Source organism: Neobacillus sp. PS3-12 (assembly GCF_030915385.1).
Taxonomy (GTDB): domain Bacteria; phylum Bacillota; class Bacilli; order Bacillales; family Cytobacillaceae; genus JAEVLT01.
Genome location: NZ_CP133268.1, coordinates 1,038,085 through 1,499,457 on the forward strand (window position 1 = coordinate 1,038,085; position 461,373 = coordinate 1,499,457).

407 protein-coding genes, 23 tRNA genes, 3 rRNA genes, 1 other RNA gene, 33 pseudogenes, 3 riboswitches and 6 other annotated features (2 of these 476 cut by a window edge) are annotated in these 461,373 nt (G+C 37.9%); of the genes and pseudogenes, 101 read left to right on the forward strand and 366 right to left on the reverse strand.

What is annotated here, in order from left to right:
* The 11 genes and pseudogenes from mtaB to gpr all read right to left on the reverse strand — a co-directional run.
* Positions 1–1,052: the 5' portion of a tRNA (N(6)-L-threonylcarbamoyladenosine(37)-C(2))-methylthiotransferase MtaB gene (gene mtaB / locus RCG17_RS05440; RefSeq protein ID WP_308174233.1), read on the reverse strand. The gene continues 298 nt to the left of window position 1, outside the view; the window shows 1,052 of its 1,350 coding nt (coding positions 1–1,052); its start codon is at positions 1,050–1,052; its stop codon lies off the left edge, out of view.
* A gap of 5 nt (positions 1,053–1,057) precedes the next feature.
* Positions 1,058–1,807, reverse strand: a complete 750-nt coding sequence (locus tag RCG17_RS05445; protein ID WP_308174234.1) for a 16S rRNA (uracil(1498)-N(3))-methyltransferase — start codon at positions 1,805–1,807, stop codon at positions 1,058–1,060.
* A 109-nt stretch (positions 1,808–1,916) separates the two neighbouring features.
* Positions 1,917–2,858 (reverse strand): 50S ribosomal protein L11 methyltransferase, encoded by a 942-nt coding sequence (prmA, locus tag RCG17_RS05450; RefSeq protein WP_308174235.1) that lies wholly within the window; start codon positions 2,856–2,858, stop codon positions 1,917–1,919.
* A gap of 18 nt (positions 2,859–2,876) precedes the next feature.
* Positions 2,877–4,003: pseudogene (gene dnaJ, locus RCG17_RS05455) on the reverse strand (molecular chaperone DnaJ).
* A 184-nt stretch (positions 4,004–4,187) separates the two neighbouring features.
* Positions 4,188–6,023: a molecular chaperone DnaK gene (gene dnaK / locus RCG17_RS05460; protein WP_308174236.1), complete on the reverse strand. Its 1,836-nt coding sequence runs from the start codon at positions 6,021–6,023 to the stop codon at positions 4,188–4,190.
* 34 nt (positions 6,024–6,057) lie between these two features.
* Positions 6,058–6,666: a nucleotide exchange factor GrpE gene (gene grpE, locus RCG17_RS05465; RefSeq protein ID WP_308174237.1), complete on the reverse strand. Its 609-nt coding sequence runs from the start codon at positions 6,664–6,666 to the stop codon at positions 6,058–6,060.
* A 111-nt stretch (positions 6,667–6,777) separates the two neighbouring features.
* Positions 6,778–7,809 (reverse strand): heat-inducible transcriptional repressor HrcA, encoded by a 1,032-nt coding sequence (gene hrcA / locus RCG17_RS05470; protein ID WP_308175771.1) that lies wholly within the window; start codon positions 7,807–7,809, stop codon positions 6,778–6,780.
* A 78-nt stretch (positions 7,810–7,887) separates the two neighbouring features.
* A complete protein-coding gene (gene hemW / locus RCG17_RS05475; RefSeq protein WP_308174238.1) occupies positions 7,888–9,033 on the reverse strand; it encodes a radical SAM family heme chaperone HemW in 1,146 nt (381 codons plus the stop codon).
* 78 nt (positions 9,034–9,111) lie between these two features.
* On the reverse strand, positions 9,112–10,947 hold the full coding sequence (lepA, locus tag RCG17_RS05480; RefSeq protein WP_308174239.1) for a translation elongation factor 4: 1,836 nt from the start codon (positions 10,945–10,947) through the stop codon (positions 9,112–9,114).
* A gap of 157 nt (positions 10,948–11,104) precedes the next feature.
* Positions 11,105–11,422, reverse strand: coding sequence for a DUF3679 domain-containing protein (locus RCG17_RS05485; RefSeq protein ID WP_308174240.1), 318 nt, complete (start codon positions 11,420–11,422; stop codon positions 11,105–11,107).
* Positions 11,423–11,467: 45 nt separating this feature from the next.
* Positions 11,468–12,595: a GPR endopeptidase gene (gene gpr / locus RCG17_RS05490; protein WP_308174241.1), complete on the reverse strand. Its 1,128-nt coding sequence runs from the start codon at positions 12,593–12,595 to the stop codon at positions 11,468–11,470.
* A gap of 211 nt (positions 12,596–12,806) precedes the next feature.
* Between gpr and rpsT the strand changes: the two genes are divergently transcribed.
* Positions 12,807–13,067 (forward strand): 30S ribosomal protein S20, encoded by a 261-nt coding sequence (gene rpsT, locus RCG17_RS05495; protein WP_308174242.1) that lies wholly within the window; start codon positions 12,807–12,809, stop codon positions 13,065–13,067.
* A 40-nt stretch (positions 13,068–13,107) separates the two neighbouring features.
* Here rpsT and holA read toward each other — a convergent pair whose 3' ends face one another.
* Complete coding sequence (gene holA / locus RCG17_RS05500) at positions 13,108–14,124, reverse strand: DNA polymerase III subunit delta (RefSeq protein WP_308174243.1); 1,017 nt, start codon at positions 14,122–14,124, stop codon at positions 13,108–13,110.
* Between the two features lie 285 nt (positions 14,125–14,409).
* Between holA and RCG17_RS05505 the strand changes: the two genes are divergently transcribed.
* Positions 14,410–14,544: a YqzM family protein gene (locus RCG17_RS05505; RefSeq protein ID WP_308174244.1), complete on the forward strand. Its 135-nt coding sequence runs from the start codon at positions 14,410–14,412 to the stop codon at positions 14,542–14,544.
* 67 nt (positions 14,545–14,611) lie between these two features.
* Here the strand turns inward: RCG17_RS05505 and RCG17_RS05510 are convergent, their stop codons facing one another.
* The 3 genes from RCG17_RS05510 to RCG17_RS05520 all read right to left on the reverse strand — a co-directional run bounded on the left by RCG17_RS05510 (position 14,612) and on the right by RCG17_RS05520 (position 17,952).
* A complete protein-coding gene (locus RCG17_RS05510) occupies positions 14,612–16,939 on the reverse strand; it encodes a DNA internalization-related competence protein ComEC/Rec2 (RefSeq protein ID WP_308174245.1) in 2,328 nt (775 codons plus the stop codon).
* 57 nt (positions 16,940–16,996) lie between these two features.
* Positions 16,997–17,425, reverse strand: coding sequence for a deoxycytidylate deaminase (locus tag RCG17_RS05515; protein ID WP_308174246.1), 429 nt, complete (start codon positions 17,423–17,425; stop codon positions 16,997–16,999).
* Between the two features lie 80 nt (positions 17,426–17,505).
* A complete protein-coding gene (locus tag RCG17_RS05520) occupies positions 17,506–17,952 on the reverse strand; it encodes a helix-hairpin-helix domain-containing protein (RefSeq protein WP_308175772.1) in 447 nt (148 codons plus the stop codon).
* 302 nt (positions 17,953–18,254) lie between these two features.
* Here RCG17_RS05520 and comER point away from each other — a divergent pair.
* A pseudogene (gene comER / locus RCG17_RS05525) lies at positions 18,255–19,080 on the forward strand (late competence protein ComER).
* Positions 19,081–19,191: 111 nt separating this feature from the next.
* On the opposite strand, the gene RCG17_RS05530 reads toward comER, so the two are convergent.
* The 8 genes from RCG17_RS05530 to RCG17_RS05565 are packed head-to-tail and all read right to left on the reverse strand — an operon-like array spanning position 19,192 to position 24,258.
* Positions 19,192–19,947: a class I SAM-dependent DNA methyltransferase gene (locus tag RCG17_RS05530; RefSeq protein ID WP_308174247.1), complete on the reverse strand. Its 756-nt coding sequence runs from the start codon at positions 19,945–19,947 to the stop codon at positions 19,192–19,194.
* Complete coding sequence (rsfS, locus tag RCG17_RS05535) at positions 19,944–20,300, reverse strand: ribosome silencing factor (RefSeq protein ID WP_308174248.1); 357 nt, start codon at positions 20,298–20,300, stop codon at positions 19,944–19,946. The genes RCG17_RS05530 and rsfS overlap by 4 nt, the downstream gene beginning before the upstream one ends.
* 4 nt (positions 20,301–20,304) lie before the next feature.
* Entirely contained in the window at positions 20,305–20,871 is a 567-nt protein-coding gene (gene yqeK / locus RCG17_RS05540) for a bis(5'-nucleosyl)-tetraphosphatase (symmetrical) YqeK (RefSeq protein WP_308174249.1), read from the reverse strand.
* Complete coding sequence (locus RCG17_RS05545) at positions 20,861–21,430, reverse strand: nicotinate-nucleotide adenylyltransferase (protein ID WP_308174250.1); 570 nt, start codon at positions 21,428–21,430, stop codon at positions 20,861–20,863. The genes yqeK and RCG17_RS05545 overlap by 11 nt, the downstream gene beginning before the upstream one ends.
* A 25-nt stretch (positions 21,431–21,455) precedes the next feature.
* On the reverse strand, positions 21,456–21,749 hold the full coding sequence (gene yhbY, locus RCG17_RS05550) for a ribosome assembly RNA-binding protein YhbY (RefSeq protein ID WP_308174251.1): 294 nt from the start codon (positions 21,747–21,749) through the stop codon (positions 21,456–21,458).
* Complete coding sequence (aroE, locus tag RCG17_RS05555) at positions 21,736–22,584, reverse strand: shikimate dehydrogenase (protein ID WP_308174252.1); 849 nt, start codon at positions 22,582–22,584, stop codon at positions 21,736–21,738. Before aroE ends, yhbY begins: the two co-directional genes overlap by 14 nt.
* 51 nt (positions 22,585–22,635) lie before the next feature.
* Complete coding sequence (gene yqeH / locus RCG17_RS05560; protein WP_308174253.1) at positions 22,636–23,739, reverse strand: ribosome biogenesis GTPase YqeH; 1,104 nt, start codon at positions 23,737–23,739, stop codon at positions 22,636–22,638.
* Positions 23,740–23,742: 3 nt separating this feature from the next.
* Positions 23,743–24,258 carry a YqeG family HAD IIIA-type phosphatase gene (locus tag RCG17_RS05565; protein ID WP_308174254.1) on the reverse strand — a complete coding sequence of 172 codons (516 nt, stop codon included), beginning with the start codon at positions 24,256–24,258 and terminating at the stop codon, positions 23,743–23,745.
* A 437-nt stretch (positions 24,259–24,695) separates the two neighbouring features.
* Here RCG17_RS05565 and RCG17_RS05570 point away from each other — a divergent pair, with 437 nt between their 5' ends.
* Positions 24,696–24,836 carry a sporulation histidine kinase inhibitor Sda gene (locus RCG17_RS05570; RefSeq protein WP_308174255.1) on the forward strand — a complete coding sequence of 47 codons (141 nt, stop codon included), beginning with the start codon at positions 24,696–24,698 and terminating at the stop codon, positions 24,834–24,836.
* 49 nt (positions 24,837–24,885) lie between these two features.
* Here RCG17_RS05570 and RCG17_RS05575 read toward each other — a convergent pair whose 3' ends face one another.
* On the reverse strand, positions 24,886–25,674 hold the full coding sequence (locus RCG17_RS05575) for a phosphatidylserine decarboxylase (RefSeq protein WP_308174256.1): 789 nt from the start codon (positions 25,672–25,674) through the stop codon (positions 24,886–24,888).
* Positions 25,675–25,911: 237 nt separating this feature from the next.
* Here RCG17_RS05575 and pssA point away from each other — a divergent pair, with 237 nt between their 5' ends.
* The gene (pssA, locus tag RCG17_RS05580) at positions 25,912–26,451 is read left to right on the forward strand and encodes a CDP-diacylglycerol--serine O-phosphatidyltransferase (RefSeq protein ID WP_308174257.1); all 540 of its coding nucleotides are present in this window, start codon (positions 25,912–25,914) and stop codon (positions 26,449–26,451) included.
* A gap of 171 nt (positions 26,452–26,622) precedes the next feature.
* Positions 26,623–27,339, forward strand: a complete 717-nt coding sequence (sigK, locus tag RCG17_RS05585) for an RNA polymerase sporulation sigma factor SigK (RefSeq protein ID WP_308174258.1) — start codon at positions 26,623–26,625, stop codon at positions 27,337–27,339.
* A gap of 24 nt (positions 27,340–27,363) precedes the next feature.
* Here sigK and RCG17_RS05590 read toward each other — a convergent pair whose 3' ends face one another.
* From RCG17_RS05590 to mtnN, 5 genes are all read right to left on the reverse strand, one after another.
* Positions 27,364–28,344, reverse strand: a complete 981-nt coding sequence (locus RCG17_RS05590; protein ID WP_308174259.1) for a F510_1955 family glycosylhydrolase — start codon at positions 28,342–28,344, stop codon at positions 27,364–27,366.
* A gap of 45 nt (positions 28,345–28,389) precedes the next feature.
* Positions 28,390–29,061, reverse strand: a complete 672-nt coding sequence (locus tag RCG17_RS05595) for a response regulator transcription factor (protein WP_308174260.1) — start codon at positions 29,059–29,061, stop codon at positions 28,390–28,392.
* 403 nt (positions 29,062–29,464) lie between these two features.
* A complete protein-coding gene (locus RCG17_RS05600) occupies positions 29,465–29,599 on the reverse strand; it encodes a YrzI family small protein (RefSeq protein WP_308174261.1) in 135 nt (44 codons plus the stop codon).
* Positions 29,600–30,443: 844 nt separating this feature from the next.
* Entirely contained in the window at positions 30,444–30,701 is a 258-nt protein-coding gene (locus tag RCG17_RS05605) for a YrhC family protein (protein WP_308174262.1), read from the reverse strand.
* Positions 30,702–30,819: 118 nt separating this feature from the next.
* On the reverse strand, positions 30,820–31,515 hold the full coding sequence (gene mtnN / locus RCG17_RS05610) for a 5'-methylthioadenosine/S-adenosylhomocysteine nucleosidase (RefSeq protein ID WP_308174263.1): 696 nt from the start codon (positions 31,513–31,515) through the stop codon (positions 30,820–30,822).
* A 156-nt stretch (positions 31,516–31,671) separates the two neighbouring features.
* On the opposite strand from mtnN, the gene RCG17_RS05615 reads away from it, so the two are divergent.
* A complete protein-coding gene (locus tag RCG17_RS05615; protein WP_308174264.1) occupies positions 31,672–31,878 on the forward strand; it encodes a DUF2536 family protein in 207 nt (68 codons plus the stop codon).
* A 29-nt stretch (positions 31,879–31,907) separates the two neighbouring features.
* Here the strand turns inward: RCG17_RS05615 and RCG17_RS05620 are convergent, their stop codons facing one another.
* The 17 genes from RCG17_RS05620 to RCG17_RS05700 all read right to left on the reverse strand — a co-directional run bounded on the left by RCG17_RS05620 (position 31,908) and on the right by RCG17_RS05700 (position 47,733).
* The gene (locus tag RCG17_RS05620) at positions 31,908–32,564 is read right to left on the reverse strand and encodes a YrrS family protein (protein WP_308174265.1); all 657 of its coding nucleotides are present in this window, start codon (positions 32,562–32,564) and stop codon (positions 31,908–31,910) included.
* A gap of 97 nt (positions 32,565–32,661) precedes the next feature.
* A complete protein-coding gene (locus tag RCG17_RS05625; RefSeq protein WP_308174266.1) occupies positions 32,662–34,422 on the reverse strand; it encodes a peptidoglycan D,D-transpeptidase FtsI family protein in 1,761 nt (586 codons plus the stop codon).
* 70 nt (positions 34,423–34,492) lie between these two features.
* Positions 34,493–34,969, reverse strand: coding sequence for a transcription elongation factor GreA (gene greA, locus RCG17_RS05630; protein ID WP_308174267.1), 477 nt, complete (start codon positions 34,967–34,969; stop codon positions 34,493–34,495).
* 157 nt (positions 34,970–35,126) lie between these two features.
* Complete coding sequence (udk, locus tag RCG17_RS05635; protein ID WP_308174268.1) at positions 35,127–35,759, reverse strand: uridine kinase; 633 nt, start codon at positions 35,757–35,759, stop codon at positions 35,127–35,129.
* A gap of 4 nt (positions 35,760–35,763) precedes the next feature.
* Positions 35,764–37,035, reverse strand: coding sequence for a peptidase U32 family protein (locus RCG17_RS05640; RefSeq protein WP_308174269.1), 1,272 nt, complete (start codon positions 37,033–37,035; stop codon positions 35,764–35,766).
* Between the two features lie 23 nt (positions 37,036–37,058).
* Complete coding sequence (locus RCG17_RS05645) at positions 37,059–37,988, reverse strand: peptidase U32 family protein (RefSeq protein ID WP_308174270.1); 930 nt, start codon at positions 37,986–37,988, stop codon at positions 37,059–37,061.
* On the reverse strand, positions 37,981–38,634 hold the full coding sequence (locus RCG17_RS05650; RefSeq protein WP_308174271.1) for an O-methyltransferase: 654 nt from the start codon (positions 38,632–38,634) through the stop codon (positions 37,981–37,983). The genes RCG17_RS05645 and RCG17_RS05650 overlap by 8 nt, the downstream gene beginning before the upstream one ends.
* Before the next feature lie 319 nt (positions 38,635–38,953).
* Positions 38,954–40,069, reverse strand: a complete 1,116-nt coding sequence (gene mltG, locus RCG17_RS05655) for an endolytic transglycosylase MltG (RefSeq protein ID WP_308174272.1) — start codon at positions 40,067–40,069, stop codon at positions 38,954–38,956.
* A 216-nt stretch (positions 40,070–40,285) separates the two neighbouring features.
* A complete protein-coding gene (locus tag RCG17_RS05660; RefSeq protein WP_308175773.1) occupies positions 40,286–41,329 on the reverse strand; it encodes a zinc-dependent alcohol dehydrogenase family protein in 1,044 nt (347 codons plus the stop codon).
* A gap of 324 nt (positions 41,330–41,653) precedes the next feature.
* Entirely contained in the window at positions 41,654–41,944 is a 291-nt protein-coding gene (locus tag RCG17_RS05665) for a DUF1292 domain-containing protein (protein WP_308174273.1), read from the reverse strand.
* A 12-nt stretch (positions 41,945–41,956) separates the two neighbouring features.
* Positions 41,957–42,373 carry a Holliday junction resolvase RuvX gene (ruvX, locus tag RCG17_RS05670; protein ID WP_308174274.1) on the reverse strand — a complete coding sequence of 139 codons (417 nt, stop codon included), beginning with the start codon at positions 42,371–42,373 and terminating at the stop codon, positions 41,957–41,959.
* A 4-nt stretch (positions 42,374–42,377) separates the two neighbouring features.
* Entirely contained in the window at positions 42,378–42,644 is a 267-nt protein-coding gene (locus RCG17_RS05675) for an IreB family regulatory phosphoprotein (protein WP_308174275.1), read from the reverse strand.
* Positions 42,645–42,711: 67 nt separating this feature from the next.
* Entirely contained in the window at positions 42,712–45,345 is a 2,634-nt protein-coding gene (gene alaS, locus RCG17_RS05680; protein WP_308174276.1) for an alanine--tRNA ligase, read from the reverse strand.
* A gap of 455 nt (positions 45,346–45,800) precedes the next feature.
* Entirely contained in the window at positions 45,801–46,805 is a 1,005-nt protein-coding gene (locus RCG17_RS05685) for an AI-2E family transporter (protein ID WP_308174277.1), read from the reverse strand.
* 98 nt (positions 46,806–46,903) lie between these two features.
* Entirely contained in the window at positions 46,904–47,038 is a 135-nt protein-coding gene (locus RCG17_RS05690; RefSeq protein WP_308174278.1) for a YrzQ family protein, read from the reverse strand.
* A gap of 14 nt (positions 47,039–47,052) precedes the next feature.
* Complete coding sequence (locus tag RCG17_RS05695) at positions 47,053–47,244, reverse strand: hypothetical protein (RefSeq protein ID WP_308174279.1); 192 nt, start codon at positions 47,242–47,244, stop codon at positions 47,053–47,055.
* Between the two features lie 12 nt (positions 47,245–47,256).
* Entirely contained in the window at positions 47,257–47,733 is a 477-nt protein-coding gene (locus RCG17_RS05700) for a PRC-barrel domain-containing protein (protein ID WP_308174280.1), read from the reverse strand.
* A 162-nt stretch (positions 47,734–47,895) separates the two neighbouring features.
* Here RCG17_RS05700 and RCG17_RS05705 point away from each other — a divergent pair, with 162 nt between their 5' ends.
* On the forward strand, positions 47,896–48,597 hold the full coding sequence (locus RCG17_RS05705; RefSeq protein ID WP_308174281.1) for a peptidoglycan recognition protein family protein: 702 nt from the start codon (positions 47,896–47,898) through the stop codon (positions 48,595–48,597).
* Between the two features lie 217 nt (positions 48,598–48,814).
* Here RCG17_RS05705 and RCG17_RS05710 read toward each other — a convergent pair whose 3' ends face one another.
* From RCG17_RS05710 to cymR, 5 genes and pseudogenes are all read right to left on the reverse strand, one after another.
* Entirely contained in the window at positions 48,815–51,214 is a 2,400-nt protein-coding gene (locus tag RCG17_RS05710; RefSeq protein WP_308174282.1) for an SF1B family DNA helicase RecD2, read from the reverse strand.
* A 24-nt stretch (positions 51,215–51,238) separates the two neighbouring features.
* On the reverse strand, positions 51,239–51,892 hold the full coding sequence (locus tag RCG17_RS05715; RefSeq protein ID WP_308174283.1) for a tetratricopeptide repeat protein: 654 nt from the start codon (positions 51,890–51,892) through the stop codon (positions 51,239–51,241).
* A gap of 95 nt (positions 51,893–51,987) precedes the next feature.
* The gene (gene mnmA, locus RCG17_RS05720) at positions 51,988–53,106 is read right to left on the reverse strand and encodes a tRNA 2-thiouridine(34) synthase MnmA (RefSeq protein WP_308174284.1); all 1,119 of its coding nucleotides are present in this window, start codon (positions 53,104–53,106) and stop codon (positions 51,988–51,990) included.
* A 39-nt stretch (positions 53,107–53,145) separates the two neighbouring features.
* A pseudogene (locus RCG17_RS05725) lies at positions 53,146–54,287 on the reverse strand (cysteine desulfurase family protein).
* Between the two features lie 32 nt (positions 54,288–54,319).
* Positions 54,320–54,739 (reverse strand): cysteine metabolism transcriptional regulator CymR, encoded by a 420-nt coding sequence (cymR, locus tag RCG17_RS05730; RefSeq protein WP_308174285.1) that lies wholly within the window; start codon positions 54,737–54,739, stop codon positions 54,320–54,322.
* A 256-nt stretch (positions 54,740–54,995) separates the two neighbouring features.
* Between cymR and RCG17_RS05735 the strand changes: the two genes are divergently transcribed.
* The gene (locus RCG17_RS05735; RefSeq protein ID WP_308174286.1) at positions 54,996–56,267 is read left to right on the forward strand and encodes a replication-associated recombination protein A; all 1,272 of its coding nucleotides are present in this window, start codon (positions 54,996–54,998) and stop codon (positions 56,265–56,267) included.
* 34 nt (positions 56,268–56,301) lie between these two features.
* Here RCG17_RS05735 and RCG17_RS05740 read toward each other — a convergent pair whose 3' ends face one another.
* The gene (locus RCG17_RS05740; protein WP_308174287.1) at positions 56,302–57,252 is read right to left on the reverse strand and encodes an ABC transporter permease; all 951 of its coding nucleotides are present in this window, start codon (positions 57,250–57,252) and stop codon (positions 56,302–56,304) included.
* On the reverse strand, positions 57,249–58,166 hold the full coding sequence (locus RCG17_RS05745) for an ABC transporter ATP-binding protein (RefSeq protein ID WP_308174288.1): 918 nt from the start codon (positions 58,164–58,166) through the stop codon (positions 57,249–57,251). The genes RCG17_RS05740 and RCG17_RS05745 overlap by 4 nt, the downstream gene beginning before the upstream one ends.
* A 111-nt stretch (positions 58,167–58,277) precedes the next feature.
* On the opposite strand from RCG17_RS05745, the gene RCG17_RS05750 reads away from it, so the two are divergent.
* Positions 58,278–58,601, forward strand: coding sequence for a hypothetical protein (locus RCG17_RS05750; protein WP_308174289.1), 324 nt, complete (start codon positions 58,278–58,280; stop codon positions 58,599–58,601).
* Between the two features lie 9 nt (positions 58,602–58,610).
* On the opposite strand, the gene RCG17_RS05755 is transcribed toward RCG17_RS05750, so the two are convergent.
* The 11 genes from RCG17_RS05755 to RCG17_RS05805 form a co-directional block, all read right to left on the reverse strand.
* A complete protein-coding gene (locus RCG17_RS05755; RefSeq protein ID WP_308174290.1) occupies positions 58,611–59,372 on the reverse strand; it encodes a tRNA threonylcarbamoyladenosine dehydratase in 762 nt (253 codons plus the stop codon).
* A 136-nt stretch (positions 59,373–59,508) separates the two neighbouring features.
* A non-coding RNA gene (ssrS, locus tag RCG17_RS05760) (6S RNA) lies at positions 59,509–59,706 on the reverse strand.
* Positions 59,707–59,768: 62 nt separating this feature from the next.
* Positions 59,769–61,544, reverse strand: coding sequence for an aspartate--tRNA ligase (gene aspS, locus RCG17_RS05765; protein ID WP_308174291.1), 1,776 nt, complete (start codon positions 61,542–61,544; stop codon positions 59,769–59,771).
* A 16-nt stretch (positions 61,545–61,560) separates the two neighbouring features.
* Positions 61,561–62,832, reverse strand: coding sequence for a histidine--tRNA ligase (gene hisS / locus RCG17_RS05770; protein WP_308174292.1), 1,272 nt, complete (start codon positions 62,830–62,832; stop codon positions 61,561–61,563).
* Positions 62,833–62,913: 81 nt separating this feature from the next.
* Positions 62,914–63,151, reverse strand: a binding site (T-box leader).
* Between the two features lie 48 nt (positions 63,152–63,199).
* Positions 63,200–63,505, reverse strand: a complete 306-nt coding sequence (locus RCG17_RS05775) for a hypothetical protein (RefSeq protein ID WP_308174293.1) — start codon at positions 63,503–63,505, stop codon at positions 63,200–63,202.
* 2 nt (positions 63,506–63,507) lie between these two features.
* Positions 63,508–63,948, reverse strand: coding sequence for a D-aminoacyl-tRNA deacylase (gene dtd, locus RCG17_RS05780; protein ID WP_308174294.1), 441 nt, complete (start codon positions 63,946–63,948; stop codon positions 63,508–63,510).
* Between the two features lie 20 nt (positions 63,949–63,968).
* Positions 63,969–66,164, reverse strand: a complete 2,196-nt coding sequence (locus RCG17_RS05785; protein ID WP_308174295.1) for a RelA/SpoT family protein — start codon at positions 66,162–66,164, stop codon at positions 63,969–63,971.
* Positions 66,165–66,432: 268 nt separating this feature from the next.
* Positions 66,433–66,945: an adenine phosphoribosyltransferase gene (locus RCG17_RS05790; protein ID WP_308174296.1), complete on the reverse strand. Its 513-nt coding sequence runs from the start codon at positions 66,943–66,945 to the stop codon at positions 66,433–66,435.
* Entirely contained in the window at positions 66,936–69,302 is a 2,367-nt protein-coding gene (gene recJ, locus RCG17_RS05795) for a single-stranded-DNA-specific exonuclease RecJ (RefSeq protein WP_308174297.1), read from the reverse strand. Before recJ ends, RCG17_RS05790 begins: the two co-directional genes overlap by 10 nt.
* 262 nt (positions 69,303–69,564) lie before the next feature.
* Positions 69,565–71,826 carry a protein translocase subunit SecDF gene (secDF, locus tag RCG17_RS05800; RefSeq protein WP_308174298.1) on the reverse strand — a complete coding sequence of 754 codons (2,262 nt, stop codon included), beginning with the start codon at positions 71,824–71,826 and terminating at the stop codon, positions 69,565–69,567.
* 114 nt (positions 71,827–71,940) lie between these two features.
* Positions 71,941–72,237: a post-transcriptional regulator gene (locus RCG17_RS05805; protein ID WP_308174299.1), complete on the reverse strand. Its 297-nt coding sequence runs from the start codon at positions 72,235–72,237 to the stop codon at positions 71,941–71,943.
* Positions 72,238–72,364: 127 nt separating this feature from the next.
* Here RCG17_RS05805 and spoVB point away from each other — a divergent pair, with 127 nt between their 5' ends.
* A complete protein-coding gene (spoVB, locus tag RCG17_RS05810; RefSeq protein ID WP_308174300.1) occupies positions 72,365–73,927 on the forward strand; it encodes a stage V sporulation protein B in 1,563 nt (520 codons plus the stop codon).
* A 35-nt stretch (positions 73,928–73,962) separates the two neighbouring features.
* Here spoVB and RCG17_RS05815 read toward each other — a convergent pair whose 3' ends face one another.
* Positions 73,963–74,619 (reverse strand): DUF421 domain-containing protein, encoded by a 657-nt coding sequence (locus RCG17_RS05815; protein ID WP_308174301.1) that lies wholly within the window; start codon positions 74,617–74,619, stop codon positions 73,963–73,965.
* Positions 74,620–74,821: 202 nt separating this feature from the next.
* Here RCG17_RS05815 and RCG17_RS05820 point away from each other — a divergent pair, with 202 nt between their 5' ends.
* Positions 74,822–75,211: a TIGR04086 family membrane protein gene (locus RCG17_RS05820; RefSeq protein ID WP_308175774.1), complete on the forward strand. Its 390-nt coding sequence runs from the start codon at positions 74,822–74,824 to the stop codon at positions 75,209–75,211.
* A 39-nt stretch (positions 75,212–75,250) separates the two neighbouring features.
* On the opposite strand, the gene yajC is transcribed toward RCG17_RS05820, so the two are convergent.
* The 13 genes and pseudogenes from yajC to nadB form a co-directional block, all read right to left on the reverse strand.
* Entirely contained in the window at positions 75,251–75,562 is a 312-nt protein-coding gene (yajC, locus tag RCG17_RS05825) for a preprotein translocase subunit YajC (protein ID WP_308174302.1), read from the reverse strand.
* Between the two features lie 22 nt (positions 75,563–75,584).
* Entirely contained in the window at positions 75,585–76,724 is a 1,140-nt protein-coding gene (gene tgt / locus RCG17_RS05830) for a tRNA guanosine(34) transglycosylase Tgt (protein ID WP_308174303.1), read from the reverse strand.
* Positions 76,725–76,839: 115 nt separating this feature from the next.
* Positions 76,840–77,868 (reverse strand): tRNA preQ1(34) S-adenosylmethionine ribosyltransferase-isomerase QueA, encoded by a 1,029-nt coding sequence (queA, locus tag RCG17_RS05835; RefSeq protein WP_308174304.1) that lies wholly within the window; start codon positions 77,866–77,868, stop codon positions 76,840–76,842.
* A 74-nt stretch (positions 77,869–77,942) separates the two neighbouring features.
* Positions 77,943–78,149 carry a DUF2905 domain-containing protein gene (locus tag RCG17_RS05840; protein WP_308174305.1) on the reverse strand — a complete coding sequence of 69 codons (207 nt, stop codon included), beginning with the start codon at positions 78,147–78,149 and terminating at the stop codon, positions 77,943–77,945.
* Positions 78,146–79,147, reverse strand: a complete 1,002-nt coding sequence (gene ruvB / locus RCG17_RS05845) for a Holliday junction branch migration DNA helicase RuvB (protein ID WP_308174306.1) — start codon at positions 79,145–79,147, stop codon at positions 78,146–78,148. Before ruvB ends, RCG17_RS05840 begins: the two co-directional genes overlap by 4 nt.
* Before the next feature lie 11 nt (positions 79,148–79,158).
* Positions 79,159–79,767 (reverse strand): Holliday junction branch migration protein RuvA, encoded by a 609-nt coding sequence (gene ruvA / locus RCG17_RS05850; protein ID WP_308174307.1) that lies wholly within the window; start codon positions 79,765–79,767, stop codon positions 79,159–79,161.
* Positions 79,768–80,041: 274 nt separating this feature from the next.
* Entirely contained in the window at positions 80,042–80,560 is a 519-nt protein-coding gene (locus RCG17_RS05855; RefSeq protein ID WP_374120898.1) for a BofC C-terminal domain-containing protein, read from the reverse strand.
* 145 nt (positions 80,561–80,705) lie between these two features.
* Positions 80,706–81,371: a YhcN/YlaJ family sporulation lipoprotein gene (locus RCG17_RS05860; RefSeq protein WP_308174308.1), complete on the reverse strand. Its 666-nt coding sequence runs from the start codon at positions 81,369–81,371 to the stop codon at positions 80,706–80,708.
* Positions 81,372–81,476: 105 nt separating this feature from the next.
* Entirely contained in the window at positions 81,477–82,493 is a 1,017-nt protein-coding gene (locus tag RCG17_RS05865) for a phosphotransferase (protein ID WP_308174309.1), read from the reverse strand.
* Entirely contained in the window at positions 82,447–84,114 is a 1,668-nt protein-coding gene (gene safA, locus RCG17_RS05870; RefSeq protein WP_308174310.1) for a SafA/ExsA family spore coat assembly protein, read from the reverse strand. The genes RCG17_RS05865 and safA overlap by 47 nt, the downstream gene beginning before the upstream one ends.
* Before the next feature lie 152 nt (positions 84,115–84,266).
* Positions 84,267–85,364: a quinolinate synthase NadA gene (gene nadA / locus RCG17_RS05875; protein ID WP_308174311.1), complete on the reverse strand. Its 1,098-nt coding sequence runs from the start codon at positions 85,362–85,364 to the stop codon at positions 84,267–84,269.
* 1 nt (position 85,365) lies between these two features.
* Positions 85,366–86,215: pseudogene (nadC, locus tag RCG17_RS05880) on the reverse strand (carboxylating nicotinate-nucleotide diphosphorylase).
* Entirely contained in the window at positions 86,184–87,758 is a 1,575-nt protein-coding gene (nadB, locus tag RCG17_RS05885) for an L-aspartate oxidase (protein ID WP_308174312.1), read from the reverse strand. The pseudogene nadC and the gene nadB overlap by 32 nt, the downstream one beginning before the upstream one ends.
* Positions 87,759–87,860: 102 nt before the next feature.
* Here nadB and RCG17_RS05890 point away from each other — a divergent pair, with 102 nt between their 5' ends.
* Both RCG17_RS05890 and RCG17_RS05895 read left to right on the forward strand, forming a co-directional pair.
* The gene (locus RCG17_RS05890; protein WP_308174313.1) at positions 87,861–89,006 is read left to right on the forward strand and encodes an IscS subfamily cysteine desulfurase; all 1,146 of its coding nucleotides are present in this window, start codon (positions 87,861–87,863) and stop codon (positions 89,004–89,006) included.
* A 55-nt stretch (positions 89,007–89,061) separates the two neighbouring features.
* Positions 89,062–89,601, forward strand: coding sequence for a transcription repressor NadR (locus RCG17_RS05895; RefSeq protein ID WP_308174314.1), 540 nt, complete (start codon positions 89,062–89,064; stop codon positions 89,599–89,601).
* Between the two features lie 285 nt (positions 89,602–89,886).
* Here RCG17_RS05895 and pheA read toward each other — a convergent pair whose 3' ends face one another.
* From pheA to RCG17_RS06060, 33 genes and pseudogenes are all read right to left on the reverse strand, one after another.
* On the reverse strand, positions 89,887–90,747 hold the full coding sequence (pheA, locus tag RCG17_RS05900) for a prephenate dehydratase (RefSeq protein ID WP_308175776.1): 861 nt from the start codon (positions 90,745–90,747) through the stop codon (positions 89,887–89,889).
* A gap of 70 nt (positions 90,748–90,817) precedes the next feature.
* A complete protein-coding gene (locus RCG17_RS05905) occupies positions 90,818–91,273 on the reverse strand; it encodes an ACT domain-containing protein (RefSeq protein WP_308174315.1) in 456 nt (151 codons plus the stop codon).
* Between the two features lie 20 nt (positions 91,274–91,293).
* A complete protein-coding gene (obgE, locus tag RCG17_RS05910; protein ID WP_308174316.1) occupies positions 91,294–92,580 on the reverse strand; it encodes a GTPase ObgE in 1,287 nt (428 codons plus the stop codon).
* Between the two features lie 59 nt (positions 92,581–92,639).
* Positions 92,640–93,185, reverse strand: coding sequence for a Spo0B C-terminal domain-containing protein (locus RCG17_RS05915; protein WP_308174317.1), 546 nt, complete (start codon positions 93,183–93,185; stop codon positions 92,640–92,642).
* A 242-nt stretch (positions 93,186–93,427) separates the two neighbouring features.
* Entirely contained in the window at positions 93,428–93,721 is a 294-nt protein-coding gene (gene rpmA / locus RCG17_RS05920) for a 50S ribosomal protein L27 (RefSeq protein WP_308174318.1), read from the reverse strand.
* Positions 93,722–94,063 (reverse strand): ribosomal-processing cysteine protease Prp, encoded by a 342-nt coding sequence (locus RCG17_RS05925; protein ID WP_308174319.1) that lies wholly within the window; start codon positions 94,061–94,063, stop codon positions 93,722–93,724.
* A gap of 17 nt (positions 94,064–94,080) precedes the next feature.
* Positions 94,081–94,389 carry a 50S ribosomal protein L21 gene (gene rplU, locus RCG17_RS05930; RefSeq protein WP_308174320.1) on the reverse strand — a complete coding sequence of 103 codons (309 nt, stop codon included), beginning with the start codon at positions 94,387–94,389 and terminating at the stop codon, positions 94,081–94,083.
* A gap of 13 nt (positions 94,390–94,402) precedes the next feature.
* Positions 94,403–94,482, reverse strand: a sequence feature (ribosomal protein L21 leader region).
* A 39-nt stretch (positions 94,483–94,521) separates the two neighbouring features.
* Positions 94,522–96,018 (reverse strand): Rne/Rng family ribonuclease, encoded by a 1,497-nt coding sequence (locus RCG17_RS05935; protein ID WP_308174321.1) that lies wholly within the window; start codon positions 96,016–96,018, stop codon positions 94,522–94,524.
* A 57-nt stretch (positions 96,019–96,075) separates the two neighbouring features.
* Positions 96,076–96,942 carry a M50 family metallopeptidase gene (locus RCG17_RS05940; RefSeq protein ID WP_308174322.1) on the reverse strand — a complete coding sequence of 289 codons (867 nt, stop codon included), beginning with the start codon at positions 96,940–96,942 and terminating at the stop codon, positions 96,076–96,078.
* Positions 96,935–97,735: a peptidoglycan DD-metalloendopeptidase family protein gene (locus tag RCG17_RS05945; RefSeq protein ID WP_308175777.1), complete on the reverse strand. Its 801-nt coding sequence runs from the start codon at positions 97,733–97,735 to the stop codon at positions 96,935–96,937. The genes RCG17_RS05940 and RCG17_RS05945 overlap by 8 nt, the downstream gene beginning before the upstream one ends.
* A 129-nt stretch (positions 97,736–97,864) precedes the next feature.
* Positions 97,865–98,798 (reverse strand): annotated as a pseudogene (locus RCG17_RS05950) (response regulator).
* 4 nt (positions 98,799–98,802) lie between these two features.
* Positions 98,803–100,101: an ATP-binding protein gene (locus RCG17_RS05955; protein ID WP_308174323.1), complete on the reverse strand. Its 1,299-nt coding sequence runs from the start codon at positions 100,099–100,101 to the stop codon at positions 98,803–98,805.
* Positions 100,102–100,246: 145 nt separating this feature from the next.
* Positions 100,247–101,941, reverse strand: a complete 1,695-nt coding sequence (locus RCG17_RS05960; RefSeq protein ID WP_308174324.1) for an NAD-dependent malic enzyme — start codon at positions 101,939–101,941, stop codon at positions 100,247–100,249.
* 116 nt (positions 101,942–102,057) lie between these two features.
* Positions 102,058–103,494: an aspartate ammonia-lyase gene (aspA, locus tag RCG17_RS05965; RefSeq protein ID WP_308174325.1), complete on the reverse strand. Its 1,437-nt coding sequence runs from the start codon at positions 103,492–103,494 to the stop codon at positions 102,058–102,060.
* Between the two features lie 17 nt (positions 103,495–103,511).
* Positions 103,512–104,783 (reverse strand): cation:dicarboxylate symporter family transporter, encoded by a 1,272-nt coding sequence (locus tag RCG17_RS05970; protein ID WP_308174326.1) that lies wholly within the window; start codon positions 104,781–104,783, stop codon positions 103,512–103,514.
* Positions 104,784–105,049: 266 nt separating this feature from the next.
* Entirely contained in the window at positions 105,050–105,853 is an 804-nt protein-coding gene (minD, locus tag RCG17_RS05975; RefSeq protein WP_308174327.1) for a septum site-determining protein MinD, read from the reverse strand.
* 1 nt (position 105,854) lies between these two features.
* On the reverse strand, positions 105,855–106,535 hold the full coding sequence (minC, locus tag RCG17_RS05980; RefSeq protein ID WP_308174328.1) for a septum site-determining protein MinC: 681 nt from the start codon (positions 106,533–106,535) through the stop codon (positions 105,855–105,857).
* 138 nt (positions 106,536–106,673) lie between these two features.
* Positions 106,674–107,189 carry a rod shape-determining protein MreD gene (gene mreD, locus RCG17_RS05985; RefSeq protein ID WP_308174329.1) on the reverse strand — a complete coding sequence of 172 codons (516 nt, stop codon included), beginning with the start codon at positions 107,187–107,189 and terminating at the stop codon, positions 106,674–106,676.
* On the reverse strand, positions 107,186–108,067 hold the full coding sequence (gene mreC / locus RCG17_RS05990) for a rod shape-determining protein MreC (protein ID WP_308174330.1): 882 nt from the start codon (positions 108,065–108,067) through the stop codon (positions 107,186–107,188). Before mreC ends, mreD begins: the two co-directional genes overlap by 4 nt.
* Before the next feature lie 26 nt (positions 108,068–108,093).
* On the reverse strand, positions 108,094–109,116 hold the full coding sequence (locus tag RCG17_RS05995; protein WP_308174331.1) for a rod shape-determining protein: 1,023 nt from the start codon (positions 109,114–109,116) through the stop codon (positions 108,094–108,096).
* A 261-nt stretch (positions 109,117–109,377) separates the two neighbouring features.
* Positions 109,378–110,070, reverse strand: a complete 693-nt coding sequence (gene radC, locus RCG17_RS06000; protein WP_308174332.1) for a RadC family protein — start codon at positions 110,068–110,070, stop codon at positions 109,378–109,380.
* A 42-nt stretch (positions 110,071–110,112) separates the two neighbouring features.
* Entirely contained in the window at positions 110,113–110,691 is a 579-nt protein-coding gene (locus tag RCG17_RS06005) for a Maf family protein (protein WP_308174333.1), read from the reverse strand.
* A 219-nt stretch (positions 110,692–110,910) separates the two neighbouring features.
* Complete coding sequence (locus RCG17_RS06010; protein WP_308174334.1) at positions 110,911–111,984, reverse strand: hypothetical protein; 1,074 nt, start codon at positions 111,982–111,984, stop codon at positions 110,911–110,913.
* 127 nt (positions 111,985–112,111) lie between these two features.
* Positions 112,112–112,993 carry a hypothetical protein gene (locus RCG17_RS06015; RefSeq protein ID WP_308174335.1) on the reverse strand — a complete coding sequence of 294 codons (882 nt, stop codon included), beginning with the start codon at positions 112,991–112,993 and terminating at the stop codon, positions 112,112–112,114.
* Complete coding sequence (locus RCG17_RS06020) at positions 112,990–113,655, reverse strand: PilN domain-containing protein (protein ID WP_308174336.1); 666 nt, start codon at positions 113,653–113,655, stop codon at positions 112,990–112,992. Before RCG17_RS06020 ends, RCG17_RS06015 begins: the two co-directional genes overlap by 4 nt.
* A gap of 3 nt (positions 113,656–113,658) precedes the next feature.
* Entirely contained in the window at positions 113,659–114,645 is a 987-nt protein-coding gene (pilM, locus tag RCG17_RS06025) for a type IV pilus biogenesis protein PilM (protein WP_308174337.1), read from the reverse strand.
* Positions 114,646–114,670: 25 nt separating this feature from the next.
* Positions 114,671–115,426, reverse strand: coding sequence for a prepilin peptidase (locus RCG17_RS06030; RefSeq protein ID WP_308174338.1), 756 nt, complete (start codon positions 115,424–115,426; stop codon positions 114,671–114,673).
* A gap of 5 nt (positions 115,427–115,431) precedes the next feature.
* Positions 115,432–115,944, reverse strand: a complete 513-nt coding sequence (locus tag RCG17_RS06035; protein ID WP_308174339.1) for a type II secretion system protein — start codon at positions 115,942–115,944, stop codon at positions 115,432–115,434.
* 145 nt (positions 115,945–116,089) lie between these two features.
* Positions 116,090–117,304 carry a type II secretion system F family protein gene (locus RCG17_RS06040; protein WP_308174340.1) on the reverse strand — a complete coding sequence of 405 codons (1,215 nt, stop codon included), beginning with the start codon at positions 117,302–117,304 and terminating at the stop codon, positions 116,090–116,092.
* 1 nt (position 117,305) lies between these two features.
* Positions 117,306–118,346 (reverse strand): type IV pilus twitching motility protein PilT, encoded by a 1,041-nt coding sequence (locus tag RCG17_RS06045; protein ID WP_308174341.1) that lies wholly within the window; start codon positions 118,344–118,346, stop codon positions 117,306–117,308.
* A 13-nt stretch (positions 118,347–118,359) separates the two neighbouring features.
* On the reverse strand, positions 118,360–120,018 hold the full coding sequence (locus tag RCG17_RS06050; protein ID WP_308174342.1) for a GspE/PulE family protein: 1,659 nt from the start codon (positions 120,016–120,018) through the stop codon (positions 118,360–118,362).
* A 42-nt stretch (positions 120,019–120,060) separates the two neighbouring features.
* Positions 120,061–120,996 (reverse strand): G5 domain-containing protein, encoded by a 936-nt coding sequence (locus tag RCG17_RS06055; protein ID WP_308174343.1) that lies wholly within the window; start codon positions 120,994–120,996, stop codon positions 120,061–120,063.
* On the reverse strand, positions 120,989–121,825 hold the full coding sequence (locus RCG17_RS06060) for a hypothetical protein (RefSeq protein WP_308174344.1): 837 nt from the start codon (positions 121,823–121,825) through the stop codon (positions 120,989–120,991). Before RCG17_RS06060 ends, RCG17_RS06055 begins: the two co-directional genes overlap by 8 nt.
* A gap of 327 nt (positions 121,826–122,152) precedes the next feature.
* Here RCG17_RS06060 and RCG17_RS06065 point away from each other — a divergent pair, with 327 nt between their 5' ends.
* The 3 genes from RCG17_RS06065 to RCG17_RS06075 are packed head-to-tail and all read left to right on the forward strand — an operon-like array spanning position 122,153 to position 124,351.
* A complete protein-coding gene (locus RCG17_RS06065) occupies positions 122,153–122,644 on the forward strand; it encodes a type IV pilus modification PilV family protein (RefSeq protein ID WP_308174345.1) in 492 nt (163 codons plus the stop codon).
* Positions 122,645–122,648: 4 nt separating this feature from the next.
* The gene (locus RCG17_RS06070; protein WP_308174346.1) at positions 122,649–123,125 is read left to right on the forward strand and encodes a PulJ/GspJ family protein; all 477 of its coding nucleotides are present in this window, start codon (positions 122,649–122,651) and stop codon (positions 123,123–123,125) included.
* An 11-nt stretch (positions 123,126–123,136) separates the two neighbouring features.
* Positions 123,137–124,351, forward strand: a complete 1,215-nt coding sequence (locus RCG17_RS06075) for a hypothetical protein (protein WP_308174347.1) — start codon at positions 123,137–123,139, stop codon at positions 124,349–124,351.
* A gap of 51 nt (positions 124,352–124,402) precedes the next feature.
* On the opposite strand, the gene RCG17_RS06080 is transcribed toward RCG17_RS06075, so the two are convergent.
* Both RCG17_RS06080 and RCG17_RS06085 read right to left on the reverse strand, forming a co-directional pair.
* The gene (locus RCG17_RS06080; RefSeq protein WP_308174348.1) at positions 124,403–125,704 is read right to left on the reverse strand and encodes a bifunctional folylpolyglutamate synthase/dihydrofolate synthase; all 1,302 of its coding nucleotides are present in this window, start codon (positions 125,702–125,704) and stop codon (positions 124,403–124,405) included.
* Between the two features lie 83 nt (positions 125,705–125,787).
* Positions 125,788–128,430: a valine--tRNA ligase gene (locus RCG17_RS06085; protein WP_308174349.1), complete on the reverse strand. Its 2,643-nt coding sequence runs from the start codon at positions 128,428–128,430 to the stop codon at positions 125,788–125,790.
* A gap of 80 nt (positions 128,431–128,510) precedes the next feature.
* Positions 128,511–128,743, reverse strand: a binding site (T-box leader).
* A gap of 162 nt (positions 128,744–128,905) precedes the next feature.
* Between RCG17_RS06085 and RCG17_RS06090 the strand changes: the two genes are divergently transcribed.
* A complete protein-coding gene (locus RCG17_RS06090; protein ID WP_308174350.1) occupies positions 128,906–129,097 on the forward strand; it encodes a hypothetical protein in 192 nt (63 codons plus the stop codon).
* A gap of 14 nt (positions 129,098–129,111) precedes the next feature.
* Here the strand turns inward: RCG17_RS06090 and ysxE are convergent, their stop codons facing one another.
* The 9 genes from ysxE to hemA form a co-directional block, all read right to left on the reverse strand.
* Complete coding sequence (gene ysxE, locus RCG17_RS06095; protein WP_308174351.1) at positions 129,112–130,143, reverse strand: spore coat protein YsxE; 1,032 nt, start codon at positions 130,141–130,143, stop codon at positions 129,112–129,114.
* A 70-nt stretch (positions 130,144–130,213) separates the two neighbouring features.
* On the reverse strand, positions 130,214–131,296 hold the full coding sequence (gene spoVID / locus RCG17_RS06100; protein WP_308174352.1) for a stage VI sporulation protein D: 1,083 nt from the start codon (positions 131,294–131,296) through the stop codon (positions 130,214–130,216).
* Positions 131,297–131,436: 140 nt separating this feature from the next.
* Positions 131,437–132,582: a serine hydrolase domain-containing protein gene (locus tag RCG17_RS06105; RefSeq protein WP_308174353.1), complete on the reverse strand. Its 1,146-nt coding sequence runs from the start codon at positions 132,580–132,582 to the stop codon at positions 131,437–131,439.
* A 180-nt stretch (positions 132,583–132,762) separates the two neighbouring features.
* On the reverse strand, positions 132,763–134,049 hold the full coding sequence (gene hemL, locus RCG17_RS06110) for a glutamate-1-semialdehyde 2,1-aminomutase (RefSeq protein ID WP_308174354.1): 1,287 nt from the start codon (positions 134,047–134,049) through the stop codon (positions 132,763–132,765).
* Positions 134,050–134,115: 66 nt separating this feature from the next.
* Positions 134,116–135,096, reverse strand: coding sequence for a porphobilinogen synthase (gene hemB, locus RCG17_RS06115; RefSeq protein WP_308174355.1), 981 nt, complete (start codon positions 135,094–135,096; stop codon positions 134,116–134,118).
* Between the two features lie 12 nt (positions 135,097–135,108).
* On the reverse strand, positions 135,109–135,885 hold the full coding sequence (locus RCG17_RS06120; protein WP_308174356.1) for a uroporphyrinogen-III synthase: 777 nt from the start codon (positions 135,883–135,885) through the stop codon (positions 135,109–135,111).
* On the reverse strand, positions 135,882–136,817 hold the full coding sequence (gene hemC, locus RCG17_RS06125; protein WP_308174357.1) for a hydroxymethylbilane synthase: 936 nt from the start codon (positions 136,815–136,817) through the stop codon (positions 135,882–135,884). The genes RCG17_RS06120 and hemC overlap by 4 nt, the downstream gene beginning before the upstream one ends.
* A gap of 35 nt (positions 136,818–136,852) precedes the next feature.
* On the reverse strand, positions 136,853–137,686 hold the full coding sequence (locus RCG17_RS06130) for a cytochrome C assembly family protein (protein WP_308174358.1): 834 nt from the start codon (positions 137,684–137,686) through the stop codon (positions 136,853–136,855).
* A 12-nt stretch (positions 137,687–137,698) separates the two neighbouring features.
* Positions 137,699–139,042, reverse strand: coding sequence for a glutamyl-tRNA reductase (hemA, locus tag RCG17_RS06135; RefSeq protein WP_308174359.1), 1,344 nt, complete (start codon positions 139,040–139,042; stop codon positions 137,699–137,701).
* Between the two features lie 216 nt (positions 139,043–139,258).
* On the opposite strand from hemA, the gene RCG17_RS06140 reads away from it, so the two are divergent.
* Positions 139,259–139,744 (forward strand): LiaI-LiaF-like domain-containing protein, encoded by a 486-nt coding sequence (locus RCG17_RS06140; RefSeq protein WP_308174360.1) that lies wholly within the window; start codon positions 139,259–139,261, stop codon positions 139,742–139,744.
* Positions 139,745–139,771: 27 nt separating this feature from the next.
* On the opposite strand, the gene yihA is transcribed toward RCG17_RS06140, so the two are convergent.
* The 18 genes and pseudogenes from yihA to RCG17_RS06230 all read right to left on the reverse strand — a co-directional run bounded on the left by yihA (position 139,772) and on the right by RCG17_RS06230 (position 158,372).
* Entirely contained in the window at positions 139,772–140,353 is a 582-nt protein-coding gene (yihA, locus tag RCG17_RS06145) for a ribosome biogenesis GTP-binding protein YihA/YsxC (protein ID WP_308174361.1), read from the reverse strand.
* Positions 140,350–142,677, reverse strand: a complete 2,328-nt coding sequence (gene lon, locus RCG17_RS06150) for an endopeptidase La (protein ID WP_308175778.1) — start codon at positions 142,675–142,677, stop codon at positions 140,350–140,352. The genes yihA and lon overlap by 4 nt, the downstream gene beginning before the upstream one ends.
* A 212-nt stretch (positions 142,678–142,889) precedes the next feature.
* Positions 142,890–144,556, reverse strand: a pseudogene (gene lonB, locus RCG17_RS06155) (ATP-dependent protease LonB).
* A gap of 138 nt (positions 144,557–144,694) precedes the next feature.
* Positions 144,695–145,963 carry an ATP-dependent protease ATP-binding subunit ClpX gene (gene clpX / locus RCG17_RS06160; protein ID WP_308174362.1) on the reverse strand — a complete coding sequence of 423 codons (1,269 nt, stop codon included), beginning with the start codon at positions 145,961–145,963 and terminating at the stop codon, positions 144,695–144,697.
* 372 nt (positions 145,964–146,335) lie between these two features.
* A complete protein-coding gene (gene tig / locus RCG17_RS06165; protein WP_308174363.1) occupies positions 146,336–147,613 on the reverse strand; it encodes a trigger factor in 1,278 nt (425 codons plus the stop codon).
* 162 nt (positions 147,614–147,775) lie between these two features.
* Positions 147,776–148,816: a tetratricopeptide repeat protein gene (locus RCG17_RS06170; RefSeq protein ID WP_308174364.1), complete on the reverse strand. Its 1,041-nt coding sequence runs from the start codon at positions 148,814–148,816 to the stop codon at positions 147,776–147,778.
* A gap of 167 nt (positions 148,817–148,983) precedes the next feature.
* Positions 148,984–149,060, reverse strand: a tRNA-Arg gene (locus RCG17_RS06175).
* A gap of 123 nt (positions 149,061–149,183) precedes the next feature.
* On the reverse strand, positions 149,184–149,705 hold the full coding sequence (locus RCG17_RS06180) for a metallophosphoesterase family protein (protein ID WP_308174365.1): 522 nt from the start codon (positions 149,703–149,705) through the stop codon (positions 149,184–149,186).
* Positions 149,702–150,310 (reverse strand): XTP/dITP diphosphatase, encoded by a 609-nt coding sequence (locus tag RCG17_RS06185; RefSeq protein WP_308174366.1) that lies wholly within the window; start codon positions 150,308–150,310, stop codon positions 149,702–149,704. Before RCG17_RS06185 ends, RCG17_RS06180 begins: the two co-directional genes overlap by 4 nt.
* Positions 150,311–150,323: 13 nt before the next feature.
* Complete coding sequence (rph, locus tag RCG17_RS06190) at positions 150,324–151,079, reverse strand: ribonuclease PH (protein WP_308174367.1); 756 nt, start codon at positions 151,077–151,079, stop codon at positions 150,324–150,326.
* A gap of 309 nt (positions 151,080–151,388) precedes the next feature.
* Positions 151,389–152,459 carry a GerMN domain-containing protein gene (locus RCG17_RS06195; protein WP_308174368.1) on the reverse strand — a complete coding sequence of 357 codons (1,071 nt, stop codon included), beginning with the start codon at positions 152,457–152,459 and terminating at the stop codon, positions 151,389–151,391.
* 128 nt (positions 152,460–152,587) lie between these two features.
* Positions 152,588–153,382: a glutamate racemase gene (racE, locus tag RCG17_RS06200; RefSeq protein WP_308174369.1), complete on the reverse strand. Its 795-nt coding sequence runs from the start codon at positions 153,380–153,382 to the stop codon at positions 152,588–152,590.
* A gap of 10 nt (positions 153,383–153,392) precedes the next feature.
* Entirely contained in the window at positions 153,393–153,839 is a 447-nt protein-coding gene (locus RCG17_RS06205; protein WP_308174370.1) for a MarR family winged helix-turn-helix transcriptional regulator, read from the reverse strand.
* Between the two features lie 190 nt (positions 153,840–154,029).
* Positions 154,030–154,253, reverse strand: a pseudogene (locus tag RCG17_RS06210) (LuxR C-terminal-related transcriptional regulator).
* A 177-nt stretch (positions 154,254–154,430) separates the two neighbouring features.
* The gene (locus tag RCG17_RS06215) at positions 154,431–155,030 is read right to left on the reverse strand and encodes a class D sortase (protein ID WP_308174371.1); all 600 of its coding nucleotides are present in this window, start codon (positions 155,028–155,030) and stop codon (positions 154,431–154,433) included.
* A 108-nt stretch (positions 155,031–155,138) separates the two neighbouring features.
* The gene (gene sdhB, locus RCG17_RS06220) at positions 155,139–155,900 is read right to left on the reverse strand and encodes a succinate dehydrogenase iron-sulfur subunit (RefSeq protein WP_308174372.1); all 762 of its coding nucleotides are present in this window, start codon (positions 155,898–155,900) and stop codon (positions 155,139–155,141) included.
* A 49-nt stretch (positions 155,901–155,949) separates the two neighbouring features.
* Positions 155,950–157,701: a succinate dehydrogenase flavoprotein subunit gene (sdhA, locus tag RCG17_RS06225; protein ID WP_308174373.1), complete on the reverse strand. Its 1,752-nt coding sequence runs from the start codon at positions 157,699–157,701 to the stop codon at positions 155,950–155,952.
* Between the two features lie 59 nt (positions 157,702–157,760).
* Positions 157,761–158,372, reverse strand: coding sequence for a succinate dehydrogenase cytochrome b558 subunit (locus RCG17_RS06230; RefSeq protein ID WP_308174374.1), 612 nt, complete (start codon positions 158,370–158,372; stop codon positions 157,761–157,763).
* A gap of 480 nt (positions 158,373–158,852) precedes the next feature.
* Between RCG17_RS06230 and RCG17_RS06235 the strand changes: the two are divergent.
* Positions 158,853–159,250, forward strand: a pseudogene (locus RCG17_RS06235) (YslB family protein).
* A gap of 26 nt (positions 159,251–159,276) precedes the next feature.
* Here RCG17_RS06235 and RCG17_RS06240 read toward each other — a convergent pair.
* The 12 genes and pseudogenes from RCG17_RS06240 to zapA form a co-directional block, all read right to left on the reverse strand.
* Entirely contained in the window at positions 159,277–160,500 is a 1,224-nt protein-coding gene (locus RCG17_RS06240; RefSeq protein ID WP_308174375.1) for an aspartate kinase, read from the reverse strand.
* Positions 160,501–160,623: 123 nt separating this feature from the next.
* Positions 160,624–160,801, reverse strand: a riboswitch (Lysine riboswitch).
* Between the two features lie 70 nt (positions 160,802–160,871).
* Complete coding sequence (gene uvrC / locus RCG17_RS06245; RefSeq protein WP_308174376.1) at positions 160,872–162,647, reverse strand: excinuclease ABC subunit UvrC; 1,776 nt, start codon at positions 162,645–162,647, stop codon at positions 160,872–160,874.
* A gap of 125 nt (positions 162,648–162,772) precedes the next feature.
* Positions 162,773–163,087 carry a thioredoxin gene (gene trxA / locus RCG17_RS06250; RefSeq protein ID WP_308174377.1) on the reverse strand — a complete coding sequence of 105 codons (315 nt, stop codon included), beginning with the start codon at positions 163,085–163,087 and terminating at the stop codon, positions 162,773–162,775.
* A gap of 163 nt (positions 163,088–163,250) precedes the next feature.
* Positions 163,251–164,228: an electron transfer flavoprotein subunit alpha/FixB family protein gene (locus RCG17_RS06255; RefSeq protein ID WP_308174378.1), complete on the reverse strand. Its 978-nt coding sequence runs from the start codon at positions 164,226–164,228 to the stop codon at positions 163,251–163,253.
* A 32-nt stretch (positions 164,229–164,260) separates the two neighbouring features.
* Complete coding sequence (locus RCG17_RS06260; protein ID WP_308174379.1) at positions 164,261–165,034, reverse strand: electron transfer flavoprotein subunit beta/FixA family protein; 774 nt, start codon at positions 165,032–165,034, stop codon at positions 164,261–164,263.
* Between the two features lie 56 nt (positions 165,035–165,090).
* A complete protein-coding gene (locus RCG17_RS06265) occupies positions 165,091–165,864 on the reverse strand; it encodes an enoyl-CoA hydratase (protein WP_308174380.1) in 774 nt (257 codons plus the stop codon).
* A gap of 28 nt (positions 165,865–165,892) precedes the next feature.
* The gene (locus tag RCG17_RS06270) at positions 165,893–166,474 is read right to left on the reverse strand and encodes a fatty acid metabolism transcriptional regulator FadR (protein WP_308174381.1); all 582 of its coding nucleotides are present in this window, start codon (positions 166,472–166,474) and stop codon (positions 165,893–165,895) included.
* Between the two features lie 334 nt (positions 166,475–166,808).
* Positions 166,809–168,511: pseudogene (locus tag RCG17_RS06275) on the reverse strand (AMP-binding protein).
* 256 nt (positions 168,512–168,767) lie between these two features.
* Positions 168,768–171,125, reverse strand: a complete 2,358-nt coding sequence (locus RCG17_RS06280; RefSeq protein WP_308174382.1) for an endonuclease MutS2 — start codon at positions 171,123–171,125, stop codon at positions 168,768–168,770.
* A 12-nt stretch (positions 171,126–171,137) separates the two neighbouring features.
* Positions 171,138–172,859, reverse strand: a complete 1,722-nt coding sequence (gene polX / locus RCG17_RS06285) for a DNA polymerase/3'-5' exonuclease PolX (RefSeq protein WP_308174383.1) — start codon at positions 172,857–172,859, stop codon at positions 171,138–171,140.
* Between the two features lie 77 nt (positions 172,860–172,936).
* Positions 172,937–173,491 carry a CvpA family protein gene (locus RCG17_RS06290; protein WP_308174384.1) on the reverse strand — a complete coding sequence of 185 codons (555 nt, stop codon included), beginning with the start codon at positions 173,489–173,491 and terminating at the stop codon, positions 172,937–172,939.
* Between the two features lie 8 nt (positions 173,492–173,499).
* A complete protein-coding gene (gene zapA / locus RCG17_RS06295) occupies positions 173,500–173,760 on the reverse strand; it encodes a cell division protein ZapA (RefSeq protein ID WP_308174385.1) in 261 nt (86 codons plus the stop codon).
* A 160-nt stretch (positions 173,761–173,920) separates the two neighbouring features.
* On the opposite strand from zapA, the gene rnhC reads away from it, so the two are divergent.
* Positions 173,921–174,862 (forward strand): ribonuclease HIII, encoded by a 942-nt coding sequence (rnhC, locus tag RCG17_RS06300; protein ID WP_308174386.1) that lies wholly within the window; start codon positions 173,921–173,923, stop codon positions 174,860–174,862.
* 22 nt (positions 174,863–174,884) lie between these two features.
* Here rnhC and RCG17_RS06305 read toward each other — a convergent pair whose 3' ends face one another.
* The 4 genes from RCG17_RS06305 to RCG17_RS06320 all read right to left on the reverse strand — a co-directional run bounded on the left by RCG17_RS06305 (position 174,885) and on the right by RCG17_RS06320 (position 180,065).
* Entirely contained in the window at positions 174,885–175,301 is a 417-nt protein-coding gene (locus RCG17_RS06305) for a DUF6306 domain-containing protein (protein ID WP_308174387.1), read from the reverse strand.
* Positions 175,302–175,470: 169 nt separating this feature from the next.
* A complete protein-coding gene (gene pheT / locus RCG17_RS06310; RefSeq protein ID WP_308174388.1) occupies positions 175,471–177,885 on the reverse strand; it encodes a phenylalanine--tRNA ligase subunit beta in 2,415 nt (804 codons plus the stop codon).
* An 18-nt stretch (positions 177,886–177,903) separates the two neighbouring features.
* The gene (pheS, locus tag RCG17_RS06315; RefSeq protein WP_308174389.1) at positions 177,904–178,941 is read right to left on the reverse strand and encodes a phenylalanine--tRNA ligase subunit alpha; all 1,038 of its coding nucleotides are present in this window, start codon (positions 178,939–178,941) and stop codon (positions 177,904–177,906) included.
* Between the two features lie 365 nt (positions 178,942–179,306).
* Positions 179,307–180,065 (reverse strand): TrmH family RNA methyltransferase, encoded by a 759-nt coding sequence (locus RCG17_RS06320; RefSeq protein ID WP_308174390.1) that lies wholly within the window; start codon positions 180,063–180,065, stop codon positions 179,307–179,309.
* Positions 180,066–180,177: 112 nt separating this feature from the next.
* On the opposite strand from RCG17_RS06320, the gene sspI reads away from it, so the two are divergent.
* Positions 180,178–180,387, forward strand: a complete 210-nt coding sequence (gene sspI, locus RCG17_RS06325) for a small acid-soluble spore protein SspI (RefSeq protein WP_308174391.1) — start codon at positions 180,178–180,180, stop codon at positions 180,385–180,387.
* A 170-nt stretch (positions 180,388–180,557) separates the two neighbouring features.
* On the opposite strand, the gene RCG17_RS06330 is transcribed toward sspI, so the two are convergent.
* Both RCG17_RS06330 and RCG17_RS06335 read right to left on the reverse strand, forming a co-directional pair.
* Positions 180,558–181,643 (reverse strand): M42 family metallopeptidase, encoded by a 1,086-nt coding sequence (locus RCG17_RS06330; protein WP_308174392.1) that lies wholly within the window; start codon positions 181,641–181,643, stop codon positions 180,558–180,560.
* A gap of 63 nt (positions 181,644–181,706) precedes the next feature.
* Positions 181,707–182,198 carry a dUTP diphosphatase gene (locus tag RCG17_RS06335; RefSeq protein WP_308174393.1) on the reverse strand — a complete coding sequence of 164 codons (492 nt, stop codon included), beginning with the start codon at positions 182,196–182,198 and terminating at the stop codon, positions 181,707–181,709.
* A gap of 97 nt (positions 182,199–182,295) precedes the next feature.
* On the opposite strand from RCG17_RS06335, the gene RCG17_RS06340 reads away from it, so the two are divergent.
* The gene (locus tag RCG17_RS06340) at positions 182,296–182,676 is read left to right on the forward strand and encodes a sigma-w pathway protein ysdB (RefSeq protein ID WP_308174394.1); all 381 of its coding nucleotides are present in this window, start codon (positions 182,296–182,298) and stop codon (positions 182,674–182,676) included.
* Here RCG17_RS06340 and RCG17_RS06345 read toward each other — a convergent pair.
* The 21 genes and pseudogenes from RCG17_RS06345 to RCG17_RS06445 all read right to left on the reverse strand — a co-directional run bounded on the left by RCG17_RS06345 (position 182,665) and on the right by RCG17_RS06445 (position 205,779).
* Entirely contained in the window at positions 182,665–182,940 is a 276-nt protein-coding gene (locus tag RCG17_RS06345; RefSeq protein WP_308174395.1) for a DUF1294 domain-containing protein, read from the reverse strand. The two genes, RCG17_RS06340 and RCG17_RS06345, sit on opposite strands and share 12 nt — an antisense overlap.
* A 68-nt stretch (positions 182,941–183,008) precedes the next feature.
* The gene (gene rplT, locus RCG17_RS06350; protein ID WP_308174396.1) at positions 183,009–183,368 is read right to left on the reverse strand and encodes a 50S ribosomal protein L20; all 360 of its coding nucleotides are present in this window, start codon (positions 183,366–183,368) and stop codon (positions 183,009–183,011) included.
* A gap of 39 nt (positions 183,369–183,407) precedes the next feature.
* A complete protein-coding gene (rpmI, locus tag RCG17_RS06355; RefSeq protein WP_308174397.1) occupies positions 183,408–183,608 on the reverse strand; it encodes a 50S ribosomal protein L35 in 201 nt (66 codons plus the stop codon).
* Positions 183,609–183,624: 16 nt separating this feature from the next.
* The gene (gene infC / locus RCG17_RS06360) at positions 183,625–184,128 is read right to left on the reverse strand and encodes a translation initiation factor IF-3 (protein ID WP_308175779.1); all 504 of its coding nucleotides are present in this window, start codon (positions 184,126–184,128) and stop codon (positions 183,625–183,627) included.
* 152 nt (positions 184,129–184,280) lie between these two features.
* Positions 184,281–184,416, reverse strand: a sequence feature (ribosomal protein L20 leader region).
* A 131-nt stretch (positions 184,417–184,547) separates the two neighbouring features.
* Complete coding sequence (gene thrS, locus RCG17_RS06365; RefSeq protein ID WP_308175780.1) at positions 184,548–186,482, reverse strand: threonine--tRNA ligase; 1,935 nt, start codon at positions 186,480–186,482, stop codon at positions 184,548–184,550.
* 416 nt (positions 186,483–186,898) lie between these two features.
* Positions 186,899–187,786, reverse strand: coding sequence for a putative sporulation protein YtxC (gene ytxC / locus RCG17_RS06370; protein WP_308174398.1), 888 nt, complete (start codon positions 187,784–187,786; stop codon positions 186,899–186,901).
* Between the two features lie 136 nt (positions 187,787–187,922).
* Positions 187,923–188,852: a primosomal protein DnaI gene (gene dnaI, locus RCG17_RS06375; RefSeq protein ID WP_308174399.1), complete on the reverse strand. Its 930-nt coding sequence runs from the start codon at positions 188,850–188,852 to the stop codon at positions 187,923–187,925.
* A gap of 11 nt (positions 188,853–188,863) precedes the next feature.
* Entirely contained in the window at positions 188,864–190,273 is a 1,410-nt protein-coding gene (locus RCG17_RS06380) for a replication initiation and membrane attachment family protein (protein ID WP_308174400.1), read from the reverse strand.
* 44 nt (positions 190,274–190,317) lie between these two features.
* On the reverse strand, positions 190,318–190,779 hold the full coding sequence (gene nrdR, locus RCG17_RS06385; protein ID WP_308174401.1) for a transcriptional regulator NrdR: 462 nt from the start codon (positions 190,777–190,779) through the stop codon (positions 190,318–190,320).
* A gap of 202 nt (positions 190,780–190,981) precedes the next feature.
* Positions 190,982–191,353: a hypothetical protein gene (locus RCG17_RS06390; RefSeq protein ID WP_308174402.1), complete on the reverse strand. Its 372-nt coding sequence runs from the start codon at positions 191,351–191,353 to the stop codon at positions 190,982–190,984.
* A gap of 172 nt (positions 191,354–191,525) precedes the next feature.
* Positions 191,526–192,557 (reverse strand): glyceraldehyde-3-phosphate dehydrogenase, encoded by a 1,032-nt coding sequence (locus RCG17_RS06395; protein ID WP_308174403.1) that lies wholly within the window; start codon positions 192,555–192,557, stop codon positions 191,526–191,528.
* A gap of 1,252 nt (positions 192,558–193,809) precedes the next feature.
* Positions 193,810–194,409, reverse strand: a complete 600-nt coding sequence (gene coaE / locus RCG17_RS06400) for a dephospho-CoA kinase (RefSeq protein ID WP_308174404.1) — start codon at positions 194,407–194,409, stop codon at positions 193,810–193,812.
* 20 nt (positions 194,410–194,429) lie between these two features.
* Positions 194,430–195,061, reverse strand: a pseudogene (ytaF, locus tag RCG17_RS06405) (sporulation membrane protein YtaF).
* Positions 195,062–195,150: 89 nt separating this feature from the next.
* Positions 195,151–195,977: pseudogene (mutM, locus tag RCG17_RS06410) on the reverse strand (DNA-formamidopyrimidine glycosylase).
* 168 nt (positions 195,978–196,145) lie between these two features.
* Complete coding sequence (gene polA / locus RCG17_RS06415; RefSeq protein ID WP_308174405.1) at positions 196,146–198,785, reverse strand: DNA polymerase I; 2,640 nt, start codon at positions 198,783–198,785, stop codon at positions 196,146–196,148.
* Between the two features lie 253 nt (positions 198,786–199,038).
* The gene (gene pnpS, locus RCG17_RS06420) at positions 199,039–200,436 is read right to left on the reverse strand and encodes a two-component system histidine kinase PnpS (protein ID WP_308174406.1); all 1,398 of its coding nucleotides are present in this window, start codon (positions 200,434–200,436) and stop codon (positions 199,039–199,041) included.
* Positions 200,429–201,148 carry a response regulator transcription factor gene (locus RCG17_RS06425; protein ID WP_308174407.1) on the reverse strand — a complete coding sequence of 240 codons (720 nt, stop codon included), beginning with the start codon at positions 201,146–201,148 and terminating at the stop codon, positions 200,429–200,431. The genes pnpS and RCG17_RS06425 overlap by 8 nt, the downstream gene beginning before the upstream one ends.
* 194 nt (positions 201,149–201,342) lie before the next feature.
* Entirely contained in the window at positions 201,343–202,281 is a 939-nt protein-coding gene (gene mdh, locus RCG17_RS06430) for a malate dehydrogenase (protein WP_308174408.1), read from the reverse strand.
* A gap of 79 nt (positions 202,282–202,360) precedes the next feature.
* On the reverse strand, positions 202,361–203,629 hold the full coding sequence (icd, locus tag RCG17_RS06435; RefSeq protein WP_308174409.1) for an NADP-dependent isocitrate dehydrogenase: 1,269 nt from the start codon (positions 203,627–203,629) through the stop codon (positions 202,361–202,363).
* A gap of 157 nt (positions 203,630–203,786) precedes the next feature.
* A complete protein-coding gene (gene citZ / locus RCG17_RS06440) occupies positions 203,787–204,905 on the reverse strand; it encodes a citrate synthase (RefSeq protein WP_308174410.1) in 1,119 nt (372 codons plus the stop codon).
* Between the two features lie 412 nt (positions 204,906–205,317).
* Complete coding sequence (locus tag RCG17_RS06445; protein ID WP_308174411.1) at positions 205,318–205,779, reverse strand: DUF441 domain-containing protein; 462 nt, start codon at positions 205,777–205,779, stop codon at positions 205,318–205,320.
* Between the two features lie 180 nt (positions 205,780–205,959).
* Between RCG17_RS06445 and ytvI the strand changes: the two genes are divergently transcribed.
* A complete protein-coding gene (gene ytvI, locus RCG17_RS06450; RefSeq protein WP_308174412.1) occupies positions 205,960–207,072 on the forward strand; it encodes a sporulation integral membrane protein YtvI in 1,113 nt (370 codons plus the stop codon).
* A 55-nt stretch (positions 207,073–207,127) separates the two neighbouring features.
* Here the strand turns inward: ytvI and RCG17_RS06455 are convergent, their stop codons facing one another.
* From RCG17_RS06455 to dnaE, 8 genes and pseudogenes are all read right to left on the reverse strand, one after another.
* Positions 207,128–207,514, reverse strand: a complete 387-nt coding sequence (locus RCG17_RS06455) for an FxsA family protein (RefSeq protein WP_308174413.1) — start codon at positions 207,512–207,514, stop codon at positions 207,128–207,130.
* An 88-nt stretch (positions 207,515–207,602) separates the two neighbouring features.
* Positions 207,603–209,364, reverse strand: a pseudogene (gene pyk, locus RCG17_RS06460) (pyruvate kinase).
* 37 nt (positions 209,365–209,401) lie between these two features.
* Positions 209,402–210,361 (reverse strand): 6-phosphofructokinase, encoded by a 960-nt coding sequence (pfkA, locus tag RCG17_RS06465; protein ID WP_308174414.1) that lies wholly within the window; start codon positions 210,359–210,361, stop codon positions 209,402–209,404.
* Positions 210,362–210,650: 289 nt separating this feature from the next.
* A complete protein-coding gene (accA, locus tag RCG17_RS06470) occupies positions 210,651–211,628 on the reverse strand; it encodes an acetyl-CoA carboxylase carboxyl transferase subunit alpha (RefSeq protein WP_308174415.1) in 978 nt (325 codons plus the stop codon).
* Positions 211,622–212,491 carry an acetyl-CoA carboxylase, carboxyltransferase subunit beta gene (gene accD, locus RCG17_RS06475; RefSeq protein ID WP_308174416.1) on the reverse strand — a complete coding sequence of 290 codons (870 nt, stop codon included), beginning with the start codon at positions 212,489–212,491 and terminating at the stop codon, positions 211,622–211,624. The genes accA and accD overlap by 7 nt, the downstream gene beginning before the upstream one ends.
* Positions 212,492–212,714: 223 nt before the next feature.
* On the reverse strand, positions 212,715–213,281 hold the full coding sequence (locus RCG17_RS06480) for a FadR/GntR family transcriptional regulator (RefSeq protein WP_374120946.1): 567 nt from the start codon (positions 213,279–213,281) through the stop codon (positions 212,715–212,717).
* Positions 213,282–213,337: 56 nt separating this feature from the next.
* Positions 213,338–214,576 carry an NADP-dependent malic enzyme gene (locus RCG17_RS06485; protein WP_308174418.1) on the reverse strand — a complete coding sequence of 413 codons (1,239 nt, stop codon included), beginning with the start codon at positions 214,574–214,576 and terminating at the stop codon, positions 213,338–213,340.
* A 121-nt stretch (positions 214,577–214,697) separates the two neighbouring features.
* Positions 214,698–218,060, reverse strand: a complete 3,363-nt coding sequence (gene dnaE / locus RCG17_RS06490) for a DNA polymerase III subunit alpha (protein WP_308174419.1) — start codon at positions 218,058–218,060, stop codon at positions 214,698–214,700.
* A gap of 228 nt (positions 218,061–218,288) precedes the next feature.
* Here dnaE and RCG17_RS06495 point away from each other — a divergent pair, with 228 nt between their 5' ends.
* Together RCG17_RS06495 and ytrI are read left to right on the forward strand one after the other, a co-directional pair.
* On the forward strand, positions 218,289–218,624 hold the full coding sequence (locus tag RCG17_RS06495; protein WP_308174420.1) for a sporulation membrane protein YtrH: 336 nt from the start codon (positions 218,289–218,291) through the stop codon (positions 218,622–218,624).
* Positions 218,621–219,124, forward strand: a complete 504-nt coding sequence (ytrI, locus tag RCG17_RS06500) for a sporulation membrane protein YtrI (protein WP_308174421.1) — start codon at positions 218,621–218,623, stop codon at positions 219,122–219,124. The genes RCG17_RS06495 and ytrI overlap by 4 nt, the downstream gene beginning before the upstream one ends.
* 46 nt (positions 219,125–219,170) lie before the next feature.
* Here ytrI and RCG17_RS06505 read toward each other — a convergent pair whose 3' ends face one another.
* A complete protein-coding gene (locus tag RCG17_RS06505) occupies positions 219,171–220,106 on the reverse strand; it encodes a DHH family phosphoesterase (RefSeq protein WP_308174422.1) in 936 nt (311 codons plus the stop codon).
* A gap of 82 nt (positions 220,107–220,188) precedes the next feature.
* On the opposite strand from RCG17_RS06505, the gene RCG17_RS06510 reads away from it, so the two are divergent.
* Positions 220,189–220,491 carry a YtpI family protein gene (locus RCG17_RS06510; protein WP_308174423.1) on the forward strand — a complete coding sequence of 101 codons (303 nt, stop codon included), beginning with the start codon at positions 220,189–220,191 and terminating at the stop codon, positions 220,489–220,491.
* Positions 220,492–220,533: 42 nt separating this feature from the next.
* Here the strand turns inward: RCG17_RS06510 and RCG17_RS06515 are convergent, their stop codons facing one another.
* The 3 genes from RCG17_RS06515 to RCG17_RS06525 all read right to left on the reverse strand — a co-directional run bounded on the left by RCG17_RS06515 (position 220,534) and on the right by RCG17_RS06525 (position 222,971).
* A complete protein-coding gene (locus tag RCG17_RS06515) occupies positions 220,534–221,853 on the reverse strand; it encodes a CBS domain-containing protein (RefSeq protein ID WP_308174424.1) in 1,320 nt (439 codons plus the stop codon).
* A 120-nt stretch (positions 221,854–221,973) separates the two neighbouring features.
* On the reverse strand, positions 221,974–222,219 hold the full coding sequence (locus RCG17_RS06520) for a hypothetical protein (protein WP_308174425.1): 246 nt from the start codon (positions 222,217–222,219) through the stop codon (positions 221,974–221,976).
* Between the two features lie 71 nt (positions 222,220–222,290).
* Positions 222,291–222,971: a metal-dependent hydrolase gene (locus RCG17_RS06525; protein ID WP_308174426.1), complete on the reverse strand. Its 681-nt coding sequence runs from the start codon at positions 222,969–222,971 to the stop codon at positions 222,291–222,293.
* Positions 222,972–223,163: 192 nt separating this feature from the next.
* Between RCG17_RS06525 and RCG17_RS06530 the strand changes: the two genes are divergently transcribed.
* The gene (locus RCG17_RS06530) at positions 223,164–224,261 is read left to right on the forward strand and encodes a M24 family metallopeptidase (protein ID WP_308174427.1); all 1,098 of its coding nucleotides are present in this window, start codon (positions 223,164–223,166) and stop codon (positions 224,259–224,261) included.
* A gap of 33 nt (positions 224,262–224,294) precedes the next feature.
* On the opposite strand, the gene ald is transcribed toward RCG17_RS06530, so the two are convergent.
* The gene (gene ald / locus RCG17_RS06535; RefSeq protein WP_308174428.1) at positions 224,295–225,407 is read right to left on the reverse strand and encodes an alanine dehydrogenase; all 1,113 of its coding nucleotides are present in this window, start codon (positions 225,405–225,407) and stop codon (positions 224,295–224,297) included.
* Positions 225,408–225,559: 152 nt separating this feature from the next.
* Positions 225,560–225,829: a hypothetical protein gene (locus RCG17_RS06540; RefSeq protein ID WP_308174429.1), complete on the reverse strand. Its 270-nt coding sequence runs from the start codon at positions 225,827–225,829 to the stop codon at positions 225,560–225,562.
* Positions 225,830–225,932: 103 nt separating this feature from the next.
* On the opposite strand from RCG17_RS06540, the gene RCG17_RS06545 reads away from it, so the two are divergent.
* Both RCG17_RS06545 and RCG17_RS06550 read left to right on the forward strand, forming a co-directional pair.
* Entirely contained in the window at positions 225,933–226,385 is a 453-nt protein-coding gene (locus tag RCG17_RS06545) for a universal stress protein (RefSeq protein ID WP_308174430.1), read from the forward strand.
* A 129-nt stretch (positions 226,386–226,514) separates the two neighbouring features.
* A complete protein-coding gene (locus tag RCG17_RS06550) occupies positions 226,515–226,829 on the forward strand; it encodes a hypothetical protein (protein WP_308174431.1) in 315 nt (104 codons plus the stop codon).
* Between the two features lie 166 nt (positions 226,830–226,995).
* Here the strand turns inward: RCG17_RS06550 and RCG17_RS06555 are convergent, their stop codons facing one another.
* The 7 genes from RCG17_RS06555 to RCG17_RS06585 all read right to left on the reverse strand — a co-directional run bounded on the left by RCG17_RS06555 (position 226,996) and on the right by RCG17_RS06585 (position 232,900).
* Positions 226,996–227,508, reverse strand: coding sequence for a MogA/MoaB family molybdenum cofactor biosynthesis protein (locus tag RCG17_RS06555; RefSeq protein ID WP_308174432.1), 513 nt, complete (start codon positions 227,506–227,508; stop codon positions 226,996–226,998).
* A complete protein-coding gene (locus RCG17_RS06560) occupies positions 227,505–228,347 on the reverse strand; it encodes an EcsC family protein (protein WP_308174433.1) in 843 nt (280 codons plus the stop codon). Before RCG17_RS06560 ends, RCG17_RS06555 begins: the two co-directional genes overlap by 4 nt.
* A 108-nt stretch (positions 228,348–228,455) precedes the next feature.
* Positions 228,456–229,649, reverse strand: a complete 1,194-nt coding sequence (locus tag RCG17_RS06565) for an acetate kinase (protein WP_308174434.1) — start codon at positions 229,647–229,649, stop codon at positions 228,456–228,458.
* Positions 229,650–229,861: 212 nt separating this feature from the next.
* A complete protein-coding gene (locus tag RCG17_RS06570; RefSeq protein ID WP_308174435.1) occupies positions 229,862–230,842 on the reverse strand; it encodes a class I SAM-dependent methyltransferase in 981 nt (326 codons plus the stop codon).
* Positions 230,843–230,997: 155 nt separating this feature from the next.
* A complete protein-coding gene (tpx, locus tag RCG17_RS06575; protein WP_308174436.1) occupies positions 230,998–231,498 on the reverse strand; it encodes a thiol peroxidase in 501 nt (166 codons plus the stop codon).
* Positions 231,499–231,688: 190 nt separating this feature from the next.
* Positions 231,689–232,186 (reverse strand): GerW family sporulation protein, encoded by a 498-nt coding sequence (ytfJ, locus tag RCG17_RS06580; RefSeq protein ID WP_308174437.1) that lies wholly within the window; start codon positions 232,184–232,186, stop codon positions 231,689–231,691.
* A gap of 36 nt (positions 232,187–232,222) precedes the next feature.
* On the reverse strand, positions 232,223–232,900 hold the full coding sequence (locus RCG17_RS06585; RefSeq protein WP_308174438.1) for a DUF2953 domain-containing protein: 678 nt from the start codon (positions 232,898–232,900) through the stop codon (positions 232,223–232,225).
* 197 nt (positions 232,901–233,097) lie between these two features.
* Here RCG17_RS06585 and RCG17_RS06590 point away from each other — a divergent pair, with 197 nt between their 5' ends.
* On the forward strand, positions 233,098–233,898 hold the full coding sequence (locus tag RCG17_RS06590; protein ID WP_308174439.1) for an NAD kinase: 801 nt from the start codon (positions 233,098–233,100) through the stop codon (positions 233,896–233,898).
* A 43-nt stretch (positions 233,899–233,941) separates the two neighbouring features.
* On the opposite strand, the pseudogene mbcS reads toward RCG17_RS06590, so the two are convergent.
* From mbcS to refZ, 6 genes and pseudogenes are all read right to left on the reverse strand, one after another.
* A pseudogene (gene mbcS, locus RCG17_RS06595) lies at positions 233,942–235,506 on the reverse strand (acyl-CoA synthetase MbcS).
* Between the two features lie 133 nt (positions 235,507–235,639).
* Entirely contained in the window at positions 235,640–235,840 is a 201-nt protein-coding gene (locus RCG17_RS06600; RefSeq protein WP_308174440.1) for an alpha/beta-type small acid-soluble spore protein, read from the reverse strand.
* A 114-nt stretch (positions 235,841–235,954) separates the two neighbouring features.
* Positions 235,955–237,160, reverse strand: coding sequence for a tRNA uracil 4-sulfurtransferase ThiI (gene thiI, locus RCG17_RS06605; protein WP_308174441.1), 1,206 nt, complete (start codon positions 237,158–237,160; stop codon positions 235,955–235,957).
* Positions 237,161–238,303, reverse strand: coding sequence for a cysteine desulfurase family protein (locus RCG17_RS06610; RefSeq protein ID WP_308174442.1), 1,143 nt, complete (start codon positions 238,301–238,303; stop codon positions 237,161–237,163). It lies immediately after the preceding gene.
* Between the two features lie 120 nt (positions 238,304–238,423).
* Entirely contained in the window at positions 238,424–240,124 is a 1,701-nt protein-coding gene (gene ezrA / locus RCG17_RS06615) for a septation ring formation regulator EzrA (RefSeq protein ID WP_308174443.1), read from the reverse strand.
* A 271-nt stretch (positions 240,125–240,395) separates the two neighbouring features.
* Complete coding sequence (refZ, locus tag RCG17_RS06620) at positions 240,396–241,013, reverse strand: forespore capture DNA-binding protein RefZ (RefSeq protein WP_308174444.1); 618 nt, start codon at positions 241,011–241,013, stop codon at positions 240,396–240,398.
* A 152-nt stretch (positions 241,014–241,165) separates the two neighbouring features.
* Between refZ and RCG17_RS06625 the strand changes: the two genes are divergently transcribed.
* Complete coding sequence (locus RCG17_RS06625) at positions 241,166–241,648, forward strand: GAF domain-containing protein (protein ID WP_308174445.1); 483 nt, start codon at positions 241,166–241,168, stop codon at positions 241,646–241,648.
* Positions 241,649–241,700: 52 nt separating this feature from the next.
* On the opposite strand, the gene RCG17_RS06630 is transcribed toward RCG17_RS06625, so the two are convergent.
* Positions 241,701–243,575, reverse strand: a complete 1,875-nt coding sequence (locus RCG17_RS06630) for a sensor domain-containing diguanylate cyclase (RefSeq protein WP_308174446.1) — start codon at positions 243,573–243,575, stop codon at positions 241,701–241,703.
* Positions 243,576–244,023: 448 nt separating this feature from the next.
* Here RCG17_RS06630 and rpsD point away from each other — a divergent pair, with 448 nt between their 5' ends.
* Together rpsD and RCG17_RS06640 are read left to right on the forward strand one after the other, a co-directional pair.
* Positions 244,024–244,626 carry a 30S ribosomal protein S4 gene (rpsD, locus tag RCG17_RS06635; protein ID WP_308174447.1) on the forward strand — a complete coding sequence of 201 codons (603 nt, stop codon included), beginning with the start codon at positions 244,024–244,026 and terminating at the stop codon, positions 244,624–244,626.
* A gap of 273 nt (positions 244,627–244,899) precedes the next feature.
* On the forward strand, positions 244,900–245,577 hold the full coding sequence (locus tag RCG17_RS06640) for a hypothetical protein (RefSeq protein WP_308174448.1): 678 nt from the start codon (positions 244,900–244,902) through the stop codon (positions 245,575–245,577).
* Positions 245,578–246,254: 677 nt separating this feature from the next.
* On the opposite strand, the gene RCG17_RS06645 is transcribed toward RCG17_RS06640, so the two are convergent.
* The 5 genes from RCG17_RS06645 to RCG17_RS06665 form a co-directional block, all read right to left on the reverse strand.
* Complete coding sequence (locus RCG17_RS06645; RefSeq protein ID WP_308174449.1) at positions 246,255–246,473, reverse strand: hypothetical protein; 219 nt, start codon at positions 246,471–246,473, stop codon at positions 246,255–246,257.
* On the reverse strand, positions 246,433–247,098 hold the full coding sequence (locus tag RCG17_RS06650; RefSeq protein WP_308174450.1) for a DUF3990 domain-containing protein: 666 nt from the start codon (positions 247,096–247,098) through the stop codon (positions 246,433–246,435). The genes RCG17_RS06645 and RCG17_RS06650 overlap by 41 nt, the downstream gene beginning before the upstream one ends.
* 601 nt (positions 247,099–247,699) lie before the next feature.
* Positions 247,700–247,927 carry a hypothetical protein gene (locus tag RCG17_RS06655; protein ID WP_308174451.1) on the reverse strand — a complete coding sequence of 76 codons (228 nt, stop codon included), beginning with the start codon at positions 247,925–247,927 and terminating at the stop codon, positions 247,700–247,702.
* Positions 247,928–248,402: 475 nt separating this feature from the next.
* On the reverse strand, positions 248,403–249,302 hold the full coding sequence (locus RCG17_RS06660) for an HNH endonuclease (RefSeq protein ID WP_308174452.1): 900 nt from the start codon (positions 249,300–249,302) through the stop codon (positions 248,403–248,405).
* Positions 249,303–249,704: 402 nt separating this feature from the next.
* Positions 249,705–250,055, reverse strand: a complete 351-nt coding sequence (locus RCG17_RS06665; RefSeq protein ID WP_308174453.1) for a hypothetical protein — start codon at positions 250,053–250,055, stop codon at positions 249,705–249,707.
* A gap of 486 nt (positions 250,056–250,541) precedes the next feature.
* Between RCG17_RS06665 and RCG17_RS28260 the strand changes: the two genes are divergently transcribed.
* The 3 genes from RCG17_RS28260 to RCG17_RS06680 all read left to right on the forward strand — a co-directional run bounded on the left by RCG17_RS28260 (position 250,542) and on the right by RCG17_RS06680 (position 254,224).
* Positions 250,542–251,045: an excalibur calcium-binding domain-containing protein gene (locus RCG17_RS28260; protein WP_374120899.1), complete on the forward strand. Its 504-nt coding sequence runs from the start codon at positions 250,542–250,544 to the stop codon at positions 251,043–251,045.
* Between the two features lie 89 nt (positions 251,046–251,134).
* Positions 251,135–252,142 carry a DNA/RNA non-specific endonuclease gene (locus RCG17_RS06675; protein ID WP_308174454.1) on the forward strand — a complete coding sequence of 336 codons (1,008 nt, stop codon included), beginning with the start codon at positions 251,135–251,137 and terminating at the stop codon, positions 252,140–252,142.
* Between the two features lie 336 nt (positions 252,143–252,478).
* A complete protein-coding gene (locus RCG17_RS06680; protein WP_308174455.1) occupies positions 252,479–254,224 on the forward strand; it encodes a retron Ec67 family RNA-directed DNA polymerase/endonuclease in 1,746 nt (581 codons plus the stop codon).
* A gap of 601 nt (positions 254,225–254,825) precedes the next feature.
* Here the strand turns inward: RCG17_RS06680 and RCG17_RS06685 are convergent.
* Together RCG17_RS06685 and RCG17_RS06690 are read right to left on the reverse strand one after the other, a co-directional pair.
* Positions 254,826–255,245 (reverse strand): hypothetical protein, encoded by a 420-nt coding sequence (locus tag RCG17_RS06685; protein WP_308174456.1) that lies wholly within the window; start codon positions 255,243–255,245, stop codon positions 254,826–254,828.
* Positions 255,246–255,718: 473 nt separating this feature from the next.
* Positions 255,719–256,279 carry a recombinase family protein gene (locus RCG17_RS06690; protein WP_308174457.1) on the reverse strand — a complete coding sequence of 187 codons (561 nt, stop codon included), beginning with the start codon at positions 256,277–256,279 and terminating at the stop codon, positions 255,719–255,721.
* Positions 256,280–256,580: 301 nt separating this feature from the next.
* Here RCG17_RS06690 and RCG17_RS06695 point away from each other — a divergent pair, with 301 nt between their 5' ends.
* The 3 genes from RCG17_RS06695 to RCG17_RS06705 all read left to right on the forward strand — a co-directional run bounded on the left by RCG17_RS06695 (position 256,581) and on the right by RCG17_RS06705 (position 260,157).
* On the forward strand, positions 256,581–256,973 hold the full coding sequence (locus RCG17_RS06695; protein WP_308174458.1) for a hypothetical protein: 393 nt from the start codon (positions 256,581–256,583) through the stop codon (positions 256,971–256,973).
* 691 nt (positions 256,974–257,664) lie between these two features.
* Positions 257,665–258,726 carry a nucleoid-associated protein gene (locus RCG17_RS06700; protein WP_308174459.1) on the forward strand — a complete coding sequence of 354 codons (1,062 nt, stop codon included), beginning with the start codon at positions 257,665–257,667 and terminating at the stop codon, positions 258,724–258,726.
* Between the two features lie 15 nt (positions 258,727–258,741).
* Positions 258,742–260,157 (forward strand): hypothetical protein, encoded by a 1,416-nt coding sequence (locus RCG17_RS06705; protein ID WP_308174460.1) that lies wholly within the window; start codon positions 258,742–258,744, stop codon positions 260,155–260,157.
* A 659-nt stretch (positions 260,158–260,816) separates the two neighbouring features.
* Here the strand turns inward: RCG17_RS06705 and RCG17_RS06710 are convergent.
* Together RCG17_RS06710 and RCG17_RS06715 are read right to left on the reverse strand one after the other, a co-directional pair.
* On the reverse strand, positions 260,817–261,740 hold the full coding sequence (locus RCG17_RS06710; RefSeq protein ID WP_308174461.1) for a hypothetical protein: 924 nt from the start codon (positions 261,738–261,740) through the stop codon (positions 260,817–260,819).
* A gap of 775 nt (positions 261,741–262,515) precedes the next feature.
* Positions 262,516–264,948, reverse strand: coding sequence for a DEAD/DEAH box helicase family protein (locus tag RCG17_RS06715; RefSeq protein ID WP_308174462.1), 2,433 nt, complete (start codon positions 264,946–264,948; stop codon positions 262,516–262,518).
* A gap of 707 nt (positions 264,949–265,655) precedes the next feature.
* On the opposite strand from RCG17_RS06715, the gene RCG17_RS06720 reads away from it, so the two are divergent.
* Positions 265,656–265,850 carry a helix-turn-helix domain-containing protein gene (locus RCG17_RS06720; RefSeq protein WP_308174463.1) on the forward strand — a complete coding sequence of 65 codons (195 nt, stop codon included), beginning with the start codon at positions 265,656–265,658 and terminating at the stop codon, positions 265,848–265,850.
* Positions 265,843–266,592, forward strand: coding sequence for a hypothetical protein (locus RCG17_RS06725; RefSeq protein ID WP_308174464.1), 750 nt, complete (start codon positions 265,843–265,845; stop codon positions 266,590–266,592). Before RCG17_RS06720 ends, RCG17_RS06725 begins: the two co-directional genes overlap by 8 nt.
* Positions 266,593–266,992: 400 nt before the next feature.
* On the opposite strand, the gene RCG17_RS06730 is transcribed toward RCG17_RS06725, so the two are convergent.
* The 5 genes from RCG17_RS06730 to RCG17_RS06750 form a co-directional block, all read right to left on the reverse strand.
* On the reverse strand, positions 266,993–267,226 hold the full coding sequence (locus RCG17_RS06730) for a hypothetical protein (protein WP_308174465.1): 234 nt from the start codon (positions 267,224–267,226) through the stop codon (positions 266,993–266,995).
* 1,721 nt (positions 267,227–268,947) lie between these two features.
* A complete protein-coding gene (locus tag RCG17_RS06735) occupies positions 268,948–270,042 on the reverse strand; it encodes a hypothetical protein (protein WP_308174466.1) in 1,095 nt (364 codons plus the stop codon).
* Positions 270,043–270,182: 140 nt separating this feature from the next.
* A complete protein-coding gene (locus tag RCG17_RS06740; RefSeq protein WP_308174467.1) occupies positions 270,183–270,983 on the reverse strand; it encodes a hypothetical protein in 801 nt (266 codons plus the stop codon).
* A gap of 41 nt (positions 270,984–271,024) precedes the next feature.
* Positions 271,025–271,822 carry a hypothetical protein gene (locus RCG17_RS06745; protein WP_308174468.1) on the reverse strand — a complete coding sequence of 266 codons (798 nt, stop codon included), beginning with the start codon at positions 271,820–271,822 and terminating at the stop codon, positions 271,025–271,027.
* Between the two features lie 102 nt (positions 271,823–271,924).
* Positions 271,925–273,037, reverse strand: coding sequence for a DUF4236 domain-containing protein (locus tag RCG17_RS06750; RefSeq protein ID WP_308174469.1), 1,113 nt, complete (start codon positions 273,035–273,037; stop codon positions 271,925–271,927).
* A gap of 105 nt (positions 273,038–273,142) precedes the next feature.
* On the opposite strand from RCG17_RS06750, the gene RCG17_RS28265 reads away from it, so the two are divergent.
* On the forward strand, positions 273,143–274,198 hold the full coding sequence (locus tag RCG17_RS28265; protein WP_374120900.1) for a YHYH domain-containing protein: 1,056 nt from the start codon (positions 273,143–273,145) through the stop codon (positions 274,196–274,198).
* A 4-nt stretch (positions 274,199–274,202) separates the two neighbouring features.
* Positions 274,203–274,826: a hypothetical protein gene (locus tag RCG17_RS06760; protein ID WP_308174470.1), complete on the forward strand. Its 624-nt coding sequence runs from the start codon at positions 274,203–274,205 to the stop codon at positions 274,824–274,826.
* A 526-nt stretch (positions 274,827–275,352) separates the two neighbouring features.
* Here the strand turns inward: RCG17_RS06760 and RCG17_RS06765 are convergent.
* From RCG17_RS06765 to RCG17_RS06775, 3 genes are all read right to left on the reverse strand, one after another.
* Positions 275,353–278,370: a DUF4116 domain-containing protein gene (locus tag RCG17_RS06765; RefSeq protein WP_308174471.1), complete on the reverse strand. Its 3,018-nt coding sequence runs from the start codon at positions 278,368–278,370 to the stop codon at positions 275,353–275,355.
* Positions 278,371–278,841: 471 nt separating this feature from the next.
* Positions 278,842–279,162 carry a hypothetical protein gene (locus tag RCG17_RS06770; RefSeq protein WP_308174472.1) on the reverse strand — a complete coding sequence of 107 codons (321 nt, stop codon included), beginning with the start codon at positions 279,160–279,162 and terminating at the stop codon, positions 278,842–278,844.
* Positions 279,163–279,214: 52 nt separating this feature from the next.
* The gene (locus RCG17_RS06775) at positions 279,215–279,766 is read right to left on the reverse strand and encodes a helix-turn-helix domain-containing protein (protein WP_308174473.1); all 552 of its coding nucleotides are present in this window, start codon (positions 279,764–279,766) and stop codon (positions 279,215–279,217) included.
* A 262-nt stretch (positions 279,767–280,028) separates the two neighbouring features.
* Here RCG17_RS06775 and RCG17_RS06780 point away from each other — a divergent pair, with 262 nt between their 5' ends.
* The 3 genes from RCG17_RS06780 to RCG17_RS06790 all read left to right on the forward strand — a co-directional run bounded on the left by RCG17_RS06780 (position 280,029) and on the right by RCG17_RS06790 (position 284,151).
* The gene (locus tag RCG17_RS06780; protein ID WP_308174474.1) at positions 280,029–281,420 is read left to right on the forward strand and encodes a zinc-ribbon domain-containing protein; all 1,392 of its coding nucleotides are present in this window, start codon (positions 280,029–280,031) and stop codon (positions 281,418–281,420) included.
* Between the two features lie 1,132 nt (positions 281,421–282,552).
* The gene (locus RCG17_RS06785; protein WP_308174475.1) at positions 282,553–282,825 is read left to right on the forward strand and encodes a hypothetical protein; all 273 of its coding nucleotides are present in this window, start codon (positions 282,553–282,555) and stop codon (positions 282,823–282,825) included.
* A gap of 177 nt (positions 282,826–283,002) precedes the next feature.
* A complete protein-coding gene (locus RCG17_RS06790) occupies positions 283,003–284,151 on the forward strand; it encodes a tyrosine-type recombinase/integrase (protein ID WP_308174476.1) in 1,149 nt (382 codons plus the stop codon).
* Positions 284,152–284,305: 154 nt separating this feature from the next.
* On the opposite strand, the gene RCG17_RS06795 is transcribed toward RCG17_RS06790, so the two are convergent.
* The 3 genes from RCG17_RS06795 to RCG17_RS06805 all read right to left on the reverse strand — a co-directional run bounded on the left by RCG17_RS06795 (position 284,306) and on the right by RCG17_RS06805 (position 285,256).
* Entirely contained in the window at positions 284,306–284,557 is a 252-nt protein-coding gene (locus tag RCG17_RS06795) for a hypothetical protein (protein ID WP_308174477.1), read from the reverse strand.
* A gap of 45 nt (positions 284,558–284,602) precedes the next feature.
* Entirely contained in the window at positions 284,603–284,785 is a 183-nt protein-coding gene (locus tag RCG17_RS06800; RefSeq protein ID WP_308174478.1) for a hypothetical protein, read from the reverse strand.
* Positions 284,786–284,935: 150 nt separating this feature from the next.
* Entirely contained in the window at positions 284,936–285,256 is a 321-nt protein-coding gene (locus tag RCG17_RS06805) for a hypothetical protein (protein ID WP_308174479.1), read from the reverse strand.
* A gap of 409 nt (positions 285,257–285,665) precedes the next feature.
* On the opposite strand from RCG17_RS06805, the pseudogene RCG17_RS06810 reads away from it, so the two are divergent.
* The 3 genes and pseudogenes from RCG17_RS06810 to RCG17_RS06820 all read left to right on the forward strand — a co-directional run.
* Positions 285,666–285,953: pseudogene (locus RCG17_RS06810) on the forward strand (Uracil permease); the annotation flags it as partial.
* 308 nt (positions 285,954–286,261) lie between these two features.
* Positions 286,262–287,072 (forward strand): annotated as a pseudogene (locus tag RCG17_RS06815) (CsxC family protein).
* Positions 287,073–287,348: 276 nt separating this feature from the next.
* Positions 287,349–288,125, forward strand: coding sequence for a CsxC family protein (locus tag RCG17_RS06820; protein WP_308175781.1), 777 nt, complete (start codon positions 287,349–287,351; stop codon positions 288,123–288,125).
* Positions 288,126–288,420: 295 nt separating this feature from the next.
* Here the strand turns inward: RCG17_RS06820 and RCG17_RS06825 are convergent, their stop codons facing one another.
* Positions 288,421–289,125 carry a CsxC family protein gene (locus RCG17_RS06825; RefSeq protein ID WP_374120947.1) on the reverse strand — a complete coding sequence of 235 codons (705 nt, stop codon included), beginning with the start codon at positions 289,123–289,125 and terminating at the stop codon, positions 288,421–288,423.
* Between the two features lie 591 nt (positions 289,126–289,716).
* On the opposite strand from RCG17_RS06825, the gene RCG17_RS06830 reads away from it, so the two are divergent.
* Both RCG17_RS06830 and RCG17_RS06835 read left to right on the forward strand, forming a co-directional pair.
* A complete protein-coding gene (locus tag RCG17_RS06830; RefSeq protein WP_308174481.1) occupies positions 289,717–290,364 on the forward strand; it encodes a hypothetical protein in 648 nt (215 codons plus the stop codon).
* A gap of 130 nt (positions 290,365–290,494) precedes the next feature.
* On the forward strand, positions 290,495–291,217 hold the full coding sequence (locus RCG17_RS06835; RefSeq protein WP_308174482.1) for a hypothetical protein: 723 nt from the start codon (positions 290,495–290,497) through the stop codon (positions 291,215–291,217).
* A 51-nt stretch (positions 291,218–291,268) separates the two neighbouring features.
* Here RCG17_RS06835 and tyrS read toward each other — a convergent pair whose 3' ends face one another.
* Entirely contained in the window at positions 291,269–292,528 is a 1,260-nt protein-coding gene (tyrS, locus tag RCG17_RS06840; RefSeq protein WP_308174483.1) for a tyrosine--tRNA ligase, read from the reverse strand.
* 44 nt (positions 292,529–292,572) lie between these two features.
* Positions 292,573–292,795 (reverse strand) — a binding site (T-box leader).
* A gap of 141 nt (positions 292,796–292,936) precedes the next feature.
* On the opposite strand from tyrS, the gene RCG17_RS06845 reads away from it, so the two are divergent.
* Together RCG17_RS06845 and RCG17_RS06850 are read left to right on the forward strand one after the other, a co-directional pair.
* Positions 292,937–295,189, forward strand: a complete 2,253-nt coding sequence (locus RCG17_RS06845) for a transglycosylase domain-containing protein (RefSeq protein ID WP_308174484.1) — start codon at positions 292,937–292,939, stop codon at positions 295,187–295,189.
* A complete protein-coding gene (locus RCG17_RS06850; RefSeq protein ID WP_308174485.1) occupies positions 295,096–295,647 on the forward strand; it encodes a hypothetical protein in 552 nt (183 codons plus the stop codon). Before RCG17_RS06845 ends, RCG17_RS06850 begins: the two co-directional genes overlap by 94 nt.
* Before the next feature lie 299 nt (positions 295,648–295,946).
* Here the strand turns inward: RCG17_RS06850 and acsA are convergent, their stop codons facing one another.
* Complete coding sequence (gene acsA, locus RCG17_RS06855) at positions 295,947–297,665, reverse strand: acetate--CoA ligase (protein ID WP_308174486.1); 1,719 nt, start codon at positions 297,663–297,665, stop codon at positions 295,947–295,949.
* 224 nt (positions 297,666–297,889) lie between these two features.
* Between acsA and RCG17_RS06860 the strand changes: the two genes are divergently transcribed.
* The 3 genes and pseudogenes from RCG17_RS06860 (at position 297,890) to RCG17_RS06870 (ending at position 300,376) form a co-directional block, all read left to right on the forward strand.
* Complete coding sequence (locus RCG17_RS06860; RefSeq protein WP_308174487.1) at positions 297,890–298,522, forward strand: N-acetyltransferase; 633 nt, start codon at positions 297,890–297,892, stop codon at positions 298,520–298,522.
* Positions 298,523–298,554: 32 nt separating this feature from the next.
* A pseudogene (locus RCG17_RS06865) lies at positions 298,555–299,201 on the forward strand (acetoin utilization AcuB family protein).
* Positions 299,198–300,376: an acetoin utilization protein AcuC gene (locus tag RCG17_RS06870; protein ID WP_308174488.1), complete on the forward strand. Its 1,179-nt coding sequence runs from the start codon at positions 299,198–299,200 to the stop codon at positions 300,374–300,376. Before RCG17_RS06865 ends, RCG17_RS06870 begins: the two are co-directional and overlap by 4 nt.
* A 22-nt stretch (positions 300,377–300,398) precedes the next feature.
* Here RCG17_RS06870 and ccpA read toward each other — a convergent pair whose 3' ends face one another.
* The 5 genes from ccpA to RCG17_RS06895 all read right to left on the reverse strand — a co-directional run bounded on the left by ccpA (position 300,399) and on the right by RCG17_RS06895 (position 304,449).
* Complete coding sequence (gene ccpA, locus RCG17_RS06875; RefSeq protein WP_308174489.1) at positions 300,399–301,403, reverse strand: catabolite control protein A; 1,005 nt, start codon at positions 301,401–301,403, stop codon at positions 300,399–300,401.
* Positions 301,404–301,630: 227 nt separating this feature from the next.
* Positions 301,631–302,707 (reverse strand): bifunctional 3-deoxy-7-phosphoheptulonate synthase/chorismate mutase, encoded by a 1,077-nt coding sequence (locus RCG17_RS06880; protein WP_308174490.1) that lies wholly within the window; start codon positions 302,705–302,707, stop codon positions 301,631–301,633.
* Positions 302,708–303,016: 309 nt separating this feature from the next.
* Entirely contained in the window at positions 303,017–303,349 is a 333-nt protein-coding gene (gene ytxJ, locus RCG17_RS06885; RefSeq protein ID WP_308174491.1) for a bacillithiol system redox-active protein YtxJ, read from the reverse strand.
* An 85-nt stretch (positions 303,350–303,434) separates the two neighbouring features.
* A complete protein-coding gene (locus RCG17_RS06890) occupies positions 303,435–303,947 on the reverse strand; it encodes a YtxH domain-containing protein (RefSeq protein ID WP_308174492.1) in 513 nt (170 codons plus the stop codon).
* A gap of 25 nt (positions 303,948–303,972) precedes the next feature.
* Complete coding sequence (locus RCG17_RS06895; RefSeq protein ID WP_308174493.1) at positions 303,973–304,449, reverse strand: DUF948 domain-containing protein; 477 nt, start codon at positions 304,447–304,449, stop codon at positions 303,973–303,975.
* A gap of 200 nt (positions 304,450–304,649) precedes the next feature.
* Between RCG17_RS06895 and RCG17_RS06900 the strand changes: the two genes are divergently transcribed.
* Positions 304,650–305,765 carry an aminopeptidase gene (locus tag RCG17_RS06900; protein ID WP_308174494.1) on the forward strand — a complete coding sequence of 372 codons (1,116 nt, stop codon included), beginning with the start codon at positions 304,650–304,652 and terminating at the stop codon, positions 305,763–305,765.
* A 784-nt stretch (positions 305,766–306,549) separates the two neighbouring features.
* On the opposite strand, the gene murC is transcribed toward RCG17_RS06900, so the two are convergent.
* The 6 genes and pseudogenes from murC to RCG17_RS06930 all read right to left on the reverse strand — a co-directional run bounded on the left by murC (position 306,550) and on the right by RCG17_RS06930 (position 313,887).
* Positions 306,550–307,848 carry a UDP-N-acetylmuramate--L-alanine ligase gene (gene murC / locus RCG17_RS06905; protein WP_308174495.1) on the reverse strand — a complete coding sequence of 433 codons (1,299 nt, stop codon included), beginning with the start codon at positions 307,846–307,848 and terminating at the stop codon, positions 306,550–306,552.
* Positions 307,849–308,163: 315 nt separating this feature from the next.
* Positions 308,164–310,252 (reverse strand): annotated as a pseudogene (locus tag RCG17_RS06910) (DNA translocase FtsK).
* Between the two features lie 651 nt (positions 310,253–310,903).
* Positions 310,904–311,698 (reverse strand): DUF1444 domain-containing protein, encoded by a 795-nt coding sequence (locus RCG17_RS06915; protein WP_308175782.1) that lies wholly within the window; start codon positions 311,696–311,698, stop codon positions 310,904–310,906.
* A gap of 85 nt (positions 311,699–311,783) precedes the next feature.
* Entirely contained in the window at positions 311,784–312,098 is a 315-nt protein-coding gene (locus RCG17_RS06920) for a thioredoxin family protein (RefSeq protein ID WP_308174496.1), read from the reverse strand.
* A gap of 119 nt (positions 312,099–312,217) precedes the next feature.
* A complete protein-coding gene (locus RCG17_RS06925) occupies positions 312,218–312,745 on the reverse strand; it encodes a DUF84 family protein (protein WP_308174497.1) in 528 nt (175 codons plus the stop codon).
* Between the two features lie 68 nt (positions 312,746–312,813).
* Positions 312,814–313,887, reverse strand: a complete 1,074-nt coding sequence (locus RCG17_RS06930) for a M42 family metallopeptidase (protein ID WP_308174498.1) — start codon at positions 313,885–313,887, stop codon at positions 312,814–312,816.
* Between the two features lie 207 nt (positions 313,888–314,094).
* Here RCG17_RS06930 and RCG17_RS06935 point away from each other — a divergent pair, with 207 nt between their 5' ends.
* On the forward strand, positions 314,095–314,418 hold the full coding sequence (locus tag RCG17_RS06935) for a PepSY domain-containing protein (RefSeq protein WP_308174499.1): 324 nt from the start codon (positions 314,095–314,097) through the stop codon (positions 314,416–314,418).
* Between the two features lie 27 nt (positions 314,419–314,445).
* Here the strand turns inward: RCG17_RS06935 and RCG17_RS06940 are convergent.
* Together RCG17_RS06940 and trmB are read right to left on the reverse strand one after the other, a co-directional pair.
* A pseudogene (locus RCG17_RS06940) lies at positions 314,446–315,284 on the reverse strand (MBL fold metallo-hydrolase).
* A gap of 172 nt (positions 315,285–315,456) precedes the next feature.
* Positions 315,457–316,095, reverse strand: a complete 639-nt coding sequence (gene trmB, locus RCG17_RS06945; RefSeq protein ID WP_308174500.1) for a tRNA (guanosine(46)-N7)-methyltransferase TrmB — start codon at positions 316,093–316,095, stop codon at positions 315,457–315,459.
* A 188-nt stretch (positions 316,096–316,283) separates the two neighbouring features.
* On the opposite strand from trmB, the gene RCG17_RS06950 reads away from it, so the two are divergent.
* A complete protein-coding gene (locus tag RCG17_RS06950) occupies positions 316,284–316,562 on the forward strand; it encodes a YtzH-like family protein (protein WP_308174501.1) in 279 nt (92 codons plus the stop codon).
* 1 nt (position 316,563) lies between these two features.
* On the opposite strand, the gene RCG17_RS06955 is transcribed toward RCG17_RS06950, so the two are convergent.
* From RCG17_RS06955 to pepV, 6 genes are all read right to left on the reverse strand, one after another.
* Positions 316,564–317,337, reverse strand: a complete 774-nt coding sequence (locus RCG17_RS06955) for a phosphotransferase family protein (RefSeq protein WP_308174502.1) — start codon at positions 317,335–317,337, stop codon at positions 316,564–316,566.
* 244 nt (positions 317,338–317,581) lie between these two features.
* Entirely contained in the window at positions 317,582–319,720 is a 2,139-nt protein-coding gene (gene pulA / locus RCG17_RS06960) for a type I pullulanase (RefSeq protein ID WP_308174503.1), read from the reverse strand.
* Between the two features lie 83 nt (positions 319,721–319,803).
* Complete coding sequence (locus tag RCG17_RS06965; RefSeq protein ID WP_308174504.1) at positions 319,804–320,778, reverse strand: nuclease-related domain-containing protein; 975 nt, start codon at positions 320,776–320,778, stop codon at positions 319,804–319,806.
* A gap of 20 nt (positions 320,779–320,798) precedes the next feature.
* A complete protein-coding gene (thpR, locus tag RCG17_RS06970; protein WP_308174505.1) occupies positions 320,799–321,374 on the reverse strand; it encodes an RNA 2',3'-cyclic phosphodiesterase in 576 nt (191 codons plus the stop codon).
* Between the two features lie 111 nt (positions 321,375–321,485).
* Positions 321,486–322,343 carry a D-amino-acid transaminase gene (gene dat, locus RCG17_RS06975; protein WP_308174506.1) on the reverse strand — a complete coding sequence of 286 codons (858 nt, stop codon included), beginning with the start codon at positions 322,341–322,343 and terminating at the stop codon, positions 321,486–321,488.
* A gap of 21 nt (positions 322,344–322,364) precedes the next feature.
* Positions 322,365–323,786 carry a dipeptidase PepV gene (gene pepV / locus RCG17_RS06980; RefSeq protein WP_308174507.1) on the reverse strand — a complete coding sequence of 474 codons (1,422 nt, stop codon included), beginning with the start codon at positions 323,784–323,786 and terminating at the stop codon, positions 322,365–322,367.
* Positions 323,787–324,207: 421 nt separating this feature from the next.
* On the opposite strand from pepV, the gene RCG17_RS06985 reads away from it, so the two are divergent.
* Complete coding sequence (locus RCG17_RS06985; protein ID WP_308174508.1) at positions 324,208–324,429, forward strand: DeoR family transcriptional regulator; 222 nt, start codon at positions 324,208–324,210, stop codon at positions 324,427–324,429.
* A 36-nt stretch (positions 324,430–324,465) separates the two neighbouring features.
* On the opposite strand, the gene RCG17_RS06990 is transcribed toward RCG17_RS06985, so the two are convergent.
* From RCG17_RS06990 to speD, 3 genes are all read right to left on the reverse strand, one after another.
* On the reverse strand, positions 324,466–324,822 hold the full coding sequence (locus RCG17_RS06990; protein ID WP_308174509.1) for an ArsR/SmtB family transcription factor: 357 nt from the start codon (positions 324,820–324,822) through the stop codon (positions 324,466–324,468).
* Positions 324,823–325,239, reverse strand: a complete 417-nt coding sequence (locus RCG17_RS06995) for an SRPBCC family protein (protein ID WP_308174510.1) — start codon at positions 325,237–325,239, stop codon at positions 324,823–324,825.
* Positions 325,240–325,353: 114 nt separating this feature from the next.
* On the reverse strand, positions 325,354–326,175 hold the full coding sequence (gene speD, locus RCG17_RS07000; protein WP_308174511.1) for an adenosylmethionine decarboxylase: 822 nt from the start codon (positions 326,173–326,175) through the stop codon (positions 325,354–325,356).
* Positions 326,176–326,365: 190 nt separating this feature from the next.
* Here speD and RCG17_RS07005 point away from each other — a divergent pair, with 190 nt between their 5' ends.
* Positions 326,366–327,709 carry an amino acid permease gene (locus RCG17_RS07005; RefSeq protein WP_308174512.1) on the forward strand — a complete coding sequence of 448 codons (1,344 nt, stop codon included), beginning with the start codon at positions 326,366–326,368 and terminating at the stop codon, positions 327,707–327,709.
* A 50-nt stretch (positions 327,710–327,759) separates the two neighbouring features.
* Here RCG17_RS07005 and RCG17_RS07010 read toward each other — a convergent pair whose 3' ends face one another.
* The 3 genes from RCG17_RS07010 to RCG17_RS07020 all read right to left on the reverse strand — a co-directional run bounded on the left by RCG17_RS07010 (position 327,760) and on the right by RCG17_RS07020 (position 331,188).
* Entirely contained in the window at positions 327,760–328,758 is a 999-nt protein-coding gene (locus tag RCG17_RS07010; RefSeq protein WP_308174513.1) for a glycosyltransferase, read from the reverse strand.
* A gap of 64 nt (positions 328,759–328,822) precedes the next feature.
* Positions 328,823–329,542 (reverse strand): pseudouridine synthase, encoded by a 720-nt coding sequence (locus RCG17_RS07015; protein ID WP_308174514.1) that lies wholly within the window; start codon positions 329,540–329,542, stop codon positions 328,823–328,825.
* A 26-nt stretch (positions 329,543–329,568) separates the two neighbouring features.
* The gene (locus tag RCG17_RS07020) at positions 329,569–331,188 is read right to left on the reverse strand and encodes a putative polysaccharide biosynthesis protein (RefSeq protein WP_308174515.1); all 1,620 of its coding nucleotides are present in this window, start codon (positions 331,186–331,188) and stop codon (positions 329,569–329,571) included.
* Between the two features lie 254 nt (positions 331,189–331,442).
* Between RCG17_RS07020 and RCG17_RS07025 the strand changes: the two are divergent.
* A pseudogene (locus RCG17_RS07025) lies at positions 331,443–332,715 on the forward strand (NAD(P)/FAD-dependent oxidoreductase).
* Between the two features lie 83 nt (positions 332,716–332,798).
* Here the strand turns inward: RCG17_RS07025 and RCG17_RS07030 are convergent.
* Entirely contained in the window at positions 332,799–332,984 is a 186-nt protein-coding gene (locus RCG17_RS07030; protein ID WP_308174516.1) for a sporulation protein Cse60, read from the reverse strand.
* Between the two features lie 231 nt (positions 332,985–333,215).
* Here RCG17_RS07030 and RCG17_RS07035 point away from each other — a divergent pair, with 231 nt between their 5' ends.
* Both RCG17_RS07035 and RCG17_RS07040 read left to right on the forward strand, forming a co-directional pair.
* Entirely contained in the window at positions 333,216–333,644 is a 429-nt protein-coding gene (locus RCG17_RS07035; RefSeq protein ID WP_308174517.1) for a hypothetical protein, read from the forward strand.
* A 28-nt stretch (positions 333,645–333,672) separates the two neighbouring features.
* Positions 333,673–334,245, forward strand: a complete 573-nt coding sequence (locus RCG17_RS07040; protein WP_308174518.1) for a ferric reductase-like transmembrane domain-containing protein — start codon at positions 333,673–333,675, stop codon at positions 334,243–334,245.
* Between the two features lie 33 nt (positions 334,246–334,278).
* Here the strand turns inward: RCG17_RS07040 and RCG17_RS07045 are convergent, their stop codons facing one another.
* The 5 genes from RCG17_RS07045 to RCG17_RS07065 form a co-directional block, all read right to left on the reverse strand.
* Positions 334,279–334,584 carry a rhodanese-like domain-containing protein gene (locus RCG17_RS07045; protein WP_308174519.1) on the reverse strand — a complete coding sequence of 102 codons (306 nt, stop codon included), beginning with the start codon at positions 334,582–334,584 and terminating at the stop codon, positions 334,279–334,281.
* A gap of 103 nt (positions 334,585–334,687) precedes the next feature.
* Positions 334,688–337,105: a leucine--tRNA ligase gene (gene leuS / locus RCG17_RS07050; RefSeq protein WP_308174520.1), complete on the reverse strand. Its 2,418-nt coding sequence runs from the start codon at positions 337,103–337,105 to the stop codon at positions 334,688–334,690.
* 43 nt (positions 337,106–337,148) lie between these two features.
* Positions 337,149–337,371, reverse strand: a binding site (T-box leader).
* A gap of 115 nt (positions 337,372–337,486) precedes the next feature.
* Entirely contained in the window at positions 337,487–338,686 is a 1,200-nt protein-coding gene (locus tag RCG17_RS07055) for an MDR family MFS transporter (RefSeq protein ID WP_308174521.1), read from the reverse strand.
* A 194-nt stretch (positions 338,687–338,880) separates the two neighbouring features.
* Complete coding sequence (locus tag RCG17_RS07060; RefSeq protein ID WP_308174522.1) at positions 338,881–339,060, reverse strand: glycogen biosynthesis protein GlgD; 180 nt, start codon at positions 339,058–339,060, stop codon at positions 338,881–338,883.
* Between the two features lie 16 nt (positions 339,061–339,076).
* Complete coding sequence (locus RCG17_RS07065; RefSeq protein ID WP_308174523.1) at positions 339,077–339,340, reverse strand: YtzC family protein; 264 nt, start codon at positions 339,338–339,340, stop codon at positions 339,077–339,079.
* A 204-nt stretch (positions 339,341–339,544) separates the two neighbouring features.
* Here RCG17_RS07065 and RCG17_RS07070 point away from each other — a divergent pair, with 204 nt between their 5' ends.
* Positions 339,545–340,501 carry a tRNA modification radical SAM protein MnmL/YtqA gene (locus RCG17_RS07070; RefSeq protein ID WP_308174524.1) on the forward strand — a complete coding sequence of 319 codons (957 nt, stop codon included), beginning with the start codon at positions 339,545–339,547 and terminating at the stop codon, positions 340,499–340,501.
* A 2-nt stretch (positions 340,502–340,503) separates the two neighbouring features.
* Positions 340,504–341,076 (forward strand): tRNA 5-(aminomethyl)-2-thiouridylate-methyltransferase MnmM, encoded by a 573-nt coding sequence (locus RCG17_RS07075; protein WP_308174525.1) that lies wholly within the window; start codon positions 340,504–340,506, stop codon positions 341,074–341,076.
* Positions 341,077–341,286: 210 nt separating this feature from the next.
* Here the strand turns inward: RCG17_RS07075 and RCG17_RS07080 are convergent.
* Positions 341,287–342,386: pseudogene (locus RCG17_RS07080) on the reverse strand (tetraprenyl-beta-curcumene synthase family protein).
* A 13-nt stretch (positions 342,387–342,399) separates the two neighbouring features.
* Entirely contained in the window at positions 342,400–343,203 is an 804-nt protein-coding gene (locus RCG17_RS07085; protein ID WP_308174526.1) for an alpha/beta hydrolase, read from the reverse strand.
* 165 nt (positions 343,204–343,368) lie between these two features.
* On the opposite strand from RCG17_RS07085, the gene RCG17_RS07090 reads away from it, so the two are divergent.
* Entirely contained in the window at positions 343,369–343,893 is a 525-nt protein-coding gene (locus RCG17_RS07090) for a gamma carbonic anhydrase (protein WP_308174527.1), read from the forward strand.
* Positions 343,894–343,960: 67 nt separating this feature from the next.
* Positions 343,961–344,830 (forward strand): C39 family peptidase, encoded by an 870-nt coding sequence (locus RCG17_RS07095; protein ID WP_308174528.1) that lies wholly within the window; start codon positions 343,961–343,963, stop codon positions 344,828–344,830.
* Between the two features lie 3 nt (positions 344,831–344,833).
* Here RCG17_RS07095 and asnB read toward each other — a convergent pair whose 3' ends face one another.
* Together asnB and metK are read right to left on the reverse strand one after the other, a co-directional pair.
* Complete coding sequence (gene asnB / locus RCG17_RS07100; protein ID WP_308174529.1) at positions 344,834–346,717, reverse strand: asparagine synthase (glutamine-hydrolyzing); 1,884 nt, start codon at positions 346,715–346,717, stop codon at positions 344,834–344,836.
* Positions 346,718–347,073: 356 nt separating this feature from the next.
* Entirely contained in the window at positions 347,074–348,273 is a 1,200-nt protein-coding gene (gene metK, locus RCG17_RS07105; protein ID WP_308174530.1) for a methionine adenosyltransferase, read from the reverse strand.
* A gap of 252 nt (positions 348,274–348,525) precedes the next feature.
* A riboswitch (SAM riboswitch) is annotated at positions 348,526–348,657 on the reverse strand.
* A gap of 229 nt (positions 348,658–348,886) precedes the next feature.
* Between metK and pckA the strand changes: the two genes are divergently transcribed.
* On the forward strand, positions 348,887–350,470 hold the full coding sequence (gene pckA / locus RCG17_RS07110; protein WP_308174531.1) for a phosphoenolpyruvate carboxykinase (ATP): 1,584 nt from the start codon (positions 348,887–348,889) through the stop codon (positions 350,468–350,470).
* A gap of 57 nt (positions 350,471–350,527) precedes the next feature.
* Here the strand turns inward: pckA and RCG17_RS07115 are convergent, their stop codons facing one another.
* Positions 350,528–350,770 (reverse strand): DUF2584 domain-containing protein, encoded by a 243-nt coding sequence (locus tag RCG17_RS07115; RefSeq protein WP_308174532.1) that lies wholly within the window; start codon positions 350,768–350,770, stop codon positions 350,528–350,530.
* Between the two features lie 39 nt (positions 350,771–350,809).
* Positions 350,810–351,598, reverse strand: coding sequence for an alpha/beta hydrolase family protein (locus RCG17_RS07120; RefSeq protein WP_308174533.1), 789 nt, complete (start codon positions 351,596–351,598; stop codon positions 350,810–350,812).
* A 110-nt stretch (positions 351,599–351,708) separates the two neighbouring features.
* Between RCG17_RS07120 and RCG17_RS07125 the strand changes: the two genes are divergently transcribed.
* The 3 genes and pseudogenes from RCG17_RS07125 to RCG17_RS07135 all read left to right on the forward strand — a co-directional run bounded on the left by RCG17_RS07125 (position 351,709) and on the right by RCG17_RS07135 (position 354,411).
* Positions 351,709–352,743: an ABC transporter substrate-binding protein gene (locus RCG17_RS07125; protein ID WP_308174534.1), complete on the forward strand. Its 1,035-nt coding sequence runs from the start codon at positions 351,709–351,711 to the stop codon at positions 352,741–352,743.
* A gap of 112 nt (positions 352,744–352,855) precedes the next feature.
* Positions 352,856–353,622, forward strand: a pseudogene (locus RCG17_RS07130) (ABC transporter ATP-binding protein).
* Positions 353,561–354,411: pseudogene (locus RCG17_RS07135) on the forward strand (ABC transporter permease). Before RCG17_RS07130 ends, RCG17_RS07135 begins: the two co-directional pseudogenes overlap by 62 nt.
* A gap of 20 nt (positions 354,412–354,431) precedes the next feature.
* On the opposite strand, the gene RCG17_RS07140 reads toward RCG17_RS07135, so the two are convergent.
* The 3 genes and pseudogenes from RCG17_RS07140 to RCG17_RS07150 all read right to left on the reverse strand — a co-directional run bounded on the left by RCG17_RS07140 (position 354,432) and on the right by RCG17_RS07150 (position 355,314).
* Positions 354,432–354,740 carry an NUDIX domain-containing protein gene (locus RCG17_RS07140; protein ID WP_308174535.1) on the reverse strand — a complete coding sequence of 103 codons (309 nt, stop codon included), beginning with the start codon at positions 354,738–354,740 and terminating at the stop codon, positions 354,432–354,434.
* Positions 354,695–354,901, reverse strand: coding sequence for an NUDIX hydrolase (locus tag RCG17_RS07145; RefSeq protein WP_308174536.1), 207 nt, complete (start codon positions 354,899–354,901; stop codon positions 354,695–354,697). Before RCG17_RS07145 ends, RCG17_RS07140 begins: the two co-directional genes overlap by 46 nt.
* An 87-nt stretch (positions 354,902–354,988) precedes the next feature.
* Positions 354,989–355,314: pseudogene (locus RCG17_RS07150) on the reverse strand (hydrolase).
* 229 nt (positions 355,315–355,543) lie between these two features.
* Here RCG17_RS07150 and RCG17_RS07155 point away from each other — a divergent pair.
* Positions 355,544–355,804, forward strand: a complete 261-nt coding sequence (locus RCG17_RS07155; protein ID WP_308174537.1) for a DUF6154 family protein — start codon at positions 355,544–355,546, stop codon at positions 355,802–355,804.
* A 151-nt stretch (positions 355,805–355,955) separates the two neighbouring features.
* Here RCG17_RS07155 and RCG17_RS07160 read toward each other — a convergent pair whose 3' ends face one another.
* Positions 355,956–356,396, reverse strand: coding sequence for a Dps family protein (locus tag RCG17_RS07160; RefSeq protein WP_308174538.1), 441 nt, complete (start codon positions 356,394–356,396; stop codon positions 355,956–355,958).
* A gap of 92 nt (positions 356,397–356,488) precedes the next feature.
* Here RCG17_RS07160 and ytzI point away from each other — a divergent pair, with 92 nt between their 5' ends.
* Positions 356,489–356,650 (forward strand): YtzI protein, encoded by a 162-nt coding sequence (gene ytzI, locus RCG17_RS07165; protein WP_308174539.1) that lies wholly within the window; start codon positions 356,489–356,491, stop codon positions 356,648–356,650.
* Positions 356,651–356,695: 45 nt separating this feature from the next.
* Here ytzI and RCG17_RS07170 read toward each other — a convergent pair whose 3' ends face one another.
* Positions 356,696–357,163, reverse strand: coding sequence for an S-ribosylhomocysteine lyase (locus RCG17_RS07170; protein ID WP_308174540.1), 468 nt, complete (start codon positions 357,161–357,163; stop codon positions 356,696–356,698).
* A gap of 135 nt (positions 357,164–357,298) precedes the next feature.
* Between RCG17_RS07170 and yidD the strand changes: the two genes are divergently transcribed.
* Positions 357,299–357,541, forward strand: coding sequence for a membrane protein insertion efficiency factor YidD (yidD, locus tag RCG17_RS07175; protein ID WP_308174541.1), 243 nt, complete (start codon positions 357,299–357,301; stop codon positions 357,539–357,541).
* Here the strand turns inward: yidD and RCG17_RS07180 are convergent.
* From RCG17_RS07180 to RCG17_RS07210, 7 genes and pseudogenes are all read right to left on the reverse strand, one after another.
* Positions 357,538–358,101: a beta-class carbonic anhydrase gene (locus tag RCG17_RS07180; protein ID WP_308174542.1), complete on the reverse strand. Its 564-nt coding sequence runs from the start codon at positions 358,099–358,101 to the stop codon at positions 357,538–357,540. The genes yidD and RCG17_RS07180 overlap by 4 nt on opposite strands.
* 50 nt (positions 358,102–358,151) lie before the next feature.
* Positions 358,152–359,263 (reverse strand): annotated as a pseudogene (gene menC / locus RCG17_RS07185) (o-succinylbenzoate synthase).
* Positions 359,260–360,732, reverse strand: coding sequence for an o-succinylbenzoate--CoA ligase (locus RCG17_RS07190; protein WP_308174543.1), 1,473 nt, complete (start codon positions 360,730–360,732; stop codon positions 359,260–359,262). The pseudogene menC and the gene RCG17_RS07190 overlap by 4 nt, the downstream one beginning before the upstream one ends.
* A gap of 89 nt (positions 360,733–360,821) precedes the next feature.
* On the reverse strand, positions 360,822–361,640 hold the full coding sequence (gene menB / locus RCG17_RS07195; protein ID WP_308174544.1) for a 1,4-dihydroxy-2-naphthoyl-CoA synthase: 819 nt from the start codon (positions 361,638–361,640) through the stop codon (positions 360,822–360,824).
* A 17-nt stretch (positions 361,641–361,657) separates the two neighbouring features.
* Entirely contained in the window at positions 361,658–362,467 is an 810-nt protein-coding gene (menH, locus tag RCG17_RS07200) for a 2-succinyl-6-hydroxy-2,4-cyclohexadiene-1-carboxylate synthase (protein ID WP_308174545.1), read from the reverse strand.
* Complete coding sequence (gene menD / locus RCG17_RS07205; protein WP_308174546.1) at positions 362,467–364,221, reverse strand: 2-succinyl-5-enolpyruvyl-6-hydroxy-3-cyclohexene-1-carboxylic-acid synthase; 1,755 nt, start codon at positions 364,219–364,221, stop codon at positions 362,467–362,469. Before menD ends, menH begins: the two co-directional genes overlap by 1 nt.
* Position 364,222: 1 nt before the next feature.
* The gene (locus tag RCG17_RS07210) at positions 364,223–365,626 is read right to left on the reverse strand and encodes an isochorismate synthase (protein WP_308174547.1); all 1,404 of its coding nucleotides are present in this window, start codon (positions 365,624–365,626) and stop codon (positions 364,223–364,225) included.
* A gap of 514 nt (positions 365,627–366,140) precedes the next feature.
* Here RCG17_RS07210 and RCG17_RS07215 point away from each other — a divergent pair.
* The 5 genes from RCG17_RS07215 (at position 366,141) to RCG17_RS07235 (ending at position 371,014) form a co-directional block, all read left to right on the forward strand.
* The gene (locus tag RCG17_RS07215; RefSeq protein ID WP_308174548.1) at positions 366,141–367,079 is read left to right on the forward strand and encodes a 1,4-dihydroxy-2-naphthoate polyprenyltransferase; all 939 of its coding nucleotides are present in this window, start codon (positions 366,141–366,143) and stop codon (positions 367,077–367,079) included.
* Between the two features lie 164 nt (positions 367,080–367,243).
* On the forward strand, positions 367,244–368,431 hold the full coding sequence (locus RCG17_RS07220; RefSeq protein ID WP_374120901.1) for an efflux RND transporter periplasmic adaptor subunit: 1,188 nt from the start codon (positions 367,244–367,246) through the stop codon (positions 368,429–368,431).
* A complete protein-coding gene (locus RCG17_RS07225) occupies positions 368,428–369,129 on the forward strand; it encodes an ABC transporter ATP-binding protein (RefSeq protein ID WP_308174550.1) in 702 nt (233 codons plus the stop codon). Before RCG17_RS07220 ends, RCG17_RS07225 begins: the two co-directional genes overlap by 4 nt.
* Positions 369,107–370,306: an ABC transporter permease gene (locus RCG17_RS07230; RefSeq protein WP_308174551.1), complete on the forward strand. Its 1,200-nt coding sequence runs from the start codon at positions 369,107–369,109 to the stop codon at positions 370,304–370,306. Before RCG17_RS07225 ends, RCG17_RS07230 begins: the two co-directional genes overlap by 23 nt.
* 33 nt (positions 370,307–370,339) lie before the next feature.
* On the forward strand, positions 370,340–371,014 hold the full coding sequence (locus tag RCG17_RS07235; protein WP_308174552.1) for a YknW family membrane protein: 675 nt from the start codon (positions 370,340–370,342) through the stop codon (positions 371,012–371,014).
* A 65-nt stretch (positions 371,015–371,079) separates the two neighbouring features.
* Here the strand turns inward: RCG17_RS07235 and RCG17_RS07240 are convergent, their stop codons facing one another.
* The 30 genes from RCG17_RS07240 to RCG17_RS07385 form a co-directional block, all read right to left on the reverse strand.
* A complete protein-coding gene (locus tag RCG17_RS07240; RefSeq protein WP_308174553.1) occupies positions 371,080–373,485 on the reverse strand; it encodes a glycogen/starch/alpha-glucan phosphorylase in 2,406 nt (801 codons plus the stop codon).
* On the reverse strand, positions 373,475–374,926 hold the full coding sequence (glgA, locus tag RCG17_RS07245; protein WP_308174554.1) for a glycogen synthase GlgA: 1,452 nt from the start codon (positions 374,924–374,926) through the stop codon (positions 373,475–373,477). Before glgA ends, RCG17_RS07240 begins: the two co-directional genes overlap by 11 nt.
* Positions 374,923–375,954, reverse strand: coding sequence for a GlgC family sugar phosphate nucleotidyltransferase (locus RCG17_RS07250; protein ID WP_308174555.1), 1,032 nt, complete (start codon positions 375,952–375,954; stop codon positions 374,923–374,925). The genes glgA and RCG17_RS07250 overlap by 4 nt, the downstream gene beginning before the upstream one ends.
* Before the next feature lie 100 nt (positions 375,955–376,054).
* Positions 376,055–377,200 carry a glucose-1-phosphate adenylyltransferase gene (locus tag RCG17_RS07255; RefSeq protein ID WP_308174556.1) on the reverse strand — a complete coding sequence of 382 codons (1,146 nt, stop codon included), beginning with the start codon at positions 377,198–377,200 and terminating at the stop codon, positions 376,055–376,057.
* Positions 377,142–379,088: a 1,4-alpha-glucan branching protein GlgB gene (gene glgB / locus RCG17_RS07260; RefSeq protein ID WP_308174557.1), complete on the reverse strand. Its 1,947-nt coding sequence runs from the start codon at positions 379,086–379,088 to the stop codon at positions 377,142–377,144. The genes RCG17_RS07255 and glgB overlap by 59 nt, the downstream gene beginning before the upstream one ends.
* Before the next feature lie 686 nt (positions 379,089–379,774).
* Positions 379,775–379,846, reverse strand: a tRNA-Glu gene (locus RCG17_RS07265).
* A 9-nt stretch (positions 379,847–379,855) separates the two neighbouring features.
* A tRNA-Ser gene (locus RCG17_RS07270) sits at positions 379,856–379,946 on the reverse strand.
* Positions 379,947–379,955: 9 nt separating this feature from the next.
* Positions 379,956–380,030: transfer RNA gene (locus RCG17_RS07275), tRNA-Asn, on the reverse strand.
* 10 nt (positions 380,031–380,040) lie between these two features.
* Positions 380,041–380,117: transfer RNA gene (locus RCG17_RS07280), tRNA-Ile, on the reverse strand.
* Between the two features lie 4 nt (positions 380,118–380,121).
* Positions 380,122–380,195: transfer RNA gene (locus RCG17_RS07285), tRNA-Gly, on the reverse strand.
* A gap of 14 nt (positions 380,196–380,209) precedes the next feature.
* Positions 380,210–380,285 (reverse strand) — tRNA-His (locus RCG17_RS07290).
* 25 nt (positions 380,286–380,310) lie between these two features.
* A tRNA-Phe gene (locus tag RCG17_RS07295) sits at positions 380,311–380,386 on the reverse strand.
* Positions 380,387–380,422: 36 nt separating this feature from the next.
* Positions 380,423–380,500: transfer RNA gene (locus RCG17_RS07300), tRNA-Asp, on the reverse strand.
* Between the two features lie 3 nt (positions 380,501–380,503).
* Positions 380,504–380,577, reverse strand: a tRNA-Met gene (locus RCG17_RS07305).
* Between the two features lie 60 nt (positions 380,578–380,637).
* Positions 380,638–380,730 (reverse strand) — tRNA-Ser (locus RCG17_RS07310).
* 16 nt (positions 380,731–380,746) lie between these two features.
* Positions 380,747–380,823: transfer RNA gene (locus RCG17_RS07315), tRNA-Ile, on the reverse strand.
* A 13-nt stretch (positions 380,824–380,836) separates the two neighbouring features.
* Positions 380,837–380,913: transfer RNA gene (locus RCG17_RS07320), tRNA-Met, on the reverse strand.
* 12 nt (positions 380,914–380,925) lie between these two features.
* Positions 380,926–381,001 (reverse strand) — tRNA-Ala (locus RCG17_RS07325).
* Between the two features lie 28 nt (positions 381,002–381,029).
* Positions 381,030–381,106: transfer RNA gene (locus RCG17_RS07330), tRNA-Pro, on the reverse strand.
* A gap of 9 nt (positions 381,107–381,115) precedes the next feature.
* Positions 381,116–381,192: transfer RNA gene (locus tag RCG17_RS07335), tRNA-Arg, on the reverse strand.
* 13 nt (positions 381,193–381,205) lie between these two features.
* A tRNA-Leu gene (locus RCG17_RS07340) sits at positions 381,206–381,294 on the reverse strand.
* A 5-nt stretch (positions 381,295–381,299) separates the two neighbouring features.
* Positions 381,300–381,374, reverse strand: a tRNA-Gly gene (locus RCG17_RS07345).
* An 18-nt stretch (positions 381,375–381,392) separates the two neighbouring features.
* Positions 381,393–381,477 (reverse strand) — tRNA-Leu (locus RCG17_RS07350).
* A gap of 13 nt (positions 381,478–381,490) precedes the next feature.
* Positions 381,491–381,566 (reverse strand) — tRNA-Lys (locus RCG17_RS07355).
* A 108-nt stretch (positions 381,567–381,674) separates the two neighbouring features.
* Positions 381,675–381,750, reverse strand: a tRNA-Thr gene (locus RCG17_RS07360).
* An 8-nt stretch (positions 381,751–381,758) separates the two neighbouring features.
* A tRNA-Val gene (locus tag RCG17_RS07365) sits at positions 381,759–381,834 on the reverse strand.
* Positions 381,835–381,842: 8 nt separating this feature from the next.
* Positions 381,843–381,959 (reverse strand): 5S ribosomal RNA (gene rrf / locus RCG17_RS07370).
* 124 nt (positions 381,960–382,083) lie between these two features.
* Positions 382,084–385,022, reverse strand: a 23S ribosomal RNA gene (locus RCG17_RS07375).
* A gap of 189 nt (positions 385,023–385,211) precedes the next feature.
* Positions 385,212–386,760: ribosomal RNA gene (locus tag RCG17_RS07380) — 16S ribosomal RNA — on the reverse strand.
* Together the 16S, 23S and 5S rRNA genes with 21 tRNA genes alongside form the textbook arrangement of a ribosomal RNA operon.
* A 405-nt stretch (positions 386,761–387,165) precedes the next feature.
* Positions 387,166–388,077 (reverse strand): DMT family transporter, encoded by a 912-nt coding sequence (locus RCG17_RS07385; RefSeq protein WP_308174558.1) that lies wholly within the window; start codon positions 388,075–388,077, stop codon positions 387,166–387,168.
* 126 nt (positions 388,078–388,203) lie between these two features.
* Between RCG17_RS07385 and RCG17_RS07390 the strand changes: the two genes are divergently transcribed.
* From RCG17_RS07390 to RCG17_RS28270, 3 genes and pseudogenes are all read left to right on the forward strand, one after another.
* Entirely contained in the window at positions 388,204–388,899 is a 696-nt protein-coding gene (locus RCG17_RS07390; RefSeq protein ID WP_308174559.1) for an MgtC/SapB family protein, read from the forward strand.
* Positions 388,900–388,971: 72 nt separating this feature from the next.
* Positions 388,972–389,044: transfer RNA gene (locus RCG17_RS07395), tRNA-Ala, on the forward strand.
* Between the two features lie 331 nt (positions 389,045–389,375).
* Positions 389,376–389,495 (forward strand): annotated as a pseudogene (locus RCG17_RS28270) (MFS transporter); the annotation flags it as partial.
* Between the two features lie 67 nt (positions 389,496–389,562).
* On the opposite strand, the gene tatC reads toward RCG17_RS28270, so the two are convergent.
* The 13 genes from tatC to RCG17_RS07465 all read right to left on the reverse strand — a co-directional run bounded on the left by tatC (position 389,563) and on the right by RCG17_RS07465 (position 401,225).
* A complete protein-coding gene (tatC, locus tag RCG17_RS07405; protein WP_308174561.1) occupies positions 389,563–390,291 on the reverse strand; it encodes a twin-arginine translocase subunit TatC in 729 nt (242 codons plus the stop codon).
* A gap of 52 nt (positions 390,292–390,343) precedes the next feature.
* Positions 390,344–391,357, reverse strand: coding sequence for a GTP 3',8-cyclase MoaA (gene moaA / locus RCG17_RS07410; protein ID WP_374120902.1), 1,014 nt, complete (start codon positions 391,355–391,357; stop codon positions 390,344–390,346).
* Positions 391,335–391,952 carry a molybdopterin-guanine dinucleotide biosynthesis protein B gene (gene mobB / locus RCG17_RS07415; RefSeq protein ID WP_308174563.1) on the reverse strand — a complete coding sequence of 206 codons (618 nt, stop codon included), beginning with the start codon at positions 391,950–391,952 and terminating at the stop codon, positions 391,335–391,337. The genes moaA and mobB overlap by 23 nt, the downstream gene beginning before the upstream one ends.
* 4 nt (positions 391,953–391,956) lie before the next feature.
* The gene (gene glp / locus RCG17_RS07420) at positions 391,957–393,225 is read right to left on the reverse strand and encodes a molybdopterin molybdotransferase MoeA (protein WP_308174564.1); all 1,269 of its coding nucleotides are present in this window, start codon (positions 393,223–393,225) and stop codon (positions 391,957–391,959) included.
* Between the two features lie 89 nt (positions 393,226–393,314).
* Positions 393,315–393,521, reverse strand: a complete 207-nt coding sequence (locus RCG17_RS07425; RefSeq protein WP_308174565.1) for a twin-arginine translocase TatA/TatE family subunit — start codon at positions 393,519–393,521, stop codon at positions 393,315–393,317.
* Between the two features lie 67 nt (positions 393,522–393,588).
* Positions 393,589–394,608, reverse strand: coding sequence for a 4Fe-4S binding protein (locus RCG17_RS07430; RefSeq protein ID WP_308174566.1), 1,020 nt, complete (start codon positions 394,606–394,608; stop codon positions 393,589–393,591).
* 21 nt (positions 394,609–394,629) lie between these two features.
* Positions 394,630–395,457: a dimethyl sulfoxide reductase anchor subunit family protein gene (locus RCG17_RS07435; protein WP_308175783.1), complete on the reverse strand. Its 828-nt coding sequence runs from the start codon at positions 395,455–395,457 to the stop codon at positions 394,630–394,632.
* A gap of 42 nt (positions 395,458–395,499) precedes the next feature.
* Positions 395,500–396,060 carry a 4Fe-4S dicluster domain-containing protein gene (locus tag RCG17_RS07440; protein WP_308174567.1) on the reverse strand — a complete coding sequence of 187 codons (561 nt, stop codon included), beginning with the start codon at positions 396,058–396,060 and terminating at the stop codon, positions 395,500–395,502.
* A gap of 14 nt (positions 396,061–396,074) precedes the next feature.
* Positions 396,075–397,031, reverse strand: coding sequence for a molybdopterin dinucleotide binding domain-containing protein (locus tag RCG17_RS07445; RefSeq protein WP_308174568.1), 957 nt, complete (start codon positions 397,029–397,031; stop codon positions 396,075–396,077).
* Between the two features lie 20 nt (positions 397,032–397,051).
* Positions 397,052–398,266: a molybdopterin-dependent oxidoreductase gene (locus RCG17_RS07450; RefSeq protein WP_308174569.1), complete on the reverse strand. Its 1,215-nt coding sequence runs from the start codon at positions 398,264–398,266 to the stop codon at positions 397,052–397,054.
* Between the two features lie 12 nt (positions 398,267–398,278).
* A complete protein-coding gene (locus tag RCG17_RS07455) occupies positions 398,279–398,908 on the reverse strand; it encodes a TorD/DmsD family molecular chaperone (protein WP_308174570.1) in 630 nt (209 codons plus the stop codon).
* A gap of 279 nt (positions 398,909–399,187) precedes the next feature.
* Complete coding sequence (locus RCG17_RS07460; RefSeq protein ID WP_308174571.1) at positions 399,188–400,786, reverse strand: PucR family transcriptional regulator; 1,599 nt, start codon at positions 400,784–400,786, stop codon at positions 399,188–399,190.
* The gene (locus RCG17_RS07465; protein WP_308174572.1) at positions 400,776–401,225 is read right to left on the reverse strand and encodes a 4Fe-4S dicluster domain-containing protein; all 450 of its coding nucleotides are present in this window, start codon (positions 401,223–401,225) and stop codon (positions 400,776–400,778) included. Before RCG17_RS07465 ends, RCG17_RS07460 begins: the two co-directional genes overlap by 11 nt.
* Positions 401,226–401,470: 245 nt before the next feature.
* Between RCG17_RS07465 and RCG17_RS07470 the strand changes: the two genes are divergently transcribed.
* Entirely contained in the window at positions 401,471–403,471 is a 2,001-nt protein-coding gene (locus RCG17_RS07470; RefSeq protein ID WP_308174573.1) for a molybdopterin-dependent oxidoreductase, read from the forward strand.
* 681 nt (positions 403,472–404,152) lie between these two features.
* Here the strand turns inward: RCG17_RS07470 and fsa are convergent.
* Together fsa and tkt are read right to left on the reverse strand one after the other, a co-directional pair.
* Positions 404,153–404,821, reverse strand: coding sequence for a fructose-6-phosphate aldolase (gene fsa, locus RCG17_RS07475; protein WP_308174574.1), 669 nt, complete (start codon positions 404,819–404,821; stop codon positions 404,153–404,155).
* Between the two features lie 18 nt (positions 404,822–404,839).
* The gene (tkt, locus tag RCG17_RS07480; RefSeq protein ID WP_308174575.1) at positions 404,840–406,834 is read right to left on the reverse strand and encodes a transketolase; all 1,995 of its coding nucleotides are present in this window, start codon (positions 406,832–406,834) and stop codon (positions 404,840–404,842) included.
* A gap of 248 nt (positions 406,835–407,082) precedes the next feature.
* On the opposite strand from tkt, the gene RCG17_RS07485 reads away from it, so the two are divergent.
* Positions 407,083–407,835: a DeoR/GlpR family DNA-binding transcription regulator gene (locus tag RCG17_RS07485; protein ID WP_308174576.1), complete on the forward strand. Its 753-nt coding sequence runs from the start codon at positions 407,083–407,085 to the stop codon at positions 407,833–407,835.
* 160 nt (positions 407,836–407,995) lie between these two features.
* On the opposite strand, the gene araA is transcribed toward RCG17_RS07485, so the two are convergent.
* The 3 genes and pseudogenes from araA to RCG17_RS07500 all read right to left on the reverse strand — a co-directional run bounded on the left by araA (position 407,996) and on the right by RCG17_RS07500 (position 411,784).
* Positions 407,996–409,420, reverse strand: coding sequence for an L-arabinose isomerase (gene araA / locus RCG17_RS07490; RefSeq protein ID WP_308174577.1), 1,425 nt, complete (start codon positions 409,418–409,420; stop codon positions 407,996–407,998).
* Positions 409,421–409,453: 33 nt separating this feature from the next.
* Positions 409,454–410,149: an L-ribulose-5-phosphate 4-epimerase gene (locus RCG17_RS07495; protein ID WP_308174578.1), complete on the reverse strand. Its 696-nt coding sequence runs from the start codon at positions 410,147–410,149 to the stop codon at positions 409,454–409,456.
* Positions 410,143–411,784, reverse strand: a pseudogene (locus RCG17_RS07500) (xylulokinase). The gene RCG17_RS07495 and the pseudogene RCG17_RS07500 overlap by 7 nt, the downstream one beginning before the upstream one ends.
* A gap of 338 nt (positions 411,785–412,122) precedes the next feature.
* Here RCG17_RS07500 and RCG17_RS07505 point away from each other — a divergent pair.
* Positions 412,123–413,214 carry a GntR family transcriptional regulator gene (locus tag RCG17_RS07505; protein ID WP_308174579.1) on the forward strand — a complete coding sequence of 364 codons (1,092 nt, stop codon included), beginning with the start codon at positions 412,123–412,125 and terminating at the stop codon, positions 413,212–413,214.
* A 176-nt stretch (positions 413,215–413,390) separates the two neighbouring features.
* Here RCG17_RS07505 and RCG17_RS28275 read toward each other — a convergent pair.
* From RCG17_RS28275 to RCG17_RS07525, 5 genes and pseudogenes are all read right to left on the reverse strand, one after another.
* A pseudogene (locus RCG17_RS28275) lies at positions 413,391–413,606 on the reverse strand (rhodanese-like domain-containing protein); the annotation flags it as partial.
* Between the two features lie 433 nt (positions 413,607–414,039).
* Positions 414,040–414,825: a prolipoprotein diacylglyceryl transferase gene (gene lgt / locus RCG17_RS07510; RefSeq protein WP_308174580.1), complete on the reverse strand. Its 786-nt coding sequence runs from the start codon at positions 414,823–414,825 to the stop codon at positions 414,040–414,042.
* A 235-nt stretch (positions 414,826–415,060) separates the two neighbouring features.
* Positions 415,061–415,525 carry a hypothetical protein gene (locus RCG17_RS07515; RefSeq protein ID WP_308174581.1) on the reverse strand — a complete coding sequence of 155 codons (465 nt, stop codon included), beginning with the start codon at positions 415,523–415,525 and terminating at the stop codon, positions 415,061–415,063.
* Between the two features lie 215 nt (positions 415,526–415,740).
* The gene (locus RCG17_RS07520) at positions 415,741–415,884 is read right to left on the reverse strand and encodes a FeoB-associated Cys-rich membrane protein (RefSeq protein WP_308174582.1); all 144 of its coding nucleotides are present in this window, start codon (positions 415,882–415,884) and stop codon (positions 415,741–415,743) included.
* A 3-nt stretch (positions 415,885–415,887) separates the two neighbouring features.
* On the reverse strand, positions 415,888–416,052 hold the full coding sequence (locus tag RCG17_RS07525; RefSeq protein ID WP_308174583.1) for a hypothetical protein: 165 nt from the start codon (positions 416,050–416,052) through the stop codon (positions 415,888–415,890).
* Positions 416,053–416,206: 154 nt separating this feature from the next.
* Here RCG17_RS07525 and RCG17_RS07530 point away from each other — a divergent pair.
* Positions 416,207–416,395: pseudogene (locus RCG17_RS07530) on the forward strand (ATP-binding protein); the annotation flags it as partial.
* A gap of 188 nt (positions 416,396–416,583) precedes the next feature.
* Here the strand turns inward: RCG17_RS07530 and RCG17_RS07535 are convergent.
* The 8 genes and pseudogenes from RCG17_RS07535 to RCG17_RS07570 all read right to left on the reverse strand — a co-directional run bounded on the left by RCG17_RS07535 (position 416,584) and on the right by RCG17_RS07570 (position 425,288).
* A complete protein-coding gene (locus tag RCG17_RS07535) occupies positions 416,584–416,964 on the reverse strand; it encodes a hypothetical protein (RefSeq protein WP_308174584.1) in 381 nt (126 codons plus the stop codon).
* Between the two features lie 29 nt (positions 416,965–416,993).
* Positions 416,994–417,176: an SHOCT domain-containing protein gene (locus tag RCG17_RS07540; protein WP_308174585.1), complete on the reverse strand. Its 183-nt coding sequence runs from the start codon at positions 417,174–417,176 to the stop codon at positions 416,994–416,996.
* 90 nt (positions 417,177–417,266) lie between these two features.
* Positions 417,267–417,500 carry an SHOCT domain-containing protein gene (locus RCG17_RS07545; RefSeq protein WP_308174586.1) on the reverse strand — a complete coding sequence of 78 codons (234 nt, stop codon included), beginning with the start codon at positions 417,498–417,500 and terminating at the stop codon, positions 417,267–417,269.
* A gap of 297 nt (positions 417,501–417,797) precedes the next feature.
* A pseudogene (locus RCG17_RS07550) lies at positions 417,798–418,388 on the reverse strand (DUF1541 domain-containing protein).
* Positions 418,389–418,677: 289 nt separating this feature from the next.
* Positions 418,678–420,987: a glycoside hydrolase family 2 protein gene (locus RCG17_RS07555; RefSeq protein WP_308174587.1), complete on the reverse strand. Its 2,310-nt coding sequence runs from the start codon at positions 420,985–420,987 to the stop codon at positions 418,678–418,680.
* A 169-nt stretch (positions 420,988–421,156) separates the two neighbouring features.
* Positions 421,157–422,908 carry a glycoside hydrolase family 3 protein gene (locus RCG17_RS07560; RefSeq protein ID WP_308174588.1) on the reverse strand — a complete coding sequence of 584 codons (1,752 nt, stop codon included), beginning with the start codon at positions 422,906–422,908 and terminating at the stop codon, positions 421,157–421,159.
* Positions 422,909–422,926: 18 nt separating this feature from the next.
* On the reverse strand, positions 422,927–423,766 hold the full coding sequence (locus RCG17_RS07565; protein ID WP_308174589.1) for an HAD family hydrolase: 840 nt from the start codon (positions 423,764–423,766) through the stop codon (positions 422,927–422,929).
* A gap of 106 nt (positions 423,767–423,872) precedes the next feature.
* Complete coding sequence (locus tag RCG17_RS07570; protein WP_308174590.1) at positions 423,873–425,288, reverse strand: MFS transporter; 1,416 nt, start codon at positions 425,286–425,288, stop codon at positions 423,873–423,875.
* 119 nt (positions 425,289–425,407) lie between these two features.
* Here RCG17_RS07570 and RCG17_RS07575 point away from each other — a divergent pair, with 119 nt between their 5' ends.
* The 4 genes from RCG17_RS07575 (at position 425,408) to RCG17_RS07590 (ending at position 427,687) form a co-directional block, all read left to right on the forward strand.
* On the forward strand, positions 425,408–425,908 hold the full coding sequence (locus RCG17_RS07575; protein ID WP_308174591.1) for a hypothetical protein: 501 nt from the start codon (positions 425,408–425,410) through the stop codon (positions 425,906–425,908).
* A gap of 51 nt (positions 425,909–425,959) precedes the next feature.
* Entirely contained in the window at positions 425,960–426,628 is a 669-nt protein-coding gene (locus RCG17_RS07580; RefSeq protein ID WP_308174592.1) for a helix-turn-helix domain-containing protein, read from the forward strand.
* 232 nt (positions 426,629–426,860) lie between these two features.
* The gene (locus tag RCG17_RS07585) at positions 426,861–427,334 is read left to right on the forward strand and encodes a divergent PAP2 family protein (RefSeq protein WP_308174593.1); all 474 of its coding nucleotides are present in this window, start codon (positions 426,861–426,863) and stop codon (positions 427,332–427,334) included.
* 143 nt (positions 427,335–427,477) lie between these two features.
* Positions 427,478–427,687, forward strand: a complete 210-nt coding sequence (locus RCG17_RS07590) for a hypothetical protein (protein ID WP_308174594.1) — start codon at positions 427,478–427,480, stop codon at positions 427,685–427,687.
* A gap of 172 nt (positions 427,688–427,859) precedes the next feature.
* On the opposite strand, the pseudogene RCG17_RS07595 reads toward RCG17_RS07590, so the two are convergent.
* A pseudogene (locus RCG17_RS07595) lies at positions 427,860–428,278 on the reverse strand (MarR family winged helix-turn-helix transcriptional regulator).
* A gap of 323 nt (positions 428,279–428,601) precedes the next feature.
* On the opposite strand from RCG17_RS07595, the gene RCG17_RS07600 reads away from it, so the two are divergent.
* The gene (locus RCG17_RS07600) at positions 428,602–428,913 is read left to right on the forward strand and encodes a hypothetical protein (RefSeq protein WP_308174595.1); all 312 of its coding nucleotides are present in this window, start codon (positions 428,602–428,604) and stop codon (positions 428,911–428,913) included.
* A gap of 93 nt (positions 428,914–429,006) precedes the next feature.
* Here the strand turns inward: RCG17_RS07600 and RCG17_RS07605 are convergent, their stop codons facing one another.
* Positions 429,007–429,504: a DUF6803 family protein gene (locus RCG17_RS07605; protein WP_374120903.1), complete on the reverse strand. Its 498-nt coding sequence runs from the start codon at positions 429,502–429,504 to the stop codon at positions 429,007–429,009.
* Between the two features lie 193 nt (positions 429,505–429,697).
* On the opposite strand from RCG17_RS07605, the gene RCG17_RS07610 reads away from it, so the two are divergent.
* The 5 genes from RCG17_RS07610 to RCG17_RS07630 all read left to right on the forward strand — a co-directional run bounded on the left by RCG17_RS07610 (position 429,698) and on the right by RCG17_RS07630 (position 435,746).
* A complete protein-coding gene (locus tag RCG17_RS07610) occupies positions 429,698–431,257 on the forward strand; it encodes a spore germination protein (protein ID WP_308174596.1) in 1,560 nt (519 codons plus the stop codon).
* Positions 431,258–431,279: 22 nt separating this feature from the next.
* Positions 431,280–432,206 (forward strand): GerAB/ArcD/ProY family transporter, encoded by a 927-nt coding sequence (locus RCG17_RS07615; protein WP_308174597.1) that lies wholly within the window; start codon positions 431,280–431,282, stop codon positions 432,204–432,206.
* A 157-nt stretch (positions 432,207–432,363) separates the two neighbouring features.
* Positions 432,364–433,431 (forward strand): Ger(x)C family spore germination protein, encoded by a 1,068-nt coding sequence (locus RCG17_RS07620; RefSeq protein ID WP_308174598.1) that lies wholly within the window; start codon positions 432,364–432,366, stop codon positions 433,429–433,431.
* Positions 433,432–433,753: 322 nt separating this feature from the next.
* The gene (locus RCG17_RS07625) at positions 433,754–435,091 is read left to right on the forward strand and encodes a C40 family peptidase (RefSeq protein WP_308174599.1); all 1,338 of its coding nucleotides are present in this window, start codon (positions 433,754–433,756) and stop codon (positions 435,089–435,091) included.
* 472 nt (positions 435,092–435,563) lie between these two features.
* Complete coding sequence (locus RCG17_RS07630; RefSeq protein ID WP_308174600.1) at positions 435,564–435,746, forward strand: hypothetical protein; 183 nt, start codon at positions 435,564–435,566, stop codon at positions 435,744–435,746.
* Positions 435,747–435,801: 55 nt separating this feature from the next.
* Here RCG17_RS07630 and RCG17_RS07635 read toward each other — a convergent pair whose 3' ends face one another.
* From RCG17_RS07635 to RCG17_RS07725, 20 genes and pseudogenes are all read right to left on the reverse strand, one after another.
* Complete coding sequence (locus tag RCG17_RS07635) at positions 435,802–436,044, reverse strand: hypothetical protein (RefSeq protein WP_308174601.1); 243 nt, start codon at positions 436,042–436,044, stop codon at positions 435,802–435,804.
* Positions 436,045–436,222: 178 nt separating this feature from the next.
* Positions 436,223–436,318 (reverse strand): annotated as a pseudogene (locus RCG17_RS28280) (CotG/ExsB N-terminal domain-containing protein); the annotation flags it as partial.
* Positions 436,319–436,489: 171 nt separating this feature from the next.
* Positions 436,490–437,890, reverse strand: coding sequence for a threonine synthase (gene thrC, locus RCG17_RS07640; protein ID WP_308174602.1), 1,401 nt, complete (start codon positions 437,888–437,890; stop codon positions 436,490–436,492).
* A 164-nt stretch (positions 437,891–438,054) separates the two neighbouring features.
* The gene (gene yiaK, locus RCG17_RS07645; RefSeq protein WP_308174603.1) at positions 438,055–439,011 is read right to left on the reverse strand and encodes a 3-dehydro-L-gulonate 2-dehydrogenase; all 957 of its coding nucleotides are present in this window, start codon (positions 439,009–439,011) and stop codon (positions 438,055–438,057) included.
* Between the two features lie 110 nt (positions 439,012–439,121).
* On the reverse strand, positions 439,122–439,487 hold the full coding sequence (crcB, locus tag RCG17_RS07650; RefSeq protein ID WP_308174604.1) for a fluoride efflux transporter CrcB: 366 nt from the start codon (positions 439,485–439,487) through the stop codon (positions 439,122–439,124).
* A 2-nt stretch (positions 439,488–439,489) separates the two neighbouring features.
* On the reverse strand, positions 439,490–439,909 hold the full coding sequence (gene crcB / locus RCG17_RS07655) for a fluoride efflux transporter CrcB (RefSeq protein WP_308174605.1): 420 nt from the start codon (positions 439,907–439,909) through the stop codon (positions 439,490–439,492).
* A 66-nt stretch (positions 439,910–439,975) separates the two neighbouring features.
* Positions 439,976–440,037, reverse strand: a riboswitch (Fluoride riboswitch).
* A gap of 131 nt (positions 440,038–440,168) precedes the next feature.
* The gene (locus tag RCG17_RS07660; protein ID WP_308174606.1) at positions 440,169–440,468 is read right to left on the reverse strand and encodes a BC1872 family protein; all 300 of its coding nucleotides are present in this window, start codon (positions 440,466–440,468) and stop codon (positions 440,169–440,171) included.
* A 137-nt stretch (positions 440,469–440,605) separates the two neighbouring features.
* Positions 440,606–442,024 carry an MFS transporter gene (locus RCG17_RS07665; protein ID WP_308174607.1) on the reverse strand — a complete coding sequence of 473 codons (1,419 nt, stop codon included), beginning with the start codon at positions 442,022–442,024 and terminating at the stop codon, positions 440,606–440,608.
* A 131-nt stretch (positions 442,025–442,155) separates the two neighbouring features.
* Positions 442,156–442,659, reverse strand: coding sequence for a hypothetical protein (locus RCG17_RS07670; RefSeq protein ID WP_308174608.1), 504 nt, complete (start codon positions 442,657–442,659; stop codon positions 442,156–442,158).
* A gap of 147 nt (positions 442,660–442,806) precedes the next feature.
* On the reverse strand, positions 442,807–444,063 hold the full coding sequence (locus RCG17_RS07675; RefSeq protein WP_308174609.1) for an ATP-binding protein: 1,257 nt from the start codon (positions 444,061–444,063) through the stop codon (positions 442,807–442,809).
* Positions 444,064–444,223: 160 nt separating this feature from the next.
* Positions 444,224–445,077 (reverse strand): annotated as a pseudogene (locus RCG17_RS07680) (SDR family oxidoreductase).
* Between the two features lie 22 nt (positions 445,078–445,099).
* On the reverse strand, positions 445,100–446,149 hold the full coding sequence (gene uxuA / locus RCG17_RS07685) for a mannonate dehydratase (RefSeq protein WP_308174610.1): 1,050 nt from the start codon (positions 446,147–446,149) through the stop codon (positions 445,100–445,102).
* A gap of 17 nt (positions 446,150–446,166) precedes the next feature.
* The gene (gene uxaC, locus RCG17_RS07690; protein WP_308174611.1) at positions 446,167–447,585 is read right to left on the reverse strand and encodes a glucuronate isomerase; all 1,419 of its coding nucleotides are present in this window, start codon (positions 447,583–447,585) and stop codon (positions 446,167–446,169) included.
* 62 nt (positions 447,586–447,647) lie between these two features.
* On the reverse strand, positions 447,648–448,295 hold the full coding sequence (locus tag RCG17_RS07695) for a bifunctional 2-keto-4-hydroxyglutarate aldolase/2-keto-3-deoxy-6-phosphogluconate aldolase (RefSeq protein WP_308174612.1): 648 nt from the start codon (positions 448,293–448,295) through the stop codon (positions 447,648–447,650).
* A 332-nt stretch (positions 448,296–448,627) separates the two neighbouring features.
* Positions 448,628–449,341, reverse strand: a complete 714-nt coding sequence (locus tag RCG17_RS07700) for a GntR family transcriptional regulator (RefSeq protein ID WP_308174613.1) — start codon at positions 449,339–449,341, stop codon at positions 448,628–448,630.
* A 159-nt stretch (positions 449,342–449,500) separates the two neighbouring features.
* Positions 449,501–450,193, reverse strand: a complete 693-nt coding sequence (locus tag RCG17_RS07705) for a GntR family transcriptional regulator (RefSeq protein WP_308174614.1) — start codon at positions 450,191–450,193, stop codon at positions 449,501–449,503.
* 195 nt (positions 450,194–450,388) lie between these two features.
* The gene (locus RCG17_RS07710; protein ID WP_308175785.1) at positions 450,389–451,042 is read right to left on the reverse strand and encodes a YebC/PmpR family DNA-binding transcriptional regulator; all 654 of its coding nucleotides are present in this window, start codon (positions 451,040–451,042) and stop codon (positions 450,389–450,391) included.
* Positions 450,984–451,109: a hypothetical protein gene (locus tag RCG17_RS07715; protein WP_308175989.1), complete on the reverse strand. Its 126-nt coding sequence runs from the start codon at positions 451,107–451,109 to the stop codon at positions 450,984–450,986. Before RCG17_RS07715 ends, RCG17_RS07710 begins: the two co-directional genes overlap by 59 nt.
* A 187-nt stretch (positions 451,110–451,296) precedes the next feature.
* Positions 451,297–452,658 carry a chloride channel protein gene (locus tag RCG17_RS07720; protein ID WP_308174615.1) on the reverse strand — a complete coding sequence of 454 codons (1,362 nt, stop codon included), beginning with the start codon at positions 452,656–452,658 and terminating at the stop codon, positions 451,297–451,299.
* Positions 452,659–452,733: 75 nt separating this feature from the next.
* On the reverse strand, positions 452,734–452,970 hold the full coding sequence (locus tag RCG17_RS07725; RefSeq protein ID WP_308174616.1) for a putative ABC transporter permease: 237 nt from the start codon (positions 452,968–452,970) through the stop codon (positions 452,734–452,736).
* Positions 452,971–453,298: 328 nt separating this feature from the next.
* Between RCG17_RS07725 and RCG17_RS07730 the strand changes: the two genes are divergently transcribed.
* Positions 453,299–453,496 carry a hypothetical protein gene (locus RCG17_RS07730; RefSeq protein ID WP_308174617.1) on the forward strand — a complete coding sequence of 66 codons (198 nt, stop codon included), beginning with the start codon at positions 453,299–453,301 and terminating at the stop codon, positions 453,494–453,496.
* Positions 453,497–453,635: 139 nt separating this feature from the next.
* Here RCG17_RS07730 and RCG17_RS07735 read toward each other — a convergent pair whose 3' ends face one another.
* The 4 genes from RCG17_RS07735 to RCG17_RS07750 all read right to left on the reverse strand — a co-directional run bounded on the left by RCG17_RS07735 (position 453,636) and on the right by RCG17_RS07750 (position 459,201).
* The gene (locus RCG17_RS07735; RefSeq protein ID WP_308174618.1) at positions 453,636–454,334 is read right to left on the reverse strand and encodes a glycerol acyltransferase; all 699 of its coding nucleotides are present in this window, start codon (positions 454,332–454,334) and stop codon (positions 453,636–453,638) included.
* Positions 454,324–455,430 carry a glycosyltransferase gene (locus tag RCG17_RS07740; RefSeq protein WP_308174619.1) on the reverse strand — a complete coding sequence of 369 codons (1,107 nt, stop codon included), beginning with the start codon at positions 455,428–455,430 and terminating at the stop codon, positions 454,324–454,326. Before RCG17_RS07740 ends, RCG17_RS07735 begins: the two co-directional genes overlap by 11 nt.
* A gap of 687 nt (positions 455,431–456,117) precedes the next feature.
* Positions 456,118–458,724, reverse strand: a complete 2,607-nt coding sequence (gene adhE, locus RCG17_RS07745; RefSeq protein ID WP_308174620.1) for a bifunctional acetaldehyde-CoA/alcohol dehydrogenase — start codon at positions 458,722–458,724, stop codon at positions 456,118–456,120.
* A 282-nt stretch (positions 458,725–459,006) separates the two neighbouring features.
* On the reverse strand, positions 459,007–459,201 hold the full coding sequence (locus RCG17_RS07750) for an IDEAL domain-containing protein (RefSeq protein WP_308174621.1): 195 nt from the start codon (positions 459,199–459,201) through the stop codon (positions 459,007–459,009).
* Positions 459,202–459,440: 239 nt separating this feature from the next.
* Between RCG17_RS07750 and RCG17_RS07755 the strand changes: the two are divergent.
* Positions 459,441–460,834, forward strand: a pseudogene (locus tag RCG17_RS07755) (amino acid permease).
* Positions 460,835–460,941: 107 nt separating this feature from the next.
* Positions 460,942–461,373, forward strand: the 5' portion of a protein-coding gene (locus RCG17_RS07760) for an alpha/beta fold hydrolase (protein ID WP_308174622.1). It continues 411 nt past the right edge of the window; 432 of the gene's 843 nt are visible here — the first part of the coding sequence; it begins with the start codon at positions 460,942–460,944; the stop codon falls past the right edge of the window.

The window sequence follows — 461,373 nt, forward strand, 5'->3', positions numbered from 1 at the left end:
ACTTCTTCCTCGACTTGATCTTCCATTCTTGCAGCAGGGGTTCCTGTACGCTTTGAATATGGGAATACATGAAGTTCAGAGAATTTATGGTGTTTGATGAAATTATAGGTTTCCATAAATTCTTCTTCGGTTTCCCCTGGGAAACCGACAATGACGTCAGATGTAACGGCTAGGCCAGGTAATACCTCTTTTAGACGGTCTAATCGTTCCCCAAAGAACTCCATTGTATATTTGCGACGCATTCTTTTTAATACTGAATTTGAACCAGATTGAATAGGTATGTGTAAATGACGAACAATAATATTGGAATCCTTAATAACCTCGATGACTTCATCCGTAATTTGACTGGCTTCAATCGATGATATTCGGAGACGCTTTAGTCCGATTACTTCTCTCTCTAAATCTCGCAAGAGCAAGGCAAGATTATAATCCTTCATATCTTCTCCATAACCGCCAGTATGAATCCCTGTTAAGACGATTTCCTTATAGCCGGCATCAACCAGCTGCTGGGCTTGGTGAATAACTTCTTTAGGGTCACGAGATCTCATTAAACCGCGTGCCCATGGAATAATACAAAAAGTACAAAAGTTATTACAGCCTTCTTGAATTTTTAAAGAAGCACGGGTTCTGTCCGTAAATGAAGGAACATCAAGCTCTTCATAAACCCTATTTTTCATAATATTATGAACACCATTAATCGGCTGGCGTTCTTGTTTATATTGCTCAATATAATTGAGCATCTTAACACGGTCTTGCGTCCCTACAACAATATCTACCCCTGGAATTGCCATGATTTCAGCAGGAGATGTTTGCGCATAGCATCCTGTTACACAAATAACGGCATCGGGATTTTTTCTGACTGCACGACGAATAACCTGGCGGCTTTTTTTATCGCCAGTGTTTGTAACAGTACAAGTATTAATAATATATACATCAGAGGTTGATTCAAAATCAACTCGTTCATATCCTTCTTGTTTAAACAATTGCCAAATTGCTTCTGTCTCATAGTGATTCACTTTGCAACCAAGTGTATGAAATGCGACTGTTGGCATGTAACTCACCCCAATAATTCAAAATGATAGGAAATTGCTGCAAGTGTGTATAATGGAGCAGTTTCCGTCCTTAAAATACGTGGACCTAACCCACAAAGCTCAAAGTCCGCTTCCTTCAAACGTGAAATTTCCTCAGAAGAAAGTCCGCCTTCGGGACCAAATAGCAGTATAAGGGATTCCCCTTTTTTAATTTTACTGAGAGTGGATGCAAAAATGGATACTTCCCCATTCCTGCTTTCATCTTCATATGCAGCCAATCTATAATCAAATTCCTTACTCTTCAGTAATAGTTTATTGAAATCCATTGGACTAACGACTTCTGGACAAATAGCCCGATGTGATTGTTCCGCTGCTTCTTTGGCAATTTTTTGCCATCGTTCAACCTTTTTTGCCGTTTTCTTTTCGTCCCATTTTACAATAGACCTTGCGGCAGTAAATGGAACAAATTCAAATGCGCCTAGTTCAGTGCCTTTTTGAATAACCCACTCCAGCTTGTCTCCTTTCGGAAGACCACTGGCTATCGTTACATGAATAGGCAGCTCTGACGTCTCATCTTTCCATTCTACAACGTCTGCAGCCACATATTCATCGGTAATTTCTGCAATTTCACAAACAGCTGCTTTCCCTTGCTTGTTTACACAAATGATCGGATCACCTAATTGAAACCTCATAACCCTTATTATATGGTGACAGTCTTCTCCTTCGATAAAAAAACGATGATTATTTGCGGACTTATTTACAAAGTATCGCTGCAAACAAAGCACCCTCTCTAAAACAGATTACTATTCATTTTACTAAAAAAATTGACATATTAAAAGGAACAGAAAAATGAGGCTGTATTTATTCTCCAGCCCCACATAAAAATTATTTTTTCTTTGCGATGAGCGCTACCCAGTCCTCCATTAAAATGGATTCTTCAATTTCGAAACCGACTTGGATAAGAGCCTCTTTCACCTGATCTTTTTTCGGCTGAATGATTCCAGAGGCTATAAAGTAACCTTCTGGTTTTACAACACGGGCAACATCCTCGGTAAATCTTAGTATTACCTCAGCAAGGATGTTTGCTACAACCACATCAGCCGATAAATCTTCACCACCGTCAAGTAAGTTATTTTGAGCAACTGTAACAACTTCACTTACTTTGTTTAACTTAATATTTAAACGTGCAGATCGAACTGCTACTTCATCTAAGTCATAAGCCCTTATCTGCTCTGCTTCAAGCATGGCTGCTGCAATGCTCAGCACCCCAGAACCCGTACCAACATCGATAACTTTATCCCCCGCTTTTACAGTACGTTCTAAGGCTTGAATACACATAACCGTTGTCGGATGGGTTCCTGTACCAAAAGCCATACCAGGATCTAGTTCAATGATAAGTTCATCACTGTTAACAGGGCTATATTCCTCCCATGTTGGGACGATTGTAAATCTTTCAGAAATTTTCACGGGATGATAATATTTTTTCCAAGCTGTAGCCCATTCCTCTTCATGCACTTCACTAATGGTTACTTTATTAATCCCGACATCAATATTATAAATGATTAGATTATTAATTGATTCCTTGATAGCCTCAACCGTTTCGCCTAAAAAACTGTTAACAGGTAAATAGGCTTTAACAATGACCCCTTCTTCGGGATAATCATTCGGATTAAGTTGGTAGATTTCACCAAATTGATCTTCCCTTTCTTTTGTTAACTCAAAAGGATCCTCAATAACTACACCGCTGGCTCCTGCTTCGTGTAATATATTCGAAATTGGTTCAACCGCCTCATTTGTTGTATGAATGCTGATTTCAGACCATTTCATTTCTACCAACTCCAATCCTTACTCACCTTTAAAGGCTCTTTTTACTTTCGAGAAAAAGCTTTCCTCATGTTCTCCCAGTGGAACAGTTCCACTAACATCTGAAAACTCCCTCAGCAACTGTTTTTGTTTATCAGTAAGCTTGGTAGGAGTTAGAATCCGCACAAGAATATGCTGGTCGCCCACACCATATCCGCGTACATTTGGAACTCCTTTCCCTTTCAAACGGAATTTTGTTCCAGTTTGCGTACCTGCAGGTATTTTCAATTTCACTTTACCATGTAAGGTTGGGACTTCAATTTCATCCCCTAATGCAGCCTGTACAAAGGTAATTGGCATTTCACAATAAATATCATCGCCATCACGTTCAAAAAACTCGTGCCCTCGAACATGGAAAACAACATATAAGTCTCCAGATGGGCCTCCATTTATACCTGCCTCACCTTGGGCAGCCATTCTTAATTGTTGTCCATCATCGATTCCAGCTGGAATCTTCACATGAATCTTTCGGCGTTTTTTCACTTTCCGGCTCCGCCACAAGTAGAACATTTTTGTTTTATTTCTTTTCCTGTCCCATTACAGTAATGACATACTCGGCGATTTACAATTTTACCGAATGGTGTATTCTGTTCAATGTTCAGCTGTCCTGTTCCATGGCAATGTGCACAAGTTTCAGGCTTTGTTCCTGGTTTAGCACCTGAACCATGACATGTATTACATGTTTCTTCCCTTGGAATTTCGATATCCGTTTCTTTACCGAAAGCAGCCTCTTCAAATGTAATGGTCATTGTGTATTGAAGGTCTGCCCCCTGCCTTGGTGCATTAGGGTCCCTTCTTCTTGAACCACCGCCGCCGCCAAAAAAGGTATTAAAGATATCTTCAAAACCGCCAAAGCCGCCAAAGTCTGACCCGCCGCCGAAGCCCTGATTTGGGTCGGTATGGCCGAACTGATCATAATGAGCTCTCTTATGGTCATCACTTAAGACTTCATATGCTTCTTTTACTTCCTTGAATTTTTCAGCCGCATCCGGCTCTTTATTAATATCAGGATGATACTTCTTAGAAAGCTTTCGATAAGCCTTTTTAATTTCATCCTTTGAAGCGCCTTTGCTGACACCAAGCACTTCATAGTAATCCCGCTTACTCATTGATTACCACTCCCGAATCTGTCACATAAAAATTATTGTAACACCCATATGATAAAAGATGCAATTTTTTTTGGATGTTTCTCTATCTGAATCTACGCCTAGGACATTTTCCATTTAATCAACCAGCAAAGAAAAAGCCAAAGTCTATAGACTGACTTTGACTTTCTCCTAAGCTGTGGGACGATTATTTATCGTCTTTTACTTCTTCAAATTCTGCATCAACGACATTATCGTCTTTGCCGCCGCCAGTTCCTTGGTCTTGGGCTCCTTGTGCAGCTTGAGCTTGTTTCGCTGCTTCTTCATAAAGCTTAACAGTTAGATTTTGTACGATCTCCTGTAATGCATCCTTCTTAGAGCGTATCTCTTCAAGGTCATTTTTTTCAATCGCAGCTTTCAGTGCATCCTTGGCTTCGTTCGCTTTTGCAACCTCGGAAGCATCCGCCTTTCCTTCAAGATCTTTCAGTGTCTTTTCAGTTTGGAATACAAGCTGGTCGGCTTCGTTGCGAAGTTCAACTTCTTCCTTACGTTTCTTGTCGGCATCAGCGTTCTCTTCTGCTTCTCTTACCATTTTTTGAATTTCTTCTTCGGAAAGACCCGTTGAAGATTTAATTGTAATTTGTTGCTCTTTGTTTGTACCAAGATCTTTGGCACGAACATTTACGATACCATTTTTATCAATATCAAATGTTACCTCAATTTGAGGGATACCGCGTGGTGCTGGCGGAATGTCTGATAATTGGAAACGACCAAGCGTTTTATTATCCGCTGCCATTGGACGCTCACCTTGAAGAACGTGAATGTCCACTGCTGTTTGGCTATCAGCTGCAGTAGAGAAAATTTGTGATTTTGAAGTTGGGATTGTTGTATTACGGTCAATAAGTCTAGTAAATACGCCACCCATTGTTTCAATTCCTAAAGAAAGTGGTGTAACGTCCAGTAAAACAACATCCTTAACATCGCCAGTAATAACTCCGCCCTGAATAGCAGCTCCCATAGCCACTACTTCATCTGGGTTAACACCGCGATGCGGTTCTTTTCCAGTTGCTTTTTTAATTGCTTCTTGAACGGCAGGGATCCGTGTTGAACCACCGACAAGAATTACTTTATCAAGCTCTGATGGCGACAAACCAGCATCACTTAGGGCTTGACGAGTTGGTCCCATTGTCCGTTCAACAAGGTCTGCAGTCAATTCATCGAATTTTGCACGCGATAATGTAACTTCAAGGTGAAGTGGACCTGCAGCGCCTGCAGTGATAAATGGTAATGAGATCTGAGTTGTGGTCACACCGGAAAGATCTTTTTTTGCTTTTTCTGCAGCATCTTTTAACCGCTGTAATGCCATTTTATCTTGAGAAAGGTCAATTCCATTTTCTTTTTTAAATTGGTCAACTAGGTAGTCAATAATAGCTTGGTCAAAATCATCCCCACCCAAGCGGTTATCCCCTGCAGTAGCTTTTACTTCAAAAACGCCATCGCCAAGTTCTAGGATCGATACGTCAAATGTTCCGCCCCCAAGGTCATAGACAAGAATGGTTTGATCTTGGTCCGTTTTATCAAGACCGTAAGCAAGGGCAGCCGCAGTTGGCTCATTGATAATCCGTTCAACTTCCAAGCCGGCAATTTTCCCTGCATCTTTTGTTGCTTGACGTTCTGCATCATTAAAATAAGCTGGAACTGTAATAACTGCTTTTGTTACAGGCTCTCCAAGGTAATCTTCAGCATATGATTTTAAATGTTGCAAAATAATAGCAGAAATTTCCTGAGGTGTATATGGTTTTCCTTCTGCCTCCACTTTATGTGCAGTTCCCATATGGCGTTTGATCGAAATGATCGTATTAGGGTTAGTAATTGCTTGCCGTTTGGCAACTTCTCCAACTTGGCGTTCACCATTTTTAAACGCAACAACTGATGGAGTTGTACGGTTTCCCTCTGGATTTGGAATTACTTTAGGTTCCCCGCCTTCTAAAACAGCAACGCATGAGTTCGTTGTTCCAAGGTCAATACCGATTATTTTACTCATTAGGTTTTCCTCCCATATTTCAATATGTAAATGATTATTGATTCACTTTAACCATTGATGGCCGAATGACTTTATCTTTCAAAAGGTAACCCTTTTGGAATTCTTCAATGACAATATTTGATCCGAAATTCTCATCATTCCCCTGCATAACAGCTTGATGCAGATGTGGATCAAATTCTTTTCCTACCGCTTCAATTGGCTGTAATCCTTCTTTTAATAAGACATCAAGCAAACTGCGATAGACCATTTCCATTCCTTGCTTTAAGGACTTCGCCTGATCATTATCTACTTCCATTGATAATGCTCGTTCAAAGTTATCAACTGCAGGCAAGATATCTATAATCAGTTTTTGAGCCCGATATTTTTCATTCGCCTCAGCTTCAATTTTGGAACGTCTGCGGGAATTATCAAAATCTGCTTGAAGTCTTAAGTAACGATTCTCAAATTCAGCTAATTTCTTTTCAAGCTCATCATTTTTTTCTAGTAGCGATTGCAATTGATCTGGAACAGCCTCTTCCTCATTAACAGTGTTTTGCTCTTCTGCAAACACAGGCTCCACTGTTTCCTTATCGGTAAGTTCCATTTCAATCGTTTGCTCTGCTAGTTTTTCATTGTTGATTGTATCATTTTTCTCAACTGTCAACTTACTCACCTCCTTAAAGGTCATTTATCGAAAATCTATATCAAAAAATATAGTTCATGGAAAAGGGGATGGAATAAAAAGGAATTCCACCCTTATTCAATATTTCCAGCGTTATTTATTTTGATACAAATTCGTCAATACAGATGTCAAATCACTGCTCAAAAATTTCAATAAGCTAATCACTCGTGAGTATTCCATCCGTGTTGGTCCCAATATGGCTATCGTCCCGAGCTTTTCAGACCCAACAGAATAAGTAGCGGTGATCAAGCTGCAATTTTCCATGGCACTAATGTTGTTTTCCGTACCAATCTTGACATTTATACCAGTGGGATTTTTCTTAATCAGATCGTAAATCCAATCTTCGTGTTCAATCATGTTCATGAGATTGCGAATTTTATCCAGGTCATGGAAATCCGGCTGACTCAAAATATTTGCTTTTCCACCAAAAAACAACTTCTCATTCGGAGATATTTTAAACGTTTCAGCAACTGTATGAAGCATTAAATCAAAGTTCTGAATATGCTGCCGTAAAAGTGAGGCAACTTCTTTATAAATTTTATCGTTTAATTCTTCAAGTGGAACGTTAATTAAGCGGTCATTTAATATATTTACCGTTTTTTCCAGCTCTCCAACGTCTATGGAAGACGGCAGGTGTAATGTACGATTTTCTACGTGGCCTGAATCCGTGACAAAAATAGCAACAACAGTTTCTTTATTGATCGGAATAATCTGGATCCGCTTGAGTTTATTAATACTTGCCGCTGGTCCCAGGACAATCGATGTATAATTTGTTAATTCTGATAATATCTTTGCAGATCTTTGAATGATTTTTTCATACTCAAATATCTTTTCAGCAAAGATCGATTTTATCTTGATAATTTCTTGTTGATTCAACCGTTGGGGTGACAAGAGATGATCAACATAATACCGATATCCTTTTTCAGATGGGATCCGTCCTGAAGAAGTATGCGTTTTTTCAATAAACCCCAAATCCTCCAAGTCTGCCATTTCATTTCGTATTGTTGCAGAACTAAAGGCAATGCTCTTGTTTTTCGATAGGCTTCTGGAACCTACTGGCTGTGCGGATTGAATAAAGTCATCAACAAGAACTTGTAAAATTAATAATTGACGGTCTGTTAACAACATTCATCACCTCTGTTAGCACTCCCTAACCTCGAGTGCTAATTCTAATAATAAATTATCAAATTGAGGGGGATCGTGTCAATCATTACATATTCCCAAGAACGATTGAAATACTTCGTTACCCAAAAGCCGCCCCCTTTTAGTTAAATATATGTTTTTACTATTTGTTTCTAGCCAGCCTTTTTGAACCGAGCTTGTTATTTCATTTTGAAATAAAGAGATTGGGTCAAGGCCAAACTTGTGAAAAAACTTCGGTATGGAAACACCCTCCTTTTTCCGCAAGCCCAAAAACATTTCTTCCTCCATTTGCTCAGCCTTCGATACTTTATTTTCTTCCAATACTGGAAAATCGCCCTTCTTAATCATTTCCATATATTTTTTTAATGGTCCAACATTTGACCTTCGAAATCCATCAACATAACTATGTGCTCCTGCTCCAAAACCAAAATACTCCTCGTTATTCCAATATGTCAGATTGTGCCTGCTTTCAAATCCTTGCTTAGAAAAATTACTAATTTCATATTGGCGATATCCGTGAAGTTCCATCTCTTCCATTAAAAGTTCGTACATTTCAGCTTCAACATCTTCTCCTGGAGTGAGAAGTTTACCTCTTTGCATCAAGTTATAGAAAACGGTTTTAGGCTCAATAATCAGGGAATAACCGGAATAATGTGGAATTTCCAATGAAAAGGCCTCTTGCAGTGTTTCTTTAAAATCTACAATAGTCTGACCGGGTAAACTAAAAATCAAATCAATACTAATATTTTTAAATCCTATTTTCTTGATCGCAGCAATCGAATGAATGATATCATTGGCACAATGTGCTCGGCCAATCTTCTTTAAAAGTTCGTCATTAAAGGTCTGTGCCCCAAGACTTATTCGATTTACCCCAGCATCTTTTAATATTTGCAATTTTTCAACCGATAAATCACCCGAATTTGCCTCAAAGGTAAATTCCAATTGTTCCCCGGTAGGCAGGTTATTTCTAATGATTCTGCATAAACGGTCCAGTTGCTTTTCATTTAACGCTGTAGGGGTCCCTCCCCCGACAAAAATGGTTTCTAAGTGTTCCGTACGACAGTTGTTTAATGTCATGGCTATTTCTTGTTCAAGTGCCTCCAAATAATCATCAACTGGCTGGCCCTGTAAAAATACTTTGTTAAAGTCACAATAATGGCAAATATGGTGACAAAATGGGATATGAATATATGCTGATTTAATCATAAGTCTCACCTTCTCAAATTTAAAAAAGAGGCTGGCTCCCCCTATTCTATCTCGTGGCGAGCCAAACCCCTTTAACTTTTATTTCTTTTGGTTATTATCGTCCATTTTTAAAACGGCCATAAATGCTTCCTGTGGCACCTCAACAGAACCAACCTGCTTCATCCGTTTTTTACCTTCTTTTTGTTTTTCGAGCAGCTTCCGCTTACGTGAAATATCTCCGCCGTAACATTTGGCCAATACGTTTTTGCGCATTGCTTTGATGGTAGAGCGGGCAACAATTTTTTGTCCAACGGCAGCTTGAATCGGTACCTCAAATTGCTGTCTTGGAATTAATTCCTTTAATTTTTCAACAATTATTTTCCCACGTTCATAGGCAAAATCCTTATGAACAATAAAACTTAAAGCATCAACCGTTTCTGCATTTAACAATATGTCCATTTTCACTAATTTAGATGGTTTGTAGCCAATTAGTTCATAGTCAAAAGAGGCATAACCTTTTGTACTGGACTTTAATTGATCGAAGAAGTCGTATACAATCTCTGCTAAAGGAATATCATAGGTGATCGTGACACGATTCTCACTTACGTATTGCATATCAATGAAATTACCCCGTTTTTGCTGGCACAGTTCCATAATTGCTCCGACATAATCATTTGGCGCCATCATCGTCGCTTTTACATATGGTTCTTCGACTCGGTCAATCTTTTGCGGGTCAGGCATATCAGACGGATTGTCCACTCTTATTTCAGTTCCATCTGTCATGATTACATGATAAATAACACTTGGTGCCGTGGTAATTAAATCAATATTGAATTCCCGTTCAATCCGTTCTTGAATAATTTCCATATGAAGAAGGCCCAAAAAACCACAGCGGAAACCAAATCCAAGTGCTTGGGATGTTTCCGGCTCAAATTGAAGGGCCGCATCATTTAGCTGTAGCTTTTCTAATGCTTCACGTAAGTCATTAAATCTGGAATTATCGATTGGATAAAGTCCGCAGTATACCATCGGGTTCATTTTACGGTAACCAGAAAGAGGAACAGTTGCTCCATTTTTTGCGTTCGTGATCGTATCACCGACACGGGTATCTCCAACATTCTTGATGGATGCGGTTAAAAAGCCTACATCTCCAACTGTCAACTCATCCCGTAAATCTACCTTTGGCGTGAAAACTCCAACTTCATTTACTTCAAACTCTTTGCCAGTTGCCATCATTTTAATTTTGTCGCCTACTTTTACCGTTCCTTCGGTAACCCTGATGTAAGCAACTACTCCCCGATAAGCATCGTACAGGGAATCAAAGATAAGCGCTTTTAAAGGGGCTTCAGGGTCTCCTGTTGGTGCAGGTATCGCTTTAACGATTTGTTCTAGAATTTCTTCGATCCCAATCCCTGCTTTGGCAGATGCGAGGACAGCTTCAGACGCATCTAAACCAATTACCTCTTCAATCTCATTACGAACCCTTTCAGGGTCAGCACTCGGCAGATCAATTTTATTGATGACCGGTAAGATTTCAAGATCATTGTCTAGCGCAAGATATACATTTGCAAGCGTTTGTGCTTCGATACCTTGGGCTGCATCAACAACCAAGATCGCTCCTTCACATGCTGCAAGGCTGCGGGAGACTTCATAGGTGAAGTCGACATGTCCTGGAGTATCAATTAAATGGAAGATATATTCTTCACCATCTTTTGCTTTATATTTAAGCTGTACCGCATTTAATTTTATGGTAATTCCGCGCTCACGCTCAAGGTCCATAGAATCCAACAGCTGATCTTTCATTTCACGGGAGGATAAGGCATTGGTCTTTTCTAATATACGGTCTGCCAATGTTGATTTTCCGTGATCAATATGAGCGATGATTGAAAAATTTCTAATTTTAGATTGACGTTTAAGTTTTTCTTCTCTGTTCACTGGTAGTTCACTCCTACTATACTCGCACAATGTACACTATTTTTGATTATAACAGTAGGAGTTTCAAGATTCAATCTTAAGTAGTTCAAAGGGTACCTCCCGCTTTTCAAAAAGTGCCAATAAAAAAGCAGCACCGAGTGGTACCGCCTTTTTGAAATTATTTTGCAACTATCCTTATGATATTTCTTGAGGTATGAGAGATTCCATCTGATAACTCCTTACCCATATAAGAAAAAAAGTTAAAGGAATTCATTTTTTCAAGTTTTTGCTGCTTTGCCGCTATATTATGGCTGAAATGATCATTTTCAATTGACGTGTTCAAATCCTGCATTTTTAAAGAAATGTTCGATTGTAATTTCGAATGACTTATTCCTTTCATACCATTCATGCCATTGTAGGCAAGCTTCATCCCGACAAAAGTAAAAAGGAACATTATGGTTAATAAACAAAAACTTTTAAAAATAAAAATTTTCATATCCTGCACCTTATCTCTTTTTTGGTAGGAGTTTTTTCATGCTTATTACCTTGTATAAAAACCAGCATTTCCTTGATTAACAGTATGATGTAAAGAAGCATTTAATCCACTTGCAATAAGATTGGCCATATCCTCGATAAACACATCCACTTCTTTTGGAGTAACCATTAGGTTATGCCCTAATGGAGAAAGGACCTCATAGATCAATTTTCTTTTTTCATCATCCGAAAGTGTTCCAACTATTCCCATAAATGTTTTCCGTTGTTTTTCCTCTGGAAGATCATCATCCGTTAACTTTTTTCGTTCTCCAAAACTCATTCCAGCTGGAGCAAGTGCACGGGATGGGCGGTTGCCCTCCCTCATTTCTTTCCCAAAATGTTTTAAAATAAAGTCGATTGTATCACTTGTGATCGAAACAGCGTCAACAACCGTTGGGACGCCAATTGCGATTACAGGAATGCCCAATGTTTCTTTACTTAATTCCTTTCTTTTATTCCCAACGCCTGATCCAGGATGGATGCCCGTATCGGAAATTTGAATAGTGGAATTGACCCTTTCAATCGACCTTGCCGCTAATGCATCAATCGCAATAACAAAGTCAGGTTTTGTTTTTTCTACGACACCAAAAATAATATCGCTAGTCTCAATTCCTGTTAACCCCATAACCCCTGGAGACAGGGCACTAACCGAGCGATATCCCTCTTCTATGTTTTCCGGCTGTAATTGAAACAAATGCCGAGTAACCAAAAGATTTTCACAAACCATAGGTCCCAGTGCATCCGGAGTGACATTCCAGTTACCTAGCCCAACGACAAGACATGAGTCAGTTTTCTTTATTCCAGTTCCCTCCAAAAAGTGGGAGAACTCATTTGCAAAGATCTCCTCAACCTTTTGTTGCAGTGGAGTATCCTGTTCACGAATCCCTTGAACTTCAATTGTTAAATACCTACCGGCTTTTTTGCCAAGCTGGTTTTCCCCCTCTCCAGATACTTCCACTAAGGAAATTTTTATGTCATTTACTTCTTTTTCTTTTATAACAACGCCTTCAATTTGTGACAAATTTTCTTCTTGTTCTACCGTACCATCAGCTTTCTGTGCTAAGGCCATCTCTGTGGCTTCGATCGCTAAATCGGTCCTAATTGAGTATTTACTTAAATCAATTGATCCCTTCAAATTGAACTCACTCCATTTCCTGTTTCCACCCTCTTAATTATTTGTATGTTAACCTTATTTCAAAAAAACATTCAGGGATAATGGTTTCAATATGAATCAAGTATTGCAATATAGGCCACCGTTTGATAAAATATCATTTGTTCTTAATTATTGTTAATGAATGTTTTAGTCGAGTTTATATAGTCTCGATTCTTTTTAGGAGGTGAACCGGATGCCAAACATTAAATCTGCTATTAAGCGTGTTAAAACAACCGAAGTACGTAACGCTCAAAACACTACTGCAAAATCTGCAATGCGTACTGCTGTGAAAAAGGTAGAAGCTGCTGTTTCAGTAACTGACAATACCGCTGCTAAAGAAGCATATGCAACTGCTGCAAGTCAATTAGATAAAGCTGCTGCAAAAGGTCTTATCCACAAAAATGCTGCTGCTCGTAAAAAAGCTCGCCTAATGAAAAAAATCAATGCACTTTAATAACAAAAAAAACGATTCCCCGCGGAATCGTTTTTCTGTTTTATGTGGTCAATTTTAGAAAAAACATCTCGAGTAAAAGGGATTTATCCATTTTACCTGTCTTCATTTGATAATCAGCTTCTGCCAGCTGCTTCATAATCCAAGCTAATTCCTCATCCTTAAATTTTTGTATCTGCTTTAGTATTAATTTCACCCGATAAGGATTTGCTTTCAGCTGTCCGGCAATTTGCATTTGCCCATAACCCCTGCGTGCTAACTCCTTTACCTGGTAAATTAGCCGAAAATGCCCCGCAAGTACTGCTAAAATCTTAATCGGTTCTTCATTTTGTTTTAATAAATCATAATAAATTCTTAAAGCTCCATCAAGTTTTCGATCCATGACTTTATCAATAAGTGCAAAAATATTTTGTTCCAAGGATTTTGCCACTAATTTCTCAACAATATCGACATCGATCATCCTTGTGTCTGTCACATACAAGGCGAGCTTATCAATCTCGCTTGTTACCATGAATAAATTGTTTCCGACGAGTGTAATAATTTGCTCAACTGCATCTGGAGCAATTTCAATTTTATTATAACTTGCACGTGTTCTAATCCAATCTTTAAGTTCTTGCTCATTTAGAGCCTTGGCTTCTACTGTCACTGCCGTTCTTTTTAATTCTTTCGTAATTTTTTTGCGTTCATCCAGCTTTTCATATGGGGCAGATAGAACCAAGACAGAATTGGGGGCTGGTTGTTTCAAATAAGCCTCTAACCTGGAGAGATTATGTTCAACCTTTTCCTTGATTTTTTCCGCAGTTAAAAACGTGGGATTTTGTAAAAAAAGAACTTTTTTCTCCCCTAAAAATGGGAACGTCTCCGCATCTTCTAAGGCAACTTCAATCGGTGTTTCTTCTAAATCATAAATAGACAAATTAAAATCCTTTTCATCTTCCTTTAATATACGATCAAGCAATAATTGCTTTGTTTCATTTATTAAAAAGGATTCTTTTCCAAACAACAAATATACCGGAGCAATCTGTTTTTGTTTGATTTGTTTCCAAATCTCCATTACCATTTTTAGACCCCCAAACATTCAATCTATATACTAATCGTAATGAAGGTTAAGGGATTTTACAAGCATTCAAAGAGAATAAGCACTTATACGATATAAGTGCTTGTTCTCGATCTATAGTAAACGTCAGTACAATAGGCCCTAGGAACCATTTGCAGGTGACGGAATTCCTGTTTGTAAAATTAGTTTGGCAACTTTGAGATAAACTATTTGTGTAAACTCTTGTCATTAGAGGAAGTCTAGATTTTCTTTTCCAATTCTTTTATAATGAAAATAGGAGGGATGACTGTGAACGAATTTGAAAAAAATGTCCAGAGTAAGCGAAACGATGCAACAGATTCAGCAGTTGGTTTTATGTGGTCATTTGGCTTTTTTGCAATAATTTTTATTATTGCGACAGTCATAAAATTAATTGGTTCTTAATAGGTTTAAGGCTACATATGGCTGCATATTCTGCAGTCTTTTTTCTTTCTAATTATTTGTTTGTATTCTATGGCAGGAAGGTAAAAAATGTTCCTTTTCCATTGAAAAAACGATAACTTATTTGCCCTTGAAAATCTGTTCGAAAAATGGCTGCACCGATATTGGTTAACTTTTCAATTACTTCCCTGTGAGGATGGCCAAACCGATTTTTTTCACCTACTGAAATTAAGGCAACTTTTGGCTGAAAATGCTTTAAAAATATTTCGGAAGAAGATGTTTTGCTGCCATGATGCCCCACCTTCAAAATATCAATGGTAACATTTGGATATCTATTAACGATTTCCTCCTCCCCTGGCTGATCCAAATCTCCGCCGAAAAACCAATTAAGCCCGCCGATACTGGCTAAAATACAAACAGATCCTCTATTCCGATCACCTTGAAAGTCTTTTTCAGGAGAAAGGACAACAAAATGACTAACTCCTTGTTTCCATTGATTTCCCCTTGATACAAATACGATCGGGATTTTCTTTTTGGCTGCTTCTTTTTCAATTGCTCTTTCAGTTTCTGACCTTTCCATCATATCTGACATGACTATTTGCCTCACATTGAGTTCTTTTAAGACCGCAAATGCTCCACCAATATGATCAGTGTCCCCGTGTGTTAGAATCAACTTATCAATTCTGGTAATTCCTTTTCCTTCTAAAAAAGGGACGACCACATCTTCACCAGTTTCAAAAACTTTGGTACGCTTTTGCCACGGCTTCGTACTAAATTGTAATGTGCCGCCTGTATCAATTAAGTAATTTCCCTGATTAAATGGAAGATGAATCAAAATACTATCCCCCTGTCCGACATCAATCACCGTCACCTCGCCGTAAGGGTTAAATTGCTTCCAACAGACCGGTAAAAGCAATAAGATTGAACATAAAATAAAAATAATCTTATCTTGTTTTTTTTGCTTATTTTTCTCCCATACGATAAACATGGTAAAAACAATCAGGCAATCCAGGATTAAAAAAAAGGTTCCTGGCCTTCCAGGGGTAAAATTAGCAAATGAAGATTCACTAAATATTTGGACCAACCTATTGGAGAATTGAACAACATACATAAATCCATTCATGAAAAGGTCGGGGACTGTTCTAAATAGAATTTGAAATAGGAGCAGAATGTACACACCAGGCAGAAATAGATAGGAGTATAAAGGTATAAATAGTAAATTAATGAAAATGCTCACCAATGAAAATCCAAAAAAATGAAATAATAGAATTGGAAGTGAGGCTAATTGGGCTGCAAGAGTTGTCATTAGCAGTTGTATGACAATATTTTGATAGCGACTGAGGATGGAATGACTTGATAGGATAATGGCACCGCTCACCGAAAAAGATAACTGAAATCCGACATCAAATAAAACAAATGGTTCAATCAAAAGAAATAATGAAAATGCCAGACTTAATGCATCAAATGGCAGCAGTTTCAATTTTTTCCCCCATTTTACTGTCAACATGACAAGAAAGATCATCACTACAGCACGAACGACTGATGGGGAACCACCCGTTAACACAGCATATACAGGCAGGAATAGTAACAAAAAAGTGGTCATCGTCTCCCTTGTAACCCCAAGCCGTATACCGATAAAAAAAATCATCCCCACTAAAAGAGAGACATGCAGACCTGAGATTGCTAATAAGTGTGAAATTCCAGCTTTTTGGTAATTGATAAGGAGATCAGGTGACATTAAGCTTCGGTCGCCATAAATAAGAGCACTTGAGAGGGCAGCAACCTCCGAAGGAAACTTAGTTTCTAAATAGTGAATACCTATATAACGTACTTGCTTTATAAGTGTGATTACATTTAATTTTTTGGGGGAGCAATTTTGCAAGGGCATTTTTTTGCTTTCGAGTAGCCAAAAAATTGAATTTCTTTCTAAATAATCACGATAGTTAAAGGCATTTTCATTTTTTGCCTGCTTCGGAGTTTCCAACGATCCGGTTACTTTACATATTTGCCCATAAAAAATGCTTGTTTTAATGAGGTTTTTCTCTTGTTCGGATTGGATTTTATATCGTAAAAGATACCTTTCGTGGTATTTTTGGTCTTCTGCTTTTATTTGGAGCAGGTCTCCATCAATGGTCGGATCATCGAGATATTCGAGAGAAAATTCGGAGGCAGAAGCGGGAGTTTTTGTTTTATTTTGGCTGGCTGCAAGTTCTGAAGATAAAAAAAACAAAAGATAAACTAGGATAAGAAAAAGTAATAGCAGGTTTGAAAACCGTTTATATTTGAATAAAACAAGGAAGTAGATAACAGCTAAAAAGAAAAATAACAAAAATGATTGTAACGAACAAAGAACGCCAAATAGGGAAGCTAAACAAAAATAAATAAATTTTCCATTCATATTCTAACTCCAATCGATTAGAATTAGACCTACTAGAAAAAAAAGCATAGAGAACTGTTACTCTATGCCTTCTTCTTTTGGTAGATAAACCACTTCAATGTCCTTAAAAAAGTGTTTATTTAACTTGTTTGGATATGCATTTCTAAAAACAATTCTAGTAATACCGGACTGGGCTAAAGTTTTTGCACAGTTTTCACATGGTTCGTGGGTTACATATGCTGCTGCTTCCTTTAATAATCCTCGATCAGCATGCAAAACGGCATTATTCTCAGCGTGAACGGTCCTGTGGCATCTGCCATCGTCTCCAATTAGGCATCCAACATCGTCACAATGGTCATGGCCATGTATAGAACCATTATAGCCTGTGGAAACAATATGCTTGTCCTTTACAATAACACAGCCAACATGTAATCTTGGGCACGTCGAGCGAGTGGCTACCTGGTCTGCTATATCTAAAAAATATTCGTCCCAGCTTTTTCTTGACATATTCTATTCCCTCCAAGTATTTCGTTATCTCCTATTAGTTTACTTATAAAAGTTTAAATGGGTCAATCGAAAGTTATCCTCTATTGAACGGAAATGGAATCCTTCAATTTTTCAAAAGTTTTGTCCCCAATTCCGCTAATTTTTTTCAAATCCTCAATGTTTTGGAATAAGCCATTTTCTTGCCGATATTGGATAATAGAAGCTGCTTTGGATGGTCCGATTCCCGGCAAGTTTTGCAGTTCATTTTCATCGGCCTTATTAATGTTGATTTTCCCGCCTTGTGCCCCGGCCCCATTTGTCGATCCTATTGAGGCTGAGCTATTTCCAGGTGAGCCTGTGCTTACTTCCCCTTTTGCAGGAATATAAATAACCATCTCATCTTGAACGTGTGCGGCAAAGTTTACCTGTGTTTGGTCGGCATTGTCCGTAAGTCCTCCTGCCCGCCCGATCACATCAATGACTCTTTCATTTTGATTTGAATGATAAACCCCAGGCTGTTTGATTGCTCCTTTTACATCTACAATTATATCAACATCCTTCTTTTCTTGTTTTGCAGATTCATTTTGACTTTTATCTTGATCAGTTTCATTTTGTACCGTTGGAGGTGAACTCGTTTCTACTCAGGTTATACCTTGTTCTTTCGTTGTAACTGGCTGGTAGAAATAAAAATAATACACGATTCCTGAAACTAACAAAGCGCAAGCCACTAAATAAAACTTGTACCTTGTGATCCATGCCTTCACATTCAATCATCCTTTCTATAGGTATAATTCAAAATGGCTTTTCATATGGTTATAAAAGAAACTTTCGTTTAAGGAGGGTTGGAATCATGAAAATTGGTATCATTGGTACCGGGAATATGGGAAGAATTTTAGTGGAGGCCTTCATAGACGGAAAAGCGGTGTCCCCTATATCATTAATGATTACAAATAGGACAAAATCAAAAGCATTGATGCTTAAAAATAAATATAAAGATATTAAAGTTGGGAGGAGTGCCGGAGAGGTTGCGACAGAGTCGGATTTAGTTTTTGTGTGTGTTAAACCATTAGATGTGTTTCCAATTATCCAGGAAATATCTCCATTCCTTACTAAAGATAAATGCCTCATTTCCATAACAAGTCCAATCAGCACGGAACAAATAGAAAACATCGTCGACTGCTCTGTGGTTAGAGCCATTCCAAGTATAACAAACCGTGCCTTCAGCCGGTGTTTCATTGTTGACGTATGGAAATCATTGCAATCCCGTTTGGAAGGTATATGTACAACAACTATTTGCTAAAATTTCTGTCCCTGTAGAAATTGAGGAAAAAGTAACAAGAGTAGCATCCGATATTGTTAGCTGCGGGCCTGCCTTCTTTAGTTTTTTGATTCAACGCTTTATCCAAGCTGCAGTTAGCGAAACAGGAATTGAAGAAAGGATGGCGACAAAGCTGGCAAGTGAGATGATTGTTGGCTTTGGCAACCTGATTAAACAAGGTCATTACACATTGCCAACTTTAATGGAAAAGGTCATTGTAAAAGGCGGTATAACCGGAGTAGGAATAAATGTCTTAGAAGAAGAATTGGGAGAGGTTTTTGAACATGTTTTCCAAGCAACACAGGAAAAGTTTCAAGAAGATCTTGTTAAGGTAAAATTACAGTTATCAAACAAATAAATTCTCTTTATACTTACGTAAATCCTTCTGAAGAACAAAACTTTTCTAAAAAAATTCACAGAGCCCCCTTGGAAAGAATGATTGTTGTTTCCTCGTTGGGGGCTTGCTATATTATTTTTTTCGGGCCATAAAGAAGATTCTTTCAGAATCTAGCTGCGGCTTTTTTTTCTCAAAATCAGCAGAAATCTCCAGAATTTCAAACCCTGCCTCCTCCAACCACCCAGAATATTGTTCGATTGAAAATGTTCGCTGTTCATGAAACTCATCAATTCGATTATATTTTCCATCAGCAGGATCCTGTACAAAAAAGCTCAATTCATGCTCAACGCTATTAGGGTGCTCTCCAGGAAAGCTATTCCAAATATAGGCAATATTTTCATCGCATAATGTAAAGGTTTGATCAATAAACAATTCTTTAATTTTAAAAATAGAATGCACATCAAAAAAAAGAATGCCATCTTTATTCAAACATTGAGAGGCTTTTAAAAAAGTACTTAAGACCTTTTCTTCCGTCAGCAAGTAGTTTAATGAATCACAAAAGATTCCGATGATATCAAAACTTCCGAGGCCCTCTAACTCTGCCATATCCTGTTCAAATAAAGGAATCATAACTCCATGATTTTCTGCTTTTGCTCTAGCAACGGCAAGCATATCCGTTGATAAATCTACTCCAGTCACTTTAAATCCTTGTTCGGCAAAACGAACAGAAAGTTCTCCGGTGCCGCAAGCCAAGTCAAGCAAAGTATTCCCTTTTATTAGCTTTATTTGATGGTCGTGTAGAGATTTTAGAACAAAATCCACCCATTTATCATACGGGGCATCCTGCATCAATTCATCATAAAGATAGGCAAATTGTTCATAACTCATGAATTAATCACACTGCGAATATCTTCTAATGGAGCATCTCCCCATAAACGTTCAAGATTATAATAAATCCTGTCATCACGATGAAAAACGTGGGCGACAACATCTCCAAGATCAAGTAACACCCATCTCGCTTCATCAAAGCCTTCCATTCGTCTGACTGTATATTGATTCTCTTCTGCTTTTTCTTTTATTTCTCTCGCTATTGCCTGAACTTGCTTATCTGAATTCCCATGACAAATAATAAAATAATCGGCAATAAGGGAAATTCCTTTCATATTAAGGGCGACAATATCTTCAGCTCGTTTATCGTCTGCAGCCTTTACGGCAATTTTAAGTAATTCACGTTGGTCCATCCAATCAATCCTCCTTATTTAATATCAAGTCATTGTAGGTATGAAAAGTTTCTGGGTATATGGCTTGGTTTCTTTTCATTAAGAACATAATTGTATTTTGTACTGCTTTTATTAACGCTTCTTCTAAATTTATTTTGGCCAGATTTCGAACTTCCTCTACTCCTGGGAAATGCCGTCCTGGTTCAATGTAGTCAGCTAAATAGATTACTTTTTCAAGCTTCGTCATTCCTCTTCTTCCGGATGTATGGAAACGAATCGCATCCAAAACTTCTTTGTCCGAAATTTCCGCCTCAGCCTCCGCTAAATATGCCCCAACAGGAGCATGCCATAATTCGGAATTATACTCCAGCAGATCTTTCGGCATTCCTTGAGAAACAATAATTTCTTTCATTTCATCTTTTGGGCGAAATTTTGCATAATCATGAAAGATCGCAGCGAGCTCTGCCTTTTTTTCATCCACGCCATATTTCCTTGCTAAAGAAATAGCAGTTTCCATTACCCCCAATGTATGCTGATAACGATGTTCGGTCAATTGTATTTTAACCATTTTTAATGCTTGTTCACGTTCCATATAGGTGGTTCTCCTCAATAAAATGAATAACTGAATCTGGTAGCAAGTAACGAACCGTTTTCCCTTTTTTTAGTCTTTCACGAATGATACTTGATGAAACCTCCATTGCAGGTACATCCACATAAATAACTGGAAAGCTTGTATCATGGCTATATTCTGGCCTTTCTACACCAACAAACTGAACTAGGTCTACCAGTTCGTTAATTTTGTGCCACTTTGGTAAATATTCAATCATATCTGCACCAATAATGAAGTAAAATTGATCATCTTTGTATGTTTCTCTAATAATCCTCATGGTTTCAACCGTAAAAGAAGGCCCTTGGCGTTCCAACTCAATCGTTGTGACTCGAAACTGTTGGTTTCCTTCGATTGCCAACTTTAGCATTTCCAGCCGCTCTGCATTGGTGATGGATTCTGATTTATGTTTATGCGGGGGTTCCTGATTAGGCATAAACCATATTTCATCAAGGTCTAGAGCATTAAGAACCTCATTGGCAATAAGAAGATGACCATGGTGCGGCGGATCAAAAGTTCCTCCCAGTATCCCAATTTTTCTCATGAGACATGCTCTCTCCTTTTAGGTTCTATCGCGGAAGAGTAATTTGTTTGTTTTCAACTGATTCCTTGTAAAGAACAATGGTATTTCCAATAATTTGAACAAGTTCAGCTCCTGTTCTGCCTGCCAACTCCTCGGCAACAACGGTTTTGTCTTCCTCACAGTTTTGTAACACACTTATTTTAAAGAGTTCTCTGGCCTCTAGAGCATCTGAAATTTGTTTGACCATATTATCATTAACCCCACCTTTCCCTACCTGAAAAATTGGGTCCAAGTGGTGGGCTTTTGACCTTAAGTACCTTTTTTGTTTACCAGTTAACATAGTTTGCGCCTCCAAGCTGCTTTAAAACATTTTCTCTCATTCTTTGAATATCCGGGGAAATTCTAGTCCATTTTTCGAAAGCCAGCGCTCCCTGATAGACGAACATATCGATTCCATTTTGAATTCTGGCACCCTTTTGCCCCGCTTCCTGCAAAAATTGGGTATTAAGCGGATTGTAGATAATGTCACAAACAAGTGCCTGCTGCTTTATATGCAATAGATCAACAGGCTGTTCTGTAACTTTGGGATACATCCCAATCATGGTGGTTTGGATGATTAAATCATATTGATCGAGACTCTTATTTGCCTCATCTAAAGAAATGGCTTTCGATGGAACAGAGAATGGGCATTCTTCTACAAGCTGTACTGCTGTTTCAACTGTTCGATTGGCAATATCAACAGCAACGGGTTTGCTCTTGGCTAAAGTAAAATAAATCGCCCGTGCCGCACCGCCTGCACCAATAAGTAGAATTTTTTGTTCTGAAAGTGATGTAACATAAGTTTCTAATCCCTTAAGAAAGCCTGGTCCATCCGTGTTATAACCTATCAACTTTCCCTCTTCGTTGACGACCGTATTGACAGCTCCAATACTCAAAGCTAATTCATCAACACCATCCAAAAAAGGAATGATTGCACTTTTATGGGGAACAGTTACGTTAAAACCTCCTACACCAAGTGCTTTTAATCCTTTAACAGACACTCCTAAGTCCTCTGGTTTTACTTGAAAGGGAAGATAGACTGCGTCGATATTATAGTGTGTAAATAAATCATTATGCATTAATGGTGACATTGAATGTCCAATCGGATCTCCCAAAACAGCAAAAAGCTTTTTCACAAATCTTCTCTCCTATTCCCTTTTGTTCAGTTTTTTAATCATTAGAAATATCTATATTAGTGATTTTCTTATTAGTGTCTGTACCCCTTTTGGTGCATAAGCAATTACTTTGGCACCCGGATCGTTTATTGTAATCCAGCCCAGGCCGGAGAAAACAATATCAGTTTTTGGCTCTTTAATGATAAATTCTTGTTTTACTAATTCAGGAAAAGAACCCAGTTGATCTTTTCGTGGTGGGGCCAGCATTTCCCCAACATGCTGCTGATAGAGCTGGTCAGCGTTTTCTGTTTTCGTTCGATGAATCATTACATCATTCGAAACATAGCAGACAAACGACCTTCTCCCCCCACTTACATAATCAAATCTGGCTAATCCCCCAAAAAATAATGTCTGATCTTCATTTAGCTGAAAGATTTTTGGCTTTATTTCCTTTTTTGGGGTAATCAGCTTCAAATCTTTTTTGTCTACAAAGTGTGCCATCTGATGGTGATTAATGATCCCTGGAGAATCAATCAGCGATTTTCCATCATCAAGCGGAATTTTAATAATATCTAATGTTGTCCCAGGAAAATGGGAAGTGGTAATAACATCTTGTTCCCCTGTTACTTCTTTTATAATTCTGTTAATAAAAGTAGATTTCCCAACATTTGTACACCCTACTACATATACATCTTTACCGTTACGGAATTCATCAATTGCTGCTGCGGTCTCTTTGATAAATTGCCCTTTTGCTGCACTGACAAGATATACTTCTTCAGCTCTTAAACCTAATTCCTTTGCCTCATGTTTCATCCAACGAATTAATTTATCATGATTCACAGATTTTGGCAGTAAGTCAACCTTATTTCCAACCAGCAAAATCTTATTATCGCCAACAAAGCGATGCATTCCAGGAATCCAACTGCCATTAAAATCAAAGATATCAACAATCATCACGATGAGGGCATCTGATTTTCCTATTTCATTAAGTATTTTTAAAAAATCATCATCCGTTAAACTTACATCCTGGACTTCATTATAATGCTTCAAGCGAAAACATCTTTGGCATATCACTATTTCTTTTTCTAATGAGGATTTAGGGGCATATCCTATTTCACTTGGGTTTTCCGTTTGGAGCTTAACACCGCACCCCATACAAAAGTTTTGTTCACTCACTCTTTAATCCTCCCATTGAATCATACCTTTTTTTCTAAACCAATTTAAAATCCTGCGTTCAACAAAGCGGTTAAACTTTGTGCTAATCCCATCAGATGAGGCTACCGGGACAACCAGGATCGTGTGAAAACCATTACGGTTCCCCCCTAATACATCTGTTAGTAATTGATCCCCAATTACTACAGCTTCTTCTTTTTTTATGCCCATTTGCAATACTGCCTGATGAAAAGCTCGTCCCATCGGTTTTTTTGCTCGGAAAATAAATGGTATTTTCAACGGGTCTGAAAAAGCCTTAACCCGATTTTCATTATTATTTGAAACAATCGTCACTAGAATTTGATTATTTTTCATATTTTCAAACCACTCAACTAACTTTGGAGGAGCCTGCGGTCGATCCCATTCGACAAGTGTATTATCTAAATCGGTAATAATCCCTTTAATACCCCGATTTTTCAATTCATCAGGAGTAATATCTAATACACTTTTAACATGCTCATCCGGTAAAAAATGCTTTAACAATACAGTACACCTCATTAAATGAAATCAAATCTTATTATAAGTTAAATTTATTAATGTCAATAGAAAGATTTCTTCTTATCATAACCAATTTTACCCTTTCTTTCAAAGCAAAAAACTGACAGGAATAGATATTTCTATCATTAATGTATGAAATAAATGTCGATTAGCCCTATTAAATCTCGAATCGAGAAAACTTTTCGACATTCTCTATATTTTTTCACCACTGTGGATAATTTTATTAACATTATACCCATTGATTCTACCATTATTTGTATGTTTATAAACAAGTTAACCACAGGTTATCCACTGTCACCTGTGGATAACAGAACGATTGTTCTTGCAGTGTAAATTTGGTAGATTAAGGGTACAACGTTTGAACGTACAATTATATGTAAATCAATGAGTCGTTAGAACATTTTTGGAGGTGAAAACTTTTCATGCGTAATCTCTCAGACGAACTACTGATTGAATCATATTATAAGGCTATTGAGCTCAATTTAAGCACCGAATTTATCCTCCTTATTGAATCGGAAATCCATCGGCGCTGCCTATTTAACAAAGTGAAAATATCCTCTTAAATTTCTAATGCCCAAATGGGCTTTTTCTTTTAGATATACGTTTTTTTGATTATCGATTTTCGACCCGAAAGTGGCCGATTTTTTCACCAACCTTTACTTCATGCGGTGTTTGAAAAGGATCGATTTGAAAAATTCCTTTTTCAAAAAGTAAAATGACCGTGGAACCAAAGCTAAAGAAAGCCATTTCCTCACCTTTTTTTAGCTGACTTCCTGGATGGGTAATTTCAATGGAATTTACAAACATCGCTCCGACCTTAACAACTGACATAAAACCATAGTCTGTTTTCAGCTCTGTTGTAACTCGGTAGTTTTTTGAAAGGGGCCGATCCCCATACTTTAATCCCCATTTATTAACAGGGTATGATTTTGTTCCCAATGTCCATTGCTTGATAACCTCTCCTGATGCAGGGCAATGGATACGGTGATAGTGGCTTGGACTTAAATAAAGAATGATGTATGTTCCGTTTAAATATTTTTCTAATATTTCATCATCACCAAGCATTTCGTGAATGGAATATATTTTCCCTTTCACTTCTATTTCACTTGATTCTTTGATTGTACCGATATCTTCTATACTTGCATCAACAGGACTAATGACAGAATCGGAGAGATTATCGATTTTTCTTGCCCCAGATTTTAATTTTCTGGTAAACAAATCATTTAATGTAGAATATTCCCTTAAAGTTTTGTCCATTTCTTCTTGGTTCAACTGATAGATCCGAGCAAATGATGGCACAATAAAGCGACTGACCGTTGAAAGGGAAAATTGTTTTAAGATACCAGATGTGACCCTCCCGTTTGTAAGTTCAATCAATAAACGATATAAAAGCTTTCTCAATGTTTTCCCCCCAAATAGGTGTAAAATACCTTTACGATCTAGCATAATATGCTTAAATTTTAATAATATATAGTAAATCATTCCAATCTAAGGCCTAATTCATTCCCGATAAAGGACGTGAAGCTCCCCCCTGACACTCCCTTTGATCAATAGAAAAAAGGCTGCGGCAGTGCTTAAAGAAAATACAACAAGGCTAATTCTACCCTTTTGTCTGTTGTTAATAAGGAGTTGAGGAGATTGTTTTTATTAGAAGTTTTAGATAGTACCATTAAAAAATTAAAATGCCAGATCGCAAATTTAATTACCTTGGCAAATTTATCATTGGGCGGTTTTGCTATTATTTTTGCCATTCAAGAAAATTTACGTCTTAGCCTTCTGTTAATTTTTCTTGCAGCTCTCACCGACCGTTTTGATGGAATGATTGCCAGAAAATTAAATATCGAATCGGATTTAGGAAAGCAATTGGATTCCATGAGTGATATTATATCATTTGGCATTGCCCCTGCACTATTGCTTTACCAAGGAATTATACATGAATTTGGAGGACCTGGTACATTTTTCACCATTTTCTATATAGGTTGTGGTGCTTTTCGATTAGCACGGTTTAACATTACAGAATGCAATGGTTATTTTACGGGCTTACCCATTACCGCAGCGGGCTGTTTAATCACACTCAGTTACTTAGCCATTCCTTTATTCCCTTCTGAAATCTTTTTATTTTTTATGATCATCTTATCTTTTTTTATGGTATCCACCTTTAAACTCAAAAAAGTGTAGTAATTACAAAAACCTATAAATTTTGACCTATTTTTTTCATTTGATTGCGAAAAAACTAGGTCGTTTTTATGAAAAAATATAAATATATCGTGGACAGACACAAACTCTCACTAACTTTCATAGGAATTAGTTATAGGCGATTGGCCTAACGATGAGCGGGGGTGGATGTTCATGTCTGGCATCTTGACTGCACTTGGTTATTTGATGAAGGAGTTTTTATTTCTTGTTTCATATGTAAAAAATAATGCTTTTCCTCAACCGTTATCTGCAGCAGAGGAAAGAAAGTATTTACGCTTAATGGCCGATGGTGATTCACATGCCCGAAACATGTTGATTGAACATAATTTACGGCTTGTTGCCCATATCGTAAAAAAGTTTGAAAACACGGGCGAAGATTCAGAGGATTTAATTTCAATTGGAACTATTGGTTTGATTAAGGCTATAGAAAGCTTTTCTGAGGGCAAAGGAACAAAACTGGCGACATATGCTGCTAGGTGTATTGAAAATGAAATTTTGATGCACCTGAGAGCCCTTAAGAAGACAAAAAAGGATGTTTCCCTGCACGACCCAATTGGCCAGGACAAAGAAGGAAATGAAATCTCTTTAATTGATGTTCTGAAATCAGAATCGGAGGATGTTATTGACACCATTCAGTTAAACATGGAGCTTGAAAAAATAAAGAAATATATTGATGTTCTTGATGAAAGAGAAAAAGAAGTCATCATTGGCCGATTTGGTCTTGACCTGCAAAAGGAAAAGACACAGCGGGAGATTGCCAAAGAATTAGGTATTTCTAGAAGCTATGTTTCACGGATTGAAAAACGGGCATTAATGAAGATGTTTCATGAATTTTATCGGGCAGAAAAAGAAAAGAAAAAGAAAGGCTAGACCATTACAAAATAGAGCAGGGGATCATTCCTGCTCTATTTTTCCATCTGTCAATCTATTTTCCCAGCTTTTCCCGCCATCTATAGACTCATATAAGTCATTCTTATAGGTTGCAAAGGCTAATCTTTTTTCATTTTTTGGATCCGTTGTTATATACGTTACTGGATTATCATAATCAAGAAAGGGAATAACAACATCCTTCACTTCTCCTGTTTTCGGATTTATTTCTTTCATTAAAATCTTTTGTTCCTCTACACTTGAATATAAAATATTATCGCCCTTAAAGGTTAAGGCAGTGACCATAATCGGGCCGGTAATGGCATTCATTGTATTCGAATAATTCTCCGAATAATAAATACCAGTTTTTGTAGACATGGCCATGATATTTCCATTTTTAGGATGAACCACCATCATTCCTAATGAGTCTGCAGTGAAACCGACCAACTTACTTTTAATCCAATTTTCCCCGCTATTACTTTTTGAAAAGTAAACACCTGGATCAAGTGTATCTGTTGGCTGTTCCATAATTAAATACATTCCATTTCCAAAAAAACTCGCTGATAAGAAATGGAAATTCCCTTTTCCATAGAACCCTAATTCTTGTAATGACTTTCCTTGATCCGTGCTTTCGACGATTCCCAATGGGTCTTTTAAACTTGTCCCCTTTTGTGGATGCCCGCTTGTTAAGAATCCGGTATTTAGTGCCTGAAAGCTCATTAGATTATGTTTATTGGCAGTTGTTTCTAACCACTTTGAATTCTTATAAAATTTGATTCCATCATTTGTAGCTACATAAAGAGCATCATCATTTCCCGGATAACCGATTCCGCGAATTTGACTAATCTTTTGATTCTTTGCAGGAACAATTTGAAACCGTACAGCTGTTTTTGCTTGGTTTTGGTCTTGTTTGGATTTTTTATTATTTTCAGCTTGACTTGAACATCCTGCAGTTATTAACAAAATGCTAATGAAAATTGAAAGTAAAACTTTCTTTTTTACGAACATTTTCTCCCCCTGAAACTAAGTCCTTTTTGAAAATGGAACCCCATCCTATTCCAGCCACTTATACCCCAGTCCCCAGACTGTTGTCAAATAATCATCAACTGGAAAACCGATTTTGCGAAGTTTTTCTCTTAAATTCCGAACATGTGAATCAATTGTCCTGTCTTCGGTTGCCACTGAATATCCCCAAACAGAAGATAAAAGATGTTCTCTTGTAAAAACCTTGTTCCGATTTTGGAGAAAAACCCTTAAGAGTGAAAATTCCTTTGGCGTTAATGGAACTGGCTTATGACTGTACAACAATTCAAATGAATCAATATTTAAGACTAGACCTTTAAATTCGATTTTATCATTTTCCCCCATATTTCTCCGTAAAACCGCTTCAATCCTGGCTGTTAATTCTTCTTCGTCAAATGGTTTTGATATATAATCGTCAGCACCAAGCTTTAAACCTTTGACAACATCAATTTTATCGTTCCTTGCTGTCAACATTATAATTGGGACGTTATATTTCTTCCGTATTTCCTTGCAAGCATCCCAACCGTCCATATCAGGCATCATAACATCTAGAATGATTAAATCAACTGATTCCGTCTCAAGGTAGTGGATCGCATCGGCTGCTGAAGACATTTTTATACATGCATACCCTTTTGGGCTCAAATATAGTGCTAATAAGTCAAGCATTCTTACCTCATCATCAACTAATAAAATCTTTTTCAATCTTGGTCACTCCTCAAACACGTTGGTAAGAAGATTATACTATACTTCTGTTATGCCTCGGGCAAAAAAAAGCATTGACCATTGGTCAATGCTTAAGATTCTTGTTCTTAGCTTTCTGAACCTACCTCTACTGCAATCACAATCCCAATTGCCCCAGTAATGATAAAGGACATACAAACTAATAATAACATATTCCTCCACACCCCTTAGGTCTCTGACATTTTCTATAAAGTGAATTTACCCTAATTTTACGATACTTATTTACAAAAATGTGAATATTTTGTTCACATTTTTGTATTTTAGTCGCTAAGTACTATCCTTCATAATCCAAAACGTTACATCTAGGCCTTCAAGTAAAAACAATTTCATAAAAACCACCTCATTTTCTATTTTTTGTTTTTCTTTATAAAATATTGGATATTTGTCGATCTTTATGTTTTTCATATAACTGATTAACTATTTCCTGATGATTTGCTTCCTCTCTGCTTTGTTTTCTCTTTTTGATTGTAATCGTTAAAAATAAGATGTTAAGAGTCATGATTTTTCACCTCCCTTTTTTGATAAACTATCCAAATAAAAAACCGCAAGCAGAATCATCTTGCGGCGTTGTTTTAAGGCATAAAAATACCGCAAGAGACATTCTACCTGCGGCATGGATATCTTAAATAAATGGAAAAAAATTAGTTTCCCAGCCTATTGTGGTCGAATGTATGATTAAATTTTGTATTAAATCCAGTTGTAAACATCGGCAAATATGTGAAATTCATTACGATTCGACCTCCTTGGGGATTATTAACTAACTATGGTAATTATATCCACTGCATTCACATTTGTAAACCATATTTGGAAAAAATGGGTAAAAAAATAAGCATTCTGGTGAATGCTTAAAAGTGTCGAGAAACCTAATTTGCATGAATATATCAGGGCTTCGGACACACTTTTGGTAATTTTGCTTTACTATGTCCGAAGATACCGTGATTTCGGACAGACCTGTGATAATTTTGCCTTCCTTTGTCCGAAGTTGCCGTGACTTCGGACACAACCGTGGTAATTTTAGCTTCTTGTGTCCGAAGATCTAATTACAAACCAATAGGGAAAATCGATAACCGTAGACAATTTCCAAAAAAAGTGTTGCTACACTTTAGGTCAATTTGTCTCCCTGTTGATTGGAGCGGAGGGCACTCGACTCCAGCGGGATCAAGAGGTCACTGGAGACCCCACAGGCGCCATAGCGCCGAGGAGGCTCCAGGACACCTCCCCGCGGAAAGCGAGTGCCCGGAGAGGAAATCAACAGGCCCATTTACAGGAGCCCTCAAAAACTATAAATAAAAAATTGCCGAGAGAATACCCTTCTCGACAATCTGAAGCATTCCAGTGAATGCTTACTTTTTCAAAATTTCATTGCTTTCTTCCATTGCTAGAAGTTTTTCGCGGCAAAGTTTTTCGTTAATAAATAATAATAGTGAAACAGCTATAAAAGCTGTTGATGCAATGATCATTATATTTACATCCATCGTATTCTTTGTGTCGGATGGAATAATCACACCTAAATAGAAAAATACACCTGCAGCCAACAGAATAACAGCGAACCGCTTTAAATCAACCATTTTTTCGTAAAGCTGCTTTGCTTGGTTTTTCATATGCCACCTGCTTTCTTAAACTTCTACTAAACTACTTTAGCATAGAAATAGTGGCAAATATCCATGTAAATAATAGAAACCGCCCAGCATAGTCTAGCTGGACGGTCATTTCAAACCATTAGCTTAAAGCAGCAACCATCTTCATCACCAATGTTGCGGAATGAAGCGCAGCTTTTTCTAAAAATTGCTCAAAGGAAATATCCGATTCCTTTCCTGCAATATCCGATAATGAGCGAATAACGACAAAAGGTATTTTAAATTGAAAGGCAACTTGAGCAATTGCGGCAGCTTCCATTTCAACTGCTTGTACATTTTGAAATTTCGTTCGAACAAAGTCAACCTTCTTAGAGTCACTCATAAAAGAGTCTCCTGTAGCTATTAACCCTTTTACCGTATGTACTCCCTCAATTTCCTCGGCAGCTTTTTCTGCCTTTAGAATTAACCCTTCATCAGCTACAAATGCTGCTGGAAGCTGGGGAACCTGCCCATACTCATAATTAAATGCTGTCACATCGACATCATGATGGCGTACTTCAGTTGAAATAACGATGTCTCCAACATTCAAAGAAGGATTAAAGCCACCTGCAGAACCAGTATTAATAATCAAATCCGGCTTATATTTTTCAAGAAGAATCGAAGTTGACATAGCCGCATTTACTTTACCAATTCCTGATTTAAGTAAAATTACTTCCGCACCGTTCATTTTTCCAAAAGTAAACTCACAACCAGCGATTGTTTCTTGTGAATTTCCCTCAATATGATCTCGTAATAACGTAACCTCTTCTTCCATTGCTCCAATGATTGCGATTTTCATGTTTTTACCTCTTTCTTTTTCTGTACATGGATTTCAGTTTTTATTTTATCATTTTAGCCATGTTCATGAAAATTAACTTATGGAAATGGATTGCTAGAGGTGATAGAAAGAAATACAATGAAGGAAATGTCAAAATACAAAAAGGAGTAAATAATAATGAATATTGAATTTGATTTGATCGAAGATAAAATTGAATTTTTTGATGCTGGCGACCTTAGAAGTCTTGAGAAAAAAATTGCTGCTCAAATTGACATAAATAAAGCCATTTTACTATCCGTTCACTCTGTATCCCATCAGATGCATGTGAATGAAAACGGGCAAACGTATTTTACTGCAGTTGTTCATTTTAAGAGAAAGAAATAGGATGGCTTTGTCTGCCATCCCATTCTTTGTTATTGCGCCGGTTCAACTTTAGTAGCTTTATATCCTTGGCCATCCCATTGCAGATAAACACGAAATTTTTGCCCTTTATTATCTTTTGCTGAAATTGTCCCTACAGAACCGCCTGGTGTACTTTTATCGCTTCCTAAAAACCAAACCGTCATATTCCCCTGGTCAATTCCAGCAGCGGATGACATTGTCTGTAACATCTGCTGCCAGTCCTGAGAATTAGAATCATAACTTGTCACATGCTGAGTGCTGCTTGCAGGTGCAGTCGTATTTGCATCTGGACTGTTAACCGTTTGTTGTTGATCTGAATTTGTTTGATTATCCTTTGAAGTCGATGAGGATGCTGCCGTATTCGCTTGGTCCCCCTCAACTTGATCATTATTTGCTTTTGATGAATTCTTCGTTGAAGTATTTTTGGTATCAGACGATGTATCAGTTTTTGTTTTATTAGCTGATTTTTTTTCAGTTGCTTTATTGGCTGCAGTTGTTTGAACATCTTTTTTTGCTGCAGTTTTGTCATTGCCTGATAGAAAGATCGAGTAAGCAACAAACACGATCAGTAAAAGTACAACCACAATTAAACCGTTCAATATTACATTTGTTTTCTTTCTTTTTGCTCGGTAGCCTGCACGAGAACTACCTTGAAAATCATTCTTCAAAATTTCCACTCTCCCAATAACAAGGATGTCAACATTCTACCACGAGTGGATGAAAACTTGAAGCATTTTATCATATTTTTACATATTTTGGATAAATTCATCTTTTTTTGTCATATCTATAAAGCATTTTAACAACTTCAGCAAATAATTGATTAACCCCTGGTTCATTGTCGAGCACATCCAAATTTACAGCAACAAGTGCATATTTTGGTTGATGGTATGGGAAGTAACCAGCGAACCATTTATTATGAAGCTGCAGTCCTTTCTCAAATTTTCCAGTTTCAGCCGTCCCTGACTTTCCTGCTACCTCATAAGGAAGATTTTGAAACCACCTGCCTGTTCCATTTTCATTCACTACGACCTCTCTTAATAGCTTCTGAAGTCTCATGGCGATGAACGGGGATATGGACTCACCTGGCATGTTTTTTTCAGGAAAATCGATCATCGTAGACCCATTTTTATATTCAATCTTTGTGACTGCCCTGACCATTTCCTTTTTCCCACCCTTTGCAATTGTGGCCATCATATTAGCAACTGCCAAAGGAGTAGTTCTGACCTCATGCTGGCCGATCCCCGACTGTGAAGCAAAGTTAGCATCAGTTTGTGCCGAGCTTTTTAAAAAGACTCTCCCAAATTCTTCATCACTTATTTGTTTAAAATGGTTTATGTGAAAAACGCTTCCCTCCCAGCCAACAGGTCCGATTAAAGACAGCTTATGTGCGTAATTATCTAAAATCTTGGGATCAATATTCTTTAACTCCTGAGCTAACTGTCCAAACGTATGATTACAGCTTCTGGCAAAGCTATCTGAGAAATTAAGCATTCCATAATTGTAAACCAGCTCTGGTTCGCCATTAATCTTTTTACTGCAATCAAACAATCTGGATGGCGTTACAAGGTTATAATCGATCGCAGCAGCAGCTGTAACGGTTTTAAAGATAGATCCGATAATTTGCTGCTTTACCATCATATTGGTGATTCCGCTTTGTTGATAGGGATCTGTTTTCACAACAGCAGGTCGAGAGACCATGGCTAAAATGCTGTTATCCGTTAAATTAAGGAGAATAAGTCCGCCTTTTTTTATTTTAAAAGAATCAACGAGGTTTTCTGTCTGCTCTTGAATTTCTTTGTCAATCGTGGTTCTAACATTGACGGGATAGAAAGGATTAGCTGGGTCAACATAACGGACATCTGTCCCATATAAAGAAGCACCTGTTCCGTCCACATGATAAATCAGCTTTGATTTACCGTCTGGAAGAAGAAACTCATCAAAACTTTGTTCAAGTCCTGAAATGCCGATCAACGTTTTCTCAGGGAGTTTTTTATTAGGATATCTTCTTTCCAATTCTCGAGGGTTTTCACCGACAATGCCGATTAGCTGTTCGGCGGGGAAAATACTCCGCTCAAAGGACTTTTCGATTGCGAATACACCAGGGATCTGCAAAGCATTGATTCCCTCTGCCTGCTTCGGTGAAAGCTCCAGTGGAGATTGCTCCGCTGCAAAGACAAATGGCTTTTTTGCCTGGTCAACCTTTGATTTGATCAGTGGACTTGGAATTTTTAAAATATCCGCTACTTTTTCTATATCCCATTCCATCTTTTTTAAAAAGGGGAACATAACTAATACCGATATTTTTTTACTTACTAACGGGCTGCCATTCCGATCATGAAAATTCCCCCTGCCATTATCAATGACTAATTCCTGCGATCTTTGTTTAACACTTTCCTCTAATAAATTAATATGATGTTTTGAAAAAGTTTCGGTTCTAAAAAGCTGAATCTCCATTAATCTGACTAATAATACACCTAAACAAAAGCTGCAAAACAACAACCAGCCGATTATCCGTCTTTTTCGCATAAAAAAACACCTCATCAAAAGTTTTGACGAGGTGTTCTCTTTTCAAACAAGAATATAAACCAAGGTTAATTTATTTAATTGAAACGATTCGAACATTCATTTCGCCGCCAGGGGTTTGCACTGTTACCTGGTCCCCCACCTTTTTGCCAATCAAGCTTTTGGCAATTGGTGAATCGTTTGAGATTTTACCTTCAAATGGGTCAGCCTCTGCACTTCCAACAATTGAGTATGTTTCCTCTTCGCCATCAGGTAGTTCAATGAATGTTACAGATCTTCCTAAGGAAACAGTATCGCTTGCTATTTCTCCCTCTTCAATAATTTTTGCATTACGAATCATATTTTCAATCGTCGTAATACGTCCTTCAACAAATGCCTGCTCTTCTTTTGCAGAATCATACTCAGAGTTCTCGGATAAATCACCAAAACTTCTTGCAATTTTAATCCGTTCAACGACTTCTTTTCTTTTAACCGTTTTCAAATATTCAAGCTCTTGTGCAAGCTTCTCTTTTCCTGCTAGTGTCATTGGAAATACTTTTTCGGTAGCCAAACTATTCACTCCTTCTAGTCGTCACAAATACCCATTAGAATTGTGTATTTAATATATGTACAGATAAATGTCCTTAAGACAAAAAAATATATAGCAGCGCGTTCTCTTGTGAAAGCGCAGGAATCAACCATAAAATATATTTTTCTATGCTATTGTGTCATAAAACTGACTTTTGTTCAAGAATTGTTTTTATTTTAGTAACCATTAAATCAATTGCTACATGATTATGTCCGCCTTCTGGGACGATAATGTCAGCATATCTTTTCGTCGGTTCAATAAATTGATTATGCATTGGCCTCACAACATTAACATATTGATCAATGACAGAATCAATCGATCGCCCGCGTTCCTTAAGATCACGCATTAAACGGCGAATAATTCTTAAATCTGCATCTGTATCAACATAAAGCTTGATATCCATTAAATTGCGCAAGCGTTCATCTTCCAGGACAAGGATTCCCTCGAGTATAATGACGTCCTTGGGCCCGACCTCAATGATTTCATTTGAACGAGTATGCAAAGAATAATCATATACAGGCTTATTAATCGATTCATAACGTAAAAGCTGTCCAACATGTTGAATTAACAAATCATTATCAAACGCAAGCGGATGGTCGTAATTTGTCTTGAGCCTTTCTTCAAACGGAAGGTGGCTTTGATCCTTATAATAGTAGTCCTGTTCAAGGATTAAAATCGAATGCCCCTTAAAGCTCTCATAAATGGCTTTCGTTACACTTGTTTTTCCCGAACCTGAACCACCTGTTACACCAATAACAACAGGCTTGTGCATGAAGCTAGTTCCCCTTTCGCATCATGTTGTTAGGGTAAACCGGTCTGTCCAATTGAAATTGAACAATTTGGAGGGGATGACGAGCCGCATCAAGCTCTACACCTTTTTCATCCCAGATTTTATCGATCACATGTGTAAAGTTTTCGGTTATTTCTGGTCCGAAAAATTCAACTTCGTCTCCTGGTTTAAAGTGGTTACGCTGCTGTAGTGTAACCATTTGTGTGTCCTCATTATAATCTAACACAAGTCCAACAAATTCATAGCTTGTCTTCTTGCTATGATTGCCAAACATTTGCTCTTTATACCCCGGAACACCTTCAAAAAATGCAGAAGCTGTTTCACGATTTGCACATTTATCAAGCTCATCCAGCCATTCCTGTTTGATCACAAAGTTGTCAGGGTCGGCACAGTAGGCATCAATGACTTTTCGGTAAACACTAACGACGGTTGCAATATAATGAATGGACTTCATGCGCCCTTCGATTTTTAAACTGTCAATTCCTATCTCAATCATTTTTGGAATGGATTGCAGTAAATTAAGATCCTTAGGGCTCATGGCAAATGAAGCGTCGTTTTCTGCAAAAAGCGCTTTTTCATCACTTTCATTTAATTGATACAAATCATAATCCCAACGGCATGATTGGCAACAGCCGCCGCGGTTGGAGTCTCTTGCTGTCATATGGTTACTCAATGTACAACGTCCAGAATAGGCAATACACATGGCACCATGGATGAACGTTTCAATTTCGATATCAACTTTTTCCTTCATTTCACGGATATCTTCCGCACTTGTTTCACGGGCCAACACTACCCGTTCCGCACCTTCTTCTTTCCAAAACTGAACTGTCTGCCAGTTGGTGATTGATTGCTGAGTACTAATGTGGATCTCAATTTCTGGTGCAATTCGTTTACATGTTTCGATAATCAGAGGATCTGCCACGATAATACCGGCAATTCCAGCATTTTTTAATCCTTTTAGATACTCCTCTAATCCTTCAATATTTTCATTATGAGCAAAAATATTGGTTGTCACATAAATCTTCGCACCGTATTCTTTGGCAAACTCTACTCCTTCTTTCATTTCTTCGAAAGTAAAGTTGTCTGCATTTGAACGGAGTCCATATTCTTGACCGCCAAGAAATACAGCATCTGCGCCATAGTGAATAGCAATTTTTAACTTCTCAAGATTCCCTGCAGGTGCCAGAAGTTCCGGTTTCTTAACGATCACCCGTTTTCCATTCACAACTTCAGATATAGTCTCTTTCACAACACTCACGGTTAAATACCTCCTATCATTTATTAATAAACTGTTTCCTTAAAATAAAATCCTGTATCGAATGAACGGTTGGCTGGTTGAATTTCTTCCAGCTTCGTTAATAGGTCGGCTTTTTCATCTTCGTACAAATCCGGGTCCTCAAAATATAAGTCAATAGCTTTCCGATAGATTTCAGTAACAGCAATTAGATATTCTATATCCTTTAAAATCCCATCAATTTTAAATGAATCAACACCGGCTTCTAACATATCCTGGAGCTCATCAATGATACAAACATCATTCGGGCTCATAATATGAGTCCCATTTTCATCTTCAAAAATCGGATATTTATTTCCGCGTTCCTTATCATGTAAAAACATATTTTTTTGCGTTTTACGGTTCTCAATCTCCATCTCTTTGCCTTGATACTCAAAGTAATTTCCAAGCAATGAACGTTTAGATTGGAACATACAGGTCATTCCATGTACGAGCACTTCTATTTCAACTTCCGACTTTTCAGCTATTTCAACAATAGCATCCATATTGATTTCTCGGGCAAGGACTGCACGTTTTGCTCCTTTTCTCCCCCAATAATTGACGGAATACCAATTGGTCCCTAAAGTTTCGGTGCTCCAATGCAGCTTCATTTCTGGTGCAGCCTCACGTGCTGATAGTAAAACTGCAGGGTCTCCAAAAATAACTGCGTCAGCATTTGCTTCCACTGTAAACCGAAGATAATCTTTCAATTCTTCCAGTTTTTCATTGTGAAAAATTGCATTCATCGCAACATACACTTTTTTCCCCTTCGAATGGGCAAGCTCAATTGCTTTTTTGACGTCCTCACGATTAAACTCACCTGCAAGGCGCAGACCATAACGCTCTTCTCCAACTACAAACGCATCTGCGCCAGCTTCTATTAATGGCAGGATATCATCGACTTTATATGGTGTTACCAAAATTTCTGTTTTACTCACTTTTTTCACCCCTTTTTTTACTAATCGCAACCCCATCCCCAACAGGTAAAATAATCGTGTGATATAGTGGGTTACTCATCAACCACTGATTAAATCCATCTATCTTCTTGACAAGATTTCGAGTTCGCTTTGATTCGATCTCCGTCTCACAAACAAGTCCCTTAAATAAAACATTGTCAGTAATGATAATCCCCTTGTCGCTCAAATACTTGGAATAAAGCTCGAAAAACTTCTTATATTGTCCTTTTGCTGCGTCGATAAAAATAGCATCAAATGGTCCCAAATCGCTAATCTGACTTTCAACCTCTAAGGCATCACCTTTAATCAAGATAATTTGCTCAGCAGCTTCTGAACGTTCGAGAAATTTTTCTGCCTGTTGATAACGTTCTGGATCCCGTTCAATTGTAATAATCTTTACCTCTTTAACCGATTGAGCCATTCTAAGTGCAGAATAGCCAATTGCTGCCCCGATCTCCAAAATCCTTTTGGGACTTTGAATACGCAATATTTGCAGCATCGCTTCAATACCTGCGAGTTCCATAATGGGGACATGATGCTCTTTTGCATAGTTCTCCATTTCTAAAACAAGCGAGTCTCGGTCGGGAACAAGACCTTCAATATAAGAATGCAGCTTCTCATTTAACAAGCTGCTTCACCTCTATCCTACTTGAAAAGCGAAAACGGCCTTTTGGGTGAATTTCCGAGGCAGACATTCCGCTTTATGAAGTTTATTCTTATGAAAAATGGGTTGTATAAGTTTATAAATGCATTATGGCATTTTATAATGCACTTTAGACATGAAAAAATAGCGTTCACAGAAAAGCTAGAGCATAACTGGTTGTTCACCATGTTATACTTTAGGGATTAAATCCCAAATCCAAGCAAAACTGTGGGGTACGCTATAGCTTCTTTATAAACACTTGAACTATTTTAACATAAATCATTTAGGAATGCGAATCTTTCCGTTAATTCCCACTAGAAATATACTTTGCTTTTTCTTGATTATGTTCATCCAGTGTTTTTGAAAAAATAACACTTCCATCGGCTGTGGCTAAAAAGTAATAATAATCAGTTTGCTCCGGATTTAGTGCAGCCTCGATTGAGACCTTCCCAGCATTTGAAATTGGCCCTGGCGGCAAACCAATGTTTTTGTAGGTGTTATATGGTGAATTAACTTCTAAATCTGAATATAAAACTCTGTCTTTATGCTTGCCCTCGGCATAGAGCACAGTTGGATCAGTTTGCAATGGCATGCCCTTTTGCAGTCTATTATAGAATACACTTGAAATTTTATTTCGATCTGCTTTTTCGGTAGCTTCTTGTTCAATTAATGAGGCCATTGTTAATACCTGATGGATAGTTAGCTTTTTTTGTTTGAGCTGATCCTGGTATGGTGCTAAGACTTCATTTGATTTTTCGAGCATTATATTGATAACTTCATCAATTGAGGGATTGGACTTATAAAATGGATATGTGGCAGGAAATAAGTAACCCTCAAGCGGATACATGATATTGCTATTTAGGATTTCATTTGATAATAACTTCGGATATTTTGCGATAAGTTTTTGAACGTACGTTCGATCATTCAATCGACTAAGAACATCACTTTCAGGCTTATGGAGAGCATTCGCAATAATTTGGGATATTTCTTTTAACTGTTTTCCTTCAGGGATAGTGATTGTAATTACTGGAGCAACTTTACCCGATTTCAAGCGTTTAATGACCTGTGAAACAGTCATGGATGGACTGAGTTGATACGAGCCAGCCATAAAGCCTGCCTCTTTTTTAAATTTCACGTAATACCTAAAAACACGAGCGTCTTTTATTATACCTTTGGATTGTAAAATGTCAGAGATCTTTGTTACCGTTGATCCTGATGGGATTTCAATTACTTTTTGCTCGTTGCTTTTAGGTGATACTGGATTTAGTGCAGATGTTATGTAAAAATACCCTCCGCCTAGAGTAGCGAGAACAATCAAGACAATTGCAATGGTTATAAGCCGCCATACTCTTATTTTCCCCTGTTCACCTAAAATTTTTGGCAGATTCCTTTTTTTTGTTTTTTTATCGACTCCCGACACCAACATTTCCCTCCCGAATAAAAAGCTATCTAATACTTTAAAAAAGCCATTTGCAATGCAAATGGACCTCGTAGTAATTTGAGCATATATGACGAAAATTGTCAATTGAAGCCGAAAAAAAGACAGCTAACATAAGCTGCCTTCCCACTTTTATTTTCTTTGGAATCATTTCATCTGAGGTTCAATAGTTTATCGAAAAAGCTATAACACAAGCTATTAATCATTCGAGAATATTACTTTAATTGCTTGTTCTTTTGCTGCATTTGCAAAAACGTCATACCCTTTCATTATGTCATCTAGAGGAAAACGGTGCGTGATTAATTTCTGAGGCTCTAATTTATTGGAAACAACTGATTTTAACAGCATAGGTGTTGAATTTGTACTAACAAGTCCTGTTGTTAAAGTAATATTGTGGATCCATAACTTTTCAATATGGAATTCAACACTTTTTCCATGAACACCAATATTAGCTATATTTCCACCTGGTTTAATAATTTCTTGGCAGATGTCAAAAGTGGCAGGAATTCCTACTGCTTCAATGGCAACATCCACACCTTTACCACCATCTGTTAAAGAAAAGACACTTTGAATTGCCTTTCCATCTGAACTGTTAACTACCTTAGTTGCACCAAATTGCTTCGCTATTTCTAAGCGATTATCATCTAAGTCAACCATGATTATTTCAGCAGGAGAATAAAACTGAGACGTTAATAATGCCGACAAACCTACTGGGCCAGCCCCTATGATCGCAATCGTATCTCCAGGTTTTACTCTTCCATTAAGTACCCCAATCTCAAATCCTGTCGGGAGAATGTCGCTTAACATCACCATTGCTTCATCATCAACACTAGAAGGAACCGGATAAAGGCTTGTATCTGCATATGGAATACGTACGTATTCCGCTTGAGTCCCATCAATAAGATGGCCAAGAATCCAGCCGCCATCCTCACAGTGGGCATATAAACCTTTTTTACAATTATCACATTTTCCGCAAGAGGTGATACAGGATATTAATACCTTATCTCCTACCTTAAAATTTTGTACACCTGAACCTATTTCTTCGATAATCCCTACGCCCTCATGCCCGAGAATTCGTCCATCGGTAACAGCTGGAACATCCCCTTTAAGTATATGGAGATCTGATCCGCATATGGTAGTTTTAACGATTTTTATTATAGCATCTGTTGGTTTCTCGATAGCTGGTTTTGGCACATCGGTCCATTCTTTTTTCCCAGGTCCACGGTAGACGAGTGCTTTCATTGTTTTCAAATTCGTTTGCGATTCAAGTTGAACATTTAATAATTCCATTTTAATTTCCTCCCATACTTTGAATTCAAATACAACAGGAGAATTGGATTCGCAATGATGAAAACAAAACTGGTTACCCCTTGTTATAAAGTCTTTCTCTTAAAAACAACCGATCCCCTTTGTTCCTCCTTTCTGAAAAGGAAAAAAATTCTTACAACTAAATTTTACCTAATTCAACGATTTTATTGTATACACATTTCTGAACTTTCTGTTACAACTTCCTCACGCATGAAAAAATAATAAAAAACCGACCATTGGCAGGTTTTTGGATGTTCATTATTCTCCATCTTCCTCTTCGTCAAGGAACGTGTTTAAAACCTCTTCGATCATATCCCATTCTTCATCGGTTTCGATTGGCATTAATTCGCCGTCCTCACCATCTTCTTTTGGAATAAACGCGGAAGCGTGAATTTCAATATCCTCTTCGTCATCTTCCTCTGCACCAAGTGGATAGTAAAGTACATAGGACTTTCCAAATTCATCAGAATCAAATGTAAAAAGAACTTCACATAGCTGTTCGTTGCCTTCTTCATCTACAACTGTAATATGCTTTTCATCGTGGTTCATTATTTCACCTCATTAATTTTGGCTATCAAGATAGCCTTGTAAAATCATCATCGCAGCCATTTTATCAATGACTTTCTTCCGCTTTTTTCGGCTTACATCGGCTTCAAGCAAAACTCGCTCGGCAGCCATAGTGGTTAAACGCTCGTCCCACAAAACCGTAGGAAGAGTAAATCTGTTTTCGATCTCGCTGGCGTATTGCTGGCTAGCCTGGCCACGTGGACCAATTGTTCCGTTCATATTTTTTGGAAATCCGACTACAACAAGCCCGACATCATACTCTTTTATTATTTCTCCAAGTTCATCAAAACCAAACTCATTTTTTTCTTCATTGATTTTGAGAGTCTTCAACCCTTGTGCTGTCCAGCCAAGCTCATCACTTACTGCAACTCCGACTGTTTTCGAGCCGACATCCAATCCCATCGTGCGCATTCATTTAGCCCTCTCGTTGTTGTTTTAGGTAGGACTTTACCAATTCTTCAATAATTTCATCACGTTCGAGTTTCCGAATAATGTTACGGGCATCCCGGTGATGCGGAATATATGCAGGGTCTCCAGATAATAGATAACCAACGATCTGATTGATCGGATGATACCCTTTTTCCTGCAAGGCTTCGTATACTTGAAACAGAACTTCATTTACATTTTGTTCTATTGGTTCCTCAGGAAAATTAAATCTCATTGTTTTATCAAATGAGCTCATTTCATACACCTCGCATTTTTAAAGAAGAGTAATAGTTACCTACATTTTACACTACTTCAAGCTTTTATCAAATGGATTTTACCCACTCTTCGACAATTTGAATGGCTTGGTCAAGTTTTTCAGGGTTTTTACCGCCTGCCTGCGCCATATCAGGGCGACCGCCGCCGCCGCCGCCGCAAATAGCTGCAACCTCTTTAATTAATTTACCAGCATGATATCCTTTTTCATTTAAATCTTTTGTTACTGCTGCAATTAAGTTAACTTTTCCTTCACTTGGACTTCCTAAGACAATAATGGCTGAACCCAATTTTTGCTTAATATCATCTGCCATATTTCTTAAGTTATTCATATCTACTGCTTGAACCTTGGCAGCTAAAACTTTTACACCGTTTATTTCTTTTACATTTTCTAATAGGTTCCCTGCTTCAATATTCCCTAACTTGGCAGATAATGATTCATTTTCACGCTGCAGTTGTTTGATTTCGGTCATCAAACCATCAATTCGGCTAACGATATCTTTTGGATTTGACTTTAATTTTTCTGCTGCATCCCTTAACAATCCAACCTGCTCATTTAATAAATGATAGGCTGCTTCTCCCGTTACTGCTTCAATCCTTCTTGTACCAGCACCAATTCCGCTCTCAGAAACGATTTTAAATAATCCAATGACAGATGTGTTAGGAACATGGCAACCGCCACATAATTCAAGACTAAAATCACCAACTTGAACAACGCGAACGATATCACCATATTTTTCACCAAATAAGGCCATTGCACCCATTTGTTTTGCTTCTGCGATTGCTTTGTAGGTAATATCAACCTCAATGTTTTTCCAAATTTGTTCGTTGACTATTTTTTCTACCTGTTCAAGCTCTTCTGGTTTAACTTGACCGAAATGTGAGAAGTCAAAACGCAGCCGCTCTGGTTCAACAAGAGACCCTGCTTGATTTACATGCTCTCCAAGGACAGTTTTTAAAGCTTTTTGCAATAAGTGTGTGGCAGTGTGGTTTTTAATTATTTTTACACGGTTTGCCGCATCAACCTTAGCCGTTACTTGATCATTTGTTTTTAATGTCCCTGCTTCAACCACCGCTTTATGAAGGTTTTGTCCATTTGGTGCTTTTTGAACGTCTTTAACAGCAACCATTAGTCCAGCCTTTTCTAAAAGACCATAATCGGCAATCTGACCACCGCTCTCAGCATAAAAAGGAGTTTTATCGAGAATGAATTGAATTTCTTCCCCGCTGCCTGCTTCATTTACTAACTGACCATTTTTAATAATTGCTAATACTGTTGAAGAGGTTTCAAGCTGGTCATATCCTACGAATTCACTTTCAACTTTAATATCTCCGAGGACACCGCCTTGAACATGCATGGACTCTACATCCTGACGAGCAGCCCGAGCACGTTCACGCTGAAGCTCCATTTCTGCCTCAAAACCAGCATGATCAATCTTCATTCCTTCTTCTTCTGCATATTCCTCTGTCAATTCAACAGGGAAACCATAGGTGTCATACAAGCGGAAGACATCAGTTCCAGCAATCGTGTTACTTCCCTTATCCTTCTCTTTCTTGATTACCCCTGCTAATATCGATAATCCTTCGTGGAGAGTTTCATGGAAGCGTTCTTCTTCGTTTCGGATCACCTTTTCGATAAAGTCAGCTTTTTCTTTTACTTCAGGGTAAAAATCAACCATGATCTCACCGACAACAGGAACTAACTCGTACATAAACGGACGATTAATATTAATCTGTTTCGCATAGCGGACAGCACGGCGCAGCAAGCGGCGCAGTACATAGCCGCGGCCTTCGTTTGATGGCAATGCCCCATCGCCTACAGCAAAAGCCACTGTCCGAATATGGTCAGCAATTACCTTAAAAGCAACATCTATTTCCTTATCCACTCCATACTTTTCACCGGAAATTTGTTCTGTTGCCCGAATGATTGGGATAAACAAGTCTGTATCAAAATTGGTTGGAACATTTTGAACAACGGATGCCATTCTTTCTAAGCCCATTCCAGTATCAATGTTCTTTCTTGGTAGTGGAGTATATGTTCCATCAGGGTTATGGTTGAATTGTGAGAATACAAGGTTCCATACCTCAAGGTAACGATCATTTTCACCGCCTGGATATAGCTCAGAATCCTCAGGGTCATCTCCATATTCTGATCCGCGGTCATAAAATATTTCAGTGTTTGGACCACTTGGACCTTCGCCGATATCCCAGAAGTTCCCTTCTAAGCGGATAATTCTTTCCTCAGGTATTCCAATGGTTTTATTCCAGTATTCAAAAGCCTCTTGGTCTTCCGGATGAATCGTAACCGATAAAAGCTCTTTTTCAAAGCCAATCCATTTTTCGTCCGTTAGAAATTCCCATGCCCACTCAATTGCTTCTTCTTTAAAGTAATCACCAATCGAGAAGTTACCAAGCATCTCAAAAAACGTATGGTGACGAGCTGTTTTTCCGACGTTTTCAATATCGTTTGTACGAATAGACTTTTGGGCATTCGTTATTCGTGGATTTTCTGGCGTGACACGTCCGTCAAAATATTTCTTTAACGTTGCCACACCACTGTTAATCCACAATAATGATGGGTCATCATGTGGAACAAGTGACGCACTCGGTTCAATAGCATGACCTTTTTCCTTAAAAAAGTCTAAAAACATTCTGCGAATTTGTGATCCAGTCAGATTTTTCATTAAAAAGAGCCTCCTTATATATTTGACAGGCAACAAGCACCACAGTGCCTTCCCTTCATTGTTTGAAGAACACAAAAAAAAGCCCTCATCCCTAACAGGGACGAGGAGCTTATCTCGCGGTACCACCCTGATTATGGGTAAATACATACCCATCTCTCAAAAAAGCCATAACGTGGCTGAAGCGGCAGTGATTAGCTGCACTCAGGATTAGCTTTCCGTTATTCTTCATCTAGAACTTCTTTCAGCCGGGAAGTTCCTCTCTTACACACATCCGTGTTACAGATGGACTATAACATACTCGATCCTTCTACACTTTACATTATTTCAGTTCTATAGCCGAATTATAGCCACCTAACATGTGTTTGTCAACATTTCGGCCAATTAAGAAGAAGACTGCTTTGCTCTTGCCCTAATAAAGTGGTTTTTCGCATGTGATAAAGCTACTCGGAGGATGACTAAAATTGGCACAGCAAATATGAGGCCAATAATCCCGCCAATCTCTCCCCCGCCGTAATGGCAAGCATAATGAGCAGCGGATGCATGTGGAGAGTTTTCCCAACGATGTAGGGCGAAAGGATATTCCCTTCAAGAAATTGGAGGACAACGATGGTAGCAATCGTGATAATGACTAATTTTATTGAAACGGTTGCTGCAATAATAACTGCAGGAAGAGCCCCAATGATTGCCCCAAAATAAGGAATAACATCTGTCACCCCAATAATGATTCCGAGCAGCAATGCATACTTTAGATGAAAAATCCAAAAAGCGATTGCCGACATGCCGCCAATCACGATACAGACAAGGATCTGGCCCCTGATATAGCTTCCAAGTGATTCATCTACATCACGAAGAAAATGAATACCTTGCTGTCTCCAACTCTTCGGGGTCAAATACCAGACCGCTCTTTTAATGACTGGAAAATCTCTTAACATATAAAAAACAATAAAAGGAATAACCATAATCACGATTGCGAAATTTAAAAAATTAAGTAAAAATTCTACCAGAACAGTTAAAAATGTATCAAGCCTTTTTTCAAACGCAGTAATACCATCGTTCACTTTAACCTGAATTCCATCAGGCCACTTCGATGTATGTTCCTGGAGTATTTTAATCCAACTCTTATATTGTTCAGCCAATATCGGAGCACTTTCTGCCAAATCCTTAAGCTGCGCTATAAAAGCAGGAATACCCTTATATAAAGAAAAGCCTACCCCGCCAAAAAATAAAAAATAAATCAATAGAATGGCCATACCACGTTTAAGCCCCTTCTCATAGAGCTTTTCCACAATGGGATGCAGTAAATATGTAATGAACCCGGCAATGAAAAATGGGAGTAAAATAATCGCTATGACTTCGAGGATCGGCATCCAAAAAAAGCGAATTTTTAATAATACATAAATTGAAATAAGGAATAGGAGAAGAAATCCAATGCGGTAAAACCATTTTACTCTTATATCCATCGCAATTCCTCCCTTAGTTTTGTTATTTTGGGAGAACTGGGTAAAAAATATACACCCACCTCAAAATCAGAGGGGGGTGTATAGGACTGCCTGTTATCTTATGTGAAAATTCGTTTTACCTTCTTTTGCATTTGCCGCATTTGTTTGCTCGACATCATATTTGTCCTTTGAGCAATATTATATGCTGCTACACCTGCTCCAAATGCAAGTGCAGTTGTTAACATCCTGCCCATTCGCCTCACCTCTTTTAACTGGTGTAACGGCGATCCTCTTCTGCAAACAAATCATCAAGCGAGCTTAATGAGCCATCCTCTTCTACCTGGTGGGTATGAATGATTCCCTTTGCAACCGTTAGCTCAATAAAGCAAGTCCAGCAATAGAATTGATTGATACCAATTTTGCCAATATCCTTACTCCCGCAATTTGGACACTTTAACATAAAAAAGACACCTCACGTATCGTTTACGTCTACGATAATGGCATCTTTTCCGATTGCAGGGGGTAAATAAGTTTCAATCACTTGTTTACCTTCTGTGATATCCGTAAAGAAACCATCCGTAACCTCATACCCTACAATGGTGCCCACTTCTTCTTGAAAATATACGTCTTTTAGTAACCCAAGAGAGTCACCGCTTTTGGAAAGCATCATCTTTCCATACAAGGGACTTTGATGGGAAATTGTATTTTCAGGAGTAGATTTTAGCTTTTCGAGCTGCTCGGAACTCTCGATCATGACGCCATCCCAGCCAAAAGAGGAGACCTTATCGATAGCCAAAAAATATGTCTGCTTGAAGAAGACGCCTTTTTTCACCAACAATCCCGTTACCTTTCCATTATCAGAAATAGATAGGTCACAAACATCTCCTATTTTCTTACCGCTTCTTACGTTATATATTGGCATACCTTTTAATAATGAATATGTCCGCAAAGAAGTCTCCCACCTTTCCGAACATTTTTAGTTTCAACCAAACTCCATAAAAAATAAGGGGTAACGTTTACCAAACGTTTTCCATTAACCTCCAAACCCTTTCTGGAATATTTTCATGGCCGCTCTTCAAAATATGAATATCTCCATGAAAGGATTTAAATAATGAAAAAAAAATGGTTGTTTTTCTATTGTTTACTTGTATTAACATTAATGAATGTAACTCCAGCCACTAAAAATGCTGCTGCCGTTGGTCAAGGACAGTATATCCTAATGACAAGGGAAGAATTTAAAGATTGGTTATTTCAAAATTCATTCCATCGAAAAATAACTTTAATTCAACACCATCACACCTGGTTACCTTCATATAAACAGTTTCATGGATCCAATCATTTTATGATGTTAAAAGGCATGGAAACCTTTCATGTAAGAAAAATGGGGTGGAAGAATATTGCTCAAAATATTACAACTTTTCCTGATGGGAAGGTAGCAGTTTGCAGACCTTTTGACATGGCACCCGAAGGGACAATAGGGGCAACGGCGAATAGCACAGGGATCGCTATTGAAAATATTGGGAACTTTGATATTGGCCGCGATATCATGACAGCTGAACAAAAAGAAACGATCGTGTATATCACTGCACTGCTTTGCCTTAAATTCGGACTATCTCCCTCTGTAGATAGCATCACCTATCATCATTGGTGGAATTTAAAAACGGGGGAAAGAGTATTAGACAACGGCCCAGATTATAATGTGAAGACTTGCCCGGGAACTGAATTTTTCGGAGGTAATGGCACAGCCAGCGCAAAGAATAATTTTTATCCATTAGTATTGCGAAAGATGCAAGAAATAAAAACAGCCCAATAATAAAGAAAACTCGACGATTGGCGAGGCCCTAAGGGCGAAGACAGAGGCGTAGTTGTACTTGCCAGGCTCGTAGAGTGCCACGTCCTGTGGCACTCGCCTGACTAGGACATCCTGTCCGTCGTGCGACATAAGAAAGTATAAATTTTGGAGAAAATTTATACTTTCTTATTAGCCTAGGAAAAAAAAAGGACCTTGCAGGGTCCTTTATCTTTTTTCATCAAAAATCATAAGGCGTTAGGTTTTCCATACCAATCATCGGGTCTGTACTCATGAGCATTTCTTCATAGGAAAGATCTTCTTGCAAAACTACTTCTTTAAGTTTATCACTTTTAACAAAGATTGCTTCTTGGAGTTTTTCGCAAAGTGTGGTTTGCCGATTCTCCTCATCTGCTCTTTCTACTCCCATCCTTAGGGCATCCTCTTCGCCGCATAAAATCAGAAATTGTTTACTCCTGGTAATTGCCGTGTAAATTAATTTCCGCCTTAACATTCGATAATAGCTTCGCGAAACAGGAAGAATAACAATCGGGAACTCGCTTCCTTGCGATTTGTGAACAGAACAGCAATAGGCAAGCGTGATTTGGCCTAAATCCTGGCGGGTATATGTCACTTCATTACCTTCAAAGGAGATGACCACCATATCTGTTTTTTCCGTATTTTCCTTGGCATAAAAGATGGATACAATCTCACCAATATCACCATTGAAAACATTGCTTTCAGGCTGATTTATCAACTGAAGAACTTTGTCTCCAATTCGATATTTTATTTCACCAAAGGTTATTTCCTTCCTCGTTCCATCAGGGTTGGGATTAAAAATCTCCTGAAGTAAGTGGTTGAGGCGGTCAATCCCAGCAGGCCCCCTGTACATGGGAGCAAGCACTTGAATATCTTTTACAGAATAACCCTTCGTCTTCGCATTCAATGCTACCTTTTCAACAACCTGGGAAAGCTGTGTTGTGGAGCATTTTATAAATGAACGATCAGGCTGCTGCACTGATATATTTTGGGGCAGATGTCCATCTTTTATTTCATGAGCAAGTTCGATGATCGATGACCCCTCCGCCTGCCGATAAATATCTGTTAATCTTACGGTTGGAATCCGCTCAGAAGCTAACAAATCCTTAAGGACCTGCCCTGGTCCAACGGATGGTAATTGGTCCTCATCACCTACGAGAATCACTTGAATATTTTCCGGTAATGCTTTAAATAACTGATTGGCGAGCCAGATATCCACCATTGAAGTTTCATCAACAATCAGAAGCTTACCTTCAAGAGGACTAGTATCATCATGATCAAAACCTTCAGTCCCATTAAAGCCAAGTAACCGATGAATCGTCACCCCCGGCAATCCAGTTGATTCACTCATCCGTTTTGCAGCTCTTCCAGTTGGCGCAGCTAGTAAAATTGGAAAAGGTTGTTCTTTTTTATGGTAATCTTTCGGATCCAATGAGCAGCCATGCAGTTCAGCGTATAACTCAACAATCCCTTTAATGACTGTTGTTTTCCCAGTTCCGGGGCCACCTGTTAAAATAAGCATTGGTGACATTAACGCAGTCTGAATGGCATCCTTTTGAGTTGGCGCATATTGTACCCCTAATCTTTCCTCCAAGCTTCCAAGGGCAAGGAGAAACTCTGATTCTGGGAATTGGTCCTCATAATCGGTTTGGGAAAGTATCCGTTTAATATGAGTGACAAGGCCTTTTTCGGCAAAATTTAATGAAGGCAGATAAACTCTTTTTTCCTCAACAACCAGTTTTCCTTCTTCTTGAAGCTTAATGACCTCATTCGAAATATCCATAAATTCAATTTGGTCCCGATTGTTTTCTTCGAGAAGTTGTTTTACTTTCTCCAATAAATCCTGAGTCAAAATGTAAACATGGCCATTTTGGATGCTTTCATTTTCCAGTGTATATAGACATCCTGCTTTGATACGGTCAGGATGATTTCCTGATATCCCTAGCTGATAACCAAGCTCATCTGCCCGACCAAAGCCGATCCCTTCAACATCCTCAACAAGCTGATAAGGATTTTTTCGAATGACATTTAGCGTTTCTTCTTTATACGCTTGATAAATCTTCATCGAAAGCTGCGGACCAAAACCATATTGGTTTAAGGCAATCATTACCTGTTCGAGCCCTTGATGTTCCATTAATGTATCATAAAGCAATTTTGCTTTTTCGGGAGGGAGTTTGGGGACTGTATCAAGTAAGGAGGGCTGGTTTAGAATTTTAGAAATCGCATTCTCACCAAGTGTTTCTACAATATTCTCAGCAGTTTTTTTCCCAATTCCTTTGAACATTTCACTTGAAAGGTAAGCGGCAACTCCTTGCTTTGTTTGCGGCATGTCTTTCCGAAAGTGAGTGGCATGAAACTGCATGCCAAACCTTGGATGTTCTTTAAAGGCGCCGTAAAAAATATAGGATTCCTGTTCATGGATTTTTGGAAAATAGCCAGTAACGACGGCTTCCTTGTCTTCATACTGTTCATTTGTCTCTTCAATGCGAATTCTTAAAACGGTGTATAAGTTCGATTCATTATGAAAAATCGTTACCAGATGCCTTCCCTTAACGAATTTTTCTTTTTCCGAAAACAAGTCAAGTGAATCTTGAACCTCCATTCAACTCCCCCCTTTCAAAAAAAACTAATTGTTTAAATCCAATAATCCTTTAACGGTGTTGGCAAGTTCATGGTTTGGCTGAATCTCCAAACTTTTATTAATCATTTCTTTCGCTTTTGCTGTATCCTCTTTTAAAATGTAGCCAACCCCTAAATTATAATAAGCATCCGCATGAGCTTGGTCCAATTCAATACATTTAATAAACTGTGACATTGCTTCATCAACCAGCTCAAGCTGGGCAAGACACAATCCATATTGAAATACGGCTTCCACGTCTTTTGAATTAAGTTCAACACTTCTTTGTAAATATGGAAGAGCAAAGCGGCCTTTTTCAAGCTGAATTAGAGACATCCCTAGCATAAAAAAGTTATCACTTGTTTCAAGTCCCATTTTCATAGCTTTTTCAAACATATTTTTTGCCTGGTCAAACCGTTCACTGTTGTAATGAAGATTTCCAATACTGTAATAAGCGGCAATAGCCTTTTCATCAAGGGAAAGAGCTCGTTCGAAAAATTTCAAGGCCTTTTCTTCGTCCCCGACGGCAGCCAGTACATTTCCAAAATTAATATATCCGACTGGATCTTTAGGATTTTCACTAATCGCATCATTAAAAGCTTGGGCTGCTTCTTCCAACTTTCCGTCCTGCATATATTGAACACCTAATTGGTTTTTATCCATATTGATACCACCGTCCTACCTGAAAGTATAACATATTCGGTCCTGTTCTTCTTTTAAAACATAAAGAAAACCCCGCCAGAAACGAGGTCTAAAAATTAGCCAACATAGGTTAGCATTTCACTATTTTTGAATACTTTATCAATCGTACTACCGCCAAGACATTCTTCTCCTTGATAAAAAACAGCTGATTGTCCTGGTGTTACTGCCCTAATAGGTTCATGAAAAATCACTTGAACCTGATCATCATCTAAAAGGCGAACAGTTACTTTATGATCTTCCTGACGATAGCGGAATTTTGCGGTACATTCAAACTCAGCAGGTTTTTCTTTATTCGAGACCCAGCTGACTTTATTGGCAATAATGGCATCCGAATAAAGCTTTTCATGATGAAACCCTTGTCCGACATATAGGACATTACGTTTTAAATCCTTACCAATCGCAAACCAAGGCTCACCTGAACCGCCAATACCAAGTCCATGTCGCTGTCCAATTGTATGATACATTAAACCTTCATGCGTACCCTTTATTTCACCATCAAAGGTTTCCATATTCCCTTTCTTTGCTGGGAGATAATTGCTTAAAAATTCTTTGAAATTTCGTTCACCGATGAAACAAATTTCGGTACTGTCTTTTTTGGCAGCTGTCGCAAGTTCGGCTTCCCTGGCAATTTCACGAACCCTCGATTTCTCCAGTTCTCCTATTGGGAATAAAACCCTCTTGAGCTGTTCTTGTGATAATTGATTAAGAAAATAAGTTTGGTCCTTATTTTCATCCAGCCCGCGTAGCATTTTATATTCCCCATCACGGTAATCCACCCGCGCATAGTGCCCTGTAGCCACATAATCAGCGCCAAGGTTGATCGCGTGCTCTAAAAAGGCTTTGAATTTAATCTCCTTATTACACATAACATCGGGATTTGGCGTTCTGCCTGCCTTATATTCCTCAAGAAAGTAAGTGAAAACCTTGTCCCAATATTGTTTTTCAAAATTCACTGCATAGTAAGGAATCCCAATTTGATTGCAAACGCGAATAACGTCATCATAATCTTCGGTAGCGGTACAAACACCATTTTCATCTGTATCGTCCCAGTTTTTCATAAAAATTCCGATTACGTCATACCCTTGTTGTTTTAAGAGAAGAGCTGCTACGGAGGAATCAACTCCTCCTGACATGCCGACAACTACTCTTGTATGTTTTGGATCCTTTGTTTCCATTTAATTCACCTCGACTATCAGATTGAAGGTCTGAAAGGTTTATTTTCTAAGGCGCTTCACAATTTTTGCGGTTTCCTCAGCAGCACTAACAATCTGTTCTTCTGTTGTGTTATAGCCAAAACTAAACCGTATCGAATTGTTCAAACGCTCTGAATTTTTTCCAAACATCGCTACAAGTACATGGGAAGGTTCAATGGAACCTGCCGTACAAGCCGAACCGCTCGAGACGGCGATTCCAGCCATGTCCAAATTAACGAGCATCGATTCGACATTTGTACCTGGAAAGCTTAAGTTTAATACATGCGGCAGCGAATATTCAAGCATTCCGTTTAAGGAAAATTCTACATCCTCGTGCTTAAGTACTTGCATAAACGTTTCTTTAAATTGTTTAAAGCTTTCTTTCTTGCTTTCCCGCTCCGCTTGAGAAATCAGGACAGCTTCACGAAATCCGCTTATGGACGGAACATTTTCTGTTCCAGCCCGTCTTTTTCGTTCTTGATCGCCGCCGAAGGACCGTGGAGCTAATTTTACATTTTCCCGTGCAAATAAGAAGCCGGTTCTTTTGGACCGTTAATTTTATGGGCAGAAACTGCTAAAAGGTCGATAAAACTTTTATTAACATCGATATTTTCTATCCCATAGGCCTGGACTGCATCTGTATGAAAAAAAGCTTGATGATCAGCGAGAATCTGGCCAATCTCAGTGATAGGCTGTAAGGTTCCAACCTCGTTGTTGCCATACATCACTGAAACAAGAATCGTATCATCTCGGAGCGAGGCTTTCAATTCTTCAATGCTGATCCGCCCTGTCTCATCTACAGGTAAATAGGTCACTTCGAATCCCATTCTTTCTAATCTTTGACAAGCATGGAGAACAGCATGATGTTCAACTTGAGTTGTAATGATATGCTTTCCGTTGTTTTGATAACCTTCGGCAACACCAAACAAGGCCATGTTATCTGCTTCCGTTCCGCCGCTGGTGAAAATAATTTCATTTTGCTTTGCCCCAATACTGGCAGCCAATGTTTCACGGGCCTGATCTAAAAGATGGCGGGCTTCCCTGCCGAATGAATGTATACTTGAGGGATTACCAAAATTTATGTTATGTGCTTCAAATATTTTCTCGGCCACTTTTGGATGCATTGGTGTTGTTGCGGCATGATCGAGATAAATACGTTCCATTCCTACACCTTCAATTTCATCATTTTTTTCATTTAAATATAAAACATATATCCGTCAGATACAACATCATCACTGTGTTTAGCCAAATCATCAATGGTTGTGCTATCAAGAACATCTTTAATCGCATCCCTAATGCGAATCCAAAGCTCTCTTTTCGCAGGTTCCTCGTCTTCAATCCCCTCAACAGGAGTAATCGGTCCTTCTAGGACGCGGATGACATCCCCTGCAGTAATGTTGGAGGGCTGATCTGCTAAAACATAACCTCCATATGCTCCCCGAATACTCTTTACCAGCCCGGCATTTCGGAGCGGTGCAATTAATTGTTCTAAATAATGCTCTGATAAATCATTGGTTTGGGCTATTGACTTTAAGGAAATCGGCCCCTCCCCATGTCTTTTTGCAAGTTCAATCATAATAGTTAATCCATAGCGTCCTTTAGTTGAAATTTTCACCAACTAACACTCCTTTCAATTTTTCATATAGCGGTATATGTTCCTAATGCGCGAATAATTTAATGAAAAAACTTGAATTTCACCTTTTTCAGAATTGCTGATCCTATAAATATAGAATGTACTAAATTAATACTACCAAAATCCTCAGTAATTTGATAGGCATTAGAAATTATAGCATAATCTCTGGATATATGCTTTTTGCAGAGAAAATGTTACTGTAATAGTAATAAATGTTTGAAACAATGGAGCGGATTTTATGGCATTAAAACCATTAGCATTTCGAATGAGACCTAGGACAATCGATGAGATTGTTGGCCAGGAACATTTAGTTGGCAAAGACAAGATTATTGCCAGGATGGTAAAATCCCGGCAACTAACCTCAATGATCCTTTACGGGCCGCCCGGTATCGGCAAAACATCGATCGCAAGTGCGATTGCAGGAAGCACAAATTACGCCTTTCGAACGCTGAATGCAGTAACAAATAATAAAAAGGACATGGAAATTGTTGCGGCAGAAGCCAAAATGTCCGGAAAAGTCATCCTTCTTTTGGATGAAGTCCATCGCTTAGATAAAGCCAAACAGGATTTTCTGCTTCCATTTTTAGAAAATGGGATGATTACGTTGATTGGTGCAACTACAAGCAACCCCTACCATGCGATCAATCCCGCGATTCGAAGCCGTTGTCAAATTTTTGAATTAAAGCCATTAACTCCGGATGAAGTACGGACTGCATTAGTACGTGCTATCAAGGATGAAGAGCGAGGATTTGGGGAATTAAAGCTTGATATACCAGATGAGGCGTTAGACCATTTTGCCAATGGTTCAAATGGGGATGTCCGAAGTGCGTTAAATGCACTAGAATTAGCAGTATTATCAACAGATCCAAATCAAGAGGGTATCATTCTTATCGATTTAGGAACAGCAGAAGAGTGCCTGCAAAAGAAAAGCTTTGCCCATGATAAAGATGGTGATGCCCATTATGATGTATTGTCAGCTTTTCAAAAATCGATTCGCGGCAGTGATGTCAATGCAGCCCTTCACTATTTAGGCAGGCTGATTGAAGCTGGCGATCTTATTAGTATCAGCCGACGCCTCTTGGTTATTGCCTACGAAGATGTTGGTCTTGCCTCCCCGCAGGCTGGAGCCCGTACCTTAGCGGCAATTGAAACTGCAGAAAGAGTCGGTTTTCCAGAGGCAAGGATTCCACTTGCAAATGCAGTGATTGAATTATGCCTTTCGCCAAAATCGAACTCTGCGGTTTTAGCCATTGAGGCAGCCCTAAGTGATATTCAAAAAGGAATTGTCGGCGAGGTTCCCGACCACTTAAAGGATGCGCATTACAAAGGAGCAAAGGACTTGGGCCGAGGCATCGATTACCTTTACCCGCACAATTACGAAAATGGCTGGGTCAGACAGCAATACTTACCAGATAGAATCAAAAATAAACAATACTACCAACCGAAAAAAACCGGTAAATTTGAACAGGCACTTGGCGTTGTTTATGAAAAATTAAATAAAAGCAAATAAAAATCTGCCTTTGTATGGGCAGATTTTTTATACTTTAAGCTGCAACATCCCTTTTGTTAAAAACATAGAAAGCAAGAAAATGAAATAGGAGGAAATAAGCGAACAGGACAACGACCGAAAAAGATAATGTCATCCCTTCGATCAAAGGCGTTCCTTCAAAATACGGCATTAAATCAGTATTCGCAAATAAAATATATTTTGCCCATGAGAACTTTAATGACAGCAGTTCCGTCAATTGAGTACCTGTAAACATCAAAAATATCGAAAGACCGACTGCAAGTGAACTGTTTCGAAATACAGCAGAAATCATAAAAGCCATCGTTGCCAGCATGATCATATTGATCGAGTTCAATCCATAATAGATCAGCATATGTACAAACATACTTTGTTCACTAACAATTCCATTATTATAATTCAAGTAAATGGACGAATGATCAGCTGTCCCAAATAAAATCGCACCTATTGCTGAAGAATAGGCAAATAAAATCACCAGCAGAAAAATAGCATACAATAAAATCGTTAAATATTTTGAAAGCAATATTTTTACTCTCATAATTGGCCTTATTAATAGCAGTTTAATTGTTCCCCAAGTAAATTCACTGGCCACAATTCCTGCTGAAATAATGATCGTAAACAATCCTGCGACATCAATTAACTCAGCGGCACTATTAACAAAATCCCAAAGATGATAGCTAGTTTCTGGCGGAATATGATGTTTAATTCGATAGGAATTAATCGTGATTTGCTTCTTAAAATCTTGTTTTTCTAACGGTGAGCGGCTGCCCTCCATCTGCCTCTGTAATGCTACATTTTCCTGCTTTAGATTTTGTTCCCAGTTCTTTGTCCCTTCAAAATTGGTGTCATTTTGTTCAAACTTTAATACGACACCGAAAATGGTAGTTGCGATCAAGAGAATGGCAATCATAACATATGTACCCGGCCGTTTAAATATCTTCATCCATTCATTTTGGATTAGCCCAATCATGATCTAACATCCCCTTTTTCACTAGTTACCTCAAGGAAGCGGTCCTCTAGCGTTTTGGTTGCTTCCCTAATGCCAAAGATTTGAACATCGGCCGCTATGAGTTCCTTTACTGCAGCGGGGACTTCTTCTCTTTTTAATTGTACGGTTATTCCTTTCCGTGATGTTGTTACTCTTCGTCCTTGGTTCTGCAGCACCGAAGTAGCTGTATCACTTGGAACTACCTCAAATTCGTATACGCTATCAGCACCATGAATAAATTCCTCAACAAGCTGGACATCAACAAGGCGTCCATTCTGGATAATACCGATTCGGTCGCACATCATTTCCATTTCAGAAAGCAAATGGCTCGAGACGATCACTGCCATATTTTTTTCACGGGCAAGAAGCCGCAAATAATCCCGAATTTCTCTGATTCCAGCTGGATCCAGCCCATTTGTCGGTTCATCAAGAATCAGTACTTCTGGATCATGCAAAAGACATTGTGCTAAGCCTAAGCGTTGCCGCATCCCAAGCGAATAGGTTTTTACTTTATCATGAATTCTCTCCGTTAAGCCAACAAGCTCAACAACCTCATTAATTTTCTCCTTTTCTACTCCATTTGTCATTCTTGAAAAATGAACAAGGTTATCGTATCCACTCATAAATTTATACATTTCCGGATTTTCCACGATTGCTCCTACATGGCCCACAGCTTCTGTAAAGTGCTTCTTTATGCTGGCCCCGGCAATCGTGATATCACCCGAGGTAATCCCCATCAAGCCTACCATCATCCGAATGGTTGTCGTCTTTCCTGCTCCATTTGGACCTAAAAAGCCAAACACTTCTCCTTTATTAACGACAAAGCTAATATCATCTATGATGGTCCTGCCTCTAATCACTTTTGTCACACTCTTTAACTCTACGATTGGTTCCAAGCTCTATCTCCTTCCTTTAGACAAGTACTAGACAATTTTACCAAATTGGTAACTTTTTTTCTTGTTTAATTAGGTATAATTATTAACAAATCTAAGATTGGAGATGTGTGCATGGTCTATAAATCCCGAACTGAATCAAAGGAATTATTAACTTTACGATCTTTAAAATTACGAATGGAACTGTCCGATAAAGATGCAAAAAAATATTCTTCCGTTGAAAAAGGCTTTGAGGGGGAGAGAATGTTTGATGAATTTTTAGAAACAATCGCAGGGAATTGGTTAACTTTAAATGACTTGGGGCTTAGGAAGACGATTAGAAGAATACTTTCGAAAAATTTTAAGGAAATGGGGAATGGTCCCGCAACTTACTATATAAAGCCATCAGGTAATCTTCTCAAAAAGAAAACCCCCAAACAGTATAGTTCAGGGATTTAATCGCCAATTTTAGTCAGACACACGGGTAATTTTAATATCTTTAAGTAATTGATTTACAACGTAGCTTGCCATGATTAATCCGGCAACCGATGGCACGAATGCATTCGATGCAGGAGGCATTTGTGCCTTCCTGATTTCGGCATTTTCTTTTCCAACTACTTTTCTCACGTCCTCACGAATTACGATTGGACTTTCATCTGAAAAAACCACTGGTATTCCCTTACGGATCCCTTCTTTTCGCAGTTTTGTGCGGATCACCTTTGCAATTGGGTCCGTATGGGTTTTAGATATATCGGCAATTTGAAAGCGTGTTGGATCAATTTTATTAGCAGCGCCCATGCTAGAAATGATCGGGATATTCCGCTTTAAGCATTCTTTCATCAAATGAATCTTGTAAACAATTGTATCGGAAGCATCAACAACAAAATCCAAATTATAATCAAATATTTGCTCATAGGTCTCTTCGGTATAAAAAATCTTTAAAGCAACTACTTCACAGTCAGGGTTAATATCTTGGATTCGTTCTTTCATTAAATCAGCCTTGGGCTGGCCCACAGTTGACAACAGGGCAATTATCTGGCGGTTAACGTTTGTGATATCGACATCATCTTTATCAATTAAAATCAGGCGGCCAACCCCTGATCGGGCCAATGCTTCTGCCGCAAAAGAACCGACACCTCCGATTCCCAGAACCGCAACGGTACTGTTCTTCATGATGTCGAGTCCTTCTTTCCCAATTGCCAATTCATTTCTTGAGAATTGATGTAACATATATTTCACTCCATTATTAAAATTCGCTTACATTTCTTTTTCCCGTAAAAAAATATATCATACACGATGTTAAATGCAAGTATTTCCATAGGAATACAAAAAAATCCCCCATTTTTACGGGAGATTACGAACGTAAAAGAGTCCCGAGCGTGCCGTCGTTTTAAACCTTTGTTTTGATCCCGCCCTCGGCAGGTGGGTGTCCTGTTTCCAGCTTTTGTAAGTCCCCTTAAATCCCGATGGATTGGGGCATTTACGCTGCTAGAAAACTCTAGACTCCCTTAGATAAAATGTTCGGTCAAAACTTCAGGTATACCAACGTACACTTCAGGACTCTTTATTTATTGATTTTATTCTAGCATAGTTGAAAGCGCTATTCAACCTTAACAAAATAGGCTATTATTTATTTTTCTTAACGTTCAATGACAAGTGAAGTTCATGTAATTGTTCCAAAGAAACCTCACCAGGAGCATCTGTAAGCAAGCAGCTTGCACTTGCTGTTTTAGGGAATGCAATGGTATCACGAAGATTAGAGCTGCCTGCAAGAAGCATAACAAGACGATCCAAGCCCATGGCGATTCCACCATGTGGAGGTGTTCCGTATTCAAAGGCTGTCATTAAGAAACCAAATTGCTCATTGGCTGCTTCAGGAGTAAATCCAAGCACCTTGAACATTCTTTCCTGAATATCACGTTCAAAAATCCGCAGTGAACCTCCGCCAAGCTCATATCCATTTAAAACAATGTCATAAGCTTGAGCTCTAACTTTTTCAGGCTCACTTTCAAGGAGTGGAAGATCTTCCCTAAATGGCATTGTAAATGGATGGTGGGCAGCATAATAACGATTGTCGTCTTCAGAGTACTCAAATAATGGCCAATCGGTAACCCATAGGAAATTGAATAAGCTTTGATCAATTAAATCTAATTCTTTACCCAACTTTATCCTTAATGCACCCAATGAGTCAGCAACCACACTCTTTTTATCGGCAACAAATACAAGTATATCTCCAATATTGGCTTCAAGTGTAGCCGAAATGGCTTTACTTTCATCCTCTGTAAAGAATTTTGCAATCGGACCTTTTAAGCCATCCTCTTCAACCTTAAGCCAGGCAAGTCCTTTTGCTCCGTAAACAGCAACAAATTCCGTTAAAGCATCCATGTCTTTGCGTGAATATTTTTCTGCCGCACCTTTGACATTAATCCCTTTTACTTGTCCGCCTTTTTCAACTGCTGCTGCAAAAACCTTAAAGCCGGAGTTTTTAACGATTTCGGAAAGATCAACAAGTTCAAGACCAAAACGCGTATCAGGCTTATCAGAACCAAAACGGCCCATTGCCTCATCATAGGTCATTCTTGGGAATGGAGTTGAAATCTCAATTCCTTTCACTTCTTTCATCACTTTCGTCATCATGTTTTCCATCAGGTTCATGATATCGTCCTGACCTAAAAAGCTTGTCTCAATATCGACCTGTGTAAATTCAGGCTGACGGTCTGCACGCAAATCCTCATCACGGAAGCAGCGAGCGATTTGATAGTACCTTTCAATTCCTCCTACCATCAACAACTGCTTAAATAGCTGTGGTGATTGTGGAAGAGCATAGAACTCACCAGGATGAACGCGACTGGGCACAAGATAGTCACGTGCTCCTTCTGGTGTGCTTTTTGTTAAAATTGGTGTTTCAATATCTAAAAACTCTTCAGAATCAAGAAAATCCCGAATCGATTTTGTCACTTGATGACGCATTTTTAATGTGTTAAAAATAACGGGTCTGCGGAAATCCAAATAGCGGTATTTAAGCCTTACATCTTCTGAAACATCGGTCTTATCCGCAATTTCAAAAGGCGGAGTTTTTGCCGCATTAAGGATTGTCACTGATTTCGCCTGAACCTCAATTTTACCAGTAGAGATGCTGTCATTAAAGGTCGCTTCTTCGCGGGCAACAACAGTCCCTTCCACACTAAGTACGTATTCACTGCGGATTTTTTCAGCAGTTTGCAATGCTTCCAAAGATGTTTCGGGATTAAATACAACTTGAACAATGCCGCTGCGGTCCCTTAAATCAATAAAAATCAACCCGCCCAAATCACGGCGTGTTTGCACCCAGCCTTTTAATGTTACCTTTTCACCTACCGCTGTTTCTGGTACTTCTCCACAAAAATAACTTCTGCCAAACATAATCTGATGATCCCCCTTATACTTGCAATTCTTGGAAATATTTTATAAATAAAGCTAATTCTACTTCTACTTGCTCGCCAGTTTCCATGTTTTTCAAATTGATCTTATTGTTTTGGAGTTCTTCTTCTCCTAAAACTGCAACATATTTTGCTTTCATGCGGTCAGCAGCTTTAAATTGGGCCTTAATTTTTTTGTCCAAATAATCTCTTTCAGCTGAAAAACCGGCAAACCGCAGCTGCTGTAAAAGCCCTACGGTATAATCTTTTGCTTCCTCACCAAGAGAAACTAAATATATATCAATTCCTTGATTGGTATTAAGGTCAATTCCTTCTGCGTTAAGCGCAGCAATAAATCTTTCAATACTTAAGGCAAAACCGATTCCTGGTGTTTCAGGACCGCCGATTTCTTCGACTAAGCCATTATAGCGGCCGCCGCCGCATAAAGTTGTTATCGCACCAAAGCCTTCTGCATTACTCATAATTTCAAACGCTGTGTGGTTATAGTAATCTAAACCACGAACAAGGTTTGGGTCTACTTCAAATGAAATATTTAAAAGCGTTAAATATTGCTGAAGTTTTTCAAAATATTTTTTCGAATAATCATTTAAATAATCAATGATCGAAGGTGCTGTCTTCATTAATTCATGATCATGGTCCTGCTTACAATCAAGAATTCTTAGCGGATTTTTGTCCAATCTTTTTTGACAATCCTCACAGAATTCGTTGATCCTTGGACTAAAGTGATTCACAAGTGCTTCGCGGTGAGCATGTCTGCTCTCCTTATCGCCTAAACTATTAATAACAAGCTTTAACTTTTTTAGACCCATTTCTTTATAGAGATTGATTGCGAGGGAAATAACCTCAGCATCAATCGCGGGGTCATTGCTTCCTAATGCCTCAATTCCGAATTGGACAAATTGACGGAAACGGCCTGCCTGCGGACGCTCGTATCGAAACATCGGCCCCATGTAATAGAGCTTTACAGGTTGATTGGCATTTCCAAACATTTTTTTCTCGACATAGGCTCTAACCGTTGAGGCGGTTCCTTCCGGTCTTAAGGTGAGATCACGGTCACCGCGGTCTTTGAACGTGTACATTTCCTTTTGAACGATATCGGTTGTATCTCCAACCCCTCGTAAGAACAATTCTGTATGTTCAAAAATTGGGGTACGGATTTCGTGGTATTGATATTTTTCACAAAGCTCTCTCGCTTTGTTTTCAATCAACTGCCATTTTTCAACTTCACCTGGCAGTATGTCTTGAGTTCCTCTAGGGATGCTGATTGACATAAGAGTTCCCTTCCTCCTTTTGGATTTTAAATCTTCGTTAACCAAGACAAATAAAAAAACTCCCGTCCCTTGTTATAAATAACAAGGGACGAGAGTTTGATCCCGTGGTGCCACCCTAGTTGAAGTGCAAATAGATGCACTTCCGCTCTTACCGTTAACGCCTGGTTACGTTCTCCTCCTACTAGAGACTTGCTTTTTCAGAGGGAAGCCTACGGAGTGTTCATTCATTAAGACACATGCAGAAATGCTCGCAGCCCAAGGCATTTCCTCTCTTACCATGTTGTGATACTTAACTACTATGCTCCATCATTGGTTATATTCATAAAGTTATCAGATTACATAATCATACGAAGCTTATCGAATAATGTCAAGATCTCTCTAAATGTTTTTTTAATTTCTTTACATCTCCCAATGTCAACCCAAACTCAGAGGCAAGCTCATAGGCAGATGATTGCTGCTCTTTTTGAATGATATCATGAAAATCAACACCAAAAAGACGGCCTTCAGAAGCATGCACGTTCATTCCCTTATCACTCATTCTCATCTTTTTCACCATCCCATCCGTTCTTGTCTCCTCTATTTTGTCCAATTGCACGCTTAAACTTACAAGTGGATGGAAAAGCGAAAAAATTTTGTCATAAAAAAATAACCTGACACCATAAGTGCCAGGCATCACTATTTACTCTCTACGATCAGAGTAACAGGACCATCATTGACTAATGACACTTCCATCATTGCGCCGAAACACCCGGCTTCGACATGTACTCCTTTTTCTTGAAGGAATCGATTAAAAGCGTCATAAATTTGAATAGCCTGATCAGGTCTTGCTGCTTCCATAAAGTTAGGGCGTCGACCCTTAAGGCAGTTCCCATATAAAGTAAATTGGGAAATCGATAATATTTGCCCGCCCACATCTAATAAAGATAAATTCATTTTTTCTGCTTCATCCTCAAAGATGCGGAGGTTTACAATTTTATCTGCCAAATAAGCTGCGGCATCTTCGTTATCGTCATGCGTAACACCAACAAGGAGAACAAGTCCGTTATCAATTTTCCCCGTGACCTCTCCTGCAACCGTTACACTAGCCGCCTTACTTCGCTGTACAACTACTCGCATTTCTAAGTAAACTCCTTCAACTAATTCATCATTCTGCGAACAGAATAAATATCAGGTATCTGTTTAATCCGTTCAACCACTTTTTGCAAGTGACTGACATTATGGATCATAATTGTCATGTTAATCGTAGCCATTTTGTTGCGGTCTGTTTTACCCGAAACAGCTGAGATATTTGTTTTTGCTTCATTCACTGCCTGTAATACAGAATTTAATAAACCCCGGCGATCATAACCGGTTATTTCAATATCTACATTATATTCTTTTCGATCATTTAGCGTTGTTTCCCATTCTACAGGAATAAGTCTTGATTGGGCATCAGAAGTCTCAATATTTGTACAATCTGCCCGATGAACAGAAACACCCCTGCCTTTTGTAATAAAGCCAACAATTTCATCACCAGGGACTGGATTGCAGCATTTAGAAAGGCGGATCAACAAATTATCAATACCTGAGACACGCACCCCGGACTCACGCTTTTTAGAGGAAGGAAATGCCTTTAAATCAGAAATCTTATTCGCAATGTTCGTTGCCTGTTCCTGATCCCGTTTTTTACGCCATTTCTCCGTTAGACGATTGGCGACTTGAAGTGCAGTTACACCGTTGTAGCCAACAGCAGCATACATATCGTCCTCATTGGTGAAATTGAATTTTTCCGCTACTTTTTTAAGATTTTCAAGGGTTAAAATTTCTTTAACATCAAACTCCATTGTGCGGATTTCTTTTTCGACCAATTCTCTTCCTTTGTCGATATTTTCCTCACGACGCTGCTTTTTAAAGAAAGCACGAATTTTATTTTTAGCTTGCGAGGTTTGGGCCAGTTTTAGCCAGTCTTGGCTTGGTCCATAGGAATGTTTCGACGTTAAAATTTCGATGATATCGCCGGTTTTTAACTTATAATCGAGTGTAACCATTTTGCCATTTACTTTGGCTCCAATGGTTTTATTACCAATTTCCGAATGAATCCGATAGGCAAAATCGATCGGAACAGAGCCCGCTGGAAGTTCGATGACATCCCCTTTTGGCGTGAAAATAAACACCATGTCCGAAAATAAGTCGATTTTTAATGACTCCATAAATTCTTCTGCATTGGCAATGTCATTCTGGAATTCAAGAATTTCACGGAACCATGTCATTTTTTCTTCAAACTCATTGCCATCTTCTAAGGTTTTGCCTTCTTTATATGCCCAATGGGCCGCAACCCCGAATTCGGCAATTCGATGCATTTCAAATGTTCGAATTTGTACCTCAAGTGGGTCACCCTTCGGTCCAATAACAGTCGTATGAAGGGATTGATACATATTCGGCTTTGGCATCGCAATATAGTCTTTAAATCTGCCTGGCATTGGTTTCCAGCAAGTATGAATAATCCCTAAAACGGCATAACAATCTTTGATGCTATTGACAACAATTCTTACGGCTAGTAAATCATAAATTTCGCTGAATTGCTTATTTTGCAGCACCATTTTACGGTAAATACTATATATATGCTTAGGACGACCAGAAAGCTCAGCTTTAATTGACACTTCGCCCATCCTGCTGCGAACTTCGGCAATCACATCATCTAAATATTGTTCACGTTCAGCCCGTTTTTTCTTCATTAAGTTAACAATTCGATAATATTGCTGTGGATTTAGGTACCTTAATGCGATATCCTCTAGTTCCCATTTTATTTTGGAAATACCCAGACGGTGGGCAAGAGGGGCAAAAATTTCAAGAGTTTCATTTGCAATCCGCCGTTGTTTTTCAACAGGCAAATGCTTTAATGTTCTCATATTATGAAGCCGGTCAGCAAGTTTAATCAGAATTACACGAATATCCTGCGCCATCGCGACAAACATTTTTCGATGGTTTTCAGCCTGCTGTTCCTCGTGAGATTTATATTTAATTTTACCTAACTTCGTCACACCGTCGACAAGCATGGCCACTTCTTCATTGAAGACCGTTTCTAAATCCTTTAATGTAACGCTGGTATCCTCAACAACGTCATGAAGAAAACCCGCAGCAACAGTGGCGGGATCCATTTCCAGATCTGCAAGAATTCCTGCTACCTGAATGGGATGAATAATATAGGGTTCACCCGATTTTCGATATTGTTCACGATGAGCATGTTTGGCATATTCATGTGCCCTTTTGACTAATTCAACATTCTCATCATTTAAATAGGCTCTAGTCTTGTCGATGACTTGTTCGGCGGTTAACATTTGATCATTCGCCATGAAATCACCTTTTATTCATATCGTTATTTAAATTTCATTCTATGATTAACTGCTCCGAAAAAAGGTTATCCGCACTTTTCATTTCGAAGAAGGTACTTTTTAGTTATGTTTTTAAAATTAGAATCATTGTTATTATTATCGAAAAAAATTGCCGAGATGTAAAGGGATTACCTCTTTTTTTGCACGATTATTACGGATTGGTAAAAAATTCATTATATTTTGTTTAAAAAATGAGAGCACTCTGCCTGAGTGCCCTCACTTGGCTATTCTAGTATTCCATCAATGTTAAGACATCATAGCCATTAAGGTTTTTTCTGCCTTCTAAGTGGGTTAGTTCGATTAAGAAAGCAATACCGACAACGATTCCGCCTAATTCCTCAACCAATTGAATTGTGGCTCCAATGGTCCCTCCCGTTGCTAATAAATCATCGATAATAAGTACCCGCTGCCCAGGCTTGATCGCATCTTTATGAATGGTTAAAACATCTGATCCATATTCCAAGCCATAGTTAACTTTAATTGTTTCACGAGGAAGCTTTCCTTCCTTACGTACGGGAGCAAAACCAATTCCAAGGGAATATGCCACAGGGCAGCCAATAATAAAGCCGCGTGCTTCAGGGCCTACAATCAAATCTACCTGTTTTTCCTTGGCATAATTAACAATCTGGTCGGTGGCATATTTATATGCATCACCATTATCCATCAAGGTAGTAATATCTAAAAATTTAATTCCTGGTTTTGGCCAGTCAGGCACAGTTGTTATATACTTTTTCAAGTCCATTCTTTTATTGCCTCCTCATTCGTCACTGACTCGTCCAGGTATTGATTGAACCAGTTTTTCAATTGCTGAAAGGAAGAAAACAGCAATTCACTTTCAAGAGAGCATTGTTCCTGTTTTAATCGATATGTCCTTGAGTCAGTTAAATCGCGCTTTAGCGCTTGCTTTGTTAAAGTAATCAGTCCATTGTTTATTGTAACAAAATCCAATTCAGAAAACACCCTTGACATAAAGAAAATCGTTTCTCTTGTCCAGCCGCGTTTTTTGGCAATAGCATCACCATATTTTGTCAAATTTATCGTTCCCTGCTTCAAAAGAAAGGCATAATACCATTTAAAATGATCCCTTGTTGGAATTGTGCTTAAGAAATCACTTGATTTTTTTAGAAAACAGGCATAAATCCGAGCAGGATTTTTACCTTTGATCAACTTCCCTATGGTCTCCTCTGAAGAAGGAAGGTCTACAAAAACAATATTTGCCTGGGCAATATTCATTAATTCAGCCTGTTCCTTCGTATCAATTAGAAATGTCTCATTAGGTTCGAGAGAGGATATAAATTTTTCATAATGTTCCTTATCGAAAAAGATCCATTTCCGATTTTCTTTCGGCACCATCGAACGAAGGTTCTTTAGCCGACTCCCGCCTCGATAATCAAATAACTGCCATGACTTTACCGTCACATCATGAATAAATATTTGCGGTTTCCGAATATTATTCCATTCGTTTATGGTTAGTTCACCAATTAAGGATATCTTTTCAACCGGTGAAATCTGATCAGCTAAAGAACCCAGGCCAAACCCAACGCCATCAAGGTTTGCACCCTTTTCCTCGATTGTGAGCTTCAAATGAGTAGAATCGCTCCCGATTTTTTTCATGTTCGCAATATGGACACTGTCTACCAAAACTTTTGGCTTTGGATTGTCCACCCCAAAAGGGGATAGAAGGTTTATTTGATCGAGTGTTCCTATATTAATCGAATCTAACTTGATTTCAGAATCAAGCCATGTAATCGGAATATAATCTTCCTTAGTCAATTGTTCACTTGCGAGTTTATTTAGACGAGAACGAAGCTCTGCTACATCATCTATTTTTAAGGTCATACCTGCAGCCATCGGGTGACCGCCAAAGTGTGGCAGCAATTCACGACAAAAGGACAAGTTTTTAAAAAGGTCAAACCCTGCTATACTGCGCGCCGATCCTTTTGCTAATCCTTTTTCCATATCAAAGTTTAAAACAATCACTGGACGATAGAATTTTTCCACCAGTCGGGAAGCGACAATCCCGATAACCCCAGGATTCCATCCTTCTCTCCCAATAACAAGCACGTTATTCTGGTCGACAGGAAAGTTGCTTTCCACTTCTTCAATAGCCTCGGTTGTGATTGCATTTACGATTGTTTGCCTTGCTTTATTTAGGCTTTCCATTTCTGCCGCTAGATCCTGTGCTTCCTCAGGGTCGTCTGTCAATAACAGTCTAACTGCAAGGTCTGCATCTTCAAGGCGGCCGACTGCATTAATTCTTGGCGCAAGGGTAAAACCAATCGTTTCTTCCGTTACCGTCTTTTGGTCTACACCAGCTTGTTTAAAAATTGCTTTAAGACCAATATTTTTAGTCGTTTTAAGTTTTTCTAACCCTTTTTTAACGATTAACCGATTTTCTCCTGTTAAGGAAACTAAATCAGAAACTGTGCCGATGACGGCTATTTCCAATAAATGCTCTGGAACCTTTCCATAGAGGGCATGGGCCAGCTTAAAAGCAACGCCAACACCAGCCAGTTCACGAAAGGGATATGTGCTTGTCGGTAGTTTAGGATGGATAATTGCCAATGCTTCCGGCAATTCTGGACCTGGTTCATGGTGGTCTGTAATAATCAAATCCATCCCCAGCTCCTTCGCTACATTTGCTTCGTGAACGGCAGCAACGCCGGTATCGACCGTTATAATTAATTTAATTCCTATTTCTGCTGCATGGCGAAAAGCTACTTCATTGGGACCATAGCCTTCTCTAAAGCGATTTGGAATATAAAAATCAACATTTGCACCTAGATCTTTTAACGTTATCATTAACACCGTTGTACTGCTAACCCCATCCCCGTCATAATCACCAAAAATGAGGATTGGCTCTTGATTTTTTATGGCTTCCTTGATTCGATTTACAGCTTGATCCATTCCTTTAAATAAAAAAGGATCATGGAATTGATCATTTTCAAATAAAAAATACCGTGCAGAATCAACGGTATCAAAGCCACGGTTGACAAGGATTGAAGCAACAAGAGGTGTTATTTTCAAATCATTTACAAGTGTTTCAACTTTTTGTTCGTCGGACGTGCGTACTTTCCATCTGGTTTTTGACTTTAACATACGTTCACCCCTTAACTTTTTTATTATACAGGAGGGAATCTAGCCTTTCAAATAATCGGAAATTTCATAAAAATAATACTGTGTTAAACATAGCTGTTGATTTCCACTCCAAGCACTTGCTTTCCGCGGGCGTGCCGGTGAGCCTCCTCGGCGCTTTTGGCGCCTGTGGGGTCTCACCTCCCCCGTACTCCCGCAGGAGTCAAGTGCCTTCCGTTCCAATCAACTGTTCTTAAAAAAGAAAAAACCGCAGAAAAATCTGCGGTTAGACTTGTGGTTGGTCAGAGTATTTTTTCTTTTCTTTAACCGTTCTGATAACGCCTTTCTTTTTCAGCTCTTTCCCTTTCATGACTACCCATAGTGAGGCAGCTATGAAGATGGAGGAATATACCCCAACTAAGAGTCCAACAAGCAAGGCAATTGAGAAGTTTCGGATAGCTGGGCTTCCAAAAATCAACAATGATAGAACCGTAATCAATACCATTAACACTGTATTTAAAGATCGTGTTAGTGTTTGATGAATACTTACATTGACAACATCACAGATATCTTGGAAAGTTTTAAGACGTTTTTTCTTATACATATTTTCACGCATACGGTCAAAGGTAACGATCGTATCATGGATCGAATATCCAACGATTGTAAGGACTGCTGCAATAAAGTTTAAATCTACTTCCAATCTTGTAATACTGAAAAATGCAACCATAAAGAATGCATCGTGCAGCATCGCAATTATTGCCGCTAACGCCATAAACAGTTCAAATCGTAAGGTTACATAAAGAATGATAATAACCGAAGCAATCAAAAGGGCACTAATAGCATTTTTCGCCAATTCTTTACCAATTGTCGGTGAAACAGTACTTACATTTGGTTCAGAACCATATTCCTGTTTAAACTTTGTTTTTAAATTGGCAATTTGATCTTTTGATAAGACACCCTTCAAACGTGCTGCGCCAATATCATTGTTCTTGCCACCAAGTGTAATATCATCTGTTTTTAAATTCAACTTTTCAAATGAATTCTTTATTTGCTGCGTTGTAACAGATTTGTTTGATAAAACTTCAACACGTGTACCACTTGTAAAATCAATGGCTAGATTCAAGCGGAATACAATGAGAACAATTAAACCAAGGACCAAAAGAGTACCAGAAATAGTAAAAAATGTCTTTCTATGTTTTACAAAATCAATTTTATCAAATTTAGTTGGCAAATCGAGCGTATCTACGTTTTCCTCAAGTTTGTGAATTTCAGACCGTTTTACGCCAAACCAGGTTTGTCTCTTGTTTAAGTATTTGCTGTGAACCCATAGTCCAAGTAAAGCCCGTGAACCATAAACAGCCGTTAAAAAGCTTAAGACTACGCTCAAGATGAGCATTGTTGCGAAACCTTTTACGGAACTTGTCCCGAAATAGAATAAAACAGCCGCCGTTAAAATAGTATTTAAGTTAGAATCGAGAATCGCTGTAAAGGCATTCTTTTCACCTGCCTGGAAAGCCGATTTAATCGATTTACCAACTTTAATTTCCTCTTTTATTCGTTCGTAGGTGATAATATTGGCATCAACAGCCATACCAACCCCGAGTATTAAGGCCGCAATTCCCGGCAAGGTCAGTACAGCTCCCATCCAGTGGAAGATCAATAGGATTAAATAAATATAAATACTTAAGGAAACAACAGCGATAAAACCAGGGAAACGATAGTAAACAAGCATGAATAAATAGATAATAATAATACCAAGAAGACCGGCAATAACTGTATCTTTTAATGCCTGTTGACCAAATTTTGCACCGACAGATGTAGAGTAAACTTCCTTCAATTGAACCGGAAGTGCCCCTGCATTTAATAGGGAAGCCAAGTCCTGAGCTTCTTTTGGAGTGAACTTACCAACAATTGAAACAGAATCTTGGGTAAATACTTCCTTAACGGATGGTGCTGATAAATATTTTGGATTCTTCTTCGTTACTTCATTTTTAAAGGAATCACCTTTTTTATAATCAAGCCAAATAACGAGGAAGTTGTTTGGAGCCTCGTTTAAAATTTGTTGTGTTACTTTACTGAATTTGTTGGCGCTTTTTAATTTTAACGATACACTTGGGTTTCCGCTTTCATCAAATGTTTGTTTTGCGCCGCCTTGGACTAAATCTGTTCCATCCATCATCAGTTTGTCGTTTGCATCACGGAAAGTCAAATTCGCTTCAGTTGACAAAATCTTTCGGGCCTGGTTTTGATCCGTAACACCCGCCAGCTGCACCCGAATCCGATTGTTGCCTTCAATTTGAATACTCGGCTCATTTACACCTAAAACGTTAATCCGTTTATCAAGTGCTTGAGCTGTTGCAGTCATCGCTTCTTTATCAATAATTTGTCCTTTTTTTGCAGGATGGACTTCATACAATACTTCAAAACCACCTTGCAGATCCAGTCCAAGCTTCAAATTTTTGAGAATGTTCTGAGTGGTGGTACCCATCAGACTTAATGCTAATACTAAGATCAGCAAAAAGGCGATAATTCTACTCCGTTTTACCATTATGTACAGTTCCTCCTTAGGCAAAAAGCCAAAGCCTTTAAAAACTAAAGGTCATTGTTTTCATTATGAAATAAGTTAGAATGGCTGTCAATTTCCCTTAAGAAAAATTAACAATTATTTAAGAAGTTCCTTCCATTCTTCCTCATTATCTAATGAAAACTCTGCGGCTTTATATGACTCTACTGTTGCATAGTTCATGTAATCACTTACTTTTACGGAAAAAATATCCTGAATAGCTTGATGTAATTTCATCTCTTCCTTCACTTTTTTCCATTTCTTTTTAAGTAGATATTCCCATAGTTGCGGTTCTGAAATGTCCCTATACCCTAGGATCTGGAATTCCTCAAGTTTACTTTGTAACGCTGGTCCAACCTGATTTCGCAAATATTCATAGTTATTATTTATTTCCATAATATTTACCTCCCCCGCTAATGAAAATCAACTAATCAAAATTCAGCTCCTTGTCATGCTTTGTCCACCCCGTTGCATATAGTTAATTGTATATGAATTCTCCTTTTTTGAGAAGGTGGGAAGTTGGATGTCTAAGTTTTTAAAAGGAACTTTTATTTTATTAGTAGCAGGGCTAATCACTAGGGTTCTGGGATTTATCAACCGAATTGTTATCGCCAGAAGTATCGGCGAAGAGGGTGTTGGATTGTATATGATGGCTTTTCCAACTTTTATTCTTGTTGTTACCATTACACAATTGGGCCTTCCTGTTGCGATCAGTAAAAATATTGCTGAGGCAGAGGCAAAGGGAAATCAAGCAGAAATTAAAAAAATTCTTGTTGTCTCACTTGCAACTACCCTAGGTTTGTCAATACTTTTTACACCTGCTCTGATCTTTTTGGCACCCTATTTAGCCAAATCGCTATTTACTGACCCCAGAACCTATTATCCATTGATCGCAATCTCACCAGTTGTACCGATAATTGCTGTTTCCTCCGTACTGCGCGGGTATTTTCAAGGAAGACAAAACATGCGGCCCGCAGCGAACTCACAAATTTTTGAACAAGTGGTTCGCATTACCTTAATTGCCGTTTTGACCAAAACATTTCTGCCTTATGGCATTGAATACGCTGCTGCAGCTGCGATGTTCTCTTCAGTTATTGGTGAGCTTTTTTCCTTAATTTATTTAATGACAACCTTTAAGCTAAAAAAACGATTTAAGGTTCGCAAAAACTTTTTCAAATCCATTCATGCAGGAAAACAAACATTTAAAGATTTAATGGAAATTGCTATTCCTACTACAGGGAGCAGGCTGATCGGATCTGTATCATGGTTTTTTGAGCCGATTGTTGTGGCACATAGCTTGGCCCTTGCTGGTGTGACTGCAGTGGCTGCAACAAAGCAATATGGTGCATTGACGGGATATGCCTTACCATTATTAATGCTCCCATCATTTGTCACCTATTCATTGGCAACTTCCCTTGTACCAGCGATTAGCGAAGCGAACTCGAGAAATAATCATCAATTAATTGAATACCGCTTGCAGCAAGCACTTCGATTTGCCTTTTTAACGGGTGGACTAGCTGTTATCGTTCTTTACGTATTAGCCGATCCACTGATGCAGCTTATGTACAATTCGACCAAGGGGGCTTATTTTATTCGCGTAATGGCTCCATTTTTTCTCTTTTATTATTACCAAGGTCCCTTGCAGGCAGTTCTGCAGGCTCTAAATCTAGCCAGAGCGGCAATGATCAATAGTTTGATAGGGGCAATCGTCAAAACGGCAGTCATCTTTTTGCTTGCTTCACAGCCTTCCTTTGGAATAACAGGTGCAGCTTTAGGAATAATGGTTGGTTTTGTTTTAGTAACCGTTTTACACTTCGCAACCGTGTTAAAAAGGATTCCTTTTTCTTTCTATATTTATGATTACCTAAAAGGCTTTTTGGCCATGGGTGTATCTGGATTGCTTGGCTATTGGTTATTTTCCAACACCCTTTTAGCCGAACATCTGGTTATTCGAGTACTATCATCGGTAGGTGGCATGAGTCTTTCTTATATTATTTTACTTAATATGTTCGCTCTTTTGAAAAAAGAAGATTTAAAACGAGTCCCTTATATAGGGAACTTCCTCGCAAAATTATGTTTATGGTAATCGAAAAAGAGGATGAAAACGTCCATGCATCCTCTTTACGATTCATCCATGACATCAATAAAGAACTTTCCATTTTCAAAACTGCAAAAAGAAATTTTTTTTATATCTTGATATCCCAGCTTTCTTAACTCCTGCCGAAGCCAAAGATTCGTTTTACCCATGCGTGTTAAATGATCTTCGTTAATAACTCCGTCAATGATTAAGGGAATGGTGATATCACCTTCATTCTGATCTGGTTTTTTCTCTTTTTCAAAGACTGATAACTTCCCTGAAGCCTCTAGAATGGCAAATTCAACATCTGAAATTCTGCGGATATCCTTTTCCCTTAATTGCATTAATAAATCATCGAAATTGTACCGTTGGTTCCGCATTGCCTTTTCATCGATCTTACCCTGCTTAATGATCAACGTTGGTGTGCCATCCACAAAATCCCTAAACCGCTTGCTCTTTAGTGAAATGACGGCAAATAAGATTTGAATGAACATTAACAATAACATTGGAAAAATGGTATGCATTATTGGATCTTTTGTATCTTCGATTCCGACTACTGCCATCTCCGCAATCATGATAAACACGACCAAATCAAGGATGCTTAATTCACCAATTTCCCTTTTACCCATTACGCGAAAAATGACGAGAATTAAAATATAAAGCATAATCGTTCGAAAAAGTATAATGATTTGTTCGTCCATTTTTGGTCGCCCCTTTTCAACCTCTATTTTTTATCAAATCATGCAAAAAGATAAACGGAATTTTATTCCATTATCAGTCAAAAAGTCATTCTATTTATTGGACTTGGTGAATACGCTTGTACTAGGAACGAAACTGTTTATCGTTGCCACGTCAATCAGTTTGGAGCTATTGCCTTAAGGCATTGGAAAGGGGAGAACGAAGATCGAAACGAAAAGTTTTGGTACCGCCGTATTATACGGCATCATTTTTATTTTTCTATTTGCCGCCATTAGCAGCCTTATTATTTCCCTCATTTTAAGATTCACAACTGTTCGTGAGGGATCACTTCAATACTTGACCACTGCCCTATCCTTTATTGGGCTGTTCGGCGGCGGATTCTTATCAGGTGGAAAAAGAAAGCAAAAGGGCTGGTTAATTGGGGGACTAACAGGGTTAGTATACACTCTCATTATCTTCTTATTTCAATATTTAGGGTATGATCGTTTATTTAACCTCGAACAGCTTATTTATTATATCTGTTATACACTAATCTCGATGATGGGTGGTATTTTAGGGGTTAATTTGTCGGGAGGCAATTCTAGAACTGCATAAAAAAAGGAAGCCAAACTTGGCTTCCTTTTCTTTTCATGATTAATCTTGCTTTTCTAATTTAACTTCTTTTGCTGAAGCTGCCTTTTCTGGAGCAGCCTCTATTACTTCACGAATGGCAGAACGCTCATAAGTAAGACGGCTACCATCGCCGCATTTAATGACTGCTTTATTGTCATCGATAGAATCGATAAAACCATGCAATCCGCCAATTGTAACGATTTTATCACCTTTTTTAAGGCTGCTTTGCATTGATTGCACTGATTTTTGCTTCTTCTGCTGCGGACGGATTAATAAGAAGTAAAACAAAACAAACATTATAATCAGTGGTGCAATTGTTCCTAAGTTTCCCAAGTTGTTTCCCTCCTTTCATCTATTAAAAATTCTTTGCGTCTGGCTTATTGAAGCCATAACGTTCAAAAAATTCTTCTCTGAAATCACCAAGCCTGTCTTCTCTAATAGCTTGTCTGACTTGCTCCATTAATTTTAGCAGAAAATAGAGATTATGGTAAGTCGTTAATCGAATTCCAAATGTTTCGTCACATCGAATTAAATGGCGGATATAAGCCCTGCTATAATTTCGGCATGTATAGCAATCACAATGTTCATCGATTGGACGAAAATCGTGGGCAAATTTTGCATTCTTCACCACAAGTCTTCCTTCGCTTGTCATAAGTGTTCCATTTCTAGCAATTCGCGTTGGCAATACACAATCAAACATGTCAATGCCACGAATAGCACCATCAATTAAGGAATCCGGTGAACCTACTCCCATTAAATAACGAGGTTTATTTGTAGGAAGTAATGGAGTTGTAAATTCGAGAACCCGATTCATGATTTCTTTTGGCTCTCCAACGGATAATCCACCAACAGCATAGCCAGGAAAATCAAGCGAAACAAGGTCGCTTGCGCTTAGTTTGCGAAGCTCTTCGTACTCTCCTCCTTGAATAATGCCAAAGATCCCTTGATCTTCGGGGCGCTGATGTGCTTTTAAACAGCGTTCAGCCCAGCGTGAAGTTCTTTCCACTGATTTTTTCATGTATTCAAATGTAGCAGGATAGGGAGGGCATTCGTCGAATGCCATCATAATGTCCGAGCCAAGGGCATTTTGGATTTCGATCGCTTTTTCAGGAGATAAAAATAACTTATCTCCGTTTAAGTGATTGCGAAAATGAACGCCTTCCTCTTCAATCTTTCGAAATTCACTTAAACTAAAAACTTGAAATCCTCCGGAATCGGTTAAAATGGCACGGTCCCAATTCATAAATTTATGTAGTCCGCCAGCCTCTTTTACAATTTCATGGCCTGGACGGAGCCATAAATGATATGTATTACTTAATATTATTCCCGCTCCCATTGTTTTTAAATCCTCTGGAGCCATTGTTTTAACAGTAGCTAAGGTTCCTACAGGCATAAATGCTGGGGTATCAAATGAACCGTGGGGAGTATGGACTCTCCCTAATCTTGCTCCTGTTTGTTTACAGGTTTTTATAAATTCATAACGTATGGCAGTCAAAAAACTGTCTCCTTCCATTCAGTTGTATCTTTTGGCTGTGTTAAATTAGTCTGTTGATTTGCGCTCCAATCAACAGGGTTAAAAAACCATCAATGTTTTTTAACCCAGCCGTTCCTTAAATTATCAACATGGCGTCGCCAAAGCTGAAAAAGCGGTAGCGTTCGTTAACCGCCGTTTGATAGGCATTTAAAATATGGTCCCGTCCTGCCAGGGCACTAACTAACATTATAAGCGTCGATTTTGGTAAATGGAAGTTGGTGATTAATCCATCAATTGCTTTCCATTCGTAGCCAGGGTAAATAAAGATATTGGTCCACCCGCTTGCTTCGATAAAACGCCCATCATTTTTAGATGCGATCGTTTCAAGCGTCCTTGTAGAAGTTGTCCCGACGCTGATAATTCTGCCCCCTGAATTCTTGACATCATTTAGCAGATTTGCGGTCCCTTGCGTCATCATAAAAAATTCAGAGTGCATTTCATGTTCCAGAACATTTTCCACATTTACAGGCCGAAAGGTCCCCAGTCCCACGTGTAAAGTAATAAAAGCAATATGTACGCCCATTTCTCTAATTTCGTCTAATAGTGCTTCGGTAAAGTGAAGGCCTGCAGTTGGCGCAGCCGCAGAGCCTGGCTCGCGGGCATAAACAGTCTGATAGCGGTCCTTATCTTCAAGACGCTCTTTAATATAAGGCGGCAGCGGCATTTCCCCTAACTGATCCAATACCTCAAGAAAAATACCGTCATATTGGAATTCAAAAATCCTTCCACCGTGATCTAAAGTTTCGGTACAAACCGCTTTTAACAGTCCTTCCCCAAATTCGATTTCAGAACCTTCTTTGATTCTCTTTGCGGGTTTTACAAGGGTTTCCCATTTGTCTCCTTCAAGCTGCTTTAAAAGCAGTACTTCAATATGGGCTCCCGTATCTTTTTTTGTGCCAAACAATCGAGCAGGCAGCACCTTAGTATCGTTTAAAACAAGGCAGTCCCCTTCTTTTAAATACTCTTTAATATTTTTAAAAATCGTATGGTTGATGTCTCCCGTTTGTTTGTTTAAAACCATCAGACGGCTGTCTGAACGATTTTTCAATGGTACTTGTGCAATTAATTCTTCTGGCAAATAAAAATCAAATTCATCTAATTTCATTACTGACATCCCTTTATTAATGTTTTTCTATCTGGCATAACCCTGAAACGATTGTAATTTCAGGGTTGAGCCTTCTATCTAAATCGGCCTAAGAAATGGAATATGACCGATAGAATGATGCTGATCACAATACATGTAACGACAGGAAAATAAAAGGTTGCATTTCCTTTTTTGATCATGATATCTCCTGGAAGTTTACCAAAATGTAAAAATGGCATTAAAAGGCCAATGATAAAAATGATGGCACCAATAATCATCAGCGTCTTCGATAATCCTGTCACTCTGATGGCACCTCCATTTTGAAATGCTCATAGACTAACCTCGTAACCACTCTTCCCCTTGGTGTTCTCTGGAGAAATCCAATTTGGAGCAAATATGGCTCATAAACATCCTCAATCGTTTCTCGTTCTTCCCCAATTGTTGCCGCAATCGTATCAAGACCAACAGGACCGCCGCGGAATTTTTCAATAATTCCCTTAAGAAGCTTATGGTCAATGTGGTCAAGACCCAGTCGGTCGACTTGAAGCCGTTCCAATGCCTCATTAGCTAAGGAGAGATCAATAACCCCATTTCCTTTTACTTGAGCAAAGTCTCGGACTCTTCGGAGGAGCCGGTTGGCGATCCTTGGTGTTCCTCTTGATCTTCTCCCGATTTCGGAGGCGGACTCTTCGCTTATTTCCGTTTCAAATAATTCAGCTGTACGCTTTACAATGCTTGTCAATTGATCTACTTTATAATACTCGAGTCTCGCCAAAACTCCAAATCGATCACGGAGCGGAGCTGAAATGGCCCCTGCTCTTGTCGTAGCTCCAATTAACGTAAATGGAGGCAGATCAAGCCGTATCGAACGGGCACTTGGTCCCTTTCCGATCACAATATCCAGGCAAAAATCCTCCATTGCGGGATATAGTACCTCTTCAATGGATCTGGGCAGACGATGTATTTCGTCAATAAATAAAACATCCCCTGGCTCGAGTGCAGTAAGGATTGCAGCTAAATCACCAGGTCTTTCGATCGCAGGTCCCGATGTTGTCCGAATATTTACCCCCATCTCATTCGCAATAATCGTCGCAAGCGTTGTTTTTCCTAATCCTGGCGGTCCATATAAAAGGACATGATCTAAAGCCTCTTGTCTAAGCTTGGCTGCTTCGATAAAGATTTCTAAATTTGCTTTTACCTTATCCTGGCCAATGTATTGCTTTAGATTTTGAGGACGAAGACTTTGCTCAAGACTCATTTCACTTGGATCTGCTTGACTTGAAATAATTCTTTCTTCCATAGATGATCACCCTATTTTAAAAGCCTTTTAAGTGCATTTTTAATATATTGATCAGTCGATAAGTTTTCTTTTCTTAAATCCGGGGATATCTTCTTAATTTCCTTGTCTGAATACCCAAGTGCTTTTAATGCAAGAACTGCTTCTTCAAATGCCCCCGAACCTGCTGCTGCAGCAGCAACTTCCTCAACATTGAACAAGCTTGGAAAGAAGTCTGGAACAATATTTTGGAGCTTCCCTTTTAAATCGAGAATCATTTGTCTGGCTGTTTTTTTCCCAACTCCAGGGAATTTCACCAAAAAGCTTTCATCTTCCTGTTCAATTGCTTGAACAACTTGCCCGACTTCCCCGGAAGCAAGAATAGCTAGTGCCCCTTTTGGGCCAATGCCAGAAACACTTAATAATTTTGTAAACAGCCCTTTTTCTTCCCTCGTCTCAAAACCGTATAATGCAACGATGTCCTCTCGAACATAATGATAGATATAAACGGTAACATGTTGTTTCATTTTTCCAGAATAAATAAATGGATTCGGTGTTGAAATTTGATATCCAAGCCCATTGTTCTCTACAACAATGTACTCCGGACAAATAAACTCTACCGTTCCTTTAATAAACTCGTACAATCGGTTTCTCTCCCCCAGCCACTACCATCCAGCTAAAACGCAGCATTTGGATGAGCGTTGCCATAATTCTTGAATTTAGGTCTCAATATTACATTCTATCATATTAATCCGTACATGATGAGTAATAAAGAAAACTCGCCGATTGGCAAGCCCGAAAGGGCGAAGACAGAGGCGTAGTTGCACCTATGCGACATAAGAAAGTTTAAATTTAGGGGAAATTTATACTTTCTAATTAGCCAAGTAAAAAAACCAGGCTGATTAACCTCAGTCTGGTTTAGCTGCCATCAGTTGAATATGACTTAAATGTTTCTAATACCTTTACATAGCGATCCTTATTTTTAATCGGGATTCCATTTAGCAGTTCTTTCTGTTTACTGCTCTCAAGTTTTCCGACATCTATTTGAAAAAAAGATTGAATAATTCTTGATTGATCTGGTTTTCCATTAAATATGGTTAATACACCCTTATCAGAAATACCGAAATAGCCGTTTGTTTTTAGCAACGGGGAAATATCATTAATTTGCTTGCTAAAAACGACTTCCGACTTATCAATGTCTTTGAGCCTCCACTGATCGTATTTCGCCCAAAAGTTTTCGAGAGAAAAAATATTCTCTTGAACAATTTCCTCGCTGACTTCCCCATCAAGGTAGATTCTTTCAAGGACAATCTTCATTGCAAGAGGTTCTGACTTTTGGGTGTCCATTGCAGTGGCGGAGCCAACTATCATTATACCTGGTACCCTTCCTATAAGCATGAAGAGAATAACGGCAATTGCTGCTATGGTAGTTTGCATGAAAGCCGTCCGATTGAACCCCATGCTGATCACCTCTAATTCTAAAAAAATATATTCCTTGTTTCCGTTTATAGTTTAGCCACTTTTGCCCAGTCTATCCTTCCAAAAAATAAAAGTGGCGGCCCAATGGGTCGCCAACTTACATTCATTTCGTTCCAGCCCTAACCCCAGTTTGGTTATTTCGGTCACGGCTAAACGTTCCTTCATCTGTAATGACTGTTACTGCTCGATTATTGACATAAGGTTGTACTGCTTTTCGAATCGCTTTCTTTGTTGAAGCTGCTTTGTTTTTATCCTTTAAGTCAACAGAAATTAAAACAGATGAACCATAAACAACTGAACGCACATCTTGAACATTCTTGACGTTTTTAACCTTTTGGCGGATTCGATCTGAAATCTGTCCAAGGTTTTGGGGATCTGTTGTCGTTCCAGTATTGTTTATATTCTGTGACAGATGATCATGGTAATTGACATCACCTGTGCTAAAGCGATTGTCCTTCTTTAAAAATTGATCATTAGCAGCAAGCGGCACTGTTGGATTTGGAGGGTTTCCATTTTTATCTCGTGTTTGGAGCATGTTCTTCTTTTGGCTGTTGGATACCTGATCTTCATCACCAAGAGTATGGTCCATCATTTCCGTCAGCGGGCCATCATTATCCGAATATAGGTTGTTGCCATAATTACTTTGGTGGTTCTCATTCGAATAATATCCGATCGGGCGTGTCATATCATTTCGGTTATTTCCAGCACAACCTGATACTCCTAATAGGGAGAAGATTAAAATGGATGTGAACCAAACTTTTTTATTCAAGTGAAAAACCCCCTCGCTATCACATCATTGAGCAAAAAAATTGCTCATTTTTAGAGTGTAGCAAGAAGGGGATTTCCATCCTGTCAAAAAGGACCAATCTCCATTTTACATTTTTGCAATCAAGATTTTTATTTCCTCAACAAATTTTCTTCGTAAATGAAGCTGGTCTAAGGTTAAATCAATGACATAATCACTATAATAATGCTTTGTATATTTTTTCTCCCGCATAATTCTGTTCCATTCCCGAAAAATATCAGTAGGAAATGCTAATGCATATAAAAATGCTTTTTCCTGTGTATGCTCTCCTATTTGTTTATATTGTGAAAGCTTATCTATTGACCAATCAATGGAGGGAAGGATTCGATTAGCATATTGTAAATAATCGATACTTGACGGACCAATATGAATTAAATCAAAATCAATCAAATTCAACATCCCTGTTTCATCTCTTAGGAAGTTATGATGGGCAACATCACCATGCAAGATGACAAAAGGCTTTTTGAAAAAAAAGTCTTCATTTTCTTTCATTCCATTTAAAGACCACTCGGCCCATCCAATTAATTCATTTACAGTTTGTTCATTTAAAAAATAGGTGATTTTTGAACAATATTTCTTAAAGGTTTTTAACCGTTCAGACCATTTTTCCAGCATATTGCTATACGGTAACAGTGTTTGGTATCTAGGTACACATGAAGCTGTTACATGATGAAATTCCTCCAACAGCTTAAGCCCTGCTTTACGATCTTTATTTGAATCAAAGGTAAAGGACTTATGATGGGGGGACAAATACTCTATGCAGCCAAAAGATTCTCCTTCAAAAAACAGTGGTTCCTTCGTAATATCTTGGAAATATTGATACGTTTTATTGAACCCCTCCTGATGTAGAGTCCTTGTAAATGTCTCTTGAAGCCTTAGTTTTTTATACTTAGAGTATCCTTTCACCACATATTTTTTCGTCATTGTTCTCACAAAATAAACAGAGTCCCGAATTTGCTCCATTTTTAGGATTGGTTCATGAAATTGTTGTTTGAAATAGGAAAGGAGACGATTAAAATAATCATCCCCTCCACTCTTATTAATTCCCATTTTCATCGTATTCTTCATCGTCCCGCGGCATCCCATACGGTGCGCCACCCATCGGGCCCATTCCATAGGGATTCATAAATGGAGGATGGGCAAACTGTGATGGTGCATTATATGGTGCCATGTAAACAGGAGGAGTTGTCGGGACAAAAGGTTGTGGTGCCGGGACAGGTGCACCGCATCCACAGTCGGCTAAACCGCCTGTTGAAACTGGTAAAGGGTTATGCTGGACTGGATACGGCTGCTGCATTCCATGCTTATACATATCTGACGATTCATATTCTACATGTGGTGCATAGCCCATTTGCTGTGGATACCCATAAGTCATTTGTCCATATGGATTCATCATTGCAGGGTTTCCATACCCAGGACCCATAGCAGGATTTCCATACCCAGGACCCATAGCAGGGTTTCCATACCCAGGATCCATAGCAGGATTTCCATATACATTTCGAGGAGGCTGTTGTACTGCAAATTCTCCTGGATAGCCTCCTTGCGGATAACCGGTTGGCGGTGTCATTGGATAGCCTGGGTAGCCCTCCTGCATTTGTGGGGAACCACCTCCTGGGTAGCCTTCCTGCATTTGCGGGTAACCACCTCCTGGGTAGCCTTCCTGCATTTGCGGGTGACCACCTCCTGGGTAGCCTTCCTGCATTTGCGGGTGACCACCACCCGGATAGCCTCCTTGCGGATAGCCTTGGTATCCTGGGTAGCCTCCTTGCATTTCCGCATACCCCGAATAAGCTCCTGGCACGTAGCCGTCAGTTACTGGAACTCCTTGAAATGGTGCAGCTGGATATCCTGGAGAAACTTGACCTCCAAATCCTGCACCCTGTGGCATATATCCAGGTTGAACAGGAAAACCAGTTGGCGGTACAGGAGCCGTCATAGGTCCCGGATTCATCATTGGCATATTTGGCATAAAGGCTGAAGATGATTCATCTTCAAAATGGGTTGGCATAAAGCCGGCACCACCTACAGGCGGGGCAACCCCTGGTACAGGAGGAACCATTCCAGGATCCATCATCGGCATTGGACCTGCAGAAGGAAATGTCATTCCTCCCCCCATTGGAAAACCTAATGGCGGACAAAATCCTGGACCTGGCATTACAGGTGTTACTGGCACGCATTCAGGTTCACATATTGGTTGTTCCATTGGCGGGCATTCAATTGGCGCTTGAACAACAGGTGCCGGAGCTGGTGGCGGAACAACTGGAACTTCTTTTTTCGGAACTTCCTTCACCACTGGTTGTGGCGGTGGTTGGACAGTCATACTCTGCATATTCATCATATAATAATTATTTATGTCAATTTCGGGAATTACTGGAGTAGGCATTTTAGGAACGTAAGGCGCTTTAGGTGCTTCTTTGATTGGTGCTTCCTTAATTGGGGCTTGAACAATTGGCACTGGTTTTGGCTGCTCTTTAGCATACGGATGCTCAGCAATTGGCATTTCCTTTTTTATTCCTGGATTATGACTTGAATGCCCCTCTTTCTTTACGTGTCCGCCTGCTGTTGGGACTTTCACTTTCATTCCGGGCATAATCATATCAGGGTTGCTGAGCTGCGAATTCATCTTTTTCAGCTCTTCAAAATTCACGCCGTACTTCTTGGCGATCTTCCAAAGAGTATCCCCTTTCTGTACGATATGGATCTTCACTCTGTTTTCCCTCCTATGGCATAAGTCCATATAGTGTATGTGAGAATGGGCAAAGTGCTAATATACTTCAAAAAAACTTATGCCTATATTTAGGAAATTATGATTAGGGGCGAAAAAAAGATGGAGCAAAAAAACTGCTCCATCTTCATCTTCTATGCGTAATTCAACATTTTTTCCAAGGCAAAAATAGCTTTGCTTGCCGTCAGTTTGTCGACTTTGATGATATGCTTATCATCTTCTAAGGTATCTAAGCACCAGACCAAATGCGGCAAATCAATTCGGTTCATGGTCATGCAAGGACACATATTTGGATTTAGTGAAATTATTTTTTTATCAGGATGATTTTCAATAATTCGATTCACGAGATTCATCTCGGTCCCTATTGCCCATTCGGAACCAAGTTCCGCACTTTCAATTGCTTTAAGAATATAGTTAGTCGACCCGGCCAAATCCGCTAATTCCACCACTTCACGGCAGCATTCCGGGTGAACAATGATTTTCATATTTGGATATTGGTTTCTTGTATCAATGACATTCTGAACAGTAAAGTTTTCATGGACTGAGCAATGTCCTTTCCATAAAATAACTTTTATTTTTGCATAATCACCATCATATTCAATGGTGTTATCAATTGGATTCCAAACTGCCATTTCATCTAAACCGATTCCAAGCGTAAAAGCTGTATTTCGGCCAAGATGTTGGTCAGGCAGGAATAAGATCCGTTCTTTCTGTTCGAATGCCCACTTCACCATCTTCTCGGCATTTGAACTTGTAACGGTTGCACCTCCATGTTTACCAACAAATGCTTTGATGGCTGCAGTCGAATTTACATAGGTTAATGGCAGGATCGTATCACCAAATAGTTCCTGCAGCTTGTCCCAGGCTCTTCCGGTCTGATGAATATCGGCCATATCTGCCATTGAACAGCCAGCCCTCATATCGGGTAAGTAGACTTTCTGGCTTTCCGTTGTTAAAATATCCGCTGTTTCCGCCATAAAATGAACACCGCAAAAGACGATAAATTCAGCTTCTTTATTGGCTGCAGATATTTGGGCCAATTGTAAGGAATCTCCTGTGGCATCGGCAAACTTGACCACTTCATCTTTTTGATAATGATGGGCAGGTATAAATAATCGTGTTCCCCATTTTTCTTTTGCATCGATTACTTTTTGCTCTAATTCTTCTTTAGACATCGTTCTGTATTTTTGCGGAATAACATTTGAATTCTTCAGTGCAGCTAAAATACTCACTTTATTTCTCCCCTTTGTCGATGAGCACCTTTACACTAATATCCAGTGCCTTATATGAATGTGTTAATAAACCAAGTGAGATATAATCAACACCTGTATCACCGTAAGAAGCAAGATTACTTAACTGAATTCCTCCCGAAGCTTCTGTAATAATTCCAGAAGGAACTAATTGAATGAATTCTTTAATTTCCTCAGGTGTCCGATTATCAAACATAATGACATCGGCCCCGGCATTGACTGCTTCAATGACTTGTTCCTCTGTTTCGACTTCGACTTCAATTTTGACCATATGCCCGGCCTTTTCACGGACAGCCTTCACTGCATTGTGAATCGATCCGGCAAATGAAATGTGGTTGTCCTTAATCATCACACCATCATATAATCCAAAGCGGTGGTTAAAACCGCCGCCTGGCACGAACTGCGAATTTTTCCAGCATGCGTAAGCCTGGAGTAGTCTTTCTTGTATCACATATTTTTGTATGTGCACTATTTAAGGTTTTTACTGCCTTATCCGTTAATGTCGCGATCCCGCTCATTCTTTGAACAAGGTTTAAAATGACTCTTTCCCCTTTTAATAGGTCTGCAATTTTTCCAGAGGCAGTTGCTAATCTCTGTCCAACTTCAATTGGTTCTCCTTCCTTTATCAATACCTCTGTTTTAATATCCGAATCAAACAGGCTAAAGCCGGTCTTAATAATGTCTTCTCCGCAGAAAATCCCTGTTTCTTTTGCAATAAAAACAATCTCCCCTTGTGTTCCATCTGTAAATAGCAGATCTGTTGTGATGTCCTGTTCGCCGATATCTTCAATAAAAAAACTGTTAAGCAGTGAAGATAGTTTGAATTTGTTCATGACTTTTTTCCTCTTCCCCTTTATGAATATGTGTGATCGTTTGATGCAGCCAATTACGGTCATCTTCCTTTGGATAATCGCTTCTGTAATGGCCCCCGCGGCTTTCTGTCCTTTTTAGGGCAGCTACAGTGATCAATTCCGCAACCATTACCATAAAGATCCGTTCTATATCATCGATCGAATACTCATCTAATTCTGTTATTTCATTGACTTTAAATTGAGTTAACCAATTTACTTGCTCTTTCAGCAGTTCTTTGTTTCGAACAATACCGACATGTTCCATCATTTTGTGTTGGAGAATTGATTTTTCCGGTAAATTAGCTTGTTTCGTGTTTATATGGTTCGGTATTTTGATAGGTTCTACAGACAATGGCTTCATCATTGCCTGGTTTATCCATTCTGACAACTTTTTCCCTTGATAAAGGCCTTCTAACAAAGAATTACTAGCCAAACGATTGGCACCATGCAGGCCAGTACAAGATGCTTCGCCAATAGCAAAAAGTCCATCCACTGTGGTCCTGCCAATTAAATCTGTCTTGATACCCCCCATTAAAAAATGGCTCCCAGGAACAACAGGAATCTTCCCCTTTGATAAATCCACCCCATTTTCCTCGCAAATCTCGGTAATGGATGGGAACCGTGCTGTAAAGTTCGGTATCGAATCAATATCTAAATAAATCTTTTTACCTTTGCTGATATATTCATAAATTTTTTGAGAAACAACATGTCTTGGAGCAAGGTCCTTTAACGGGTGAACTTCTTCCATAATCGGGGTACCATCTTCAGTGACCAGGATTCCTCCTTCGCCTCTGACAGCTTCTGATACCAGCCCCTTTGTTTCTCCGTTGATAGATAATAAGGTCGGATGAAATTGGTTAAACTCCATATCCGCTATTTCTGCTCCTGCCAAATAGGCCATTGCAATTCCATCGCCAGTTACCGTTTCTGCATTAGAGGTATAGGTGTACAATTGCCCGCAACCGCCCGTGGCCAGAACAGTGTTATTCCCATAATAAACATGGATTTCTCCGTTCGGTTTTTTCGTCTTTACACCAATGCACCGATTTTCTTTGACAATAAGTTCGTAGGCATATACATCTTCTTCTATTTTCACGTTATCCTTTAGTTGATCAATCAAATATTCAACCACATTTTTTCCTGTCGCATCCCCGCCACTATGGACGATCCTTTTCTCACTATGTGCCCCTTCCATTCCGAGCAGCATTTCACCATTTGAATCCATATCAAAGACCGAGCTTTTTGCAAAAATTTCTCTAATAAGTGTTGGAGCTTCATTTACAATTTTACGAACTGACTCCACGTTGTTATGAAACCTGCCGGCCTTCAATGTATCCATAAAATGCTTGGATGGATGATCCTGTTTACCAATGGCTGCAGCAATACCGCCTTGAGCAAGATATGAATTTGCATTTCTTACCTTCGACTTTGTGAGAATTCTCACATTTACATTTTTATTAAGAAAGGCGGCTAATTGTAAAGCTGCAACGCCGCTGCCAACAATTAATACATCATCATAGGTCATTTGAGAGCCTCCAATATTTACAGGTGTCTTGACATATATATTTACATAGAATTAAACTGTTGACAAGTACTTTTCTATCAAAATAATGTTTCGGAGGAGATCATGATTTATTTTGACTTTGCTGCAACAACACCTTTAGATACAGAAGCTGCGGAAATCTTTGTGAAAGTTGCAACAGAATACTTTGGAAACTCAAACAGCCTCCATGACATTGGCTCACAAGCAGCCGGATTATTGGAAAATTGCCGAGAAGAACTGGCTAGTTTATTAGGAATTGATCCTGCGGGACTTTATTTTACAAGCGGCGGATCCGAAGGTAATTTTTTGGCTATAGAAGCCCTGCTTTCCAATGTGGACATTTCGAAAAATCATATCATAACCAGCATGGCTGAACATTCTTCTATTCATGGAACAATGAAAAGACTAGAAAACGAGGGTTATAGAATTACCTATCTGCCTTTTTCACCTGATGGCAGAATTGATCCAGAAACATTAAAGGCTGAACTTACACCTGAAACCGCCTTGGTTTCGATCCAGCATGTAAATTCCGAAATTGGCAGCATTCAGCCGATAAAAGAAATCTCAGAGATTTGTCGTGCTAACCAAGTTTACCTTCATAGTGATTTTGTCCAATCTTTTGGAAAAATTAATCTAAAAAAGGCTGCACAGTTCGTAAACAGCTTTAGCTTTTCTGGTCATAAAATTTACGGGCCAAAAGGTTCTGGCGGAGTATATATTAACCCGCAAATCGGCTGGAGACCGTTTTATCCAGGAACCACCCATGAAAAAGGCTTAAGGCCTGGAACCGTCAATGTTCCTGCAATTGCGGCTATGACCGCTGCTGCCCAAAAAGTGATTGACCATATGGCTGAAGAAGAAGTGATGTTTTGTAATCTTCGCCAAGTCTTTTTGGAAAAGCTTAAACCCATTCAGGATCTTGTTACAATCATTCAAGCCAAAGGTGAGCATCAGCTTCCAAGTGTCATTGGAATGAGGATTTCTAGTATTGAAGGGCAGCTTTTAATGTTGGAATGTAATCGAGAAGGCTTTGCGATTTCAACAGGAAGTGCTTGCCAAGTGGGAATGCAGGCCCCTTCAAAAACAATGCAGGCATTAGGAGTCCCAAACGAGGAAGCCAAAGAATTTATCCGAATTTCTTTTGGAAGAACAACTACAATTGAAGAAGTTGAAAACCTTGGGGAAACGATTTGCAGTATTGTCAGCAATCTTAAGAAGCTTCTTTCTTGATTTTTACAGCATTGTGATAGAATAATACAAGGTAAATTTTTTTAGGAGGAATTCGATGGCTGAGCCAAAAAAATTATTAGGGGACGAACGGCGCACTTGGATTTTGCAGCAGCTAAAGGATAGCAGTGCTCCTCTAACTGGAAGTGAACTGGCTGTAAAAACGAATGTAAGCAGACAAGTGATTGTTGGCGATATAACAATTTTAAAAGCTAAAAATGAACCCATTATTGCAACAAGTCAAGGATACTTGTATTTAAGGCAAAATGCGGTAACACCCATTTTTGAGCGAACCGTTGCCTGCCTTCACAAAATTGAAGACACGGAAAAAGAATTAAATTTATTAGTGGACCACGGCGTAACTGTAAAGGATGTTAAAGTAGAGCATCCCATTTATGGCGATTTAACAGCATCCATAATGGTTTCCAATCGGCAGGAAGTTAAACAATTTATGGAAAAGCTAAGGGCCACAAAAGCCACGTTATTAGCAGAATTAACCGGAGGGATCCACCTGCACACATTGGCTTCCAACAGCGAAACGGCTCTTTTGGATGCTGAAGCGGCGTTAAAGGATGCTGGATTTTTAATTGAAGCGTAAGGCTGCGTATTTGGAGAGTTGTTACATGAGGGCTCGATTGAAATGAGAGAGAATCTCGTTACCATCAGACGGGAAAAACGGACCCCATGGTAACGAAAAACGGATTATTGTTACCATTAGACGGAAAAACTAGCCCCCATGGTAACGAAAGGGAATCTTGTTACCATTAGACAAGAAAAATGGCCCCGAAGAGAACGAGAAACCGACCGAATCTTGTTACCTTACCGTCCTCAAAACCCAATAAAAACAACAAAGGATCCAGACAATGTAGCTGGATCCTTTGTTTTAATTAAAATCAATAAGAAATGATGGATAGCTTCCGAGAATTCTAACTCCGCATCCGAGCGCTTCGAGTTCTTCGATCGCACCTGGAATCAACACATTATCTAACTTCATTTCAAGATCAATAATGAAAAAGTAATTGCCAATGCCCGTTTTCATTGGTCTTGATTCAATTTTTGAAAGGTTGATTCTTCTCCAGGCAAAGGCAGACAATACTTGATGCAGTGCACCAGCGTAATCATCTGGTAGTGTTACCATGACGGTTGTTTTATAACCAAGAAAGGCTTCGTTCGCACTTGATTCCAAATCATATTGATCATGGGACAAGATGACAAAGCGAGTATGGTTGTAGGCAACATCGTGAATATCTGGCTGAACAATCGCTAAGCCATATTCCTTTGCCGCTTGTTCATTTGCAATTGCCCCAGCCATTATTTCCGGATGATCTTTTACAAAAACAGCTGCCCCAGCAGTGGAAGAAAGACTTTCGATCGAAGCCTCTTTAAAGTGACTTTGCAAAAATTTATGGCACTGCGCAATCGCATGGGAATGACTATAAATATTAGTTACATTCTTCCAGTTATCTTTATTTGCCTGATGGACCATAAAATGTTGACGGATCGGTGCTGTAATTTCCCCAATGATCGGTATTTCAACTTCCCTTGTTAAATAATCAACTGTAATGGGAACGGACCCCTCCAAGGCATTTTCAACCGGTACAACAGCAAGGTCAACCTCATGCTGGTCAACGGCGTCAATGCAATCGGGAATCGTTCGATACGGTAGATGATCAAGACCCGGGAAAAATCTGCTCACGGCCATTTGGGTAAACGTAGCCTTTGGGCCAAAATAACCTACTTTCACCATTTCCCTCTCCTTTTTTGTATGTCCATCGCTATCAATCAGCAAATTTTGCGACATTGTGTTTCCCCCTTTATGCTCCTGTTCCCAGTACCTCCACTTTATCAACAAATTCTAATTTTCGCAATTCTGTAAGAAATTCATCAATTTCCATGCGAATATCAGATGTGTTTAGTGACATGGTCACGTTCGCTCTGCCTTGCAGGGGAATGGTCTGGTGTATCGTCAGAACATTGCACCCAGAGGAAGCAACAACATTTAAAAGCTTGGACAACGTTCCAGAACGATCCTCGAGATGAAAGAAAAGTGTAACCAACCGCTCTTGCTTGATTGAGGAAAACGGAAAGACCGTATCTCTATATTTATAAAAAGCACTTCTGCTTAAATCCACCCGATGGACGGCATCCCAGACAGAATCCGCTTTTCCCCGATCAAGCATTTCTTTGACCTCGATGGTCTTTTTCATGGCTTCAGGCAATACATCCTCACGAACCAAATAAAACTTCTTATCGAATTTGTCGGCTCTCATCTCTCCACCCTCTTGGAACCCTACTCAATAAATTCAAATTCAAATTCTAATAATTTCACAATGTCACCGTCTTTTGCCCCTCGTTTTCTTAAGGCATCGTCAACTCCCATACCACGAAGTTGGCGGGAAAAGCGGCGAATGGATTCTTCCCTTGAAAAATCGGTCATTTTAAACAATTTTTCAACTTTTTCACCAGATACCACAAATGAACCATCTGATTCTCTGGAAATCTTAAAGGCATCCGCATCTTTTTCATGCTTATAAATGACACGATGAACACCTGTCTCCTCTTCCTGTTCAAGAGGAAATTCAGGAGTTTGCTCCAACTTATCGGCAATTGCAAATAAGAGTTCTCTTAAGCCTTTCCTCGAAACGGCGGAAATTGCAAAAATCGGATAATCCTCCGTCAATTGCTCTTTGAATTTTTTGAGGTTTTCTTCTGCTTCCGGCATGTCCATTTTGTTGGCCACAATAATTTGTGGACGTTCAGTTAGTCTCAAATTATATTCTTTCAGTTCTTTATTGATTGTCAGGAAGTCTTCATATGGGTCTCGCTCTTCGGTTGAGGCCATGTCGATCACATGGACAATGACTCTTGTACGTTCTATATGACGCAAGAATTGGTGCCCTAAACCAACGCCTTGGTGTGCACCCTCAATTAAACCAGGCAAGTCAGCCATAACAAAGCTCCTGCCGTCTTCTGTCTCAACCATACCAAGGTTTGGGACAATCGTTGTAAAGTGATAATCCGCAATCTTTGGTTTCGCTGATGAAACCACCGATAATAAGGTGGATTTTCCAACACTCGGAAAACCAACAAGGCCAACGTCAGCCAGCAGCTTTAATTCGAGTATGACTTCACGTTCCTGGGCAGGTTCACCATTTTCTGATAACTCCGGAGCAGGGTTAGCAGGTGTGGCAAATCTCGTATTACCTCGTCCGCCACGGCCGCCTTTGGCTATAACGGCACGCTGTCCATGTTCAACCAAATCAGCAATGACTTCCTTTGTTTCTTCATCAATCACGACAGTACCAGGTGGTACTTTTACAATCATATCCTTGGCATTTCTCCCGTGCTGGTTCTTGGACATCCCGTGTTCACCGCGGGGCGCTTTAAAATGATGCTGGTAACGGAAATCCATCAATGTCCTTAGTCCTTCATTTACTTCAAAAACAACATCGGCACCTTTTCCGCCGTCACCGCCGGCAGGACCACCTTTTGGAACATATTTTTCTCGGCGGAAAGCAACCATTCCATTGCCTCCGTCGCCACCTTTAACATAAATTTTAACTTGATCGACAAACATTCTATTCCTCCCGTCTGCACTGGTTGTTTCGTCTTGCGACGGATGTAATTAGCCCGCTTTCACCTATTAATTATTGGCAAAAAAACTTCAAATGCGAGCTCATGTTCAGAAAATTCCTTTACCGTCAGTCCTATCTCTTTGACAGAGCTTTCAGTCAGGAATTTTTCTATCCGTGCTTTCTGCTTTATTATTCCGCTAAAATCAAAAAAGAAACGAGCTCCATCTTCCTGAGAATCAATTGAAACGGCTAAATGATTTTCATCCAATGCCGTAATGGATTCATTTAAGCAAGAAAAGAACTCTTCTGTCCATTCTGTTAGCGCAAGTTCATTGATGTACAATATACCAGACTCCTGCAGCACTTCGTATTCCAAAGTGAAAATATTGCTTTCCCAATTTGCTCGAATAAGTAATGATGCAAATAAGGGTATATGTAAATTGGAAAGCTTTGTTTCATGCTGTGTCTCGATGACAATTTCATCAATAATTGCTTTTGCTCGATCTATTCGATTTAAATCTAAATTTCCTTTAATTAACTGCAGCTTATTTAGCCAATCATGCCGAGAATGTCGCAGCACTTCGATCATATTCCATTCTTTTTTCATACGTGCACTCCCACTTCAATTGTCAGAAAACTGTTTGCTTTAGTATATCAAAAAAGTTGGCTGGAGTATGTACATTTTATGTATAATCATCCTTTTGAGGCATAATGAAGCACTGGTTGGATTGATGAAGTGTTAATTCCATTGAAGTAAAAAACACGTTTAAGAAAGCGGCTCAACGAACAGACTTTCTTATCTTTTAAAAAGAAAACTCTAACCAATCGGTTAGAGTTTCATGCAGCAACTTATGCTTCTTGAGCTACTGGGTATACGCTGACTTTTTTATGGTCACGACCTAAACGCTCGAATTTAACGATTCCGTCAACTTTCGCGAATAGAGTATCATCTCCACCGCGGCCCACGTTTTCACCTGGATAAATCTTAGTACCACGTTGACGATACAGGATAGAGCCACCAGTTACGAATTGACCATCTGCACGCTTAGCGCCAAGACGCTTTGCGATTGAGTCACGTCCGTTCTTTGTAGAACCTACCCCTTTTTTAGATGCGAACAACTGAAGATCTAATTTTAATAGCATTTATTTCACCTCCCGCTTTTTGAAGGTTATTTTTAAGTTTTTCCCGTATTCTTCTTCAATCGTTTGTAATGAAATAACCATACCTTCAAGAAGAATCTGAACCTTCTCAATGATGTCCTCCGATAGGTTTTCCGAAAGAACACAGCGGAGAAAACCGTTTCCTTGTTTAATCTCGGGTATAACGCCCGTTAAGGCATGGATGGCATTAATTGTGCCAACAGAAACTGCCGATACGCCTGCACAGACAATATCCTTGCCCCGTTCAGCAAAAAAAGCATGTCCCCTTATTTCAAACTCCCGAATCTGATCAGATCCTGTACGAGTGATCGTAATTTCAATCATCTATATTGCTCAACACCTTATGCGTTGATTTTTTCAATGATGACTTTAGTATACGGCTGACGATGACCTTGCTTTTTACGATTGTTTTTCTTAGCTTTATACTTGAAAACAATGATTTTCTTCTGACGGCCTTGTTTTTCAACTTTAGCTGTAACAGTAGCGCCTGCAATAACAGGGCTTCCTACTTTTACATTTTCTCCGCCTACGAAAAGAACTTTATCAAAAGTAACTGTTTCGCCTGCTTCAGCAGTAAGCTTTTCAATGTAAATAGCTTGACCTTCTTCAACTTTCACTTGCTTTCCACCAGTTTCGATAATTGCGTACATGAACTGCACCTCCTTATAAACTCAGACTCGCCAATTACAGGCGTTTTGCATAGGCAAAAGCTTACTACCTGTTCTGAGCGGTTGTAGCACGGGTGCTACAAACATAACATTAAAATCCTACCACATTCACAGTCAATGGTCAATAGGATTCCTTTTTTTATCATAAAACTCTTCAACATCTGCAAATTGTTTTAGATTATAGTATGGACTAACTGCAGGGAGAATTTCAAAAAACACTTTTAAATGGGTCGCTTCTTCAAAATAGCTTTGAAAACTTTTGCCTGGCCCTTCGAACGCCGCTTTAACCTCCTGTGTTGTTTCAACAAGCACGGCCTCGAATTCGGAATGACGATGTTCAAATAATTCTCTTTCAAGCTGGAAGGCAACTGTTTCCGCACTTAAGATTCGTCCTGTCCCTTCACATACAGGGCATTTTACTTTTAATGCCTCGGATAAAGAAACCCTTGTCTTTTTTCTTGTTAGCTGGAGAATGCCAAGCGGGGTGAAGCCGATCACCCTTGTCCTTTTTTCATCCTTTTTGCATTCTTGTTCCATTGTTTCTGATATGAATTGCCTGTGGTGGTCTTTTTTCATATCAATAAAATCAGCGAGAACCATACCGCCCACATCGCGGAGACGAAGCTGTCGGGCAATTTCGATTGCTGCTAGTTGATTGGTTTTTACAACGGTGTCTTCAAGCTCGCTCTTCCCTGAAAATTTACCAGTATTTACATCAATAATGGTCAGGGCCTCGGTTTCATCAAAAATGAGATAGGCCCCATTCTCCAGCCAAACCACTCTTTTTAATGCTTTTTCAATTTCATGCTCAACCCGATAAGTTGAAAAAATATTTTCTTTTTCCTGATAATAACGAAGCACTACCTTACCCATTTTAACAGGCTCAGTTCCTTCAAGTTTCTGCTTGAACCTAACGTCATCAGCAATGACTTCACCCGAGGACATTTTTGCGATGGATTCAATCACCTTTTCAGAAAATAGATCCTTTTCAAAGAGAATTCCCGGATGGTTTAAAACAGATGCCTTTTGAAGCATCTGTTCAAAACTAATCCGCAGCATATCCAACTCTGCACGAAGTTCCTGCTCGGTACAATTCATGCTGGAAGTTCGAAAAATGATCCCTTCATCCTGATCTTTCATTTGCTTGCCAAGCTGGCGGAGAACTGTTTTCTTTGATTCATCAGCAATTTTTTTTGAGACGGCCACATAACGCCCATATGGCATGTATATTAAATTGTCCCCTTGGATTTCAATAATTCCTGTTGCTTTTGGCCCCTTTGTTCCGGTTGCATCCTTTTCAATCTGCACAAGGATTTTCTCACCTTGATGGACAAATTTGGCGATACTTTTTTGCTCTTTTATCGCTTTTTCCTCTGCCGCTAACACGAAACTTGCAAGAAGGTTCCGCGGTATATAGGCATTTTTTCCTTCACCGATATCTACAAAAGCAGCATTCATTCCCGGTAAAACCCTTGTTACTGTACCGTAAAAAATATTTCCAACCAATGAATGGTCTTCTGGATGATCAATAAACAGTTTTTCTACTTTATTGTTAATGAATAGAGCAAATCGCTTTTCCCTTGCAGCGTAATTGATAATTAATGTTTCCAAGTCTCGCTTCCTCACCTTATACTTGAATATTATTCTTTTACTATAATATACGAAACATCAATATGAAAAGAGGAGGTCGCTGATTTTATCAGTTACTCTTTTTTCCGTAAAATAGGCGTGCAGGACTTCATTTTCATCCAGCATTCGTTCTTCATTATCGATACTTTCAATAATGATTGGATGCTTGCAGCCGCGTTGAAACCGCTGCAGGACTTGAATAATCATATCCTCTTCATCTGCTTTAATCGGAACAAGATTATGGGGACCATCCACTTTACCATAATAGCGTTCCAATAAAAATCTCATAAATACATAACGGCGCTGCTTCCATTCATGATAGAGTGAAAAATAAAGGAAAAGGATGACCACCCAGACGTTAATGTGTGTTGGTGCCGTAATTAGAATCAGAATAGCAAACAAAGTAAGGAATCCAGTAGACATCAGCAATGTCAAACGGTGCGCCTCGGGAAATGGCCTTTTTAGGGAAAGAAGTAAAAAGACCAGCTTACCTCCATCCAGGGGCCATATTGGGAAAAGATTAAACAAAAAGATCATTAGGTTATATTCAAAAAATAGCTGAAAAAGGTCGGGTGAAAGCCATCCGATTTTTTCTAAAAAAAAGGCTAATCCCGTCATCCAGACATGCTGCAGTGGTCCGGCTACTACGACAATCGTTTCTTCCCGAAGCGGCCTATTTCCATGCTCATCCATTTCGGCTACCCCGCCAAATGGGAGCAAGGAGACTTTTTTGATTCTCCACGAAAAAAAAGAAGCCGCAGCAGCATGCCCCATTTCATGTATAAAAATAATCAAGAGTAATAAACAAACCTCTAGGAAATGAGCGGTCACAATCGATGCAGCAATGACAATCCATAATAGGGGATGAATATGGATCTGCCGGATTAAAGCACCTAGTTTACTCAAATTGAATCACCTGTATGGGATCAATAAAATGATTTCCTTTTTTAATGGCAAAATAAAACTCCCCTTTTGCTTTTGCTTTGTCTGTGGATGGAGATACAGTTCCGACTTCCTTCCCTTTGTCAATGTACTTATACAGACTTACATTGATGGACTCCAGGTTTCCATACCAGGATTCCGTTTGGTCCGAATGCTGGATAATGACAGTTTTACCTAAACCTGCTTTTACTCCAGCAAATTGAACTACTCCTCCGTTCATGGCTTCAACTTTCGTACCTTTACTCGTTTCGATCATAATTCCTTGGCCATTTTTCTGGAAGTTTTCAAGGATTCTTCCAGAGGCAGGTACTGCGTATTGAGGATTTGATGAAACATTTGCGGTTTGTTTATTCGGTGTAAAAGGCAGTAATGCTAACGGTTTTCCGAACTTGTCTTCATACCAATTTGAGACTGCAGCAAATTGGAACTCTGTTTCCATTGTTTGTTTCACCACATTTCTGGCTGAATCAAAGGTAGCTGTGTGGTTGCGAAACAATATGGCTACGACAAGAAATAAACAGGCAGATGCTAGTATCTTAAAAAGAAATACTTCTTTTCGAAATAGGGGATGTATCTCTTCCTCGGGACCCCCGCCCTCATAGCTAATAATTGGGCTAAAACCATGCTTTTCGTCCTCAGAAGGTAAGGTGAAAAGACGTTCAGGTCTCGAATTGTTCTCCATTCTTTCTTTTTCTTTTCTTCTTTTGGCAATTCGCCGACGAATATCATCCGATCTAGAGCGTACCATACCATCCATCCTTCCATCCGTTTCCCACTTTTTGTACAAGTTTATGTCTTGTCCGTTCAGAGTATGACAAAAGTTAGAAACGAATGGGTGATCTTCCTGCTTGTTAGGAAAAATGGAATTTCTAAAAAATTTCACATGTTAATATCCCTCAGTTGCCAAATATTTTGCTTCGAAATATAAAGCCTGTATAAACTTCTTCGCATTAATCCGAGTATTGGTTGATGAAGCGAAAGACGCTTGTTTTAATTCCGTCATTCGTTGACGTACGGTCGTAAAATCGAAAAATTTCGGCGCATAATTCTCAAATTTCGGATTCGCAAAATCGTTAAGACCAAGATACGCCAATTGATTTAATGATTGAGAAATTGCTCTGCGAACACGCTGTTCTGACGCTTTCCTTTCCCTTTCAACCTCATCTTGTGAAGCAGACGTTCCTAATTTTTTCAAGCTGATATGGGTAAAGATATCCTTTAAAATGGGAAATTCAGAATTAGACGCCAGCTTTGTCTCATATTGATATAAATAATCAATGATATCGAGCAGGTCCCTGCTTCCATTTTCTACCGGCTATACCGAGCTCGGAGAGTAAAATCTGCCCCCAGTCTGTAATTTTCTTCTCCTCTGTTGAAGGCCTTTGTTCTTTGGGAGAATTCCATTCAAATATATGGCTAATCGATTTTTGTATGTCTTGTATAGATCGTTCAAAACGGATCCGCTCCATGACCTTCTGTACAACTGATATTACTTCAATTCTGTTTAGCGGCTTTGTAATGTAATATTCGATTCCAAGGGAATAAGCCTCTCCGATCATCTCTTTTGATTCCACTTGAGAAATCATAATGATTTTCCCTTTAAATGACTTCACAAGACTCCGAACAGTTTGAATACCGTCCCGAATTGGCATCAGCAGATCAATGAATAAAATATCAACATGCTTTAATGCAAGAGAATGCGAATCAAGTAAGGAACCATCTTCCGCTTCCCCAACAACGTCACCTAATTCTTCATCCTCAATAATTTGTGAAAGCATCGATCGAAAGACTTCATCGTCATCTGTAATATAAAAAAACATAAACTCACCCTTTCTCTGCAATACTGAGGATTGGCAGTCGGATAGTGAAAATGCTTCCGCGCTCTCTAGGCAGGAGCGTTACTTCCCCTCCTAATTCCTCTGCCATTTCTTTTATATAAGAGAGCCCAATTCCCGTTGACGGTGTTCCATCTTCCTTATATTTAGAAGTAAATCCCGGTTTAAAAATGAGCTGAGTATATTTTGAAGGAACCCCCGAACCATCATCAATTACTTTACAATCGATCCATTGATCGTCTTTTTCAATCGTGACGGTTATTGTCCCTGTATCTTCAATCGCTTCGACTGCGTTTGTTACTAAATTGTTGATAAAAGACAGCATAAGGTAAATCTGATAATTCGGATGCTGTCCCCTAATCTGTGACACAATTTCAATTTTCTTTCCTAACAACGCTGCATATTTCTGATTGATTCGTACAATCATGTGTGCCACTTCATGTACATTCATATATTCCGGAAGACTTTCACTTGAAATGAGCTTCGAAAGGCCCGCAAAGATTCTTTGGTTATCTTTTTTTATTTCATGTACTTCTCCAGCTATCCGTAATGCTTTTTGTCCCCAATTTTCAATAGGAAGTCCTTGAGCTTGGTTAAAGTCATTCATACTTCGGTATAGATTGTAGGATTCTTTTGTAATCGTCTCTGCGTTTTGCAGCGTCTTTTTTAGATAAACGGACTCAACATATAAATTGGAGAGATGCATGAGCATATTCTCATTCTCCCTCCGAGTTTGCGATTCTTTCACCCTAAGTTCGTACAGCATCATCATATTAATAAAGGCCAAAACAAAAAAACTTCGAAATACCGCAATAATAATGATTTTGTTCAGTGCCCCAACTGTCACCGCAGTTCCGAGTACAAAAAAATGATACAGCATTAACTCTACAAGGCTTGACATGATTTCAATTGTAATTCCAAAACATCCAATCAACAGGGGCTGCTGAAAACGATTCACCCTCATTAAATAAAACAGGAAGGAATAGGTAAGATAGTAGAAGAATGTGGGGTATCTTAAGGTGAGAGATACCGACAGAATGAAGTCTGCCGACACCATCCAATCCAATAAAACACGGAACATTGAAACGGACAATCCTACCAATAGCCCCATTGCCACAGGTGGAATTTTTCGAAAGAACAATAAAGAAAAGAAGAAAATCGGCGTTCCGAAACTGACCCGAAATACATTATCGAATGGATGAAAATTCAATTCACCCGCAATCGGTATAATAACCATAAGAGCTATAATAATCCAAAAATCCTTGCCTTCCAGTTTCTTCGCTCTCAATCTACCACTTCCTAATAATTGCTTATAGTATACGCTTGCTGTTATAAACAAAAATTTTTTTATAGTCTCTTAATATGGGTTTCCAATCTCCTATTACATATAAGAAATACAGCTTGCATAGCAAAACAAGCTGTATTTTTGCCCATTATACCATAATTGTTTCCTTTGCAGCTTTAATGGGCCGATACACCGGAGACCACATTGCATTTTGGATTGCCTGATTAATGTCATCATTTTTTATTCGTGCCACACCATCAGCAACAGCCGCCTTCGCTACTTCTACCGCAACGATTTCTGAAATGGTGCGAAGATCTTCAATTTGCGGAAGTAAAGGCGCACCTGGCTTACTTACATCAATCATGCCTGCCACAGCTTCTGCAGCTGCTGCAAACATTCCGTCAGTAATAATACTGGCACGAGCCACATTGGTACCAAGTCCAAGCCCTGGAAAAATAAGAGCATTATTGGATTGTCCGATAACATATACAGTTTTGTTAAATGTTACAGGAGGAAACGGACTTCCGGTTGCTACCAATGCTCTTCCCTCGGTCCAATGGATGAGGTCAGCAGGCTTTGCTTCTGCTAGTGAAGTCGGATTGGACATAGGCATAATGACTGGTCTTTCAACGCAGGCAGCCATCTCTTTCACAATATCCTCTGTGAATGCACCTGCAACCGTTGAAGTTCCTATCAAAATCGTTGGATGTACGTGACGAACGACTTCAGCTAAGCTCCACCCCGCATTGTTTTCTGCTGCTGGACGAGCATATGGACGCTGGAATTCGCACAATTTCCCCATATCATCTGCTAGCAAACCATCTCGGTCAATACACCAAAATCTGAGGTTAGCTGATTTCCATGAAAGCCCTTCGCGTACCATAGCATCACGGATCTGATCCGCAATTCCAATACCTGCTGTCCCCGCCCCAAATACGACAATTCGATGTTCACTGAGCGGGACTTCGGAAGCGCGCACTGCGGCCAGTACAGCAGCTAGCGAGACAGCACCCGTGCCTTGTATATCATCATTAAAGGTACACACTTTATCTCGGTATTTCTCCAGAATTTTTCGTGCATTTTGAGAACTGAAATCCTCCCAATGAAGTAATGAATGAGGAAACATTCTCGTCGCTGTACTTACAAACTGTTCAATGAATTCATCATATCGCTCATCCCGAACACGGGGATGGCGATTACCGATATAGAAAGGGTTATTAAGAAGCTCTTCATTATCTGTGCCCACATCCAAAATAACAGGCATGACACGGGCGGGGTCGATTCCACCTGCAGCCGTATACACCGCTAATTTGCCGATTGCAATATTAATACCGCCAACACCCCAGTCACCAATACCTAAAATGCCTTCCCCATCGGTAATAACGATTAAATCAATATCTTCCGCACCCGCGTTGAAGTTTTCAAAGGTCTGTTCAATACCGTCTACATCATTGATGGATAAATATACTCCATGAGGCCTGCGGTATTCATTGCTGTAACGTTGAATGGCCAATCCGACTGTAGGTGTATAAACGATCGGCAGCATTTCAGGCAAATGTTCTGTAAGCACACGGTAAAACAATACTCTGTTACGATCATGAAGAGCCGATAAGGTTATATTTTTATGAAAATCATTCGGCTGTGAAGAAAATTGTTCATATGCACGGCATGCCTGCTCATCAAGTGTCAGTTTTGCGGGTGGCAATAATCCTGTTAAACCTAGTTCTATTCTTTCCTCCTCCGTGAATGCAACCCCCTTATTCAACAGCGGTACCGCCAATAATTCCGCGCCTCGTAAGGTTGTTTCTACTTCCCCATTTGGAGCAACTTTGAATTTTTCCATAAATTCCACTTCCATTTCCAAACAAACTTCTTATATACATACATCATTAGAAATACGAAAAACTGCTTATCAAGCAAAAAAGGGCTGCTGCGCCCTTATTGCTTTACCTGTAAAAGTTACTGCCTGTCCAAAAGAGCTGCACCTGCAATCCCAGGGTGGGTCATTTCATACGGATCGAGGATCAAATTTAGTTCCTCTTCTGTCAACACGTCATATTTCAAACATAATTCTCGGATTGGTGCCCCACTTAAAATCGCTTCTCTAGCAATACGAGCCGCTACTTCGTATCCAATATGAGGGTTAACTGCTGTAATGACTCCAACGCTTTTTTCTACATACTCTTTTAATCTCGCTTCATTCGCATTTATTCCTTTTAAGCAATTATCAGTGAAAGTATGGAAAGCATTATTCATAATGCTGATTGATTGCAGCAAATTAAATACGAGAACAGGCTCCATAACGTTCAATTCAAGCTGGCCTGCTTCTGATGCAAGACAAATCGTGTGGTCATTGCCAATGACTTGGAATGCAACCTGATTAATCACTTCAGCCATTACTGGATTTACTTTACCTGGCATAATGGAAGAACCGGGCTGCCGTGCAGGCAATGTGATTTCACCCAAACCTGCTCTTGGGCCAGAAGCCATTAATCGTAAGTCATTCGCGATTTTTGACATATTCATCATACAAACCTTTAATGCCGCTGATACTTCTGTGTAGGCATCCGTATTTTGCGTCGCATCCACAAGATGTTCAGCCCCCACTACCGGAAGACCACTGATGTTTGCTAGATGCTTCACCACAAATTCAATATAACGCGGGTCTGCATTCAAGCCGGTTCCGACGGCTGTTGCCCCCATATTCAATTCATATAAATGCTGACGGGATTGCCTAATCCGTTTCATATCACGTTCTATTACACGGCTGTAGGCTTCAAATTCCTGACCCAGACGAATCGGTACAGCATCTTGAAGGTGGGTACGTCCCATTTTAATAATCGGATTAAACTCTTCGGCCTTTTGCTGAAAAACGGTATGCATATCTTCCATGGTAACTAACAATTTCTCTAAAAGATTAAGAACAGCAATATGAATCGCAGTTGGAAATGAATCATTCGTTGATTGAGACATATTGACATGGGTATTAGGGCTGCAATGGTAATAGTCACCTTTTTCTTTCCCGAGTAATTCAATCGCACGGTTAGCAAGGACTTCGTTTACATTCATATTAATCGACGTTCCTGCTCCGCCTTGGATGGGGTCAACAATAACTTGGTCCTGCCACATACCTTCGATCATTTCATCTGCTGCCATGACGATCGCTTCGCCAATTCCGGAATAAAGCCGTTTGACATCCATATTCGCAAGGGCTGCTGCTTTTTTTACCATCGCCATTGCCTTTATTAATTCTTCATGAATCCGATATCCTGTGATGGGAAAATTTTCAACAGCACGAAGGGTCTGGACTCCGTAATAAGCATCCGCAGGAACTTCTTTTGATCCCAAAAAATCCTTTTCGGTACGCATTTTTGAATTTATTTCAATTTGTGTCATTTTTTTCTCCTCCTATTTTAGGCAACATTTGATTCTTTTTCAGAACTTACATACTGCTGAGCTTTGTCTTTATCAAATTCGCCTTCCCACTTTGCCATAGTGATGGCAGCCAATGAGTTTCCCAATACGTTCACGGCGGAACGAATCATATCCAATATACGGTCAATACCAGCAATTAAAGCGATACCTTCTAACGGTAACCCCATTGAGCCAAGTGTTGCCAGCACTACAACGAACGATGCACCTGGGACACCTGCCATTCCTTTAGAAGTCATCATGAGCACGAATAATAAGGTAATCTGCTGCATCAGCGACATGTGTACGTTATACATTTGGGCAACGAACAACGAAGCAAGCGCTTGGTATATGGCTGATCCCGTCAGATTAAATGTATATCCTGTAGGAATGACGAAAGAAACAATAGCCTTCGGACATCCGAATTCCTCCATTTTTTTCATGATGTTCGGGAGAACTGCCTCAGAACTCGCTGTTGTAAAAGAAATGATAAGTTCTTCTTTTAAAATTTTAATAAGAGTAAAAATATTCGTTCCGGTTAACTTTGCATTTATACCCAAAATAACAATGGTGAAAAATATTACGGTAATATACACAGCTAATACAAGCTTTCCAAGTGGTAGCAATGTGCCCACTCCAAACTTAGCAACCGTCACAGCAATTAGAGCAAAAACACCAAATGGAGCAGTTTTCATAACTTGGTTTGTTACCCAAAACATAGCTTCTAAAACACCGTTAAAGAAAGAAAGCACTGGCTTTCCCTTCTCCCCGATTGCCGCAACCCCCAGGCCAAAAAGGACACTAAAGAAAATAATCGGCAGCAGGTCACCTTGTGCCATTGATGCAAACACATTTTGCGGGAATATATGAACGATTGTTTCCGCAAAGCCTTTGTTTTGTGTAGAAGCTGCTGTCTGTTTGTAGGCTGAAATATCTGTTTTTGCAAGATGGCTCATATCTACACCAGAACCTGGGTGAAATAAATTAGCAGAAAGCAATCCAATTCCTATTGCAATCGTTGTAATGATTTCAAAATACAGAAGCGTCTTACCGCCAATCTTTCCTAATTTTTTTATATCCCCTACTCCTGCCACTGCAACAACAAGTGCTGCTATAACAATCGGCATAACAATCATTTTAATTAAATGAATGAAAATATCACCGATTGGTGAAATAAAGGAAATGGCTGTTTTGTTTCCATAAACAAGAGCTCCCACCACAATCCCTAAAATAAGTGCAACAAAAATTTGTCCCGCTAATCCTAACTTTTTCATCTCAATCCCCCTTGGTATCGTTTTCATTTTTAGTTTGATCGATTACATAACCAAGTGTATAAGCAAACCTACAAAACGATACAAAACGATACAAAAACCCACGAAATATTCTAAAAAAATTTTTTTATATGCAAAAAAAGCCCCGGCCTAAGCGACCTAGCCTCAGTGTTGATGCATTCTACTTAAAATTTTGTTTAATAAGCTGGAAATTAATAATTGCCTATACGATTAAAAAGCCTGATCACAGTAATCAGGCTTTCAGAGCGCTATTTTACGCCAAAAAACTTCTTTAATTTTGTGAATACACCTTTTTGATTGTCCTCAAGGGCCTGAAGCGGAATCGATTCACCAAGAATCCTCCTGGCAATGTTCCGATAGGCGATGGATGCTTTATTGTTAGGATTTAAGGCAATGGGTTCCCCATGATTAGATGCTTTAATCACTTCATCATCATCAACAACAATCCCGATTAATTCAATCGATAAATGCGCTGTGATTTCATCAACATCAAGCATATCTCCATTTTTCATCAAATGGTTGCGAATGCGGTTGATCACCAATTTTGGCGGCTCCACACTTTTCTCCTTTTCTAGTAAACCAATAATTCGGTCCGCATCGCGTACCGCTGAAACTTCCGGCGTTGTCACCACGATGGCTTTATCTGCACCGGCAACAGCATTTTTGTATCCTTGCTCAATTCCTGCAGGGCAATCGATGATGATATAATCATAATCCTGTTTTAGATTATCAATTAAAACCTTCATTTGCTCTGGTGTAACAGCGGACTTATCCGTTGTTTGGGCAGCAGGCAGCAGATAAAGGAGGTCTTCAAATCGTTTATCCTTTACCAACGCTTGATGTACTTTACATCTGCCTTCAACTACATCCACAAGATCATAGATAATTCTATTTTCAAGTCCCATCACGACATCCAGGTTCCGCAACCCGATATCAGTATCGACTAAACAAACTTTTTTCCCTTGCAGTGCTAATGCTGTCCCGATATTAGCAGAAGTTGTTGTTTTTCCAACGCCGCCTTTACCAGATGTAATGACTATTGCTTCTCCCACTTCAACGTCCCCCTTCTAATCTAGTTAGATTAGGTCTTAGATGCATTAATCCTTGTAATCTATCAATTACAATATTCCGATTTATATCTATATAAGCACATTCCATCTCGTGTTTTTCATCGCGGTTTGTGTGGTCTGGCGCTCTGTTTAAACAATCACTGATTCGTAATTGCGATGCTTTCATACTTGATGCGGCAATCACGGCCTGATCATTTCCATCGCAGCCTGCGTGGGCAATGCCTTTTAAAGCTCCCATTACAAAAATATTGCCTCCTGCTATGATCGTTCCGCCAGGATTCACATCACCAATCAAGAGCAAATTCCCTGGCACTTCAACAACTTGTCCTGAGCGGACAATTCTTGCTATGGTAACCATGCCATTTTCTTCTCTTTGTTTGTCAGCTTCTTCTGTCGTGATCACTTGCGAATTAATTTCTTCCACAACAAGGTGATTTTTTTGGCGAACCAAATCTCTTAATTCACCCTGTTGTTCGACAGTTAAATATCGATAACCCGTTTCAAGTTTTACCGGGATTAATGCTCGATCTTCATTTGTTAAAAGAGTCCCTGATAGTTTCTCATCCAACTCTTTTTTTAAATCTTCAAAGGAACAGTCATCGTTTAAGTGCAAGGTTAGCCCATCCTTGGTTCCTTTTATCGTAACATTTTGCCATTTTTTCATGAAGAGTTTTCACCTCAATATAGAAAAGCGGAAAAAATAAACTGCTAGATGCAGCTTATTAGATACTGTGCTTGTCGCACTACTTCATAAAATAATTCGACAAAAGCACAACAAAATCCTTTTTTCTAAAAGAATTCATTAGTCAGCTCGTAATCTGTCTGCAAACTTTTCGAAATTTCGTTTCAAAGGGTAGGAGGCAATAATTAAAAATATTGCATTTAAAAGAAGAGTCGGAATGAGACGCATGTTTAAAAAGCTCATAAAATCGATCGTAGTTATTCCGATTATTCGATTCATTCCGTATACAGCTGACTCTAGTAAGGCCACACCAATAAGTGAAACAACGGAAGTAGTGATCAAATTGACCTGTAAAACCTTCATTATTTTTAAAACAATAAAGGCAGTAAGCGGATATAAAAACAAATAGATACCAAGAATTTCTGTAAACACAATATCGAACAATAGTCCAAAAATTAGTCCGTAAATAATACCATGTTTGGCACTTCCATAGATGGTAAGAAAGAAAATAGTAATGATCAAAAAACGAGGGACCCATACTTTATCGCCAAATAGGTTTGCGGGCATAAACTGAACCAATAAGCTTTCAATGAAAAACAAAAGAACAAGAGATAAAGGTAGGAGGAGTTTTTTCATAAATTCTCCCCCTTTTGTGCTCCCATATCGCTTGCAGCAGGCTGTGTCGCATTACGCTTGATGACAAGTACGTCCTCAATATCATAAAAGTTCGCACCAGGCTTTATATATGCCGTTTGATTCAAACCATATTGATCGGTTTTGACACTTTCAACAGTTCCAATTAACAAGCCGGCTGGAAATACCCCGCCTAAGCCGGAAGTAATGACAGTTTGTCCTTTTTTTACTTTAGCATCGTAAGGAATTCTTTTGACTAGAAGCTGTTTTTTCTCCGCATCATAGCCTTCCACAAGGCCATAGGCATTGGCTTCACCTTGAATATAAGCAGAGATCCGATTTTTTGGATCCAACGCACTTAATAATTGAACGGTTGAACTAAATTGGTTAACACTTTTTATTTTTCCGACCAAACCAGTAGCCGTCATAACAGCCATGTTTTGCTCGATCCCATTGATTTTACCTTTATCAATTACAATTATATCATTCCATTGATCAGGATTCCTGCCAATAGCAGTCGCTGGTAATGGTTTAAAATCACTCAGGGTCTTTTTTTCACCTAATACATCACGTAGTTGTTTGTTATCTTTTTCAAGCTTTTGCACTTGAGCTTCTAGGCTTGCTAGTTTATCAACACGTGTTTTCAATTGTTTGTTCTCTTGATATGTATTTTGTAAATCCTGAAGATTACCAAAAAGATCTACAACATACTGCGTAGGCTTTGATACCAGGGATTGAACCCAACCGGAGGTATCTTTAACAAATTGCTCCGGCCAGGAGGGCTGACTCCTCTCCCTTAGAGAAAACCCAATCAATGCCACGAGAATAATGATGCTGATAAGCAGCACAATTAACCGTTTATTCAAGAAAAATTGTGGCATGATGAAACACCTCTATTTTTGGACTTTTATCTTGAGTCCTTCGCTTTATTTTTAAATAAGTTAATATGGTCTAATGCATTTCCAGTGCCGATTGCAACACAATCAAGCGGATTCTCCGCAATGATGACAGGCATTTTTGTTTCTTCGCTAATGATCCTGTCCAAATTTCGCAGTAAGGCACCCCCGCCTGTTAACACGATCCCGCGGTCCATGATATCAGCGGCTAATTCTGGCGGTGTTTTTTCAAGTGTATTTTTGACTGCATCAACAATCGCATACACCGTATCTTTTAGCGCAGAGGAAATTTCTTTTGCCGTAATTTCGATGGTTTTTGGTAACCCGGTCAATAAATCACGTCCGCGAATTTCCATATTATCGATACCTTCAGGTTCACCGGCAGAGCCAATTTCCATTTTAATGTTTTCTGAAGTCCGATCACCAATCATTAAATTGTAGTTTTTACGAATAAAGGAAATGACGGCTTCATCCATTTCATCTCCAGCAATTCGAATCGATTGGCTGGTAACAATTCCGCCCAAGGAAATGATCGCTACTTCTGTAGTTCCCCCGCCAATATCAACTACCATGCTTCCAGTCGGCTCCCACACAGGTAAATTAGCGCCGATTGCTGCCGCAAATGGTTCTTCAATAGTATAAGCATCTCTTGCCCCTGCAGCCCTTGTAGCATCAATAACTGCCCGTTCCTCAACGGCTGTGATTCCTGATGGAACACATACCATTACGTATGGCTTACCGGAAAACATGCCTTTATTTTTCATTGCCTGACGTATGTAATATTTCATCATCGTAGCTGTGGTCTCGTAATCAGCAATGACCCCATCTTTCATAGGGCGCAGTGCAACAATATTTCCAGGAGTACGTCCGATCATATTCTTTGCGTCATTACCAACAGCAACAATTTGTTTTGTGTCTGTTTGAAGTGCAACAACTGAAGGCTCGCGAAGAACAATTCCTTTCCCTTTCACAAAAACAAGGGTATTTGCTGTACCCAAGTCAATTCCAAGATCTCTTGAACCAATTCCAAACATAGTTTGTATCTCCCTTTCTGATACGAAATGCATTAAAGTTAAGGCTATTGTATTCGGTTACCAATAACTGTCGGTTTTTTAGAAAATCGTGTAGTAGAAGGCGGCGTGCTTAGTGGTTAACTTTGCCAATACAATGCCACAAGTAGGTATTTCCCACTATTCTGGGAAGGAAGAATCACCTTTGCGGCGCTCCGCCCCTTTTCCAAACTCCTAAAAAATCATAACCCATATTATAGCCCAACGTCAAAAAAAAACATAGTGTTATAAATAACCTTTTTCTTTTAATGAGACAAATTTATTTTCGCCGATGATCAAGTGGTCGAGCAAATCCACGCCAATTATTTTTCCGCACTCCGCCAGCCGCTTCGTCACCTCAATATCTTCACGGCTCGGTGTGGGATCTCCGGACGGGTGGTTATGCAGGCATATAATGGAAGCTGCGGAGCGTTTTAAAGCTTCGCGGTACACTTCGCGCGGGTGCACGATTGAGGCGTTTAGGCTGCCGATAAAGATGGTTTGTTTGTGAATGACTTGATTTTTCGTATTTAAATACAGACAGACAAAATGCTCCTGTGCAAGAAAGCGCATATCATTCATCATATACTTGGCACCGTCTTCCGGCGAACGAATGACATAGCGTTCATCGAAGGCTAAATTACTGACCCTTCTTCCTAATTCCACAGCAGCAAGGATTTGAATTGCTTTTGTCTGGCCAATCCCTTTAATCTCCGTCATTTCTTGTAATGTTGCACTTTTTAACTGCCGTAATCCTTCAAATTGGGTGAGGAGGCGGTTGGATAATTGTAAAACGGACTCCTCCTTTGTCCCCGTACGCAGCAGAATCGCAATCAGTTCGTGATTGGATAGACTTTGCGGGCCACTCTTCATAAAACGCTCTCGTGGTCTTTCATCCTCTGGAAAATCACGGATCATTAACCCATTTTTTGTAGACATTCTTTTCCTCCCTTTTATAAAGGAGTTAAGGAATGCCATGTTTCATGTTTCGTATGGCATTTTGTATCCAAGCCTTTTTAACTCACGGATTGTTCTAGAAACTGGTAAGCCAACAACCGCATAATAATCACCAATAATTTTTTTTACTAACATACTGCCATATCCTTGGATGCCATAGGCCCCCGCTTTATCAAGCGGTTCACCAGTTTGCACATACGACATGATCTCGCCATCCGTTAACTCCCAAAATAAAACTTCTGTTTTCTCATAAAAACGTGCAGTAGCTTGTGACGATAAAATCGAAACACCTGTGTAAACTTCATGTTGGTTTCCAGAAAGCATTCTTAACTTGCTGAAAGCATCAGCTTCATCGATAGGCTTGTGTAAAATTTGTCCCTGAAAGACAACAATGGTATCAGAACCAATGACAAATGCCTCAGGATGTTCCTGAAAAACAGCCTGTGCTTTCCGCTGTGCTAATTCCATCACAACTTCAGATGGTTGCAAGTCGGGGTCAAAGCTTTCATCAACATTTTTGCTTGAAACTTCAAAGGATAAATTAAGATATTGCAGGAGTGCTTTTCGCCGTGGAGAAGATGAGGCTAAAATGAGGGTTTGCATAAAATCACCTTACCTTTTTTGTATCAAAGGGAGATACATTTTTATCGTACCAAACTTTTAGATGGCTAACAATTTATATCTATAAAGTTTGCTAAGTTTTACTAATTTATTCGAACCATACCTAGAAATGCCAAAAAGCCTGTTCAAAAAGAAACAGGCTTCATTTCCCGGAAAATATTCTATATTTCTTTACGATTCGACGATTACTATACAAATATACTATAAAGAATAATAATCTGCCATAAAGGTTAAGAGATGCTGCTGCGCTTTTTCGAGTAATTTACGGTCTTTTTGCTTCTGATAACCCGCTATTTGCTTCAAGGCTCCAGTCACTTCTTGATTCAAATCCTTGATATCTTGATTTTTTATTCCTTTATTATCTATTTTATTTAGCTTTGTTTGAAGTTCTGAAAGTGTTTTTAGTTCACTGCTTGTAATAGTGCCTCCCGTCAAGGAATTGGTTGATAGAGTGGCTAAGAGCGGGACAAGGGTCATTGCATTTTCGACTACGCTTTTTTCAGCTGTTGTTAGATTCGCAAATTTCTTTTCAGGAATCGTGATCGTTTTGGCAAATACCCCATCCATTCCTTTGTGTTGATATATCGTGCCAAGGCTTCTAGCATGTTCAATAGAATCTGCTACACCTAGAAAAATATAATATTGACCGTTCCATTCCATCGTTTCGGCAGGAATTCCTTTTTCAACTGCTTGCCGTGCGACAGTATTGGCAGTTTCCTTTTTCGAAAAAACTCCGCCTTGAACCATATATGTTGTCAACGGCTTTAAAGTAATAGCTCCTTGACTTTTACTATTCGTATTAGCTATCTCCTTTTTAGAAGCTGGCATAGTTTTGGTTCCTACAGCTGCAGGTTTGCTGCCATCAGTAATAACCAGTTTGAGCATGATAAACCCAAAGCCTGTCCCAAGCAGAATCGCAAAAATGACTGATAATGCCATAGATTTGATCACACTGACATTCTTTTTTTCAACCTTTAATAGTGCGGGCAATCGGATTCCATTGCGTTGTTTGGAGGGTTTTACAGCCTGATAAAGACTAGTTTCAGTTTTTGTGGTTTCCTGTTGGGGAAGGATCCAATCAAAACTTTCCTCTGCTTCTTGTGTTGCAGCCGTCTCTTCGATCACTTCATGCTCCGATGTACTGGAATCGTATTCGATTGGAAGGTTCCTATTCTCATTGCTTGGCGGATCTTCTTTTGCGGGCTCCTCTAAATACGGCCTTTTTTCTCCATTAATTTTTATCGTAATTGGATTGCCGCTGTTCAGCTTGTTCACACTAAAGTCACTCCCATCTATCCGAACGGCTAATTTGTTTCATCCTATCATAAACCTAAAAAAAAATAACAAGACTTTTGTCGTCTTGTTATCGAAGGATTTCGTCAAATTCTTTGCTGTTTCGTGTTTATGGAGTTTGGGTGTTCGCAAACTGACTTAATAGATTTTCCTTGTTTACCGGATTCGGATATTCTACTTTTGGAAGCTGTTTTTCTAAATCAGTTAATCCGGGATAATATAAAGCTGAAACCGTAAGTGTAAAGGTGAACGGTTTTACCGTATCGGTTACGGATGTAATTTCATTAGTACCTGTGTAAGAAATGTTCTCAACTACAATAATCCGTTTAAAATTCTCAAGGATGTTGACAAACTTCTCAAAATCCTGATAGCTAGGTGATTGAACGCTTAACTGCGCAGTTATTTTCTCTACGGCGTTGGCCTGAGAGGTTCCAACCTGATGATTGATAGTATTCGTTGTCCCTGTTTGCTGCTGACTGCTGTTTGCTGTGGAACTTTGCTGTTGACTGCTGGAAGTAGTGGCAGAATTATTTTGGCTACTTCCAGTTGTAGAATTATTTGTTTGATTAGATCTATTCGAATTGCCGTAAACCAATTGCTTTTGAGTAGCAGCAATATCGGCTTCGGCAGAATCAGCCGCTTGTTGATTTTGTTGGCTATCGGTAAAATTCATGGACTCAATTTGGCTGTTGGAAACTGCTTCTGCCTGTTGAAAGTCTAGTAAAAGCTGATCTTGCAACGGTTTAACAGGCAACTGTTTTTGCAGCTCTGTTGAATTTGTTTGTTCGGCTTTCGCACCCTCATTTTGATCCTTTTTCTTACTTAAAACTTCCACTTGCTTTTGTTCAGAAGTTAATAACTTTCGTTTGTCAGAAAGATCTTCATTTAACGACTTTAAATAAAAAAATTGAATATAGGCAAAGCTGATCAAAAGAATGAATAGAATTGCAAAAACTGTTAATTTTTGCTTTTTAGTAAAAAGAAGCTTCATCGCTGTACAGCTCCTTTCATCTCAGTTCCATCCACCGATTGCTCATTAGGCAGTTTTTTTGCTTCCTCTATTTTTAAGATAATTTGGAACTCTCCTCTATATCGAGGCAAATATTGATTAGCTGAATTGCTCAATGTTTTTGTCCCCACCGTTGAATCAGTTGTAGAAGAAGTTTCATCCTTTAATGGAGTGCTGGTCAGCGAGGTTAACGTTGCCGTTTTTATCCAACCGACTTGGTTTAAGTTCTCTAGAAAATTGGCACTCTCCGTTGCTGTATCAAATTGAACCGAAATGGTAAGAGACCCGGAATCCTGTAATGAAAAGGACAAAATGAAGCCACGCTCAGGTAGTAAGGAATTTAAATGCTGGATGATCGGAACGGTAGGAACCCTATTTTCGGTTTCTTTTTTAATAGCGGTTTTTAATAGATCGACTGAGCTTGTCGGTGCTGCAGTCTGCTCTGATTTTCCCAATTGAGTAACTATTTTTTTTGTTAAGGCAATTTGGTCATTAATACCTTTAATTTGATTGTTTATACTCTGAATCTGATAAAAATAGAAAGCCCCTGCCATCAAAGAGAGTAGGAGTAGACTAACTATAAATACAATGAAGCCAATTTTTTTCGGTTCCTTTTCAGGCAGCAAATTGATTTCTACAAGCATGAATTACACCTCTTTTAACGCAAGTCCTAAACAAAGATAGTATTTTGAGGGTAGTTTATCTGTTTTATTTTTTGCGGTTTCAAGATTTAGCATATTTATAGGAACATCATACCTGTCTATTAATTCATCCAATACTAAATTTAGCATTGGATGATCACCATTTAAAAGAATCTTTAATATTTGTTTTTTACCATTATTTAATGTATAGCGGTAAAAGTCGAAAAACTTATTGATTTCTTTGAAAACATCTTCCAATTGCAGTGCTAATTCATTTGTGTCACCTTTAAATTTTATATCAGTTCCCATGCTATCCCGCTTAATGTCCCACTTGTTAATATCAAAGTCAAAAGGTAATTGCCGCATCACAACCGGAATGGTTCCTTCAAAAATACAAAGGCTGACTGCCGTTAAATCAAATTGGACCGTTAACAGAATCTCCTGCTCACGTGACAGATCCAAATGATGATATAGCCTGTATAAAGCTAATGGAGAGGTATCCGCTGCTATCGGTTGAAGTTTCAGGTTTGTAAATAAATCAGTAAAATCCAATACGTATTTTTCCGGGGCTGCAAATAATAGAACTTCTTTTGTTGTTTCGGAAGTATTTAGCTGGAAAATATCAAAAATCGGGTCTTCAAATGGCAAATGGATGGTTGCCCCCAGCTCCATGTAGAGATATCCTTTGATTTCATCGTCTCGGATATCAGCAGGTATTGTAACTTTACGGATGATCACAAGCGAGTCCTGGATGATAAAGCGGACAGACCGGTGCTTTATCTTCCAGTCATCAATACATTCATCCAAGATGTTGCTTAAAGAATCGAAATCATTTATTTTACCCTCTTTTATAATTCCCGTAGGCAAAAAACGTTCTTCACATTTTTGAGCGATGGGGGGATTAGCTTGTTTCAATTCAACAAAACGGATGGAGTGGTCGTTTATGATAATATTGGCAATTCGTTTTCTTGACAAATGCATGGAGAAAGCCATAAACTAAACCCCTTTTCTTAAATACTTACTGGAGAAGACGCAAATAAAGCTCAATTAATTGTTCTCCCCAGAAATAGGCTGTAAGCGCACCGGCAACAATATATGGTCCGAACGGAATGGGCTGCCTTCGTTTTATCAACTTTGTAAGAAGCCCAAATACCCCAAACAAGGCACCATATAATGTTGAGAGAAAAAAAGCCAGCAAAAATAATTTTGTACCTAAAACAAAACCGATGAGGGCAAATAATTTAATATCGCCGCCGCCCATTCCACCCTTACTGATAACCGCTATCAATAGCAAAAGCAAAAACCCTATCGTGGCCCCAAGCAGGCTGTCCCACCACGGGTCAAGTGGCCAAAAAATGCGTTCCAATAAAAAAAGACCTGCAAAGAAAAGCAATATTTTATCAGGGATTATCATATAAGATATATCAGAAACAGTAATGATCATCAACAAGGAAACCAATGTCAAGGCAATAAACAGTTCTCCTATCCAACCAATTCGATATGCTGCCAAAACAAACAATAGGCCTGTTAACAGCTCCATAACCGGATAAACAGGAGAAATCCGGGCCTTACAGACGCGGCATTTCCCCCTTAAAAACATATATGAAAAGACAGGAATTAGATCAAAAGCTGATAAATAACGTCCGCAGCTTGGGCATGCCGACCTCGGCTTGACAATCGATTGGTTTAACGGTATGCGAAGACCGACGACGTTGAAGAAAGAGCCAAAGGTTATTCCGTAAATAAATAATAATAAAAAAAGTAAGGTATTCATAATTTTTAAGGAGTAGTTACATTACTTCTTTTTAAATCTTTCTCTGCGATTGGTCCAGATTTTCCGATGGACTTTTTACTTCCCAGTAAAACCACTGAATATCCAAAGGTATTATCAGTTCCTAATGTAACCATAACATATGAGTCTGTGGATGGAAGTTGAGAAACATCAGCTGTTCCAATCGGATTGGTTCCAGTAGAAGTGTAAACAGCTTTGGAATCAGGGTCGGTAACAGGATCTAAATATCCCTTTGCCACCAGATACTTCAAATTCATATAAACTGATGTATTAGTTGCAGTAGGTCGTACAGTTTCATCTCCAGCAACAGCCATTTTAGCAGAGTTAATCATTTGCTGAGCATTGGCAACAACTGCATCCTTTTTACTATTATCAATAATCCCCATTATACTAGGGACGGCAATGGCAGATATAATTCCCAGAATAACAACGACAGCAAGCAATTCAATCAAGGTCATTCCTCGTTGGTCTTTCAGCTTTTTCTTTAACTTTTGTATCATAACATTTTCTCCTTTTTAGGTATATTAACCTATGTATCTATTTATCTATTATAAATTATTTGTCGAACATTGAATATCTATATTTGTTGGAGACAGTAAACATAATAAAAATCAATAATAATGATTTCACAAGTTTGTCAATTATCTAATAACTATTTTGGAATTGCGTAAAGAAATCAAACATTGGCAGCAGAATTGCGGCAACAATAGCGCCGACAAGAGAGGCCAGAAACACAATCATTAATGGTTCAATCAGCGCTTTGAGCCTGTCGGTTGCAGCTTCTACTTCACTCTCATAAAAATCAGCAACCTTTCCGAGCATTTCATCCAGCGATCCGGTTTCTTCCCCAATTGCAATCATTTGCGTCACAAGGGGAGGAAAGACCCAATGCTGTTTCATTGGTTCGGTCATCGATCTCCCTTTTTCCAGCGAATCACGCGCTTCAAGGATCACCTTTGCTATAACTTCATTCTCGACAATTTTTTCAATAATCTCCATTGCCTGGAGGATCGGAACAGAACTGGCAAATAAGGAGCTCATCGTGCGCATCATTCGGGCGATGGCCGCCTTTTGCATCATCTTGCCAAAAATCGGCATCCGTAACGTCATATAATCAAGGTAATATTTTCGTTTTCTGTTGCTTCTCATAAACAGGAAACCTGCAAAAATTACAGCCATACCCAAAACGACAAGCCACCAATATACTTGCATCACACTGCTTGCAGACAGGACAAAAGTTGTTATGGCCGGAAGCTTACTGCCCATACTTGAAAACATGTTGACAAATGTTGGAACCACGTTCACCAATAAAAAGATAACGACTCCAATTGCCAGCACACCGACTGTTAAGGGATAAGCAAGGGCTGATATAATTTTCTGCCGGGTAAAATGCAGTTTTTCGAAATGTTCTGCAAGACGTTCAAGCGTTTCATCCATATTTCCGCCAGCTTCCCCTGCTTTTACCATGTTAATAAACATTGGCGAAAAGATCTTCGAATAACGTGCTACAGCCTCTGACAATGGATTTCCCTGCCGCAATTCCTGTTCAATCCCAAGCAAAGCTTTTTTTAGATTTTTGCTTTCTGTCTGTTCAGAAAGAATCCGTGTTGCATCCACTATCGTTATCCCTGCTCTAATCAAGGTCGCGAATTGCCTTAAATAAATGACAAAATGTTGAAGTTTAACTGGATTCCCGATCGATATATCTTTTGTAAGAATGCTTTCCGAAACTTCAGACATTTCAATTACCCGCATCCCATCTTCCTTCAGCATCATCATAGCCTCACGACGGGAACCTGCACTAACAGTGCCCTGCCGTTTCCCTCGCCTATCACGGCCTTTATATTTAAACCTGGCCATCTTAAATTAAAATCTCCTGCATATAAGGAGCGGCAGCTTCTATTGAAATGAATCCCCGATCAATTAATTCTTTAATGCTTGATTCGAGTGTATGCATTCCTTGGGCCTTGGAAGTTTGCATCACACTGATGATCTGGTGTACCTTTTCGTTACGGATTAAGTTTGCAATCGCAGGATTATTAATCATGATTTCAGTTGCAGCAACTCTGCTTTTATGATCAATGGTTTGGAACAGGCGTTGTGAGACAATCCCCACTAAAACGGAGGCAAGCTGAATCCGGATTTGCTGCTGCTGTGCCGGTGAGAAAACATCAATTATGCGGTTGATCGTTGCCGGTGCACCTGATGTATGCAGAGTGGCTAACACCAAATGTCCTGTTTCTGCTGCTGTAATGGCTGTTTGAATCGTCTCCAAATCCCGCATCTCACCGACGAGAATGACATCAGGGTCCTGACGGAGAGCAGCCCGCAAGCCATTGGAAAAATTAGAGGTATCAAATCCAACTTCTCGTTGATCAATAATACAGTTCCCATGTTTGTGAAGGTATTCAATAGGGTCCTCAAGAGTAATTACATGTTTGCGCATGGTTTTATTCATATAATCAATCATTGCTGCAAGCGTGGTTGATTTTCCGCTTCCTGTGGGTCCCGTTACCAGGATTAACCCCTGAGGCAGTTCGATTATCTTTGTAAGAACTTCAGGTAAATCCAATTCCTGTATAGTAGGGATCTTTGTCGGAACGATCCGTAATGACAGCGAAATACAGGAACGCTGATGAAATGTGTTGACACGGAAACGGGAAACACCAGCAATGCTGTAGGAGAAGTCGAGTTCTCCTTTTTGCTTAAAGACATCCCACATCTGTACGGGAACAATCGCCTTGGCCATTCCTTCTGTATCTTCTGAGCTTAATACTTCCTTTCCATATCTTTTTAAGTCACCATTAATCCGCATAATTGGAGGAACACCAACGGTCAGATGGACATCTGACGCCTTCAACTCAAAAGCGGCCCGCAACAAAAGATCAATTCTTTCATTCATTTTGATTACACTCCTACTCAAGTATGGCAACTCGCAATATTTCTTCTGTGGTCGTTAATCCTTGTTTTACTTTTAACAAACCATCATCAATCAGAAATATTGTTTTATTTTTCACTGCCAAATCCCTTAATTTATGGGGGGATTCATTATTCATAATCATTTTTCGCATATCGTCATTAATGACGAGAACTTCATGGAGTGCTATCCTGCCTTTATAACCAGTCATGTTGCATGATGCACATCCCCTACCACGGGTAATCTTTTCTATCTTGATACCACGTTTTGCGAAAATCTCTGTTTCTCGTTTTGTTGGATCTTGGATTTCTGCACAATCACGGCATACTTTGCGAACAAGCCGCTGTGAAACAATACCGCTCAATGATGAAGCTAATAAAAATGGCTCCACTCCCATGTCAAGAAGCCTTGTAACCGTTCCAAGTGAATCATTAGTGTGCAGAGTACTTAAGACCAAATGACCAGTTAACGAAGCGCGGATCGCAATTTCAACAGTTTCTTTATCCCGTATTTCACCGACCATGATAATGTTGGGATCTTGGCGAAGAATGGAACGGAGACCGGCTGCAAACGTCATACCGACATTTGGGTTTACTTGAATTTGGTTGATCCCTTCCAGCTGGTATTCGACCGGATCCTCAATCGTTATTATGTTCATTTCATCACTATTAAGTTTGTTTAGAGTTGCATAAAGAGTTGATGATTTACCTGAACCAGTCGGTCCTGTTAACAGTACGATTCCAGTCGGCTTTGTAATTAATTCTGAAAATCTTTTATAATTTAACGCATTAAAACCTAGTTTCGTAACATCATTTAACGTGGCGGACATGTCAAGCAGCCGCATGACAATTTTTTCACCAAAAATCGTTGGCAGCGTTGAAATCCTCAAATCAAGCGGATGAAAATTTATATTCACTTTAATCCTGCCGTCCTGGGGAATTCGATGTTCTGTGATGTCCATATTAGCCATGATCTTTACTCTGGCTATAATAACACTTTGCATATGTCGTGGCAGTACCCGATCAGTCCTCAAGGCTCCGTCAATTCTATAACGAACCACAATTTTGTTTTCCTGCGGGTCAATATGGATATCACTGGCTCTTTGTGTCACCGCATTGGTAATAATTTGGTTCACTAGGCGGGCAATTGGCGAATCTTGCTCTCCAGCCTCAGCATCCTGGTTTCGTTCAATCTGGGTAAATTCCCCGAAAAATTCCTCAAACCCTTCATCCGCACTGTAAAATTTATTGATAGCCCGTATGATATCATCCTTTGTGGAGATTGATGTTTCGATTTGAAAGCCGGTTGACAAACGTAAATCATCAATCACAAAAAAATCAAGCGGATCAGACATCGCTACATAAAGCCGGTTTTCTTTTTTTAAGGGAATAATTAAGTTTCGGATTGCTCTTTCCTTTGGAATAAGGTTAAACAGATTCGTGTCAAATGGATAACGGTAAAGGCTTATATGCGGGATTCCCAATTGAAATTCTAATACTTCTATTAGTTGCTGCTCGGTGATAAATCCTTTTTGTAAGAGTGCATCTCCAAGCCGCTGATCATCAGGTTTCTCCTTTAAAGTAGTTTGCAATTGTTCCTCCGAAAGCAACCCAGCTCCTATGAGCAAATCACCAAGTCTTTTCCGTGTTTGTTTCATACTTATCCCCTCTTAGCTCTAATTTCCAGTTGTGGATGTTGCTTATTGTGAACTTCCTGTAAAATTAGCTGTTTCATTGTTCTGTTTAGCTAAATTATCCGAAACAGCGGTCTGAGTAGCAGTTCCCTGGCCAGTTGCAGACTCATTAAGTGCATGAATCTCCACCCTTTGAACGGGGGGATAGTAATCATTTGAAATTAATTCGCTGCTGACTAACTTGCTGCCTTGATATATATCACGATAAATATCTACTGTTTGTCCACTGGTACCCATCTGATTTACAAGGACTTGGCCTGGTTTAAGGTACGGACTATATTGGACAATCGCCTTTGGAGTGATTTTTTGTTCATTTTGCTTGACGATTTGGTAAACATACGGGAGTGGTTCTCCCCTAAGGGTTACCTGTAAGAGATTATCAGAGAGCTGAAATTCAAGTGTACAGCTGGTTTGGTTGGGATTTGAGAATACTAGATCTCTCTGGTTAAGAAGATCAACTTTTGCTTCAAATCCTAACTTTGCATATTTTGGCAAATCAACTCCAATATTCCTCTCATCAATTGTAAAATTCGTAGGTAATATCGCTTCGTACATCACTGTGGCCAAGATACTAAGGTTGTCTGGAGATAAACCATCGACTTTTTGTTTCTTAGCAAAGTCATCAAATGAAAAAGCGGAATTTGCTGAAATTTCTACTTTGGGATGATTAAGAAGCACAGTTTGTAATTCAACCGGTATTTCCACCAACGGGATTGTTGCAGTATTAAGAGTTACTTCAGTTTTGGTTTGATTGTTTAAAGAATTGATTTTGGGCTGCACTACATTATTCTTTTGTTTTTTTAAAGGCACAGTCTGAGCTTTTGAACTAGGACTAATGAAAGTATCCAATGCCTTGTTGCCAAAAAAGGTACTGCAGAAAATAAAAAAAGTACATAAGAAAAGGATAAGAAACAATTTAATCATCCGCTGATCATTATTCATGTTCTTTTCCCTCCTTATCGTTGAAAGTTATAGGAGAGATTTCCTCGATACCAATTATAATTTGATCCTCACTAATGTCGGTTTCATTCTTTTTTTGCAGAGATTCTTTATCAAATGTCATGACAGGTATTTCATCATCAGCCTCTCTTTTTGAGCCTGTTATCTCACTGTCGTCTGCAAATCCCTTGAGCAATTCCTCAATTTCAGTCAGGTAGCTATTTTGGCTAAAACCTTGTTGATGTTCTTCATATTCGGTTTGTTCTTCTGTTTCGATCTCCCGATTAAAGAGAAAAGAGATATCCTCATCGCTCGATTCAGGTAATTCGTCAGTCACTACCAATATTTTCTCTGTTTGACTAGAGCCAATACACTCTATTCCTTCTGTGTTCCCCGAATTTTGTTTATCGTAAATGAGTTCAGTAACTGCTTCTTCCAATGGCTCCTGTTTACCATTAAACGTCCCCGGCAAAATTTCCAGTTCTCTCGGTTCAAGTTTTTCATAGTCAAAAGCGATTTCTTTGTCGGATGAATAGTCGAGAGAATCTATTTCATCGATAAGTTCTTGTTCATAAGGTGAATCTATATCTTGAAATAAATATTTTCCAAGATATCTATTAAGAATATATGTGCCTGTAATAATTAATACAATTAGAATTCCTAATATTTGGACGAAAGAAAAGAAAGTTGATGCAGCCAATCCCCCTAAAGCAAATATGAACCCAGCCAAGACAATAACCACCTTCCCCATTTTGGAAATACCCATAGGGATAAAGTAGGTGACAACCCCAGCTACCAACAGCGATCCAACCAAAAATAGGAGATTAGTCATACAATTCACTTCCTTTAAAAAAAGAAACTTATTATTAGAAAAAAAGATTTTTTTAAGCCAATTCTCCGTAATTATACCAATCTATAAGGATCAATTCTATCCATATTTAATAGAATTAATTATTTATTATTATAAAGAAAAAAGAAGAAGGATTATAGTAAAATATAACTATCAAAGATTCCCAGTGAAAAGTTTTAAACAACTTACCATTATTTAAATAAAAAGTTTTATTCTTATAAAATTACAGAAATTTTTTTAGTGCTGCCTAACACCGCAATAAATGACTATAAACAAAGCAGAAATGCAATTATTACGGCAGGTGAGATAATGAAGAAATTAGTTTTTAATGAAAAAGGCCTCACACTTATAGAAATTTTGGTATCAATTATTCTCTTAACGGTCGTTTTTTTTACATTCATGGCTTTTTTTACAAATGCCTTTCATTATAATGCAATTAATTCAGACAGTATCCAGGGAATGAATATTGCGAGGGAATACCAGGCGAAGATCAAAGAGCCTGCTTTCGGTATTGACAAACTATTAGGAGAACCATCAGATCCTTCAACAGCCATTTCGAGTTTACATTTAACAGCGGGAACAACCCAAAATGGGACTCCCTACATTCCGGTAATTGACAATCAATACAACCTTGAAATCAATGACCCTAAATACAATATAAAAATTAAAATTAACACAACACCAGAAGCAATAAATGGCTCGTATCGTAAACTTTATTTAGTTTATGTAACTGTAAGTGATAAAAAAAACAAGCTGCTTTCCGAAACATATACATATTATGAATTGAAAGAAGGAGTATAGACAAATGGTGCCGCCGCTGAATAAACAGGATGGGCTTACTCTGATTGAATTATTAGCATCTTTAGCGATATTAGGTTTTTTACTGACTCTCATTTATGGGATCTTTATTAATGGTATTAATTACTCTACAAAAGCAAAAGCGGTAGTAATGATCCAGCAGGAAGCAAACATCTTGCTTACATCGTTAAAAGAAGAGCATCAAAACGAAAAATCATATCAGCTTTCAGTAAAAAAGGACCCCACAAAGGACCGCTATTATATTGAAATAAATACTTTAAACGAAAGTGGAGTAACCATAAATACTATTACCATTAACAATCCTAAATATTCCTATCAGTTGTTTGATGAAAGTAACAATCTTATTTCTTCAAGAAAATTTATCAATACCACTACCGAGGATTTTTATGTAAAAGTAATTTTAACCTCTGTTAACAATCCCAATAACACATATAAAGTGGAAACCATTTTATCCCGATTGTAGGTGAGGAATAAATGAAGCAATTAAACAACCAAAAGGGAGCAGCCTTAATAGCTGTCTTGTTAATATTCACCGTTTTCGCCATTTTAGGTATGACTATATTCTCTTTTACGCTCTCAAATACAAAACAAATAAAAAACTCTGAACAGGAGATGCAAGCGACTGACCTTGCTGAAATGGGTGTCGTTCATTATAAAGAGCTGTTTATCCAGCAAGCTGCAGTGACATTGAATACTGCCATAACAGATGTAAATACGGCAATAAAACAACAGCCACAACAATTTCCAAACGAACAAGCTGTAAAAGATTTTTTTTACGGAAAAATAAGGCAATATGAAAAAAATAATCAATTCATCCCATCTTTGCCGCCTTTACAGTCTTTTCGAGCAGATTCAGCTCGTATCTTTAGCTATCAAATTAGTAATCCTGATACGAGTTTTCCTGATGTTATTACTAACGACATAGCACCAATACTTACACTCACATTTAACAGTAATGGAGAGATCGCACCAGCCAATATTTCAAAAAAAATCATACCAACAATAACTCTAAAAATAGATACCTTAGTGAAGTTCAATGGAACGGGTGTGATTAGTGCTGGGAGTGGACAAGGTGCAACTGAATGGAATGGGGCTATTCCTTCCAAGCCGGCTGAACTAAACAATATCTGTTCATCAAAGGATATTACAAAAACGGCTTGCTACTATAGTGGAGATTATACAATTCCTATGTATACCGATAATATGACAGCCTATGTCAGTGGGAATATAAATTTGACTGAGGGGTCTTCTAATCTTACAGGTGTACATATTTATGCAACTGGAAATGGTGACTTTGGAAATGTAAATGGTGGTATTCTCAATTCAACAATTTATATTGGAGGAGTTTCAAATTTCGGAAACTTAAACTATAATGGGGGGGGGATTCAAAACTCAACCTTATATATTAATGGAAATGCATCGTTTAATAAGCTTAAGGATGGTATTGAGAATACTTCCATATATATTATGGGGAATGCAAATTTTAATAAAAGCAATATTGGGGCATTTTCACTTGATTCAAAGGTATGTGTCCAAGGTACTACAAACTACCTCGAACCGAGAATATTTTCTAAGGTTTTGAATGAAGCTGCATATAAAGCAAATTGTCTCGTCGATGGATCGACTGATACCAGCTCAGACATTTCTTCGCAAATTGATAATCTAGAAATTAATTATGATTATAACTAAAAAGGAAGCAAATCATTTTGCTTCCTTTTTAGTTAAAGAGTCGTTTTAAAATTAAATAATAGTACGAACCATTGGTTTGACTTCTGAAATAAAGTAAAGTGACCCAGTAACCACTAGAATACTGCCATCCTCCAAATTACTTAATTCCTCACGAATCGCCTTCTGCCAATCATCACTAGCAAATTTATTATCCGAATGACTAATCTCAAATAAGGTATCAGCCGCTGCCGCTCGCGGATAATCAAACGAAACAAAAGTAATTTTATCAGCAACCTCGTCCAATTTGCCAATCATTTTTTCTAGGCTTTTATCTTTTAAGGCCGTAAAAACGATATGAATTTTGCGATCACCAAAGCGCTGGTTTAGTTCATGAACAAGAGCGGTAATCCCCTCATCATTATGGGCGCCATCAATGACGACCAAAGGATTTTCGGAAAGAATTTCAAAACGTCCCGGCCAGTAGGCTTTTGTTAAGCCTATCCGAATGTCCTCTTTACTTAGTGGAAACAAACCTCTCTCATTCAAGTACAATGAGGCCATGATCGCCAGCGATGCATTTTCTGTTTGATGTTCGCCAATCATGTTGATCACTAGGTTTCCAAGAGTCCGTTCATGATTTCTTAAAGTAAACTGTTCCCCTTTGGGAAGCGACTTATGATTTTCAATCGAAAAATCCTTGTTTATTTTAAATAAAGGAGCTTCCATCTTTTCTGCTTGCTTTTCAATGACCCCTAAAGCATCAGGTCGTTTTACCGCAGTAAACACTGGTGTTCCCGGCTTAATGATTCCCGCCTTTTCAAAAGCTATTTCTTCATACGTGTGCCCGAGAATATTGACATGGTCAAGGCCGATATTCGTTATTATCGACAAGATTGGCAGAATGATGTTGGTCGAGTCAAATCGACCGCCCAATCCTACTTCAAAAATAACAATGTCAACCTGATGGACTTTGGCAAAATAATAAAAAGCCATCGCTGTAATCACTTCAAATTCAGTTGGCCCTTCAAGTTCGGTTCCCTCTAATTCATCTGCCAGGGGTTTAATAACATTTGCAATTTGCAAAATCTCTTCATCCGTGATTGGTTTGCCGTTGATGCTAATCCGCTCATTAAACTGTTCAATATATGGTGAGGTAAAAGTGCCAACAGTATGGCCACCCGCTTGTAAAATTGAGCGGAGAAAGGTGACAGTGGACCCTTTTCCGTTCGTCCCACCGATGTGAACAGATTTAAGGTCACGATGCGGGTTTGCTAATCTCGCCATCATCCATTCCATTCGTTTTAAACCAGGTTTAATCCCTAATCTTAAGCGCGCATGAATCCACTCCAGCGCTTCTTCATATGTCGAAAACATTTTAAGTCCCATCTCCAATTGTTTGATGAAAAAACATCTAAAGACGAACCTGCAAAAAAACAGATTCGCCTCTACTCAACACATTAACCCCTTAGTTCATTAATCCGTGCTTGGACAGCATCTCTCTTTTCAAGATAATCCTCTCGTTTGGCACGCTCTTCCGCAATGACATTTTCTGGGGCTTTTTTGACAAAGCCTTCATTGCTTAATTTCTTTTGAACTCGGTCTACTTCTTTATTTAATTTATCCAATTCTTTTTCAAGACGGGCAATTTCTTCGTCGATGTTAATTAAGCCTGCAAGCGGAAGGATAATTTCCATGCCAGTGATCACTGCTGTCATAGCCTTATCTGGTGTCTCAATTTCAAGACCCATTTGTAATTCTTCCGGATTACAGAAACGCTCGATATAGGCACGATTCTTTTCAACTACTTTTAATGTTGTTTCATCTTTCGCTTTTACCAGCATTTTGATTTTCTTACTCATTGGTGTATTCACTTCAGCCCGAATGTTACGAACAGCGCGAATCATTTCGGTCAACATCTTCATTTCAGTTGCTGACTCTTCATCGGTATATTCTGGAACAACTACAGGCCAAGCAGAAACCGTAATCGATTCGCCTTGGTGCGGTAGGTTTTGCCAGATTTCTTCCGTAATAAACGGCATGAATGGGTGAAGCAACCTCATTGTTTGATCCAAAACATATGCCAGAATTGAACGAGTAGTTTTCTTAGCAGCTTCATCTTCACCGTATAATGGGAGCTTCGCCATCTCAATATACCAGTCACAGAAATCATCCCAAATAAAGTTATAAAGGGCACGGCCTACTTCACCATACTCGTACTTATCAGAAAGTCTTGTCACATGTTCAATCGTTTCATTCAGTCTTGTTAAAATCCATTTATCAGCAACTGATTTTTCTCCGCTTAAATCGATTTGTTCGTACTGAAGACCATCCATATTCATTAAAGCAAAACGGGAAGCATTCCAAATTTTATTGGCAAAGTTCCAGGTTGCTTCAACTTTTTCTGTGCTATAGCGCAAATCCTGACCAGGTGAGCTTCCTGTTGATAGGAAATATCTTAAAGCATCGGCACCATATTGATCGATGACATCCATTGGGTCAACACCGTTGCCAAGAGACTTACTCATCTTGCGTCCTTGGGAATCACGAACAAGTCCATGGATTAACACATCTTTAAATGGACGTTCACCAGTAAATTCAAGGCTTTGGAAAATCATTCTCGATACCCAGAAGAAAATGATGTCATAGCCTGTAACAAGAGCATCCGTTGAAAAATAACGTTTAAAGTCGGCAGATTCTTTATCAGGCCAGCCTAAAGTTGAAAATGGCCATAATGCTGAACTGAACCATGTATCCAATACGTCATTATCCTGTACCCAATTTTCGATATCTGCTGGAGGATTTTGGTCCACATAAACCTCGCCCGTTTCTTTATGATACCAAGCTGGAATGCGGTGTCCCCACCAAAGTTGACGGGAAATACACCAATCACGGATATTTTCCATCCAGTGTAAATACGTTTTTTCAAAGCGGTCTGGCACAAAGTTTACTTTGCCTTCTTGTTGCTGCAGTGCGATTGCCTGGTCGGCAAGTGGCTGCATTTTTACAAACCATTGTGTTGATAAATATGGCTCAACAACTGCTCCGCTCCGTTCAGAGTGGCCGACTGAGTGCATATGATCCTCAATTTTAAACAGAACGCCTAATTCTTGAAGATCTTTTACAATCTGCTTGCGGCAATCAAAACGGTCCATTCCTTGATACTTGCCTGCATTGGCATTCATCGAGCCGTCTTCATTCATGACAAGAATCCGTTCAAGGTTGTGGCGGTTACCTACTTCAAAGTCGTTAGGATCATGGGCAGGTGTTATTTTTACAACCCCTGTTCCAAATTCCATATCGACATATTCATCAGCCACAATTGGGATTTCACGGCCAACGATTGGAAGGATGACTGTTTTTCCAATCAAATGCTGATATCGCTCATCTTTTGGATGAACCGCTACCGCACTATCACCAAGCATCGTTTCCGGACGAGTTGTCGCAATTTCAATGCTGCCAGAACCATCAGCCAAGGGATAGTTCATATGGTAAAAGGCTCCTTGAACATCCTTATAAATTACTTCAATATCGGAAATTGCCGTTTTAGTTGCTGGGTCCCAGTTGATAATATATTCACCGCGATAAATAAGACCTTTTTTAAAAAGGCTTACGAATACTTCCCGAACCGCTGAGGATAAACCCTCATCAAGAGTAAAACGCTCACGGCTGTAATCGAGTCCTAAACCAACCTTTGACCACTGCGCTCGGATGTGAGCTGCATATTCTTCTTTCCATTTCCATGTTTCTTCAACGAACTTTTCTCTGCCCAGGTCGTAACGGCTTTTACCTTCTTCACGAAGCTTTGCTTCTACTTTGGCCTGGGTGGCGATTCCGGCATGGTCCATACCAGGCAGCCAAAGAACATCATACCCCTGCATCCTTTTCATTCTTGTGATGATATCCTGTAACGTCGTATCCCAGGCATGTCCCAAATGCAATTTACCTGTTACATTTGGCGGTGGGATTACAACTGTATATGGCTGCTTCTTGTCATCATCTTTTGCTTCAAAAAACTTGCCGGACAACCACCATTCGTAGCGTCCTTTTTCAACTGCTTGCGGATCATATTTTGTTGGCATTGTAAGATCCTTTGTATCCATTCTAACTCCTCCTCATAATCAAAAAGGCAGTGCGAGCGTAGCTCCGCCCTTTTCCTTAAATAAAAAAACTCCAGTCGTCATAAAAGGACGAATGGAGTTTGCATCGCGGTACCACCTTTTTTCCAATCAAAAAATACGATTGGCTCTTCATCGGATAACGGATTTCATCCGTCTTCCACTACTAGGATAAAATCCGTTGGCGGAAGAAGCTCTAGGGCGACATTCCAATGTTCTGCTTAGGAAATTTTCCAGCATCTAATTTCCCTCTCTATAAGCAGGCGGGCATTGTACTCTTCCCTGTCTGTGCTTTTTATTATTCAGTGCTATTAACATACTATCGAAAAAAGGGGAATCTCGTCAATAATCATAACCTAATTTTTATTTGTTTATACATTTGAGAAGATTTCGTGTGCACACACAAATGGAGGAATAGACATAAAATATCATCTAAAGAGAAAAAAGAAGAGGTGTTCCGATGAGAAGAAGGTATAACAAGTTTTCAACACCCACCTGGTTCCAAAACTTGAAACGTATTTGCGGGCAGTTTATTATCCCTATTTGTGTCTTTCAAGGAATTCGAACCATTCTGCTGCCTACCATCTTTGATGTATTATTATTCGTTATCCTTGTATTATTAGCAGTTGCCATCTATTTAGAAATCATTTAAGGAGCCCTTTTTTATTAAACTTCAGGGGCTCCTTCTTTTGTTTCTGGATCTTGATCCGCTAATCTCATCGCTACATATTCGGTATTCTTATGATGCCAATATCCTCTCAAGAGCTGTCTTACAAATTGTAATTCATTTCTCTTATGTGGCTCTTTGTGATAATACTTTTCGACAACTTGAATAAGCGAGATCGGATAAGCCAAATAGCTGAGAAAAAGTAATTTCTCATCAGTCTTAAACGGAAAATATTTGTGATAATGCTGGACCCATTCAATGCACTCATCATTTCGTTTTGGACGAGTATTTAAGGTGCGTGATAAAAACGGCAACATATCGTGAATCGGTGATCCAAAGCCAGCCTGTTCAAAGTTTGTAAAATAACCATAGCCCCGCTCATCATATAAAAAGTGTTCACTCGAAATTTTCCCATGAATGATGACAGCTCTGGCCTTTTCCTGTTCCTTGGTATTTTCATACCATTCCTCAAATTTTGATTTTGAGAATCGAAGTGCCAGACCAATTTCATTAAAATAAAGACAAAATAACAATTCAAATGGCGACATATACGTTTTTTTTTCGCATTCCCCTACAAAGCCATCGAGGAATTCCTGATTTTTCTCGTACTGACTGATTGTTTTTTCGTAATGTTCGGTTCGCTCTTCCTTTTTAACTGGAATATCCTTTGCAGATAAAGTATGCAGTCTTGCTAATTCGCGAAACAGCTGTCGATGGCGCTCACTTCGGGTCTCAGTTACTTCATTAGGAAGCCAGGGCATTATATAATACAAATCTTTTTCATGGAGAACAGCATATCTGCCATCCACTGTTGGGTAGATCGGGACAATTCGATTGTAGCCTTTTTGATAGAGAAAATGGACGTGACGAATAAAATCTGTTCCGTTTTGCGGATCGATTTTTTTCAGGGCAAAGTTGCCCTTTCGTGAATAAACTTTTTGTACCCTCCCAAAATCCTCAACAAAAAAAGGTTCAATCTGATAATGATTTAATATCGGTTGAAGCTCTACTAATCGATTTGAGTCACTCATAAACTCATCTCCAAAAAGAACAGTGAGCAGGTATAAAACCCGCTCAACATGCTATCTCATACATGAATTATTATTTCTTTGCCATTGGTTCCATTGGGATATATAAAACTTGCCCTTCGTTCACATCCGCATTCAATTCAAGATGATTCACACGAAGAAGATTTTGCAGGGTTACCTCATATCGTTCAGCCAGCCGATCTAATGTATCTCCTTTTTGGACAATACAAACCTTTAGCTTAACTTGATCATCCCCGCCTTCTTCTTTTCTGGCAAAGAATTCAGTTAACGACATGCTTTTCTTTTTCGTTAATTTTTCTACAATTTTGCTTTTAATACTTTTTTTCGGCGGAGAAACATGATCAGAGCTTGAACTTGAGGATGAACTCTCCTCATAGATACTAACTTCCTCTTTTTTGATCTCTACATGCTTTTCTTCGTATGTCTGTTCATTTTTGGTAATTTCGATATGTTGTGCGCCTTCATTACGGCCTTCATAATAATCTTCTTCTTGGTAGGAAAGTTCCTCATTTGCCCCTTGATAGGAAAAATTAGGATAGGGGCTATATTCAGGAACAATTTCCTCTTCAGGTAATCTTCTTGCTTCGGCGACAAACAATTGATTATATTCATTTGTTTCCTCTTCATCGATTTCTTTTGCCTGTTCTGCTTGATTTCGATTGAGGATTTCAAAATTTTGAGCCTCTTCTTTCGGCTCGCTTTGTTGTGTACCATATAAACCACTAATGGTAAGTTCTGCTGAAAGCTTTAAACAACTTCGTTCCGGAAGAGTATAGTCAAACGATTCCACCATAACGTCAATATCATAAATACTTTGAATTCGATTATTAGGAATGGTAATATCTACCGGGAAACGGTGGGAAAAATCACAGACACCTTCATCGCGTTCCTCTACGTTTTGCACATACTTTTGGGTTGAAGGATTATCTTCCTCACCCGCCTGTGTTTCATTGAAGCTTTTATATTCTCCGGTTAACTCTAAGGACCCACGGATGGTGACGTACTGATCATTTTCCTGGATGGTAATGTCTGGATCAAGGGAAATCGAAACAAGCTCTGCGACTTCCTGTCCTTTTCTAAACCACAAAGATTCCTCCAGGGAAAATCTTAGAGAGGATTGATTCTCCTGAGACAAAGCGACTCCTCCTTTCATTTCCAACCATTTTAAAATCACTATGTCACTTACACTCTATGAATTTTTGAGTTCAAATATGATAAAAAAGCTTTTGGGCGCAAAAAAACACACTCATCAGCTTTAGAGTGTGCAGAATTTTTTTATAATGATTTTTTACTTATTTCTTTCGGATTATTTGTTGTTTGTACCAATGGACGAATTCCTGCCAAGACTTGTTCAATATCCGTCGTTTTGCTTCTGGCATTTAATAAGATGACAATCGAGGTTTTGTCAGGATAATAGGCATGAAAGGAGTACCATCCGCCTAAAACACCAATGCTAAAAACCTTCCCTTCTTTGTTATAAAGGCCAAGGCCATATGTCGAAAAATGAGAAGGGGTAATGATCTCCTTGACACTATCCATTGAAATAAGTTTTCCATCCATTAAAGCTTGGTCGAATTTACTTAAATCAGATGCTGTCGTATAAATATCACCATTTCCAAATAACGGATAAACAGATAAGTACTTTGTCGTTTCTGTCTTATCACCATTTTGGAAATAGCTTACTGACGAATATGGAACTGGATGTTCATGGGTTATAAATCCTGTTTCCTTCATCGGTACCTTATCCAAAATATTCATTTTAATATAATCATGCAGGCTCATTCCTGTTACTTTTTCTACAACATAACCAAGGATAATATAATTGGCATCCAGATAATCCCACCTGGTCCCCGGCTGAAATTTTGCAGGATGTCTTTCAATTTCCTGAACAAGCTTAAGGGGTGTTGTATCTCCTCTTTGCCAATGAAGGCGATCAATACCAGAGGTATGAGTCAAAAAATGATATAGCTTAATATTTTGGCCATTTGGAAAGTCCGGCAGATACTTTGAAATTGGATCTTGAATATTTAATTTACCTTCTTCTTGAAGTTTCATAATACTGGTCGAGACAAATATCTTTGTGACTGAGCCAATTGGAAAGGTTGTTTCAGGTTGATTTAAGGTCTTCTTATCTATGTCAGCAAAACCAACGCCTTCATTAAAAATCGTTTGGTTTCCCTTAACAACCGTTACAACACCACTATAATTTCCCTTTTGTAAAAAGTCTCTGATATTTTGGCGGATTTTTTCTTCCTGTTCTTTCTTCTTTTTTTCGGCTTGTTGTTGCTTTTTTTCCAATGCAATGGATTTTTGCTTTTCTTCATTCGTTGTACTTTTTTGAGAATCTTTTTTGGTGCATGCAAAAAGTGTAACTGTAAACAACAATACAATGAATAACACACTTAAATTTTTACATTTCATATTTCTCTTTCACTTTCTTATATTTATACAACGAGCCAATTATAGCATATTCATATTTTCAAATGGATTAATTTTGTATTAAAAAAACACTATCAAATAATGAAAGTGATAAAAACTAAAAAAAGCTGTACCGTCTTATTTCAGTGACGGTATAGCTTTTTTAGTTTTGTTGTATATCATTTATTTTAATTTTGAAAAAGCAATTTCTGCTGCTTGAATCGTCTTTGCAATATCCTCATCAGAGTGAGCAGTAGAAAGAAATACTCCCTCAAATTGGGATGGCGGCAAGAATACCCCATTGTTGGCCATTTCTCGATAATAAGTGGCAAAATAGTCAAGATTGGAGGTTTTTGCTTTTTCATAGTTGATCACATTTTCATTTGTAAAGAAGAAACCGATCATAGAACCTGCACGGTTACAAGTAAATGGAATTTCATACTTTTCAGCAGCCGCCATCATTCCTTTTTCCAGCATATCTGCCTTACGGATAAATCCTTGGTAATCTTCTGGTGTAAGCTGGCTTAATGTTTCATAGCCTGCTGTCATTGCAAGCGGATTACCTGAAAGGGTTCCTGCTTGATAAATCGGACCGCTTGGAGCAATTTTTTCCATTATTTCAGCTTTACCACCAAAAGCACCAACTGGAAGTCCCCCGCCAATCACCTTTCCAAGACAGGTAAGGTCTGGGGTAATATTGAAATATCCTTGGGCACAATTATAGCCAACCCGGAAACCAGTCATGACTTCATCAAAAATAAGTAATGCGCCATATTGTGTTGTAATTTCACGCAAACCTTCTAAGAATCCTGGCTGCGGCGGAACAACGCCCATATTGCCTGCTACTGGTTCTACGATAACTCCCGCTAAATCTTCACCATATTTTTCGAACACCAATTTAACACTGTCCAAGTCATTATATGGAACGGTTAAAGTGTTTTGGGCAATTCCCTCAGGTACTCCAGGGCTGTCAGGTAATCCAAGAGTAGCAACACCTGAACCTGCTTTAATGAGCAATGAATCACCATGGCCATGATAACAGCCTTCAAATTTCAAAATTTTATTGCGGCCGGTATAACCTCTGGCAAGTCTTAAGGCACTCATTGTTGCTTCAGTACCAGAAGATACCATTCTAATGATTTCAATCGATGGTACACGTTCTTTAACTAGCTTTGCCAGCTTATTTTCCGATAGAGTTGGGGCTCCAAAGCTTGTCCCGCTTTCAGCTACTTTTTTAAGTGCTTCAACCACTTGATCATTGGTATGACCAAGAATCAGCGGCCCCCACGATAAAACATAATCAATATATTCATTTCCATCAATATCATAAATTTTTGACCCTTTACCTCTTTCCATAAAGATTGGGTCCATATGAACTGATTTAAAGGCACGTACAGGGCTATTTACACCGCCTGGCATAAGCGTTTGAGCTTCTTTGAATGCTTCAATCGATTTTGTGTATGAACGCATCAGATTCCCTCTTTTCTGTAATTTTGAGAATAACAGCCACCAATTTAAATACGGAATTAAATCAGCTTATTTATCTTCTTGCATCCAACGAATAGCATCTTTTGCATGATATGTGATAATGAGGTCAGCACCCGCACGCTTCATTCCAAGAAGCAATTCAAGAACAATACCCTTTTCATCCACCCAGCCATTTTGAGCTGCAGCTTTAACCATTGCATATTCACCGCTGACATTGTAAACAACAACCGGAAGGGTAAAATTATTTTTAATATCACGTACAACATCAAGGTATGGCATACCTGGTTTTACAATTAAAAAGTCTGCTCCTTCTTCAACATCCGATTCAGCTTCTCTAAATGCCTCTAAGCGGTTTGCAGGATCCATTTGGTAGGTTTTACGGTCGCCAAATTGTGGTGCCCCTTCTGCTGCCTCACGGAACGGACCATAAAAAGCAGATGCATATTTAACGGCATATGACATGATCGGAATATCAATAAAGCCTGCTTCATCTAAACCAGCACGAATGGCGGCAACAAATCCATCCATCATGTTGGATGGTGCAATAATATCTGCACCAGCTTGAGCTTGGCTGACTGCAGTTCTAACAAGCACATCAAGTGATTCATCATTTAGAATCTTCTCTCCTGATACGACTCCACAATGACCATGGCTTGTATATTCACATAAACATGTGTCGGCAACGACAATCATATCTGGATATCTTTCTTTAATAAAACGAGTCCCCTCTTGGATAATCCCGTGATCATGATAGGCTCCTGTACCACATTCATCTTTTGTTGTAGGAACACCAAATAAAATAACGGATTTAATTCCTAGAGAATGGATTTCTTCCAACTCCGGCTCAATCTTGTCAAGTGAATATTGGAAAACTCCAGGCATTGAAGATACCTCTTTACTAACATTTTCACCTTCAACAACAAAAAGCGGATAGATAAAGTCCTCGGCTTTAAGATGATTTTCTCTAACTAATGCACGCATATTAGCACTTGTACGCAAACGGCGATGACGTGAGAATTGTAGTTCCATTTCTATTACCTCCTATTTTTCCTCTAGATAGCTGTTCATACTATTAATCATTTCTTCTACGGTATACACCTTTGGTGAAGCATGAACGGTTAATCCATATGATATTAATTTGTTCTCTGTCACCGGTCCAATACAACCGATGAGACAAGATTCGAGATGTTTTTTAAGTTGATACTCCTCGACCACACTCATCAAATGATCAACTGTGGACGGGCTGGTAAACATCAAAATATCAAGCTGGTCTTCAGCAAACATTTTAGCTAATTGATCATGGCTTTCTTCAGGCATATAAGTTTCATACACGATTACTTCATCTACTATGGCACCAGCTTTTTTTAGTGAATCTGAAATGTATTCCCTCGCAAGGTTTCCTTTTGGAATACATATTTTCACTCCACGCTGTATGTATGGTAAAAATTCCTCAACAAAGGTTTCAGCAACAAACTCACTCGGAAAAAATTCTGCCTTTAAACCTTTTGCACGAAGTACTTCTTCAGTCTTTTTACCAATCACGGCAATTTTAGGAAGACTTGGCAGCTTGTCGGGACCAATTAACGATAAGAGTGTTTCAACGGTTACTTTACTAGTAAAAATAATCCAATCATATGTATGGAGTGTTTCAAGCACTTGTCGAAGCTTGTCATTCAATGTTACTGGACGAAAAGCAATAAGAGGGATTTCAATTGGAATCCCTCCAAAGCTTTCAAGCAAACGTGAAAATGACTTTGCTTCTTTCTTGCCTCTAGGTACAAGAACTTTTTTATCCTTTAAACCTAATGATTGTATCATTCACCATCAAGCTCTCGTTTTACCCGATCAATTAAGTCTTTTGCTCCTTTGTCAATTAACACATCAGCAGCTTTATTTCCAAGTTCTTCAGGATTTTTTCCAGTTAACTCTTCTTTATAAATTTCCTCGCCGTCAGGAGAAGCAACTAAAACGTTTAGAACTACTTCGTCAGCATCATTAATATGAGCGAAGCCTGCAATAGGAACCTGACAGCCGCCCTCCATTTTTTGGAGAAATGCCCGTTCTGCTCTAACGGCTCTTTCTGTTTTTTTACAGGTGAATTTTTCAAATAAGTCAAGAAGCTCTTGATCATCTTCCCGACATTCAATCGACAGGGCCCCTTGTCCAACAGCTGGAATGCAAAGGTCAGTATCTAAAAATTCTGTTACAACATCCGATGCCCATCCAAGCCTTGAAAGGCCAGCAGCCGCTAAAATAATGGCATCGTAATCTTCACCTTCAAGCTTGCTCAATCTTGTGTCTACATTTCCGCGAATCCACTTAATTTCCAAGTCAGGTCTTGCGTGGAGAAGTTGAGAACTGCGGCGTAAACTGCTCGTCCCAATAATAGCACCTGGTTTTAATTCCTTAAACGGTATATGCCCTTTTGAAATAAGCGCATCTCGATGGTCCTCACGAAATGGGATACAACCGATTGTTAAACCTTCGGGAAGTACTGCAGGCATGTCTTTCATACTATGAACCGCCATATCTATCTCTTTATTAAGCATGGCATGTTCAATTTCCTTAACAAATAAGCCTTTTCCCCCTACTTTAGAGAGAGTTACATCAAGAATTTTATCACCCTTAGTGACAATTTCCTTTACCTCAAATTCAAATGGGCCGCCCAGTTTTTTTAACTGTTCGATTACCCAGTTCGTTTGTGTCAACGCCAATTTGCTCTTTCTTGACCCTACAATGATTTTTCGCATAGCTGCCTCCTGATTTTAAGTCCGTACGAACGGCGTTATGAATACCATAAATGGAAAGATGAGAATTGACCGAATAAAAAGAAGTTAATTAAAACAATTAAGAAGGATCCAATGTTCCATAAAGCTAAGGTTTTCCCAGACAGCCCTTTTCCTATTTTTAAATACAAATAGATACAATACCCAGCTAAGACAATAAATGAGCCAATCACTTTGCTGTCATACCAGTGTACTCCAGGAACTTTTATATACACCCATTGAAGCCCTAAAATAAGCGCTAACATGAGCATTGGAACCCCAATAACCGCCTGTACATAGGCTAAATGCTCAAGCTTGCTCAAATCCGCTAATCTTAACAGCCGAGTTCCCCATTTTTTTCGCTTTAATAAGTCGTATTGAAGCAAATAAAGCAACGAAAAAACAAAAGAAAGGGAAAAGGCCCCATATGATAAAATTGCCATCGTAATATGAATTAACAAGAGCTCAGAAACAAGCTTTTGTGCGACAATATGGGAATGATATTGGACAGGCGCAAAGGTATGAATTGCCAAGACGATAAACCCGAGTATGTTGGTAAAAAATACGATAAAATCTACTCTTAACAAGCGATTGATCCCAAGTGAAAGCGTAACTAAAACCCATGAATAAAAATACAAACCTTCAAAAATTGTAAGAACAGGAAATCTTCCTGTGTTCACCATATACAAACATAAAAAAGTTGTTTGCAAAACCCATACAAATGCAAGTAACCAGAAGGCAATCTGATTTGCCTTCCGGTTATGATGAATAAAATCAAAAAAATACAATAATACGCTGAAGGCATATAGAACGACTGTTAGTTCATGCAGCCGCGGCATATCAATAGCAAACATCGCAAGTACCTCTTATGACTGAAAAGAAGCCTGAGGATTAGGAACCAAAGTTTTTTTCACTTCGGCTGCTTTTGGTTGTTGCTTTTCAACAAGCTCTTCAATATTAAAAATCTTCTTAAATAATTCCAAAGATTTATCTGCATCAGGTTGGGCAGCTAGTTCCTTAGCTTGTAAAATTGGGTCTTTCAACAGTTGATTAATAATACTTTTCGTATGCTTACTTAATACTTTTTTATCATGCTCGGACAATTGCGGGATTTTTCTTTCGATACTTTCCATTGTTTCTGTTTGAATCGCTAACGCTTTTTCACGCAAAGCCGAAATGACAGGTACCACACCAAGCATTCCTAGCCATTGCTTAAATTCAACGATTTCTTTTTCAATCATCAATGATATCTTTTCAGCAGCCTTTTTGCGTTCCTGCAGGTTGGCTTCTACGATCCCTTCAAGATCATCGATATCATATAAAAAGACATTCTCTAATTCAGCTATTTGCGGATCTAAATCACGTGGAACCGCAATATCAACCATAAATAACGGCTTGCCTTTTCGAATCTTCGCTACCTTGGCGACCGTTTCTTTTGTGATAACAAATTCCTTGGCACCTGTAGAACTTATTAAAATATCAGCATCTGAAAGTGAGTCTTCTAGGTCGTCCATTGTCTTGGCCTGCCCAGAAAAACGTTCAGCCAGGGAAATTGCCTTTTCATATGTTCTATTCATTACCGTTACTTTTCTAACACCACTGCCATGTAAGTTTTGCGCAGCTAATTCTCCCATTTTCCCTGCACCCAGAATAAGAACATGCTTTTGATCTAATGAGCCAAAAATCTTTTTCGCTAATTCAACTGCCGCATAACTAACAGATACAGCATTTGCACCAATTTCCGTTTCAGAATGACCGCGTTTTGCAACCGTTAAGGCCTGCTTAAATAAATGATTAAAGATCGTACCGATGGTTTCATATTCTTGAGCTAGTAAAAATGCCGTACGTACTTGCCCTAAAATTTGAGTTTCACCTAAAATCATTGAATTTAAACCACAAGAAACCTTAAGTAAATGCTCGATTGCTGCGTCTTCCTCATAATAGTTTAAAAACGGAGAAAATTCTTCTTGATCAAGATCAAACCATTCTGATAAGAATTCCTTTATATAATAGCGGCCAGTATGCAATTGATCGACAACCGCATAAATCTCTGTCCGATTACATGTGGATAAAATAATATTTTCCAGGATACTCTTTTTTGATTGTAGTGTTTTTATTGCCATTGCAAGGTCTGTTTCATTAAAAGTTAACCGCTCGCGAATTTCGACAGGGGCAGTTTTATAGTTAACTCCAATTACTAAAATATGCATTGCTCGTAATTACCCCCCTATATCTAGGATTACATTATAACTAAGATGATTATACCATGTATGAATTTAGCTTTCGTCTAAAAAATGTGAACAGAAAACGAAAGGTTATGTTAATATAAATACGACTAAAATTGCATATATACGACAGTACTCTATAGTACATTAACAAAAAATATTCCTTGTTTCAAGTGAACCTTATTGGAAGTGGTGAAAGAAGTGAAAAATCAACGAATATTCCCGGGGATTATCTTAATTGGGGTTGGCTGCTTTTTTTTCTTACAGCAATTAAATTTGACTGTTTTGCCTGAATTTTTTACCTGGCCTACATTGATGTTGATCATTGGAATTGCTTTCCTGGGGCAAGGCTATATTGGAAAGGATTATGAAGCTATTCTCCCAGGAGTCATTTTATTTGGAATTGGACTTTATTTTCATGTCTTATCCCATTATGCTTTTTGGAATAATCAGGTCGGAGCTTTCGTCTTAATTATTGGAATTGGCTGCCTGCTGCGCTATCAAAAGACCCATTCTGGTTTATTTCAAGCTGTACTTTTTCTCATTTTATCCATTATATTGTTATATTATGATAAATTTTCTTCTGATCTTGGCCTGCTCCAAAATGGAGTCTCCATCATCTGGAAGTTTTGGCCGATCATGATCATTGCGATCGGATTTTTTCTACTATATAAAAGGAAGAAATAGGCGCTTATTTAATAAGCGCCTATTTCTTTACATATAGCTTTGCAATGCTGCCCACGCTTGGTCCTTTCCTTCTCCCGTTTCAGAGGAGAAAAGGATGAGATGGTCACCTTTTTCAAGCTCCAATGTCTCTTTTGTTACTTTTAAGTGTTTCTGCCATTTTCCTTTTGGAATTTTATCGGCCTTTGTTGCAACGACGATACATGGTATTTCGTAATGCTTTAGAAAACCATACATCATCCGATCATCTACAGTAGGCGGATGCCTCAGGTCAACAATCAAAACTGCTGCCCTCAATTGCTCTCTTCTTGTAAAATAAGTTTCAATCATTTTTCCCCATGCTTCTCGTTCCGTTTTGGAAACCTTTGCGTACCCATAGCCGGGGACGTCAACAAAATGAAGAATTTCATTAATTAAATAAAAATTCAAGGTTTGCGTTTTTCCGGGCTTGGACGAAATCCTGGCCAAGCCCTTCCGATTCAACATCTTATTAATGAAGGACGACTTCCCAACATTGGACCGTCCTGCTAACGCAAACTCCGGAAGTGCGGTTTCCGGGTATTGAGCTGGACTTACCGCACTAATGATAATCTCAGAACTTGTTACTTTCATTTAGCAGCACCTTCAACAAGGGCGTGACGTAGGACTTCATCAACATGTGAAACAATCACAAAGTTCAAATCATTTCTGATCGTTTCAGGAATATCTTCAATATCTTTTTCATTATCCTTTGGAATAATGATTTTCGTTAACCCTGCCCTGTGAGCAGCAAGTGTTTTTTCTTTAAGTCCGCCAATAGGGAGAACTCTTCCTCTTAACGTGATTTCTCCTGTCATTCCAACTTCTCTGTGGATCGCTCTTCCGGTTAGTGCCGAAACAAGCGCAGTGGCGATCGTTATTCCCGCCGAAGGTCCGTCTTTCGGAACCGCACCTTCAGGAACATGAATATGAATATCATATTTTTCATGAAAATCTTCTTCAATTCCAAGTTCCTTTGTTTTTGATCGAACAAAACTAAAAGCCGCTTGTGCAGATTCCTTCATGACATCTCCCAGTTTACCTGTTAAGACGAGCTTTCCTTTACCAGGAGAAAGAGAAACCTCAATTTGCAGGGTATCCCCGCCAACAGTTGTATAGGCAAGTCCAGTTGCAACCCCTACTTGGTCTTCTGCTTCAGCCTGTCCATAATGGAATCTTGGTTTTCCCAGGAATTCTTCAAGATTCTTATCTGTTATCACCACACGTTTTTTCTCACCAGCAACAACCACCTTTGCGGTTTTACGGCAAATCGATGCTAACTGACGTTCAAGGCTTCTAACCCCAGCCTCACGTGTATAATAACGAACTACCTTTAGGACAGCTTCATCACGAATTTGTAAGGTTCCCTTTGAAAGCCCATGCTCCTCAAGCTGCTTTGGCAAGAGATGGTCTTTTACGATATGAACTTTTTCAATTTCTGTATATCCAGCAATTGAAATGATCTCCATCCGATCAAGCAATGGTCCAGGAATCGTTGCCAGGCTATTTGCCGTTGCAATAAACATAACTTTAGAAAGATCATATGGTTCTTCAATATAGTGATCACTAAAATTAAAGTTTTGCTCAGGATCTAATACTTCAAGCATCGCTGAAGAAGGATCTCCACGAAAATCATTTGACATTTTATCGATTTCGTCTAATAAAAAGACTGGATTGATCGTTCCTGCCTTTTTCATCCCTTGAATAATCCGTCCAGGCATCGCTCCGACATAGGTTCTTCGATGACCGCGAATTTCGGATTCATCGCGAACCCCTCCTAGCGACACACGAACAAAATTACGTTTTAGTGATTTTGCAATCGAGCGGGCAAGACTTGTTTTACCAACTCCCGGAGGTCCAGCGAGGCAAAGGATCGGTCCTTTTAATGAATGTGTTAACTGCTGAACAGCTAAATATTCCAATACCCGTTCCTTTACCTTTTCAAGTCCATAATGGTCGTCGTTTAAAATTTTCTCGGCCCGATGGATATCAAGATCATCCTCCGTTTTATCCTTCCAAGGCAAGCTTAAAAGCCATTCAATATAATTGCGAATCACTGAACTTTCAGCAGAGCTGGATGGAATTTTTTCATAGCGGTCAAGCTCTTTTTGTGCTGCCTGCTTCACATGATCCGGCATTCCCGCTTTTTCAATTTTTTCAGAAAGGTCAGCAATTTCTCCTGTTTTCCCTTCTTTTTCACCTAGCTCTTTCTGAATAGCTTTCATTTGTTCCCGCAAGTAATATTCTTTTTGCGTTCTTTCCATTGATCGTTTGACGCGCTGACCAATTTTCTTTTCAAGATTTAGTACTTCTTTTTCATTATGAATAATATCGATGACACGATTCATCCGTTCTTTTACATCGATCGTTTCAAGAATCTCCTGCTTTTCCTTTTGCTTTAATGGCAGATGGGAGGCAATGATATCAGCCATCCGTCCTGGCTCTTCGATGTCTGCAACCGATGCATATGTTTCCGCTGAAATTTTTTTGGATAATTTTATGTATTGCTCAAAATAATCAAGCATTGTTCGCATTAAGGCTTCATCTTCAACGTCTTTTGTATCCTGTTCTTCATATGGTTCAACTGTAACAGCAAGGTAGGTTTCTTCATCGTGAAAAGAAGTTATTTTACCTCTTTGCAAACCTTCAACCAAAACTCTGATGGTTCCATTAGGGAGTTTTAGCATTTGCTTCACTTTTGTTACGGTGCCCATATTGTACAAATCGTCTTCAACTGGTTCATCGATGGATATTTCCTTTTGCGTTGTTAAAAAAATCAAATGGTCATCAACCATTGCCTTTTCAAGGGATTGTATCGATTTTTCGCGACCCACATCTAAATGTAAAACCATTGTAGGATAAACAAGCAACCCTCGAAGCGGTAGTAGTGGAATTAATATCTCTGTTTTAGCCACGATTTAGCACCTCCAATTATAATAGTCTTTGTACAAATTCTATCTCATTTATAAGTAAGTGTCTAATCTAAGTAGATTTTGTCAATAAGCTAGGACTTCGAACATGATCTGTAAGTTATTTTTCCCTAATATAGAAAAAAACTTCGGATTGAATTATTCAAACCGAAGTTTTTTCTCTCACTTCCGAGTCTTTCCTATAAAGGTAGCAACTGATATTAAATCGTTTCTTTCTTTGATAATTCAATGGACGCAGGTATTGAATCATGCTGGCGATGCATGTTAACCAGAGCATGTTCAAACACCTCATTAAGATGTTTAACAGGCACAATATCAATTCCTTCTATTTCACCCAAAATGGTTTGTAAATTTTCTGCAGGAATGATGACCGTTTTAGCTCCAGCCTTCCTTGCTGCAACTGTCTTTGGATATACCCCGCCAATTGGTTTTACGTTACCATGGATCCCTATTTCTCCAGTCATTGCTATTTCATTGTTAATTGGTATCTTATAAATGGCGGAATAGATTCCTGTTGCCATCGCAATTCCTGCAGATGGTCCATCAATTGGAACGCCGCCAGGAAAATTAACATGAATATCATACTCATCAGCAGGAACTCCCATTGCCCGTAAAACAGTAATAACATTTTCAATCGAACCTCTCGCCATACTCTTCCTGCGAATGGATTTTCCTTGCGTCCCGATGCTTTCTTCATCGACAATTCCAGTAATATTAATGGAACCTTTTTCTTTAGCCGGAATGGCTGATACTTCAATTTCGAGCAGTGCCCCGAATTTGGCCCATAGACAGCAAGACCATTGACAAGGCCTATTTTTGAATTGGTATGAATCTTTCTTTCCATCCTCGGTGACAATTGGCTTGAATGAATGACCCACTCAATTTCCTCATCCTTTATGTAGTTACGATCGTCAGTAATGGCTAGTCCAGCTGCAATTTGAATCATATTGACAGCTTCTCTGCCGTTTCTCGCATAATTGGCTAATGTATTTAAACCTGTTTCTTTGATAGCTAACTTCACTTTATCAGCGGCATTTTTTGCTACTTTAAAAATTTCTTCTTCAGTTAACTCTCTAAAGAAAACCTCCATACAACGTGAGCGAATCGCAGGTGGTATCTCACTTGGAGTCCTGGTTGTTGCCCCGATTAGACGAAAGTCAGCAGGCAGTCCATTTTTAAAAATATCGTGAATATGAGTAGGAATTTGAGTATTTTCTTCATTGTAATAGGCACTTTCCAAAAATACTTTTCGATCCTCCAAGACCTTTAGTAATTTATTCATTTGGATTGGATGCAATTCACCTATCTCATCGATAAACAGGACCCCGCCATGTGCATTTGTTACTGCCCCTTGTTTCGGCTGTGGAATTCCTGCTTGTCCCATTGCCCCTGCCCCTTGATAAATAGGGTCATGGACAGAACCTATTAATGGGTCTGCAATTCCCCGCTCATCGAATCTTGCTGTTGTTGCATCTAATTCTACAAAAACGGAACTATTTGAAAATGGTGATTTTGCATTCTTTTTTGCTTCTTCTAACACTAGCCTGGCGGCTGCCGTTTTTCCAACCCCCGGGGGCCCGTAAATAATGACATGTTGTGGATTTGGCCCACAAAGAGCTGCCTTCAATGATTTAATTCCATCTTCTTGCCCTACAATATCCTGAAAGCTCGTCGGTCTTACTTTTTCTGAAAGGGGTTCCGTTAATGAAATTGATCTCATTTTTCGTAATTGTTCCATTTCCTTACGGGATTCTCGATCAATTGAAACTTTTTGTGTCCGCTGATTTTTGAGTAAGTTCCAAAAATAGAGACCGATAATGATACCGAAAAATAGTTGTATAAATAAGGCAATCCCCGTCCAACTCATCCAATTCCCTCCTGAAACTTAAATACTAAATAATCATTTCTTCTAGTATTTCCGTTAAAAACGGGGAATAAACAAAGAATCTTATATTGTTCAGCCAAAAAAATAAGCCAGGCAAATTTGCCTGGCTTTTTAACAAAATCATGCAGAAGTTTTTCTTTCCTCTTCTACAACTGTTCCATCTTCTAAAACTAACTTAGGAAGGCTATTATCGGTTACAGTCTCCTGAGTGATAATACACTTGGTGATATCTTCACGGGAAGGTAAATCGAACATTACATCAAGCATGATGCCTTCAATAATGGAACGAAGTCCACGTGCACCTGTTTTTCGTTCGATCGCTTTCTTTGCGATTTCTTTTAGTGCATCCTCTTCAAATTCTAATTCTACATCGTCTAGTTCAAGCATTTTTTGATATTGCTTGACCAAGGCATTCTTCGGTTTTGTTAAAATTTCAATTAATGCTGCCTCATCGAGTTGTTCAAGGCTAGCAATAACTGGAAGACGCCCAATGAATTCAGGAATCAATCCAAAACGAAGTAAATCTTCAGGTAAAACCTTGGAAAGCAGCTCTTTTTGTCCTAATTCAAGCTGCTGCTTGGTATCAGAGCCAAATCCGATGACTTTTTGTCCTAAGCGCCTTTTAATAATCGTTTCTACACCATCAAAGGCTCCGCCACAAATAAACAAGATATTGGTTGTGTCGATTTGGATAAATTCTTGATGCGGATGCTTTCTTCCACCTTGAGGCGGAACACTGGCAACAGTACCTTCAAGAATTTTTAAAAGTGCTTGCTGTACACCTTCACCGGAAACATCTCTGGTAATGGAAGGGTTTTCTGATTTACGAGCAATTTTATCGATTTCATCGATATAGATAATGCCCTTTTCCGCTTTTTCAACATCATAATCAGCAGCTTGGATCAGTTTTAACAAGATATTTTCCACATCTTCACCAACATAACCTGCTTCGGTTAGCGATGTTGCATCTGCAATCGCAAATGGAACATTTAAAATTCTCGCCAATGTTTGGGCAAGAAGCGTTTTCCCGCTACCTGTTGGTCCAATCATACAAATATTACTTTTTGAAAGCTCGATATCATCGATTTTACTATTGGAATTGATCCGTTTGTAGTGGTTGTAAACCGCAACTGAAAGCGATTTCTTTGCTTGGTCTTGACCAATAACATATTCATCTAAAATTTCACGAATTTCTCTTGGTTTTGGTACATCTTTAAATTCTACTTCTTCTTCTGTTCCAAGCTCTTCTTCCACAATTTCAGTACACAATTCAATACATTCATCACATATATATACTCCTGGTCCCGCAACTAATTTACGAACCTGATCCTGTGTTTTACCACAGAAAGAACACTTTAACTGCCCTTTTTCATCATTAAATTTAAACATAATTTCACCCCTTGAAGACATCTTTTCTATACTTTAAAGCAGTGAATGCCGAACAACACTAAGAGCTTATTTATTCATACAGCGTTATATGTATTGCATTGTAACATATTTAGGTGATGGACGGGAAATAATAACTCTTGAAAATTGATACTTAACTAGCACTTGTATTGTTTGACACTCGGTTTAAGATAATTATGTACTCACTTAAGCTTAACCATTTATGATTGGATTAAGTCGGAACATAGTTCACTTTTTTGATATTCTTTATGTAAAAATATTCCCAGTCCAATTTCCATACTTCTATTATAATATGTAATTTGCTAATTGTATAAAACAAGGCACGATTAAATCGTGCCTTGTTTTATTGGTTTTTTATTTTTTATTCTCAACAAGGAAGTCAACTGCTTTATTTAGCTTAAGATCAGATGTAATTCCTTCTGTTCCGCCAAGAGCAGCTTTGATATTTTCAACTGTCATATTATACATTTGAGCCATTTTTTCTAGCTCTGCATTAACATCTTCTTCTGATGCTTCAAGATTTTCTGCTTTCGCAATAGCTTCAAGAGTTAAGTTGAACTTAACGCGTTTTTGTGCCTCTTCATTCATTTGCTCACGAAGTGCAGCTTCATCTTGGCCAGAGAATTGGAAGTAAAGCTCCATATTCATACCTTGCATTTGAAGACGTTGTTCAAATTCCTGCATCATGCGGTTGATTTCAGTATTAATCATCGCTTCTGGAATTTCAACTTCTGCATTAGCAGCAGCTTTTTCAACTAGTGTATCACGAAGATGGTGCTCTGCTTCATGTTTTTTGCTATCTTCTAAACGAGTTTTGATTTTTTCTTTTAATTGATCAAGTGATTCCACTTCATCATCTGCATCTTTTGCAAATTCATCATCAAGCTCTGGAAGTTCTTTACCTTTGATTTCATGAACAGTTACTTTAAATACAGCAGGTTGTCCAGCAAGGTCTGCTGCATGATATTCTTCTGGGAATGTTACAGTTACTTCTTTTGCTTCTCCAGCTTTTGTGCCAACTAATTGTTCTTCAAAGCCTGGAATAAAAGAATTTGAACCTAATTCAAGTGAATAGTTCTCTGCTTTTCCGCCTTCAAAAGCTACATCATTTACAAAGCCTTCGAAGTCAATGACAACTGTATCGCCATTTTCTGCTGGGCTATCTTCTTTCACAACAAGCTCAGCATGACGAGTTTGCAATGCTTCTAATTCTTTGTTTACATCTTCATCTGTAACATCCGTATCTAACGCTTCAACTTCAAGACCTTTGTATTCGCCTAATTTTACTTCAGGTTTAACAGTAACAGTTGCTTTGAAAATGAAGTTTTTACCTTTTTCAATTTGCTCTACATCAATACTTGGACGGTCAACAGGTTCAATTCCTGTTTCTTCGATTGCTTCCTCATATGCTTCAGGAAGAAGGATATTAATTGTTTCTTCGTATAGTGATTCAATACCGAAACGTTTTTCAAACAATGGACGAGGCATTTTTCCTTTACGGAATCCTGGTACGTTTACTTGTTTAACAACTTTTTTGAATGCTTCATCTAAACCTTCGTTTACCTTTTCTGCACTTACTTCAACAGTAAGTACGCCACTGTTTCCTTCTAACTTTTCCCACTTTGCAGTCATGCTATTTTCCCTCCAACAATCTATTCTCATTTTCATTTTGTAACAAATTGGGTGAATATGTCTTGTCGATCAAGTACTATTCATTATTATGTAAAATCTAATTTTTTACACAATGCAACCCCTACATTATAACATAGGTTTGTTTTGTTTCAACAGCAACAACTAAATTATAGGATAAGAAATTTCTTCTATTTCCTTTATGAGGTTAGTTGTCGCTTCTAATTCCTCTTTTGATATGTTGTATTCTTCCGTAAACTCGTTGCACTCTGGTTCATTCCCGTAATATTGAAATGCGATAAAATGAAAACCTGCCGCCCACGCCTTTGGATCTAAAGGCTCTAGAATAAATGGATAGGTAATTAGAAAATGGCGTTCCACTAGACTTTTTATATTTTGAAAAAGTATCGGATCGTTATCTTCTAATTTTTCTTGTAAAAGTTCAAGGATTACCTCCATTCTTGGCTGTGAACTTATTTCCGGCAATTTTAGCGGAATAAAGTGGTTTTGCAGTTTAAATTTATGAACAGTAACTTCTTGATCATATTCTTGATCTTTCAGTAAGTTTAAAAGCATGGTTTTAAAAAATGGATGCCCTGAATCCAGCAGTAAATATTCTTTAATTTCCTTTAGATATGGTCTAATATTTTTGTCAGCCAATTCAGAAATAAGGAACATTTGTTCATTTGGATCATTCAAAGAATGAAGATTTAGTTCTTTTCTTTCGCTATCCTCATTCGCTTTTTCCTCTAATTCTTCCTTTTGATCAGAATGCTGTACATTTTCAGCCATTCTCCTGCTTAATTGGAGAATATTTAAAAAGTGCTCATTCCGCTCTGGAGGGATCTCTTTTTCCTCTAGCAGCGCTTCAATGGTGGTAACAATTTCCGTATACTCATGAAGCTGCATAAGGATCGTGAGGTAGATGTCAACCATTTGAAAATACTCACCCATACCCAATAAAAGCATTTTTTTCGCAAGACCCTTTGCTTTTTCATAGGAGGCTGCTTCGAAGTAAGAAAGAACAAGCCCAATGAGGATATCCTCATTTTCCGGATCCAATTCCATGGCATTTTCTAAATAAATAATGGCTTCCCTGTACTTTTTCGTTTGTAGGCTTTCAAGACCTTTCTCAGTTAAGCGCTTATCAAGCTCGGGAAAGTAGATGATGTTATCTTTTTTCCTTACCGGTTCCCGTTTTTTCATTTCTTTACCGTCCTATTTGTTGTATTGAAAAATAGTTTAGCATGGAAAAAGAAAAAAGACAAAATTAGACAGATTCAGTTTGGTCTATTTCTATCTTCATTCGACAAAAGAAAGACACAAAAAAACTCATCTTAAAAAGATGAGTCAACTTTTGATATGTAGTGTAATGGCGTCCCAGGAGGGATTCGAACCCCCGACACACGGCTTAGAAGGCCGTTGCTCTATCCAGCTGAGCTACTGGGACGTGTTTAATTATCTCAAGGACAAGATTTATTATATATGGCTGTTTTTAATATGTCAACATTATTTTATTAAAAAAGTATTGGAGAGAGAATCCTCCCCTCTCTCCTATATCTTATTACATCGTTTACGAATCTGTTCTTGAAAATTCGCGCGCCAATTCTCGAATCTCCCTGCCATTTAACTCAAAGACAGATAAGAGAAATTTTCCCTCGAGTACATCAAGAATGACATACGTTTTTTCACGTCGTTCACGTGGCAAGAGGATACTTCCTGGATTGATAAACAAGATACCATCAATCATTTCTGCTCCTAGTATATGTGAATGACCGAAGCAAACAACATCAGCCCCTACTTCACTTGCTCGATAATGAAGGCGCATTAAAGAGGTTTTTACCGAATATTTATGTCCATGCGCAACATATATCTTTTTCCCGCCCACAACTTCAACGCGATCGATTGGATACCGTGCATCAAAATCACAATTTCCCCGAACAGCTGCAAAACTATCCATATACCTTTCATCAGCCATTAGCTCTGAGTCACCACAGTGGATCATTAGATCCACCTCATTTTGGTGCCGCTCCTTTAGTCCCTCAAGCTCCTTTGTAATGCCATGACTGTCACTGACGATCAAAACTTTACTCATGAGGGATCACTTTCTAAAAAAGAATCAAGAATTTTATCCAGCTTATGAATGGCATTGGCCCTATGGCTTATTTGATTTTTTATAGCAGAGGAAAGCTCTGCCATCGAAAGCCCTTTTTCGCTGACAAAAAAGATCGGATCATAGCCAAAGCCGTTTGTTCCTCTTCGTTCTCCAAGAATCTTTCCTTCACAAGTTCCAGATACAGTTAAAGTTTTTTGTCCCGGAGCTGCAAGCGCTAAAGCACAGTAAAACCTCGCTGTCCTTTCACTTTGAGGTATTTCAGACATTTCCTCCAAGACTTTGTCTATATTTGCTTCATCATTCTTTTGTTCCCCGGCATACCTAGCAGAAAAAATACCAGGCCGACCATCTAAAGCGTCGATCACTAAACCAGAGTCATCACTGATAACCAGTTTATTCAAGGTTGCTGAAACAGCTTCTGCCTTTAAGATCGCATTTTCTTCAAAGGTATTTCCTGTCTCGTCAATATCTTCTATATCTGGATAATCCAGCAATGTTCGAATCTCATATCCCCTTGACCTAAAAATATCTTCAAATTCGCGAGCTTTTCCTCGGTTTTTGGTTGCAATGATTACCTCATTCATCCCATACTCTCCTCTATTTTGTCTGTCTGGCTTCTATTTTTTTCGTAATTTCTTCCCCTAATGCATTCTTTTGATGCTCAAACAGCTCCATCAATCCTTCCTGGGCTACTCCCAGTAACTCCAAAAGCTCTTGTTGCGAAAATGTCGCTTCTTCACCAGTTCCTTGCAGTTCAACGAATTCTCCATTTCCTGTCATCACAATATTCATGTCAACCTGTGCACTAGAATCCTCTGAATAATTAAGATCAAGGACTACTTGATTATTTTTTAATATTCCAACGCTTGTTGCTGCAAGAAAATCGATGATTGGAAACTTAGATAAAGATTTTTTCGCTGTTAAGTTGTTTAAGGCAAAAGCCATTGCGACAAAAGCACCGGTAATGGAAGCAGTTCGAGTGCCTCCATCCGCTTGGATCACATCACAATCGATCCAAACTGTTCTTTCTCCGATTGCACTCAAGTCAACGATCGCCCGAAGCGCTCTGCCAATTAGGCGCTGTATTTCCATTGTTCTGCCTGTAACCTTACCTTTAGATGATTCTCTAATATTTCTTTGTTCTGTAGCACGGGGCAGCATCGAATATTCTGCCGTTATCCAACCTTTTCCTTCGCCTCTCATAAATGGGGGAACCCTGTCTTCAATACTCGCCGCACAGATTACTTTTGTATCTCCAACCGATATAAGTACAGACCCCTCTGGATGTTTTAAATAATTTGTTTCAATATGTATAGGCCTTAATTGAACTGGTTCTCTGCCATCAACACGCACAATATTTCCTCCCCGCTGGGTCAAAAAAACCCAGGATTGATTGTTAGGCTGTGTTAAATTTAGCTGTTGATTTCCGCTCCGGGCACTCGCTTTCCGCGGGGAGGTCCCGGAGCCTCCTCGGCGCTTTGGCGCCTGTGGGGTCTCCAGTGACCTCTTCATCCCGCAGGAGTCGAGTGCCCTCCGCTCCAATCAACAGTGAAAAAAAATCATCAATGTCCTTTAACACAGCCTATTATTAAATAAAGAAGAGGTGGCAAGGTCTGCCTACCTCCTTCATTTACCATTATATAGTATAACAAAAAACCACATTTAAAAACTTCCTGTATTTACTTTTTCCGGTCTCGTAACTGGTGCCGTCAATTTTTTCCCATTCTCTTTCACAAGCTCTGGTTTTCCTTTTACTTCTACTGCCACTTCTTTTATTCCTTGTTGTTCCGTTACTGATAGTACAAGTGCATCTAATAAATGCTGAGAAACCACTTTTTCCTTAAAGCTTCCGTAAATCGAGTTATTAAAGTTTAAGGTAACTTTTTCATTTTCTATTTTTGGCGCTTCAAGAAGCTTCACTCCAGAGACAAAGTCAGTTACTAGATTGGATGACGGGCTTGGCCCCTTTACAAGCTCATCAACAACAGCAGCGATATTATCTGTAACCGAATTGCTGACTCTTCGTGTTACAGGAACATAGTAGTAAGAACCTTGATCTCCGCCAATATAATACACGGTTAACGGTCTTGTATTTGTTATATCAAGAACATCTGTTGTATCAATATTGATTCCATTTGCTCTTGAAAGATTGTCGCTTATTGGTGTACCTGCTACTGGCATTTTGGTTAGTGGCTGTCCTGCCATCGAAAGTTTCACATCTTTTATCGTATTAAATTGCGTCAAGGTCCAAGCAATGGATTGTAGTATTTTTGCTTCATCTGCCGCCTGATAATTTTTGAATTCCTTTGAAAAATCAACATTGGCGACACCATCTTGGATACTGAGTGTTATATCCGTGCCTGCGGGTAGAACTGGGCGGAATCCTTTAGGAACGAGGTCCGAAACAGGACCATCAGCCACTAGGTATTCCAGTGCTTGTTTGGCTACTGAGGACGTTTTAGGAAGTGAAAGTGTTTGCGGGACTACATAGCCGTTTTTATCAATTAAATAAAGTTCTGTTTTTACTGTTTCTCCTGCTTTATTTTTTGTCTTCGCAGTATTTGTGACTTTCTTGCTAGTTGTCACGGCTGTACTGCTATCTTTTACGATCGTTACATCTTTTGGCGGGTCTATTTTTTTTTGCACTTCACTTCCAAACAACCCGCATCCAGACAAAAGAAGTGAAGATGCAAATACCGTTGAAACAATGGTAGTTGTTTTATTTCTGGACATATGAATTCCTCCCAAGACAGTTTGTACTATTATATATACGAGCCCAGGGAAAAATTAGAACATTTTAGCAAAAAAGAATAAGTCAGACTTCCCCAATTTAATCTTGCGAAAGTCTGACTTATTGTTAATTATAATTTTATTCTTTTGACATTCTCGATCTTTCTCCCGAGCCATTCGGAAGCTATTTTTGAAAAAATAGCGGTTGAGCCAGTGGTGAAAAACTGGTGTTTTGGTTCGTCTTCACATGTATTTAGCATATTCTTATATTGAAGAATCGCGCTAATTTCCCTTGCTGTTTCATCACCTGAACTAATCACATCTACCTCATTACCCATGAAGTTTTTAATAGTTTGTCCAAGTAATGGATAATGGGTGCAACCTAAAATGAGTGTATCCAAACTTTGATCAAGTAACGGCTTTAATGATTCTTCCACTATTCTATTAGCAACCAGGCCAGAGTATTCTCCACTTTCGACAAGCGGTACAAATTTCGGACAAGCAAGAGCAGTAACATAAAGTCTGCTGTTTAGTGACTTTAATGCTCTTTCATATGCTCCACTTTTCACTGTACCTTCTGTCCCGATTATGCCAACCCGATAATTCTTTGTATTTTTAATGGCTGCACGGGCCCCAGGGTTAATGACCCCTAATACAGGGATCGATAATTCGGTTTGGATTTCATCCAATGCCGCCGCTGTCGCCGTATTACAGGCAATAACAAGCATTTTAATTTTTTTTTCTAATAAAAAAGACGTCAGTTCCCACGTGAACTTTTTTACTTCTCTTCTTGATCTTGGACCATAGGGGCATCTAGCAGTGTCCCCTAAATAAATAATTGGCTCATTAGGCAGCTGTCTCATTATTTCTTTTGCTACCGTTAACCCGCCAACTCCAGAATCAATAACACCTATCGGTTGTATCAAACTACTCCCCTCAATCTTTACGCATTTCATGGTGCAGCTTTTTTAAATGATCTTGCAGGACTTGTATTTCTTCAGCTGAAAAGTTCGTTAATACTTCCTTCAAATAAAGCTGGCGTTTCTTGATGACTTCATCTATGATTCTTTTTCCTTCATCTAACAAGTGAATTCTTACCACACGTCGGTCATTTGTATCTTTAATTCGCTCGACCAGATTATTCTTTTCCATTCGGTCAATAAGATCTGTCGTTGTACTGCAAGCTAAAAACATTTTGGCTGATAGATCTCCAATTGTCATATCTCCATCTTCAAATAACCATTGCAAAGCAATAAACTGTGGCGGTGTAATTGTATAATCACTTAGAAGTTCCCTGCCCTTTTGCCTGATGATCCCTGCAATATAGCGTAATTCTTTTTCAACATTTGCAACGATATCCCCGCAATCTCGATCGGGTTTCATGATTCATCCAACTCCTATCATTAAATAGGCTTCCAAATCATTCTTTTCTACATTATGGAGAAACCTTTTAATTTCTTTTTATTTTCTACTTTTTTTTATTAAATTTCAAGAAAAAAAGAAAAGCTGGAGAATCTAAATGCATCTGGAACATAATATAAAACCGGCCTCCATTACGGATGCCAGGTCAAGATTAAAGTTCTAGCTCTCCCATACGAAGGAGCTCTACAACCGCTTGTGAACGCCCTTTAACACCAAGTTTTTGCATGGCATTGGAAATGTGGTTTCGAACTGTCTTCTCGCTGATAAATAATTCACTAGCAATTTCCTTTGTTGTTTTATCTTGTACTAACAGTTCGAATACTTCTTTTTGCGTTTGGTGAGTAATGGCTTGTGAGTATATTCATTCTCCTTCAAGTATTGTAACCCTCCTTGCCTTCGCCAGTTGTGAACCGTGGGGTGGGTATATTTTTAGTCACCATATCATATGTGAAAGAAACTTTCGGAGTGACTGTATTTCCTTAAAGGAGAAGGATTTTGTAAAAAATAGACATTCGTCTATAAAAAAATATCTGTCCGATTAAAAATTCCCCATTATTTTACTGGATCAGCATAGATAATGTATCTTTTTGGGGCATTTCCTACGTACCGAAACGGATAGCAAGTTGTTAAAATCAATTCTTCGTGATCTTTCTGAAGAGTAATAATACTGGTATCCTTTGAATCAACAATTTTTGTATGAGTAATTTTATAGGTAAAGGATCCATTAGAAACTTTGACAATCAGCTGGTCCCCTACTTTTAATTCCCCTAAATGCCGAAAAACAGTATCTCGATGTCCAGATAGCACAATTTGCCCATTTTGGGACGGTAAAAAAGAGCCTTTGTAATGGCCCACACCCTTTGCTAGGTCATCGGGGTCAGTTCCTTCAACTATTGCTAACTCCGCTTTAATTCTTGGAATCGCTAAAATGCCAATTGTATCCCCAATTTGCGGCGGTGTGTTTTCAACTTGCTTATCCTGTTGATCATTCTTTTGTTGTGGAATCTCTTTTTTCTGTGCCAGCATAGTTTTTGCTTTACTGAGAGTTTCATTTGTTTTCTTATTCGTATTTGTTATTTGCCATACCCCAATTGCCAGAATAACAACCCCAGCAAGAACCAAAATTGTTGATAACCATGTCCTAATCTTCATGAGCATCCTCTCAATACTTACATTTTAGCTATATTATAACAAAAATGAATCTTACATTTATACCTAAAAAACCTCTGTTTCCTAATGGAAAAAGAGGTTTTAAGAAAGTTATACTCTGTCACTGCCAAAGAAGTTTTTAAAGGATTGGATTGTTGCATCACGATTTAATGCAGCAATCGATGTTGTTAACGGAATACCTTTTGGACAAGATTGTACACAGTTTTGTGAGTTACCACAGTTAGCAAGGCCGCCGTCTCCCATGATTGCTTCCAGACGTTCAGCTTTATTCATTTCACCTGTTGGATGTGCATTGAATAAACGAACTTGTGATAGTGGCTGCGGTCCAATAAAGTTAGATTTGCTGTTTACATTTGGACATGCCTCTAAGCAAACACCGCAAGTCATACATTTTGCCAGTTCATATGCCCATTGACGCTTAACTTCAGGCATACGTGGTCCAGGCCCCAAATCATAGGTTCCATCAATTGGAATCCATGCTTTCACTTTCTTCAATGAATCAAACATTCTGCTCCGGTCGATCTGAAGGTCACGAATGATCGGGAAAGTGCTCATTGGAGCCAAGCGAACTGGCTGTTCCAATTGATCAATCAAGGCTGAACAAGATTGGCGTGGTTTCCCATTAATCACCATTGAGCAAGCACCGCAAACTTCTTCCAAACAGTTCATATCCCATGCAACAGGTGTTGTTTTTTGACCTTTTGCATTAACTGGGTTTCTCCGAATTTCCATAAGTGCCGAAATGACGTTCATATTTGGACGGTATGGAACTTCAAATTCCTCCTGATAAGGAGCTGTATTAGGTCCATCCTGACGAGTTATAATAAATTTTACTGCTTTATTTTCAGACATTCATTCCCACTCCCCTTTGCTTTTTTAATGATCCCACACAAAGATTATCCTAGTGCTTTTTCGTGTAATCCCGTTCGCGTGGTTTTAACAATGAAATGTCGACCTCTTCGTAATGGAAAGCTGGAGCAGTTTCTGCATCCACAAACTTTGCCATAGTTGTTTTTAAGAAGTTTTCGTCATCACGTTTAGGGAAGTCAGGCTTATAGTGTGCGCCACGGCTTTCATTTCGGTTATATGCACCAATCGTAATAACACGTGCTAATTGAAGCATGTTGAATAATTGACGAGTAAATGCCGCCCCTTGGTTACTCCATTTTGCCGTATCGTTAATATTAATTTTCTTATAGCGTTCTAATAATTCTTGGATTTTTTCATCCGTTTTTAACAGTCTGTCATTGTAGCGAACAACTGTCACGTTTGCAGTCATCCATTCGCCAAGCTCTTTATGAAGAACATAAGCATTTTCAGTTCCGTTCATTGACATAATGTTATTCCACTTTTGTTCTTGCTCTTTAACATGACGATCAAAGACAGTAGAAGAAACGGAATCAGAGCCTTTCTCAAGACCTTCGATATATTTTAGAGCGTTAGGGCCGGCAACCATTCCGCCAAAAATGGCTGAAAGTAATGAGTTCGCACCTAAACGGTTTGCACCATGTTGAGAGAAATCACACTCACCGCATGCAAACAAGCCTGGGATATTTGTCATTTGATCATAATCAACCCACATGCCGCCCATTGAATAGTGAACGGCAGGGAAGATTTTCATTGGAACTTTATGTGGATCTTCGCCTGTGAATTTCTCATAGATTTCAATAATACCACCAAGTTTAACGTCCAATTCATGTGGGTCTTTATGAGAAAGATCCAAATAAACCATGTTTTCACCATTAAGACCAAGTTTCAAGTCGTTACATACCGCAAAAATTTCACGAGTAGCAATATCCCGTGGAACTAAGTTCCCGTATGCTGGATACTTTTCTTCCAAGAAGTACCAAGGTTTACCATCCTTATATGTCCAGATCCGTCCGCCTTCACCGCGTGCTGATTCACTCATGAGACGAAGCTTATCATCACCAGGAATCGCAGTTGGGTGAATCTGAATCATTTCACCGTTCGCATAAGAAACTCCCTGCTGGTACAAAATTGAAGCAGCAGAACCAGTGTTAATTACAGAGTTTGTTGTTTTACCAAAGATAATACCAGGACCACCTGTTGCCATAATAACCGCATCTGCAACAAATGATTTAATTTCCATGGTTGTTAAGTTCTGGGCAACGACCCCGCGGCACACACCATCATCGTCTAAAACAGCTCCCAAGAACTCCCAACCTTCGTATTTCGTTACCAAACCGGCTACTTCATGTCGGCGAACCTGCTCGTCCAATGCATAAAGCAACTGCTGACCTGTAGTTGCACCAGCAAATGCTGTACGGTGGTGCTGTGTACCACCGAAACGACGGAAATCTAATAACCCCTCTGGTGTACGGTTAAACATAACCCCCATCCGGTCAAGCAAGTTGATAATACCAGGAGCTGCATCACACATTGCTTTTACAGGAGGCTGGTTTGCTAAAAAGTCACCGCCGTATACTGTATCATCAAAGTGAATCCATGGAGAGTCCCCTTCTCCTTTTGTATTCACCGCTCCATTAATACCACCCTGGGCACAAACAGAGTGAGAACGTTTTACCGGTACAAGCGAAAATAACTCAACCGGCGTTCCCGATTCTGCAACTTTAATCGTTGCCATTAAGCCGGCTAAACCGCCACCGACAATAATCACCTTGCCTTTATTCATCGTGACTCACTCCCTGATCAAGATCTATAATCCATACAAAATATTATTTCTTAAAACTATTAAATAAATGCTAATAAGTCTTGAATTCCAACAATAGCTAATAGAACAAAAATTACCATCGTAACATATGTAGAAATTCTTTGTGAACGTGGAGAAATTGTAATCCCCCAGCTAACGCAGAATGACCATAATCCATTTGCAAAGTGGAAAATTGTACAAACTACCCCAACAAGATAGAACCAGAACATGAATGGTGATGATAGAATGTTTGTCATCATATCATAAAAATTTGTTACATTTCCCATCATATAGGCAATCTTAGTCTCCCATACGTGCCAAGCAACAAAGATTAGAGTTATTACCCCAGTTACCCGTTGAAGCATGAACATCCAGTTACGGAAATAACCCATTCGGCCAATATTGTTTTTGGCAGTAAAAGCAACATAAAGACCATAAATAGCGTGATATAACAAAGGTAAGAAAATTAGAAAAATTTCCAAGAATGCTAAGAATGGAAGACTTTCCATAAAGCCTGTCGCCTTACCGAACGACTCCTCCCCTCTTGTAGCAAAATGATTGACTGTTAGATGCACTAATAGGAATAATCCTACTGGAATAATTCCAAACAAAGAGTGCAGCCTACGATTAACAAACTCCCGATTACCCGCCACAATTTTACCCCCCTTTAGTTTTGCATGATGAAAGGTCTCCTGCTTGTTCCCATATCAAGGAAGAACAACCTATCACCACAGTAAAAATGTTGTAAAGCTAACTTTTTAACAATTATGTGACATGTTCATTTTACCTCCATCGTCAATAAGCGTCAAGAAACCGGATACACAATATTACACAAAAAATCAAACTTTTTAAACTAAATCGACATAAAACAAGTTATGTTCGACAACTATTGAAAGAACTTTCTTTGCATTCTATTAATTACCAGTTTATCTGTACCTGTAATTGATAAAATATGATTAACAAGCAACAAAGAATTATCTTAATATAGTAAACTAGCAAAATTATTCTATTCACTTTTCTAAAAAAGGTATTTATCCAAAGCCCAGATTGTATATAATAGTATGATAGAAAGAGGGGAGAACATGAAAGTAAATGGATCGGATGAAGTTATCCTTTCAGAAGACGAACAAAATATGTCAATTTTCGGATACGAACTAATTAGAGAAGTTCTTTTACCCGATATTCTTGGAAAAGATACACCAGAAATTCTCTATTGGGCAGGAAAAAGGCTCGCAAGAAAGTACCCCTTAGAAACCATCGATGAAATCATTCAATTCTTTTCCAGAGCAACTTGGGGCGTTCTATCTGTTAAGAACGAAAAAAAGATGAAATGGATTTTGAATTATCCAGTCCATTAATGGTTTCACGTGTAAAATCAAAGGCAGAACATTTTTTCCAACTAGAAGCAGGCTTTTTGGCACAGCAAATCGAAAATCAAAAAGAAGTTATTGCAGAAACGTTTGAACATCCAGTCAAACATGCTCACAATGTATTATTTACAGTTAAATGGGATAAACGAGATAAAATTTAAAAAGCGGGCATTTGCCAGGTTTTTTCTTATCTATGATCTTCTGCTAATTCAAAGGCATCATGTAATGTCTCAACAGCCTTAACCATTTGTTGATCTTCAACAACAGCTGATACTTTGATTTCAGATGTACTTACCATTTTAATTTCAATTTCACTTTGAGCCAGCACTTCAAACATTTTCGCAGCTACCCCAGGATTGGAAATCATACCTGAACCTACGATAGACACTTTAGCAAGTCCATTCTCTGCTTCGATTCGGTCGTAGCCTAATAATGATTTGTTATTTTCCATCACGCCCAACGTTTCGTTTAAATCATCAGTTTTAATTGAGAACGAAAGGTTTGTCGTGTCCGACTCTGTTTTGCTTTGAATAATGATATCTACATTAATATGATGCTGGGCAAGTGTTGTAAAAATAGTTGATAAACTCGTTAAAGAATTGGTAAGACCCAAGATCGTTACCCTTGTTATTTGATCTTCAAATGCTACTCCACGTACAACTAGGTTCTGTTCCAATGTTGCTTCCCCCTTAATGACTGTACCTTCGATTTTTTCCATACTTGAGCGAACCTCAAGCTTTACATTATAATTCTTGGCAAATTCCACTGCTCTTGGGTGCAGCACTCCAGCTCCTAAATTGGCCAGCTCGAGCATTTCATCATATGAAATATCCATTAGCTTGCGAGCACTCTTCACATACCTAGGATCAGTGGTAAAAACACCTGTTACATCCGTATAGATATCACATCTGTCTGCACCCAGCGCTGCTGCTAGGGCTACAGCTGTTGTATCTGAGCCGCCTCGGCCAAGCGTGGTAATTTCCCCTGACTCAGTTACACCCTGGAATCCTGCAACAATGACTACTTTTCCGTCTGTCAATTGCTTTTCAAGCTTAGCAGTTTGGATCTTCGTTATTCTCGCATTGCTATGTACAGGTTCTGTCAAAATACCAGCCTGCCATCCAGTATAAGAGATAGCCTCAAGCCCTTTTTCTTTAAGTGCCATTGCCAGTAAAGCAATCGTTGTTTGTTCACCTGTTGTCAGGAGCATATCCATTTCCCTTTTACTCGCATTAGCAGATATTTCTTTTGCCAAGCTGACAAGGTGATCAGTTGTTTTACCCATTGCAGATACAACGACAACCACATTGTTTCCCCGCTCTTTTTCTTCTTTTACACATTGGGCCACATTTAAAATTCGTTCCACACTTCCAACGGATGTTCCGCCGAACTTTTGTACGATAAGTCCCATGGTCTCCCCTACTTTCTTCTATAGATGATGTTGTCTTTTAGGTTATCCACAAAATAAAAAAAGCAATGAGAAATCCATCTCATTGCTTAGAAATACGAAGAAAAGAATAATCTATCGTATACAATGTGAGATAGCTCTCCAAGACAGTAGTCTTGACAATCCAGTATTTATTCAATACAGGACCAGCAAAGAAAACAATGAGTGTTTCTTTACTTCGGCGAACATACCCTTTCAAAGCCCTTCATTGAAGCTCACTCTTCTCCTGACTTTTACTATTGAAGTTCGCACCTCTACCTTCACTTTAATACTATAAAGTGACTGTAATATAAAGTTTAAACCATTATAGCATGATACATTTTTTATGACAAACATTATGAATCTTTAAGTTTATTTATTAGTTCTATTGCTGTATTGCCTGGTATTCCTAAGGAGGCAAATTCCTCAATATTGGCTTCTTTCATTTTTTTTACAGAGCCAAAATGTTTTAGCAATAGTTTTTTTCGTTTTTCCCCAACACCAGGGATATCATCAAGTATCGATTGAAATGCACTTTTTCCATGAAGCTGGCGGTGAAAAGTAATCGCAAACCGATGAACTTCATCCTGAATCCGCTGCAATAAATAAAATTCCTGACTATTTCTAGCTAAGGGCACAATTTCTAACGGATTACCGTAAAGCAATTGTGAGGTACGGTGTTTATCATCCTTTGCCAGTCCAGATAAAGGAATATCCAGCCCCAGTTCATTTTCCAAAACGTCTCTTACTGCCTCAATATGTCCTTTTCCTCCGTCAATGATAATCAAATCAGGGAGCGGCAGATTGTCTTTTAATGCTCTGGAATATCTCCTGCGCACAACTTCACGCATTGATTCATAATCATCTGGACCTTTAACGGTTTTGATTTTATATTTGCGGTATTCACGTTTATCCGCTTTGCCATCCGTAAATACAACCATTGCTGAAACAGGGTCTGCCCCTTGAATATTAGAGTTATCAAAAGTCTCTATTCGGTGCGGAGTATAGATCCCAAGTATTTCTCCGAGATTTTCAACTGCTTTAATGGTCCGCTCTTCATCTTTTTCAATCAATGAGAATTTTTCATTTAAAGCTATTTTTGCATTCTTTATGGCCAATTTGACAAGGTCTTTTTTCTGCCCCCGCTGCGGCTGAAGGACTTTTACTTCAAGAAGCTGCTCAGCAAGCGATAAATCAATCTCATCCTGTATGAGAATTTCCTTTGGTTTAAAATGATTCGCCTTCGTATAGAATTGACCCAGGTATGTTAAAATTTCTTCCTCCGGTTCGTCGTAAATCGGAAACATCGAAACATCGCGTTCAATTAACTTTCCTTGACGGACAAAAAAGACTTGGACACACATCCATCCTTTATCGACCGCATAACCAAATACATCCCGATCCGTAAAGTCAGTCATCGTCATTTTTTGTTTTTCCATCGTAGTTTCAATATGGGCGATTTTATCTCGATATTCCTTAGCACGTTCAAAATCCAGGGATTCCGCTGCCAGGGTCATTTTTTCAGTTAACTCTTTTTTTATTTCTTTATATCCGCCGTTTAAAAAGCGGGTAATTTCATCAGTCATTTTTTTATATTCATCTTCAGGAACATCATTAATACAAGGTGCCAAACATTGGCCTAAATGGTAATATAAACACACTCGGTCAGGAAGGGTGGAACATTTCCTTAATGGATAAAGGCGATCAAGCAGTTTTTTCGTTTCATTGGCCGCCCCAACGTTTGGATATGGACCAAAGTATTTGCTTTTATCTTTCTTGACCTTTCTCGTTATAATCAATTTCGGATGACGTTCAGCCGTTAGCTTAATAAAGGGATAACTTTTATCATCCTTAAGCATAATGTTGTATTTTGGATCATGTTTTTTGATTAAATTGATTTCCAACAGAAGTGCTTCAATATTGGAAGATGTAACGATATATTCAAAGTCCTCGATTTCATTAACAAGTCTCAATGTTTTGCCATCATGTGAGCCTGTGAAATAGGAACGGACGCGATTCTTTAAGATTTTAGCTTTTCCCACATAAATAATCGTTCCTTGACGATCCTTCATTAAATAGCAGCCAGGCTGGTCAGGCAACAACGTCAGCTTCTGCTTAATAATATTATTCAAATCTGACCCACCCCACTAAAAAATATTCATCCTTAAATTTTAAAACAAACTATACATAAAGGAAAGTAGAGATTGATGGGAAAAGAAAAAAACCTTAACCACTTTTATGGTTAAGGTTTTGGTTTTTAGACATGTTTTTGAATAACGCCTGATAAAGCTTCTTTTGGCTGGAAGCCGACAACCTTATCAACTACTTCACCATTTTTGAAGAGTAATAAAGTTGGGATGCTCATGACACCAAATTTTGCTGCTGTTTCTTGGTTATCATCAACATCAAGCTTCACGATTTTTACTTTATCTCCTAATTCGGAGTCAAGTTCTTCAAGAACTGGAGCAATCATTTTGCAAGGTCCGCACCATGGTGCCCAGAAATCTACAAGGACTACATCTGAACTAGTTTGTTCAGTAAAGTTTTGGTCTGTAACATGTGTAATAGCCATATGGATATGCCTCCTAATGTTAATACTTACATACTATGGAAAGTATATCATCGATTAATTGATGATGCTAATATTTTGTTTCGAGTGTAATTTTCCCGTAATCATTTAAAGTATGCCCAAAAAGTAGACAGCCACACGGATATGGCTGCCCTTTGCTCTTTCATTAAGAATGAATTCTTATTTTCTTCACTTCTTCAGTGAGAATCGGAACTACTTCAAATAGGTCACCAACAATTCCGTAATCAGCCACATTGAAAATATTCGCCTCTGGATCCTTATTGATGGCGACAATTACTTTAGAATTGGACATACCTGCTAGATGCTGGATTGCACCAGATATTCCGCAAGCAATGTAGAGGTCAGGGGTTACAACTTTACCTGTTTGACCAATCTGCATGGAATAATCGCAGTAGTCAGCATCACAAGCACCCCTTGATGCCCCCACAGCTCCACCCAAAACTTTAGCTAATTCTTTTAATGGATCAAAACCTTCTGCACTCTTGACACCGCGGCCACCTGAAACAATTACTTTTGCTTCTGATAAGTCTACACCTTCACTGACTTTTTTCACTACATCCTTGATAATCGTGCGAAGATCTTTGATATCAACCGAAAGGGAAGTAATTTCTCCTTTCCGATTTTCATCTTTTTCTAGTGGAGCAATATTATTTGGCCGAACTGTCGCAAAAATCAATCCGTCCGTGACGATTTTCTTTTCAAACGCTTTCCCTGAGTAAATTGGTCTTGTGAAAACAATATTTCCTCCAACAGCCTCTACGTTGGTGGCATCAGATACCAGTCCAGAGGAAAGCTTGGCAGCAATCTTTGGTGTAAGGTCTTTTCCTAAAGCAGTATGACCTGTGATTACTCCTTCAGGTTTTTCAGAGTCGATTACTGCGAGAAGCGCTTGTGAAAAACCATCAGCCGTATATTGTTTTAATTTTTCATTTTCTACAACAGCTACCCGATCTGCTCCGTAAGAGATTAAGTCTTGTGCTAATCCGCTCACATTGTCACCGATTAAAACGCCGACAATCTCTCCTCCTTCAGAAACTGTTTTTGCAGCAGCGATCGATTCATATGAAACATTACGAAGCGACCCGTCACGGGCTTCACCTAATACTAAGACTTTTCTAGCCATTCTATTCCCTCCTGATTTTGCTTAAATCTTCATTAAATTACTTTTGCTTCGGTGTGCAGAAGCAGTACAAGTTCTTTTACTTGATCTGTTATTTCACCTGAAAGAACCTTTCCTGCCTCTTTTTTATGCGGCAAATAGAGTTCGATTGTTTTTGTTTTAGCTTCCACATCGTCCTCATCAAGATCAAGATCATCTAGTTCAAGTTCATCAAGCGGCTTCTTTTTAGCCTTCATAATCCCTGGCAGTGATGGATAACGCGGCTCGTTTAAGCCCTGCTGAGCGGTTACTAAAAGCGGAAGGTTTGCCTCAATTACTTCTGAATCCCCTTCAACATCTCGTGTTATTGTGGCCTTTTGTTCGTCGATTTCCAGCTTTGTAATTGTTGTTACATAAGAAATGCCCAACAGTTCGGCTACACGAGGACCCACTTGTCCTGAGGCACCATCAATGGCAACATTGCCCCCCAAAATCAAATCAGCATTTTTATCTTTCAAATATTCAGCAAGAACTTTTGCGGTTGTATATTGGTCGACATTTTGGACATCATCTTCAATATTAATGAGGACAGCTTTATCGACTCCCATTGCTAATGCCGTACGCAATTGCTTTTCTGATTCCTCATTGCCGACAGTAATGACCGTTACCTCGCCGCCGTTTGCATCACGTACTTGAATGGCTTCCTCAATGGCGTATTCATCATAAGGATTTATAATAAATTCCGCTCCATCTTCGTTGATTTTTCCTCCTGAAAGGGAGATCTTTTCTTCTGTATCAAAGGTTCTTTTCATTAGTACAAAAATGTTCATAGCTTCCTCCTTGAGATTCATTTTTTTAATTTTTAGATATCTTATTTGAAAAAAATTTAGTTCCCTTTAAAATTAGGGGACCTTTTTTCTAAAAATGCTTGAATCCCTTCTTTTGCATCATTTGATACAAATACCTTTCCAAACAGTTCTGCCTCTTTATTAACTCCTTCATAAAACGTATTTGGTTTGGAAAAATTCAATAGTTGGATTGCTGCACTTAGGGCAACTGGACTTTTTTGCGCAATTTTTTTTGCCATTGTCCTGGCCGTTTCGAAAACATCATTTTCAGGGCAGGCCTTGTTTGCCAAACCCAATTCAGCTGCATTAGCACCAGATATCGGTTCAGATGTAAATAACATTTCAGCAGCTTTCGCAGCTCCTACATATCGCTGGAGTCTTTGTGAACCTCCAAACCCTGGAACTAATCCCAACTGCAGCTCTGGTAGTCCCAGTTTGGCACTTTCACTAACAATCCTAATATGGCAGGCCATCGCTAACTCAAGACCGCCGCCGAGTGCCGCACCATGTATTGCAGCAATAATAGGTTTTGGAAACCTTTCCATTCTTTCAAATAAGTCCTGACCAACTTTGCCAAGCTTAGAGAAATCCTCCATGTTGTCCACGGTTGTAAACTCTTTTATATCAGCACCTGCTGAAAAAAAATGTCCTTCACCACGAATCAGAATAACCCGTACTTGATCATTGCCTTCTATATCATCCATTACGACTGATAATTCCCGCAGCATCCATTGTGATAAAGCATTCGCTGGAGGACGTTGTAATGTAATCGTTGCGATTAAATTCTCAACTGATACTTTTAAATATTCCAATCCCATCTCTCCCCTTATGGATTTTTCTTTAGCTGCCGCATCCTTTTATGATCAAGTGATGAATTTGGCCCGCTAACGCAGTTAAATCATACTTCTCCTCATTCATTACCCACGATGTTGCCATTTCATCAATTGTGCCGAAGATCATTTGTCTGGCAAGACGTACATCAAGTTCTTTTGAAAACTCTCCTTTTTCAATTCCTTCTAAGACAATATTATCAATGACCTGTAAATATCCTTTAAGGATTTCATTAATTTTCATTCGCAGTTCTTTATTCGTTTGACGTAACTCTAACTGAGTTACGATCGCCAGATGATGATCGCCCGAGAGCATGGAGAATTGTGATTCAATTAATGATAATAACTTCTCTGTTGCTGTCGTTTTTCCTGCAATAATATTTTCATTTTTTTCTACAAAGTCTCCCATTTTCTCTCTAAAAAGGGAAATAAGGATATCTTCTTTATTTTTAAAGTATAAGTAAATGGTTCCATCCGCTACGCCAGCTTGTTTCGCAATTTTTGAGACTTGTGCCTGATGATAGCCATTTTCAGCTATAACAACTACCGCAGCATCAATAATTTGCATATATTTCGGGCCATTCTTTTTCAAACTACTCTCCCCTTACTAAATGGTATGATTAACTCGCTTACTTAAAAACGGAATTGAATAGTTAAGGGAAGCGAATTATGATTCATTCATAAGATTTTATTCCATTTATTGAATGAATAGTCATTCATAATTTAATAGTAATTTTTGAAATAATCGCTGTCAAGATACCGATCACAAAAAGAAGATACGAAAAAAGAGCCATCAATTTGGCTCTTTTTTTGGCTAATAATAAGGTATAAATTTTTTCCAAAATTTATACTTTATTATGTCGCATAAGTGCAACTACGCCTCTGTCATCGCCCTTAGGGGCTCGCCAATCGGCGAGTTTTCTTTATCATGCTTGTTTTTTGGATTCATCCGCTATTTTTTTCATATCTTCATCAATCAATACCCTTCTTAAAATTTTTCCAACTGCAGTTTTGGGAAGTTCCTTTTTAAATTCGTAAATTCTCGGTACTTTATAGGAAGCAAGATACTTTCTTGTAAACTGATTAAGTTCCTCCGCTGTAACATGTGCACCTTCTTTTAGAACCACATAGGCTTTAACCGTTTCACCACGATATGGGTCGGGAATTCCCGCCACAACAGCTTCTAGAATATCTGGATGCTCATACAGCACCTCTTCTACTTCACGAGGATAAATGTTAAATCCTCCCGCAATGATCATATCCTTTTCCGGTCAACAACATAGAAATATCCGTACTCATCCATATAGCCAAGATCTCCTGTATAGAGCCAGCCATCTTTAAGTACTTGTTCTGTTTCCTCCGGACGGTTCCAATACCCTTTCATGACCTGTGGACCTTTAACAACTATTTCCCCAATCTCACTTGGAGGTAAGCGGTCTCCATTTTCTAAGGAAATGATCTTGGCATCGGTATCAGGCCAAGGCAATCCTATGCTCCCTTTGATGTACGGTCGGTCCCAAAGGAGATTTGCGTGCGTAACTGGTGAAGATTCTGTTAATCCATACCCTTCAACAAGCTTTCCACCAGTTATACTTTCAAATTTTTCCTGCACCTCCGCGGGGAGTGGAGCAGATCCGCTGATACAGGATTCAATTGAAGAAAGGTCATAATTTTTTATTTTAGGATGATTTAATAATCCAATATAAATGGTTGGTGCCCCGGGAAATAAAGTTGGCCTTTGTTTGTGGATGGTTTTTAATGTTGATTCTGCATCAAACTTTGGCAGCAAGATCATTTTTTGGGCTCCCATGACTGCTAAAAGCATAACAATGGTCATCCCATAAACATGAAAAAATGGAATAACCCCTAACAAGGCCTCTTTCCCTATTTTACATTTATAAAGCCATGCCTGAGCCATTCTTGCATTTGAAACTAAGTTTTTATGTGTAAGCATTACCCCCTTTGGATATCCAGTGGTCCCTCCTGTATATTGCAAAATGGCGATATCCTCTTCAAAATCAATATCATAAGCTATTAATGGTTTGGCAGGGTACTTTAATATTTCCGTAAGCAAATGTGTATTTCCCTTATGCTTTGCATCAACTACCAGACCATATTGTTTCTTCTGTATAAAAGGATAAATAAAATTTTTGGGAAATGGTAAAAAATCCTTAATAGAGGTTACAATAATATGTTTTAAGTCGGTTCTGGCTGATACTTTTGATACCCGTGGATAAAGAATATCTAATGTGATAATCGCTTTTGAGCCTGAATCATTCATTTGGTATTCAAGCTCACGCTCTGTATAAAGAGGGTTTGTCTGTACGACGATTCCACCTGCAAATAAAATGGCGAAATAACTGATAACTGATTGCGGAGAATTCGGAAGCATTATTGAAACACGATCACCTTTTGTTATTCCCAAGTCCTGTAAATAGCTCGCTAAAGTAACTGACGCATCATAAACTTTTTGATAGGTAAGTTCTTTTCCCATAAAATGAATTGCTGTTTTATTCGGAAACCTCTTGGCTGCATGGACTAAATACTGTTGGAGTGGTTCCGGGAGATACTCTAAAGATGCTGGAATTTCCTGTGGGTAGAGCGAAAGCCATGGTTTGAACTCGGTCATCACAATCCTCCTTCGAAAATATTCAAAAAATTCTAACTATCTTTTATTATAATATAGGCATGTTAAAAAAACCATTACTGTAAAATCACAGCAATGGCTTTCCATTAACTAAAAAAAATCATATAGATTAGACCAATAATTAAAAATACTCCACATAATCCCAAGAGGACCTTTGCTAATTTTTCCAACCTATTTCTCCCCTTCAAAATACCCTGCTCGATTTCTAGCCTATTTTGCTTGGAACTCCTATAAGGAACTATTTAAATTCAACAACGGTCACACCCGTTCCGCCTTCTCCTGCATCCCCAAAGCGGATTTTCTTCACTGAGCGGTGATTCCTTAAATATTCTTGTACTCCTTGTCTAAGAGCCCCTGTGCCCTTTCCATGGATAATCGAAACCCTGGGGTATCCAGCTAACAAGGCGTCATCCACGTATTTTTCAACTCTAAGAAGTGCTTCCTCGTACCGTTCCCCGCGAAGGTCTAATTCTAGATTCACGTGAGAGTCTCTTCCTCGAACGATTGCTAGCGGCTTTGTCTCAACAGGCTTAGGAGTACTAATATACTCTAAATCCTTCTCCTTGACTTTCATTTTAAGAATCCCAATTTGAACTTGCCATTCATCACTTGAGTTCTTTTCAAGTAAAATGCCTTTTTGATCAAAAGTAAGAACCTTCACTTCATCACCTGGGGTGAAAGTATGTTTCCTTTCCTTCCTTTGGTGAGCTTTGTTAGTTTTTTCAATTTTTGGTGCTGCTTCTTGTAATCGTTTCTTCGCCTCGATTAACTCATGTTCTTTCACATCTGCATGCTTTTCAATTCTCATTTTACGAAGATCACGAATAATTTTTTCTGCTTCTGCCTTTGCTTCCTCGACAATGTCTTCAGCCTTATCAGCTGCTTTTTCATAAAGCGAGTCTTTATGGTCATAAAATTCGATCATTTGCTTTTGCAAATCCTGATGAAGCTTTTCAGCCTGTTTTAAATAGGCCAGTGCTTCCTCATGCTCGCTTTCAGCTTTTCGTTTACTTTCCTCTAAGGCGGATATCATATTGTCAATTTTGTTTGTTTCGGAACTCACATAAGAGCGGGCACCCTCAATAACTTTTTCATTTAATCCTAATCGTTTGGAGATTTCAAAGGCATTACTTCTTCCTGGAACCCCTAGTAAGAGTTTGTAGGTTGGGCTTAATGTTTCCACATTAAACTCAACACTGGCGTTCATTACTCCCTTGCGATTATAGCCATATGCCTTTAATTCTGGATAATGGGTGGTGGCAATCACTCTTGCTCCTCTGTTATGAGTTTCGTCCAAAATCGATATCGCCAGTGCTGCTCCTTCTTGTGGGTCTGTTCCAGCTCCCAACTCGTCAAATAAGACAAGACTGTTAAAATCAACGCGCTTTAATATTTCAACAATATTTGTCATATGCGAGGAAAATGTACTTAAGCTTTGTTCGATCGACTGTTCATCGCCGATATCAGCATATACAGCGTTAAAAACAGCTAGCTCTGAGCCATCCAAAGCAGGAATTTGCAAACCTGCCTGCGCCATAAGAGTACATAATCCAACCGTTTTTAGTGTAACGGTTTTTCCTCCCGTATTTGGACCTGTAATGACAATGGTTGTAAAATCCTTCCCAATCATAATGTCATTCGCAACCACTTCTTTAATCGGGATCAATGGATGGCGTGCTTTAAATAATGAGATTCTTCCTTCATTATTCATCGTTGGCATCGAGGCTTTGATTTGTTTTCCATACCTTGCTTTTGCAAAAATAAAATCCAGGTCGGCGAGAACCTCAACAATAATTTTCAGTTCCGCCTCATGCTCAGCCGTCTTTGCCGAAAGCTCAGTTAAAATTCTTTCAATTTCAACCTGTTCCTTTACTCGAATATCCTGGAGCTGATTATTTAATTGAACGATCGCCTGTGGTTCAATAAAGAGTGTTTGTCCTGATGAACTTTGATCATGGATAATCCCGCCATAATGGCTCCGATATTCTTGTTTTACTGGGATTACAAAGCGATCATTTCGAATGGTTACAATTGCGTCAGATAACATTTTTTGGGCGCTTGATGAACGAATCATACTTTCTAATTTTTCACGAACCCGAGCTTCTGTCGAGCGAAGCTGATGACGAAGTGACCTCAAGAGTTCACTTGCTCCATCAAGTACCTCACCACTTTCTTCTATGGCATATTTGATTGCCTGCTCAAGATTCGTTAATGGAATAATTTTATCTGTCAGTTCTACCAATATTGGTATTTCCGTTCTTTCTTCTGCAATATCTTCAATAAAATGCTTCATTTGTCGGCTTGTATGTATCGTACTAGCAACATAAACCAGCTCATGTGGACTAAGGACACCACCAATAACCGAACGCTTAATATGGGCACGTATATCGTGAATCCCTGACAAGGGAACATTTCCTTTTATCCTCAATACCGTCGCCGCTTCATCTGTTTCCGCCTGGAGCTTTACGACTTGTTCAAAATCCGTTGAAGGAACAAGATCTCTTACTTTTTCTCTGCCTAAGGAAGAGGATGCTTGCTCAAATAATTGTTCCTTCACTTTATCAAATTCTAGTATCTTAAATACTTTTTGCTGCATGGAGAAGTCCTCCTATTTTTTCCTTTTATGCAATAACGCTACTAAATCGTTTAATTCCAATGTGTTAATGACAGATGACTTTTTAATCCACCCTTTTTTGGCTGTTGCCACGCCGATTTCCATATTTGACAATGTCCCCGTTTGGTGGGCATCTGTATTGATCGCTATCATCACTCCTGCCTCTTGCGCTTTTCGTAAGTGCTGGGAAGCCAGGTCAAGGCGATGAGGATTGGCATTTAACTCCAGAATAGTGTTCGATTCTTTTGCCAATTCGATTAGCAGATCAATATCCACATCATAGCCCTCACGCCGTCCAATTAATCTTCCTGTTGGATGGGCAATGATATCAACATGAACATTTTCCATTGCCGCCTTCAACCGGTCCATAATTTTCTCTCTTGGCTGTGAAAAGGCCGAGTGAATCGAGGCAATAACAAGATCCATCCCCTCTAATAGACGGTCATCATAATCAAGGCTTCCATCGGGAAGAATATCCATTTCAACCCCGCTTAAAATTGTGAAGTCATCATATTTTTCGTTTACCTTCTTTATTTCTTCCCTTTGTTTTAACAGTCTTTCAGGCGTAAGTCCATTTGCTACCTTTAAATATTGTGAATGGTCTGTAATGGCCATGTAACAATAACCCTTGCTGCGGCATGCTTCTGCCATTTCTTCAATCGAATTGGCACCGTCGCTCCATGTTGTGTGCATATGCAGGTCAGCTTTTATATCTTCGAGGGAGATTAACTCGATGGTTTCTGAATACTCCTCCACTTCTTTTCCGTCTTCCCTTAATTCTGGCGGAATCAACGGGAGATCAAAATGCAGATAAAATTCTGTTTCCGAGGAAAATGTTTGTATTTCCCCCGTTTCAATATTTTCCACACCGTATTCGTTTATTTTTTCTCCACGTTCCTTGGCGAGCTGCCTCATCCGAACATTATGTTCCTTAGAACCTGTAAAATGATGTAATGTTGTAATAAATTCATCAGGTTTTACGAGACGAAAATCAATTGAAACATCATATTGGAGGTCAAGGGTGACAGAAACTTTTGTCTCACCTGCCCCAATCACAGCTTTTATATTTGGAAGACTTAGGAGCTGGGTTCTTACAATTGAAGGATTGTCCGTTGCAATAATAAAATCCAAGTCTTTAATCGTTTCTCTCATCCTTCTTAAGCTTCCAGCCCTTGAAAATCGATCTATATCTGTCATATGAGCTAACTGCTTTTCAATTTGTTCAGCTATTGGGAGCATATAGGCAAGCGGAAGCCTTTCAGGTCTGTTGCCAGCCTGGAGGATCGAACTTAGAATTTTTTCCTCCGTTTTTTTTCCAAACCCAGGAAGTGCTTGTACCCTACCCGCCCGGCAGGCTTCCTCTAAGCCTGAAACATCTTCAACCCCTAGTGACTGATATAACTTAGCAATTTTTTTGCCGCCGAGTCCTGGAAGCTGCAATAATGGAATTAATCCTGGTGGAACTTCTTCTTTTAGTTCTTTTAAGACGGTAGAGGTTCCCTCTTGCATGTATTCCACGATCACCGCCGCTGTCCCTTTTCCAATACCTGGAATCGATGTAAAGTCTTCAATTTCGGTTAAGCTTCGCTCATCTATCTCCAATACATTAGCAGCTTTTCTGAATGCAGATATTTTAAAAGAGTTTTCACCCTTCAATTCTAAATAAATGGCAATCGTCTCTAAAAGTCGTACAATCTCTTTTTTCGTCCGTTCCAAACTTCCCACCTGCCTTAAAAGATAGCTTTTACTTTTATTATGGGTTAAGAATAAAGTCTTTAAAAAAACTTCTCTGCTTAAAGAGAAGTTGCCGTGCCTACGTATTCAATCCATAATTGTTTTATTTGGCTGGAAAGAACAGGGGTATGGTTTATAATCGCAGCAGCTAATATGGAATGGCTTAACGTATTTTGGAGTGCATCCATTGGTATTAGAGCAGCGACATATAGTAAGATAAAAACAATTAAGTATACTTCACAAAAACCAAAGATTCCTCCAGCCCAAACATTTAGTTGTTTTAAAACTGGTAAACGGGCAATAAAGCTCAACATCCGGCCAACTATTAACAAAAGCATCTTAACAGCAAAAAAGATAAGCATAAATGCAATTGCACGATAAAAAGCCGCTTCCATATCACTGCTATTCGTTATCAGTTTTAAGGTTGAATTTTCGCCGAAATTTGGATAAGGAATCCATAAAATTAATTTTGAAGCAAGTTCATCATAGTATATATTTGCTGCAATATATGCAATAATAAATCCGGTTAAATGGATAAGCTGCATGATAAGGCCTCTTTTTAAGCCGATGAAGAAACCCATGATCAACAGAACGAGAATAGCAATATCCAACATCGTTTAGATCATCCCTTTTCTCTCTTAATTTCTTCCTGAAGCTTTTCAAGCTCTTCTTTAATTTTTATATAATCATTGACAGCATTCACAGCGGTTAATACAGCCAGTTTATTCACATCTAATGACGGATTCTTTGAACCAATTTCCCGCATTTTGTCGTCAACTAACGAGGCTACAAACTTAATGTGACTTGAGCTTTCCGAACCTAAAATAATATATTGTTGACCGTAAATATCTACGGATATCCTGCTTTTTTGTGGCTTTGACAACGTGAAATGCCTCCAATCAAAAGAATCCTAAAGACTATCATAACATGAACAACACAAAGTGGAAAAGCGAAAAGGGGTCATGTCTGGTAAAAGGTTTTAACACTAGTATTGCTTTCAATTAGGTTGAGTGTAAAGAAAGAATGAATTTGAGGTGAATGATATGGGTAATGTTGTATTAAATCGAGATTTGGCTGAAATCATGAAAATGAAACAATATTATGAGAAGGCTCTTGTCGAAAAAATTCCTCCGGGAGGAGTTTTTTCCGCAAAAACGAATTCATGTGTCATTACTGCTTATAAATCAGGTAAAGTTTTGTTCCAAGGTGCAAATTGTGAGGTAGAGGCAAATAAATGGGGACAGGCTTCGCCAAAGACAGATAAGGCTGGAGGAAAACAAAAGACGCTCAGCAGCAAACTTCCGCCGAACATTGGAAGTTTGTCCGCCATTGGTTCTGATGAAGTCGGAACCGGAGACTTTTTTGGTCCGATCACAGTTGTGGCTGCCTATGTAAAGAAGGAGGACATTCCCCTTTTAAAAGAATTAGGAGTCAGAGATTCAAAGGATTTAAATGATGAAAAAATTACAGCCATTGCCAGACAAATAAAAGCTATTGTCCCGCATAGCCTGCTGAGCTTGCATAATCCAAAGTATAACCAAATGCAGCAATCCGGTATGTCGCAAGGCAAAATGAAGGCCTTGCTACATAATCAAGCCATCGGTCATGTATTAAAAAAGATTGCCCCAATAAAGCCAGAGGCCATTTTAATTGATCAATTTGTCCAAGAAAGTACTTATTATCAGCACATCAAAGGGCAGAAGGAAATCGTAAAGGAAAATGTCTATTTCAGTACAAAAGCAGAAGGGGTCCATATCGCAGTTGCAGCGGCATCAATCCTGGCTCGATATGCGTTTGTACAATATTTTGAAATATTAAGTGATGCTGCCGGTTTTAAGCTGCCAAAAGGTGCGGGTGCTCAGGTCGATCAGGCTGCGGCAAAGTTAATTTTGCAAAAGGGACAAGATGTTTTGCCTCAATTTGTTAAAATGCATTTTGCGAATACAGATAAAGCATTCAATCTAGTACGTAAAAAAAGGGGCTGATGGCCCCTTTTTCACCATTTATTTAATTTCCTAATAAGTATTTTTCCATTTCATCAATATTTGTGTGATGCACTTTTTTCATTTCTGTTAAAAACGCTTCTGTCTCTGGAATGGTCCCGAAGGCAATAGCCTGATCAATTTTGCGTGCGACCCATGCTTGTCCTTTGTTTAAGAGAACGAGTTTGTCCCGTAATGTTTCTAGCGCTATTACTTTATCCACAAAATCCCCCGTTTTCATACTGGGTTCTCCGCCTTCACGCAAAATGGCTTGATGAAGACCTGCACAGCTCCAAGCCTCATCTTTTTTCAACTGTTTATATTGTTCGTCTAATTCTTCTGATGGATATTGTTTTAGCAAATGATTCGCTGTCTCCACACCAGCACGCTCTGCTTCCAGCAAGGCATTCAATAAATCAATTAATTCCTGTTTTTCACTCATTTTTATATCCCCTTTGATCAATTTTATCCAAATCCCCAAAAGCAATATACAACTTTATTATCGTGTTTACTGTGTTCTAAATCACAAATATACAAAAAATTCTAAAATTGATACAATAAGACTATGTATAATAAAAAAGCGTTTGGAAAAATATCCAAACGCTTTTTTGTTATCCCCTTAAAACAGTTCCAGCTTGTTCTGCTAATGCTTTAAGGACTTTATCATGTACTTTTGTCACTTCTTCATCCGTCAATGTCCGTTCAGGGTCTGCATATTTCAATGAGAAGGCAATGGATTTTTTCCCTGCTTCCATATGCTCACCCTCATATAAGTCAAAAACATAAGCCTCTTTCAACAATGGGCCTCCAGCTGAAAGTATAATTTCTTTCAAAGCTCCAGAAGCAGCTTCTTTTTCTGCTACAAGAGCAATATCTCTTGTTATCGACGGGAATCGTGGAATAGATGTGTATTGTAACGGTTCAGTCGCTGCCTCAAGCACAGCCTTTAATGAAAGTTCAAACACAAGCGTATCTTTAATATCCAACTCTTTTTGCACACTTGGATGAACTTGACCTACAAAGCCGATTGTTTCACCATTTAGGAGAATGGAGGCAGTCCGTCCAGGGTGCATTCCTTCGACGTTTGCCTTCTCATATTTCACTTGATCGGTTAATCCGAGTTTTTCGAATAACCCTTCTAATACTCCTTTAATGACGAAAAAGTCTACTGGCTTTTTCTCTCCCTGCCATGAATGGTTCACCCAAAGACCAGTTATAGCTCCTGCTAAATGTTCTTGCTCTTCGGGCTGAACATCTTTGCCATTTGCTAAGAATACTGCACCGGTTTCATAGACCGCTAAACTGTCATTTTGACGAGCACTGTTATATTTAATCACTTCAAGTAATTGTGGCAAAATGCTTAAACGAAGCATGCTGCGGTCCTCACTCATTGGCATTGCCAGACGAATCGCATCTCTTTTTTCAAGAGCAAATTGGGTAACTTTATCTTCACTTGTTAACGAATAAGTTACAGCTTGATAAAGACCTGCACCTTCAAGGTATTGACGGACAACACGACGCTTTTGCTGATATTCCGTTAACCGACCAGGTGTCGTTGAACCAATTGGCAATGTTTTTGGAATATTGTCGTAACCATAAAGACGAGCAACTTCTTCGATTAAATCTTCTTCAATTTTGATATCGCCGCGGCGCGTTGGAACTGTAACGGTAATCGTTTCTTGTTCTGCAGTGACATCAAATTGTAGACGTTCAAAAATTTCTTTTACTTCAGCAGCAGAAATGTTGGTACCAAGAACGCGGTTGATTTTTTCAAGTGTAATGGAGATAACTGCAGGCTCAATCGTTAATGTATCAACTTCTACTCTGCCATCTAGAACTTCACCGCCAGCGTATTTTGCCATTAAAGAAGCGGCACGTTCGCCTGCTACCCGTACACGGTTAGGGTCAACGCCTTTTTCATAGCGATTGCTTGCTTCACTTCTTAAACCGTGATCTTTTGAAGCCTTACGAATCACACCACCAGTAAAATAAGCGGCTTCCAATAAAACTGTTGTAGTTTCAGCACTTACCTCTGAATTGGCGCCTCCCATTACACCAGCTAAGGCAACTGGCTCTTGACCGTTTGTAATCACAAGATGTTCAGAAGTAAGGGTACGCTTCGTGTCATCAAGAGTAACAATTGTTTCCCCATCTTTTGCACGGCGAACAAGAATTTCTTTTGAACCTAAACGGTCATAATCAAATGCATGCAATGGCTGGCCGTATTCTAACAAAATATAATTTGTAATATCGACAACATTATTATGCGGACGGATGCCCGCAGACATTAAACGTGTTTGCATCCATAATGGAGAAGGACCAATTTTAATATTTTTTATAACTGTGGCTGAATATAATGGATTATCCTCGCTTGCATCAACGGTTACTTTAATATAATCCGAAGCTTTTTCTTGAACAGACTGTAAATCGGTTTCAGGGAATTTCACTTCTCTGTTTAAAATAGCAGCGACCTCATAGGCAACTCCGAGCATACTTAAACAATCTGAACGATTTGGTGTTAAGCCTAGTTCCAGCACTTGGTCATCGCGGTTTAATAAGGCCATTGCATCCGAACCGACCTTGGCATCTGCTGGAAAAATAAAAATCCCTTCAGAATATTCCTTGGCAACCACTTTAGCTTCGATTCCAAGTTCTTGGAGTGAACAAATCATTCCGTTGGATTCTTCGCCACGGAGTTTAGCACGCTTGATTTTAAAATTTCCTGGTAAAACAGCACCTACTTTGGCCACTGCTACTTTTTGACCCTGAGCAACATTTGGTGCTCCACAAATAATTTGGACAGGAGCTTCCTCCCCAAGATCAACAAGGCATTTATGCAGGTGATCCGAATTTGGGTGATCCTCACATTCCAGGACATAGCCAATAACAATTCCCTGGATGCCTTCATTTAGTACTTCAACACCTTCTACTTCAATACCGCTTTTCGTAATTTTTTCAGCTAATTCTGTTGCCGATACGCCAGATAAATCTACATAGTCTTGAAGCCATTTATATGAAACGAACATATCGTATTCCTCCTTTACTTACTCGTGTTTAGAAAATTGATTTAAAAACCGAACATCATTGGTATAGAAATGTCGGATATCATCTACACCATATTTCAGCATCGCAATCCGCTCTGGACCCATACCAAAAGCAAAGCCAGTGTATTTTTTCGAATCATAGCCTGCCATTTCAAGGACGTTCGGGTGAACCATTCCTGCACCCAGGATTTCAATCCAGCCAGTACCTTTACATACATTACAGCCTTTGCCGCCGCAAATTTTACAAGAAATATCCATCTCAACAGACGGCTCCGTGAATGGGAAGAAGCTTGGTCTTAATCGAATTTCACGGTCCTCACCGAACATTTTCTTAGCAAATACTTCAAGTGTCCCAGCCAGGTCGCTCATGCGAATATTCTCGCCGACAACAAGCCCTTCAATTTGCATAAACTGATGGGAATGTGTCGCGTCATCATTATCGCGGCGATATACCTTTCCAGGGCAAATAATTTTAATAGGACCTTTTCCTTGGTTCTTCTGCATTGTACGGGCCTGAACAGGCGATGTATGTGTCCTTAATAAAATTTCTTCGGTAATATAAAATGAATCTTGCATATCACGGGCAGGATGGCCTTTTGGTAAATTAAGCGCCTCAAAGTTAAAGTAGTCTTGCTCTACTTCTGGTCCCTCGGCAACCTCGTATCCCATACCAATAAATAGATCTTCAATCTCTTCGATGATTTTTGTTAGAGGATGATGGTTTCCTGTCTTAATCGGACGACCAGGGAGCGTAACATCGATCGTTTCCAAAGCCAATTTTTCGTTGACAGCTTTTTCTTCTAATTCTTTTTGTTTCTCTTCAATTTTTCCAGCGATCACTTCACGGACCTCGTTAACGAGCGCACCCATTTTTGGACGTTCTTCCGCAGATAGCTTACCCATTCCCCGCAATACCTCAGTAATTGGTCCTTTTTTTCCCAGATAGGCAACCCTGATGTCATTTAGTTCTTTTAAGTCCGCAGACAGTAAAATTTTTTGAAGTGCTTCTTCCTGCAATTCTTTTAATCGTTCTTCCATTTTTCTTCCTCCTTTATCGGATTTACAATTGACGAATATTGTTCGAATGCATAAAAAAACCCCATCCCTGGTAAGGGACGAGGTTTATTCGCGGTACCACCCTTTTAAACACATTTATGTACAACGACTGTGTTCGCTTCATTCGGATAACGGCATGTGCAGGCGCATCTTTACATTTCAAGATTGAAATGGTCCCGATGCCAACTCGGGAGGTGAACTTCTCTTGCCCTAACCATAAAAGTACTTTCAGTCACGGTACTTTCTCCCTAAATGGTAATGAACAAAATACTTTTCTCCGTCAACATTTTGTTATGAACAATTTGTTGATAATTATATAATAATTTTCCGACGGTTTCAAATAAAGATTAGCGCTTTTTTAAATAATACAGTAAGATCCCTGCAGCAACAGCTACATTCAACGATTCACTTTGCCCATAGATTGGGATGTAAAGATTGGATGTGGTTTTGGCGAGCAGATCTTTGTTCATTCCGCTTCCTTCATTTCCGACAATTAAGGCAAACTCCTCTTGCGGTGCTATTTCTGTATAGGTTTTTGCATTTTCTAGAGCAGTACCATATACAGGGATATTTCTTTTCTTTAATGTTTCAATCCATTCCTCAAGGTTTCCGCGGACAATCGGAAGGTGAAAATGGCTTCCTTGGGCCGATCGTAAAACCTTTGAGTTATAGATATCGACACTGCCATAACCAACAATAACGGCATCAATTCCTGCTGCATCAGCGGTACGGATCATCGTTCCCAGATTTCCCGGGTCTTGAACAGCATCAATTAATAATAATGAATTTGCTTTTTCAACGTATGTTTGGTCTACTGTTTCTCGGCATATCGCATAAATTCCTTGCGGTGTCTCAGTATCAGATAATTCCTTTGAAATTTCATCTGTTACGGTAGTAATAGAGTTTGAACCAAAATCTAAGCGGGGAGGGAGTTCTATTTTGTCAGAAACAATAATTTCGATAATTTGTTCTGGTTGTTTTAATGCTTCTTCAATTAAATGGAACCCTTCTATTAAAAAAGTACCCGTTTTGTCCCGTTCTTTTTTTGTTAATAGTTTTTTCCACTGTTTTACCTGTGGATTTTTTACAGACTGAATTTCCTTCAAGACAGTCTCTCCTTTTCCTTAATGTTTTCTTATTATAGCTTACCTTATATACATAAAAAATCCAAAGTTAGAAATGATATAAAAGAAATTATGAAAAAAGGAGTATGAATGTATGAATTTAAACCTAAGAAATGCGATCATTCATAATGTTTCCAACAATACACAGGATCAATTAGAAGATACGATTGTTGATGCGATTCAAAGCGGCGAAGAAAAAATGCTTCCTGGTCTTGGTGTTTTATTTGAAGTTATATGGCAAAATTCATCTGAACAAGATAAAAAAGAAATGCTGCAAACACTTGAAAGCGGGTTAAAACAATAAGCTATGAGATGCCGCCTTGTTGGCGGCTTTTTTGCGTTTGGCGAAATAATCATCCGATTTGGCGAAATAAAATTATTTTTGGCGAAATTAACAGCAAAATCGGCGAAATAACTACTTTCTTTCAAGCCCAAATAATAAACCCCCGAGCGATTTATCTCGGGGGTACATACTTATTCAAACGTAATCTTATCAACTGCTTCGCGGTCTAATCGTTTAATCACTTCAACCAGTAATTGGACTGCATTTTCAAAATCATCACGGTGGAGCATAGCGGCATGTGAATGAATATACCTTGTTGCAATGGTCACCGCAATCGATGGAACGCCATTATTCGATAAATGGATTGAACCAGCATCTGTTCCGCCGCCTGGAATAGCATCAAATTGATAAGGAATATTTAGCTCATCAGCTGTTGATGTAATAAAATCACGCAATCCTTTATGGGATACCAGCGATCCATCATACAGAATAATTTGCGGACCCTTGCCCATTTTACTTTGTGCCTCTTTTTCAGAGATTCCTGGAGTGTCTCCGGCAATACCTACATCAAGGGCAAAGCCAATATCCGGCTCAATTTTCGTGGCCGCTGTTTTGGCGCCGCGGGTACCTACCTCTTCCATAACGGTTCCTACACCAAAAAGGATATTCGGATGATCAACGCCTTTTAGCCTTTTTAATACTTCAATCGCAATCGCACAGCCAATGCGGTTGTCCCACGCTTTTGCTAAAAGCATTTTTTCATTGTTCATGACTGTAAATTCAAAATACGGAACAACCATGTCACCAGGCTGAATCCCCCACTCAACAGCTTCTTCACGGCTTGAGGCACCTATATCAATGAACATATCTTTAATTTCCACCGGCTTTTTACGAGCTTCAGGTGATAAAATATGCGGCGGTTTTGAGCCAATAATACCTGTAACATCACCTTTTTTGGTTACTATTGTTACACGCTGGGCAAGCATCACCTGTGACCACCAGCCGCCAACCGTTTGAAAACGCAAAAAGCCTTTGTCGTCAATTTGCGTAATCATAAAACCGACTTCATCCAAATGGCCGGCAATCATAATTTTAGGACCGCCTTCTTTGCCAGTCTTTTTGGCAATTAAGCTTCCAAGCCCATCGGTCGTTATTTCATCTGCAAATGGTTCTATGTATTTTTTCATCATATTTCGAGCTTCACGTTCATTTCCCGGAACACCTTTGGCATCGGTTAAATCTTTTAACATCGTTAATGTTTCATCCATTTTCACCATGTATAGACCCCCTTCATATATGCACATTTTTCATTATACCCACTAAAAATGAAGCTTTACAAATCAATAGTTTTGATTCTGTCTTTTATAATTTACTTCATTTTTTTCAATATATGCCTGTTCCATTTCCTCAAACTCGATTCCAAGCAATGTCCCCAATTGTAAATAACCTTCGAATACACGCTGATAATCACTTAAACTTTTTGTCATTTGAAAAATGCTTACAGCATGATAGATTTTTAGAAATAGCTCATTGACGTCTTGTGTGGACGGTTCCCTCTCCATTTTTAACCCTTGGATTTGAAAGCCACATTCTAATCCCAATGATAAAATAAAGTGGACACCATCAACAAACTCTTCCAGGATGACCTTTTTTTCTGATGAAGGTTTCACACTCCAGAACTTAAAAGATCTCGTTTCGTTTGCAAGCTCTCCAATTTCTACAAGCAATGCAAGAACCTTTCTATCAAATAAATTCTCATTTTGTAATTGGTGATTTTCCTCAATGTAGCGGTCAAGTGCTAACTGCATCTCAAACAATTTTTCAAGAGACATATTCTCAATCCTTTCAATACTATTTAAAATATTTTTTAAATAAACGAAACCTTTTTATTTCCATTTCGTATGAATGAAAAACAATGTGGAGGATCGGATGATGGTTTGGTTTTTATGGTGTATTCTTATTTCACTTATTCTTTACTTTCTAAACCTGTTTATTAAAACGATTGGAACACCAAACCGAAAGTTTAAGCATGCTGTTAAACAAAAACGTTACTATATAATCGATGACAAAAATAATGTCCGAAAAAATTTTCTTCTTACCTATAAAGGTGTCGTTCTTGAAGGAGAAAAACATATTGACTCCGACATAAATTCATTCAGAGTCGATTCCATTTATATTTGGACTCATAATTCTGCCGATCTGACAAAATTAGATCTTCCAGACTACCTCTTTATCGAGCAGAAGATTCATAAGCAATATCCTAAAGCGAAAATCAATTGGAATAATCCCTTTTTTGAATTAATGAGATAAAAAGGCCGACGCACAAAAATAGATAAACAGGATCAATTCAATAAAGGCTAAAAGCGGAAAACCAATCTTAAAAGACAAGTGTTTCGTTTTATGACGGAACAGCTGCATTCCAAGCGTTGTCCCGACAGCACCGCCAAGCAAAGCCGTTAACCACAATGACTTTTCAGAAATGCGATACTCGTGATGTATGGCTCTATTTTTATCTACCCTCATTATAAATAAACCAACAAGATTCATGAGTAAATAAAACAAAATAATTTCCATTTTCCTCCACCCCCATAGTTATGGAAAAAGCCATCCTCGGGAACCTGAGAATGGCTATTTTAATTTGATTACTTATTGAATTGTTGTTTAGCTGCAGTTGCTAATTCTGCAAAAGCATTTGCATCATTAATAGCTAAATCAGCAAGCATTTTACGGTTAACTTCGATACCTGCTAGCTTAAGACCATGCATTAAACGGCTGTAAGAAAGACCGTTGATGCGTGCTGCTGCATTGATACGAGTAATCCAAAGTTTACGGAAGTCGCGTTTTTTCTGGCGACGGTCACGAAATGCATATTGTAAAGATTTCATAACCTGCTGGTTAGCAACTTTATATAATGTATGTTTTGAACCAAAATAACCTTTAGCTAATTTAAGAATTTTTTTACGACGCTTGCGCGTAACTGTACCGCCTTTTACACGTGGCATGTACTTTCCCTCCTATATAAATCGAAATGGGTTTCGAAATTACTTAATATTGTCTAATAATTGACGGATGCGTTTGAAGTCGCCTTTAGAAACAAGAGCTGATTTGCGAAGTTTACGTTTTGCTTTTGTAGACTTATTAGCAAATAAATGGCTTGTATAAGCATGGTCACGCTTAAGTTGGCCAGAACCTGTTTTCTTGAAACGCTTTGCAGCGCCGCGGTGAGTTTTCATTTTTGGCATTTGGAATTCCTCCCTATTACTTGTCGATTTTCGGTGCTAGAACCAGGAACATGCTGCGGCCATCCATTTTAGGATGAGACTCGATTGTAGCTACTTCCTTGCACTCTTCAGAAAAACGGTCTAAAACACGTTGTCCGATCTCTTTATGCGTAATTGCCCGGCCCTTAAAACGGATCGAAGCTTTTACTTTATCGCCTTTTTCTAAAAACTTAATTGCATTACGAAGCTTGGTATTAAAATCATGCTCATCAATTGTCGGGCTAAGACGAACTTCTTTAGTAGTGATGATTTTTTGATTTTTACGAGCTTCTTTGTCTTTCTTTTGCTGCTCGAACTTAAATTTTCCATAGTCCATAATTCGGGCTACTGGAGGCTTTGCGTTCGGTGCAACAAGTACCAAGTCCAAATTTACTCGTCCAGCAATTTCTAACGCTTCATTTTTGGATTTGATTCCTAACTGCTCTCCATTTTGATCAATTAAACGAACCTCACGAGCACGAATGCCATCGTTTAACAACATATCTTTGCTAATAATTAGCCACCTCCAAGGTTTCATCACGAATACAACTTTTTGGGTCAAGGTTGCAGCATCAATGTTGATACGAGAAACCCCCATCAATCTCTTGACATTTGACAACCGGCCTAGTTGAATCGGCAAGAATTTTCAAATACATAAACAAAAAAGTGCGGATGTAAACACCCACACTTTACGAAACATAATTAATGAATCAATTCGTTCACGTAAACCTGCCAACTGCCGTAAGTCTCGCGTCAATCAGGTGAGAAGCGGGTGCTTCTGCTTTTCCCAAAACATGTATTCAATTTTACCTTTGTAACTATATCACAGTCGAAGATAGAAGTCAAATAACTATTTTCTTGGCAACAAAAATCATTTTACCCTATTAAACAGAGTTTTTCAATAGGGTAATTTTTTCAAAATTATCCCCTGTTCACTTCAGCCTTTAGTGATGCAAGGAAACTGTCGAATGCTACAGTCTCTGAGTTTTGTTCACCATATTTACGGACATTGACAGCCTTTTCGCTGACTTCCTTATCACCGACAACCAGCATATAAGGTATTTTCTGCATTTGCGCTTCACGAATCTTATAGCCAATTTTTTCATTACGGCCATCTAATTCAACCCTGAAGCCTTCTCTCTTAAGCTGCTCTTGAACCTGCTTGGCATAATCATAATGAACTTCTGGAGAAACAGGGATAACCTGAACCTGCACTGGCGCAAGCCATGTTGGGAATGCACCTTTATATTCTTCAATGAGGTAAGCGACAAACCGTTCCATTGTTGATACAACACCACGGTGAATAACGACAGGACGATGCTGTTTGCCGTCTTCTCCAATATAAGTTAAGTCAAAGCGTTCAGGCAGCAAGAAATCCAACTGTACAGTTGAAAGTGTCTCATCCTTGCCTAATGCTGTTCTTACTTGAACGTCAAGCTTCGGACCATAGAATGCGGCTTCACCTTCTGCTTCATAATAATCGAGGCCGAGATCATCCATTGCTTCCTTTAGCATGCTTTGTGCTTTTTCCCACATTACATCATCATCAAAATACTTTTCTGTATCTTGCGGATCACGGTAAGATAAACGGAAAGAGTAATCAGAAATATTGAAATCCTTATAAACATCCAGAACTAACTCTACAACCCGTTGGAACTCTTCCTTAATTTGGTCCGGACGAACAAAGATATGTGAATCGTTTAATGTCATCCCGCGGACACGCTGCAAGCCCGATAAGGCACCCGACATTTCATAACGGTGCATTGTACCTAATTCAGCAATGCGAATTGGAAGCTCGCGATAGCTATGGATACCATTTTTATAAATCATCATGTGATGAGGGCAGTTCATTGGGCGAAGCACAAGTTCCTCATTATCCATTTCCATAACAGGGAACATATCTTCATGATAATGATCCCAGTGACCGGATGTTTTATATAAATCTACGCTTCCCATGATTGGAGTATAAACATGATCGTAGCCTAAACTTACTTCTTTATCGACAATATAGCGTTCAATGATACGGCGGATTGTTGCGCCTTTTGGCATCCATAATGGAAGCCCCTGTCCAATTAGCTGGTTAGTCGTAAATAAGTTTAGTTCCTTACCAATCTTACGGTGATCACGCTCTTTTGCTTCTTCCAAAAGCCTCAGATGCTCTGCTAAATCTTCTTTTTTGAAGAATGCTGTACCATAGATACGCTGGAGCATTTTATTATCACTATCACCGCGCCAATAGGCACCAGCAATGCTTAGTAATTTAAATTCTTTAATCTTTCCAGTGGATGGTACATGGACACCACGACAAAGATCAAAAAACTCTCCTTGTTCGTAAATAGTGACAGTTTCATCCTCTGGAATTGCTTCAATTAGCTCAATTTTATATGGATCTCCTGCTTCTTCAAAAAGTTTAACGGCATCATTTCGGCTAACTTCCTTGCGAATGACTTCAAGATTTTCATTTACAATTTTCGCCATTTCCTTTTCGATTTTTGGAAGATCTTCAGGTGTTAATGATTCCTCTAAATCCATATCATAATAAAAACCACTTTCAATGACTGGACCTACTCCTAAATTTACATTTGGATATATTCTTTTGACTGCCTGAGCCATAAGGTGGGCTGTGCTATGGCGCAATACCTCCAGGGCATCTTTTGAATCCGGTGTAACAATTTCTATTGAACCATCTCCAGGAATTGGACGGCGAAAATCAATTAATTGTCCATTCCATTTGCCAGCAATGGCTTTTTTTCTTAATCCTGGACTGATGGATGCAGCAACATCTTCTGTTGTTGTTCCATGTGAAAACTCCTTTACCGCTCCATCAGGAAATGTTAATTTTACAATATCTGACATCATTTTTTCCTCCTTTAATTTTTTTTAGACAATAAAAAAACCCGTCCTAGAGACTAGGGACGAGTTATTTACACGTGGTTCCACCCAAATTTTTCACTTTTTTACGAGAAAAAGTGACTTTGGACAAATAACGGCTGCGCACCGTCAACCTTTACTGACTTCTAATGAAGTGTTCAAAGCTGAAGTTTAAAGGTGGTAAGCATTCAATTCGTGTTAGGAAGTTTACAGCCTCAGACTTCCCTCTCTATAAACCGTAAATGAATACTGTTATCCTTATCATCACTTTTGCAAAATATTGATTAAAATGAGAAGCAGACTAAAAATCATCCACTTGCGTAACTATGTAAGTTATTATAATGATTCCACTTTCAAAAATCAAGGGATCAATATCTGCAAAAGTATTAATAATAGATTTCTTACTGCCCATTTTCAAAAGGATCAGAGCTATTTTCCCAGTTCATACATTGAAATTGATCATAAAAATGATGGAATGGCAGTACCCTTACTCTCTCTTCGAAAATATTGCTGATTGTCCTTACCAAGGCCTCATCTGGGTTTTTGGTGTAAAGGAATATCGTTGTAGGAGCAATCGACAAAAGCGGAGCAATTGAAGCAGAATCAACGTAGACAGGATGATTAGAGAGCAGTTTCCTGTCAATCATCTTGATTAGCTCGCCCCTTTTAATTTCTTCTGAATTTTCATTATAAAAAATGATTTCTTCATCTAACAGTAAATGGAGAATCTCCATTTTCGGTGTTCGTTCTTGTAAAAATTCGCGAAGGGTTTGTACAAAGATTTGATATTCCTGCTCCATCTTGTATTCATCGATTGAAATCTTCACATAGCTTTCTAAATCAAGCAAATATGGACGCAAGCGAAATTTAATAAAAGAATCAAATGAAAGTGAGATATTATCTTGAAAAACTTGATCAATGGCTTCCTTAATTCTTTGTTCCTGGCTTGTTTTTTCGAGGAAAATCTCAAGGTCCTTCCTTTCTCCTTCAAGGATCGAATAGATAATTTCCATAACATGCCCTTGCTCTTCCGGGTCTTGAAAATAATAATTTTCAGCTAAAATCCCCTTAAACCAGTCATCCCTTTTAACCTCGATGACAAAATCATAAAATGCTTTTCTAATATGATTCAAACAATCATGAGTAAGTTTATTTTCCATAATCTTAAGTATATGGCGGTCTTCATGAAGAAGAATTTTTTCATTTTCAGATGTAAGTTTTAATACTTTCAGCAAGTGATGATGAAATTTTTCTGCATCATCCTTATTTTGAAAGATGATTTCTGCCAACACAATCCCCCCTTCATTCATATTTCTGTAATTAATGTATATGGGGAACTTGGCCGAAATAGAAGTAAGTACAAATGAAGGCAAAATAAAAAACTGCCAAAATATATTGGCAGTTTGCACTTATATAATTACACTTTTAATATCGCCGATTTGGCCCATCTACCTCTACAGGTTCACATAAATAGCGAATTCGCTCCATGATTCTCGCAGCCTTAAGTTTTTCTTCTTCGCCTCGTTGACTGTAAGCTAAATGATGCTCTAAGCCCTGGAGATTAAAATTGGAGGTGAAGAAGGTCGGCAGGTTTTCCAGCATCCGAAATTGCAGGAGAGGTCCCAATATTTCATCTCTGGTCCAGCTTGAAACAGCTTCAGCTCCTATATCATCCAGCATCAAAATCGGTTCATTTTTTAAAGCTTCAATTTTTTCATTTAGTGATGCATCACCAATTGAATTTTTTAATTCCCTAAATAATTCTGGAACATAGACGATCATCGAAGAAATTTGGTTGTTGGCGAGCTCGTTGGCAATCGCTCCAAGCAAATAGGATTTTCCGACGCCAAATTTTCCATATAAATATAAACCCTTTTGATGATGATCCCGTTGATAGTTCTTTACAAAAAGCACAGCTTTTTTTATGGCCTCATAGCGTGATGTATCCTGCTGAAGGCTTTCAAAGGTTGCTGATAAAATATCCTTTGGAACATGTAAACTTTTAATTAACCGTTCATTTTTCCGTTTTTCATCATCCATAATTTTCCTAGGACAACGTACATATTCTATATCAATACTGTTTCGAGTAATGACCAATTTTGGATGATAGCCCTTTATCACGTTGGTACATTTATCAAGACTGATACATTTATTACATTCCTTGCTTTGATTCATATATTCGAACAGTTTTGTTATACTTTTTTCAATCATCTCCTGATTTAAGATTTCGCGGTTTTTCGCTAAAAAATCTTTTATCTCAGGATGGTTGAGAACTTGGTTTCTAATATCAGCATAACGTTTTTGAAAGCTTTGATTAGAAGCTAATCTTTTTAGAGTTTCGTTTATATTTTCCATTCTCTCATCACCTATTTCTTGAACTCCTTAAGAATTTCTTCAATTTCTTGTTTCTTGGCTTCCACATCAGCTTCTTTTTCCTTATGTGGGTTTTCTGTTCTCTTTTGCTGTTCTTCATCAAACCAATCAGGCAAAATTTCCGTGCGAATTGGTTTTTGTTTAAAGGACTTTTGCCTATTTTTATCTCCGCCGCTTGAGGAAGCTTTAGATTCATTTTCTTTAATCGCTAGATCCATTGCCTCTATTACCGTTTTTACATTCTTCCTGGTCCACTGACTGCCTATCTTTTCGACATAGTTTTTTGTAAACTTCATATCAGTTTGAAGTAGGACAAAATCAATTAAAACATTTACTACACCAGGTGGCAGTTGCTGATTAATCATCAAACTTTCAATTACTTTCAAATCGGATGCAGCAGGTTCAGCTCCGTTAGAACGGTCGACTAAGACCTTTAATGGAGATGTCGTTTCATAATAACGGATCATTTTTTCCTTAGGTGTTTTTGGTTCTTGCTGCTGAACTTGATATTTCAATGGCTGTGTCCGCTCGATCAGACTTGGAAGTTCATCATAATTGACAAATTGATACCAATCACGTGCCGCCTTTCTAAGCTCTTCAATATCAATCTCATCGCTATTCGGATTAAAGGCATCCAACAAGAATTTCTTCATTTGGATGGCATCAATATCGTAAAGAAAAGCCAAATTGCTTATAGCTTCCTTTACTTTCTGATTGATTGCTTTTTGAGGAATCAGCGATTCATTTAACCCGGCCATTAATAAGTCAAAATCAAACTGACGAACATCAATTTGAATCCCACTTTGTTCATTTCGGCCGATAAAATTATTTTTATCGTCTGCTTTTAAATCACTTGAAACATCCTGCAAATATTTTAGGGTTTTGGGTGTAGCCGATGAATAAACATCCTGAAAAGCTCTTGTTACGTCACGGTATTCTTTGTCTGTTGGATTTTTACGCTCACTGAAAAAACGCTTTAACCGAAAAAAGTGGTTTTTGCCAATTTTTCTATATAAATAGATATTTAACATTCCATCTAAGAAAAACTGCTCTGGTGTTAATGGAGGCTGTAATTCGTATACAAAAGAGCGGATTTCATCTTCTTCATTCACAAGTGTTTTTAATAGACCAATGCCTTCTAATTTTAACCTTGCTTCATAAATATCCTTTAAATTAAGTCCAAGCAGATTCATTAGTATATGGTGGGAAGAAGATTCAGACCATAATCGATTTTCTTCAAGCTCCGCCCATAATGTCATATACAAACTCAGACAAACCGGTCCAATCAAGGGCTGATATAAAAATGTCAGCACTTTTCGATCATACTCATAAAGGAGCCCGCTTGCATGAACCATATAACGATCAATTGGAACAAGTTCCTGCCAATGCTGCCCCACACGCATTCAATCCTTCCTTCAAAGAATAAGGGGCCAAATATATTTAGCCCCTAGGATTTCTCTTTCTCAATTAATTCTTTTAGTTCTTCAATAAAAACATTTATATCTTTAAATTGACGATAAACCGAGGCAAAGCGGACGTAGGCAACTTCATCTACAGAGGCAAGCCTGTCCATCACCATTTCCCCAACTTCATCACTTTTAATTTCGGAAATACCTTGACTGCGGATATCTTTTTCCACCCCTTGGGTAATATCCTCAAGATCTTTCAAGGCCACTGGCCTTTTCTCGCACGCTTTAATTAAGCCCCGCAAAATTTTATCTCGGCTGAATTCTTCGCGCGTTCCATCCTTTTTAACAACGATCAACGGAATATCCTCTATTTTTTCAAAAGTCGTAAAGCGATATCCACATTCTTCGCATTCTCGCCTTCTTCTTGTAGCCCGCCCCTCGTCAACAGGCCGGGAATCAAGCACTCGTGTACCATAATTTTGACATGAAGGGCATTTCATGAATAATCAACTCCAAATCCATTGTAACAAAAAATATCCTAAAAATAATATAAAAGCGCAAGTGCCCTCTAATGAAATAGACTGTTGCTAAGCGCTGGGTTTGACACTTTCTCAAATTCAAGAATTTATACATTCTTATCATATTAAAAAGAACCATGTAAAACAAGTACAACTATGAGGAAATTTTACCATTTCCGCCAATTCACATATGCAGTTTGTCTATTCGGTCATAGAACGAAATGATTCTTTTTCTTAGAGCTGGATTTACTCCAAAAAGTGAAAATTTCTCTGTAGAAATGGTGAAGTCCACTGCTGTTTCTAAAGGCTTGATCGAAACCATGGTAGCCACCATAAAACACGCAACTGGTTTATCAATTTCAAATGCTATTTCACCGTGTTCTTTCGAAATCGTTGTAATGGTACAATCAGCATCATTAGAAATAATCTTCTCGACCTTTTCAAAGATTTGGTTTACAGTTCCTTTGTAATAATGGGTTTTTAAACTTTCATCCCGCTGCTTCTCATTTGTTTCAATTTCTTTTTTATAACGTAAGAAAATATCTGTGATCGCCATTGCTCATCCTCCAATAAAAAATACCTTTGTTCCTATACGTTAACTGCATGAAAAGAACTATTAAAACTTTTTTAATCTATTATATACTTTTTCTCGGATTTGCTAAAATGGATAATATTCAAGCTTAGATAAGCGCAAAAAAAATTGCTGCCAAATTGGCAGCAACATTTTTTTAACTTACTTTAACCCGTGCTATCTTTACCATTTCCTTTGCTACGTGAAGAGTTAAGTCAACAACCCTACAAGAATATCCCCACTCATTATCGTACCAAGCCAAAACCTTTACTTTATTAGTGCCCATCACCATTGTAGTCAGCCCATCAATAATGGCTGAGTGTTCATTTGAATTAAAATCTACTGACACAAGCGGTTCAGTGGTAAATCCAAGAATACCTTTTAATGGACCATTTGCCGCTTCAATGAAAGCATTATTAACTTCCTCTGCCGTTACATTCTTTTTTAAGTCTACAACTAAATCAACGAGTGAAACATTTGGTGTTGGCACACGCAATGAAAGACCATGCAGTTTTCCTTTTAACTGTGGTAAAACTAATGCCAATGCTTTGGCAGCACCTGTTGTCGTAGGAATGATCGATTGGGCGCAGGCACGTGCACGGCGTAAATCTTTGTGTGGATTATCAATATTTTTTTGATCATTTGTATAGGAATGAATGGTTGTCATTAGCCCGTTTTCGATTCCAAATTTCTCGTCGAGCACTTTGGCAACCGGAGCAAGACAGTTTGTTGTACAAGATGCATTTGAAATGATTTGATGTTGTTCAATATCAAGCATGTCGTCATTTACCCCCATGACGATAGTTACATCTTCATTTTTTCCTGGTGCTGTTAAAATTACTTTCTTTGCACCAGCATCTAGATGTAAACTTGCTTTTTCACGTGAATTAAATTTTCCAGTTGCTTCTATTACAATATCAACACCCATTTCTCCCCACGGAAGTTGTTCTGGGTTACGATTACTTAATAACTTTACTCTTTTTCCATTTACAATTAATTCATTTTCCAGTGCAATGACTTCACCATTGAATGGGCCATGAATAGAATCATATTTTATTAAATGCGCTAATGTTTCAGCAGGATAACTTGCATTTATAGCAGCAATTTCAAGCTTATCTTCCATGATCGCTTTTCTAAAAACCATTCTTCCAATTCTTCCAAAACCGTTGATTGCAATTCTTGCCTTCATTTGACGGCTCCTTCCACATTAATGTTATACTCATTCATCATTTAGATACAAATAGTATAACATAATTCATTTTAATTGTGGCAATATTATTAGCGGAATTTTCATTTGTTTTTAATCTTCACAATATAATTAACTTTTTTAGGCATAAAAAAAGGGGCAAGGCCCCTTCGAGCTGTCGAAAAACTCGGCAGCCTTTCATTTTATTCAATCACTTTAATTGTTCACTGCTTTAATACAGTTTAATAGTATTGATGTATAGGCTTTTAAACAGGTCTGTTGATTGGCGCTCCAGGCACTTCGCTTTCCGCGGGCGTTGCCGGGGAGCCTCCTCGGCGCGAAAAGCGCCTGTGGGGTCTCCCCAGCCCCGTACTCCCGCAGGAGTCTTCGTGCCTTCCGCACCAATCAACGAGTATTTTCAATAAAGTTCTTCAGCCCAACTAATAAATCAAAATGTGGTGAAACCAATGTTTAAGTTCGGTTTTTAGGTTTTAAAATTCAAGGACCCAGTACCACACGATTACCAAGAATCGTCAATACCGTTTTAAGGATACAAACTTTTTCAGGAGATTTTTAATAAGATTGTTCTTCTCGCAATGAACCCTTAAATGGTGGGTGGACAAGTTTTGTTTACGAATTCTACGCATCTAAAAGCAAAGGCAAATAACAACAAAAACACATGAGAAGAGATAGAAGTAGAGTCACAAGAATACTTTGATGAACTAAACAAAGCCGTATAGGAGGACAAAATGGCGTACGGAAAAACCCGATAAAGAGAAGGGAGAAAGTGAAAAAAAGTAAAGAAATTCAGTTCAGTACAACTGATCCTGAATTTGAATTTATGTACTTCTACTGTCGGTTACGGGGATTGAAGAAAGCGAGTGATTAAGCCTCGTCTAACTGCAGCCCGTCAAAATATAGAAGATTGCAACACATTTAGGTTAAAAAAGTGTGTTGCAATACTTTATGTTGATTTGCTACTCTGTTGATTGGAGCGGAGGGCACTCGACTCCTGAGGGATATAGAGGTCACTGGAGACCCCACAGGCGCCAAAGCGCCGAGGAGGCTCCAGGACCTCCCCGCGGAAAGCGAGTGTCCGGAGCGGAAATCAACAGGCCCATTTGCAGGAATCACCAAAAAAATTTAGTGTTTAAATTCTGGTAAAATAAAAAATTGCCGAGAAAATACCCCTTTCTCGATAATCTGAAGGGGCAAGGCCCCTTTATAACTCAAATTTTATTATGCTTATTTATTCTCATAGTACTCCCCAGCCCGTTAAAATTTCATTTAGCTGTCTTTTTGTTTCCGTAAGTGAACCATTATTTTCAATCTTTTTGTCCGCTAGTTTTATTTTTTCGGTAAGCGGCATTTGGGATTGAATTCTTGCTTCTGCTTCTTCCTTTGATAAATGATTTCTTTCCATTAACCTGGTTAGTTGTATGTTTCGATCAACATAAACAAGAAGTGTCTGTTCCACCATATTGGTTAATTTGCTCTCAAACAATAATGGTATATCGAGTATCACGATTTTTTCATCATTTTTTATGGCCAAAGCTTTTTTATCATTCATCCTTCTTCTTACCTCTGGATGAACGATTTCATTTAACAGCAGTCTTTTCTGTTCATCATGAAAAATAATAGAACCTAATTTTTGCCTATCAATCTCGCCATCTGGCAATAATACTTCCTCACCAAAAGTGCCAACAATTTGCTTATATGCCGGTTCACCATGCTGAACTGCTAAACGTGATTCAACATCTGCATCAATGACTGTCATTCCCATTTCTTTAAACATGTTTGAAACTGTACTTTTTCCACTAGCAATTCCACCAGTTAAACCAACAACCAATGTCATTATATTTTTCCTTTCTAAAACTATAATTTCCAAACCCCAATAATGATTAAAAGGATTCCAGGTAAAAAGGTTAATTTTTGAACCCAATCAAAGCGATACAATAATGTTCCGCTTTTTATTCCTAAAAGAACAAACAATGGACTCATGATTGAAACTGCGAGAGCTAGATAAATAGGAGAATAGCCAAGCATCGCTGCTCCTATTCCTGCTCCAAATGAATCCAGTGACAGTGCGAAGCCAAGCATCAACGCTTCGATACCGGTGATTGTACCAGATTGATCAAAATCAGCTGACATTGGCTTTCTTAAAATATTTATGACTAAGCCAAGAGAGCGTATTTCAATTTTAACGATCGTTTTTTCACCTTTATCCAGGTCTTTTTCTTTTCTGGTTTAAAAAACTGGTATAATACTCCAGCCCCTAAACCCATTAAAATTACCCCTCCAAGGCCAGATGTAATCTGTGGTGAAAGGAATCTTGAAAGCCCGTGACCTATTGTCACAGCAATTAATAATGACACGGCTGTACAGCACGCAATTATTAACACTGATTTAAATGGCATCGCCATTTTTCTTAACCCATAAGTAAACCCAACGCTAAAGCTGTCTAGACTTAGGGCAAAAGCTAACAAGAGAAGTGAGAAGAATTGAATCATGTTTAGAGCCCCTTCCTGTCAAATCACTACTTAAAGTATATGGAAGAAGCCTATCCATTGTTATTCAATTCATTTTTATCCTGTTATTAAATCCTTTGACAGTTTGGACAATAATGGGTCCCCCTGCCGCCCACCACTTTTTTTTCCATAATGGCACCACATCGTTTACATGGCTCTCCTTTTCTTCCATATGCAAATAACTCCAATTGAAACATTCCAATCTGCCCTTGGGAATTTACATATGAGCGAATGGTGCTCCCCCCAATTTAACTGCCTCGCCTAATGTCAAGACAATCTCACGGTGGAGTACGACAATTTCTTTTTCGTCTAAACTATTAGCAGGTCGTTCCGGGTGAATTCCCGCCCGAAATAATGCTTCATCAACATAAATATTTCCAAGACCAACGAGAAGCTTTTGGTCCAAAAGTGCAGGCTTAATTTTTCTATTGGTCTTTTTCAATTTCTCAGATAAATATTTTTGGGTAAATTCCTCTGAAAAAGGTTCCGGACCCAGCCCGATGAGAGGTTCCTTTTCAAATTCTTCTCCCTTGTTATATAAGTGCATTGTCCCAAATTTACGAACATCTCGATACCTAAGTTCAGTTTGATCCGTAAAATGGAAAATCACATGGGTATGTTTATCGATTGGTTCCTCTTTTTGAAACAAGCCATATTTTCCTTCCATTCGAAGGTGGGATACTAATGCATAATGTTCCGTATAAATAATTAGAAACTTTCCTCTTCGTCCAATATCAAGAATAGTCTCGCCGCATAATGCATCGATAAACTGTTCAATTTCTAACGGTCTTTTGATAATTTTTGGCCAATAGATGGAAATATGATCAATCTGTTTGTGAAGAACTAGCTGTTTTAACGTTTTTCTAACTGTCTCCACTTCAGGTAATTCTGGCATTTCCCATCTTCCCTTCTAGTGTTGTCTAGCTCCAGCGCCCAGCGACTAGTGTACTTCGCCCATCTCCCTACGATAAGTCAACATCGAATCGCTTACGCTCTTCGTGTTTCCTTTATCTCAGTCGATGTGCTCCAGTCCATACGTCGCTAAACGGGCGCTTCCGCTTTTCTATTTTGCATCAAACCATGTTGGACCGTAAGCATAATCTACTTTTAATGGAACTTCCAGTTCAATCGCATTTTCCATTATTTCTGGAACTAAAACTTTTAAGGTTTCAATTTCTTCCTGTGGAGCCTCAAAAATTAATTCGTCATGAACTTGAAGCAATAAACGGCTTTTAAGCTTATTTTTCGTTAATGCATCGGCCATATCAATCATTGCTTTTTTGATAATATCTGCTGCGGTACCTTGAATAGGTGTATTCATTGCCGTTCTCTCCGCAAAGCTTCTAACATTAAAATTACGGGCTGTTATTTCAGGAATGTATCTTCTTCGATGAAGAAGTGTCGAGACATATCCTTTTTGCTTCGCTAATTGAACGATTTCTTCCATATACTCCTTAACTCCTGGGTAGGTATGGAAATAGCGTTCAATAAATTGGCCAGCTTCCTTCCGTGTGATTCCAAGGTTTTGTGATAGTCCATAATCACTGATTCCATACACAATGCCAAAATTAACGGCTTTAGCCTGTCGTCTCATATTGGAGGTAACTTCTTCAGCAGATGATACATGGAAAACCTCCATTGCCGTTCTTGTATGGATATCCATATCCGCTTTAAATGCTTGAATAAGCTTTTCATCACCGGAAATATGGGCGAGAACACGAAGCTCAATCTGGGAATAGTCAGAAGCAAACATGACCCACCCCTTTTCTGAAGGGATGAATGCCTGTCTGATTTTACGACCTTCTTCAAGGCGGATCGGGATATTCTGTAAATTAGGATCTGTTGAACTTAATCTTCCTGTTTGGGTTAGAGCTTGATTATATCTTGTATGTACCTTCCCTGATGAAGGATCAATTACTTTAAGCAACCCTTCAATATACGTTGATTGAAGCTTTCCAAGTTGTCGATACTGAAGAATTTGGTCAATAATTTCATGATCAGGTGCTAATTTTTCTAAAACATCTGCAGAAGTTGAATAGCCTGTTTTCGTTTTTTTCAATGAAGGTAAGCTTAGTTTTTCAAATAAAATAATCCCTAATTGTTTCGGTGAATTAATATTAAACTTTTCGCCTGCAAGCAAATGGATGTTGCTTTCAATTTTGTTAAGCTTTTCGTTGATATCTTCGCCCATTGCTCGTAAGCGTTCACGGTCTACCTTTATCCCAGTCGATTCCATGTCAGCCAGGATTAATGACAGTGGCATCTCAAGCTTCGTAAAAAGTTCTTCTTGTTCATTTTTACTTAAGTCATTTTTCAAGTAGTCCGTTAATTTTGAAATGGCTATACTTTTTCGGACAAGGTGCTCAGCAAGTATTGACTCTTCAGGAATTCTCCTTTTTGCCCCTTTCCCATAAAAGGAATCGTCCGATTGAATATTGTGGACACTATACTTTTTAGCAATGGTTGATAAGCCTTCAATGGTTTCAGAAGGGTCAATAATATAAAAAGCAATTAAGGTATCAAAGGTGACTCCCTTTAAATGAATGCCCCTACGTCTTAATGAAACCTCTGAGCTTTTTGCGTCATAAACAATTTTTTTCTTTGTATCATCTTCAGCCCATTGTTTGAAGGCTTCAGAATTAAGGGCTTTTTCTACTGGTAGGAAAAAATTTCCTTTATCGTTAACTAGTGAAATTCCGATAATATCAGCATAATGATAGTTATCATCGAGAATTTCTACATAAAAGTAATTTTCCTCTGTAAAGATTTCAGATGTGATTTCATCTGGAATCCTATAGTCAATTTCCTCAAGTTCCTCTTGCTCTGTCTCCAGCCCTTCGTCCCCAAGCTTGTCGAGTAATGTTTGGAAGCCCAGTTCTTTAAAAATCGATACCAGTTTTTCTTTATCAAAACCATCGTATTCGATTTGATCAAGGTTAAGTGCGACTGGTGCTTCTCTTTCAATCGTTGCTAATTGTTTACTCATCACCGCTTGATCTTTAAATTCCTCAAGCTTCTCTTTTAGTTTTGCTCCGTTTACCTGTTCAATTGAACTTAATAAATTTTCAAGTGTGGAGAACTCTTTTAAAAGCTTTATCGCTGTTTTTTCTCCAACTCCCGGGACTCCTGGGATATTATCTGATTGATCGCCCATAAGTCCTTTCATATCGACAATTTGTTTTGCCGTGAGTCCATATTTTTCATTGATATGATTTGGTGTATATTCTTCAATATCTGTAATCCCTTTTCTTGTGATTCCCACTGTTGTACGGTCTGAAGAAAGCTGTGTCAAATCTTTGTCTCCTGAAATAACCTTAACATCAAATCCCTCTTTTTCAGCATTTAGAGAAACGGTTCCAATGATGTCATCGGCTTCAAAATTTTCCAGCTCATAGCGGGGAATTTTATAGGCATCAAGCAGTTCACGTATAAACGGAAATTGTTCTGAGAGCTCAGGAGGTGTTTTTTGCCGTCCGCCTTTGTATTCACTAAATGTTTGATGACGGAAGGTTGTTTTCCCAGCATCAAATGCCACAAGCATATGAGTTGGTTTCTCATCTTCTAGTATTTTCATAAGCATCATTGTAAAACCATAAACGGCATTTGTATGAATTCCTTTATTATTATTAAGTAATGGAAGAGCAAAAAAGGCTCGATATGCAATACTATTTCCATCAATTAATACTAACTTTTTCCTGTCCATCGTTTTCCTCCTCATTTGATTCTATAATTCAACTATGTATATACCCCATTCTATCATGATGGGATTTAGAAATAAAAATCGGTAACCGGATTACTTACTTATGTTCAAAAAGAAAAAGGCGAAAGCGGGGTCTGCTTTCACCTTTTTTGTGTTTGGCCCTTGGATGAAGGGGTTTGCATGATTATCATATCTTTTTATTATTAAATCTAAATAAAGGATATGTAAAATTTATGTAAACTTTCATTTTTTCCTCTCAACCATTTGCATGAAAGTGTTTATTAAGCTCGATGGTAAACTCACTTCCCTTACCAACCTCACTCTTTGCTTTAATTCTCCCCCGATGGGCCTCAACAATATGCTTAACGATTGCTAAACCTAAACCAGTCCCGCCAGATTCTCGGCTCCTGGCACGGTCCACACGATAAAAGCGTTCAAAAATCCGTGGTATTTCGGTTTTTTCAATCCCTATCCCTGTATCCTTCACACTTATTCGAACGAAGTAATCATTTTCTTGAACATTTACGATTACATTTCCATCCTTCGGGGTATATGAAATAGCATTACCAATAAGATTAATAAAAACCTGTTTAATTCTGTGCACGTCTGCTTCAAGGACCACATCATCCTGTGCACAATTTATTTGTAAGGTAATACTTTTTCCAGCTGCTTTATTTGCTAGCAGTGTAATCACATCATGCAGGATGTGCATAATGTTGAATTGGCTAATATTTAACTTAAAATCCTGCTTTTCAATTTTGGACAGTTCCAAAAGGTCATTGATTAATGATTGAAGTCGGTCACTTTCCTTTAAAATAATGTTTAGAAACTCCTTCAATGCCTTTTGATCATTCATCGCACCATCTAAAAGTGTCTCAGAAAAGCCTTTAATAGAGGTAACAGGTGTCTTTAACTCATGTGATACATTAGCCACAAAATCTTTTCTCGTATTTTCAAGTTTTTTAATATCCGTTATATCATGAAATACGAGCAAAACACCTTTCCACACATTGTTGGTCCCAATAATGGGGACACCATAGACTTCGAAATACCTTCGTTCAATTGCCAGTGGAAGAAGCATCTGTTTGCTGACATTTTGCTCTGTGATAAATATTTCTTCTATTAGACTACGAACATCATGATGCTCAATTACTTCATAATACAAACGGTTCAAATAATCCTGTGGTTCAACACTGAAGATTTCTTTGTATCCTTTATTAATTAAATTAATATAACCTCGACTATCAATTAAAATAATTCCTGCTCCCATATTTTCAATTAATACACTTAACCGATCTTGCTGCATTTCCTTGACCTTTACCATCTCCTCAAGATTCCTTGCGAGGATGTTGATGGATGAATTAAGAGTTCCCATTTCATCCATTTCTTCAACAGAAGTTCTAGCTCGGTAGTTCCCTTTTGAAAGTTCCATGGTAACTGTGGTTGCCGCATCAATTGGCTTTGAATATTTTGTTTTAATTTTAATGGCAAGCAGGATAATTAAAATTAAAACAGCCCCAAGACTAAAAGCTAAAATCCACCATATTTCTTTATTAGGAAATTGCTTTTCCCCAACCAATAGAAGGTATGTCAGCAAAATAATTAAAATTAAGATAATTAAAGCGAAAATTAGTCTCAGCTGATGTTTAATCATTTTCTTTTTGTCCCTCCAACTTATACCCAAGACCCCGTATTGTTTTGATATAAGTTGGCTTTTTTGAATCCTTTTCGATTTTCTCTCTAAGATGTGATATATGAACATCCACAATTCTTGTATCTCCTGCAAAATCGTAATCCCAAACTGCACTTAGCAGCTGATCGCGTGTTAGGACCCTGCCTTTATTTCGAGCCAGATATAATAAGAGTTCAAATTCTTTCAATGTTAATTCTAGTAATTCTTCATTGAAATAGGCCTCATATTGTTCAGGAACTAGCTTTAGCTCACCAATTTGAATTGATTCATTTTTGTCTACTTTTTCTGAGGTTTCTTCTTTGGTGACCTGTGCCCTTCTTAGGATTGCTTTTACACGGGCAATTACTTCTCTGGGACTAAATGGTTTTACTAAATAGTCATCTGCACCCAGCTCTAATCCTAAAACCTTATCAAATTCTTCGTCTTTTGCTGTCAACATCAAAATGGGTATTAGAATCTTTTTTTGACGAAGTTGTTTACAGACCTCCATACCATCCAATTTTGGAAGCATTACATCCAAAATCATAATATCTGGTGACTCATTCTCTGCTAAATCCCTTCCAGATTCTCCATCCATTGCTGTAATGACTTCAAAACCTGCCTGCTCCAAATTATATTGAAGCAATGTAACAATTGATTGTTCATCATCCACAACAAGTACTTTATTTTTCATAATAGCCTCCGCGAAATAGACTAAACCCCTTTTGCCTTCTCCAAAGTTACCTATGTTTATTATACAGTAAAAAGGCTCTTATTACTTGTCTCGAACATTATTGGAATCTAATTCGATTATTTGCCTAATAAAAAAAATTCGAGGATGAATCATCCTCGAATTCTTTACTCGCCAACGGCGGTTATTCTATAAAATTATGCTAAAACAGCCATTACACTACGTACAGCTTGGGCAGACTTATCTAAGGCAGCTTTTTCTTCTGCTGTAAGTTCTAGCTCGATTATTTTTTCAATTCCGTTTCCACCTAAGATGGTAGGAACGCCAAGGTAAATTCCATCATAGCCATATTCGCCTTCAAGATATGCGATTGTCGGAAGCACACGACGCTGATCCTTTAGAATGGCTTCGCACATTTCAACAAGTGATGCTGCTGGTGCATAATATGCACTGCCATTTCCAAGCAGGTTGACGATTTCGCCGCCGCCTGTTCTTGTCCGGGCAACAATTGCATCTAAGCGATCTTTAGGGATTAAAGTTTCTAATGGAATACCGCCAGCATAGGAATAACGAACAAGCGGAACCATATCATCACCATGACCACCTAAAACAAATCCGGTAATATCTTTTACAGAAAGATTTAATTCTTGAGCAATAAATGTTCTGAAACGCGCTGAATCAAGAACACCTGATTGACCAATTACGCGATGTTTAGGAAATCCCGATTCTTTGAATGCAGTGTAAGTCATAGCATCAACAGGGTTTGATAAAACAACAATAATTGCGTTTGGAGAGTATTTTGCAACATCCTTTGCAACAGCTCTCATAATCTTTTGATTGGTTTGAACTAAATCATCACGGCTCATACCTGGTTTACGGGCAATACCGGCAGTGATAACGACAATATCAGAATCTTTGGTGTCTTCATAGCTAGATGTACCGAGAATGTTGGCATCAAACCCTTGAACAGGGCTTGCTTCAAGCATATCCAACGCTTTCCCCTTTGTTGGATTTTCCATTTGTGGAATATCAACTAAAACAACATCACTTAATTCTTTTTGAGCAAGTAAAAACGCAGTTGTTGCTCCAGTAAAACCTGCACCAATAACAGAAACCTTTTTACGATTTAATCCCATTGTCATTCTCCCCTTTGTTCGCAATTATCTATAAAGTTTTAATCGAACTTTTGGAACGTTTCAAAAAAGATTGCTCGCCTTAATCCATATTTTTAATTAAAATATCACCAAACTCAGAACATTTAACTTCAGTAGCACCATCCATTAAACGTGCAAAATCATAAGTTACAACTTTATTTTCAATTGATTTTTCCATTGATTTAACAATTAATTTTGCCGCTTCTGTCCAACCTAAATGTTCTAACATTAATACGCCAGACAAAATTTCAGATGAAGGATTTACTTTATCTAGTCCAGCATATTTTGGAGCAGTACCGTGTGTAGCTTCAAAAATAGCGTGGCCAGTTTCATAGTTGATATTCGCACCCGGTGCAATACCGATACCGCCAACTTGTGCTGCAAGTGCATCAGAGATGAAGTCTCCATTCAGATTCATTGTAGCTACTACATCAAATTCGCGTGGTCTTGTTAAGATCTGTTGTAGGAAGATATCTGCAATCGCATCTTTAACAATAATTTTTCCAGCTTTTTCAGCATCTGCTTGAGCCTGATTAGCAGCCTCTACACCTTGCTCATCTTTAATGCGGTCATATTGTACCCAAGTAAAGACTTTATCTCCAAATTCTTTCTCAGCTAATTCATATCCCCAGTTCTTGAACGCACCTTCAGTAAACTTCATAATGTTTCCTTTATGGACAATTGTTACTGATTTACGGCCTTCTTTAATTGCATAGTTAATAGCTGCACGAACTAAACGAGATGTTCCTTCTTGAGAAACAGGTTTAATTCCGATTCCTGATGTTTCTGGGAATCTAATTTTTGTTACACCCATCTCATTTTGAAGAAAATCAATTACCTTTTTAACTTGTTCTGTTCCCATTTGATATTCAATACCTGCATAGATATCTTCAGTGTTTTCACGGAAAATAACCATATCAGTATCTTGTGGACGTTTAACAGGTGATGGCACACCTTCGAACCATCTTACAGGACGTAAGCACACAAAAAGATCCAATTCTTGACGTAAAGCAACGTTTAATGAACGAATACCGCCGCCAACTGGAGTAGTTAGAGGTCCTTTAATTGCAATCAAATATTCATTGATTACATCAAGTGTTTCTTGCGGAAGCCATTCACCAGTTTGGTTAAAAGCTTTTTCTCCTGCTAATACTTCTTTCCAGACAATTTTACGTTCGCCTTTGTATGCTTTTTCTACTGCTGCATCTAATACTCTGATTGCAGCTGCCCAGATATCAGGGCCTGTTCCGTCACCCTCAATAAAAGGAACAATTGGATTGTTTGGAACGTTAAGTACTCCGTTTTGAACTGTAATTTTTTCACCTTGCATTTCGTCTTCCTCCTAATATGTAATTGATATCCAGGCTGCCTAGTGAACCCCTTTGAATATGAAACCATCACTAGATGACCCTTTTGCTTTAGACTGAATCAAAGGTTAGAAGGCGAGGCCTCTAACCTTTATAGAATAAAGCGGTTTAACTTATTAATTAGCCCCTTTGCGATACTGGTACATAAGTCTGCATGCCAGGACCAGTATACTCGGCGCGTGGGCGAATCAAACGATTATTTTCGTACTGTTCAAGAATATGTGCAAGCCATCCTGAAACTCGGCTTACTGCAAAAATTGGTGTGAATAAATCATGGTCAATCCCTAAGCTATGGTAAACAGATGCAGAATAGAAATCTACGTTTGGCGGCAATTTCTTTTCACCAGTTACCATTTCTTCAATTTTTACAGACATTTTGTAAATTTCTGGCTCGCCAGTTAACTCTGTTAACCTTTGGGACATTACTTTTAAGTGTTTTGCACGTGGATCTCCCAAGCGATATACTCTATGTCCAAATCCCATAATTTTTTCTTTATGATCTAATTTCTCTCTGATATATGGTTCAACATTATCAAATGTTCCGATTTCAGTTAGCATTTTCATTACTGCTTCATTTGCACCGCCGTGTAACGGGCCTTTTAGTGCGCCAATTGCAGCTGTAATTCCAGAATAAACATCAGATAATGTTGCAACGCAAACGCGTGCAGTGAATGTAGAAGCATTTAATTCATGGTCAGCATGAAGAACAAGGGCTTTGTTAAAAGCTTCAACTGCAATATCCGCAGGTTCTTTTCCATCTAACATGTAAAGAAAATTAGCTGCAAAGCTTAAATCCTCTCTTGGTGCAACAGGCTCAAGTCCTTTTCTAATCCTCGCAAATGCTGTTACAATTGCAGGCATTTTTGCTTGCAGACGAATTGCTTTCTGATAGTTAGCTTCTTCATCCATTAAATCTGCTTCTTGGTCATATAAACCTAATAACGAAACTGCAGTACGAAGCGCTGCCATTGGATGCACTTCATGGATTGGGTACATTTTAAAATGATCCAAAACTTGTTGTGGAAGTGCCGCATTTTCTGCAAGCTGTTTGGTTAACTCATCCAATTGTTCTTGAGTTGGCAATTTTCGGTGCCACAGCAGATAAATTACTTCTTCAAAGCTAGCGTTTACAGCCAAATCATCAATATCGTAGCCGGCATAAGTTAGAGTGTCGTCAATTATTGAGCTAATTGAGGAAGTTGTTGCCACTACCCCTTCAAGTCCCCGTGTTACTGTCATAATCCTACATCTCCTTTACATTCTAATTCCCCATTACCCATTCTGTTCGTCATACGTTTAATTGCTAAAAACAATAAAGAAAAAGGCATTCAAAAATGTCAAAGGTATCATACGAGGCATATTACGTTGTTGTTCCCAGAAATTAACCCCATTTAACTACTGTAACAACTAATAATCTAAGTTGAGCGCATGCTCAAAAATTAGACATTTCATTGAATACCTTAACTTCACTTAGTAAGGATAATAATATTGGCTTGTTAGCTATTTCTATGTTAGCTAATGCTATTTTAGCATATAAACTAGGTATATGTAAAAAATGATGCGCTTACAAGTATTATTATAAACAATAATCTGATATTTGTGAATCGAAAGACTATGAAAAAGAGAAAAAAATAAAAATATTTGTAAAATATTATCTAAATAGCTCAAATATTTTCATTGCTGTAAAGGCAATACCGGCCCCAATTAACGGACCAACTGCAACCCCTTTAAAAACGGATACAGCAAAAATCGTTCCTAAAACAAGGGCGGTTGTAATTTGTGGGTCTTTTGTTAATAGCATTACACCACCTTTTGCTAATAGAGCTACTAATATTCCAGAAATGAGAGCAATCCAGGCAAATGGTGATTTAAATGCGGCAGACAAATCCTTGAACCCTATTTCTCCAGTTGCAATCGGAGTTAAAACTGCTATGGTGATGATCGTTACACCCCAATTAATTCCTTTTGTTTGGATAAGGGAAAAAAATTTCCCTTCTAAGCCAATAATTTTACATAGTAATAATACACCGACAGAAATCATTAAAGAACTATTTTTAGCAATAAATCCAATAGCTAATAACAATAGCAGGAATACCAATGATTGGTTAAACATTATTTTACCCTCCATCACAACAGTCAAATTAGATAAAAATTAATCCTTCCTGAAACTTTTCATCGTTTTTCACGTATTTCAGATATAGATTTTTTAAATTGGAAAAATATACAGGATCATTCAGTAAATGTTAAACTTAAACTAACATTTTCACAATTCAGTAAAGGGGGATAAAACTTTTTGAATCGAACCTATATCAATCGGACATTAAGGTTTTTACTTGTGATCGGGATTGTCATTCTTTCATTTTTACTTTTTTTCTATTTATCTAAAGTGACTTACCCCTTTTTAATTGGGCTAATTATTGCATTCTGCATCAACCCGATTGTGAACCTCTTTGAAAAAAAAGGGCGAATGCCTCGTTCACTTGCTGTACTGTTAGCACTTATTATTATTTTTGCATTGTTCGCTGGACTAATAACACTTTTAATTGCTGAAATTGTTTCAGGCGCAAATTATATTGCAAAAGTAGTCCCAGAACACCTAGATACACTAATTAATTATACCGAAAAAATTGTTACCGCCCAAATTGTTCCATTTTATAATAATTTAACTAGCATGTTCAGCAAACTTGACACAGGCCAACAGGATACAATTATATTAAACATTCAAAATGTTGGAAAGAAAATTGGCTCAACCGTTGGTACATTTATTCAAAATCTCTTTGGCAATATACCGAATATCCTCTCCTGGTTCCCAAATGCTGCAACTGTATTAATATTTTCGTTGTTAGGAACCTTTTTTATAAGTAAGGACTGGCATAAACTAGCCGGATTAGGAGAAAGACTTTTACCAGAGCGGGCAAAAGAAAGTGGCAAAACAGTATTTATTGATTTAAAAAAAGCTTTATTCGGATTTGTTAGAGCACAGGTAACACTCATATCAATTACTACTGTTATAATCTTATTCGGATTGCTTATCCTCCGTGTTGACTATGCCATTACAATCGCACTTATTGCTGGTATTGTAGATATCCTGCCATATCTGGGCACTGGTGTGGTTTTTGTTCCATGGATTATCTATGAAATCATAGCAAATGATATGGGAATGGCAATTGGGCTGGGTGTACTTTATGTGATTGTCCTTGTACAAAGGCAAATAATGGAACCTAAGATTCTTTCCTCCAATATCGGTCTTGATCCGTTGGCTACTTTAATTGCTCTATTTGTTGGCTTTAAAACAATCGGATTTCTGGGCCTAATTGTTGGTCCGGTAACACTTGTGGTGATCACCACCTTAAATCGGGCAAATGTTTTTCGCGATTTATGGGCCTTTATTAAAGGAAAAGATTAATTAAAATAAGTCTAAATAAGAAAGGCGTCAACCTTAAGTTCGGTTGACGCTTTTCTTATTTGATGATTTTTATTTTTCCGCGATTCATCCACTTTCGAAAAAATGTTTTCATCCCCCACTTAAATGGTTTTCTTGTGATGGGAAAAAGCATAAGAAAGCCAATAATATCGGTTATGAATCCAGGGGTAATGAGAAGGGTGCCACCAATAAGAATACAAATTCCATCTAAAACAGCCTCTCCTGGTATATGGCCATCCTTTAGCTGCATCTGTGCTTTTCGGATTGTTTCAAGACCTTCCCTTTTAGCTAAGTATGCACCAATAACACCAGTTAATATAATACATGCTACTGTTGGTAAGACCCCTATTGTTTTTCCAGAAAACAATAATATACCAATATCTACTGCAGGTATAAGAATAAGCAATAAAATGAGATAGCGCATTTTTTTCCCCTTTTTAATGGCTTTAAACCTATTATACGAAATTAAAAGAAAAAATAAAAAAGAAGGGGTGGCCCTTCTTTTTTACTACTTATAGAACGCTGGCATGTCCGTCATAGACAAGCCCTCTTCTTGCATCAACGGTTACTTCTTGTCCTTCTTTAAATAGACTAAATGCGTCTTCAACGCCAACAATAACAGGAATGCCAAGGTTTAGCCCTACAACTGCAGCGTGGCTTGTTAATCCGCCTTCTTGGGTAATGAGCGCAGCACATTTTTCAATTGCAGGTACCATTTCACGGTCAGATCCAATTGTTACTAGGATGGAGCCTGGTTTTACCTTATTAATTGCTTCTTGCGCATTTTGGGCAAGTACAACTTTTCCGAAAGCTGATTTGCGCCCGATTCCTTGTGCTCTAGTTAAAATATCTCCAATTACGTGAATTTTCATGATATTCGTTGTTCCTGCTTCGCCAACAGGTACACCTGCAGTTATAACAACTAGATCTCCGTGCTTAACAATTCCGCTGTTTAAACTTTCTTGAACGGCTGCATCAAGCATTTCGTCTGTTGTTGATACTTCTAAACCTAATTGTGGATAAACTCCCCAAACTAGTGCGAGGCGACGCTGTACAGATGGATTAGCGGTAACAGATACAATTGGTGCCTTTGGTCTGTATTTTGAAATCATCCGAGCTGTGTGCCCGCTTTCTGTTGGCGTTACAATGGCGTTCACTTCAAGGTTTAGTGCAGTATGGGCTACAGACTGTCCAATTGCATCTGGTACATTATGTTCAGTGTCCTTACTGCGGTTTGAAAGGATTTCTTTATGGTCCAAGGCCTGCTCTGCTCTAGATGCAATATTATTCATTGTCTGTACGGCTTCAACGGGATATAATCCTGCAGCCGTTTCACCAGATAGCATAATGGCATCTGTACCATCAAAAATAGCATTTGCTACGTCACTTGCTTCTGCACGTGTTGGTCGTGGATTACGCTGCATTGAATCAAGCATTTGGGTTGCCGTAATGACAGGTTTTCCTAAAGCATTACATTTTTTAATGAGCATTTTTTGAACAAGCGGAACTTCCTCTGCTGGAATTTCAACCCCTAAGTCCCCACGGGCAACCATCAATCCATCGGAAACTTCAAGAATATCATCGATGTTATCGACACCTTCTTGATTTTCAATTTTTGGAATGATATGGATATGACAAGCATTATTTTCTTCTAAAAGCTGACGGATCTCCAAAACGTCTTTTGCACGGCGAACAAAGGAAGCTGCGATAAAGTCAATTCCTTGCTCAATCCCAAAAAGGATATCTTTTGTATCTTTTTCAGTGATACCTGGTAAATTTACTGAAACACCTGGTACATTAACACCCTTTTTATTTTTTAATGTTCCGCTGTTTAAAATTTTTGTGTGAATTTCATTATTGGATTTATCGACACTTGTTACTTCCAAACCGATTAATCCATCATCTAATAAAATTTTTGAACCCTCGTGAACATCATCAATCAACCCAGGATATGTAATTGAGAATTTATCAACCGTACCCTCCACTTCTGTCATTGATACGATTACATTTTCTCCAGATTTAAGCTCTATGCTTCCGCCTTGCATATTATGTGTACGAATTTCCAGGACCTTTAGTATCCAGTAAAATCGCTACTGTTTTACCTGTTGCTTTTGCTGCTTCACGAATGTTTACAATTCTCTGTCCATGTTCTACAAAATCACCATGAGAAAAATTTAATCGTGCAACATTCATTCCCGCATTAATTAATTGTGTTAACTTTTCAACACTTTCACTAGCGGGTCCAATCGTACAAACGATCTTCGTCTTACGCAACATCTCTTGTTACCTCCTTGGGTACTAAAAAATTTATTTAAATTGATAATTCTTGAGCTAATCTGGCAAGATTCATATCTAAAGTATGTTTTCTTCCCAGTGCTTCAATGATGTCATAATCAACAATTTTGTTTTGTTCCATTCCTACTGCACGTCCGCCTTTACCTTCAATTAATAATTCAACAGCCCTTGCCCCCAGGCGTGCTGCTAAAACCCGATCGAAAGCAGTCGGTGAACCACCGCGTTGGATATGACCCAAAACAGAAACTCTTGTATCAAAGTTAGTAGCTTCTTGCAATTTTTTACCAAACTCTGTTCCACTTGTTACACCTTCAGCTACAACAATAATACTATGTTTTTTACCGCGTTCGTGACCTTTTTTCAGTCTTTCTATGATCTCATCCATGTCGTAATTTTCTTCTGGAATGAGGATTGTTTCTGCACCACCTGATAGTCCAGCCCAAAGTGCCAAATCACCAGCATCTCTACCCATAACCTCAATAACAAAGGTTCTTTCATGGGATGTAGCTGTATCACGAATTTTATCAATCGCATCAATTACGGTATTTAGCGCAGTATCAAACCCAATTGTAAATTCCGTTCCCGGAATATCATTATCAATTGTTCCTGGGACACCTACACAAGGGTAGCCTTGCTCAGTCAATGCTTTTGCGCCTCGGTAAGACCCATCGCCACCGATTACAACTAAGCCTTCAATACCATGTGATTTCAACTGTTCAATTCCTTGCTGCTGTCCTTCTTTCGATTTGAATTCTGGACAACGTGCTGTGTATAACATCGTGCCTCCACGATGAATAATATCCCCAACAGAACCTAGTTCAAGCTTTTTAATATTGCCATTAATTAACCCGGAGTAACCGCCATAGATACCATAAACCTCAAGATTGTGGTATATCGCTTTTCTGACTACTGCACGGATCGCAGGATTCATACCTGGTGAATCTCCACCACTTGTCAATACGCCAATTTTTTTCATAATAAACTCACCTCAATTGGTTTTAAGATCAATCCGCCTTTAAGAATAAACATGGAGAGACCGTTAACTATATTTATTATTTGACTGAATATCTTGGAATATTTATAAAATAACACGAAGAAATAGGTATCACAATAGAATCATATCTATTGTGATAATAGGCGGAATTGTTTGTAAAGTGCAACCGTTTTTAATGTTTATCCTATTCAGCAATTTGTATATCCTACCTAATTCAAATGTTACATACTAATTAATTCCATTTAAAAACGTGCTCGCAGGTGAGCACGTTTTAAGTGATATTAATAAATTCATTTTGAGTCGAATATGCTCCAATCGTCCTAAATCTTTGATAACGATTTTCGATTAATTCAGCTTCTGATAATTTCAAAAGTTGCTCAAGTGAGGCTTTTAATACTTTTTCAATTTCTTCTGCTTGTTTTTCAATATTTTTATGAGCTCCACCTTTAATTTCAGGAATAACTTCATCAATAATACCTAGCTGTTTTAAATCTGGTGCGGTAATTTTCATCGATTCAGCAGCAGTTTTTGCCTTTGATGCATCCTTCCATAAAATAGCTGCCGCACCTTCTGGAGATATTACAGAGTAAGTAGAGTTCTCAAGCATATGAATTTGGTTGCCAACACCCAAGCCAAGCGCACCACCGCTTCCGCCTTCGCCAATCACAAAACAAATGACAGGGACTGTTAATCCTGCCATCTCCACCAGATTCTTTGCGATGGCTTCGCTTTGCCCGCGCTCTTCAGCAGCTTTACCAGGATATGCACCTTTTGTGTCAATAAAACAAATAATCGGACGATGAAATTTTTCAGCCTGCCTCATTAAGCGCAGTGCTTTTCGGTATCCTTCCGGGTGCGGCATGCCAAAGTTACGACGTATATTTTCTTTTGTATCTTTTCCTCGTTGATGACCAATGATCGTAACTGGAAGCCCCTGAAATTTTGCTATTCCGCCAACGATCGCTTCATCGTCTCCAAATGTCCTATCACCATGACACTCAAAAAAGTCTTCGAATAAATACGCAATATAATCCAGGGTTGTTGGTCTGTTAGGATATCGGGCGATTTGGACCCGATCCCATGGCTTAAGATTATCGTATATGTCTTTTTCTAATTTCTCAAGTCTTGCTTCTAGTTTCTCTATTTCACTCGTTAAATCGAGATCAGATGTTTTGGTGAATTCTTTTAACTCCGCAATTTTATTTCTCAATTGAACGATCGGACGTTCAAATTCCAATTCCCCTACCACTTCATTTCACCTCCTGGATAATGAATGTCAAGAATACTTGAAATTTGATCTTTTAATTCCAGACGAGAAATAATGGCATCCAACTGACCATGTTTTAATAGGAACTCTGCCGTTTGAAAGTCTTCAGGAAGCTCTTCCCTTATCGTTTGTTCGATTGTTCTTCGGCCGGCAAAAGCAATCAAGGCACCTGGTTCAGCAAAGTTATAATCGCCCATAGATGCAAAGCTGGCGGATACACCACCGGTAGTTGGATGGGTCATGATCGAAATATAAAGTCCGCCATGATCAGCAAACCTTTTTAGGGCTACACTTGTTTTTGCCATTTGCATCAGGCTTAATGCACCCTCCTGCATCCTTGCTCCGCCAGAAGCAGTAAAGATAATAAACGGGATAGAGAGTTCATCAGCTTTTTCAATTGCCCGGGTTATTTTTTCTCCGACAACAGACCCCATGCTGCCCATTCGAAAGGATGAGTCCATCACTGCAACGACAATCTGATGATTATTGACATTTCCAATTCCCGTAACAACGGCTTCATTAAGATGGCTGTTTTGTCGATCCTTTTCAAGTTTTTCAATGTAATCAGGGAAATTTAACGGATTTTCGGAAACCATGTTTGCATCAAGTTCCTCAAAGCTTCCTTCGTCAATAAAACTATCCAGGCGTTCTCTCGCTGCCATTTTAAAATGATAGTGGCAATTTGTACAAACCATTAAATTTTTCAACAGTTCTTTTGTATATATAATTTTTTTACACGATGGGCATTTCGTTAAAAGTCCTTCCGGGACATCCTGTTTTACAATACTGGAAGGAATAGTCGCATATTTTTTCTTTTTATTATTTGTAAAAAGCTCTTTTAGCAAGGTAAATCCTCCCTCAATAGGTAAAGCTCAGTCAAGCTGGCAAATTTTTATGTCTGATATTTTGAAGTCTTCTATTGTCTGCTACTTCATGTATGTATTTACTCTAAGTTGTCATATAGCGGCAGAACCACTTGGGATATGAAAAATGCCCAGTTGTGTAGGGCTAAAAATGCTTGTCTTATCCACTATAAAGTAAGAAAGCTTCAAAAACTGTCAGTCCATGTCACAGGTCAGTCGACAATTTTCTGAGTTCCCGATAAGCAGAAAGAGTTTTTTCCTCGTCATTTCGTTCCAATCCCTTAAGAAGTTCAGCATAATCTTCTTTGTACGACTTTGATTGTTCAGAACCTTGTGCCTGGCAATAATCCTTTAATATAACCCATATTTTATATAATAAATGATTGTCTGCCATTTGAACAATCTGATTAAAAAAGGCGCCATCCTCTATCATGTCAGAACTTAAATATTCTTTCAAACTTTTTATGCTCTCTTTATTCATTTTCTTAATAAAAAGCCTTAAGGAATCCATTTCTATCATACACTTTGTTTCGAAAACATCCAACTGAGCCTTTTCATCCTGTAAAATAAAGGTACTTAAAAGCTGCACCAATTGATGATTTTGAAAGTCTTTGATAAAGGTTCCTTCGCCTCTTCTTGTTTCAATTAATCCTAACAATTCCAGGGCTCTCAATGCTTCACGAACGGAAGAGCGCCCGACATTCAGGCGCTCCGATAATTCACGTTCGGAAGGAATTTTATCTCCTGACTTTAATCCGTCAGCATTAATCATTTTCCTTAACTGTTTAACGATCTCAATATATACTTTTGACCCTGCCACTTAGGAAATCACTCACTTTTACCAATGATAGCGAGTTTTTTAGTCTTTTCTTTTATTTCCTTCGGGTCCATTTTTAACCGTGCTACACCTGTATCCATTGCTGCCCTGGCAACTGCTGCGGCTACAGCAGGAGCAACGCGGGGATCAAATGGTCCAGGAATGACATAATCGGCATTTAATTCATCTTCACGAATTAAACCTGCAATTGCTTCAACTGCAGCCACTTTCATTTTTTCATTAATATGTGTGGCCCGTACATCAAGAGCACCTCGGAAAATTCCAGGGAAAGCAAGAACATTGTTTACTTGATTAGGAAAATCAGACCGTTCGGTTCCAACAACCATTGCACCTGCTGCTTTTGCCACATCAGGCATAATTTCAGGATCTGGATTGGCCATCGCAAAAATAATGGCATTAGGATTCATGGATGAAACCATTTCCTTTGTTAATGCACCTGCAACCGAAACACCAATAAAGACATCAGCACCTTTAATAACATCCTCTAGTGTACCTTGCTGGTTATCACGATTTGTAAATTTTGCTACTTCGGCTTTAACCGCGTTCATTCCCTGCGGTCTTCCCTCATAAATGGCACCTTTTGTATCACACATAATAATATCTCTGACACCATAACTATATAAAAGCTTTATAATGGCTATTCCCGCAGCACCTGCACCATTTGCAACCACTTTAATTTCATTCATTTTCTTACCGACTAGTTTTAACGCATTCACAAGACCTGCAGCCGTTACAATCGCAGTGCCATGCTGGTCGTCATGGAAAACCGGTATATTCGTTTCTTTTTTTAGCCGTTCTTCGATCACAAAGCAATTCGGTGCAGCAATATCTTCAAGGTTTACTCCGCCAAATGTGGGTTCTAGTAATTTAACAGTTTCAATTATTTTATCTACATCAGTAGTATTTAAGCAAATTGGAAAAGCATCAACACCTGCAAAACATTTAAAAAGAACTGCCTTCCCTTCCATTACTGGAAGTGCTGCTTCCGGGCCTATATTTCCAAGTCCAAGGACAGCTGTGCCATCTGAAACAATCGCAACCATATTTCCCTTCATTGTATAATCGTATACTTTTTCGGGGCTCTCATAAATATCTTTACATGGTTCTGCCACACCTGGTGAATAAGCAAGGCTTAAATCTTTTGCATTTTTGACCTCTACTTTTGATTTTGATTCTAATTTCCCCTTGTTTATCCTGTGCATATGTAATGCTTCTTCGCGCAAGGTCATAATTGCCTCACTCCTTAAGATTTTTTCAAGAAGATGTCTATATATAATACCTTATGTATAGGTGGTCAGACCACACTAATTACATAATTTACTATAACACATAATAATGAGTTGTAAAGGTCTATTCTCTTAAGATAACATTACTGGAACCAAGGAGAAGTTTCAATTTTTGCATGAGTTCACTACTTCTTGCTACATTATTTTCTCTCGTTAATTTTACAGTTTTATTTACACCTTCATAATACAAAACGACATCTGTTTCACCCTTATAATTTTTTAGCAGCAGATTTACTTGTTGTAAAAAGGCGGGATCCTGTTTTTCCTTTTGGATTTTCAGGTATAAAACAGGAGAATCTTTTTTAGTCGTTTCAATCCATGATTTAAGTTCCATTGCTTTTTGAATAATAAATTGTTGCTTGCCAGAACGTTCCTCGGATTTCCCTTCTATTACTATTAGGTTTCCTTGATCAATCAACTGTGTGAATTTCCTATATGTTTCTGGAAAGATAACAGCTTCTAATTCTCCAGTTTGGTCACTAACATTAAGGAAAGCCATAGCCTCTCCCTTTTTGGTACGAATCTTTTTTACCGATGTGATATAGACCCCAACCGAACCGCGAATATTTCCTTTCATAAAATCACTTAAGCTCATTGAGCCTTGTTTTTCTAGTTCCTTTTCATATGACGAAACAGGGTGATCAGAAAGATAGATTCCTAAAATTTCTTTTTCAAGGGAAAGTTTTATATCGGGCTTGATCGGATCTACTTCAACATATTTAGGTTTTGGGAAAAATTCCTCTTCAGCAAATAAATCAACTTGAATGGAATCGCTCGGTTTTACTAATTGCGCATGCTCAATTGCTACATCCAGGCTTGCTAAGTACACTGCCCGATCCTCTCCAAATTCATCGAAACTTCCAGAATGAACAAGGGCCTCAAGCGTTTTTCTATTTACCGCTTTCGAAGAAACTCTAATGCAAAAGTCAAAAAGGTCTGCGAATCTTTTCATTTTCCTTGCTCGAAAAATTTCCTTTAAAGCCATTGCCCCTACTCCCCGAATAGCTGCGAGACTATAGCGAATTCCTTCTTGCTCAACAAGAAAATAGAAACCGCTGGTATTAACAGAAGGCGGGAGAATCTTTATCCCCATTTGCTTTGATTCAAGGATATATTGTGAAATTTTTGACTCATTTCCAATTGCAGAAGATAAAAGACCTGCCATAAAGCAAACGGGGTAGTGTACTTTTAGATAGGCAAGCTGATAAGCAATCATACTGTATGCTACAGCATGGCTCCGATTAAAACCATAATTGGCAAAGCGGACAATCAAATCATAGATTTCATTTGCCAAGGGTGCATCATATCCCTTTTTTAAAGCCCCCTGAACAAAGTGGTCTCTTTCCATATCTAATACTTCTTTTTTCTTCTTTGATACCGCACGTCGCAAAAGATCTGCCTCACCAAGTGTAAAACCTGCCATTTTTGATGCAATTTGCATGATTTGTTCCTGGTAGACTATGACACCGTAAGTATTCTCCAAGATAGGCTTTAAATCAGGATGAGGATAGATAACAGGCTCTCGTCCGTGTTTACGGTCGATAAAAAGCGGGATATTTTCCATTGGACCTGGACGATAAAGGGCGTTAACTGCCACAATATCCTCAAAATGTGAAGGCTTTAGCCTCGTTAACACCTTTTTCATTCCCTCTGATTCGAGCTGAAAAATCCCTGTTGTATCCCCTCCAGATAGCAATTTATATGTAGCTTGATCGTCCAGGGGAATTGAATTTAGATTTAATTTTTTCCGATTTACACGGTAAATGGAGTTCAAAATCGTATCAATGAGCGTAAGATTCCTCAAGCCAAGAAAGTCCATTTTTAATAAACCCAATTCCTCAAGATACTCCATCGAGTATTGAGTCAAATATACTTGATTATGCCCGGATTGAATCGGAACAAGCTCGACAAGCGGTTTTTCACTCAGTACAATCCCAGCTGCATGTGTGGATGTGTGACGTGGCAAGCCTTCCAATTTTAATGCCGTTTGAAACAACCGAGTATTAAATGAATTTTCATTTACATATTTTTGCAGCTGTACGGATTCTTTATATGCAGCAGAAAGATCGATTCCCAGCCTGGAAGGAACAAGTCTTGATAACTGCTCAAGCTCCTTTGTATTAAGTCCAAATACCCTGCCAACATCTCTTAAGGCTGCTTTTGCGGCCATCGTTCCAAACGTTACAATTTGGGCAACATGCAGCTGTCCATATTTTCCTGCCACATATTCGATTACTTCATCGCGGCGATTATCTGGAAAATCCGTATCAATATCCGGCATTGTTACCCGCTCTGGATTTAGGAAACGTTCAAATAACAATTTGTGTTCAATTGGATCAACATCTGTAATGTTAAGCACATATGCAACCAACGATCCTGCTGCAGAGCCCCTGCCAGGTCCGATTAAAATTCCTTTGTCGCGTGCATATTTGATAAAATCCCATACGATTAAAAAATAATCGCTAAATTTCATTTTCTTGATGACATCAAGTTCATAATAAAGACGTTCATAATAGATTTTGGGTGGAGCAGGATAGCGTTTGGTGAGACCCTCCAAACAAAGGTCCTCTAAATATTGATCGGCAGACTTCCTATTTTCAACAGGAAACTTAGGCAAATAGGTTTTATTCAGTTCAATATTCACCTTACATCTATGTCCAATGGCAAGTGTATTCTCTAGTGCATTCGGATAGTCTGAGAGAATTTCTGCCATTTCAGCAGATGATTTTAAATAGTATTGATCACTTCCAAGTTTCTCTCGATGTTCATCTTGTAATTTATCTCCATTTTTAATTGCAAGCAAACATTCATGAGCAAACCGATCCTCTTTATCTAAAAAATAAACTTGATTTGTTGCTACTAGTGGTATATTCAATTCATTTGCTATCATCAATAATTCCTTGCGTACCTTATCTTCTTGGTCCAGCCCATGGTTTTGAATCGATAGAAAAAAGTTTCTTTTCCCGAAAATGCCGCTATACCTCTGAATAAGACCTCTGGCGATTTGCTCCTTTTCTGCAAGTAAGTTCTGCTCGATTTCACCTTCTATACCAGGCGTTATCGCAATAAGTCCTTTTGAATAATGGATTAGCCACTTAATGGGTATACATTTTTCTTCTCTTGTCTGAACTGCACTTGATATTTTTAGCAGGTTTTTAAATCCCATGTCATTTTCAGCTAACAACACAATCGGATAAGAGGATTCTGCTCCATCACTTTCGACATCAACCGTTAAACCTAATATCGGTTTTATCCCATTCTTCTGACATAATTTATAAAACTCAACTGCACCGTACATTACATTTCGGTCTGTTAACGCTAATGCTTTAAAGCCTTTACTTTTTGCTTGATCGATACATTCATTTATAGAAATGGTGCTTGATAATAGACTGTACGCACTATATAGCTGCAGATGAATAAAAGACATGGTTTTCACACCCTTAATAAACATTCTTCTTTCTATGTCTTAGCTTCCGTTCCTAAAGTATTTTGAACTTTGCTAAACCAGCTCTTCCTCTTATCTTTATTATAGAGCTAGCTTCAAAAAAAGAAAATATGTTCTCATTTTTACCCCATTAAATGTAAAACATATTTGATAAATATAACCCATATGATGGTAATAAGGTTTGTACTCGGGAGGCAGGGGGGTTTTTCCATGAAGGAAATTGGATTTTTCCCATCATTTATTGAAAGTTATTTTATTGCTTTAGGGGTTTTGCTTGGAGGGTCGCTTATTGGGGGACTAGCCGCTTTTTTGACTGGACAACCTTTACTGACAGCTGTATATCGGCTGTCTACACTTTTAAGAATATGGGCAATCGTGGCTGCGATTGGCGGAACCTTTGATGCTGTCTATAGTTTTGAAAAAGGGCTTTTTGACGGTGCTACGATCGACCTTGTGAAACAGTTTTTATTAATTCTTTCCGCTTTAGGAGGAGCCCAAACCGGTGCATTAATTATTAACTGGTTAACACAGGAGTATCTTTCATGAGAATCCCTCCGTTGTATAGAAAGCCTTCTTGGCAACGTTTTTTTGCTGGCGCAGCAATTGGAGGAGCAATCAGTTGGTGCATTTTTTTATTTATCTCTGGTACATGGCAGGAAAAACATACTATGCTTATTCGTGAGCAGCAAGAAAAGATTGCAGATCTTGAAAATGATATAAAAATTTGGCAGGAAGAATATAAAGCAGCTAACAAGCGAAATATTGAAAAGATTACCGTGCAAAATATTAATGTAAAAATAACCAACTGGGAAAAGTATAATCTTGATTCATTTAGTGTTTTCCAAGTAGAAGACTCTGTAAAAGAAGATATTGGCATGATGACGGCAAAGGATCTCGAAACTGTTTATAAAAGTAAGGATTTAATAAAAAAGATTATTGAAAATAAAATTGTGAAACTAAATGGGAAGAGTTATAAACTTGAAATAAAAGAAATGGTGATCTACACTACGCTCTCCATTCAATTGGAAATTCATTTTGAAAAATAGAAGAATCGGACCAGCCGAATCTTCTATTTTTCATTATGATATATCGTTACTCTTTACATACTTTTTCAAGTTCATTTATTACGTTTTCGACTTCGTTCCATGAGTAGATGGTTGCACCGGAGGCGAGCGGGTGCCCTCCGCCGTTAAACATTCTGGCCACGCTATTAATAACAGGGCCTTTTGAACGGAACCGAACTCGGATTTGCTTATCTTCCTCAATAAAGAAAACCCAAGCTTTTATTCCTGCCACATCACCTAAAGAGCTAACAAGTGATGATGCTTCAGATGCGGTTGCATCATATCCTTCCAGCAGTTCCTTTGGAAGAGTCATAGAAGCTACTCCATTTTGATGAATCTCGAAATTCTGGAGAACATAACCATTCAATTTCACAACATTTAATTTTTGCTCATACATCTTGTTGTATACTTCAGTACGTGAAAAATCATAGTGAATTAAATCCCCAGCATAGGCAAATGTTTTTTCCGTGGTGCTTGGGAACAGGAATCTTCCTGTATCCCCGACAATCCCGGCAAATAACAGCCTTGCTGCTTCATCATTCATTTTTAAACCTTGGTCTTTACCGGATAAATAAAACTCATAAATCATTTCACTTACAGAACTGGCATTAGTATCTACCCAGAGCAAATCCCCATAGGCTTCCGTGTTTGGATGATGATCAATTTTTATTAATTTATCACCCGTTTTATAGCGTTCATCACTGATTCTTCCTTGATTGGCCGTATCACAAACAATCACGAGTGCCCCTTTATACATTTCATCCGGGATTTGATCAACCCTTTGTAAAAAATATAAGGAGGGATCTTCCTGGCCGACAGCATAAATTTTCTTGTTCGGAAAAGAAGCTTTTAATATCTTTGCCAGCCCAAATTGTGAACCATATGCATCAGGATCTGGACGGATATGCCGATGGATAATAATCGTTTCATAAGATTTTATAGTTTCTAATATTTTGTCTTTCATGTAAGTACCCCTTCCATTTGCTTGTATTAGCATTTTTTATCCATTAAAATAAAAGAGATTTCTGAAATTTGGAGGAACCAAAATGCCATTACTTGTTGTTCTAATTGTTATTTCCTTTGCTTTTTATCTATTTTATAAAATTAGATATGTGAGAAGCAATCGTCCTGCTGAAAGGAAATGGCTGTCTTCAAAATCTAGTATAACTCTTGGACTGTTTGTATTTCTATTTGGAATAAACCAATTATTTCTATACCATACCATGACAACCTATATTGTTGCAGCTATTTTTATTCTTATTGGCGGTTTAAGTGCGTTTTCTGGAGTAAAAGCGTATAAACACTATCGGCCATATGCAGCCAAAGAAGCTGAAAGTATGAAAGAATAATAAAAAAGCCGCTTCTCCAAATAAAATGGGAAGCGGCTTTTACTAATGTCTGTCTATTAATTGGCACATCATCATTGCTTTACCGACTAGTATGCCTTCATTAAAAACTTCTACATCTACTTTTCCAAATTTCCGACCAACTTCTAATACTTTTGGATAGATTTCTAAATTACTTTCCATTTGGACCGGTTTTAGGAAATAGATAGTCATATTTTCAACAACAAGATCGCCTTTTTTATAACCTCGTAAAATTCGGTTTGCAGCCTCCGAAACAAGTGTCGTGAACACCCCATAAGATATGGTACCAATATGGTTCGTCATTTGCGGTGTAACTTCACATGAGAATACATCCTCACCTTTTGCTTTTCCCCGCATTAATATCATTTGATTGGTCACTATATCATCAAGTGTCTCACCTACTTGAGGCTGCCGCTGAATCATTTGCAAGGCCTTTAAAACATCCTGCCTACTAATAATTCCCTGAAGCCTATTGGAGTCATCTGAAACAGGCAGAAGTTCAATTCCCTCCCACACCATCATGTGTGCTGCGGAAGCTACACTTGTTTTACCGCTGACACTCATCGGATTTTTTGTCATTACTTTTTCAATTGGTAAATCCGGACTGTGACCGACAATATCCTTCGCTGTTACAATACCTTGAATTTTCATATTTTGATCAACAACTGGATAACGGCTATGTTGTGTTTCTTGATTGAATTCATGCCATTGTGCAGCTTTATCCGTTGTATATAAATATCGGGTATTAGATAGTGATGTTAAAATATCTTCAACTAAAATAATTTCCTTTTTTATCAGCTGGTCATAAATAGCACGGTTAATCATGGTTGCAACTGTAAACGTATCATAACTAGTTGAAATAACCGGCATTTGTAGTTCATCAGCAAGTTTTTTAACATGTTCTTCTGAATCAAAACCACCTGTAATTAAAACTGCAGCGCCAGCCTTAAGGGCAAGTTCATGTGCTTTTGTTCGGTTCCCGACAATTAATAGATTTCCTGCTTCTGTATAACGCATCATCGCTTCGAGTTTCATTGCCCCAATAACAAATTTATTGAGTGTTTTATGCAATCCAGCTCTTCCGCCTAAAACCTGACCGTCCACAATGTTAACTACTTCGGCAAATGTCAGCTTTTCAATATTTTCTTTCTTTTTACGTTCTATTCGAATTGTCCCAACTCTTTCGATGGTACTTACATATCCTTTGTTTTCTGCATCTTTTATTGCCCGATAAGCGGTTCCCTCACTCACGTTCATCGCCTTGGCGATTTGGCGAACAGATATTTTTTCGCCAATTGGGAGTTCATCGATGTGTTGTAAAATTTGTTCATGCTTTGTAGCCAAGACCTTCACCCTTTATATTTAAATTCCTCTAGAATAAAACAGGCTTTATCAATTTAATTATAAAGTTTAAAGGTTCTTGATTCAATAAACGATCTCTAACAAATAAGTACTGAACCTTTTTTATTGATAATATCGTGTTTTCCCGCGATAATTTCCAGCTGCTTTTTTCTTATTTTTCCCTGTCTTTTTGTTGGGATGATAAAGGATCCCTGTAAGATTACCCGCTATTACAAAAAGGGCAAAAATCAGCCATGACAACGAGAATATTCCCTCCACGCCCTGTGCAAAGACATGAAGCCGCGGTACTGCATAATATAGCAGAAAAGCACAAACCAAAAGACAAAGTATATATCTGTTTCTTCGCATTCTTTTTCCTCCTAAAATGCTTTTGTATTATTTTTATGCATTTAACAGAAAAAAAAGTATGCTTATCCATTTTATATTTCGATAGCTTCTCCTGGATTAAGGATTTTCCCATTGATATTATCTAGAAATCCAATAAACTTATTCGGATCCTGTTTAATGATTGGGAATGTATTGTAATGAATCGGCACCACTGTTTTAGGATTAATCAACTTTGCCGCATAGGCAGCGTCTTCAGGACCCATTGTAAAATTGTCTCCAATTGGCAAGAATGCAAGATCAATTGGATGGCGTTCGCCAATTAGTTTCATATCTGAGAAAAGTGATGTGTCACCGGCATGATAAATGGTTTTTCCTTCGTTCATGAAGAGGACTCCGGCTGGCATGCCTAAATAAATGATTTCATTTTGTTCGGTAATGTAGCCAGAACTATGGAAAGCAGGAGTAAATTTGACCGTTCCAAAATCAAATTGATAGGCTCCTCCTATATTCATACCATGTGTTTTCAGGCCCTTCCATCCTAAGTAGGATGCTACCTCTGCCAGACCTACAACAAGGGCTCCGCTCTTTTTAGCTAATGCAATGGTGTCACCTAAATGATCACCGTGGCCATGAGTTAAAATGATAGCATCTGGATTCAAGTCTTCTACTTTTAAATCAGTTAAACTATTACCTGTAATAAACGGGTCAATTAAAATCGTTTTCCCATTTGATTCAATTTTAATAATGGAATGTCCATGATATGAAACTTTCATTTTTATCTCCTCCTATTGTTGTTTATAATTTTATTTTCTTTACCCCTTTAAGCTTTTCCTTCTTTATCATTTATTCTTTTAGCTAAATTATTTTTTTGACTAAACTACAAATCCTAGTATGGTCAATTTATTTACATTTCATATCGATATTGCTACTCTCAAAGATGGACATATTTTTAGGAGGCTTACAGGATGAATCAACGACTTAAAAAACTTCAATCATGGATGAAGGAAAATGATGTTCAGATCAGTTTTATGACATCTTCTGAAAATGTATTTTATTTAAGTGGTTTTTACAGTGATCCGCATGAACGTCTGCTGGCTTTAGCTGTTTTTCAAGAGGAAGAGCCTTTTCTCGTTTGCCCTGCAATGGAAAAACATGGGGCAAAAAGTTCTGGCTGGGATCATGAAATTATCGGATACAGTGATATCGATGATCCATGGGAACTTATTTTTCAAGCGATAAATAAGCGAATGAAAAAAGTTGAAACTGTGGCAATCGAAAAAGAACATATGAATGTCGAACGCTTTGAAGCGTTATTGAGCATTTTCCCGAATAGCAGAATGGTTTCTGCCGAAGAAAAATTACGGAAATTACGGATGATTAAAGACCATAATGAATTAAAAATAATCGAAGAGGCCTGCGCCTTGGCAGACTATGCGGTGGAAGTCGGTGTAAATGAAATAAAAGAGGGAAAAACGGAATTGGAAATTCTATCAGCAATCGAATTTTCCTTAAAGAAAAAAGGGGTAACGGAAATGTCATTTGCCACCATGGTTTTGACTGGAGCAAACGCTGCATCCCCACACGGTACACCTGGATTAACGAAGATTAAAAAGGGAGACCTCGTTTTATTTGATTTAGGCGTGGTGGTTGACCGATATTGTTCTGATATTACGAGAACAGTAGCCTATGGTGACATTAATGATAAACAAAAAGAAATCTATGATACGGTTTTAAAGGCACAGCTTGCGGCAATTTCAGCTAGTAAACCAGGAACTTCGGCATCAGCCGTGGACCTTGCTGCCCGAAACATTATTTCAAAAGGCGGCTATGGAGGATATTTTCCCCATCGATTAGGGCATGGCCTTGGGATTAGCGTTCACGAGTATCCATCCATGACAGAAAAGAATCAGTTAGTTCTTAAAGAAGGAATGGTATATACGATTGAACCAGGCATCTATGTTCCTGAGGTGGCCGGGGTCCGAATTGAAGATGACGTTTATGTCACTGCTGATGGAGTAAAGGTTTTAACAAAATTCCCAAAAGAATTACAAATCATCAACTAACTTTAAAGGCCCGAAATATTCGGGCCCTTCTTTTTACAGCAATGTTTTAGGATCGTTAAAAGGAAGACCATGGGCTTTTGCTACTGCTTCATAGGTGACATACCCGTCAAGTGTGTTAAGTCCCTTTAACAATGCTTCATTTTCAAGACATGCTTTTTTATATCCTTTATTCGCAATTTGAACCGCATAAGGGACAGTTACGTTTGTCAGGGCAAATGTTGATGTTCTCGGCACCGCCCCAGGCATATTGGCAACAGCATAATGGACCACACCATGCTTTTCATAGGTTGGATGATCATGCGTTGTGATTCGATCAGTAGTTTCAAAAATTCCCCCTTGGTCAATGGCAATATCGACAATAACGCTGCCAGCCTTCATAGTCTTAACCATGTCCTCTGTAACGAGCTTAGGTGCCTTAGCTCCCGGAATCAGGACTGCCCCAATCACTAGATCAGATTCTTTGACGGCTTCTGCTATGTTATATGGATTTGAGATAAGTGTAGAAATTCGTGAACCAAAAATTTCGTCTAAATGGCGAAGGCGTTCAGGATTCAAGTCAATTATATTCACCATTGCACCTAATCCGACTGCAATTTTTACAGCATTTGTTCCCGCAACGCCGCCACCGATAATGGTGACCCTCCCAGGCCCAACACCTGGTACACCCGAGAGCAATATTCCTTTTCCTCCATTTATCTTTTCTAAAAATTGCGCACCTACTTGCGGAGCCATTCTCCCGGCGATTTCACTCATTGGCGTTAATAAAGGAAGCGTGCCATGAGGCAGTTGCACTGTTTCATATGCGATACCGACAACTTTATGGTCTATTAACGCTTTCGTTAATTCTGGTTCTGCAGCTAAATGTAGGTATGTAAATAAAATTTGATTTTCCCGGAAGTATTTATATTCATTAGGCAATGGCTCTTTCACTTTCATCACCATATCCATTGACCAAACTTCATCACTCGTTTCAACTACTTGTGCACCGTTAATGGTAAAATCTTGATCAGAAAAACCCGAACCGATTCCAGCCCCTTTTTCAATAAATACTTCATGACCAAACTTCAATAAATTAACTACTCCTGCAGGTGTCATTGCCACACGGTTTTCATTATTTTTTATTTCTTTTGGTATCCCAATCCGCATTTCAAACCCCTCCTTATATTTTCCCTAAAGAATATGCAGGCGAAAATCATAACTCTTGGGTTATTGCCTTATTACAGGAAAATAAATAGTAAGGAAAAAGGCAAAAAAACTGCCCATAGAAGGACAGTTTAAGCTAACATTCATACGATTATTTAATGGTGATGTTCTGTTCCTTTAGACCCATATAAATCGCCATGTAATCCATATTTGTTAATAGAGCCGCTGGAATAGGAATTCATTAGTTGTTCGTTTACCATCATTGCTCCATCATCATCAATCAGATGATCAGATAGATCATCGTGTAAACCTCTTTTATTAATCGTTCCGCTATTATATGAATTCATGATCTGTTCATTTACCAACATTGAACCTTTAGCATCATAAATTAACGCGGATGGCTTCTTAAACTGACTGTTTGTCAAACTTCTCCCCCTTTTTTTTGGAAACTTCTTTCTTATTGTTCGATAATTTGAAACACATATTCATTTTAAATATTGTATAATTGTGGTAAGGAGGGAGATGACAATGGGACTTGAGTACAAGAATATCTTAGTTGCTATTGACGGTTCTCAGGAAGCAGACTGGGCTTTTAAAAAAGCAATAGATATTGCTAAGAGAAATAATGCAAAGCTTTTATTGGCTCATGTTATTGACACAAGAACGTTCGCCACAGTTGAGGCTTACGATCGGACCATTGCTGAAAGAGCAGACAAATTCGCATCAGAATTGCTGGAAAACTATCAAAAAACAGCGGTTAATGCAGGTGTTAAAGATGTTGATTATGTCATTGAGTTCGGCTCCCCGAAGGTTAGAATTCCAAAGGATATTGCTAAAAAAAATGATATTGATTTAATTATTTGCGGTGCAACTGGACTTAACGCAGTAGAGAGATTTTTTATCGGCAGTGTCTCCGAACATATTACCAGATATGCTCCTTGTGATGTGCTTGTCATTCGTACAGAAAAAGAAGAAGGATAAATACAATTTCATTCATCAACGAACATGCAGTGTAAAAGCTGCATGTTTTTGTAACAATTCTGTATCTATTCAAAATCTAAAAAGTGTAGTACAATTATTTTTAATACAATATATGAGGAGGTTTTGTAAATGAAAGAATTCTTTTGTTATGATGATCGCCTAGGAATCCATATTCCTAACTTCGATTCAGAATGGGACTTCTATAGGCTGGATACCCAACATTCTATTATGTTCCATTGGGAAACCATCCGCGGTTCTATTCCTGATCGTATCGCTGACCTCGAAAATTCTATCAACATTAAGCAAGCTCAACTCTCTGATGAAAACGACTTCCATCGTTCTTGTGAATTAAATGCAGAAATCGCAGAACTAGCTTCCGTCATCAATGATCTATGGATCTTATATCGTGAACACCAAGAAATTTCAGACAAAGTTTTACAATAATAAACACAAAAGCTCACTCTTTCACAAAAAGAGGAGCTTTTTTTGTCAGAATATTATCCTTTTTGGATCTATAAAGAAAAATTTGCCAATTTACGAACTACGATAATTCCTAGATACATAAGTAATGGGCTCTGCCATTCCTTTTAAAAACAGAGCCAAATAATATTTAAATATCCTTTTGTATCTCTCTGACTACATGCCCGATTTCCGGAAGGATTAACTTATGCATCGCCAGTTTTACAGCACCTGTTGAACCTGGAGTAGAAAAGACAGCCTTATTTTTCACTACTCCTGCAATCGCTCTTGAGAGGATTGCACTTGATCCAATATCCTCCTGATAACTTAGCATTCTAAATAGCTCTCCAAATCCAACAATTTCTTTCTCAAGCAGATTTTGAACCGTTTCAATTGTTACATCACGCTTGGCTATTCCTGTCCCGCCATTTAAAAGGATCACATTGATCTCTTCATTGTTGCATCCTTTGATAATTTCATTTTCGATCGGACCCGACTCATCTTTTACAATGACATAATCGATTATGTTGTGTCCCTCATTTTCCAAAAGTTCAATCATTAGTTTTCCGCTTTTATCGGTTTCCTTATCCCTGGTATCACTTACTGTGATGACTTTGCACCCCACAACTTTTGCCGCCTGCTTCTTGTGCTCCTGTACACTCATTCCATGGTCTCCTCTTTCTCTTGAAGGTAACGTAGCTGATAATAATTATGGGCAAATTCAGTCACTTTTCTTGTTAGCTGATAGTTTGAAGTTGCGCCTATTGCCATACTAAAAAGCGGGATACCCTGTATCCTTTTTTTTCTAAAGAAAAGAATAATCATTGCTTTAAAAATTTGTTTTACTGGCTGCTCCAACCATGTAATATCTGTTATTTGCTCACTGCCTTCATAGAAGTAATGATCATTTTTTTCATCTAATTCGTTTCTTAAGGACTTCCAGCCTGCCTTTTGAATCTTATGAGGAAGTAAGGCAAGATGAAAAATTTTTAGGGAGGTCATCATTTCATATGGTGTATTTACCTCAAAACCGTATGTCATTGAAATTAATTGAACCACTCTCAGATTGATGATGGCGATCGCAGGAAGGTCCATTCCCAGAAACAGTGCTCCCCCAGTTCCAGCTAATCCCCCTTGTGCAAAGGAATAAAATCGATGCCTGGCAATTTGCTGCTCTGCAATATATTGTAATTGTTCCACTTTTAGAAATTTGAGATCTTCTATTGTCTCAATCTCATGATTAAAGATTCTTCCTGCAGACAAGATCCTGTTCTTTGCTTCTATTTGCAATTCCGATCCCTGAATCATTGCATGTAGATGGAATAGCCACGTATCAACCACAGCAAAAAACTGCTGTTGAACCGTATCAGGCAAGAATAAAAAAGTCTGTTCCACATATTTTTCATATAATAATTGAAAGTCGTTGGGTTCATAAGCCAGCAGTTTCTTTTCCCAATCCTCTATCCCTTGTAATGTTTGTTTTTCCCGATCTGTCAATGGCACACCTGTCACCCCTAATTTCAAGCCAATTATTCTTTTTAGTATATCATAATAAGGGTGAGACGAAAAAAGACAAAAGACTCTAAAATGAGTTCTTTTGTCTTTTCATTATTACTGGATATGCGCTAAGCGAATAACATCACGTGCAATCATAACTTCTTCATCTGTAGGAATGACGATAACTTTAACAGGTGAATGAGGGTAGTTAATAAATGCTTCTTCTCCTCTAACTTTATTTAGAGAAGGATCAAAATAAACACCCATAAATTCAAGACCTTTTAAGATTTTTTCTCTAATTGAGACACTATTTTCACCAATACCTGCTGTAAAGATGATGGCATCTACTCCGTACATACGGGCAGCATATGATCCAAGGTATTTATGGATACGATTTGCAAAGACATCTAAAGCCAATTGGGCACGCTCATTTTCTTTCGTTGCTTCCTGTTCAATATCACGAAGATCGCTTGAAAAACCAGACAGCGCAAGCATACCACTCTTTTTATTTAAAACATCTAAAACTTCTTCAGCTGTTTTCCCTGTTTTCTCCATAATAAATGGAATTAATGCTGGGTCAATGTTTCCAGAACGTGTACCCATTGTAACCCCGGCAAGTGGTGTAAAGCCCATCGAAGTATCAATCGACCTGCCTCCTTCTATAGCTGCAATACTTGCTCCATTTCCTAAGTGGCAAGAAATTAAGCGAAGATGCTCAACTGGACGTCCCAAAAGCTCAGCAGCACGCTGTGAAACATATTTATGTGATGTTCCATGGAAACCATATTTTCGGATTCCATAATTTTTATAATATTCATAAGGAAGACTGTATAAGTAAGAACTTTCTGGCATGGTTTGATGGAATGCTGTATCAAATACAGCTATAGCTGGTACATTTGGAAGTACGGATTGGAAAGCCTTAATTCCTGTTGCATTTGCTGGGTTATGTAATGGTGCAAGTTCGGATAACCCTTCGATTTGCTCCAATACCTGATCTGAAATAAGAACAGAATCATTAAACAATTCGCCGCCATGAACAACCCGGTGGCCAACACCATCGATTTCATCCAGGGATTTAATAATTCCAGTTGTTGTAAGTTTATCAAGAAGCATTTGAACAGCTACTTCATGATTTGGAATGTCTAACGTTTCTGTTAATTTTTCCCCATTAACGGTGATGTTAAAAATTGAGTCGTTTAAACCAATCCGTTCAATTAACCCTTTTGTAATTACTTCTTCACTTGGCATTTCAAACAATTGAAATTTCAATGATGAACTGCCTGCATTGATCGCAATGATTTTTGCCATTATTCGACCGCTCCTTCTTTAACTTCATCATCAGTCGTGCTTCTTCTTTTTTATTGTGCACAATCCGACAGCGAATATTTCCCTTCATTTTTTCATTAAATCACTGTAGTTGGAACATTTCAAGAAGGAGTTTTAAATAATGGCCTTTTCAGCTAAATATAATTATATTCAGATATTCAGAACCATTAAAAAAATAAAATAATTAAACAAAATTATCGATTTTGAAACCATTCGTCTATTTTTCCTAATACCTTTTCCATCACGGCCGAACTTGATAAAGATGGTAATTGTACAAGCAGAGCTTGCTTTGGTGTTTGAATGTTTTCGCCTTTTTTTTGCAATATTAATATACTTTTTCCTGCATTTTTATTTTTAAACATACTTTCAGGCAATTGAATCAGCCCTTGGATGATTAGATGTTCCTTTATGTACTCATGTAGTAATGTGGCCTGTTCACTCTCAAATAACCCATTTGGGATTAAGAAAAATAAGTATCCTCCTGGAACGGTATGTTTAACACTCTGCTCGATAAACAAGTGATGTGAATAGGTATGTCCTTCTTCTGCTTTTATTTGATAATCAGCTGCTCTCAGGTCATTGGGGTAAAAGCCAACAGGAAGGTCACTAACCACAACATCTGCCGGGTCAAGAAATAGGGGTTCCATAGTATCCTGATGAAAAAATTGAACAGAGTGCTCTTGCAAATTGGCATTGACATAAGCCAGTTTAATGAGGATATCGTCAATTTCTACCCCAAATGATTCAATATTTTTTTGTGCTTGCTGATTCAAAACCGTTGTTAACAAATTACCAGTACCGACAGCAGGATCTAACAAACGATATTCTTGCTTCTGAATAAATTTACTTACTAAATATCCTACTAATATTCCAACCGTATCTGGTGTCATTTGGTGATTTGGCTGAATATTTTCTTTCATTCCTTTTAGGATCACAAGCTGGAATGCTTTACGAATTTCTTCTTTTGAGAATCTTGCTAAATTTACTTGCTCATATTGCTTCTTTAGCCTTTTAACAGTCAGTTCACTTAACTCCTCTTGAAGTATGGAACTCTGAAAGAGATTTTCACCCGTTTCTGCCAAAGCCTCAAGATATGTACACGACAATTCTTCCTGAAGTACAATTGCCGTTTCATTAAATAATGTAAAAAGCTCTTCTACTGGAGAAATTTTCATTTTACTCCTCCTAACCTAAATTTCTCTATCCATTGTAACGAGTCCAAAAAACTTTAACAAGAAATTAAATGGTTTTGATTGAAAAAGACCTCACCAGTGGCGAGGTCTTTCTCAAAAAAAGCTGATTTTATGATTGCAGCGATAGGCTTTTAAAATTATTTTGCGTTTTTAACTGCTTCTAGTGCTGCTTCATAATTAGGATGGTTTGTGCCTTCGCTGACATATTCAACATATGTTACAGTATCGTTGGAATCAACTACAAAAATTGAACGAGCTAATAAACGGAACTCTTGCATAACAACCCCGTAAGCTTCACCAAATGATAGATCGCGGTGGTCAGATAATGTTTGCACATTTTCAACTCCAGCTGCTCCACACCAGCGTTTTTGCGCAAATGGAAGGTCAACACTGATTGTTAAAATTTTAACATTTCCTAAATTAGAAGCTTCTTGGTTGAAACGACGTGTTTGGGCATCACAAACACCAGTATCAAGTGATGGTACAACACTAATAAGACGAACTTGTCCTTTTGTGTCATTTAATGTAACCTCTGATAAATCATTTGCTAAAACTGTAAAATTAGGAGCTTTATCTCCTACTTTAATTTCATTTCCAGGTAGTGTAACTTTGTTTCCAATAAATGTAACGTTTGCCATTTGACATTCATCCTCCTCGTAATCTTATGTACATAGTAAATATATCTTCTTAAAAATTTTTTTGCAATTATTTCGACTCTTTTATAAGAATGAATATAAAGAAAGCAAACTTTTATTTAGTTAAAATATTTGCCTGCGGCCCTTCATGAAAAAAGTTAATCTTCTCTGCCGGAAGATTAACTTCTTTCCATTAAAATTCATGATTAGGTGGTTGGGCTTGTTGTGATTGTTGCGGTTGTTGTAATTGTTGGGAACCACTTTTTGCTTGGTCTTTATTGGAAAACATTTGTTGGATTTTATCAACTGCTTGCGGTGCCATTTCTAAAATCTTCTCGTAAAGATGGGTGCTTTCGTCAAGGTGGAGCATTTTGACTCCTTGTGAATTGACAATTAAAAACGCAATCGGTGTAATAGAAACACCGCCGCCGCTTCCCCCTCCAAACGGGTGATTTGATTGATTTTGGCCCTGCCCTTGGCCTTGTCCTTGATTTTGTCCTTGGCTTTGTGATTGTTCCACTTTAAATTCACTGCCGCCTGCAGCAAAGCCAAAGCCAACTTTTGATACCGTTAAAATGACACTTCCATCAGGAGTTTCGACAGGGTCCCCAATGATGGTATTTACATCAATCATTTCCTTTAAACTTTCCATTGCAGTTGTCATCAATCCTTGTATTGGGTGGTCAGACATTTTAGCTTCCTCCTCTTAGATAGAAATTTAGTTTTTTCAACTTGTCATCATATTATTGGTTTTAAAATGCGGAAGTCCACCCTTCCACCATTTCACTATCTTTATTCCTGCCAACATAGCATACCCGATTCGAAACTGAAACATACATAATAAATCAGTGCTGGTGATCATCTGTTGAAAATTGGGATGTACCATTATTTTGGGCATCTCTTTCATTCTTAAATAATTACTTAATACACCGATAATCGCCCCCTTGACGGACCAGAGCGCCCCAGCCGCAACCCCGGTATACACAGCATCCCCCACTCCTATCGCAGATTGCCATTCAAACTTTTGAATCGATACTCTCTTGAAGAAATTCTTTACAATGCTATTCAGCTGAAACACATGCTCAAGGATTTCTTTAAAATTTTTCAAACTATTAATTAGCTTTTCTGGCGTAATCTTCTTTACATTGTCATTATTAGTTGTTTCCTCATTACTTATTTCCGTATCCTTGAGAATTATGCTTGGTGAATTATCGTCTACTTTAATAAGCGGAATTTGTTTTTTAAAGCGAATTAATCCAAACCAAAGCCTAATTTCAACTTTTAAATTATCATCATCTTTATGATGATAATAATTTAGATAGATTGTAATTTTTGAAAAAATGATAAGGATGAATAAGAACAAAAGAATGATGAGTACAATGATCAGCCATTTCAATTCGTTCACAACCTTTCACTCTATTAGTATCTTCTGTAAGGAGAAAAATAAACCTCATTACCTTACATAAAGGTATTTAAAATTCTTTAATAATCTTTGAATAGAAATTATTTTTATTTTTTTAAAAAAATGATAATATTATATCAATTAGGAATATTTCATCAAATCATCCTTTTATAATTAAATTACTCTCGGGAGGACTATATATGGATAATCGACGTAACATTTATTTTTACTACAAAAAAGACCCTGAAATGATCGCTACAGCATCCCAGCTTTCTGAATTAGCTGATCGTTATGGTTTTACAATCGTTAAGGATTACAAAAAAGCCAATATTATTGCCAGCATCGGCGGTGACGGTACATTCCTTCAGGCTGTAAGAAAAACTGGATTTCGTGATGATTGCCTATATGCAGGCGTTTCAACAAAAAACAGTCTTGGTATTTATTGCGACTTTCATATGAATGAAACATCAAAATTAATTGAAGCAGTCGAATATGATCAATTACAAGTTTGGCGTCGTCCCATTATTGAGGTAACTGTTGATGGAGTGACTTCTTTTAATTGCTTAAACGAGTTTAGTGTCCAATCAGGAATCATCAAAACATTGGTAATGGAAGTTTTTATTGATAATATGCATTTTGAAACGTTCCGTGGGGATGGTTTGATTATTTCAACACCTACTGGCAGCTCTGGTTATAATAAATCCGTTAACGGAGCAGTTGTCGATCCTTTAATTCCTTGTATGCAAATAAGCGAGTTGGCCTCTGTAAACAGCAACCGCTACCGGTCACTTGGTTCATCCTTTATTTTGGCCCAAGATCGTACATTAACACTTAAGGTTGTTCCAGAAGGAAATGACCACCCAACAATGGGAATGGACAACGAAGCCCTAAGCATTCAACACGTTGAAAAAATCCAAGTAAAACTTAGTGATAAAAAGATAAAAACAGTCAAACTTAAAGATAATTCTTTCTGGGAAAAAGTAAAAAAGAACTTTTTATAATGACAAAAAACCTTATCCACTGCTGGATAAGGTTTTTATGGATTTATGTTGTTTTTATTTCTTTTTGCCTTAGCTCAATACGTCGGATTTTACCTGAAGTTGTTTTAGGAAGCTCTGCGACATATTCAATTTTTCGTGGATATTTATATGGTGCGGTTAAACGCTTTACATGATCCTGAAGCTCCTTCGTTAGGTCCTCATTAGAGATCACATGATCCTGCAGTACGATATATGCTTTTACAATACTGCCGCGGATCTCATCTGGACTTGCCACAACTGCACATTCTTTTACGAGCCGTGTTTTACAAGAGCATCTTCCACCTCAAAAGGACCAATCGTATAACCTGAACTTATTATAATATCGTCGCCCCGTCCTTCAAACCAATAATAACCATCCTCGTCCTTTTTGGCTTTATCTCCTGTGAGATAATATTCACCACGAAATTGACGTGAGGTTCTTTCCGGGTCCTTGTAGTAATTTTTAAAAAGAGCTGGAGTATTAATATGAACGGCAATATCTCCTACCTCTCCTGGCGGACAAATATTTCCTTCTTCATCGATGATTTCGACGAGGTTTCCTGGAGTTGGCTTGCCCATTGAACCAGGCTTTAATTTCATCCCTTTAGTAATTCCAACTAACAAAGTGTTTTCAGTTTGACCATAACCATCACGGACTTCAATATCAAAATACTTTCTAAACGTGTCGATTACTTCTCTATTCAATGGTTCCCCTGCTGAAACGGTATTTTTCAGATGTGGCAAACGGTATTCGTTTAGAGTTTCAACTTTAGCCATCAACCTGTATTCAGTTGGCGTACAGCATAAAACATTGATCTGATATTTTTCAAGAAGAGATAAATAGGTCTTTGGTTCAAATTTCCCATGATAAACGAATCCAGTAGCCCCGGAACCTAAAACAGATAAAAAAGGACTCCAAATCCACTTTTGCCAGCCAGGTCCAGCCGTGGCCCAAACTGTATCACCTTCTTCAATACCCATCCAGTTTTGTGCAGCGGTATTTAAATGGGCATATGCCCATCCATGCGTGTGAACAACCCCTTTAGGATTGCCAGTTGTCCCTGATGTATAGGATAAAAAGGCCATGTCATCACGGTTCGTATCAGCTGCTTCTAGAGTGTTGGAAACGTTTTCTATTTCCTCTTCTAAAAAATACCATCCTTCAACCTTTTGACCAATTGAGAATTTAAGTATAGAGGAAATACTATCAAATTGATCGACAAAGTCACTATAACTGATAACAGCTTTGACATCCCCGTGATTAATTCGATAAAGCAGGTCTTTTTCACGGAGCATTTCTGAGCAGGGGATTACCACCAGTCCAACCTTTAGGGCGGCTAGGTATACTTCATATGCCTCGATCAGGCGCGGTGTCATGATTAAAACAACGTCTGATTTTCTTAGCCCCAGCTTTAAAAATAGATTGCCAATTTGGTTTACTTTTTTCATTAGTTGTTCATATGTAATCTGCTTTTTTTCTCCAAATTCGCTTACCCATTTTAAAGCAATTCTATTTGGATCCGTTGCATAACGTTCGACCTCTGACACTAGATTATATTTTCTGGGAGCAATTAGTTCTTCTTTCCTCATTATTTTCCTCCTTAATACAAGCTTCATGAATATTATACAAAATTTTCGGAATAATTGGAATTTTTTTGAGACCAACGTAAAAAGAGGACAGGATAACCTGTCCTCTTTGTAGCCATATTATTTGTTTTTTAGCTTAGCGGAAAGAACCGCCGCTTAATTGTTGTTGTGCCATAGACACTAGGCGCTTTGTGATTTCACCACCAACAGAACCGTTAGCGCGTGAAGTTGTATCAGCACCAAGCTGTACACCAAATTCAGAAGCAATTTCATATTTCATTTGATCAAGGGCTTGCTCTACTCCTGGCACTAATAAGTTGTTTGAGTTATTGCTCATGTGATTCTCACCTCCTTGTGAGTATAGAATGTGTAGAATCACAAGGCTTCATTCTTAAATAACATTGGTAATTATTCGCATTATTTATAATAAATGTGAAAAATTAATGTCAAATTAAAATAACTCATTAAATGAGGCTTCTGTAGATGAATCAGGCTTTATGATCATTGTTTCACTGTTATTTACAGCCTCTTGAATATAGACTTCAAAATCCATAAAGCTCTCATAAAAATTCACTTTTTCTCTTCTCGGTTTTGTTTTCGGTGATGCAGGAACAAAGATCGTACAGCAATCCTCGAAAGGCCTTATAGAAATATCGTGGGTATTAATTTCCTGCGCAATTTTTATTATATCCGTTTTATCCATCATTATCAAAGGCCTTAAAATAGGCGTAGTGGTTACTTCATTAATGGCATACATACTTTCAAGCGTTTGGCTTGCAACCTGCCCAAGACTTTCGCCTGTAATAATCGCAAGAGCTTCATGTTTACGTCTTAATTCATCAGTGATCCGCAGCATTAAGCGCCGCGTTGTTGTCATAACATAATTTTCTGGTATTTGTTTACTTACTGCTTCCTGTGCCTTGGTAAATGGAACAATGTGAAGTGTCAATGTACCTGCAATTTCAGACAGCTTTTTTGTTAAATCAATGACTTTTTGTTTGGCACGTTCACTCGTATAGGGCGGGCTGAAGAAATGAACAACCTCAAGCTCCATCCCTCGTTTCATTGCCATATATCCTGCTACAGGGCTGTCTAGTCCTCCTGAAAGCATTAACATGGCCTTGCCGCTAGAACCGACTGGAAGCCCTCCAGGACCTAAAATCGTTTCAGCGGACAAATAAGCTGCCTCAGCTCTTATCTCAACCTCAAGGTTAACAACTGGATTTCTTACATCAACCTTTAATTCTGGAAAACTCTTTAAGATGTGTGCACCCAGAATTTGATTGATATCATCTGTGTTATATTCGAATGTTCGATCCGCTCTTTTAGCCGAAATTTTAAAGGTTTGTTTTGAATGGTAAAGATTCCGAAATAATTCATCTGCAGCCTGTTTGATTTTTTCAATATCTCTTTCAACTTTTACTGCAGGACTAAATGACCGTATTCCAAAAATCTTCTGAAGGATCTTGATGATTTCAGTACTATTTTCTCCATTTAAAAGAATGAACATCCGGTCCCGGCCAGCTTCTATTTTAACCATTGGATATGATTGAAGGGCATCCTTTATGCTTCTTCTTAGCCTTTCAACAAATTGATGACGATTTCGTCCCTTTGTAGAAATTTCCCCATAACGAATCAGTATGCGGTCATAATTCATTTACATTCTTACCTTTCCGTATTGATTAGCCATTTTCTTCACGACTTCAATAAATGTTAACACTTCTTCCAAGGTGTTTTCGAAGGAGAGGCTGACCCTGATTGCACTTTGGGCCAATTGGTCGGAGACACCCATGGCAAGAAGTGTTTTACTTGGTGTTTTTCGTTTTGACGAGCAGGCACTTGTCGTTGATGCATAAATCCCTTCCAGTTCAAGTGCATGAATAAAGGTCTCAGCATTCATCCATGCTACTGAAAAGTTGAGAATATAGGACACTGCTCGTTCAGGACTTGTATGAATGGTAATACCAGAAATTTCACTAAGTCGCTTAACTAATGTTTTTTGTATTTCTTGTAGCGATTTACTTTTTTTTTGGATTTTTTCATTTGAAATTCTAAGAGCCTTAGCCATGCTTACAGCTCCTGCAACATTCTCCGTACCGCTACGAATATTATTTTCTTGATTCCCGCCTGAATTTAGTGAAGAAAGTTTTACCCCATCCTTAATAAACAGGGCTCCTACTCCTTTTAATCCATGAAATTTATGGGCGGATACTGAAAAAAGATCGACCCCCATCTCTTTTAAATCGATCGTCATTTTCCCGACAGCTTGAACAGCATCGACATGAAATATAACCTTGGGAAACTTTTTGAGCAGTTTACCGATTTCGTTAATAGGCTGAATTGTACCAATCTCGTTATTCACGTACATGATTGATAGTAAAATGGTATCAGGTCGAATGGCTTTTTCAACATCTTCAACCCTGACGACTCCATATTGATCAACTGGTAAGTATGTAACGGCAAATCCCATTTGTTCAAGCTGTTCCATCGCATTACTTATGGAAGGATGTTCAATTTTTGTCGTAATTAAATGCTTGCCTCTATTCTTATGCATAAAGGCTGTTCCCTTAACCGCCAGATTATTACTTTCCGTTCCCCCAGAAGTAAAGTAGATTTCCGATGGATTCACCTTTAAAATGCTGGCTATCTGTGCCCTTGCTTGTGTAAGGAGTTGTTCTGAGCGTCCGCCCAATCCATGCAATGAGGATGGGTTACCATAATATTCATTTGAGACCTTTATAAAGGAATCAAGGACTTCTGGGTATGGTTTTGTTGTCGCACTGTTATCAAAATATATCATGGTCTTCCACCTTCTAATGAAAACCGTAGAGCGAAAAAGCCCTCATTTCCAAATTTCATAAGAACATCTTATCAAAAATAAAAACCGATTCAAACCATTTGGCTGAATCGGTTTAAGCTTTTAATTAAGAATTTCTTCTTTTGAAACAAGCTTTTCAATCCTTTTTATTGCTCCGGGGTCAATTGATTGAATTGATGTTGCTGCTTGTTCCAGTGCGTTCTGATAGTCATAATTACGAAAAGATTTTTCAGCTTCATCTAAGGCCTGAGAGACTGTTGGGTATTGGCTGCGATAGCGGTTTCCATATTGGATTACTCTTTCGGCAAGCATTGCATTTTCCAACAATTCAAAAGTGGCACTAATGAGTTTGTCCACTGTCAGGACGGCAATCTCCAGATATTGATTTACGGAAGAAATATCAAGTGGCTTTTCATCAAGCTGCTTTTTTACACTATCAATGCTTTCCTTCCCATCTTGAAAGAGATATTTATATTCCTCTGGTACTCCAGGAAGATTGCTTTTTGAAATTCCCCTTACAGCTTCACTGACTTTTTTACTTAATTCAAGGATTTTATCTCTTGCTTCTATTTCATCTTTTCTAAGTGCCTGTAATCTAAAAAAGAAGTTGTGTTGCTCTTCTCTTACAGCGTCCAACTGTTCTTTTATTTCCGTTAGTTCTTCCCTCACAGCTGTTAGCGCAGTTTCGTTATTTTTGACTTTTTCACAAAGAATTTCAAAACGCTTATACAATGATGACAATTCATTTTCAAGCTGCATTTGTGTTTCAAAATCTGCTTCTGTTAAATGATAACTTTGCTGAATTTCCATCAATTCATTATTAAGCTGATCATTCTCTTTACGAATTGTATTTAAAAGCTCATTCGTTGCCTCTTCATTCTGTATCACAAAATGTTTGGCGTGAACCTCTTTTTCTAGAAGGTCAAAAAGTACATCAATTCTTGTCCTAATCTCTTTCATTTCTTCGTCTGCCTGCTCTAAATTTGCTTCTTGCACATTATTTAAGCAGGTTTTAATGTTCTCTTCCAAGTCTTGAATTTCATCCAACAATTGAATATGTTCCAAATAGTATCCTTTCTTTACCATTTCAAGAAAACCATCACGGATATCTGATAATTGAGAAGGAAGAATGGATTGGCATTCGATTAAATATTGCGGGATCATTTCCATCTGTTTTTTTATGTTTTCCAGTTGGGCTTTGGTGTGCAGCACTGTTTCGCGTGCTTCTAAATAATTCCCGTTTCTGGTCTTTTCTTCGTATTCCTGAAATTTAGTTGTTACTTCATTTAACTGTGCCTCTAGATATTTTTCTGCTTTCCCAAAACTATGGTGATGGGCGAGTAAATTCTTTTTTGCTTCCCGATAAGAGTCTTTTAATTGTTCGGTCTCAACCCTATTTTTTTCTTCGCTTCCGACCAAATCATTTAATTCACTAAGAATGCTTTTTATTTCCTCTTCAATTTCCTGCAATTTATTCTCAATTCGTTTTTGAGCTTCCTTTGCCTTTCCAAATCGATACCGATCAATATATTCTTCCGCATCAAATAAAAGTTCTTCTAAATTTGGTACTTTCACAGTAACGATATCGTCCCATTGGCTCCGCCAGCGTTCAAAAAGTTCCTCAGTTTGTCCGGTCATATTTAGCTGCTTCACTTTGGACATCTCATCACGAACAGGTCTATCTGTAATATCCAGCTTCCAGGCTTCCAGCCTATCCATTTCCTTAAAATACTTTTTCTTAATAAAATACCCTACCGTTATCATTACGAGTATAACGACAACCAATCCAATGATGTACTTCACACGTAAAGCCTCCTGTTCAAACCAACATCGTCACTTAATCCAACATGATCTATGTAAATGTAAAATCAATAAGTTCAATTCAATGTACTTATGATACCATGTAACCGACAATTTTTGACTATTTAAATTCAACTTTTTAAATAAAGTAAGCAAAAAATTTAATTGCAATGAAAATTTAACACAGATGCTCTGAATGGTAAATAGTGGAATAGCCCTGAATGAAAAATGAGGATGATTCAAAGGTATTATCCTTGATCCATCCTCACGATTTTTATGAAATCAGTGCTTCTTTTCTGCATAATACTTCATCAATCCATTTGTAGACATCATGCGCATATTTTTCAGCGAAAAAGCGTTCGTTCGGAAAAACGTATAATACTTCTCTTAAATAATTTGTATTCAAAAAAGGCATAATCCACAAACCTTTAAGTTGTACAATCATATAGGTAATGGAGTGACGGTGGAATTCTCTTTGTTCAATTCCTTTTTCCAAAACCCTTTGCAGGTAAAATTTCTCTTTGGTATAGTAAGTGGCCATTATTTCCCTTACTAATTGAGAATCAATAGACATTTCTCTAAAAATAAAGGTTGTCAGCTGGATATTATCACAAAGAAAATTCAACAGGTTAGCAGTTATTTTTTTTAAACAAAAGGTTGCTCCATGATCAATGCAAGCAAAGCCTTCTTCAATCTTAACCATATATTGCTCAAAAAAAGACGTAAAGCAATACTCTAATAAACCATGTTTATTTTGAAAATAATAGGAAATATTGGCTGGATTTACTTTGGCCTTAGCTGCAATATCACGAATGGAAGTTCCAGAATATCCTTTTGTATTAAACAACGACACGGCTGCGTGAACAATTGCTTCCTTTGAATTTTTCTTCATCTGCTATCCTCCTTTTAGGGTGAAATTCTCCCTGTTTTATATTTTCTTTTTTTATGCTTCTATTCCTTCAAGATTTTCTCGACAAATTTTAGCTAGTTTCAGCTATTTTTGCTAAAATAGAAAGTGAATTCCAAAAGAAATAGGTGAAAAACATGTTTAATGTCGAAAATTACAACAAAGATAAACTAGGGAATTATGAATTAGTAAAAAAACAATTGCAGGCACTTGTCCATGATGAACATAATCAAATTGCCAATTTAAGTAATGCATCTGCACTTTTAAATCAGTTTCTCGATCGGATTAATTGGGTAGGCTTTTATTTAATGGAAAACGATAGAGAACTTGTACTAGGTCCTTTTCAGGGTCTCCCTGCTTGTATACGAATTCCTTTAGGAAAAGGTGTATGTGGAACAGCGGCATTAAAAAAAGAAACGATTCGTGTGGAAGATGTTAACACTTTTCCTGGTCATATAGCCTGTGATTCCGCTTCACAATCTGAAATTGTTATTCCGTTACTAAAGGATGGGAATCTGTTAGGAGTTTTAGATATTGATTCTCCTGAAAAGAATCGTTTTAATGAACTGGATCAACAGAAACTGGAGGAATTTGTTGAAATATTAGTGCAAAGTCTTTAAACAAAAAGGTCAACCCTCAGTTACCATCATTGGGTACGGGGGCTGACCTTTTTTAACTGGCTTTAATGCTGTCTTCTTGGGTTACAACCTTATTTTTTCCTGTCCTTTTAGCTACATAAAGGGCCTCGTCTGCTCTTTTAAATAGGTAATTATATGTATCGGTGTGGTCCTTATTCCAGTAGGAAATCCCGCATGACACTGTTACATGAGGATTTGAATGTTCATCTACCTTTTCCACAAGTCTTTTTGCAATAGCCTCTCCTGCTGAAAGTGAAACCATTGGTAAATAAATCGCTAATTCTTCTCCGCCCCAGCGGGCACCTACATCATTTTCACGAATATTACCTTTTATTAAGTTCGCAACTTGAATAAGTACCTCATCACCAACTTGGTGACCAAAGGTATCATTGACACGTTTAAAATCGTCAATGTCAATAAGAATAAACGTACCTTGTTCATCTTCCTTCATCGAGCGATTAATTTTTTCATCAAGATAATTTCGTGAATGAAGCTTCGTTAAATGATCAGTGATGATCATCTTTTCTAATTCCTCACGAAGCATAGAATTAGTAAAGGCAAGTGTTGAATGGTGGATTAAAGATTGTAACAGCTTAAATGTTTCAAACGAAAAGAAATATGGTTTCTGATGCATCACGATGGCAATCCCTTTTAACTGACCGCCAAGATCCATCGGGACAGCCATTACAGAACGGAATAATGTTTCAGTTTGCATTGACAATGGTAAATCCCCAATAAATAATGACTCCTGCTCTTTTTCAATCGTTTCTTTCACATAATGTATGTAGGTTTGTGCTTCTTTTGTCGAGAAAAAAGCTGTTGAGCCGGGTAAAACTTTATCAATATTTTCGTTGGTTGCATATAAAAAAAAGCCAACCTCCTGCGCACTGAAGGATTTCATAATCTGATTTGACATGTAATGAATCGTTTCACTTAATCGCAGATTTGAATTAAGGCAGTGGGAAGTTTCATTAATTAATTGCAGATCGGCGATCAACTTTCTCGATTGATGATATAATTGGGCATTCTCCAATGCGCTGCCAGCTGTATTGGCAAGCAATGTAATAAACTCAATTTCATTTTTAGGAAAAATAACCATATTCGGAGCATTGACAACTAAAACACCATACACTCCCTGCTTCCCTTTAAGGGGAGCATAAAGAGTAGATTGCTGCATCGAATTTTCAAATTTAACTGTACCTGTAACATACGCTTCCATTGCTATGTTGTTCTCATTATCATATTCCAGGTCTCGAATAGGCAGTTGGCTGCGATTGTGATTATCTTGCGAAAGTAATAAATAATACGAAAAACCTGGATATACTTCTTGTAGTGAGAGGACAATTTCTTCTAATAAATTGTCCATGTTCATGGATGAATGGAACTTTTCAGTGACCACATACAATTGCTTATACTTTTTTTCTTTTAAAATAATATCCGACATATTTTGAACTTTTCCAAAGTACAAACCGTATGCAAATCCTATTCTTTTTAATCCCTCATCCGTAAATTTATTTATATTGGAACCATTTTTATCTTTAATGGCAATAAAGCCTGTTACTTCAGTCTTTTTTATCATTTTAATAAGGAAACTATAATCCTGAAATTCCGATGGAAGATTACCTTTTTGAAGCAACATACTATTATTTATAAAATTTGGCAGCACTGTTCCTGGAATGATTTTTGGAGGAGGTGCTTCATTCTCCTGTATAAACCCTACTAATTCAAACTGACGTTTCCATTCTTCTAATTTGTATATCGAAACTGCTTCAACACCTAAAATGTTAAGAAAAATTTTTAATGTTTCCTCAACAAACCTTTCAAAGTGAAAGACTTCGAAATCATCATCGATCAACTCAACAAAGCAATCCTTAAGTTGAAGTATTAACTTTTTCTCGAGCTCTTCCATACGATTATCACCTATTTTGGTACAGATTTCACCTCATATCAATACCATACCATTATTTCGAGTAGTTATATTTAAATGAATTTGAAATTTTTTAAAAATTTCAAAGTTATTTCATATATTTAACTTTTATTATACCATAAGCATTACAATCTATCTGTGAATATTAAAGAGTATGGTTATTCAAAGTATTTAAAGGATAAACCTAAGAAATTCAAACTTACACTTGACTAATACCCAATAAAAGTAATATAATACTCTTTGTGTAAAATATTGCAGCCTATATGAACGCCTTATTGGATTCATTTTGTTCCTCATACTTAAGTTATGACGGTGTATCTTGTAACCCTCTGCTGCTAGGGCGAAGGTGCATGAAAACAAAATGACCTTTATTGCTGACTCATAACGGTTTTTATTTTACCAAAATAAAAACACTAAGGAGGAGTCTTTCATGGCTCGTTATACCTGCCCAAGCTGGAAACTATCCCGTCGTCTTGGAATCTCTCTAAGCGGCACAGGTAAAGAATTAGAAAAGCGTCCTTACGCTCCTGGACCACATGGTCCAAACCAACGCAAAAAGCTTTCTGAATATGGATTGCAATTGCAAGAAAAACAAAAGCTTCGTCATATGTACGGTGTTACTGAACGTCAATTCCGTAACCTATTTGACAAAGCAGGTAAACTATCTGGTAAACACGGTGAAAACTTCATGATTCTTCTTGAGTCTCGTTTAGATAACGTTGTTTATCGTTTAGGTCTAGCTCGCACTCGTCGTGCTGCTCGTCAGTTAGTTAACCATGGTCATATTCTTGTTGATGGTTCTCGCGTAGATATTCCATCATACCGTTTATCAGCTGGTCAAACAATCAGCCTTCGCGAAAAATCTCGCAACCTTGAAGTAGTGAAAGAAGCAATCGAAGTAAACAACTTCGTTCCTGATTTCTTAACTTTCGATGCTGATTCATTAACAGGAACATTCACTCGCTTACCAGAGCGTTCTGAATTACCTGCTGAAATTAACGAAGCACTTATCGTTGAGTTCTACTCTCGTTAATAAAAATGCTTTGTAAAAGGCATTAAAGAAACCCTAGAAACATTGTTAAATCAATGGTTCTGGGGTTTTTTATTTGTATTCTGCTTTGTAATAAAATGTATTATCCCCCCACTATTTGGGGGAGGTTTTGGGGGAACTATTAATAAAAAAAATGTGGACAGACGCATTAATTCTGGCAGGGGGATTCCTCAACTTGAAGATTAAGTTTTCGATCCATCATCATGATAAGGGATAAGATTTATAATCTTTCATGAATGTGAGGTTGGGATCAGAATGGATAGATTTAAAGGAATTCTTTCCGGTATGCTTTTAGGTGACGGGAGTTTATCCTATGGCGGAGGAGCTAATGCTTTTTTGAGGATTCAACATTCAGAGAAACAATTAGATTACTTACTTTATAAATCCAAATTAATTGAACCAATGTTTAAATTTCATATAGCCGAGATTAAACCGAGTGGTCCAAAAAATCCAAATACCAATTACTCATTGAAAACACACCGAGACAAATTTTTAACAAAGATAATAAAGATTGTTTATCCAAAAGGAAAGAAAAAAGTAACAACAGAATGGTTGAATTGGCTAACAGTAGAAGGATTAGCTCTTTGGTATATGGATGATGGATGTCTAGTGAAAAGCTATTCTTATAACAAAAGTGGAATATGGCGTATTTATAGGCGTGTTTGTGAATTTAGTACCCAAGGATTTACATTGGAAGAAAATCAATTACTGATTAAGTTTCTAAAGGAAAAATTTGACCTGGATTGCAAAGTAAAAAAGACCACAATGAAAAAGTACGGTACTTATTACAAAATAAAGGTCATGACACCATCAGCAAATAAAATGTTTGAAATGATAAAACCATATATCATACCGGGCATGGAATACAAGATTAATATGGAAAATAATCTATCACCAAACAAATATAATGGTTATCAATATAAAAAAAAATGAAAGCTATCAATCGTTTATAGTTCAATAAATTGAAAATTTTAAAGGCAGAGTTAATCTCTTGCCTATTTTTTTGTTGCCATGGTCTTTTCTAACTATTTTATATATTTGCTACCATAAAACATCTAACGGACTTTTCCCCCACCCTGTCAAGGTGGTAAAGTAAATAGAATTATAACAGATATATCCTGAAATTGTTGATTTAATAAGCATGTATTTTTCAATTTATGATTTCAATGGGTGAGATTGGTGGCAGTATGTTCAGTTTTGCCACCAACTTGCCACCAACCACCAACATTGTTCCAGCACTCTTCATGTGCGGTGTGCTGAATATAGTAAAACAAATTTATCTATGGATGTATTTTTGTTCACCTTATATTCTTTAGGTAGGGAACTTTCCTTACTCCCATATAATTTACTTTTATATTCTTAGTAAATAATTCAAGGATTACCAAAGCCCATTCCGATCCAGCCGTTATATCTACACCACCACCAGGACTAGGTTCGGAATTTGTATAGTGACATACCCTTCATCCTGCAATCAGCTTTATTTATAACTATATAAAACTGATCCAGACTATATATCTTATTTTTCATTTTGTACGCCTAATACTCCATTCCCTTTACTCCTGTAAAATAACAATTTGATAAAACAAAAAAAGGCTCTATATATTGAGAGCCTAAGCTAAAATAAATTGAGAATTTAAAAGTTTATCTACCCAATATCTTGGAGGATAATGCATGACTAACTCAGGATCATTGTCAATTAAATCTATATATGGTGATTCCTCAAGCAATCTTTGCGCTTCTTTACTGGGAATACCCAAGCGAATTCGAACTTCCTTAACAACTTTTTCGTTATATTTCTGAAGTAACTTTTCTTGTTCTTCCATATGCATGAGTTAACACCACCTTTTTGTATTCAATGAATTCCAGTGCACTTCTTGTATGAAGAGAAAGTTGATCATACTTATTTTCAATATATTTATCATTCTGTATTTCTTGATAAAATTCTTTTAAAGTCATTTCACCATCATCTACTTTATAAGTCAAGCCCATGATGCTTCCATCACCTAATGGACCATATACATAATCCCAAGTTAATTCCCTATTGTTAAAGTCTTGAAGCTCTAATTCCAACTCATAGATGCTTTTCTCTGACCTGTTTGCATAAACAAAATTTGCCCACCTAGGAGTACATTTCGGAAAATGAAGACCATTCAAAAAGCTTAATCCTTCTAAATCAACGTCAAAGTGAACTATTACCCCTTTTACAATATCAGGTATATAATCCGAATCACGTTTAGCTTTACCAAGTTCAATAATATTGTGAGCTTTTTCCTTCTTTTCCGCCCATACTTTTGCTTGCTCAAAATTCGAAGTTAGATAAAAGCCTTTACTGAAATCCGTTTGAGGCATGCATGCGTTTAAGTCAATTCTGGAAGCAATGTTTTTAACATGGTTACTTGTAGTCCCATGATAAAGAGTGTTCGGTAGTTTATCTATTGTTTGGACTAAGCTCATTATTTTACCTTCCTAATTTAATTTTACCCAAATTATAACATAATATTCAGAAAAATACTCACCTTAAAATAATTGCTAGGCACAAATATAGCAGAACCAGAGGTAATTTGTTGTCACAACTGAACTATAGCTTTCTGAAGACTTGAATGCAATTGTCACCGCTACTACTTTTATGACCGCCATTCCCCCTATTAAGTTCAAAAAGCTCCTATAACAATAAAAGCCCCTTCGTGTGTGAAAAGGTATCTTTTGTTAATCCTCTAAACGAGGCAAAGTCACCCCAGGCGTTTAGGCTACCTTTAGATTATTTTTACAAATTTGTGATTAATGTAACCGCAATATTTATCGGAAAATTATAAAATATTTTATGTTAATAAAGAAGATCGAGGTGAAGTTATGGTAGGAGAACACGTTTGGTTTGCTGGAAAAGAATACGTAATTGTTTATATCTACTCTAACGATTATTGCGAAATACAAGAGAAACGAAACAAATTCCACTATGAATTAGTACCTTTAACAGACTTGAAAAGAATACCCACTCCCTTAACCACAAAATAAACCCAGGTTCCGGCCATAGTTACGACATACTAAAATAGGCTGGCTATTGCCGCCTATTTTTTATGTCTATATACTCTATCTGCTGCGTTATGTCCTTACCATCACACAAAACCTGTTCCAGACTATCAACATGCATTTCCCGTTGCACCTTTGTCCACCAATCATATGCGACCTCCCAAGGTTGTTTACCTTTTAATGTGAAACTGCCCCTTTGTAATATTTTGCTGCCACTTGCCCCTGATCTGTAAATAATTTGTAAGGTTACAATCATTAATCAAACTCCCCTTTCTGGTACACCTATTGCTAAAATAACTAATAAATTGAATGATGTAACAACAATGGCTAAGTAGCCCACTCCCTCTATGAATAGGCTTCCTAATGCTAAACAATCATTTCTTTTTTCGCAGTCGCATATCACAATTAAATTCTCTCATTTTATTATAAACGAACATATATTCTTTATAGAAATAAAATAAAAAGGACCAACTAGGTCCCATAATTGACTTTCTCGAGTAAAGCCCCCTTCAATAAGGAGAGTTATATTGAAGGAATAGACTTTTCGCAGGTTCAGAAATTGGCGATAGATAGAGATATAGATTGGTGGGAAACCAAAAGAAGCTCAATCAATAAGAAATCAAGTCTGGCATACCAACATGCCACAATGAAAAGCCCACCATAGAAAGACCCCTAGAATTTAATGGGGCAAAGATATCCTTCTGTAGTTAAAAAAATGGACATGCCCTAAATTATAAATGTTTGTTTATTTTTATTACCTCTTCATACCCATTAGCGTAAGCAAATACGTTTCTCTCTCTATCAAATACTGCTCTACCTGCGTGAATTAAACGATGATGGTTTGGACATAAGATGATTATATTATTCGGCTGGTGATTTTGGGTCTTAGAAAAAAATTCTATATGATGTGCTTCTACCACATTAACACCATATGGATAGAAATGGTTAGCTCCACATAGCTGACAACTATGATTATACAGTTCCTTTAAAGATTCAGTGGTTTTGCGGCTAGCTTTACGGATCTTCTGAAATACTTGTTTAATTTCAAGGAATCCCGATCCATCGAGCTTTGAAATAAACTTCTCGATCTCTTGTTCCGTTGCATTTTCCATTAGATCCTCAAGTTCCTTTTCAGAATAATCACTAGTTAATTTTCGGAATACTTTTCTTTCTGACTCCTTAATTAACTCCAGTGTCCCGATATCAAATAACCCGCTTACGGCTTCATAATTTATGCCTGACGAATTAATAATATTTTTAAAGGCTTCTTCTGATACTTTTCGTATTGAGCTCTGCCACGGAGGTCTTTCCTTTTTCCTAACCTCGGAATAACCAATAGATTCAAAGAACCCACCATCTGGATTGTAGATCGGAACTATCTTAGGAAACTTTATCCCATTGATAATTTTTGCATAATAATGCTCCCCATCTTCTGAAGGATTAATTTCACCAATAACCCCACAACCAAAGTAATACCGGTTTTCTCTTTTATTCCTATCTCCCTGATAATAAATAAAAGGATCCCCCATATTTATTTGGTTAAAGTACCTTTTCGGATAATGATAAACTTCAAAAGGAACATCTTTATAATCTGACTCATAATCGATTCGTTGAGAAAGTATTAAAGCCATGATTAACCCCACATTCTAAGATTAAAGTTTTAATAATTTCATTATAATCCTTTAGACCTAGATAGTCGCTTCAATTTTTAACCACTCTTCTTGCATTCACAAACACTAATTATTACAAAATAAAAGGATGGAAGCATCCACCCTTCTTTTAATTCCATTCGACAAATGACGGTACTCGGTAGGTTTCTATATTTCACCTGCACTTGATCGGCTCGATAATAGAAAAGCCCTGCCATGTCTAACTCATAGGTAGTTTTCTGTTTCTTATTCAAAAACCAACAATGATTGATAATGTCTCGCTGGTAATCGTGGTTTTTACATGACTCGGTGGATAGGTTTCTTACTTTTGTACAAACTGCCTTTAACCTGTACGGAGGAGCTTATACATATATCAGACCAATACTAATTGCAGCTATTACATTCATATATCATACTCTCATGATCACCCAGTATTATTTCCTCTTCATCAAATCCATACATTTCTTTCATAAAAGGAGCAATCCGATTCCGAATCTCACGCATAATCCTGAGATATTGAGTTTTGTCATCTAAATACTCTTCATATGAAACATCTTTTATGACCAATATCCACATGGGACCGAAATCTACAACGTTAACCTGCAAAAAATCCATTGTAATGGTTTTATTAAAATACTCGTTGTCTTCAAAGGCTAACTGAAAAATAGTATCTTCAAAAGAATCCCCATCCATTGCAACCGAAAAAAGTTGTACACCATTTACCAATTGAATCATGTGAATCACTCCTTTTATTATCGTTGTTTTAAGAGTAATTCATATACTTTTAAAAGTTAAATCGCCAAAATTCACTTTTGACGCCTAATTTTGATTAATAAGTGCGATTTCTGCCCTCAAAAATGGTTTTTGGCGTCAAATTTGATTCAAAAATTCATTTATATATATATTTAATAATTTTTTCTCAACTTTGAACTATAAGCTTAATAATCCATCCTGAGACCTAGCTCATCTAAAGAAATATATGAGGATTTTATTCTTTTTCAACTAACGGAGTTTAATGGAATAAGGAGTTTTACCATAACAAGGTTAATAACATTAGGATTATCATATAGGGAATATTAATTTGTTGAAGTTAAGATTAAAAGGGTTTCAACTTTAGCTTGGAATCCTTTTTAATTTTATAAATTCATTCGTTTTTTGACGTATTTTAGTAGTATAATAGCATTGGTATTTCTACAGATATTTACAAAAAGGGGACAATTTATGAAAAAACTAACCTACGTATTTATGGCATTTTTATTAGTTTTCCTTGCAGCTTGTTCATCAAATGAAACAACTAGCAAAGAGGGAAATGCTGAACCAAAGAAAGAAGAGAAAAAAAAGGAACAGGGTGTAGCTGAGGCTAAAGCAAAGGCAGAAGCTGAAGCCAAAGCGAAAGAAGAAGCTGATGCTAAAGCACAAGCAGAGGCTGATGCTAAAGCAAAGGCAGAAGCTGATGCTAAAGCACAAGCAGAGGCTGATGCTAAAGCAAAGGCAGAGGCTGATGCTAAAGCACAAGCAGAGGCTGATGCTAAAGCAAAGGCAGAGGCTGATGCTAAAGCACAAGCGGAGACTTCAGCAAGTTCGACTACTTCTAGTGGAGGGTCAGAGTTCTTTGCCAACTGTACTGATTTAAGAAAGAAATATCCTAATGGTGTACCTTCCACTCATCCTGCATACCAGGCTAAAATGGACCGAGATCATGATAATTATGCATGTGAGAATTAATAGACTTATGAGGTAATTTACTTGTTTTAATATGCCCCTCTCAAATAAATGAGAAGGGCTTATTAATTCAATTATAAAAGAGGTGCAATATGAAACAAAAATGGTATCAAAAACCATGGGGAATTATTTTATTACTCCTTTCCTTACTTATTTTATTTACTGGTTGTTCACAACAAAATAATACGGAAATCAAAAAAAATAAAACTCCGGAAGTAAGCAAAAAGACAACAGCTGCGGATGAAAGCAAAAAAAATACACCTGACGATAAAGCTGCAAAAACGACTAGTGAAAGCGCAGTTAGTCCAAGCGTTCCTGCCACTAGTACACCAACGATAACAAGTGTTAATGGTGACTTTGACTACAGTAAATATACACTAATTGTAGTAGATGGCGGAGATATGTCAGGTTATAGAAAGCCGAATGTCAGAGTTGATGTCGGGTTTGGCGACAGGGAATATTGGGCTTTTACAAATGAATATGGACAGCTAATTCGTGTTGAGGCAAAAAATATAATCATACAAAATCCGAATACTGATCATGTTTTGCCATCAGGTAGATATTACTCTAATGAAGCAAATGTTCCTGGTACAGAGAGTCCAAACTTGGATAAAGGGCATGTGATTGCTGACTCACTTGGAGGAGTATCAAACGCATATAACATTACACCTCAGGACAGCATTCTCAATAGGCACGGCGATCAAGCTTATATGGAAAAAGTGATTCGAGATGCAGGAGGTTGTACCGATTTCGTAGCAGTTATTTCATATCCAAGTACTCAGACGCAAATTCCTAACCATTATAAATTCACATACAAAATTCAGGGCAGATCCATTACAGATGAATTTGACAATGTAAACCCAGATGAAGTGAACAAAAATTTAGGGAAAACGACAGGTACGAGTAGTACGCCACCAACGCCACCGGCAAACGCAACGGTAAGTAGCAATGAAGATCTTAGTAAGGTGGATACCAATCATAATGGAAAGGTTACGATCGCTGAAGCCAAAGCTGCTGGCTTTAAAATGCCAATTACGAGAGATTCATGGCTCTATAAATTTATGGACGACCGAGATGGTGATGGAGTAGTAGGTGAATAGACAAATCGGATATTTATACACATGTAACAAGATGGGATGGCTGCGGTGATCCCATTTTCTTATTGTGCTAAAGAAGCAGGTTGGTGGAACAAGTAACCAAACACTTTGGTTCTATATTGTATTTATTAAAAGTTTTCTATAACTTTTAATATGAAATATTGTATAATGTTATTTACGTGTGGCTAGATTTTTTCGCTTGTGTTTCGCAAGTGTTGACAAAAATGGTGGGAACATTAGCTTCTCCTATCCTAACTTAACATGATCGTATATTTATCGATTTGGTCGATTTTATCCGCATAATGAGTAGCCACACGTTTAACTATAAGGGAGTTTCATATGATGGAATTTGATGGAATAAAAACACGAAATGAACTTGCGGATTTTTTGAATGTTTCTAGGAAACAACTTAGTTACGTATTGTATGTAAAAGGCATAAATAATTTATACACTTCATTTGAAATACCTAAGAAAAACGGTGGTGTTCGCAAGATTAATGCACCGCTAGAAGAACTTAAAGACATCCAAAGAAAACTTGCAGAAGCTTTACATAGCCACATGAAAAAGAAATCCAAGAAAAAAAATAATATCTCTCATGCATTTGAAATAGACAAGAGCATTATAACAAACGCAGAAGTTCACCGAAATAAAAGGCTAGTTTTAAATATCGATTTAAAGGATTTTTTTGGAAGTATCCATTTTGGCCGTGTCAGAGGTTTTTTTAATAAGAATAATAAATTCTTACTACCTATTGAAGTAGCCACAGTTATAGCACAAATATCTTGTTTTGAAGGAAAACTACCACAAGGTGCCCCGAGTTCCCCAATCATCTCAAACTTAATTTGTGAGATACTTGACTACAGATTATCGAAAATCTCAAAAAAATATAAGTTGGACTATACACGTTATGCCGATGACTTAACATTTTCAACTAATGATAAAAATTTCCTAGGTTTACAAAATGAGTTTTATATAGAAATATCTAAAGAGTTAATACGAGCTGGATTTTCGATTAATGAAGATAAGAAAAGGTTACAACTTAAGGATTCCAGACAGGTGGTAACTGGAATTGTTGTTAATAAGAAATTAAATGTAAATAGAGATTATTACAAAGAAACTAGAGCAATGGCTCATCATCTCTACAAACAAGGAAAGTTCGTGATAAATGGTGAAGTAGCCAGCCTCAATCAATTAGAGGGCAGATTCGCCTTTATAAATCAATTAACTAGGTACAATAACAAGAAAAATGGTATTAAACCTAAAAGTTTTAGAAATTTACTTTCGAGAGAACTACAATATCAAAAGTTTTTATTTTATAAATACTTTTTTGCAAATTCTAAGCCGCTGATTGTTACGGAAGGTAAAACTGATATAGTTTATTTAAAATCAGCTTTGAAAAATCTCCACAGTGAATATCCAAATTTAATTACTAAAAATAGTGATGGTTCATTTGAGTTTAAAGTATCCTTTCTAAAGAAAACAAAGAGACTAAAATACTTTCTGGGGATTTATCAAGATGGGGGAAGTGCACTAAACAATATATATGATTTCTTTACTGCTAAGAAAAATACGCCTAATTTTTTAATTTATTTTAAGCAAATTAGCAACACTTTACCAAAAAACCCCGTAATTTTAATCTTCGATAATGAGGGGAAGAATAAACCTTTGGGTTTATTTCTTAATCATGCAGGCCTTGATGCTAAAAAAAGAGAAATTCTAGATAGTAGATACATGGTTGATCTTATAGATAATTTATACCTTTTAACAGTACCTCTAATTGATGGGAAGTCAGAATGTGATATAGAAGACTTATTTGAGGACATTACACTTTCATATGAAATTAGTGGTAGGAAATTCACAAAAGAGGATAAATATGATACATCTAAATACTATGGCAAAGATATGTTCTCTAAGTATATTTTAAATAACTATGCAGATATTAACTTTAATGAGTTTAGATCTGTTTTAGATAACATAAACAATATAATTGGCATATACACGAATGGGATTGTAGATACAGGGCAGGATCTAGAAGCGAAAAATATAGATAAGAGTAGTGCGGACAAAGTGCTTATAGAAATTTAGGATATTAACAATGTAGTGGCACTATATTTGTAGTTAGGTTAATCACTACTTAAAACGTAATTCCGATTTGTGTAAAATCGACTTTAAGAAGCATTCAAAGGGGCTTCACTTTCGTGAGGTCCTTTTTATCTTATATCGCTAACGGGGCAGCATTCCTGTAATAACTGAAAGTATATTAGAGATTGTAAAATAATCTAGTTAAACTATAGGGTGCAATAGTTTAATAAGGCGTGTTCAAAATATCGATTTACAATATTTGGAGGTTACGTTTTTTTTGGATAAAAAATTCCCCGACACGATATTTAAATCTGCAAGGGGGGCCTATGGGACCCACATACCCCCAGCCACCCCTCCTCTAACATGAGTTGAGATTCCGGCAAATTAAGCGCAAATTGCTCCCAGTTTGGCTCTTACTAAGTAAAACATCTCATTTTCCTTTTTTTGTGTCGTTTTTTCGAAACTCTCTCATTTTATTGAAATTGTTCATTGTTAAAAAAACGATCCCCCCATCAATTTTTTTAGAAGTGTCCCTAAAAGATTTGATCGTTAACATAAGCAAAAAAATAGCAAATCCGATTAAGGTAGTAAAGTTGTTAAATTGCTACCCTATGAGAAAGTTCACCAAAAAGCTTTCCCTTTCAAAAGCATTGAGATACCAATAGACGAAAGGAACAATGCCAAAAGAAAGCGCACTGGCTAAGCGATATTTCCTAACTCCTTTTTCAAGTGTAAGGATATGGTTTTGGTTTACTCCATTTCGATACCCCTTTCTTTTCTGCTTTTCCATTACGTCTTGACCATAATCAATGCCAAATTCCCAAAAGTCAGCAATTGCATACAAAATAGACGAAACCGTAATCGTTAAGGAAATATAAGGAGGAATTTTTAGTCCTAATAAAGCAAAGATGGCACTAACAGTGACAAAAATAAAGAAAAGAAGGAGGACCGTAGTCTTTAAATATATGTTTGCAAATAGTGTCACTGGGGGTAATTTTCTTTTACTTAAATCTCTCTGTACCATGATAGAATTCTCCTTATACAATAATTTTTCAACACTTAATTAAATTCGGAGTGAACCTATCAACTCCTTTTATAACAGTTGACAAAATAGTGAACAAGGCCCTAGATGGTGGACCTCTACCTGATAATAATTAATTTTCCGTTTTAAGAGAATTGTTTTAGAAATGTCATTTTCTTGTACCTTTGCCAGTTCTATTCCTTCTTTGGTGCATCATTTAATTAAATCTCTTCCAATTTTTCAATAACTCCAATGTGATGAATATTAATTCAGAAGGTTAAAGGAACTCAAAAAGCCTCAACTATTATGTTGAGACTATACAAACAATACTCAATTTTAAAAATCTATTTATTAATTTTCTTCATTATCCTAATCCCATAAATCACCATCAGTGATTGTACAAACTTAATGTAGTTTTCTGGTGTATTACCGAAAGTTAGCCAGCATCATTCGACGCTAAATTTATCCATCTTTTTTTATTTAATCCCTCTATCCTTTCTTTTTGCCCTTATCAACGTACTTTTGCTTATGCCTGTCATTTCATCAACCTGTTTGTATGAATTGGTTTCTAGCAGCTTCAAGGCGTGTGCAATCTGCTTTTTCGTGTACTTGTTGGGCCTGCCCTCTCTGAAGTCATCACGCTGCTTTGCGATTGCCTTTCCTTCCTGTGTCCGTTCTACGATCATATCCCTTTCAAACTCTGCGAACGCTAACATGACATTCAATATAAGCCGCCCTGTTGGTGTGTCCTCCACTAAACCCATATTAAGTACATGAACCTTGATTCCACGTTCAAACAGTCCCTTAATGGTGTTTATGCCGTCTGCAGTTGTCCTGGCGAATCGGTCCAGCTTGGTAACAACTAAAGTATCACCCTCCTGTAATTGTTGTAGCAGCTTAGAGAACTGCGGTCGATCTGTTTTCGTTCCAGTGAATTTGTCCGAATAAATTTTGTCGCAGCCTTCTTTCATCAACGCCTGGAGTTGTGATTCCAATTCTTGATGTAAAGTTGATACCCGAGCATATCCATATTTCATAGCTTTTCACCCCTTTACTTTTGACCATGAGTTATGACACCTTTCACTACCTTTATTTTATTCCTTTCACTTTTCGGTGTCAAATCTTAAAAGTTATGACACCTTCAACTTTGTCCGTTTAGAGTGAACATGGAAAAAGCAGCTTGTTCTGCCGCCGACAGAATTGTAACCTATTTATCTATTTTTTAGACGTAAGTGTCTATTGTGTGATAATTGTATTTTTTAACAAAAATATATTGTCATATTAATTGCTTTTTTTCCTATACGACTAACATAATACAGGTGAGAGGAGAGGTGTAGTATGGGTTACTTGGAGAAATTTGCTGAAGAGCCAAAAGAGCAAGAGCAAACAACAACCATTACGATCCGTTTGCCGATTAGCTTAGATACAAAATTTAAAGCGTATTGCGATAGTTTAAATCTATCTGTCAGCAAAGCTATGCGGTTAATGATAGAACAGGAACTAAAAGATAAAGAGGTTACACCGACGGAAGAGCAGGTCCAGAAATATAATAAAAGCCGATTTGTACTGACGAAATGGAAACGTGACGGGATGATTCCTTGCCCTATCTGCAACGAGTTTAAATCTGCTAGTAATTTTAACCGTCACTGTAAAGATGCACACGATATGATAAGCGAAGAAATCTTTTCTAATCCAATTTTTGTAGAAATTGCAGAAAGGATGCTCACTTGAGTGACATTTTCATAGATATAGCCTTATATATTCCAATGCTTTTTACAGCCATACTTTTCTAGTTTATCCACTGTAGGGAATAATTCTGGTTTAATGTACTTACTCTTGCCTATCCAACGAGTTCACCCAATGTAATCACACCTGTCTAAAAGACATATAACTTCTTGTACATTAATTACATACTAATTTTTAGACACTTAAAACAAATAAAATAGATGAAAAAATAAACATTTACTATACTGAACAAAACTTACAACTTTTAGACACTCAAAAAGAACATTTTTTGAGCAGAATCATTGGGATAGGTCCTCTCCTTTCAAGCCCCTAAACTTAAAACATTTGGATACCGTTTTACGATGCAGTGATTTCGCTTTTCCTACTGGGGTCGTAGTGTCGATATCACCACGAATAGATACTAAAGCCATTCCGCAATGCTATAATCACATCTTTTATCCCACCAATTTTCTCTTGATAAATCTTTTCACTCCGATTTGATTAAGTGCCTCAATCTGAAAGTCTATGGATTGGTCATTGGTGCAAAATCGTGCATATCCATTTTCATTTTGTTTCAATTTCTTTTCCTCATTAGTTGCACGTTTTTATGTCTAATTTTGTCGATTACGCCTTTTTAATGATAATTGTTGGTATAATTATACTAATAGTCTAATAGTCATGAAAGGGGATAGTTGAATTGTCAGATTCAACAGCAACTTTAGAACAAAAAATAAAAATTAACAGGTTAGCAATTAATGTTTTAGACCTTGACTATTCTGATCCAAATACTTCAAAAAAACTATTTCCATTAGGAGAAGCAAACGAAATAATCGATAATTTTTTTGAGACTCATTTTACAGATACAAGACATGGGAAATCAACAAAAAGCTGCAAATTTATAGATTCGGATGCAACTGTTAAAACCAAAATAAATAGATATTTTGAGAATAAAAATGATGAAAATTTCTTAGTATTATCGAGAGAGTTAACCGAAAACCTTTTTAAGATTATGAAAAATTCTACTTCAAATAGTAGCGGAACTTTTTTCGTAATGGAAATTGAGTATAATGGTGAAGAATGTATTTTTATTATAAAATTAGACCCTAAACATGGACTTCAAATTAATTATATAGACCTGACAGTATCAGTTTTACAGAACATATTACCTGACTCAAATGATAGAGTACATAAGTGTGCAATTATTAGATATAAAAAGCCAGAGGATTCAGAAGCTGACCTTTTTGTTATGGATAAGCAACAAAAAGAAGGTGAACCCGCAAGATTCTTTATAGAGACATACTTACAAGCGGAAGAGATATTAAATAATAAGATCATAACCAGAGAAGTTGTAAGATCAGCCAGAGAACAACTCGTACAAATATTACCAGCAGTTGAAGCAAATAAAATATACGAGTTTATTGATAAAGAATTTACAAATGGTTCAAGAATCCAATTAGAAACTGCTATTAGGAATATATTAGAAAATACAGTTCCTAATGATAAAGAAGATCGTGAGCTTTTTATACATCATTCTGCATCAAATTTTATCCAGGTTTATTTAGAAAAAAATCCAGATCATCAAACTTCCTTTGTAGCAGAAAGAAAAGATCATGTTGTAATTTGGAGAAGTGAAAAAGACCAAATTTTCTTCAGATACAACAAAGGGATTATGAATGAAATTACCTTTGCAACTGATGACCATGGAAATACAATAATAACAATTGATAAGTCATTAAATTTTAAAAGGGATGTAAAGTAATTCGGAGGGGTAGTTATGAGTATAGAAAAAATATACGATTTGTATAAGGAATATAATGATATACTTTCTTTACTCAAACAGAAACCGCAAACATATGAAATGATTGAAAATTCAAAAAATATTGAGTTCCGAAGGAAAGAAGATATAAATATAAGCTTTCTAAAAGAAATTAAAATTCATGCGAATGATTTCGATATTTATTGTAATCCATTTCCAGATGACTTTACTGATGTCCTGGAAGATTTAGAAAGAGGAACTCGCTCCGAATCTGAAATAAAATCGGTAGCTATTATCTATTCTAAAGAACCGCTCCTTGACGATATATCGAATATGGATTTTATTTTCTTTGATAAAGTTGCTGCCATTAATGCTACGAGAAAAATTCACCCAAGAGAGGGTAAGTTTAAGTTAAATATCGGTATTCCTAATAATGAGAATCTAGAAACTGAACTTTTTAATTTTATAGATCTTAAAGAGGATACACCAATAGGAGAAATTACTAAAAAAGAAATTGACACCAATATTTTAAAGATGATTGAATTTTATCTTTCTAATAACAGGAATAGTGACCAAAATTTTTATTTCAATCCTTTTTCTTTTGTTATAAAAGGAAATTTGAATTTAGATTTTGCAAGGCTACTTCAAACAAGGTTTTATAACCTTATGTTAGAATCCCTGTCAGATAAAAAGGAAGGAAATACCTATATAATTAGTGGAGAAAAAAGCATAACTATTATGATAGAAGAAAGCTTTTCAACTACAAATTATACAAAATTTCTTGATATATTTTTATTTTTGATATCCCAACAAAAATATACAGAGAAATTTATTATAACCAAAAAAGTTTTCACATTATATATACATGATAAAGATACTATTTCATATTTAGATAACAAGCTTCCTGATATTTGGAAAACCATTAATCATTATTATGATCATTATGTTGAGGACAACATCAAAGAATTTTTTAAAACAAAAGATCAGCTATTAAAAGAAGCTATGAACGTTTCTAAAGTGATTTATGAACAAACTGATAAAATTAATAATTCGATAATTGCATCCATAATATCAATAATAGTTTTGTTAGCTACCACTGTTTATCGCTCTTTAGATAATATTACTGTGCCTTACGCGCTTTCAGTTTTAATTGTATTTTTTATCTTTTCTACAATATATTATTATTTAATGCATGATTCTTCACATCAAAGATATGATTTGACTAAAAAACAATTTGAATATTTTATAAAAGAAATATCATTAATACAAAAAGACGAGTTAAAAAGTCTTCAGGATACTTATCTGGAAAAACCATTTTTAGATTTAAAGAATACTTTATTAAAGTTAGTTCTTATACTTGGGTGTATTAATCTGATGCTTTTAATATCATTCATTGTCATTTTATACGAAAAATATAAGTATTTATTTTTTTAATATATTTTTGGTATCAAATCTTTTAGAAGTTTTTTGTTTCCCGAAATTAATTACCAAAAATCCTTACGTTGACTCCTTCAAAAGCGTCAACTTAGGGATTTTTTATAATGATACTTATTTCAATAATTATTTCCTTAAAATACTATTCTATAAATTATTTCCACACAAAGTCCTGTTTTGTCTCTCAAAATATTCATTATTAAAATAAAAACGTTAAGTTATTTGCCATTATTCACCACTAAGATGTAGATACCTATTAGTAATCGATATATATTATACGCTTTATCAGGACTCGAATCCGAATTTCAAGAACCCGAAACTTGCGTGCTATCAATTGCAGTATCAAGATTCAAAGCATCTTGACCTAACAATCTTTGGCATATCATAAAAATGGTTGCCGTACTGATGCCAGAACATATTTCTTTTATATTAAAGATACTAACCATGCATACCTTTTAAAAAAATTTCTGGCCAAGTCTACTGTTGTCTATACAGTTACTTATTCTATGCTATTACTAAGTTTTTTCTTATCTAGTCTGATTGGTGAGAAATAAGAATACATGTTTTTTTAATCAGGCCCTGTCCACCTGTCATCAATTTTCAAGAGTTGTATGCGCAAGTTCTATATCACTTCTTTGTATCTCCGTTTTGTTTTTATGTCATAAACCAATTGGCGACTTATCCCGTATTCTAAAGGCAATCAGTGATGGACTTTCTACCTTCGCTCTTTCACGGATCGCTAGGATTTCTTCTCTGGATAGCTTACCTTTCCTCCATCCAATGTCCAGTGGTGGCAAATACTTAAATCTTGAGTTTGGATTCCCGGAACTACCTGTGCGAATAGCGGATATGAGAATTGTGCTAACGTTGTATCGTTTGGCAAGCACGACGCCTGTCATACCTTTTTTTAATTCTAATCTGATTTCCATTATTTGTTCATTTGACAAACTAGGGCTTAAGTCCAGGCTACCGAGATGTAAATGTTTATAAGTCTTACTATTTGCAAGATTTTCAATTGTGGAGCAAGAAACTCCGTAATCTTTGGCAATCTGTCTGCAAGACTCTCCAGCCTCAGCTCTCTTCCAAGCTTGAACGGCATCTTCATCTGTAAGAGATTCCCTCCTCCTTTTTGGAATATGTTCCTCAGGAAATCCCAAGAAGTCCAAATTAACGTTGTAGTGCTTTTGGGCAAACTGATAAAAATGTTCAGGGACTGTTTCCTTTGGATAGAGGCTATGGAAATACAAATGTACTTTTTTGGCAAGAGGAACGCCTATCGGGTACTTACGGTGAGCCTTTTTGCAACGGTCTACAAGAAGTTTTAGTTGCCCGCTCGTGTAATCTCGTATTGTGTTATAGTACGGAAAATTTAGTTCTTCCAGAACATCTCGGAAAAGAAGGTCGAAACTATATAAATGATGTATATCCAAAACTTCCGTTTCACCAGTTATTACACACTTCCCCCCATAGTATAGGAGGCTTTCCTCCTTCCAGTCTTTCAAATAATTTCTGATGTAGCTTTTCAGTTGGGCTTCTCCTCCTTTCCACCTAGGATGGTCTTCTTTATTCGGACGGTTTTCCACAAAACAATCTCTGCAGCGATTCCCTTTATTCTTAAATCCATCAAATGTCGTTTTATAGAGATGACCTTCCTGGACACTTTAGATGCAAATCTTCGTGTGAATCGGCATAAAATGTTGATATAAGGCTATATCCAAACTCTTCTACATATTTTTCAACTTCATGAATCGTATGTTTTGTATTCTTGATTCCTCTACAATAGGGACATCTGCGTCCCCTTTTAAAGCTTTCAAACGTAGTGGGATAAGAATGCCCTTCAGGACATATAACATTCAACTCATATTTGACCCCTTCATAAATCTCCCCTTCTTGTAGAATATAACCATACTCTTTCAAGACACTTTCAATATTCTCCTGAAAATATTTATGGTTAATAATGCAACATTCTGAGCACCGTGTACCGCTTTTCCCGCTTTTCCCGTTTTTCTTGTCTTTAAAGGCGCTCAATCTCACAGGATACAGATTTCCAACGGGACATAGAGTGTCCAATAATTCTTGAGCATTATTGTAATCTTGCGATAGTAATACATATCCTCTTATCCAAAAATATTCATAAACCTCTTCATAGTATAGCGCCGCATTGATTTTCCTCCCTAAGTTTGACAAAGTCTATATTGTGGCAATGGAAAGAAATCAATACAATCCCACTATAGAAAATATTCCACGCAAACTAAAAAGCACCGTTGAAAGGGATCCGCCATCACAACCTCAAGGCTAATGAGGTGCTGAATTGATACATAAAACACCTTTAATTCCTAAACTTTTAGAAATTCTGTCCTAAGCTAATAAAGCGCTTGGAACAGGAATTCTCGAAAACACTTCAACTTTACAATCATAACGGAGAGTTCTAGCCCTCCCTACAGCCTGTACTAGTTCCGATTCAATAAGAGCCAATTGAACTTCTTGAAGTTCCTTATTTTGTTTAAATGTTACACAAGAGAATTGATATCCGTAACGAGTTACTGGAGAGAGCTCATAGTTTTCCACTATACAATCTTCCTCTGTGACCTTAATACCCAGCATCATTCCAATTAAGAGGTACACCTCACGGTAGGTATAGGGGGACCCAATAACCATCAAATCTTGGCCCTTGAATTTGTCCAAACCCGTAGTGGATCCAAAGGTAGCAACAACATTTAATTCTTTTTCTAAAAGAAAATCTTTGTACTTTTTATAGCTAATAACGTTGGTTTCACCAAAATGCTTAATGTCCAATTCAGAAAAATGTTTTTTGAATTGTGCTCGTGAGAATGACTTTTCTGGATACCATATTATCCTTCCTTTCATATCCGTTTGACCTATATCAATAAATTCCAACCGTTTTTTAAATACTTTTTCATATATTAATTGATTAGCAGTAGCTGACATGATAATGATTTTTTTCTCTTTATCTTGATCCAAAGGTAAAAGTTTAGTTGTGTGTATGAATTTTTCTCCGGAATTATTTCTAGTAGACAAGTAATAATCACAGTCTAGAAAATCTATAACATTATGATTGATATATTCCCTTTTATTGAGTAGATACTCTTCAAGTTTTTCACGACTGCATAAAGTATCTTTTGTGTAGAATTTTCCCTCTGGTACATATAAAAATTGCATAATGGTACCTACTACAGATTGATCTTCTTCACCATTAATATTGATATTATCTCCACTCATTAAGATGCTTTCTATATTATGCTCACTTAAAGTAATTGTTTTTATCATATTAGTTAATAATATATCTTCATCAATAATATAAGTTTTTATATTCTTGTTCTTTAATTGCAGTAGCCTTTGATGTGTAACAATAATTTTAGTTGCAATTTTCATACTCTTTACTGAATTTACATAATCAAGTAGATTGCGTTCATCCTGACTTAACAAAAAAGGGGATTTACTTTTAATCTTATCTGCATACTTAAAAACAATCCTTGAAGCTTTCTTATAAAAGCCCATACGCTGTAGCACAGTATGTTCATGCTCTAGTTCAGGTGGCATGTTTGGCCTCTCGGAAACCAAAAGAAAATCGTGTCCTGCTTGTTTTAAGCGTTTATGTACCTCTTGGCACAACTCATGTGTAGGTAGTGCTATAGCAACATTCTCAAGATTTAAACTTAGCATAGCTTCCGTTTTACCCAGTCCAGTAGGTGCTTTTAAAACATGGACCTTTTGATCATTTGTCTTATATACTTTTTGCAGCTCTTTTGAGAAATCTAAAAAGGCTTCATCAACCCCTTTTCTATGAATATTTTCTCCCAGATATCGCACCTCTCCACGTTTTGCATTAGTCTGCTGGAGCATGTTAACCTTATGATCACATTTCTCTGCAAAGGGGCATACAAAATCACAATTGTTGTCAACACATTTTACTGTATCTAGCTTGGAAATCTTTATTATCTCAAATTGATAACGCATGCTATTCTTTTGAGTAGCTGATAACTGAGCATTCTCTAATATTTTCTCATGCAACAGTTTACCAGAATCCGCCTTTGCCAAACCTGTTTGTAAGACATAAAGTTCATGTTCCATAATCGCCCTGTCACCAGCTAAATAATCCCCAAGTAACTGGCAGTTGCATAAAAGTTCATCCATGTTGATCCCACGTTCACCTCGCTGGATCTTTACTTTTAGATTCAAGGGTGTGAATTTGTTAAGTTTAAGTTTGCCCCTTGTATTATTTGACTCATGCTCATCCTGATGCTTCTTAAAATCTTCCTCAAGTATCGAGAAATTGTATAAAACATGTGGCGATTTTTGGGCATGCTCTATTAAGAAAGAATCATTTTTAATAGAGTGTGACAAGATTTCGCCATGATTATTGATTGATAGAAAATTGATACTTGGTCTATTATTGATCATGTTTAGACCAACACTTTCGCAATATGACTTAATTACACGTGCCGCATGACCAGATTTATCATGTGTCAAGACTTTTCCCACATAAGCTCTTATGATTTTATAAGCAGTAACGTAAGAATTATCACTAAAAGTTGGCTTTATAGAAACGTCTTCTTCGGCTAATTCTGCCATAGGATATAAAAGCAGAAGAGTTCTTTCTATTATAAATTGGATTCTTGCATCTTCAACTGGTTTGAAAGTAGTAAATAAGCACAGTATCTCACCTTCCTTGTAGATTTTCGCCGAAGGACAGATTTGATGCTCTTCAACCGCCTTCTCAAATAGTGCAGTATTGTCTTCATAAACCTTCAGAATAAATTCCCTTTTCATGGTAAATAAACTCCTTTCATAATCACGGGTTAATTAATAGTATTCATCCGTGATTTTACAGTTCTGAAAGGATAAAAACCATTTGGTTCAGGACTGCTTATAACCAATTATCTATTCAATTGAATAAAAATCCCAATGGTTCTTATGTAATTCGAATAGATAATAGGTATTTCTTCTAATTTCTCCGATTCTTTATAAAATGGAATTTTATTGTAATTAAATAACTTGTTAAATGATCCTTTTATACAAAGATGACAATATTCTCGATGGATAATAAGAAGGTGGTGCTCAAAACGAAGACATATAAATGTAATTAACCCACATTGTGCTATTTATAAATAACAAATACTGTTAAATACATTGGTTAATAACCGTATACAATCTTTCTATTAAATTGAGATTGTGTGAAATTTAGAGAAAAACAATGAAATTTTATAATTTCCCATTAAAACTGAATGTTTCTTCTACTGATCACATGCCTATCATTTGAATTCCAAGCTGGAACGAAAGTGATAAAAAATATAAAAAGATATAAAATTATCCCATCAGGTAATTGAAAACAACACCGGTGCAAAAAAATTTACTTGAAATTCAAGTAAATAATGTTAAGTGACCAATAAAAGAATTCCTAAAATTTTATCATTTCAAACTAATATCAAATACAAGCAACATACACTAAGCAGAGAACGTAAAGGGGCTAATTGAATATGTACAAGGATTATGAGAATTATCCAGAAGTTTTAAATGTATCTGACTTGCAGCAAATTTTAGGCATTGGACGGAAGCAGGCTTATGAGTTAGTTCAATCAGGGAAGTTTCATGTAATTACCATAGGAAAACGTATAAAGATATCAAAAAAAGTTCTTATTAACTGGATTGAAGGAGAATTGAATCATGCCTGAATATACTAAACTTGTTAACTGTGGCAATAATATTTATGTATATGACTATAAATCTTGCGAACCTGTAAAACAATTAGGATTAGAACGTGAAGTGTCCGAAGAAGGATTGCTTGGTTTAAAATGGACCCTCAGAACCAACTTTGGTAATGGTGACGATTATACTTTATTCACCATGAATATTACTGATTTTGATAGTATTGAGCATAAGCTTGATCAATTTGTGCATGCTTTGAAAAAATCCAGCGGTGTAATGAAGCTTGTGTATTTTGCAGTTTTAGAACTTCCTAATAAGGATCATAAATGCGGTTATGTTCAGCTGGTTATAAATATTCCCATTTACATGCTAACGTGCAAATTGAATAAAAAGAAACTAGATCCAAAATATTTATATGAGAACGATGATGAGTGGAGTAATGAAGAAGCACCTATATTAATAGATGATCTGCTGTATTTATCTGATATATGGGGAAATGATTTAGATATCTTGTTTCCTTCCCAGAGCGAACTTATTCTATTATTGACATCTTCCTACTTGAATTCACTATTGAATCCATTAAATTCACGAGTTGACCAAATTTCGTTTAGTAATTCACTTTCTGAGCCCACTATCTTATGGGATCATGATGCTAATGAATTCATTCATGCCAATCAACTGATAGATTACCCTTACCATTATTCGGAAGAGTTCTATGATCCAAAAGCCGGATTTACTATAATGAATAGATACTCCTTATCATTATAAAAAAAGCATAAATTTAATTTTTATCTTCCACTAAGAGAGTAAAAAAGAAGCCCTGGAATATCACATCATGTGAGCAATCCTGGGCTTCTTTGGTTTAGAAAAACCTGTTATTGATATGAATCATTTTATCGTTTCATGGATTTAGAGGCCCCATGAAATGGTTTTGGCAAGTTTTTGTAAAGCCTTCATCTGAAATGGAATAGGTCAACTATAACTGCATTCGGTCCTTCTTTTTTGCGGCTTAGACTCCCGGCTTCTTTATATTTATCCATTTTCAAAACGTTGCTGAATTACCCCAAGTTAAAAAAAGATACAAAGAATCGGTACTTCCAACATTCTTTTCGGTTAATTCAAATGGTTAATCTAATTTTCTTATATAATATCGTCTAGAATTATATAATTAAGAACTTATCTTCAGCCACTTTACATTTAAAAATAATGAAAAACTACATATAAAAATTCCGTCATCAGCTTGTATCATATCTTCTCCTTCATGGCCTTCTTCATCATCCTTTAATAATTCATAAACCCTACCAACTCTTACATTAACAAATTTATAATGTTTGGATTCATCCTCTAAAACTTTTACGTGTGTAGCCTCATTTTCATGGCACTCTTTAAAAATAAAATTCAATATACCATTCTCCTTTTATGTGTCATCATATTTCTACAATACATTCTTTAAACATCTTTATCCAACGCATAATACAACGAAACCAACAACTAAAATTGAACAAGGAATAGGATAATTGAATAGGTACCATTAAACACTGACAAATGTTAATCAATGCCTGATAGCATAATTACGTTGATGATTTTGGAAATTTGAAACAATTATTGTATGTTGGATGCCAAAAGCAAGAGGCAAACCGCTAACGTATCGTTCTAAATTTTATTAGTCAAAGCCAACATCGGTATTAAAAAGTACGAAGTTAGTCAGTGAAAATTTAGTCGAGGCAGTTCTCTATATAACTAATAAATGTAGTGAAGATCGATAATTTTAGAATATAAAACTTATGTTAGCTGAAGGGGATCTTAAAAATATTTTTTTCATAGGATCTAATCTGTTTCATTGCTAAACGATATAAGAGAATAATTGGAGGCAATTCATTATTGTAATATTCATTGTGTCTAAGTTTGTTCTGTTCGACAATCAGTAAAATGGTGTCATTTACCCTTCTACTGGCGAGTTACAAAACTTGATTGAATGTATCCTTTTCCACTTTGTTCATTGGTGCAATAAGATCCAAAAAAGGGATATAGATCAACTTTTTATCCATGATAACAAAATGTGGTAAATATTCAAATATATGTAAAAAATGTACATTAAGAAAAAACAAGAATATGTATCAAGATCTTTTATTTAGAAATAGATACTGCATTATGTTGAATCTTGATTCTCGTGCGCCTTTTAGTTCTCTAAAATAATGGTACCAACGCCTTGGATCCCGAATCTTGATTCTTATCCACTTCGGGTACATGTACGTCCCTATTTTTGGGCATAGTCCTCCCCTATGGACCCGTTAGGCACATGAATCTTTCATGTCTATGTATTCTGTTACATGTGTATGATCATGTAACAGGATTCCCTGTGGTTCATGTGAGACTTATTGTTTCAAGGTTATCTTGCTAATACTCTTTTTCCAATTCTGGAATTAATCACCATGTTACTTATGATTCTTGTTGGTTCAAGGCCTTGTATCAAAAAGTGCCTCTATAATATATAAATAACCGAAAAACTTGGGGTATTTGTACAACTTGAAAAAAAGTTCATGAAATCGTCATAATATGTTCGTACTTTCGCTAATTCGTTCGTATTTTTAGTTCTAATTATTTAATTAGACTTTTTTTCGGTTGGAAGAAGAATAAAAGTGGATTTCGTAATAACAACAGTTTCATGTTAAAAACCATGATAATTCCATTAAAAAGAATATGAAATCATGTTATGAACCAATATAAAACCTGGTAATTAACTATTTAAGTATATTATTCAAGTTGATGCAATGCTTTTGTTATTTCCGAAGGAAAGACTGTCCATTTTGACTCAATGTTAACCCGTAAATCACCAGGTTGTTTATCGGTGTAATGCATAAAGCGAATCAGAAACGAACCTGGCCCCGGACCGAATTTTACTCCGTCTAGTTGACTACCAATAAATAAATGTTTAAGTGCATTTTGGTAAATTCCCGCTGTTTAAAATCCAAGAAGTATCACCTCTCTGGAGTAAACCATTTAGCTTAATTGCATTTTTTCACGATCTTTAAATAAAAAGCGATGAGAATTTCAGTCTCGTCGCTTTTTCATGTTTATATTAGTTATTTATCTACAAAACCTTTGTATTATTAAGCCTTAAGTTTAAGGCTGAACATTAATCGTTATTGTTGGTATTGGATTTTCAAACGGAATCGTAGCAGATTTCTCATCTGTAACCAACAAAAAGTGTACTTCACCACTTTTATCAAACGTATAAGAGTTTCCTTTCCAAAGTCTATCCGAATTAGAAGTATTTAAAGGAGAGCCATTATTCCACGCATCAGAATAAATTCCAATAATCCCTTGATTGAATGCTTCTCTTGTTCTTTCATCAGCTGGAATAAAAGCAATGGTTTGTCCGACACTCATGCTTAAGTATTCTTGACCTAACAAAACTATATTTCCGTTATTATCTAATTTGAAATTCACTTGAACTGCACCATCTGGAGAAAGGTCAGCTGAAGATGTTTTTGAATTGACGTATTGTTCTCCTTGGAAAGATAACTTGTGTGTTCCGAACTGTTGATCACCACTCAGTGTAACCGTGTTCCCCTCTTGCTTAAGGGCCATTTCGTTGATGTCAAATTTCTCCTTCAAAATACTGGCCCCACTGTCATCAATGATTACAGCTAATGCTTGCCCATAACCCGTACTTCCACCGCAGTCTGCTGCCACTACTGCTAGTGCCCTCTTTTGTGAATTTGATTTTACCACGGCTATGGATTGGAATTCGTAATATGGGAAGTCTTTATTATCCACTAAAATACTTCCTGACCATTTGGTTAACCAATTTCCAGAAACGTTGTCAAATTGCAAAACAACTACTTTTCCTTGCGATTGCCATGCCCCTTGTCCTTTTTGTAATCCTGCCACAACTACATCACGGTCGGAGAATTTAATGGTTTGGTTCAATTTTAATACCCATCCAGGATAAATCTTATCAATCGTTGATTGGTTAAACACAGCTGTTTTCTTTACAGAAGGTGCTTGAGTTTGGCTTTCCACTTTATCGCTAGCAACATTGTTTTTGTTTTGTGAAGGTTCCGTTGTTTTTGATTCGGATTTTGCTGTCTCTTTACTTGTTTCTTTTGTTTGAGTGGCTTTTTCTGGCTGTTTTTTCAGTTCACCAGTTGTATTTGAACAAGCTGTAACCAAAAAAAACATTAAACAGATAAATAGCAACTTCGTTAACTTCATGACTGTGCACTCCTTTAAGAAATATCTAAATATCAAAAATAACGAGCAGTTTTAAAATGATTGGATGTCTTAACGAGTAGCTTAGAAGTTTTAAAGTAACTCTCCCCTCTACAACTCTCTAATATGTCTTTCCTTCGCCATTACTCTTCGCCGTGTCCTGGGGCAAATGAATTGACAATATGTGTAACCATTGAACCGTATTTAGCTTGCCTACTAGAAGGGTACGTAATTTTCAAGTTGTAACTAACGCCATCTTGAATGATTGCTTTTTCATAAACGATATTATTCACGTCTTTATAGGAAATGACAAACCAATTGTCACCTAACTTTTGATAGGCAATGGAAGCTTTTGCATCAGAAATTGCCTGTTCATAATCTCTTTGGATGGTATCTCCGTCAACAACAAAACTACCGTAAGCCACTATTTCACATTCCCCGTTATTGAATTGCCTACCATCGTTATTTGTCGGTTCTGGACCCACTGTGAAGGTATCAGGGTATTGTACTGTAAATCCAAAACGACTGTTCTTAAATGATTTATACATAAATTCTTCAGAAGATGGTTTATGAGTTGTAGCTTCCGTACTCGGTTTTGTTATATCAGATGAATTTTGACTTGCTGTTGAACTTTGATTGTTCTGTTGGGCTTTTATTTGATCTAATAACTTTTCTGCTTGCTTATTTTCCTTGGCTAATTCAGTTTTTCCTTTTGTTGATACTAGGAGACCTTCTAAAATCTTTTGTGCTTCGTCAAATTTGTTTTGTTGAATTAAGCCTTGGGCATTTATAATTTGGTTCTCGGCTTTTTCCCTTGCTTCAAGTTGAGCTGTCTTTTTATTTGTTTCAACTGCATTCTTCTTTGCAGTATCAGTATTATCCTCCTTATTTGCCGAGGTACCACAGCCAGCTAGTAGCAGGAATGATAAGGATATTGCAAACATTGGTTTTATTATATTTTTTTTTTCATGTTCTCCCCCTATTTTTAGTAGACAGTTAGAGTCTCTGTTGTAGTTGTTCCGTTAATCGTGATAATCACTGGGTATGTACCATGGGCAGTTCTCGTCCCAACCTTCCATGTCCAAGTAATGTCCCCACTGCTATTGGCTGTTTGTGGAAACAAGCCTGCTGCTGTACTAGGGCCTGAGTTATAATCAACTTCAATTGTCCCTTCTGCTCCAGGGGTGGTATTAATTGTTACAGATGCATATTGTCCATGATTCACATTCAGTCTAGATCCAGTTACTTTTATAGAATCAGTAGTGGCTGCTGGCTGCACATCATTTTGTTCATCAGTACTATTTTCATCGATAGTGCTACTTTGGTCTGTCGTGCTTTCATCTTCAACTGTACTGCTGTCGTCTATAGTGCTATCATCTTCAAACGTGCTTTGTTCATCAGCAGTATCATCGGATGTATCTTGAACCTCTGCTAATTTATCTTCGTAATTTTGTATTTTATTATTTAGTGAACTATCATAAATGCCTATTTCTTGGACATTTTGTAATAGTGAATTAAATGAATCTTCGTTATTGCTATCTGTTTTCCAATCATCATAGTTTTCATCTAAATAACCCTTAATTGATTGGGCTACTGCTTGATTTAATTCATCCTTATTGTCTACTTGATTTATTGCATCTGTATAAATTTGTTTAGCTTTGCTATAATCTTCATTTTTAATAGCGTCTAAGACATGGTTCGCAGTATCTTGAGTCCCACATCCACCCAGTAAAAATATTGAAATCCAAACTGTTAAAATCGTTATAAAAATATTCCTTTTCAAACTAGCTCCCCCACTTTGAACCCATATGATTTGCCATGTGTAATTACGTGTATTTATTTAAATCTTTAGATTCTCATACAAAAAATACCCTGTTTGACAAATCTATTTATTATTAGATGCAGGTTCTAACTTTTGAACGGGTAAAAAACCTTTTGTTTTTTTGAAGTCCATATTGTGCTGGAAGTTTGCCATTGAATCCGAACAATCAATAAGTTCCATGTTAAGGCTTTCAATTACTTGCCTTTTAAAACGAACAGATAGGATGCATTTTCTAGTGGTATTGCCCGTTTGGCTTGAAAACAGATCCTCAAAAGCGTGAACATAGACTTCTTTAACAGGTAACAAAGAGAACATATCTCTGGCAATTCGAATGACACAGCTGCAAATAAAGTCTTGCTGCAGATCATAATACTTGGTTTTAGTCCAATCTTTGACAGAGATTTTCCCTGTTTGGGTTAAAGACTTTTCCTTGGGAGGAATCATTTTTTCAGAATGAGCGTCAAACTCAACTTCAATATAAGATGGATTATCAGTAGATAACTCGAATCCACTTCCAAATTCAGATAGATCCGCCAATGGTTCCATTTCTTTAATAATCTTGAAATATGTATCTGTTTCGCCATCCAATACTTTTTTGGCAAATGTAACTAACTCTCTCCACTCTTCAAGATTTTTCAAGTCCTGTAAATGTGCCTCTTCTATCGCTTTTTTTAATTTTTCAAGTGACCTTTCCTCCTGATTAAACAACCAAACAAAGAAACCTGGTTTGAACTCCTCAAAACGCCTAATTGCCTCCTTTTCTAAAGGACCTATTGGACTTTTTCCAAATGGATGTGGGCTATTTTTGATTTGTTCCCAGTTTACTGAATCATCACGTTCTTTATGTATTGATGTTAAAAGCTCAATCTGGTTATAAAATAAATCCATTTCGTGCTGATTTCCTTGGTAATCTTCTAATTTAGCAATTTCTTTTTGCTTTTGTTGAAGTTGTTGTCTTTGACTATAGGCTTTGGTTCGATGATACCCCTTGCTGGAGCTCGAAGAAACATAAGAAATACTAGTCCCAGGTATTCCAACAGATGTGCTTCTTCTGCCTTTGCTGTTAATTGTGTAACGAAGCCCTTTTCCTCCGAAACTTATACTTGAGCTCTTGGTACCAATATTAAATCGTACGCCTGGGGCTATTTTAAAGCTTTTACGAAACCGCAATCCCATAGTTCATTCCCCCTCTTTTTTCCTATAATCTATTATGTTATCTATTGTCATTTCTTGTCAATTAGGTAAAATAGTAGAAGAATGATATTACGAAAGGATGAGAGGATGAAACAAAAATTCTTAACTTTTATAACTATTGGATTAATAGTATTTGCCCAATCATCTGTTGTTTCGGCTCACCCTGGCCGAACGGATGCAAATGGTGGCCATTATTGTTGGACCAATTGTGGGAAATGGGGGCTTTCATATGGTCAGTATCATTACCATAACGGTGGTGGCAGTACTAGTTCAGGTGGTGGTTCATCTAGTTCAAGTAGCTATAGTTCACAACAAAGCATTGTAACACCAACTCCAGCCCCAGTACCAAAAGTGGATCCAGTCCAAGTTGAAGCAGATGAACATTACCAAGATGCTCAGGGTCATTATAAAGCTGGGGAATATTACGAAGCATTGAATGAAATTAAAGCTATATATGATTTAGGGAAACAAAACAATTCGGTTCAATCATTAGAGCGAACTATTCTTTCAAATATGTATACGCAAGCAAATACTGACTTCCAACAAGGAAAATATACGGATGCATCAACAAATGTGAATCAAATTATAAATTATGCTCATACCCCTTCGGATTTGTTATCACAATCCCAGCCCTTATCACAGCAGATTGACACGTATTCAAAAGCATCTGACTATTTTGACCTAGCCAAAGGTGACAGAGCAGACAAAAAGTATAAGGATGCAATTGATGAGGCCCAAAAATCAGAATCACTTGTGCCGTCAAATGAAAAGGAAGCTTTTATAGCTGAAACGACTATAGAATTAAAACAAGCAGTTACTACTGCATATGAAAATCGTGATTACACACATGTAAAATCTTACGGAAAAATGGCCAATTCATTTGCAAATGAAACTGAAAAATCACAAATTCAAAAATTAGAATCAAAATCCGAAAATGAACAACTTATTCAAAAGGAATTAGGAATTAAATTGGATGACCGAAAAAAGGACAATTTATTTAATCACATTAACCAAGTAGACGGTTCCCCTAAAAGCGACCAAAGTGTCGTAAAAGGAATCAAGGAATTTTTAATTGAAAAAGCAGGAGAAAAAATGAAGTCGATCTCTTCTACGAAACTCTCGGATTTTCTTAAAGGAGCGTAAATAAATGCAAACATCAGTAAATTTAAGAAAAAGGGATTTAGTTTTTGAAAGGGCTTGGTTTATGTGGTTTTTTCTTATACTTATCCCTCCACTTGGCATCATTATCCTGTGGCGGCAAGGTCGGTTTAAAAAATCGGTGAGATGGATTATATCATTGATAGCTATTTTATATTTCTTATTGCCATTCATTGTAGTTGCAACTACAAAAGTACCACTATTTTATTCTCATGATGATGTAATTGCTGCCTTTAATAAGGCAAAAAAAGAATTGCATACACCTTACCAATTAAAAACGATTGAAAAAAATGACCAAACGATAACATCCCAAATAACAAAGGATATAACATTGGTCGAAAATTTAGACAAGGGTGGTCAAGTTCGTGAACTGATCATGGTAGGCCAAGGAGAAGGAACTGACATATTATTAGCTTTGGGTACTATGATTAAAGCGACGAATCCTGAATTTTCAAAAAGTGATTTATCCTCAACAATTAAGGATCTGAAAGTGATGGATGAAGGGTATCATTTTACCGATAATGGAGTAACAGTTAAAACACAGTCGGTACAATATAACTTAAAGTATTCGGATAAAGCAGGTGTTATTTTTACCGCTTCAAGGGTTGATTAAAATTTGGCTTAAAGAGTATTTAGGAGACTAGATACTCTTTTATTAATGTATTTGCACACATGTCTGTCCAAGCCCTGTTCCTTACCTCCTGGTGGTATTGATGCCAACTGTAACTTTACTTTTATTGTAACTTATAAATTAAGGGGGAAAATATTTGAATGTTCCTTTTTTATTCGAATAAACCTTTTCTGCTTACCATTGTCAAACAATCAAAAAGAATGTAAAAATTGAAGGAACATACGTTTGTGTGCATTCGGAAAATTTGATATAATTTTAGGTAAATACAATAGAATTGTTTTCCACAACTTTTACTGTATTTGACAATAAAAAAATGCTATAAATGGCAGTATCTTTTTTGTATGTAAAAAGAGCCAAAATACGCAAGTAATACATAAAAACTTGCATATTTTATGCTCTTTAATCTTATTCCATATTGTGTTAAAGCCCCCGTTAGTGTAAGTAGATTGTTTCACAAGCCATCCAAAACAACTTCATAATCACGCAGAAACGCCGCTGAAAAGCCGCGTTAATTGCTTCTGTTTCGCTTAACAGATAGCAACAAAGTGTCGTTATTATTAGCACACAAATCTTTTGCTTTATTTTTGCTTTGAGATTGAAATTCGAAAATACGATCGTTCCAAATCCTTATAACATTAACTTCTGTCAGGTACTGTAACGACCTCATTATTCTTGATGGTCTATACATAGAAGTATCCGGAATAAAACTTGATATTTCAATGCTACCTGCTTTTATTTCACCTTTCAACAGCTTGACGCTCTCGCTCTCTCCGTCTAAAAGTTTCATATAATTATCATATAAATCTCTTCTTTGATCTATCAAAAGTGCTTTGACATTTGGATAGGAATACTTATCAATAATCGACAAGGCAAAATATGGGGTTACGGTTCCGTCTTCCGGATTCACATAAATGTGATTAAAGAAATCTATATCAACAATACATCCGTGGATTGTCCCAATACCGCCAATTTTTTTAATACTATTAGATATGGATTTTAGTGCTTGATTGTATTCGCTAAATAATCCTCTGATTGCTTCTGAATAAAACGCCATTCTCTCAAAGTAATAATTGATGTCGTTATGTTCTAAATTATTAATCCTCCCACCATTTAACAGAGATATTTTCCCTGTGTTCTGGTTTTCAAGTATAAAACAATATACATTATTGTTTTTAAGCATATGTATAGTTCCTGTTCTATTAAAAGTTACTTTAATCTCAACGCCTCGGTTAAAGTCCAAATATTGCTCTCTTGAAATAGAATAAATTCCGTCAGGATAATACTTAAAAATATCATAAACTCTTGATAATTTAAAATGCTTTAAACCTATGTTTGTAGAATAATATCCAATTTGATTGTCCGAATAAAAAGATTTTTCCTCATCACAACAGTAATCATTTCGATGAGTATGTCCATTCACATATATCCAGTTACGGTTGTAATCTTCATTCGACCAGTTTTCTTTTGGCGTATGAGTTAAAATTATAACTTTATCTTTATCTAATTCACTTTTCACTTTATTGTAAATGAAATTAAATTGGTTTGTCTGTTTGATGTCCTCATCTAAAGACATAATGGTTTGCCGATAGATTCCCTGCGTGGCGTTAAATTGTGAATTCAAGCCGGAAAAACCTAATCCACCCAGTATCACAAAAGGACTTTTCAAGCAGATATGCTTCAACTCGTCCTGATCAATGAATTTCAATTGCTTTTCTGAAATAATCGTTCCGTTTGAAAGCAGCAAATCATTTTGTAAAAAGCATATGCCTAGACTTGAAAACAAATCCCGGTATTGCTGAATAATTTCATCCAATGTAAGCGAATTAGAATGTGCGACCCCGCATCGATTGAAATCCCATAATTCGTGATTCCCAAGCACTACTACTATTTGACGATGACTCCAAAACTTCGATTTCATATATTCAACTAATTCTGTATAAAACAATGTCGATATTTCAAAGTTAAAAGATATATCTCCCGCAATTAATAAGTAGTCGTCATTAGATTTATCTGTAGCAGTATCAATCATTTTTTTTACAAGCTGTCTGATATACATTTTAACTTCCCATTCAGTCGCATTTGTTGGGAATGCTTTTAAAAGTTTATGATTTAGGTGGATATCACTAATATAGTATATCTTGCGAGAAGTGTCGTTTAATTTAGCATCTGAAACCAAATCTAAATCATGAAGAACAGAGATCGCCTCTACAACCTCATTTTCTGCAGAAATCATAAGCTCTGTGTTGCAATCATAATCTTTGACGTTTTCAGCGTAAAAAGAATCGTCATATAAGTGTTGTTCGAATAATACATCGCTGCTAATATTGGCGCCTTCAATATTAAAATCGGCAAGACTTACCTCTTTAAAATCATAATCATGCAGATTAGCATTTTTCAAATCCTCATCTAAATGCTTATAAAAGTCAACAAATAAATCGAATTCTTTTACTTCATCATCTTCTCTAAAGCATATTTCTTCTATCGTAATAAATCTATGTATTTCTTTATCATAGTATTTTCTTTTAAATTTCCGTACCTGTAATTGTCTTTCCAATCTGATAATTTGAATATCGTTGTTTATATCTTCTGGCAAGCGGTTTGCTATCTCTCTAACACAAGAGCGGTCACTATACGATATCTCAGAAAGATCGTCACATTCCCCTAATATCCGTTCAAATATTTCAAGGCAATTATTTAAAGTATACATACTCTCAGTCACATAAAGAAAAGCTTTCCAACTTGAATTTACCGCCGCATTGCACAACTCCGTCGTTTTATATCTGTTCGGTACATACTTTAATGCCAATACATTATTATTAACAGCAGCATTACATAATTCTTTTGACAGAATATTCTTCGGAACAAATTCGAGCGCTAAACCATTTTGCATAATAGCTATTCTATTGCACAACTCGGTCGTTTTATATCTGTTCGGTACATACTCTAATGCCAATACATTATTATTAACAGCAGCATTACATAATCCTTTGCTTCTGTTTCTACTTGGCACATATTCCAAGGCCAATCCGTTTTGCTCAACTGCTAACACGAATAATTCTTTTGACAGAATGTTCTCCTGAACAAATTCGAGCGCTAAACCATTTTGCATAATAGCTATTCTGCAAAAGCTTTCCGACTTATATTTATCGGGAACATATTCAAGGACTTTTCCATTTTGCTTTATTGCCTCAAGATAAAGCTTTTTTGTTCGAAATTCATCAGGAATAAACGTGGAGTAGGCTATTACTCTTCCGTCATTTCTAACGGCTTCTATGCAAATTTCATCCGCCATTATTTTTCTAGACACATATTTTATAGCGAAAGCATTTTGTTTAACAGCCTCAAGACACAAAGCTACAGAATGTAAATTTTCAGGAATCAATTGAAGTGTACGACCATTTTGCTTAACAGCTTCTAAGCATCTTTCAGGCGTTTTTTCTACCTTTTCAATGTACCAACCATCTTCTTGAATGGCTGACATTATATCTCGATCACTTATAGTAGTAATCTCAGATGGCTTATCCATGCTATCCACCTCCACTGAAAACACAATTACCTAGATACATAGTACCATGTTTTCCCTTTTTTCCTAATTCATTTTACTGAACTTTCATAATCCCCCTTATCCTCCCGTAAATACGCCCAAACTTCAAGTTGTTTATATTCAATTTCTAATCTTTATTAAACTATCCTGAACCATTAGCTTAAGTGCATTTTTTCACGATCTTTAAATAAAAAGCGATGAGAATTTCAATCTCGTCGCTTTTCATAAAAGCTCTTGTATCTCCTTTTTTTCTTGAGATATATCGTGGTAATCTAACATGCTTCTACTGATTGAAGCCTCCGGGATATTCATAGTAGCTGCTAAGATATGTCCTATCCACACCAAAAGGCCAATTTGGTAGTGCGTAAATTTCTAGCATAAAAATGCTTGCACAACCTTCAAATTGGCCTAATTTTAATTTAAAAAATTGAAAATATGATTGGGTTTATTGAATCACTGAGCAACTCTATACTTTTGATTTCTCTCTGCGTTCTCAACAAGCTTCAAATACATTTTAAATCGTCTATCCATTAAGTAGGATATACCTATCGTTTTAACAGAAAGTTCAATCTTATTACAAGCCTGTAAATTCAATTCTAAGACAGCCCATATTTTCTCACCTTCTAAATAAATTGATTTTACTTTTCCAACTTTAATAAAATTATGGTCTTCAACTGGAATTCCAATAATATGCTGTATGTAATCGTGAACTATATTGATATTTATTTCTGTTAAATTAGTCACTAGTAATTTAGTCTTTATTGAATAGTTCATTCTTATTTTCCCCCAATTTATCAACATACCTTTTTTTATGTCACATCAATATTTACCTTTGGTATCCTTTCCCAGTCACTTGTAATTGTATAAATGCTAGTGCATCATCAGAGGGAATTACCCACTGTCGTCCATCTTTTGACGCATCAAGTTTTCCCTCCTTTATAGTTTTGATAATTGCCACAGACGAGAGACCCACCATAAGCGAAAGTTGTTTTGAATTGATAGACTCCTCAGCCTCAAGGGACAAAGCTATGAAGGAGCAGCGAACGAATAATCCGAGTTTAGTCCTTTCCCATTGCTCCCACTCGATTTGATAATCTGCTTTATTTGTAAATGGATTGCCCCAAACTAATCCACAAATCGATTTTAACGTGTTATACATATGATTTGGTGGTTCGCTTAATCCTGCCAAATACATATAAATGGCATGGATCTCTGCTGCAAGAGGAAAAGGGAAAACTTCACCCCTGATGTTTATTCGTTGTGGTTGAGGCATAACACCTATTGAATAATGATCAAATTTCAAGGAAAGCTTTTCGAAACCCTCTACTAATTCTTTTATCATTTCATCATAAAAATCTCTATTAAGAAATTTAACCATTCGCATTTTGCTCCCTCCTTTCGTTTTTTAGTTTAGTTTAGTAAAGTAAACTTAATTTATTTTTTTTACTTTGTCAACACTTCATATTCAAAAAGGAATAACTTAAAAAGAAATCTTACTCCCCTTTCATTCCCTTCTTATTTGAAAAAACTGATTAACACAAATGAATTTTTACTCTTAATTAGCAAATACTAATTTACTGGAAAGTAACACGAATAAATTAAACCATTTGTAAAACTTGTTCTTTCGGGGGAAAAATCATTTGTCAATTGTAACAAAAACATGGCAGGAAAATTGGACAAAAGAATCAAAGCAAAAATGGATAAATCTCGGCTATAAATATACAGCGTTAGATCAAATATTTGAAATTGCTGAGCAACATGCTGCGCCAACACAAATGTGTTCTTTGAAGCGATATCCAGTAAAATTAAACTCAGCAAACAAAAAGCATTATACAAATGCTGGATATAAATGGACCTTTGCTGGAGACACAATAATGGTTCTTCCTAGTGAGCTAACAAAAGGTTCACACACTGAGATTATGTGTATTTGTGATGAATGTAATAAAGTTATACAAAATGTAGTTTATAAAGATTATTTAAAAACAACTAAGGATGAAACTATTCCTCAAAAATGTGGAAAATGTGGAAATTCCATTAGAAAAAGTAAAGATGAGTATAAATCACAATTGAAAAAAGTCCATGGTAATGATTATTTATTAATTGGTGAATATGAAGGAATGCATAAAGCAACACTTCATAAACATGTTTCGTGTGGGACTATAAAAGAAATGATCCCACACGATTTGTTAAAAAGGCAAGGTTGTTTCAATTGCAACAGCCAATTATATATTGATGAATCAAATTGTTTAGCAGCAACACACAAACATCTATTATATCAGTGGGATTATGAACAAAATCCTATACTTCCAACTGATATAAAAGCGGGGTCTAATATTAAAGTATATTGGATATGTCCCGATGATATTAGGCACAAATATCCTATGGTGATCGCCAAAAAGGCTTTAGAAAATCGAGGGTGCCCGATATGCTCTGGAAAATTAGTACATGAAACCAATTGCCTACAAACCACACATCCGAAAATGTCTAAGATGTGGGATTACGAAAAGAATGGGGATGTTACTCCACGAGATGTTACATACGGAAGTAATAAAAAATATTTTTGGATTTGCGCTTATGGGCATCCCTCATATAAATCAAAGGTTAAACAGATTTCAAGGGGCGAAGGTTGTCCAATATGTCAAGAAAGCAAAGGTAATAAATATATTAGAAATTGGCTTGAATCTGTTGGTTTGAAGTTTTCACGTGAAGAAAAATTCCACGGTCTTAAAGTCATTAATCAACTTAAATTTGATTTTTTTGTTGATAACAGCCAAGGAAAAGTTTTAATTGAATTTCACGGAAAACAACATTATCAATACCATGAATTCTTTCATAACGGTTCCCGTAAAAATTTAAAAAAGCAATTTAAATATGATGGGGTAAAACGAAAATTTGCAAAAGAGAATCAAATACCATTAATAGTTATCCCTTACAAATTAAACGGAAAGCAATACAATGAGAAAGAAACAATAAAATGTTTGAAGTACCAGCTTAATAAACTTAATATCTATTATAATCAGCCCCCAAGATGATCTATCTTGGGGTTTTTTAATCAACGCAGTTAACTGAATATTGTCAGTATCGTTCATTATTTTTCGTCTTTCAATTAATTACCTTTATGGATTTTTCCCCCGCTGTTCTTACTGTAAAGATCACACCCAGAATACAATCAACAGTTTCCTCGTTAATAAGACTTCCATTTTCACAAAGGGGGTGGGGCATAAAACGAACTGAACATTAAATTATTGAACACCTACCACCCCCCAGAATTTTTTTAAAAAAATTTCACCCTTTATGGCAATCTTTTAGGAATTCCGAGAATAAACGAGATAAATTAAGATATATTGCGTTTTCAATAGGGTGAAATATGCCTTCATCTTTTTTTTACTTGTGTTTCATTTTTATTAAGGAAACAACAAAATGCGCTCCAAGACATTTAAAGATATGATATATACATACAAATCAGCTGAAGACACTAAAGATAACATTTAATGTCAATTTAAATTAAAACCGGGTCATGACCCCAATTTAATGGGGGATTACAAATGAAAAATTTAAAGAGTTTTTAACGAAGTCAGCAACAGCAATATCCTTTTCCAGATATACAATCTCTTATTGATGATAATATCCAAAGGAAAAAACAATAGCACTCACAGTTGGGAAATTCAAAAAAATTCCGAAAAACATGCTCTAAATCTGAATTCCCATTACCCAGCTATATTATTTAAAGAAGGTTTCAGTAATTTGATTAGTTCATAGGTTATCAGCTCGTTGATTTCAAGGATGACCCTTATAGTGATGACAAGCACTTTATAGGATAGAAAGATTATGAGTTTTTATACCTTGTTCTTTGAAATGTAGATAAAGGAAATTCCAAAGCATATGCTAATAAAATTGCTCGTTGGACGGCGGATGATTGAAGTTGAAAATATGAAAACAAAACTCACAAAATCGTAAGGCTTATGTTGGTTGAACCAGAAGCAATTAATATTGATATAGTTAAAAAATCCACGATTTATAGGTAGATTCTAGGTCGGGTAAATCTACAAGACCTATGCGAACCTAAATTAACCTATACTTCTTTAATTTAACTTCTGTTAAAACTTTAACTTAATTTTTGAACAATTATAAATCTATTGCTACTAGAAATAGGAGGTAAAGTAAATGCCTATTGCGGAAATAAGCGTTAATGTTAATAACACAGAAATAAGGCAATACATCAATCAGAAACTTGATGAATCCATAAAAGAAGCTTTTTTCACTTGGGATATTGAACAAATGTCGAAGCAAACGTGCATGAGCAAATCTTTTCTAGAAAATGAAATCCTAAGAGATCCAAGAATGAAATTACTTGAAAGGCGAAAGGAAAAGGGGAAAAGGTATTGGTTTTATGAAGAATCAAAACGTGTAATGAGAGAAATTATGGATAAGTGGTGACAATTATGACCTGGATAACCTATCCTCAATTCATGACAAATACTTTAAAAACTGCTAATGTAAGTTATGTGCAATGTTATTTATATTTTACTAGTTGGTTTAAGAATTTAAGTAGGCATTGCTCTCATTTCAATTCCCCCAAGCGCGTCTGTCCACGCAGGGAAAGGGAAGATTAAAATGGAACTGTACAAAACAAAAAAAGATAAAGACCTCTATTATTACTTAAATGCTAAAGGTGATAAAAGGTGGTGTTATCGTTATCGGTATTATGATGCACTTGGAAAACGCAAAGAAAAGTCACAGCAAGGCTTTACAAGTGAAAAAGAAGCATATAAGGCCCTACTAGAAATAAAAGCAAGCATCATAAATGGCGATGTGAAACAAGTTGAAAATTCAAATTTAACCATATCTGAATGGTTAGACATTTGGTTCGAAACACATAAGAACGATTGGAAAATTACTTCCCAAATACAGCGCCAAAATGCTATTAAGTATCAAATGAAGCCTTTGCTTGGAAAATATAAATTAGCCGAACTAGATAAGACCACCTATAAACGTATGTATATTAATGAGCTCTTGAAAAAATATGAGCCTAGCACGGTCCGCTTATTCCACCGTTTGTTCAAAGTAGCTGTTAATGCAGCTGTGGATAGTGAAATTATCCCGCGAAATCGTTTTACAAAGATCACCATTCAAGGTAGTGAAGAGTTGGATGATAATTTTTTTACTGCAGAGGAACTTAAAACATTTCTTGCTGTTGCCAAGCGATTAGAGAATATCACCAATTACACTATCATCTTGCTTCTTGCTTATACAGGTTTAAGGAAAGGTGAGGCATTGGGATTAACATGGAGAAATGTGGATTTTGACAATAAAACTATAACTGTGGAACGAACTAGAGATAAAAGAGGAGCCCGACCACCAAAAACGAAAAATAGCTACCGGACCATTTTAATTGATGACTCGCTCATTTACCAATTAAAAATATACCGTACATGGTGCAATCAAACAATGTTGTCATTTGGGAAGCATCTTTCAGATGATGATTTTGTGTTCATTTCGTACCAATCAAGCACACCGATGGGAGAAAACACATTAAAATATTGTTTTGACCGAATAACTAAAAATGCCGATTTAAAACCTATTACTCCCCATGGTTTACGACACACTCATGCTACGATCTTAATTGGTCAACGTATCCCGGTGAAGGTGATTGCAGAAAGGTTAGGAAATACTCCCCAAATGATTTTGAACATTTACGGTCACTCCTTTAAATTGCTGGAGGAGGAATCAGTAATCGCCTTTGAAAAGGCCTTACATTTTTAAATTGGGGGAAGTTTTGGGGGAGGTTTTCAAATTACCCATTTAAAACCCCATAAATACTAGGGTTTTTGCTACTATTGAGTTCTACTCTCGTTAATTGATTTGCTTATTAAACAATAATAACCAAAACCCTAGAAGCGTTGATATAGCGCAGTTTCTAGGGTTTTTTATTTTTCCCTCTGCTTTGTACGTTAATTCGTGTATTTTCTACATCTGTTCGTGCATTTTTTACATTTTTTATGACAATGACAATGGCTACACTCACAATATTTTGGGTGGTGACAGTGGCACCAATCAAAAGGCATTTTATAAAAGTGATATTTACAATGTTCCCTACAATGATTGGAAATCGGACATTTTTTATCGTGCTTTGAACAGTAGCATTTACATGATTTACGCTTACAATCATGTTTTGAGCATTTTTGGCAGAGGCACTTATGTTCTTTATACTGTTTTATGTTCCGATGATGACTTCGTGTACATTTAGAATGCTTACAGGGGTGCTTATCCTTATCATGATGGATTGAACAGCTGGAACTCGAGCGTTTATTACAAAAATCCCTAGAATGACTGGAAATTGGACATTTGTTATAATGCTTTGAGCAGCAGCATCTGCATGATTTACGCTTACAATCATGTTTTGAACATTTTGGGCAGAAGCGCTTATGTTCTTTATGCTGTTTTATGCTCCGAGGATAACTTCTTATTGTCCGGTGATGACTTCTTATTGTCCGATGGTAACTTCTTATTGTCCGATGGTGACTTCTTATTGTCCGATGGTGACTTCTTATTGTCCGATGATGACTTCGTTTAGTCCGATGATGACTTCGTGAACATTTAGAATGTTTACAGGAGTGTTTATGCTCATCATGATGGCTTGATGAACTGGAACTCGAACGTTTATGTTCATGATGGCTTGATGAACTGGAACTCGAACGTTTATGTTCATGATGGCTTGATGAGCTGGAACTCGAACGTTTATGTTCATGATGGCTTGATGAGCTGGAACTTGAACGTTTATGTTCATGATGGCTTGATGAGCTGGAACTCGAACGTTTATGTTCATGATGGCTTGATGAGCTGGAACTCGAACGTTTATGTTCATCATGGTGTTTGCAACTGCTAGAACTGGAAAGTTTAAGTTCATCAAAATGGTTGGAGCAGCTGGATGTCGAGAGTTTATCCTTATCATTAGGCTTTTTTATCACATCAGTATTTCTTAACTCACTAAGTTTTATCTTTTGAGGTTTTTTTATCAAATTTACTCACCCTTTTTTATTAAGATACATTTATTTATGAGATTATCCCATTTTTAAAATATTCTTTATCCCAGTAAATGAATGGGACATCTGCTTATCTTTTTAAAAATGGGTGTTGAGCGTCCACGCTTGTCCATAACAAAATAGAAGAACTCGGCATACAATATAGGGGAATGCTAACGTGAATTTCGGCCCACATCATGCCCAATTTTCAACATAATTTGCACACAAAAAAAGAAGCGAGAACCAGGGGGGATCCTTACTCCGCCGATCATCGGGATTTCTGAAACTGCGGAAGCAAACTTTCTAAATGAAAACACCCAGATGGGTGCCCGGCTAGATAAAGTTTTCTTCGAAAACCTTGTGAAATACAATGATCAGCCATACTATGAGTTGGTTGCTGCAAATATATTTGAACTTGATTTTTCTCCAACAATGGCAAATTCGGAAGGGACATTTACCCAATTGACAGAAAAAGTTATTTTGGAACTTACGTTTAAAGTATTGCAAGTTCAACAAGTTGAGATTGTCGGTGCTATTAATTAAGTAGTCCCTGTTTTTACTGCGCTTACACCACGTCCTGATAGTATGTGAGAACTAATCGATTAAAAAGAAGCTGATTCCCCGCTTCTTTTTTTGTGTAACAATGTTAAGAATTCCGGCATGAGGTAGACCAAAAATTATTCATGTTCTCCCCATTGTGATGCACAAAAAAACCCATTTTAAAAAAATAAAGCAAACGTCTATTATACTTGTCCATACGTTTATGGGGACAAGGAATATGTTAATAGTGGAATGATTTCATTCCAAAAAAATAAAAGAAATGGGGTAATTTTTTGGACGCAAATAATAATATGTGTGGCCAAACACAAGGAGCAGGCCAGAATGGACCATGTCCGGTACCTGCTACACAACAAATACCGTTAACAAACTTAGGTACAACACCTGTGACGGGATTGCCCGTTACTACTGTTAAGCTTCCGGTTGTTATCGCAGAACCAACTCTTCAAATCGTGGTGGAATCAAACCTTCCTCTTATGACTCCTGCAACAGAAATCAAAAGAGTGAAGAAACATGTATTCCTGAATGAGGTGAAACTGATTCCGTTTTCTTTTGCACGCTTTGGTGGTGGTACAGCAACACCAACAGACTACTTTGCGGCAACAAGAGCAAAAGTATTCGTAAGAGGGCATATCCGTAAAAACATCGAATATGCCAATGGTGCATGTTCCAGGACCGCTTATGGATCAAACTGTCGATGTGCCATTCAGCGGGTTTACAGAAATCACGTTTCCCGCACTTGTCCCAGGAGGCCCAGGGGGAATCATTACTCCGCCGATTATCGGGATTGCTGAAACTGCGGAAGCAAACTTCCTGAATGAGAAAACCCAAATGGATGCTCGTTTGGACAAGGTTTTCTTCGAAAACTTGGTAAAATACAACGAACAGCCATACGGTGAGTTAGTCGCTGCGAACATGTTTGAGCTTGATTTTTCTCCGAGAATGGCAAATCCTGAAGGAACGTTTACTACGTTGACAGAAAAAATCGTTCTAGACCTTACGGTAAAAGTATTACAGGTTCAACAAGTTATGTTTGCTGCTGCTACCGCTCCTCTTCAAATTGTTCCTTTGCTTACTGCACTTACACCTCCTGCAACACCATAAGAGCATAAAAAAGCAGCTGGCGAAGCCAGCTGCTTTTTTATCTTTGTACATAACGCTGTAAGAGCTTTGGCATGAGGTAGACCAAAAATATTCGTGTTCTCCCCCTATATTGAATTGTGGCTCTTCTATTTTGCTTGGACAAATGTGGACGCTCAAAACCCATTTTTGAAAAAATAAGCAAATGACCCATTCGTATACTGTGATAAAGAATATTATAACAATGTGAAAAATTCATCAAAAAAAAGAAATGAGGTATTCTTTTTGAGCGAAAATAATATGGGGGGGCAAACACAACGGGCAAGTCAGAATGGACCTTGTCCAGTGTCTGCTACCGAACAAATACCCTTAACAAACTTAGGTACACCAGTAAACACAGGTGGATTACCTGCTGCTAGAATTAAGGTTCCGGTTGTCATCGCAGAACCAACCCTTCAAATCGTGGTGGAATCAACGATTCCTCTTGCGACTCCTGCAACAGAAATCAAAAGAGTGAAGAAACATGTATTCTTGAGTCAGGTAAAACTGGTTCCAGTTCAATTTGCACGCATTGCTGGAACAGATTTTTTTACCGCAACAAGAGCGAAAGTATTCGTAGCCGGGCATATTCGCAAAAACATTGAATATGCCACTGGTGCATGTGCTGGTCCGCTTATGGATCAAATCGCTGATGTGCCATTCAGCGGGTTTACTGATATCTCAACTGGAGCAACTCCAGGGGGAATCCTTACTCCACCAATCATCGGTATTTCTGAAACCGCAGAAGCAAACTTCCTAAATGAGAAAACCCAATTGGGTGCTCGTTTAGATAAAGTTTTCTTCGAAAACCTAGTAAAATACAATGAACAGCCATACGGTGAGCTCATTGCAGCCAACATGTTTGAACTTGATTTTTCGCCAACAACGGCAAATCCTGAAGGAACGTTTACTACATTGACAGAAAAAATTGTTCTGGACCTGACGTTTAAAGTATTGCAGGTTCAACAAATTCAAATTACTGGCGTTGCTCAAATCGTTCCTATCCTTACGGCAATTACACCGCCTCCTAGCCCGTAGTCGTTTGATGGAATGGGTTGCTTCTTCTGAAGTGAAGAATATTGTAACAAAAAACAAAGACCCGATCTTCTTCGATCGGGTCTTCTTAATCATTTATTTTTTTCCAATCAATTGCCCTCAAAAGATTGTGAGACAATTTGATGTTGTAAAGTTTATTTTTGGAGTTCATCGAAACAAATCCTTTCGGACTGTGCAAAACCGTATATCCCAAAGTCCCGAATACCACATATCCTCTTGGACGTATGTTTCAACAATTCCCATATTTTCATTAGGTTTCCTCCCTGCCGCCAAAAGGCTAAGGGGAAACAGGGGGTGTGAGACCAGTCAGGAAAGGGACAATGGCAGTCGCACCAGTAATGGCGACTTGCTGTACTTGCAATACTTTGAGTGTTAGATCCAAGACGATCTTTTCCGTCAGCTGAGTAAACGTTCCCTCGGGACTTGCCGTAACTGGAGAAAAATCAAGTTCAAATATGTTCGCAGCGACTAATTCCCCATATGGCTGTTCGTTATATTTGACAAGATTTTGAAAGAAAAATTTATCCAATCGGGCGTCCATTTGGGTTAATTCATTTAGGAAATTAGCTTCGGCACTTTCGGAAATCCCGATAATCGGGAAATTAAGAAATTTCTTAATTTCGGTAAAACCGCTAAACGGAACATCGGCAATTTGGTCCATAAGTGGTCCATTGCATGCAGCACCGGCATATTCGATGTTTTTGCGAATATGACCGGACACAAATACTTTCGCCCTTGTTACTTTAAAATAGTCAGTTTTATCAATGCGCTTGAATGAAACAGGCACCAGTTTGATTTGTTCCAAGAATACATTTTTCTTCACTCTTTTGATTTCGGTCGCAGGAGTTGAAAGTTGGATGTTCGCCTCCACTGCAATCTGTAAGGTCGGCTCTACTAATACAACAGGCGTTTTAATTCGCATAACCAGAATACAAACCTTGATATCACGTGTCCCCTCAGAGACAAAAGGCTCCTCGGGGATAATAGACTTGTATTTCTGCAATGTTTTACGTTTTTGCTGATCGTATAATGAAAAATCCAAAGGAATTACCCCACTTTTTAATATAGTCAAAAATAAGGTATTCCGCGTTTGTCACGATTGCTAACGATTCCGCGCTTTTGTCATAAAAAATGGGCATTTATACAAGGACATTTGCACATGCGCTTCATAAGCATTGTTCATATACTCAGGTATAACTTCAACACGTACAGAATTAGACTGCCTGTTATGAACACCATTTTTCCCCTTGTTTTTTTCTTTTAGGTGTTTATGTATACTAAACTAACCTCTAAAACCTGCGAAATGGACTTAATTTGGCCTTTTTGTCTGCCTAAAAAAAGATCTAACACCATAGCAAACATATACTTAATGAAACCATCTATTCTTAATGGTTATAATACATATAATTTTTGAATAAGTATGAAAATAAAACCTTTTTTATCAAAAATTTATACGTTACTTTTTGAAACTTATGGGATACCTTCCGTCCCATAAAAGATATTTATCACTCTTAGTTGATTACTCCATATAATGAAATTGCCTAAGAATTGGGGATGGGAGGACAATAAAAGAATGGAAAAAAAAAATGAAGCTTGTTTAAAAAATGAAACTGTTTTAATTCAATCGATTATTTGTTCTAAAAAAGTGAAGCTTATCGCCTTTGCAAAAACAAAACTAAAAAAAATAAGTAGTAGGGATATTCAATTTATTCCTGATCCTTCAAGTATTCAGATCACGACGACCCTCTTAAAAGACTTAATAGTAATCCAAGGATTTGTTAAAGGCAGTGTTATTGTAGATGGAAGATTCGTTAAGAAAGTAACCCTTTCTTTTCAGGAAGAGGTAATTTGTGAGGGCGCATGTCCAGGTGATGAATTGAAACACACTAAACCCATTTTAGAGGGAATTTTGCCCCCACAAGTAATACCAAATGAAGACCATGATGGACACTTTGTTCTATTTAAAGCTATTTTTAGTATCCAAGTCACTGTTGTAAGAGAAAAAATAGGAACCATATGTGTAACTATTATTGGGGACATAAATGAAGAGAGATGTAAACACCAAACACCTGCAACAGCAGTAATTCCTTTTGAAATGGAAAAAGCAATAAAGGACGAAAGCGAAAGTCATGATTGTCATTGTCATTACCATGATTGTGACGAAGAGGACTTCCCGTGTATGTGCGAAGAGGAATCCGAGGAGAAAAGCAGCACAACTTAAGATTTATTACTAAGTCTAAAAGTCCACTTTAAAACAACCAAGCAGACATCTAATGGAGAGTCTGCTTTATTCCGTTAAAGGATACTAATCATCTAGCGTTTATATGAATATAATATGGAAGGAGAATGCTATGGATTCAAACAGTAAACGCCTAAGTTATGATCGTTTAAGTGCTCGGGTCCACTTCTATAAAAATCATTCTATGGAGCTTGAAAAAAAACTAATTCTAGCTGAAGAAAAAATTGAACGCTTGCAGGGAGAATTGAAAAAAGCTTCATTAGAAAAGGCAAAAGTGCGTGAACAACTAATAGAACTTGGACAAGCTCAAACAGAAAGTTCTAAATCCTTGTTTGAATTGGCTAACGATAGTGATAGCATGGATGCTGTTAACAACGCATATAACAGTATTGCATATTTTGACTATGCTATTCACTTTTTAGGGAATAAACCAGGGATCATTAAAGGATCATTTTATATAAAAAATACTGGAGCGAAACCATTGGAACATCCTTATGTTTGTTTTCGTTTTACCCCTTCTCATCTAGCTAATTTAGAAGAATGTTATTTACTACAACAGGAAAATAGAAAAAATTCGCAGTGGAGATTTGTGGAAAGGAATTGGGCTATTAATGCAAGAGATAAAGGGGAGGTTTGGATTTGTCCTGATTATGATATGAAAATCATGCCGGGTTCTTGTGTAGCAATAAATGATTTCCAATTCTATCTTAAGGATAAACATTATTCTTGTATCGTTGAGGCATTTGTTTTTTATAATAAAAGAAAGTACAAAATTAAAGCATCGAATAGGATTATTGTTAATAATAAGAATTCTATAAAATTTATGCCAACATAATAATTAAGCGCATTTGAAAATTCTTTTCCAAATGCGCTCATCATTTATTAATTAGTATTTAATTAAATAATACTTCTTTTTCCCGCGGCGGATGATTGTATACTTTCCTTCAATCTTGTCAGCAGCCTGTAAAGTATAGCTGCTGTCGGTTACTTTTTCACCATTTAGTGAAACGGCACCATTTGTAATATCTTCGCGGGCTTGGCGCTTTGATGGTGAAATTTTTGCTGCAACAAGTAAATCAACTAGATTAGCTTCTGTTTCTTCCTTCACTTCATAGGAAGGAACATCTTTAAATCCTTGTTGGATTTCAGCCGCAGAAAGGTTTTTAACATCGCCGCTAAATAAAGCCTCTGAAATCTTAATCGCCTGCTGAAGAGATTCTTCGCCATGAATTAACCGTGTCATTTCCTCGGCAAGTGCTTTTTGCGCTTTGCGAAGATGTGCTTCTTCTTGGACAGATTTTTCTAATGATTCGATTTCTTCCTGGCTTAAGAAAGTAAAAAACTTTAAGTATTTGACAACATCAGCATCAGCCGTGTTAATCCAAAATTGGTAGAACTCATATGGTGTTGTCTTTTCAGGATCAAGCCAAACTGCACCGCTCTCCGTTTTTCCGAATTTCGTTCCGTCTGCCTTTGTGACGAGCGGGATCGTTAAACCAAAAGCCTTCGAACCTTCTGGCATCATCTTGCGGATTAATTCTAAGCCTGTTGTAATATTTCCCCATTGATCACTGCCGCCTATTTGTAATTTGCAATTATGATGTTCGTACAAATGCATAAAATCCATTGCTTGTAAAATGGTATAAGTGAATTCTGTGAAAGAAATACCTGTCTCAAGCCGGTTTGCGATGGTATCTTTTGCAAGCATATAATTAACGCCAATATGTTTCCCGATATCACGTAAAAATGTAACGATATCCATGGAGCCAGCCCAATCGTAGTTGTTCACCAAAATCGCACCATTGTCGCCTTCAAAATTAAAAATTTTCTCCAGTTGTTTTTTAATGCAGGAAACATTATGCTCGACTGCTTCTAACGTTTGCAAATTCCGCTCTTCACTTTTACCGCTTGGATCCCCAATAAGACCAGTTGCGCCGCCCACTAATACAATCGGACGATGGCCTTGTGCCTGAAACCTTCTTAACGTTAAAAATGGCAGCAAATGGCCAATGTGCATACTGTCCGCCGTTGGGTCGACACCGCAATATAGAGAGATTTTTTCCTTATTTAAAACTTCTTTAATCGCTTCCTCGTCTGTCTGCTGATAAATAATTCCTCGCCATTGTAAATCCTGTAATAATTCCATTTCATCATCCCTTTCTACAAAAATAAAAAACGCCCCTGCAATCATGCAGGGACGCAAACTTATGCGCGGTACCACCCGGCTTGAGGAAAATAATCCTCCACCTCGAAATTTAACGGTTAAAACCGTTCACCGCTACTCTTTTCATTCACGGCAAAAGCTCAGGAAAGTAATTCATTTTTCTATTTGTACTAGCTTGCACCAGCCGCCAGCTCTCTAAAAACAGGGATAGAAAAACTACTCGTATGATTTTCCCATCATAGCCACTAATAAAATTAAACTTATCACTTTTTTACCACAATTTCATGTATAATGTCAATCCTATTGCGGGAATCTCAAAATATGGGGAATCCTGTCTAATACGATATACCTATATGCTATAATGAAGTTGATTTTATAAGGAGGTGTGCGATGAAAGATAGTGGGCTTGCGAAAATAAAATCAATCAAAAAAACAATAGAAGGAAGAAAGCCTACCTTTTGGAATTTTATCCTTATTCTTTTTACTATTATCATTCTCTGCATCAGTTTTGGTGTTGGAATAGGAGCTGGATTCTTTGCCTCGCTTGTAAAGGATGAACCCGTCCGCTCCTATAGCAGCATGAAAAAAGACATTTATGATTATACCGAGACATCCAATCTTTATTTTTCAAATGATGTTTATCTTGGAAAACTAAATTCAGACTTAGACCGGGATGAAGTAAAGATTGACCAAGTGTCAAAACATTTAATTGATGCCGTCATCGCAACAGAGGATGAATATTTTTATCAGCATAAAGGGGTTGTCCCTAAATCAATCCTCCGAGCTTTTTTACAAACGGTTACACATTCCCCGATTCAAACTGGCGGAAGCACCCTGACACAGCAATTAATTAAAAACCAGATCTTAACGAATGAAGTTTCTTTTCAACGAAAAGCATCTGAAATTTTGCTTGCGCTTCGTTTAGAGAAATTCTTTTCCAAAAAAGAGATTCTCGAGGCCTATTTAAATGTGTCTACCTTCGGAAGAAATTCATCTGGGAAAAATATTGCAGGTGTTGGGACAGCTGCTGAAGGGATTTTTGGGAAAAACGCAAAAGACTTAACATTACCTGAAGCTGCCTTCATTGCCGGCCTTCCACAAAGTCCTTTTGGTTACACACCATTTACCAAGGAAGGTACAGTTAAGAGTGATCTTCAACCGGGAATTTCCAGAATGAAAACAGTCTTAAAGAGGATGTACGATGGCGGTTATATTAATCATAGCCAATACATAGAAGCGTCTGCCTATGACATCTCTAAAGACTTTATTTCTCCTAAAGATAGCCCAAATGAGAAATATCCATGGCTCACGACAGAAATAGAAAATCGCGCTAGCCAAGTACTTGCTCCTATACTTGCGAAGAATTATGGGATTGATGAAAAGACATTAGATAAGGATAAAAACATAAAAGATAAATATCTATCTTTAGCAAGCCGTGCTCTTCGGCAAAAAGGTTATGAAATCCACACGACGATTGATAAAGATATTTATGACGCCATGCAAAAGGCTAAAGATCAGTATCCCTCTTATGGCCCTGATAAACCACAGGTTGTGAAAGATCCCGATAAAGAAGGGAGTACAACAGTCATGGAGCCTGTTGAAGTGGGAGCGATGCTGATTGAAAATAAAACTGGGAAAATTATTAGCTTTGTAGGCGGGAGAGATTATAACAGACAGCAGCTTAACCATGCTACAAGTGCAATAAGACAAAATGGCTCGACGATGAAGCCCTTGTTGGTTTATGCTCCTGCCTTTGAGCTTGGTAAAGCATCACCGGGAACAGTTCTACCCGATGTGGCCTTAAATCTAAACCCAGAGGATCCTAATAATCCTTGGCCACATAACTATGATCTTCGTTATAGCGGTTTGGTTTCTGCACGGTATGCTCTTACAAAGTCCTATAACGTTCCAGCAGTAAAGCTTTATAAAGATATTGTCAGTCAAAATCCCGCAAAGTACTTAGAGAAAATGGGGTTTACCTCTCTTGTAAAGGATGACTATACAAATCTGGCAACAGCCATTGGTTCACTTAAGCATGGTGTTACAGTTGAAGAAAATACAAATGCTTTTACAACTTTTGCCAATGACGGCAAATTTATTGATGCTTATTTAATTGATAAAATTGTTGATAAACATGGCAAAACCATCTATCAGCATGAGGTAAAGCCAGTAGACGTCTTTTCCCCGCAAACAACCTTTTTAACACTAGATATGATGAGAGATGTTATTAGTAAGGGTACCGCTGCGGGCATCAATGGAGAGTTAAAGTTCAAAGCAGATTGGGCCGGCAAAACAGGAACTGGCGTGGATTACTTTGATTCTTGGTTCGTGGCCACTAATCCAAATGTAACTTTTGGAATTTGGACAGGATATGACACGCCCAAATCGTTACAGTCCAAAGAAAGTTTAACTTATAGTCAAAGAACAAATAATCTTTGGGCAGATTTAATTAATTCCGCCTATGATGTTAAGCCTGACTTAATTGCTCCAAAAGAGGAATTTAAAAAGCGGATGGAATTGTTAAGCTTTCCTATTGTGCGGTTTCAGGTTTGCTGCCATCTAAGACATGTTCAGATTCAGGGCTTGTCGAAAGTGATTATTTTAATTCAAAGTTTGCTCCCAAAGAGGAAGATGACAGTCTGATTAGTGGGAAATATGTTGAAATAAATGGAAGCAAATACTTAGCTGATGATTCTACACCAGATGATTTTGCTCAAAAAGGACTTATGCTAAATCCAGATTTTATCCATCGTTTAGTCGGCAATAATTTTACTGATTATAATCAACTCATTCCCAAAAAAGACCGCTGGAATTCTATTTTTGTCCCAGGTGCAAAGATTGAGGAAAACGAAAAATCACCTGCCAGTGTCACTTTGAACGTTTCAGGTAATACTTTGTCATGGAACCCTGTTCCCGAACCAGATATTATCGGTTATCGGGTGTACAAAAGCGGATTTTTTACACATAAAGTTGCAAGCATTAAAACTGGTTCTTCCCTTACCTATTCAGCTGCCGATGGTGATTATTATGTAACTGCGGTAGATATTAGGGGGAATGAATCTGAAGCTTCTAATCCAGCCGTTATTGGAGAGTACCCTTAATAGAAACAAAAGACCGATTAGTTGCACCGGTATTTCCTACAGGCTGTAGATTAAGTTAAAAATATTACGGACAGAATAGCTAATAGAAATAGTGTTAGTGTCCGTAAGAACGCCTATTACGGACAAAACCAGGGCTGCGGATTGCAATACTGTCCGTAAGAGCACTGATTGCGGACAAAATCGGGGCAACAAACGGCTAATCTGTCCGTAAGATTATATTCGTGATTTGCAGTAAAGAAGTTTCTCGACACACAGAGCAAAAGACCGATTAGTTGCACCGGTCTTTTGCTTTTCATTTATTAATCTTCTAAAGTGGAAAGGTCACCTGTTGGCAGGTTAAGCTCCCAAGCTTTGAGGACACGTCTCATGATTTTACCGCTTCGAGTTTTTGGCAGTTTATCACGGAATTCAATCTCTCTCGGAGCTGCATGGGCAGCTAGTCCTTTTTTAACAAACAATCTGATTTCTTCAATTAATTCTTCAGATTGCTCATATCCATCCCTTAATGCAATGAACGCCTTAATAATTTCACCGCGTACAGGATCTGGTTTACCAATAACACCAGCCTCTGCAACTGCAGGGTGTTCAACCAATTTACTTTCGACTTCAAATGGACCTACACGCTCCCCAGCAGTCATGATTACATCATCAACACGACCTTGGAACCAGAAGTATCCATCTTCATCCATATAGGCAGAGTCGCCTGATACATACCAGTCACCAGGCATAAAGTAAGATTCATATTTAGCTGGATTATTCCAAATTGTATGCATCATGGATGGCCAGCCTTTTTTGATTGCCAAGTTACCCATTCTGTATGGAGGCAGCTCATTACCTTGGTCATCAACAATGGCAGCTTCTACGCCTGGAATTGGTTTACCCATTGAACCAGGTTTAATTTCCATGCAAGGATAATTACAAATTGTCTGTGCTCCTGTCTCAGTCATCCACCATGTATCATGGACTCTTAGGTTAAACACTTTTAATCCCCATTTTACTACTTCAGGATTTAACGGCTCTCCAACACTTAGGATATGACGAAGACTTGATAAATCATATTTCTTTACAATTTCATCTCCGGCACCCATCAACATCCGAAATGCTGTTGGTGCACTGTACCAAACTGTAACACCAAATTCTTCGATCATGCTGTACCAATCATCAGGACTAAAACGTCCGCCAATAATAACATTAGATGTTCCGGTTAACCATGGACCAAAAATACCGTAGGATGTTCCTGTTACCCATCCTGGGTCTGCAGTACACCAATAAACATCGTCTTCACGCAAATCAAGAACCCATTTTGCTGTTTGATAATGCTGAATCATTGCATTATGTACATGCAAAACCCCTTTTGGTTTTCCAGTCGAACCAGAAGTATAATGAAGGATCAACCCATCTGTACGCTGTACCCATTCAATTTTTAATTGATTGCTAGCTTCACCCAGTCTTTTTAAGAAGTCAATATATGGGCCTTCCTCTTGAACATTTGAGCCAACAAGGAAAATATGCTTCAAGGATGGTAATTCATCAACAGGGACACGCTCAAGTAATTCTGGAGTTGTCACTAGAACTTTTGCTTCACTGTCTTCAAGGCGGTCTCTTACTGCGCCCTCCATGAATGCTTCAAATAATGGACCAACAATGGCTCCAACTTTAATGGCACCCAAAACAGCAAAGTAAAGTTCAGGAGAGCGAGGCATGAAAATAAATACTCGGTCACCTTTCTCGACATCTGCATAGTTTCTAAACACATTTCCTGCTTTATTTGACAAGTCTTTCATTTCTTTAAATGTATACTTTTCGTTTCTCGAGCCATCCCGATAGTATAAAGCAACTTTATTTTTGCGGAATGTTTTAACGTGACGATCTATGGCTTCATATGCTAAATTGACAAGACCTGTCTCATGCCAAGTAAAATTTTTCTCTGTTTCATTCCAATCAAATTGTTTGTACGTTTCATCGTAATTTCCTAGATTATGCTCCCCTTGCATAACTGGCAGCGCTTCCACTTTCATTTTAAAAATTCCCCCTTTTGTCGTAATTAATTAGATTATAGTATAATTTCGCTATTTTCTCAATTTTTTAAATATTTTTATTCAAAAATTTTTACGACTTTTTTCGCTAAATGTCGAACAAATCTTTTTAAATTTTACAGAAAATTTAGGAAAAACACTTTAAAAAAAATGAATTTATGTATAATAGAATTGATAGCTGGAATTTTCACTCAGGTGGTGGCCGTATGGAACATAAGAAAACTTATAATATGAAAGAGTTAAAAACAACTTATGGGGATCTCATTATTGAAGGTCCTGTTTCGCCAGATAAAATAGCCTCATTGGATTTCCACGAAGACCTTAAAGCTTTTCGACCAGCCAAACAGCAGCAGCAAGCCCTAATTGGTATTTCCCAGCTAGATGACGGCAGAATTATTATCGCAAGAGATCGAAATACAGTTGTTGGATATGTTACGTTTCTTTATCCAGACCCACTTGAGCGCTGGTCAGAGGGCAAGTTAGAAAACATGATTGAATTGGGAGCCATTGAAGTAATACCTAAATTCCGAGACTTTTCTGTGGGGAAAAATTTACTAGTTGTCTCGATGATGGACGACGCTATGGAAGACTATATTATCATTACCACAGAATATTATTGGCATTGGGATTTAAAAGGAACCGGACTAAATGTCTGGGAATACAGAAAAATCATGGAAAAAATGATGAACACTGGCGGACTTGAATGGTATGCAACAGATGATCCCGAAATTTGTTCACACCCCGCAAATTGTCTAATGGTCAGAATTGGTAAACGAATTGATAATGAATCGATTCAAAAATTCGACCGACTTCGCTTTATGAATCGTTTTATGTACTAATATAGGATGAGAATTATATAGGAGGTTTTGCCATGATTGTAGATGAAGTTATGATCAAAAATGTCATTTCCTTACAAGCTGACAATACAATCGAAGAAGCAATTAATCTAATGAAGACGAAAAAAATTCGACACCTCCCTATTGTGGACGGGGACAATCATTTAATCGGACTGGTAAATGCATCAAAACTGCGTGAGGCCTCTCCATCCGTTTTTCATGCGGGGAGCATTTGGAGGATTTGCAAAAACCCTTATCCATGATTATGAGGACGGATGTTATTTATGGACATCCCCTTGATTTTGTCGAAGAAGTTGCCGGCCTATTCTACAAACACCGGATTAGCTGCCTTCCAATTACAAAAGATAAAAAATTAGTTGGCATTATCACCGAGACAGACCTTCTCAGAACAATGGTTGAACTGACAGGTGCACACCAGCCGGGGTCGCAAATCGAGATAAAGGTTCCTAACATAACTGGTCAGATTAGCGGAATTACAGCTCTTTTTCATAAGCGGAAAGCCAATATATTAAGTATACTTGTTTACCCGGATAAAAAGGATGATCACTTCAAAATTCTCGTTTTTCGAGTACAAATGATAAACCCGGTTGGATTAATTGAAGAGCTTAAAAATTCCGGTCTCCAAGTACTTTGGCCGAATTTGCAGGGGATTTCAAAATGACAAGCCGTTGTTCCTTTGTTTTTTCCGAGGAATTACTCAAATATAAATTTAACAGTGATCATCCATTCAACCAATTTAGACTTACCTTGACCGTAGATTTACTAAAAAAAATAAACGCTTTATCAGCACATCAAATTTCTATTCCCAGAATTGCAACTGAGGAAGAACTTTACTTAATCCATGATCCTGATTATGTGAATGCAGTTAAATTGGCTGGGTTGGGGCAAATTTCGGAAGACAGAGCTGAAAACTTTGGGATAGGAACAGAAGACAACCCTATTTTTCCACATATGCATGAAGCTACTTCTTTACAGGTAGGCGGTACGTTAACTGCTGTTGATCTTGTGATGTCAGGTGCCGTTGATCATGCCCTTCATCTTGGGGGCGGACTTCATCACGGATTTCGTGGCAAAGCATCCGGCTTTTGTATTTATAATGATTGTTCTGTTGCCATTAAATACCTCCAGAAAAAGTACCAGGCACGTGTTCTTTATGTTGATACCGATGCCCATCACGGTGATGGTGTCCAATTTTCCTTTTATGATGACCCAAATGTCTGTACTTTATCTATTCATGAAACTGGGAGATATTTATTTCCAGGAACAGGTAATATAAACGAACGGGGCCACGGGAAGGGCTATGGATTTTCATTTAATATTCCGATTGATGCTTTTACAGAAGATGATTCCTTTCTTGATACTTACACAAGTGCGATTAAGGAAGTTGCTGAATTTTTTAAACCAGATGTCATTTTGACGCAAAACGGAGCAGATGCACATTATTTTGACCCTTTAACACATTTATCGGCAACAATGAAAAGTTATCGAACCATTCCAAAAATCGCACATCAGATCGCACATCAGTATTGTGACGGAAGATGGATTGCCGTTGGCGGAGGCGGTTATGATATTTGGAGGGTTGTCCCAAGAGCATGGGCCCTCATCTGGTTAGAAATGACGGAAAATTCCAACCGTTATGGTGATTTACCATCTGAATGGCTTGACTTTTGGCAAAAACAAGCTCCTGTAAAACTTCCTGAACAGTGGGATGATCCTAGTGACCTATATACCCCGATTCCACGTAAAGAGGAAATTACTGAAAAAAATTTAAGAACACTTGAAAATGCGCTTTATCCAATTAGAAATCAAAAAAGTAAAGAACGAGCTGGCCAATAACGGCCAGCTCGTTTTTGTTTTTTTATATTGGTCTTGTCGATTGGCGATGTTCGATACGGTGCGGCAGGACCACAGTGCTTTCTGATACTTTTTCTTTATTCATCAGTTTTGTTAACAACCGCATGGCAACGGCACCGATATCATACAATGGTTGAACAAGCGTTGTCAGCTGAGGACGAACCATAAGTGAAAGCCTTGTATTATCTGAAGTAATGACCTCAAAATCATCAGGTATTTTATAGCCTTTATCCTCTGCACCATGAACAACTCCAAGTGCCATTTCATCAGAACCAACTAAAATAGCTGTTGGTTTTTCAGCAGCCTCTAATAGCTTATCAAATGCCTCTATTCCAGAATCATAGGTGTAATCACCTTCAACAATTAATTCTTCATTGAAACCTATTCCAGCTTCTTCAAGCGCACGTTTATAACCATTAAGTTTTTTCTGTGAGTTCTTAGGCTCGTGTAGCGGCCCAATTACGAAGGCAATATTCTTATGCCCTTTTTCGATAAACTCCTTCACTGCATCATAAACAGCCTGCTCATAATCAATATTGACAGAAGGAATGGTTTTCGATTCCTCAATGGAGCCAGCCAGTACAATTGGAGCAGAAGATTTTTCAAACTCTGCAGCAAGTTCGTCGGTAATGTTTCCGCTCATAAATACGATGCCATCCACTTGTTTTCCTAACATGGTATTCAAAAGATGTAATTCCTTGTCAGGATTTTGATCAGAATTGCTTAAAATGATATTGTATTTGTACATGGTTGCGATATCCTCAATACCGCGGGCTAATTCCGCGTAAAAGATACTTGAGATATCAGGGATAATCACACCAACAGTCGTGGTCTTTTTACTAGCCAAACCTCTTGCCACAGCATTTGGCCGATAGCCAAGCCTCTCGATGACTTCAAGAACTTTTTTACGTGTTACTGGTTTTACATTTGGATTTCCGTTCACTACACGTGAAACTGTTGCCATCGAAACATTAGCTTCCCTGGCCACATCGTATATTGTAATATTCACACAGAGCACTCTCCTTATATACGGAAACGTCATTTCCCTTATTTTACAGCATTTCTCTAGAACCTAGTCATATTTTTATGAATAATTAAGAAAATAAACATCATCCTTTATGTATGTACATAATGATACGATAAGAATAGTAAAGCCGCAATGACCTTTTGCATAATTTTTCACAAAGATAAAAGCCTTCTGCAATGTTAGAATAACAGAAGGCTCTTTTTTATATATTAAACACGAACAAGATTTGATTTTAATATTTCATCGTAGAACTGGTCAAATTGGTTAAGATCCATTTGTTGCTGTGCATCAGAAAGGGCAACAGCCGGATCTGGGTGAACTTCGGCCATAACTCCGTCCGCACCGATAGCAAGTGCTGCTTTTGCAGCAGGAAGAAGTAGATCTCTTCTGCCTGTAGAATGGGTTACATCAACCCAAACAGGTAAATGGGTTTCTTGTTTTAGGATTGGAACAGCCGTAATATCTAATGTATTTCTTGTAGCCCGTTCGTAAGTTCTAATTCCGCGTTCGCAAAGAATAATTTGTCCGTTTCCTTGAGACATGATGTATTCTGCTGCGTTAATGAACTCTTCAATTGTGGCTGAAAGTCCTCTTTTTAGTAAAACAGGCTTTTTAAGAGTTCCAGCAGCTTTTAGCAACTCGAAGTTTTGCATGTTTCTTGCACCGATTTGGATTACATCAAGATATTCAACCGCAGTTTCAAGATCAGCTGGTGTAACAATTTCACTGATAACGGCCATATCGAATTCATCAGCAACACGTTTCAAAATTTTAAGTCCCTCTACACCTAAACCTTGGAAGTCATATGGTGATGTTCTAGGCTTGTATGCCCCGCCACGCAAAAGTTTTAAGCCTTTTGCTTTCATTGCTTTCGCAACAGTTGCAACCTGTTCATATGATTCAACAGAACATGGACCAAAGACAAAACGCTGCTTGCCATCACCAATGGTTTCACCTTTAACGTTTACAATCGTATCTTCTGGTTTTTTCTTTCTGGAAACAAGTAATGCTTTCTCATGGTCATCTTTTTGTAAGTTCAAGCTTGCCTTAAAAATTTCTTTAAAAATATGATCAATGGTTGCATTATCAAACGGACCATCATTTTCTTCTTTGATAAGATCGAGCATTTTTCTTTCGCGGACAGGATCATAACGGTATACTCCCTGTCCTCCCTTTACCTGTCCAATCTCTTGGACGAGCTGAGCTCTCTCATTGATAAGCTTCAATAACTCCAGGTTAATTTCGTCAATACGCGTTCTTAGTTGGTCTAATTTATCATTGCCCATAAATCGTCCACCCTTTCATTCTTAAGACTAAGGAAAATGTATCCGCAGCTTTCTTATAAAACTTTTCAATCTAAAAAGATAACAATTTAACCTTTTGTCTTTACTTCCTGATTGTTTTTTTGAACTTTTCTTACATTTTCTAATATTAGGCCTTATTATAAAGGATATAGCATTCTTTGTCACTATTTTTTCTTTAATAATTAAACGCTTTTAAGTGTTAAAGTATTTATATGCGTATTTAATATAAAAAGTTCATTAAATTTATTATATTTTATAGTAATTTATCTTTCCATTTTAAAACCTAATTCTTTAATTATTTCCGCTAGAAGCCCCAGTTAACGAATCTTTCGTAATCTGCCAATGTGAAGCATTCCAAACCGCATTTTTATTAAAAAATAAAATAGCTTGCGGGGACTCATGCTTAATTTGGAATCGATCAGCAACTTCACTTGATAATGGACGTGCTTCCTGTACAGCAAGGAAATAAGTTGGCACTTCTGATTGTCCATCTGAGAATTCTTGATATTGGTTATATGCAGCCCGGCTGATTGGGCATGTTAAACTATGCTTTAATAAAAAAAACTTATTTTCTTTTTGAAGTACTTCATCAAACTGTTCAGCAGTAACAATTTTTTGTAACATTTCTATTGACCTCCAAAAAAGTAATGGTGAAGTCATTTTAACACTTCACCATTTTGTTAACAAATAATCCGTTTTCGATTAATTATTATTTTATTGAATTTTCAGCTTCATCAAAAGCCCTTTGTGCTTCTTCGAGCTTTTTCCTGATATCTGTTTCTTTATCTGCAGATGTATCAACATTTCCTTTTGGGATATTGATCTTGCTTGCCGCTCCATTAATAGGAATATAGCTCGTTTCACTTTCTTCTTGCTCTTCAATTGAATCGGAAGTTAATCCCTTCGCTTTATTTACAATCTCCTTTGATTGTTGAACAACAGCTTTGGAAAGCAATGCTGTTTTTTCCTTTGTGGCAGCTGCTAAACCATTACTTTTTTCAAAAACATCATCACTCAATTGAGTTGTTTTTTCTAATAAATTGGTCATTTGATTATTGAGGCCGCTACGGATTTCTTTTCCTGCCTTAGGAGCCAACAGCAATGCAGCAGCAGCCCCAACCACGCCGCCAATAACGGCACCAGCGATAAAGTTTTTAGATGTATGGTTCTCTTTATTCCTATTTTGGTTGTTTTCCCTTGTTTCATTTTCTTTACCAGACATATAATAAGCCCTCCTTTTTAAATTTTTATCTTTCTATATCCTTCTGTTTTTCCTTTATAGAGATTTTGCGTTTTGTATTTAAAGCCTTTTCTTGCTTTTTGCTTCTCCATTTATCTTTTAGTTCAAGGATTACATTGCTCCATTGTATTACTTGGGAAATTTTTTCTTTATTTCCTTCCACCTGTTTGTCAACGGCATTTGTAATGCCTTGTAATGTTTGATTAAAATGAATGACTGTAGTACCAACGTCCTTTACTGCATCCACAACACTATTTAAACTTTCTGATTTTCGCTGCAGATCTTCAGCAAGATGGTTTGTTTTTTGCAAAAGTGCTGTAGTTTCGGTGGTAACGCCTTCTATTTGTTTTTCTAATCCCCCTAGTGTCTTTGTTACCGTTTCTAAGGAGACTCGGACTGAATTTAGCGTTTTTGATATGTACATAACTAAAATAAAAAATGCTATAGCTATAAAAGCTACACTTAAATATAGAATGATGATCAAGTAGTGCACCTCCGAATATTCTATCTCTATCTATTACCTTTATAATTCAAATATAAACGATTTTCCCCACACATTACTAGTTCAATAATTGTCTTTTGTTCTCCTGCTTAAAACATGCGTAAAATTCATTTCTTTTATCTTCCCTGCTCGTTTCGGTTACAATATGATTGTATTCATATTTTGCTTGGAGGCGTTACATAATGAAAGACCCAAGAATTGATAAACTGGCAAAAAACTTAATTAACTATTCTGTTCAGCTCCAAAAAGGCGAAAAAGTCCTAATTGAAAACTTTGGCCTGCAGCGTGAGCTTGTTACAGCACTAGTTCGAGAAGCCTATGCAGCAGGTGGAAACCCATTTGTTTTATTAAAGGATCAACAGATAGACCGTTCCCTTTTGTTAGGCGCAAAAGAAGAACAATTTTCGATGATGGCAGAATTTGAAGCCAATGTAATGAAAGAAATGGATGCCTACATTGGTTTGCGCTCCGGAAATAACATCAACGAACAGGCAGACGTTCCCGATGAAAAAATGAAAATTCATGGCAAAACGATCGGCAAAAAAGTTCATCAAGATATTCGTGTTCCTAAAACAAAGTGGGTTGTACTCCGCTACCCGACCTCTAATATGGCCCAACTGGCAAAAATGAGTACAGAGGCCTTTGAAGATTTTTATTTTGATGTTTGTACTCTTGATTATGGAAAAATGGATAAAGCAATGGACAGCCTTGAGGAATTAATGAACCGTACCGATCAAGTTCGTCTAAAGGGCCCTGGAACAGATTTAACCTTCTCTATAAAGGATATCCCTGCGATTAAATGTGCAGGCAGATTGAATATTCCTGATGGTGAAGTTTATACAGCACCTGTCCGCAATTCCATTAATGGTGTCATTAGCTATAATACTCCTTCACCCTATCAAGGGTTCACGTTTGAAAATGTAAAGCTTACCTTTAAGGATGGGAAAATCGTAGATGCCCAAGCAAATGATACGGAAAGGATTAATCGAATCTTTGATACCGATGAAGGTGCCCGCTATGTCGGTGAATTTGCCATCGGGGTGAATCCATTCATCCAAACACCAATGCAGGATATTCTTTTTGATGAAAAAATTGATGGAAGCTTTCACTTTACCCCTGGGCAATGCTATGATGATGCGTTTAATGGAAACCACTCCAATATTCACTGGGATTTGGTAAATATTCAAAGACCTGAATATGGCGGCGGTGAAATTTACTTTGATGATGTCTTAATTAGAAAAGATGGCCGCTTTGTCATTCCAGAATTAGAAAAACTTAATCCAGAAAATTTAAAGTAATAAAAGCAAAGAAGCACCCATAATGGGTGCTTCTTCCAGAATGACAAGAAAGTGTATTTTTCTCTGCAATTATTATTTTGTAAGCTATATATCAAATTTATCAACTGTCCCTGCTAATGGGCCTGTTGATTTCCACTCCGGGCACTCGCTTTCCTCGGGGAGGTCCTGGAGCCTCCTCGGCGCTTTGGCGCCTGCGGGGTCTCCAGTGACCTCTTGATCCCGCAGGAGTCGAGTGCCCTCCGCTCCAATCAACAGGGAGGCAAATCAACCTAAAGTATAACAACACACTTTTTCTAACCTTGCCATGTGTGTTGGAATCTTCTTTATATTTTTGTAGGCTGAAGAAATAAGATCTTGTAATGAAAAATCAATATGTTTATCAATCAAACGAGGAATATGGGGATTATTATCAATTAATCAATAGATACAAATTAATTTTCATTTTGGCTAGAATCTCTGGTTTAAACATTCACCACATATTTTTATTATTTATTAGTTGAGCTGAAAGTCTTTTTTGAAAACACGCTGTTGATTGATGCGGAAGGCACGAAGACTCCTGCGGGAGTACGGGGCTGGGGAGACCCCGCAGGAGCGAAGCGACGAGAAAAGGCTCCCCGACACGCCCGCGGAAAGCGAAGTGCCTGGAGTGCCAATCAACAGACATGTTGAGAGCAGATATACAATAAATTATTGCGGCGGAATATTATAGTAATTGCCGAGTTTGATATGCTCCCCTTAAGGTAGACAGCCAAAAAGAAGCACCCATAATGGGTGCTTCTGCTTTTTATGATAGCTGCTTTTCATAGGCGTCTTGAAACTTTTGGATATCTCCTGCACCCATAAAGATAATGATACTATCAGAGTGCTTTTCAAGGACGGATGTATGTTCTTCGGAAATGATTTCAGCGTTTTCAATTTTATCCTGTAAATCTTTAATTGATAAATTCCCATGGTTTTCACGGGCGGAACCGAATATATCACACAGGTAAACTTTATCTGCATTGCTCAGGCTATTAGCAAAATCATCAAGAAATGCCTGAGTCCGTGAGAATGTATGTGGCTGGAATACAGCTACTATTTCGTGATTCGGGTACTTTTGCCTTGCTGCATCAATTGTAGCTCTAATTTCAGTTGGATGGTGTGCATAATCGTCAATCAGGATTTGTGAGCCAATTGTTTTCTCAGAAAATCTTCTTTTTACGCCTTCGAATGACATAAGCTGACCCTGCACAACATTCACATCGACTTCTTCATAGTGGCATACCGCAATCACTGCTAAAGAATTTAAAACATTATGATCCCCAAACGAAGGGATAGAAAATGAGTGATAAAAAGTATTCCGTATGAATACATCAAATGTTGTGCCCTCAGTTGTCTTTACAATATTTTTCGCCTGATAATCATTTTCTTCTCCGAAGCCATAGAACAGCACTGGTACCTTGGCTTGGATTTTTTGCAGGTGTTCGTCATCTCCGCAAGCAAATATACCTTTCTTGACTTGAACAGCCATTTCCTGAAAGGCAGAAAAAACATCATCAATATTGGCGTAATAATCAGGATGATCGAAATCAATATTTGTCATGATTGCATAATCAGGGAAATAAGACAAGAAGTGTCTTCTATATTCACAGGCCTCGAAAACAAAATATTCGCCGTCCTGCTCACCTTTACCGGTACCATCTCCAATTAGAAATGAAGTTGGCTTAGCACCGCTCATAACATGTGCAAGCAGACCTGTTGTAGAAGTTTTACCATGAGCACCTGTTATCGCTACACTGGTAAAGCGCTGCAGGAAATCTCCCAAAAAACGATGATAACGGACAATTGGAAGTCCAAGCTTCATTGCTTCTTGAATTTCTTCATGTGTATCAGGGAAAGCATTACCCGCAATAATCGTCATTCCTGGTTTTATATTTTCTTTTTGAAAGGGAAGGATTGTTATTCCTGATTTTTCAAGTGCCAGTTGAGTAAAAAAGCGCTTTTCGACATCAGAGCCTTGTACTTTAAAATCCATATCATGCAGTACTTGAGCAAGTGCACTCATCCCCGACCCTTTTATACCTACAAAATGGTAAATAGTCATCTAAAGAACCTCCAACCAACGTCTATCTGTAAAACAGTATATGACATCTGTCTGTAATTGATAATTGTACTAAGAAACACCTAAAAGGCTAAGCAATTGGAAAACTTGGGCAATATCAAAGTTTCAAATAGACATGTTTAATTTAATAAATTTATTATTACATTTTAATTGAAATCACATTTAGATATTATAGCACTATTCCATCATGAAAACTATCGAACAGTTTTTTTAATAGCAGTTTTTTTCCAGCTTGAAGATTGTTCATTATTAACCTTTTATTTCTATTATTGACAATTAGAGCCTTTCGTTAACCTTTTAGATACCAGTTTCTTGAATGGTTTCGAGGTCGGCTGCAGTTATAAGAACATCTCTTGGTTTACTTCCTTTGGCGCTGGAAATATAGCCTTGCTGCTCCATCATTTCCATTAGTCTGGCAGCCCGATTATAGCCAATTTTAAACCTTCGCTGCAGGCTTGATGTTGATGCACTGGACTGGTCAACAACAAATTCAATGGCTTCGTAGAAAAGTTCATCCTCTTCCTCAGAAACTTGTGCCTTTTTTAACAGCTCTTCCTGCTCAAACAAATAATTCGCTTCTTGCTGTTCTCTTACATGTGCCACAACAAGATCAATTTCATCATCAGATACAAACGTTCCTTGTAACCTTACTGGTTTTGATGATCCATTTTCTAAGAATAACATATCCCCGGCCCAGCAATTTCTCTGCCCCTCCAATATCAATAATGGTTCGTGAATCGACTTGAGAAGAAACAGAAAAAGCGATCCGCGTCGGGATATTAGCCTTAATAAGACCTGTTATGACATCCACAGATGGTCTTTGAGTTGCAATAATGAGATGGATGCCGCATGCTCTTGCTTTTTGAGCAATTCTGCATATGGCTTCCTCAACATCTGCTGGTGACATCATCATTAAATCCGCCAATTCATCGATCACAATCACAATAAACGGCAGTTTATCGGAATATCTTTTATGCTGCATTGCTAATTCATTAAATCTGTTAATATCACGAACCCCTGTGTGAGCAAATAATTCATAGCGCCGCTCCATTTCTTCTACAGCCCATTTTAAAGACGCAGTCGCCGCTTTTACATCTGTGATGACTGGACTAACAAGGTGTGGGATCCGATTATATGGAGCTAATTCCACCATCTTAGGATCAATTAACAATAGTTTTAAATCATCCGGACTTGCTTTATACAATAAACTTACTAAGATTGTATTGATACAAACACTTTTTCCGGAACCAGTTGCCCCAGCAATTAAACCATGCGGCATTTTCTTTAAATCTGTTACAATCGGTTTACCTGAAATATCTAATCCCAATACAGCGGTTAATGGTGATACAGAATCACGAAAAACATGACTTAGAATAATTTCACTTATTTGTACCGGCCTTGATTTTTGGTTTGGTACTTCAATCCCGATTGTATGTTTCCCGGGAATTGGAGCTTCCATCCGAATATCCCTTGCTGCAAGGCTCAACTTAATATCATCTGTTAGGTTAGTTACCTTATTTACTTTTACACCAGGTTCAGGATGAACCTCAAATCTTGTAACAGATGGGCCTTGGGTAATATTAACAACCCTTGCACCAACATTAAAATTTTCTAAAGTCTGATTTAAAAGATTTTCTTGCTCCTTAAGCCAGTCTGAATCTATATCTATCACAATGGGTGGATTCAACAAATCAAAAGCAGGAAATTCATAAGTACCTTCTTCTGAGTTTACAGTCATTTCTTTAACGTTTGTTTCCATTTTAGGAACTAACTCTTCAATTGGTACGGAAGGTTTTTTAGGAACTACCTCATCAATCGGTACAGAAGGGGTACTTTGCAAAGAAATACTTGGTTTCTCCTTCTGCTGCCTTTTCTCTTCCCATTTTTGTTTATCCTGTTTCAACATCATGACATTAAAAGGCAGATGTTTTCGTTTCGGCTTTTCAAGTTCTAGCTCGTCGATACTTTCTTCAGGTTCATCTTTGCTTGCTACTAATTCTCTTTCATCATTTGTAATTTGATCGACGACTGCTTCTGTGAATTCTTCGTCAATATCCTCACAAGTTTCACTATTTTCAAACGAGAGTTGTTCGGTAGTGATGGCTGCCGCCACTTCAACAGAAGCTAACTCCACTTCTGTTTGGACCTGTTCAATCATGTTGTTTTCATGATCATCTTCCAGCGAATCTATTACATCCTGATCTTGTTCATCAGATTCAATCTCAAATAATAGTCGATCTAACACTGAATCATTCTGGATGGTTTCATTATCCACTTTTGCTTCTAGAAGCTCACGATCATCACTTACAACATCACCCAAAACAGCCTCGCTTGCTTGAAGGATATCTTCACTTTCGATGGATGCAATCGGTTCTGATTCCTCCATCCCTTTACTATCTTTCAACAGCGCAGCATCTTCGTGGTCCTGTGCATCTATTGCAAAATGACTAAGTTCATACTCTACCGCCGTCGTCTTTGGACGATTGAAACCAAAGACAGGGGAAGGAATTTCAGTTGGACGGAATGGCCCGTTACTATGAATTTTTTCTAAAGGAACTTTTTTCGGTTTAACCGCTTCTTTTTGGAGCCTTTGTTCGTGGTCTCTTTGTGATTGATTTCGATCCTTCGATTGATTTCGATCCTTCGATTGATTTCGATCCTTCGATTGATTTTTCTTTTCCACATGCTCTTTTTCATGGCGGATTGTTTTTTTCTCATCCGGAATGATCGGGAACCTAAAATGTCCTTTTGGGTATTGGTAGGTAATTCTAGCATCCAATTCCTTGTGAGCAGGTTGCTGCCTTTTCTGCTGTATGCTAGGTTGATTTGTATGTATTTCTTGTTGTACAGCTTCCTCCTCTTTTTTAAACCTTTCAAAAAAATTTTGGATCCAACTCAAAAAAATCACTCTTTCTATGTTACTATCATTCTATTTTATCAGTTTTTAATAATAATTCGACTAAAATTCAAAGAATAGTTCTAACGGCTGAAAAAATAGAAAAAAGGACCACTATTGGGTGATCCTTAACTGCTGCAATCAGTGTTTTTTATTTTTTCCTAAAATAAAAATTGGTTCGAGTTCCCCATTTTCATATAAAAATGATAATGCTGTGATCGGAACACGGCCACTGGCAAAAAAACTCATCGCCATTTGGGCGAGTACATCATAGCCTGTATTGTTACGAATATCTGCTATAATCAGCACATCCTGATGGGGCAAAGCAAGAACCATTGTCCCTGTTATTTGCTTTTCTATTTTATTTAAAAATCTTTTATTTAAAATACGGCTCGCATCATAGCCGTCATTTGTATTTAAAAAATAAAAAACATTATCAGCAACATGATCTTCCTTCATTTTGGTTGAGAGTGATCGTACATTGAATAAAGCAATTTCCCTTATTCTATTTGCCTCCCAGCCTTCCTTTTCCATCAAGCGGGTATCAATTAACCGATAGGTTTTACCCATATCAAAAGCATAGTAAATCCTTGTCTCTGCCGTATGTTCGTCAAATAGGAACGAGACCCCTTCCTCTGATTCACTAGGAAATGAGGCAGAACGAATGACGGGGTAGATATTTTTCTCATGATCGGTTAATTGTACTTCATCCACCATTGCATGGAGTCCTTCCTCCACATAATAGACCACTTCATCAATGGCTTTATCTTTTTCAGTATGCCATTTCGCAATGATCCCCGACAAGGATACTGTAATTCCCTTTTTGGTCAGCTTGCTTTCAATTCTCAGTGTATCCTTTTCCCGATCGTAAATGATTAATCGATCTTCTCCTGCTAACCTTGCTTCCAAAGCCTTTTTCATTGTGATACTATCCATTTTAGTCATTTTATCCCACCTTAAAGGAACATTACCTCTATTGTACAAAAAAAGAAGGCTGTCTCAAAGAGACAACCTATGGTGTTTATTTTAATCCGTTAATGAAACTTTCGATTTCTTCTTGTGTCTTACGGTCCTTGCTGACAAAACGGCCTAATTCCTTTCCATTTTCATAGGCTAAAAAGCTTGGAATTCCGTATACATCAAGCTGCTGACACAAATCGATAAAATCATCCCGATCAATATGAACAAAAGTGTATTCACTAAATTTCGTTTCCACTTCAGGCATAAATGGATCGATAAATCTGCAATCTGGGCACCACCCAGCAGAAAATACAAATATATGGTTTCCATCATTTTTTAATTGTTCAAATTGCTCCATTGTTTCTAAATTTTTCATATCCATGCCTCCTATATACTCTATCTTAACAGAATTCACCATGCACATCATGGTTTTTGCTTCGTCCTTTAAACTGCTTGTCCTCATTTCAATTGTTATTTATCCCTGTTGAACAAAACTCATTCGCTTTGTTCGTTCATTCTTTTTTTATAATCATATTGTCCAACTAACAAATTCATAATATGTGTAAACATTTTAACTCTATTAATGACTCCATCCGTAAAAATTCCTATGGCACCTTCGTGCTTTCGCACATTTTTCATTTTTGCATAATCATCCATCACAGGCCCCAGCTCTTCTCCTGCTCGAAGTCTTTGGGCGATTTCTTCTGGAAGTAGCAGCCTCGCTCCACCTGCAATAAGGGGGTCAAAGTCATTTGAAGCAAGAGCTCCCCAATTACAAAGCAGCAGACCATGACTTGTTTCCTGGACGCCCCCTTCAAGCCCGATTCCGATCTCACCTTCTCCCTGTTTTAACGCATTAACAGCGCGATTAATCGCTCCATTTATGGTTTCTTCATCAGAGAAAGGCTGTTCATTGACGCCAGAGGGAATATCCATTGAAATGAATTCAAAATTACCACCATGAAACGCATTTTTTACAGCCTGATTTTTGGCTGGATTTTTGGAACCAATAATAATTTTCATTTTGACCTCTCCTCTAACACAGGAAAAAAGGAGGCAAATGAAATGCCCCCTCAGCGTTATTTTCATTATTAGCAATTTGCTCTAATCGTATCCACTGTAGTCTGATCACATGCTTTGACTAAATTGACAACCAATTCTTTTGCAGCAGCATAATCATCAACGTGAATAATCGAAGCATGTGTATGAATATATCGCGAGCAAATTCCAATAACTGCACTTGGTACACCTTCATTTGATAAGTGCACCTTGCCAGCATCGGTTCCCCCTGGTGATACAAAATATTGATATGGAATCTTGTACTTCTCGGCTGTATCAAGGACAAATTCTTTCATTCCTCGATGGGTAACCATTGTCCGATCAAGGATTCTTAATAAAGTTCCCTTTCCTAACTGACCAAATTCTGATTTTTTCCCTGTCATATCATTCGCTGGACTTGCATCAAGGGCAAAAAAGATATCAGGTTTAATCATATTTGCCGCAGTCTGTGAACCCCTTAGGCCAACTTCTTCCTGTACGGTTGCCCCAGCATAAAGGGTATTTGGTAATGTTTCGTCTTTTACCTCTTTTAAAAGCTCAATGGCAAGGCCGCAGCCATAACGGTTATCCCAGGCTTTTGCCATAATTTTTTTCTTATTTGCCATAGGAGTAAATGGGCAAATTGGAAGAATAGGCTGTCCAGGTTTAACGCCAATTTTTTGGGCATCTTCTTTGTCATCTGCTCCAATATCAATTAGCATATTACTAATTTCCATTGGTTTATTCTTTTTGGATTCATCGAGCAAATGTGGCGGTATGGAACCAATAACACCTATGATCGGACCATTATCAGTCATAATCTGCACGCGCTGTGCCAGCAAGACCTGGCTCCACCAGCCGCCTAGCGGTTGAAAACGCAGCATTCCATTATCTGTTATTTGAGTAACCATAAAACCAACTTCATCCATATGTCCTGCTACCATAACGGTTGGTCCATTTTCAGTTCCTTTTTTGATTCCAAAAATACTTCCTAGTTTATCTTGAACAATTTCGTCTGAATACAGAGATAATTGTTCTCTCATGAAATTTCTTACTAGATGTTCATTACCTGGAGCTCCAGGTAATTCAGTTAATGTTTGAAATAGCTTTAAAGTTTGTTCCTCCATCTGACGGACTCCTTTAACCATTTAAATTGTCCAGCCGCAGCACCCAGCGGCGCTTTTTAGCTTTTCTTTAATATGTATACATGTATTGTACCGAAGTTTATGACTGCTTTCCACCAATTGACTTTTCAATGAGGATATGATTAGGTTCTCCATCTTAAATCAGCTATACTAAAGAAAGACAAACGGAAATATGTGGAGGGGAAACGTATGAATTGGAAGCCGTTTATGATTGGAACAGCTGTCGGGTTAATCGGCGGATATGCTGCGAAAGAGATGATCTCCAAAAAGGTAAATAGATCAGCCGAGAAGGTTTTGGATGACGTAAAAAATCAGTTCAAACAACATGGAAACATAAGCGGTTCATGGATTCATATGGAAGCGGAACTATATGAAAAGGAACAGATCAGTTATAAGGTATATAAAGGTGGCGTATCCAAACACGAAAATGGGGAGCAAAAGCAATTCGAATTTATTGCTGATGCTAGCACTGGAACCATTATTGATATTTATCCCATAAATGATCGTAAGTAAACAAAAGGCCAGTCCATCAGACTGACCTTAGTTTTCTTTTCTTACGTTTTCAGTGATTTCCCCTTCAGGCCCCCACTTCACTGCCCGATAATAATCATCATGATAAAAAGTAAACCAGGCACTTTTTTTGAGGCCATATGAAATCCATTTTTGCTTTGCAGAAATCGAGTCCATTGGATAGTCGTCAAAGGCAAGTACCCATAAAACGTTCTGATGTGCATGTGTTGGCATAATGTCGCCCATATGGAGAGCTGTTTCACCGTCATCTTCAATTACTAAAATACAATGTCCATTACTATGCCCGCCAGTATGAATCAGCTTCAACGGTCCGAAGCTCCATTCTTGATCAATCGTAACAACTTGTCCTGCAATCGGTTCCCAATTTTCCCTCCAGTAAGTGCCTTTCGTCCGAATCGTCGGTTCCCTCATCTCATCCCACTCAATTTGTGAAACAATAATCTTCGCATTAGGGTAAACAGACCGATATTCTCCATTTTCAAGAACAGTTAGACCACAGGCATGGTCATAATGCATATGCGTCAAGATGACCGTATCAATATCAGCAGCAGTTAATCCGATTTCCTCCAAACAAACTTCAACCTCTGATTCTTTTTCAACCCCGTTATTTCGAATTTGCTTTTCTGTCAGTTTCCCGTTGCCCAGGCCGTATCCAGCAGAATGTTATTTCCCCCAAACTGGATTAAAATAGGATCAGTTGATAATCTTACTTGATTTTTTTCATTGGAAGGATACTTTTTTTCCCAAACCGGTTTCGGTACTACGCCAAACATTCCCCCGCCATCCAAGTTGATTATCCCTCCCGATAACCATGTAAGCGAAACATTTCCAACCTTTAATGTTTCCATTTAAATTCCTCCTTTGTCCCATGGATTCATTTTAGCAACATTGGAAATTTTTGGCCATAAAGAAAACTCGCCGATTGGCGAGCCCCTAAGGGCGAAGACAGAGGTGTAGTTGCACTTATACTTTCCAATTAGCTAAAAAAAGACCTGTTCATCATGAACGGGTCCTAAACACTCATTGATATTTTACTTCACATCTAAAAATACGGTTGCCTTTTTCGGAAAACTTTTGTTCGTATTCTGTCATGATATTCCCTTCAAAATCACTATGATGAAGGTCAAGACTGAGATACTTTAACAATAAACCATACTGGGAAAAACTCATTAAGGAATACTCAAACAAGCTTTGATTGTCTGTTTTAAAATGGATTTCCCCGGCATCCTTCAAGATATTTTCATAAAGCTTAAGGAAGCTTTTATAGGTTAACCGTCTTTTCTCGTGACGGGTTTTCGGCCAAGGATCAGAAAAGTTTAAATAGATGCGGTCTACATCATTTTTGGCAAAAAGCTTTTCCAAATCGTTCGCATCAATGTTCAATAGCTTAAGGTTTGGAAGGTCTGCTTCAATTAACTTGTCTAATGCATCTACAATAACACTTTTATATACTTCAATCCCAATATAATTAATATCGGGATGAGCTTTCGCCATCTCTGTTATAAATCGGCCTTTTCCAGTGCCAATTTCAATATGAAGCGGCTGCTTTTTTTCAAATGGTTCATGCCATTTTCCTTTATGCATTTCAGGATTGGCAACGACGTATTGTGGATATTGCTCTATTTTTTCCTGTGCCCAAGGTTTATGTCTTAATCGCATTACTTACACTCCTAATTATCATATCGTTCAAACGATATCATGCAAAGAACGCACTTTCAAGTTTATTTTGCCTCGTTTTATTCAATTTTAAGAAAAAACCAAGAAGATATCCAATGCATAAACGAAAAAAGGAATTCACATGCTAAAGTGAATTCCTTTTTAAGACAACATGAAAGGGTGAATTTTTCATGCCATTAAGTCATCAAGACCAGGTAACATTATTAAAGGATATTTTAAGCAACCATCAAACAGATTGCTGTGGATCCGTTGCTGAATGTGAACAATTGGAACGTTTAGTGAAATCCCTTATGGTAAACACACAAATTGACCAAAATGTTAAAAATATATTGGAAGAAGTTTATACCTATAGCCAGCACGGTGCACAAACAGCTGACTTAGATCAGCATATCACAGCAAACCAGGATAATCTTTCACAATGGGTTTCCAACATTGATCAATTTTCGTAAATTACAAAATACTATTTAAAAATTGCACCCATTTATTCATTTCTTGAAAATGACTTTTGTTCTTATGCCATTGGACTGAAGTTAAGGTTTGTAGGGCCACATACCATTTCATTCTAAGTTTTAAATGAGCGGTCATTTTTGTGCCATACATGGCAAGCCAATCTCCCCAATTTTCCTCTTTGATATACCAATAGAGGAGTAAACCTAAATCAATTGCTGGATCAGCAATCATCGCTCCATCCCAATCAATAAGGTACAACTGGTTGTTTTCAGCAAGCAGCCAGTTGTTATGATTCACATCACCATGACAAACTACTTTCATTTCACTGTAAACATTCTCTTGTTCCTTTTTTAAAAAGTCAATCGATTTCTTAACTTCTGGAAGAATGAGAACATCTTCATCCAGTTGTTTCAAGACCATTTTAAAAAGATTTTCTGGAAGAAGTGGATTTTTTTCTAACCTTCTTAACATCGTTAGCAATGGTTCTGAATGATGAATTTTCCGTAATAGATTAGCGACTCGTTCTTTCGTCATCTCCACTGGTTTTAATTCTCTTCCGTTAAGCCATTGTTGAGCAGTTATCACATCGCCATTTTCCAGCCTCTTAGTCCAAACAAGCTTGGGGACGATCCCTTCTGCTGATAGCACTGCAAGAAAAGGAGAGGAATTACGCTTAAGAAAAAGTCTCTGATCTTCATGCTTAGCATAAAAGGCCTCCCCTGTAAGTCCTCCTGCAGGGACAATTTCCCATTCTTGTCCTAATATATGTTCCAAAATTGTTCACCTTCAATTTATCCCGTTCTAATGAATAAACCCATCATTATAGCGAAGTATAATCCGTAGCTGAAAGGTTTTTGTTGATGAACACTAACAGCTTTATATTTTAAGAAAATAAAAAAAAGGCTATTGATACCATTACACACAATAGCCATCTTTTTAAATTTTATCTCGTAAATGCTTTTATAGTCAAGACTAACTAATAAATTCATTGTCTTTATCGACAATTATCAAAAATACATTACTTTTTCACTAAAATATTCAACGATATCGGAGCAAGACTGACTTCACATTGGACTTTTTTTTCAAACGGATCGGTACAAACGATTTTTTCATCGGCTATCAAAAACCAATCCCCCTCTGGCACGATTACCTTTTGTGTGTTGTCAGTTGGATTAATAAGCAAAGTGACTTCTTGAAAATCTCCTGAACCATTATGATAAGAAAAGCCAATTAAAGGATGTGCGAGCGACAATAACTTTATTCTTTGGCGTATCTCTTCAGCAGTCCGTAAGCGGAAACAAGGGAATTTTTTCCTGATTTGAATAATCCCTTTTATATACTCAACATTCTCTGTGTATTTTAATTTTCGGTCCCAATCAAGTTGATTAATCGAATCTGGGGAACGGTAACTATTCCCAACACCCTTTTTCGTTCGAAAAAATTCTTGACCGCTATGAAGAAATGGAATTCCTTGAGATAACAGCACCAGACTGGTTGCAAGACGGTGATATCGAATGAGTTGAGTTTCATCCCTATCCAGGAAACACCTTTGAAGCTTATCCCACATCGTATGGTTATCATGGCACTCAACATAGTTGACAGATTGCATGGGTTCATTGAACATCATACCCTCTTTGTTTAAAAAGCCAATGCTTCCAGTAATCCCTTCGATAGCTGCTTCACGATAATGGTCATTCCCCAAGGCGTAGCCTTTATCATATAAGTTAAATGTACTCCCTTTTATCGAATCTCGAAATTGGTCATTAAACTGAGCAACATTTAAGATCTTGGATTGGTTGTGGAGGGCAGCCTTTTCCTCATATGGGAGCGGGGTATTTAGGTTCCAGCCTTCTCCGATTAGGAGAATCCCCTCTTGCAAACGATTGCACAATTCTCTAATCTCATTGATCGTTTTAATATCCAAAATTCCCATTAAATCAAACCTAAATCCATCAACATGGTATTCCTCTACCCAAAAACGAATGGAATCCAAAATGAATTTACGGACCATCAGCCTTTCAGACGCTAGATCATTTCCAACCCCTGTTCCGTTTGATGGGATTCCAAATTCATTATGGCGAAAATAATATCCAGGAACTATTTTTTCAAAAGAAGATAGTTCACGTTTATAGACATGGTTATAAACAACATCCATCATCACACGGAGACCTTCATGATGAATTTCTTCAATTAATTGTTTTAGTTCGTTAATTCGGGAATAGGGATTGGCAGGGTCAGTCGCATAGCTGCCTTCTGGGACATTATAGTGAAGAGGGTTATAGCCCCAATTATATTCTCCTTTTGGATGAAATTCGTTCACCCCAGCAAAATCATTAAAAGGAAGAAACTCAATATGGGTAACACCGATTGATTTTAAGTAAGAAAGGCCAGTTAATTGTTCCCCTTTCCCTTTCGTCCCCTTCTCCCCCGCTCCAAGGTAAAGACCCTTATGCTTTGCTCCACTGTTTGGGTGGACCGTAAAATCCCTTACATGCGTTTCGTAAATAATCGCATCTACCGGATGGCTAAAAGTAGCTAATGATGATTTTCCCCTTTTTGTTTTCGCCATTTTTACAATAATTCCAAGCTCACCATTAGCTGTAACTGCATTGACATAGGGGTCAACTGCTTCTCTCCATTCCAGATTGACACAAACCAGATAGGAATAGTGATAATATTCCAAGTCACGATTTATCACCGCTGTCCAAACCCCATCATTCCTTTTCATTTTGACCATTTCAATAAAGGTACCATCAGGATGTTTCAGCTTCAATTTTACCTGTGTTGCAGTTGGTGCCCAAAGTTTAAAAATGGTTTGCTCTTTTTCGCAGGTAACACCCAAGTCTTTTGCAGGATAATAAAATTTTTCATCAAATCCAGCGCTCCGAATAACAGCGCCAATTTGAAGATCCGTTTTCCCGCTATGATCATCGTTGATCCAATAGGTCTTACCAAACAAAATTTCATCGTCTATCGAACAAGTATATTTTTGATAATCGTCAATCCGTTTATTTTCGATCATTTTTAATGGTTTCTGCTCATGATCAGAAGTTATCGTGAACGAAGTTGAAAATCCATGGTGATATGAAAGCGGAAGTAGAATCGTAATGATATTCATTTCATCTAGATATGCTAGAAAAGGCCTATTGATATCCACTTGAATCCCTCTCTTTCAGATCATCTTCTAATCTTTTTATTATTCATTTAAAGGCATTAAGCCTTCCTCAAATCAATTTTGGTTTATTCATTTTCAACCTCTATGTTCCATTCCAGTCTTCTTCTGCTGTCGGTGTGACAAAATTGTAAAAGAACCTTTGCTGCCTTTAATTGGATATGTTTCAAGGGCGACTTAAGGGCACGCATTGACTGAAACCAGGTATTAAAATTACGTACTTCCGCAAATTCTACACCAAAAGGGGCTGAAGGATAATCAATATAGCCGTTACGGCTTACTAATAATTTATGTATTGGGAAATCAATTTCGTGCATCTTAAAAATATTTTGAACAATCTTTTCCGTACGATTTAAAGTTAACAAAGGATTTAGTACTTTCTTTTCTGAGCTTTCCGTTCGCTTTAGCCAAAACCGTTCATTTGACCCAATGAACACCGCAGAATCCTCTGCTTCAATAAAGGTGATGCACCATACATCTGTTGGCGTCAACAAGATGATTTCTGCTTCAAGCGGCGCTTTTTTTAAAAGAAAAATCGGCCTATATAAAACAAGGTATGTATCAGGAAACCGTTGCAAAAAAAACTTTAAGTTTTCCTCAAAGTAATATTTTGAATGAATAGGGGATTTTTCTGTGATCGTTGAACTGGCCCATTTTAATTGAAAACGATAAAGCTGATCTAAAAATTGCCGTTTCAACTCATCAATTGATTCTGGCTTAAAAGAAAATGTAGCTGTAAATTGCAAAGGATCTTCCTCAATTTTCACTGGAGTTTCCAGAACTTGTTCATTTTCATCTGATTTTTGATTATGCTTAAATAGACCTGTTAGCTTTTTTAACAATGCTGGTTTTTCTTCTTCTTCCTCCCATTCTGAAGCAGGCTGATGAAAAGTAAGATTAGAAGCATCTAATCCTCCATTCTCCCAATTGAATTTGGTTCGTTCCCATTGCTGTTTTTTCAAACGTACGAACCGGGATGGATAGGTGAAGATATCCATCTCATAACGTGAAATATAATCCTGAAGCTTTATTAACTGTCCCATAGCGATAAGTCCTGCCTTTTTTACTGTGTATTTTCCAATGAAAATAATTTGACCTCTTCATACTTTGGTGTTTTGTCAAGATGGGTTTGATATAAGGCAATCTCTGTTCCTTTAAATGCGATTGGCTTCAATTGGAGCTTATTCCACACATCAAGCATTTCTCTTTGAAACGGTTTTTCCCCTGCCCACTTTCTTGCAAGCGTAAGATGGGGGCGGAACGGCCTTGTTTCAAGTGTAAAGCCTGCCTCAATGCAAGCTGTATAAACTCTCTGTCTAACTAATTGTAACTCATTACTTACCTCGGTATCAGCAAAAAATATCCTCGGGCTGTCTGGTTTCCCAAAAATCCCGAGACGATTTATCTTCAAATGAAGGCTCCCGAAGCCAGGAATTGTTTCCTCTACGTTATTGATAGCCGCTTCAAGTTGATTGGAAGGCACAAACCCCAGGAAAGCCAAGGTAATATGAAAGTCTTCATGGTGAACCCAGCGTTGAAATGGGAGGGATTCCTTTAATCTTGCACAATGCTCTTTCAACAATTGCTTCGTGCTAGCAGGTAATTTTAGTGCAAAGAAAAAATGCGTCTGCTTTTCCATCTTTATATTCATTCCTTTCCATATATTCTACTTGTATCATTTACATGATGATTTAAAAGAAAACGGAGAAAACAAAGACGTGCGCTGTTTTTCATCCGCACGTCTTTGTTACTATTTCAAAGTCCCACATTGGCGAGTAATTTCCGCCTCAAATAATGCTTGAAGTTTCCTAGTAACAAGCCCAGGTTCCCCATTGTTAACTGCGTTCCCGTCAATCACAATGACCGGCATTACTTCAGAGGTAGTGCTGGAAAGAAAGACTTCATCTGCTGCAGCTAATTCTTCTTTCGTAAAAGTTCTTTCTTCTACTTGAATTCCGTTATCCACACATAGGTTAAGGATGACATCTTTTGTAATTCCTTTTAAGATAAGGTTGTCAGAAGCGTGTGTATAGATTACTCCATCTTTAATAATAAAGATATTGGATGAACTGCCTTCAGTTACCTCCTGGCCACGGGATTGGATCGCTTCATAGCAGCCATTTTCAGATGCCTTCTGTTTCGCCAAAACATTGCCAAGCAAGTTTAAGCTTTTAATATCACAACGGAGCCAGCGGATATCCTCTACAAGAATTGTTTGCACTCCATTCTCCAGCTTTTGGAGTGGACGTTCAAGCTCCTTCGTATAGGCGACAAGAGTTGACGGCACATTTTGAGCAGGAAAAGCATGTGTCCTTGGTGCAACACCTCTTGTTGCCTGCATGTAAATAATGCCCAGTTTAAGATTGCTTTTTACAATTAATTCTTGAAGCTGTGTAGCCAGCTGTTCGATTGTGAATTCCAATGACATGGAAATACTTTCTGCACTTCGGAAAAACCTTTCTAGGTGTTCCTTTACGGTAAACATTTTTCCATTATAAACGCGAATAACCTCATAAATCCCGTCGCCAAACTGATAGCCTCTATCTTCAATATCGACTTTTGCATTTGAACGTTCAACAAATTCCCCATTGATCAATGTCCAGTTCATTTTAAATACTCCTCTGCTCTCTCATTCTTTATTGGCTAGCTCAAATATTGCTTGTGCATAAATAGCTGTTGCCTTTAATAGATCTTCAATAACGATATATTCATCTTTTTGATGAGCGATATCGGGCCTTCCCGGAAATAATGGACCAAACGCAACTCCCGTCTTGAGACTTCTTGCATAAGTCCCGCCGCCAATCGCTAGTAAAGTTGCTTCCTCACCAGTTTGTTCTTGATAAACCTTTTTAAGTGTTTGGATCAGGAACTCTTTTTCATCAACGAAGTGTGGCTTTGAATCTTTAAAATTTTGTATTAAAAAGCCCTTACCGCTTAAAAGTTCATCAAGCTTCGCTTTTGATTCTTCCATTTTGTTCGTGACTGGGTATCTGACGGTTACCCCTACTTTCCCATGAGTTTCTTTAGAATAGGAAAGTATTCCCGCATTGATTGTCAACTCTCCAGATACATCATCCTTGTATGAGACTCCCAGTTTCCTACCTCTAGAATCATCAAAAAAATAGTGAGAAACAAATTGAAAGTAATGATCGGCCCGAGCATCAATCTTTTGCTTTGATAGGAATTCAGCTAAAAATAATCCGGCATTTTTTCCGTTATTCGGTTCCATCCCATGAGCCGAAATACCATACACTTCAAGACATATCTCATCCTGCTCCAAATGGTACTGGCTTTCAATCCCAAATTTGTTCATGAAATGAGTAAACTCCTGGATTATTTCCAATTCTTTTCCAGAAGCTCGAACGGTTGCTTTTGCATAATCGGGAACCATATTGTATCTTCTCCCCGACTCGAAGCTTAGAATTTCGATCAAATTATCATTTTTTTCAAAATCTGTTTTATTCTGAACAAAATCAAAATCAGAAATCCCTTTTTCCGCATTAATAATTGGAAAGTCAGCATCAGGGGCAAATCCCAAGGTTGGCATTTCTTCATGTTCAAAATAGTAATCAACACAGCGCCAATTACTTTCTTCATCTGTGCCAATGATCATCCGAACACGCTTTTTTAATTCTAATCCCAGCTCTTTTACAATTTTCATGGCGTAGTATGCAGCCATTGTTGGTCCTTTATCATCTAATGCACCACGAGCAAAAATTTTCCCATCACGGATTTCAGCCCCAAATGGGTCACTGGTCCACCCATCCCCCTCTGGGACAACATCCACATGGCAAAGGATTCCGAGCAATTCTTCTCCTTTACCGAATTCAAGATGACCAGCTAAATTACCAACATTTTTTGCTGTAAATCCATCTTTTTCCCCGAGCGTAAGCATAAAATCTAGTGCCTCTTTTACTCTTTTACCTAGTGGAGCATCTGGAAAAGTATTTTTTTCATCTAATAAACTTTTAATATGTAATAGTTCTTGCGTATCCTTAATGAGTGCTTCTTTTCTCTTTTCTACTTCACCCATCCAGTCAATTTTGTTCAATATTATGAGCCTCCTAAACAAAAAAATGGTTGACTATCTTATTATTGCAAATTTCTTAAAAAATTTCTTTTAAGAAATAAGAAAATTTATCAAAAGAAAAAATATTTTATTTTCCAAAATTTCAATTAATTTGGTATATTATTACTATTCAACCATACTCTTATAGTAAAACATCTAGAAGGGGGGAATTTGGAGGAATTTAGAATAATTTAACATTAACTTAATAATTATGGTGGAAATTTTCAGAAATAATGGTTACAATATTAGTAAATGTAGGACATCATTGAATGGAACGAGTTTTGTTCTACGAGAAGGGGTTGTCTGCGGAAAAGAAAACTACATACATTGAAGAATTTTCTTCAAAGAGGCGTCGGTAGCAGGAAATTGCCACAGGTTTGAAAAAAGGATAGGGAGTGGTTCTTTGAAACCTTCAACTAACCGGATGTTAAACCGTATTAAATGCATCTACATGTTTATCCACAAAAACGGTACTGTGACAACACAGGAACTTGTAGAGGAATTTGGTATCACTCCTCGCACCATTCAAAGGGACTTAAATGTCTTAGCCTATAATGACTTAGTAATAAGCCCCAGCCGTGGAAAATGGACGACTACACAAAAAAAAGTAAAATTAACCTCATAGTTAACAGATATAAAATAGCACACGAATAATCGTGTGCTATTTTTGTTGTTTATCAATATCTTTTTTTGCAGGCACATCTGACTCAACAAAAGCTTTCAGTGCATTGAGCTTATTTTCCCAAAATAGTTCAAAATAATTTAACCAATCCCTTAACTCCATCAATGGTTCCGGCTCAAGTCTATATCTTTTTTCTCTGCCTGCTTTCCTCTCTTTTACGAGACCTGCATCTTCAAGAATATGGAGATGCTTGGCAACAGCAGTCCTGGTCATCGGAAAGTGATCGCTGATAACAGTAATTGACATTTCTTGATTGCTTAATAGTTTTAAGAGTTTTCGGCGGGTAGGATCTGCAACTGCTTGGAATACATCATGCTTTGCGTGTGATGAAGCCATTTATGCCTCAACAAATGCCTGCAGTTTTTTTACAAGGCCTGCCCATCCTTGTTCCATATTACCACGAACCGCTGTATGAGGTGCACCAAATTCTGTAACTTTATTTGCATCCCACCCTGAATGGATAAGGGTAAACTCTGTTTGTTCACCAAGCTCCTTTAATTCAAACGTTAAAGTCCAATCCTTTCCCCAATTAAAAGAAAGTTTATTTGGGGGATCAACGACAGTTACTTTACATGGTGACATCCCAAATTGACCAGCATTTAATTGAAACTCATACCCCTCGATTGGCAGAAGATCATTTGGCATAAACCATGCTGCTAAGCCTTCAGAGGTAGCAACTGCATCCCAAACTTTCTGAATAGGGGCATTATAGACCATTGTCTGACGGATATCCTGTAATGTTTCTTGGCTCATTTTAAAACTCCTCTAATGTTCATTATTTTTTCATCTCAAAACCATAATATGAAACCAATTGGTTTCATATTTATTATAATATAACACCGATTGGTTTCATTTCAACCCTTTTGTTTAGTGGACTTCATAATTGTCGATATTTTTCCCGTAAAAAATTTCATCCATTTCCCATTTCAGGCTTTCTGTAATTTCAGCTATTTCTTTAGGTGATATTTTGTCCTTTGTATAGCCAAAAAGATAGTTATTAAGATCAAATTCCCTTAGTTTACATTTAGTATGAAAGATATTTTCCTGATAGACATTTACATCAATCATGTCATATAGATCAATAATGTCATCGGGAATATAATTTTGAATCGAACTTATGTCATGATCAATAAACAATTTATGACCGTTTTTATCCCTTGTGAAGCCACGAACACGGTAATCAATGGTCATGATATCAGTATCAAACGAACGGATGAGATAGTGCAGGGCTTTTAGTGGGGAAATTTCACCACATGTTGAAACATCAATATCAGCCCTAAAGGTACTAATTCCTTCATCAGGATGATACTCAGGATATGTATGGACTGTAATATGGCTCTTATCCAGCTGCAATACAACAGATTCAGGTAAAGGACCTGGTGATTCCTCGAAGGATTCATTGGGAGCATCCTCAACAGGTCCCTCGGAAATAAGGTAGGTCACACTTGCACCTTGCGGGATAAAATCCTGGCTAGCAACATTTAATACATGTGCTCCAATAATGTCTGACACGTGCTTACAAATTTTTGTTAATCGGTCTGCATTATATTGTTCATCAATATATTCCAGATAGGCTTCCCGCTCCTCCTTTGTTCTTGTATAACAAATATCATACATATTAAAACTCAAGGATTTTGTCAGATTATTAAAACCATGAAGTTCAATCCGTTTCTGGTGGGATAATTTCATGTTTTTTCCCCCTTAAATTTTTTATTCTGCCTTTTAAATACTGTTATTTTCCCCACTTTTGTTTAGATCAAACAAACTTTATCCTTGTTGACTTTCTACTAAAAAATGATATATTAATATAAATATGTTCTTTAACGCTTAAAAGCGTTTGTGCAAAAAAGAAACTAAAAAGTTAGGGTGATATAATTTCATGGAGAAAAAGCAGCAGGATTTAAAACGGGGATTATTGCCGCGGCATGTTCAATTTATCGCCTTGGCAGGCATGATTGGAACAGGTATTTTTAAAGGAAGCTCGGATACATTAAATATGGCCGGACCAAGTGTCGTTGTTTCTTATCTAATTGGAGGTTTGATACTTTTCATTGTGATGGCAGCATTAGGAGAAATGGCCATTGTTTATCCGAATTTAAATATCCAGCTTCTCGTAAAAAAGGCATTTGGTTCAAGAACATCCTTTATTGTTGGCTGGCTGTATTGGATTAACTATGTCTTGGTAACGATTGTTGAATTATTGGCAGGCGGAAGCTTTTTGCAGTTTTGGATTCCATCTGCCCCATTATGGTTATTAAGCTTTATTTGTGCAGTTGTAATCGTTGCTATTAATCTTTTTCAAGTAAGTTATTATGGCGAAACAGAATTTTGGTTTGCGAGTATCAAAATCATTGCATTAGTTGCCTTTATTCTCTTAGGAGCATTGCTAGTTTTTGGTATTGTTCCAAGTCCTGTCCATCACCCTGTCTCTAATTTGTTAGGTCATGGAGGATTTTTCCCTAATGGAATAAAAGGAACACTGAATGCTTTTCTCGTTGTCATGTTTTCTTATGGAGGAGCAGAGTTAATTGGTGTTGCGGTAACTGAAACGAAAGACGCCGAACGGGTTATGCCAAAGATAATCAAAAGTACAATTTGGCGGATCATCATTTTTTATATTTTCCCGATTTTAATTATTTGCAGTATTATTCCTTGGAATCAAGTAACAGGGAAAGATAGTCCATTTGTTCAAGTATTTAGTTTCGCAGGTCTGCCTGGTGCTGCAAGTATTATGAACTTTGTGCTTTTAACGGCTGTCCTGTCTGCAGCAAACTCCGGAATTTACGCAACTTCCCGAACATTGTTTTCAATGGGGCAAAGCGGCGAGGCACCAAAAGTACTTTCGAAAACAACGAAGTCAGGAACTCCAGTTATAGGAATTATGATTACAAGTATTTGTATATTGGCTGGTGTATTTTTAGCATATATAACACCTGATCAAGTGATTGGTTATTTAATGACCATACCAGGATTTACGGTTATGTTAATTTGGATTTGTATCTGTGCTGCCCAAATCAAACTTCGTCCAGCATATCAACATATGCCAGGATTTCAGTTGAAGGGTTTTCCGTACACAAATATATTAGCAATTGTTTCACTTACAGTTATCGTTGTAAGTTTTATGTTTAATAAAGATAACATCATTGGTTCGGTCGTATGTCTTGTCATTGTTGGAGCCCTTATCCTCCTCTCCTTTGGTGTTAAAAAAAAGAAAATAGTGTAATCGAAAAAGCCAGCTAAATGTGCTGGCTTTTTCACTTTCTTGCATCATAATTAATTCAACCAATCCTCGAAGAAATTCTTATACCCCTCTTTCATTACCGAACTTGAGAATTTATCAAAGGCATATTGACGATTTTCCGCAGAAGCTTTTATTGGAGCGGCAGCAGCCATATTAACGAGTTCAAACCAATTTTGTTCATTCCCGGAAAATGAATGTTGGGAACTGAAATGTCCATAGCAAGGATGTTCCGGTTTCACAATGATTTTTCCCATTGCCATTGCTTCCGTTAATGGCATCGCGAACGTGTCAAACTTTGAACAATTCCAAAAGACTTTTGCCGAATTCATTAGCGCAAATACTTCATCCTGTGTTAAAGCAAACTGCAGCTTAACATTATTCGGAATATCATACTTTTTCATACTCTCTTTATAGCGAACTCCGCCAAAAACCATATAGACTTCCTTATCTGGATTTTGACGGGCATATTCGATAACCAAGTCGGGTCTTCTATTTTCTTCATCTCGGCCAATCCAAAGAATTCGGTTATCAACAACATGATCTGGGTCATAATACATATTGGCTAATTGTTCATTAAAGCCAATGGGAATGACATTAACGTCAGTTACACCAAAATTTCTGGTGATTTCCCGTTTAAGAAAGTCCGTTTGTACGATTGCCTTATCAACAATCGAATAAAATGGTTTCATCATTTCATACCCCGTCAAAGCAGGGTCAGGAAAACTATGCGGAAAGAGGACACAGTTTTTAATAAACATTTTTAAAAAAGTAAAGCCTGACACTGTGTAAATAACATGTTCAATGTTTTCTTTATAGATTTGGTCCAGAACAATATCGTAATTGACTAAATCACCTTTTTCATGCTCATACCCCGGAATCCAGTCATACCCGCTTACGTGGCGCTCGGGTGAGATAAAGATAATCTCTACCCCTAATTCGCTGGCGATTTGCTTTAAACGCTCAGCAAACACCCGAGGGCCTTGTGCTTCCGTAAATTGTATTTTTCGCATCACTAAACCGACTTTTTTCATCAAATCCTCCTATACTGTGAAAAAAAGCAGCCGAATGCAAGGCTGCTTTTTTAACATTCGTTTATTATTTTACTTGATAGTCTCTTAACATTTCCACTTCTTCGTCCGTTAGTTCGCGATATTCACCGAGTTCAAGTGTTTCATCAAGCAAAAGAGATCCCATTGAAATCCGCTTTAAATACACAACCCGCTTTCCAACTGCTTCAAACATTCTTTTTACTTGATGAAATTTCCCTTCCGTTATCGTTAACTCGATATCGGAGCGAATTCCTGATTTTAGAATTTTTAACTGTCCAGGTTTTGTTTCGTAGCCATCATCTAAGGTGACTCCACGCCCAAAAGCATCTATATCACTTTCCGTAACCTCTCCATCGATGACAGCAAAGTATGTTTTCGGTACATGCTTCTTTGGTGACAATAGCCGATGGGCTAGCTGCCCGTCATTGGTAATCAACAAGAGCCCTTCCGTGTCTTTATCCAACCGCCCAACAGGAAAAGGCTCATAAACCTGGTCTTCCATTTCCAATAAATCAATAACCGTTTCACCAGCATAATCCTCTGTGGCCGAAAGAACTCCAGGAGGTTTATTCATCATTAAATAGATGAACTCTTTATATTCAATCGTTTCACCATTAAGTGTAACAAGATCTTTGTTTGGATCAACCTGCACTTTAGGGTCTTTCACAACAGCATCGTTTACCCTTACCGCTCCATCTTTCAAGAGTTTCTTGACTTCTTTCCTGCTGCCAAAACCAAGATTGGCTAACAATTTATCAATTCTCATTTGCCACCCGCCTTTTCACAATAGTATTAGATTGGCAATCTTAATTTTTTCTTAATTGAATCGACGCGATTCCCAAATAAACGGTAAACAAGACGGCTTTTCAGACCTAAATAAAAATAGATTCCTGACCCTACGACCGCACACACAATGATCATAAGCAATGACTGCATCTTAGACACAGGGGAAAGGAATAACTCCAATACCTTTAAAGTAACTTCTGTACCTAACCACATTATTCCCGCAAAGATCACAATTAACATACACCGTCTTGCTACAAGACGGAAACGATAACCAGAATACATTTTAATAACGATTAAATTAATAATAATCGAAGCAGCATATCCAATAGCTGTCGCTAAAACTGCTCCTTGGGTTTCCATCGCTTTAATAAGCGGGATATTTAAGCTTAATTTAAGTAATAAACCAACAAGCAAGCTTAAGATGGTAAATCGCTGTTCATTAATCCCCTGCAAGATCGCTGCTGTTACAGAATAAAGAGAAAACAAAATAGCGACAGGTGCATATGTAGCAAGAACAGAAATTCCAAGCGGATCATGCTCATAGAAGACGGTATAAATTGGCTCTGCCAATAAAGATAAACCCAATGATGCAGGCAAAGTTAAATACAACAAAACTTGAAATGATTGATTAAGCTGATGTGTCATATCTTTAAAGTCATTTGCTACGTAAGCTTTTGTAATAGAAGGAACAAGTGTTAATGAAAATGCCGTTGCTAATGAAACAGGGATGATGACAATTTTCTGTGATTCAAAGTTTAAAATCGAAAAAGCAACATCTGCCAATTTATGTTGACCAATGGCATCCATTGCCCTTGTAAAAGTAACCTGATCAATAAATTGATACAAAGGATTGGCAATCCCTACAAAAACAAACGGTGCAGCATAAAGAAGAATTTCTTTATACATTTGCGGCAGGGAAATACTGACCGTTCCTTTATCATGTAATAAAAGTTCATCCAAATAGTGTTTTCTTGTAAACCAATACCAAAATAATACAGCCAAGCCTCCTAACGCACCAATAAAAGCTGCAAACGTTGAAACACTAACAGCATTGACAATACCGCCATGCATCATTTGCAAAACAACATAAGCTCCTACTAGTGTAAAGAGGATCCGAACAATCTGTTCAACTACTTGTGAAACGGCAGAAGGACCCATCGATTGATGTCCCTGAAAAAAGCCTCTGATTAAACTCATAAACGGCACAACAATCAATGCCCAGCTTACTGCATGCATAACGGTAGATACTTCAGTTATACTAAAAGTTTGGCTTTTATCGCTGCCAATACTCATTTCAGCCAACGCAGGTGAAGCAAAATACATGACTAAAAAAGAAGCAAATCCGGTTAACATCATGACCACCAAACCGGATTTAAAAAGTTTTCTCCCTACTGCGTATTCTTCCATCGCATTATATTTGGAAATAAACTTTGACACAGCAAGGGGGACCCCCGCTGTTGCAATGCTAATAAATATGGTATAAGGGACATAGCCATAATTGTATAACTGCGTCCCGTGCTTTCCGACAATCTGGTAAAATGGGATCACATAGAATAAACCGATAAATTTGGAAAGGAAGGTTCCAACTGTTAAAATAAAGGTTCCTCTTAAAAGCTTTGATTGCATATCATTTCTTCCCCTCGACCAAAAATGAGGCGTGAATTATTAGTCTATTATATAAGAAGTAAATTCGACCTTTTTTGCACACTATTAGTAGTGTACAACTTCTTTTCGAACTGCGCTATAATAATCCTGTTAAATTTTTTTGGTAAGTTATTTTTGAGATGGTATTAACAGATTTCAAAAATAACAGCAAATCGTTTATAATTATTTCTTAGTTTAACCTTTTTCTGGTAATCGTATATAAAGTTGGTGAAAAAATGGAATATGATGTAATTGTGATTGGCGGCGGTCCATCCGGATTAATGGCCGCGATTGGCGCCGGTGAACAGGGTGCACGTGTGTTGCTAATCGATAAAGGGGACAAACTTGGCAGAAAGTTAGCCATTTCTGGCGGGGGTCGATGCAATGTGACCAATCGGCTTCCGATAGAAGAGATCATCAAACACTTGCCTGGAAATGGGAAATTTTTGTATAGTGCTTTTTCGATTTTTAATAACGAAGACATCATTGCTTTTTTTGAAAAAATGGGTGTTACATTAAAAGAAGAAGATCATGGGCGCATGTTCCCAGCTTCTAATCGATCACAATCAGTGGTAGATGCCTTGTTAGAAAAGCTAGAGAGTCTTAAGGTTAGAGTATTTACCAATTCACCTGTAAAGGATATTATTTATGAAAATGGTAAAACGACAGCAGTTGATTTAAAAAATGGAAATCGGGTCATAACAAAGGCGGTCGTTGTGGCTGTTGGAGGTAAGTCTGTTCCCCATACAGGGTCAACAGGTGATGGCTATGCCTGGGCTGAAAAAGCTGGGCACACGATTACTGAGCTTTTTCCAACAGAAGTCCCGGTAACCTCGAATGAGCCATTTATTACGTCTAAAATACTTCAGGGCATTTCGCTTAGAGATATTAATCTTAGCGTTTTAAATCCAAAAGGTAAACCGCTCATCTCACATCGGATGGATATGATCTTTACTCATTTTGGGGTAAGCGGTCCCGCAGTCTTACGCTGCAGTCAGTTTGTCATTAAAGCGATGAAAAAATGGAACCTAAGTGAAGTAGTCATGAGCCTCGATGTACTTCCTGGACCGAACAGAAGAAGAAATCTTTCAAGAAATTATGAAATATATGAAAACGGACACTAAGAAAAGTATTAAAAACATCCTGAAAGGATTTCTTCCGGAACGCTACCTGCTATTTTTGCTCGAGCAAGCGGAGATTGACCAAAATATGCAGGGAGGGACAGTTTCAAATGAAAAACTTCGATCTTTTGCAAAGCTCATTAAGAACTTTACCTTTCGAGTGAATGGTACGCTTCCATTAGAAAAAGCGTTTGTAACAGGCGGAGGCGTTTCGATAAAGGAAATTGAACCACAAACCATGGCCTCAAAGAAAATGAACGGTCTTTATTTCTGTGGTGAAATTCTTGATGTTCACGGCTATACAGGTGGTTACAATATCACCTCTGCTCTTGTGACAGGTCGCCTTGCTGGAACGAATGCAGCTCAATACATAAAGAAAACCCGCTGATTGGCGAGCCCCTAAGGGCGAAGACAGAGGCGGAGTTGCCCTTACTTTCTTATTAGCCAAAAATAATCGGTCATGATTAGTAGTCATGACCGATAGATTATCATTGCTGTAAAACAATAAATTTGTTCCTCTTCATCTTCTTCCGGTAGTGCCGCAACATTATATTTGATATCTATTAATTTCCTCTCATCTATTCCTTTCAAAAAACGATTCATCTCTTTTTCTAAATCCTTTTCATGCTCACGGTCAAATAGTTTAACTTGAATCAATGTCCTCTCCCCTTTCCACTCTTTATCCATTATTAACTTTTTTTCAGAATTTTATAAAACAAATGTTAAATCTGAATTATTTTGGAAAAAATTACAATATAAAAACTAACTTTATAGAAAAAATTAAGAGAATTTTAAGTTTTGGGTTGTAAAGTACAAATTAGTCACGAGATGATATACCGAATATTAACTTAAATGCTTAGAAGACATTTTTTGAAAGGGGCCATTAAATTGGACAAAAAGCAGTTTACCTCATGGGGAGTAAGCTTTGGAAGCCTTGCTCTTGTTGCAGGTATGGTTTCGTACTTGGGGCTAACAAACAAAAATACAACAATTTCTAATAGAACTACACAATCACCAGCAGCAAGTCAAAATTTAGACCAACAATCTCCCTCAAGTTCAAACAGGGGTGAACAAAATTCCGTTGGTTCAACAAATAATGATGATCAATCAATGACTGATGACGGCAGTTCCTCCAATTCTGGGGATGACCAAACGACGAATAATAACGGACCTACACTTAATTTTGGGGATGGATCATCAGGGGATAGTGGCCAGCCTGCCATTGATAATGGTAATTCATCACAAAATAGTAACCAAGTTTCCGGAAGAAGCTTTGGCCATCACGGTCGTTTTGATACAACTACAGGTGGAACCTGATTTTTAAATAAGAAAGAAGGAGAATCTTTTGCAGACATTGGAATGGTATATGATCCGAGGCACCGGTACAGTAGCCTATATACTATTATATTTAACTGTGATTGTTGGCCTTTTTTCGCAGGTACAGAAAAAACGGAAAAAGAAGATGACTAGTGCCATTAATCTTCACGAAGAACTCTCTAACTGGGCAATGATCCTGGTAGGAGGACACTTAGGGCTTTTATTACTTGACACCTATATTGGGTTTAAATGGACCGAAGTTTTTGTTCCATTTAATACCAGCTATAAACCGATTCCAATGGCTCTAGGTACGTTGTCTTTCTATTTTCTCATTATTACTTTCATAACATCAAAACTACGAAAAAAAGTCGGCTATCTTAGATGGCGAAAATTACATGCGCTAAATCCCATTCTTTATATCTTGGTTACTATCCATGGCTTATGGATTGGAACGGACTTTAATCCTGAAATTTTAGCAATTGCAAATTTAATTCCGTTCCCAATTATAGGAATATTCGCCTTGCTTATGAAATTTACAAAAGCGAAACCACAGCCAAAAACAACACGTGCAGCAGTTACAAGGACTAGGTATACTGATTAAAAAAACAGGAAAGGGCAGCCCTTTCCTGTTTTCTTATTCGACATCTCCTGTCCATTCAAGCATCCCGCCAATCATGTTACGGACTTTGTAGCCTTGGTCCTTCAGATATAGACAAACATTTCCACTCCGGTGGCTTGAACGGCAAATAAAAATATATTCTTTATTCTTATCAAAATAATCCAGATTACCAGGAATCTCATTCATCGGAATATGTTTTGCCCCAGGAATTTTCCCCTGCACTACTTCAAAGTCTTCCCGCACATCAACAAGCTCGAGTTTCTCCCCCGCTTCAAGCTTCTTTTTTAATTCCTCTGTTGTTATAATCTTTACGTCTTCCATAACATGCACCCCTTTTTAGAAAAACATCCTCCAAATTTAAGGAGGATGTTCATTTATAAAAACTTTATCGTAGGACCTAATAGAAGTCCAGTTTTACAACTCTTTAGTTCGCTACAATATTTACCAATTTACCTGGTACAGTAATCACCTTGCGAACGGTTTTTCCTTCAATTTGTTCCTTAATTTTTTCATCATCCATCGCAATTTGCTCAAGATCTTCCTTGCTGGCCCCAGTTGGAACAGTAAGCTTATGCTTTACCTTACCGTTAACTTGAATCACAATTTCAATTTCATTATCAATTAACTTCGATTCATCATATGCTGGCCATCCTTCATATGAAATCGTATCCGTATGCCCAAGCTTTTCCCAAAGCTCTTCGGCAAGATGTGGAGCAATTGGTGAAAGAAGTTTAACAAATCCCTCCATATATTGTTTAGGAAGAACCGTTGATTTATAGGCATCATTGATAAATACCATCATTTGCGAAATGGCTGTATTAAAATGAAGTGCCTCTATATCATCTGTCACCTTTTTAACGGTTTGATGATATGTTTTTTCAAGGTTTGCTGCTTCTTCTGTATCTTGAATCTTCGGATTTAACACACCGTTATCCTCAACATATAAGCGCCAAATACGATCCAGGAAGCGGCGGGCACCATCAAGGCCATTGGTAGACCAGGCAATTGATGCATCCAGCGGTCCCATAAACATTTCGTATAAGCGCAGTGTATCTGCACCGTGACTATTCACAATATCATCAGGGTTCACAACGTTACCCTTTGATTTACTCATTTTTTCATTATTTTCACCAAGTATCATCCCTTGGTTAAATAACTTTTGGAATGGCTCTTTCGTAGGGACAACACCGATATCATACAAAAACTTATGCCAGAAACGAGCATAGAGCAAGTGAAGTACAGCATGCTCCGCACCGCCAATATATATATCAACAGGCAGCCATTCGTTTAACTTTTCAGGTGAAGCAAGCTGCTCACTATTTTTAGGATCAATATAACGCAAGTAATACCAGCAGCTTCCTGCCCATTGCGGCATTGTATTGGTCTCTCTGCGTCCTTTTTGGCCTGTTTCAGGGTCAACCACATTAACCCAATCTGCGATATTAGCAAGTGGTGATTCACCTGTTCCAGATGGCTTGATTTCGGTTGTTTTTGGCAACATCAAGGGCAGCTGGTCTTCAGGAACAGTTGCCCTTGTACCGTCTTCCCAATGAATAATCGGGATCGGCTCACCCCAATACCGCTGACGGCTAAACAACCAGTCACGGAGACGGTAAGTAACTTTCTTTGCTCCTATCCCTTGCTCTTCTAACCAGGCTATTGCTTTTTTAATTGCTTCCACTTTGTTAAGACCATTTAAGAAGCCTGAGTTGATATGCTCTCCATCGCCAATATATGCTTCACTTTCAATACTGCCGCCAGCAACAACTTGACGGATTGGCAGATCAAATACTTTCGCAAATTCATAGTCGCGTTCATCATGGCCAGGAACAGCCATAATTGCCCCTGTTCCATAGCTTGCAAGAACATAATCCGCGATCCAGATTGGCATTTTTTCATTATTTATCGGGTTAATAGCATAGGCACCAGTGAAAACTCCGGTTTTTTCCTTTGCAAGATCTGTACGTTCAAGATCACTTTTACTCTTAACTTTGTCTAAGTAAGCTGCAATAGCTTCCTTTTGAACTTCCGTCGTGATTTTTTCAACAAGCACATGTTCCGGAGCAAGAACTGCATAGGTAGCACCAAATAATGTATCGGGACGAGTAGTGAATACGGTAAATGTTTCATCATGTCCACCAATATTAAAGGTAATCTCTGCCCCTTCTGAGCGGCCAATCCAGTTACGCTGCATATCTTTAATACTTTCAGGCCAATCTAATTCTTCAAGATCTTCAAGCAGACGATCAGCATAAGCTGTAATTCGAAGCATCCACTGTTTCATTGGACGACGTTCAACTGGATGACCTCCGCGCTCACTTTTTCCATTAATGACTTCTTCATTAGCCAAAACAGTACCAAGTGCCGGGCACCAGTTAACAGCAACCTCATCAATATAGGCAAGGCCTTTGTTGTAAAGCTGTAGAAATATCCATTGAGTCCATTTGTAATACTCAGGATCGGTTGTATTTACTTCGCGATCCCAATCATATGAAAAACCAAGTGATTTAATTTGTCGACGGAAATTATCAATATTTTTCTTGGTAAATTCCGCAGGATCATTACCTGTATCCAATGCATATTGTTCAGCAGGCAAACCAAAGGCATCCCAGCCCATTGGGTGAAGGACATTATAACCTTGCATCCTTTTTAAACGTGAAAGAATATCCGTTGCTGTATATCCTTCGGGATGGCCAACATGAAGCCCTGCACCAGATGGATATGGAAACATATCTAATGCATAGAATTTTCTTTTCCCTTTGTCTTCTTTTGTTTTAAATGTTTTTTCTTCTTCCCATTTCTTTTGCCACTTTTTTTCAATTTGTTGATGGTCGAAGCTCATCGTCATTTCCTCCTAATTAAAATAAAAAACTCCCATCCCTCAAACAAGGGACGAGAGATTATGTATGAATCTTCCCGCGGTACCACCCACATTAGTGTTATGAACACTCGCTTAATCATCCTTAACGCGGAATACGACAAACATTACTTCTTTCATGTTTGCAACTCACGAGGCGAGTTCATGACTTCCCGAATTTGACTTGCACCATCCGTCAACTCTCTATCCTCGGGATTACTCCATTACTACTCCTCATTCAATGTTATTAAAAATATAAAAGTATAGGGATATTGTATTAAACTTTGCAACAGGATGCAAGTAATCCTATTATACAAAATCAGTTTAGACGTCAACAATACGATTTATACGCAAAAAACCAGACCTTTAGCAGATCTGGCTTTTTTTATGCTTCAATGGCAGCTTTTTTTCCTTTAAATTGTGATCATAAATGAATGTTGTCAAAAAAGAGATGATAAACAGTCCAATCATGACAATAAATAGTATCGGCATTCCATACGTATCAACAAGCATCCCGCCTGCAAGAGGTCCAAGCATTCTGCCGCCGGTTGCCGTACTGTTAACAAAACCCTGATAAAAACCTTCTCTCCCCTTTGGTGCCAGCTGAAAAGCAACCGTTGGCACTGCAGGCCATACAAACATTTCACCAATTGTTAAAATAATCATACCTACCACAAATCCCTTAAAAGAATGGGCATATGCAGCAGCTAAAAATGAACCAATAAAGACAACCATACCAATCAGCATTTGCGTTTTTAAGGATTTTGCAAAATACTTGATAAAAACTTTAACGACGGGCTGTCCAAAGACAATCATTGCCCCGTTGATTGTCCATAAAAGACCGTACTGTTTAAGTGAAATATGAAGTTCCTGGATATATGCTGCGATTGTGGTCGACCATTGTACATAGGCAGCCCAGCCGAGCAAATATCCAATGCACAAAATTAACAAAGCCCTTAAGTTTTTCTGGTTTTGCTTTACTTCGGCTGGATGTGCCTCAGTCATTTTTATATTGTTAACGACTGAGATTCCTCGGTAACCAAAGACAGCCAAACATAAAAAAATAAAATACATGAATGTATTTGCAATAAAAATGTATTGGAAGGAATAATCCGCAACAAAACCACCCAGTGCCGACCCGATCGCAACACCCAGATTTGCGGCAACATACATGGCATTAAAGGCTTTTCGCCCGCCTTCTTTCCATACAGACCCCGCCATTGCGTACATGGGCGGAAAGATAATGCCTGTTCCCAATCCGATACCCACTAAAAAGATAATATATTCAGGCCAACTGTTCCAAATAGATAAACATATAAGTGCAGCAAGTGTTGTTCCTATTCCTATTAGAACTGTTTTGTAACCGCCAATTTTATCATAGAAGCTCCCGCCTAATAAATTTCCAATGACTGTAGCTGCCGAATTACACATAAGAACGACACCTGCAACCGATAACGATTTTCCTAAATGATCATGAATATAGATTGTATTTAACGGCCATAAAAAGGAGGATCCTGTCATATTCACAGCCATCCCGACAATTAGAAGCCACAAAGCACGCGGCATGATTACGCCCCTTTACACTTTAAGATATTTCGATAACCAAATTATTTTAGAATGTTTCACTTTTGATTTCAATCCTTTATAAAATTGTTATAAAATTAAAATTTTGACTGGTTTCGGATATATGATCAAAACGTACGGATATATAAACCCATAAAAAAACACCCCCAAAATATGGGGGTAGCGATATTTGTATCTTATCTTGCTTGTTCCGGCTCTTGATGCATTTTCGATTTAACTGGCTGGCCGCCTGATTTTTCATATTTCAATTTTGATTGCTTAACAACATCAACATCCTGTCCAAGCTCAAGGTCTTGATTATTAATGCCATTTTTTGTTTTTTGTTCTGGATTTTGTTGTTTGGAGCGCTTTTTCACTTTATTTTCCTCCTCGTTATGGCCCTTGCAAAATCATTTTGTTTTGTAAGTCTTGAAGCTGAAGTCTCACACGATGAAGCTGGTCTCGCTGCTGTGAATTGGCACTATGCGCCATTTTACAAACATCCTGATAGGATTGCTCAATTGTTTGCAAGGCATCTGTATAACCATCATTGTTGTAATGCTGTTGAACACTGCTTTCCTCATACTGTTCCTGGGCATAACGAATAGCATCCTCACATTGTTGAATCAAAGTTTCCATTGAATCCCGAGTTGCCATCTTAAAACCCCCTTTAGATTTAAACCCCCATTGAAGCAAACAGCTTCTTTTCTTATAGTGTACACTCGGGCGTGTTCCTATCACTGCAAACCCGCTGAGATTTACTGGCAATTAAGGATATAAGCATTATTGGCGATGGATTTCAATTCATGATAAAATTTAATTTATGCTTTTATTTTTAAATAACAAGGAGGTTTGGTGAAAATGATTGAGACCAACCCTTTTCCATATGCTTTAGACAATAAGCGTTACCATACATGGAATTATCATCTTCGGCAAGAATTCGGCCATAAAGTATTTAAGATCGCTCTTGATGGCGGTTTTGATTGCCCGAATCGGGATGGCACGGTTGCACACGGAGGCTGTACGTTTTGCAGTGCAGCAGGATCTGGAGATTTTGCGGGGAACCGAGTTGAGACACTCGAAAAACAATTTCAAGATATCAAAGAAAAAATGCATACCAAATGGAAAGATGGCAAATATATGGCCTACTTTCAGGCATTTACCAATACACATGCACCTGTAGAGATCTTGCGCGAGAAATATGAAACAGTCTTAAAACAGGAGAACGTCGTTGGATTATCGATAGCCACTCGTCCCGATTGCCTTCCAGATGATGTTGTCGAATATTTAGCGGAACTCAATGAAAGAACATATTTATGGGTTGAACTTGGACTGCAAACAGTTCACGAAAAAACTGCCTCGTTAATTAATCGTGCCCATGATTTTAAAAGTTATGTTGAAGGTGTCAATAAACTTAGAAAGCATGGTATCCGAGTTTGTTCCCACATCATCAACGGGCTACCGCTGGAAACAAAGGACATGATGATGGAAACCGCACGTGAAGTGGCAAAGTTAGATGTCCAAGGGATAAAAATTCACTTATTGCATCTGTTAAAAGGGACACCAATGGTCAAACAATATGAAAAAGGAATGGTTGACTTTCTTTCAAAGGAAGATTATGTAAACCTTGTTTGCGACCAATTGGAAATAATCCCGTCGGAAATGATTGTGCATCGAATTACTGGTGATGGACCCATTGATCTTATGATCGGGCCAATGTGGAGTGTTAATAAATGGGAAGTCCTCAATGCTATTGATGATGAGCTCAAGCGAAGGGACAGCTATCAAGGTAAATTTTTCGAAAGGTCCGGGAAATAAACATGAAATTGGATCGAATCCTTCCTTTTGCAAAAATCTTACTTGAAAAAGCAGTAAAGTCTGGAGATGCTGTCGTCGATGCCACAATCGGCAATGGTCATGATACGTTATTTCTTGCTAATCTTGTCGGAGAAGATGGTCGGGTATACGGGTTTGATGTTCAGCACGAAGCGGTGACCGCAACAGAGGAGCTTATCCGAAGCAATGGGCTTTCAAACCGTGTAACCCTTTTTCAACAAGGACATGAAAATTTGTCCACTTGTATTCCTCAAGATGAAAATGGAAAGATAACGGGTGCCATTTTTAATCTTGGCTATTTGCCAGGAAGTGATAAATCAGTCATTACCAAGCCAAATACAACCATTTCAGCAGTGGAACAGCTATTAAACGTTATGGCTCCTGAAGGAATCATTGTGCTTGTGATTTATTACGGACACCCCGGCGGAGAGATTGAGCGTGACAGCCTGCTTGAGTATTGTAACCAACTTGATCAAAATCTGGCCCATGTATTGGAATACAAATTTATGAACCAGAAGAATAATCCGCCATTTATAGTGGCTATTGAGAAAAGATAAAACCAGGCTGTCATTTGGCCTGGTTTTTCTTGTTCTGATTACCTTCATAGTCTCATTTCTCTGCTCATGTATCCCAGATTCCGATTCTGATTACCTTCGTGGTCTCATTTATCTGCTCTTGTGCCTCAGATTCCGATTCTGATTACCTTCTTAGCCTCTTTTCACTGCTCATGTGCTTCAGATTCCGATTCTGCTCATGTGCCCCAAATACTATTGCTGAAGCGATGTTATATTCACTTTAACGGATGTAAACCATTTTTGAAAAGAACGGTAAGCACGTCCATTAACGTAGAAAAAATAGCTTGTCATGCCGCCTGTTTTAATCATTTCCTTTGCAAGCTTGTGCACATTTTTCTGCTTGCGGACCTTCTCATCGGAAAGATAAATCCCTAACAATCCGCGATTAATGAGACGATGAAATTTTTTATGTGGCAGGAGCTCAGTATGGCGGTCGGCTTCCCTGACAAAATGCTTAAGCCGCTTAAACAATTGTTCTTCATTTTCATAGTAAAAACAAAAATTTAAATCGCCTTCATTACGGTCCTCTTCTTGATCGATTAAATAATCCAACATAATATGTAAGCCTTGAATATAAGGAAAATACCCGCTGCGAATATGTGCTGCATCCTCTATTTGAAAATCCTCTCTCATGGCATAAGAAATCAGACAAAAGATCCCGAGGGTCGAACCGGAGCACGCAGAAAATTCATACCACTCCATCTCTGGTAATTGGGTTTGATAGTCATTAAACCACTTCTGCAAACGGGGTACCCGTTCTTCCGGTTAACATGCTTATGAATTTGTAAATCACAATAATACTGACATAATTCAAGTAAGTAGTTTTTAATCCAATCATAATGAATCAATTCAGATAGAATCGATCGGCAGGTTTTAGCTAAATCATATAAATAACTTCCATCGTCCTGATCATCACGAAGCCGATAATAATTTTTCACCTCTGGCTCCAATGTCAAAGCGTCCGCCATTGATTCGTGTAAGGCAGTGAAATCATCTGGATCAAGGGAAGTACTGCGATCACATAGATTATCTAAATAGTCACTAATTGTTTGATAAGCCACAATAAATTTGACGGCTTTTTTTAATTGTTTTTTTGCCATTAAAGCAAGGATGGCCCCTCCCTCACAATGGAAGGTTTTATGTTCAATACTTGCTAATGCCTGTCTTCTTAATTCAGGGTTTGGGATTTCACTTGCTCTCTTCTTCCAATACGCCAATTCCTGATGAACTGCAGGGAAAATTTTGTAATATACGTTTGACATTAAGCTAATTGGCATAGTCGAAAGCACCATTCATCCACCTCTTTTAAACAATATAGCCAATGGCTTTTAATTGGCTGGTAACAAAGTCCTTTGCGTATTCAAAAACTTCTTCACGCTCAGGCTCATTAAAAATTTCGTGATAGCACTTTGGCCATTCTTTAAATCTTTTTTCTGATAATGGCACACCATTAAACCACTCTTTGACCATTTTTTTGTTAACAATCTTATCATCCCCGCCTTGCATAGCTAGCATTGGCACATCCTGTATATCTCCAATTTTTTCAAACGCCAGCTTGATAGCAGCAGATAATTCCCGATACCATCTTATCGAAACCTTTGTAATGTATAGTGTGTCATTTACATCTGCTTCACGAACATCAGGGTTTCTTGTTGCCATCTGAACGGTTAATCCAGAATTAAGCCTCAATGAAGGATAGATGACATTTAACCCATATGAGAGAGCATCTAATAATTTTGGCGGTGTCTTTACTAAGCCTAAACATGGCGAGGATAAAATCAGTCCAGCTATATTTAATCTTTCTTCTTGCAAAAGCCGAATGGAAATCAATCCGCCCATGCTATGTCCAAGTAAAAATACCGGTAAATCATAGCGGTATGCGGCTTGAATCCAATCCTTTACTTCAAAAATGTACTCATCAAAGGAATCGATATGTCCTCGGTTGGACCGTGTCGTCATACCTTGACCGGGAAGATCACCCATGATGATATGAAAGCCCGAAGTTCGCCACATTTCAATCAGCCACCCGTAACGTCGATGATGCTCCATCGCTCCATGGACCATAACAATTACCGCTTTCGCTTCACCTTCCGCTTCCCACTTCCACATATTTCCCCCTCCTAAGGCAACAAATTCACATTTAAAAAATTTTTTCCCTGTTTATATCCTATGTAATAAAGGTACTATATCACAAAAAAGATTAAAACTTTATGCAAAAAGCTTTCACGAAATGTTGCAGATTCGTTAGAATAAAAGAGAAAGGAGCGAAAAAAATTGATCTATCCCTATAAAGGCAAGCACCCAAAAATTGCTGATTCCGCTTTCATAGCTGATTATGTCACGGTTACAGGTGATGTTGAAATTGGTGAACAATCAGGAATCTGGTTTAATACCTCTATTAGAGGCGATGTTGCCCCTACTATTATTGGCAAAAAAGTAAATGTACAAGACAACTGTGTTCTTCATCAAAGCCCCAACAATCCGCTCATCCTGGAGGATGAAGTCAGCGTTGGCCATTCAGTTATTTTACATAGCTGTATCATAAGAAAAAAAGCATTGATTGGAATGGGCTCCATTATTTTGGATCAGGCAGAAATCGGCGAAGGAGCCTTCGTTGGTGCGGGAAGTCTTGTTTCACAAGGTAAGAAGATTCCGCCAAATACCCTCGCCTTTGGCAGACCAGCAAAAGTAGTTAGAGAACTCACAGCTGAAGATCGAAAAGACATGGAACGCATCATTAGAGAATACACCGAAAAAGCAAGCTATTACAAATCACAACAAGAAGAAAAGAAAAAGTAACATATTCTTTCTATTATTAACTTTGACACCAGGATTGACTCCAAGATTAAATAATTTAGGTGGTAATATGTATTCTTTATATCCACAAATTTTCGTTCTAATCATCCTATTCATTCTTCTCTTGTGGTTATTAAAAAAAGCTGCACGGATCTTTAAGTCGGCGTTTATGTTCTTTGTCATTTTTTTTATTTTAATAACTGGATTTTTATTGGACAGTTCGAAAACTGAGCATGTAGCTTTGGCCTTTTCTTCGATAAAAAATTGGTTCCACTCATCGGCACCAACCAGTTTTCTCGGGGAACATTTAAATTTTCCAAACACATCATCAACAAAAGATCAGGTGCTGCTAGATGCTCCGACTTTTGCTCAGCTGCCTGAACTTCCTCGCGGCTGTGAGGTTACAAGCCTAGCCATGCTTCTAAACTATGCCGGCGTGAAGGTTGACAAAATGGAGCTTGCGGAAAAAATAAAAAAAGACCAAACCCCAAGAACGGTGATTAATGGAACTGTTCATTTCGGAAACCCCGATGATGGTTTTGTTGGGAATATGTACAACTTAAATGAACCTGGATATGGAGTTTATCATGAACCAATTGCTGAACTTGCGGAAAACTATCTGCCCTGGAGAATAAAGGATTTATCCAGCTCCGACTTCAATGATTTGAAACTTTATCTTTCAGATGGCAAACCTATTTGGGTGATTACGAATACCTTGTACCAACAACTTGGCGACGGTCAGTTTCAAACATGGGATACACCAACTGGCAGTGTAAAAATTTCGTATAAAGAGCATGCAGTTCTATTAACAGGATATGATCAACAAAATATCTATTTTAATGATCCACTTACAGGAGAGAAAAATAAAAAAGCACCCATTGCGGATTTTAAAGAATCCTGGGTGCAAATGGGAAGTCAGGCTATTACGTATCTTCCCTAGGTATTAATGCTGCAGGGCCATTTCTTTTTGGAACGAATAAACTTCCTCCACATAGATCTGGTGCCAAACCATGAACATCAACACAGTCCAAATCTTTCTGCTGTTGTCGGCCTTGCCTTGACAATGGTCTTCAAGCAGATTTAACACATATTGTTTATTAATTAAATGATCCGTATGGCTTTCACGGATTATTTTTTTTGCCCATTCATTCATCTCATTTTTTAGCCAATGACGAATTGGGACAGGGAAACCAAGTTTTTTGCGATCTAATACATGATCTGGAACAATTCCTTCAGCTGCTTTACGTAAAATATATTTGGTTGTCCCGTTTGCTGTTTTTAAGCTGGTTGGTATTTTTGAAGCAACTTTGAACACTTCTTTATCAAGGAATGGAACACGCAGCTCTAATGAATGTGCCATCGTAACCCTGTCCGCTTTTAAGAGGATATCGCCACGCATCCAAGTGTGGATATCAATATACTGCATCCGATCAACAGGATCGTAGCCTTTGCTTTCATTATATAGCGGTCTAGTGATATCCGTGTAATCCAACCCTGGTCGATAAACCTTTAATAAGGCACGTTTATCTTCTTCGGTAAACATTTTGGCATTCCCAATATAGCGTTCTTCCATCGGGGTTACTCCGCGTTCGATAAAGCTCTTGCCTTTCATCCCTTCAGGCATCATCATCGCAATTCTTTTTAGAAGGACTTTACCCACCCTTGGAATCTTATTAAACACTTCAAGGGATTGCGGTTCACGGTATATGTTATAACCGCCAAACAATTCGTCAGCACCTTCACCGGATAAAACAACGGTAACATGCTTTCTTGCTTCACGAGCCACAAAGTAAAGCGGAACACAGGCAGGATCTGCCAACGGATCGTCCATATGCCACATAATTTTAGGCACTTCGTTCATATACTCTTCTGGAGTGATTACGTAGCTGATGTTCTCGACCCCAAGTTTTTCAGCTGTTTCCTTGGCAACATCAATTTCACTAAACCCATTGCGTTCAAACCCAACTGAAAAGGTTTTGATCGCTGGATGAAATTCTTTTGCAATCGAAGCAATTATCGAAGAATCAATTCCTCCAGATAAAAAGGAACCAACAGGAACATCACTGCGCATATGCACTTTAACGGAGTCGAAAAGGACATCTTTGATTTCTTTAATAAAATCAGCTTCCGTCTGGTGAACCGGCTTAAAATGTGCTTTCCAATATTTTTTAATTTCCATTGGCGAGCCAATCTTTTTTGTAAAATAATGACCAGGCTCTAGTTTTTTAATTCCTTCTGTCATCGTACCTGGCTCTGGAACAAATTGATAAGTTAAATAATGCTGCAGGGCATCATAGTTTAAAAGGGTATTTTCTTGTGCCAGTAAAATGCTTTTTTTCTCCGATGCAAAAAAGGTTCTTTCCCCTTCTTCGCAATAAAAGAATGGTTTAATTCCAAACGGGTCCCTTGCCCCAATTAGCTTTTGCTCTTGCTTATCCCAAATTACAAAAGCAAACATCCCGCGTAGTTTTTCCACTGCCTTTTCCTTTAGATGACTGTATAAGGCAAGAATGACTTCTGTATCTGAGCTGGTTGCAAACTGTAAGCCTTCTTTGAGAAGTTCTTCACGAAGCTCAACATAATTGTAAATTTCACCATTAAAGATGATCCAATAACGTTCATTTTCATACGTTAGCGGTTGATGACCGCTTTCGATATCAATGATACTCAATCGGCGGAAACCAAATTGAATATGATCGTCATAATAGAATCCATCATCATCTGGTCCGCGATGGGTAATAAGATCGTTCATATTTTTAAATTGCTGTTTTTGATCGTCACGATAATTTTGTGTTTTTTCGTGGACACAGCCAATAAAGCCACACATTATGTACCTCACCTACTCCAATCTTAAATCACTTTTCTATTCCATTTTTGAATACAAAAAGTCGAAAATGCATACTCTCTCATACTACCACTAATCCAAAAAAATTTGCACCAATAAGAAGAGGAAAATTCAGTTACCATCAGTTTTACCTATTTATTTAAGCGTAAACTTAGTTCTAAAGAATTATAGAAAACTCGCCGACTGACGATCCTAAAGGCGAAGGCAGAGGCGTAGTTGCACTTGCCACGCTCGTAGAGCGCCACGTCCTGTGGCACTCGCCTGACTAGGACATCCTGTCCGTCGTGCTATTAGGCAAACAAAAAAACAGGAGCTACAAAACCCCTGTTTTTATTTGCTTAAATACCTGCTTGCTGTTTTAGTACATCTGCCTTATCTGTACGTTCCCATGGAAGGTCGATATCTGTTCGGCCAAAATGTCCGTAAGCTGCTGTTTGTTTGTAGATTGGGCGGCGCAAGTCTAACATCTTAATAATTCCAGCTGGACGCAGATCAAAGTTTTTACTCACCAAATCAACTAAAACATCTTCGCTCACTTTTCCGCTACCAAACGTATCTACGGCAATCGAGACTGGCTTGGCAACACCAATTGCGTAAGCAAGCTGTACTTCTACCTTATCAGCAAGCCCGGCGGCTACGATATTTTTGGCAACATAACGTGCAGCATATGCAGCAGAGCGGTCAACCTTTGTAGGATCTTTACCAGAAAAGGCACCGCCGCCATGGCGAGCATAACCGCCATATGTATCTACGATGATTTTACGGCCAGTTAAGCCTGCATCACCCTGCGGACCTCCGATGACAAAACGGCCTGTGGGATTAATAAAATATTTCGTATTTTCATTGAGCAATTCAGCAGGAACAACCGGTTGGATCACATGTTCCTTTAAATCAGTTTGAATTTGTTCCAAAGTAATTTCAGGGTTATGCTGTGTTGAAATAACAATGGTATCCACTCTAACGGGTTTATTATTTTCGTCATACTCAACGGTTACTTGTGTTTTTCCATCCGGACGAAGGTAAGACAGGGTTTCATCTTTCCGAACTTCTGTTAATCTTCGTGCTAATTTATGAGCAAGTGAGATTGGCAGCGGCATAAGCTCTTTTGTTTCATTACAAGCATAGCCAAACATCAAGCCCTGGTCCCCAGCCCCAATGGCTTCAATTTCTTCATCAGTCATTTGTCCTTCACGCGCTTCAAGCGCCTGGTTAACACCCATTGCAATATCTGGTGACTGTTCATCAATCGAAGTTAAAACCGCACAGGTTTCAGCGTCAAAACCGTATTTTGCTCGGGTATAACCAATGTTTCGAATGGTTTCACGAACAATTTTGGGAATATCAACATAGGTAGAAGTTGTAATTTCTCCAGCAACCAAGACCAAACCTGTTGTCACAGAAGTCTCAGCTGCAACACGTGCATTAGCATCCTTTGCTAAGATAGCGTCTAAAATGGAATCAGAAATTTGGTCACAGATTTTATCTGGATGACCTTCAGTTACTGATTCAGAAGTGAACAAACGACGTTTTGTTGACATCTGAATTCCTCCTAAAATGTAATAAAATGAGGATCTTGGAAGAACCAATTACCTCAGTTTGATACGGAACTCATTTCCCTTAATAGTATGTATAAACAAGGAATTTTTATGAACCTCTTACAAAAGCTCTCTTATTATATGCAAACGACAAAGGCATTGCGCCAATTTAACCTACGAACGTCAACACTGGACGCAAAAAAACCTTTCCATAATGAGGAAAGGTTGAAAGCACATTGATTCTCTCGCCTTTCACTCTTATCGTTCAAGGTCTAGCCTTGCATCAGGTTTAGCACCTTTGCTCCGAAAATGTTCCTTAAAACACATTTTCATCGTCAGGTTGCTGGGTTTCATTGGGCCTGTCCCTCCACCAGCTCGGGATAAGAGAGTATCCGTTCAAATAAAAATCATATCGTACTATTATCTAAACTGTCAATCCTTTTTTCAAAACATAGATAATAAGTCATCAAATATTCAAATATTTGATTTTTTATAAAATTTTTATTAATTCACTGAATTTTTCATAATTAGTATAGACTATTTCTTTCAATGTGTTATACTGTTTTTATCGTATATAATTCATTAAAAATCAATGGAAAAGGATGGTAGTCACTAAATGAATTCCACGCATACCGAAGATGGACTAAATAGTTTACTAGCTAAAGAGAATGTCCATGTCCAATTATCTGTTCCACAATTAGTCGAAAAGGTATTAAGCCGCAACGAAGCAACCTTAACTTCCACAGGTGCTATTCGAGTTTCAACAGGAAAGTATACGGGCAGGTCTCCGAAAGATAAATTTATTGTTGAAGAACCGTCAACAAAAGATAAAATTGGCTGGGAAACAAACCAAAGGATCTCACAAGAGAACTTTTCTAAATTATATGATAAAGTTCTTGCCTATTTAAATCAAAAAGAAGAAATCTTTGTATTTAATGGTTTTGCTGGTGCCGATAAAAAATCGCAATTACCAATTCAAGTCATTAATGAATATGCTTGGCATAATTTGTTTGTGCACCAACTATTTATCCGCCCTGATGTAGAGGAACACAGCTCTCATAAACCTGGATTCACGGTTATTGCAGCACCTAATTTTAAAGCAGATCCAAGCGTGGACGGTACAAATTCAGAGACATTTATCATCATTTCGTTCGAGAGAAGAACGGTTTTAATTGGCGGAACGGAATATGCCGGTGAAATGAAAAAATCGATCTTCTCAGTTATGAACTTCCTTCTTCCTGAAAATGATATCTTATCGATGCACTGTTCAGCGAATGTTGGCGCTGAAGGGGATGTTGCCTTATTCTTCGGTCTTTCCGGAACAGGAAAAACTACTTTATCGGCTGACCCTAACCGTAAGCTAATTGGTGATGATGAGCATGGCTGGTCACAGCATGGCGTCTTTAATATTGAAGGCGGATGTTATGCAAAAACGATTAACCTTTCTCGTGAAAAAGAACCGCAAATTTTCGATGCGATCAAATTTGGCACCGTTCTTGAGAATGTCATTATTGATCCTGAAACAAGAGTGGCAGATTATGATAATGGAGAATTAACGGAAAATACTCGTGCTGCATATCCATTGCAAGCACTTGATAATATCGTTGACCCAAGCATCGCTGGTCATCCAAATACAGTTGTCTTCTTAACTGCAGATGCATTTGGAGTATTGCCTCCAATCTCTAAACTGACAAGAGAACAAGCGATGTATCATTTCTTGAGTGGATATACTTCTAAGCTTGCAGGTACTGAGCGTGGGGTTACATCTCCTGAAGCAACATTCTCCACCTGCTTCGGTGCTCCATTCCTGCCGCTTCCTGCAACACGTTATGCAGAAATGCTTGGCCAAAAAGTATTAGAGCATAATGCGAATGTATTCCTTGTTAACACAGGATGGACTGGCGGCGAATATGGAGTTGGCAATCGTATGAAGCTTTCCTATACAAGAGCAATGGTTCAAGCTGCACTTGAAGGCGAATTAAATAATGTCGAAACGGTTCAGGACGAAATCTTTGGCTTAAACATCCCTGTTCATGTTACAGGCGTTCCTGATGAAGTTCTTCAGCCGCAAAAAACCTGGTCTGACAAAAACGCCTATGAAGAAAAAGCAAAAGAACTAGCTGCAAAATTCCGTGACAACTTCACAAAGTTTGGAGATGTTCCTGCTGAAATTGCCGAAAAAGGCGCACCTTTGAAATAATTAGTATGACATAAAAAAACCTTATCACATGCTGATAAGGTTTTTTTATGTGTCATACTAATTTGTTGAATTTAACGAAAGTAATTGATAAGTGACGAACGTAGCTTGATTCTGCCATTCCACTTTTTTGATGATGCCTGTCCCATGTGAATCACCATCGATTTCCTTTCTTACATCCACAGGAATATCGATGGGGTATAATCGGTAACCTTTCTTTTCTAAGTAAAAAAGATTCTCTTCAAGCCTTTTTTCACGACTCTTGGTCACGATCATAGTGTTTAATTCAAGAGGCATTCCCATTGGCATCGCTCCTCTAATATGTTTGTCTTTATTTTACCATTAATCCTTGTGCAATTTCATCCACGTTGTTAAATCGGTGACAACTCTTCTGTTAATTTGAGGCGGAAAATAATGTGTAAATTCGTTAAAATACCAGCTCTCCACAGGTTTTTGTAGGGCCTTTAAGCGGTTTTCAAGAAGATAGGCATGTCCTACCGATACATTTTGATCCTTAACGCCATGGATAATGAGAACTGGTGCCGTTATTTTTTCTAATTGATGCAAGGGCGTTCGCTCCTCATATTTTTCTGGATATTTCTTAGGAGTCCCGCCAATGACCCTTTTCATCATTCTTCTTAAATCCTTTCGTTCCAGGTAGGTCAGTGACATATCACTGACGCCGCCCCACGTCACAACACTCGCCGTCTCTGGAAAGCAGATCGCTGTCCACAATGCCATAACACCGCCACGGGAAAATCCAAAAACATGGATACTTTTTATTCTAGGAAGTGATTTCAATAATGTATAACCTGCAAATGCATCTTCCCGGTCCTCTCCTCCAAAGTCTTCGTTCCCTTCTCCGCCTTGATTTCCTCGATAGAAAGGCGCAAACACGATAAATCCTTCGGAGGCAAACTGGGCTATCCTTGCAGGACGGACCATGCCTACACTTTTTATTCCTCCTCTTAGGTAAAGAAAGCCATCCGAAGTTTTTTCATACTTTGGTTCGGCAAGCAATCCTCTTACCCTAAGACCGTTTGAATAGTAGGTAATAAGAGTTAGTTCTACATTAGGGTTTGGAGATGGAAATCGGTGCCTTGCAATGATGGTACCGTTCTCTTGAATCATTTATCACACCTCTCTTTTCATTTTTTTTTAATGGGCAAACACACATTTTTATCCTGTTCATACGATATTTTAGGCAACTTACCGCCCAGAAAAAGGAGGTTTTCAATCCGATGAAAAAATCACTTAAAGTCAGTATGACCATTTTATTCTCTGCACTTCTTATTTTTTCTTTAGCAGCATGCAGCACCACCAATAGCCAGTCGGCTAAGACTCAGCCAGCGAAGCAAGAGGTTCAAACAGTCCGCATTGCCGAAGTTACCCGCTCCATCTTCTATGCACCCATGTATGTTGCATTATCCAAGGGATTTTTTAAAGATGAAGGACTTGATGTGAAACTTACGACCGTTCCCGGCGGAGACAAAACGATGACCGCTTTAATCTCAGGTGGCGCTGATGTCGCACTTGTTGGATCAGAAACATCCATCTATGTGTATGCCCAAGGCTCAAATGACCCCGTTCTTAATTTTGCTGCGTTAACGCAGACTGACGGTACATTCCTTGTCTCCCGCAAAAAAATCGATCATTTTTCATGGCAGCAATTAAAAGGATCAACCTTTTTAGGTCAGCGAAAAGGCGGCATGCCGCAAATGGTTGGCGAATACGTTTTAAAACAGCATGGCATTGATCCTCACAACGACTTAAATCTGATTCAGAATATAGACTTTGCAAACATTTCAAGTGCTTTTGCCTCAGGGACTGGAGATTATGTGCAGCTATTTGAGCCAACTGCCAGCATTTTTGAAAAAGAAGGAAAAGGATATATTGTTGCTTCATTTGGAACAGATTCAGGCCGCGTTCCGTATACTTCCTTTATGGCAAAACAAAGCTATTTGAAAAAGAACCAAGCGACCGTGGAAAAATTCACCAGCGCCATCTACAAAGCACAGCAATGGGTCGATGCCCATACACCTAAAGAAACAGCACAAGCGATTCAGCCCTATTTCCCTGACACGGATTTAAGCATTATGGAATCAGCTGTCAACCGTTATAAAAGCCAGGGTTCTTATGCCACCAACCCTATTATTGATCCAAAGGCATGGGATAACCTTCAGAACATTATGAACGCCGCCGGGTCACTCCCAAAACATGTTGACTATAACACACTCGTAAATACAACAATTGCAAAAAAAATCAGCCAAAATTAATTTAAAACAAGTCTGTCTTAAGGTGATTGTTAATTTTTTAAGCCTGTTGATTGGAGCGGAAATCAACAGCCAAATTTAACTCAGCAAAAACAACGTAAGGGAGGCCTGTCTTTTGAGTTTTTTAACGATTAACGAAATTGATCACACCTACTTTACCAAAACCTCTACGACCACGGCCCTCTCCAATATTTCACTAACCATTGAGGAAGGAGAATTTGTCTCCTTTCTCGGCCCTAGCGGCTGTGGAAAAACGACCCTTCTATCGATCATAGCCGGATTACTGAAACCGACCCAAGGAACTATCTTGTTGGAAAAGAAACCTGTGTCCACTAAAAATAGCAATATTGGTTACATGCTTCAACAAGACTACCTGTTTCCTTGGAAAACGATTGAAGAAAACATTCTCTTGGGATTGAAATTATCTAAAAAGCTGAATGAGCAAACGAAAATAAAAGCATTACAACTTTTAAGTCAAATTGGTCTAAACGGTGTGGAAAACCAGCTACCAAAGCAATTATCCGGCGGAATGAGGCAGCGTGCAGCCCTTGTTCGAACGCTTGCAACTGAACCAAAGCTATTAATGTTAGACGAACCCTTTTCTGCACTTGATTATCAAACCAAACTTAAATTAGAAGATCTGGTGTCCTCAACATTGAAAGAATTTAAAAAAACAGCAATCCTTGTAACACACGATATCGGTGAAGCCATCAGCATGAGCGATCGGGTATTTTTATTTTCAGCTAAACCGGGAAACTATATCGCATTTTTGAGATTCCAGATGAGCTGCGGTCACTTTCTCCTTTTGAAGCCCGCAGCCATGAGATGTATTCTACCCTTTTTCAAACCATTTGGAAGGAGCTTGAGACCCTTGAACCCTAAAAACGTTAAGCTTCTTCATCAAGAATATCTTCGCTCCTTAAGGATTGAAAAACGCTGGGTCCGATTTTACCAAATTCTTATTTTTATCTTGTTTTTTGCTCTTTGGGAAATTGCAAGCAGATTACAATGGGTTGACCCGCTTATTTTTAGTTCACCATCAAAAATATGGTTTTTGTTTTTAGAAAAACTAAAGGATGGGTCATTGTTAGATAATACCCTTGTTACCTTAACGGAGACGGTTTTTGGCTTCATTTTAGGTACATTACTTGGAACGATTTTAGCTGCCGTTTTATGGTGGTCCTCTATGATTTCAAAGGTACTTGATCCTTATCTCGTTATTTTAAATGCCTTACCGAAAGTTGCGCTTGGTCCGATTTTAATTGTGGCTTTAGGACCGGGTATTCTTCGATTATTTCAATGGGGATCATTATTTCTGTTATTGTAACCACCATTGTTATTTATACCTCGTTTCGTGAAGTGGACCCAAACTATCTCAAAGTGATGCTCACTTTTGGAGCAACACGCTCACAATGTTTTAAAGAAGCCATTCTGCCAGCAAGTTTCCCGACGATTATTTCAACCTTAAAGGTTAACGTTGGGTTATCATGGGTAGGAGTTATTGTCGGTGAATACCTTGTTTCCGCTAAAGGTCTGGGCTATCTGATTATTTACGGCTTCCAGGTATTTAACTTTACATTAGTCATGCTATCCTTGCTTGTCATTGCGCTCTTAGCAACGATTATGTACCAGCTTGTTGATTATATTGAGAAAAGACTGATCAAAGAATAGCGTAGAATCTCGCTATTCTTTTAATTTTTCAAGATAGCTAATCTTTTGATGCATTCTTCAACAACCTGATCCTTCATAATAAAACTGTATTCTGGGCCAAAGCGAAGCTTCAGAATATCACCATCCACCAAAATCGGTCCGTTGGTTTCCAAATAATCGCTTTTTAGAGTCATACTTTTTACTTTCCCCCAAAAAACAGCTTTTACAAATGAACCTTTAGAGTCTGTTACCCTATATTCCCCAATTTTTATAAGTTCGTTTACCATGGCACCTGTTTCTTCATTTACTTCCCGATGTGCTGTATCTTCAAGCGTTTCCCCTGCTTCCATCTTTCCACCGGGAAATTCTGGCCGCGCATTTTATGCTGCGTCAAAAGCCATTTTCCTTCATATTGGCAGATAATCAGAACATGTTTTGCTGGTTCGTCAAAAGCATGGTCTGAAAAAGATAGCTCCACTTTGTTTCCATACTTATCTAAAAAGGTTTTCATCCTTATCACGCCTTACATTTCATTCATATCATTATTATAGTCGATTTTTAACGAGAAAAGAAAAATCCCTATCTCAAAAGATAAGGATTATCGATTATTTTCAGGCAAAATGTTCATTGTCTTAATATGATTTTTGGCTTCCTCGTCACCTAGATTATAGAGCATCTCATAAACCTTAGCGATCGTTTGGTCATAGGCATCATTTTCTCGGTCATAATGGTATTGTACATATGGCACATGGGCCCGAAAGAAGTTTTGCCATTCCGTTGCGTAGTTTTGGTCAAATAATTCACGGAGCTCAATGATTTCCTCATCCGTTGCATAAATTTTATAGCTCCAAGTTGAACTTGTTGCACTTTGTGAAATTTCTCCTGTCCCGGTTCTATATAATAAGCCTTTTTTTGCTGCTCCATCTAATCATCCCCCTTTTCCTTAACTCTTCCACAAAAATAAGATTTTATTCTTTAGTTCTTTTTTCTTCATTTTTGGGGAAATTTATCATAAAATTAATAAATAACCATTTATATTTTTTGAATGACTCGAGTAATCCTTTCATCTTTGTTTAAATGGAATATTTTCATACTTTTAGGGGCAATGAATAAGTAAGAAACAAAAATATCCTAAATAGGAGAGGTGAAAGAAATGAAACTAGTGGATGAACTTTTTGACCTTTATCGTAACAAGCTGACGGGTGATGAAGAAGACATTGATATGCTCACATTTGCTTTTTTAGAAGAGATGTCAAGGGAAGATTTATTAGGAATAATCCGAGATATGGATGAGCAAGAATTATATGATCTTATTGGACTGTATTTAATTGAAAGCTTAAAAGTAAAGTTTGCCCAAGAAGAATACGGACAGCGCCGAAATAATAATACATTTCACCCAAGAAACATTCATTAATACATAGAAAAGTGGAAGTGCCTTTTTGAGGTACCAAAACGAAATCGATAAAAATAAAAAAACATGTGCCGGATTGTATCATGCACATGTTTTTTTGTTTCCTATTCTGATTACCATCACGACTCATTTTCGCTGTCCATGTGCTTCAGAACTACCCTAAAAATGCTTTGAGCATCCAAACGTGTTTACCTAGACTTTCAGAGATGCCGATAAATAAATCTGCCGTTACTTCGTCGTTGGCTTTCTCCGCAAGGTCAATCGTCTGACTATTCTCGGCAATCATTTGTTCAAAATCATTAATCACAGCCTGAACCATTTCTTTCTCTGTTTGTTCAGTTCCAGCAGCCTCTTTAATGGTGGCTGCATCCAGGCACGCTTTTAATGTCGAAAGAGGTTTTTCGCCGATGATTAGTAAACGTTCAGCCACTTCATCCATGGTACCGGTTATTTCATTGTACAGTTCTTCAAACTTCTCATGAAGCGTAAAGAAATGGTGTCCTTTCACAAACCAATGAAAATGATGCAGTTTTTCATATAAAACAGTTAAATTGGCAACTTGTACATTTACAGAGTCTACTAATTCCTGTGACATTTTTCATCCCTCCGACCCTATGTTACCCAATCCATATTAATTAAAACCATTATGTTTTCATGATACAATAAAAGGAAAAAAAGGAGGGTACAATGACAACCATTTTTGTAGTTTGCATCGTTATTGTCATCATTGTTTTACTTTTAAGCGTGATAACCACCTCTAAAGCCTATTCTTATAAACATACCGTCGACCCGTTAGAAAACAATCCACATCTTAACCAAGAAGATGAACCAGACAAATCCCAGAGTTAAAAAAAACACTCCTATTCAACATCTTGAATAGGAGTGTCTCTTTATTTATGCAAAAATTTGTTTCAAGTCTTCTTTGCTATGCTCAAGCCAAGCTTGCATGATTTTCTTGGCCCCTTCTAAGTCATGAAGCGCTGCTTGACCGCATTGAACTTCATTTGCTGCAGGAACTTCAGTCAATTGTAGTGCATCCTTCATTGTTGCATCAAGTAAATCAATGATATCCTCAACATTTGGCTCTCCGCTGACAACCAGATAAAATCCTGTTTGGCAGCCCATTGGTGAAATATCGATAATATCAAAATGATCCTTTGTGTATTTACGGATCGTATAGGCAAGCATATGCTCTAAGGCATGAAGCGCCGCAGGATCCATTGCTTGTTTGTTTGGCTGGCAAAAACGAATATCATATTTATTTACAACCCCATCAGTTCCCACCTTATGGACACCGCAATGTCTCACATAAGGGGCTTTCACTGCATTATGGTCTAATTCAAAGCTTTCAACAGATGGCATTTAAACATCACTCCTCATTACAAATCTATATTCATGATACCTTAAAAAAAATGATTTATCATCCTAAATAATCAATTTAGACCTTTACACTTCATTATGATATGTTTGATACAGGTAAAGTAAAGGAGAAAAAAAATGCTTAAAAAGGTATTTCTTTCTGTTATTCGTTTTTATCAAATCGTCATATCGCCGCTTAAGCCGCCTAGCTGTCGTTTTTACCCTACATGTTCTCATTATGGCTTAGAAGCTGTAGAGCGCTTTGGGGCATTTAAAGGTGGGTGGCTGGCAATCAAACGGATTTTAAAATGCCACCCCTTCCATCCAGGCGGAGTAGACCCTGTTCCTGGAAAAATGGCCAACAAAAAAAAGGAGCATTAAGCTCCATATCCATCAACTACTAAGTCCAGCTTGCCTGTTGTTGGGTCGATCACCAATCCGTGAACAGGAACACCTTCAGGCATTAATGGGTGATTCCTTATGATGTTTACACTATGTTTCACACTGTCAAAAACATTATCAAACCCATGTAGCCATTTTTCAAAATCAATGCCAGAATAACTGAGAGTTTCAAGTGTTTCCTCCGAAATTCCCCGTTCTTTCATGCTTTCAACCATTCGCTCTGATTTTAAGGCACTCATCCCGCAATCATGATGACCAATAACAAATACTTCTTCCGCTTGGAGCTCATAGACAGCAATCAAAATACTCCTCATAACACTTCCAAACGGGTGGCTTACAAGGGCACCGGCATTTTTTACTGTCTTAACATCTCCATTGCTCAAATTCATTGATTTTGGTAAAAGTTCAAGAAGTCTGGTATCCATGCATGTTAGAACAACCATGCGTTTTTTGGGAAATTTAGTTGTTTCGTATTTTTTATATTCTTCATTTTGAACAAACTGTTGATTGTAATCTAGTATTTCACTAAGTAATGTCATAATTTTCACGCACCTTTCTTCCATAAATTATTTTACACTACTTTGTGGATTTATTTAAAAATAAATTTCTTTTTTTCTAAAAGTGTTTCTTGAAGCCGTTTTTCATTGATTTGGAACCCAATTCCAGAACCCTCGGGAACCTCCACCCAGCCGTCCTTTACCGTTACTTTCGGCAAAATAATATCCTGCTCCCAAAATCGGCTGGAGGCTGAAATATCTCCTGGGATTGTAAAACCAGGAAGCGAGGCAAGAGCAATGTTATGTGCCCGTGATACCCCAAACTCAATCATCCCGCCGCACCATACCGGATGTTTCTCTCATAGCAATAATCATGGATTCGAATCGCTTCTTTTAGGCCGCCCACCCTGCCAATTTTAATATTAATCACTTTGCAGCTCCCCAGTTCAATTGCTTTACGGGCATCCTCAAAGGTAACAATACTTTCATCCAAACAAATTGGAGTTTGAATTTCCTTTTGGAGAATCGCATGCTCAATAATATCATCGTGGGCAAGAGGCTGTTCAATCATCAAAAGGTTAAATTTATCCAATGCTTTGAGACGTTCAACATCCTTTAAACTATAAGCAGAATTCGCATCGGCCATTAGTTGAATTTCTGGATAAGAAGCACGGATCTCTCGCAAAAACTTCAGGTCGAGCTGTGGATTAATTTTTATTTTAAAGCGCTGATAGCCGTCCTTTAAATAGCCTTCAATCTGAGCAAGAGCATTTTCCGTGGAATCTGTTGCAACAACTACCCCAGAAGCGATCCTGCTACTTGTCCCGCCAATCAATTTAGACAATGACTGGTTTTGTTTTTTTGCATATAGATCCCAAACAGCTGTTTCAAGTCCTGCCTTTGCCATATTGTTGCGGCGTACTGAAGCAAATAATTGAGAAAGCTCCTGTGGATGGTCGATCGGATTTTTTTCAAGCAATGGGATTAAAAAAGAAGTTAACATATGTAAGCTTGTTTCAACCGTCTCTTCCGTGTACCATGGTGAGGAAAAGGCAACTCCCTCGCCATAACCACTAACACCATCCTTATCAGTAACTTCTACAATGATGCCTTCACGTTCTGTAACAGCACCTAAATGGGTGAGAAACGGAGATTTTAACGGCATTTTAATGACATACAGATGAATAGACGATATGTTAATCATTCGCAATCACCGTCATTAAGCAGGTCAATAAGTTTTCGGCGAAGGAGTTTTTTAGATGCATTCCTCGGCAGTTCCTTCACAAAATAAAAGCGTTTTGGAACTTTATATTTTGCCATTTGTTCCATACAAAGGTGCCTTAAATCATCCTCAGAACATGCAGCCTCTTCTGATTTTGTGACAATAAAAGCAATCGGGATCTGCCCCCAAGTATCATCCGCAACTCCCGTTACCCCGACATCTGCGACATAAGAATGACTTAACAATACAGCTTCAATCTCCGCAGGGTAAATATTTTCTCCCCCTGAAATAATTAAATCGGAGCGTCTGTCCAAAACATATAAAAACCCTTCCTCATCCAAATAGCCAATATCCCCCGTATAAAGCCAGCCCTCACGAAGTTTTTCCTTGGTCGCATCAGGGCGATATAAATAGCCAGAGGTCACATTTGGGCCCTTTACAACAATCTCACCCTCTTCTTTTGCGTGAGCTAGACTTCCGTCCACCCTTTCAATTTTAATTTGCGACGGGAACAACGGCTTCCCTGCAGACCCTAGCTTCTGAATACTATATTCAGGTGCAAGTGTAACAATTTGAGAGGAGGTTTCGGTCATTCCGTATGTTTGAAAAACAGGAATTTCTTTTTCCACACAAGCCTGTAGCAAGGGTAATGGAGCAGGCCCGCCGCCTAAAAGCATGCAGCGAAAATAATTAGGAAGGCGCTCTCCTTCCAATGCATCAACAATCCTCGTAAGGGTTGTGCCGACAACAGACATAACCGTAACATGTTTACTCCGAATATCCTCAACTGTTTTTTGCGCATCAAAGCTCTCATGCAATACAATTGGCATGCCATAAATAACGCTTTTCATTAAAATCGAATAGCCACTGATATGGAATAATGGAACAGCACACAGCCAGCAGTCTTCTTCCGTGTAACCAAGATTTAAAGCCGACCCAATCGCACTCCACCAATGGTTTCCGTACGTCTGGATCACTCCTTTAGGATTGCCTGTTGTACCGGAGGTGTACATAATTGTACAAACAGCTGATAAGTCCACTTCTTCCTGTATTTTCGGGTTCGTAGCAGTCGCAGCGAACAACTCTTCCGTTGTTACTTTGCGAGTTGGCGGTACCTTTTCCCAAAAAGCAGCGTCTAAAATCACAAGAACTGCCTTAGAGTCATTTAGCTGCCATTCTAGTTCTGCGGATGATAATCGGTTATTTAGGATTACCGCAGTTAAACCGAGCAATTGAAAAGCAAACAAGACCACAACGGTTTCGAGTTGGTTTGTCAGCATTACACCAGCAAAATCCCCTTTGGCTAATCCAAATGATTGAAGCTTGCCAGCTGTTTTTACTGCCGAATCATAAAGTTGTTTAAACGTTAACGTCTCTTCTTGGAAATAAATTGCGGTCCTGTCGGGTGTCAAGAACGCTCTTTTTTTCAAAAAGTTTGGCATTCTATCCATGATTCATTCTCCTTCTTAGTAAAAACAGCTTGATGGAAAAACCACCAAGCTGCAAGTCAAAAAATATTTTTAGCGCACACACTTACCGATCAAGGGAATTTAGGGAATTGGTCAAAATTTGGCTTCCGCTTTTCCTTGAATGCATCTCGGCCTTCTTTGGCTTCATCAGTTGTGTAATAAAGCAATGTCGCATCACCGGCAAACTGTTGAATTCCTGCTAAGCCATCCGTATCAGCATTAAAGGCTGCTTTTAGGAAACGAAGAGCCATCGGGCTTTTTTCCAACATTTCTTCACACCATTTAATTGTTTCTTCTTCAACTTGCTCTAATGGAACAACGGTATTGACCAGACCCATATCCAATGCTTCTTGCGCATTGTATTGACGACATAAATACCAAATTTCGCGAGCCTTCTTATGACCAACGATTCTAGCCAGATATCCTGAGCCATAACCAGCATCAAAACTGCCGACTTTTGGTCCTGTTTGTCCAAAAATAGCGTTATCAGCAGCAATTGTTAGATCACAGACAATGTGAAGCACATGTCCGCCGCCAATCGCATAGCCTTTAACCATAGCTACAACTGGCTTTGGAATCACACGGATTAATCTTTGCAGGTCAAGAACATTTAAACGCGGAATTTGGTCTTCACCAACATAGCCGCCATGACCGCGAACCTTTTGGTCCCCGCCAGAACAAAATGCTTTGTCCCCTGCACCAGTTAAAATAATTACCCCAACACTTGCATCATCACGAGCATATGCAAATGCATCAATTAACTCCATTACTGTCTTTGGAGTAAATGCATTATGGACATGTGGACGATTAATCGTTATTTTTGCAATCCCATTATAGGTTTCATACATGATTTCTTCATATTTACGACTTGGAACCCATTCTACTGTCAAAATAATATCCTCCTTTATTATGTATTAAGCAAAAACTCACTTACTATTGTACCAAATTTTTCTTTCACTTCCACGTGTAATGCATGTCCACTATTTTCAATAACCATCCAGTTACTATTTTTCAATAGCTTTTGCATCTTTTCGGCAATGAGGCAAAACTTTTCGTCTTTTTCTCCCGTAAGCAAAAGGACTTGGAGGTCAACTTGCTCTAACTTCCCCCACCATGATGGCTGTGCGCCTGTTCCCATTCCCACTAAACTGTTTGCTAATCCTTGAGGAGAATGCAAAAGGCGTTGCTGTCTGACCTTATCTTTTATTTTTTGCGGCAAATTCCTCATCGTGGAGAAGAGAGGGATGTTTTCCCAATAATCAACGAAGTTTTCTATTCCCTTTTCTATAATAAAATCCGCAAGTTCTCCATCTTTCATACGTCTTTCTAATCTTTCAGTTTCCGTTAACAATCCAGGGGATGAACTTTCGAGAATCAACCTGTTAACCTTTTCCGGATACAGGATTGCAAAGGTTAGTGCTAGTCTGCCTCCCATTGAGTAGCCGAGTACATCAACTTTTTTGCAATCTAATTTTTCAAGAATATAAAGTAAATCCTTGGCTCCTGCTTCAATCTGGTAACGATCTGCGTTCTGGGGAGCATCTGTTTTTCCATGACCAATAAGATCAGGAATGATTAGTCTCGAATGCTTACCCCATTTTTCACAAAAAGGAAGCCATGTGGAAGAATCTCCAGTAAAACCATGCAGCAAGAGAAGCGGATCCCTTTCACCACATGTTTCGATATGATAATGAGCTCCTTCTATGACAATCTCCATTACTGCTCACCATTGACATACTTTGATATTTCCTGGGAAACCAAATTCCACACTTTCCGATGTTCTTCGGTATTCCTGTCTCTTTTTGTCACAACCTCGATGACATTTAAACCATGAGTCGTTTTCGAAGACTCCATGACTGCCCCAAAATGATCCCAATCCTGAACACGTGTAAATTTCCCATTATACATGCGAACAACATGTTCAAAATCAAGATCAAGAGGCGTTCCAAACAACAGTTCAAAGTGTTTTGGATGCTCCGCCTGCGGCAGGAAGGAGAAAATTCCGCCGCCATTATTATTGATAATGATGATGGTTATATCAATAGGATAGAGTTTAGCAGCAAGCAAGCCGTTTAAATCATGGAAAAAGGTTAAGTCACCCAGCACAAGAAATGACGGCTGCTGTGAAACTGATGCGGCACCTAATGCCGTTGAAACTGTCCCATCAATTCCATTTGCTCCCCTGTTAGCCAAAATACGAATCGATTTACGATTATTATGGAAGAAGCTGTCTAAATCGCGAATCGGCATGCTGTTTCCGACAAATAAATTAGCATTTTCAGGAAGCATTTCAGCTAATTGATAAAACAAACGTGATTCACTTAATTCTGCTGTATCTCTTATGGCGGTGAGATTTTCCTTTATTAAGCGATTTAGTGCCTGCCACTTATGTAAATATTGTTGATTCTTATTTTCCTTTAGCTCGGACATGAGTTCTTGACAAAAAATCGTTTCGTTACAATAAATCATCTCGGTAGAAAGTGCAGCAGGATCACGCCAGCCTCCACCGCCATCAACAACTAAGTGCTCCGCCTGATGGTTTTCTTTTAAGAAGATCGTCAGCGCCTTTGAAACAGGCATAGCCCCAAAACGCAAAACAATGGTTGGTTTCAAATAATCTTTGGCGTCACCACTTCGTAAAAACGTGTCATAGGCATCAATCACATTTTCAGTCGAATGCATTCCACTTCTTAACTGTGACAAGGGATCCGCCAAGATTGGAAAATGTAATCGTTCAGAAAGCTCCAATACCACTTCTATAAATGCTTCATCCTCTATTTGGCCGCAAATAATCATCCCTTTTTCATGCTCATTTAAAGCCGCGGCAATTTCCCGAAGATCAGTTTTATCAATGGTTAATGCTCCATTACGGACATTCACATATCTTCGTGGACGTTCTTTTAATTGAAAAACATTCTCATCATCAATTTTTGGGATGAGGGGTTCCCGAAACGGAAAATTCAGATGAACTGGTCCAGAGGGTGCTTGAAGAGCAGTTGCTGCTGCACGGCCACAAACACTTCTTACATAATGCAACATTTCATTACTATTTTCAGGCACAGCCATTTCCGCAAACCATTTTACATGATGACCGTATAAGTGAATTTGGTCAATTGCCTGGGGTGCACCTACATCTCTTAATTCATGCGGTCTGTCAGAGGTAATGACAATCAACGGAATCCGTGAGATATTGGCCTCGGCGACAGCCGGGAAATAGTTAGCCGCCGCTGTCCCGGATGTACAAAGGATGGCAACAGGCTTTCCGCTTGCCTTGGCAATTCCAAGTGCAAAAAATGCAGCAGAGCGTTCATCCACATGAATATGGACATTCAATCCCGGATGTTCCGCCATCACCATGGCCATCGGAGTGGACCTTGAGCCTGGACTGACGACTGCGTCCGTAACACCTGTTTGTACTAACTCTGCTACAAAGGCAGCTGTATAAGCAGTTAAAGCTTCTTGATGATTCATTTTACTTTCCTCCAAGCGCAGTAAGCATTGGTCTAAATTTCAAACTCGTCTCCATAAATTCACTTTCCGCATCTGAATCTGCCACAATGCCACATCCAGCAAAGAGAGAAGCCTCTTTTCCTTGTATCAAACCTGAGCGTATGGAAACAGCAAATTCTCCATTTCCTTTATAATCAATCCAGCCAAGCGGCGCACCAAAAAATCCTCGATCCAGTTCCTCAACCTGTCTAATCTTTTCAACTGCTTCTTTCTTTGGAAGTCCGCCAAGTGCTGGTGTGGGATGCAGTCTTTCAACTAAAAGTAAAAGGGACGCATCCTTTTTGCATTTTCCAATAACCGGGGTGTAAAGATGCTGAATATTTTTTAGTTTCATCAATTGCGGCTTATCTGGCAAAATGAGATCCTCACAAGATTCTTCCAAGGCTTCTTTAATCATATCGACAACATACTGATGTTCCATTCTATTTTTTCGGTCTGCTAATAATTGTTCGCCTAAGATTTGGTCATCTTCTGTCGTTTTTCCCCTCGGAATCGAGCCTGCTAAACAGGTTGAAAAGACATTATCTCCCTGCTTTTTAACAAGCCGTTCTGGTGTAGCACCAATAAAGCAGTCCCCGTTGGACTCAAAAGCAAAAGTAAAACTATTATGCTGTTCTTTACGAAGCGTACATAAAACCTTCTCACTTGCCACGTCCTGATCAAAAATAAGCCGCAGTTCACGGGCAAGGACTACTTTTTTAAGTGGTCCATTTTTTAAATCCTGAACAACCTTATCAACTGTTTCCCTCCATCTCTGGGGAGAGATAACATTCGTATCAATAAGTCGTGGAGGCTGCTGTTGATCCTTGTCTTGAACAACACTGCTAAAAAGGACCTGCAGATCTTTTGCGGCCTTTTCATAAAAGCTAGGATCATCATGCTTAGAACATATAATGTTAGTTGTCAAAAACGTTTTCCCGTGAATGATGCTAAGCATAAACTTAGGAACATGAAACTGTGAATGGGAGAATTTACTCCAAAGCTCAGTCTTTTGCTTTAATGGATCAAAGGAAAATCCACCAAAAATAAGCGGTCCAACTCCATTTTCCTCATAGGTGTTATAGGTTAAGGCTTCAGCTAAAAAATCCTGCCATTCTTTTTCAACATGAAAAAAGCGGTCAGAAGCCTGATCCGACTGTATTTGCTTTGCTATTCCCATGCCAACGAGAATAATTTCGTCTGAAGGATCCTTCCAGAAAAATCGTTCTCCCAAAAACTGTTCTCTTCCATTTTGAAAAAACACTATCGGGTCTATATCATCAATTTTATTTACAACACTAACTAAAATCGGCCGATCAAGCGTTTTCGCTTTCGTTAGCGCTGCCATTACTTTTTCTTTTATATCCGTTTCTTGAATGGTAACCAAAGAAATCCCTCCAAAACAGCAATAAAAGCTGTTATCCATTCATTTTAAGCCTATTTTAAGATACTACTCCAATAAGAGCGGTGTCAATATTACAAGTCACAAAAGTGCCTAGTTTATTCCTTATTATATGAATATCTTTACATATGTCTGCCACTTAATTTCCACTAAACAACAGGCTAGGAAAATCCTCCAATTAAAGTAGTTAAAAAGTCATTGACACTGTTAAGCTAATTCCATACACTTAGTTTTGGATAATATTCTTTGATATTGTACAAGTAGTTTATCTAAAATTTATAGATATTATTTTTGGCTGTGTTAATTTGACTGTTGATTTCCGCTCCAGGCACTTGCTTTCCGCGGGCGTGCCAGGGGAGCCTCCTCGGCGCTTAAGCGCCTGTGGGGTCTCCCCAGCCCCGTACTCCCGCAGGAGTCAAGTGCCCTCCGCTCCAATCAACAGGCTTAAAAAATCAACAATGTCCGTTAACACAGCCTATTTTAAAAGGAGAGATCAAATATGCAGCCACAATTACCTTCAAGTTCTAAACCTGGCGTAGAATCAAACCGTGGTTTTCAAATTTGGTGGCAAATGACTAGACCGCATACCTTAACAGCCTCCTTTGTGCCCGTTCTGCTAGGTTCTGCACTTGCACTAAGATACGAAAAGTTTAGTTTCGGCCTTTTCTTCGCCATGTTAATTGCGAGTTTATTAATTCAAATTGCCACGAACCTGTTTAACGAATATTATGATTTCAAAAGAGGCCTGGACACTGAGCATTCGGTTGGAATTGGCGGAACGATTGTCCGTGATGGGGTTAAGCCGAAAACGGTACTTAATCTTGCATTATGCATGTATGGAATTTCGCTTTTGCTAGGTATTTATATTTGTGCAAGCAGCAGCTGGTGGCTTGCTGTGGTTGGGCTAATCTGTATGGCGGCTGGATACTTATATACGGGTGGTCCGCTTCCTATTTCATACACTCCTTTTGGAGAGCTTCTTTCCGGGTTCTTTATGGGATTTTTGATTATTTTAATCTCATTTTTTATCCAAACAGGAACTGTTGACAGGACAAGCGTCCTTGTATCCATCCCCATTATGCTTCTAGTGGGTGGAATCAACTTATCCAACAATATTCGTGATCTTGATGGCGATAAAGAAAATGGCCGCAAAACACTTGCCGTTCTTTTTGGGAAAACAAAAGCTGTTTACATCTTGGCCAGCCTGTTTATCATATCGTATCTATGGGTATTAGCACTCATTATTAGCGGTGTCGCGCCAATTTGGATTGCACTTGTTATTCTAAGCACACCAAAACCAATTCAAGCAATTAAAGGATTTATTCATAATAATGTTCCGATCAAAATGGCACCCGCCATGAAGGCAACAGCCCAAACGAATACATTCTTTGGATTTCTGCTTGCAGTCGGGTTGTTTATCGGACACTTTTTCTCTTAAAAAAATAGCTTCTGCCTTTTTGGCAGAAGCTATTTTTTTGCTTATTTTTAAAAAATTTGTAAATTTTTGTAATATATTTAACAATTTAACTTGTTTATCATAAAAAGCATTTATATAATGAGAGAAGATTCATGAAAATTTTACCAATAAAGGAGGAGGTTACCTTGCAACCAGAACAAATCCCCCAGCCAAGAAAGAAAAAATGGATTGTCATAAGCATTATCCTCTTAATCGTTATCATTGCTGCCATTAATATAACGGTTATGCAAAGTAAGAAGAATAATAGTGTCAAAGATTTAAATTTTGCCAGTGTTACAAATAAGGAATTAAGTAACACGAAGCTTGTATCAGGACGAATTGTCCCCGGTAACATCGAAACCATTTATCAAGATCCAACAAAAGGAACTGTTAAAGAGCTGTTTGTAAAGGAAGGGCAAGAAGTAGCAAAGGGCCAGAAATTATTTTCCTACGACAATCCTGAGCTCTCGATTCAAATAAGGCAGCTTGAAATCGATAAAAAATCAACTAAGATTCGTTATGATCAAGGAAACAAAAAAATCCTATCCTTACAAAATGAAATTAAAAAAGCCAAAGATGCAAATTCACCAAAAGAAGTAACAGATCCCTTAGATGCTCAGCTGGAAGATTTGCAATACCAACAGCAAACAACAGAACTTGAGATCGAAAAAAACAAGCTTCAAGAAGAAGACCTCCAGAATAAACAAAAAAGTTTGACCGTTTACAGCAGTTATGGCGGCGTTGTCCAAAAAGTGAATAAGGATGCTGGTCAGAATACTTCACAAGCACTTGGAACACAAGCGAATCCCGTCGTTCAAATTGCATCTAAAGATCCTTTTATCATTCAAGGAACATTAACAGAACTGCAAAAGTCCCAGCTGCAGCCAAACCAACCAATTACAGTGACGGCAAAGGCTTTTGCCAACAAGACATGGGCGGGAAAAATTACGGAAATCAGCGAGTATCCGACTTCAGATGAAGCTGGTCAAAGTGCCCTTGCTTCATCAGGCCAGCAATCGCAAAATATCTCTTACTATAATTTCAAAGCCGCACTTGATTCGCAAGAAGGGTTGTCACCGGGTTACCATGTTTCCATTCAAGTGAATTTATCCACAAAGAAAATGCTGGCTGTACCAAGCAATAGTATCGTTGATAAAGGCAATTCCCGCTTTGTCTATGTAGTCAGAAACAATAAGCTTCAGAAACAAACTGTAACAACTGGCATTGGTGATGGGAATTTAACCGAAGTCCTTAAAGGTTTGAAAGTCGGAGAAAAAGTCGTAAAAAATCCTTCCACAAACGTATACGAAGGATTGGAAGTGAAAACGAAATGATCAGTCTAAAACACATCTTTAAAACCTATAAACAAGGTGTGCTTGAAGTACCCGTTCTCCATGATATTAATCTTCAAATTGAAGAAGGAGAATTTGTTTCGATTATGGGTCCCTCTGGTTCTGGTAAGTCGACACTTATGAACATTATCGGGTGTTTAGACCGGCCAACATCTGGAGAGTACCTCTTAAATGATGTGAATGTCCTAAAATCAGATGGAGCACAGCTTGCACTTCTTAGAAATAAATACATAGGGTTTGTTTTTCAACAATTTCATCTCCTGCCCAGATTAACGGCTTTAGCAAATGTTGAATTGCCGCTTGTATACGGCGGTGTTCCCAAGAAAGACCGACGTGAACGGGCCTTTGAAGCTCTTACAAAAGTAGGGTTGGCAGAACGGGTAACCCATTTACCCAATCAGTTGTCTGGCGGCCAAAAGCAGCGTGTTGCGATCGCACGTTCAATTGTTAACAACCCTACCTTTGTTTTAGCAGACGAACCAACCGGTGCCCTTGACTCAAAGTCCGGAGAACAGGTTATGGAGATTTTTACTGCATTAAATCAAGAAGGAACAACAATTATTGTTGTCACCCATGAGGATGAGGTTGCTGCATATACATCACGTCGGATTGTACTTAAGGATGGGCAAATAATCGAGGATAAAGGGGGAAAATCAAGTGAGTTTATTGGACAGCATTAAAATTGCGTTTTCCTCCATTATGGCTCATAAATTGCGTTCAACCCTTACGATGCTCGGGATTATTATTGGTGTCGGATCGATTATAACCGTTGTTGCCATCGGCCAGGGTGGTGAAGCAGCATTAAAATCGCAATTTGCCGGTGCAGGAAACAATACAATTCAGATTAACTTTACACCTGATAGCGAAGACTCCTTTGCACTGCCTTTTGATCAAGAGCCAACATTCACTCAGGAGAGTTTAATGCAGCTTAGAAAGATTCCTGAAATTGCCCATGTTATTACCACAAATAGCTCAATGGAAAGCATTGCTGTTGATGACAAGACGATCAGTGCCCAAATTTATGGGATTGAGGAGGAATATTTTGCCGTTAATACTGTAAATTTGGTAAAGGGCAGAAGGTTAAACATGAATGATTTTGCTCAATCGAATAATGTAATCATGATGAATGAAAAGGCTGCTGGGGATTTTTTTAAAAGTAAAAATGCCATCGGTCAAATTATTGAGGTGAAGGGACAGCCGTTTCAAGTAATCGGTGTCTACAAATCACAGGATGGCATCTTTGGCATGGGTCTTGATGAGATGCTAATGCCATTATCTATTTGGCCTGTCTTATTTGGCACGGATAATATTCAATCTGTTACACTCCAGGCTAAAGATGTAAGTAAGTTGGAGCTGGCAGGGAAAAAAGCTGCCAGTCTTCTTAACGATACGAAGTCACCTGATTTGAAAGGGAAATATGAAGTTTTTAATATTGAAGAAATCAAGAAGAGTATTTCAAAAGTCACAAACATCATGACGATGATTATCGGCGGGATTGCTGGTATTTCTTTACTTGTCGGCGGCATTGGGGTAATGAATATCATGCTCGTATCGGTTACAGAGCGGACAAGAGAAATCGGGATTCGTAAGGCACTCGGAGCAACCCGAGGGAAAATATTGCTTCAATTCCTGATTGAAGCCATGATGCTTACTCTTTTAGGCGGAGTAATTGGTATTGGTTTAGGCGTAGGAGGTGCCTTTATCGTATCCCACTTTGCCAAATGGCCTCCGCTGGTATCTGTGCAGGTTGTCATCGGCGGCGTATTGTTCTCCATGTCGCTTGGGATTATTTTCGGATTGATTCCAGCAAACAAGGCTGCAAAGCTGGACCCTATCGAGGCATTAAGATACGAGTAAAAAAAACAACGAATCAAAATGGAGAGTGTTCATATGGAAACAAATGTAGAATTTGAGAATGTACAAGCGAAAAAACCATCATTATTTGGGATGATTTCTTCCCCAGGTCTGCAATTTGAAAGAATGAAATCAAAAGCGCCGCTTGGATTGCCAATCTTTTTCATGATCGTATTAATGGCCATTGGCGGAGCACTTGCATCTTATATCAGTTTAAATAATCCTATTATAAAAGATATTAATTCAACGGCAGGAATGAAAATTCCAGTTTCTTTAACGGTCGGAATGGGGGCATTGGGGGCAGGTATTGGAGGAGCAATTTCATTCTTTATTATCGCAGCATTCTACAAGCTATGTATGATTTTTATGGGAAATGATACTCCATATAAAAAGCTGCTGGGGATCACTGTCTATTCTAGTATTATTTCCTCAATTGGATTAATCGTGAATGGAATCATCGCCCTTCTGCTTGGCGGTTATGAAGCAACCTATACTAGCTTGGCACCGTTAGTAGGGGATAACAAAACACTAAAGGCTATTGCAGGCCAATTTGATATTTTTGATATCTGGTATTATGTGGTGATCCTAATCGGAATGCAGATTGTTGCTGGTTTAAGCAAAACCAAAGCGATTGCCCTTGTTGTCATCCTCTTCTTAATCGGGATTGGTTTCAGTTCTTTAAGCGGCTTATTCCCACAGTTTGGCGGTTAATACTAGTTCAACAGGCCTGTTTCCATGGCCTGTTTTTTATTGAAGCAAAAAAGGACTGAGATTACTCAGTCCCATCCTTTTATCGGTTTAATTTTCCAGATCCCGTCTGCATATTCTTTTATGGTTCGATCACTTGAAAAATAACCGGCATTGGCAATATTAATCAAACTCTTCTTCTGCCATTCATTTCTCTTTTTAAAAGAAACGCCGATTTGCTGCTGGATGTCAACATATGAGGCGAAATCCCTTAGTACAAAGTATTGATCATTTTCAGCTAGCAATGAATCAAAAATCGGTTCAAATTCATTATAAACATTCGGGAAAAAGCCTGAAATTAATTGATCGACGACCTGTTTTATCCGACTGTCATGATGATAATATTCAATGGATTGGTAGCCGCCATATTGATAATAATGGAGAACTTCTTCAGAAGACAGCCCAAATGTAAAAATATTTTTGTCTCCTACCAATTCATGAATCTCAACATTTGCGCCATCAAGTGTTCCGACTGTTAGAGCACCATTGATCATGAATTTCATATTTCCTGTTCCGGATGCTTCCTTACTGGCGGTTGAAATTTGTTCACTTACATCTGCCGCAGGAAAGACTTTTTCCGCCAACGATACACGGTAATTTTCGAGGAAAATGACCTTTATTCTATTCGAAATCTGTGGATCACTATTCACTTTGTCGGCAACTGCGTTAATTAGTTTAATCACCTTTTTGGCGTAGTAATAACCTGGTGAAGCTTTTGCCCCAAAAATAAACACGCGCGGCACGATATCACTTGAGGGATCCTCTTTGATTCGGTTATAAAGATGCATGATGTGCAGAATATTCAAAAGCTGCCTTTTGTAAGCATGTAATCTTTTCACTTGAACATCGAAAATCGAATCAACATCTACAGCTATTCCAACCTGCTTATAAATGACTTCCGCTAACCTGCGCTTGTTATCATGTTTAATCCTGTCCAGTTCATCCAAAAACGCCTGATCATGCTGATAATCGAGTAAGCGCCTTAGCTCAATCGGATTCTGATACCATGCAAGGCCAATCTTATCCGTAATAAGCTCAGAGAGCTTTGGATTTGCTTTTAATAACCATCTTCGGTGGGCAATTCCATTTGTTTTATTGTTAAACTTCTCTGGAAACAGCTGATAAAATTGATTCATTTCCCGCTGCTTCAATATTTCTGTATGGAGCTGGGCAACTCCATTCACACTAAAGCTGCCGACGACAGCTAAATGGGCCATTTTCACCTGATCATGGGCAATAATCGCTAAGTTTTCAATTCGCTGCCAATCACTAGGATACTTTTCCCATAGGTCATGGCAAAATCGCTCATTTATTTCCTCAATAATCATATAGATTCTAGGTAAAAGAGGCCTGAATATTCTAATTGGCCACTTTTCTAACGCTTCCGTTAAGGTCGTATGGTTTGTATAGGAAATCGTATTAGATGTTATGTACCAGGCCTGATCCCATCCCATTCCTTCTTCATCAATCAGGATTCTCATTAACTCCGGTATGGCCAAAACCGGGTGGGTATCATTAATATGGATACAAACATGCTGGTGAAATTCTTCTAAATTAGGGTACGTATTTAGGTACGAATTTAAGATTGATTGGATACTAGCTGAAACGAGCAAGTATTGTTGTTTTAACCTTAAGATTTTTCCTTCATCATGTGTATCATCAGGATATAAAAACTCTGTTACTGCCTCAGTTTCCCGTTTATATTTTAAAATATCCTTATGAACTGGAAATGGTGAAGGCTCAGCATTCCATAACCGTAATGTATTGACAGTACTTGTCCTGTAACCTACAACAGGCATATCATAGGGAACTGCAGTAATCGTTTCGGCATTGATGTGGCGAAAGACTAGACGTTCGTTTTCCATCTTTGTTTCAACCTGCCCCCAAAACGGCACCTTTACAGCCATATCTGCTTTACGCACTTCCCAAACGTTTCCATGCCGCAGCCATTGCTCCGGAAGTTCAACTTGATATCCGTCAACAAATTTTTGTTCAAATAATCCATGCTTGTAACGAATCCCAAAGCCATGGCCAGGAAGATCCAGCGATGCGATTGAATCCAAAAAGCAAGCGGCCAGCCTGCCGAGACCGCCATTGCCCAGCCCTGCATCTGCTTCCATGTCCTCTAACTCATCAAGACTAATTCCAAGTTCATCAAGCCCTGCCTCAACAACGCTTTCAATACCTAAATTGATTAAATTTTGTCGCAAAAGCTTTCCCAATAAATACTCAATTGAAAAATAATACACCTGCTTTTCATTTTTTGAGCGATATTCTTCATTGGTTCGAATCCAATCTTTACTAACATATTCACGGATCATATTGCCGAGTGTCTGATAGTGATCTCTTTCTGTACTTTCGTTAAAACCTTTTCCGCACAGCATTTCAAGTCTTTTTAAAAAAGTTTTCTTAAATTGATCTTTACTAGAAAACATGGGTTTCACTCCTTGAAATCAGCTCTGCGTAAACACAATTATATTTAAATGCCGATTGAGCCCAGCTATAATCCATTTTCATCGCATTCTTTACTATGAACGGCCATTCCTGTTTTTTATGATAGAAAGATAATGCTCTTTGAATCGTGTAAAGCATATCATGTGCATTAAAATTCCGAAAAGAAAAGCCATTTCCTTCCCTGGTTGTTTCATTCCAAGAGAAGACAGTATCATTTAATCCACCTGTTTCCCTTACAATTGGGACCGCACCATATTTCATTGCGATGATTTGACCCAGCCCACATGGTTCAAAAAGGGAAGGCATTAAAAATAAATCTGCCGCTGCATAAAGCCGATGGGCAAGTTTCTCATTAAAACCGATCTCCACCTTCAATTTGTTCGGATATCGATATGAAGCCTCCCTTAGAAATTCCTCGTACTCGTAATCACCTGTTCCAAGGATGATCACCTGGATATCATCCTCTAATATTTCATGTAATACACATTTTAAGAGATCCAGCCCTTTTTGCTTGGTCAATCTTGATATCATAACCATTAACGGGGTATTGTCTTTTTCCGGAAGACGATAATATTTTTGAATTTCTTGTTTGTTTATGCTTTTATTTTCAACTTTCGTATGACCATATGTTTGATAAATGAATGGATCATTTTCTGGGTTATAAAACTGGTCATCGATTCCATTTAAAATACCGAATAGGTCTTCCTCTCTTTCACGAAGAAGACCCTCCAATTTTTCCCCAAAAGTAGGAGTCATGATTTCCTTTTGATAGGTAGGACTGACTGTTGTAATTTTATCTGCAGCAACAATCGCACCTTTCATGAAATTGACATTACCGTAAAACTCCAAATGCCTTGGATGGAAAAATTGCTGATTTAGGCCTAATAAGTCTCCTAATATTTCTTTTGGAAAAATCCCTTGGAATTGAAGATTATGAATCGTAAAAACGGTCCTAATCAATTCATAGCCCTTTCGATTTTGGTAATCTACTCTTAACAAATACGGAATCATGGCACTATGCCAATCATGGCAATGAATGACATTCGGGAAAAAGTCTAATTGCGCAAGGCTTTCCAGAACTGCTCGATTAAAATAAGCGAAGCGTTCCCCATCATCAAAATATCCATATAAGCGATCCCTTTTAAAATAGTATTCATTATCAATAAAATAATAGGTTATTCCCTGATACTCAAGCTCCTCAATACCGCAATATTGATTTCGCCAACCTACAGATACAGTGAACTCACATACTTTTTTCATCTCATTTTTAAAGTGGTCAGCAATTGCTCCATATTTAGGTAAAATAACCCTCACTTCTGTTCCAAATCGTTTTAACTCTTTTGGCAGGGAGCCAGCTACATCCGCAAGGCCTCCCGATTTTATAAATGGTCCACATTCTGATACGGCAAATAAAACCTTCACGATTTCATCAACGCTCCTTGTATTGTGCCTTTACGAATGACATAAGGAGCATGGGCTGTTCCAGTTAAAACGGTCCCCGATTCTATTTTTACATCCTTATCTAGGATCACAGAATCCAAATAACAGTTATCTCCAATATCACTTTTTTGCATGATAATGCAATTTTTAATCGTCGAGTTTTTCCCAATCTTTACTTCTCGCGAAATAATACTGTTTTCGACACTTCCTTGAATTAAGCATCCATTCGCAACCATCGAATTTTGGACGAGAGAACCTTTCATATATCGAGTTGGCGGTTCATCTTTTACCTTTGTTAAAATCGGATGTTCCTTCCGAAACAGTTCCTTCCAAATTCCCGAATTAAGTAAATTCATACTGTTAGAATAGTAGCTTTGAATCGAATCTATCATCACCGCAAAACCATCATACTGATATTGACAAATGGTATAAGCATGACCAATGTCTTCAACAACATTTTTCATACAGGTATATCCCGTTTCATCTCTTGTTTCAATTAAATGAATCAGCAAAGACGTTTTAATCAAATACATTTCCATTGATGTTCCATCTTGTTGTACCACCTCTGTAATATCGCACCCTGACTCAATATGAAAGTCTAACAGGGAATAAAAGCTCATATTAAAAACGGTATTACAATTGGTAATCAGGGAATACTCTTGTGTACTGCGTTTGAAATAATCAAGATTTGCAGCAAACTGGTGGAAACAACCAATTCCATTGTGACTGCTATCAATGATTGGAGAAGGGAAAAAGAAAAGACCATCCCTTTTGCGGTTTAAATCCCAATTCTTTCCTGAACCCAAATGATCCATTAACGAGCGGTATTGGATTTTTGGAAAAATAGCAACGCTTCTCATGCCTGAATTCACCATATTGGATAAAACAAAATCAATCAGCCTGTAACGTCCGGCAAACGGCAGGGCAGCAAGTGAACGGTGTCCAATTAGATCATCTAAATCCTCATAATACGTTGTCGCGTCGATTACGCCTAGTAGTCGTTTCTTCAATTACAATTCCTCCTGTTTTTATTGTAAGAATGGATGAGCCAATATAGCGAAGGACACGGGTCGCTTGGCATCTATTTTTTCAGAGTACTGAATTTTTGCTTTAATAGGCAGGGTATAGTCCATTTATCATTTCACTTGTTACTAAAATGATTTCATCATCAAGTGAACAAATGACCGTTCCATCGGGAATCGTTAAATTACTCGGTACAATTGCTTTTTCGATGCGAACATTTTTCCCAATTTTTGCATCAGACATAATAACGGATTCTTTTATCACAGAGCCCTGACCAACACTTACCCCATGAAAAAGAACTGACTTTTCAACAAAGCCCTCAATCGTGCAGCCTTCGTTAATTAACGATTCTTTTACAATGGCTTCTGGAGAAATGTATTGCGGTGGCTGATTCGGATTCACCGTATAAATTTTCCAATCATGATCGAATAAATTCAACGTACTCTCTTCATTTAGGAGATCCATGTTGGCTTCCCAGAGACTTTTTACAGTCCCGACATCCTTCCAGTAGCCTTTAAATGGGTAGGCAAACAGCTTCTTTTGCTCATCAAGCAACAATGGAATCACATCTTTTCCAAAGTCATGTGTCGATCGTTGATTGCGGTCATCCATTTCTAAAAATTCTTTTAAAACATTCCAATTAAAAATGTATATTCCCATTGAAGCCAAATTATTCTTTGGAGTGTTTGGTTTTTCCTCAAATTCCCGTATTCGCATGTCTTCTTCAGTATTCATAATTCCAAATCGGCTTGCTTCATGCCATGGAACTTCAATGACCGAAATCGTAACATCTGCCCGTTTTTCAATATGATATTCAAGCATATTTTCATAGTTCATTTTGTAAATATGATCACCCGATAAAATCAGGACATATTCTGGCTGGTATTGCTTTAAATAATTTAAATTTTGGAAAATGGCACTTGCTGTGCCTGTATACCATTTCACTTCAGATGATTCACTGTATGGGGGAAGTACGGTCACGCCTCCATCCTTTCGATCCAAATCCCAAGCACTGCCAATTCCAATATAGGAGTTTAAAAGCAATGGCTGGTATTGTGTTAAGACCCCAACGGTATCAATTCCCGAGTTGGTACAGTTACTCAATGTAAAATCGATAATGCGGTATTTTCCTCCAAAGGGAACGGCAGGCTTCGCAATATCTTTGGTAAGTGAATTAAGCCTGCTCCCCTTTCCTCCTGCTAACAGCATAGCTACGCACTTTTTCTTTCCCATTACCTTTTCTCTCCTTTCTCTTCTTAACTGGTCGTAAAATCAAAATTCCAAATGGAGGAATTGTTAGATTGATTGAATATGGTTTTCCATGAAAAGGTTCCTCATCTGCCACGATCACTTTTTTATTGATTTGGCCTGTGCCACCAAATTCCTCTTTATCACTGTTGAATACCTCGCGGTACTCACCAGGAGCAGTAATTCCTATTTTGTAATTTTGATAGGAAAGTCCTGTAAAATTGCAGATGACCGCAAAAAACTCTTCTTCTTTTTTACCTTTGCGAATAAAAGAGAATATCGATTGTTCATTGTTATTTGCATCAATCCATTCAAATCCTTCATGTAAATAGTCTAATTCGTACATTGCTTTTGAACGTTTATATACTTTAATTAACTCTTTAACATATGTGTTTGTTTTTCTATGCATTTCAAATTCCAGTAAGTTCCAGTCAAGTTGCTCCTTGTCTTTCCATTCAGCAAACTGCCCCAGTTCAAATCCCATAAACAAGAGCTTTTTCCCTGGGTGTGCAAACATGTAACCAAGTAATAAGCGAAGCTGGGCAAATTTTTCCCAATAGTCTCCCGGCATCTTATCAAGAAGTGACTTTTTTCCGTGAACAACTTCATCATGTGAAAACGGCAGGATAAAGTTCTCGGAAAAAGCATACAAAAGCGAAAATGTTACTTTGTGATGCATGGAATGACGTGAAAAAGCCGGAGTCTCCATGTATTTCAACATGTCATTCATCCATCCCATATTCCATTTGTAATCAAAGCCTAGCCCTCCATAGTGAACAGGAGCCGTCACATTTGGAAAGTCGGTTGAATCTTCCCCAATCATTAAAAAATGTGGATCATATTCACCCACAGCTTTATTTAACTTTTTTAAAAAGTCTATTCCAAAAGCATTTTCATGGTTTCCATTGGAATTTGGCCAATAAATGATATTGGCAACAGCATCTACTCTGAAACCATCAATATGATACTGTTCCATCCAGAAATAAGCGTTCGATATTAAGAAGCTTTGCACTTCGCCTTTTCCCAAATCAAAATTAGCCGTACCCCAGACACTATTCTCCCTGTCATGGATTTGTTCATAAGAATATAGATGTGTACCATCAAATTGATAGAGCCCATGTGCATCTTTACAAAAGTGCCCTGGAACCCAATCAAGAATCACACCTATTCCATTCACATGGCATTGATTGACAAAATACATAAAATCCTTTGGTGTACCATATCTTGAAGTAACAGAGTAATAGCCTGTACCTTGATATCCCCACGAGATATCAAGGGGATGCTCGACTAGCGGCAATAATTCAATATGGGTAAACCCGTGTTCTAAAACATATGGAATTAGTTCATCTGCTAATTCCCGATAATTTAGGAAATCACCATTCGGTTTCTTTTTCCATGAACCTATATGAACTTCATATATAATCGCAGCTTCAGATAGAGCATTTTTCCTTTCCTTCTTCTGCATCCATTGAAGGTCATTCCACTCAAAATCATCCATTTCGTAAACAATAGATGCCGTATGAGGCCTTAACTCAGAATAAAAGGCATAAGGATCTGCCTTTAATAAAGTTTCATTTGCTATTGTATGAATTTCATATTTGTAGAGGCATCCCTCTAAGTTTTGATGAAGTAGCAAAACCCAGACACCATTATCGTTTACTTTCTCTAACTCATATCCGTCACCATTCCAACCATTAAAGTCTCCAACCAGCCTCACTTGCTTGGCATTTGGTGCCCAAACACAAAATCTTGTACAAACCAAATCACCTTTTTGCAGGACGTGAGCACCGAAAAGTTGATGGCTTTGAAAGAAGTTCCCCTCGTGAAATAGATGCAACTGATACTCGGTTGGAAAAAAAGTATTCACCGCCATTGTTCTCCTCATTCCTATTTCTAAATATTTATTTCAATGATTCTTTATAATTCGCTCTTTATAAAATTATTCCTTGAAAAAGTTTTTTCGCTTTTCCGACATAAATAGATGACATTAGCCATCAGAAGGGTTTTTCTAGTGAATTTTATGTCTAAAACAGAAAATATCCGTCATTATACGACATTTTTACGTAATTTTATGCGAAAGGTTTTATTAATATTTTCAGTATGTAAGCGCTTAAAATATTTTTTTAGAATATTTTATTTGCATTATTCAGTTGAAAGGGATGCGATAGGATGGATCGCCAGTCAGGGTTGATTGGGGAATACTTGGAGTGGATGGGAATCGTCTGGGATGGTTGGAGGTCTGATTTCTCGGGTTTCTGATTACGTTGGGCCGTCATTTTTAGGGCTGATTGTCATCAGATTGCGTCTCTTGTTACCTTCGTGCACCTTTTTTTGGACTGATGGTCACAAAGGTTCTCTTTATTGTTACCATCAGGGCTGGTTTTGGGTGCCCATGGTAACAGGATTCTCATTATCGTTACCTTCGTGCACCTTTTTTGGTGCTGATGGTCACAAGATGTTTCTGATTACCTTGGGGCTGATTTGACTCGGGATTCTACTGAATATTAATTTTTCCCCAAAAACGAAAAAAACTGATGAGTTATATCATCAGTTTTCGTATGACCCCTACGAGATTCGAACTCGTGTTACCTCCGTGAAAGGGAGGTGTCTTAACCGCTTGACCAAGGGGCCAATAAATTATGGCAGAGAAGAAGGGATTCGAACCCTCGCGCCGATTACTCGACCTACACCCTTAGCAGGGGCGCCCCTTGAGCCACTTGGGTACTTCTCTATAGTATAATGGCTCCGCAGGTAGGACTCGAACCTACGACCGATCGGTTAACAGCCGATAGCTCTACCACTGAGCTACTGCGGAATAATATAAATGGTGGGCCTAAATGGACTCGAACCATCGACCTCACGCTTATCAGGCGTGCGCTCTAACCAGCTGAGCTATAGGCCCATAATGGAGCGGGTGATGGGAATCGAACCCACTACATCAGCTTGGAAGGCTGAGGTTTTACCAGTAAACTACACCCGCACATTTCTATTAAATGGGGCGGCTGGTGGGAATCGAACCCACGCATGTCGGAACCACAATCCGATGCGTTAACCACTTCGCCACAACCGCCATTATTATAAAAATGGCTAATAAATGGTGGCTCGGGACGGAATCGAACCGCCGACACAAGGATTTTCAGTCCTTTGCTCTACCGACTGAGCTACCGAGCCTAATTTAAATAATTCACTAATCTTTTACTATAAAAATGGCGGTCCTGGACGGGACTCGAACCCGCGACCTCCTGCGTGACAGGCAGGCATTCTAACCAGCTGAACTACCGAACCATATTGCGGGGGCAGGATTTGAACCTGCGACCTTCGGGTTATGAGCCCGACGAGCTACCGGACTGCTCCACCCCGCGACAATAGAAATAATACTGTTTTGCTTGTGCCATAAGATAATCTCTAAAAAACAAATAATATGGCGGAGGAAGAGGGATTCGAACCCCCGCGCGGTATAACCCGCCTGTCGGTTTTCAAGACCGATCCCTTCAGCCGGACTTGGGTATTCCTCCGTTATAAAGATATTAATGGTGGACCTTGTAGGACTCGAACCTACGACCGGACGGTTATGAGCCGTCTGCTCTAACCAGCTGAGCTAAAGGTCCATATAAGATAATTTGGTAGCGGCGGAGGGGATCGAACCCCCGACCTTACGGGTATGAACCGTACGCTCTAGCCAGCTGAGCTACACCGCCAAATATTGTATATGGTGGAGGATAGCGGGATCGAACCGCTGACCTCCTGCGTGCAAAGCAGGCGCTCTCCCAGCTGAGCTAATCCCCCATAAACAATTCATTCATTATGCAATTGATGGTCGGGAAGACAGGATTCGAACCTGCGACCCCTTGGTCCCAAACCAAGTGCTCTACCAAGCTGAGCTACTTCCCGTTAAAAAAATGGCGCGCCAGAAAGGAGTCGAACCCATAACCTTCTGATCCGTAGTCAGACGCTCTATCCAATTGAGCTACTGGCGCATATTTTTTAAAATGGTGCCGAGGACCGGAATCGAACCGGTACGGTAGTCACCTACCGCAGGATTTTAAGTCCTGTGCGTCTGCCAGTTCCGCCACCCCGGCAACATTGGAGCGGAAGACGGGATTCGAACCCGCGACCCCCACCTTGGCAAGGTGATGTTCTACCACTGAACTACTTCCGCAATTTATTTAAATGTAAATGGTGCGGGTGAAGGGAGTCGAACCCCCACGCCTTGCGGCGCCAGATCCTAAGTCTGGTGCGTCTGCCAATTCCGCCACACCCGCAAATTAAAATGAATGGTGAGCCATGAAGGACTCGAACCTTCGACCCTCTGATTAAAAGTCAGATGCTCTACCGACTGAGCTAATGGCTCGTTAAATATTCAGCCGTTAGATATTCACATCTATTTTTGCTAATTAAAGCAGCAGTCGATGGATAGATATTTACTAACTTTTCTAGCGACTTCATATTACTTAAAAAATGGTGCCGGCCAGAGGACTTGAACCCCCAACCTACTGATTACAAGTCAGTTGCTCTACCAATTGAGCTAGGCCGGCAAAAAATATGGTGGAGGATGACGGGATCGAACCGCCGACCCTCTGCTTGTAAGGCAGATGCTCTCCCAGCTGAGCTAATCCTCCATGTAACAGCCTGGCAACGTCCTACTCTCACAGGGACTTTCGTCCCAACTACCATCGGCGCTGAGAAGCTTAACTTCCGTGTTCGGTATGGGAACGGGTGTGACCTTCTCGCCATTATTACCAGACTATGTATCAGACACTATTTTATTATAATGTTTTTTTCATATTTTTCAAGAGGAAAATTAATTTTTTCATTCCCTCAAAACTAGATAATTCAGAAGAAGTGTAAAGAACGAATAATCATTACTATTGGTTAAGTCCTCGATTCGATTAGTATCAGTCAGCTCCACACGTCACCGTGCTTCCACCTCTGACCTATCAACCTGATCATCTTTCAGGGATCTTACTAGCTTGACGCTATGGGAAATCTCATCTCGAGGGGGGCTTCATGCTTAGATGCTTTCAGCACTTATCCCGTCCGCACATAGCTACCCAGCGATGCCTTTGGCAAGACAACTGGTACACCAGCGGTGCGTCCATCCCGGTCCTCTCGTACTAAGGACAGCTCCTCTCAAATTTCCTGCGCCCACGACGGATAGGGACCGAACTGTCTCACGACGTTCTGAACCCAGCTCGCGTACCGCTTTAATGGGCGAACAGCCCAACCCTTGGGACCGACTACAGCCCCAGGATGCGATGAGCCGACATCGAGGTGCCAAACCTCCCCGTCGATGTGGACTCTTGGGGGAGATAAGCCTGTTATCCCCAGGGTAGCTTTTATCCGTTGAGCGATGGCCCTTCCATGCGGAACCACCGGATCACTAAGCCCGACTTTCGTCCCTGCTCGACTTGTAGGTCTCGCAGTCAAGCTCCCTTGTGCCTTTACACTCTGCGAATGATTTCCAACCATTCTGAGGGAACCTTTGGGCGCCTCCGTTACTCTTTAGGAGGCGACCGCCCCAGTCAAACTGCCCACCTGACACTGTCTCCCACCCCGATGAGGGGTGCGGGTTAGAATTTCAATACAGCCAGGGTAGTATCCCACCAATGCCTCCACCGAAGCTGGCGCTCCGGCTTCAAAGGCTCCTACCTATCCTGTACAAGCTGTACCAAAATTCAATATCAGGCTACAGTAAAGCTCCATGGGGTCTTTCCGTCCTGTCGCGGGTAACCTGCATCTTCACAGGTACTATAATTTCACCGAGTCTCTCGTTGAGACAGTGTCCAGATCGTTACGCCTTTCGTGCGGGTCGGAACTTACCCGACAAGGAATTTCGCTACCTTAGGACCGTTATAGTTACGGCCGCCGTTTACTGGGGCTTCGATTCAGAGCTTCGCTTGCGCTAACCCCTCCTCTTAACCTTCCAGCACCGGGCAGGCGTCAGCCCCTATACTTCGCCTTGCGGCTTCGCAGAGACCTGTGTTTTTGCTAAACAGTCGCCTGGACCTATTCACTGCGGCTCTTCAGGGCGATTAACCCCAAAGAGCACCCCTTCTCCCGAAGTTACGGGGTCATTTTGCCGAGTTCCTTAACGAGAGTTCTCTCGCTCACCTTAGGATTCTCTCCTCGCCTACCTGTGTCGGTTTGCGGTACGGGCACCTTTTATCTCGCTAGAGGCTTTTCTTGGCAGTGTGGAATCAGGAACTTCGGTACTATATTTCCCTCGGCATCACAGCTCAGCCTTCACGGTGAACGGATTTTCCTATTCACCAGCCTAACTGCTTACACGCACATATCCAGCAGTGCGCTTACCCTATCCTCCTGCGTCCCCCCGTTGCTCAAACGATAAAGAGGTGGTACAGGAATATCAACCTGTTATCCATCGCCTACGCCTTTCGGCCTCGGCTTAGGTCCCGACTAACCCTGAGCGGACGAGCCTTCCTCAGGAAACCTTAGGCATTCGGTGGATGAGATTCTCACTCATCTTTCGCTACTCATACCGGCATTCTCACTTCTAAGCGCTCCACCAGTCCTTACGGTCTAGCTTCAACGCCCTTAGAACGCTCTCCTACCGCGGACACCTAATGGTGTCCACCCACAGCTTCGGTGATACGTTTAGCCCCGGTACATTTTCGGCGCAGAGTCACTCGACCAGTGAGCTATTACGCACTCTTTAAATGGTGGCTGCTTCTGAGCCAACATCCTGGTTGTCTAAGCAACTCCACATCCTTTTCCACTTAACGTATACTTTGGGACCTTAGCTGGTGGTCTGGGCTGTTTCCCTTTTGACTACGGATCTTATCACTCGCAGTCTGACTCCCACGGATAAGTCTTTGGCATTCGGAGTTTGTCTGAATTCGGTAACCCGATGAGGGCCCCTAGTCCAAACAGTGCTCTACCTCCAAGACTCTTACAACGTGAGGCTAGCCCTAAAGCTATTTCGGAGAGAACCAGCTATCTCCAAGTTCGATTGGAATTTCTCCGCTACCCACACCTCATCCGCGCACTTTTCAACGTGCGTCGGTTCGGGCCTCCAGTAGGTGTTACCCTACCTTCACCCTGGACATGGGTAGATCACCTGGTTTCGGGTCTACGACCACATACTAAAATCGCCCTATTCAGACTCGCTTTCGCTGCGGCTCCGTTTCATCAACTTAACCTTGCATGGGATCGTAACTCGCCGGTTCATTCTACAAAAGGCACGCCATTACCCATAAAAGGGCTTTGACTACTTGTAGGCACACGGTTTCAGGAACTGTTTCACTCCCCTTCCGGGGTGCTTTTCACCTTTCCCTCACGGTACTGGTTCACTATCGGTCACTAGGGAGTATTTAGCCTTGGGAGATGGTCCTCCCAGCTTCCGACCGGATTTCACGTGTCCAGGACGTACTCAGGATCCACTCAGGAGGGAACGAAGTTTCAACTACAGGGTTTTTACCTTCTATGACGGACCTTTCCAGATCGCTTCATTTACCCCGTTCCTTTGTAACTCCATGTAGAGTGTCCTACAACCCCGAAAGGCAAGCCTTTCGGTTTGGGCTGTTCCCATTTCGCTCGCCGCTACTTAGGGAATCGCAATTGCTTTCTCTTCCTCCGGGTACTTAGATGTTTCAGTTCCCCGGGTCTGCCTTCATTATCCTATGTATTCAGATAAAGATACTGCTCCATTACGAGCAGTGGGTTCCCCCATTCGGAAATCTCCGGATCAAAGCTTACTTACAGCTCCCCGAAGCATATCGGTGTTAGTACCGTCCTTCATCGGCTCCTAGTGCCAAGGCATCCACCGTGCGCCCTTTCTAACTTAACCTAAAAGGTTTTTTCTTCTTAATTAAATAAGAGAGAAAACTAAAATGGCGATTACTCGGTTCTTTCTTGACTTCTTCTTATACGATTATCTAGTTTTCAAGGAACAAGGTTTTGAGAGATTGTTCTCTCAAAACTAAACAAACAAAATCCGTCGAACAATCTGTGATGTCCGTTAGGACATTTTCCTTAGAAAGGAGGTGATCCAGCCGCACCTTCCGATACGGCTACCTTGTTACGACTTCACCCCAATCATCTGTCCCACCTTAGGCGGCTGGCTCCTTACGGTTACCCCACCGACTTCGGGTGTTACAAACTCTCGTGGTGTGACGGGCGGTGTGTACAAGGCCCGGGAACGTATTCACCGCGGCATGCTGATCCGCGATTACTAGCGATTCCGGCTTCATGTAGGCGAGTTGCAGCCTACAATCCGAACTGAGAATGGTTTTATGGGATTGGCTCCACCTCGCGGTTTCGCTACCCTTTGTACCATCCATTGTAGCACGTGTGTAGCCCAGGTCATAAGGGGCATGATGATTTGACGTCATCCCCACCTTCCTCCGGTTTGTCACCGGCAGTCACCTTAGAGTGCCCAACTAAATGCTGGCAACTAAGATCAAGGGTTGCGCTCGTTGCGGGACTTAACCCAACATCTCACGACACGAGCTGACGACAACCATGCACCACCTGTCACTCTGTCCCCCGAAGGGGAAAGTCCTATCTCTAGGAGTGTCAGAGGATGTCAAGACCTGGTAAGGTTCTTCGCGTTGCTTCGAATTAAACCACATGCTCCACCGCTTGTGCGGGCCCCCGTCAATTCCTTTGAGTTTCAGCCTTGCGGCCGTACTCCCCAGGCGGAGTGCTTAATGCGTTAGCTGCAGCACTAAAGGGCGGAAACCCTCTAACACTTAGCACTCATCGTTTACGGCGTGGACTACCAGGGTATCTAATCCTGTTTGCTCCCCACGCTTTCGCGCCTCAGCGTCAGTTACAGACCAGAAAGCCGCCTTCGCCACTGGTGTTCCTCCACATCTCTACGCATTTCACCGCTACACGTGGAATTCCGCTTTCCTCTTCTGCACTCAAGTCCCCCAGTTTCCAATGACCCTCCACGGTTGAGCCGTGGGCTTTCACATCAGACTTAAAGGACCGCCTGCGCGCGCTTTACGCCCAATAATTCCGGACAACGCTTGCCACCTACGTATTACCGCGGCTGCTGGCACGTAGTTAGCCGTGGCTTTCTGGTTAGGTACCGTCAAGGTACCGGCAGTTACTCCGATACTTGTTCTTCCCTAACAACAGAGTTTTACGACCCGAAGGCCTTCATCACTCACGCGGCGTTGCTCCGTCAGACTTTCGTCCATTGCGGAAGATTCCCTACTGCTGCCTCCCGTAGGAGTCTGGGCCGTGTCTCAGTCCCAGTGTGGCCGATCACCCTCTCAGGTCGGCTACGCATCGTCGCCTTGGTGAGCCGTTACCTCACCAACTAGCTAATGCGCCGCGGGCCCATCTGTAAGTGTCAGCCGAAACCGACTTTCAGCTTCACCTCATGAGAGGTGAAGAATTATCCGGTATTAGCACCGACTTCCGGTGTTATCCCAGTCTTACAGGCAGGTTGCCCACGTGTTACTCACCCGTCCGCCGCTAACCATCAGGAGCAAGCTCCTAATGATTCGCTCGACTTGCATGTATTAGGCACGCCGCCAGCGTTCGTCCTGAGCCAGGATCAAACTCTCCATTAAAGAGTATGAGTTAGCTCATAAATGTTACGTTGGCTAGTGAAGACTTGCTTCACTATATTTTTATTGTTGACGTTTTTGTTTGTTTAGTTTTCAAAGAACAATTTTTTATTTATTGTTGTCACCTGAAAGCGACTTCCTTAATGTATCACAGTGTCATTCAGCAAGTCAATAACTTTTTCAAAACTTTTTTCGTTTTCGACTTCCTTGAAGAGGACAAGAAATAATATATCATGATAATTTTATGATTGCAAGAGATTTTTAAAAAGAATTTTCTACTGAATGTATTATTTAGACTTTCATCTAATCGGCGCTTGTTTTCTAAACTTTTTTATATCAATTTTCAAATAAACTTTCTTACGATATTATGCCTTTTCCGATCGTCAACCAAACTTACTCCTTTTAGAATTAACCTAATTTTGACTTTTTCATCGGCTCACTTAATTTTACTTTTCTTTCATCTATAACAAATAGAGAGATCCCTCCAATAACAATAATTCCGCCGACAATTTGTGACCAAACTGTACTCTCATGAAGCAAAAAGTAAGCGAGAATTGTTGCTCCAACGGGTTCAAATAAAATTGCCATTGAAATATTCGATGTGCTTATCCATTTCAGTGACCAATTAAATAATGTGTGACCAAGCAATGTTGGGACGATAGCAAGTAATATAAAGTATACCCAATCACTAAGTTTATATGGATATAATGGCTGTTTAACTGTAAGGGTATAAATAAAAAGAGTAACTGCACTTATAAAATAAACAATAAATGTATAAGTAACGAGCGATAATCGTTTTCTGACGGTTTGGCCAAACAATAAATAGGCTGTAATTAATGCACATGCAATTAAAGCTAGAAAATCACCATACAGGGCGGTTCCACTAATTCGAAAGTCTCCCCAGCTAATTAGAACACTTCCAGCTATCGTTATTAATCCACTAACAATGGCTTTGCCCGATAATTTTTCTTTAAAGAAAATGTATGTACCGATAAAAGCGAATAAGGGCTGGAGCGTTACCAAAACAGTTGAGCTCGCGACCGATGTAAAGTTTAAGGATTCAAACCAAAGAATAAAATGAAAGGCTAAAAGAATTCCTGCAAAAGTTGAAAAAAGTAAATCCTTTTTTGTTATTAGTTTAAGTTCATGAATATGTTTTTTCAGAAAAATAGGCAGCATAAAAAGGACTGAAAAAAATAAACGGTAAAATGCAATTACACCAGATGGTGCATTACAAAGTTTTACAAAAACAGCTGAGGTGGATACAGATAATACCCCTATCACCACAGCAGCATATGGATTAATTTTTGGCTTTTCCATATTTAGCTAACTCCTTTTGTTTAAAAATCATTCCAAAAAACAAGTATACATTATAATATTAAGATATAGTATTTTCTCTAAATTTAATATTTTCAAAAAATGATTATGTAATGGAAGTGAATCTTAATGGAAAATATAGACTTGCAAATTTTATTAAAGCTTGGGATTTCAGCTGTATTTGGTCTGGTTATTGGACTTGAGCGTGAGTTAAAAAGAAAACCAGTTGGACTAAAGACAAGTCTTGTAATCAGTATTGTTAGTTGCCTATTAACAATTGTTTCCATTGAATCTGCGTATATGTTTCCTAATTCAGATAAAGTGAAGATTCAAATGGATCCTCTGCGTCTTGCTGCACAAATTGTTTCGGGTATTGGTTTCTTAGGAGCAGGGGTTATTTTAAGAAGAGGGAATGATAGTATTTCCGGGTTAACCACCGCAGCAATGATTTGGGGTGCGGCGGGAATTGGTATTGCGGTAGGTGCTGGATTTTACCTAGAGGCTTCCGTGGGTGTGGCCTTATTAATCATTAGTGTTGAAGTTATTCCTTATTTAATGAAGTTAATTGGTCCCAAGCAGTTAAGGACAAAAGAGTTGTTAATTAACATAAACATTAAAGATAAAAAGCATATAGATGAAGTTATCAGCTTTATTTTAAACAAACGGTATATTTTACGAAGAATACGGATCAAGGACCTCTCTGATGGAGGGCACCTTCTCCAAGTATTAATAGCAGTAGATTATCGTAACAGCACAACGGGTGTATATTATGACCTCTCTGAATTAAAAGGTATTCAAAGGATAGAAATAGAGAGTGTAGGTTAAGCACATTATGTAAAAAAATCCTCTTGCATTAACTCAATGATGGCGCTATAATCTTTTTTGTACCACTCATTTGGGGGATTAGCTCAGCTGGGAGAGCGCAACGCTGGCAGCGTTGAGGTCAGGGGTTCGAGCCCCCTATTCTCCATAACCCGAAACCCTTGCGCAGCAAGGGTTTTTCTTTGTTTACTCCTTCTCCCCCTTACTTCCTATATAAGTAAAAGTGCACAAATGGGGCACAGACAGAATTTTTTTCTCCAAGATTTTGTTCTTTTTCTACTATTAAATATTCATAAAAGCCCTTTAAAATAAGGTTATTCATCCAACCACTCTAGGGGATTACAATGTCCTTTTCTCCATTTGCGTTGAGGTCAGCGTTTACTTTTTTTGATCTTCTTACAAACGCCTCCGATGGTTTAAATAATGATGTCATTGTTAGCATCATGCTTGGATTGGTATGTTTTCTTAACAGCTTTATCATTATGATTTGCGTTGGCATCCCCGCTCTTGTTAATACTGGGATAACGTTTCACCTTTTGTCCATTTTCGGACAGAACCATTTATCGCCACAGCTTGCTGCTACCGTTCTGAGTTTAATGTTTTATTGGTTTGTAAAATAAAATTCCAAAGTTCATCAAGTTTCACCATCCTTTAGATAAATAGATCTTAAGGCTGTATCTTTACAACCATTCTTTGCTTTCGTTTGAACTCGAGTTTAGAGAGTGAAATACTAATTTCATAGATAAGAATAAGTGGAACTGCGACTGAAAGATGGGATATAAATTCAGGTGGTGAGATCAACGTCGCAATGATTACCAAAATAAAATAAGCATATTTCCGTAACTTTGCTACATTATAAGGGTTGATGATTCCCAAAGATGTCAGGAACATCATGACCAAAGGCAATTCAAATGCAATACCGAATGGCAGTGTAATGTTTATTAAAAAGCTAAAGTATTTATCAGCTGTAAAGTTCGTAATCATAATTTCATTTCCTAAATTGGTGAGGAATCGCAGGATGTTAGGAAAAATAAAAAAGTACCCAAAAGATATCCCGGCAACAAACAGCAAAAATAACGCAGGAATATAACCTAATGCCAGCTTCCTTTCGTTTGGATGCAAACCCGGTTTCACGAATAACCAAATTTGCCAGGAGGTTATTGGGATTATACCAGCAAAGGCAATAATCGATCCCAGCTGAAAATACACTTTGATGATGTCACTTGGCCCTAACACCAGCAATTTGCCATGATAATTCGCCATTAAGATTAGATAGATATCTTTTGCATACATCAGCCCAATCGCAAAAAAGATTACAAAAGCTACTCCGACAATGATGATTCTTTTACGCAATTCCTCTAAATGTTGAAAGAGATTTAGTTCCTTTTCAGACATTTTTGACCCCTCCCACTGTATCTAAAAATCTTTTTTAAATTCAAAGACAGCTTTATCCACCGATAAAAGACATTTCAATTTTTGGAAGACTTTTATTTGTTACAGCTGTTCGTTCCTCAGAATATCTATCCATCCTGCCTAACCAGACATCGATGATTCTCTCCTGCAGTTGCTCATCTTTTATTCCATTTCTCAGTAATTTTCGAAGATCGAATCCATTCCCATTAAATAAACAGGTGTAAATTTGTCCGCTTGCAGATAACCGCGCACGGGTACAGGTGCCGCAGAAGGATTCGGAGACGGAATTAATAAAACCGACTGTCAAGTTCGAATCTTTATAACGATATTGTTTTGCAACTTCTCCAAAATAAGCAGGTTCAAGGATTTCAAGTTCATATTTTTTTGTCAGAATCTCATAAATTTCTTTTTTTGTAGCAACATCATCCATTTTCCATTCATTAGTTGAACCAACATCCATAAATTCAATATAACGGAGCTGCAGATCTTCCTTTTTGCAGAATTCAGCCATTGGGATAATTTCAGCATCATTTAACCCTTTTTTTACAACCATGTTTATTTTTATACTTAAGTCTTCTTCTTTTGAAGCGGCAATTCCATCAAGAACTGGCTTCGTATTAATCATTCGCCCATTAATTTTCCCGAATAATTCATCATTTAAGCTATCCAGACTAATATTGACACGCTTTAATCCGGCTTTTTTCAGGTCATGTGCAAATTTGGAAAGGAGGAAACCATTTGTAGTAAGTCCGATATCTTCTATCCCCTTAATGCGGGAAAGCTTTTCAACAAGATCTGGTAAATCCTTTCGGAGCAATGGTTCCCCACCTGTTAATCTGAGTTTTTTTACACCAAGCCTTGCAAAAATTGTGGCTAACCGTTCAATTTCTTCAAATGTTAAAAGGGAATCATTCGGGAGAAAAATAAAATTGGATCCAAATTGGTCAGCAGGCATGCAGTATTGGCAGCGAAAATTACAGCGGTCAGTCACAGAAATTCGTAAATCGTGCAAAGGTCTGTTCCACTTATCTGTAATAATTGTTTTCAACAATATCAACTCCCTTATTTATAAAAGCATCCCTCTTACTAAAGCGAAGAACACTTTGTAAGTTCAAGTGTTCTCTCTTTGAGGACATCTTTTTTTGTATAAAGGATTGGGTCCAGGTGAGATACCCTATTTCGTCCCAAATAGAAAATACAGGAATCTGGCTATTTGGGAGCGGATGATACCAACTAATGACAAACACAATATTGTTTAACTCATACAAAAGCTTTTCATCCTCCGGGGTCCTGAGGAGTAAAACTTTTGGAAAGGATTCGTTTTTAAATCCCTCTATCATGATAATATCGAGAGAAAAAGCCCTATACATTTCCAAAAGCTTTTCTAAAGAAAAATTGTCTCCATTGGTTATCTGTAATTGCCCTTTCGATATGACTCCTGTCACGACTGCCCCTGAAGAACAATGTTGATTGGTATCTTTATTCGTGTCATCATACAAGGCATCACCATCATGTCCATGATGTTTCAGTGTACCGACCCGATAACCCATTTCTTTTAGCATCTTTATCAATTGGGTAATAAGCGTCGTTTTCCCACTATTTTGATAACCTACAACTTGCAGAATTGGGGTTTCCTGGTTCATAATCTCAATCCCATGGCCATTGGCTTCCTTCATTATTATCTAGTAATAATACATCAACTGGTTCAGCTTCCCTAAAGCCCTGCTCTTTCCCAGGAAGCATGATAAAAGAATCAGCGTCCACTAACGTCATCACTACATTTGATTTATCAAGACCCGTTGGTGCTACAAATAGGCCATTATCCCTGTAGATCAGTTTACTGCGCACAAAGCGGGTTAGTGGATTGGATTTAGCAATTTCCCTATCAAGAATAGCAGTAATTTTTTTGAGATGAGGCTTTGGTGAGTAATGCCAACTTCTCACAACCGGACGGACAAATAATTCAAAGCCGACGAAACAGGCCGATGGATTTCCTGATAACCCGAATAAAAGTTTTCCCTGATAATCAGCGACGGTGGTAACACTCCCTGGCCGCATTTTAATTTTATTAAAAAGAATGTTGGCCCCAATTTGCGAGTATACCACTGGCATATAATCAAAGTCTCCGACAGATACCCCGCCTGTGGTTAATAAAAAATCCACCTTGGTCAGTGCTTGGCTGATGGCTTCAATACAAGTATCCAATTGGTCGGGAAGCATCCCCAAATATACAGGTTCAGCGCCGACTCTTTTTGCCTGTGAGATGATCATATGGGAATTGCTATTTCGAATCTTGCCTCTTTGAAGCGGTTCATCAACATCAAGGAGTTCGGAGCCGGTTGCAAAAATCCCTATTTTCGGCTTCTTCGTTACCTTCACCGAAGCATAGCCAAAAGTGGCCAAAACAGCTTTAATTCCAGGATTTATCCTTGTTCCTTTTTGTAGGATCAATTCTCCTTTTTTAACTTCTTCCCCTTGGAAGGATATATTCTCTCCCTCTTTTACCGGGCGTTTTATGCAAATATACCGTTCGCCCGCTTTTTCAAATTCGCTTATAGCTTCAAGCATAATCACCGCATCTGCACCAGGTGGAAGCATCGCCCCTGTCATAATTCTCGTTGCCAGAAACGGACTAATATCTGCAGCTGGTACCATCCCCGCACCCAATACCTCTAATACTTTTAATACAATGGGCTGAGCAGCTGATGCTTCAACCGTATCAAATGATCGAATAGCATAGCCATCATATCCTGAACGCGTAAACAAAGGGACATCATGGGTTGCAACGATATCTTCAGCCAAGAATCTTTGATCACACTGATCAATCGAAACCAATTCCATTGTACCGCCGAAAGCGTAATCCATTACTTTTGTCACTGCCTGTCCGATTTTTAATGGAGTTCTTTTTTCCAACAAACAAATCACCTCATTAACAGATTTCCCAATAAAAAAACAAACTCATAAACTCTGCTTTGTTTATGGGTTTGTTTTTCCTTTCTGCTTTTTTATATAGATTTTGTTTCTTTTGGTGACTTATCGGTTTCAGAAGGATTTTCTTTTACATCCTCAATCAATCCTGCTGTAGAATTTTTAAATTCCCTTAATGTTTGTCCTGCAGCACGGCCAAGCTCCGGTAGCTTCTTAGGACCAAAGATAATAAGGGCCAAAATGATTATCATAATTAAACCTGGAACTCCGATATTTGATAGCATGGCAATCTCTCCTTTTTTATTCTTCTTATTTTTTGATTATCTTCACAACCATAAAGTTTTTCCTAATTTATTCTATAGTGCTAGAAGCTAACGTAATATTCTTTGTTTCCCATTCGCCTTGACTTGTTTCTTTCAAACTGATTGCATCAAAGAAACAAATTTCCTTGCAAAGATTGCACTCACTGCATAATAAAGGATTAACACTAATTACTTTCTCATCATCATTATCAATCTGATTTAAAGCCCTATTAGGACATAATTTAGAGCATGCATGACAAAATTCACATTTTTCATTTATGAATGGTAATTTCAATTTTATGATAGACTGTAATTCGGGCTGATTCTTAAAAATATAGCGAATAACTTCTTTTTTTGGACTAACAATTGGAGATATTTTGCTTTGTTCTTGATTCCTATCAGAGCCATTACTCGCCCAATCGCGTAAGGCTATCAATGGTGCTTGTTTGACTTTTTTAAAAAAGTATAAAATTGAATCTCGGCGATCTTGATTGATTCCATTATCAATGACTTTTTCCTGGCATTCATCAATACTTTTTATATAGAGCATTTTCTTTTTTGATAACCGCTCTGCTTCTTCAAAATCCTTTTCAAGTAAGTCCCCACCTGTTAAGACCTGGCATTTTCGACATGCATCTTTTGGTAAATAGAGCGTAAATTGAGCAGGAGAATTTAGCATTACTAACCATATTTCGGAGAGAATTGATGCCAAACAAGGTACCTCTATATGATTAGTATTCTTTCCTTCTAACTTATGATTAGAGCAATGTACATATATTGGTTCTTCGCATTGTTCGTACTCTTTAACCTTTTCAATTAAAGATAAATTAGAGGGGTTTTTCCATTTTAACGCCCCAGTAGGACATTCCTTTGCACATAATCCGCATTCGATGCATCCATTTATTTGAATATTGCTATCATTGATATTTATAGTTTGAACAGGACATACTTCCATGCATCTTGAACACTTCGATAAGTTAGAATGGACTTTCGAGCATAAGGCAGAGTTAACGGTCAATATTTCAAAAGATTGACTCACTTTTTCTGCCAATTTTATTAGGTTAACCATTAACCCCACCCCATCACATCTTTAATTTAGAAGACTATGAATTTGTAAGCCCACTGCTGTTCCGTAAAATAATTCTCTTCCTAAAATTTCGCCAATTAACACGCATAGAAAAACTCCAAAAATCGTCAAAACTCTTTGTTTTTTCTTAGATTTCATTACTAGACCTGGTACAAAAACAGCTAATGGAATGAACCAACTTAATAATCCACGAATCCAAAAGATATTGCTGCTCATAATATTTTGTGCAGTCATGGCAAGCTCGTTTTTACCAGTAAATAGTACTGACAAATACATGGCAGAAACGAGTGCATCGATTAAAACAACAGCTACAGTAAATTTTTCAGTTTTAATGGCTTCTTTTTCAAATAACATCAACAGAAATCCAACAAAAAGAGGTCCCAATAATGCTGATGTTAAATAGAAAAAGAGTATCGGTGATAGACTATCCCAGGCAGGGATAGCTGGTATTTTATAAATTAAAGAAGATGAACCAATGCCCAGGATTCCTAAAATAGATGATATTCCACCTATCATTACTCTTTGTTTGTTTGGTATCTTTTCCCATACCAAGAAATAGATGAGTTGACTTAAGAAAAATAAGCTAAATAACAAAACTTCTCGGCTTAACCAGGATGTACTCAAATGAGTAAGTGCACGATAAGCTTCAAACGGATGTCCCAAATGGAATACAGAAACTCCCAAACTAAGTGCAGTGATGCTTGTTAATGCTGCAGCAATATTTCTTCCTGTTTTTTCCTTTATTCTTTCATTTTTCCAACTTAAGATCCATAATGTTATCGTTCCACCTACGGCCAGTTGGGATAACACTGTAAAAACAACTAATGGCATCTCTTCCAAAATATTTCCCTCCCATTCTTTTATTTGTTTCTATTATTGAGCTCTGTATGATTTCACAACTGATGGCTTAACAAACCGAACTGAGGGGTTAGTAATAGATGGATCAGGAAAGCCCGGTAGTTCTTTTTCATATCCTTCATCAGATAACTCGTTCAAGTCTACGACATCAATCGCACCTACCGGACAGCTGGCTACACATGCTGGCTTTAATCCTTGATCTTGCCGTTCATAACACATATGGCATTTTTGAACAATTTTCTTTTCCACGTTATATTGCGGAACTTGATATGGACAGGCTTTCGTACACATTTTACAGCCAATACAGATATCATCGTTATGGATTACAATTCCGTCTTCACGCTTTGTGTATGCATCAACTGGACACACTTTTAAGCATTGCGGATGTTCACAGTGATTACATGCAAGAGACATACTCATTCTAGTTGGTGATCCGTATGCGTCCTCCTGAATCTTATAAACTTTTCTCCAGCGAATCTGCGGGTCTAATAAATTAAAATTTTTACAGGCCATTTCACATGAATGACAGCCAATACATTTGTCACTATTAACAATGAATCCCATTCTTTTTGACAAAATAATCACCCTCCTTACATTTTTTCTATATTTACAAAGTTATCGTGAAAAGCAAGGCCTGCATTTCCAGTGGCTTTTTTTCCCATATCGGATGGAGTGGCTTTTACCGTATAGTTCACATTAAAATTAATATCTTTATACCATGTTTCATAAATAACAATTTCATTTACAGGAACAGTCTCAGTTAATGTAGCTAAAACAGTAACTTCCCCGATTTCGTTATATACTTTTACACGATCATCATTTTGAATTCCAAACTGCTTAGCAAGTTTTGGATGAATTTCTACATATGGCTTGTCATGAATTGCCCTCTCCCAATCCAAATTTTGAAATTGGCTGTGAAGACTTAATTTCCAGTGTGGTGTAATACAGCGATATGGATATTGTTTTGTCGCTTTTGATTCTTCAATATACACTGGTAATTGTGGGTGACCAAATTTTGCAGCTTCTTCACTCCATAACTCATATTTTCCTGATGGTGTTCTAAAGTTACCATCCTTCCAGGCAACTTCCATATTTTTCATTTTCTTTGGACCCGTTTTTAATTCTTTCCAGTCCTTCATACCGTATTTTGCTAAATATTTATCCCCAAATTCATTTGCCAGCCAATCCTCTAACTTGCCAGAAGTCGGGAAAGTACATGAGCCTTTTTCTAATTCATTGAGTTTTTTAGATAGACCCATTGCGATTTCCAAGTCACTTTTTGCTTCATACATTGGCATTATTGCCTGTTCATTTAGGGTCAGCCAATAATGCCAATAGGATACACAAGCTCCTGGAGTTTCGAATAGAGTGGTGACAGGCAAAACAATGTCTGACATCTCCACTGATTTATTCATAAACAGATCTGCAGTTACAACAAAATCCATGGCTTCAAAAGCTTTTTTAACTGTCTTTGTATCCGGATCCTGCTGCATTGGATTTCTGCACGCAATCCAAAGCATTTTTATTGGCGGTTCTTTTGCAGCCAAAACCTCCGCTCCAAAATTATTCATGTTGATGGTGCGGTTTTTTCCTCCTCCACTGCCTTCCGTGTTTTTTGAGCATCTACAGCATAATTAAAACCATAGGTGTCAAGATTTCCATAGTTCGCTCCACCACCCAAAATTCCAACATTTCCTGTGATTGCTGCAAGGGCATCTATGGCTCTAACATTTTGTCCTCCGTTTGTATGCCTCTGCATTCCGTACCCAATCCAGATATTCGCAGGTTTTGTTGTTGCATACTCTCTAGCTATTCGTTCAATTAGAGAAACAGGTAATCCTGTTTTTTCAGATGCCCATTGGAGGGTGATATTATTTTTAATGTAATTAAAAAATTCCTGATAGCCAATTGCGTTTTTTGTAAGCCAATCGATGTCATACAAATTATTTTCGATTATATAACGTGCCATACCAAGAGCTAATGCACCATCAGTACTTGTTCTTATTTGAATATGTTCATGTGCCTTCGCAGCCGTATTAGTTAATATGGGATCTATAGAAACAATTTTGCAGCCATTTTCTTTTGCTTTTTCAATAAACCTCATAGAGTGAACGGAAGTCCATGCTGGATTCCCTCCCCACAAAATTATATATTTTGAGTTTACGAAGCTCTCAGGATCATTATTTAATAATGTTCCAAAATCAAAGGTTTGAGCATCAATTCCGGCGGGCCAACATGGTGTTCCAAGAGCACTGGTTGTATAACCGATGCTAGCCATCATCCCATTAACTGCATCTGACAAAACGTTAAAGTTTCCAGAATATTTATTCAAGCAAATCGGTAGTGTGCTTCCATATTCCTTTTTGATCTTCAAAATATTTTTCGCAATTTCCGTATACGCTTCATCCCAGCTAATTCTCTCCCATTTTCCAGTTCCTCTGCCTTTTTGGCGCATAGGATATTTAATTCGATCAGGAGAATAAACACTTCTTGGGTAGCTATTCCCTTTCACACAGATTACTCCATTCGTGTAGGTGTTTGCTGGATTTCCTTGTATATGCTTTATTACTCCATCTTCAACTGTTGTTAAAATAGAACAGTTATCATAACAGTTTCTGGGACAAGCATTTTGGAAAATATGCGTTTTCTTGTTTGTAGATGCATTGACCGTTAGGCCATTAAACTGAAAATCGAAGAAAGAAGAGCCTAAACCTGCTAATGCCCCTGTTGCAACAGCACCCTTTAAAAATGTTCTCCTACTGAATTGCGGAGCTTCCTTCATAAATATCTCTCCCTACAAAGTTTTTATAAACTCTTTCTCTTGCTCAAAAAAAGCTTTTAATATTAACGCCATACCTAAACAAATCTTGGATTCACTATGTTTAATAACGTCTATACAATGCAGCTGCACCCACTTCAGAAAATGATGCTCCAAAAAATTTACATATAACTCAAGCCATCTTACATTTTCCTCTTCTTCATTTATAAGTTTGTGAAGAAGGTAACATATAAATTCAAGCTCAAAACCAATATAATCATCCGGCTCCTTACCCAGCTTTGAAACAGTCAATCCTGCACTTTCGTAAAAGTTTCTGATAATTAAAGTTTCTTTTTGCATTAACACTCTTTCTTTCCTTATATAAACAGATTCATAAGGAGGTGCAAGCAGCATTTCCGGGCCAATAAATAGGCGACTATAGTCAAATTTTGCTTCAGCTATATCTTCTTCCGTCAGGTATTGCAACAGATTTATTCCTTCTAAAACTTGTTCATTGCCAGTGTCATTTAACTGTTCAAAAAGGATGGAAATGGCGGAACTCCAAATATTTTTATCCCAAAGACGATTAGTATAATAATGAAAAAAAACATTGTAAAATTGAAAGCGACCAATTAATAGCTTTTTATTAACTGAAATGGTCTCCACAAAATCTCCACCTGTCATAGTTTCTTAAAGAAATATTGGTTCCTAACTATTTATATAGTAAAGTACCCCTCCATTTATATAAATTGTGATGAAATGAACATAATAGAAGAATATCATTTCTTGTATTAAGTATAGTTAATATAATTGAATGGGGGTTTATGAATATCTACACAAATTTTCGATAAACAGTGTATTTTTGTACAGTTAAGCCTTAAGTTTTTTCTATATATTTACATCAATACAAATAAAAAATGTATTCCTTGAATTGGAATACATTTTTTACCTTACATTCATGGTTTTTATTTTTAATGCAACTAACAGATTTAGCAGATCAACAGACTTTTCCAAGTTAATATTTAAAATACTCTCAATTTTTTTTAATCGGTTCCTCAATGTATTAATATGAATAAATAATTTATCCGCAGTAGATTTAAGATTTCTATCTTCCTCTAAAAAAACTTGAAGTGTTATTAACATATCAGCTTCATTAAGCATGTCATATTTGTCTAACTCACCAAGATATTCGTTATAATACTCTTTTAGCTGTTCTTCACGAATATTTATCAATAACCTCATTAATCCTAAGTCATCAAAATGTGTAAATAATGAGTGATTTGAGTCATACCTTCCAAATTCTAATGCAAGCTTTGCCTCCTGGTAACTTCTACAAATGTCCACAATTGAAGGATAATATCTCCCTATTCCAAGTCGGGGACAAAAGTCAACTTTGTGCTCTAGAAAGATGGTTGTAAGTGTATTTGAAATTAATTTAGATTCTTTCTTAATTTCCTCTTCTTGCTTGCCCCTGGCAACATTAACTAAAATGATAAACAATCCATTAAGCTCCATTACAATAGGTTTATAAAATAGGGAGCGGAGTGAATTTTCTATAAGTTTTTCAGCCAGTTCAATTAATTCATCTTCTAGCATATCTCCCTGACTATTCCTTAACTCTATTAAGATTAATAAATGGGGAGAGCTCATATCCCAGCCCCAATGACGTGCCTCATTTATTATTGTATACGGTGAATCAAAGTTATTATGAACAAGGTCATAGATAAAGTTCTTTTGATACTTCTTTTCAAATTCCAAAAATTCATTCCGTTTTTTTAGCTCAGCAATTAAAACTGGCATCAATGAATCTATTTGAAAAAATGCAAAGGCTGTTACTGCCCCTCCTTTAATTAAAATATATCCTGATTTCATTTTGTCATAACTGAATGGACGAATATAATAGGTGCCATCTTCCCCAAAATCAATTTCGGTAAACTGTGAATTTGTATATTCAAGTTCATTCAATTTACTTTTAAAAGAGGATTTAAAAGAGTTTCGAAAATAATTTTGTTCTTTTCTTTCAATGAGTTCATTTAAATAAATATCAGTTATTATAATCTTTCTGTTGATTTTTCTTTCCAATTGAGATATAAACTTTTGAATACCAATTTGGTTTACTTCGTTAATAATATGAGATATAGAATTTACTACATAGTTCGAGAACTGATTCAAGCTTTTTAATTGATCAATTAATTGCAACGTATTCTCTATTTGGACAATCGAAATTGATTTTTTATATAATAGTATTGGAATTTGACTATCATTTTGTAAATAATGAAATAGATGATAGGTCAAGTTTTCTTCATTTCCCATTAAAAAAATTGCAGAGACTTGCATGTTAATGGCTTTTTTTAACGTTTCCAAAAGATTATCTTGTAAATGATCAACGTTAATTAAGAGTAGCTCATCTCCATTTATTTCGTTTATACCTTCAATAACCCTTGTAAAAGTTATTCCTAAATTTTTCTCCCCCGCTATTATTTCAAAACTTGAAAATGGGTGTATGCAAATTAATTCTTCTAGAATATACTGTTTATTTATCATTGTTATCATCTCTTCTCATAAAACAAACAACCTCTTTTGCATTTACAAATCTAACAGAGGGATTGGTGAAATTCAGAAATGGTATTTTTGATATCCATTTTTCTTCATTGCTCTTCAACCGATCATGTATGTTAATTATACTTAGGGATTCAGAGACACATGCAGATACACATGCTGGTTTTAATCCTTTCTCTAAGCGGTCAACGCACATGTTGCATTTGTCTATCTTTGCTGTACCTGGATTAAAAGAGATAGCATCAAAAGGACAGGAGCCAAGGCATTTTTTGCAACCATTACAATTCGAAGAATCGAAAGCAACAATTCCATCTCTGCGCTTTTTGAAACAATTTCTAGGACAAGAACCTATACATGCAGGATTTTCACAATGATTGCATGCCATCGAGAAAAAAATATTCTTTAAAGACCCAGTTTCCTCCAAAGAGCGAACCCTTCGTCGGGTGACTTGTCTGCCATTTTCATTTCGACAGGCCATTTCACATGCACGGCAACCAACGCACCTGCTCAAATTCATTTTAAACCCCAATTGCATGGCCATTTTTTCCACTTTCCTTAAATAATAAAGTTTTGTGACAACATGTATACAGTAGTAAAGTTATTATATAATATCCATAACCTACTCACCTGACTTCATATTTAAACTTCTGTGAACAAGGAGGTATTACCATGTCTGGATTAATGGGAAATTTAAAAATGACAAGACATGTTTGCCCTAGAAATTGTTATGGAGCTTGCAGTTTCATTGCTTACACGAACAATGGAATTCTAGAAAAGCTCGAAGGTGACCCTTCCAATACGTACACACAAGGGAAGTTTTGTGCAAAGGGTTATAATTTTATCAATTATGCTTACCATCCTGATCGAATTAAATATCCTCTGATACAAACTAAAAGAGGTTCAGGAGATTGGAAAAGAATTCCCTGGGAATACGCATTGGATATTATTTCCACTAAAATACTTGAATTAAATAAAAGATATCAATCCAATTTATCAATTTGCCTTAATAAGTACTCGGGAAATTTAGGGATCTTACACAGATCAGTTGAAAATTTCTTCGATGGTTTGGGAAACACAACGCGAGTTATAGGCTCTCCATGCTGGTCAGCAGGTTTTGATGCTCAGTATTATGATTTTGGAAATTATGAAACCTCTGATCCTTCTGACATGGAGAATGCAAAATTAATTATCCTTTGGGGTGTAAACCCAGCATGGACAGCTGTTCATGCCCTTCCGTACATTTTTAATGCCCAGGACAATGGTGCAAAAGTAGTAGTTATCGATCCTGTCTTTACAGTTTCCGCCAAAAAGGCAGATTACTATATTCAGATAAAACCTGGTAGCGACGGTGCACTGGCTTTGGCTATCGCAAAAGTCCTAATTGAAAATAATCAGTATGATCATGCCTTTATTTCAAATTACACTTTAGGTTGGGAAAAATTCAAAAGTTATGTACTCTCTTTATCCTTGAAAGAACTCTCTAATGATACAGGTATTCATATTGACACAATCTATCAACTAGCCAATATGATTGGAAATATTCATCCCATGTTTACCTGGGTTGGGTTTGGATTGCAGCGGCATTCTAATGGGGGCCAGAACATTAGGGCTATAAATGCACTACACGCCCTCACCGGAAATATAGGTATTCCAGGCGGAGGAGTAAATTTCGGTCATGAAATGACACAGAAGTTTACTAGTTGTAATTGTAGCCATGACAATCAAAATCGGTTAATAGAAGTGAATAGATTTTCTGATAGTCTTTCAACATTAACCGATCCCCCAATAAATTTTTTATGGATTTCATGCAGAAATATTCTTAACCAGGATCCTCAAACTCAAAATTTAAAAAACGCTTTAGAAAACATAGAGTTTATAGTAACTGTAGACCAATTTTTAACTCCCACTGCCCTCCAATCGGATATTGTCCTTCCGACTACTAATTTTTTTGAAGAGGAGGATATTATAGCCGGGTACTGGCACCACTTTATTGGTTATAATCAGAAAGCAATTGAGCCTTACTATGAGAGTAAAAGTGATTTAGAAATTTCAAAATTATTATCAAAGGCATTAAATCAGAAATCCCCTGGGTTTTGTAAGTTTCCAGAGGAAGGAAGTATTTCTCATTTCATCGATAGAGAATTTAATGAAGAAATATATGAATTACTAGGAATAAATCACTGGAGTGAATTAAAAAACGGAGTTAAAAAAGCAAGGCTTCCAAAAACTTCATGGAGTGATTTTAATTTTAAAACACCTTCAGGAAAATTTGAATTTTTATCTGAAAGAGCATTTAAAAATGGATATTCCTCTATTGCTGAATACAGAAAAAGTATGACTCCTAGTGAAAAATACCCATATTGGTTCTTGACTACGCATTCGCAATATCGGTTGAATTCACAGTTTTCCAATTCCAGTTATTTAGAGAATGTGGAAAAAGAGCCTATCTTTTATCTTCATCCACTCACTGCAAAAGCACATGGAATCGCAAATAGAAATAAGATTAAAGTATTCAATGATTTAGGGGAAATTGAAGCTATAGCTGAATTTACTGATGATCTTCCTAAAGATATCATTCTTCTATATCAAGGTTGGTATGAAGAAACGAAAATCATTATAAATAGAATAGTACCGGGGTATTCCACTGATATGGGAGAAATATCAACCTGAGCTAAAAGCATTGCCTTCTATGATACCTTTGTAAACTTAATAAAATTATAACCTATAAAGATATCGAAGCGTGACAGAGGCAACTTCACTTTATGAATAATTCCTAAGAAAAGATTTTGTATATAAAAGTTTCTTACTTGAATCAGACTACCTTTACAAAAATGGTTGAAGATAATAAATTTTAACTGACTAAATGTATCATACGAAAATTAGCTAATCTTTTAATCGACTCCCCAAAAAAATGACCACATGCTTTACCTATTTTCAAAATGGGCACGAAATGGTGCACGGACTTAATTTTTTTAATTAAACTAGATTTATCTAGATTACCTTTAAGACCTTTAAAACCCTTGATAAATCAGACTTTATTAATTTTAATTTAACTTATTTAACTCAGTTTATTAACTTGAATGCCTCTGGCAGCGTTGAGGTCAGGGGTTCGAGCCCCCTATTCTCCATAATCGAAAAACCCTTGCGCAGCAAGGGTTTTTCTTTGTTTTATCCTTCTTTTTCAATCCTCATATTTTAGCATCGTGCACAAATGGTGCACGATGCTAATTTTTTTCTACATAATTTCGTTCGTTTTCCTAGGTAACTCTTATTTATTGAATCTAAAAATAACACCATCTGCGATGACATCATTTTCCTTTCCGCCTACTGTTAAAACTGCTTGTACCCACTCTAGTTTTTAAGAGTTTTTTTCCAATCATCAGCGAATTTTTCTATCCCTTGATTAGTCAGTGGATGCTTCGCAAGCTGTTCAATGACTGTAAAAGGAATGGTAGCAATGTGTGCACCAGCCAAAGCCACACGGGTTACATGATCTGGGTGCCGAACAGAAGCCGCGATAATTTGAGTATCCAAGTTATGGACACGGAATAACTCAGCAATTTTCTCTACTAATTGGACACCATCTTCAGAAATATCATCTAAACGGCCTAAGAATGGAGAAACATATGTAGCACCTGCACGAGCAGCTAATAGCGCTTGGTTTACAGTAAAGATTAGTGTAACGTTTGTTTTAACACCTTTATTTGCTAGATAGCGACACGCTTCCAAACCATCCAAAGTCATAGGAAGCTTAATGGTTACCTTCTTATCGCCACCATTAATTTTAATCAACTCATCTGCTTGTGCAATCATTTCTTTAGCTGTCACAGCATCAGGAGTTACTTCCGCCGAAACTGATTCAACTTCTGGCACAGCCTGACAAATCTCTGTTATACGATCCTCAAATTTAACTCCTTCTTTAGCAACCAAGGAAGGGTTTGTGGTAACACCAGCTAACACACCAATTCTGTACGCTTTTTTGATGTCCTGAATATTTGCGGTATCAATAAATAATTTCATAACGATTCTCCTCCATTTTTAAAAGTTTAATAGATTTTTTGTTGTTTGTACTACATTTTCTACAGTAAATCCAAATTTCTTCATTACCTCAGCTCCCGTTCCAGAAGCCCCAAATGTTTCAATTGATAGTACTCTTCCTTCTGCTCCTACATACCTTTCCCATCCCAGGGAGATTCCCATTTCAAGTGCTAGGCGCTTTGTAACAGACGAAGGCAGAACAAATTCCTTATACTCATTTGATTGGCGATTGAAAAGTTCCCAGCTTGGCATGGCTACTACACGAACCGATATCTCTTCTTTTTCCAATTCAACTTTCGCGTTAACTGCCAAAGATACTTCAGAACCTGTTGCAATTAAAATGACATCAGGTTTCTCATTCGTTTGGGTTAAAACATAAGCTCCCTTAGAAAGATTCTCGATATTCGCTTTTGTCTCCTGAAACACCGGTAAGTTTTGACGGGTTAGTATCAAGGCAATCGGACCATCTGTTTGTTTTAATGCATATGCCCAAGCACTCGCTGTTTCATTTGCGTCTGATGGACGAATAACGGTAAGCCCTGGAATAGCACGAAGTGCAGCTATATGCTCGATTGGCTCATGCGTTGGACCATCTTCTCCTACAGCGATTGAATCATGGGTAAATACATAGGTGATTGGTAATTTCTGCAATGCAGCTAACCGAATAGACGGTCTTAGATAATCATTAAACACAAAGAATGTACTTACAAAAGGTTTTATTCCTCCATGAAGTGCCATACCATTGCCCGCAGCTCCCATTGCATGCTCTCGAACACCAAAGTACACATTGCGCCCGCCGAAAGATTCTACTGCGAATACTGCTTCTTCTTTTATATCTGTCATAGTAGAGTGCGATAGATCGGCACTTCCACCAAAAATAGAAGGAACTGATTTTACAAAGTGGTTAATTGCTTCCCCACTAGCTACACGAGTCGAAATAGCTTTTCCTGTATCAAAGGTTAAAATATCTTGGGCATTGATTAAAACTTCACCGATAATGGCACGTTCGAGTTCATCTGCTAATTGCGGAAAAGCTTTTCTATAAGACTGGAATAATTCCTTCCATTGATGTTCTAGATTAATCCCTCTTTGTTTTAACTCCGTAAAATGAGCTTTAACTTCTTCCGGTACGAAAAACTCTTCCTCATAATCCCAACCATACACCTTTTTAGTTGCTGTTGCCTCTTCTGTCCCGAGCGGATTCCCATGTGCCTTATTTGTTCCAGCAACTTTTGGACTTCCATATCCGATAATGGTTCTAACTTCAATAAGAGTTGGTTGGTCCGTATTTTGCTTCGCTATTTCAATTGCCTTAGTGATATCTGTAACATTATTTCCATCTTCCACACGTAAATATTGCCAATGGGCAGATTCAGTTCTTTTTTTAATATCTTCTGAAAAAGAAAGGTTTAATGAACCATCCAAAGAGATGTCATTGGAGTCATATAAAGCAATTAATTTTCCCAGTTTCATATGACCGGCCATAGACATAGCTTCATAAGAGATGCCTTCCATTAAATCTCCATCACCAACTACAGCGTATGTATAATGATCAATTACAGAAAATCCAGCTTGGTTAAACTTCGCTGCTAAATGGGCTTCTGCCATTGCCATCCCTACTGCATTTGCAATCCCTTGTCCTAAAGGACCCGTTGTAGCTTCTACCCCATCCGTATGACCAAATTCCGGATGGCCTGGTGTTTTGCTACTTAGCTTTCGAAAGCTTTTCAAATCTTCTAAAGAAACATCGTACCCAGCTAGATGAAGCAAGCTATATAACAAACTAGAGCCATGTCCTGCAGAAAGAACAAATCGATCGCGGTTAAACCATTTTGCGTTTTCAGGATAATGTTGTAAATGGTTAGCCCAAAGTGCATATGCCATTGGTGCGGCTCCCATAGGAAGGCCCGGATGACCAGAATTAGCGCGATTGATAGCGTCAATGGATAAAGTTCGAATTGTATTAACAGCTAATGTGTCAATGTTACGATTCATCGAATTATTTCCTCCTCACATATTTAATATCCTTAAATTCTCTTAAAAAAGAAAAAACCGACTAATTTTCTTCTGGTTTTTGCATGAAAAATCAGCTTTTTTCTTATTTAATGATATAATATATCCATAAACGAGAAAAAACAAGAATTTTTTTAAAAATTCCCTCTTATAATTGATATAAATTTGTACATTCAAGAAAAAAATTATAATATAAGAAAAAACGTGCAAATTCTTGGAGGGTATGTGTAATGTTAAGAAAAGAAAGACAAAGAAAGATTCTACATATACTGGAAAAGGAAGGAAAAGTTGTTGCTAAGGAGTTAAGCACAAAGTGGAATGTTTCCGAAGACACAATCAGAAGAGATTTAAGGGAAATGGATTCATTAGGTCTACTCAATCGTGTCCACGGAGGAGCTTTTCCTGCTTCTTCAGGCCCTGTTACCTTTTCTGAAAGAACGGAAGAAAATATCGATGCAAAAAAAGAGTTGGCAGTAAAAGGAGTCCAGCTTATTAAAGACGGACAAGTTCTTTTATTGGATGGGGGAAGTACAACCAACCTCTTTTTAGCACAAGAAATCCCTTACGATTTTAAAGGGACCATTATTACAAATAGTCCCTCCATTAGTCTAGTATTATCAAAACATCCGAATATTGAAATTATACTCTTAGGGGGTTCATTCTTTAAGGAATCGTTAGTTACTGTAGGATTGGATGTCATAAATACACTAAAAAACATTAGAGCAGATCTGTGTTTTTTAGGAGTATATTCTCTACACCTGGACTTTGGTATCAGTATTCCACATTTACAGGAATCTTATGTCAAACGGCAAATGATTAAAAGTTCAAATAAAATTGCTAGTCTTGTGACTAGAAGTAAACTTAATACGGTTTCTAATTACTTAGTTGGTCCAGTTTCAGAGCTTGATTATTTAATTACAGAAGAAGGATCATTGGGCTATAATTTTAACAAGTACAAAGAATTAGATATTGAAATTATTTAAATTGGTTAGTATTTTGGCCAACTAAAAACTAATAATAAACTAAAGCAAAAATAATATTAGCATTAACTGCAGTAACTTCTTAAAAGGCGAAAAAGGAGCATCCCTGTTAATTCCTTAACAAGTTGCTCCTTTTTATTTTGTAGACCAATATACTGAGTTATTACTTAATAATGACGTATTCCAAGTCAACCAGCTTTGCATAGGATACGATTTGGTCTGTTGTTAAATTCAATGAAACAACTGTATGGTGACCACCGCCATTTTCAATCCAAGCTTTAACTCCATCTTGGAAGTTCGGCTTAATCTTCCAAAGTACGCGGGCCACCGGAAGTTTTGGAGCTGGAACAGTTGGCTCAAATGCAGAAACTTCATTAATCAAAAGTTTATAATGAGTTCCAAAGTCTGCCATTGAAACAACCACACCATCTCCTGCTTTACCGTCAAATACTAAACGTGCCGGATCTTCACGATTACCAATTCCTAATGGAGAGACGATAATTTTTGGCTTGTTGCTTGCCAAAGTTGGGTCGACTTCGAGCATATGCGATTGAAGGGCTGATTCTTGGCCCACAGTTAATTCATATGTGTAATCTTCCATAAACCCAGTTGATTGGTTATGACTCATCACTTTGAGTAATCGATCGAGCGCCGCTGTCTTCCAATCTCCTTCACCTGCAAAGCCATATCCTTGTGCCATCAAACGTTGAACTGCAAGACCAGGAAGTTGTTTCATGCCATATAAATCTTCAAAGTTCGTAGTAAAGGCATTGTAACCTCCATCATCAAGAAAACGTTTAATCGCAATTTCATAGCTTGCTTGTACTTTTACGCTCGCTTCCCATTTATCCCTGCTGTATGTGCCATAATCAAATTCATAAAGATTTTCATATTCTGCGAATAATGCATCAATTTCTTCGTCCTTAACTGCATTTACGTATTGAACAAGGTCTCCAATGCCAAAGTAGTCCACTGTCCAGCCAAATTGAATTTGTGCTTCAACCTTATCCCCTTCGGTAACACCAACATTACGCATGTTATCACCAAAACGGGCAACTTTGACGTTGAAGCTTTCGTTATAAGCAACCGCTACATCCATCCATTCGCCAATTTGTTTTTGCACTTCAGGGCGCTGCCAGTAACCTACTACCACTTTATTTTGTTTTTTCAAACGGGCATTGATAAAGCCATACTCACGGTCGCCATGGGCTGCTTGGTTCAGGTTCATGAAATCCATATCAATCGTTGCCCAAGGAATGCTTTCATTAAATTGTGTCGCTAAATGAAGCAATGGTTTTTGCAATAATTTTGTTCCGCGAATCCACATTTTCGCAGGCGAGAATGTATGCATCCAAGTGATGACACCTGCAACTTCGTCACGATAGTTGACTTCTTTCATGATGTTTGTAATTTTATCTGCACTGACAGCCAAATCCTGCAGTACAAGAGGGTATGGCAAAATACCGCTCTCATTTAATGCATTTGTCATCTTTTGTGCGTGTGCTTTGACTTCTGCTAAAGCTTCTTCTCCATAAAGATGTTGTGAGCCTACGACAAACCAAAATTCTTTTTCCCCTGTAATTGCCATAATGATCCTCTTTTCTTAGTTTGATAGTTTCTATTATTTTTGCCCGTAATAGGAATTTTCTCCATGTTTTCTTAGGTAATGCTTATCTAAAATACGTTGCGGTAATACTTCAGCAAAGTGGTTTAATTCACGAGCAAATAAATTCATTTTCGAAACTTCTTCCAGCACTACACTATTCATGACCGCTGCTTTGACATCTTTTCCCCAAGTAAATGGAGCATGCCCATGAAGTAACACACCGGGAACTGCCAAAATATCTATCCCACGCTCCTCGAATGTTTCGATGATGACATTACCGGTTTCAGCTTCGTAACCACGATCAATCTCCTCTTGGGTCAAGAAGCGTGCACATGGAACAGGACCATAGAATGTGTCTGCATGAGTGGTCCCCATCGCCGGAACATCAAGACCTGCTTGAGCCCAAATGGTCGCCCAAGTTGAATGGGTATGTACGATACCGCCGATTTCCGAGTAATGTTTATAAAGAACTGCATGTGTTGGTGTATCGGATGAAGGATTCAACTCTCCTTCCACAACATTGCCATCTAAATCAACAACCACCATATCACTTGGTTTCATTTTTTCGTAATCAATACCACTAGGTTTGATTACAAATAAGCCACTTTCACGATCAATACCACTTGCATTTCCCCATGTGTATTTCACAAGTCCATGCTTAGGCAAGTCCAAATTTGCTTGAAATATTTCTTCTTTCAGTTTTTCTAACACTTCAATTCCTCCAGTTTTCCATTCACAATATCAACGGATTCTACTGCGGCTTGCTCAATCACTAAACCTTTTTTGTATCGTTCGATAAATACTTCAAATCCTTTAACGTCAAATCTATCAGGATAAATTTCTTGACTATCAATCTCTTTAAAGACTTTCTTATCGAGGAAGTCTTCTAAACTTTCTTTTTGGTCTTTATTCATCATATAAGAAGCAAGAATTGACATTCCCCATGCACCGCCTTCTCCAGCGGTTGCCATAACTGAAACTGGAACATTCATTGCAGCTGCCAAAATTTTTTGACCAACGACAGGAGTTTTAAATAAGCCACCGTGCGCTAAAATGCTATCGATATTGACGTTTTCATTCTTTGTCAAAATATCCATTCCGATTTTCAAAGCGCCGAAAGCTGTAAATAGATGAGTCCTCATGAAGTTTGCTAAATTGAAATGACTCTCAGGTGTTCGGACAAAGAGTGGACGCCCTTGTTCTAATCCAGTGATATTTTCACCTGAGTAATAACCGTAACTAAGCAAACCGCCGCCATCCGGATCGGCCTCCAAGGCCTTATTTAACATCACTTCGAATAATTTATCCGTTTCAGCCTTTTGTCCCATAGCTTCGTAAAATTCACGGAACAATCCTAGCCAAGCATTGATATCACTTGAGCAGTTATTCGCATGAACCATTGCCACAGGACTGCCGTTTGGTGTCGTGACCAAATCAATTTCCGGGTATACTTTTGAAAGTTCTTTCTCTAATACAATCATGGCAAAAACTGAAGTTCCTACTGAGACGTTTCCAGGTCCGTTTCCTCACACTATTTGTGGCAACCATCCCTGTTCCTGCATCGCCTTCTGGCGGGCAAATCGGAATACCCGATTGTAAATTTTGTGATTTATCAAGAATTTTTGCTCCAATTTCGGTTAATTCACCTGCTTGCTCTCCTGAGGTACAGACTTTAGGAAGAATATCTTTTAGCTTCCAGGGATAACCATTTGGTGCAATGTGTTCATCAAACTGCTTAACCATCGATTCATTGTAATCGTGCGTTACATCATCAATTGGGAACATACCCGAAGCATCCCCAATGCCGATTGCTTTATTACCGGTTAGCAACCAGTGTATGTATCCTGCTAAAGTGGTGATAAAATCTATACGAGGTAAATGTTTCTCTTCATTTAATATTGCTTGATAAAGGTGTGCAATGCTCCAGCGTTCAGGAATATTGAATTGGAATTTTTCCGTTAATTCTCTTGCCGCAACACTGGTTGTTGCATTACGCCAAGTCCGAAATGGAACAAGCAGCTCACCCGTTTTGTCAAAAGCCATATAACCGTGCATCATGGCGGAAATTCCAATCGAACCGATTGTCCGAATAGTGATTCCATAATTTCTTTCCACTTCTTGCTTCATTTCACTGTAAGCTGCTTGCAAGCCTGTAATAATATCTACTAAGTTGTACGTCCAAAATCCATTTTCCAAGCGGTTTTCCCACTCAAAACTGCCAGATGCGATTGTTTTAAATCTATGATCAATTAACACTGCCTTGATTCGAGTTGACCCGAATTCGATTCCAAGTGAAGTTTCTCCCATGGTAATCGCTTGTTTCATCTTTACTAAATTCGTTTTCACGTCAAACCCCCTCACAGATAACGGTTTCAATATAAAGGATGCGCTTTATTTTTCGCTTAATTTTATTAACAACTTCAGTATATTTTTTGTGCGTACATTTGTCAATAAATAAAAAATATGTACTTATAATTTCATGAAATTATTATGTTTTTTTTTGAAAGCTACTATTGGTGCATGAAAAATTCAATAAATATCAAGAAGGATTATTATCATTTGGTAACTTGTATGCAAATAGGGTGAAATGTTTTCATTCATTTAACTATATGATAAAATATGTACGTATGATTTTTAGGCTGGATTGATTAGATTACAAACAGCTTATGAAGGAAGTGAGTTTGATGAAACCAAAATATCAGGTCATCATTGATGATATAAAAAGTAAAATTCTTTCAGGAGATTATATTGTTGATCAACAAATTCCCACTGAATCCTCGATGCAAGAAAAGTACCAAGTTAGTCGGCACACTGTTCGGAAGGCCATTTTAGATCTATCGAACGAGGGATTTTTAAGAAGTGAAAAAGGATCCGGTACATATGTTTGTAACCAATATCAAGCAAAATCTGGAGGGAATTCCAATAATAAAACGATTGGTGTCATCACGACCTACATTTCTGACTACATTTTCCCCTCTATCATTCGTGGAATTGAAGCGAGATTGAACGAGGATAATTATTCGTTGCTGCTGGCCAGTACAAATAATGATGTTGAACAAGAAAAAAAAGCTTTGGAAATGATGTTGTCATTTGGAGTCGTTGGATTGATTGTGGAGCCAACAAAAAGTAATCTGTACAATCCCAATATTGCTTACTACCTGTCGTTCAAGGAACAGGATGTACCATTCATCATGATTAACGCTTATTATGAAGAATTAGAGGTCCCTTTCTTTTGTCTTGATGATGTCCAGTCCAGTTATCTCGCAACAAAAGAATTGATATCAAAAGGACACAAACAAATTGGACTGATTTCAAAAATCGATGATTTACAAGGAAAGTATCGAATGAAGGGGTATATTAAAGCACTTGGGGAGGCCAAATTACGATTCAACCCGGAGCAAGCGCTTTCGTATACTACTGAGACGAGGACGAACCTACCCAGTAATTTGAAAAAGTTTCTTAATGAAAATAAAGACATGCTGACTGCCATTGTATGCTATAACGACGAAGTTGGGTTGGAACTGGCAAATGTCTGCAGACAACTTGATATTTCTATTCCGGAAAAATTGTCAATTATTGGCCAGGATAATTCTTATATTGCCAAAAATGCTAATATCAAACTAACAACCCTAACTCACCCACAGGAACAAATGGGACGCGATGCTGCTGATTGGGTTATTAAAAAGATACAAGGTAAGAAGGATTTACCAAAGGAAAACTATTATCAACCAGTATTAATTAAAGGCGAAACTGTAAAAGAATTAACATTACAATAAACTTTGAGTTGTGAATGAATAATTAAAATTCGTTCGAACGTGCTTTTATGCCGTTAAACCTCGAAAAAGGTGAACAGAACTCCAATTGTTAGAAAAATAACAATTGGAGTCTAAATTTTTCATGTAATAAAGCCGTCCTAAATTCTATTGGAAGATGATAGTGCCTATATGGGCATCTAATTTTCAACCGTTCCTAACCATTTGGCCATACCTCCGAAAAGATTGGCAACATGTTGGAAACCTTTTTGGAGCAAAAGTTGTCCGCTTACTTCCCCCATTCCACCAGTGTGACATACAAGAATGATTAACTTACTTGAATCCAGTTTATTGTACCGTTTTTGAAAGTCTGTAAAAGGAATGTTAATTGCGTTTGGTATGTGATCTTTGTTATAAGACGCTGGTTCTCCTACTTACATCAACAATGGTAAAATGATAAAGTGTTTTTTGGGCAGTAGACTTTTCCTTTTCAACGATATGAAATGAGCAATAATTTGCATGGTGATGCTCAAACCTACAAACCACCATTGATACTTTGTAAAAAACACCATGGTGGAAAACATAACACCACTCAGACCGAGTGGAACAACAAAAATAGGAAGAATTCAAGCCATACAAGCCATGCCAGATGTAACCAATGATGTATATCGTGTTATTCGGTCTCTCATTTTCTCCTCCAGTTTTTAATTTGAATATAGCGCACAATTAAAATAAAAAATGGTGCAGGCATTTTATTCCTACACCATTTTTAATCTTCTCACGTCCGAATATAACAATATATAAAACTACACAGGATAATCCCTAAACTATAGCAATTCTTTTCACTGCTTAAACCAATGTCTCGGTTTCATTCTTTCTCCACTTGATAGAAAAAAATGTTGCTAGAGCAATACTGATCAAAATTACACTGAAGCTTGTCCACTGAGCTGTCGTCCAACCAAAAGCGTATCTGGGCGTGTCTCCCCGTAGAAACTCCAGGGCAAATCGTCCCACTGCATAAAAAATGTTATAAGCCAAAAAAATTATTCCTTTTGGCCATTTTTTATTTTTCAAAATAATTAGTAGAGCAAAGACAATTATATCCCATTGGCCCTCCATGACTTCAGCAGGCCAAAGCGGCTGGGAACCGTATGTTTCATAAGCCATGGTTCCTTTAGGATAGACAAGGCCAAAATTAGATCCTGTTGGAGATCCAAATGCATCTCCATTTAAAAAGCAAGCGATCCTGCCAATAGCTTGTCCAAGGACCAGAGCGGGAGCCAGGATATCAGCAAATTCCCAAAAAGAGATTCTCTTGCGTTTTGTATAAAGAATAACCCCAAGAATACCTCCGACAATGGAACCCTGTATGGATAATCCCCCGTTCCATATCATAAAAATGTCAGTTAGATGTTTAGAGTAATATCCAAATTCGAAAAAAAATACCTCCCAAAATCTCGCACCAATTATGCCTCCAATAATCATATAAAAAATGATATCGGTTAGATGCTTTTGATAGATCGTTCCCTTAGCCAAGTAGTAAGCTACACCCATTGCCAGCAAAATAGCCACAGCTATCATGACACCATATGAACGTATAGGGAAATCTCCTATATGAAATAAAATAACTCTCAACCAAACCTCACCTTCCTTTAGTACTTAATAAGTAGAATTGTTTATATATTACAGGATTGATATGAGAACATCCTTAATTAAATCTTAAAATTTTCTTAGGAAATTTATATGAAATAAAACATTATTGTTTAATAGAGTAATTTAAAAAATAAAACACCCGTCGGGGCATAAACCGCTTTTCGAGTGTTGTAGATGAATTTAAATTTCACAATTCTTAATTACTGTTGAATTCTATTTATTGGGCAAGCAGTGTTGCTATTTTTTGAATTCTACTGCCTTTTTCCAATCTGGAATTTTCAATTATTTCATATTCACTAACTAATTGATTGTATTCTTCAGCTGATAACTTATTTTGTTTTTTTGCTTTAAGGTTTAATTCGTAAATAATTCGTGTTAGTTTTTCGCTCGAGGAATGAAATAAAAGAGTATATTCTTTTATTCCTCCATAAATGAATGGATCTATATTTAATTCACTCTTATTATTGTGCATTTTTCTAATCGTTTGATATAGCTCATTTTGGATTTTTTGATTCGTTTCATAAAGACCGCCAAAGTCATTTCTTTTAGATATAAACGGAATCTTGGCTTTTATTGGAGGATTAAATACGCCTTTTTGGACTTTTAAATGTTCGGTAACCAATCGGTTAATTTCTACCAGAATACTAATTAACTCTTCTTTATAGCAACTTTTCGTTTCCAATTTAAACAGCTCCATTCTGTGGAAAGATACCCTTTGTGGCCACGCATTGTTCAATATATGTTAGCAACAATATAAAATCAAAATGATTGTAACAAATAAATTTGCAGATTCTATCAAATTTGATTATTTTCAGGTTCTATATTTACTCTTTTCCTCTCAAATGAAGAAATCGTTCCCACTAAGGAACAGATTTATTTAGATTTTTCCTGTTTACATTAATGGCATTTACAATCGTTCTCACTACAAGAACAATCTGACGAGCAGGAAGGACATTTACCTTTTGTTGACTTTTGAATATTTTTATAAAGCATCCAACCTGCAAATAAAAAAATGACAACACCTATAATCCAATTAAACATTATTTATTCTCCTTTATTGATCATCTTAGATGTTAAATTTATTAAACTCTTTAAGAAATAGTTTCCCGAAAATCTTGATGTGTTTTTTTCCTCTTTGTGTTGATAGGCACTCTTTCTCTCTCTTTCCATTTGTCGAATCGTATGCTTCATCAAATGTTCATGATTCATGAAAGTTCCTCCTTAATTGTCACTACCCCTTGAGTCTATTAATTAAATGTGCAGAAAGTAACAAGATTTTTTAACAACTTTATTAATAGTTCTCCCAAACATGCAACAAAATGTTCTTATACTTAATTCCTCAACATTTTCTGCAAAGTTTCTGGGAATCCCTCATGAGGACCTGCCTCATATTTTTGATCGGTTATATCTTGTGGACAAGTCACGGGCTAGAGCAACTGGCGGATTTGGATTGGGACTCGCTATAGTTAAACAAATAGTAGAAGCACATGGAGGAGAAATTTCTGTAGATAGCAAGGTTGAAAACGGAACATGCTTTAAGATTATTTTGTAATAAAGGAAAAAGCTTAATCAGGAAAAATAAAAAACTGGCAAAAAATGTGGAATTCATTGTTTTTTGCCAGTTTTCTATTTTATAAAGACCAATAGGTTGTTGTATCAAGAATGCCTAACAGTAACATAAGAAGGCCTGCAATTCGTTGTATAACCATTCCAAACTTTCTTCCCTATTTATATTATCAATTAAAGATTATTATTTGTAGTCCCCATCATTCCTTGACCGTTACTGTTAGTAGTTCCCGTCGCTCCTTGGCTGTTACTGCATGCGCCATTTGCCCCCATCATTTGTTCATAAAGAGATTTTAATTGATCATCGCTTAAATTTGGATGCATTTTCTTCATATAGGGGAGCATTTGCTCAAAGCTGCTTTGGGCATTTTGTTTTTGATTTCCGTTAGTGCTGACAGAGTTCATCATTTGTGTAGTTTGTCCAATACCCATTCCCTGCTGCATAAAAAAAACAGGATCTTGAGTTTTCCCTTGTGAATGTGCTACTGCGAAACCTGTTCCCCCGGCTACGATTAGTCCCGCTGCAAATAAACCAGCTACTAAATTCTTTTTCATTTCAGCCGCTCCTTATAAAAATAAATAATTTACATTATCGATTTTTTGATCGTTTCAAATTCCTCAATGCTTATTTCTCCTTTGGCAAGCCGTACTTTTGCAATTTCCAGGGCATCTTTTACTTCTGATGTTTTAACATCCAAGCTTGCTCCGTTTTGCTTAAAAAGCAAATAAATTACAAAAACAAAAAGCAATAAACCTATAAACATCATTTTGTATTCACCTCTCTTGAGGTTTAATTTATAATGATCGAAAGTTTAAAGGGCACTTTCAGCATTTGGCGAATTGTTCATCCTTTTATTCTAATGTTGAATAGTCTTCTTTAGCTTTTCATACTCTTCCGAGGTAATTTCCCCTTTTGCTAGCCTTTCATTTAAAATAGAAATTGCCTGTGATCCTTGATGCTCTCTGTGTCTCGTTGGTCTTCTTGCAATAAGAAAAACAAGCAGCCCTAAAACTACAATAATGAGGATCATTGGAATCAGACCGCCACAACCATAAGTTCCGTATCCAAATGCAAATCCACGTCCCATCATGATTTTCACTTCCCTTCGGTTTTTCTTACACTTTAATTATAAAAAACATCTATGGAGAAAATATGGAGGAATTCAAATCTCAATAAAAAAGGCTAAGTTTTCTACCGAGTGCTTAACAAAAAAGACCCAATTTTGGATGATCTTAAATTGAGTTTCAGTACAAACGCAATGGCATTTTTTATGTTGAAAAAATTCTTTAAGACGAAGACAAGTTATTAATTTAGAAATTAAAGATTTGAATATGGAATATTGACAAATAAAAGAGCTTGGATTCCAAGCTCTTTTATTTGTCTTATTTTATTTAGCTGAAAGTTCACTTTCTGTTACCCACTTATGATTCGTTACTTTTGCCCCACCAGTGGTAGGAGTATAATCGATCATGTAAACAGTAGTATGCACTAAAGAATCGATTGTAGCTTCTGTCCCCTTCATACCTTCCATATGGTCTCCTACTAAGATACCCTTTGTTCCTGGCTTTAATTGTGCGTTGCCAGCGGTTTTAATTTCTTCTTTAATTACCCATTTATGATTTTTTACTGGGGCTCCACCAGTAGTCGGAGTATAGGTAACTGTGTATGCTATAGTATCAAAAGCACCTACAATAGTTGCTGCAGCTCCGTTCATACCTTACATGTGATCTGCATGAACAACCGCTTGACTTCCAACTTTAAATGTTGGATTTTGTGCTACTTTTAAACCTTTTGGAACTTCAGCCGAACCAGACATTTTCATGCCGCTCATGTCCATATTTTTATCCATTTTCATGCTTTTTTGGTCTGTATTTGTGTTTTCATCAGAACTATTCTGGTTGCTGCTACTACCACAAGAAGACAACATTAACATTAATGCTAGAGTAATGATTCCTACTAACATTTTTTTGTTCTTCATCTTTTGTTATCCTCCTTAATTTTGTTACGAAAAGGAGTTTACAATAAAAGTGTGCAGAAAATATGCATTTTCACTATTACTATGTTATTAATCTTAAATTCAGTAGAAAAGTATTATTTTTCTCCATAAAAAATCCCTCTATAGTAGACAGATTAGTATGCTTTCTTTTCTCTGTCTACTATAAAGGGATCATATCAATTTTGGCAGTTTTGTCCTTTTACATAAGCACTCACTGATTGCTAAGCCGTACGATTAAAATCCGCATTGTTATATATATAAATCTTAAAAGTTATGACTTTTTTATTTTGGTTAATTCTTTATTAAGGGTATACATCATCTTATCCGTAAACATTTCTTCAGCCATGGAGGCTAATACATCGATTGGCATACCTTGAGCCATTCCGAACATGGGATGATCCTCAGAGAATCCAACTAGATACTTTTCAATGATTTTCCTTGTTTCTCTATTTTCTAAAAGTTCACCAATGGTATTGCGAGTCGAAAAAACATCGTCTGTTATCTCGAGTTCTTCTATATCAACATCTTCTAACTCAGGCATTTGGAACCAGTTTGATACTAATCCGCAGGTTTCCGCATCGGGAGCCGTATAACTCGAGTTCACCTGGGCCACTTTAATAAATTGGGCTCGGTCCTTATAAGTAACAGCTTCTTGATTCGACACAGCCTTGATTTCGTTTATCCCAGTCTGCAATTGTACATTTTCAAAAATAAAGACATGGTCATCACTTGTTTTTGAGCCTAGTTCAACACCATTTGCATAAAGGGTCACTTCATCACAATTTGAATAAACCTTAATAGTAATTTGGTCATCTGCACGTTCAACAAAACGTTTGCTTGTAATATGCACAAATTTATCATCAGACCAATTAGCTTTGTACATATAGAATGCATCTTTTTTGATTTTTCGGTCGTATGTTACTAAGCCTTTGTTATTCCTGCCCTTTACTCCGCCTTCATCACGTATATTGGCACCAAAGTCAAACATATTCCATACATAGGTGGCCCATAGGTATGGTCTTGCGGCGAATATTTTCCAAACCGTTTCATGGTAAAAAGCATGATATTCTTCAGAATAGTCTTTGACCTTCGGGTCGTTGGTATGGTACTGTAAAATCCCTTCGGCTCCATATTCCGATATTCCCAACTTAACCTGTGGGTTGGTTTGATGAAACTGATCCAGCCAAGGGGCGAACTCTTCGGGTTTTCCTTGATACCAGCCATAATATTTATTATAACCAATGATATCGGTCATATAGTTATACTCATCTTTATCTTGAACAAACATGACATTTGCCATCGTCGTCAATCTGGTAGGGTCTTCTTTTTTGGCAAGCTCGTTTAATTCTTTTACCAGCCTTCTAACTTCCGGACGGTCGCCGCCAATCTGGATTTCATTTTGAATTCCCCAAAACATAATGGATGGATGGTTAAAGTTTTGTCTGATCAATTCTGTCATTTGTTGTTTTGCATTGATTCCTTCGAGTTCTGTTTTTGACATAACCGAAATAAATGGAATCTCTGCCCAAACGACCATCCCTTCTTCATCGCACAAATCATAGAAGGTTTGGCTGTGCTGATAATGGGCTAAACGGATAGAATTGGCTCCTACCTCTTTGATAATTTCCATATCTTCTTTATGTTCTTTTTCTGTAATGGCCCAGCCCATATCTTTTCTGTCCTGATGTCTTGAGACACCATGTAATGGAAGGTGCTGACCGTTTAAGAAGAAACCTTTTTCAGGATCAACCTCAAAGTATCTGACACCAAAAGGAATTGAAAGCTCGTCCACTGTATCATTAAAGCTGACAAGTGAAACCTTTGCTTCATATAAATAAGGATTTTTTAAGCCATTCCATAATGTCGGATTTTCGATTACCACCGGAACCTCAACTACTTTTGTTTCACCTGCTGCAAGATCTACTTCCTTAGCTGCATAAGCTGCAACCTCACCAGAAGCATGAAGAATATCTGCCCAAAATCTTACTTTCTTCTCTTCATCATGTTCATTAACGATTCTCGACTTAATCGTTATTCGAGCTTGTTCGTCGTTTACTTTTTCCTGGATTAGGTAAACCCCTTTTGAACCGTAATCCATTAAGTCAAAATGAAGATGATTGCTGATTACGAGATTAACATCCCGATAGATTCCACCGTAAAAAGTAAAGTCAGCCATTTGCGGATATACATCCTCGACAACAGTATTGTCCACTTTAACTGCAAGCACATTTATTTTGCCAAACTCAATAACTTCGGTTATTTCAAATCGGAAAGAGGAATAGCCGCCTCGATGCTGCCCTAGATAGTGTCCATTAACATACACATCAGTAATGCTATTAGAGCCGTGGAACTCTATAAATACCTTATTTCCTTTTTCTTGAGAAGGAACAAGAATTTGTTTTCGGTACCAGCAAGCTCCTTTAAAAAAATCAAATCCATTTGCTCCATCTATTGCATTCCAAGTGTGAGGGACATTAACACTTTCCCAGTTCTCGTCATTATAAGTCGGATCGATTGCAGTTGCTTCATCATTTCGAATAAATTTCCATGTCTCGTTTAAATTAATGATTTTTCTCATCATATCCATCCTCCCAATTAATTTTCCTTTAAGAAGTGATTAGTATTTTCATATTTCTATTCGAACGGGTATATATAAAAGTTCTTCCATTAAACATTTACTTTTTTAGATTCACAATATATTAAAAGCTAAAACAGCGGCAGGTTCCTTTAAACCGCTGTTTTAATAGTTTTTAAAGCCTTGTATCCCACTTTTCACACCAAACAAGTTCATTTGGGGTGCCATTAAATTCAGACTCACCCATGATTTTGTCAATCGTCTGGCTAATCGTAATTTCGTCATCATTGTAAGCATTAATGTATGCTTTAACCATTGGAACATCAGTTAAGTGAGTGGTAAAGTTTAATGATACAAATACTGTTGGCACTTCATATACATACCATGGAACGTCAGTGGACATAGGTCCTTTCCAACGAATTCGATAATTATTTTCAGCAGCATAGCCCACAATGTTAGCAAATACAAGTGCTGCATCTGTTTCCTCTTGATATTTTGTTATATTTCCTCTAACCCTTGTTGTTCCGTCGTTAACAGTTACCTCAAAACCGCGTCTTTCTAGCTCAGCAATGATGAAGGTAAGTGTTTTGGAGTTTGCTTCGTAGATACCGCCTTTTTCCCCTTCAAGGTAGTAAAGACGTATTCGCTTATGTGTGTCAGGGCGAATTGGAAGTTGATCCAACGTATTTTTTACTAATGTGATTCCGTTATCTGCTGCTGCTTTTGCACGTCTAATATGATCTTCACAGCCAATTACTGCTAGGTCATCTCTTGTACGTAACAACGCACCTTCCTTTTGTGCTTTGTGCAAACCAATGGACGCTTTTAATCCCAATATTCTTTCCAGCGCATCCTGAAGACGCTCTTCAGTAATAATTCCGTTTTTATATCCATTTAACATAAAGTTAAAATCTTCTTCAATATCATTAAAGAATAAATACATATCACAGCCGGCAGCGATCGCTTGTGGCACTTGCTGTTCACGTGGCATGGCAGCAGCCATTCCAATCATATGTGAGGCATCAGTTATTACTAAACCGTTGAAGCCCAACTTTCCTTTTAATAGTCCATTAATTAATTCCGGAGCAAGAGTTGCTGGTAGAATATCGTGATCTTCTAAACCAGGAACAAGAACTTTTTGATATTCAGGCAATGCAATGTGACCTGCCATGATGGAATGGACACCATTTTCGATATGGGTGCGATAGACTTTACCGAAAGATTCTTCCCATTCTTCAACGCTTAGGTCGTTAATCCCCATCAATAAATGCTGGTCGCGTTCTTCAACACCGTCACCAGGCCAGTGTTTAATGCATACGCCGATATTACTTTCTCTTAATCCTTTAATATAACAGTTCGTATGCTTAATGACTGTCTCAGCTTTTGTTCCATAGGAACGGGTATTAACAATTGTATTCCGCCAATTTTTAAGAATATCAACGCAAGGGTCAAAGTTCCAGTTAACACCTAGTGCATTTTCTTCACGGCCACTGACATATCCAGCATCATAAGAAACCTGGATATCATCGGAAGCTTCACACAACGCAGCTTTTGCCACATATGTTCCGTCGTTGCATGCCCCATTACCACCTGCATCACAGTTTGCCGCAACTAATAATGGAACCTTTGCATTTGATTGTAATTCGTTAATCAGATCCTGTACTTGCTCGGAAGTTCCACCTTGATAACGGGCGCCACCGATATGATATTTATCCTGTATTTCTTTGGAAGTTAAATCGTTGCCAGTATGGGCATTGCTCCCAAAGAAGAACAAGTTAACAAATAATTGACCAATTTTTTCTTCAATTGACATGCTTGATATTGTTTCTTTTACCCATTTGATATCTTCATCCGATAAGTTATATGGTTTTGCTTTTAAATCTACCTTTGGCATTGGAATGTTTTGGACAATATTTTTCCTTTGCATGATGCCTACCTCCTATTACTATCTTAAATTATCATTAAATTCATTAATCAACTGTTGCTGATATTCACCAGTAAAGGTTCCATCGATAAATTTCCCCAACGCCTCATTTTTAAAGCGTCTCCATGAAAAAGCTTCTTTTCCTACAAGAATAGGATAATAAAAGACTCCATTTTTCCCTGCCGCCTCTAAATCACCAGGGGCATCTCCCACCATTAATACATGTGTATTTTCATAGCCAAACTTTTTTAATTCTTCAATACAATAAGCTTTTGTACCCGCTTCCTGGCCAAGCATGACTGAAACATGTGGAGCAAGGTTGTGTCTTGTCCATTCATCTAATACTGCTGCACCATTTGCAGATGATACGATAGCTACATCTGTTGCGGTATTTGCTGTTTTTAAACCTTCCTCGACACCAACAAAAGGTTTATCATCATCGGAAAGTTCAGTGATTGCTTTGTTAACCGCAAGACTCCACTCCAAGGCTTTTCGTAGTTGTTCATCATTTGTTCTATCAATTTCTCTTTGTAATGATGGATTTGAAAGTTCATTGGTGGTTTCCGTCCATTTTTTAATGGAAGAAATGTTAGGGATCTTGACACCTTCAGCTTCAAGCAATTCCAGTGTCATTACCAAACCTTTAAAGCGATTAATTCCTCTAGTTTTTGTATATAAATTTACATCGTTCCATATTTCTAGAAATCTTTCTTCAACATTTTGCAGATTCCATATCTCAACAATTTTTGGGCCAAAACATTTTCGATGTTTAACCTCCATCGTATCCATTGCACAACCATCAGAATCCACACAAACCAAAAACTCGCTCGTTTTCTTAAAATCTTCTATTTTGTCATTCATAATTGCTATCCTCCCCGAGAATTAAAGCCCTTTAAACATGTGTACTAGTATACCTTTTTGGGCATTTTGCTATAAAAATTGTAATTAACTATCTTCTCCGATGCTTTTACTCAGCTTCTTCAGCCTTTCTTTTTTCAGACAAGTCCAGGGCAAGCTGTAAAGTACGTTTTTTGTTTAAAGGATATAAGAAAGCAACAATTGCGAATACAACAAATAAAAAGATGCATGGTACTAAAGTGCCAAGTGTATGGATTCCGTTGAGTGTATTGTGCGTTTGTACTTGAAAGTTTGGATTGTAGCCAACAGCTGCAATTGCAGCACCTCCAATACCACCAGCAACTGCTTGTCCCACTTTACGGGCGAATGAATAGATTGAGTAAACGGTACCATCTTCACGTAACCCAGTTAAATATTCATGGTAGTCGATTACATCAGTAACAAAAGCCCAAATAACTAAGTTAAATATGCCATATCCAAACATCGCAATCGCTAAAATACTTATAAATTGAGTTGCGGTTAAGTTTGGTAACAAATAGAGAACACCATAGATAATTGCCGCAAGCAAAATCCCTGCAGAAACAACTTCTTTTTTTCCAAACTTTGCAACCAAAGGTTTAATCATTGGCATTGCAATAAAAACAGCAACTGATTGAAGAAGACCCACCATACTAAGCGCTTTTGCATTTCCAAAATAATCCTTAAACAAGTACGTGTTTACAGCACCAATTAACATAAAGCAAATCATAAAAATAAGCGCTGCCAATAGAAACAATAATAATGGCTTATTCTTGCCAAGACCTTTTAATGTTTTCCCAAGATTTGCTTTTGGTTTTCGAGTCTCATCTAAAACAATACGTTCAACATTCATTTTATAACAAGCCATATAACAGCCGAGAGCAAGAACACCAAAGATAAGGGTGCCAATTATAAAGTGATTAGCATCAGCTTTATTATTGACAAACAGAATCATAGGTCCCACAACATTAATAACCAGGCCTGCCAACATTGCGCCGAGTGTTCTCCAACTGGATAATGCTGTCCGTTCCACAGGATCAGCGGTTATAACGGAAGCCATTGAACCGTAGGGAATATTAACAGTACTATACAATGTTCCCCATAAGATATATGTTACATATGCCCATGCAGTATAAAAACCATTTGACATGCCCGGAATATGAATAAACATTAACACACCAGAAATAACAAGCGGGAACGACATCCGGAAAATCCATGGCCTGAATTTACCATTTTTCCCTGCGCTTCTTGTATCGATAAAGCGGCCCCATGTAATGTCCACCACAGCATCCCATAATCGTGCAATTAAAAATAGTCCTCCTACTGCTGCTGGATTCAGATGAAACACATCGGTATAAAAAACCATTAAGAATGAGGACACTAGAATGAAGAAGAAATCGTTTCCAAAATCACCGAATAAATAGCCAAACTTATCCTTTACGCCAAACTTTCTGATTTCGACAGAAGATGATTGATATGAATCTTTTAGATTGGAACCTAAACTCATTTTTCTTCCCTCCTATGAATTCGCTTACAAAAATGATTATATATCTGTAATTAAGTTGTAGAAAGGAATATAATTGCATTATCATGATTATTTTAGCGTGTAGAAAGGATTTTGGAACCATGCAGTTATCCGATCAAATCATCGTTTTAACTTCAACCATTTTTAATTTAAACGATATAAACACATATATTTTAAAAAAAGACGGTTCTGTCCTGCTAAAATTTGAGAGAAATCTTCTGCCTCCCTTTTTGCTGGAGTTTCAACAACAGGATTTCTTCACTCTTTGGGAAGAGGCAGAGCAACATACGGGGCATTGCTGTATACTAACCAATGAGTTTGGTCTTACTTATTTAGCCAGTTTATTCACGGAATCTGGAGAAGAAATGAAACTTATTGTCAACGGACCCTTCTTAAGGCAAATTCCAGATTCAAAGGATATTAAAAATAAGAATAAATTTAACGAACAAACGCTTTTCATCGTTATACAATTTCTAAGAAGCTTAAAGCTGTTGAGTAGTTCCAAAATCAGCAGCATGGCAAATGCATTAGTTACGGTTCATCCACTTCATCAAGTGCCTTTACATTCCATTGATACAAAAAAAAAGATCTGGAAGAATTAAAAAAAAGATCAGCATAAAAGCTTAAGACATTTAGATGAAGATTATAATCATTTGATTGAATTAAGATACAAAACGCAAAAAGAGTTAATGCACGCTGTACAAATGGGAAATAAATCTAAATTAAAGGAAGCTTTATTAAAAGCTGAAGGTTTATTCGATTTTTCTGAACGCCTGCCAAACCATCCTCTCAGATTAATGAAGAATCAGCTAATCATTGTAAATACATTTCTTAGAATCGCAGCTGAGGATGGAAAAGTACCACCATTTTACCTTCATCACATTTCCGAAAAGTTTGCAGTTCAAATTGAACGAATTGAAAGTATCGAGGCCTTAAACAAGCTTTATCATACCATGTTTGAGGAGTATTGCAATTTAGTGAAAAATCGGGCGGTTATTGGTTATTCCCTATTAATACAACAAGCAGTGAGTTATTTATCTATGCACTATAGTGAACCATTCAGTCTAGAGAGAATTTCCGAGCATTGTCATACACACCCTGCGCATTTGTCAAGACAATTCAAAAAAGAAACAGGCATGACACTCACCGCTTTCATGAATAAACGAAGAATAGAGGAGGCAAAACTCCTTTTACAAAATGAACTTACCTCGATTGACTTGATCTCCGGATACGTTGGGTTTAATGATGCCGTATATTTCGCCAGTGTCTTCAAAAAGTTTGAAGGAATGACACCTTCAGAATTTCGTAATTCAAAAAAATAGCAAAATGACTTTAACACCTGTTACATTAGCATCCTGTCAAATACAATTTCCAAGGACAAAAATCACGGAACTTTATCCGAAAAATTGTTTTTTCGATTGGCTCTCAGATTCCATAGTTCACCACATTACGAACGTGTTTTTTTCTTTTTAAGGTTTTTTTAATAAAAAAATAAGGGATTTTTAGGATTATACTGCTATTTTTTTATAAACAGTTTAATCACTAGGAGGAAAAATGTTGTTATCTTATCCAATTTTAGCTTCTCTTTTGGGTATGTTAATTGCCCAATTCGTAAAAGTTCCAATACATTTTTTAACATCAGGGGAATTAAAGTGGAAATTAATGTTTAGTACTGGTGGTATGCCCAGTTCTCATACAGCTACAATTATCGCTTTGACAACGGCAGTTGGACTAACTTCAGGTATTTATTCAAATGATTTTGCAATAACCGTTGTAGTTTCCCTAATCGTGATGCACGATGCTACTGGGGTTCGCAGGCATGCAGGTTATCATGCAGAAGTTTTAAATAAATTATTAGTTGATTTCAATCGTTTAATCGATACTATTAAAAATCCCAATTTAGAAAAAACTGAGTACAGAGCAAAATTAAAAGAATTGTTAGGACATAAACCAGCTGAAGTATTCTTTGGAATCATCACAGGAATTTTAGTTGCCCTTTTCACTTTTCATTTCTATCCATTTAAATAATGATTATATAAAAAAAACTTTTGTTTGTTTAATTGGGGCTTTTATTATCCAAATAAAACGAATAAAGTATAATAAAATTAAACAATTTTTTGATTATAAACTGAACCCCACTCTTGAGCATATACTAATACGAGGTGATTGAATTGGATAGACATCTGAAACAAACATTTGATATGCGTTATTTAAAAATTGGTAACATGATCAATGGCGGAGTTGTGCAAATTGGTTGTGGATCTGGACATATACAACCAATTCAACCTGTTGGATATTCTCAAATTGGGAAAAAATTAATTCCTCTATCGGCTCCACCCCAATTTGCTGTCCCATTACAAGCACCAGTACGTCCGAAATGATAATATTTGCCCTTTCATTAATTTGATAACCTTTAAGTAAATACCTCATTATGTATGACTTCCTGTGGGAAGTCTTTTTTTAAGATCTATTTTAATTAGCCAAATGACTAAAAAAAGTCGGCAAACAGCAAAAAAAGCGTTAATCCTGTTTGGCTAACGCTTTTGAAAGTGGCTATATTCCCCAATCTGCTTTTAAAATTTCTTTAAGAAATGATAATTGTTCTACTCCAATTTTACCTATGATTTTTTTCTCAAGTGTGGCCTTTAAGGACTCATTTTTTTCAAAACATTCTTGGCCTAATTGAGTTAACTGTATACATTTCTCTTTTTATTATTTTCTACATTTTTTATTTCAACTAGCCCTTTTTCCTTGAGAAGTTTAAGGAATTTATGTGTAGCTTGACGGGAAATGTCTACATTTTTTGAAACATAAGAAATCGTCGGCTGTTTTTTTTCATAAATCCTGGCCATGATAAACCACTCGGAATTGGATATATAAATTTCACTTTTATTATTCCACATTTTTTCCGTAATACTGCGAAGTTGAACATGGCGTTCGCTAATCAGATCAATTAAATCTAAGTTTTGCATTTTAGTTTCCAACCACTTCACTCCCAATCTTTTTACTCGTTATCACTATAGCAAAGGTCATTCATTGTCGTCAATCTAGTTGACATTTTAATAAAAAAAGTATTAAAATACAAATAGTCAACTTAGTTGACAATATCAAGGAGGTTATGTTCAATGTTAAACATAGGAGATCTAGTCATCTATTCCGGACCTGGTATATGCAAAAAATTACACTGGATACTACCTATGATGCAATTTTTAAAGAAGTTTATAAGATTGTAAAAGATAGATAGATTACTAACATTTAATTGTTTGACTTTAACTATGTTTTGGAGATGTATGAATTGGTTATTGCTAAAGTAGATGACACTGCCCCTTTTGAGTCGGAATTTGAATTGAAGAAAATGAAATTTCCTAAGGAACGAAATAACGAAATCGGGGAAAAGGTAAGGATCAAAAGTATTAAAAAAGAATGTATGGACCCGGAAGATTACTATTACTTAAAAAAATTTGAAAATCGAACGGGAACGATAGCTGAACAAAAGAAGTGCCAATCGGGAATATATACGTATAAGATTGAATTTGATCAAAATAATTTCGGTTATTTTTATCACGAAGACTTCACTTTGATTAACGAGGAGAAACCAAATTTATAAATTGTCTCATTTCTACAGTTTGAACAAAACAAGCTGCATTCTAAGAGAACTCAGCTTGTTTCATAAACAATCATATTTTTAGAAGAACATCCATTACATTTTCATATTTGCCATATTATGATTCATGACCAGCGATGGGTCAACCATACCAAAAATCATAGCTACGTGTGAAACCACAAGGAACATTCCTACGAAAAAGGCATGCGTCTTTAATTTTTCTTCCTCTGATTTGTTTCTTCCTATCAAACCCATCTCAACTAATGCAATTCCCAGCAAGGGCACAATGCCTAGTAAATAGAAAGTAACAGCTACAACATCAACCCAACCGTTCCATTGTCCATGAACAGTAAGAGGAATATAAGCTGTAACTAATAAGTAAAAGAAAATACCTGTAAAATAAATCCCCGCAAAAATACTAACTGCTTTATTTACCTTCCTTAAGGTACCATTTAAATTTCTCGTAAAAAGAATGACTAACTCAGTTATCGCTATAGTTTCTGCACAAATAACCGGGATTGCCATAAAGATAATTAAATTCCAAGGCTGGTTCGCTGCTAAAAGGCCCATATAGTGCGTCATACTCATGTTCATATACATCCGCTCCTTATGTAATGATGATTACATATCAAAAATATAGAAAAAATGTGCAGAAAGTTAGCAAAAACTATGGATATTTGATGAAAAAAAAGAAAGAAAGCGATAACAAAATATATTAAGTTCCATTTAGGGATAATCCTGCCTATTTCGGTAAAAATAAACGAAAACATTCCAAATGGTGTGACAAATGGCTAATTTATTCAATCGTTTCCAACGTGGATCAAATAAAAATCCTAATACAGATCATAAAAAAAATGACCAAAGCGAGTCTAAGGAAAGCAACAAAAAAGACGAACATGTTGAAGAATGGGAAAAAGAACTCTCGAAATCAAAAGAGTACAAAAAAACTTTTTATGTTAATCAGCAATCAAATAAAAAATTTCATTTCACCTTCATGGCTTCACTTGTTGATGAAAAAGTACTGGATAATAATGTTCTCCCCCCTTTACTTGGTGGAGAGTTTCACAAAATAACCGATGTTAAAAAGCTGCTTCCCATTGCGGATGTAGAACTATCAAGCAGTACAGCAGATATCCCTAAAATGCTTCTTAGCGGATATGTCATGCTAACAATTGAAGGTGACACAAGTAAGTTTGCCTTCATCTCCGCTCATAAACAAATTGTACGTTCTGTTACGGCTCCAGAAATTGAATTCAGTGTTGTTGGGCCTAAAGAGGCATTCGTCGAAGCAATCGGACATAACCTGAACTTAATCCGACAACGATTACCCATCAAGGAATTAATCGCTGAGGAATTGATCGTTGGAAAATTATCTAAAACAAAGGTTGCCGTTTTGTATATCAATGGGATTACAAACGAGGAAATTATTAATACCGTCAAGCAGCGGATAAAGGATATAGAAAAGGAAGAAATCGCTGACAGTTCCTATTTTACGCAAATGATTACAGATAACGGAAACTCTCCTTTTCCTCAGCTTCTTGACACAGAAAGACCAGATCGGGTTACATCCAGCCTGACTGAAGGGAAAGTTGTCATTTTGGTAGATGGCTCACCCCAAGCACTAATAGGGCCAACTAGTTTGACAGAGTTTTTTAATTCATTTGAAGATTATTTTCTAAACTGGATTCTTGCTTCTTTTATCAGATTAATCCGTTTATTTGCTGTTACCTTTTCGATTTTTATTACCCCACTTTATGTGGCTGTGGTTACATACCATTATCAATTGATTCCAAAGGACTTGTTAATTACGTTAGTAACCTCTCGACGTGTCGTCCCTTTTCCACCTATTCTTGAAGTATTATTTTTGGAAGTAACGATTGAACTTTTAAGGGAAGCAGGAGCAAGACTACCAACTAAGGTCGGTCAGACCATCGGTATCGTAGGTGGTATTGTAATCGGAACAGCATCCGTTGAAGCCGGGCTTACAAGTAATGTACTGTTAATTTTCATAGCCCTCTCTGCTCTTGCATCCTTCACAACACCTGTGTATCAAATGAGCAATACAATTCGGATTTTAAGGTTTCCATTTCTTTTCATGGCTGAATTATGGGGATTACTCGGGATTACAATTGCTTTTTGCTTTTTACTCATCCATTTGCTTCGGCTTACATCACTGGGTTTTCCGTTTATGGAACCCATATTCCCGTTCAGAAAACAGGATTTTAAAGACGCTTTATTTCGATTCCCGTTTAAAAACCAAGCATATCGACCACAGTTTTTAAGAGCTAATGACACAGAACGCTTTAATAAGGAAAAGGCTCAAAAGAAAAAGGACATTGATGAATAACCAAAAAGGCAGGTAAGTATTGATGAATAGTTCCGTACCAGAGAGACTCCAAATATCACCATATATGGCTGCATATGTCGTCGTTGCCATGCAGATTGGGATTGGTGCCCTAGGTTTTCAGCGGATCATTGCCCAAGATGCCGGGTATGACGCTTGGATTTCTGTTATCGGAGCAGGGCTCGTAACTCACATCTTTATTTGGATGATGTATAAAATATGTGAAGCTGTAGAAGGTGATGTCATTCATGCCAATGTGTATGTATTTGGAAAATTAATCGGCAATATCATTAATACGGTGTTTATTTTCTACTTTCTGATTACTTGTTCAGCCGTAGTAGGTGAACTTATTGAAATCATTCGGACTTGGATGTTTCTTGATTTTAGCCCGTTTTGGTTTGCTATCATCTATTTGCTTTTAGGGATGTATATTGTTTTTGGCGGATTTAGAACAGTTGCGGGGATCTCCTTTTTTGGAAAGATCATCCCATTCTATTTGGTTTTTTCCTTCGGATATGCTTTAAAATACGGTGATTTTTCCAATTTGCTTCCCATCTTCGACCATAGCTTTGGCCAAATGGTAAAAAGCGGTTACGATATGTCACTCAGTTATCTTGGCTTTGAGGTATTATTATTTTTTTATCCATTTATTAAAAATCCTGAGCAATCAAAAAAATGGGTCCATATCGGACTTTTGGCAACTACTTTTGTTTATACGGGTTTGACGGTCATAAGCTTCGCCTATTTTCCACCTCATTTACTTGAACGATCAATCTGGCCCACATTAGAGATGTGGAAAATTGTCAGGCTGCCATTCGTTGAAAGGTTCGAATATCTAGGAATTGCGAATTGGGCCCTGCTCATCCTTCCAAATGTCGCGATTTCTTTATGGGCTGCCAGCCGGGTACAAAGAAGGTCTATCATATCAGTCAAAAAAAGGCAGTCATTTTGATTGCATTGATATGCCTGGTAATTGCAATACAAATTCCTACCCGTGAAAGGATTAAAATCTTCTTAAACCTGGACTCACAGGTTGGCTTTGCTTTAACTTTTCTTTACACACCCATTCTCTATTTTTCAATGCTCATTAAAAAGAAGGTGCAATCAAAATGAAGAAAATTAACTTCTTTTTGTTCATCCTTATTTGTAGTTTATTTTTGGGTGGCTGCGTCCAAAAAAGTGTGATTGATGACGTAAATATTGCCACTGGCATCGGTATTGATAAAAGTGGAGATCAATTGTTGGGAAGTATCATGATCCCAGTTTTTAAACCCGACAAATCATTCGATAATTTTACTTTTATCGCAAAAGGAAATATCATGAGGGACATAGTGTCAGAAATGCAGAAAAAAGCTTCCCAGCCTATTGTCGGTGGAAGCCTTGATCTTGCTTTTTTTGGAAAGGATGTCGCCCATGAAGGAATCATTCAGGTACTAGATGTATTTCTTCGCGATCCAAGCGTGGGCTCAAGAGTCCAATTAGCGGTAGTGGATGGGAAAGCAATAGATATTTTTAAAGGAAAGTACGGTGACCGAGGGAACGCGGCGTACCTTACTCAATTAATTGAACATAATATGACCGACCAAAATTTGCCTTTGACCAATCTTCATCGTTTTTTAGCTGCATTTTACCAAGAAGGGCGGGACCCATATTTACCTTATCTGAAAAAAATTAAGCCTTACTTAGTTTCCATAACAGGTATCGCCCTCTTCAAAAATGGGGAAATCGTTGATCTGCTTTCTGAGAATAAAATGTTTTATTTTAAACTCCTTGTTGACAAACACACCAAGGGTTCCGTAATGGTGAAAGATAAGTCCGGAGAATCTACGGTCCAGAGTATCACTTCGAAAACTAAAATCAGGATGATAAATAGGAATCCTTATGAATTTACGGTGAATATAAAGATAAACGGGTTACTTACTGAACATCAGGAAAGGACCCTTAAGAAAGATGATATCCAAAAAATTGAGAAACAGTTGGAAAAACAAGTTAATCAAGAATGCGCGAAAATGATTGAGCAATTTCAAAAAAAAGGGATCGACCCAGTCGGCTTTGGGCATTTTGCTAAAACGAGAACACGACATTTTGATTTTAAAAAATGGAATCAGCTCTATAAAAATGCTCGCTTTAAAATTACCTCAGATGTAAACATCATTGAAGTTGGAGTTGTTGAATGAAAAAGCAACAACGAAAGACCAAAAGAAACCCTCACTTCACTTGCGAGGGTTTTTTTCTATTTTTTTAGTATTCCTTATCAATTATATATTAAAATTTATTTTCAATTTTATTACAAAACCGACTTTAATTTGTTTAAATAATGACTTTAAATCCTTATACAGCAATGTTTGGCACAGTTTACATCGTTTGTAACACAAAGCGTTTACACTACCATATTTGTTATTTAATTACTATATTTACATAATTTATAGTTGAATTAATTCCTGATTTCACTATTATATCTATGTACTATATTTATGAAACATAAGGAAGTGCTACAAATTGAAGAAAAATTTAGTAACAGCCGCTGCAACAGCAGGTCTAATATTCACTGCTTTTGGAGCTTCTGCCAGTGCTCAAGAAAATACATATACGGTTCAACCAGGTGATAGCCTTTGGAAAATTGCTAAAGTCAAAAATGTCTCTATTGATAATTTAAAAACTTGGAATCAGCTTTCCGATGATCGTATCTTTGTAAATCAAAAACTATCGTTAAATTACAACGTAAAGTCAGGGGATAGTCTTTGGGCTATTGCCAGAACTTATGGTACTACGGTAAAAGAATTAAAAAGTACAAATGGATTAACAACTAACGTAATTCGTATCGGCCAGCAATTAAACATTCCAGCGTCAAATGGAAATGCGACTTCAGCCTCCGTTTCAACTAACATCTATAATACAACATCATATGTTGTTAAGAAGGGAGATTCTCTTTCTGCAATAGGAGCCCGTAACAATTTAACAGTTTCTGAGCTTAAGTCTATGAACAAATTAACCTCTAACACTATTATTGTTGGAAACATTCTAAAACTCAGAAGTGAACGAGCCAATGCTGCTGCGAATAACACAACTGTAGACACAACTTCTACTGTCCAAGCACCTGCAGTAACTGCCGAAGCACAAACAACAGAAAAAGCTGCAGCTACTGGTGCTTCTCAAATAGTAGAAAATCCAACTACTTCTGCTGCTTCTCAAACAGAACAAGAACCAGCTGCTTCGGGGGCTCCACAAGCAGCACCAGAATCACCGGCTTCTGCAACTCCACAAGCAGCACCAAAATCAGTTGCTCCGGCGGCTCCTCAAGCAGCGCAAAAATCAGTTGCTCCGGCGGCTCCTCAAGCAGCGCAAAAATCAGCTGCTTCGGCGGCACCACGAGCTGTTCAAAAATCACCGGCCCCTGCCCCTGTGACGCCACAAGCTATTCAAAAGCCGGCTGCCCCTGCCATTTCTCAAGCAGTCCAAAAACCGACTGCAGCAGCAGCTTCTAACGTTCAGGAAATTATTGGCGAGGCTAAGAAATATATTGGTACACCCTATCTTTGGGGAGGAAACACGCCATCTGGTTTTGATTGTAGCGGCTTCGTAAAATATGTATTTGCTAAATTTGGAGTTTCATTACCTCGAACCACCGAAACGCAATGGACCGCTACAACAACTGTAAATTCACCTAGCATTGGTGATCTGGTCTTTTTCCAAACCTACAAACCAGGACCATCACATGTTGGAATCTATTTGGGTAATAACAAATTCATTAGTGCTGCTTCTTCGGGTGTAACCATCTCGGATATGACATCATCTTACTGGGGACCAAGATATTTAGGAGCAAGAAAAGCTTTCTAATTGATTAGATTGTTAAATTAAAAAGAGCAAGCCAACATATGGCTTGCTCTATCAATTATTCTTTCATCATTTTATTTACCATTACTGTACTTACGACCATTGCCATCACAAACAATCCCAAAATAGCATAAAGTCCGTAATCCATTTTTTACTACCTCCATACCTTTTTTTAACTCTCTGATTTTACTGTGATTGGATATTGCTAAGTAGTTTATACCAATAGTAATATTTCCATGATTAACAATACAAACACTATTATTATAGCATTATATCAACCCAAGGACCATATTTAAAAACATTATCACTTTTGAAATATTTTAACATAATCTGGATTTTTCACTATGTTGTAATCTATAAGATTGATCGCAAGACATTCTAGATTTTGAAAACCTTAAGAAAGAGTAGTAAAATAAAATTGAAAATTCAATATCATTGTTTTATTAAAGCATTTATTTTCTTAGGGGGAATAAACATGGATAGTTATGTAATTTGTCGAAACTGCTTCTGTGAAAATCCACATACGAAAATATATCAATGCAGCGGTTGTAAAAAATATTTTTGTGATGAATGCAAAGAACAGAATAATAAATGCCCTCACTGTGGTGTTGAAGCAGGTACGTATGAGGTAAAAGGTGAAATCATTACAAACCGATAGATTTTAAATGGAAAAGCGGGAAAATGCCCCGCTTTTTTGTTTGTTCAAAGAATTTCTATTTGATCAGATTAAGTTCATTAACGTCGGCTGGATCGACGACCTGACCTACGACTTGAGCTGCTGCTGGAACTGCGTCTGAAACGGCGGCTTGAACGATTTCTTGAACGACGACTTGAACTACTTCTTGAATGGCTGGAACGACTTCTTGAACGACGGCTTGAACTGCTTCTAGTACGTTGACTTGATCTACTTCTTGTGTGACGGCTTGAACTGCTTCGATGTGATCTAAATATGACAAAGAAACGTGTATGAGTGCTCGAACTGCTGCTTGAGCTACTGCTTGAGCTGCGCCTTGAACTTCTACTTGAACTACTGCTTGAGCTACTGCTACGTCTCGACCTCCGACTAGAGCTGCGGATTGAACTGCTGCTTAACCTCTGTCTTGAACTGCGACTAGAGCGTTGTCCCCTTGGTTCTTGCTGCATAAATTCACTTAACCCTAAATTCTCAACCCTTTTAACAGCTTCTTGAATCTCCAATCCTGAAAAAGTATTCACCATGATCATCTCCATTTTGTAACTGTCAGCAGAAGCCGCTGATTCTTTTGCACCATATATTATGATTAAGATATAGAGAAAGCGCTTGTTTTTAAAATATAAAGCCAATGAAAAAAAAGAGCATTTCCCAATTAGAGAAATACTCTTTTAGTAGTAACAACTAAAATTTTGTTATCCATGTTTTATTTAAATGGAAGGACTAAAAAAACTCTTTAATAGACAAGCGATTTCATCTTTGTCCGCATCTATAATTTCCTTATACTGCGGTTTATCAAACAGCTGGCTGATTTCCTCAGGGAATGACTGTTCAATATCACAAAGTTCAATTGATTCATTGAATTTTGCCGGATGTGCTGTTGCCAGAGTGACACAAACCTCTCCGTCTTTATTACATGTTTCGTACGCTGCGACTCCACAAGCCGTATGCGGATCCAGTAAATAATTTGTTTCAGCATAGTACTTGCTGATTGTTTGCAAACATTCTTTTCCAATTACCCCATGTGCTACGAAGTCCGCTTTAACTTGACGAAGCTGTTCCGCACCCACAACAATTTTCCCTTCTGATTTGAATTGAATCATGAAGGCAGACACCTCGTTTGGATTTTCATCAACCAAGTAGTAAAGATATCGTTCAAAATTACTTGCAACTTGGATATCCATTGAAGGACTGTAAGTGCTGAGAAACTCGCCTGGCTTGTAAACTCCATCTTGGATAAAAGTTTCCAAGATATTATTCTCGTTAGTAGCTACAATAAGCTTATCTACTGGAAGACCCATTCTTTTTGCTAGATACCCGGCAAAGATATCGCCAAAGTTTCCAGTTGGGACACTAAAGTTAACCTTTTTTACGCCTCTACCTTTTGCCACTTGGAAATAGGCATAAAAATAATACACGGTTTGCGCCAGAATACGAGCAAAATTAATAGAATTAATTGCCCTTAGGTGATACTGGTCTTTGAAACCTAAATCTGCAAATATTTCCTTGATGATCCTTTGACCATCATCAAACGTTCCTCTTATTGCTAAATTCAATACATTTTTATCATAAACAGTCGTCATTTGTAATTCTTGCACTTTACTTACTTTTCCGTCAGGATGCAAAATACAAATCCGAATACCTTCTTTTCCTCTTACACCTTCAATCGCAGATGCACCTGTATCCCCAGAAGTAGCACCAAGAATATTGATAGTTTCACCTGTCGTCTTAGATATATAAGCATATAAATTTCCTAAAAATTGCAGTGCAACATCTTTAAAGGCAAAAGTTGGTCCATGGAACAGTTCCAACACATACATGTTATCCCTTACCTTTTTAACAGGTGTTACTTCAGGATCTCGGAAGGTTGAATAACTTTTCTCAATTAAGTTTTTTAGATCATTATCAGGAATTTCACCATCAACATAATAGGAAATGATTTCGTATGCCAATTCTTGATAAGTAAACTGTTCCATTGCTTTCAGTTTATCTGCAGGAATTTGCGGGATTTTCTCCGGAACTAAAAGTCCACCATCATTTGCCAGCCCCATTAAAACCGCATCAATAAAACCAATATTCTTTGTATTTCCCCGTGTACTCACAAATTTCATAATGATCCTCCATTAATAAAATAAACTTATTATTATAGTACCGTAATATTAGATGTTAGTTAATATATTCAATATATTTTGACTTTTTATTTTAGACTTGTCAACTTTAAAAATGAAGAATGCATTAGGAATTTAATTCCTTATCCTAAAATTATTCCTTTGTATTATATTTTCAACACTGTTTCCCAGATTTCAGGATTTACCGGTATTCCATCCCTAAGGTTTACCTCACGCTCCTTCACAACCCTCTCGCCAGGATAAAGAATATCACTTACTCCAGCCATCTTTGATGTTGTCTTAATATACTCAGACATATTTGCAATATATGTATCAGCATAATCCTTACCCGCATAGGCAACAGGGTTTATGGCGATAAACACCTGAGAGATTCCTGTATCCTGCCTGTCTATCCTCAAATCAAAAGTAGATCTCCCAACTGATAGTGCTGAAACCACCATGTCAATGGCTATAGATAGGCCCGACCCCTTCCAAAAACCCATCGGAAGAACTTCTCCGCCATTTAATATCGCATTTGGGTCATCAGTGATATCCCCATCTGCATCATATCCTCCCATAACTGGCAGTCTCTTTCCGGCAAGGGAATAAGTCTGCAGTTTTCCAAATGAGAATTGAGACTGCGCCATATCCAATAATACGTGCCTGCCATTTTTTTGTGGAATAGATATAATTAAGGGATTGTTACCCAAGCGGCTTTCGGTGCCACCCCATGGCGGCATATTGGGAAATGTGTTTGTCATGCAAATACCTATACAACCTGCGTTAGCAGATATCAATCCATATGTACCTCCGCGAAGCCAGTGGGTCGTGTTTTTAAGTGCAACACATCCCAAACCGTACTCTCCTGACAGTTCAACAGCTCTGTTCATGGCAATTGACGCATTTATTGGACCGAAACCCAACTGTCCATCCCACTGTTCAAGTGCACCCATGCTATTCAGTTTCACAGGCTGCGTATGCGGATTAATCACTCCTTCATCAACTAATTTAATTATTACAGGAAATCTGTTCAGTCCATGGGAATACACCCCATCACAGCTGTTATCAGCAATGATCGTTGATGCGATCTCCGCTTTTTCTGATTCAAACCCTTTTAAACTCATTTTTCATTTCATTATACGGTACACGCATGATAAACCTCTCCTATAATAAATATAAGAATTATACATCCATTCATTTTTCAACAATTATAATAAGACAAGCCAAAATAGGATTAGGAAAGAACTTTTCCGAATAGACTGCCAATCCAGGCAAAAAGAACCCCTAACAAAACGGATGAAGTGACATAATAGAAAGCAAGTTTATTTTTTTTACTTTGCAGCATTTGGATGGTTTCATATCCAAATGTTGAGAAGGTGGTATAGGCTCCAAGAAAACCAGTACCAATTAACAGCCACTCCCAATCTTGAATTTTACCTCCCATATGCAAAAAAGCAAGAAGGCCAAGGATAAATGATCCACTTATATTAATAAACCATGTACCAACAGGAATTGTACTGGTTACCTTATTTGCGATCCATTTCCCAAGTAAAAATCGAGTAATTGCGCCCAAAATTCCCCCTATACCTACAAATAGCATGATTATGACTCCCCTTCCGTTTGAGTTTCGGGTTCAACATCTAATGTAGTCGCTTTAACATTTAAGGAGGCAAATTTCGCTCCAAGTAAAGCTAATCCGATCCCCCCGAATATGCTTGCCAATACATAAAATAAAGCAAACCCATATTGTTCGTTTTTTAACAAATTTAACGTTTCTACCGAAAAAGTTGAAAAAGTTGTAAAGGCTCCCGTAAATCCTGTTCCGATCGCTAATTTTAAGTTAGGGTCCATCTTTACACGTTTTGCTGTTATCGTAAAAAACCATGCTAAGAATAAACAACCTAAAAGATTAATCAATAAGGTAGCTAGTGGAAAGCCTGACCTAATAAAAATTACTTTTCCAATAGAATATCGTACAATCGCTCCTATAAATCCACCGATTCCAACAGCTATTACATTCAATGAATATCCCTCCATTCCTATTTTTTCCCTCTAAAATAAAACAGACTCCTACCAGTAATTAATAAAATACTGGTAGGAGTCATTAGTCACATTGACGGTTTATGGCGAACTCCATCGCCGATTCAACTATTTTAAGTATAACTAAAAAAGATACTTAATCAATAGGTAATTGTTAAATTATTAGAATAAAGTGGACAAATAATTAACATTACTTAAGGCGACTTTCAGACGCGCTGAGTTTGAAGCCTTGAAGACGTTTCTACAACCATTCATCAGGTACTGAGGGGTTCTCAGCAATTAAAAAGGCTGCGTTTGTTATTGCTTCAGCATGTGTTGTGCCGCTTGCGCATGCATCATTAAAGCAAACATCTGTATCTCCATTTACTTTATAAATAAATCCAAACTGTTTTAATTTTTCAACGATAAGCATCGCATGCTCTAAGTTTTGCTCGGGATTAAATTCATTAATGAAAACTTCCTTTTCAGGGTCATACCATCGATCCCATCTATTCAATTTCCATCCTAGTATTCTGCGTGCTATAACTTCTACTTGGTTCATTATTCCTAATTGCCCCTTTTCTCTAGATTTTTATATTTTACCATTTTCATGATTTCTATCCTATATAAATGATCACTAATTTTGAATGATTAGAAAAGAAAAAACTATCATTTTTGACAGTTTTTTCATCAAATTCTCTATGAAGCTTTATTTTCAGCTTTTGCGTAACTTTTACGATTTAAAGAAATAACTGCTCCAACAAGAGCGATTCCCATCGCTAATAGCATTACCCCATGATAGGCAGACATAAAAGCAGCTGTTTGTCCGGGTTTCGGGTTTGTTACACCGCCCCAAGCTTCAAATAAGGAAACTGAAAGAGCAATTCCTGAAACCATGCCCAAATTTCGAACTAAGCTGTTTATTCCACCTGCAATCCCAAGCTTTGGTTTAGGTACCGAACTCATGACAGAGCTATTATTAGGTGATTGAAACATGCCGGCCCCTAATCCCATCAAAAATGCACCAGGAATTACTTGATAAAAATGGGCTGACGCTGAAAGCATGGAGTAATAAAGCAAGCCAAGACTCGTTAGAACTAAACCGCTAGTGGTAAGCGCAATCGGTCCAAATTTATCGGAGGTATGACCGCTGAGTGGTGCGATAATGGCCATAGTGATTGGAAAAACCGTCATCAATAAACCAACTTGTGTCGGGGTATAGTCTAAAATATGCTGTAGATAAAAAGGTAAAAGCATGTTGTTCGCAAACATCGCAACAAATGATAGCCAGCCAGCGAGATTTCCGATTAAGAATGGACGATTACGAAACATGGATAAATCAATCATAGGGTGCTTAACATTCCGTTCAGTACGGATGAAGAGCATCAACAATGCCACACCTAGTAATAGGCTAATCAGGATCGGGAAACTGGACCAGCCCCAGCTTTCACCATTATTGATTCCTAAAAGCAAACAGACCATCCCGGCTGTAAAAGCTAATGCTCCTGTAAAATCAAAGCTTTCTTGACCTTTCCTTATTTCATCGACAGGCAGAATCCACCTAGCTGCAAGAAAACCTATAATTCCAATGGGTAAATTAATATAGAATATGGCCCTCCAGTTGAGGAAACCAATTAGGAGTCCCCCAAGGGCAGGACCAGTTAGACTTCCAAGGGCAACAACTGTACCAGTTAAGCCGAGGGCCTTACCTCGTTCTTCAGCAGGGAAAGTAGCGGTGATGATAGCTGCGCTATTGGCCATTAGCATGGAAGCACCAATAGCCTGCAGCACTCGAGTTCCAACTAGAAACCAAATATTTGTTGCTAAGCCGCACAGGATCGAGCCAAGTGTAAAAATTAAAAAACCTAAGGAATAGATCTTTTTCCTTCCTAACAAATCTGCCGTTCGGCCAAAAACCGGTAAAAGGCTTGAAATGGTTAAAAGATATGAAGTAACCACCCATTGCAAAGTAGAAAGCTGGGAATGAAGGCTGCCAGAAATAGTTGGCAGAGCTACGTTTACAATACTGCTGTCTAAGGTAGACATGAAGGTTCCGACCGAAACGGTAGCTAAAACATACCACCGGTAATTAGCTTTACTTTTCAGGTTATCAAACATTTTCTCCCTTCTTTCATTTATAATCGAAAATCTCTTATGTATCTTTTTCCTGAATAATATTTTACCTGTTTTTACATAAAAAAGCAGGACACCGATTTTAAAATATCTGGTCTCCTGCTTTAGGAAAAAGTTTAGGAATTATTCTCATTAAAAGATGTTTTTTTATTTTGAATATCTTTTATAAAAATTGGCAATTTATCCTTTGTCCATTGAAAAGAATAGAGAAGGATTGCACGAAAGATATCGATTACTAAGTATTGAAATTTTGTTAAAAACACTAAGGAAAGGATTCTAAAACGTTTAACATATTTTAAACCTAAATAAATAAAAACAACTTGAAGAATTGTATTAGACACTAAGAAAACCCAAAATTTCCCGTAAAATAATTTTAACATCCAAAGACTTGTAGCGAAGTATGGACCAAAATTAAAAAAATCCATACTATCTAAAGGAGAAATCCCTTTATAAAAGTGCCACCATTTTTTTCTTTCACCAAATTTATCTAAGAATTTGGTCAAGACAGAGATAAAAATTGCAGATGGTAAATATTTTTTCAGAGCATTCTTACCTAAAAAGGGTAAAGTTAACCACGAAAGAATTAACATAGATATTAAAAATAATTTTGAGCTTTTCACTAAAACACCCCCGCAGTTTTACAAGAGCACTACCACCATGCGAGCAATTAAACAACTCTGATAATTAGGTGGCACTCATGGAATAAACTAAATTAGGAATATTAACTTGTATACATACTTTTGCCCAAAATTATTTATTTATTCCCTTTAACATTTCTCGTCTGCACTCAGAGGAAATTGAAGTTTAATGCTTGTTCCGATTCCTTGTTTACTATCTATTTGTATTTTTCCATTCATGCTTTCAACAATACGAAATACAACCATCATACCCAGACCTGTACCTTTAGCACCTTTTGTTGTAAAATAAGGCTCTCCAAGCCTGCTTTTTTGTTGTGCAGTCATCCCCACTCCTTCATCCGAAATCGTAATATTTACATTCAATTTGTCCTTATGACAACGGATTGTAAGAGTACCACCTGATTGCATGGCTTCAATTCCATTTTTAATAATGTTAATGAGAACTTGCTGAAACATGCCAGGATTTCCTTTAATAGAGCAAGTACATAAATTAGAAACTATTTCCACATGGTTCATTTTTGCCAGTGGGTCAATAATCCGTAACGCCTTTTCAATTTCAGTTTGTACCATTAAAGACTCAAAATTTTCAGGTGAAGGCTTCGCAAACGTAAGATAATCGCGAATGATGCCTTCAGCATGGTCTAGTTCATTTGTGGCAATCGTTATGTAATCCTTAATATGATTTGGAATTTCCTTTGATTCTGACAACAATTGCAGAAATCCTCGGGTGGAAGTCAATGGATTACGAATTTCATGCGAGATACTGGCAGCTAAGTGGCTAGCGACTTCCATTTTTTCCATTCGAACGAGTCTGCGAAAAACCATTTGCTGTTCTCTTATTGATTCAACCATATATCCAACGATGAACATGCCTCCAGTTTGAATCCCAATATATGAAATAGAAATTGGAAGTGTAACTGGCAAATCAAATAATAATTTAACACCTGCTAAGGTCCAAACTGACATAAAGATCATTAAAGATGTTGTAATGACATTTTTCCATAATTTCGAGCATTCATCATATACGATGCGGCATTTTATGATAACAAAATAAAAGATAATTATATTCATAATCGCAAACCATGCATGCTCAGTTCCGTTAGTTAAACGTAAAACAATTATTAAAATAACCATCCAGATTCTAGTAACTCTTCCAGCATATAAACACCCAAGAACAAACGGTACAAGACGTAAATCAAATATGATTCCGCCAGCAAACTTAAACGGAAATAACATACAAAAGGAAATCGTAAAAGTTAAACAAATAAACATGATTATTTTTGTATGGGTTTGTTCGGGTTGCAGATGACTGATCCTAGATTGGAGCAAGAGTAATCCTACTAATATAACCAAAAGATTTACTAACAAATGCGAAGTACTTTCCATAAGAGGCCTCCACTACACAATTGCATTCATTATAAGCTATTATGATGGAATTGATAATAGAAAAAAGCAGACTGACAAGAATCTGCTTTTTTCCACTTAGTCATTTAGGGTATACATCATTTTTCATGTGAATATCTTTTGCAATGGAAGCTAATCTTACTTATACTCCTGCATATGAAGAAAATCCGCCATCGATTGGAAGAACAACACCAGTTATGAAGCTTGCTGCCTCTTCACTTGCTAAGAACAATAAGCCGCCAATGAGCTCTTCTGGCTCACCAAAACGGTCCATTGGTGTACTGCCAAGAATTTTCCGGTTCTGGCAGTTGGAGTACCGTCTTCATTGAATAATAATTTTTCATTTTGTTTTGTTACTAAAAATCCAGGAGCAATTGCGTTTACACGAATACCTGCTTTTGCAAAATATACAGCAAGCCATTGTGTAAAGTTGCTAATTGCAGCTTTTGCACCGCTATATGCAGGAATCTTCGTTAATGGTGTATAAGCATTCATAGATGATACGTTGATAATCACGCTTCCTTTTTTCCCAACCATTGCTTTAGCAAACACTTGAGAAGGCAGTAAAGTTCCTAAGAAGTTTAAATCAAAAACGAAGCCTACACCTTTAGGATCAAGCTCAAAAAATGTTTTTAATTCAGGGTTTTTCTTCACTTCTTCTGCATTATAGAACTCATCGTCTGTAGTACCACGAGGGTTGTTTCCTCCTGCACCGTTTAGAAGAATATCGCATGTTCCAAGTTCTTTTTCGACGATTTCTTTTGCTTTTTCAAGTGCTTCTCGATCTAATACATTTGCTGCCACACCAATAGCTTGTCCGCCTGCTTCTTTAATCTCTTTAGCCACTCGATCAGCTGGTTCTTGGTTAAGGTCAAGAATAGCAACCTTTGCTCCGCATTCTGCTAAAGCTTTTGCAAAGTATGATCCTAGTACACCGCCGCCGCCAGTTACCACTGCTACTTTATTTGTTAAATTCACTTTAAACGGAACTGTCATTTTATTTTCCTCCTCCAGGACATTAACGCTTTCTACTTTTTTGTTCTGCTTCCCATAGACCATTCAGATATGTCGCACCTAATGCCCTATCGTATAATCCGTATCCTGGTTTTCCAGTTTCTCCCCAAATCATACGACCATGGTCAGGACGGATTGGTCCATTGTAATCAAAATCTGCCATTGCACGGATTACTTCATACATATCAATGGAACCATTTGCTGACAGGTGGCCTGATTCTTGAAAGGATCTTCCGCCTGTATGCTTAACATTACGGGCATGGACAAAGTGAACGCGGCCTTTCTTACCAAAATAGCGCAGCATTTCAGGAAAATCGTTTTTTGGATCGGAACCGAGCGAGCCGCTGCACATAGTTAAGCCGTTATTAGGGCTGTCTACAAGACCAATAAATCTTTCCAGATTTTCTTTATTCGTAATAATACGTGGAAGACCAAAGATATCCCATGGCGGATCATCCGGATGGATGGCCATTTTGACATTTGCTTCATCGGCAACTGGGATAATTTCTTTTAAGAAATACTCAAGATTTTCCCATAATTTCTCATGGTCCACATTTTTATAATGATCAAACAACGTTTGAAGTTCTTCTTTTTTATAGCTTGTATCCCAGCCGGGAAGTGATAATTCCCCTGTTAACGGATCCATTTTGTCAACAACTGATTCTTCAAAAATTAAAGCTGTTGATCCATCAGGTAAACGGTAATCCAACTGTGATCGAGTCCAGTCAAAAATCGGCATAAAGTTATAGCAAATAACTGGAATACCGGCTTTTCCAAGGTTGCGGATTGTTTCCTTATAGTTTTCAATGTATTTATCACGAGTTGGAAGGCCGATTTTAATATCCTCATGAACAGGCACACTTTCAATAACGGAAATGTGCAGTCCACCATCTTCAACCGTCTTTTTTAATTCTTGTATTTTTTCTAAAGGCCATGACTCACCAACTGGAATGTCATAAATAGCTGTGACAATTCCTTTCATCCCTGGAATTTGACGAATATATTCCAGCGAGATTGAATCACTTGGTCCATACCAACGAAAACCCATTTCCATTGTCTTATTCCTCCTTGTTATTGAACTTCCATGCTAAAGTAATTTTTTGCATTGTTATAACAGATATCCGTAATAAGTCTTTCTAATAGTGCCTGGTCATTTGGAACTTCACCATCTTCAACCCATGATCCGATTAAATCACATAAAATTCGGCGGAAATATTCATGACGGCTGTATGAGATAAAGCTTCTAGAGTCTGTAAGCATACCAACAAAATGGGCAAGCAGCGCTTGATCAGCTAAAGCAGACATTTGTCTGATCATACCTGGCTTTGTATCATTAAACCACCAGCCAGAACCAAATTGAATCTTCCCGGCAATTCCTTCATTATTTGTCTGGAAATTTTGAATTGTACTGCCAATCAAATCATTGTAAACAGGGTTAAGATTGTAAATAACCATTTTTGGAAGCGCATCTTCTAGTTCCAAAGTATTTAGCAACCTATTTAATGGTTCAGCTACTTCACCTTGGTCGCTGATTGAATCAAATCCAGTATCAGGACCTAGCTTTCTAAACATTTTTTCATTATTATTTCGAATTGCCCCAAAATGTATTTGCATGGCCCAGTCCCGTTTTTTAAGGCACTTGGCAAGATGCAAGAGAATCGCTGTTTTAAATTTCATTTCCTCTTCTCTACTTACTTGTTTACCAGCACGGCCTGCTTGGAAAATAGGATCTAATTCACTTTCTTCAAAAGCAGCAAATGGGATCTCAGCAATACCATGATCAGAAATCCGACAGCCGTGGTCGTGGAAGTATTGAACTCTTTCTTCAAGTGCTTGTAAATATTCAGCAAATGAGGAAATCGTCTTATTCGTTACCTTCTCTATTCTTTTTACAAATTCAACAAAGGTCTCTTTATTAATTTCTACACCTTTATCAGGACGGAAGGTTGGGAGCACGGTTACACCAAAATCTTTTTGCTCTTTGATTTGCTCATGATAATAAAGGTCATCTGTTGGATCATCTGTTGTACAAATTATTTTTACATTCGAGCGTTTAATTAAGTTTTGTACAGTATAATCATCTTGACTTAAAAGCTCATTACACTGGTTATAGATTCTTTCCCAACTATCACCATTGAGCAATTCTTCGATTCCAAAGTACTTTTTTAACTCAATATGTGTCCAGTGATACAGGGCATTTCCTACTGTATACGGCACCGTTTCGGCCCACGCCTTAAACTTATCTTCATCACTGGCATCTCCCGTAATATAGCGCTCATCGATACCGTGTGCCCTCATTCCTCTCCATTTATAATGGTCACCATACAGCCAAAGCTCTGTTATATTTTTAAACTTTTTATTTTCAGCTATTTCCTTCGGAGATAAGTGACAATGATAATCATAAATCGGCATTTTCTTTGCATATCTATGATACAAATCAACGGCTGTTTTATTACTCAACATAAAGTTCTCATGTATAAACGTTCCCAAATTAAACACCCTTTCTAATGACGTCGAATCATTTATTTAAACATTTCGCTCATGAAGTTTTCTTATTGTGTTGCATTTATGGAAGCTAACTTATCCATAAACTGACTGGCAACTTTTTGAACTGAACTGTAATCATCGGCTGTCACACCTTTTGTAAGAGCACTGCCAATTCCAACAGCAAACGCTCCGTTATTGACCCACTTATCAATATTGTCTAGGCTTACTCCGCCAGATGGCATTAATTGCACATGTGGGATTGGTCCTTTGACATCTTTAATAAACGAAGGCCCCAAGAGGCTCCCTGGAAAAAGCTTGCAGACATCAACACCGAAAGTTAGTGCTTGCATGATTTCAGTTACTGAGCCGCAGCCTGGTAAATACGGGATTGAATAACGATTGCACATGGTGGCAATGGAACCATCAAAGTGCGGACTAACCACATACCTTGCACCTTTCATGATTGCGATTCTTGCAGTTTCCTCGTCTAAAACAGTTCCGGCCCCAACAATCATTTGCGGCTCTCCAAGCCGAGAAAGTTCAGCAATTGCATCTTCAGCTCCTGGTGTTGAAAAGGTAACCTCAAGAGAACGAATCCCACCTTTAAATACCTGCTTCGATATTTCAACTGCGTCTTCTTTGTTTTTACCGCGGATTACTGCCACTAAATACCCTTTATGCATCTCATTTAGTACTTCGTATTTTTGTAACATCCTTTATCACCTGGCCTTTTTTATTTTCAAAACTCAATTTAACTTACATTAAGTTCATTTTTGCTTTTAATAAAAGCTCGTTAGGAATACATCGTTAGGTTGTTTCCCATATGCCAAAATATACTTACAATACTTGAACGAAAAACAGCTTAATAACGGTATTTTTTTATCACTTCCATTTTCTTGTATGCTTGTATACTAGCATAAATAAATGCTTATTTCTAGTATAAAATAGCCTTTATATAAAATTTTTTTACCGCTTTCATAAGAACGTTCCGATTTCAGATACGTACATTTGAAATAATAACTAATTTAACAAAAAAAACGGCTTCCTATTTTAATAGGAATGCCGGCATTTTTTCAAAGTAATCTAAGTATGGACTATCGTCACTATACAAAACTTCCCAGGTTTTAATGGGATCTAGTATGTGTTCCTTTACAACTTCATCTACTTTTTGCACTTCTTTATTTTCAATAATTTGGATAAATCGTTCATGTTGAGCAATAGCTCGTTCAAAACTTTGTTCTATTTCTGAAAGTAATCGGACACGATTATAGTGTGTACTTAAACGGGTTATTGCAGCCCATACATTTTCTTTCTTATTACCTTGATAAATAATATGATGAAAATTTGTATCCAATTTATGAAATTCTTGTTCTACACCTTTATGACCGATCAACTCTTTTTGGAGTGCAACGTTCTTTTTTAACTCTAAAAGGTTTTCATATGGAAAAGACTCACATGCAAGTTTCAGGACTTCTTTTTCCAGATAAAAACGCATAAAGGAAGCTTCTTCTACCAATTGTGGTTTAATTTTAGAAATATAAGTTCCCACTTGTGGAAAAACTTCTACCAAATGCTCTTCCCTTAATTTCGCCATTACTTCTCTTATAGGTGTTCGGGAAAGGTTTAGTGCTTCCGCCAGCTCAATTTCACTTAGTGATTTTCCTGGCTGTAATTCCAGCGACATAATCGCTTCTTTTACCACTCTATAGGAATAATCTTTATTATTTTCCCCAGGTAATCTTGCAGACACCGTCAACATGATGGTACACTCCCCATAATAAAACCATTCAAAAATCGTTTTTTTTTTCATCATATCATGCTCTATTTGTTTCTTCAATACTAGTATTCTAGAAAAGGAAAATAGTTACTCTTCAGAATAAAGAAAACTAATATCCTGTTTAGTGGATATTAGTTTTCTTTATTTAAAATAATTTAAGTATGGACTGCCTTCTTGAAATAAGCTTGCCCAAAGTGGCATCGGTTCGAGAATATGCTTCCTGACAATCTCTTCTACCCTTTCTGATTCTTTATTTTCGATAATGTCCATAATGGTTTCATGTTCAGAGATGGCTTTTTCAAAACTATACTTCATTTCTGACAGCAGCCTAATCCGATTATAATGCGTACTTAAACGAGTAATGGCTGCCCAAACGTTTTCCATCTTGTTTCCTTGAAAGATCGTAAGGTGAAAGTTGTTATCTAATTTATGAAAGTCCCTTTCCATACCTTTGCTGCCGATCAACGCTTTCTGAAGTTCCACATTCTTTTTCAGTTCGAATAAGTTTTCCAGAGGAAAAGAATCACAAGATTGTTTTATTATTTCTTGTTCCAGGTAAAACCTCATAAATGACGCTTCTTTTACTAATTGAAGTTCTATTTTCGTTATATAAGTGCCTACTTGAGGAATAACGACTACTAAATTTTCTTCCCTTAGTTTAGCAAGGACCTCTCTGATTGGTGTCCGTGAAAGATTTAAGGTTTCTGCTAATTCGATTTCACTAATTGCTTGCCCTGGTTTTAGTTCCAAGGACATAATTCCTTCTTTAATTATTCTGTAAGCATAATCCTTATTATTCTCACCCGATAATCTCTTCGTAACAGTCAGTATCATTAACACACCCCCGATCATTTTATTGGAAATATTTTTCCAAATAATAACACTCATTCGTTGTTCAAAGCAAATACCACAAAAGTAACAAATAAATACAGAATACTTTTGGAGTTTATACAATAAACGTTGAAACAAAATAAAAAAACAGACTCTTTGTTTAAACCAAAAGTCTGTTTTTTACAAGGAAGTATTTAATTATTCGCCTAAATCAACATTATGATAAACGCGTTGAACATCATCTAAATCTTCTAACACATCAATCATTTTCTCAAATTTTGCTTGTGCATCTTCTGGAAGAGTCACTTCACTTTGCGCAAGCATTGTTAATTCAGCAACAGTAAATTCCGTAATTCCTGCACTCTTGAAAGCCTCTTGAACAGCATGGAATTGCTCAGGTTCAGCATATACAATAACAGAATCATCTTCTTCTAGGATGTCACGAACGTCAACATCTGCTTCCATTAAAAGTTCTAGCACATCATCTGCTGTTTTTCCTTCAACCCCAATAACAGCCGTTGCATCGAACATATAAGCTACCGAACCACTTACTCCCATGTTTCCGCCATTTTTACCAAAAGCAGCACGAACATCCGACGCTGTTCGGTTTACGTTATTCGTTAAAGCATCGACAATGACCATCGATCCGCTTGGACCAAAGCCTTCATACCGAAGCTCAGAATAGCTTTCTTCTGCTCCACCTTTTGCTTTTTCAATTGCACGGTCAATAATATGTTTCGGTACATTGTATGTTTTAGCACGCTCAAGTACGAATTTTAAAGCTTGATTTCCTTCAGGATCCGGAAACGCCTTGCTTGGCAGCCACATAAATTTCGACTCCAAATTTTGCATAAATACGGCTTGTATTTGCATCTTTTGATGCTTTCTTTTCCTTAATATTATTCCACTTACGACCCATTTACGAACACTCTCTTTCCTCTTTGAATCTACATAAGAATATTAATATGAAATATACTGCTTTTACAACATTTTTTCAAATAAACTACTGACCCCTATAAATGAATGCAAAGAAACACTAGTCTATTATACCTTAAATGGGTAATCTGTAAAAAGTCAATGTATAAAAAATGTAATGTACACTCTCCTTATTTATAGAAACGAGAGTGCCTTCTTTTCTGTTGAAGGCGTTTGATTTTTCGTAATAGACCATAAGAAATATGGATTTTTTCATTTTCCAGCGGAATACCCGGCTGAAGGCTCATCCATAATGATTTTGGATATGCAACCAGCTGATCCGGGTAAACACTTCTATGCCCGATTATGATGTATGCGGTAATACAAGCACCCACCACATATACGCCTGTTAAACTACCAAATAGCTCATAGCCCATAAAAATTGCTGCTATCGGAGTATTAGAAGCAGATGCAACTACTGCTACCATTCCTATTGCAGCACCCAATGCAGGATCCATTCCAAGCAAACTCGCTAACACATTTCCAGATATCGCTCCAATCACAAACTGAGGAGTTACAATTCCACCATAAAAGCCTGATCCTAAAGTTATCGCCACAAAAAGTGCCTTCCAAACAAAACCTTCATACGGGACATGGTCACCAGCAAGTGCACGATCCATAATAGGAAGGCTTAATCCCAAATAATCTGATGGAAGAATTAGAATAAGAAGGGACAAAATCAGACCACCCAAAAAAGGCATCAACGGGGGCCAAATATTAAAACGCTGCTGGGTTACCCGAAATAGAAGCCGCACATTCTCGAATAACTCAATAAACAGCCATGCGATAAGTCCACAAATAAGTCCGATCAGAATCATTTTGAGAAATAATATTTCCGAAAAATGAGAGGAAATACTAACAGGATAATAGGTATAGGAAAGTCTCCACAGTTTACTAACCTCAAAGGAAGAGATGCCCGCTATTACAGCTGGAAAAATAAAATCATAACGGAGACGGCCAATTGTTAATACCTCAACTCCGTAAATTGCCCTGGCAATCGGGGTTCCAAATACACTGGCAAAGCCTGCACTTACCCCGCATGCGACAATCCGCTTTTGTAATTCCGGAGTCAAATGGATCAATTGCCCAAACCAGGAAGCAAGAGTACCTCCAATGTGTGAACAAGGACCTTCTTTTCCAGCGGACCCGCCAGAAGCTAATGTAATAATTGCTGCTAAAGGTTTTAATAGAAATGTTTTATATGGCAATAAACCTGACTGTTGATGAACAGCTGCAATCGTTGAGTCCTTCATTCCTCCTGCAAGATGACGATAACCATAATGAATAATCAGACCGTTAAGAACTCCTCCAATTGGCAATAGAATCATATGGAGATAAAGAGGAATACTTTCGGTTTTATCATAAAAAAAGTAAAGGGCGTGTAAAAATAAACTTGTACCAGTTCCAACAATGATTCCCGTCAATGCTGCAAAAAAAAACCACCGTAATAATGTTGCCAGCATTACAAGTGGTTCAATATATGTACGAATCACGAGTTTTCACCTCTTACATTTTCATCCTTGTAAAAGATAGCACTAATAAACTTGATTGTCTATGTTAGCTCCATTTTATACATATAATGAAAGCACTACCCAGCAAATGGAAAAGGGTAAACAAATATGTCCGTGCAGCTGGAATGGAATATTGAAATAATCCCAATATGGTCGATGAAATACTTTTTTCATCATAGCTCCTGCCAGATATTCAACTAAGGTTGGAATGAACAAACATAAAAACAAAACGATCGTCCCTCGTGTTTGCTTGGTAATAAAAAAGAGCAGTAAAACGGGTACAAATCCATACATGGGCTTAAAAGGGCCTTTGAGAAAGTTGGCCTTAAATCTAAACTATAGCAATAAAATCATCACAGTAAGTGACAAATCTCCAAACTTTACAAATTGCTTTTTTAAATTAAAACGATTGTAGGCATTAAACTGTTTTGTACTCATAAAATGTTATTAGATGTGATTCATACCTTGCAACCTAAGGAGGTGGTGCCTGTATCTAAACAAACGATCATCTGCTGTGCACCTTATTTTTTAGCGTGGTATATCAAGCTGCCCTCGTGAAATTTTCTTTTAAATGAACAATACAAGTTTTCAATGTAAAGAAATTTAAAGGGAGATGGTAAGGATGAACGCAACTACAGGAAATGTGCTTGGTTGGTTAGGGATTATTGCAGCTGTGGTTGGATTTTTCTATGCCCCTATGTGGCTTAGCATTATCGGGTTTGTTTTAGGTTTGATTACTTTGGCAAGTCCACAAAAAGCCTTGGCATGGGTTGCAGTTGTCCTCAGTGTTATTTCATTCGTCGTACAATTTATTAGATAAAGCAGTTTTAACTCGGCCCTTTTCATTGAAGTTTTACTCATATTTTTGATTATAATGTAAGGAAAGCGTCATCATATATTTATGCTGCTACTTTTGCTGCAAAAAAAGCCCTGGGGTAATCCCCTGGGCTTTCTTACCGTTATAAATTAATGTCGCCGCATTTTTTTGCCAACTCATTTAAGTGATCATGTATTTCTCTAAGGACTATTTTACGTTCCGTATTAAAATCCTTTCCGTCCCTAAAGGTTATTTGCCTATCTGCAATAATGACGTGTTTCCTTTTACTCGCATAAAGAGGGACAAAAAGTACATGTTTTCCCGTAGCCTTATAATAGTATTTCTCTAAATAAAGAAAACCATCATACATCTCAGTTGTAGCTGCAGAAGGATCACTATACTGAATATCTGGAAAGAGTACAATGCTTTCTCTCCTGCTCAATGCATCTATGCTGAGATGGAATGTTTCAAGAATCTTTCTTGAACCTCTGTAAACCGGAATTCCTTTTCCAGAGTTTAAAAGAGTGGTAATGAAATAGGATATTGGATACGCACAAATTTTTGCCAGTACTTTATTCCAGCCAAACCTTTTGGTAAACGTATAATCCACATATTGTTTAAAACAAGCCTCACGGTCGAGAAAAACATGAAGCATCCATGCATGCAGACTTTTTGGAAACCACAAAAGAATAATAAAAGGTCCAAACAGATTTTGATGGTGGGAAACAAACACAACAGGCCCATCGATATGGTCAGGGATTAGGGTCGTATACTTGGGGTATATTTTTCGAATACAGTTTTGAAGGATACTGAAAAATGGGCCATAAAATTTAGATATCATGATTTTCGCCTGCCAATTGTTTGTTCAGTTTTTTATTTCGGTTTTTAAAAACCCAATGAAGCTGAACTTGATAACTGAGAATTCCTAAAGTGGTATCGATGCATATTTTTGCAAGAATGACATTTGCTCCAATTAATAGATTGGCAGAGAGCACCAAAAGATACGAGGCGATAATGAGCCCGATAAATAAAATATAGTACTTAACAATCGACTCGGATAATTTATTTTCGCCCCTAAAGACGAGTTTTCGATTCAGATAAAAATTAAAGGAAGAAGAAAGGATTCTTGCTACAAGGGTGGCAAAAAACAAACGTGATTTTAGGGGAAATGCGGCTAATAGTAAACTAGTAAGCAAAATAAAGCTTAATATATCTACAACACCAGAAGCTAAAGTTGAAAAAGAGTATTTTAAGAGGCCGGAAATAAGCTTGATAAAAACCTTCATCGAATCCAAAACGGAATTATAATGGGAACCAGCATTATTATCAAAATATAAGGTCTGAATCGGAATTTCTCTTAATTGCAGACCTCTTTTCTTTGCAAAAATTAACATATTCATTTCGTATTCATATCGTTCACCTTTAAGTTCAACAATCTGTGAAAGAACTTTATTTGGAATTCCCCGTAAACCAGTCTGTGTATCTTCTAATCTACCGCCATAAAATAATTGAAAAAGTGAACTTGTTATACGGTTTCCGATATAGCTGCGTACAGGTACATGTGATTGACTAAAGTCTCTGACTCCTAAAATAATTTCCTCTTCCGTGTTAGAGAGTTCTTCAGCCAGTTTTAATACATCCGGAATCGAATGTTGTCCATCTGCATCAGCTGTTATAACACCATTCAGCTCACTGTGATCGGTCAAAAAATATTGAAAAGCAGTTTTTAATGCTCGCCCTTTCCCTTTATTGATCTCATGTGTTAAAACAGTGCATCTTGAAATATTAGTTAATTTAGTAAAGATATAGGCTAGTTCTTGTTTACTGCCATCGTTTATCACGATAATTTGTTGCACATCATTTGCTAATGTCTTTACATATTCAATTAGGCTTTCTGTTGGATTTAGGGCTGGTATGATCACTGCACAATTAATCATGAATAGCTTCCCCTTTCCTGTGGGCTGGCTAAAAAAGTGAGACAGGTATAAATAAATACCTTTACTATAAATATAAGTATTTAGTAAAAAAAATGACAAATGTTTTGTTCAAGAACAAATTGTGAATGACGCTGTTTTGCAAAAATGAATTGGCTAAAATAGCGAAAAGCCCCATCATAAAAGATCGAGGCTCATTAATCTTTATTGGATCCAAATTGTTACTCAATCGTAAAGCCAATATTGCCGAGAATACTCCCAAATGGATAATTTTAAAAATTTGTTTAAACTTTTCCTCTAATCATTTCAACAATAATTACTGTCGAAACCTGTAAAATAAAATTTGTTGATAATGAAAGCGCTTTCCATTATAATAAGAATTGGGTTGGATGGCACGCGTGGCCATCATGGTATTTGGCGTAGGTGGGGCCAATACTGGTACAGGGCATAATCAAGATGTCCTTAATTTTATGAAAAACTCCAAAATCCTCATTTTTCTGGCACGAGGTACTCGACATTAAGGGTCGATGGACATCATGAGAATGATCCTCTTGTACAAATCATTATTTAACCAATTCCTTATATACCAAAAGGACCTTTTCAAGGTCCTTTTTGGTGTCTGCTTAAAATTAAAAGAAGTTAATAAAAAATCTGAATGGCGATTACACCATCCAGATTTTTTTATCTAAATTAAACACCTTTATATGCTTGACGATAAATCTCTACAAGTTCAGATACAAGTGGCAGCTTCGGATTCGCTGTTGTACATTGATCCTCAAAGGCACGTTCTGCTAAAAACTCGACTGTGTTTTCAAACACGGACTTTTCAACACCATTAGTCTCTAAACTCATTGGAATATTTAATTCTTTAGCCAAATTAATGATCGCTTGAACAAGGCTTTCTACTCCTTCTTCGGTCGTACGGGCTGGCAAACCGAGCATTCTGGCAATCTCTGCATAACGAATATCGGCAATGAATTGCTTGTATTTAGGAAATGCAGTAAATTTTTTCGGCTTTGACGCATTATAACGAATAACGTGAGGCAATAGGATTGTATTTGCACGTCCATGAGCGATATGGTATTCAGACCCTAATTTATGTGCAAGGCTGTGATTGATGCCAAGAAATGCATTGGCAAAGGCCATACCAGCAATAGTTGAAGCATTATGCATTTTTTCACGAGCTAATTCATCACTGCCATTACGATAAGCTGTTGGCAAATATTCAAAAACAAGCTGAATGGCTTTCATGGCCAGCCCGTCAGTAAAATCGTTTGCCATACAGGAGACATACGCTTCAATTGCATGTGTCAGGACATCCATTCCCGTATCAGCTGTAATGACCTGAGGAACCGTCATAACAAATTGCGGATCGATAATTGCTACATCTGGTGTTAATTCATAGTCAGCAAGCGGATATTTCATGTTTGCTTCCTTATCAGTAATAACCGCAAATGAAGTGACCTCTGAACCTGTACCTGATGTTGTCGGAATAGCTACAAGCTGCGCTTTTACACCAAGCTTTGGATATTTTACAATCCGCTTACGAATATCTAAGAATTTTTGTTTTAAACCAAAGAAGTCTGCATCTGGATGCTCATAAAACATCCACATTCCTTTAGCTGCATCCATTGCTGAGCCGCCGCCAAGGGCAATAATAACGTCCGGCTGGAACTTCGCCATTAATTCGGCACCTTTTGTCACCGTTTCAATGGATGGATCTGGTTCCACTTCCGAGAAAATTTCACAATGAACATAGTCAGGGCGCTTTCTCAAATAATAAAGGACTTTATCTACAAACCCTAATTTGACCATTCCTGGATCAGTAACAATTACAGCTTTTGAGATATTCGGCATTTTTGCTAAATATTGAATAGAGTTTTTCTCAAAATACATTTTGGACGGTACTTTAAACCACTGCATATTTACATTCCTTCGTGCCACTTTTTTGATATTTACCAAATGAATCGCTCCAACGTTTGTAGAAACAGAGTTACCGCCATATGTTCCGCAGCCAAGTGTGAGAGATGGCATGTAAGCATTGTAAATATCTCCGATGGCGCCTTGGGAAGATGGAGCATTTACAATAATACGTCCCGCTTTCATTCTTAATCCAAATGCTTCAATTACCTGCTTATCAGTGGTATGAATAACTGCAGAGTGCCCAAGTCCGCCAAATTCAAGCATTTCTTCTGCTCTTTTTAAGCCTTCATCAAGACCGTTAACCTTGTAGCAGGCTAGAACTGGGCTTAATTTTTCCCTTGATAATGGATACTTTGGTCCGACACCTTTTAATTCAGCAATTAGAATTTTGGTGCCCTCTGGGACAGTCACCCCTGCCATTTTAGCAATTTTATAAGCTGCCATTCCAACGATATCTGCATTTACAGCACATGACTTTTCGTTAATGACCAATTTTTCAACTTTTTGTCTTTCTTCTTCATTTAAAAAGTAACAGTTATTTGCTGTTAATTCTTTCTTGACTTCAGCATAAATGTCCTTATCAATAATGACTGCTTGTTCTGACGCACAAATCATTCCGTTATCGAAGGTTTTTGAAAGGATAAGGTCGTTTACTGCTTGATGAACATTTGCTGATTTTTCAATGTAACATGGCACGTTTCCTGGCCCAACACCTAAGGCAGGCTTTCCTGAGCTATAAGCTGATTTCACCATTCCAGATCCACCTGTAGCAAGGATCATGGAAATCTTTGGATGATTCATGAGTGCTTGAGTTGCCTCTAATGATGGTGTTTCAATCCACTGAATACAGTTTTCAGGTGCTCCTGCTTTGATCGCTGCTTCAAGAAGTACCTTTGCTGCTTGGCTGCTTGATTTTTGTGCTGAAGGGTGGAAAGCAAAAATAATTGGGTTTCTTGTTTTAATTGAAATAAGCGATTTAAACATCGTTGTAGAAGTTGGGTTCGTAACAGGTGTTACCCCTGCAACCACGCCAACTGGCTCAGCGATCTCGATCATGCCCTCAATTTCATTTTCATTGATAATTCCAACTGTTTTATCGTACTTGATGTTATGGTAAACATATTCTGTTGCAAACATGTTTTTAATGATTTTATCTTCATAAACGCCGCGACCTGTTTCTTCAACAGCTAACTTTGCCAAAGGCATATGTTGGTCCAGACCCGCAAGAGCCATTTGCTTCACAATCTCATCGATCATATCCTGATCAAAATTTTTTCGGAATTCATCTAATGCTTTTAGTCCATTATCAACCAACTTGTCGATCATTTCTGTTACACTTTGCTTTTCTTTTAAAGTCTTTTCTGCAACTGCCATGGAAATTCCTCCAGTAGTCAATAAGATTTGTGAATCACTTCACATATTGATGTAATTATGATACCATGTAAAAAAGAAAAAACTATGTGAAATATTGAACAAAGTTTGAACTTTTGGAAAAATATGTAAACGATTTCATTTTCTTTGAAGAGTAATAGCAAAATGAAAGAGGCCGCCCCAAAGGACAGCCTCATTTTTATGTTTATACTCACAAAAATAAAAGGAGCCAATTGAATCAATTATGGCTTCCTTTTATTAAGGAACACATATGCGAATAATTATTTATGAAATTTCTTTAAGTTCAGCTGTTAATCTAAGGAAAACTTCCTTATTACGCTCTTTTAAAGAGCGGTCGATTTCCCTACGGATCTTGTCTTTACGAAAATTCATTAGAGCATTGTCTAATACCATTTCAGCAAATAATGAATCCATATTTTCATCCGATGGTTGTGGCAGATTTTTTAAATTCTTTTCCATTTGGAAATCAACTCCTTGAGCTTTTTTCTATTATACAAATAGTTTTCAGACAATTCAATAATTAAGTCTCAAAAATTATATTTTTATTTTAAGAATACTTTCAACCTTGACAACATAGGAAAAGTGGGAGTGCCCGTTTAGTAAGATTATCAATTTATTCCTTCTCAAACATCCTAATCATTACATAATGAAATCCCTTATTTGGAACAATAATAAACGCCGTAGAGGAGGAATTATTAATGGATCATGCAAGTCGTATAGCCGGGAGTTCAGGCCCGCAGAAAAGCTCAAAAACAGGATCCTTAAAATGGTGGCAATTATCATTAATTGGAGTAGGTTGTACCATTGGTACTGGATACTTCTTGGGGTCAAGTATTGGAATACTTGTGACAGGCCCTTCCATTGTCATTTCTTTTTTATTAGCCGCACTTGGTACATATATCGTCTTTAACGTACTGGCAAAAATGACCGCAGAAGATCCTCAAGACGGATCTTTTTGCTATTATGCGAACAAGGCATTTGGCCCTTGGGCCGGTTTTAGCTGTGGCTGGAATTACTGGTGCTCAAATATTTTAATCATGGGAAGCCAATTAACTGCGCTATCCATTCTTTCTAAGTTTTGGTTTCACCAAGTTCCACTTTGGATTTTTGCTGCAGGCTACGCGATCATTGCGATTATTGTTGTTCTATTCGGGACAAAAGGCTTTGACAAAGTTGAAAACATTCTGGCAGTCATTAAGACTGCTGCTATTGTTATGTTCATTATTCTTGCTTTTGCCGCCCTCTTTGGCTGGATTGGCAGTGGCTCAAGGCATTTTGATTTACCTGGTTCAATGGAGCAAATTTTCCCCGAAGGTTATATTGGTTTTTGGTCATCCCTTATCTATGCTTTTTACGCTTATGGCGGGATTGAAGTAATTGGCCTCATGGCCATACGACTTAAAAAGAAAGAAGATGCCCCTAAAGCAGGAAAAATTATGTTATTATTACTTACCATTATTTACGTTCTATCCCTTGGGATGGCAGTGACGATGGAACATTTTAATTCTTTTAATGAAAAAGAGAGTCCTTTTGTTAAAGCCATGGACGACTACCATCTTTCCTTTTTTCCACATGTCTTTAATGGTGCGATCATCATTGCAGGCTTTTCAACCATGACTGCTTCTTTATTTGGTGTGACAACTCTCTTGGTAACCTTGGCAGAGGATGGCGATGCCCCTTCATTTTTTGCAAAAAAACTAAACAAATTTAAAAGACTTCCCCTAGCCTCATTAGGGCTTGGAGCTGCTGGTCTTTTGGCATCTGTCATTACGGCACTGCTTGTCCCGGAAAAATTTATGAATATATCACTACTGCTGCTGGAATTTTACTATTGTATAATTGGTCATTTATCATTATTTCCTCCTTGAAAATTTTAGAAAATAAAACATGGGGGAAATTGTTATCCTATTTTGGATTGTTTCTTATTTTGGCCGCCATCAGTGGAACAATTCTTGAAAAAAATATTCGGTTTGGATTTTTTGTAAGCTTAATATTTGTAGCGATTATCGCCGTTGTGGCTTTTATTACAAAAAGAAAGCCACAAAAAGAAAAGAAGACACTAAAAAGGCTGACGCCTCGAGGGTCAGAGTAATAAGATTAAGGCCAAAATATTTTGGTCTTTTTTCATTTGTGATTACAATGAGTGTAAAGGAATTTTTAGGAGATATTAAACACATCTATATTAGGAGGAAATTGCATATGAAACAAGCAACAAAAGGGTATCAAGCGATTAATAATATTCAAGTTTATTATGAATTTTACCCCAAGCAATCCGCGCCAACCATTGTTTTATTGCATGGCTTCCTTTCCTCTACTTTTACTTTTCGTCATTTAATTCCGTTATTGTCTCAAGATTATCAAGTACTATCTGTCGATATCCCACCCTTTGGTAAAAGTGGAAAATCAACGCGTTTTATTTACTCCTATCAAAATATCGCAAACACAATTATCCAACTAATTGAGCATCTTGAGTTAAAAGATCTTATTTTCATTGGGCATTCAATGGGAGGACAAATAGTTCTTAATATTCTTCACTATATGCCAAAAATCGCTGAAAAAGCCATTCTCATTAGCAGTTCCTCCTATTTGAAACGGTCACCTAAGCATCTTATTTTTTTTAGCTATATCCCG

Coding starts and splice junctions, on each gene's coding strand:
- prmA (WP_308174235.1), bottom strand. CDS start 2,858: ATGAAATGGTCTGAAATCAGCATTCATACAACAAATGAGGCGGTTGAA.
- dnaK (WP_308174236.1), bottom strand. CDS start 6,023: ATGAGTAAAATAATCGGTATTGACCTTGGAACAACGAACTCATGCGTT.
- hemW (WP_308174238.1), bottom strand. CDS start 9,033: ATGATTAAATCAGCATATATTCATATCCCATTTTGTCACCATATTTGC.
- RCG17_RS05485 (WP_308174240.1), bottom strand. CDS start 11,422: ATGAAAATTTTTATTTTTAAAAGTTTTTGTTTATTAACCATAATGTTC.
- rpsT (WP_308174242.1), top strand. CDS start 12,807: ATGCCAAACATTAAATCTGCTATTAAGCGTGTTAAAACAACCGAAGTA.
- holA (WP_308174243.1), bottom strand. CDS start 14,124: ATGGTAATGGAGATTTGGAAACAAATCAAACAAAAACAGATTGCTCCG.
- RCG17_RS05510 (WP_308174245.1), bottom strand. CDS start 16,939: ATGAATGGAAAATTTATTTATTTTTGTTTAGCTTCCCTATTTGGCGTT.
- RCG17_RS05515 (WP_308174246.1), bottom strand. CDS start 17,425: ATGTCAAGAAAAAGCTGGGACGAATATTTTTTAGATATAGCAGACCAG.
- RCG17_RS05530 (WP_308174247.1), bottom strand. CDS start 19,947: ATGAGTTATGAACAATTTGCCTATCTTTATGATGAATTGATGCAGGAT.
- rsfS (WP_308174248.1), bottom strand. CDS start 20,300: ATGGACCAACGTGAATTACTTAAAATTGCCGTAAAGGCTGCAGACGAT.
- yqeK (WP_308174249.1), bottom strand. CDS start 20,871: ATGGAACGTGAACAAGCATTAAAAATGGTTAAAATACAATTGACCGAA.
- RCG17_RS05545 (WP_308174250.1), bottom strand. CDS start 21,430: ATGAGAAAAATTGGGATACTGGGAGGAACTTTTGATCCGCCGCACCAT.
- yhbY (WP_308174251.1), bottom strand. CDS start 21,749: ATGTTAACTGGTAAACAAAAAAGGTACTTAAGGTCAAAAGCCCACCAC.
- RCG17_RS05570 (WP_308174255.1), top strand. CDS start 24,696: ATGCGTAATCTCTCAGACGAACTACTGATTGAATCATATTATAAGGCT.
- sigK (WP_308174258.1), top strand. CDS start 26,623: ATGTCTGGCATCTTGACTGCACTTGGTTATTTGATGAAGGAGTTTTTA.
- RCG17_RS05590 (WP_308174259.1), bottom strand. CDS start 28,344: ATGTTCGTAAAAAAGAAAGTTTTACTTTCAATTTTCATTAGCATTTTG.
- RCG17_RS05600 (WP_308174261.1), bottom strand. CDS start 29,599: ATGACTCTTAACATCTTATTTTTAACGATTACAATCAAAAAGAGAAAA.
- RCG17_RS05605 (WP_308174262.1), bottom strand. CDS start 30,701: ATGAAAAACCAAGCAAAGCAGCTTTACGAAAAAATGGTTGATTTAAAG.
- mtnN (WP_308174263.1), bottom strand. CDS start 31,515: ATGAAAATCGCAATCATTGGAGCAATGGAAGAAGAGGTTACGTTATTA.
- RCG17_RS05615 (WP_308174264.1), top strand. CDS start 31,672: ATGAATATTGAATTTGATTTGATCGAAGATAAAATTGAATTTTTTGAT.
- RCG17_RS05625 (WP_308174266.1), bottom strand. CDS start 34,422: ATGCGAAAAAGACGGATAATCGGCTGGTTGTTGTTTTGCAGCTTTTGT.
- udk (WP_308174268.1), bottom strand. CDS start 35,759: ATGCACAAGCCTGTTGTTATTGGTGTAACAGGTGGTTCAGGTTCGGGA.
- RCG17_RS05660 (WP_308175773.1), bottom strand. CDS start 41,329: ATGAAAGCACTCGTCTACCGTGGACCTGGGAAAAAAGAATGGACCGAT.
- RCG17_RS05665 (WP_308174273.1), bottom strand. CDS start 41,944: ATGAACCACGATGAAAAGCATATTACAGTTGTAGATGAAGAAGGCAAC.
- ruvX (WP_308174274.1), bottom strand. CDS start 42,373: ATGCGCACGATGGGATTGGATGTCGGCTCGAAAACAGTCGGAGTTGCA.
- RCG17_RS05675 (WP_308174275.1), bottom strand. CDS start 42,644: ATGAGCTCATTTGATAAAACAATGAGATTTAATTTTCCTGAGGAACCA.
- alaS (WP_308174276.1), bottom strand. CDS start 45,345: ATGAAAAATCTGACTGGATCACAAATTCGCAGAATGTTTTTAGACTTT.
- RCG17_RS05685 (WP_308174277.1), bottom strand. CDS start 46,805: ATGGATATAAGAGTAAAATGGTTTTACCGCATTGGATTTCTTCTCCTA.
- RCG17_RS05690 (WP_308174278.1), bottom strand. CDS start 47,038: ATGGGCAGGATGTTAACAACTGCACTTGCATTTGGAGCAGGTGTAGCA.
- RCG17_RS05695 (WP_308174279.1), bottom strand. CDS start 47,244: ATGTTAAAGTGTCCAAATTGCGGGAGTAAGGATATTGGCAAAATTGGT.
- RCG17_RS05705 (WP_308174281.1), top strand. CDS start 47,896: ATGAAAAAAAAATGGTTGTTTTTCTATTGTTTACTTGTATTAACATTA.
- RCG17_RS05710 (WP_308174282.1), bottom strand. CDS start 51,214: ATGGAGGTTCAAGATTCACTTGACTTGTTTTCGGAAAAAGAAAAATTC.
- RCG17_RS05715 (WP_308174283.1), bottom strand. CDS start 51,892: ATGGATAAAAACCAATTAGGTGTTCAATATATGCAGGACGGAAAGTTG.
- mnmA (WP_308174284.1), bottom strand. CDS start 53,106: ATGGAAACAAAGGATCCAAAACATACAAGAGTAGTTGTCGGCATGTCA.
- RCG17_RS05735 (WP_308174286.1), top strand. CDS start 54,996: ATGGCATTAAAACCATTAGCATTTCGAATGAGACCTAGGACAATCGAT.
- RCG17_RS05740 (WP_308174287.1), bottom strand. CDS start 57,252: ATGATTGGGCTAATCCAAAATGAATGGATGAAGATATTTAAACGGCCG.
- RCG17_RS05750 (WP_308174289.1), top strand. CDS start 58,278: ATGGTCTATAAATCCCGAACTGAATCAAAGGAATTATTAACTTTACGA.
- RCG17_RS05755 (WP_308174290.1), bottom strand. CDS start 59,372: ATGTTACATCAATTCTCAAGAAATGAATTGGCAATTGGGAAAGAAGGA.
- aspS (WP_308174291.1), bottom strand. CDS start 61,544: ATGTTTGGCAGAAGTTATTTTTGTGGAGAAGTACCAGAAACAGCGGTA.
- hisS (WP_308174292.1), bottom strand. CDS start 62,832: ATGTCAATCAGCATCCCTAGAGGAACTCAAGACATACTGCCAGGTGAA.
- RCG17_RS05775 (WP_308174293.1), bottom strand. CDS start 63,505: ATGCCTGGCACTTATGGTGTCAGGTTATTTTTTTATGACAAAATTTTT.
- dtd (WP_308174294.1), bottom strand. CDS start 63,948: ATGCGAGTAGTTGTACAGCGAAGTAAGGCGGCTAGTGTAACGGTTGCA.
- RCG17_RS05785 (WP_308174295.1), bottom strand. CDS start 66,164: ATGGCGAATGATCAAATGTTAACCGCCGAACAAGTCATCGACAAGACT.
- RCG17_RS05790 (WP_308174296.1), bottom strand. CDS start 66,945: ATGGACTTGAAAAAGTATATAACAACTGTGCCTGACTGGCCAAAACCA.
- recJ (WP_308174297.1), bottom strand. CDS start 69,302: ATGTTAAAGTCAAAAACCAGATGGAAAGTACGCACGTCCGACGAACAA.
- secDF (WP_308174298.1), bottom strand. CDS start 71,826: ATGGTAAAACGGAGTAGAATTATCGCCTTTTTGCTGATCTTAGTATTA.
- RCG17_RS05805 (WP_308174299.1), bottom strand. CDS start 72,237: ATGGAAATAAATAATAACTATGAATATTTGCGAAATCAGGTTGGACCA.
- spoVB (WP_308174300.1), top strand. CDS start 72,365: ATGTCTAAGTTTTTAAAAGGAACTTTTATTTTATTAGTAGCAGGGCTA.
- RCG17_RS05815 (WP_308174301.1), bottom strand. CDS start 74,619: ATGGACGAACAAATCATTATACTTTTTCGAACGATTATGCTTTATATT.
- queA (WP_308174304.1), bottom strand. CDS start 77,868: ATGAAATTAGATGAATTTGATTTTTATTTGCCAGAAGAATTAATTGCA.
- ruvB (WP_308174306.1), bottom strand. CDS start 79,147: ATGGAAGAAAGAATTATTTCAAGTCAAGCAGATCCAAGTGAAATGAGT.
- RCG17_RS05855 (WP_374120898.1), bottom strand. CDS start 80,560: ATGCAAACTACCATAGCAGCAATTGCCGTTATTCTCTTCATGCTTATA.
- RCG17_RS05865 (WP_308174309.1), bottom strand. CDS start 82,493: ATGGGATGCCGCGGGACGATGAAGAATACGATGAAAATGGGAATTAAT.
- nadB (WP_308174312.1), bottom strand. CDS start 87,758: ATGACCTATGATGATGTATTAATTGTTGGCAGCGGCGTTGCAGCTTTA.
- RCG17_RS05890 (WP_308174313.1), top strand. CDS start 87,861: ATGATTTATTTTGACTTTGCTGCAACAACACCTTTAGATACAGAAGCT.
- RCG17_RS05895 (WP_308174314.1), top strand. CDS start 89,062: ATGGCTGAGCCAAAAAAATTATTAGGGGACGAACGGCGCACTTGGATT.
- RCG17_RS05905 (WP_308174315.1), bottom strand. CDS start 91,273: ATGAGAGCCGACAAATTCGATAAGAAGTTTTATTTGGTTCGTGAGGAT.
- obgE (WP_308174316.1), bottom strand. CDS start 92,580: ATGTTTGTCGATCAAGTTAAAATTTATGTTAAAGGTGGCGACGGAGGC.
- RCG17_RS05915 (WP_308174317.1), bottom strand. CDS start 93,185: ATGAAAAAAGAATGGAATATGATCGAAGTGCTGCGACATTCTCGGCAT.
- rpmA (WP_308174318.1), bottom strand. CDS start 93,721: ATGCTATTAAAATTAGATCTTCAGTTGTTCGCATCTAAAAAAGGGGTA.
- RCG17_RS05925 (WP_308174319.1), bottom strand. CDS start 94,063: ATGATTGAAATTACGATCACTCGTACAGGATCTGATCAGATTCGGGAG.
- rplU (WP_308174320.1), bottom strand. CDS start 94,389: ATGTACGCAATTATCGAAACTGGTGGAAAGCAAGTGAAAGTTGAAGAA.
- RCG17_RS05945 (WP_308175777.1), bottom strand. CDS start 97,735: ATGGATGGTATGGTACGCTCTAGATCGGATGATATTCGTCGGCGAATT.
- RCG17_RS05960 (WP_308174324.1), bottom strand. CDS start 101,941: ATGGAAAAATTCAAAGTTGCTCCAAATGGGGAAGTAGAAACAACCTTA.
- aspA (WP_308174325.1), bottom strand. CDS start 103,494: ATGACACAAATTGAAATAAATTCAAAAATGCGTACCGAAAAGGATTTT.
- RCG17_RS05970 (WP_308174326.1), bottom strand. CDS start 104,783: ATGAAAAAGTTAGGATTAGCGGGACAAATTTTTGTTGCACTTATTTTA.
- minC (WP_308174328.1), bottom strand. CDS start 106,535: ATGAAAAAATGGCAAAATGTTACGATAAAAGGAACCAAGGATGGGCTA.
- mreD (WP_308174329.1), bottom strand. CDS start 107,189: ATGAAAAAACTCCTCCTACCTTTATCTCTTGTTCTTTTGTTTTTCATT.
- mreC (WP_308174330.1), bottom strand. CDS start 108,067: ATGCCACAATTTTTCTTGAATAAACGGTTAATTGTGCTGCTTATCAGC.
- RCG17_RS05995 (WP_308174331.1), bottom strand. CDS start 109,116: ATGTTTGGAATTGGTTCAAGAGATCTTGGAATTGACTTGGGTACAGCA.
- radC (WP_308174332.1), bottom strand. CDS start 110,070: ATGTCTACAAAAAATGGGTTAATGATCCGTGATTTTCCAGAGGATGAA.
- RCG17_RS06005 (WP_308174333.1), bottom strand. CDS start 110,691: ATGCAAACCCTCATTTTAGCCTCATCTTCTCCACGGCGAAAAGCACTC.
- RCG17_RS06015 (WP_308174335.1), bottom strand. CDS start 112,993: ATGAAGCTTCTTTTTACTAAAAAGCAAAAATTAACAGTTTTTGCAATT.
- RCG17_RS06020 (WP_308174336.1), bottom strand. CDS start 113,655: ATGCTTGTAGAAATCAATTTGCTGCCTGAAAAGGAACCGAAAAAAATT.
- pilM (WP_308174337.1), bottom strand. CDS start 114,645: ATGGCTTTCTCCATGCATTTGTCAAGAAAACGAATTGCCAATATTATC.
- RCG17_RS06030 (WP_308174338.1), bottom strand. CDS start 115,426: ATGAATACCTTACTTTTTTTATTATTATTTATTTACGGAATAACCTTT.
- RCG17_RS06035 (WP_308174339.1), bottom strand. CDS start 115,944: ATGATACAAAAGTTAAAGAAAAAGCTGAAAGACCAACGAGGAATGACC.
- RCG17_RS06040 (WP_308174340.1), bottom strand. CDS start 117,304: ATGGCCAGGTTTAAATATAAAGGCCGTGATAGGCGAGGGAAACGGCAG.
- RCG17_RS06045 (WP_308174341.1), bottom strand. CDS start 118,346: ATGAATGAAAGAATTGATCTTTTGTTGCGGGCCGCTTTTGAGTTGAAG.
- RCG17_RS06050 (WP_308174342.1), bottom strand. CDS start 120,018: ATGAAACAAACACGGAAAAGACTTGGTGATTTGCTCATAGGAGCTGGG.
- RCG17_RS06055 (WP_308174343.1), bottom strand. CDS start 120,996: ATGAATAATGATCAGCGGATGATTAAATTGTTTCTTATCCTTTTCTTA.
- RCG17_RS06060 (WP_308174344.1), bottom strand. CDS start 121,825: ATGACTAATCTCCTATTTTTGGTTGGATCGCTGTTGGTAGCTGGGGTT.
- RCG17_RS06065 (WP_308174345.1), top strand. CDS start 122,153: ATGAAGAAATTAGTTTTTAATGAAAAAGGCCTCACACTTATAGAAATT.
- RCG17_RS06070 (WP_308174346.1), top strand. CDS start 122,649: ATGGTGCCGCCGCTGAATAAACAGGATGGGCTTACTCTGATTGAATTA.
- RCG17_RS06075 (WP_308174347.1), top strand. CDS start 123,137: ATGAAGCAATTAAACAACCAAAAGGGAGCAGCCTTAATAGCTGTCTTG.
- RCG17_RS06080 (WP_308174348.1), bottom strand. CDS start 125,704: ATGTTTTCGACATATGAAGAAGCGCTGGAGTGGATTCATGCGCGCTTA.
- RCG17_RS06085 (WP_308174349.1), bottom strand. CDS start 128,430: ATGGATACAAAGGATCTTACAATGCCAACAAAATATGATCCGCAAGCA.
- RCG17_RS06090 (WP_308174350.1), top strand. CDS start 128,906: ATGAGAAGAAGGTATAACAAGTTTTCAACACCCACCTGGTTCCAAAAC.
- ysxE (WP_308174351.1), bottom strand. CDS start 130,143: ATGAGTGACTCAAATCGATTAGTAGAGCTTCAACCGATATTAAATCAT.
- RCG17_RS06105 (WP_308174353.1), bottom strand. CDS start 132,582: ATGAAATGTAAAAATTTAAGTGTGTTATTCATTGTATTGTTGTTTACA.
- hemL (WP_308174354.1), bottom strand. CDS start 134,049: ATGCGTTCATACACAAAATCGATTGAAGCATTCAAAGAAGCTCAAACG.
- hemB (WP_308174355.1), bottom strand. CDS start 135,096: ATGGAACTACAATTCTCACGTCATCGCCGTTTGCGTACAAGTGCTAAT.
- RCG17_RS06120 (WP_308174356.1), bottom strand. CDS start 135,885: ATGATACAATCATTAGGTTTAAAGGATAAAAAAGTTCTTGTACCTAGA.
- hemC (WP_308174357.1), bottom strand. CDS start 136,817: ATGCGAAAAATCATTGTAGGGTCAAGAAAGAGCAAATTGGCGTTGACA.
- RCG17_RS06130 (WP_308174358.1), bottom strand. CDS start 137,686: ATGTTTGCTATTGATATGCCGCGGCTGCATGAACTAACAGTCGTTCTA.
- hemA (WP_308174359.1), bottom strand. CDS start 139,042: ATGCATATTTTAGTAATTGGAGTTAACTATAAAACTGCCCCTGTCGAA.
- yihA (WP_308174361.1), bottom strand. CDS start 140,353: ATGAAAGTAACAAGTTCTGAGATTATCATTAGTGCGGTAAGTCCAGCT.
- clpX (WP_308174362.1), bottom strand. CDS start 145,963: ATGTTTAAATTTAATGATGAAAAAGGGCAGTTAAAGTGTTCTTTCTGT.
- tig (WP_308174363.1), bottom strand. CDS start 147,613: ATGACTGCAAAGTGGGAAAAGTTAGAAGGAAACAGTGGCGTACTTACT.
- RCG17_RS06170 (WP_308174364.1), bottom strand. CDS start 148,816: ATGAAAAAACGGGAACCGGTAAGGAAAAAAGATAACATCATCTACTTT.
- RCG17_RS06180 (WP_308174365.1), bottom strand. CDS start 149,705: ATGAGTAAAGTTTTGATCGTCAGTGACAGTCATGGCATTACAAAGGAG.
- RCG17_RS06185 (WP_308174366.1), bottom strand. CDS start 150,310: ATGAATGAGGTAATCATTGCAACCAAAAACCGAGGAAAAGCTCGCGAA.
- RCG17_RS06195 (WP_308174368.1), bottom strand. CDS start 152,459: ATGTCCAGAAATAAAACAACTACCATTGTTTCAACGGTATTTGCATCT.
- RCG17_RS06205 (WP_308174370.1), bottom strand. CDS start 153,839: ATGAAACCCGATCGAGATTGCGGGGATATCGTTGCAAATGTTGAAAAA.
- RCG17_RS06215 (WP_308174371.1), bottom strand. CDS start 155,030: ATGAAGATTAGGACATGGTTATCAACAATTTTGGTTCTTGCTGGGGTT.
- sdhB (WP_308174372.1), bottom strand. CDS start 155,900: ATGTCTGAAAATAAAGCAGTAAAATTTATTATAACTCGTCAGGATGGA.
- sdhA (WP_308174373.1), bottom strand. CDS start 157,701: ATGAATAAAGGCAAGGTGATTATTGTCGGTGGCGGTTTAGCCGGCTTA.
- RCG17_RS06240 (WP_308174375.1), bottom strand. CDS start 160,500: ATGGGACTTATCGTACAAAAGTTCGGCGGAACATCCGTTGGAAGTGTG.
- trxA (WP_308174377.1), bottom strand. CDS start 163,087: ATGGCTATTACACATGTTACAGACCAAAACTTTACTGAACAAACTAGT.
- RCG17_RS06255 (WP_308174378.1), bottom strand. CDS start 164,228: ATGGCTAGAAAAGTCTTAGTATTAGGTGAAGCCCGTGACGGGTCGCTT.
- RCG17_RS06260 (WP_308174379.1), bottom strand. CDS start 165,034: ATGAACATTTTTGTACTAATGAAAAGAACCTTTGATACAGAAGAAAAG.
- RCG17_RS06280 (WP_308174382.1), bottom strand. CDS start 171,125: ATGCAGCAAAAAGTATTTAAGATACTAGAATTTGATAAAGTGAAGGAA.
- RCG17_RS06290 (WP_308174384.1), bottom strand. CDS start 173,491: ATGTTGGATATTGCTATTCTCGTTCTGTTGATCATGGGTTTCTTCATC.
- rnhC (WP_308174386.1), top strand. CDS start 173,921: ATGGGTAATGTTGTATTAAATCGAGATTTGGCTGAAATCATGAAAATG.
- RCG17_RS06305 (WP_308174387.1), bottom strand. CDS start 175,301: ATGAGTGAAAAACAGGAATTAATTGATTTATTGAATGCCTTGCTGGAA.
- pheT (WP_308174388.1), bottom strand. CDS start 177,885: ATGTTCGTTTCATATAAATGGCTTCAAGACTATGTAGATTTATCTGGC.
- pheS (WP_308174389.1), bottom strand. CDS start 178,941: ATGGAAGAACGATTAAAAGAATTGCAGGAAGAAGCACTTCAAAAAATT.
- sspI (WP_308174391.1), top strand. CDS start 180,178: ATGAATTTAAACCTAAGAAATGCGATCATTCATAATGTTTCCAACAAT.
- RCG17_RS06330 (WP_308174392.1), bottom strand. CDS start 181,643: ATGGTGAAAATGGATGAAACATTAACGATGTTAAAAGATTTAACCGAT.
- RCG17_RS06335 (WP_308174393.1), bottom strand. CDS start 182,198: ATGTCTCTTGAAAAATTGTTTGAGATGCAGTTAGCACTTGACCGCTAC.
- RCG17_RS06340 (WP_308174394.1), top strand. CDS start 182,296: ATGATGGTTTGGTTTTTATGGTGTATTCTTATTTCACTTATTCTTTAC.
- RCG17_RS06345 (WP_308174395.1), bottom strand. CDS start 182,940: ATGGAAATTATTTTGTTTTATTTACTCATGAATCTTGTTGGTTTATTT.
- rplT (WP_308174396.1), bottom strand. CDS start 183,368: ATGCCACGTGTAAAAGGCGGTACAGTTACGCGCAAGCGTCGTAAAAAA.
- rpmI (WP_308174397.1), bottom strand. CDS start 183,608: ATGCCAAAAATGAAAACTCACCGCGGCGCTGCAAAGCGTTTCAAGAAA.
- infC (WP_308175779.1), bottom strand. CDS start 184,128: ATGTTGTTAAACGATGGCATTCGTGCTCGTGAGGTTCGTTTAATTGAT.
- thrS (WP_308175780.1), bottom strand. CDS start 186,482: ATGTCAGATATTGTAAAATTAACATTTCCTGATGGAGCGGTAAAGGAG.
- dnaI (WP_308174399.1), bottom strand. CDS start 188,852: ATGGAAAATATAAACGAAACTCTAAAAAGATTAGCTTCTAATCAAAGC.
- RCG17_RS06380 (WP_308174400.1), bottom strand. CDS start 190,273: ATGCGTGTGGGGCAGCATTGGCAGGAACTTGTTCCAATTGATCGTTAT.
- nrdR (WP_308174401.1), bottom strand. CDS start 190,779: ATGAAATGCCCTTCATGTCAAAATTATGGTACACGAGTGCTTGATTCC.
- RCG17_RS06390 (WP_308174402.1), bottom strand. CDS start 191,353: ATGGCGATCACAGATATTTTCTTACGTTATAAAAAAGAAATTGAAACA.
- RCG17_RS06395 (WP_308174403.1), bottom strand. CDS start 192,557: ATGAAGGCAAGAATTGCAATCAACGGTTTTGGAAGAATTGGAAGAATG.
- coaE (WP_308174404.1), bottom strand. CDS start 194,409: ATGACATTGGTTGTTGGTTTAACTGGTGGAATTGCTAGTGGAAAAAGT.
- polA (WP_308174405.1), bottom strand. CDS start 198,785: ATGGACAGGAAAAAGTTAGTATTAATTGATGGAAATAGTATTGCATAT.
- pnpS (WP_308174406.1), bottom strand. CDS start 200,436: ATGATTAAACATCAGCTGAGACTAATTTTCGCTTTAATTATCTTAATT.
- RCG17_RS06425 (WP_308174407.1), bottom strand. CDS start 201,148: ATGAAAAATAAAGTACTTGTTGTGGATGATGAACAATCAATTGTTACA.
- mdh (WP_308174408.1), bottom strand. CDS start 202,281: ATGGGATTAAATCGTAAAAAGGTTTCTGTTATTGGTGCAGGTTTTACT.
- icd (WP_308174409.1), bottom strand. CDS start 203,629: ATGCAAGGTGAAAAAATTACAGTTCAAAACGGAGTACTTAACGTTCCA.
- citZ (WP_308174410.1), bottom strand. CDS start 204,905: ATGACAGTAACACGGGGACTTGAAGGGGTAGTGGCAACAACTTCCTCA.
- RCG17_RS06445 (WP_308174411.1), bottom strand. CDS start 205,779: ATGTTTAACCAATCATTGGTATTCCTGCTATTGTTATTAGCTATTGGA.
- RCG17_RS06455 (WP_308174413.1), bottom strand. CDS start 207,514: ATGCGCTATCTCATTTTATTGCTTATTCTTATACCTGCAGTAGATATT.
- pfkA (WP_308174414.1), bottom strand. CDS start 210,361: ATGAAAAAAATTGGCGTATTGACAAGTGGTGGAGATTCACCAGGTATG.
- RCG17_RS06480 (WP_374120946.1), bottom strand. CDS start 213,281: ATGATTAATGCTGACGGATTAAAGTCAGGAGATAAAATTCCTTCCGAA.
- RCG17_RS06485 (WP_308174418.1), bottom strand. CDS start 214,576: ATGACCTTGCGCGAAGAAGCATTACATATGCACAGGATAAACAAGGGG.
- dnaE (WP_308174419.1), bottom strand. CDS start 218,060: ATGTCTTTTATTCATCTGCAGCTATATAGTGCGTACAGTCTATTATCA.
- RCG17_RS06495 (WP_308174420.1), top strand. CDS start 218,289: ATGAAGGAAATTGGATTTTTCCCATCATTTATTGAAAGTTATTTTATT.
- ytrI (WP_308174421.1), top strand. CDS start 218,621: ATGAGAATCCCTCCGTTGTATAGAAAGCCTTCTTGGCAACGTTTTTTT.
- RCG17_RS06505 (WP_308174422.1), bottom strand. CDS start 220,106: ATGAAAGACAAAATATTAGAAACTATAAAATCTTATGAAACGATTATT.
- RCG17_RS06510 (WP_308174423.1), top strand. CDS start 220,189: ATGCCATTACTTGTTGTTCTAATTGTTATTTCCTTTGCTTTTTATCTA.
- RCG17_RS06520 (WP_308174425.1), bottom strand. CDS start 222,219: ATGCGAAGAAACAGATATATACTTTGTCTTTTGGTTTGTGCTTTTCTG.
- RCG17_RS06525 (WP_308174426.1), bottom strand. CDS start 222,971: ATGAAAGTTTCATATCATGGACATTCCATTATTAAAATTGAATCAAAT.
- RCG17_RS06530 (WP_308174427.1), top strand. CDS start 223,164: ATGAATCAACGACTTAAAAAACTTCAATCATGGATGAAGGAAAATGAT.
- ald (WP_308174428.1), bottom strand. CDS start 225,407: ATGCGGATTGGGATACCAAAAGAAATAAAAAATAATGAAAACCGTGTG.
- RCG17_RS06545 (WP_308174430.1), top strand. CDS start 225,933: ATGGGACTTGAGTACAAGAATATCTTAGTTGCTATTGACGGTTCTCAG.
- RCG17_RS06550 (WP_308174431.1), top strand. CDS start 226,515: ATGAAAGAATTCTTTTGTTATGATGATCGCCTAGGAATCCATATTCCT.
- RCG17_RS06555 (WP_308174432.1), bottom strand. CDS start 227,508: ATGAGTGTACAGGAGCACAAGAAGCAGGCGGCAAAAGTTGTGGGGTGC.
- RCG17_RS06565 (WP_308174434.1), bottom strand. CDS start 229,649: ATGGCAAAAATCATTGCGATCAATGCAGGCAGTTCATCATTGAAATTT.
- RCG17_RS06570 (WP_308174435.1), bottom strand. CDS start 230,842: ATGAAAATTTCTCCAGTAGAAGAGCTTTTTACATTATTTAATGAAACG.
- tpx (WP_308174436.1), bottom strand. CDS start 231,498: ATGGCAAACGTTACATTTATTGGAAACAAAGTTACACTACCTGGAAAT.
- ytfJ (WP_308174437.1), bottom strand. CDS start 232,186: ATGTCTGACCACCCAATACAAGGATTGATGACAACTGCAATGGAAAGT.
- RCG17_RS06590 (WP_308174439.1), top strand. CDS start 233,098: ATGGATAATCGACGTAACATTTATTTTTACTACAAAAAAGACCCTGAA.
- RCG17_RS06600 (WP_308174440.1), bottom strand. CDS start 235,840: ATGAGCAATAACTCAAACAACTTATTAGTGCCAGGAGTAGAGCAAGCC.
- thiI (WP_308174441.1), bottom strand. CDS start 237,160: ATGAATTATGACCGCATACTGATTCGTTATGGGGAAATTTCTACAAAG.
- RCG17_RS06610 (WP_308174442.1), bottom strand. CDS start 238,303: ATGATATATTTTGATAACAGTGCGACAACAAAACCATACCCAGAAGTC.
- refZ (WP_308174444.1), bottom strand. CDS start 241,013: ATGAAGAAAAATTCAAAGGAAGCAATTGTTCACGCAGCCGTGTCGTTG.
- RCG17_RS06625 (WP_308174445.1), top strand. CDS start 241,166: ATGTTTAATGTCGAAAATTACAACAAAGATAAACTAGGGAATTATGAA.
- RCG17_RS06630 (WP_308174446.1), bottom strand. CDS start 243,575: ATGGAAGAGCTCGAGAAAAAGTTAATACTTCAACTTAAGGATTGCTTT.
- rpsD (WP_308174447.1), top strand. CDS start 244,024: ATGGCTCGTTATACCTGCCCAAGCTGGAAACTATCCCGTCGTCTTGGA.
- RCG17_RS06640 (WP_308174448.1), top strand. CDS start 244,900: ATGGATAGATTTAAAGGAATTCTTTCCGGTATGCTTTTAGGTGACGGG.
- RCG17_RS06645 (WP_308174449.1), bottom strand. CDS start 246,473: ATGCATATGGAAGAACAAGAAAAGTTACTTCAGAAATATAACGAAAAA.
- RCG17_RS06650 (WP_308174450.1), bottom strand. CDS start 247,098: ATGAGCTTAGTCCAAACAATAGATAAACTACCGAACACTCTTTATCAT.
- RCG17_RS06655 (WP_308174451.1), bottom strand. CDS start 247,927: ATGATTGTAACCTTACAAATTATTTACAGATCAGGGGCAAGTGGCAGC.
- RCG17_RS06660 (WP_308174452.1), bottom strand. CDS start 249,302: ATGGCTTTAATACTTTCTCAACGAATCGATTATGAGTCAGATTATAAA.
- RCG17_RS06665 (WP_308174453.1), bottom strand. CDS start 250,055: ATGATTCAATTGGTAAATGGTGTACAACTTTTTTCGGTTGCAATGGAT.
- RCG17_RS28260 (WP_374120899.1), top strand. CDS start 250,542: ATGAAAAAACTAACCTACGTATTTATGGCATTTTTATTAGTTTTCCTT.
- RCG17_RS06675 (WP_308174454.1), top strand. CDS start 251,135: ATGAAACAAAAATGGTATCAAAAACCATGGGGAATTATTTTATTACTC.
- RCG17_RS06680 (WP_308174455.1), top strand. CDS start 252,479: ATGATGGAATTTGATGGAATAAAAACACGAAATGAACTTGCGGATTTT.
- RCG17_RS06685 (WP_308174456.1), bottom strand. CDS start 255,245: ATGGTACAGAGAGATTTAAGTAAAAGAAAATTACCCCCAGTGACACTA.
- RCG17_RS06690 (WP_308174457.1), bottom strand. CDS start 256,279: ATGAAATATGGATATGCTCGGGTATCAACTTTACATCAAGAATTGGAA.
- RCG17_RS06695 (WP_308174458.1), top strand. CDS start 256,581: ATGGGTTACTTGGAGAAATTTGCTGAAGAGCCAAAAGAGCAAGAGCAA.
- RCG17_RS06705 (WP_308174460.1), top strand. CDS start 258,742: ATGAGTATAGAAAAAATATACGATTTGTATAAGGAATATAATGATATA.
- RCG17_RS06715 (WP_308174462.1), bottom strand. CDS start 264,948: ATGAAAAGGGAATTTATTCTGAAGGTTTATGAAGACAATACTGCACTA.
- RCG17_RS06720 (WP_308174463.1), top strand. CDS start 265,656: ATGTACAAGGATTATGAGAATTATCCAGAAGTTTTAAATGTATCTGAC.
- RCG17_RS06725 (WP_308174464.1), top strand. CDS start 265,843: ATGCCTGAATATACTAAACTTGTTAACTGTGGCAATAATATTTATGTA.
- RCG17_RS06735 (WP_308174466.1), bottom strand. CDS start 270,042: ATGAAGTTAACGAAGTTGCTATTTATCTGTTTAATGTTTTTTTTGGTT.
- RCG17_RS06740 (WP_308174467.1), bottom strand. CDS start 270,983: ATGTTTGCAATATCCTTATCATTCCTGCTACTAGCTGGCTGTGGTACC.
- RCG17_RS06750 (WP_308174469.1), bottom strand. CDS start 273,037: ATGGGATTGCGGTTTCGTAAAAGCTTTAAAATAGCCCCAGGCGTACGA.
- RCG17_RS28265 (WP_374120900.1), top strand. CDS start 273,143: ATGAAACAAAAATTCTTAACTTTTATAACTATTGGATTAATAGTATTT.
- RCG17_RS06760 (WP_308174470.1), top strand. CDS start 274,203: ATGCAAACATCAGTAAATTTAAGAAAAAGGGATTTAGTTTTTGAAAGG.
- RCG17_RS06765 (WP_308174471.1), bottom strand. CDS start 278,370: ATGGATAAGCCATCTGAGATTACTACTATAAGTGATCGAGATATAATG.
- RCG17_RS06770 (WP_308174472.1), bottom strand. CDS start 279,162: ATGAACTATTCAATAAAGACTAAATTACTAGTGACTAATTTAACAGAA.
- RCG17_RS06775 (WP_308174473.1), bottom strand. CDS start 279,766: ATGGTTAAATTTCTTAATAGAGATTTTTATGATGAAATGATAAAAGAA.
- RCG17_RS06785 (WP_308174475.1), top strand. CDS start 282,553: ATGCCTATTGCGGAAATAAGCGTTAATGTTAATAACACAGAAATAAGG.
- RCG17_RS06790 (WP_308174476.1), top strand. CDS start 283,003: ATGGAACTGTACAAAACAAAAAAAGATAAAGACCTCTATTATTACTTA.
- RCG17_RS06795 (WP_308174477.1), bottom strand. CDS start 284,557: ATGATTGTAAGCGTAAATCATGTAAATGCTACTGTTCAAAGCACGATA.
- RCG17_RS06800 (WP_308174478.1), bottom strand. CDS start 284,785: ATGATTGTAAGCGTAAATCATGCAGATGCTGCTGCTCAAAGCATTATA.
- RCG17_RS06805 (WP_308174479.1), bottom strand. CDS start 285,256: ATGATGAACATAAACGTTCGAGTTCCAGCTCATCAAGCCATCATGAAC.
- RCG17_RS06820 (WP_308175781.1), top strand. CDS start 287,349: ATGGGGGGGCAAACACAACGGGCAAGTCAGAATGGACCTTGTCCAGTG.
- RCG17_RS06830 (WP_308174481.1), top strand. CDS start 289,717: ATGGAAAAAAAAAATGAAGCTTGTTTAAAAAATGAAACTGTTTTAATT.
- RCG17_RS06835 (WP_308174482.1), top strand. CDS start 290,495: ATGGATTCAAACAGTAAACGCCTAAGTTATGATCGTTTAAGTGCTCGG.
- tyrS (WP_308174483.1), bottom strand. CDS start 292,528: ATGGAATTATTACAGGATTTACAATGGCGAGGAATTATTTATCAGCAG.
- RCG17_RS06845 (WP_308174484.1), top strand. CDS start 292,937: ATGAAAGATAGTGGGCTTGCGAAAATAAAATCAATCAAAAAAACAATA.
- acsA (WP_308174486.1), bottom strand. CDS start 297,665: ATGAAAGTGGAAGCGCTGCCAGTTATGCAAGGGGAGCATAATCTAGGA.
- RCG17_RS06860 (WP_308174487.1), top strand. CDS start 297,890: ATGGAACATAAGAAAACTTATAATATGAAAGAGTTAAAAACAACTTAT.
- RCG17_RS06870 (WP_308174488.1), top strand. CDS start 299,198: ATGACAAGCCGTTGTTCCTTTGTTTTTTCCGAGGAATTACTCAAATAT.
- RCG17_RS06880 (WP_308174490.1), bottom strand. CDS start 302,707: ATGGGCAATGATAAATTAGACCAACTAAGAACGCGTATTGACGAAATT.
- ytxJ (WP_308174491.1), bottom strand. CDS start 303,349: ATGTTACAAAAAATTGTTACTGCTGAACAGTTTGATGAAGTACTTCAA.
- RCG17_RS06890 (WP_308174492.1), bottom strand. CDS start 303,947: ATGTCTGGTAAAGAAAATGAAACAAGGGAAAACAACCAAAATAGGAAT.
- RCG17_RS06900 (WP_308174494.1), top strand. CDS start 304,650: ATGAAAGACCCAAGAATTGATAAACTGGCAAAAAACTTAATTAACTAT.
- murC (WP_308174495.1), bottom strand. CDS start 307,848: ATGACTATTTACCATTTTGTAGGTATAAAAGGGTCGGGGATGAGTGCA.
- RCG17_RS06915 (WP_308175782.1), bottom strand. CDS start 311,698: ATGGATAGTATCACAATGAAAAAGGCTTTGGAAGCAAGGTTAGCAGGA.
- RCG17_RS06920 (WP_308174496.1), bottom strand. CDS start 312,098: ATGAAAAATTTAGAAACAATGGAGCAATTTGAACAATTAAAAAATGAT.
- RCG17_RS06925 (WP_308174497.1), bottom strand. CDS start 312,745: ATGAAAATTATTATTGGTTCCAAAAATCCAGCCAAAAATCAGGCTGTA.
- RCG17_RS06930 (WP_308174498.1), bottom strand. CDS start 313,887: ATGGAGGAACAAACTTTAAAGCTATTTCAAACATTAACTGAATTACCT.
- RCG17_RS06935 (WP_308174499.1), top strand. CDS start 314,095: ATGAATTGGAAGCCGTTTATGATTGGAACAGCTGTCGGGTTAATCGGC.
- trmB (WP_308174500.1), bottom strand. CDS start 316,095: ATGCGATTAAGACATAAACCTTGGGCACAGGAAAAAATAGAGCAATAT.
- RCG17_RS06950 (WP_308174501.1), top strand. CDS start 316,284: ATGCCATTAAGTCATCAAGACCAGGTAACATTATTAAAGGATATTTTA.
- RCG17_RS06965 (WP_308174504.1), bottom strand. CDS start 320,778: ATGGGACAGTTAATAAAGCTTCAGGATTATATTTCACGTTATGAGATG.
- thpR (WP_308174505.1), bottom strand. CDS start 321,374: ATGGAAAAGCAGACGCATTTTTTCTTTGCACTAAAATTACCTGCTAGC.
- dat (WP_308174506.1), bottom strand. CDS start 322,343: ATGAACTGGACATTGATCAATGGGGAATTTGTTGAACGTTCAAATGCA.
- RCG17_RS06990 (WP_308174509.1), bottom strand. CDS start 324,822: ATGGCTTCATCACACGCAAAGCATGATGTATTCCAAGCAGTTGCAGAT.
- RCG17_RS06995 (WP_308174510.1), bottom strand. CDS start 325,239: ATGAGCCAAGAAACATTACAGGATATCCGTCAGACAATGGTCTATAAT.
- speD (WP_308174511.1), bottom strand. CDS start 326,175: ATGAAATTATCCCACCAGAAACGGATTGAACTTCATGGTTTTAATAAT.
- RCG17_RS07005 (WP_308174512.1), top strand. CDS start 326,366: ATGGAGAAAAAGCAGCAGGATTTAAAACGGGGATTATTGCCGCGGCAT.
- RCG17_RS07010 (WP_308174513.1), bottom strand. CDS start 328,758: ATGAAAAAAGTCGGTTTAGTGATGCGAAAAATACAATTTACGGAAGCA.
- RCG17_RS07015 (WP_308174514.1), bottom strand. CDS start 329,542: ATGAGAATTGATAAATTGTTAGCCAATCTTGGTTTTGGCAGCAGGAAA.
- RCG17_RS07020 (WP_308174515.1), bottom strand. CDS start 331,188: ATGCAATCAAAGCTTTTAAGAGGAACCTTTATTTTAACAGTTGGAACC.
- RCG17_RS07045 (WP_308174519.1), bottom strand. CDS start 334,584: ATGGAAGACGTAAAGATTATAACAACAGAGGAATTAAAAAAGAAGCTT.
- leuS (WP_308174520.1), bottom strand. CDS start 337,105: ATGAGCTTCGACCATCAACAAATTGAAAAAAAGTGGCAAAAGAAATGG.
- RCG17_RS07055 (WP_308174521.1), bottom strand. CDS start 338,686: ATGCCGCGTGCTTTGTGGCTTCTAATTGTCGGGATGGCTGTGAATATG.
- RCG17_RS07065 (WP_308174523.1), bottom strand. CDS start 339,340: ATGGCAACTCGGGATTCAATGGAAACTTTGATTCAACAATGTGAGGAT.
- RCG17_RS07070 (WP_308174524.1), top strand. CDS start 339,545: ATGATTGAGACCAACCCTTTTCCATATGCTTTAGACAATAAGCGTTAC.
- RCG17_RS07075 (WP_308174525.1), top strand. CDS start 340,504: ATGAAATTGGATCGAATCCTTCCTTTTGCAAAAATCTTACTTGAAAAA.
- RCG17_RS07085 (WP_308174526.1), bottom strand. CDS start 343,203: ATGTGGAAGTGGGAAGCGGAAGGTGAAGCGAAAGCGGTAATTGTTATG.
- RCG17_RS07095 (WP_308174528.1), top strand. CDS start 343,961: ATGTATTCTTTATATCCACAAATTTTCGTTCTAATCATCCTATTCATT.
- asnB (WP_308174529.1), bottom strand. CDS start 346,717: ATGTGTGGCTTTATTGGCTGTGTCCACGAAAAAACACAAAATTATCGT.
- metK (WP_308174530.1), bottom strand. CDS start 348,273: ATGTCAACAAAACGTCGTTTGTTCACTTCTGAATCAGTAACTGAAGGT.
- pckA (WP_308174531.1), top strand. CDS start 348,887: ATGAATTCCACGCATACCGAAGATGGACTAAATAGTTTACTAGCTAAA.
- RCG17_RS07115 (WP_308174532.1), bottom strand. CDS start 350,770: ATGGGAATGCCTCTTGAATTAAACACTATGATCGTGACCAAGAGTCGT.
- RCG17_RS07120 (WP_308174533.1), bottom strand. CDS start 351,598: ATGATTCAAGAGAACGGTACCATCATTGCAAGGCACCGATTTCCATCT.
- RCG17_RS07125 (WP_308174534.1), top strand. CDS start 351,709: ATGAAAAAATCACTTAAAGTCAGTATGACCATTTTATTCTCTGCACTT.
- RCG17_RS07140 (WP_308174535.1), bottom strand. CDS start 354,740: ATGGAAGCAGGGGAAACGCTTGAAGATACAGCACATCGGGAAGTAAAT.
- RCG17_RS07145 (WP_308174536.1), bottom strand. CDS start 354,901: ATGAAAACCTTTTTAGATAAGTATGGAAACAAAGTGGAGCTATCTTTT.
- RCG17_RS07155 (WP_308174537.1), top strand. CDS start 355,544: ATGAAACTAGTGGATGAACTTTTTGACCTTTATCGTAACAAGCTGACG.
- RCG17_RS07160 (WP_308174538.1), bottom strand. CDS start 356,396: ATGTCACAGGAATTAGTAGACTCTGTAAATGTACAAGTTGCCAATTTA.
- ytzI (WP_308174539.1), top strand. CDS start 356,489: ATGACAACCATTTTTGTAGTTTGCATCGTTATTGTCATCATTGTTTTA.
- RCG17_RS07170 (WP_308174540.1), bottom strand. CDS start 357,163: ATGCCATCTGTTGAAAGCTTTGAATTAGACCATAATGCAGTGAAAGCC.
- yidD (WP_308174541.1), top strand. CDS start 357,299: ATGCTTAAAAAGGTATTTCTTTCTGTTATTCGTTTTTATCAAATCGTC.
- RCG17_RS07180 (WP_308174542.1), bottom strand. CDS start 358,101: ATGACATTACTTAGTGAAATACTAGATTACAATCAACAGTTTGTTCAA.
- RCG17_RS07190 (WP_308174543.1), bottom strand. CDS start 360,732: ATGGATAGAATGCCAAACTTTTTGAAAAAAAGAGCGTTCTTGACACCC.
- menH (WP_308174545.1), bottom strand. CDS start 362,467: ATGGAGATTGTCATAGAAGGAGCTCATTATCATATCGAAACATGTGGT.
- menD (WP_308174546.1), bottom strand. CDS start 364,221: ATGAATCATCAAGAAGCTTTAACTGCTTATACAGCTGCCTTTGTAGCA.
- RCG17_RS07215 (WP_308174548.1), top strand. CDS start 366,141: ATGCAGCCACAATTACCTTCAAGTTCTAAACCTGGCGTAGAATCAAAC.
- RCG17_RS07225 (WP_308174550.1), top strand. CDS start 368,428: ATGATCAGTCTAAAACACATCTTTAAAACCTATAAACAAGGTGTGCTT.
- RCG17_RS07235 (WP_308174552.1), top strand. CDS start 370,340: ATGGAAACAAATGTAGAATTTGAGAATGTACAAGCGAAAAAACCATCA.
- RCG17_RS07240 (WP_308174553.1), bottom strand. CDS start 373,485: ATGTTTTCTAGTAAAGATCAATTTAAGAAAACTTTTTTAAAAAGACTT.
- RCG17_RS07255 (WP_308174556.1), bottom strand. CDS start 377,200: ATGGGAAAGAAAAAGTGCGTAGCTATGCTGTTAGCAGGAGGAAAGGGG.
- glgB (WP_308174557.1), bottom strand. CDS start 379,088: ATGGCGGTGAATACTTTTTTTCCAACCGAGTATCAGTTGCATCTATTT.
- RCG17_RS07385 (WP_308174558.1), bottom strand. CDS start 388,077: ATGGAAAAGCCAAAAATTAATCCATATGCTGCTGTGGTGATAGGGGTA.
- RCG17_RS07390 (WP_308174559.1), top strand. CDS start 388,204: ATGGAAAATATAGACTTGCAAATTTTATTAAAGCTTGGGATTTCAGCT.
- tatC (WP_308174561.1), bottom strand. CDS start 390,291: ATGTCTGAAAAGGAACTAAATCTCTTTCAACATTTAGAGGAATTGCGT.
- mobB (WP_308174563.1), bottom strand. CDS start 391,952: ATGAACCAGGAAACCCCAATTCTGCAAGTTGTAGGTTATCAAAATAGT.
- RCG17_RS07425 (WP_308174565.1), bottom strand. CDS start 393,521: ATGCTATCAAATATCGGAGTTCCAGGTTTAATTATGATAATCATTTTG.
- RCG17_RS07430 (WP_308174566.1), bottom strand. CDS start 394,608: ATGGTTAACCTAATAAAATTGGCAGAAAAAGTGAGTCAATCTTTTGAA.
- RCG17_RS07435 (WP_308175783.1), bottom strand. CDS start 395,457: ATGCCATTAGTTGTTTTTACAGTGTTATCCCAACTGGCCGTAGGTGGA.
- RCG17_RS07450 (WP_308174569.1), bottom strand. CDS start 398,266: ATGAAGGAAGCTCCGCAATTCAGTAGGAGAACATTTTTAAAGGGTGCT.
- RCG17_RS07460 (WP_308174571.1), bottom strand. CDS start 400,786: ATGATAAATAAACAGTATATTCTAGAAGAATTAATTTGCATACACCCA.
- RCG17_RS07470 (WP_308174573.1), top strand. CDS start 401,471: ATGTCTGGATTAATGGGAAATTTAAAAATGACAAGACATGTTTGCCCT.
- fsa (WP_308174574.1), bottom strand. CDS start 404,821: ATGAAATTATTTATTGATACCGCAAATATTCAGGACATCAAAAAAGCG.
- tkt (WP_308174575.1), bottom strand. CDS start 406,834: ATGAATCGTAACATTGACACATTAGCTGTTAATACAATTCGAACTTTA.
- RCG17_RS07485 (WP_308174576.1), top strand. CDS start 407,083: ATGTTAAGAAAAGAAAGACAAAGAAAGATTCTACATATACTGGAAAAG.
- araA (WP_308174577.1), bottom strand. CDS start 409,420: ATGGCAATTACAGGGGAAAAAGAATTTTGGTTTGTCGTAGGCTCACAA.
- RCG17_RS07505 (WP_308174579.1), top strand. CDS start 412,123: ATGAAACCAAAATATCAGGTCATCATTGATGATATAAAAAGTAAAATT.
- RCG17_RS07520 (WP_308174582.1), bottom strand. CDS start 415,884: ATGTTTAATTGGATTATAGGTGTTGTCATTTTTTTATTTGCAGGTTGG.
- RCG17_RS07525 (WP_308174583.1), bottom strand. CDS start 416,052: ATGAATCATGAACATTTGATGAAGCATACGATTCGACAAATGGAAAGA.
- RCG17_RS07535 (WP_308174584.1), bottom strand. CDS start 416,964: ATGAAAAAGAATTTAGTAGCTGGTTTATTTGCAGCGGGACTAATCGTA.
- RCG17_RS07540 (WP_308174585.1), bottom strand. CDS start 417,176: ATGATGTTTATAGGTTTATTGCTTTTTGTTTTTGTAATTTATTTGCTT.
- RCG17_RS07545 (WP_308174586.1), bottom strand. CDS start 417,500: ATGATGGGACGTGGATTTGCATTTGGATACGGAACTTATGGTTGTGGC.
- RCG17_RS07555 (WP_308174587.1), bottom strand. CDS start 420,987: ATGATGAGAAAAATCATTAATTTAAACGAGACATGGAAATTTATTCGA.
- RCG17_RS07560 (WP_308174588.1), bottom strand. CDS start 422,908: ATGCAAAGGAAAAATATTGTCCAAAACATTCCAATGCCAAAGGTAGAT.
- RCG17_RS07565 (WP_308174589.1), bottom strand. CDS start 423,766: ATGAATGACAAAATAGAAGATTTTAAGAAAACGAGCGAGTTTTTGGTT.
- RCG17_RS07570 (WP_308174590.1), bottom strand. CDS start 425,288: ATGAGTTTAGGTTCCAATCTAAAAGATTCATATCAATCATCTTCTGTC.
- RCG17_RS07575 (WP_308174591.1), top strand. CDS start 425,408: ATGCAGTTATCCGATCAAATCATCGTTTTAACTTCAACCATTTTTAAT.
- RCG17_RS07585 (WP_308174593.1), top strand. CDS start 426,861: ATGTTGTTATCTTATCCAATTTTAGCTTCTCTTTTGGGTATGTTAATT.
- RCG17_RS07605 (WP_374120903.1), bottom strand. CDS start 429,504: ATGAACATGAGTATGACGCACTATATGGGCCTTTTAGCAGCGAACCAG.
- RCG17_RS07610 (WP_308174596.1), top strand. CDS start 429,698: ATGGCTAATTTATTCAATCGTTTCCAACGTGGATCAAATAAAAATCCT.
- RCG17_RS07615 (WP_308174597.1), top strand. CDS start 431,280: ATGAATAGTTCCGTACCAGAGAGACTCCAAATATCACCATATATGGCT.
- RCG17_RS07620 (WP_308174598.1), top strand. CDS start 432,364: ATGAAGAAAATTAACTTCTTTTTGTTCATCCTTATTTGTAGTTTATTT.
- RCG17_RS07630 (WP_308174600.1), top strand. CDS start 435,564: ATGGATAGTTATGTAATTTGTCGAAACTGCTTCTGTGAAAATCCACAT.
- thrC (WP_308174602.1), bottom strand. CDS start 437,890: ATGAAATTTGTGAGTACACGGGGAAATACAAAGAATATTGGTTTTATT.
- yiaK (WP_308174603.1), bottom strand. CDS start 439,011: ATGAGTTTAAAAGGGTTTGAATCAGAAAAAGCGGAGATCGCATCAACG.
- crcB (WP_308174604.1), bottom strand. CDS start 439,487: ATGCTATTTGTAGGTATAGGGGGAATTTTGGGCGCAATTACTCGATTT.
- RCG17_RS07660 (WP_308174606.1), bottom strand. CDS start 440,468: ATGAACCAAGTAGAAGTTATAGCACGCAGAATACTAGGATGGAAATTG.
- RCG17_RS07665 (WP_308174607.1), bottom strand. CDS start 442,024: ATGTTTGATAACCTGAAAAGTAAAGCTAATTACCGGTGGTATGTTTTA.
- RCG17_RS07675 (WP_308174609.1), bottom strand. CDS start 444,063: ATGGAAAGTACTTCGCATTTGTTAGTAAATCTTTTGGTTATATTAGTA.
- uxuA (WP_308174610.1), bottom strand. CDS start 446,149: ATGGAAATGGGTTTTCGTTGGTATGGACCAAGTGATTCAATCTCGCTG.
- RCG17_RS07695 (WP_308174612.1), bottom strand. CDS start 448,295: ATGTTACAAAAATACGAAGTACTAAATGAGATGCATAAAGGGTATTTA.
- RCG17_RS07700 (WP_308174613.1), bottom strand. CDS start 449,341: ATGTTGACGGTGTCTGCAAGATTACCTGGGGAAAATAATAAAGATTAT.
- RCG17_RS07705 (WP_308174614.1), bottom strand. CDS start 450,193: ATGATACTGACTGTTACGAAGAGATTATCGGGTGAGAATAATAAGGAT.
- RCG17_RS07710 (WP_308175785.1), bottom strand. CDS start 451,042: ATGCAAAATTTGGAGTCGAAATTTATGTGGCTGCCAAGCAAGGCGTTT.
- RCG17_RS07715 (WP_308175989.1), bottom strand. CDS start 451,109: ATGGGTCGTAAGTGGAATAATATTAAGGAAAAGAAAGCATCAAAAGAT.
- RCG17_RS07725 (WP_308174616.1), bottom strand. CDS start 452,970: ATGTATGGATTTGTACCCGTTTTACTGCTCTTTTTTATTACCAAGCAA.
- RCG17_RS07730 (WP_308174617.1), top strand. CDS start 453,299: ATGAACGCAACTACAGGAAATGTGCTTGGTTGGTTAGGGATTATTGCA.
- RCG17_RS07735 (WP_308174618.1), bottom strand. CDS start 454,334: ATGATATCTAAATTTTATGGCCCATTTTTCAGTATCCTTCAAAACTGT.
- RCG17_RS07740 (WP_308174619.1), bottom strand. CDS start 455,430: ATGATTAATTGTGCAGTGATCATACCAGCCCTAAATCCAACAGAAAGC.
- adhE (WP_308174620.1), bottom strand. CDS start 458,724: ATGGCAGTTGCAGAAAAGACTTTAAAAGAAAAGCAAAGTGTAACAGAA.
- RCG17_RS07750 (WP_308174621.1), bottom strand. CDS start 459,201: ATGGAAAAGAATTTAAAAAATCTGCCACAACCATCGGATGAAAATATG.